The organism is Devosia sp., assembly GCF_024707125.1.
In the GTDB taxonomy this organism is placed as follows: domain Bacteria; phylum Pseudomonadota; class Alphaproteobacteria; order Rhizobiales; family Devosiaceae; genus Devosia.
Genome location: NZ_JANQAH010000011.1, coordinates 1 through 461,373, shown reverse-complemented (window position 1 = coordinate 461,373; position 461,373 = coordinate 1). Strand labels below are relative to the sequence as shown.

At 61.6% G+C, this 461,373-nt stretch carries 386 protein-coding genes, 1 tRNA gene, 17 pseudogenes and 1 riboswitch (1 of these 405 only partly in view); of the genes and pseudogenes, 217 read left to right on the top strand and 187 right to left on the bottom strand.

Features of this window, described 5'->3' with window-relative positions:
• The 6 genes from NVV77_RS17145 to NVV77_RS17120 form a co-directional block, all read left to right on the top strand.
• Positions 1–894: the 3' portion of an ABC transporter ATP-binding protein gene (locus NVV77_RS17145; protein ID WP_295415173.1), read on the top strand. 189 nt of this gene lie to the left of the window's left edge; only the last 894 of its 1,083 coding nucleotides appear in the window; the start codon falls outside the window, past its left edge; it ends in the stop codon at positions 892–894.
• Positions 895–986: 92 nt separating this feature from the next.
• Positions 987–2,261 carry an extracellular solute-binding protein gene (locus tag NVV77_RS17140; protein ID WP_295415172.1) on the top strand — a complete coding sequence of 425 codons (1,275 nt, stop codon included), beginning with the start codon at positions 987–989 and terminating at the stop codon, positions 2,259–2,261.
• Between the two features lie 98 nt (positions 2,262–2,359).
• Positions 2,360–3,241, top strand: coding sequence for a carbohydrate ABC transporter permease (locus NVV77_RS17135; protein ID WP_295415171.1), 882 nt, complete (start codon positions 2,360–2,362; stop codon positions 3,239–3,241).
• Positions 3,242–3,309: 68 nt separating this feature from the next.
• Positions 3,310–4,122: a carbohydrate ABC transporter permease gene (locus tag NVV77_RS17130; RefSeq protein ID WP_291409273.1), complete on the top strand. Its 813-nt coding sequence runs from the start codon at positions 3,310–3,312 to the stop codon at positions 4,120–4,122.
• Positions 4,119–5,126, top strand: a complete 1,008-nt coding sequence (locus tag NVV77_RS17125) for a hypothetical protein (RefSeq protein WP_295415170.1) — start codon at positions 4,119–4,121, stop codon at positions 5,124–5,126. The genes NVV77_RS17130 and NVV77_RS17125 overlap by 4 nt, the downstream gene beginning before the upstream one ends.
• Positions 5,127–5,261: 135 nt before the next feature.
• The gene (locus NVV77_RS17120) at positions 5,262–7,907 is read left to right on the top strand and encodes an autotransporter outer membrane beta-barrel domain-containing protein (protein WP_295415169.1); all 2,646 of its coding nucleotides are present in this window, start codon (positions 5,262–5,264) and stop codon (positions 7,905–7,907) included.
• Between the two features lie 126 nt (positions 7,908–8,033).
• On the opposite strand, the gene NVV77_RS17115 is transcribed toward NVV77_RS17120, so the two are convergent.
• Positions 8,034–10,826, bottom strand: coding sequence for a bifunctional aconitate hydratase 2/2-methylisocitrate dehydratase (locus tag NVV77_RS17115; RefSeq protein ID WP_295415168.1), 2,793 nt, complete (start codon positions 10,824–10,826; stop codon positions 8,034–8,036).
• Positions 10,827–11,147: 321 nt separating this feature from the next.
• Here NVV77_RS17115 and NVV77_RS17110 point away from each other — a divergent pair, with 321 nt between their 5' ends.
• Together NVV77_RS17110 and pbpC are read left to right on the top strand one after the other, a co-directional pair.
• Positions 11,148–16,631, top strand: coding sequence for an alpha-2-macroglobulin family protein (locus NVV77_RS17110; RefSeq protein WP_295415167.1), 5,484 nt, complete (start codon positions 11,148–11,150; stop codon positions 16,629–16,631).
• A complete protein-coding gene (gene pbpC, locus NVV77_RS17105; protein ID WP_295415166.1) occupies positions 16,628–18,757 on the top strand; it encodes a penicillin-binding protein 1C in 2,130 nt (709 codons plus the stop codon). The genes NVV77_RS17110 and pbpC overlap by 4 nt, the downstream gene beginning before the upstream one ends.
• On the opposite strand, the gene NVV77_RS17100 is transcribed toward pbpC, so the two are convergent.
• From NVV77_RS17100 to NVV77_RS17090, 3 genes are all read right to left on the bottom strand, one after another.
• On the bottom strand, positions 18,754–19,032 hold the full coding sequence (locus NVV77_RS17100) for a helix-turn-helix transcriptional regulator (protein ID WP_295415165.1): 279 nt from the start codon (positions 19,030–19,032) through the stop codon (positions 18,754–18,756). The genes pbpC and NVV77_RS17100 overlap by 4 nt on opposite strands.
• 54 nt (positions 19,033–19,086) lie before the next feature.
• Positions 19,087–19,344, bottom strand: coding sequence for a helix-turn-helix domain-containing protein (locus NVV77_RS17095; RefSeq protein WP_295415164.1), 258 nt, complete (start codon positions 19,342–19,344; stop codon positions 19,087–19,089).
• 83 nt (positions 19,345–19,427) lie between these two features.
• Positions 19,428–20,945 carry an ATP-binding protein gene (locus NVV77_RS17090; RefSeq protein ID WP_295415163.1) on the bottom strand — a complete coding sequence of 506 codons (1,518 nt, stop codon included), beginning with the start codon at positions 20,943–20,945 and terminating at the stop codon, positions 19,428–19,430.
• Positions 20,946–20,995: 50 nt separating this feature from the next.
• Between NVV77_RS17090 and NVV77_RS17085 the strand changes: the two genes are divergently transcribed.
• From NVV77_RS17085 to NVV77_RS17070, 4 genes are all read left to right on the top strand, one after another.
• Positions 20,996–21,589 carry a response regulator transcription factor gene (locus NVV77_RS17085; protein WP_295415162.1) on the top strand — a complete coding sequence of 198 codons (594 nt, stop codon included), beginning with the start codon at positions 20,996–20,998 and terminating at the stop codon, positions 21,587–21,589.
• 309 nt (positions 21,590–21,898) lie between these two features.
• Positions 21,899–23,947 carry a flagellin gene (locus NVV77_RS17080; protein ID WP_295415161.1) on the top strand — a complete coding sequence of 683 codons (2,049 nt, stop codon included), beginning with the start codon at positions 21,899–21,901 and terminating at the stop codon, positions 23,945–23,947.
• 56 nt (positions 23,948–24,003) lie between these two features.
• The gene (locus NVV77_RS17075; protein ID WP_295415160.1) at positions 24,004–24,405 is read left to right on the top strand and encodes a flagellar biosynthesis repressor FlbT; all 402 of its coding nucleotides are present in this window, start codon (positions 24,004–24,006) and stop codon (positions 24,403–24,405) included.
• Positions 24,406–24,410: 5 nt separating this feature from the next.
• A complete protein-coding gene (locus tag NVV77_RS17070) occupies positions 24,411–24,650 on the top strand; it encodes a helix-turn-helix transcriptional regulator (protein WP_295415159.1) in 240 nt (79 codons plus the stop codon).
• A gap of 122 nt (positions 24,651–24,772) precedes the next feature.
• Here NVV77_RS17070 and NVV77_RS17065 read toward each other — a convergent pair whose 3' ends face one another.
• Both NVV77_RS17065 and NVV77_RS17060 read right to left on the bottom strand, forming a co-directional pair.
• Positions 24,773–25,543, bottom strand: a complete 771-nt coding sequence (locus NVV77_RS17065) for an SDR family NAD(P)-dependent oxidoreductase (RefSeq protein WP_295415158.1) — start codon at positions 25,541–25,543, stop codon at positions 24,773–24,775.
• A gap of 17 nt (positions 25,544–25,560) precedes the next feature.
• Positions 25,561–26,247 (bottom strand): GntR family transcriptional regulator, encoded by a 687-nt coding sequence (locus NVV77_RS17060; protein WP_295415157.1) that lies wholly within the window; start codon positions 26,245–26,247, stop codon positions 25,561–25,563.
• 118 nt (positions 26,248–26,365) lie between these two features.
• Here NVV77_RS17060 and NVV77_RS17055 point away from each other — a divergent pair, with 118 nt between their 5' ends.
• From NVV77_RS17055 to NVV77_RS17040, 4 genes and pseudogenes are all read left to right on the top strand, one after another.
• Positions 26,366–27,907, top strand: coding sequence for an aldehyde dehydrogenase family protein (locus tag NVV77_RS17055; RefSeq protein WP_295415156.1), 1,542 nt, complete (start codon positions 26,366–26,368; stop codon positions 27,905–27,907).
• A 185-nt stretch (positions 27,908–28,092) separates the two neighbouring features.
• Positions 28,093–29,053, top strand: a pseudogene (locus NVV77_RS17050) (substrate-binding domain-containing protein).
• Between the two features lie 166 nt (positions 29,054–29,219).
• Complete coding sequence (locus NVV77_RS17045) at positions 29,220–30,230, top strand: ABC transporter permease (RefSeq protein ID WP_295416188.1); 1,011 nt, start codon at positions 29,220–29,222, stop codon at positions 30,228–30,230.
• Complete coding sequence (locus NVV77_RS17040) at positions 30,227–30,955, top strand: ATP-binding cassette domain-containing protein (protein ID WP_295415154.1); 729 nt, start codon at positions 30,227–30,229, stop codon at positions 30,953–30,955. Before NVV77_RS17045 ends, NVV77_RS17040 begins: the two co-directional genes overlap by 4 nt.
• Positions 30,956–30,958: 3 nt before the next feature.
• Here NVV77_RS17040 and NVV77_RS17035 read toward each other — a convergent pair whose 3' ends face one another.
• The gene (locus tag NVV77_RS17035) at positions 30,959–32,845 is read right to left on the bottom strand and encodes a sugar phosphate isomerase/epimerase and 4-hydroxyphenylpyruvate domain-containing protein (RefSeq protein WP_295415153.1); all 1,887 of its coding nucleotides are present in this window, start codon (positions 32,843–32,845) and stop codon (positions 30,959–30,961) included.
• Positions 32,846–33,578: 733 nt separating this feature from the next.
• Between NVV77_RS17035 and NVV77_RS17030 the strand changes: the two genes are divergently transcribed.
• The 4 genes from NVV77_RS17030 to NVV77_RS17015 are packed head-to-tail and all read left to right on the top strand — an operon-like array spanning position 33,579 to position 34,486.
• Complete coding sequence (locus tag NVV77_RS17030; protein WP_295415152.1) at positions 33,579–33,725, top strand: hypothetical protein; 147 nt, start codon at positions 33,579–33,581, stop codon at positions 33,723–33,725.
• Positions 33,726–33,734: 9 nt separating this feature from the next.
• On the top strand, positions 33,735–34,190 hold the full coding sequence (locus NVV77_RS17025) for a GNAT family N-acetyltransferase (protein WP_295415151.1): 456 nt from the start codon (positions 33,735–33,737) through the stop codon (positions 34,188–34,190).
• Positions 34,187–34,321: a hypothetical protein gene (locus tag NVV77_RS17020; protein ID WP_295415150.1), complete on the top strand. Its 135-nt coding sequence runs from the start codon at positions 34,187–34,189 to the stop codon at positions 34,319–34,321. Before NVV77_RS17025 ends, NVV77_RS17020 begins: the two co-directional genes overlap by 4 nt.
• On the top strand, positions 34,322–34,486 hold the full coding sequence (locus NVV77_RS17015; RefSeq protein WP_295415149.1) for a hypothetical protein: 165 nt from the start codon (positions 34,322–34,324) through the stop codon (positions 34,484–34,486).
• A gap of 14 nt (positions 34,487–34,500) precedes the next feature.
• On the opposite strand, the gene NVV77_RS17010 is transcribed toward NVV77_RS17015, so the two are convergent.
• Entirely contained in the window at positions 34,501–35,181 is a 681-nt protein-coding gene (locus NVV77_RS17010; protein ID WP_295415148.1) for a TetR/AcrR family transcriptional regulator, read from the bottom strand.
• 154 nt (positions 35,182–35,335) lie between these two features.
• On the opposite strand from NVV77_RS17010, the gene NVV77_RS22035 reads away from it, so the two are divergent.
• Positions 35,336–35,605: a hypothetical protein gene (locus NVV77_RS22035; RefSeq protein ID WP_367178645.1), complete on the top strand. Its 270-nt coding sequence runs from the start codon at positions 35,336–35,338 to the stop codon at positions 35,603–35,605.
• Complete coding sequence (locus NVV77_RS17005) at positions 35,602–36,255, top strand: shikimate dehydrogenase (protein ID WP_367178644.1); 654 nt, start codon at positions 35,602–35,604, stop codon at positions 36,253–36,255. Before NVV77_RS22035 ends, NVV77_RS17005 begins: the two co-directional genes overlap by 4 nt.
• Here NVV77_RS17005 and NVV77_RS17000 read toward each other — a convergent pair.
• Entirely contained in the window at positions 36,246–36,932 is a 687-nt protein-coding gene (locus NVV77_RS17000; protein ID WP_295415147.1) for a GntR family transcriptional regulator, read from the bottom strand. The two genes, NVV77_RS17005 and NVV77_RS17000, sit on opposite strands and share 10 nt — an antisense overlap.
• Before the next feature lie 130 nt (positions 36,933–37,062).
• Between NVV77_RS17000 and dctP the strand changes: the two genes are divergently transcribed.
• The 4 genes and pseudogenes from dctP (at position 37,063) to NVV77_RS16980 (ending at position 40,455) form a co-directional block, all read left to right on the top strand.
• On the top strand, positions 37,063–38,115 hold the full coding sequence (dctP, locus tag NVV77_RS16995) for a TRAP transporter substrate-binding protein DctP (RefSeq protein ID WP_367178643.1): 1,053 nt from the start codon (positions 37,063–37,065) through the stop codon (positions 38,113–38,115).
• A gap of 88 nt (positions 38,116–38,203) precedes the next feature.
• Positions 38,204–38,722: a TRAP transporter small permease gene (locus NVV77_RS16990; RefSeq protein WP_295415146.1), complete on the top strand. Its 519-nt coding sequence runs from the start codon at positions 38,204–38,206 to the stop codon at positions 38,720–38,722.
• A pseudogene (locus NVV77_RS16985) lies at positions 38,719–40,027 on the top strand (TRAP transporter large permease). The gene NVV77_RS16990 and the pseudogene NVV77_RS16985 overlap by 4 nt, the downstream one beginning before the upstream one ends.
• Positions 40,024–40,455, top strand: coding sequence for a type II 3-dehydroquinate dehydratase (locus NVV77_RS16980; protein ID WP_295415145.1), 432 nt, complete (start codon positions 40,024–40,026; stop codon positions 40,453–40,455). Before NVV77_RS16985 ends, NVV77_RS16980 begins: the two are co-directional and overlap by 4 nt.
• A 266-nt stretch (positions 40,456–40,721) precedes the next feature.
• On the opposite strand, the gene NVV77_RS16975 is transcribed toward NVV77_RS16980, so the two are convergent.
• From NVV77_RS16975 to NVV77_RS16960, 4 genes and pseudogenes are all read right to left on the bottom strand, one after another.
• Entirely contained in the window at positions 40,722–41,621 is a 900-nt protein-coding gene (locus NVV77_RS16975; protein WP_295415144.1) for a dihydrodipicolinate synthase family protein, read from the bottom strand.
• A gap of 15 nt (positions 41,622–41,636) precedes the next feature.
• Positions 41,637–43,367 carry an L-arabinonate dehydratase gene (gene araD / locus NVV77_RS16970; RefSeq protein ID WP_295415143.1) on the bottom strand — a complete coding sequence of 577 codons (1,731 nt, stop codon included), beginning with the start codon at positions 43,365–43,367 and terminating at the stop codon, positions 41,637–41,639.
• Between the two features lie 100 nt (positions 43,368–43,467).
• On the bottom strand, positions 43,468–44,748 hold the full coding sequence (locus tag NVV77_RS16965; protein ID WP_295415142.1) for a Gfo/Idh/MocA family oxidoreductase: 1,281 nt from the start codon (positions 44,746–44,748) through the stop codon (positions 43,468–43,470).
• 174 nt (positions 44,749–44,922) lie between these two features.
• Positions 44,923–46,250: pseudogene (locus NVV77_RS16960) on the bottom strand (MFS transporter).
• Between the two features lie 202 nt (positions 46,251–46,452).
• Between NVV77_RS16960 and cyoA the strand changes: the two are divergent.
• The 5 genes from cyoA to NVV77_RS16935 are packed head-to-tail and all read left to right on the top strand — an operon-like array spanning position 46,453 to position 51,399.
• Positions 46,453–47,643, top strand: coding sequence for a ubiquinol oxidase subunit II (gene cyoA, locus NVV77_RS16955; protein ID WP_295415141.1), 1,191 nt, complete (start codon positions 46,453–46,455; stop codon positions 47,641–47,643).
• Positions 47,640–49,637 carry a cytochrome o ubiquinol oxidase subunit I gene (gene cyoB, locus NVV77_RS16950; RefSeq protein ID WP_295415140.1) on the top strand — a complete coding sequence of 666 codons (1,998 nt, stop codon included), beginning with the start codon at positions 47,640–47,642 and terminating at the stop codon, positions 49,635–49,637. The genes cyoA and cyoB overlap by 4 nt, the downstream gene beginning before the upstream one ends.
• A gap of 1 nt (position 49,638) precedes the next feature.
• Positions 49,639–50,268 (top strand): cytochrome o ubiquinol oxidase subunit III, encoded by a 630-nt coding sequence (gene cyoC, locus NVV77_RS16945; RefSeq protein ID WP_295415139.1) that lies wholly within the window; start codon positions 49,639–49,641, stop codon positions 50,266–50,268.
• A gap of 23 nt (positions 50,269–50,291) precedes the next feature.
• The gene (gene cyoD / locus NVV77_RS16940; protein ID WP_295416185.1) at positions 50,292–50,675 is read left to right on the top strand and encodes a cytochrome o ubiquinol oxidase subunit IV; all 384 of its coding nucleotides are present in this window, start codon (positions 50,292–50,294) and stop codon (positions 50,673–50,675) included.
• Between the two features lie 4 nt (positions 50,676–50,679).
• The gene (locus NVV77_RS16935; protein WP_295415138.1) at positions 50,680–51,399 is read left to right on the top strand and encodes an SURF1 family protein; all 720 of its coding nucleotides are present in this window, start codon (positions 50,680–50,682) and stop codon (positions 51,397–51,399) included.
• On the opposite strand, the gene NVV77_RS16930 is transcribed toward NVV77_RS16935, so the two are convergent.
• Both NVV77_RS16930 and NVV77_RS16925 read right to left on the bottom strand, forming a co-directional pair.
• The gene (locus NVV77_RS16930) at positions 51,396–52,742 is read right to left on the bottom strand and encodes a HAMP domain-containing sensor histidine kinase (RefSeq protein WP_295415137.1); all 1,347 of its coding nucleotides are present in this window, start codon (positions 52,740–52,742) and stop codon (positions 51,396–51,398) included. The two genes, NVV77_RS16935 and NVV77_RS16930, sit on opposite strands and share 4 nt — an antisense overlap.
• On the bottom strand, positions 52,739–53,407 hold the full coding sequence (locus NVV77_RS16925) for a response regulator transcription factor (protein WP_056312329.1): 669 nt from the start codon (positions 53,405–53,407) through the stop codon (positions 52,739–52,741). The genes NVV77_RS16930 and NVV77_RS16925 overlap by 4 nt, the downstream gene beginning before the upstream one ends.
• 311 nt (positions 53,408–53,718) lie before the next feature.
• Between NVV77_RS16925 and NVV77_RS16920 the strand changes: the two genes are divergently transcribed.
• Positions 53,719–54,915, top strand: coding sequence for an efflux RND transporter periplasmic adaptor subunit (locus NVV77_RS16920; RefSeq protein WP_295415136.1), 1,197 nt, complete (start codon positions 53,719–53,721; stop codon positions 54,913–54,915).
• 3 nt (positions 54,916–54,918) lie between these two features.
• The gene (locus tag NVV77_RS16915) at positions 54,919–58,071 is read left to right on the top strand and encodes an efflux RND transporter permease subunit (protein WP_295415135.1); all 3,153 of its coding nucleotides are present in this window, start codon (positions 54,919–54,921) and stop codon (positions 58,069–58,071) included.
• A 40-nt stretch (positions 58,072–58,111) separates the two neighbouring features.
• On the opposite strand, the gene NVV77_RS16910 is transcribed toward NVV77_RS16915, so the two are convergent.
• The gene (locus NVV77_RS16910) at positions 58,112–59,236 is read right to left on the bottom strand and encodes a 5-methyltetrahydropteroyltriglutamate--homocysteine S-methyltransferase (RefSeq protein ID WP_295415134.1); all 1,125 of its coding nucleotides are present in this window, start codon (positions 59,234–59,236) and stop codon (positions 58,112–58,114) included.
• 119 nt (positions 59,237–59,355) lie between these two features.
• On the opposite strand from NVV77_RS16910, the gene NVV77_RS16905 reads away from it, so the two are divergent.
• The 5 genes from NVV77_RS16905 to NVV77_RS16885 are packed head-to-tail and all read left to right on the top strand — an operon-like array spanning position 59,356 to position 64,424.
• Positions 59,356–61,221: a feruloyl-CoA synthase gene (locus NVV77_RS16905; RefSeq protein ID WP_295415133.1), complete on the top strand. Its 1,866-nt coding sequence runs from the start codon at positions 59,356–59,358 to the stop codon at positions 61,219–61,221.
• Positions 61,218–62,459, top strand: coding sequence for a thiolase family protein (locus tag NVV77_RS16900; protein WP_295415132.1), 1,242 nt, complete (start codon positions 61,218–61,220; stop codon positions 62,457–62,459). Before NVV77_RS16905 ends, NVV77_RS16900 begins: the two co-directional genes overlap by 4 nt.
• The gene (locus NVV77_RS16895; RefSeq protein WP_295416182.1) at positions 62,459–63,220 is read left to right on the top strand and encodes an SDR family NAD(P)-dependent oxidoreductase; all 762 of its coding nucleotides are present in this window, start codon (positions 62,459–62,461) and stop codon (positions 63,218–63,220) included. Before NVV77_RS16900 ends, NVV77_RS16895 begins: the two co-directional genes overlap by 1 nt.
• Before the next feature lie 8 nt (positions 63,221–63,228).
• Positions 63,229–63,639 (top strand): thioesterase family protein, encoded by a 411-nt coding sequence (locus tag NVV77_RS16890; protein WP_295415131.1) that lies wholly within the window; start codon positions 63,229–63,231, stop codon positions 63,637–63,639.
• Positions 63,640–63,653: 14 nt separating this feature from the next.
• Positions 63,654–64,424, top strand: coding sequence for a crotonase/enoyl-CoA hydratase family protein (locus tag NVV77_RS16885; RefSeq protein WP_367178642.1), 771 nt, complete (start codon positions 63,654–63,656; stop codon positions 64,422–64,424).
• A gap of 2 nt (positions 64,425–64,426) precedes the next feature.
• Here the strand turns inward: NVV77_RS16885 and NVV77_RS16880 are convergent, their stop codons facing one another.
• On the bottom strand, positions 64,427–64,903 hold the full coding sequence (locus NVV77_RS16880) for a MarR family winged helix-turn-helix transcriptional regulator (RefSeq protein WP_295415129.1): 477 nt from the start codon (positions 64,901–64,903) through the stop codon (positions 64,427–64,429).
• Positions 64,904–65,253: 350 nt separating this feature from the next.
• On the opposite strand from NVV77_RS16880, the gene NVV77_RS16875 reads away from it, so the two are divergent.
• The 3 genes from NVV77_RS16875 (at position 65,254) to NVV77_RS16865 (ending at position 68,217) form a co-directional block, all read left to right on the top strand.
• Positions 65,254–65,787 carry a TRAP transporter small permease gene (locus NVV77_RS16875; RefSeq protein ID WP_295415128.1) on the top strand — a complete coding sequence of 178 codons (534 nt, stop codon included), beginning with the start codon at positions 65,254–65,256 and terminating at the stop codon, positions 65,785–65,787.
• The gene (locus NVV77_RS16870; protein ID WP_295415127.1) at positions 65,788–67,113 is read left to right on the top strand and encodes a TRAP transporter large permease; all 1,326 of its coding nucleotides are present in this window, start codon (positions 65,788–65,790) and stop codon (positions 67,111–67,113) included.
• A 69-nt stretch (positions 67,114–67,182) separates the two neighbouring features.
• Complete coding sequence (locus NVV77_RS16865) at positions 67,183–68,217, top strand: TRAP transporter substrate-binding protein (protein ID WP_295415126.1); 1,035 nt, start codon at positions 67,183–67,185, stop codon at positions 68,215–68,217.
• Positions 68,218–68,259: 42 nt separating this feature from the next.
• Here the strand turns inward: NVV77_RS16865 and NVV77_RS16860 are convergent, their stop codons facing one another.
• On the bottom strand, positions 68,260–68,865 hold the full coding sequence (locus NVV77_RS16860) for a DNA-3-methyladenine glycosylase I (RefSeq protein ID WP_295415125.1): 606 nt from the start codon (positions 68,863–68,865) through the stop codon (positions 68,260–68,262).
• Positions 68,866–69,015: 150 nt separating this feature from the next.
• On the opposite strand from NVV77_RS16860, the gene NVV77_RS16855 reads away from it, so the two are divergent.
• Positions 69,016–69,092, top strand: a tRNA-Arg gene (locus NVV77_RS16855).
• A gap of 424 nt (positions 69,093–69,516) precedes the next feature.
• A complete protein-coding gene (locus NVV77_RS16850) occupies positions 69,517–71,856 on the top strand; it encodes a hypothetical protein (RefSeq protein ID WP_295415124.1) in 2,340 nt (779 codons plus the stop codon).
• 361 nt (positions 71,857–72,217) lie between these two features.
• Here NVV77_RS16850 and NVV77_RS16845 read toward each other — a convergent pair whose 3' ends face one another.
• The 9 genes from NVV77_RS16845 to NVV77_RS16805 form a co-directional block, all read right to left on the bottom strand.
• Positions 72,218–72,769: a gamma carbonic anhydrase family protein gene (locus tag NVV77_RS16845; RefSeq protein ID WP_295415123.1), complete on the bottom strand. Its 552-nt coding sequence runs from the start codon at positions 72,767–72,769 to the stop codon at positions 72,218–72,220.
• Positions 72,766–74,568, bottom strand: coding sequence for a D-lactate dehydrogenase (gene dld, locus NVV77_RS16840; RefSeq protein ID WP_295415122.1), 1,803 nt, complete (start codon positions 74,566–74,568; stop codon positions 72,766–72,768). The genes NVV77_RS16845 and dld overlap by 4 nt, the downstream gene beginning before the upstream one ends.
• A gap of 148 nt (positions 74,569–74,716) precedes the next feature.
• On the bottom strand, positions 74,717–75,613 hold the full coding sequence (locus NVV77_RS16835) for an NAD(P)-dependent oxidoreductase (RefSeq protein WP_295415121.1): 897 nt from the start codon (positions 75,611–75,613) through the stop codon (positions 74,717–74,719).
• Positions 75,610–76,512: an amidohydrolase gene (locus NVV77_RS16830; protein ID WP_295415120.1), complete on the bottom strand. Its 903-nt coding sequence runs from the start codon at positions 76,510–76,512 to the stop codon at positions 75,610–75,612. Before NVV77_RS16830 ends, NVV77_RS16835 begins: the two co-directional genes overlap by 4 nt.
• A 6-nt stretch (positions 76,513–76,518) precedes the next feature.
• Positions 76,519–77,451, bottom strand: coding sequence for a carbohydrate ABC transporter permease (locus NVV77_RS16825; RefSeq protein WP_295415119.1), 933 nt, complete (start codon positions 77,449–77,451; stop codon positions 76,519–76,521).
• 9 nt (positions 77,452–77,460) lie between these two features.
• On the bottom strand, positions 77,461–78,336 hold the full coding sequence (locus tag NVV77_RS16820; RefSeq protein ID WP_295415118.1) for a carbohydrate ABC transporter permease: 876 nt from the start codon (positions 78,334–78,336) through the stop codon (positions 77,461–77,463).
• A gap of 95 nt (positions 78,337–78,431) precedes the next feature.
• The gene (locus tag NVV77_RS16815) at positions 78,432–79,679 is read right to left on the bottom strand and encodes a sugar ABC transporter substrate-binding protein (RefSeq protein WP_295415117.1); all 1,248 of its coding nucleotides are present in this window, start codon (positions 79,677–79,679) and stop codon (positions 78,432–78,434) included.
• A gap of 87 nt (positions 79,680–79,766) precedes the next feature.
• Positions 79,767–80,543, bottom strand: coding sequence for an RraA family protein (locus NVV77_RS16810; protein ID WP_295415116.1), 777 nt, complete (start codon positions 80,541–80,543; stop codon positions 79,767–79,769).
• A gap of 190 nt (positions 80,544–80,733) precedes the next feature.
• Positions 80,734–81,441 (bottom strand): GntR family transcriptional regulator, encoded by a 708-nt coding sequence (locus NVV77_RS16805; protein WP_295415115.1) that lies wholly within the window; start codon positions 81,439–81,441, stop codon positions 80,734–80,736.
• Between the two features lie 205 nt (positions 81,442–81,646).
• On the opposite strand from NVV77_RS16805, the gene NVV77_RS16800 reads away from it, so the two are divergent.
• The 5 genes from NVV77_RS16800 (at position 81,647) to NVV77_RS16780 (ending at position 86,280) form a co-directional block, all read left to right on the top strand.
• Positions 81,647–82,843, top strand: a complete 1,197-nt coding sequence (locus NVV77_RS16800) for a CoA transferase (protein ID WP_295415114.1) — start codon at positions 81,647–81,649, stop codon at positions 82,841–82,843.
• Positions 82,840–83,619, top strand: coding sequence for an enoyl-CoA hydratase/isomerase family protein (locus tag NVV77_RS16795; RefSeq protein ID WP_295415113.1), 780 nt, complete (start codon positions 82,840–82,842; stop codon positions 83,617–83,619). The genes NVV77_RS16800 and NVV77_RS16795 overlap by 4 nt, the downstream gene beginning before the upstream one ends.
• Positions 83,620–83,658: 39 nt before the next feature.
• Positions 83,659–84,750, top strand: a complete 1,092-nt coding sequence (locus NVV77_RS16790) for an ABC transporter ATP-binding protein (RefSeq protein ID WP_295415112.1) — start codon at positions 83,659–83,661, stop codon at positions 84,748–84,750.
• A 70-nt stretch (positions 84,751–84,820) separates the two neighbouring features.
• Positions 84,821–85,981 (top strand): fumarylacetoacetate hydrolase family protein, encoded by a 1,161-nt coding sequence (locus tag NVV77_RS16785; RefSeq protein WP_295415111.1) that lies wholly within the window; start codon positions 84,821–84,823, stop codon positions 85,979–85,981.
• A complete protein-coding gene (locus NVV77_RS16780) occupies positions 85,981–86,280 on the top strand; it encodes a YciI family protein (RefSeq protein WP_295415110.1) in 300 nt (99 codons plus the stop codon). The genes NVV77_RS16785 and NVV77_RS16780 overlap by 1 nt, the downstream gene beginning before the upstream one ends.
• Positions 86,281–86,778: 498 nt before the next feature.
• On the opposite strand, the gene NVV77_RS16775 is transcribed toward NVV77_RS16780, so the two are convergent.
• The 3 genes from NVV77_RS16775 to NVV77_RS16765 form a co-directional block, all read right to left on the bottom strand.
• Entirely contained in the window at positions 86,779–87,768 is a 990-nt protein-coding gene (locus NVV77_RS16775) for a LacI family DNA-binding transcriptional regulator (RefSeq protein WP_295416179.1), read from the bottom strand.
• A 61-nt stretch (positions 87,769–87,829) separates the two neighbouring features.
• Positions 87,830–88,270, bottom strand: a complete 441-nt coding sequence (locus NVV77_RS16770; RefSeq protein WP_295415109.1) for a VOC family protein — start codon at positions 88,268–88,270, stop codon at positions 87,830–87,832.
• A gap of 112 nt (positions 88,271–88,382) precedes the next feature.
• Positions 88,383–89,195 carry an aldo/keto reductase gene (locus tag NVV77_RS16765; protein WP_295415108.1) on the bottom strand — a complete coding sequence of 271 codons (813 nt, stop codon included), beginning with the start codon at positions 89,193–89,195 and terminating at the stop codon, positions 88,383–88,385.
• Positions 89,196–89,364: 169 nt separating this feature from the next.
• Between NVV77_RS16765 and NVV77_RS16760 the strand changes: the two genes are divergently transcribed.
• From NVV77_RS16760 to NVV77_RS16715, 10 genes are all read left to right on the top strand, one after another.
• On the top strand, positions 89,365–90,246 hold the full coding sequence (locus NVV77_RS16760; protein WP_295415107.1) for a carbohydrate ABC transporter permease: 882 nt from the start codon (positions 89,365–89,367) through the stop codon (positions 90,244–90,246).
• Entirely contained in the window at positions 90,246–91,181 is a 936-nt protein-coding gene (locus tag NVV77_RS16755; protein ID WP_295415106.1) for a carbohydrate ABC transporter permease, read from the top strand. Before NVV77_RS16760 ends, NVV77_RS16755 begins: the two co-directional genes overlap by 1 nt.
• Before the next feature lie 5 nt (positions 91,182–91,186).
• The gene (locus NVV77_RS16750; RefSeq protein WP_295415105.1) at positions 91,187–92,284 is read left to right on the top strand and encodes an ABC transporter ATP-binding protein; all 1,098 of its coding nucleotides are present in this window, start codon (positions 91,187–91,189) and stop codon (positions 92,282–92,284) included.
• A 26-nt stretch (positions 92,285–92,310) separates the two neighbouring features.
• Positions 92,311–93,549 (top strand): ABC transporter substrate-binding protein, encoded by a 1,239-nt coding sequence (locus NVV77_RS16745; protein ID WP_295415104.1) that lies wholly within the window; start codon positions 92,311–92,313, stop codon positions 93,547–93,549.
• A gap of 89 nt (positions 93,550–93,638) precedes the next feature.
• The gene (locus NVV77_RS16740; RefSeq protein WP_295415103.1) at positions 93,639–94,118 is read left to right on the top strand and encodes a VOC family protein; all 480 of its coding nucleotides are present in this window, start codon (positions 93,639–93,641) and stop codon (positions 94,116–94,118) included.
• 51 nt (positions 94,119–94,169) lie between these two features.
• Entirely contained in the window at positions 94,170–94,928 is a 759-nt protein-coding gene (locus NVV77_RS16735; protein WP_295415102.1) for a sugar phosphate isomerase/epimerase, read from the top strand.
• A 1-nt stretch (position 94,929) separates the two neighbouring features.
• On the top strand, positions 94,930–95,385 hold the full coding sequence (locus NVV77_RS16730) for a heme-degrading domain-containing protein (RefSeq protein WP_295415101.1): 456 nt from the start codon (positions 94,930–94,932) through the stop codon (positions 95,383–95,385).
• 17 nt (positions 95,386–95,402) lie between these two features.
• The gene (locus NVV77_RS16725; protein ID WP_295415100.1) at positions 95,403–95,963 is read left to right on the top strand and encodes a cupin domain-containing protein; all 561 of its coding nucleotides are present in this window, start codon (positions 95,403–95,405) and stop codon (positions 95,961–95,963) included.
• A 28-nt stretch (positions 95,964–95,991) separates the two neighbouring features.
• A complete protein-coding gene (gene hisD, locus NVV77_RS16720) occupies positions 95,992–97,317 on the top strand; it encodes a histidinol dehydrogenase (protein ID WP_295415099.1) in 1,326 nt (441 codons plus the stop codon).
• A 9-nt stretch (positions 97,318–97,326) separates the two neighbouring features.
• On the top strand, positions 97,327–98,250 hold the full coding sequence (locus NVV77_RS16715; RefSeq protein ID WP_295415098.1) for a biopolymer transporter Tol: 924 nt from the start codon (positions 97,327–97,329) through the stop codon (positions 98,248–98,250).
• Positions 98,251–98,596: 346 nt separating this feature from the next.
• Here the strand turns inward: NVV77_RS16715 and NVV77_RS16710 are convergent, their stop codons facing one another.
• Both NVV77_RS16710 and NVV77_RS16705 read right to left on the bottom strand, forming a co-directional pair.
• Positions 98,597–99,154: a TetR/AcrR family transcriptional regulator gene (locus NVV77_RS16710; RefSeq protein WP_295415097.1), complete on the bottom strand. Its 558-nt coding sequence runs from the start codon at positions 99,152–99,154 to the stop codon at positions 98,597–98,599.
• A 2-nt stretch (positions 99,155–99,156) separates the two neighbouring features.
• On the bottom strand, positions 99,157–99,621 hold the full coding sequence (locus NVV77_RS16705) for a DUF1348 family protein (RefSeq protein ID WP_295415096.1): 465 nt from the start codon (positions 99,619–99,621) through the stop codon (positions 99,157–99,159).
• Between the two features lie 489 nt (positions 99,622–100,110).
• Between NVV77_RS16705 and NVV77_RS16700 the strand changes: the two genes are divergently transcribed.
• Positions 100,111–102,258 carry an autotransporter domain-containing protein gene (locus NVV77_RS16700; RefSeq protein WP_295415095.1) on the top strand — a complete coding sequence of 716 codons (2,148 nt, stop codon included), beginning with the start codon at positions 100,111–100,113 and terminating at the stop codon, positions 102,256–102,258.
• Between the two features lie 569 nt (positions 102,259–102,827).
• Here NVV77_RS16700 and NVV77_RS16695 read toward each other — a convergent pair.
• Positions 102,828–105,698, bottom strand: coding sequence for a putative Ig domain-containing protein (locus NVV77_RS16695; protein ID WP_295415094.1), 2,871 nt, complete (start codon positions 105,696–105,698; stop codon positions 102,828–102,830).
• Positions 105,699–106,100: 402 nt separating this feature from the next.
• Here NVV77_RS16695 and NVV77_RS16690 point away from each other — a divergent pair, with 402 nt between their 5' ends.
• The 10 genes from NVV77_RS16690 to NVV77_RS16645 all read left to right on the top strand — a co-directional run bounded on the left by NVV77_RS16690 (position 106,101) and on the right by NVV77_RS16645 (position 116,168).
• Entirely contained in the window at positions 106,101–106,838 is a 738-nt protein-coding gene (locus tag NVV77_RS16690; RefSeq protein ID WP_295415093.1) for a hypothetical protein, read from the top strand.
• A 223-nt stretch (positions 106,839–107,061) separates the two neighbouring features.
• A complete protein-coding gene (locus NVV77_RS16685; protein WP_295415092.1) occupies positions 107,062–108,063 on the top strand; it encodes a LacI family DNA-binding transcriptional regulator in 1,002 nt (333 codons plus the stop codon).
• A gap of 86 nt (positions 108,064–108,149) precedes the next feature.
• On the top strand, positions 108,150–109,898 hold the full coding sequence (locus NVV77_RS16680) for an ABC transporter substrate-binding protein (protein WP_295415091.1): 1,749 nt from the start codon (positions 108,150–108,152) through the stop codon (positions 109,896–109,898).
• A 66-nt stretch (positions 109,899–109,964) separates the two neighbouring features.
• Positions 109,965–110,957, top strand: coding sequence for an ABC transporter permease (locus tag NVV77_RS16675; protein ID WP_295415090.1), 993 nt, complete (start codon positions 109,965–109,967; stop codon positions 110,955–110,957).
• Positions 110,958–110,959: 2 nt separating this feature from the next.
• Positions 110,960–111,826, top strand: coding sequence for an ABC transporter permease (locus tag NVV77_RS16670; RefSeq protein WP_295415089.1), 867 nt, complete (start codon positions 110,960–110,962; stop codon positions 111,824–111,826).
• A complete protein-coding gene (locus tag NVV77_RS16665; protein WP_295415088.1) occupies positions 111,823–112,050 on the top strand; it encodes an ATP-binding cassette domain-containing protein in 228 nt (75 codons plus the stop codon). Before NVV77_RS16670 ends, NVV77_RS16665 begins: the two co-directional genes overlap by 4 nt.
• The gene (locus NVV77_RS16660; protein ID WP_367178665.1) at positions 112,026–112,652 is read left to right on the top strand and encodes an ATP-binding cassette domain-containing protein; all 627 of its coding nucleotides are present in this window, start codon (positions 112,026–112,028) and stop codon (positions 112,650–112,652) included. The genes NVV77_RS16665 and NVV77_RS16660 overlap by 25 nt, the downstream gene beginning before the upstream one ends.
• Positions 112,649–113,632: an ABC transporter ATP-binding protein gene (locus tag NVV77_RS16655; RefSeq protein WP_295415087.1), complete on the top strand. Its 984-nt coding sequence runs from the start codon at positions 112,649–112,651 to the stop codon at positions 113,630–113,632. The genes NVV77_RS16660 and NVV77_RS16655 overlap by 4 nt, the downstream gene beginning before the upstream one ends.
• 25 nt (positions 113,633–113,657) lie before the next feature.
• Positions 113,658–114,746 carry a glycoside hydrolase family 172 protein gene (locus tag NVV77_RS16650; RefSeq protein WP_295415086.1) on the top strand — a complete coding sequence of 363 codons (1,089 nt, stop codon included), beginning with the start codon at positions 113,658–113,660 and terminating at the stop codon, positions 114,744–114,746.
• A 114-nt stretch (positions 114,747–114,860) separates the two neighbouring features.
• Entirely contained in the window at positions 114,861–116,168 is a 1,308-nt protein-coding gene (locus NVV77_RS16645) for a glycoside hydrolase family 32 protein (RefSeq protein WP_295415085.1), read from the top strand.
• Between the two features lie 127 nt (positions 116,169–116,295).
• On the opposite strand, the gene NVV77_RS16640 is transcribed toward NVV77_RS16645, so the two are convergent.
• The 3 genes from NVV77_RS16640 to NVV77_RS16630 form a co-directional block, all read right to left on the bottom strand.
• Complete coding sequence (locus NVV77_RS16640) at positions 116,296–117,648, bottom strand: tyrosine-type recombinase/integrase (RefSeq protein WP_146291719.1); 1,353 nt, start codon at positions 117,646–117,648, stop codon at positions 116,296–116,298.
• Between the two features lie 460 nt (positions 117,649–118,108).
• Entirely contained in the window at positions 118,109–119,053 is a 945-nt protein-coding gene (locus tag NVV77_RS16635) for a hypothetical protein (RefSeq protein WP_295415084.1), read from the bottom strand.
• A 43-nt stretch (positions 119,054–119,096) separates the two neighbouring features.
• On the bottom strand, positions 119,097–120,491 hold the full coding sequence (locus tag NVV77_RS16630) for an MBOAT family O-acyltransferase (protein WP_295415083.1): 1,395 nt from the start codon (positions 120,489–120,491) through the stop codon (positions 119,097–119,099).
• A 247-nt stretch (positions 120,492–120,738) separates the two neighbouring features.
• Between NVV77_RS16630 and NVV77_RS16625 the strand changes: the two genes are divergently transcribed.
• Positions 120,739–121,095 carry a hypothetical protein gene (locus NVV77_RS16625; protein WP_295415082.1) on the top strand — a complete coding sequence of 119 codons (357 nt, stop codon included), beginning with the start codon at positions 120,739–120,741 and terminating at the stop codon, positions 121,093–121,095.
• Here the strand turns inward: NVV77_RS16625 and NVV77_RS16620 are convergent.
• The 6 genes from NVV77_RS16620 to NVV77_RS16595 form a co-directional block, all read right to left on the bottom strand.
• Positions 121,087–122,724 (bottom strand): hypothetical protein, encoded by a 1,638-nt coding sequence (locus tag NVV77_RS16620; RefSeq protein ID WP_295415081.1) that lies wholly within the window; start codon positions 122,722–122,724, stop codon positions 121,087–121,089. The two genes, NVV77_RS16625 and NVV77_RS16620, sit on opposite strands and share 9 nt — an antisense overlap.
• A gap of 296 nt (positions 122,725–123,020) precedes the next feature.
• Positions 123,021–123,707, bottom strand: coding sequence for an acetyltransferase (locus NVV77_RS16615; protein ID WP_295415080.1), 687 nt, complete (start codon positions 123,705–123,707; stop codon positions 123,021–123,023).
• Positions 123,697–125,193, bottom strand: a complete 1,497-nt coding sequence (gene wzy / locus NVV77_RS16610; RefSeq protein ID WP_295415079.1) for an O-antigen polysaccharide polymerase Wzy — start codon at positions 125,191–125,193, stop codon at positions 123,697–123,699. The genes NVV77_RS16615 and wzy overlap by 11 nt, the downstream gene beginning before the upstream one ends.
• Positions 125,193–125,318, bottom strand: coding sequence for a hypothetical protein (locus NVV77_RS16605; protein ID WP_295415078.1), 126 nt, complete (start codon positions 125,316–125,318; stop codon positions 125,193–125,195). The genes wzy and NVV77_RS16605 overlap by 1 nt, the downstream gene beginning before the upstream one ends.
• Positions 125,318–125,851 (bottom strand): O-antigen ligase, encoded by a 534-nt coding sequence (locus NVV77_RS16600; protein ID WP_295415077.1) that lies wholly within the window; start codon positions 125,849–125,851, stop codon positions 125,318–125,320. The genes NVV77_RS16605 and NVV77_RS16600 overlap by 1 nt, the downstream gene beginning before the upstream one ends.
• Positions 125,827–126,624, bottom strand: coding sequence for a hypothetical protein (locus tag NVV77_RS16595; protein ID WP_295415076.1), 798 nt, complete (start codon positions 126,622–126,624; stop codon positions 125,827–125,829). The genes NVV77_RS16600 and NVV77_RS16595 overlap by 25 nt, the downstream gene beginning before the upstream one ends.
• A gap of 961 nt (positions 126,625–127,585) precedes the next feature.
• Here NVV77_RS16595 and NVV77_RS16590 point away from each other — a divergent pair.
• Complete coding sequence (locus NVV77_RS16590) at positions 127,586–129,451, top strand: nucleoside-diphosphate sugar epimerase/dehydratase (protein WP_295415075.1); 1,866 nt, start codon at positions 127,586–127,588, stop codon at positions 129,449–129,451.
• A 15-nt stretch (positions 129,452–129,466) separates the two neighbouring features.
• Here NVV77_RS16590 and NVV77_RS16585 read toward each other — a convergent pair whose 3' ends face one another.
• Positions 129,467–129,982: a class I SAM-dependent methyltransferase gene (locus NVV77_RS16585; RefSeq protein WP_295415074.1), complete on the bottom strand. Its 516-nt coding sequence runs from the start codon at positions 129,980–129,982 to the stop codon at positions 129,467–129,469.
• Between the two features lie 171 nt (positions 129,983–130,153).
• On the bottom strand, positions 130,154–131,149 hold the full coding sequence (locus tag NVV77_RS16580; protein WP_295415073.1) for a glycosyltransferase family 2 protein: 996 nt from the start codon (positions 131,147–131,149) through the stop codon (positions 130,154–130,156).
• 593 nt (positions 131,150–131,742) lie between these two features.
• Here NVV77_RS16580 and NVV77_RS22030 point away from each other — a divergent pair.
• The 5 genes and pseudogenes from NVV77_RS22030 to NVV77_RS16565 all read left to right on the top strand — a co-directional run bounded on the left by NVV77_RS22030 (position 131,743) and on the right by NVV77_RS16565 (position 135,469).
• The gene (locus tag NVV77_RS22030) at positions 131,743–132,432 is read left to right on the top strand and encodes an asparagine synthetase B (RefSeq protein WP_367178664.1); all 690 of its coding nucleotides are present in this window, start codon (positions 131,743–131,745) and stop codon (positions 132,430–132,432) included.
• Positions 132,363–133,346, top strand: coding sequence for an asparagine synthase-related protein (locus NVV77_RS16575; RefSeq protein WP_367178663.1), 984 nt, complete (start codon positions 132,363–132,365; stop codon positions 133,344–133,346). Before NVV77_RS22030 ends, NVV77_RS16575 begins: the two co-directional genes overlap by 70 nt.
• Positions 133,306–133,551 carry an asparagine synthase-related protein gene (locus tag NVV77_RS22025; protein ID WP_367178641.1) on the top strand — a complete coding sequence of 82 codons (246 nt, stop codon included), beginning with the start codon at positions 133,306–133,308 and terminating at the stop codon, positions 133,549–133,551. Before NVV77_RS16575 ends, NVV77_RS22025 begins: the two co-directional genes overlap by 41 nt.
• A 39-nt stretch (positions 133,552–133,590) precedes the next feature.
• Positions 133,591–134,178: a sugar transferase gene (locus tag NVV77_RS16570; RefSeq protein ID WP_295415072.1), complete on the top strand. Its 588-nt coding sequence runs from the start codon at positions 133,591–133,593 to the stop codon at positions 134,176–134,178.
• 114 nt (positions 134,179–134,292) lie between these two features.
• Positions 134,293–135,469: pseudogene (locus NVV77_RS16565) on the top strand (DegT/DnrJ/EryC1/StrS family aminotransferase).
• Positions 135,470–135,474: 5 nt separating this feature from the next.
• Here the strand turns inward: NVV77_RS16565 and NVV77_RS22020 are convergent.
• From NVV77_RS22020 to NVV77_RS16545, 5 genes are all read right to left on the bottom strand, one after another.
• Complete coding sequence (locus NVV77_RS22020; protein WP_367178662.1) at positions 135,475–135,786, bottom strand: EamA family transporter; 312 nt, start codon at positions 135,784–135,786, stop codon at positions 135,475–135,477.
• A gap of 78 nt (positions 135,787–135,864) precedes the next feature.
• A complete protein-coding gene (locus NVV77_RS16560) occupies positions 135,865–136,965 on the bottom strand; it encodes a hypothetical protein (RefSeq protein ID WP_295415071.1) in 1,101 nt (366 codons plus the stop codon).
• Between the two features lie 325 nt (positions 136,966–137,290).
• A complete protein-coding gene (asnB, locus tag NVV77_RS16555) occupies positions 137,291–139,249 on the bottom strand; it encodes an asparagine synthase (glutamine-hydrolyzing) (protein WP_295415070.1) in 1,959 nt (652 codons plus the stop codon).
• A 45-nt stretch (positions 139,250–139,294) separates the two neighbouring features.
• A complete protein-coding gene (locus tag NVV77_RS16550; RefSeq protein ID WP_295415069.1) occupies positions 139,295–140,416 on the bottom strand; it encodes a glycosyltransferase family 4 protein in 1,122 nt (373 codons plus the stop codon).
• Positions 140,416–141,441, bottom strand: coding sequence for an SDR family NAD(P)-dependent oxidoreductase (locus NVV77_RS16545; protein ID WP_295415068.1), 1,026 nt, complete (start codon positions 141,439–141,441; stop codon positions 140,416–140,418). The genes NVV77_RS16550 and NVV77_RS16545 overlap by 1 nt, the downstream gene beginning before the upstream one ends.
• 205 nt (positions 141,442–141,646) lie before the next feature.
• Here NVV77_RS16545 and NVV77_RS16540 point away from each other — a divergent pair, with 205 nt between their 5' ends.
• Together NVV77_RS16540 and NVV77_RS16535 are read left to right on the top strand one after the other, a co-directional pair.
• Complete coding sequence (locus NVV77_RS16540) at positions 141,647–142,930, top strand: nucleotide sugar dehydrogenase (protein WP_295416169.1); 1,284 nt, start codon at positions 141,647–141,649, stop codon at positions 142,928–142,930.
• 619 nt (positions 142,931–143,549) lie between these two features.
• Positions 143,550–144,428, top strand: a complete 879-nt coding sequence (locus tag NVV77_RS16535; RefSeq protein WP_295415067.1) for an O-antigen ligase — start codon at positions 143,550–143,552, stop codon at positions 144,426–144,428.
• On the opposite strand, the gene NVV77_RS16530 is transcribed toward NVV77_RS16535, so the two are convergent.
• From NVV77_RS16530 to NVV77_RS16515, 4 genes are all read right to left on the bottom strand, one after another.
• Positions 144,425–144,796 carry a hypothetical protein gene (locus NVV77_RS16530; RefSeq protein ID WP_295415066.1) on the bottom strand — a complete coding sequence of 124 codons (372 nt, stop codon included), beginning with the start codon at positions 144,794–144,796 and terminating at the stop codon, positions 144,425–144,427. The genes NVV77_RS16535 and NVV77_RS16530 overlap by 4 nt on opposite strands.
• Complete coding sequence (locus NVV77_RS16525; RefSeq protein WP_295415065.1) at positions 144,793–145,224, bottom strand: bifunctional 2-polyprenyl-6-hydroxyphenol methylase/3-demethylubiquinol 3-O-methyltransferase UbiG; 432 nt, start codon at positions 145,222–145,224, stop codon at positions 144,793–144,795. The genes NVV77_RS16530 and NVV77_RS16525 overlap by 4 nt, the downstream gene beginning before the upstream one ends.
• A gap of 848 nt (positions 145,225–146,072) precedes the next feature.
• Positions 146,073–147,128, bottom strand: a complete 1,056-nt coding sequence (locus NVV77_RS16520; RefSeq protein ID WP_295415064.1) for a helix-turn-helix domain-containing protein — start codon at positions 147,126–147,128, stop codon at positions 146,073–146,075.
• Between the two features lie 255 nt (positions 147,129–147,383).
• Positions 147,384–148,361, bottom strand: a complete 978-nt coding sequence (locus tag NVV77_RS16515) for a helix-turn-helix domain-containing protein (RefSeq protein ID WP_295415063.1) — start codon at positions 148,359–148,361, stop codon at positions 147,384–147,386.
• Between the two features lie 446 nt (positions 148,362–148,807).
• Between NVV77_RS16515 and NVV77_RS16510 the strand changes: the two are divergent.
• Positions 148,808–150,067: pseudogene (locus NVV77_RS16510) on the top strand (amidohydrolase family protein); the annotation flags it as partial.
• A gap of 273 nt (positions 150,068–150,340) precedes the next feature.
• Here the strand turns inward: NVV77_RS16510 and NVV77_RS22015 are convergent.
• A complete protein-coding gene (locus NVV77_RS22015) occupies positions 150,341–150,517 on the bottom strand; it encodes a helix-turn-helix domain-containing protein (RefSeq protein ID WP_367178640.1) in 177 nt (58 codons plus the stop codon).
• A gap of 1,029 nt (positions 150,518–151,546) precedes the next feature.
• Between NVV77_RS22015 and NVV77_RS16500 the strand changes: the two genes are divergently transcribed.
• Complete coding sequence (locus NVV77_RS16500) at positions 151,547–154,306, top strand: autotransporter domain-containing protein (RefSeq protein WP_295415061.1); 2,760 nt, start codon at positions 151,547–151,549, stop codon at positions 154,304–154,306.
• A 148-nt stretch (positions 154,307–154,454) separates the two neighbouring features.
• Here the strand turns inward: NVV77_RS16500 and NVV77_RS16495 are convergent, their stop codons facing one another.
• The 8 genes from NVV77_RS16495 to gabT form a co-directional block, all read right to left on the bottom strand.
• Positions 154,455–155,882 (bottom strand): gamma-aminobutyraldehyde dehydrogenase, encoded by a 1,428-nt coding sequence (locus NVV77_RS16495; RefSeq protein ID WP_295415060.1) that lies wholly within the window; start codon positions 155,880–155,882, stop codon positions 154,455–154,457.
• Between the two features lie 19 nt (positions 155,883–155,901).
• The gene (locus NVV77_RS16490) at positions 155,902–156,714 is read right to left on the bottom strand and encodes an ABC transporter permease (protein ID WP_295415059.1); all 813 of its coding nucleotides are present in this window, start codon (positions 156,712–156,714) and stop codon (positions 155,902–155,904) included.
• Positions 156,704–157,654: an ABC transporter permease gene (locus NVV77_RS16485; RefSeq protein ID WP_295415058.1), complete on the bottom strand. Its 951-nt coding sequence runs from the start codon at positions 157,652–157,654 to the stop codon at positions 156,704–156,706. Before NVV77_RS16485 ends, NVV77_RS16490 begins: the two co-directional genes overlap by 11 nt.
• Positions 157,651–158,646, bottom strand: coding sequence for an ABC transporter ATP-binding protein (locus NVV77_RS16480; protein WP_295415057.1), 996 nt, complete (start codon positions 158,644–158,646; stop codon positions 157,651–157,653). Before NVV77_RS16480 ends, NVV77_RS16485 begins: the two co-directional genes overlap by 4 nt.
• Positions 158,647–158,777: 131 nt before the next feature.
• Positions 158,778–159,929: an ABC transporter substrate-binding protein gene (locus tag NVV77_RS16475; protein WP_295415056.1), complete on the bottom strand. Its 1,152-nt coding sequence runs from the start codon at positions 159,927–159,929 to the stop codon at positions 158,778–158,780.
• A gap of 114 nt (positions 159,930–160,043) precedes the next feature.
• Entirely contained in the window at positions 160,044–160,952 is a 909-nt protein-coding gene (locus tag NVV77_RS16470; protein WP_295415055.1) for a LysR family transcriptional regulator, read from the bottom strand.
• Between the two features lie 51 nt (positions 160,953–161,003).
• Positions 161,004–162,461, bottom strand: coding sequence for an NAD-dependent succinate-semialdehyde dehydrogenase (locus tag NVV77_RS16465; RefSeq protein ID WP_295415054.1), 1,458 nt, complete (start codon positions 162,459–162,461; stop codon positions 161,004–161,006).
• 4 nt (positions 162,462–162,465) lie between these two features.
• A complete protein-coding gene (gene gabT / locus NVV77_RS16460; protein WP_295415053.1) occupies positions 162,466–163,749 on the bottom strand; it encodes a 4-aminobutyrate--2-oxoglutarate transaminase in 1,284 nt (427 codons plus the stop codon).
• Between the two features lie 102 nt (positions 163,750–163,851).
• On the opposite strand from gabT, the gene NVV77_RS16455 reads away from it, so the two are divergent.
• The gene (locus NVV77_RS16455) at positions 163,852–164,766 is read left to right on the top strand and encodes a LysR substrate-binding domain-containing protein (protein WP_295415052.1); all 915 of its coding nucleotides are present in this window, start codon (positions 163,852–163,854) and stop codon (positions 164,764–164,766) included.
• A gap of 6 nt (positions 164,767–164,772) precedes the next feature.
• Here NVV77_RS16455 and NVV77_RS16450 read toward each other — a convergent pair whose 3' ends face one another.
• The 5 genes from NVV77_RS16450 to NVV77_RS16430 all read right to left on the bottom strand — a co-directional run bounded on the left by NVV77_RS16450 (position 164,773) and on the right by NVV77_RS16430 (position 168,501).
• Entirely contained in the window at positions 164,773–165,561 is a 789-nt protein-coding gene (locus NVV77_RS16450) for a metallophosphoesterase (RefSeq protein ID WP_295415051.1), read from the bottom strand.
• Positions 165,562–165,597: 36 nt separating this feature from the next.
• Complete coding sequence (locus tag NVV77_RS16445) at positions 165,598–166,329, bottom strand: MOSC domain-containing protein (protein ID WP_295415050.1); 732 nt, start codon at positions 166,327–166,329, stop codon at positions 165,598–165,600.
• Positions 166,326–167,030: a glutamine amidotransferase gene (locus tag NVV77_RS16440; protein ID WP_295415049.1), complete on the bottom strand. Its 705-nt coding sequence runs from the start codon at positions 167,028–167,030 to the stop codon at positions 166,326–166,328. The genes NVV77_RS16445 and NVV77_RS16440 overlap by 4 nt, the downstream gene beginning before the upstream one ends.
• A 154-nt stretch (positions 167,031–167,184) precedes the next feature.
• Complete coding sequence (locus NVV77_RS16435) at positions 167,185–167,886, bottom strand: hypothetical protein (protein WP_295415048.1); 702 nt, start codon at positions 167,884–167,886, stop codon at positions 167,185–167,187.
• A 15-nt stretch (positions 167,887–167,901) separates the two neighbouring features.
• On the bottom strand, positions 167,902–168,501 hold the full coding sequence (locus tag NVV77_RS16430; protein ID WP_295415047.1) for a MarR family winged helix-turn-helix transcriptional regulator: 600 nt from the start codon (positions 168,499–168,501) through the stop codon (positions 167,902–167,904).
• Positions 168,502–168,714: 213 nt separating this feature from the next.
• On the opposite strand from NVV77_RS16430, the gene NVV77_RS16425 reads away from it, so the two are divergent.
• Both NVV77_RS16425 and NVV77_RS16420 read left to right on the top strand, forming a co-directional pair.
• Entirely contained in the window at positions 168,715–169,206 is a 492-nt protein-coding gene (locus tag NVV77_RS16425; RefSeq protein ID WP_295415046.1) for a GNAT family N-acetyltransferase, read from the top strand.
• 89 nt (positions 169,207–169,295) lie between these two features.
• Positions 169,296–170,033: a phosphotransferase gene (locus NVV77_RS16420; protein WP_295415045.1), complete on the top strand. Its 738-nt coding sequence runs from the start codon at positions 169,296–169,298 to the stop codon at positions 170,031–170,033.
• Here the strand turns inward: NVV77_RS16420 and NVV77_RS16415 are convergent.
• From NVV77_RS16415 to NVV77_RS16390, 6 genes are all read right to left on the bottom strand, one after another.
• Positions 170,028–171,041, bottom strand: a complete 1,014-nt coding sequence (locus NVV77_RS16415) for an ABC transporter ATP-binding protein (protein WP_295415044.1) — start codon at positions 171,039–171,041, stop codon at positions 170,028–170,030. The two genes, NVV77_RS16420 and NVV77_RS16415, sit on opposite strands and share 6 nt — an antisense overlap.
• Positions 171,034–172,380, bottom strand: coding sequence for a glycoside hydrolase family 32 protein (locus NVV77_RS16410; RefSeq protein ID WP_295415043.1), 1,347 nt, complete (start codon positions 172,378–172,380; stop codon positions 171,034–171,036). The genes NVV77_RS16415 and NVV77_RS16410 overlap by 8 nt, the downstream gene beginning before the upstream one ends.
• Positions 172,381–172,383: 3 nt before the next feature.
• Positions 172,384–173,226 carry a carbohydrate ABC transporter permease gene (locus tag NVV77_RS16405; protein ID WP_295415042.1) on the bottom strand — a complete coding sequence of 281 codons (843 nt, stop codon included), beginning with the start codon at positions 173,224–173,226 and terminating at the stop codon, positions 172,384–172,386.
• The gene (locus NVV77_RS16400) at positions 173,223–174,110 is read right to left on the bottom strand and encodes a carbohydrate ABC transporter permease (RefSeq protein WP_295415041.1); all 888 of its coding nucleotides are present in this window, start codon (positions 174,108–174,110) and stop codon (positions 173,223–173,225) included. Before NVV77_RS16400 ends, NVV77_RS16405 begins: the two co-directional genes overlap by 4 nt.
• Before the next feature lie 130 nt (positions 174,111–174,240).
• On the bottom strand, positions 174,241–175,518 hold the full coding sequence (locus NVV77_RS16395) for an extracellular solute-binding protein (RefSeq protein ID WP_295415040.1): 1,278 nt from the start codon (positions 175,516–175,518) through the stop codon (positions 174,241–174,243).
• Between the two features lie 109 nt (positions 175,519–175,627).
• Positions 175,628–176,617 (bottom strand): LacI family DNA-binding transcriptional regulator, encoded by a 990-nt coding sequence (locus NVV77_RS16390; RefSeq protein WP_295415039.1) that lies wholly within the window; start codon positions 176,615–176,617, stop codon positions 175,628–175,630.
• Between the two features lie 393 nt (positions 176,618–177,010).
• Between NVV77_RS16390 and NVV77_RS16385 the strand changes: the two genes are divergently transcribed.
• The 6 genes and pseudogenes from NVV77_RS16385 to metH form a co-directional block, all read left to right on the top strand.
• Positions 177,011–182,536, top strand: coding sequence for a cadherin domain-containing protein (locus NVV77_RS16385; protein ID WP_295415038.1), 5,526 nt, complete (start codon positions 177,011–177,013; stop codon positions 182,534–182,536).
• Positions 182,537–182,721: 185 nt separating this feature from the next.
• Positions 182,722–183,834, top strand: a complete 1,113-nt coding sequence (locus tag NVV77_RS16380) for an iron ABC transporter permease (protein ID WP_295415037.1) — start codon at positions 182,722–182,724, stop codon at positions 183,832–183,834.
• A complete protein-coding gene (locus NVV77_RS16375) occupies positions 183,831–184,859 on the top strand; it encodes an ABC transporter ATP-binding protein (protein ID WP_295415036.1) in 1,029 nt (342 codons plus the stop codon). Before NVV77_RS16380 ends, NVV77_RS16375 begins: the two co-directional genes overlap by 4 nt.
• Positions 184,856–186,040, top strand: a complete 1,185-nt coding sequence (locus NVV77_RS16370; RefSeq protein WP_295415035.1) for an ABC transporter substrate-binding protein — start codon at positions 184,856–184,858, stop codon at positions 186,038–186,040. Before NVV77_RS16375 ends, NVV77_RS16370 begins: the two co-directional genes overlap by 4 nt.
• Positions 186,041–186,116: 76 nt before the next feature.
• Positions 186,117–186,310, top strand: a riboswitch (cobalamin riboswitch).
• Between the two features lie 200 nt (positions 186,311–186,510).
• Entirely contained in the window at positions 186,511–188,382 is a 1,872-nt protein-coding gene (locus NVV77_RS16365; RefSeq protein ID WP_295415034.1) for a TonB-dependent siderophore receptor, read from the top strand.
• 205 nt (positions 188,383–188,587) lie between these two features.
• A pseudogene (gene metH, locus NVV77_RS16360) lies at positions 188,588–192,285 on the top strand (methionine synthase); the annotation flags it as partial.
• A 7-nt stretch (positions 192,286–192,292) separates the two neighbouring features.
• Here the strand turns inward: metH and NVV77_RS16355 are convergent.
• The 5 genes from NVV77_RS16355 to NVV77_RS16335 all read right to left on the bottom strand — a co-directional run bounded on the left by NVV77_RS16355 (position 192,293) and on the right by NVV77_RS16335 (position 196,747).
• Complete coding sequence (locus NVV77_RS16355) at positions 192,293–192,829, bottom strand: cob(I)yrinic acid a,c-diamide adenosyltransferase (protein WP_295415033.1); 537 nt, start codon at positions 192,827–192,829, stop codon at positions 192,293–192,295.
• A 108-nt stretch (positions 192,830–192,937) separates the two neighbouring features.
• Entirely contained in the window at positions 192,938–193,309 is a 372-nt protein-coding gene (locus tag NVV77_RS16350) for a DUF1127 domain-containing protein (protein ID WP_295415032.1), read from the bottom strand.
• 198 nt (positions 193,310–193,507) lie between these two features.
• Complete coding sequence (locus NVV77_RS16345; RefSeq protein ID WP_295415031.1) at positions 193,508–194,626, bottom strand: helix-turn-helix transcriptional regulator; 1,119 nt, start codon at positions 194,624–194,626, stop codon at positions 193,508–193,510.
• Positions 194,627–194,858: 232 nt separating this feature from the next.
• On the bottom strand, positions 194,859–195,776 hold the full coding sequence (locus tag NVV77_RS16340) for an ABC transporter substrate-binding protein (RefSeq protein WP_295415030.1): 918 nt from the start codon (positions 195,774–195,776) through the stop codon (positions 194,859–194,861).
• Between the two features lie 77 nt (positions 195,777–195,853).
• Positions 195,854–196,747 (bottom strand): LysR family transcriptional regulator, encoded by an 894-nt coding sequence (locus NVV77_RS16335; RefSeq protein WP_295415029.1) that lies wholly within the window; start codon positions 196,745–196,747, stop codon positions 195,854–195,856.
• Between the two features lie 110 nt (positions 196,748–196,857).
• On the opposite strand from NVV77_RS16335, the gene NVV77_RS16330 reads away from it, so the two are divergent.
• Positions 196,858–197,874: a zinc-dependent alcohol dehydrogenase family protein gene (locus NVV77_RS16330; RefSeq protein ID WP_295415028.1), complete on the top strand. Its 1,017-nt coding sequence runs from the start codon at positions 196,858–196,860 to the stop codon at positions 197,872–197,874.
• Positions 197,875–198,011: 137 nt separating this feature from the next.
• Here NVV77_RS16330 and NVV77_RS16325 read toward each other — a convergent pair whose 3' ends face one another.
• Both NVV77_RS16325 and NVV77_RS16320 read right to left on the bottom strand, forming a co-directional pair.
• Positions 198,012–198,869: an SMP-30/gluconolactonase/LRE family protein gene (locus NVV77_RS16325; RefSeq protein ID WP_295415027.1), complete on the bottom strand. Its 858-nt coding sequence runs from the start codon at positions 198,867–198,869 to the stop codon at positions 198,012–198,014.
• A 7-nt stretch (positions 198,870–198,876) separates the two neighbouring features.
• On the bottom strand, positions 198,877–199,599 hold the full coding sequence (locus NVV77_RS16320) for a FadR/GntR family transcriptional regulator (protein WP_295415026.1): 723 nt from the start codon (positions 199,597–199,599) through the stop codon (positions 198,877–198,879).
• 222 nt (positions 199,600–199,821) lie between these two features.
• Between NVV77_RS16320 and NVV77_RS16315 the strand changes: the two genes are divergently transcribed.
• Positions 199,822–200,829, top strand: coding sequence for a mannonate dehydratase (locus tag NVV77_RS16315; protein ID WP_295415025.1), 1,008 nt, complete (start codon positions 199,822–199,824; stop codon positions 200,827–200,829).
• 179 nt (positions 200,830–201,008) lie between these two features.
• On the opposite strand, the gene kdgD is transcribed toward NVV77_RS16315, so the two are convergent.
• Positions 201,009–201,917, bottom strand: coding sequence for a 5-dehydro-4-deoxyglucarate dehydratase (kdgD, locus tag NVV77_RS16310; protein ID WP_295415024.1), 909 nt, complete (start codon positions 201,915–201,917; stop codon positions 201,009–201,011).
• A gap of 206 nt (positions 201,918–202,123) precedes the next feature.
• Between kdgD and NVV77_RS16305 the strand changes: the two genes are divergently transcribed.
• From NVV77_RS16305 to NVV77_RS16285, 5 genes and pseudogenes are all read left to right on the top strand, one after another.
• Positions 202,124–204,025: an ABC transporter substrate-binding protein gene (locus NVV77_RS16305; RefSeq protein ID WP_295415023.1), complete on the top strand. Its 1,902-nt coding sequence runs from the start codon at positions 202,124–202,126 to the stop codon at positions 204,023–204,025.
• Between the two features lie 59 nt (positions 204,026–204,084).
• Positions 204,085–205,067, top strand: a pseudogene (locus tag NVV77_RS16300) (ABC transporter permease).
• The gene (locus tag NVV77_RS16295; protein ID WP_295415022.1) at positions 205,064–206,215 is read left to right on the top strand and encodes an ABC transporter permease; all 1,152 of its coding nucleotides are present in this window, start codon (positions 205,064–205,066) and stop codon (positions 206,213–206,215) included. Before NVV77_RS16300 ends, NVV77_RS16295 begins: the two are co-directional and overlap by 4 nt.
• Before the next feature lie 7 nt (positions 206,216–206,222).
• Complete coding sequence (locus NVV77_RS16290) at positions 206,223–207,896, top strand: ABC transporter ATP-binding protein (protein WP_295415021.1); 1,674 nt, start codon at positions 206,223–206,225, stop codon at positions 207,894–207,896.
• Positions 207,897–207,906: 10 nt separating this feature from the next.
• Positions 207,907–208,704, top strand: coding sequence for an NAD(P)-dependent oxidoreductase (locus NVV77_RS16285; RefSeq protein WP_295415020.1), 798 nt, complete (start codon positions 207,907–207,909; stop codon positions 208,702–208,704).
• Here the strand turns inward: NVV77_RS16285 and NVV77_RS16280 are convergent.
• From NVV77_RS16280 to ugpB, 17 genes and pseudogenes are all read right to left on the bottom strand, one after another.
• Positions 208,701–210,125: an MFS transporter gene (locus NVV77_RS16280; RefSeq protein ID WP_295415019.1), complete on the bottom strand. Its 1,425-nt coding sequence runs from the start codon at positions 210,123–210,125 to the stop codon at positions 208,701–208,703. The two genes, NVV77_RS16285 and NVV77_RS16280, sit on opposite strands and share 4 nt — an antisense overlap.
• Positions 210,126–210,253: 128 nt before the next feature.
• Positions 210,254–210,736, bottom strand: a complete 483-nt coding sequence (locus NVV77_RS16275) for a heme-binding protein (protein ID WP_295415018.1) — start codon at positions 210,734–210,736, stop codon at positions 210,254–210,256.
• 89 nt (positions 210,737–210,825) lie between these two features.
• Positions 210,826–211,434 (bottom strand): response regulator, encoded by a 609-nt coding sequence (locus tag NVV77_RS16270; RefSeq protein WP_295415017.1) that lies wholly within the window; start codon positions 211,432–211,434, stop codon positions 210,826–210,828.
• Positions 211,431–212,924, bottom strand: a complete 1,494-nt coding sequence (locus NVV77_RS16265) for an ATP-binding protein (RefSeq protein ID WP_295415016.1) — start codon at positions 212,922–212,924, stop codon at positions 211,431–211,433. The genes NVV77_RS16270 and NVV77_RS16265 overlap by 4 nt, the downstream gene beginning before the upstream one ends.
• A 79-nt stretch (positions 212,925–213,003) precedes the next feature.
• A complete protein-coding gene (gene cysG / locus NVV77_RS16260; protein WP_295415015.1) occupies positions 213,004–214,431 on the bottom strand; it encodes a siroheme synthase CysG in 1,428 nt (475 codons plus the stop codon).
• Between the two features lie 21 nt (positions 214,432–214,452).
• Entirely contained in the window at positions 214,453–215,316 is an 864-nt protein-coding gene (locus NVV77_RS16255; RefSeq protein WP_295415014.1) for a formate/nitrite transporter family protein, read from the bottom strand.
• Between the two features lie 17 nt (positions 215,317–215,333).
• On the bottom strand, positions 215,334–215,669 hold the full coding sequence (gene nirD, locus NVV77_RS16250) for a nitrite reductase small subunit NirD (RefSeq protein WP_295415013.1): 336 nt from the start codon (positions 215,667–215,669) through the stop codon (positions 215,334–215,336).
• 5 nt (positions 215,670–215,674) lie between these two features.
• Positions 215,675–218,122: a nitrite reductase large subunit NirB gene (gene nirB, locus NVV77_RS16245; protein WP_295415012.1), complete on the bottom strand. Its 2,448-nt coding sequence runs from the start codon at positions 218,120–218,122 to the stop codon at positions 215,675–215,677.
• 314 nt (positions 218,123–218,436) lie between these two features.
• The gene (locus tag NVV77_RS16240; protein WP_295415011.1) at positions 218,437–219,657 is read right to left on the bottom strand and encodes a CmpA/NrtA family ABC transporter substrate-binding protein; all 1,221 of its coding nucleotides are present in this window, start codon (positions 219,655–219,657) and stop codon (positions 218,437–218,439) included.
• A 16-nt stretch (positions 219,658–219,673) separates the two neighbouring features.
• Positions 219,674–220,261 (bottom strand): ANTAR domain-containing response regulator, encoded by a 588-nt coding sequence (locus NVV77_RS16235; protein WP_295415010.1) that lies wholly within the window; start codon positions 220,259–220,261, stop codon positions 219,674–219,676.
• Positions 220,262–220,342: 81 nt separating this feature from the next.
• The gene (locus NVV77_RS16230; protein ID WP_295415009.1) at positions 220,343–221,134 is read right to left on the bottom strand and encodes a hydrolase; all 792 of its coding nucleotides are present in this window, start codon (positions 221,132–221,134) and stop codon (positions 220,343–220,345) included.
• Positions 221,131–221,904 (bottom strand): DeoR/GlpR family DNA-binding transcription regulator, encoded by a 774-nt coding sequence (locus NVV77_RS16225; protein WP_295415008.1) that lies wholly within the window; start codon positions 221,902–221,904, stop codon positions 221,131–221,133. The genes NVV77_RS16230 and NVV77_RS16225 overlap by 4 nt, the downstream gene beginning before the upstream one ends.
• Before the next feature lie 19 nt (positions 221,905–221,923).
• On the bottom strand, positions 221,924–222,670 hold the full coding sequence (locus tag NVV77_RS16220; protein WP_295415007.1) for a glycerophosphodiester phosphodiesterase family protein: 747 nt from the start codon (positions 222,668–222,670) through the stop codon (positions 221,924–221,926).
• A gap of 44 nt (positions 222,671–222,714) precedes the next feature.
• Positions 222,715–223,779, bottom strand: a complete 1,065-nt coding sequence (locus NVV77_RS16215; protein ID WP_295415006.1) for a sn-glycerol-3-phosphate import ATP-binding protein UgpC — start codon at positions 223,777–223,779, stop codon at positions 222,715–222,717.
• A gap of 3 nt (positions 223,780–223,782) precedes the next feature.
• Positions 223,783–224,631: a sn-glycerol-3-phosphate ABC transporter permease UgpE gene (gene ugpE / locus NVV77_RS16210; protein ID WP_295415005.1), complete on the bottom strand. Its 849-nt coding sequence runs from the start codon at positions 224,629–224,631 to the stop codon at positions 223,783–223,785.
• Between the two features lie 11 nt (positions 224,632–224,642).
• Entirely contained in the window at positions 224,643–225,527 is an 885-nt protein-coding gene (ugpA, locus tag NVV77_RS16205; RefSeq protein ID WP_295415004.1) for a sn-glycerol-3-phosphate ABC transporter permease UgpA, read from the bottom strand.
• A 104-nt stretch (positions 225,528–225,631) separates the two neighbouring features.
• A pseudogene (ugpB, locus tag NVV77_RS16200) lies at positions 225,632–226,958 on the bottom strand (sn-glycerol-3-phosphate ABC transporter substrate-binding protein UgpB).
• A gap of 284 nt (positions 226,959–227,242) precedes the next feature.
• Here ugpB and NVV77_RS16195 point away from each other — a divergent pair.
• Entirely contained in the window at positions 227,243–228,907 is a 1,665-nt protein-coding gene (locus NVV77_RS16195) for a Na/Pi cotransporter family protein (RefSeq protein WP_295415003.1), read from the top strand.
• A 33-nt stretch (positions 228,908–228,940) separates the two neighbouring features.
• Here the strand turns inward: NVV77_RS16195 and NVV77_RS16190 are convergent, their stop codons facing one another.
• Positions 228,941–229,495 carry a diguanylate cyclase gene (locus NVV77_RS16190; RefSeq protein ID WP_295415002.1) on the bottom strand — a complete coding sequence of 185 codons (555 nt, stop codon included), beginning with the start codon at positions 229,493–229,495 and terminating at the stop codon, positions 228,941–228,943.
• A gap of 223 nt (positions 229,496–229,718) precedes the next feature.
• Here NVV77_RS16190 and NVV77_RS16185 point away from each other — a divergent pair, with 223 nt between their 5' ends.
• Positions 229,719–230,543: a transglutaminase-like cysteine peptidase gene (locus NVV77_RS16185; RefSeq protein ID WP_295415001.1), complete on the top strand. Its 825-nt coding sequence runs from the start codon at positions 229,719–229,721 to the stop codon at positions 230,541–230,543.
• A 66-nt stretch (positions 230,544–230,609) separates the two neighbouring features.
• Here the strand turns inward: NVV77_RS16185 and NVV77_RS16180 are convergent, their stop codons facing one another.
• From NVV77_RS16180 to NVV77_RS16140, 9 genes and pseudogenes are all read right to left on the bottom strand, one after another.
• Positions 230,610–231,053 carry a type I secretion C-terminal target domain-containing protein gene (locus tag NVV77_RS16180; RefSeq protein WP_295415000.1) on the bottom strand — a complete coding sequence of 148 codons (444 nt, stop codon included), beginning with the start codon at positions 231,051–231,053 and terminating at the stop codon, positions 230,610–230,612.
• Positions 231,007–243,315: a DUF5801 repeats-in-toxin domain-containing protein gene (locus tag NVV77_RS16175; protein ID WP_295414999.1), complete on the bottom strand. Its 12,309-nt coding sequence runs from the start codon at positions 243,313–243,315 to the stop codon at positions 231,007–231,009. The genes NVV77_RS16180 and NVV77_RS16175 overlap by 47 nt, the downstream gene beginning before the upstream one ends.
• 174 nt (positions 243,316–243,489) lie before the next feature.
• Positions 243,490–244,113 (bottom strand): ribbon-helix-helix domain-containing protein, encoded by a 624-nt coding sequence (locus NVV77_RS16170; protein WP_295414998.1) that lies wholly within the window; start codon positions 244,111–244,113, stop codon positions 243,490–243,492.
• Positions 244,103–244,612: an HlyD family efflux transporter periplasmic adaptor subunit gene (locus tag NVV77_RS16165; RefSeq protein ID WP_295416166.1), complete on the bottom strand. Its 510-nt coding sequence runs from the start codon at positions 244,610–244,612 to the stop codon at positions 244,103–244,105. Before NVV77_RS16165 ends, NVV77_RS16170 begins: the two co-directional genes overlap by 11 nt.
• Positions 244,613–245,186: 574 nt before the next feature.
• Positions 245,187–245,432: pseudogene (locus tag NVV77_RS16160) on the bottom strand (hypothetical protein); the annotation flags it as partial.
• Entirely contained in the window at positions 245,429–247,573 is a 2,145-nt protein-coding gene (locus NVV77_RS16155; protein WP_295414997.1) for a type I secretion system permease/ATPase, read from the bottom strand. The pseudogene NVV77_RS16160 and the gene NVV77_RS16155, both read right to left, overlap by 4 nt.
• A 108-nt stretch (positions 247,574–247,681) precedes the next feature.
• Positions 247,682–249,085, bottom strand: coding sequence for a TolC family protein (locus NVV77_RS16150; protein ID WP_295414996.1), 1,404 nt, complete (start codon positions 249,083–249,085; stop codon positions 247,682–247,684).
• A gap of 28 nt (positions 249,086–249,113) precedes the next feature.
• On the bottom strand, positions 249,114–249,476 hold the full coding sequence (locus NVV77_RS16145; protein ID WP_295414995.1) for a hypothetical protein: 363 nt from the start codon (positions 249,474–249,476) through the stop codon (positions 249,114–249,116).
• A gap of 364 nt (positions 249,477–249,840) precedes the next feature.
• On the bottom strand, positions 249,841–250,323 hold the full coding sequence (locus tag NVV77_RS16140; protein WP_295414994.1) for an NUDIX hydrolase: 483 nt from the start codon (positions 250,321–250,323) through the stop codon (positions 249,841–249,843).
• Positions 250,324–250,585: 262 nt separating this feature from the next.
• Here NVV77_RS16140 and NVV77_RS16135 point away from each other — a divergent pair, with 262 nt between their 5' ends.
• The 7 genes and pseudogenes from NVV77_RS16135 to NVV77_RS16105 all read left to right on the top strand — a co-directional run bounded on the left by NVV77_RS16135 (position 250,586) and on the right by NVV77_RS16105 (position 259,331).
• Positions 250,586–251,539 (top strand): sugar-binding transcriptional regulator, encoded by a 954-nt coding sequence (locus tag NVV77_RS16135; protein WP_295414993.1) that lies wholly within the window; start codon positions 250,586–250,588, stop codon positions 251,537–251,539.
• Positions 251,540–251,730: 191 nt separating this feature from the next.
• A pseudogene (locus NVV77_RS16130) lies at positions 251,731–253,040 on the top strand (sugar ABC transporter substrate-binding protein).
• Between the two features lie 196 nt (positions 253,041–253,236).
• On the top strand, positions 253,237–254,109 hold the full coding sequence (locus tag NVV77_RS16125) for a carbohydrate ABC transporter permease (protein ID WP_295414992.1): 873 nt from the start codon (positions 253,237–253,239) through the stop codon (positions 254,107–254,109).
• 10 nt (positions 254,110–254,119) lie between these two features.
• Entirely contained in the window at positions 254,120–254,950 is an 831-nt protein-coding gene (locus tag NVV77_RS16120) for a carbohydrate ABC transporter permease (protein ID WP_295414991.1), read from the top strand.
• A 225-nt stretch (positions 254,951–255,175) separates the two neighbouring features.
• Positions 255,176–256,174, top strand: a complete 999-nt coding sequence (locus NVV77_RS16115; RefSeq protein WP_295414990.1) for an ABC transporter ATP-binding protein — start codon at positions 255,176–255,178, stop codon at positions 256,172–256,174.
• Between the two features lie 14 nt (positions 256,175–256,188).
• Complete coding sequence (locus tag NVV77_RS16110; protein ID WP_295414989.1) at positions 256,189–257,664, top strand: mannitol dehydrogenase family protein; 1,476 nt, start codon at positions 256,189–256,191, stop codon at positions 257,662–257,664.
• An 80-nt stretch (positions 257,665–257,744) separates the two neighbouring features.
• Positions 257,745–259,331: an FGGY-family carbohydrate kinase gene (locus NVV77_RS16105; protein ID WP_295414988.1), complete on the top strand. Its 1,587-nt coding sequence runs from the start codon at positions 257,745–257,747 to the stop codon at positions 259,329–259,331.
• On the opposite strand, the gene NVV77_RS16100 is transcribed toward NVV77_RS16105, so the two are convergent.
• A complete protein-coding gene (locus NVV77_RS16100; RefSeq protein ID WP_295414987.1) occupies positions 259,328–260,335 on the bottom strand; it encodes a LacI family DNA-binding transcriptional regulator in 1,008 nt (335 codons plus the stop codon). The genes NVV77_RS16105 and NVV77_RS16100 overlap by 4 nt on opposite strands.
• A 210-nt stretch (positions 260,336–260,545) precedes the next feature.
• Here NVV77_RS16100 and NVV77_RS16095 point away from each other — a divergent pair, with 210 nt between their 5' ends.
• From NVV77_RS16095 to NVV77_RS16060, 8 genes are all read left to right on the top strand, one after another.
• On the top strand, positions 260,546–261,868 hold the full coding sequence (locus tag NVV77_RS16095) for an alpha-L-fucosidase (protein WP_295414986.1): 1,323 nt from the start codon (positions 260,546–260,548) through the stop codon (positions 261,866–261,868).
• A gap of 32 nt (positions 261,869–261,900) precedes the next feature.
• On the top strand, positions 261,901–262,686 hold the full coding sequence (locus NVV77_RS16090) for a DUF4037 domain-containing protein (protein ID WP_295414985.1): 786 nt from the start codon (positions 261,901–261,903) through the stop codon (positions 262,684–262,686).
• An 85-nt stretch (positions 262,687–262,771) separates the two neighbouring features.
• On the top strand, positions 262,772–263,986 hold the full coding sequence (locus tag NVV77_RS16085; protein WP_295414984.1) for a sugar ABC transporter substrate-binding protein: 1,215 nt from the start codon (positions 262,772–262,774) through the stop codon (positions 263,984–263,986).
• A gap of 66 nt (positions 263,987–264,052) precedes the next feature.
• Positions 264,053–264,991, top strand: a complete 939-nt coding sequence (locus NVV77_RS16080; RefSeq protein WP_295414983.1) for a carbohydrate ABC transporter permease — start codon at positions 264,053–264,055, stop codon at positions 264,989–264,991.
• Positions 264,981–265,829: a carbohydrate ABC transporter permease gene (locus NVV77_RS16075; protein ID WP_295414982.1), complete on the top strand. Its 849-nt coding sequence runs from the start codon at positions 264,981–264,983 to the stop codon at positions 265,827–265,829. Before NVV77_RS16080 ends, NVV77_RS16075 begins: the two co-directional genes overlap by 11 nt.
• A gap of 12 nt (positions 265,830–265,841) precedes the next feature.
• The gene (locus NVV77_RS16070) at positions 265,842–266,909 is read left to right on the top strand and encodes an ABC transporter ATP-binding protein (protein ID WP_295414981.1); all 1,068 of its coding nucleotides are present in this window, start codon (positions 265,842–265,844) and stop codon (positions 266,907–266,909) included.
• A 157-nt stretch (positions 266,910–267,066) separates the two neighbouring features.
• Positions 267,067–267,516: a 3-hydroxyacyl-ACP dehydratase FabZ gene (fabZ, locus tag NVV77_RS16065; RefSeq protein WP_295414980.1), complete on the top strand. Its 450-nt coding sequence runs from the start codon at positions 267,067–267,069 to the stop codon at positions 267,514–267,516.
• Between the two features lie 170 nt (positions 267,517–267,686).
• Positions 267,687–268,244: a flavin reductase family protein gene (locus NVV77_RS16060; RefSeq protein ID WP_295414979.1), complete on the top strand. Its 558-nt coding sequence runs from the start codon at positions 267,687–267,689 to the stop codon at positions 268,242–268,244.
• Positions 268,245–268,521: 277 nt separating this feature from the next.
• On the opposite strand, the pseudogene NVV77_RS16055 reads toward NVV77_RS16060, so the two are convergent.
• The 8 genes and pseudogenes from NVV77_RS16055 to NVV77_RS16020 form a co-directional block, all read right to left on the bottom strand.
• A pseudogene (locus NVV77_RS16055) lies at positions 268,522–269,438 on the bottom strand (ABC transporter substrate-binding protein).
• 70 nt (positions 269,439–269,508) lie between these two features.
• Positions 269,509–270,552, bottom strand: a complete 1,044-nt coding sequence (locus tag NVV77_RS16050; RefSeq protein ID WP_295414978.1) for an LLM class flavin-dependent oxidoreductase — start codon at positions 270,550–270,552, stop codon at positions 269,509–269,511.
• A gap of 102 nt (positions 270,553–270,654) precedes the next feature.
• On the bottom strand, positions 270,655–271,596 hold the full coding sequence (locus NVV77_RS16045) for an ABC transporter substrate-binding protein (RefSeq protein ID WP_295414977.1): 942 nt from the start codon (positions 271,594–271,596) through the stop codon (positions 270,655–270,657).
• A gap of 83 nt (positions 271,597–271,679) precedes the next feature.
• Positions 271,680–273,455: an amino acid ABC transporter permease/ATP-binding protein gene (locus NVV77_RS16040; protein ID WP_295414976.1), complete on the bottom strand. Its 1,776-nt coding sequence runs from the start codon at positions 273,453–273,455 to the stop codon at positions 271,680–271,682.
• A gap of 94 nt (positions 273,456–273,549) precedes the next feature.
• Entirely contained in the window at positions 273,550–274,095 is a 546-nt protein-coding gene (locus NVV77_RS16035) for a GNAT family N-acetyltransferase (protein WP_295414975.1), read from the bottom strand.
• Positions 274,092–275,276 carry a M20 aminoacylase family protein gene (locus NVV77_RS16030; protein WP_295414974.1) on the bottom strand — a complete coding sequence of 395 codons (1,185 nt, stop codon included), beginning with the start codon at positions 275,274–275,276 and terminating at the stop codon, positions 274,092–274,094. The genes NVV77_RS16035 and NVV77_RS16030 overlap by 4 nt, the downstream gene beginning before the upstream one ends.
• The gene (locus tag NVV77_RS16025) at positions 275,276–276,610 is read right to left on the bottom strand and encodes an LLM class flavin-dependent oxidoreductase (RefSeq protein WP_295414973.1); all 1,335 of its coding nucleotides are present in this window, start codon (positions 276,608–276,610) and stop codon (positions 275,276–275,278) included. Before NVV77_RS16025 ends, NVV77_RS16030 begins: the two co-directional genes overlap by 1 nt.
• 15 nt (positions 276,611–276,625) lie before the next feature.
• A complete protein-coding gene (locus NVV77_RS16020) occupies positions 276,626–277,666 on the bottom strand; it encodes an MsnO8 family LLM class oxidoreductase (protein WP_295414972.1) in 1,041 nt (346 codons plus the stop codon).
• Between the two features lie 242 nt (positions 277,667–277,908).
• On the opposite strand from NVV77_RS16020, the gene NVV77_RS16015 reads away from it, so the two are divergent.
• The 3 genes from NVV77_RS16015 to phnN all read left to right on the top strand — a co-directional run bounded on the left by NVV77_RS16015 (position 277,909) and on the right by phnN (position 280,793).
• Positions 277,909–279,015, top strand: coding sequence for an FAD-binding oxidoreductase (locus tag NVV77_RS16015; protein ID WP_295414971.1), 1,107 nt, complete (start codon positions 277,909–277,911; stop codon positions 279,013–279,015).
• A gap of 81 nt (positions 279,016–279,096) precedes the next feature.
• Complete coding sequence (locus tag NVV77_RS16010) at positions 279,097–280,239, top strand: alpha-D-ribose 1-methylphosphonate 5-triphosphate diphosphatase (protein ID WP_295414970.1); 1,143 nt, start codon at positions 279,097–279,099, stop codon at positions 280,237–280,239.
• Complete coding sequence (gene phnN, locus NVV77_RS16005) at positions 280,236–280,793, top strand: phosphonate metabolism protein/1,5-bisphosphokinase (PRPP-forming) PhnN (protein WP_295414969.1); 558 nt, start codon at positions 280,236–280,238, stop codon at positions 280,791–280,793. Before NVV77_RS16010 ends, phnN begins: the two co-directional genes overlap by 4 nt.
• On the opposite strand, the gene phnF is transcribed toward phnN, so the two are convergent.
• Positions 280,790–281,515: a phosphonate metabolism transcriptional regulator PhnF gene (phnF, locus tag NVV77_RS16000; RefSeq protein WP_295414968.1), complete on the bottom strand. Its 726-nt coding sequence runs from the start codon at positions 281,513–281,515 to the stop codon at positions 280,790–280,792. The two genes, phnN and phnF, sit on opposite strands and share 4 nt — an antisense overlap.
• 76 nt (positions 281,516–281,591) lie before the next feature.
• Between phnF and phnG the strand changes: the two genes are divergently transcribed.
• The 11 genes from phnG (at position 281,592) to phnE (NVV77_RS15945) (ending at position 291,148) form a co-directional block, all read left to right on the top strand.
• Positions 281,592–282,047: a phosphonate C-P lyase system protein PhnG gene (gene phnG, locus NVV77_RS15995; protein ID WP_295414967.1), complete on the top strand. Its 456-nt coding sequence runs from the start codon at positions 281,592–281,594 to the stop codon at positions 282,045–282,047.
• Positions 282,047–282,643, top strand: a complete 597-nt coding sequence (phnH, locus tag NVV77_RS15990) for a phosphonate C-P lyase system protein PhnH (RefSeq protein ID WP_295414966.1) — start codon at positions 282,047–282,049, stop codon at positions 282,641–282,643. Before phnG ends, phnH begins: the two co-directional genes overlap by 1 nt.
• A 1-nt stretch (position 282,644) precedes the next feature.
• Complete coding sequence (locus NVV77_RS15985; protein ID WP_295414965.1) at positions 282,645–283,736, top strand: carbon-phosphorus lyase complex subunit PhnI; 1,092 nt, start codon at positions 282,645–282,647, stop codon at positions 283,734–283,736.
• On the top strand, positions 283,733–284,608 hold the full coding sequence (locus tag NVV77_RS15980; protein ID WP_295414964.1) for an alpha-D-ribose 1-methylphosphonate 5-phosphate C-P-lyase PhnJ: 876 nt from the start codon (positions 283,733–283,735) through the stop codon (positions 284,606–284,608). Before NVV77_RS15985 ends, NVV77_RS15980 begins: the two co-directional genes overlap by 4 nt.
• On the top strand, positions 284,605–285,381 hold the full coding sequence (gene phnK, locus NVV77_RS15975; RefSeq protein ID WP_295414963.1) for a phosphonate C-P lyase system protein PhnK: 777 nt from the start codon (positions 284,605–284,607) through the stop codon (positions 285,379–285,381). The genes NVV77_RS15980 and phnK overlap by 4 nt, the downstream gene beginning before the upstream one ends.
• A complete protein-coding gene (gene phnL / locus NVV77_RS15970) occupies positions 285,381–286,085 on the top strand; it encodes a phosphonate C-P lyase system protein PhnL (protein ID WP_295414962.1) in 705 nt (234 codons plus the stop codon). The genes phnK and phnL overlap by 1 nt, the downstream gene beginning before the upstream one ends.
• Positions 286,082–286,693 carry a DapH/DapD/GlmU-related protein gene (locus tag NVV77_RS15965; RefSeq protein ID WP_295414961.1) on the top strand — a complete coding sequence of 204 codons (612 nt, stop codon included), beginning with the start codon at positions 286,082–286,084 and terminating at the stop codon, positions 286,691–286,693. Before phnL ends, NVV77_RS15965 begins: the two co-directional genes overlap by 4 nt.
• Before the next feature lie 207 nt (positions 286,694–286,900).
• Positions 286,901–287,728 (top strand): phosphonate ABC transporter ATP-binding protein, encoded by an 828-nt coding sequence (gene phnC, locus NVV77_RS15960; RefSeq protein WP_295414959.1) that lies wholly within the window; start codon positions 286,901–286,903, stop codon positions 287,726–287,728.
• Positions 287,729–287,783: 55 nt separating this feature from the next.
• Positions 287,784–288,692: a phosphonate ABC transporter substrate-binding protein gene (gene phnD / locus NVV77_RS15955; protein ID WP_295414957.1), complete on the top strand. Its 909-nt coding sequence runs from the start codon at positions 287,784–287,786 to the stop codon at positions 288,690–288,692.
• Positions 288,693–288,828: 136 nt separating this feature from the next.
• Positions 288,829–289,803 carry a phosphonate ABC transporter, permease protein PhnE gene (gene phnE / locus NVV77_RS15950; RefSeq protein WP_295414955.1) on the top strand — a complete coding sequence of 325 codons (975 nt, stop codon included), beginning with the start codon at positions 288,829–288,831 and terminating at the stop codon, positions 289,801–289,803.
• A gap of 1 nt (position 289,804) precedes the next feature.
• Positions 289,805–291,148: a phosphonate ABC transporter, permease protein PhnE gene (gene phnE / locus NVV77_RS15945; RefSeq protein ID WP_295414953.1), complete on the top strand. Its 1,344-nt coding sequence runs from the start codon at positions 289,805–289,807 to the stop codon at positions 291,146–291,148.
• 144 nt (positions 291,149–291,292) lie between these two features.
• Here phnE (NVV77_RS15945) and NVV77_RS15940 read toward each other — a convergent pair whose 3' ends face one another.
• Positions 291,293–292,078: a TetR/AcrR family transcriptional regulator gene (locus NVV77_RS15940; protein ID WP_295414951.1), complete on the bottom strand. Its 786-nt coding sequence runs from the start codon at positions 292,076–292,078 to the stop codon at positions 291,293–291,295.
• A 166-nt stretch (positions 292,079–292,244) separates the two neighbouring features.
• Here NVV77_RS15940 and NVV77_RS15935 point away from each other — a divergent pair, with 166 nt between their 5' ends.
• The 7 genes from NVV77_RS15935 to NVV77_RS15905 all read left to right on the top strand — a co-directional run bounded on the left by NVV77_RS15935 (position 292,245) and on the right by NVV77_RS15905 (position 301,730).
• On the top strand, positions 292,245–293,204 hold the full coding sequence (locus tag NVV77_RS15935) for an ATP-binding cassette domain-containing protein (RefSeq protein ID WP_295414949.1): 960 nt from the start codon (positions 292,245–292,247) through the stop codon (positions 293,202–293,204).
• Between the two features lie 13 nt (positions 293,205–293,217).
• A complete protein-coding gene (locus tag NVV77_RS15930) occupies positions 293,218–293,973 on the top strand; it encodes an ABC transporter permease (protein ID WP_295414947.1) in 756 nt (251 codons plus the stop codon).
• Positions 293,974–293,982: 9 nt separating this feature from the next.
• Positions 293,983–296,241 carry an excinuclease ABC subunit UvrA gene (locus NVV77_RS15925; RefSeq protein ID WP_295414945.1) on the top strand — a complete coding sequence of 753 codons (2,259 nt, stop codon included), beginning with the start codon at positions 293,983–293,985 and terminating at the stop codon, positions 296,239–296,241.
• Between the two features lie 178 nt (positions 296,242–296,419).
• Positions 296,420–297,577 (top strand): glycosyl transferase family 1, encoded by a 1,158-nt coding sequence (locus NVV77_RS15920; RefSeq protein ID WP_295414943.1) that lies wholly within the window; start codon positions 296,420–296,422, stop codon positions 297,575–297,577.
• The gene (locus tag NVV77_RS15915) at positions 297,574–298,569 is read left to right on the top strand and encodes a glycosyltransferase family 2 protein (RefSeq protein WP_295414941.1); all 996 of its coding nucleotides are present in this window, start codon (positions 297,574–297,576) and stop codon (positions 298,567–298,569) included. The genes NVV77_RS15920 and NVV77_RS15915 overlap by 4 nt, the downstream gene beginning before the upstream one ends.
• A 6-nt stretch (positions 298,570–298,575) precedes the next feature.
• Complete coding sequence (locus NVV77_RS15910) at positions 298,576–299,466, top strand: glycosyltransferase family 2 protein (protein ID WP_295414939.1); 891 nt, start codon at positions 298,576–298,578, stop codon at positions 299,464–299,466.
• A 23-nt stretch (positions 299,467–299,489) separates the two neighbouring features.
• Positions 299,490–301,730 (top strand): Wzz/FepE/Etk N-terminal domain-containing protein, encoded by a 2,241-nt coding sequence (locus NVV77_RS15905; protein ID WP_295414938.1) that lies wholly within the window; start codon positions 299,490–299,492, stop codon positions 301,728–301,730.
• 308 nt (positions 301,731–302,038) lie between these two features.
• Here the strand turns inward: NVV77_RS15905 and galU are convergent, their stop codons facing one another.
• On the bottom strand, positions 302,039–302,950 hold the full coding sequence (galU, locus tag NVV77_RS15900) for a UTP--glucose-1-phosphate uridylyltransferase GalU (RefSeq protein ID WP_295414936.1): 912 nt from the start codon (positions 302,948–302,950) through the stop codon (positions 302,039–302,041).
• A 424-nt stretch (positions 302,951–303,374) separates the two neighbouring features.
• Between galU and NVV77_RS15895 the strand changes: the two genes are divergently transcribed.
• The 7 genes from NVV77_RS15895 to NVV77_RS15865 all read left to right on the top strand — a co-directional run bounded on the left by NVV77_RS15895 (position 303,375) and on the right by NVV77_RS15865 (position 309,938).
• The gene (locus NVV77_RS15895) at positions 303,375–303,557 is read left to right on the top strand and encodes a hypothetical protein (RefSeq protein WP_295414934.1); all 183 of its coding nucleotides are present in this window, start codon (positions 303,375–303,377) and stop codon (positions 303,555–303,557) included.
• Positions 303,558–303,983: 426 nt separating this feature from the next.
• Entirely contained in the window at positions 303,984–304,655 is a 672-nt protein-coding gene (locus NVV77_RS15890) for a sugar transferase (protein ID WP_295414932.1), read from the top strand.
• Between the two features lie 9 nt (positions 304,656–304,664).
• The gene (locus tag NVV77_RS15885) at positions 304,665–305,045 is read left to right on the top strand and encodes a hypothetical protein (protein ID WP_295414930.1); all 381 of its coding nucleotides are present in this window, start codon (positions 304,665–304,667) and stop codon (positions 305,043–305,045) included.
• Positions 305,029–306,228, top strand: a complete 1,200-nt coding sequence (locus tag NVV77_RS15880; protein WP_295414928.1) for a glycosyltransferase — start codon at positions 305,029–305,031, stop codon at positions 306,226–306,228. Before NVV77_RS15885 ends, NVV77_RS15880 begins: the two co-directional genes overlap by 17 nt.
• Positions 306,228–307,514: an O-antigen ligase gene (locus tag NVV77_RS15875; RefSeq protein WP_295414927.1), complete on the top strand. Its 1,287-nt coding sequence runs from the start codon at positions 306,228–306,230 to the stop codon at positions 307,512–307,514. Before NVV77_RS15880 ends, NVV77_RS15875 begins: the two co-directional genes overlap by 1 nt.
• Complete coding sequence (locus NVV77_RS15870) at positions 307,465–308,463, top strand: glycosyltransferase (protein ID WP_295414925.1); 999 nt, start codon at positions 307,465–307,467, stop codon at positions 308,461–308,463. The genes NVV77_RS15875 and NVV77_RS15870 overlap by 50 nt, the downstream gene beginning before the upstream one ends.
• A complete protein-coding gene (locus NVV77_RS15865) occupies positions 308,460–309,938 on the top strand; it encodes a lipopolysaccharide biosynthesis protein (RefSeq protein ID WP_295414923.1) in 1,479 nt (492 codons plus the stop codon). Before NVV77_RS15870 ends, NVV77_RS15865 begins: the two co-directional genes overlap by 4 nt.
• Before the next feature lie 116 nt (positions 309,939–310,054).
• On the opposite strand, the gene NVV77_RS15860 is transcribed toward NVV77_RS15865, so the two are convergent.
• The 4 genes from NVV77_RS15860 to NVV77_RS15845 all read right to left on the bottom strand — a co-directional run bounded on the left by NVV77_RS15860 (position 310,055) and on the right by NVV77_RS15845 (position 313,787).
• Complete coding sequence (locus tag NVV77_RS15860; RefSeq protein WP_295414922.1) at positions 310,055–310,948, bottom strand: polysaccharide pyruvyl transferase family protein; 894 nt, start codon at positions 310,946–310,948, stop codon at positions 310,055–310,057.
• A 13-nt stretch (positions 310,949–310,961) separates the two neighbouring features.
• Positions 310,962–311,732, bottom strand: a complete 771-nt coding sequence (locus NVV77_RS15855) for a family 16 glycosylhydrolase (protein ID WP_295414921.1) — start codon at positions 311,730–311,732, stop codon at positions 310,962–310,964.
• A 10-nt stretch (positions 311,733–311,742) separates the two neighbouring features.
• Entirely contained in the window at positions 311,743–312,972 is a 1,230-nt protein-coding gene (locus NVV77_RS15850; protein ID WP_295414920.1) for a polysaccharide biosynthesis/export family protein, read from the bottom strand.
• Between the two features lie 107 nt (positions 312,973–313,079).
• A complete protein-coding gene (locus tag NVV77_RS15845; RefSeq protein ID WP_295414918.1) occupies positions 313,080–313,787 on the bottom strand; it encodes a hypothetical protein in 708 nt (235 codons plus the stop codon).
• Positions 313,788–314,129: 342 nt separating this feature from the next.
• Between NVV77_RS15845 and NVV77_RS15840 the strand changes: the two genes are divergently transcribed.
• Positions 314,130–317,132, top strand: coding sequence for a hypothetical protein (locus tag NVV77_RS15840; RefSeq protein WP_295414917.1), 3,003 nt, complete (start codon positions 314,130–314,132; stop codon positions 317,130–317,132).
• A 5-nt stretch (positions 317,133–317,137) separates the two neighbouring features.
• Here the strand turns inward: NVV77_RS15840 and NVV77_RS15835 are convergent, their stop codons facing one another.
• The 5 genes and pseudogenes from NVV77_RS15835 to NVV77_RS22005 form a co-directional block, all read right to left on the bottom strand.
• A complete protein-coding gene (locus NVV77_RS15835) occupies positions 317,138–318,826 on the bottom strand; it encodes a methyl-accepting chemotaxis protein (protein WP_295414916.1) in 1,689 nt (562 codons plus the stop codon).
• On the bottom strand, positions 318,823–319,131 hold the full coding sequence (locus NVV77_RS15830; RefSeq protein ID WP_295414914.1) for a hypothetical protein: 309 nt from the start codon (positions 319,129–319,131) through the stop codon (positions 318,823–318,825). The genes NVV77_RS15835 and NVV77_RS15830 overlap by 4 nt, the downstream gene beginning before the upstream one ends.
• A 107-nt stretch (positions 319,132–319,238) precedes the next feature.
• Positions 319,239–320,198, bottom strand: a complete 960-nt coding sequence (locus NVV77_RS15825; RefSeq protein WP_295414913.1) for an alpha/beta fold hydrolase — start codon at positions 320,196–320,198, stop codon at positions 319,239–319,241.
• Positions 320,199–320,715: 517 nt separating this feature from the next.
• The gene (locus NVV77_RS22010; protein WP_367178661.1) at positions 320,716–320,955 is read right to left on the bottom strand and encodes an alpha/beta-hydrolase family protein; all 240 of its coding nucleotides are present in this window, start codon (positions 320,953–320,955) and stop codon (positions 320,716–320,718) included.
• Between the two features lie 58 nt (positions 320,956–321,013).
• Positions 321,014–322,372, bottom strand: a pseudogene (locus NVV77_RS22005) (alpha/beta hydrolase); the annotation flags it as partial.
• A 174-nt stretch (positions 322,373–322,546) separates the two neighbouring features.
• Between NVV77_RS22005 and NVV77_RS15815 the strand changes: the two are divergent.
• Together NVV77_RS15815 and NVV77_RS15810 are read left to right on the top strand one after the other, a co-directional pair.
• Positions 322,547–324,010 (top strand): alpha/beta fold hydrolase, encoded by a 1,464-nt coding sequence (locus tag NVV77_RS15815; RefSeq protein WP_295414911.1) that lies wholly within the window; start codon positions 322,547–322,549, stop codon positions 324,008–324,010.
• 88 nt (positions 324,011–324,098) lie between these two features.
• Positions 324,099–326,372, top strand: a complete 2,274-nt coding sequence (locus NVV77_RS15810; protein WP_295414909.1) for an NADP-dependent malic enzyme — start codon at positions 324,099–324,101, stop codon at positions 326,370–326,372.
• On the opposite strand, the gene NVV77_RS15805 is transcribed toward NVV77_RS15810, so the two are convergent.
• Positions 326,369–327,088 carry an LrgB family protein gene (locus tag NVV77_RS15805; protein WP_295414907.1) on the bottom strand — a complete coding sequence of 240 codons (720 nt, stop codon included), beginning with the start codon at positions 327,086–327,088 and terminating at the stop codon, positions 326,369–326,371. The two genes, NVV77_RS15810 and NVV77_RS15805, sit on opposite strands and share 4 nt — an antisense overlap.
• The gene (locus NVV77_RS15800; RefSeq protein WP_295414905.1) at positions 327,085–327,507 is read right to left on the bottom strand and encodes a CidA/LrgA family protein; all 423 of its coding nucleotides are present in this window, start codon (positions 327,505–327,507) and stop codon (positions 327,085–327,087) included. The genes NVV77_RS15805 and NVV77_RS15800 overlap by 4 nt, the downstream gene beginning before the upstream one ends.
• Positions 327,508–327,906: 399 nt before the next feature.
• Here NVV77_RS15800 and NVV77_RS15795 point away from each other — a divergent pair, with 399 nt between their 5' ends.
• The 13 genes and pseudogenes from NVV77_RS15795 to NVV77_RS15735 all read left to right on the top strand — a co-directional run bounded on the left by NVV77_RS15795 (position 327,907) and on the right by NVV77_RS15735 (position 339,807).
• A complete protein-coding gene (locus NVV77_RS15795; RefSeq protein WP_295414903.1) occupies positions 327,907–328,602 on the top strand; it encodes a DedA family protein in 696 nt (231 codons plus the stop codon).
• A 48-nt stretch (positions 328,603–328,650) separates the two neighbouring features.
• A complete protein-coding gene (locus NVV77_RS15790) occupies positions 328,651–329,835 on the top strand; it encodes an O-antigen ligase (RefSeq protein WP_295414901.1) in 1,185 nt (394 codons plus the stop codon).
• A 281-nt stretch (positions 329,836–330,116) separates the two neighbouring features.
• Positions 330,117–331,104, top strand: a pseudogene (locus NVV77_RS15785) (sulfate ABC transporter substrate-binding protein).
• A 95-nt stretch (positions 331,105–331,199) separates the two neighbouring features.
• On the top strand, positions 331,200–331,421 hold the full coding sequence (locus NVV77_RS15780) for a hypothetical protein (RefSeq protein ID WP_295414899.1): 222 nt from the start codon (positions 331,200–331,202) through the stop codon (positions 331,419–331,421).
• On the top strand, positions 331,418–332,017 hold the full coding sequence (locus NVV77_RS15775; protein WP_295414898.1) for an alpha/beta hydrolase: 600 nt from the start codon (positions 331,418–331,420) through the stop codon (positions 332,015–332,017). The genes NVV77_RS15780 and NVV77_RS15775 overlap by 4 nt, the downstream gene beginning before the upstream one ends.
• Before the next feature lie 86 nt (positions 332,018–332,103).
• Positions 332,104–333,456 (top strand): FAD/NAD(P)-binding protein, encoded by a 1,353-nt coding sequence (locus tag NVV77_RS15770; protein ID WP_295414897.1) that lies wholly within the window; start codon positions 332,104–332,106, stop codon positions 333,454–333,456.
• Between the two features lie 207 nt (positions 333,457–333,663).
• Positions 333,664–334,509: a sulfate ABC transporter permease subunit CysT gene (gene cysT, locus NVV77_RS15765; protein WP_295414896.1), complete on the top strand. Its 846-nt coding sequence runs from the start codon at positions 333,664–333,666 to the stop codon at positions 334,507–334,509.
• Positions 334,499–335,368, top strand: a complete 870-nt coding sequence (cysW, locus tag NVV77_RS15760) for a sulfate ABC transporter permease subunit CysW (RefSeq protein ID WP_295414894.1) — start codon at positions 334,499–334,501, stop codon at positions 335,366–335,368. Before cysT ends, cysW begins: the two co-directional genes overlap by 11 nt.
• Before the next feature lie 11 nt (positions 335,369–335,379).
• Positions 335,380–336,414 carry a sulfate/molybdate ABC transporter ATP-binding protein gene (locus NVV77_RS15755; protein WP_295414892.1) on the top strand — a complete coding sequence of 345 codons (1,035 nt, stop codon included), beginning with the start codon at positions 335,380–335,382 and terminating at the stop codon, positions 336,412–336,414.
• A gap of 18 nt (positions 336,415–336,432) precedes the next feature.
• A complete protein-coding gene (locus NVV77_RS15750; protein WP_295414890.1) occupies positions 336,433–336,861 on the top strand; it encodes an Rrf2 family transcriptional regulator in 429 nt (142 codons plus the stop codon).
• A gap of 195 nt (positions 336,862–337,056) precedes the next feature.
• Positions 337,057–338,103, top strand: coding sequence for a tonB-system energizer ExbB (exbB, locus tag NVV77_RS15745; protein ID WP_295414889.1), 1,047 nt, complete (start codon positions 337,057–337,059; stop codon positions 338,101–338,103).
• 4 nt (positions 338,104–338,107) lie between these two features.
• Positions 338,108–338,572: a TonB system transport protein ExbD gene (gene exbD, locus NVV77_RS15740; RefSeq protein WP_295414888.1), complete on the top strand. Its 465-nt coding sequence runs from the start codon at positions 338,108–338,110 to the stop codon at positions 338,570–338,572.
• The gene (locus NVV77_RS15735; RefSeq protein ID WP_295414886.1) at positions 338,569–339,807 is read left to right on the top strand and encodes an energy transducer TonB; all 1,239 of its coding nucleotides are present in this window, start codon (positions 338,569–338,571) and stop codon (positions 339,805–339,807) included. Before exbD ends, NVV77_RS15735 begins: the two co-directional genes overlap by 4 nt.
• Here NVV77_RS15735 and NVV77_RS15730 read toward each other — a convergent pair.
• The 12 genes from NVV77_RS15730 to NVV77_RS15675 form a co-directional block, all read right to left on the bottom strand.
• Positions 339,804–340,520 carry an ABC transporter ATP-binding protein gene (locus NVV77_RS15730; RefSeq protein ID WP_295414884.1) on the bottom strand — a complete coding sequence of 239 codons (717 nt, stop codon included), beginning with the start codon at positions 340,518–340,520 and terminating at the stop codon, positions 339,804–339,806. The two genes, NVV77_RS15735 and NVV77_RS15730, sit on opposite strands and share 4 nt — an antisense overlap.
• Positions 340,499–341,296 (bottom strand): ABC transporter permease, encoded by a 798-nt coding sequence (locus NVV77_RS15725; RefSeq protein ID WP_295414882.1) that lies wholly within the window; start codon positions 341,294–341,296, stop codon positions 340,499–340,501. Before NVV77_RS15725 ends, NVV77_RS15730 begins: the two co-directional genes overlap by 22 nt.
• Positions 341,275–342,255 (bottom strand): ABC transporter substrate-binding protein, encoded by a 981-nt coding sequence (locus NVV77_RS15720; protein ID WP_295414880.1) that lies wholly within the window; start codon positions 342,253–342,255, stop codon positions 341,275–341,277. The genes NVV77_RS15725 and NVV77_RS15720 overlap by 22 nt, the downstream gene beginning before the upstream one ends.
• Before the next feature lie 14 nt (positions 342,256–342,269).
• On the bottom strand, positions 342,270–343,565 hold the full coding sequence (locus NVV77_RS15715; protein ID WP_295414878.1) for a sorbosone dehydrogenase family protein: 1,296 nt from the start codon (positions 343,563–343,565) through the stop codon (positions 342,270–342,272).
• A gap of 144 nt (positions 343,566–343,709) precedes the next feature.
• On the bottom strand, positions 343,710–344,669 hold the full coding sequence (locus NVV77_RS15710) for an ABC transporter substrate-binding protein (RefSeq protein ID WP_295414876.1): 960 nt from the start codon (positions 344,667–344,669) through the stop codon (positions 343,710–343,712).
• Positions 344,670–344,693: 24 nt separating this feature from the next.
• Positions 344,694–345,665 carry an ABC transporter substrate-binding protein gene (locus NVV77_RS15705; protein WP_295414875.1) on the bottom strand — a complete coding sequence of 324 codons (972 nt, stop codon included), beginning with the start codon at positions 345,663–345,665 and terminating at the stop codon, positions 344,694–344,696.
• A gap of 46 nt (positions 345,666–345,711) precedes the next feature.
• The gene (locus tag NVV77_RS15700; RefSeq protein ID WP_295414873.1) at positions 345,712–346,629 is read right to left on the bottom strand and encodes a sucrase ferredoxin; all 918 of its coding nucleotides are present in this window, start codon (positions 346,627–346,629) and stop codon (positions 345,712–345,714) included.
• On the bottom strand, positions 346,629–347,606 hold the full coding sequence (locus NVV77_RS15695) for an ABC transporter substrate-binding protein (protein WP_295414871.1): 978 nt from the start codon (positions 347,604–347,606) through the stop codon (positions 346,629–346,631). The genes NVV77_RS15700 and NVV77_RS15695 overlap by 1 nt, the downstream gene beginning before the upstream one ends.
• Before the next feature lie 31 nt (positions 347,607–347,637).
• On the bottom strand, positions 347,638–348,606 hold the full coding sequence (locus tag NVV77_RS15690) for an ABC transporter substrate-binding protein (protein ID WP_295414869.1): 969 nt from the start codon (positions 348,604–348,606) through the stop codon (positions 347,638–347,640).
• Between the two features lie 14 nt (positions 348,607–348,620).
• The gene (locus NVV77_RS15685) at positions 348,621–349,682 is read right to left on the bottom strand and encodes an iron ABC transporter permease (RefSeq protein ID WP_295414867.1); all 1,062 of its coding nucleotides are present in this window, start codon (positions 349,680–349,682) and stop codon (positions 348,621–348,623) included.
• A complete protein-coding gene (locus NVV77_RS15680) occupies positions 349,682–350,704 on the bottom strand; it encodes an iron ABC transporter permease (RefSeq protein WP_295414866.1) in 1,023 nt (340 codons plus the stop codon). Before NVV77_RS15680 ends, NVV77_RS15685 begins: the two co-directional genes overlap by 1 nt.
• Positions 350,701–351,540: an ABC transporter ATP-binding protein gene (locus NVV77_RS15675; RefSeq protein ID WP_367178636.1), complete on the bottom strand. Its 840-nt coding sequence runs from the start codon at positions 351,538–351,540 to the stop codon at positions 350,701–350,703. The genes NVV77_RS15680 and NVV77_RS15675 overlap by 4 nt, the downstream gene beginning before the upstream one ends.
• 168 nt (positions 351,541–351,708) lie before the next feature.
• On the opposite strand from NVV77_RS15675, the gene NVV77_RS15670 reads away from it, so the two are divergent.
• A complete protein-coding gene (locus tag NVV77_RS15670) occupies positions 351,709–352,029 on the top strand; it encodes a hypothetical protein (protein WP_295414865.1) in 321 nt (106 codons plus the stop codon).
• 78 nt (positions 352,030–352,107) lie between these two features.
• Positions 352,108–352,359 (top strand): GlsB/YeaQ/YmgE family stress response membrane protein, encoded by a 252-nt coding sequence (locus NVV77_RS15665; RefSeq protein WP_295414863.1) that lies wholly within the window; start codon positions 352,108–352,110, stop codon positions 352,357–352,359.
• A 69-nt stretch (positions 352,360–352,428) separates the two neighbouring features.
• On the opposite strand, the gene NVV77_RS15660 is transcribed toward NVV77_RS15665, so the two are convergent.
• The 6 genes from NVV77_RS15660 to NVV77_RS15635 form a co-directional block, all read right to left on the bottom strand.
• Complete coding sequence (locus NVV77_RS15660; RefSeq protein WP_295414861.1) at positions 352,429–353,214, bottom strand: DUF1684 domain-containing protein; 786 nt, start codon at positions 353,212–353,214, stop codon at positions 352,429–352,431.
• Positions 353,211–353,972 carry an ABC transporter ATP-binding protein gene (locus NVV77_RS15655; RefSeq protein ID WP_295414859.1) on the bottom strand — a complete coding sequence of 254 codons (762 nt, stop codon included), beginning with the start codon at positions 353,970–353,972 and terminating at the stop codon, positions 353,211–353,213. Before NVV77_RS15655 ends, NVV77_RS15660 begins: the two co-directional genes overlap by 4 nt.
• Positions 353,969–354,778, bottom strand: a complete 810-nt coding sequence (locus NVV77_RS15650) for an ABC transporter ATP-binding protein (RefSeq protein WP_295414857.1) — start codon at positions 354,776–354,778, stop codon at positions 353,969–353,971. Before NVV77_RS15650 ends, NVV77_RS15655 begins: the two co-directional genes overlap by 4 nt.
• Positions 354,775–355,608, bottom strand: a complete 834-nt coding sequence (locus NVV77_RS15645; protein ID WP_295416161.1) for an ABC transporter permease — start codon at positions 355,606–355,608, stop codon at positions 354,775–354,777. The genes NVV77_RS15650 and NVV77_RS15645 overlap by 4 nt, the downstream gene beginning before the upstream one ends.
• Before the next feature lie 11 nt (positions 355,609–355,619).
• Positions 355,620–356,567, bottom strand: coding sequence for an ABC transporter permease (locus NVV77_RS15640; RefSeq protein ID WP_295416159.1), 948 nt, complete (start codon positions 356,565–356,567; stop codon positions 355,620–355,622).
• A 211-nt stretch (positions 356,568–356,778) separates the two neighbouring features.
• Positions 356,779–358,263, bottom strand: a complete 1,485-nt coding sequence (locus NVV77_RS15635; RefSeq protein ID WP_295414855.1) for an ABC transporter substrate-binding protein — start codon at positions 358,261–358,263, stop codon at positions 356,779–356,781.
• Positions 358,264–358,543: 280 nt separating this feature from the next.
• Between NVV77_RS15635 and NVV77_RS15630 the strand changes: the two genes are divergently transcribed.
• The 12 genes from NVV77_RS15630 to NVV77_RS15575 all read left to right on the top strand — a co-directional run bounded on the left by NVV77_RS15630 (position 358,544) and on the right by NVV77_RS15575 (position 373,359).
• Positions 358,544–358,996, top strand: a complete 453-nt coding sequence (locus NVV77_RS15630; protein WP_295414853.1) for a hypothetical protein — start codon at positions 358,544–358,546, stop codon at positions 358,994–358,996.
• 101 nt (positions 358,997–359,097) lie between these two features.
• Positions 359,098–360,072 (top strand): acetylxylan esterase, encoded by a 975-nt coding sequence (locus NVV77_RS15625; protein ID WP_295414851.1) that lies wholly within the window; start codon positions 359,098–359,100, stop codon positions 360,070–360,072.
• Between the two features lie 67 nt (positions 360,073–360,139).
• Positions 360,140–361,144: a LacI family DNA-binding transcriptional regulator gene (locus NVV77_RS15620; protein ID WP_295414849.1), complete on the top strand. Its 1,005-nt coding sequence runs from the start codon at positions 360,140–360,142 to the stop codon at positions 361,142–361,144.
• A gap of 719 nt (positions 361,145–361,863) precedes the next feature.
• Positions 361,864–363,771 carry an ABC transporter substrate-binding protein gene (locus NVV77_RS15615; RefSeq protein ID WP_295414848.1) on the top strand — a complete coding sequence of 636 codons (1,908 nt, stop codon included), beginning with the start codon at positions 361,864–361,866 and terminating at the stop codon, positions 363,769–363,771.
• Positions 363,772–363,995: 224 nt separating this feature from the next.
• Complete coding sequence (locus NVV77_RS15610) at positions 363,996–364,988, top strand: ABC transporter permease (protein WP_295414846.1); 993 nt, start codon at positions 363,996–363,998, stop codon at positions 364,986–364,988.
• Position 364,989: 1 nt separating this feature from the next.
• Positions 364,990–366,126: an ABC transporter permease gene (locus tag NVV77_RS15605; RefSeq protein ID WP_295414845.1), complete on the top strand. Its 1,137-nt coding sequence runs from the start codon at positions 364,990–364,992 to the stop codon at positions 366,124–366,126.
• A 24-nt stretch (positions 366,127–366,150) separates the two neighbouring features.
• On the top strand, positions 366,151–367,167 hold the full coding sequence (locus tag NVV77_RS15600) for an ABC transporter ATP-binding protein (protein ID WP_295414843.1): 1,017 nt from the start codon (positions 366,151–366,153) through the stop codon (positions 367,165–367,167).
• The gene (locus NVV77_RS15595; RefSeq protein ID WP_295414841.1) at positions 367,164–368,198 is read left to right on the top strand and encodes an ABC transporter ATP-binding protein; all 1,035 of its coding nucleotides are present in this window, start codon (positions 367,164–367,166) and stop codon (positions 368,196–368,198) included. Before NVV77_RS15600 ends, NVV77_RS15595 begins: the two co-directional genes overlap by 4 nt.
• A 1-nt stretch (position 368,199) precedes the next feature.
• Entirely contained in the window at positions 368,200–370,071 is a 1,872-nt protein-coding gene (locus NVV77_RS15590) for a DUF2264 domain-containing protein (protein ID WP_295414840.1), read from the top strand.
• Positions 370,068–371,078: a hydroxyacid dehydrogenase gene (locus NVV77_RS15585; protein WP_295416156.1), complete on the top strand. Its 1,011-nt coding sequence runs from the start codon at positions 370,068–370,070 to the stop codon at positions 371,076–371,078. The genes NVV77_RS15590 and NVV77_RS15585 overlap by 4 nt, the downstream gene beginning before the upstream one ends.
• On the top strand, positions 371,078–372,718 hold the full coding sequence (locus tag NVV77_RS15580; protein ID WP_295414838.1) for a DapH/DapD/GlmU-related protein: 1,641 nt from the start codon (positions 371,078–371,080) through the stop codon (positions 372,716–372,718). Before NVV77_RS15585 ends, NVV77_RS15580 begins: the two co-directional genes overlap by 1 nt.
• Positions 372,715–373,359: a ThuA domain-containing protein gene (locus NVV77_RS15575; RefSeq protein ID WP_295414836.1), complete on the top strand. Its 645-nt coding sequence runs from the start codon at positions 372,715–372,717 to the stop codon at positions 373,357–373,359. Before NVV77_RS15580 ends, NVV77_RS15575 begins: the two co-directional genes overlap by 4 nt.
• A gap of 117 nt (positions 373,360–373,476) precedes the next feature.
• Here NVV77_RS15575 and NVV77_RS15570 read toward each other — a convergent pair whose 3' ends face one another.
• Complete coding sequence (locus tag NVV77_RS15570) at positions 373,477–374,184, bottom strand: class I SAM-dependent methyltransferase (RefSeq protein WP_295414834.1); 708 nt, start codon at positions 374,182–374,184, stop codon at positions 373,477–373,479.
• A 201-nt stretch (positions 374,185–374,385) separates the two neighbouring features.
• Here NVV77_RS15570 and NVV77_RS15565 point away from each other — a divergent pair, with 201 nt between their 5' ends.
• Together NVV77_RS15565 and NVV77_RS15560 are read left to right on the top strand one after the other, a co-directional pair.
• Positions 374,386–374,874 carry a ferritin-like domain-containing protein gene (locus NVV77_RS15565; protein WP_295414832.1) on the top strand — a complete coding sequence of 163 codons (489 nt, stop codon included), beginning with the start codon at positions 374,386–374,388 and terminating at the stop codon, positions 374,872–374,874.
• Between the two features lie 52 nt (positions 374,875–374,926).
• Positions 374,927–375,148 (top strand): DUF2934 domain-containing protein, encoded by a 222-nt coding sequence (locus tag NVV77_RS15560; protein WP_295414831.1) that lies wholly within the window; start codon positions 374,927–374,929, stop codon positions 375,146–375,148.
• Positions 375,149–375,195: 47 nt separating this feature from the next.
• Here the strand turns inward: NVV77_RS15560 and efp are convergent, their stop codons facing one another.
• Entirely contained in the window at positions 375,196–375,765 is a 570-nt protein-coding gene (gene efp, locus NVV77_RS15555) for an elongation factor P (protein WP_291416202.1), read from the bottom strand.
• 126 nt (positions 375,766–375,891) lie between these two features.
• Between efp and epmA the strand changes: the two genes are divergently transcribed.
• Positions 375,892–376,950 carry an EF-P lysine aminoacylase EpmA gene (epmA, locus tag NVV77_RS15550; RefSeq protein ID WP_295414829.1) on the top strand — a complete coding sequence of 353 codons (1,059 nt, stop codon included), beginning with the start codon at positions 375,892–375,894 and terminating at the stop codon, positions 376,948–376,950.
• A gap of 20 nt (positions 376,951–376,970) precedes the next feature.
• Positions 376,971–378,014, top strand: coding sequence for a lysine-2,3-aminomutase-like protein (locus tag NVV77_RS15545; protein WP_295416154.1), 1,044 nt, complete (start codon positions 376,971–376,973; stop codon positions 378,012–378,014).
• Positions 378,015–378,234: 220 nt separating this feature from the next.
• On the opposite strand, the gene fabV is transcribed toward NVV77_RS15545, so the two are convergent.
• On the bottom strand, positions 378,235–379,404 hold the full coding sequence (gene fabV / locus NVV77_RS15540; protein ID WP_295414827.1) for an enoyl-ACP reductase FabV: 1,170 nt from the start codon (positions 379,402–379,404) through the stop codon (positions 378,235–378,237).
• Positions 379,405–379,632: 228 nt separating this feature from the next.
• On the opposite strand from fabV, the gene NVV77_RS15535 reads away from it, so the two are divergent.
• The gene (locus NVV77_RS15535; protein ID WP_295414825.1) at positions 379,633–380,760 is read left to right on the top strand and encodes a hypothetical protein; all 1,128 of its coding nucleotides are present in this window, start codon (positions 379,633–379,635) and stop codon (positions 380,758–380,760) included.
• Between the two features lie 27 nt (positions 380,761–380,787).
• On the opposite strand, the gene NVV77_RS15530 is transcribed toward NVV77_RS15535, so the two are convergent.
• The 3 genes from NVV77_RS15530 to NVV77_RS15520 are packed head-to-tail and all read right to left on the bottom strand — an operon-like array spanning position 380,788 to position 384,210.
• Positions 380,788–381,432, bottom strand: coding sequence for a glutathione S-transferase family protein (locus tag NVV77_RS15530; protein ID WP_295414824.1), 645 nt, complete (start codon positions 381,430–381,432; stop codon positions 380,788–380,790).
• A gap of 2 nt (positions 381,433–381,434) precedes the next feature.
• A complete protein-coding gene (locus NVV77_RS15525; protein ID WP_295414822.1) occupies positions 381,435–383,144 on the bottom strand; it encodes a Rieske 2Fe-2S domain-containing protein in 1,710 nt (569 codons plus the stop codon).
• A gap of 49 nt (positions 383,145–383,193) precedes the next feature.
• A complete protein-coding gene (locus NVV77_RS15520; protein WP_295414820.1) occupies positions 383,194–384,210 on the bottom strand; it encodes an aromatic ring-hydroxylating dioxygenase subunit alpha in 1,017 nt (338 codons plus the stop codon).
• Positions 384,211–384,478: 268 nt separating this feature from the next.
• Between NVV77_RS15520 and NVV77_RS15515 the strand changes: the two genes are divergently transcribed.
• Positions 384,479–385,516: an Ldh family oxidoreductase gene (locus tag NVV77_RS15515; RefSeq protein ID WP_295414819.1), complete on the top strand. Its 1,038-nt coding sequence runs from the start codon at positions 384,479–384,481 to the stop codon at positions 385,514–385,516.
• Between the two features lie 107 nt (positions 385,517–385,623).
• On the opposite strand, the gene NVV77_RS15510 is transcribed toward NVV77_RS15515, so the two are convergent.
• Together NVV77_RS15510 and NVV77_RS15505 are read right to left on the bottom strand one after the other, a co-directional pair.
• The gene (locus NVV77_RS15510) at positions 385,624–386,292 is read right to left on the bottom strand and encodes a hypothetical protein (protein ID WP_295414817.1); all 669 of its coding nucleotides are present in this window, start codon (positions 386,290–386,292) and stop codon (positions 385,624–385,626) included.
• A 47-nt stretch (positions 386,293–386,339) separates the two neighbouring features.
• On the bottom strand, positions 386,340–387,116 hold the full coding sequence (locus NVV77_RS15505) for an SDR family NAD(P)-dependent oxidoreductase (RefSeq protein ID WP_295414815.1): 777 nt from the start codon (positions 387,114–387,116) through the stop codon (positions 386,340–386,342).
• A 175-nt stretch (positions 387,117–387,291) separates the two neighbouring features.
• On the opposite strand from NVV77_RS15505, the gene NVV77_RS15500 reads away from it, so the two are divergent.
• The 5 genes and pseudogenes from NVV77_RS15500 (at position 387,292) to NVV77_RS15480 (ending at position 397,664) form a co-directional block, all read left to right on the top strand.
• The gene (locus tag NVV77_RS15500) at positions 387,292–388,497 is read left to right on the top strand and encodes an efflux RND transporter periplasmic adaptor subunit (RefSeq protein ID WP_295414814.1); all 1,206 of its coding nucleotides are present in this window, start codon (positions 387,292–387,294) and stop codon (positions 388,495–388,497) included.
• A 152-nt stretch (positions 388,498–388,649) separates the two neighbouring features.
• Positions 388,650–390,609, top strand: a pseudogene (locus tag NVV77_RS15495) (MacB family efflux pump subunit).
• Between the two features lie 364 nt (positions 390,610–390,973).
• Positions 390,974–392,842: an autotransporter assembly complex family protein gene (locus NVV77_RS15490; RefSeq protein ID WP_295414813.1), complete on the top strand. Its 1,869-nt coding sequence runs from the start codon at positions 390,974–390,976 to the stop codon at positions 392,840–392,842.
• Entirely contained in the window at positions 392,842–397,170 is a 4,329-nt protein-coding gene (locus NVV77_RS15485) for a translocation/assembly module TamB domain-containing protein (RefSeq protein WP_295414811.1), read from the top strand. Before NVV77_RS15490 ends, NVV77_RS15485 begins: the two co-directional genes overlap by 1 nt.
• Entirely contained in the window at positions 397,170–397,664 is a 495-nt protein-coding gene (locus NVV77_RS15480; protein WP_295414810.1) for a cyclopropane-fatty-acyl-phospholipid synthase family protein, read from the top strand. Before NVV77_RS15485 ends, NVV77_RS15480 begins: the two co-directional genes overlap by 1 nt.
• Positions 397,665–397,922: 258 nt before the next feature.
• On the opposite strand, the gene NVV77_RS15475 is transcribed toward NVV77_RS15480, so the two are convergent.
• The 5 genes and pseudogenes from NVV77_RS15475 to NVV77_RS15455 form a co-directional block, all read right to left on the bottom strand.
• Complete coding sequence (locus NVV77_RS15475; protein WP_295414807.1) at positions 397,923–399,281, bottom strand: metallophosphoesterase; 1,359 nt, start codon at positions 399,279–399,281, stop codon at positions 397,923–397,925.
• A gap of 78 nt (positions 399,282–399,359) precedes the next feature.
• Positions 399,360–401,213 (bottom strand): extracellular solute-binding protein, encoded by a 1,854-nt coding sequence (locus NVV77_RS15470; protein WP_295414805.1) that lies wholly within the window; start codon positions 401,211–401,213, stop codon positions 399,360–399,362.
• Positions 401,214–401,244: 31 nt separating this feature from the next.
• Positions 401,245–402,868: pseudogene (locus NVV77_RS15465) on the bottom strand (ABC transporter ATP-binding protein).
• Positions 402,865–403,959: an ABC transporter permease gene (locus NVV77_RS15460; protein ID WP_295414803.1), complete on the bottom strand. Its 1,095-nt coding sequence runs from the start codon at positions 403,957–403,959 to the stop codon at positions 402,865–402,867. The pseudogene NVV77_RS15465 and the gene NVV77_RS15460 overlap by 4 nt, the downstream one beginning before the upstream one ends.
• A complete protein-coding gene (locus NVV77_RS15455) occupies positions 403,956–405,056 on the bottom strand; it encodes a microcin C ABC transporter permease YejB (protein ID WP_295414801.1) in 1,101 nt (366 codons plus the stop codon). The genes NVV77_RS15460 and NVV77_RS15455 overlap by 4 nt, the downstream gene beginning before the upstream one ends.
• 189 nt (positions 405,057–405,245) lie before the next feature.
• On the opposite strand from NVV77_RS15455, the gene NVV77_RS15450 reads away from it, so the two are divergent.
• The 3 genes from NVV77_RS15450 to zapE all read left to right on the top strand — a co-directional run bounded on the left by NVV77_RS15450 (position 405,246) and on the right by zapE (position 407,503).
• The gene (locus NVV77_RS15450) at positions 405,246–405,479 is read left to right on the top strand and encodes a hypothetical protein (RefSeq protein WP_295414800.1); all 234 of its coding nucleotides are present in this window, start codon (positions 405,246–405,248) and stop codon (positions 405,477–405,479) included.
• A gap of 120 nt (positions 405,480–405,599) precedes the next feature.
• The gene (locus NVV77_RS15445) at positions 405,600–406,202 is read left to right on the top strand and encodes an AprI/Inh family metalloprotease inhibitor (RefSeq protein ID WP_291416245.1); all 603 of its coding nucleotides are present in this window, start codon (positions 405,600–405,602) and stop codon (positions 406,200–406,202) included.
• Positions 406,203–406,369: 167 nt separating this feature from the next.
• Entirely contained in the window at positions 406,370–407,503 is a 1,134-nt protein-coding gene (zapE, locus tag NVV77_RS15440) for a cell division protein ZapE (RefSeq protein ID WP_295414797.1), read from the top strand.
• On the opposite strand, the gene NVV77_RS15435 is transcribed toward zapE, so the two are convergent.
• The gene (locus tag NVV77_RS15435; RefSeq protein ID WP_295414795.1) at positions 407,500–407,715 is read right to left on the bottom strand and encodes a hypothetical protein; all 216 of its coding nucleotides are present in this window, start codon (positions 407,713–407,715) and stop codon (positions 407,500–407,502) included. The genes zapE and NVV77_RS15435 overlap by 4 nt on opposite strands.
• A gap of 176 nt (positions 407,716–407,891) precedes the next feature.
• Between NVV77_RS15435 and mdh the strand changes: the two genes are divergently transcribed.
• From mdh to NVV77_RS15350, 17 genes are all read left to right on the top strand, one after another.
• On the top strand, positions 407,892–408,854 hold the full coding sequence (mdh, locus tag NVV77_RS15430; protein ID WP_295414793.1) for a malate dehydrogenase: 963 nt from the start codon (positions 407,892–407,894) through the stop codon (positions 408,852–408,854).
• A gap of 93 nt (positions 408,855–408,947) precedes the next feature.
• Positions 408,948–410,147, top strand: coding sequence for an ADP-forming succinate--CoA ligase subunit beta (gene sucC / locus NVV77_RS15425; RefSeq protein ID WP_295414791.1), 1,200 nt, complete (start codon positions 408,948–408,950; stop codon positions 410,145–410,147).
• A 24-nt stretch (positions 410,148–410,171) separates the two neighbouring features.
• Positions 410,172–411,080, top strand: coding sequence for a succinate--CoA ligase subunit alpha (gene sucD, locus NVV77_RS15420; RefSeq protein WP_295414789.1), 909 nt, complete (start codon positions 410,172–410,174; stop codon positions 411,078–411,080).
• 460 nt (positions 411,081–411,540) lie between these two features.
• Positions 411,541–414,546 carry a 2-oxoglutarate dehydrogenase E1 component gene (locus NVV77_RS15415; RefSeq protein WP_295414787.1) on the top strand — a complete coding sequence of 1,002 codons (3,006 nt, stop codon included), beginning with the start codon at positions 411,541–411,543 and terminating at the stop codon, positions 414,544–414,546.
• Between the two features lie 23 nt (positions 414,547–414,569).
• A complete protein-coding gene (gene odhB, locus NVV77_RS15410; RefSeq protein WP_295414785.1) occupies positions 414,570–415,829 on the top strand; it encodes a 2-oxoglutarate dehydrogenase complex dihydrolipoyllysine-residue succinyltransferase in 1,260 nt (419 codons plus the stop codon).
• 169 nt (positions 415,830–415,998) lie between these two features.
• Positions 415,999–416,451: a hypothetical protein gene (locus NVV77_RS15405; RefSeq protein WP_295414783.1), complete on the top strand. Its 453-nt coding sequence runs from the start codon at positions 415,999–416,001 to the stop codon at positions 416,449–416,451.
• Positions 416,452–416,509: 58 nt separating this feature from the next.
• Positions 416,510–416,992: a hypothetical protein gene (locus NVV77_RS15400; protein WP_295414782.1), complete on the top strand. Its 483-nt coding sequence runs from the start codon at positions 416,510–416,512 to the stop codon at positions 416,990–416,992.
• 52 nt (positions 416,993–417,044) lie between these two features.
• Positions 417,045–417,434: an MAPEG family protein gene (locus NVV77_RS15395; protein ID WP_295414780.1), complete on the top strand. Its 390-nt coding sequence runs from the start codon at positions 417,045–417,047 to the stop codon at positions 417,432–417,434.
• Between the two features lie 112 nt (positions 417,435–417,546).
• Positions 417,547–418,179: a LysE family transporter gene (locus NVV77_RS15390; RefSeq protein ID WP_295414778.1), complete on the top strand. Its 633-nt coding sequence runs from the start codon at positions 417,547–417,549 to the stop codon at positions 418,177–418,179.
• Positions 418,180–418,202: 23 nt separating this feature from the next.
• Positions 418,203–419,612, top strand: a complete 1,410-nt coding sequence (gene lpdA / locus NVV77_RS15385; RefSeq protein WP_295414776.1) for a dihydrolipoyl dehydrogenase — start codon at positions 418,203–418,205, stop codon at positions 419,610–419,612.
• 320 nt (positions 419,613–419,932) lie between these two features.
• Positions 419,933–420,913, top strand: a complete 981-nt coding sequence (locus NVV77_RS15380; protein WP_295414774.1) for a TRAP transporter substrate-binding protein — start codon at positions 419,933–419,935, stop codon at positions 420,911–420,913.
• 53 nt (positions 420,914–420,966) lie between these two features.
• Positions 420,967–421,494 (top strand): TRAP transporter small permease, encoded by a 528-nt coding sequence (locus NVV77_RS15375; protein ID WP_295414772.1) that lies wholly within the window; start codon positions 420,967–420,969, stop codon positions 421,492–421,494.
• Between the two features lie 7 nt (positions 421,495–421,501).
• A complete protein-coding gene (locus tag NVV77_RS15370; protein WP_295414770.1) occupies positions 421,502–422,782 on the top strand; it encodes a TRAP transporter large permease in 1,281 nt (426 codons plus the stop codon).
• A gap of 6 nt (positions 422,783–422,788) precedes the next feature.
• Complete coding sequence (locus NVV77_RS15365) at positions 422,789–423,529, top strand: FadR/GntR family transcriptional regulator (protein ID WP_295414768.1); 741 nt, start codon at positions 422,789–422,791, stop codon at positions 423,527–423,529.
• Positions 423,530–423,559: 30 nt separating this feature from the next.
• Positions 423,560–424,384, top strand: a complete 825-nt coding sequence (gene kduI / locus NVV77_RS15360; RefSeq protein ID WP_295414766.1) for a 5-dehydro-4-deoxy-D-glucuronate isomerase — start codon at positions 423,560–423,562, stop codon at positions 424,382–424,384.
• The gene (kduD, locus tag NVV77_RS15355) at positions 424,381–425,145 is read left to right on the top strand and encodes a 2-dehydro-3-deoxy-D-gluconate 5-dehydrogenase KduD (RefSeq protein ID WP_295416151.1); all 765 of its coding nucleotides are present in this window, start codon (positions 424,381–424,383) and stop codon (positions 425,143–425,145) included. The genes kduI and kduD overlap by 4 nt, the downstream gene beginning before the upstream one ends.
• A gap of 4 nt (positions 425,146–425,149) precedes the next feature.
• A complete protein-coding gene (locus tag NVV77_RS15350) occupies positions 425,150–425,485 on the top strand; it encodes a cupin domain-containing protein (RefSeq protein ID WP_295414765.1) in 336 nt (111 codons plus the stop codon).
• Here the strand turns inward: NVV77_RS15350 and NVV77_RS15345 are convergent.
• Entirely contained in the window at positions 425,482–426,102 is a 621-nt protein-coding gene (locus tag NVV77_RS15345) for a hypothetical protein (protein ID WP_295414763.1), read from the bottom strand. The genes NVV77_RS15350 and NVV77_RS15345 overlap by 4 nt on opposite strands.
• A gap of 90 nt (positions 426,103–426,192) precedes the next feature.
• Between NVV77_RS15345 and NVV77_RS15340 the strand changes: the two genes are divergently transcribed.
• From NVV77_RS15340 to NVV77_RS15325, 4 genes and pseudogenes are all read left to right on the top strand, one after another.
• A complete protein-coding gene (locus NVV77_RS15340) occupies positions 426,193–426,810 on the top strand; it encodes a trimeric intracellular cation channel family protein (protein ID WP_295414761.1) in 618 nt (205 codons plus the stop codon).
• The gene (locus tag NVV77_RS15335) at positions 426,807–427,154 is read left to right on the top strand and encodes a DUF4326 domain-containing protein (RefSeq protein WP_295414759.1); all 348 of its coding nucleotides are present in this window, start codon (positions 426,807–426,809) and stop codon (positions 427,152–427,154) included. The genes NVV77_RS15340 and NVV77_RS15335 overlap by 4 nt, the downstream gene beginning before the upstream one ends.
• Before the next feature lie 58 nt (positions 427,155–427,212).
• A pseudogene (gene uxuA, locus NVV77_RS15330) lies at positions 427,213–428,425 on the top strand (mannonate dehydratase).
• A 161-nt stretch (positions 428,426–428,586) separates the two neighbouring features.
• The gene (locus NVV77_RS15325; protein WP_295414757.1) at positions 428,587–428,934 is read left to right on the top strand and encodes a response regulator; all 348 of its coding nucleotides are present in this window, start codon (positions 428,587–428,589) and stop codon (positions 428,932–428,934) included.
• A gap of 2 nt (positions 428,935–428,936) precedes the next feature.
• Here NVV77_RS15325 and NVV77_RS15320 read toward each other — a convergent pair whose 3' ends face one another.
• The 6 genes from NVV77_RS15320 to NVV77_RS15295 all read right to left on the bottom strand — a co-directional run bounded on the left by NVV77_RS15320 (position 428,937) and on the right by NVV77_RS15295 (position 433,610).
• Positions 428,937–430,079: a succinylglutamate desuccinylase/aspartoacylase family protein gene (locus NVV77_RS15320; protein WP_295414755.1), complete on the bottom strand. Its 1,143-nt coding sequence runs from the start codon at positions 430,077–430,079 to the stop codon at positions 428,937–428,939.
• Positions 430,080–430,090: 11 nt separating this feature from the next.
• Entirely contained in the window at positions 430,091–430,354 is a 264-nt protein-coding gene (locus NVV77_RS15315) for an MTH1187 family thiamine-binding protein (protein ID WP_295416148.1), read from the bottom strand.
• A gap of 37 nt (positions 430,355–430,391) precedes the next feature.
• On the bottom strand, positions 430,392–431,126 hold the full coding sequence (locus tag NVV77_RS15310) for an ABC transporter permease (protein ID WP_295414753.1): 735 nt from the start codon (positions 431,124–431,126) through the stop codon (positions 430,392–430,394).
• Positions 431,126–431,938, bottom strand: a complete 813-nt coding sequence (locus tag NVV77_RS15305; RefSeq protein ID WP_295414751.1) for an ABC transporter permease subunit — start codon at positions 431,936–431,938, stop codon at positions 431,126–431,128. The genes NVV77_RS15310 and NVV77_RS15305 overlap by 1 nt, the downstream gene beginning before the upstream one ends.
• Positions 431,939–431,999: 61 nt before the next feature.
• The gene (locus tag NVV77_RS15300) at positions 432,000–432,752 is read right to left on the bottom strand and encodes a transporter substrate-binding domain-containing protein (RefSeq protein ID WP_295414749.1); all 753 of its coding nucleotides are present in this window, start codon (positions 432,750–432,752) and stop codon (positions 432,000–432,002) included.
• A 60-nt stretch (positions 432,753–432,812) separates the two neighbouring features.
• Positions 432,813–433,610: an amino acid ABC transporter ATP-binding protein gene (locus NVV77_RS15295; RefSeq protein ID WP_295416145.1), complete on the bottom strand. Its 798-nt coding sequence runs from the start codon at positions 433,608–433,610 to the stop codon at positions 432,813–432,815.
• Between the two features lie 193 nt (positions 433,611–433,803).
• Here NVV77_RS15295 and NVV77_RS15290 point away from each other — a divergent pair, with 193 nt between their 5' ends.
• Positions 433,804–434,598 carry a YdcF family protein gene (locus NVV77_RS15290; protein ID WP_295414748.1) on the top strand — a complete coding sequence of 265 codons (795 nt, stop codon included), beginning with the start codon at positions 433,804–433,806 and terminating at the stop codon, positions 434,596–434,598.
• 47 nt (positions 434,599–434,645) lie between these two features.
• Here the strand turns inward: NVV77_RS15290 and NVV77_RS15285 are convergent, their stop codons facing one another.
• On the bottom strand, positions 434,646–434,810 hold the full coding sequence (locus tag NVV77_RS15285; protein ID WP_295414746.1) for a DUF1328 domain-containing protein: 165 nt from the start codon (positions 434,808–434,810) through the stop codon (positions 434,646–434,648).
• 113 nt (positions 434,811–434,923) lie between these two features.
• Positions 434,924–435,718: a response regulator gene (locus tag NVV77_RS15280; RefSeq protein ID WP_295414744.1), complete on the bottom strand. Its 795-nt coding sequence runs from the start codon at positions 435,716–435,718 to the stop codon at positions 434,924–434,926.
• Between the two features lie 149 nt (positions 435,719–435,867).
• On the opposite strand from NVV77_RS15280, the gene NVV77_RS15275 reads away from it, so the two are divergent.
• Positions 435,868–436,077: a NepR family anti-sigma factor gene (locus NVV77_RS15275; RefSeq protein WP_295414742.1), complete on the top strand. Its 210-nt coding sequence runs from the start codon at positions 435,868–435,870 to the stop codon at positions 436,075–436,077.
• 4 nt (positions 436,078–436,081) lie between these two features.
• Positions 436,082–436,636, top strand: a complete 555-nt coding sequence (locus tag NVV77_RS15270; RefSeq protein ID WP_295414741.1) for an RNA polymerase sigma factor — start codon at positions 436,082–436,084, stop codon at positions 436,634–436,636.
• On the opposite strand, the gene NVV77_RS15265 is transcribed toward NVV77_RS15270, so the two are convergent.
• Positions 436,624–436,995, bottom strand: a complete 372-nt coding sequence (locus NVV77_RS15265; RefSeq protein ID WP_295414739.1) for a hypothetical protein — start codon at positions 436,993–436,995, stop codon at positions 436,624–436,626. The two genes, NVV77_RS15270 and NVV77_RS15265, sit on opposite strands and share 13 nt — an antisense overlap.
• Before the next feature lie 140 nt (positions 436,996–437,135).
• Here NVV77_RS15265 and NVV77_RS15260 point away from each other — a divergent pair, with 140 nt between their 5' ends.
• The 3 genes from NVV77_RS15260 to NVV77_RS15250 all read left to right on the top strand — a co-directional run bounded on the left by NVV77_RS15260 (position 437,136) and on the right by NVV77_RS15250 (position 440,322).
• Positions 437,136–437,891, top strand: coding sequence for a Crp/Fnr family transcriptional regulator (locus NVV77_RS15260; protein ID WP_295414737.1), 756 nt, complete (start codon positions 437,136–437,138; stop codon positions 437,889–437,891).
• 179 nt (positions 437,892–438,070) lie between these two features.
• On the top strand, positions 438,071–439,411 hold the full coding sequence (locus NVV77_RS15255; RefSeq protein WP_295414735.1) for a CHASE3 domain-containing protein: 1,341 nt from the start codon (positions 438,071–438,073) through the stop codon (positions 439,409–439,411).
• A 5-nt stretch (positions 439,412–439,416) separates the two neighbouring features.
• A complete protein-coding gene (locus NVV77_RS15250; RefSeq protein WP_295414733.1) occupies positions 439,417–440,322 on the top strand; it encodes a diacylglycerol kinase family protein in 906 nt (301 codons plus the stop codon).
• Between the two features lie 21 nt (positions 440,323–440,343).
• Here the strand turns inward: NVV77_RS15250 and NVV77_RS15245 are convergent, their stop codons facing one another.
• The 8 genes from NVV77_RS15245 to NVV77_RS15210 all read right to left on the bottom strand — a co-directional run bounded on the left by NVV77_RS15245 (position 440,344) and on the right by NVV77_RS15210 (position 449,361).
• Positions 440,344–440,766: a hypothetical protein gene (locus tag NVV77_RS15245; RefSeq protein WP_295414731.1), complete on the bottom strand. Its 423-nt coding sequence runs from the start codon at positions 440,764–440,766 to the stop codon at positions 440,344–440,346.
• A 14-nt stretch (positions 440,767–440,780) separates the two neighbouring features.
• On the bottom strand, positions 440,781–441,146 hold the full coding sequence (locus NVV77_RS15240) for a DNA gyrase subunit B (RefSeq protein ID WP_295414730.1): 366 nt from the start codon (positions 441,144–441,146) through the stop codon (positions 440,781–440,783).
• 185 nt (positions 441,147–441,331) lie between these two features.
• Entirely contained in the window at positions 441,332–441,490 is a 159-nt protein-coding gene (locus NVV77_RS15235; RefSeq protein ID WP_084587687.1) for a DUF3309 family protein, read from the bottom strand.
• 101 nt (positions 441,491–441,591) lie between these two features.
• Positions 441,592–441,759 (bottom strand): hypothetical protein, encoded by a 168-nt coding sequence (locus NVV77_RS15230; RefSeq protein WP_295414728.1) that lies wholly within the window; start codon positions 441,757–441,759, stop codon positions 441,592–441,594.
• Positions 441,760–441,873: 114 nt separating this feature from the next.
• On the bottom strand, positions 441,874–442,752 hold the full coding sequence (locus tag NVV77_RS15225; protein WP_295414726.1) for a transglutaminase family protein: 879 nt from the start codon (positions 442,750–442,752) through the stop codon (positions 441,874–441,876).
• A gap of 2 nt (positions 442,753–442,754) precedes the next feature.
• Positions 442,755–445,166 (bottom strand): circularly permuted type 2 ATP-grasp protein, encoded by a 2,412-nt coding sequence (locus tag NVV77_RS15220; protein ID WP_295414724.1) that lies wholly within the window; start codon positions 445,164–445,166, stop codon positions 442,755–442,757.
• A gap of 5 nt (positions 445,167–445,171) precedes the next feature.
• The gene (locus tag NVV77_RS15215) at positions 445,172–448,507 is read right to left on the bottom strand and encodes a DUF2126 domain-containing protein (protein ID WP_295414722.1); all 3,336 of its coding nucleotides are present in this window, start codon (positions 448,505–448,507) and stop codon (positions 445,172–445,174) included.
• Between the two features lie 104 nt (positions 448,508–448,611).
• Positions 448,612–449,361: a FadR/GntR family transcriptional regulator gene (locus tag NVV77_RS15210; protein ID WP_295414720.1), complete on the bottom strand. Its 750-nt coding sequence runs from the start codon at positions 449,359–449,361 to the stop codon at positions 448,612–448,614.
• A gap of 519 nt (positions 449,362–449,880) precedes the next feature.
• Between NVV77_RS15210 and chvE the strand changes: the two genes are divergently transcribed.
• The 3 genes from chvE (at position 449,881) to mmsB (ending at position 453,969) form a co-directional block, all read left to right on the top strand.
• A complete protein-coding gene (gene chvE, locus NVV77_RS15205) occupies positions 449,881–450,909 on the top strand; it encodes a multiple monosaccharide ABC transporter substrate-binding protein (protein ID WP_367178660.1) in 1,029 nt (342 codons plus the stop codon).
• 253 nt (positions 450,910–451,162) lie between these two features.
• Positions 451,163–452,695, top strand: a complete 1,533-nt coding sequence (gene mmsA, locus NVV77_RS15200; RefSeq protein WP_295414717.1) for a multiple monosaccharide ABC transporter ATP-binding protein — start codon at positions 451,163–451,165, stop codon at positions 452,693–452,695.
• Positions 452,696–452,778: 83 nt separating this feature from the next.
• Positions 452,779–453,969 (top strand): multiple monosaccharide ABC transporter permease, encoded by a 1,191-nt coding sequence (mmsB, locus tag NVV77_RS15195; protein WP_295416143.1) that lies wholly within the window; start codon positions 452,779–452,781, stop codon positions 453,967–453,969.
• A 58-nt stretch (positions 453,970–454,027) separates the two neighbouring features.
• Here mmsB and NVV77_RS15190 read toward each other — a convergent pair whose 3' ends face one another.
• Together NVV77_RS15190 and NVV77_RS15185 are read right to left on the bottom strand one after the other, a co-directional pair.
• Positions 454,028–454,432 carry a VOC family protein gene (locus NVV77_RS15190; protein WP_295414715.1) on the bottom strand — a complete coding sequence of 135 codons (405 nt, stop codon included), beginning with the start codon at positions 454,430–454,432 and terminating at the stop codon, positions 454,028–454,030.
• A 55-nt stretch (positions 454,433–454,487) separates the two neighbouring features.
• Positions 454,488–454,913, bottom strand: coding sequence for a VOC family protein (locus NVV77_RS15185; RefSeq protein WP_295414713.1), 426 nt, complete (start codon positions 454,911–454,913; stop codon positions 454,488–454,490).
• Positions 454,914–454,985: 72 nt separating this feature from the next.
• Between NVV77_RS15185 and NVV77_RS15180 the strand changes: the two genes are divergently transcribed.
• On the top strand, positions 454,986–455,690 hold the full coding sequence (locus NVV77_RS15180; protein ID WP_295414712.1) for a YafY family protein: 705 nt from the start codon (positions 454,986–454,988) through the stop codon (positions 455,688–455,690).
• Between the two features lie 36 nt (positions 455,691–455,726).
• Here the strand turns inward: NVV77_RS15180 and NVV77_RS15175 are convergent, their stop codons facing one another.
• The 4 genes and pseudogenes from NVV77_RS15175 to NVV77_RS15160 form a co-directional block, all read right to left on the bottom strand.
• Positions 455,727–456,104, bottom strand: a complete 378-nt coding sequence (locus tag NVV77_RS15175; RefSeq protein WP_295416140.1) for a hypothetical protein — start codon at positions 456,102–456,104, stop codon at positions 455,727–455,729.
• A gap of 324 nt (positions 456,105–456,428) precedes the next feature.
• A pseudogene (locus NVV77_RS15170) lies at positions 456,429–456,775 on the bottom strand (LD-carboxypeptidase); the annotation flags it as partial.
• A 6-nt stretch (positions 456,776–456,781) separates the two neighbouring features.
• Complete coding sequence (locus NVV77_RS15165) at positions 456,782–459,895, bottom strand: efflux RND transporter permease subunit (protein ID WP_295414711.1); 3,114 nt, start codon at positions 459,893–459,895, stop codon at positions 456,782–456,784.
• Between the two features lie 11 nt (positions 459,896–459,906).
• A complete protein-coding gene (locus tag NVV77_RS15160; protein ID WP_295414710.1) occupies positions 459,907–460,881 on the bottom strand; it encodes an efflux RND transporter periplasmic adaptor subunit in 975 nt (324 codons plus the stop codon).
• A gap of 125 nt (positions 460,882–461,006) precedes the next feature.
• On the opposite strand from NVV77_RS15160, the gene NVV77_RS15155 reads away from it, so the two are divergent.
• Positions 461,007–461,183: a hypothetical protein gene (locus NVV77_RS15155; RefSeq protein ID WP_295414709.1), complete on the top strand. Its 177-nt coding sequence runs from the start codon at positions 461,007–461,009 to the stop codon at positions 461,181–461,183.
• Positions 461,184–461,373: the final 190 nt, after the last annotated feature.

Genomic DNA, 461,373 nt, shown 5'->3' with positions numbered 1-461,373 from the left:
GAGCGCCGGGTGGATCAGTTGCCGCCCAATCAGCGCGGCGTCGCCATGGTGTTCCAGAATTATGCGCTCTATCCGCATATGACGGTGCGCCAGAACATGAGCTTTGGGCTCGAAAACATCGGCACCGACAAGGGCGAGATCAACCGGCGCGTCGATGAAGCGGCGCGCATGCTGGAAATCGGGCAATTGCTGGAGCGCCGGCCGGCGCAGCTTTCGGGCGGGCAGCGGCAGCGTGTTGCCATTGGCCGGGCCATTGTGCGCGAGCCCGATGCGTTTTTGCTCGACGAACCGCTGAGCAATCTCGATGCGGGGCTGCGGGTGCGGACTCGCGTGGAGCTGGCGCAACTGCACCAGCGCATCGGCACGACGATGATTTTCGTGACCCACGACCAGACCGAGGCCATGACGCTGGCGAGCCGGATCGTGGTCATGAACAACCGCAAGGTGGAGCAGATCGGCACGCCGATGGAGGTCTACTCCAAGCCAGCGAGCCGGTTCGTGGCGGCCTTTGTCGGTTCGCCCTCGATGAACTTTTTGCCGGTGACGGCGCTGGCCGATGTGGGCGGGCGGGTCGTGGTGACGGCGGGTGGTTCGACCATTCCGACGACGATTGCGACCTCTGTCGCTCCGGCGCAGGGGCAGGGGCTGACCTTCGGGGTGCGGCCGGAATCGCTGCGTGTTGCGCCGGATGGTGAAATCTCCGGGACCATTGCGCTCGTCGAGCGGCTGGGGGACCGGACGCTGATCCATACGCGGCTCAGCGACGGCACCGTCATTGTTGGCGACGATATCGGCAAGTCGACGCTCGAAGCGGGCGCGCCGGTGCGGCTCAAGGTCGATGGCTCGACGGTGCATCTCTTTGATGCCGAGGGCGTCGCTTATCACGCGGAATAGACCGCAGGAATTTCTGCTGGGCGGAAGACGATAACTGCACCGCCTCAGCCGGATGAACACATGCATTGGGCATGTTTTGGGAGGAAGATGTTATGAGACTGTCTTTGAAGCGATTGGCTCTGGTGTCGACGGCGCTGATGGCGCTGACGAGTGCCGCTGCAGCGCAGCAGACCGTGGTCTGGTGGGATTTTCTGGCAGGCGGCGACGGCGTGCGCATGAAGGCGCTGATCGACGGTTTTAATGCCGAACACCAGGGCGAGATCGAAATCCAGGGCACGACGCTGGAATGGGGCACGCCTTTCTACACCAAGCTGCAGACCTCCTCGGCCATTGGCGAAGGTCCCGATATCGCCACCTATCACCTGAGCCGCATTCCGCTGGCCGTCGATAGCGGCACCCTTTCCGAGATCACCGACGAGGATATGTCGGGCGCTGGCATTTCCGACGCCGATTTCACCCAGGCTGCGTCTGACGCTGGCAAGGTCGATGGGACGCGCTATGCCGTGCCGTTCGATCAACATGGCCTCATTCTCTACTACAACAAGGACATGCTCGCCGAAGCTGGCCTGATCGGCGACGATGGCCTGCCGAAGGGCCTCGATGGCCTCGACAATTTCAACAAGATCCTCGCTGATTTCACCAAGGACGGAAAGTACGGCATCTCGACCCCGACGGGCGATCGCTACCGCACTATCTACAGCCTCTTTGGCCAGCAGGGCGGTACCATGTTCGACGAAGCCGCTGGCGGCTTCTTCCCGACCGATGAAGATCTCGCCAAGCTGACCAGCTCGATCGAGGTGGTGAAGGGCTGGGTCGATAGCGGTTATACGCCGGTGCAGGTCGAAAGTCCGGCCGCGCTCGCGCTCTTCACTTCGGGACAGTCGCCGTTCTTCATCATGGGCAACTGGGAAATCCCGACCTTTGTCGATCTCCATGCCAAGGGTGAACTGTTCGAATGGGGTGCGGTGGAACTGCCGACGCTGTTCGAGAACAAGGCCGCCTGGTCTGACTCGCATGCCTTCGTGGTTCCCGCCAATTCGGGCAAGGAAGCCGATGCCGACAAGCGCGCTGCGGTGATGAAAGTCATCGCCTGGATGGACCAGCACTCGCTCGATTGGGCCGGCGCGGGCCATATCCCGGCCTTCAATGCCGTGCGTGAAAGCGCTGAATTCCAGGCGCTGAAGCCGCAGTCTGACTATGCAGGATTTGCTGATACGGCCGTGTTCGATCCGCGCACTATCCTTGCTGGTCCCGCTGCGCCGCTTGGCGATGCATGGAGCAACTTCATCAACCCCGCCACGACCGGCGAAATCGAGCCGGCTGATGCCGCCGCGCAGATGCGCGACGATCTCAACGGCCAGCTCTGATTGAGCTTGGGGGTGGCTCCGGTCACCCCTCCCGGCCTCCCCCATCAAGGGGGAGGTGCAGGGTTCGGTGATTGTCGCAGGCGGGGAGGCCCAAAAAGATGCTCAGGGACAAAAGGCAGGAATATCTCGTGGCGCTGCTGCTGGTGGGCCCGTTCGTGCTCATCTATGGCGCGCTTTTTGTCTGGCCGACGATCCAGATGGCTATGCTCAGCTTCACCAAGGCGCCGCTGATCGGGACGGGCGACTGGGTGGGGTGGGACAATTATGTAAAAATCCTCAGCCACAAGCTGTTCCACCAGGCGTTTTGGAACACTGCCTATTTCGTTCTGCTGACGGTTATTCCCAATACGCTGATTTCGCTGGTCATTGCCCTCGCGGTGAACCGGTTGAAGGGGCCGGTGCAGGGCTTTGTGCTCGCCTGCTTCTTTCTGCCCTATATCCTGCCGGTCTCGGTGGTTTTCCTCACCTGGAACTGGATCATCGACGTGCAATATGGGCTCGTGCAGGGCTTTGTGGCGCTGTTCAATGGCGGCCAGCCGATCTCGCTGACTCGCACCATTCCGCTCTTCATGCCCACGGTCGCCTTCGTCACCATCTGGTGGACCATGGGTTTTAATATCCTGCTGTTCATCGCTGGGCTGCGGAACATTTCGCCCGAGATCTATGAGGCGGCTTCGCTTGATAGCGCCGGGCGCTGGCGGCAGTTCCAGCGAATTACCTGGCCGCTGATCTGGCCGGTGACGGCGCTGGTGCTAACCATCCAGCTCATCGCGCAGCTGAAAATTTTCGACCAGGTGTACCTGTTCTCAATCGGCGGGCGGCAGGACGCGACGATCACGCTGGTTCAATATGTCTACAAGCTGGCTTTCCAGCAGAACAAGGGCGGCGAGGCCGCGACGGCAGCCATGCTGCTTTTCCTGATGATCATCATCCTGTCGGTGCTGCAATACCAGCTCCTGCGTGCACGAGGTGAGAAATGAGCGCCGAAGCCCTTCCCAACCGCGAAGCCATTGCAGCTGCGCGCAGCCGGGGCGATGGCCCTATCGACATGATCGGGCTGGTGCTCACCGTCATCACCATCCTCGTGGCGCTCGGCTCGTTCTTCCCGATCTATTGGGCCGTCATTACGTCGATCAAACCCGACGGAGAGGTGATCTCGGGCAGTAATTCCCTGATCCCCAATCGCGTCGTCTTCGACAGCTATATCCACATCTGGAACAACACCAATATCGGCATCTGGTACATCAACTCGATGGTGACCTCGCTGATCATTACTGCCTTGGTGATCGTCTCCTCGGCCGGCTGCGCCTATGCGCTGAGCCAGCTCGATTTCCCCGGCCGGCGCGTGATCTACGTGCTGATCCTTGCCTGTTTCATGGTGCCGATGCAGGCGCTGATCGTGAACCACTTTGTGCTCATGGCGCAGTTCAAGCTGCTCAACACCTGGGCCGGCATCATCCTGCCGCAGTTGATCGTTCCGGTCGTCATCATCGTCTACAAGCAGTTCTTCGACTCGGTGCCAAAGGAGTTTCGCGAGGCGGCGCAGATGGATTCTGCGGGGCATCTCAAAATCCTGTTCCGCATCTATCTGCCGATGAACTGGGGCGTGACGGCTTCGCTTGCCATCATCACCTTCATTGGCGCCTGGAATTCCTTCCTCTGGCCGTTCCTTGCGGCGACTGGTGAGGCGACGATGACGGTGCCGGTGGGCATTACCCAGGTGAAGGACGCCTATGGCATCGTCTATGGCAAGCTGATGGCCTCGGCCGTGGTGGCGGGCCTGCCGGTGGCGGTGGTCTATCTGATCTTCCAGCGCCGGGTGACGCAGGCGATCATGCTTTCGGCCGGCGTAAAGGGTTGAAGCGTTCCGCTGATCTCGATCTCTTCAAGACCATGCTCGTTGTGGGCATGGTTGCCATCCATGTCTTTCAGCTCCTCGGGCGGTCCATGCCGGTCTGGGTGGATCGGGTGGCCGAGGGGATCAATCTCATCACCTTTTCCGGCTTTCTCCTCGCCATGGGCATTGGCGTGGGGATGGGGAGCGAGCGGGAGCGGGGGTTTTGGGAACGGATGCGGCCGGTAATGCTGCTGCTCGTTGCTGCGTGGATTTCGGCCTTTGCCTTTGCGCTCTTGGTCGATCGGACCCCGCTCACGTGGATGCTGGCGCTGGATGTTCTGAGTTTCCGCCGGCTCTTCGGCTGGAGCGAGTTTCTCGCCAGCTTCTTCATGCTCTATCTGCTGCTGGCTCTGCTCCGGCCGCTGATCCTGCGCATGGCGCTGGACCCGCTCTCCTTTGGCCTCTCCGTGGCCCTCTCCTTTGCTTCGACATGGATCGTGGTCGACCTATGGCTGCCGGCATCGGCAACTCTCCTGGGCACAACGCTCTTCGCGAGCTTTCCGCTACTGCCCTATCTGCCGTGGTTTCTCGTCGGCATCCGGCTGGGGCGGAGCGGCGGGAAACTGGGCTGGGCGCATTGGTCAGTGGCGGCTTTGTGCTCGGGGCTTCTAGCCTTTCAGGTGCAGCAGACGGGGGCCTTGCCGGGACGCTTCCCGCCGACCGTGCTCTGGGTGATCGGGCCGGCCCTGGTGTTGGCGCTCTATTGGGTTTTGGCGCGCTTGCTCGCCGCCCGCGTGCCAAACGTGCTGCTGCTGCCGGGGCGGCATGCGCTGAGCTATCTGCTGGTGTCCAACCTGCTCATCTTTTCGGCGCGGCGGATCTGGGGAAGGCCAATCACGGAGGTGGAGACCTGGCTGGGGAGCACGCTGGGCGTGCTGGTGGTGATTGGGGTGGGCTGGTGGATCGTGGAGAGGTCGCGGGGCCCTGCACGCAAGTCCTTGTGGGGAGCCAATTTATCAAACAATTAAGCATAGTCCGCAATATTTGCGGCTATGCTCAAGATGCTTTCCATTTCAACGCAAGCGCGAAATCGTCTTTGCTCTGCAATCGCCAGTTGGCGATATCGAGGCCTGCTTCTGTCCTCGACTTGGATGGGAGCGGCCATGGTGGCCCTGTCCCCGGCATCTGCCCAGCAGGTCATTCTCACCGGCACCAATAACCCTGGCGATCCTGCGACCATCGATAGCAGCACCGTTCTCTGGATCGGCCTCTACGGGGATGGGGAACTCAACATCCAGAACGGTGGCGTGCTGAACGATCTGAGTGCCTATATCGGCGGCTCCGCGGGCGATGAAGGCATCGCGACTGTGACGGGACTGGGATCGGAGTGGCACAATGGAAACAACCTGGACATTGGCTTTCACGGCGTCGGCACGTTGAATATTGCCGCTGGGGGCGTTGTATCGGCTAGGAACAGCGATGTCGGCTATACGGACGAAGGCCATGTGCTGGTCAGCGGAACGGGTTCACGCTGGTCCAATAGCGGACGGATCAATATCGGCAACAGCGGAACGGGCAATATTGTCATTGAAGATGGTGCGACCGTCTCGAGCAATGCAGCGACCATAGGCGTAGCAGCGACCGGTCGTGGCGAGGTTCTGCTGACGTCCGGGGGCTCGTGGACCCTGGGAGGTCTGTTCACTGTCGGCGGGGCTGGCCACGGTGTCTTGGAGATCGAGGATGGCGCGGTTGTTTCGGCTGGCGGCGTTGACCTGGGCACGGCGGGTGCGTCGGCGAACGGAACGCTGGTTCTGCGCGGCACGCTGGGGGCTCGCGGCGTTCTGGAAACCAACCGCATTCGTGGTGGCCTTGGAACCGCTGATCTCACCATAGATGGTGGTGTATTGCGCGCGACGGACGACGCCGCGCAGTTCTTCCAGAATTATGGAAGTCAGACAGTGTCGCTTGGCGCCGCGGGCGGGACGATTGACACCAATGGCTACGATATTGGCATCTCGCCGGAACTGACTGGGGCAGGCGGCCTGACAAAGCAGGGCGCGGGTACTTTGACCCTGACCGGCGCCAACAGTTTTGTAGGCGGCACGACAATCGACGCGGGTACCCTGCAGTTGGGCGGCGGCGGCACGAGCGGCAGCATTCTCGGCAATGTCACCAATAGTGGTGTGCTGGCGTTCAACCGCTCAGACCAGGTGACTTTCGGTGGCACGATCACCGGCACCGGCGGCGTTCAGCAGCTTGGCGCGGGACGGACCACACTCACCGCCGACAATTCGGGCCTTTTGGGCGTGTCTGCGGTTCATGACGGCATCCTGTCGATCAATGGCATTCTTGGAGGCACCCTCGAAGTCGTGGGAGGGCGCCTGCAAGGCAATGGCCAGGTCGGCAGTACTACGAATTTTTCCGGCGGTACGATCGCGCCCGGCAATTCGATCGGCACGCTGACCATCAACGGCAATTATGTCGGCAATGGCGGCACGCTCGAGATCGAGACGGTGCTGGGAGACGACAGTTCCGCAACTGACCTGCTGATCGTGACTGGCGATACGTCTGGCAACACCAATGTTCGCGTCATCAATGTCGGTGGTGTTGGTGCGCAAACCATCGAAGGCATCAAGATTGTCGAAGTCGGAGGGGCCTCCAACGGGTCATTCGCACTGCTCGGCGACTATTTGCTGGACGGGGAGCAGACCGTTGTCGCAGGTGCCTATGGATACAGGCTCTATCAGAACGGGGTGTCAACGCCCGCTGACGGAAACTGGTATTTGCGCTCGACCGCCGTCAGTCCAGGGGCGTCGGCTGGCCTGCTCTATCAGGCAGGCGCGCCAGTGTACGAAGCCTATGCAGCCGTGCTGCAGGATTTTGAGGGCCTCGATACACTGCAACAACGTCTCGGCGATCGCGTCTGGAATGGTGGAGAGACCAACACCGAAGCTTCGCCCACTGGCACCAGACGCGGCCTTTGGAGCCGGGTGGCCGGCAGCCATACGCGTGTTGTTCCCTCTCAATCCACAACTGGGGCCGACTATAGCGTCGACACCTGGCAGCTGCAGATCGGAGCAGACCGGCAGCTCTACACCGGTAGTGCGGGTGACGTGATCGGCAGTCTTGCCCTGCGTTATGGAACGATCTCGAGCGACGTTGCTTCGGTCCACGGGCACGGCTCGATCGGTAGCGTTGGCCAGGGGCTGGATGGCTCTCTGACCTGGTATGGCACCGAGGGATTCTATCTCGATGCCGCCGCGAGAATGACCTGGTATGACAGCACTCTGTCCTCATCGACCGCTCAAACGAGGCTCGTTTCTGGCAACAACGGCTTTGGCTATGCAATGGGACTTGAGGCGGGCCGGCAGATCGTTCTGGACCAAAACTGGTCAGCCACACCACAGGCTCAGCTGACCTATTCCGGCGTCTCTTTTGATCGCTTCTCCGATGTCTATGGCGCGAAGGTCGCACTCGCCGATGGTCAGGACCTGAAGCTCCGTCTCGGGCTCTCGGCCGACTACAGGGACAACTGGATCGATGCGGGCGGCGAGCGCAGCCACCTCCACGTGTACGGCATTGCCAACCTTTACATTGATGCACTGCCGCAATCCCAGGTGCTGATTGAGAATGTGCGTCTTTCAAGTGCCCGGGAAAGCCTGTGGGGAGGGCTCGGTCTCGGTGGCACTTACAGCTGGGGCGACGGCAAGTACGCGATCTATGGGCAGGCCGGGATCAATACCGGCCTTGTATATTTTGGTCGCAGCTACAGCATCGCCGGCACGACGGGTCTCGCGGTCAAGTTCTAGTTGCTTGCGGGAGCACGTGTCGGAAAACGACGGGTGCTTAACCAATGCCGGCACTCGATCAACGCAAAAGGCCCCGCATTTCGGCGGGGCCTTTCATGTGATGTCACCCGACTAGGGTTCGCGCCCTTAGAAGTGCACCGACTTGGAGTCCATCGGGTTGGACGAGGTCGGCGGAGCGAATTTGGTCAGGTCGATGCCTACCACGGCGGCCTTGTATTCGTCGGCGCTGGGGGTGCGGCCGAGGATGGCGGAGAGGACAACCACAGGCGTCGAGGCGAGGAGGGATTCGCCCTTCTTTTCGGCGGTGTCTTCAACGACGCGGCCCTGGAAGAGGCGGGTCGAGGTCGCAAGGACCGTGTCGCCCTTTTCGGCCTTTTCCTGGTTGCCCATGCAGAGGTTACAGCCCGGACGTTCGAGATAGAGGATATTCTCGTATTCCGTGCGGTTGGCGGTCTTGGGGTGAATATCGTCGAACTCGAAGCCGGAATAGCGCTGGAGGATTTCCCAGTCGCCTTCTTCCTTGAGCTCATCGATGATGTTGTAGGTCGGCGCGGCGACGACGAGCGGCGCCTTGAATTCGACCTTGCCGGTTTCCTTCTCGAGGTTCTTCAGCATCTGGGCGACGATCTTCATGTCGCCCTTGTGCACCATGCACGAGCCGACAAAGCCCAGGTCCACCTTCTTGGTGCCGCCATAGTAGGAAACGGGGCGGATGGTGTCGTGGGTGTAGCGACGCGAGACGTCGGAATTGTTGACGTCGGGGTCGGCGATCATCGGCTCGTCGATCAGGTCGAGATCGACGACGACTTCAGCAAAGTACTTTGCATTGGCGTCGGGCGAGAGGGCCGGCTTTTCGCCCGAGCGGATTTCGGCGATGCGGCGATCGGCCTTGGCGATCAGGCCCTTGATGGTCTGCGCGGCATTGTCCATGCCCTTGTCGATCATGATCTGCATGCGCGACTTGGCGATTTCGAGGGACTCGATCAGCGTCTCGTCTTCCGAGATACAGATCGACGCCTTGGCCTTCATTTCGGCCGTCCAGTCGGTGAAGGTGAAGGCCTGGTCGGCGAGCAGGGTGCCGATATGGACTTCGATGATGCGGCCCTGGAAGACGTTGTCGCCATGCTGTTGCAGCATCTGCGCCTGGGTGGCGTGGACGACGTCGCGGAAGTCCATATGGGGCTGCATCTTGCCCTTGAAGGTGACCTTGACCGACTGCGGGATCGGCATGGTGGCCTCGCCGGTGGCAAGGGCGAGCGCCACGGTGCCGGAGTCTGCGCCGAAGGCCACGCCCTTGGACATACGGGTGTGTGAGTCACCACCGATGATGATGTCCCAATCGTCCACGGTGATGTCGTTCAGCACCTTGTGGATCACGTCGGTCATCGAGTGATACTTGTTGAGCGGGTCGCGGGCCGTGATCACGCCAAAGTTGTTCATGAAGGCCATGAGCTTTGGAATGTTGGCCTGGGCCTTCTTGTCCCAGACCGATGCGGTGTGACAGCCGGACTGATAGGCGCCATCGACCAGCGGCGAGATGACCGTGGCGGCCATGGCCTCGAGTTCCTGGGCGGTCATCAGGCCCGTCGTATCCTGCGAACCAACGATGTTCACCGTGACGCGCACGTCCGAACCGGCGTGCAGGATCTTGCCGGGCGTGACGCCGACGGCGTTGCGGTTGAAGATCTTTTCGACCGCGGTCAGGCCCTGGCCTTCGACGGTGATTTCCTTGTTCGGGGCAAAAACCTGCGGGGCAGTAACGCCGAGGGTCTGGGCGGCAAAGGTCTGCAGCTTCTTGCCGAAGACGATGGCATAGGACGAGCCGGCCTTCATGAATTCGGTCTTCTGCGGGGTGAAGGCAGAGGCGATGTCGACCAGCTCATTGCCGGCTTCGTCGCGCAGCTTCTTGGTCTTGGCATCGATGGTGAGGACCGTGCCGGTTTCGACCGAGTATTTCTGCTCGAGGATCGGGTTGCCCTCGTTGTTGAGGATCGGCTTGCCGTCCTCGCCTGTTTTCTTGACCCAGTTCTTGAGGTTGAGGCCGATGCCGCCGGTCACGTCGACCGTGGTGGCGAAGATCGGGGAAATGCCATTGGTGCCGGCAACGATGGGGGCATAATTGACGAAGGGCACATAGGGGCTGGCCGGCTTGCCGGTCCACAGGGCGACGTTGTTGACGCCGGACATGCGCGAGGAGCCGACGCCCATCGTGCCCTTTTCGGCGATCATCATGACGTGCTTGTCGGGGTGCTGCTTCTGCAGGGCGACGATTTCCGCCTGGGCGGCGGGGGTGATCATGCACTGGCCGTGGAGTTCACGGTCGGCGCGCGAGTGGGCCTGGTTGCCGGGGGAGAGAAGATCGGTCGAGATATCGCCTTCGGCGGCGATGAAGGTGACGACCTTGATCTCGTCGGCGACGTCGGGAAGCTTGGTGAAGAATTCGGCCTTGGAGTAGCTCTCGAGCACGTCCTTGGCGACAGCATTGCCGGCCTTGTAGGCATCGCGCAGGCGGAACATGTCGGCGTCGTAGAGGAAGACCTGGGTTTTCAAGACATCGCCGGCTGCCTTGGCGATGGTGGCGTCATTGCCGAGGGCCACGTCGAGCAGCACTTCGACCGAGGGGCCGCCCTTCATGTGCGACAGGAGTTCAAGGGCGAAGAGTGGAGTGATTTCGGGGACAAGCACTTCGCCGAGGATGATTTCCTTGAGGAAGGCGGCCTTGACGGTGGCGGCGCTCGTCGTGCCGGGCAGGGTATTGTAGATGAAGAATTTGAGGGCGTCGGCGCGCTGCGGATTGGCGGCATCGCGGATGATTGCGATGATCTCGCCGGTAAGCCCGCCGGCATCGATCGGCTTGGGCGCAAGACCCTGCTCTTTTCTGCTATCGATTTCGGCCAGGTAATCGGAGTAGAGGGTCATCGCAATCTCAACATCATGATGTGTGGGGCGCCAAACGCGGCGCCACCAGGGGGTGTCGGCGGTCAGCCTAGTGCCATTGGGTTCGCATTGCGTAAACCGAGGCCTGCCGACTTGCTAGCGCATTTAGCGCAATGAGCGGTACTTTTGAATCAGCAAGGGCAGGTTCAAAAAAAGCAATGCTCCGGCTGGTGAGATTGGCGCTCAAGAAACGGGCTATTCCTCGCGTGCCGCCCGAAAAACCTGCGCTGTCATAATTTCTGCACGACTTGCATTCTCATTAGGCTTGGCATCCTTATGCGGAGCCGTATCTGGGAGGGCAGAATGCTGGGTGGACGCCGTGCAATTCGTTCCGTCTTTGGCGCTTTGGTTTTGGCTTTGGCCGGGCTTATGCCGGTTGCGGCCGAGACGAAGATAACGCTCTTCGAAAACACGGACCTGCCCGGGTTCGACTATTCCATCATTAAAGATACCGACCTCGATAGCTGCCAGGCGGCTTGTAGCGAGGACAATATTTGTCGCGCCTTCACCTATAATTCGCGCAGCGAATGGTGCTTCCTCAAGGGAGACGTTGGTGATCGCGCCGAGTTTTCGGGTGCGACCTCTGGACGGATCAGCCGTTCGCCCACCCCGGCGGTGACTGAGGCGGTGCGGCAGGCGGAACTGCCGTTCCCGGCGCAATCGCTGGTGGACTCGGCCAAGGGTTTTGCGCGGGACCTGCCGCAGACCGACGCGCCGGCGCCGAAATCGACCTATGCTGATCTTGTGGCTTCTGGCGGCGAAGAGGTGGCGAACGAAAACTATCAGGCTGCCATGGTGGCCTATCGGCAGGCGCTGGCGATCAATGCCAATGATCGGGCCGTGTGGCAGGCGCTGGCCGAGGCCGCCTTGCGGCGGGCCGATGCGGTGGCTGGGCAGAGCGAGGGGGACAATAGCTATGATCTCTCCTATGTCGGCTCCAATGCGGCGATGAATGCCTTTTTGCGCTCGACAAGCGAAGACGAGCGGGCAACGAGCCTGCGTGCGCTGGCCAATGCCATGGAATATCGCGAGATGTGGCGCGAGGTGATTGCGACCTATCGTGCGGCCTTGGCGCTGGTGCCGGATGCCGATGTGGAAGCGCATCTCGATAGCGTGGTGGCGCAGCACGGGTTCCGCGTGACCGACCATGTGGTCGATGCGGAAGCGGCGGCGCCGCGCATCTGCGTGGTGTTCTCCGAACCGCTCGGGAGCACCGACCTTTCGGCCTATGTGTCGGTGGCCAATGCGCCGCAGGTTTCGGTCGAGACCGAGAGCGAGCAGATTTGCGTCGAGGGCGTGCAGCATGGCAATCGCTATACGATCAAGCTCCGCGCGGGCCTGGCTTCGGCCAATGGCGAAGAGCTGAGCAAGGACGTTGATCTCAGCGTCTATGTGCCGGATCGCGCGCCCTTCGTGGGCTTTGCCAATAATGCTTATGTGATGCCGGCCGGGCTCGGCGGCGGGCTGCCGATTACTTCGGTCAATGCCGAGACCGCGGAGGTGATGATCTATCGGATCGGCGATCGCGGGATTGCGACGGCGGTGCGCGATGGCGTGTTCCAGGGAAGCCTCAGCCAATACAATGCCGAGGACATTGCCGATCGCGTGGGCGAACAGGTGTGGACCGGCGAGGTTGATCTCGCGCAGGGCGACAATAATGCGCTGACGACGACGGCAATTCCCGTGGCCGAGGCGCTGGGGACGCTGGAGGCTGGGGCCTATGTGATCACGGCGCGGATCAAGGGCGAGCCGGATGACGATTATTGGTCGGATCTCGCGACGCAGTGGTTCATTGTCACCGACCTTGGCGTGACGACGATTGCCGGCGACGATGGCGTGCATGCCTTTGTGCGCAGCCTTGCGACGGCGCAGCCGGTGGCTGGGGCCGATGTGCGGCTCGTGGCGGTCAACAATGAAATCCTGGGCGAAGCGACGACCGATGCCGATGGTCGCGCGGTGTTTGCGCCGGGTCTAGCACGCGGCACCGGCGGTAGGGCGCCGCAATTGCTGGTGGCCGAGACTGAGGAGGATTATGCGTTCCTCGATCTTTCGAAGCCCGCCTTTGACCTGACCGACCGTGGCGTGGAAGGGCGTCCATCGCCGGGGCCGCTTGATCTGTTCATGACCACAGAGCGCGGCGTCTATCGGCCGGGTGAGGTGGTGCATTTGACCGCCCTCTTGCGCGATGCAAAAGCCGAGGCGGTGGAGAACCTGCCTTTGACGCTTGAAGTCGAGCGCCCGGATGGCGTCGTGGCATCGAGCCAGGTGATGGATGACGAGGGCGCCGGCGGCTACTACGCGGCGCTGCCAATGGCGAGCGAAGCCATGCGCGGCTCGTGGACGCTGCGGCTCTATTCCGATCCCAATGCCGATGCGCTCTCTAGCACGACCTTCCTTGTGGAAGATTTCGAGCCGGAGCGTCTGGCCTTTGAAATCAAACCACAGGGCGAGGGTGCTTTCTCGGCCCATGACGCCAACCTGATCGATATCGCGGCAAAGTATCTCTATGGCGCGACGGCGCCGGGGCTGGTGATCGAGGCCGATGCGATCGTGCGGCCGCGCACGACGCTGCCGGAGTTCCCTGGTTTCACCTTTGGTCGTCTCGACGACACCATCGAAACCACGCGCGAGCCGCTGGGCACGGTCGGGGTGACCGATGACGACGGCAATGCGGTGGCCGAGGTGACCTTGCCCGAGGGGCAGGCGACGACGCGACCACTTGAGGCGCAGGTGCTGTTGCGGCTGGTCGATACCAGTGGGCGCACGGTCGAGCGCAGCATTACGCGGCCGGTGCTGGCCGATGGCGATCGGATCGGCATCAAACCGGTATTTGCCGATGCGACGGGGCTCGAAGAGGGCAGCGAAGCGCAATTCGAACTGATCGTCGCGTCGCCCGAGGGCGCGAAGGTCGCGGCGACGGGGCTTGTCTGGACGCTGTCGCGGGTCGAGACCAATTATCAATGGTACCGCAATGGCAGCACCTGGCAGTGGGAGGGGATCACCACCACGCGCGAGATTGCCAATGGCGAGGCTGATACGCCGGATGGCGGTTCGGTGACCGTGGGCGCTAATGTGAATTGGGGGCTCTATCGTCTCGAAGTCGAGGGGCAGGGCACCTCGTCGAGCTATGAATTCTATGCCGGCTACTATTATGCCGATGCGGGCTCGGACACGCCGGACACACTGCAGGTGGCGCTCGACAAGCCGGCCTATAAGGTTGGCGAGACGGCCAATCTGAAGCTCGATCCGCAATTTGCCGGTACGGCACTGGTCATGGTGATCGACAATCGCGTCATCGCAATGGAAGCGGTGGAAGTGCCCGAAGGTGGCACGACTGTGCCGCTTGAGGTGACCGAGGAATGGGGGCCGGGCGCCTACGTGACGGCGGTGCTCTATCGCCCGTCCGATACGGCGGAAAAGCGCATGCCTTCGCGTGCGCTGGGTCTGGCTTTTGCCGATGTGGAGCCGGGCGATCGCAAGCTTGATGTGAAGCTTGGCGCACCGGACGTAACGCTGCCGCGGCAGAGCTTTGAGGTGGGTGTTGAGCTAGCCAATGTGGCCGCGGGAGAGAAGGCCTATGTGGCCGTGGCTGCGGTCGATCTCGGCATTCTCAATGTCACCAATTTCAAGGTGCCGGCGCCGGATGACTATTACTTTGGCCAGCGCCAGCTCGGCATGGAGATCCGCGATCTCTATGGTTCGCTGATCGATCCGACGCAGGGTCTGCCGGGTGCGATGCGCTCGGGTGGCGATGGTGGCGGCTCGCGTCTGGGTACACCGCCGCCGATTTCGGTGCTGGTGGCGCTGCATACGGGCATTGTGGAAGTCGATGCGGACGGGAAGGCTACCGTCACGTTCGACATGCCTGACTTCACCGGCACCGTGCGCGTCATGGCCATGGCCTGGACCGCTTCGGCGGTCGGGCACGCTTCGGCCGATGTGATTGTGCGCGATCCGGTGGTTGTTACGCTGAGCCCGCCGCGCTTCCTGCGTGTCGGCGACGAAGCGCGACTGCTGGTCGAGGTCAACAATGTCGGCGGGGCCGCGGGCTCCTATGAGGTGGCGCTGTCCACCGGCGAAGGGATTTCGACCTCGGCCGAGACGACCGATGTGGAACTGGGAGAGGGCGAGCGAACTGCGCTCGACCTGAAGCTCAACGGAATGCAGATCGGCGATTGGCCGGTGCAACTGACCGTCACGGGGCCGGATGGAACGACGCAGACCAAGGAACTGCTGCTTGGTGTGCGGCCGACCAGTGCGCCGGTGACGACAAGCCGGTTGGTTGCGATCAAGGCAGATGGCAGCGTTTCTATCGACGCGAGCTATTTCGATGGGCTCTTGGCCGATACCGGGTCGATGACCCTCGCGATCGGGCCGATTGCGCGGCTCGATGTGCCGGGACTGTTGCTGTCGCTCGACCGCTATCCCTATGGCTGTGCCGAACAGACCTCCAGCCGCGCCCTGCCGCTGCTCTACCTCAATGAGGTGGCGCAGATGATCGGGGTGGCTGGGGATGACAAGCTCAACCAGACTGTCATCGACGCTATTGCCAGCATTCTGGCAAAGCAGACGTCTTCTGGCGGCTTTGGGCTCTGGGGACCGTTCGATGGCGGGGATTTCTGGCTTGATGGGTTTGTGACCGACTTCCTGCTGCGCGCCAAGGCGGCCGGCTATGCCGTGCCCGAACAGGCGCTAAGCATGGCGCTCGATAACCTGTCCAACCAGCTCTCCTATGCCAGCGACTTCGAGAATGGCGGCGAAGACATTGCCTATGCGCTTTACGACCTGGCGCGTGCCGGTCGGGTGGCGATGGGCGATCTCCGCTACTATTTCGAGGCCCGTCTTGATGCCTTCGGTTCGCCGCTGGCACAGGCGCAGCTCGGTGCGGCCCTGGCGCTTTATGGCGATACGACGCGCGCCAATGAGGCGTTTGAGGCCGCAGTCGAGAGCGTGGGCAAGGCGCGGGACGGCAATCGCTATCGCAGCGATTATGGTAGCCGCTTGCGGGATATGGCCGGGGTGCTGGCACTGGCGGCGGAGTTCAAGCCGGCGGGGGTCGACCTGACCTCGCTTGCCAATCAGTTGGCGAAGCTGCGCGATCGGACCCGCTATACTTCGACGCAGGAGGACACCTGGACGCTGCTGGCTGCCTCGGCTCTCGGGGCGAGCAGCACGGATGGGTCTATCACCATCAATGGCGAGGCGCTGACGGGGCAGGTTTATCGCCGCGTCGAGCAGGCGGGCTTTGAGACGGTCGAGATTGCCAATGGCGGTTCCGCTGATACTGAGGCCAAGGTGACGGTGACGGGCTATCCGGCGGTGCCGCCGGATGCTTCGGATGATGGCTTTGCCATTTCGCGGGCCTATTACCTGCCTGATGGCACGGAGGTCGACCCGACCGACGGCACGCTGGCCCAGAACGACCGGTTGATCGTGGTGCTGCGCGTGCGGCCGCATGATCTGGGCTCCGGGCAGTATATCGTCGCCGATCCGCTGCCCGCGGGCTTTGAAATCGAAAACCCGAACCTGTCGGATGGCGAGGGCGTGTCGGATTTCAACTGGCTGTCCCTCAACATCCCGGCGCATGTGGAGTCGCGGACCGACCAATATGTCGCCGCCTTCCGCTATGGTTCTGACCCCGGCACGTTCACCACGGCCTATATGGTTCGCGCAGTGACACCGGGCACGTTCGTGCTGCCGGGCGCGACGGTGGAAGACATGTATCGTCCTGAATTCCGCGGCAATACGGCGGCGAGCTCGATCGAGATCACCGCCCAGGGCCAATGACGGAAGAGGGTGCAGATACGAAGGACAAGCAGCCGCGCCCTTGGGTGGCGCGGCTGACGCTTTTTGGTTTTTCGGTTTTTGTGATTGTGCTGGCTGGGGTGATCCAGCTGGTGTCGTGGACGACGACGATTTCGGCGTCGCTGCCGGCAGTGCCTGATCTCGAGACCCTGCCTGTTTCGGCGGAGGTGACCGACCGGGATGGGCTGCTGCTGCGGCCGTTCACGACGGCGGGTGGGCATTGGCGCCTGCCGGTGACGCGGGCGGGCGTCGACAAGCGCTTCATCGACATGCTGATTGCCTATGAGGACCGGGGCTTTGCGAGCCACGAGGGCATTGCCTGGAATTCCATGCTGCGCGCGGCGGGGCAGTTTGTGCTGGCCGGGGGCAGGGTGGTTTCGGGCGGCTCGACGCTGACCATGCAGGTGGCGCGGCTGATCGAGGGGCAACCGACGCGCAATGCCTTCGGCAAGCTCAGGCAGATGATCCATGCGCAGCAGTTGGAAGCTAATCTGAGCAAGGATGAAATCCTCGATCTCTACCTGACGCTGGCGCCATATGGCGGGAACATCGAGGGCATTCGCGCCGCAACGCTGGCTTATTTCGGCAAGGAACCGACGCGGCTGACGACGGCGGAGGCGGCGCTGCTCGTGGCGCTGCCGCAATCGCCGGAGGCGCGGCGGCCGGATCGGGATCAGGCGGCGGCTTTGGCGAGCCGGAACATGGTGCTCGATCGGCTGGTGTCGATTGGGACCATTGCCGAGGAAGAGGCGCGGGCGGCAAAGCTTGAGCCGATCCCGACTGCGCGAAAGCCCTTCCCCATGCTGGCGGCGCATATGGCGCAACAGGCGGTGAAGGCGCAGCCCTTGGCGCGGACGGTGGAGCTGACGCTCGATAAGAGATTGCAGGATGCGCTGGAGCGGTTGGCGGCGGCGCGGGCGCGGTTGATCGATCCGCGCGTGTCGGTGGCGATCCTCGCGGCAGATATCGATACGGGCGAAATTCTGGCCTCGGTGGGGTCGGCGGGGCTGTTGGCGACCGAGAGCGCTGGCTTTGTCGACATGACCAAGGCCGTGCGCTCGCCGGGTTCGACGCTGAAGCCGCTGATTTATGGGCTCGCGTTCGAGCTGGGGCTGGCGCATCCGCAGAGTCTCATCGAGGATCGGCCGACGGCTTTTGGCGGCTATGTGCCGGTCAATTTCGATGGGTTCAATCGCGGTACCGTCACCATCCATGATGCGCTGACGGAGTCGCTGAATATTCCGGCGGTGGTGGTGCTCGATGCGGTGGGGCCGGCGCGGCTCGTGTCGCGGCTGAAGCGGGCGCATGCCAATCCGCTGTTGCCGGTGGATACGGCGCCGAGTCTGGCCGTGGGGCTGGGTGGTGTGGGGATTACCCTGCGCGATCTCGTCTCCGTCTATGCGGCGCTGGGGCATGGGGGCAGGCCGGTCTCGCTCTATGACGGGCTGGGGGAGCGGCCGGTGCCGCAGGTTTCGGCTCCGGTGCTCGATCCGGTTTCGGCCTGGTATGTGGCCGATATTCTGGCCGATGTGCCGCCGCCGCTGAATGGGTCACCGGGGCGCGTCGCCTACAAGACCGGTACGTCCTACGGGTATCGCGATGCCTGGGCCATCGGGTTCGATGGCAAGACGGTGGTGGGTGTTTGGGTGGGGCGACCCGATGGGGCGCCAGTGCCGGGCCTGTCCGGGATTACCGGGGCGGCGCCGATCCTTTTTGAGGCGTTTGATCGGTTGGGGAGCCGCAAGGCGGCTTTGCCCAAGGCGCCGCCGGGGGTGCTGTTTGCGTCCAATACGGAGCTACCCACACCGTTGCGGCGGTTCAGGCATCCCAATGAAGACCTTGTCGCGCGGATCTCTGCACCCGAAATCGCCTTTCCCGGCGATGGCGTCGATGTCGACCTAGGGCTGCGCAGCGGGTCGCTGTCGCCACTGGTGGTGAAGGTGCGAAATGGCGTGCCGCCATTCACGTTCTTTGCCAATGGGGCGCCGTTCGGGCGATCGCAGTTTGCTCGGCAGGATAGCTGGACGCCGGATGGGCCGGGCTATGTGACGCTGTCGGTAGTCGACGCCGAGGGGCGGGGCGATACGGTGACGGTGTTTTTGGACTAGCTGGCGTCAGATGGGGTCGACGGGCGTCGTCCGGCCTTGAGAGGTTTCGGACGTGCCTCATCTTGGGCCGGGGGCACGAAGAGTTCGGCGATGGAGACGGAGAGGGCCGTGGCGACCTTGTCCAGAATGCCGATGGATGGATTTTCCATCATGCGCTCAAGCCGGCTGACATAGGTGCGATCCACCGCTGCAAGCTCGGCGAGTTTTTCCTGGGACAGTTTTCGTTCGACGCGTAGGCGTCGCATGTTCCAGGCTACCAGTTCCCGACTATCCATAAAAGCTTCGGCGCCCCCAAAGGGAACGCTACACAAAGCATGGCGGCGGTGCAATCAGCCGTAGCGCAGTTCCTGCGCCTGATTTTCGGCTGCGACGGCGTCATCGAAAAGGCTTTGGGGGGTGACGGCGAGTGCTGCGCAGAGCTCGTCGAGCTGGTCGAGGGTCAGATCGAGCGATCCGGCCTTGAGGTCGGCAAGAATTTTTTCGGACCAGTCGAGGCGTTCGGCAAGCGCATCGAGGCTCGTGCCCTGCATTTTGCAGAGCCGCCGGACGTTTTGTCCGAGGAGAGTGGCGGCCGGCAGGCGGGTCATGGGCATTCCGAATCGTGTGCTTGAACTCATTGACTCTTAGCGGCGATGGCGCAGGCGCTTCGCGGGTATTAAGGAAGGATTAACTACCTCTTTGGAGGTAGGGTTATGCCTTTGCGGTTTTGCTCGTCCACCATCGCGGCTCCGAGAAGACTGGCGGCCTGCGAAATGATGCGCAGGCCGAGGCCACCCCGGCTGGACTGGTGCGGCGACGAGGGTTCGAAGCCGTCGATCACGAGAATGCTGATGCCCTCCGCCTGAGCCTCGACCCGCACTTCAACGGTGCCGCCCTCGGGGGTGAGGCGAATGGCATTGTCGAGATGATTGGACAGGATCTGGAACAGCAGGTCGCGGTCTGAAACCACGGTGAGGTCGGTATCGGGCCAGACGAGGCGCTGGGAGCGGCGCTGGGCCTGGGGGATATAGGTTGCGCGCAAGCGGTCCATCAGCTGCGCCAGCGGCAAGGGCGCGAGTTCGGCGCTGACGTCGCCCGTGTCGAGCCGGGCATAGGCGAGAATGCGGGTGAGCAGTTCGGAGGTCACGGTGCCGAGCTGGCGGACACGGGTCAGGGCCGTGTTTCGAACTTGCATATCGCTGCGGTCGTCGATGGCGGCGACCGTCAGGTTGATGGCTTCCACCGGCTGGCGCAGGTCGTGGCCGAGCGAGCGCACGAGATGGCGCTGCAGTTCATAGGCCTTTTCCAGTTCCTCGGTGCGTTGGGCGACGAGCTCTTCGAGCCGGTCGGCGGCTTGCTGGCGCTCGGTAGTCGCGGCGCCGACGAGAAGGGCGGCGATGGCGGTAGTCAGGAGCAGTGCCGGGAGGCCGGCAACCTCAACGGCACCGGTGAAGATCAGCGCAATAGTGGGGGTGGCGACGCAGGTGAGCAATGCTGCCGCCGCTGCGTGCTCGAAGCCGCCACGCAAGGCGAAGACGAGCACCGATGGAAGAACCAGGTACCACAGGTTGACGCCGAACGACGGGCCCAAGGCGCCGATCAATGAGGCGAGCGACAGGATGAGGGCCTGAATGGCGAAGGCGCGCAGGCTGGGCCAGCGCCAAGCGCCAAGCGGGCGGCCCAACGCCACCATGATGGCCGGTATCAGCATGGGCGGGACCATGATGGCCCCGAGTGCATCGCCGAGGAACCATGGCTCGGCCAGGGGCAGGGCGCCTGAGGGATCGAGTTCGCCGAGCAGCACGCTTTGTCCGATGCCGGCGGCCGAAGCCACGGATGCAGCGCCAATGGCGGCGCCGATGAACCACTGTACCTCGCCCCAGGTGCGGAAGGGCAGGGTGATCCGCATCACTCGTGTGAGGAAGAGGCCGGTGCCGCCATAGATCAGATAGATTCTGATGCTGTGGATAAGCACGTCGAGATTGCTCGCGACCTCGACATCGAAAACCTGTCGCACGGGCGGCAGCGTCAGCGAGAGATGTGCCAGGAGCGGCACCAGTCTTAGCCAGCCGGGGGCCGCCATGACCACGGCCATGGTGACGCCGGAGGGCAGGAACCACACACTTGAATAAGTTTTGAAAACCGTAAATAGATCGGCGATGCTGAACGATACGAGCCAAATCGCGGCAAGAAGAATCGCCGTGACCATGGTTCGTAAAATTCGCATAAAGTCTCTCAAACTTCTGATTTGGTTATAATTTGTCTAGAAAGCTGCTGATTGTTGATGATCATCTGCTTTTCGCCGATGCCGTTAAATTCTTGATCGAATCTAGCGGCGCCGACATTGAGGCGCAGGTTTTCTCGTCGCTCGCAAGCGTCCTGGACTTCTTGTCCACCGATGCACCGGTAGACCTGTTGCTGCTGGACTATTCCATGCCGGGCACCAGCGGCATTGAAGCGGTGGAAATGGCGGCAACAAGGCGGCCGGGTCTGCGCATTGCCTTTCTTTCCGGGCTGGATGATCCGCAGGTGGCCGGAGAGGCGCTGCAACGTGGCGTTGTCGGGTGGCTGCCCAAGTCCATGCCCGGAGAAGCCCTGATCAATGCCCTCAACCTGGTGCTGGCGGGCGAGCGATTCGTGCCCGCCGACCTCATGCTGCGCCAGCAGGCCAGTCCGCTGACGCCGCGGGAGCAGGATGTGGCGACGCATCTGGCGCGCGGCCTTTCCGACAAGGAAATCGCCGAACAGTTGTCGCTGCAGGTTGGCACCGTCAAGGTGCATGTCAAAAGCCTCCTGCGCAAATTCGACGCTGCCAACCGTACGCAATTCGCCCTGCGCTATCGCGGCGCCTGAGTTTTCCCGTGCCCTCGGGCGCCCTCGTGCGCCTTGCAGTTGCCGCCGAAGCGCGTCGCGATCGTCGGTCTCTCTGTGCGCTTTAGCGTCTTGTTTCCACGCATGTCTTTGTTCCGAAGCAAGTCCCCCATTTTCGGGGGTCCTGGTTTGGCAGCGCGTGGCCGTGTCGGTTTACGAGTACAAAATTTGCTTGATTAATTGTAGGTCTATCCGCATCATTAACGCGCTTTTAATGTGATGCGTACAATCCTCTGATTTGTAAAAGGGCTGCATGAAGCGGCTCATGTTTCCAGAAGGAAAGCACCACACATGGGTTCCGATATCTCTCTCTCGAAGGCCGTTCGCTCGAACCTTCTGAGCCTGCAGAACACCGCCGAAATGATGAACAAGACGCAGAACCGTCTTGCCACCGGCAACAAGGTGAACTCTGCTCTGGACAACCCGTCCAACTTCTTCACCGCTTCGGCTCTCAACAGCCGCGCCGCCGATATGAGCAACCTGCTCGACTCGATGGCGTCGGGCATCAAGGTCATCGAGGCTGCCGACAAGGGCATCACCGCGATCACCAAGAATATCGAGTCCATGCAGTCGACCCTGCGCCAGGCTCGCCAGGACAAGTCGTTCCAGACCGACAACTATGAAGTGACGGCCGACAGCACGCTGAAGCTCGCAGGCGGCCAGTTCGAAGAAGGTTTTGAAGTGAAGCTCCAGGCTGCTTCGGGCGGTCAGGCAGCTGGCGTCACGACCGCAGCCGTCTGGGCGGATCCTGCCGGCGTTGCCGGTCAGACGCCGGGCCCGCAGGTTCTGGTCAAGTTCGACGCATCGCTGAATGGCACCGCTATCAAGGTTGACGGTCTCACCGTTACCTCGACCACGGCTGCTGGTGCGACCCAGGCCGCCTTCATGACGGACCTGCAGACCCAGCTCAACACCGCGACCGGCACCGCCGGTGTGACCAGCAAGTATATCGTTGCTGCCGACACCGTCGACGCCACCAAGGTCTCGATCCAGCTGCGTGACCCGCAGGGCGCTTCGCCGAAGGTCGAGTTCGCCGGTTCGGTTGCCAAGGCGACCCACGGCGTTACCGAGATCGACTTTGCTGCCGTCACCTCCATGGGCGGCGTGACCGCCGGTGGCCAGGCGGTCGATGTTGGCGTCACCTTCGCCGACCTCGTCAAGGGTCTGCAGGACAAGGCCACGACCGGCAACTACACGGTCGAAGCCGACGCCGCTACTCAGAAGATCAAGCTGGTCAGCACCGCCTATAGCGGCGCAGGCCCGGTCGTTGCTGGTATCACCGGTGGCACCACCAGCACTGCTGGCTCCACCGGCGTCTACACGCAGGACGTGGCAGCTCGTTCCTACAAGATCGACCTGACCTATGGCGACAAGACCGCCAAGCTCGACATCGTGAGCCGCGACGCTTCGCCCTACGCCAAGGAAAACCAGCTCAAGGACATCAACGATCAGCTCAAGGCTGCCGGCATCAACGATGTCACCGCCTCGCTCGATAGCTCCGACAAGCTCGTTTTCACCTCGACCAGCGCAGAAGCCAAGACCCTGGCTATCTCCGGTGCCGACGCCAACGCTCTGTTCGGCGGCGCCACGGTCTCGACCGGTACCCCGGCCGTTTCCGCCTACAAGTCGGCCAACACGGTCGATCAGTTTGTGGAAGAGATCAACCGCAATGCTGGTACCGCCGGCAAGGTTCGTGCTTCGAACGACAACGGCAAGCTGCGTATCGAGAATCTCTCGACCCAGCAGCTCGACGTCGAGTTCGACAAGGACGGCGCAGGCGTTGGTGCACCGACCCAGCACAAGATCGCTGGCAACGTCATCCGTGACAACCTGGCCAAGCAGTTCAACGACCTGCGTGACCAGCTCGACAAGTTTGCCGATGACTCTTCGTTCAACGGCATCAACCTGCTCCGCGGCGACAAGCTGACGATCACCTTCAATGAATCCGGTTCGTCCTCGATCCAGATCCAGGCCAAGGACAAGAACGGCAACGAGCGCCCGATCACTGCGGCTAACCTGAACCTGGAAAGCCTCGTCGGCCAGGACCTCGATAACGATACCGATATCGACGCCCTGCTCGGCAAGCTCTCGACGGCTCTGTCGGAACTCCGCTCGCAGGCTTCGACCTTCGGTTCGAACCTGTCGTCGGTCGAAAACCGCCAGACCTTCACCAAGAACATGATCAACACGCTAGAAACCGGCGCTGCGAACCTGACCTTGGCTGACACCAACGAAGAAGCCGCGAACCTTCTGGCTCTCCAGACGCGCCAGCAGCTCTCCTCGTCGGCTCTGTCCATGGCCTCGCAGCAGGACCAGGCTGTTCTGCAGCTCCTGCGTTAATCGACACATTCCGGGGGCGGCGTCGTCGCCCCCGGTTCTACCCAGAAGGAAAGACGATGGCTCTGAAGCTCACTGTAAAACCCGGCGAAAGTTTTTTCGTCGGCACCGCGGAGATCACCGTTCAGTGCGACAGCATCGTCAATGTTCTGGTGGGGGGTAAGGCCCCCGTTTTGCGTTCCGAGGACTATGTTTCGGACGCGGACCTCACTTCACCCGCCCATCGTCTGCGCCATGCCGTGCAGCAGATGTATCTGACCGGCGATGTTTCGGGTCACCACGTCGCCTATTTCGAGGCTGTGCAGGCGCTGCTGGTGCAGTCGCCCGAGCATTCGGGGCTCGTGGCCGAGGTCAATGGCATGCTGATGAACGGCGCCACCTACAAGGCCATCAAGCTGCTGAAATGCCTCTCCAATCCCGAGCTGACCGAGACCCGGGCCAAGCTCAAGCTGGTGGGTTGATCGCTATGGCTGCTACCGCTTTCGCCCCTGCTCCTGAAATGACCGGTGCCATGCTGATTGCCGGCAATGTCATCCGCCTGCGCCGCATCCGCAATCTGAGCCTTGAGACATTTGCAACGCGTCTCGGCTGGAGCGTTGCCGAAGTGCGCGCGCTCGAAACCTCTGACAGGTTCAACCTGGCGCTCGATGACATCGACAATCTTGCGCAGGCGCTGGATGTCGAGCCGGCGGCGTTGTTCGTCTAGGTTTCTTGCGCCCTATCCGTTGTCGTCATTGCCGGGCTTGTCCCGGCAATCCAGTTCTTGGAGGGCATGGACCACCGGGACAGGCCCGGTGGTGACGATGGGGTGGGGTGTAAAGCCTAGCCTCAGCCGTTTGCCCAGCCGCCATCGACGATAAATTGCTGGGCCGAAATCATGGCGCTGTCGTCGGCGGCGAGGAAGAGGGCCATGCGGGCGATGTCGTCGGGCTGGACCCGACCGGCAAGGGCCTGCTGGGCGTCGATCTGGGCTTCGGCCGACGCGTCGACCCAATGGGTCAGCTGCCGTTCGGTCATGACCCAGCCGGGGACGAGCGTGTTGACGCGGATGCCGGATTTGCCGAGTTCGCGGGCCATGCCGCGAGTGAGGCCATGGGTTGCCGCCTTGGCCGTTTCATAGACCGGGATTTTGGGGGACATGATCATCCAGCTGATCGAGCCGGTATTGATGATCGAACCGCGGCCGGCCTTCACCATGCCGGGGGCGACGGCCTGGATGGCGAAGAAGGAGTGCTTCAGGTTGACCGCCATGCGGTCGTCCCAATAGGCCGAGGTGACCTCTTCCCATTCGTGGCGCTGGTCGTGGGCGGCGTTGTTGACGAGGGCGAGCGCGTCGCCATGGGCGGCGGCGAAGCCGGCAATGGCGGCCTGGTAGGCGTCGGTATTCGTGATGTCGCAGTGGGTGAAACGCACGGTCTGGCCGGCGGCGGTCAGCTCAGCGGCGAGGGCGGAACCGCGCTCTTCCTGGATGTCTACAAAGCCGACCTTGGCGCCCTGGGCGGCAAAGTTGCGGACGAGGGATTCGCCGATGCCGGAGGCGCCGCCTGAGATGACCACTGGCATGCCGGCAAGGCTCGGATAGCGGGCGGTTTGCGTCATGAAAATCTCCGAGCGGTCTAGATAAAAAGATTGGCGTGACGGGTTTCTAGCTCGGGAAGATCGTCGAGAATACTGCCCAAATGCGTCGCCATGGCCGCTTTTGCCGCTTCCACATCGTGGGCGTCGATGGCGTCCATGATGGCGGTGTGCTCGCGCACGCGGCGGGCCATATCGGCCTCGCTCTGCAGCGTCATGTTGCAGACCCGATCCATGTGCGTCTTCATGTCGGCAATGGCGATCCAGGCGATGCCAACACCGGCGCCGGTGGCGATGGCGATGTGAAAAGCCTCGTCGTGCTCGCGGAAGCCGGCATGGTCGAGTTTTTCGGCTGCCTCCGCCTGCTTGGCGAGGAGACTGGCGATGCGCTTTCGCTGCCAGGCGTCAAAATTCTGCGCCGCCTTTGCGACGACGGCGATCTCCACGGACTGACGCACGAAGAGCGCTTCCATCATTTCCCTTGCGGAAATGCGGGCCACAACCGTGCCGCGATGGGGCCGGATTTCGATCAGGCGCGAATTGGCGAGGCGGATCAGCGCCTCGCGCACCGGCTGCCGGGAAACGCCGAGTTTGGTTGCGATATCCTGCTCGGAGAGCCGTGTGCCGGGCAGGAGTTCGAGCTCGATGATCGAGCGGCGCAGGTCCTTCTCGATGGTCGCTGCCGCGCTTTCCCCGCTCTCCGTCGAAGTCTGCATTTCCAAGGTCATATTACATCTCGCCCATGCCATTGACAGCTTGGGTCAATGCGCCATACGGTACCATACAATTCCATACAGGACGCGTTTGCACGGGTCCAGCATCTTCGGGGAGGTGGGTCAGTCCGCCATGGCCATAACAAGTCAATCCAGCTTTCAGGACAATTTTGCCGTTCCGAATCTTAGTGATCCGCGCCTTGCGAGTAAACGCGCCTATCGCATGGTTATCGACGGCAAATCCGTAGAGTCGGTGTCCGGAAAGGTGGTGGAGCGCGAGAGCCCCGGGCATCGGGGCAAGGTCATCGGCGTATGGCCGGCTGGGACGACGGAAGATGCTTCGCGGGCGATTGGTGCTGCGCGTGTCGCTTTCGACAATGGCCCCTGGGGGCGGATGAGCGGGGCCGAGCGCTCCACCATCCTCCATGCGATCGTGCAGGGGATATTGAAGCATCAGGATGAGCTGGCGCTGATTGAATGCCTGGAGACGGGCAAGCCGATCAACCAGGCGCGCGGCGAGATCGGCTATTGCGCTGATTTGTGGACCTATGCCGCTGGCCAGTGTCGCGGGCTCGAAGGCGATACGCATAATGCCATCGGCACCAATCGGCTTGGTCTCGTGCTGCGCGAGCCGGCTGGGGTGGTGGGCATCATCACCCCGTGGAATTTCCCCTTCATCATCGTGTCCGAGCGGGTTCCGTGGGCGCTGGGGGCGGGCTGCACGGTTGTCGTGAAGCCGAGCGAATTCACTTCGGGTACGACGATCCGCCTTGCCGAGATCGCGCTTGAGGCGGGGCTGCCGGCCGGCGTTTTCAACGTCATCACCGGCTATGGGCCGGAGGTGGGGCAGATCCTGGCTGAAGATCCGCGCGTCGACATGGTCGCCTTTACTGGCTCGGTGCGAGTGGGTACGCAGTTGGCCGGCATTGCGGCTGCCAATGTGAAGCGCGTCGGGCTCGAACTTGGTGGCAAGGGGCCGCAGATCGTTTTTGCTGATGCCGATCTTGAGGCTGCGGCCGATGGCATTGCCTATGGCGTTTTTCACAATGCTGGTCAGTGCTGCATTTCGGGCAGCCGGCTGATTGTCGAAAATTCCATCCGTCCGGCCTTGCTCGAGCGGCTGCTCGATCTCTCGCGTCGCCTGCCGTTCGGCGACCCGCTGGCCGCCACGACCCGCTATGGCGCAATGGTGTCCGTGCCGCATCTCCACAAGGTTGCGGGCTACGTGGCGGCTGGTCTGGAAGATGGCGCCGAGCTGCTGCTGGGTGGGGAAAAGATCGACGAAGGTTCGGGAAATTTCTTTGCCCCGACGGTTTTCGACAAAGTGCGCCCCGACATGCGGATCGCGCAGGAGGAAATTTTTGGGCCGGTGCTCGCCACCATTGGTTTCGACACGCCGGAGGAGGCTGTCGCTCTTGCCAATGGCACGCCGTTTGGCCTTTCGGCTGGCGTGTGGTCGCGCGATCTCGAGACGGCGATCCAGACGACGCGAAAACTGCGGGCGGGGCGGTGCTGGATCAATTCGGTGATCGATGGAACGCCGGAAATGCCTATCGGTGGCTACAAGATGAGCGGCGTCGGTCGCGAACTCGGCCGCTATGGCTTTGATGAATATTCGCAGTTCAAGGGTCTGCACATGACCCTTGGGCGCGGTGAACCCTGGTTCGAGCACTAGGAGGAATACGCCCACGGCGTCATTCCCGCGAAAGCGGGAATCTCACCTGAGGAGGGAGATCTCCGCTTTCGCGGAGATGACGTGGTGGGAATGCCAGAATCTGGCGGCGCAATCTTTGGTCGGAGCACGCCGCCCGAAGCGGGACCTGAGGAGGGCCCGCCACAATCCAAAGGGAGGATTAAGCGATGAAGTTGACCAAGTCAAAAGCCGCTCTGCTGGCCGGTTGCGCCCTGTTCGCAACCGTCGGCGGCGCGCTGGCGCAGGATCAGGAACCCGTCAAGGCGACCATGATCATCTATCTCGATCCCAGCGTGCAGTTCTTCAACCCGGTGGTGAAGGGCGCTCAAGACGCCGCCGCCGCCTTCAACGTCGATCTCGACGTGCAATATGCCAATAACGATCCGGTGCGCCAGAACGACCTGATCGATACCGCTGTGGCAACGCGCGTTGATGGTATCGCGGTTGCCATTTCGTCGTCCGACGCCTTTGACGACAGCATCTGCGCGGCTGTCGAAGCCGGCGTCGTGGTTATCGGCTTCAACAATGACGACCTCGAAGGCGCAGCCGGCAATTGCCGCCAGGCCTATGTCGGTATGAACGAGTTCGATAGCGGCTATGAACTCGGCATCCGCATGATCGAGGCTTTTGGGCTCAAGGAAGGCGACACGGTCTTCAATCCGCGCGAAATTCCGGAGGCAAGCTTTGCCGTTGCGCGTGGCGGCGGCATCGAAAAGGCGATGGGTGAACATGGCATCAAGGTTGAGACGGTGCGTGCCGGTCTTGATCCCGCCGAAGCGCAGAACATCATGGCGCAGGCGCTGATCGCCAATCCGGATATCAAGGCCGTGTTCGGCACCGGTTCGGTGACCTCTACGGTTGGCGCTGGCGCCATCAAGGATGCGGGCGTGGAAGTGCCGTTTGGTGGCTTCGACCTTGCTGTTGAGATCGCCGACGCAGTCGAGGTCTGGCGCGATGTTCGCGACCATGGACCAGCAGCCTTACCTGCAGGGCTACTATCCGATCGCCCAAATCGCCATGGCTGCGCGCTATGGCCTGACGCCGACCGATGTCGACACCGGTCAGGGTGCGTTCCTCGACCAGGGCCGCATCGGCACCGTCAAGCCGCTCATCGGCTCCTATCGCTGATCGTCCGGGTGGGGCTTTGGCCCCACCCATTTTCCACGGCGTCATTCCCGCGAAAGCGGGAATCCCTGCCGCTGCATCCCGAGATTCCCGCTTTCGCGGGAATGACGCGGTGAAGGAAGGGCATGGGCGCTGAGTGCTTAAACAACTGGATAAAAACGTGACCGATATGACCCATGACCGGGCCGTCGCGCCCCGGCGCTCGGCAGGAGAGTGGCTCCATAGCCTTCTCAGCATGCCGGCGGGCGCCATTCTGCTGGTTTTCCTCGTCGTGCAGCTTGGCTGCATCGTCGCCGGGCTCTTGTTCCCCGACGACTTCCGTTATCTCTCATCGGCCAATATGGGCATCATGATGCGCTCGGTGCCGGTGCTCGGCTGCCTCGCGCTCGGGGCTGGCGTCCTGATGATCGCCGGGGAGTTCGATCTCTCCATCGGCTCGGTTTACACGCTGACCGCCGTTATCATGGCTATGCTGGTGGGCGCGGGCGTCGACGCGTTTCTCGCCGCGCCTGTTGGGCTGCTGGTCGGTGCAGTCATCGGACTTGGCAACGGGTTTCTTACCCTTAGATTTCATCTGCCAAGCTTTATCGTCACGCTAGGCGGTCTGCTGTTCTGGCGCGGGGCCGTCTTGCTGATCAATGGCGCGGTGCAGGTGCGGTTCGATCCGAACCCGGTGTTCAATGCGCTGTTCTCCGGCACCATCTTCGGCATCAACGCCGCTTTCATCTGGTTCATCGGGCTGTGCCTGGTTTTCTGGGCGCTGCTGCATCGGCATCGGCTGGGCAACCACATCTTTGCAACGGGCGGCAATAGGGCTGCGGCTACCGCCATCGGCGTCAATACCGGGCGGATCAAGATGATCGCCTTTGCCATTGCCGGGTTCATGGCGGCCTTTGCTGGCATCCTGGCGACGACGCGCGTCGGCTCGGTGCAGCCGGGGCAGGGGGCGGGGCTGGAGCTTCAGGCCATCGCGGCCTGCGTCATCGGTGGGCTTTCTCTCCGTGGCGGACGCGGCTCGATCCTCGGCGTGTTCCTCGGGGTGATGCTGATCTTCACCATTACCGACGTGCTGCTGCTGATGCGCGCGCCGGGTTTTTATCTCGACATGTTCATCGCCACGCTGATCGTTGCTGCCTCGATCTTCAATCACGGTCTTGATCGCCGGGGAGCCGAGTCATGAGCTTGCTGGAACTGCACAACATCAACAAGACTTTTGGGCCACTGAAGGCACTGAACGACCTGTCGTTTCAGGTTGGGCATAGCGAGGTCGTTGGGCTCCTCGGCGACAACGGCGCCGGGAAGTCGACGACGGTCAACATGATCTCGGGCATTCATCAGCCGAGCTCGGGCTATATCTCGGTGGATGGACAGCGACAAACCTTTGCCAATCGTCGCGATAGCGCCGAGGCGGGGATCGAGACGATCTACCAGAACACGGCGCTGGTCGATTGCCTCTCGATCTCGCGAAACATCTTCCTTGGGCGCGAGCTGACGGATCGCTTCGGGTTCCTGAACCTTAAGAAGATGCGCGAGATCGCCATGCAGGTGCTGGAAAGCGCCGTGCATATTTCGGGTATCGATAGTCCGGACAAGCTCGTGGGCGATCTTTCGGGCGGGCAGAAACAGGCCGTGGCGATTGCGCGGGCTGTGTTCTTCAAGCGGCGCGTATTGCTGCTCGATGAGCCAACCTCGGCTCTATCGGTGCGCGAGACGGAGGCGCTGCTTAATCAGGTGCTGAAGTTGAAAGCCGAGGGCGTTTCGAGCGTGCTGGTGACGCATAATCTCTACCACGCCTATCAGGTCTGCGATCGCTTCGTGATCATGAGCCATGGCACGAAGGTCTTCGATGTCGCGAAGGCCGATACGACGATCGAGGAACTGACGCAGCACGTGGTGCTGACTTAGCGTCTAGACCCGCGGCATCTCCGCTGGCCGGATTGCCCGCTTTTGCGCGGCAATCCGGAATGGCGCGTTGACGGCGCCGTAGCCGGCATAGTTGCCGCGGCGCTCGACGATTTCGAAGAAGAAGCCTTCGCCAAAACTCTGGGCGTAGATTTGGAAATATTCGCCACCCGCGTCGCGATCATAGAGCAGGTTGTTGGCGGCGAGGCGGGCGATCATGTCCTCGTCGAGCCCGAGCCGGGCTTCGAGATCGGAATAGTAGTTCTTTGAAATCTCGAGAACTGGCAGGCCGCTCGCCTTGAGCGCAGCGGCGGTGGCAAAGATATCGCTCGAGGCAAAGGCGATGTGCTGGACGCTGGAGCCAAATGTTTCGGCGATGAAATGGCCAGCAAGGGTCCGGTGGCTTTCAGCGCCGTTGAGGGTTAGGCGTAGTTCGCCGCCGGGGCTCTCGATCACTTGGCTGCGGACGAGGCCGGAGGGATCGACGACGTCGACCATGGGGCCTTTGTCGACCACGAAGATGGACCGGTAGAAGAGAATCCAGGTCAGCATTTCTTCGTAGTTCATCGTCTGGGCGATGTGGTCGAAATGGGTGAGGCTGGCGTTCGCAGCTCTGGTGGGCTCGGGTTCGAACTCGACGTCCCAGACCTTTGCGAGGTCGGACTGGTCATCGAGGAAGTAGAGCAGGCCGCCGCCAATGCCACGGATGGCAGGGATGGTCAGTTCGCCGGGATTGACGCGCTGGGCGAAAGGTTGGGCATCGAGTGCCTTGGCGCGGGCGAGTGTGGCGTTGGCGTCTTCCACCTTGAGGCCCATGGCATAGGCCGAGGTGCCATGAGTGAGATAGGCGGCGTGGGCCATGCCTTCGCGCTCGGTGTTGACGACGATGTTGATATCGCCCTGGCTGAAGCGCTCGACGCTCTTGCTGCGGTGTTTGCCGGTGCGGGCAAAGCCCAATTGGCCGAGCATGGTGCGCAGCGTTTCGGCTTCGGTTTCGTCGGCGGTGAACTCGACGAAACTGACGCCTTTCACCGCGACGCGTGGGGGCAGAGCGTCGGCGGCGGGCACGACTTCGGGTTCGGCCTCGCGCACCTGATCCATGAGGAAGACCAGCGAGCGATGGCCATCGAGCGCGATGGTGCGCGGGGAGCCAGAGCGGAACTGGTCGTTGAAAATTTCGAGGGAGAGCGGGCCATTGTAGCCGGTCGCGGCGACGGCGCCGGCAAAGTCGACGACGGGCAGGTCGCCTTCGCCGGGCATATTGCGGAAGTGGCGGCTCCAATAGAGGAGGTCCATGTCGAGCGCGGGGGCATCGGCGAGCTGGACGATAAAAATCTTGTCGCCGGGAATGGAGCGGATCGTGTCGGGATCGATCTTTCGCGACAGGGAGTGAAAGCTGTCGAGGATGAGGCCGACATTGGGATGATCGGCGCGGCGAACGATCTCCCAGGCGTCGCGATGGTCGTTGACGTGGCGGCCCCAGGCAAGGGCCTCGTAGCCGACCTTCAGGCCGCGCTTTGCCGCGCGCTCGCCCAGTTCGCGGAAGTCGGCGGCGGCGCGGTCGATGCCGCCGAGGGCTGCGGGGGCGATGCTGGAGCAGACGAGCATCAGGGGCGCGCCGAGCTCTTCCATCAGGTCGAACTTGCGTTCGGCTCGCTCAAAGGCCTGTCGGCGTTGGGGTTCGGGCAGGCCTTCGAAGTCTCGGAAGGGCTGGAAGAGGGTGATGTCGAGGCCGAGGTCGGCAACCATTCTGCGCACGTCGGCGGGACTGCGGTCATAGGCGAGAAAGTCGTTCTCGAAAATCTCGACGCCGTCGAAGCCGGCCGCTGCAATGGCTTCGAGTTTTTCTCTGAGATCGCCGCTGATCGAGACAGTCGCAATCGAGGTCTTCATTGCAAAATTCCTGAACGAACTAGTTCGTACAAAATATGGGCGCGAGGGGCATCGGTCAATTGGGGATTGGGGATTGGGATCGGGGAAGGAGGAGAATGGGGAATGGGGGAGAGGGGAGAGGGGAGAGGGAAGTGGGAAGTGGGAAGGGGGAAGGGGAGAGCAGGAGCCTGGGAGGGAAGAGTTGACAGTGAGTGGAGGCAACGGTGGGAACGCGCTGTGAACACGAGCAGCTTGAACGGTGGTCGCGGTGGAAGAAGGTGGAAGGCTTGGGGAGGCGGTGGTTGTCACGCTGTGGGGAAGCCATTCTTCCACGGTGTCATTCCCGCGGAAGCGGGAATCCCTGTTCGACGACGGAGATCCCCGCTTTCGCGGAGATGACACGGGAAAACTGAGACGTCGGCGTTCGTTCGGGGGCTCGAAGCCCCCGCCCTCGTTCCCTCCCCACAAGGGGGAGGGAGGCGCTTGGCTCGCGCTCACAGTTCCTTCGTCTTCCCCTTGTGAGGAGGGATTAAAGGGCGGGGGCCTTATCCTAGGTTGTCACCCTCGGGCTTGACCCGAGGGCTCTGAACTCGCGACGCCGTGGGTAAGTGAAATGTCCTCGGGTCGGGCCCTAGGATGACGGTCGGTGGGGCCAAACCTTATGCGGGCTTTATCTCGCCGCCTGCATCTCGAATGGAAATTTTACGCGCACCGGACCTAGGTTCCCCTTGCAACCAATATGGAGTGCAAGCCCATGCGTCCGCCGTACTACCTCTTCTACTATCGCGACCATGAAACTGTCGGCCGTCCCTATGAAGCCGCGGGGGGCAAGTTTGTTCTGATCACCTGTTCGATTGTGCTGGCGGGCCTCGTCGCCGTCGCTTTCTTCAGCGGTTTGTGAGGTCGCGCCATGTCCCTCGCTCTTTCCATGACACACCTCGAAACCTTTGCGCGCCTGCATGACGGGCGGCCTGGCGATGTGCATACGCTCTGGGCATTGTCGGAGCGGCTGCCCGGTGGCCTGGGTGGCGAGCATCCGATCTGGCAGACCCTGCTACAGGCAGAAGATGCCCATGTGCTGGTCGCGACCGAATGCCAGCTTCTGGTGGGTGCCATTGTGACCTGGCATCATAAGGGGGCCGATGTTGCGCGGCTTGCCTGGCTCGGTGTCGAAGCTTCGGCGCGGCATCGCGGCATCGGCCGGCTGCTGCTCGAAACCAGCATTGCCCGTGCCGAAATCGCCGGCGCCAGCGCTGTCGTCGCCCATGTTCCCGCCGGGGCCACCGATTTGCAGGCCCTGCTTGGAAAGAGTGGCTTTGTCGCCGTGAAAGGTGGCGAGTTGCGCCTGCAGCTGGGTGCATCATGAGCCCCCAGCATCTTGAGCCGCTTGCCGACAGGCATGCGCGCGATACGGACAAGGGGGCGGGATTGATCGTCCTCTTCATCTGCGTGCCCTTCTGCGTTCTTGCCGGGCTGGTTGTCTGGGTGGCGGGATAAATGCGCTACTGGAGACATTGGCAGAGCCGCGGCAGACGCAACCGTTGGCTGGATAGCGATCTGGAGCGTGGCGTACTCGCCGTGCTTATCCTGATGGCACTGGTGCTCTTCGCCATTGGCATCGGCACCATGGTGGAAATGATCGACGCAGGAAGCCTGCCCTGAGGGGCAGGCTTTTGTCATTTCACCGCTTCGGGTTTCGCGACGAAGCGCAGGACCATTTCCACGGTGTTCGCCTTCAGTCGCTGCTGAGACTCTTCCGCGCCGAAATCGCGGCCGAACAATTGCGAAAAGGTCGCGCGGTTGGAGACGTTGAAGAAGCAGAGCGCCGAAATCTGCCAGTGGATTTCGAGGGGATCGAGACCTTCTCGGAATTTTCCGTCCCTAAGGCCACGCTCGTAGAGGTCGCGGATATGGGCGATGGCGGTGACGTTGAGGTCGCGCACGAGGTTGGAGCGGGCCAAAAATTCGCCGTGGTGGATGTTTTCGATCATCACCATGCGGATGAAGTCTTCGTGCTGGTGGTGGTGCTCGAAAGTGAACTCCACGAGGCGCTTGAGGCCTTCGATGGGGGAGAGACCGGCGATGTCGAGCTTGGCTTCGCCTTCGCGCACTTCGGCATAGGCGTTTTCGAGGGCGGAGAGGTAGAGCCCCTCCTTGTCGCCAAAATAGTAGTAGATCATGCGCTTGCTCGAGCGCGTCTTGGCGGCGATTTCGTCGATGCGGGCGCCGGAGAGGCCATTGAGCGCGAATTCCTGGCTCGCCACTTCGATGATGTTCTGGCGCGTCCCTTCCGGGTCCTGCTGGCGCGTTGGCACCTTGCGACCCGCCTTGGTCAGCGGGGCCTCGGAATCCGACATGGCAATAAGCCTTTCTCCTCGAACCCCAGAATTGACTAAACTAACCAGTTCGTACATTGTGGGGCAAATCGCCTGAGATCGTTTGTAGCGGCGAGGCGAGCACGAAAACAAGAGCGGAAGGGTGTTGAGGCCCCCGCTTGAGGGAGCAGGACCTTTGCCCAGTCACATTGATCGCGTGCGCGAAGCCCTGGCGTATGTCGAGGGCGAGCGCGCCACTACGGTTGCTCCCGGGCCGGGCGTGCATATCGGGCTGCTCGGGCGTGGCATCGGGGCGTCGCTGACCCCGATCATGCATGAGGCCGAGGGTCGGCGACTGGGGCTTGGCTATCGCTACGACCTCATTGATTTCGACCGATTGGGGCTCGAAGACGCCGATCTCGGCAGTGTTCTCGATGCCGTTCAGCAACTTGGCTTTGGGGGGTGAATGTCACCTATCCGTTCAAGCAGGCGATCATTCCGCTGCTCGATGAACTCTCCGGCGGAGCCTCGGCCATCGGCGCGGTCAATACAGTGGTGTTCAACGCTTTTGGGGCGACGGGGCACAATACCGATTGCTACGGTTTTGCCCAAAGCCTGCGCCAGGGGCTCGGCGTTGTGCCGGTCAATCACGTGGTTCAGGTGGGCGCCGGTGGGGCTGGAGCGGCTGTCGCGCAGGCCCTCGCCGAACTCGGCGCTATGCAGATCGATATCATCGATGTGGATCTGGAACGGGCCGAGGCTCTCGCCGGCCAGGTGGCGTGCGCCAATGGCACCCTGACGCGGGCGCTCGCGCCGGACCGGTTCGCCGAAGTCGTGGGGTCTGCAGCGGGGATCGTCAATGCAACACCAGTGGGCATGGAGAAGCTGCCGGGCGTGCCCTTTGATCCGGCCCTGCTCAAGCCACATCAATGGGTGGCCGACATCATCTATTTTCCGCGCGAGACCGAGTTGATCAAAGCGGCACGGGCACTTGGCTGTCGCGTCCTGCCGGGTGGCGGCATGGCCGTCTATCAGGCCGTGCGCGCCTTCCGCCTGTTTTCTGGCACGGAGCCGGATGCCGGGGAAATGGCCAAAACCTTTGCTGCCTATGCCTGAGTGCTGAGGCGGCCGGTTCCCAACACATGTTCGACGCCCCGATTGACGTGGCTTGCCAGCATGGCCAGCGCGCCATCTATGTTGCGCGCCAGCGCCAGTTCGAACATGGCCTTGTGGTCATCCACCACGCCGACACCGCGAAAACTGACGGCCAGCATGTGGTAGCGGAGGAACCGGTCGAAGATCGCCGCATGGAGATCGAGCAGGGCTTTTGAGCCGCAGGCCGAGATCAACGCATTGTGGAAGGCAAAATCGTAGCGCACCCAATCGCTGGTCTGCTTGGCCTCGCCGGCCAGCAACTGCTTTTCGATGGTGGCGAGCTTGTAGTGGGCGGCCACGACGCGCCCCTCCCATTCGAGATCGCCCCGGCGGAACGAGAGTTGCAAGGCGTGGCTTTCGAGTAGCAGGCGGAGGTCGGCGATTTCGCGCAGGTCAGCAGCCGTCGCCGGGGCGACGAAGAATCCCTTTTGTCCCTCGGCGACCACCAGGTCTTCGCTCGCCAGCCGATTGAGGATTTCGCGCAGCGTGCTGACGCCGACGCCGTAAGTTTCGCGCAGGGGTTCGAGCTTGAGTTTCTGCCCCGGTGCCAGTCGGCAGGCGATGATGTCGGCGCGCAGGCGCAGATAGGTCGCTTCGCCGATTGTCTGCTCGTTTTCCGCCTCAGGTCCGGTCATCATCATTCATCTGGTAAAATCGGGAATATCTGATATATACGAAAACCAATGGTGAAATGAAAGAGACCTGAACAAAGAGTCTCAGCCATGGTTGACATGAACGTACTAGTTCGTACAAAGTGACGCCAAGCCGATGGAGAGGACCATTGGCCGTCCCGGACAATCCGGAACGGGGGTATTCCCCCAAGGGAGGAATAGATATGAACCTTTTGCTTTCGCGCCGCGCCCTTATGGTCGGCGGGCTTCTGCTGGCGGCCGCTTTTCCGGCCATGGCGCAGGACAAGCCTGTGCTGCGCTTCTCCGCCGTCTTCTCCGAGCAGGATATTCGCGCCGAGATGACCCAGCTCCTGGGCTCGCAGATTGCGTTGCCGATATCGCCACGCTCGAACCCTACTATGGCGGCAATCTCTTCAAGCAGGGCACTGAGCTTGTCGCGCTGCAGCGCGGCAATCTCGAAATGGGCAATATCGCCCCGCAGGATATTTCCAACCAGATCCCGGCCTGGTCGGTTCTTACCTCGGCCTATCTCTTCCGCGATGCGGACCACCTGCGCACCTTCTTTGACAGCGATGTCGGCGCCGAATTCAAGAAGATGGCCGAAGAACAGCTTGGCATCCACATTCTCGGGCCGACCTATTTCGGTGCCCGTCAGGTGGGGCTGCGCGGCGACAAGGAAATCAAGACGCCAGCCGATATGGCCGGCATCAAGCTGCGCATGCCCGGCGGCGATGCCTGGCAGTTCCTCGGGACTTCGCTCGGCGCCAATCCGACGCCCATGGCCTATGCCGAAGTCTATACCGGCCTCCAGACTGGCGCTATCGACGGCCAGGACAATCCGCTCCCGAACGTTGAAAACATGAAGTTCTACGAAGTGATGGACCAGATCGTCCTCACCTCGCATCTCGTCGGTTTTGACCTTCTGGTGATTTCCAAGAGTGCCTGGGACGCGATGACGCCGGAACAGCAGGCTGAGTTCACGACTGCCGCAACCGCCGCCATCGACTTCAGCCAGAAGGCGCATCTTGAACGCGAGGCGGCGCTGGTGGAACAGTTCAAGGGCGCTGGCCTTGCCATCAACACGCCCGATGTCGACGCGTTCCGCGCCCATGCGCAAAAGGTCTATCTCGATAGCGATCTGGCCAAGGACTGGCCGGAAGGCGTCGTCGACAAGATCAACGCGCTCTAAAACTCTCCTCCGCCAGGGGCGGCGCCGCCAGCCGGTGCCGCCCCACTTGAAATGTACCGGTCGGCGAGACCGGTAGCGGGAGCCCACCATGCCCACCTCTTTCCATTCAATCGGCCGATGGCTTTATGCCCGCGCCGAAAACTTGCTTGCGGCCATGCTGGCGACCATGTTCGTGGTCTTCATCATCCAGATCGTCTTCCGCTATCTGCTGAACCTGCCGATCGGTTGGACGCATGAGATCAGCGTCATGATGTGGCTCTGGATGGTGCTGTTCGGCACCGCCTTTGTCGTGCGCGACAGCGAGGAAATCCGCTTCGATATTCTCTACAGCGCCGCAGGACCGCGCACGCGCCGGGTCATGGTGCTCGTCAGTAGCCTGTCGCTGGTCGTGCTGTTCTCGATCTCGCTGCCCGCGGTCATCGACTACATTGCTTTCATGAAAGTCGAGAAGACGGCGTATCTGAAAATCCGCTTCGACTACCTCTATTCCATCTACGGCATCTTCGCGGTCGCCATGATCGTGCGCCAGCTTTACCTCGCCTATCAGGCGGTATGGGGCAGCAAGGCGAACGAGTTCGACCCCACCAAGGCGAGTTCCGGCGTATGACGATTTCTCTGGCCTTCGGCCTCTCTCTTGGCCTTCTCACGGTCCTGGCCTTTCTCGGCCTGCCCATGGGTCTCGCCATGATCTGCGGGTCTGTCCTCTATCTCTTCATGCGCGGACAGGACCCCGGCATTGTCGCCGAGCAGTTCCTCAATGGCATGTATTCCAACTACATCATGCTGGCCGTGCCGCTGTTCATTCTCGCGGCCGAGATCATGAATTCGGGCACGCTGTCCGATCGCCTGCTGAAGTGGTGTGACGCGCTGGTCGGCCGCTTCCGCGGCGGTCTCGCGCAGGTCAATGTGCTGCAGTCGATCGTCTTTGCCGGCATGTCGGGCTCGGCCGTGGCCGATGCCGCTGGCTCGGGCAAGATGATGCAGCACATGATGACCAAGGACGGGAAATATACCCCCCTATGCTGCTGCGCTGACCGCTGTCACGGCGGTGATTGGGCCGATCATTCCGCCCTCCATTCCCATGGTGCTCTATGCGCTCGTGGCCGATACGTCCATCGGCTACCTGTTCCTGGGCGGCGTGGTGCCGGGCCTGCTCATGGCTGGCGTCATGATGGTGCAGATCGCCATTACGGCGCGGATCAAGAACTTTCCGGTTGAAGAGCCCGTGCCGCTGCGCAAGTTGCCCAAGATGACCTGGGAAGCGCTGCCGGTGCTCTTCATGCCCGTGGTGCTGATGTATGGCATCTATGGCGGTATCACCACGCCGACCGAAGCTGCCGCTGTGGCTGCCGCCTATGCGCTGCTGGTTTCGGCCTTCATCTATCGCGCAGTGAAAGCGCCGGAGCTCTATCAATCGGTGCTCACCAGCGCCAAGACCACGGCCTCCATCGGCATGCTGATCGCCGGGGCGCTGGTGTTCAACTATGTGGTGACGGTGGAAAACATTCCGCGCACCATCAGCGCCATCCTGCTTTCGTGGGATCTCAACCCCGTCACCTTCCTGATCATCGTCAATATCATCCTCTTGGTGCTCGGCTGTGTGCTGGAGGGGACGACGATCCTGCTGGTCATCGTGCCGGTGCTGATCCCGACCGCACAAGCGCTGGGTATCGACATGGTGCATTTCGGTGTCGTGGCGGTGGTCAACATCATGCTGGGGCTGATCACGCCGCCCTATGGGTTGTTGCTCTTCATCATGACGCGCATATCGGGCTCGCCCATGCGGGCGATCATCGGCGATGTCATGCCCTTCCTGTGGTCGCTGATTGGGGCGCTGATCGTCTTCACCTTCGTGCCGGAAACGGTGCTCTGGCTGCCGCGCATGTTCGGCTATGCGGGTGTCACGCCATGAAGCCGGTCTATGTGCTGAATGGGCCCAATCTCAATCGTCTGGGCAAGCGTGAGCCGCATATCTATGGCACGACGACGCTCGCCGAGATCGAGGAGAATTGCCGAAAGGTGATTGGTGATCGGCCGATCATCTTCCGGCAGACGAATAGCGAAGAGACGCTGATCGGGCTGGTGCATGAGGCGATCGATGAGGGGGCAGGGATTGTCATCAATCCCGCCGCCTTCACCTTCACCTCACTGGCGCTGCTCGATGCCCTGAAAATGTTCGAGGGGCCGGTGATCGAGCTGCATATTTCCAATATCCACAAGCGCGAGCAGATCTACCATAAGTCTTATGTGTCGATGCGGGCGGACGCGGTGATCGCGGGGCTTGGGGCTTATGGGTATGAGGCGGCGCTGGTGGCGTTGTTGCGGCTGGTGAGGGACTGATTTGGCCGGCCTGATACTCTCAACCATCGTCACCACCGGGCTTGTCCCGGTGGTCCATGCGGAGGCGAGATGGATTGCCGGGACAAGCCCGGCAATGACGATGGAGGGGGAGCGTGCACCTGAACTGCCGCCATGCACAGATCGTTACCCTCGGGCTTGACCTGCTCTGCACTTGCTGCGCCGTCTTAAGTGAAGTGTCCTCGGGTCGAGCCCGAGGATGACGTGCGGTGGCGGTGGTGATGGCGGTGATTGGGAGCGGGCTGCTGCTAGTGCAGCCCATTCTCCGCGATGAATGCTTCGAGCTTGTCCTGCTGCGCCTTGGTCAGGGGCCAGGCGGAGGGTGGGCGGGTTGGACCGCAATCTCGGCCGAGGGCTTGCAGCGCGGCCTTTACGCCGGTGACATTGGTGCCGTTCATTTCTTCGGCGCGGATATCCTCAAAGGCCTTCATGCCGGCGATGAGCTTGTTGGCGCTGACATAGTCGCCGGCATCGAGCGCGGCGTGGATGGCCAGGGACCGTTCGGGCCAGACGTTGATGAGGCCAGAGGTGAAGCCGCGGGCGCCGACGGCGTAGAGGGCAGGGGCCCAGACTTCGGCGAGGCCGCCGACCCAGACGATGTCGGGATCGCAGGCCGCCTTGGCTTCGGCGAGTTTCAGCGGATTGGGCGTTGCCCATTTGACGCCCTTCACGCCCGGCACGGCGCAGAGGTCGGCAATGGCCTTTGTGCCGATGGCGTCGTTGCGGAGATAGAGCATCATCGGCAGGCCGCCGGAGGCGTCGGCGATGGCTTTCAGGTAGTCGACGATACCGCGGGGGGCGACGAAGGGATCGGGCGGCTGGTGCACCATGAGGGCGGTGGCGCCAGCATTGGCGGAGGTTTTGGCCAGGGCCTGAGCGTCGCGGATGCCGCGGCCGACACCGGCGAGGACCGGGGCGCGGCCGGCGACGAGGGCGACGACTTCGCGCACCATGGTGGAAGCTTCGTCGGTCGTCAGCGCGTAGAATTCGCCGGTATTGCCATTGACCACCGGCATATGGAGACCGGCGCCGAGGGCGCGGTCGAGGATCGGCACCAGCTTTTGCGGGGCGATGTCGCCGTTCCCGTCATAGGGCGTGACGAGAATGCCGGAGATGCCGGTGAGGGCCTGGTCGAGCGTGCGTCGCATGTCGCGCCTTTCGGTTCAGTAGATGTCGGGTTCACCCGCGGCCGCGCCAAAGCCGCGTTCGAGGAAGTCGAAGTCGCAGCCCTTGTCGGCCTGGGTGACGTGTTTGGAATACATCCAGCCCCAACCGCGTTCGAAGCGCGGAGCAGGCGGGGTCCAGGCGGCGCGGCGGCGTTCCAATTCGTCCTCGGCGACCAGCATGTCGAGCCGGCGATTGTCGAGATCGAGGCGGACGATGTCGCCGGTGCGGAGGAGAGCCAGCGGGCCGCCGACATAGGATTCCGGCGCGACGTGGAGGACGCAGGCGCCATAGGAGGTGCCGGACATGCGGGCGTCGGAGATGCGCAGCATGTCGCGGTGGCCTTGCTTGATCAGCGCCTTGGGAATGGGGAGCATGCCCCATTCGGGCATGCCGGGGCCGCCGAGGGGGCCGGCATTACGCAGGACCAGCACGTGGTCGGGCGTGACGTCGAGGTTTTCGTCGTCGATGGTGGCCTTCATCTCGGCGTAGGAATCATAGACCAGCGCCGGGCCCTGGTGGCGGTAATATTTCGGGTCGCAGGCGGCGGGCTTTATGACGGCGCCATCTGGGCAGAGATTGCCGCGCAGAACGGCGAGTGAGCCCTCGTGATAGACGGGGTTCGAGAGGGGACGGATGACGTCGTCATTATAGACAACGGCGCCTTCGAGGTTTTCGCCGAGGGTCTTGCCGTTGACGGTGATGGCGCCCAGATGCAGCCGATCGACGATCTGCGTCATCAGTGCGCGGAGGCCGCCGGCGAAGTAAAAGTCCTCCATCAGGTAGCCCTGGCCGTTGGGCCGGACATTGGCGAGGAGGGGGGTCGTGCGGCCGAGGGCGTCGAGATCGTCGAGCGAGAGATCGACGCCGGCGCGGCGGGCCATGGCGATCAGGTGCACCACGGCATTGGTCGAGCAGCCGGTGGCCATGGCGACGATGGCGCCATTGCGCACCGAGGCCTCGGTGACGATATGGGCGGGAGTCAGGTCATCCCAGGCCATGTCGACGATGCGGCGGCCGCAATCGGCGGCCATGCGCTGGTGCGCGGAATCGACGGCGGGAATCGAGGAGGTGCCGGGCAGGGTCAGGCCCATGGCGTCGACGATGGCGGTCATGGTCGAGGCCGTGCCCATGGTCATACAGACGCCGGCAGAGCGGGCGATGCCGCCTTGCAGGCCCTGCCATTGCTCATCGGTGACATTGCCGGCGCGGCGTTCGTCCCAATATTTCCAGGCGTCGGAGCCGGAGCCCAGCGGCTTGCCGGCATAGTTGCCGCGCAGCATGGGGCCGGCGGGCAGGTAGATCATCGGCACGTTGGCGGTGATGCCGCCCATGACGAGGCCGGGCGTGGTCTTGTCGCAGCCACCCATCAGGACAACGCCATCGAGCGGGTGCGAGCGGATGTTTTCCTCGGCCTCCATGGCGAGGAGGTTGCGATAGAGCATGGAGGTGGGTTTTGTAAAACTCTCGTCGACCGAGAGCGTCGGCAGTTCGACCGGGAAGCCGCCCGCTGCCAGGACGCCGCGCTTCACCGCTTCAACGCGTTCCGGAAAGTGGCTGTGGCAGGCGTTGAGTTCGGACCAGGTGTTGAGGATGCCGATCACAGGCTTGCCCATGAAATCGGCTTCCGAATAGCCGAGCTGCATCAGCCGCGAGCGGTGTCCGAAACTCCTGAGATCGTCCGGCGCGAACCAGCGCGCCGAACGCAATTGGTCGGCTGACTTCCGCATGGCCTTCTCCTCCTCGGGCCCTGACCGCAGCATCGCCGCCCATTCTCCCAAAGGGCATTGGCGATGCTGCAGGGGCGCTAACGAAAGCGTCCCTTTAAGGTCAGAGTTTGACCAGCGTCCTGACGTCGACCGGCAGGCCGGATGCAAAGGACTGGTTGGCGGCGATGCCGGTCAGGATCGAGAGGGCACCATCGCGATGGTTTGCGCCATAGCCCGGACGCGGCGTGGCATTGCCGAAGATTTCTTCGAGCATGATCTTGTCGCCGCCGCCGTGGCCGCCTTCGGCATGCTTGATCGGGACGACGCGCGGCTCGCCATGGAGCGGGAAGTGATAGAGCTTCACACCCTTGGCGGAGCCTTCGGTTTCCGAGCCAGCGCCGGCATTGATGTAGGAATTCTCGTGCACGGTCAGCTCGAGACGCCCGCCGGTGCCGTTGATGGCGACGTTGAAACCTTCCCAGGGGGCATAAGCGTAGAGCGAATAGGTCATCACCGCCTTGTTGCGGTAGCGGACCATGACGTTCATCGTGTCTTCGATGGAAATGCCGTCGCCAAAAACGTTCTGGTCTCGCTGGTAGCCGTCTTCCTTCTCGGCGTCCCAGTAGAGCGACTTCTGGACCGGGGTCGAGGTCAGGTCGATGGCGAAGGGGTCGTTCTTGGCCGCTTCAACGCCGGTGGTGCGGGTATAGGGCGTGAAGACGCCGCGGGATTCGGCATTGGCACGGCCGTAGAATTTCAGGTCGCCCATGGCAAAGACCGTGTCGGGCTGGCTGCCGAGCCAGAAATTGACGAGGTCGAAGTGGTGGGTCGACTTGTGGACCATGAGGCCACCGGAATTGCGCTTGTCGCGGTGCCAGCGACGGAAATAGTCGGCGCCGTGGCGGGTATCGAGCAGCCATTCGAAGTGGATCGAGGTCGGGGTGCCGATGGCGCCTTCGGCGATCAGCTCGCGCAGGGCCGAATTGTGCGGGGCATAGCGGTAGTTGAAGGTCACGCGGACATTGCGGCCGGTGCGCTCGACGGCGTCGAGGATTTCCTGGCACTTTTCCTTGTCGACGGTCATCGGCTTTTCGGTGATGACGTCGCAGCCAAGTTCCATGGCGCGGATGATGTAGGTGTGGTGGGTACGGTCGACTGAGGTGACGATGACGAAATCGGGCTTCTCGGCGGCGATCATCTTGTCGAAATCGCCGGCCTTGTAGGTCGGGACTGCCTTGCCGCCGAGTTCTTCGGTAAAGACGCGGTTGGTGTAGTCCATGCGGGTCTGGTTGGTGTCGCAGAGGGCGACGATGCGGGAATTGTCCTTGTGAGGTCCGAGGATGGCCTCGTAGAACATCCTGGCCCGTCCGCCCGTGCCCACGATTGCATAAGTCTTGGCCATTTCCGCTCCTCGCATGCCATCAAAACCACGGCGAGATGACTCATCTTTTCGCCGCGCGGTTACATGTACCATACAAGATTGGCGGCGTGCACTTGTTCTTTTGGCGGAACGCAAAAAAGACGAAACGCGCGACCACGGGAGTGATCGCGCGCCTTAATATGTTTGTAGAAACAGTTAGTTAGTGCGGGCGAGGTGCCGGTTGAGATAGAGCGCGATCAGGGTGCAGACGGCGCCGGAGAGCAGGTAGGCACCCGAGGAGATGAGGCCGAAATTGCTCGACAGCAGCAGAGCGACCAGCGGCGCGAAGCCGGCGCCGAAGAGCCAGGCGAGGTCCGAAGTCAGCGCCGAACCGGTATAGCGATAGAGCCGCGTAAAGTTGGCGGCGACGACGCCTGAGGACTGACCGAAGGAGAGGCCCAACAGGGCGAAACCAATGATCATGTAGATGGTTTCGCCGGTCTGGCCAGCACCGAGCAGCAGCGGGGCGAAGATGCTGAAGACGCCGATGGCGGCAGCCGAATAGCCCAAGAGCTGGCGGCGGCCGATGCTGTCGGCGAGATAGCCCGAGAGGACGACGGCGACGAGACCGACGCAGGCGGCGGCAATTTCGATGACAAGGAAATTGGCCGGCACTTCCTGGGTGTAGAGGAACACATAGGAGAGCGGGAACACGGTCACCATGTGGAAGAGGGCGAAGCTTGCCAGCGGGGCGAAGGCGCCGATGACGATATTGCGCCAGTCATTGGTGATGGTCTCGCGCAGCGTCGAAGGCTCGAGTTCGCCACTCTCGAAGAGGTGGGTGTATTCGGGCGTGACCACGATGCGCAGGCGCGCAAAGAGCGCCACGATATTGATGGCGAAGGCCACGAAGAATGGATAGCGCCAGCCCCAGCCGAGAAAGTCCTCAGCCGAAAGGGCCCAGGACAGATAGGCAAAAAGAGCGCTGGCAACGATGAGGCCGATGGGGGCGCCGAGCTGAGGCACCATGGCGAACCAGCCGCGCTTTTCCTGGGGGCGTTGAGCGCCAGGAGCGAGGCGAGGCCATCCCAGGTGCCGGCGAGGGCGAGGCCCTGGCCGATGCGGAAGATGACGAGAATGGCGACGGCGAGCCAGCCGACCTGATCGTAGCCGGGCAGGAAAGCGACGGCCACGGTCGAGACGCCGAGCAGCATCAGGGCGATGGTGAGCTTGACGCCGCGGCCATAGCGGCGGTCGACGGCGAGGAAGATCGCCGTGCCGATCGGGCGGGCGACGAAGGCCAGGGCGAAGACGGCGAAGGAAAGGAGCGTGCCTGTCAACGGGTCGGCAAAGGAGAAGATCAGCGTCGGGAACACCAGCACCGAGGCGATGGCATAGACGAAGAAGTCGAAGAACTCGGAGGTGCGACCAATAATCACACCGATGGCGATCTCGCCGGCATCGACGGGTCTGTGAGTGTCGTGAAGTTGGCGTGCGTCGTGTTCGGCTGAAGTCTCAGGGACCTGGGGAGTGGAGGCTGCCATGTCGCTAAGCTCCTGGTTTTATTGAATTTCCGATCCGCTCTCCGGGAGGAGGAAGAAAGCGGTCAGTCATTCGCTACGGACTGGTTTGAACTTGTCTTGCATCAAAGACAGGGCGCTTGCGAGTGGACAAAATGTCCGATGGCGCAGAGGGTGCCATGAGAGTAGTCCGCAAACCAGCGCAGTCTTCCTCCCAAGGGCCGCAATGTCTCGTTTTGCCAAACTTCTTCTCGTGCCCCTGGTGGCACCACTTCTCGCCGGCTGTAATGCCGTGGTGATGGCGCCTGCAGGCGATGTCGCCGTGCAGCAGCGCGATCTCATCATCATCGCAACAGTGCTCATGCTGCTCATCATCATTCCGGTGATGGTGCTGGTCGTGCTGTTCGCGCGCAAATACCGGCAGGGCAATAATGCCAAGTACGAACCGAACTGGGATCACTCGACCCAGCTCGAGCTGGTGATCTGGTCGGCTCCGCTCGCCATCATCATCTGTCTTGGCGCGGTGACCTGGGTGTCGACCCATCTGCTCGATCCCTACCGCGAGCTTGGCCGGCTCGGTCCGGACCGGCCGATCGTCGCAGAAATCGAGCCCCTCGAAGTGGGGGTCGTGGCGCTCGACTGGAAGTGGATGTTCATCTACCCGCAATACGACATTGCCACGGTCAACGAGTTCGTGACGCCGGTCGATCGGCCGATCAGCTTCAAGCTGACCGCTTCGACCGTGATGAACTCTTTCTACATTCCCGCCATGGCTGGTCAGATCTATGCCATGCCGGGCATGCAGACCCGGTTGCATGGCGTGATCAATGAGCCTGGTACCTATAAGGGCATTGCTGCCCACTATAGTGGCCATGGCTTCTCGGGCATGCACTTTGAGACCAAGGGCGTGAGCGATAGTGAATTCGAGGCCTGGGTGGCCGAGGTTCGCAATTCGCCGGATATGCTCAGTCGCCAGCGCTATCTCGAAGTCGAAAAGCCGAGCGAACATGTGCCGGTGATGCATTTTGCCGGTGTCGAAAGCGGGCTCTATACCGCCATCGTCAACATGTGCGTCGAGCGCGACAAGATGTGTGTGAGCGAGATGATGTCGATCGACGAGCAGGGCGGACTTGGCCATGCCGGCATCGATAACCTGGCGCCGGAACTCTATGGCGGCGGCGAAAAGAACCGCTCGCCCTTCGGCCCGCAGAAGACCTATGTCGCCGCGATCTGTTCGACCGACGAAGCCATTGCCATGACGGCGAAGCTGCCGGCGCTCAAGGCTCCGAACGCTACGCCACTGGTCGGCAAGGGTCTGACCCGTCCCGAAATGGTCGCGCAGAGCAATGCGCCCGCGCTTGACTGGCTCGCCGGCAAGCTCGCCTTCAACCAAAACACCTCGGCTGACGCGCTATGACAAACGAATTCTGGTCCTTCATTTTCGGGCGTCTCACCTGGGACGTCCTGCCGCTGCATGAACCAATCGTGGTCATCACCTTCATCGTCGTGGCCATTGGTGGTCTCGCCGTGCTGGGTGCGCTGACCTATTTCAAGCTCTGGGGCTATCTCTGGAAAGAGTGGTTCACCAGCGTCGACCACAAGAAGATCGGCATCATGTATATGGTGCTCGGTCTCGTCATGCTGCTGCGCGGCTTTGCTGACGCCCTGATGATGCGCCTGCAACAGGCCATCGCCTTCAATGGCTATGAGGGTTACCTCAACGCTCACCACTATGATCAGCTGTTCTCCGTGCATGGCGTGATCATGATCTTCTTCGTGGCCATGCCGCTGATCACGGGCTTCATGAACTATGTCGTGCCGCTGCAGATCGGTGCGCGCGACGTCAGCTTCCCGTTCCTCAACAATTTCTCGTTCTGGATGACGGCCGGCGGCGCCGTACTCGTGATGATGAGCCTCTTTGTCGGCGAATTCGCGCAGACCGGTTGGTTGGCCTTCCCGCCGCTATCGGGGATCGAGCATTCACCAGCCTCAGGCGTCGACTATTATATATGGTCGCTGCAGGTGGCGGGCGTGGGGACGACCCTGTCAGGCGTCAACCTGATCGCGACCATCATCAAGATGCGCGCACCGGGCATGACGATGATGAAGATGCCGGTCTTTACCTGGACCTCGCTCTGCACCAACGTTCTGATCGTTGCGTCCTTCCCGATCCTGACCGCGGTTTTGACCCTTCTGGCGCTCGACCGCTATGTCGGCACCAACTTCTTCACCGCCGACTTCGGCGGCAGCCCGATGATGTACATCAACCTCATCTGGATCTGGGGTCACCCGGAGGTCTACATCCTCATCCTGCCGTGCTTCGGCATCTTCTCGGAAGTCGCCTCGACATTCTCGGGCAAGCGCCTCTTTGGCTACACGTCCATGGTCTATGCGACCGTCGTGATCACGGTGCTGTCCTACCTCGTCTGGCTGCACCACTTCTTCACCATGGGCTCGGGGGCGAGCGTCAACTCGTTCTTCGGCATCACCACGATGATCATCTCGATCCCGACAGGTGCCAAAATCTTCAACTGGCTCTTTACGATGTACAAGGGCCGCATCCGCTTCGAACTGCCGATGATGTGGCTCATCGCCTTCATGCTCACCTTTACCATTGGTGGCATGACCGGCGTGCTGCTCGCCGTGCCGCCCGCCGACTTCGTGCTGCACAATTCGCTGTTCCTCGTGGCGCACTTCCACAATGTGATCATCGGCGGCGTGCTGTTCGGCATCTTTGCCGGCATCAACTACTGGTGGCCCAAGGCGTTCGGCTACAAGCTCAACGAATTCTGGGGCAAGGTGTCGTTCTGGCTCTGGAATGTCGGCTTCTGGCTGGCTTTCGGTCCACTCTATGTGCTGGGCCTGATGGGCATCACGCGGCGCCTGCGCACGTTCGATGACCCGTCGTTGCAGATCTGGTTCATCATCGCCGGCATCGGCGCGCTGGTGATCGCGGGTGGCATCGGTGCCATGCTGATCCAGTTCGGTGTGTCGATCCTTGGCAAGAACAAGGAGTGGGATACGACGGGCGATCCATGGAACGGCCGCACGCTCGAATGGGCGACATCCTCGCCGCCGCCGCAGTACAACTTCGCCTTTACGCCGGTCATTCACGACAATGACGCCTGGGCCGACATGAAGGCGCGGAATGCGCAGCGTCCGACGAAGGACTTCATGGAGATCCACATGCCGCGCAATACCGGTACGGGCGTGGTCCTCGCCGGTCTTAGCGTCGTGCTTGGCTTTGCCTTGATCTGGTACATGTGGTGGCTCGCCATCCTGAGCTTCGTGGCGCTCATCGGCGCCGCCATCATCCACACATTCAACTACGACCGCGACTACTACATCCCGGTCGAGGCCGTTGCTGACGTCGAGAACGAACGCACGCGCCTGCTGAGCGGAGCCCGCTAAGATGAGTTCACACGCAACGACAGCCGAGGGCGAAGCCCCGCAGTTCTACGAACTGGTGCCGCATCACCATGCTCCGCATGGCTCGACCCAGATCGGGTTCTGGATCTACCTGATGAGCGACTGTCTCATCTTCGCGTCGCTCTTTGCCATCTATGGCGTGCTCGGCGGCAATTTCGCCGCCGGCCCGTCGCCGGAACACCTGTTCAACCTGCAACTTGTGGCAGTGAGCACGGGCGCGCTGCTCCTCAGCTCCATCACCTATGGCTTTGCCATGCTCGACATGGACGAGGGCAAGAAGACCGGCACGCTGGTCTGGCTGGTGATCACCGGCATTCTGGGCGCTGTGTTCCTGGGGCTGACGCTCTATGAATTCTACCACATGATCCATGAAGGCGCGGTGCCGCAGCGTTCGGCCTTCCTTTCCGCCTTCTTCGTGCTGGTGGGTACGCATGCTCTGCACGTGACCTTCGGTATTCTCTGGCTCGTGACGCTGCTGGTGCAGATCGGGGCCAAGGGGCTGATCCCGGCCAACAAGATCCGCGTGCAGTGCCTGTCGATGTTCTGGCACTTCCTCGACGTCATTTGGATCGGCGTCTTTACGGTTGTCTATCTCATGGGGATGCTGCGATGAGCGCTCACACCTCCACCGATACGCTGGCTTCGGGCACGCATGCACATCCCAATCCGGATGCGCATGGCGACGGGCACGATCACGGCACGCGCCGGACTTATCTCATCGGGTTTGCGCTTTCGGTCATCCTCACCGCCATTCCGTTCTGGCTGGTGATGGGAGACGTGATCGCCGACACCACGATTGCCACGCTGGTGATCATGGGCTTTGGCGTGGTGCAGATCTTTGTGCACATGGTCTATTTCCTGCACATGAACACCAAGTCCGAGGGCGGCTGGACGATGATGGCGGCGATCTTCACGATCATCATCATCGTCATTGCTCTCTCGGGTTCGCTCTGGGTGATGTTCCATCTCAACACCAACATGATGCCGGGCCATATCATGAACCCGGCGGACTTGATCTGACGCCATGACGGAGCGGGAAGGGCAGGGGGCGCGAAAACTCTCCTTCGGCCTAATTGCCTTTGCCGCTTTCGCCGCCGTTTGCGCCGTGGGCTTTGCGAGCCTGGGCGTGTGGCAGGTCGAGCGGCTGGCCTGGAAGAACAGCCTCGTAGCGGCGGTGGAAGAGCGTAGCAACGCCGCGCCGCTTGATCTCAATCAGGCGGATTGGGGCGGGATCGACACCGGGACCAGCGAATATCAGCGCGTGTCGGTCAGCGGGCGGTTTGAAGGCAGCGACACGCTGAGCCAGGCTGTTACCGTTTATGGAGGCGGCTTCTGGGTCATGACGCCGCTGCTGCTCGACGATGGTCGGGCGGTTCTGGTCAATCGTGGTTTTGTGACGGCCGACCAGCGTGACGCCGGCGTTGAGCGGCCGGTGGGTGCCGTCACCATCACCGGGCTATTGCGGGCCAGCGAGCCCGACGGCGGATTTTTGCGGAGCAATGATCCCAATGCCGGACGCTGGTATTCGCGCGACGTGGCGGAGATCGGGGCGGCCGGTGGCGTTGAGAATTTGGCGCCGTTTTTCATCGATGCTGATGCGAGTGGGGAGGGCTATCCCGTTGGGGGGCTGACCGTCCTCACCTTCTCGAACAATCACCTGCTTTATGCGCTGACCTGGTTCGGCCTGACGCTGCTTTCGCTGTTCGCGCTCTACTGGTTGCTCAGGGATCGGTTCCGGCGCTAGGCCTTGATCACCGGCAGGCTGATCTCGAAGAGGGCGCCGCCTTGCGGGGCCGAGGCGACGCTCACCTTGCCGCCGTGGCGCTTGATGATGTCGTAGACCAGACTCAGGCCCAGGCCGGCGCCGTTGGGCGATTGCGACAGGCGGTGGAAGGGCCAGAAGATCTCTTCGCGGTGCTCGGGGTCGACGCCCGGGCCATTGTCGGACACGCAGACGCGACCGTCGGTGTTGACCTCGACGCGGATGCTTACCTCCGGGCCGCCATGCGACATGGCATTGAGGACGAGGTTGGCAATGGCGCGGGAGAGGGCGGAGGCATCACCCTTCACGCTCACGGGCTTTTCCGGGCCGTCAAATTCGATATCGCAGCCGGCATCGATGGCGAGCGGGGCGAGATCTGCGGTGACCTGAGCGGCGATGTCGACGAGATCGACGGTTTCAAAGCTGTCGGGTGACAGCGCCAGGCGATGGAGGTCGAGCAATTCGTTGGCCATGCCGCCGAGCCGGGCGGAATCCCGCTGCAGCTGGCGCTTGTCTGGACCGTCGGGCAGGGATTCCAGACGCGTCTGCAGGATGGCGATGGGCGTGCGCAATTCGTGCGCTGCGTCGGCGAGGAAGCGCCGTTGCCGCGCAATGCCGCTGTCGAGGCGGTCGAGCGCCTCGTTGAAGGCGCGGACCAGGGGCACGAGTTCGACCGGCACATTCTTGTAGGAGAGGCGCACGTCGCTCTGGCCGATATCGATCTGCTCGGCATCGCGCGCCACCTGCTCGACGCCGAGGAGAGACCGGCGAATGAGCGGCGGAATGGTCAGCACCGTCGCGGCCGAGAGCAGGATGATGAGGCCCACGAACATGGGGTTGCCGAACGCCTTGGCGACGACGCTGAAGCGCACGGGAGGGCCGCCGCCGGTCATCACCCAGAGGCGCCCCATGCTCGAATTGCGGGTCCGGACGATGGCATAGGGGTGTTTGGAATCCCCGAAATCGGTGAAGTTCGCCGATGAGACGTGGACCAGGTTCTGCGGGAAGAGGTTCACCGGGGCAGGCACATTGCCGCGCCGCACGATGTTGCCTTCGACATCGACCATGATGAACCAGAAGTCGGGATAGGTATCGACGACCTCCTGCAGGTCGGAATTGGGCTCCAGGGAAAAACTGCCATCTTCGACGCGCTGGACGGAGCGGACGATGTCGTCCACGACGCCTTCATCGAGCCCCTGCTGGGCGCTGACGGCGATGAGGAAAGGCACCGCGGCGACCAGCGTGAAGCCCACCAGCACGACAATCTGGATGGCGATGAGGCCACGCGAGAGGACGAGGCGCAGCGAGAGTGGCCGATGCTTCATGAGGTGGCCCGGAGCAGGTAGCCGATGCCCCTGATGCTGTGGATCTCGACATTGGCGGGCGCGAGCTTGCGCCGCAGGCGGGAAATATGGGCGTCGAGCGTGTTGGAGGCGATTTCGTCGTCAAAGCCGTAAACGGCTTCCTCGAGCGCGGAGCGGGCAACGGTGCGGCCGGCGCGGCGCACGAGCACTTCTAGGGCCAGCACTTCCCGGCGGGTCAGCGTCATCGGTTCGCCGGCGGCAGTGGCCGTGCCATCGCCGAGGTTGAAGGTGAGTTTGCCCACGGTAATGCCCATGTCGGCAATCATGGCGGGGCGGCGCATCAGGGCGCGGATGCGGGCGACCAGCTCGTCGACGACGAAGGGTTTTGCCAGATAATCGTCGGCGCCGGTTTCGAGGCCTTCGATGCGGTGCTCGGGGGAGCCAAGGGCGGAGAGCACGATGATGGGAAGGCCGGCTTGCGCCCGGCGCAATTGCGGAATGATCGTCAGGCTGTCGCCGTCGGGCAGTTTGCGATCGAGGACCGCGATCGAATGGACGGCGTTTTCGACCGCTTCGAGGGCCATTTCCAGGGTCGAAACGTGATCTACCAGAATGTCGTGGCGTTCGAGGGCACTGATCAATGCTCGTGCCAGATCGAGCTCGTCCTCCACCAAAAGTATACGCATGGCTACCTCATCATGGATGGGGTTATGTCTGACAATGATTGCCATTGCATTGCGTGGACTTTGCAGTTTCGCAATGTTGCGGCAATATGGACCACGGAAAAGGAGCCGAATGCGAGCACTTTAACATGCGCGTCGGCCGGCTCTCCGGACTTTGCGCCAATCCTGGATAGAAACAGCCTTGGCCCAACGTTTGAGACAACTGCGCAGGACGCCGTCGCCCTCGCTCTTCCAACGCCCGTTAATCCTCCGATAGGCCAGTGCCCACAGGCCGATAGACTATCAATCGACCCCATTTCATCAGGACACTCTCCATGACCACAGCCCATGAAAAGCCCGAATGGGCACAAAGCAAGCGGGAAAAAGAAAATGCCCGCCGGGTCGCTGAGGGCCTCAAGCCCAAGCGCCGGATCGGGCCATGGATCGTGCTCGGACTGATCGTGGTGGGCGGTGTCGTCTACTTCGCCACGCGACCATCTGCGCCGGCCACGGTGGAAGAGGCCGAGGCCGCGCCGGTCGTAAGGCAATTGCTGTCCTCGGAAATCACCGAGATTGCGCCGCAGGTTTTGCGGCAAACGGTCAGGGTCACCGGAACGCTGGTGCCTTCCAAGCAGGCGGTCGTTGCGGCGCAGGCCGCGGGGCGCGTGCTGAGCGTTGCCGTGCGTCCCGGCAATGCTGTCAAGGAGGGGCAGGTGCTGGTTGAGATCGATCAGGCCAATCTCGCCCTGCAACTGGCGCAGCAGCGCGCCACGGCCGACGCGACGCGCGCGCAGCTTTTCTCCTCGCAACAGCAGCTCGAACGTACCGAGGAACTGGCGCGGCAGGGGCTGACCAGCCCTTCGGCGCTGGAACAGGCGCGTTCGGCGACCGCAGCACTAGAGGCCAATATGACGGCACTTGAAAGCGCGGTGTCGGTGGCCGAGCTGGCGCTCAGCAATGCAACGGTGCGTGCGCCCATTGATGGCGTCATTTCCGAGCGCTCGGTTGAGGCCGGCCAGACCATCGGTACGGGCACGGCGCTCTTTACCGTCGTCAATCTCGATGAAATGGAGTTTCAGGCCTCCGGCTCGGTCACGTCGAGTGCACTCGTGTCGCCCGGCCAGGCGGTGGAAGTGACGGCGGCGGGCCTTGCGAACGAAACCTTCGAAGGCGAGGTGACGCGCGTCAATCCTGTAGCGGCGAGCGGGACGCGGACCATTCCAATCTATGTCCTGATCGATAATGAACCCGGTCGCCTCCGCGGCGGCATGTTCGCCACGGGGCAGATAACGGTTGCCGAGAAAGCGGATGCCATTGCGGTTCCGGCATCGGCACTGCGCGAGGACGCCGAGGGCGAATTCGTGCTCAAGCTCGATAACGGCACATTGGTGCGGCAGGCGGTGGAGCCGGGCGACGCCTGGCATCGCGGTGGCGTGGTGGAAGTCAGCGGGCTGACCGCGGGCGATGTCATCGTCTCAGCGCCGCTTGCCGAGCTCACGGCCGGCTCCGCCTACGAAACCGTAGAGGACTGACGCATGTTCCTCACGCGCATCAGCGTCAACCATCCCGTCTTTGCCACCATGATCATGGTGGCGATCATGGTCTTTGGTATCTATTCGTACCAACGCCTGCCCATCGAGCAGATGCCCGATATCGACTTCCCGGTCGTGGCGGTCGTCGTCAGCTATCCCGGCGCCTCTCCCGAGGCCGTGGAAGCGGACATCGTCAAACCCATCGAAGACGCGGTGAATACGCTCGCCGGTCTCGACACCATCCAGTCCACGGCGCAATCGGGCCAGGCCATGGTGCTCATGATCTTCGATCTTGAGCAGAACTCCCAGCAGATGGCCCAGGAGGTTCGCGACAAGATCGATCCGATCAAGGCGGACCTGCCTGACAATGCCGGCGATCCGCGCGTACTGCGCTTTGACCCTTCGGCACTGCCTGTGCTTTCGCTCGCCGTCAGCTCCGATACGCTGTCGGACCGTGATCTCACCTCGCTCACCGAAGACATCATCGTCACCCGCCTCTCCAATATTTCGGGTGTCGGCAGTGCATCGGTTGTCGGCGGGGTGCCGCGCCAGCTCAATATCCAGATCGATCCCGATCGCCTGACTGCGTACAATATTGCACCCAATGCCGTGATCTCGGCGCTGCAGGCTTCGAACCGCGACCTCTCGGCCGGTTCGATCACCGAAGGCAGCATCGTGCAATCGATCCAGGTGCTCGGACGTCTCGAGAACCAGGAGGATTTCTACGACATCATCGTGGGGAACCAGGGTGGCCAGCCGGTCACCCTGCGCGATGTGGCCACGATCGAAGACGGGACCGGGGAGGCGTCGAGCCTTGCCATTCTCAACGGCGAACGGGCGCTGGCGATCGATATCCTCAAGACTCAGGGCGCTAACACGGTTGGCGTTGCGGAGGACATCCGTCACACGATCGACAATCTGCTCGCCAACGAACTGTCCAGTGCCGGCATCAATATCGAAGTCGTGGTGGATAATGCCAAGCCCGTGGAAGACTCGTTCCATGCGGTCCAGAACATGCTCATCGAAGGCGCCATCCTTGCCGTCGTGATCGTGTTCCTCTTCCTCAATTCCTGGCGCTCGACTGTCATCACCGGCCTTACCCTGCCGATCTCGATCATCGGTACCATGGTGGCGCTCAACTTCCTGGGCTTCACACTCAATATGATGACGCTGCTGGCCCTGTCGCTGGCGGTGGGCATCCTCATCGACGACGCCATTGTGGTGCGTGAAAACATCACGCGCCACCTGCATATGGGCAAGAGCCACCGTCAGGCGGCTTTTGACGGTACCAATGAAATTGGGTTGGCGGTTCTCGCCACGACCCTCTCCATCGTTGCCGTGTTCCTCCCGGTTGCCTTCATGGACGGCATCATGGGGCGGTTCTTCCTGCAGTTCGGCGTCACCGTTTCGGTTGCCGTGCTGATCTCGCTCTTCGTTGCCTTCACCCTCGACCCGATGATGTCGAGCGTCTGGTACGATCCTGCGTCCAATCCCAATGCCAAGCGCGGCCCGATCGGCCGTGCCATCCAGCAGTTCGACCGCTTTTTCGAATGGGTCACCGAGGGCTATCGCCACCTCATCCGCTGGGGCCTCAAATATCGCAAGACGGTGCTGATGATCGCCGTGCTGTCGCTAGTCGGGGCGCTCGCTCTCTTCCCGCGGGTCGGGGTTGAATTCGTGCCTGCTACGGATACCGGTATCTTCACGGTCACGGCCGAGACACCGGCCGGGTCGACGAAGGAACACACGGCGCAAAAGCTGCGGCAGGCTGAATCTGTCCTGCGCCAGATCCCGGAAGTCGAGCGGACCTATTCGACCATTGCCGGCGGCCTTGCGGCCAGTGGCGCGAATTCTGGCACGCTGACCGTGACCCTTGTTTCCAGCGACCAGAGGACCCGCTCGCCGCAGGACCTCATGCCAGAGGCGCGACGCCTGCTTGAAGCGGTACCTGGTGCCAAGTTCCAGGTGTCGGCGGCTTCTGGCCTTGGTCAGTCGACGGCGCCGGTCTCGATCACGCTCTATGGCGACAGCTTCGTCGAACTGGGCCGGCTTGCCGACCAGTTGATGGCGAAGATGGAGGAGATCGACGGGCTCATCGACATCACCTCGAGCCTCGACGACGCCCAGGCGATCGTCGGCATCACTGTCGACCGCGAACTCGCCAACAATCTCGGCGTGTCCATGGCGCAGGTGGCTGCGACCATGGGGCCGCTGATCAGCGGCGAGGAAGTCGTCGACTGGACCGCGCCCAACGGGGAGGTTTCCTCGCTGGTCGTCCGGCTGCCGGAAAGCCTGCGCAGTGATTTCGACGCCATCAGCAACCTGCCGATCGCCCAGTCCGGCGCGACGGGTTCGAACGGCATGATCACGCTCGGCCAGGTGGCGGAAGTCGTCGCCAGCACTGGGCCGGCGACAATCAATCGCCAGGATCTTCAGCGTGGGGTGACTGTCGAGGCTTATTTGTCTGGCGTCGAACTGGGCACGGTGACGCCGCAGCTCCAGGCGGCTGTGGGCAGCCTCGAATTCCCGACGGGCTATCGCAGCAGCTTTGGCGGCGAAGTCGAGCAGATTGCCGATACGATGGGCGCCATCGGTTCGGCGCTGTTGCTGGCGGTGATCTTCATCTACCTCGTGCTCGCCAGCCAGTTCGGCAGCTTCCTGCAGCCGATCGCCATCATGGGCTCGCTGCCCCTGGCACTGATCGGTGTCATGGTGGGCCTGCTCATTGGTGGTTCGACGCTCAACATGTTCTCGGCCATTGGCTTCATCATGCTGATGGGTCTGGTGGTGAAGAACGCCATTCTGCTCGTCGACAATGCCAACCAGCATGTGAAGGCCGGCGCGAACCTCTATGAGGCGCTGGTCGAAGCCGGGGTGACTCGCTTCCGTCCGATCATCATGACGACGCTCGCCATGATCTTCGGCATGTTGCCGCTGGCCTTGAGCCTGCATGAGGGCTCGGGGCAGAACGCGCCGATGGCCCATGCCGTGATCGGGGGTCTCGTCAGTTCGACGGCGCTGACGCTGCTCGTCGTGCCGGTGCTGCTGACCTATATCGACAGCTTCAGCGCCTTCACCCGCCGCTTCATGCCCAAGGCGCCGGACGATCACGAGCACGAACCGGCCGAGACTGTTCCAGCCAAGCCCGCGGAATAAACAAACCGCGCCATCCCCAGGGGGTGGCGCGGTTTTGCTTTCAGACGCGGCCCCAGATGGCCTCGGCGGTTTCGACCACGAGGTCGAGCTTGCGGCGCTGGTCGTCGAAGGTAAGGGCATTGCCCTCTTCGGTCGAGGCGAAGCCGCATTGCGGGGCGATGCCGAGCTGGCCGATATCGGCATATTTGCTGGCCGCATCGAACTTGCGCTTGAGATCGTCGAGATCTTCGAGCTCAGCCGTCTTGGTGGTGATGAAGCCGGGCAGGACGCGCTTCTTGCCCTTGGGCAGGAGGCGTAGCGGTTCGAGCCCGCCGGAGCGCTCGTCGTCATATTCCATGAAGTAAATATCGACGTCCGTCTGGTTGAAGACGGCATCGGCGGCTGGATCGTAGGCGCCATCGGCGACCCAGGTCGATTTGAAATTGCCGCGGCACATATGCATGCCGATCAGCATGTCAGCCGGGCGGTCGGCGATGGCGTCGTGCATCATCTGTGCGTAGCGGCCGATCAGCCAATCGGGGTCTTCGCCGCGGGCCTTGCGATCGGCGCGGATCTTTGGGTCGCAGAGATAGGCGAAGAAGATGTCGTCCATCTGCAGGTAGCGGCAGCCCGCGGCGTAGAAGGCTTTTACCGCATCCTTGTAGGTGGCCGTGATGGCATCGAAATAGGCATCGGCATCGTGCTTGTATTCGGCGACCGAGATATCGTCGTCGGCAATTCGGAAGTGGATGGCGCTGGGGCCGGGGATGGAAATTTTTGGCGTCACCTTGGTCTTGGCGGCGACGAATTTGTAGTGCTCCAGCATGGGGTGGTCGGCGGGGAAGCTGAGTTTTCCCGAAATCACGGGCACGTCGGCCTTGGTGGCGACGCCGTGGAACTGGATGCCGCCGCCTTCGCGCTGGATAATGTCGAGCCCGTTGAGCATGCCCATGAAGTCGAAATGCCACCAGGCGCGGCGGAATTCGCCATCGGTCACGGCTTTCAAACCGGCGTCTTCCTGCATCTTGATGACGTCGGCGATGGCCTGATCTTCGACGGCATGCAGCTCTTCGGCCGAGAGGGTCTTGTCCTCGAAATGCGCCTTGCGCGCTGCCTTTACGGCATCCGGCCGCAGGAAACTGCCGACGATATCGGCATGGTAGGGTGGCTTGACTGGATCGGTCATCTTTCCTCCGAGATGCGTGTTCCGCCTTGGCCGGCGCTTGCCCCTCCTTACCACGGAGCAAGGCCCGTTGCACATGATTTAGATATACAGCATAACTATATTCCGTGAGGGAGGAACTCATGGACGTAAAGGCGACCCCTATCCGTCCCGTGCGGCTGGGCAATATGGCGGCCGAGGCGGAACACCGCCCGGACGGCAGCACGATCGTGCGGTCCATCGAGACGCTGGGCGCCTATCCGCGGTCGATCGTCGATGCGCTTGAGGCCTGGGCGGAGAAGACGCCGGACACGGTTCTCATTGCTGATCGGGAGGGGGATGGCTGGCGCCGGCTCAGCTTTGCCGAGGTGCTGGCGTGCATGAAGCCGCTAGGCCAGGCACTGCTCGATGCCGGTCTCTCGGGCGAACGGCCGCTGATGATTATTTCGGGCAATGAGATCGAGCATTTTCTATTGGGGCTCGCCGCGATCTGGGTGGGCGTTCCCTATGCCCCTGTCTCGCCGGCCTATTCGCTGCTCTCGAGCGATTTCGGCAAGCTTAGGCATATTGCAGGGCTTGTGACCCCCGGAATGGTTTATGCCAGCGATGGCGAAAAATTCGGACCGGCGATTGCAGCGACCTTTGCGCCGGACATACCGCTCATCGTTCGTACCAATCTGCCGGCGGGCCAACCGGCACGGCTCTTCGACGATCTCCTGACGACGCCTGTGACGTCGGCGATGGCCGCGGCGCATGATGCGATCACGCCGGATACGGTGGCCAAGGTGCTGTTCACCTCCGGTTCGACAGGATTGCCCAAGGGCGTGATCACCACCAATCGGATGATGGCCTGCAATCAGGAAATGATCCGTACGGCACTTGCCTTTCTGAGGGACGAGCCGCCGGTGCTGCTCGACTGGATGCCGTGGAACCACGTGGCGGGCGGCAGCCACAATACCGGCATTGCCATCTACAATGGTGGCAGCTTTTACATTGACGACGGCCAGCCAACGCCGGCCCGGTTTGGCGCGACGTTGCGCAATCTCGAAGACGTGCAGCCGACCTTTTTCACCAATGTGCCCAAGGCCTATGAATGCCTTGTCGCCGCGCTCGACAATCATCCCAAGGCACGGCGCAATCTTTTTGCGCGGCTAAAGCTGTTGCAATATGCGGGGGCGGGGCTCTCGCAGCACGTGTTCGATGGGCTCGATCGGGCGGCGCGGGCCGAGACGGGTGAGCGGGTCATGATCATCACCGGCTATGGCTCGACCGAGACGGCGCCCTTTGCCTTCACCACCACCTGGCCGGTGGAACAGGCCGGTCATATCGGCCTGCCGGCCGCGGGCATGACCATCAAGCTCGTGCCCAATGGCGACAAGACCGAACTGCGGCTGAAGGGCCCCAATGTGACGCCGGGCTATTGGCGCGATCCGGACAAGACTGCTGAGGCTTTTGACGAAGAAGGGTTTTATCGGATCGGCGATGCGGTGCGCTATGCGGACCCCGACGATCTCGGCAGGGGCTTTGTCTTCGATGGCCGGGTGGCGGAGGATTTCAAGCTTTCGACAGGCACCTGGGTGAATTTTGCGGCGGTGCGGTCTGCGGTGATCGGGGCTTGCGCGCCGCTGATCCGCGATTGCGTTCTTACCGGGCTCGATCTCAATTTTGTCGGGGCCATGATTTTTCCCGATCTTGAAGCGTGCAAACGCCAGGCGGGACTGGCCGCGGACGCCGAGCCCGAAGCGGTCATCGCTCATCCACTTGTGCGGGCGAAATTTGCCATGGCGCTGGCCGAACTGGCCGAGCGGTCCACCGGCAGCTCCAACCATGTGGCGCGGGCGCTGCTGCTTGCTGGTCTGCCCGATATCGACCGAGGCGAAATTACCGACAAGGGTTCGATCAACCAGCGTGCGGTGCGCGCGCATAGGGCCGAGCTCGTTGCCGCACTGCATGCCGATGCGCCGGGGCCATCCATTCTCGTGCTTGACCGAAAGGGTTTTCACCAATGAGCAAGGGGCTTCGCCTGACCTTTGACGATGCCTGGCTGCTCGGCGGGGCGCGGACGCCGTTTGTCGATTATCGCGGGGCACTCAGCGAGATTTCGCCCATCGATCTCGGAATCAAGGCGGCGCGGGCGGCTATCGAGCGGACTGGCGTCAAGGCGGCGGACATCGGCCATACCATTGCCGGCTCCATGGCACAGGCCTCGTTCGACGCCTATGTCACGCCGCGCCATATCGGGCTTTATGCCGGTGCGCCGCTCGAAGCGCCGGCGCATCTGGTGCAGCGCATTTGCGGCACGGGGATCGAGGTGATCTCGCAGGCGGCGGATAGCGTGTCACTGGGGCGTGTTGATCTGGCGCTGGCGGCTGGCTGCGAGTCGATGAGCCGCAATCCGATTGCCGCCTATACCCATCGCAATGGCTTTGCCATGGGCAAGGTGGAGTTCAAGGATTTCCTCTGGGAGGCGCTCTACGATCCGGCCGGTTGCGTCAACATGGGCGACACGGCGGAGAACCTGGCGAAGAAATACGGCATTTCCCGCGAACGTGTGGATCGCTTCGCTGAGCGGAGTTTTGCGCGGGCCATCGCGGCGCGTGATGCCGGCATTCTGGGCGAGGAGATTGTGCCGGTTGTCAGCGAGACATTTGAAATCGACGGCCTCGACAAGCGCGGCATCAAATTGCCCCGCAGCGTCGAGAGCGTCGATGTCGACACACACATCCGGCCGTCGCCCTATGACGTCCTGGCGAAGCTGAAGCCCGCGTTCGGCGGTGTGCAAACGGGTGGAAATTCCTCAGCCATCGTCGATGGGGCAGGGGCGGTGCTGGTCGCCTCTTCCGCCTTTGCCCGGGCCAACGGGCACAAGCCGGTGGCGCGCATTCTTGCCAGTGCCGCTGTCGGCGTGCCGCCGCAGATCATGGGCATCGGTCCAGCGCCGGCTATTCGAGCGGTGCTTGAGGTTGCCGGTATGAGGCTCGATCAGATCGGGCGGGTGGAGATCAACGAGGCTTTTGGCGCACAGATCCTCGCCTGCGTGGACGAGTTGGGGCTGGATGAGAGTATTCTCAACGTCAATGGCGGGGCCATTGCGATCGGCCATCCCTTGGGGGTGACGGGCATCAGGCTGGGTCTGACGCTGGCTAACGAGCTTCGCCGGTCCGGCGTCCGCTATGGCGTGGCCTCGGCCTGTATCGGCGGTGGGCAGGGCATTGCGCTGCTGCTCGAAAACCCCGAGGCAGCGTGATGGAGATCTCCGGCAAGACTGCCTTTGTTACCGGCGGAGCCTCTGGTCTCGGTGCTGCAACCGTGCGGGCGCTGCATGCGGCGGGTGCGACGGTCGGCATTTTCGATCGGGATGCGGGGAAGGGGCAGGCGATAGCCGACGAACTCGGCGGCCGGTTCTTTGCGCTCGATGTGGCCGATGCGGCCGAGGCCGAGGCGGCGGTCAATGCGGCCGTGGCGGCCTTGGGCGTGCCGTCGGTGCTGGTCAATTGCGCAGGTATCGGCACCGCGGCGCGGATCGTTGGGCGCGATGGGCCGATGCCGCTCGATGCCTTCGAGAGGATCGTTCGCGTCAATCTCGTGGGCAGTTTCAATATGATGCGGCTTTGCGCCCATGCCATGTCGCTGGGTGAGCCGGATGCCAATGGGCAACGCGGCGTCATCATCTCCACTGCTTCGGTCGCCGCCTTCGAGGGGCAGATCGGGCAGGCGGCCTATGCGGCGTCCAAGGGGGGCATAGTCTCGCTTACCTTGCCGGCAGCGCGGGAATTTGCGCGCTTCGGCATCAGGGTGTTGGCGATTGCGCCGGGTCTTTTCCTCACGCCCCTGCTCGAAGGATTGCCGCAGGAGACCAAGGACGGGCTCGCAGCCGCCATCCCGAATCCGGCGCGTCTCGGTCGGCCGGAGGAATTCGCTGCGCTGGTCCGCGCCATGGTCGAAAACGACTATCTCAACGGCGAAGTCGTGCGCCTCGATGGCGCCCTGCGCATGCAGGCGAAATAGGAGGAACCATGTTCTCCCATCATATGAAGCTCACCATCCAGTTCGGCGACTGCGACCCGGCAGGCATTGTCTACTATCCCAACTATTTCCGCTTCTTCGACAACGCGACGGCGGCCATGCTGACCTCCGCCTTTGGGCGGAACAAGCGCAATTGGCTGGCGCATTACGGCATTGCCGGCATCCCCATGGTCGATACGGGCGCGCGGTTTCTCAAGCCGAGCACGTTTGGCGACAGTGTGGATATCCAGTCGGAAATCACCGAGTTGGGCCGTTCCAGCTTTTCGGTGCAGCACAGGCTCCTCAAGGGTGGCGACCTGGCGATAGAAGCGCATGAAAAGCGCGTCTGGGTGGTTCGCGACGGCGAGACGATCCGGTCGGCGCCGCTGCCCGATGATGTGCGGCAGCTGCTGAGCGCGTGAGGAAGGAAATCATGATGGCCGCAGGCGATGTATTGTTGGTGGAGACCAGGGGCGCCATTGCGCATCTGACGCTCAATCGGCCCGAAAAGCGCAATGCGCTCAGCGACGATCTCGTCTCTGCGCTCGACGCCTATTTTTCTGCGGTGCCGGACACGGTCAGGGCCATCGTCGTATCAGGGGCGGGCGGGCACTTCTCATCGGGTCTCGACCTGTCGCAGCATGTGTCGCGCCAGCCGTTGGAGGTGATGGCGCATTCGCGCAACTGGCATCGGGTCATGGCGCAGATCGCCCATTCGCCGGTTCCGGTCGTTACCGCCATGAGTGGGGCGGTGATGGGGGGTGGGCTCGAATTCGGTGCCGCCTGCCATGTGCGCGTCGCCGAAGAAAGCGTGCGGTTTCAGATGCCCGAGGGGTTGCGGGGCATTTTCGTCGGTGGCGGTGGCTCCGTGCGGATTTCCCGGTTGATCGGGCCGGACCGGTTGACCGAAATGATGCTCACCGGGCGAACCTATTCCGGGGCCGAAGGCGAACGCCTGGGGCTAGCGCATCACGTCGTGCCCGAGGGGCAGGCGCTGGAAAAGGCTTTTGAGCTGGCCGAGCGCATTGCCAGGAATTCCCCGACCGTCAATGCCTTCATCATCCAGGCCATTGCCCAGATCGGCAGCATGCCACCCGAGGCGGGACTCTATGCCGAAAGCCTGACGGCGGCGCTGAGCCAGACCGGACCGGATGCGGAGGAGGGCCTGCGTGCCTTTCTCGAAAAGCGCCCGCCGGTCTTTCGGTGAGATCAGGTCAGGCGATCGAGCAAGGCCAGCAATTGCGCGCGTTCGCCCTCGCCGCCGAGCCGGTCGATCAGCTCCTGTTCCATGGCTTCATGCACCTGGCGCGCATGGGCGAGAAAGGTTTCGCCCTCTTCTGTGAGATGCAGGGCGTTGGCGCGCTTGTCTGCAGAAGAGGGAATGCGTTCGACCAGGCCCCGCTCTTCGAGCCCGTGCACGAGCGTGACGAAATTGGCGCGCTTGATATCAAGCACTTCGGCGATTTCCGTCTGCTTGCGTCCGGGATTGTCGGCGATCAGCACGAGCACCGAATAGTCTGCCGGACGCAGCTTGAGACCGTCGAAGATCGACAGGAATTTCTGGAAGACGCTGAGCTGCGCGCGCCGCAGGCGGTAGCCGATTATGCCAGTCGTGCCGCCGGTCTGCAGTGCATCGCCGGGCTCATGGGCAGAAGAGGGGGCACCTGTGGCACTGTCTTGGGTCATCGACACTCTCTGGCTCGTGGCGGCAAGCTCGCTTGCTGCTGGGTATTTAGTTATATAGGATAACATTGCCATTGGAGGAATGGCTTTGGGGACTGGCACTGACGCGACGGACCGCGGCGGCCGCCTTTCTATATTTTCTAAGTTATGAAACGACGCCTTTTCCGAGGTTTTTGGCCGATGGGATAATCGCCAGATTATCGAACGGCGCGAACATCTCATTTTACAACAGTCGGAGGCAGTCGTTTACTTGGTTCGGCGCAGGGCAGGAGGAGCCATGCAAAGCCACTCGAATAGGGGTTGTCCTGCGGGGCGCTCGGTAGCGTTCGCGCGTCTCTTGCAGGGAGCGCGTCATGGATAATACGCCTCTTGGGCGTGCCGTTTTCGGCCTTGCGACGGGCGTCGCCATTGCCGGCGGCGTAGCGCTTGTCGTTGTTACCATCGTCACGCTGATCAGCGTTATCGGGCGGGCGCTGATCCCCTTTGGTCTCAGACCGATCCTGGGGGACACGGAGATCGTGCAGTTCGGCGTGCTCTTTGCCATTTTCTGCTCTTTGCCACTGACGCAGTATCTGCGCGGCCATGCCGATGTGTCGCTCATCACCGACTATTTTTCGCCGCGCGTCGCGGCCGTCATTGAGGTGGTCATGGATCTCGTGATGCTCGCCGCCACCGGCTTCATCGTCTGGCGTTTCGGCGTCGGCATGATGGACAAGGTGGGCAATCGCGAGATGAGCATCATCCTGCATATCCCCATCTGGATGGCCTATGCGGCGGCCATGCTTGGCGCCGTCAGCATGCTCTTGGTGAGCCTTTATTGCGTGGTCCGATCCACGGCAAACGCTCTTTCGCGAACGCCCCACAAGCCCGAACCGGGAATCTTCTGAATGAGCAATATCGAACTGGGCCTCTGGTCGTTCCCGGTGCTCTTGCTGCTGATCTTCCTGCGCATGCCGATCGGGCTTGCCATGCTGGTGGTTGGCGTTGTGGGCAATTATCTCATTACCAAAAGCTGGAACCCGAGTTTTGCGCTCTTCAAGTCGCTGACCTATTCCACCTTTTCGAGCTATTCCTTTGCCGTCGTGCCGCTTTTCCTGCTCATGGGGCAGTTTGCGGCCATGAGTGGGGTGTCGCGCTCGCTGTTTGACGCCGCCACAGCTTGGCTCGGCCATCGCAAGGGCGGGGTGGCCATGGCTTCTATCGGTGCCTGCACGGCCTTCGGTTCGATCTGCGGCTCGTCGCTGGCGACCGCTGCCACCATGGGGCAGATCGCCCTGCCTGAATTGAAGCGGCATGGCTATTCCGGAGCGCTGGCGACCGGCACGCTGGCGGCTGGCGGCACGATCGGCATTCTGGTGCCGCCGTCCTGGATTCTCGTGATCTATGCCATCCTGACCGAGCAGAATATCGCCAAGCTGTTCCTGGCGGCCATCGTGCCGGGGCTGCTCGCCGCCATCGGCTATTGCGTCACTATCGCCATCGTGGCGCGGCTGAAGCCGGAAAGCGCCGGTACGCCCTATCCGCGCATGCCCTATGCCGACCGCTTCCGGCAACTGGGCCGCATCTGGCCGGCCCCGCTCATCTTTATCCTCGTCATCGGCGGCATCTATACCGGCATTTTTACCCCCACCGAGGCGGCGGCCGTTGGTGCGGTGGGTACGGGCCTCATCGCCATTTTCAACCGGACGCTCACCTGGCCGGCCTTCCGCACCGCCATGGTGCAGATGGCGACCGGCACGGGCATGATCTTCATGATCATTCTCGGCGCTGCGGCGCTCAACAATTTCCTGGCGCTGAGCCAGCTGCCGCAGGCCGCCGCCGCCTTCGTCACCGAACAGGGATTCAATCCCTGGCTGGTGCTGACGCTGATCCTGATCATGTACCTGATCCTCGGCGGCCCGATGGATTCCCTGTCCATGATCCTGCTCACCATTCCGATCGTCTATCCGGTGACCCTGGCGCTCGATTTCGGCCTCAGCCACGAAGAGTTTTCCATCTGGTTCGGCATTCTCACGCTTGTCGTGGTGGAGGTGGGGCTCATCAGTCCGCCGGTAGGGATGAATCTCTTCGTCATCAACTCGATGAGCAAAGGCACGTCCATTGGCCAGACTTTCCTTGGCGTTACGCCATTTCTGGTCTCGGACCTCGTGCGCACCGTGATCCTGGTGGCGTTCCCCACCATTTCGCTCTTCCTCGTGCGATGGCTCTATTGACCATGCCGGGGCAGTAAATCCGGGCCGCTCGGCCCGGAACAGAACACCGATCCATAGGAGGGAGGAACTATGAAGAGACGTGAATTTCTGATCGGGGCGGCAGCGGGAACTGCTGTTCTTGCCTCGCCCGCCATCGTGCGGGCCCAAGACGTGACCACGCTGCGCGTGCACCAGATGCTGCCCGCGCAGGCAACGATCCCCGCCAAGGCCATCGAGCCCTGGGTCAAACGCGTCGAGGAGGCTTCAGGTGGGCGGCTCAAGTTCGAGCTTTATCCCGCCATGCAACTCGGCGGCGCGCCTGGCGATCTCTTTGACCAGGCCAAGGATGGCGTGGTCGATCTGATCTGGACCGTGCTCGGCTATACGCCCGGACGCTTCCCCAAGTCCGAAGTCTTCGAACTGCCCTTCATGGTAACCAAGGCCGAACCGACCTCGGTCGCCTTCCAGAACTATGTGGAAGCCAACGCTCTCAACGAGTTCGACGGCGTCAAGCTGATCTGCGTCCACGGCCATGGCCCGGGTCTTTTCCACACCAAGGACCCTGTCACAAAACTGGAAGATCTCAAGGGCATGAAGATCCGCGGTGGCTCGCGCATCATCAGCGACATGCTGGCCCGTCTCGGGGCCGAGCCCATCGGCATGCCGGTGCCGCAGGTGCCGGAGGCGCTCTCGACCGGCGTGATCAATGGCACGACCATTCCCTGGGAAGTAACGCCATCGCTCAAGGTCGCGGAGCTGGTCAAGAACCATACCGGATTCTCGGGTAGTCATGGGCTCTATACCCAGACCTTCGCCTTCACCATGAATCTCGACCGCTACAACGGGCTGCCGGACGATCTCAAGGCGCTTATCGATGCCAATTCCGGCATCGAGACGGCTCGTGAGTTCGGCCGCGTGATGGACGAGGGTGATGCCGTTGGCCTCAAGATCGCGACCGATGCGGGCAATAACATCATCCAGCTCGATGAAGCGGAAACGGCCCGTTGGAAAGAGGCCGCTCAGCCCACCATCGACCAGTGGTTTGCCGACATGCAGGCCGCTGGCACAGACGGCAAGGCGCTCTACGACGCCGCGAAAGCGGCCATCGAAGCCGAAGGCGTCTAGCTGCAACTGGCCCTGTCGCCTCGCGACAGGGCCTTTCCGCCTTTATCGACCAGGAACGATGAAGAGCTTTCGGTCGGCTGCTGCCTTTTCACGGCTGATACAGCCGATGGCGTGGTCATTGACGAGGCCCATGGCCTGCATGAAGGCAAAGACTGTTGTCGGTCCGACGAATTTCCAGCCCCGTTTCTTGAGGTCCTTCGAAAGGGCGATGGCGGCGGGGTTGGTGGTCATGCTCTGTGGCGGCGTTTCGTCCGCGGGCGCCTCATAGCGCCAGACATAAGCGGCAAGCGAGCCGGCCTCCTTGATCAGTTCCTGGGCGCGCCGGGCATTGTTGATAGCGGCTTCGATCTTGCCGCGATGGCGCACGATGCCCTTGTCGGCAAGAAGGCGATCGATATCGATCTCGGTGAAGGCTGCGACCTTGTCGATATCGAAGCCTGCAAACCCGGCCCGGAACGCTTCGCGCTTGTTGAGGATGGTCCGCCAGCTCAGACCCGACTGAAAGCCTTCGAGGCAGAGCTTTTCAAAAAGGCGCGTGTCGTCACTGACAGGAAAACCCCATTCGCGATCGTGATAGGGCAGGAATTCCGGCGCGCCGGAACACCAGCGGCAACGGGGCAATCCATCGGGACCGGGAACAGTGGTCATCGGCAATCCTCCAAGGCGAAATCCTGCTCTCCCACAGCCTGATGCCAGTTCCTGTCAGGACTTATCAAGCTCCTGGATTTCCCCCGTTGCACGGAAGGCAAGCTTCGACTAGTTTGCGCCCACTCCCCGGGCCCTGCCCGAATCCGGCATGCACCCGTAGCTCAGCTGGATAGAGCGCTGCCCTCCGAAGGCAGAGGTCGTGAGTTCGAATCTCGCCGGGTGCGCCAAAAGTTTCGATATTTCAGTTACTTAGAGGCCATGGTGGCGAGCGGTGCGTTCGTGGCAAGCTCCGCGTAAGCGCCAGGCGTCGGTACTTTGCCAAAATCGAGGCACTGATCCTGATGGAAAAAGTCGCCACCCCCTGATTCCGCTCGCAAACCATGCGCCCGCAAAGATCGTAGATGCGTGACCGCTGCCCACGAGGGCAGTGCTCCACGACTGGCAGTTTTGGGGCCGTGAGCAGTCTGTCCGCTACTGGTGGGTCGCATGGCGGAAAGCCGCCATTAGGCCTGCAGGCACGCCGATGGCTCGTTTGGGGCCGGTAGCGGACCGTCAGCTTTTGGCGACCAATTCATGAATTGCTGCCAACGCTCTGGAAAATCACTTACGGCATCCCAACCAACATTGCATCGCCGCGCAGAGCACAGGATTATGACGCCGCTGCCGGTGCAGATGGGGGATGGTATGGTGAAAGCGTTTTTTGCATACGCTGCAAGCGAGCGGGACGCAGTGCAGGCCGTGCATAACGCCCAAGTTTTGCTTGCGAAATCGCGCCAAGAACTTGAGCTGAAACTCTGGGAAGAGAACGACATATCAGGTCGGCCGTTGACTGACCCAATCTTCGAAAACATCGCCGCCGCCGACATGCTGTTTGCCGACATCACGGTGATGAATTTCAACGTCACTTTTGAAATCGGCTTTGCCGTCGGGCTAGGCAAGCGCGTCCACCTAGTTCGCGACCGCAACATCATGCGGGAGTCGGGGCTCATAACCCGCATCGGTATTTTCGACACACTGGGGTTCGAGTCTTATTCTGAGGGGGCAAGCCTAGCCGAACTCCTCAAGGGTAAGTCACCGGAAAAGCCGCTCCCGCTGCGCCAGACCATCAACACCAAAGCGCCGGTGTACATTCTCAACACGCCCACCTCCAACGCCGCAATGCTCGCGATTGCCGGACGCGTCAAGAAGGCACGCCTCGGCTTTAAGAGCTTTATTCCACAAGAAGAATCTCGGCTCTCCGCCATCAATGCAGTGGACGACCTTTCTGCATGCCTAGGGGCAATTGTGCCTCTCGTTCCGAGCCATTTTGCCGATGCGGATGTTCATAATATCCGCGCGGCTTTTGTCGCCGGCATGGCCTTCGGACTTGGTAAAATCACCCTCATTCTTCAGCCGCCGGACGGGCCGGCGCCTCTCGATGTCCGAGATATGGTGAAGACCTTTTCCCAGCCGGATGACATTGCCGATCTTATCGCCGACTTTGCCCTCGATGTCACAGAGCGCCTCCAAGCCGACGACCCTCTTCCTTTGGAGAGGGGTAACTTCCTGGCAGAGCTCTCCATCGGAGACGCGATTGCCGAGAACGAGTTTCAAACCCTCGGCGAGTATTACCTCCGAACGGACCAGTACGGCCGAGCGTCTCGTGGCGAAGTTAATCTTGTAGTGGGCCGAAAAGGCGCCGGGAAGACCGCTTTATTCTCTCAGTTGCGGAATGAGAAGCGCTCGAATGTGCGCAATATCGTCGTGGATTTGAAGCCCGAGGGTTACCAGCTCATCCGCCTCAAGGAAGACGTGCTCGACTATCTAGCCGAAGGTGCACGTACCCATTTGATTACAGCCTTGTTCGAGTACGTGCTGTATCTCGAAATTTGTTACAAGCTGCTGGAAAAAGACAAAAGCAAGTACATGCGCGATAACCGCCTGTACGACCCCTATTTACGCCTTCAGGAGGTCTATCAGTCGGGAGATGCGGGAGAGGGCGATTTCTCCGAACGCTTGCTCAGTATCTCCCGCTCGCTGGTCGATGCCTTCAAGACGCGTTTCGGTAATGCCAAAGAGCAGAGACTCACTTCCGCGCAGGTCACAGAACTCGTCCACAAGCACAATATCCGCGAAGTTCGGGAGGCGCTTTCCCACTACCTTGAATTCAAGGACAGCGTTTGGGTGCTCTTTGACAATCTTGACAAAGGCTGGTCCGCACATGGCCTGAGTGACGAAGACGTCACCATCTTGCGCTGCCTGATTGATGCCGCCCGCAAGGTTCAGCGGCAGATGCAGGCAGATGACCATGATTTTCATTGCGTCGTTTTCGTGCGCAACGATGTGTACCAACTATTGGTCGAAGCTTCGGCTGACTATGGCAAGGAAAGTCGGGCAGTCCTCGACTGGCAGGACCCCGACCTCTTGCGCGAGATGCTCAGGCGACGGCTAGTGCACGGGGTCCTGCCACCTGCCACCGCCTTTGAAAAGGTCTGGGGCAGCATTTGCATCAGCCACTACAAGGGCGAAGAAACGTCAACCTACCTGATCGAGCGGTCACTCATGCGTCCGCGTAATCTCATCAAGCTTGTCGCGCACTGTCGGGGCTTTGCCGTGGGGCCGGAGCACGAGAAAATCGACGAGGACGATCTGCGCAAGGGATTGCGCAGCTATTCACTCGACCTCATTACCGAAGCTGACCAGGAGCTGACGGACATCTTGGGCGAAGACACCAATCTCCTGTACCATTTCATCGGGGAAGGCGAGGTTTTCACGAAAGCGAAACTAGAGGAGCTGTGTAGCGGCGCAGGTGTCGAACCGGACCAGCTTGAGAGCGTGATTGAATTTCTTCTCTACTATGGCTTCATGGGTGTCCAAGCCGCGAACGAAAGCGCCAAATTCATTTTTGACGTAAATTACGACATGAAGCTCCTAAAGGTCCTCGCTGCCAAGGCGAAGGGCAATCTGAGCTACGTATTGAGCCCAGCGTTTCACGCAGGCTTGAATCTCTAGTTCAGGCCCACCGCGGCGTGGCGACCTAACCAAGTGGCGGGTGCCGACCCCATTGCAGCCTTTACGAGACGGTTTTTAAGGTTTCCGAAAGCTGCCAATCGCCGTCCCGCCAACGCCGCTGTAACTCGCCCCATTACGGACGTTCAATTGTAAGCGGCAACACCACAAGAGCGGAAATTGATCGCCTCCTTTGGCTGACTGAGCCGTTCTTTGGTTACGGACTTCAGGTACGATAATTGGGGGGCCTTGTTTGCTCAACTACACCGGCAACAGCGTGATACATGCTCCCGGTTGTGTCGATGATGACGATGGCGCTCAGAAGTGGCGCAGCGACACCAGCTTCACACGTGCTTAGATGATCTCATGTCGGATCAAACTTGCCGCTAGCGGGCGACGCGGAAAATCCTGCAGCGAAGCGGCGTGCGTTGAGGACATAACCTTCAGCTGATCTTTGCAAGCCTTTGATCGCTTCGGCATCGAGCATGCGCACGACCTTGCCCGGCGCGCCTACGACAAGCGAGCCGGCGGAAATTTCCTTATTCTCGGTGATCAAGGCGCCAGCTCCAATAAGGCAATTTTCGCCAATGCGGGCGCCGTTCAGAACGGTCGCGCCCATGCCGATCAAAGTGTTGTTTCCGATGGTGCAGCCATGGAGCAAGGCGCGGTGGCCGATGGTGCATCCGGTCCCGATGGTGAGGGGATAGCCCATGTCGGTGTGCAGGACTGAGTTTTCCTGCACGTTGCTGCGCGCGCCGATGGTGATCGGCTCATTGTCGCCGCGCGCTACCACGCCGAACCAAACGCTGGCATCTGCATGAATGATGATCCGGCCCACAAGGACAGCGGTCGGGGCGATCCAGGCGGCATCTGGGTCGATCAGGGGTGCTACGCCGTCGAGGGAGAAACTGTTCATCTGTTGTCCCGAGGTTTCTGAAAGCGAAGGGCGACGCCTTTGTTGGCTGTTGAGAGGCGTGGACCGGCCGTGCCGTACGCGTCGATCTGGGCGGGAGAGCGGCTGGTTTCTATGTCACGCCGCCCAGTGTTTCTTGCGGGGGTTTTGCCAATGCCGGGATTGAAACTATTGGTTGGATCAAGCTGGCGATAATGGTCCCGTAGCGCGGGCTTGGCATCGTATAGATGACCGACATTGTGCTCGGCCGGATATTCGGCGCCGCGGGCATCGAGGAGCTTGAGCATCGCCGCCTCGATGGCGTGGAGATCGCCGCCGCGCCGCACCAGATATTCCTGATGCAGGACATGGCAGAAGAAATGTCCGCAATACATCTTACGGACGAAATGCTGCTCGAGTTCGGCGGGAAGGGTTTCGAACCAGTCGACGGTATTGCGCGGCAGGGCGATATCGAGGGCGACGATATCCTCCACTTCGTCGGGATGAACGTCGCGGAAGCGGACCACCGAGCCGCCGATGGCGAAGCGGTTGAGATAGGCACACTTGCCTTCCTCTTCCGTGCATTCAAAGTAGGCGCCGGCCTGTGTCGGGAAATGTCGGGCGAGGTAAGCGCGGGCTTCGGCGATGCCTTCGCCGCCCATGCGCAGCATCAGGTGGTGCTCGTAGCGGTCGCGATAATCGTTGAGGCGGGCCGGCAAGTGTTCAGGCAGGACGCCGACCACGGCCTGCAGCAGGCGGTCGGTGACGTGGCCGCCCATGCCGAGCTTTTCGGTCAGACCATCGAACCAGCTTTTGACCGCATAGGCCTTGGGCACATTATCGGTGCCCAGGTGTTTGACGAACAGGAACAGGTCCTTACCGTAGCGCTGTGACAGGTCATAGGCGCCGCGGTGCATGTATTCGCCCGCGATGGGCATATTGGTGAAGCCCGAAAGGATATCGCGACGCACCATGGCCAGATCGGATGGATCGTTGCTGCCTATATAGAACACGGCGATATCCAGATCGGCCTCGAAGGTATCGAGGCGCAGGGCAAAGACGGCCACTTTGCCGGCGGAGCCAGAGGCTTCGTAATGTCGGCGCGGATCGGCGTTGAAGCGCGCGGGCGTCGGCGCATCGACTTCGCGGACATGGTCATGGTAGCCGCGATCGGAGGCCCACTGGTTGCCCTCCTCGCGCACATCGGCGGCCGTGTAGTCTCCCTTGTCCAGGCGGGCGAGGATGGTTTCCGGAACGGCGCCCAGCTCGACGCCGAGGTGGTTGACGAGATGCAAAATGCCCTGAGCATCGACCTGCGCGAAGAGGGCAAGCTGGGTATAGGCGGGGCCGCGACGGATCAGCGAACCGCCCGAATTGTTGCAGACGCCGCCGATAACGGAAGCGCCGATGCAGGAGGACCCGATGACCGAATGGGGTTCACGGCCGAGCGGGCGCAGGCGCTTTTCCAGTTTGTCGAGGGTTGCGCCGGGCAAGCACAGCACTTGACGGCCCTCGCTGAGCAGGTCGATGCGATCAAGGCGCAGCGTATTGATGATCACGATGGGCCGATCATAGTCATTGCCATCGGGCGTCGAGCCTCCAGTCAGACCGGTGTTGGCTGCCTGGCAGATGACAATAACGTCAGCTTCGACGCAGGCCTGCAGCACCCGCCATTGCTCGAGCAAAGTGCCGGGTCGAACCACGGCGAGCACTTTCCCGTCGCCGAAGCGATAACCCTTGCGGAAGCGACGTGTTTGCCGGTCACCGACCAGGACATGCCGATGTCCGACGAATTGCTGGAATTTGGAAAGGAGCGGCTGCATGATCCTCGGCCTGTGCCGGCAGGCGCCGTTGGGCACCTTCCGAAGTACGATTAAACTCGGCTTGCGACTTCCATAAGCGCACAATCAGGTGCAGGCAAATTGCGGCATGTTAACACTGCGCCGCGCGCATCGCCGCCAAATGAGCGCGTTATTTCCCGGTCATTCGCGCCTGATAAAAGCGGCTGATGAAGGCGCTGTCTTTCATGCCATTGCCCTCGTCGACAAACTGGGCGTAGCGTTCGACAGCGGCGCGCAGCAAGGGCAGATCGAGATCGAGTGCTTCTGCAAACTCTCTGACATTGCGCAGGTCCTTATCGAGTTGTCGCGCATAGGCATTGGGCTTGTCAAAATCTGCATGGTGCATCTGAAGGAAAATCGACTGCAGGCTGCGTGAGTCGGATGCGCCTCCGGCGAAGGCACCGGGCAGTAAGGCTGGGTCGATCCCGGCCTTTTCAGCCATCACCAAGGTTTCGGCCATCAGCACATAGTTCACCCCGACAATGGTCTGATTGATGATCTTTGCCGTTTGACCTGCTCCCAGGGCGCCAAAGTGCGTCAGATTGGCGGACAGGTCTTCCAGAACCGGCCGAGCCTGGTCCACCTTTGCTTTGTCGCCGCCCGCCAGGATGATAAGCTTGCCGTCCCGAGCCAGCTTGGGTCCGCCCGAAATCGGGGCGTCGACCCATGCCATGCCGGCTTCGGCTTGAAGCCTAGCGGCAAAATCCTGGGTTTCGTCGGGATTGATGGTCGAGCAATCGATCAGCAGCGACGCACCACCCAGCGCTCGCGCCATTCCGTTTTCGCCGAAGCAGACCGAGGAAACGGCTTTGCCATCCAGAATGCAAAGGATGACGATGTCGGAGGCTTCGCGGACCCGGTGCGGGCCATCAAGCCACTTGGCGCCGGCCGGCACCACTTCGGACGACTTTTCCGGCTCCTTGTTCCAGCAGAAAACCTCATATCCCTGGTCCAGCAGGCGCAGAACCATGGGCGCGCCCATGATGCCAAGGCCGATAAAACCAAGACGCGGTTTTGGCGCGGTCAAACCGTTTTCCCCTCAAGGCGATAGATGCGACGAGCATTTTCGCGGAAAAGCAGAGCGCGGTCGGCATCGGCGAACTGGGCCGTGATCTGGGCAAAACCATCGAAAATGGTTTCAAAACTTGCAACAAGGCCATCCACCGGAAAGTTGCTCGCAAACATCGCCCTGTCGGTACCGAAGATTTCGATGGCGTCGAGCACGATGGGCTGATTGTCCGCTACCGTCCAGGGCCGGCCGACAAGGCCGATGCCTGAGATTTTGATAGCAACATTGGGTGCGCCTGCCAGAAGCTTGAGCGCCTTGCGCCACCCTGCCAGGCCGGAGGCGCTGCGATCGGATGGCAGGCCGGTGTGGTTGACGATGATCTGGGTATCGCCAAAGGCATCGGCGAGTGCCCGAGCTTCCTCGAAATGCCACCAAGGTGTCTGCAGATCGAACGATAACCCGTTGGGCTTGAGCAGCGCAAAGCCCTTGCGGAACGCGGAGTCACCCATGGAGCCGGGCAAATCCGGCTCTACGAGATCGGGGCTCCTGGCGGCACGCGGCTTATGGCGAATACCGCGCACGAACGGGGTCTGCCCATGGGCGTGCAGGACAGCCTCTGCATCGTCGCGATCAAGCCAGGCTTGCGCCACCATGACGCTGGGCAGGCCCTGTGGCCGGATTTCTTTCACCCATCTTGTTTCTCCCACCGGATCGGCGGGATCCCATTCGGTTTCGATATAGACCGAGCCGATCACATCGAAGCGCCCTGCATCCCGTCGGTAATCCTCGATCAGGTAGTTTCGCTTGAGAGAGGAATAGTCACCGTAACGGAACGGGATCGGCGGTTCGTCGCGCAGCCATGGAAGATAGTTCTGTTCGATATTCCAGAAATGGTGATGGGCGTCGATGATCTGCATTGGGGCCTACTTGCCGACGCCGAAGTTGACGCCGGTCACGATGAAACGCTGAAGGAGAACAAAGAGAGCGATAAGGGGCAAAGTGGAAAGCACCGCGCCGGTGAGCAGCATGGACCAGTCGGTTCCATCCGTCGTTGCCATCAAGCCCAAGCCGAGCTGAATGGTGCGTGTGCCGGGCGAGCCGGAGATGATCAGGGGCCAGGTAAAGTCCGACCAGGCGGCCTGAAAGGAAAAGATGCCGAGCGCAATCAGGGCTGGCGTGCACATGGGCAATGCCACGCGCCAGAAGATTCCGAGTTCGGAACAGCCATCGATGCGTGCGGCTTCCTCCAGTTCCTTGGGCAGCGTCAGGAAAAACTGACGAAGGAAAAAGATCGAATAGCCGCTGATGACGCCGGGAAGAATGAGACCATAGAAGGTATCGAGCCACCCTGTGCCGCCAGCGCCGAACAGATCGTTGCCACCCGCCAGGGGGACGGACTTCACCATGAGGAAGAGCGGCACCATCATCACTTCGTCCGGGATCATCACGGTCGCGAGGACCAGATAGAAGACGAGGTTGCGGCCCGGAAAGTGAAACCGCGCCAGGATAAAGGCAGCCATGGCCGAGAATATCAGCTGCAAGAAGGTGCGCACGGTAGCGTAGATCAGAGTGTTCCAGGTCTGGAGACCCATCTGCATGCGCGGGTCATTCCAAATGTCGACGTAGTTCTCCCAGCGCGGCGGCCACACGACAATGGCCGGGGGATAGGTGAAAATCTGCGAATTGGTGCGCAGCGAAACCGAGACCATCCAGAACAGGGGAAACAGCATCAGGACGGCGATGATGGTGGCCGGCAGATAAAAGGTGAGGACTGCCCGCAAAAGCTTGCGGCGGCTGCGCCCGGCGGCGGGCTTGGCGGCAGCAACGGCGGGAAGGGGAAGGGACTCGATGGCCATTGCGCTCTCCTATTCGTAAAGGTTGCCGCGGCTGACGAGGCGCAGATTGATGAAGGACGCGATGACCAAGATGATGAACAGGACCATGGCCATGGCGGACGCATAACCGAAATCAAGGTTCTGAAAGGCGGTGCGGTAAATGAGGTGCACGAGGGTGACCGTTGAGTTGTTCGGCCCCCCTTCGGTCATGACATAGACCTGCGAGAACACCTGGAACGAACCGATAAGGGTGGTGATCAGGACATAGGTCATGGCGGGGCGCAGCAGGGGCAGCGTGATGGCGAAGAACTGCCTGACGCGACCGGCGCCATCGAGGGAAGCGGCCTCGTTGAGCTCCTTGGGAATGGCCTGCAGTGCGGCCAGAATAATCACCATGTTGAAGCCGAGGCTTTTCCAGACGCTCATGATGATGATCGCCGGCATCGCGGTCGTGGTGCTGTTGAGCCAGGGCTGGGCAGACAGGCCGACCGAGTTGAGCAGATAATTGAAGAGCCCACTCGAGACCTCGTAAAACAGCACCCATACCAGCGCGGTGGCAATCAGCGGGGACACGACCGGAAGATAATAGATGGTGCGGAAAAGCCAGGCGCCCGGGAGGCGCGTATTTACCAGCAAAGCCAGCAGCATCGAGAGGCTGATGCCAAGCGGCATGGCAAACGCCGTGAAGTAAAGCGTGTTGCCGAAGGCGCGCCAGTAAAGGTTGTCGTGCCAGAGGTCTTCATAGTTCCAAAAGCCCACCCATTCGGGAGGCGACAGGATATTGAAGCTTGTGAAGCTGAGGTAAAGCACCACAAAGATCGGGGCGATGACCCAGACCAAGAGCCACAAAAGTGGGATGCCCAAAAAGAAGAGGCCGAGCAGAAGCTGCTGCTGTTTGATGGTCATGGACCTGCTCCTTGGCAATGACGGCAATCCCGTAGGTCTTGGCTTGCGGCAATCTGCAAGCCCGCCCCAGATAAACTGAGGCGGGCCGGGAGGGATCAACCGCGACGGAGGGTGCGGTTGACCTGATTGGCGGCGTTATCCAACGCCGTTTGTGGCTCTTCACCCGAGATGATGGCTTCCACCGCAGGAATGATGGCCTGGAACACACTGGGCCAGTTCTTGTGCCGCGGGAAGATGCGCGATTCCTCAAGCAGTTCCTGGGCAGTGCGAAGGCCCGGGTTTTCCTCGAAGGTGGCAATGGCTTCGGGTGCTTCGAAGACGCCCGGCGAAACGCCCGGCTTGAGCATGGCGACGCGATATTGCTGCGCCTCAGCCGAAGCCAGGAACTTCACGAATTCTGCTGCCGCTTCCTTGTTGTCGCTTTGCTCATAGACGACGTAGGCGCCAACGCTGCCGAAATTGAGCGGAACATCGTCGGCATTGGGCATCGGCACGCGCGAAATGGAGATCGGCTGCGATTCAGGGTCGTTGCTGGCATCGTAGAACACCCAAGGACCGTCATAAATCATTGCCACGCGGCCCTGTAGGACGTTCTGGCGCAGACCTTCGCCGGCATTAAGCGCGGCACCGGGCAGTTCGGCAAGACGTGAGATGATTTCGCCCGCAGCGACGCCTGCCTCATTATTGAAGACGACTTCGGTGCCGTCCTCGTTAAAGACCTGACCGCCCTCGGCGTAGAGCAGGTTGATGAAGAAGTAGGCCAGCGAGTCAGCGCCACCAAGGCCAAAACCATAGCGCTCGATATTGCCTGGCGTGCCGACGGTGAGCTGCTCGATTTGAGTGATCAGTTCGTCGAAGGTCTTGGGAGGCTCGGTAATGCCCGCATCGGCAAACGCCTGGTCGTTCATCACGAGGAAACGAGGATCGTAGGCATAGGGCAGGCCATAAACACCATCGTTCCAGAGCACGTATTCGAAGGCGCCCGGATAAATGTCGGTTTCTTCAGCGGAAACGCCATATTGAGTGAGATCGGCAAGCTGGCCCTGTTCGGCAAACTGGGTCAGAAAGCCACTCCAGATCGGGCTGACGTCGGGCGCGGAATTCGATGCGACGGCGGTGGTGATCCGCTCGAAATTGGTGCCGAAGCTGGTCTTGATGCGCTCAACCTTGATGTTGGGGTGCGACGCTTCGAAGGCTTCGATCATCCTGATGGTGGCTTGTTCCTCCTGAACAGAGTGTCCCTCCCAAAACTGGATGGTGACAACGTCCTCCTGAGCAAAAGCGGGCACGGCGAGCATGCTGGTCGAAGCCAGCAACGCCAGTAGTCGGCGTGACTTGGTCATGATTTCCCTCATTTGTTGCGATGGCTACGGCCGATAATGTCGGCTCTTTTTCGAGCGCCCGCGGATCGCGAGCGCTCCTGTTTGAAATCAGCGCGAGGCTTCGAGCTCGGCGTAATACTTCTCGATGCCTTCGACATCGACCGAGGCGTCGTGCGTCATGCCCAGGGCGTCGTACTTTTCGCGGCGCTTGCGCATATCGGCCAGGAGCACGTGGTAAGCATGCAGGGCCACTTCGCGGGCAATTTCGACCGGCACCACGATGATACCGTCATCGTCGAGGCCAACGATGTCGCCTGGCCGCACCTGAGCGCCGCCAATGCCGATCGTGGTCTGCGTTTCCACGGCTTCGATGCGGCCGGGGATAATCGTGCGGGCGCGCGTCTTGGAAGCGAGCGGGGTCTTTTGGACGATGATCTCGCCCGAGTCGCGGCAGGCACCATTGGTGATGATGCCGACGCCGCCGGCCTGAACCACGCCGAGGCTGTTTTCAGAACCCCAGAAGCCGACATCGTCGGCACTGCCAGCGTCCATGACGACAACATGGCCCGGCTTGATTTCGCGGCCCATGTGAGAGGCCGCATTGCCCATCTTATTGAACCAAACGCCATGGGCGTTGACGATGTCTTCGGTTGTATCGAGCTTCCACATCGGCTTGTTGGCCGGCACGGCGCGCACCGTATAGGCAACGCCCCAGAACTTCATGCCAACCCAGATCGGGCGGATGTCCTGGCTGACAAGCCCGACATTGAAATAGCCGATACCGTCCATGCCGTCGGCAACGTCGGCAACGCGCAGGTGCTCGAAGTATTTGCGGATTTCGAACGGATCGATGGTGTTGCCGGCTTCAGCCGCTGTTGCGGACATTAGACTTCCTCCTTGCAAACGGCCCAGATAGCCGCCTCTCATGTCCCGATCTTGTATGCAAGAATGTTTGGTGTCAACGGTGGTGTGAAACGGAATCTCGGAAATATTCCACTTTAGGCCAATCCGTACCGTTCGGCTGAGGCCATTCAGCGCCTCAGATGTTCGCCTTTTGATACATTCCCAAGCGCAATCAAGTGCCCTGCCCTGACCCGGACTCCTGGGGGATATGACGGAGGCCATTCATGAAATGCTCGCGCGTCAGCTGCGACAGAAGACCGCCATCCCGCGACACCAGCGCCGAAAGCATGCGGGAGTGCTCATAAACGGCAGCGACCCAACGATCGGGATTGAGATTGGCAATAGCACGCGCTCTTTCGACGCGCGGGATGAGGGTCTGCCATGTGCTGATGAGAACCGGATTGGCTGAAATCTCGACGATACGGCGGTGGATCCTGTGGTTGAGATCGAGATAGGCGGCTCGCTCCCGCTTCTCATAGGACTCCAGCATTTTGTTATGCAGACCAGCGATTTCGCCGATTTGCTCGGAGGTTACGAGCTTCACGGCCAGCTCGCCAGCCAGTGCCTCAAGCGCGCCCACGACCTCGAAAAGATGACCGATATCGGGCGAGCGCAGCCGAGCAACGATAACGCTTCGATTGGGCAGAAGATCGATCATTCCTTCGGCAGCGAGCGTGCGGAAAGCCTCACGTACGGGGGTGCGCGACACGCCAAGCTGCTGGCAAAGCTGAACTTCTCGCAGTCGAGTGCCGGGCGGGAGCTCGCCGGACAGAATCATCGTACGCAGCTGCTGGGCCGCCTGTGTATGCAGCCTCCCCCTCCTGGGGATGTTTTCCACAGCGCCAGGCGCGGCGTCCACCATGACTTCTTCGTCGTCCATTCAGCAACTTCCTTTCCACCCCTGTATGCAATAGGTACCTGATCGTACATCTTCACATAACATTGTGCGAGGGGATTGACGTTGAAGCATTCTTGCATACAAGATTGGGCATCAGGCACCCTTTGCCGTTGATGCAGATCCATCTCAAACGAGTCAAAGAGGTGCAACTTTGCCAAGTGCCAATGACCAACCCGGTTCTGACCCGTTGTCGGCAGTACAGCCGTTATCGCACCTCCGTGTCCTCGATCTGAGCCAGGTCATGGCCGGCCCCTTCTGCTGCATGCTCCTCGGCGACATGGGTGCCGACGTCATCAAGGTCGAACCGCCCAATGGCGGAGACCAGACGCGAAAGTCGATGGGCTTTCGCATGAAGGGCGCGGACAGCCCCGGCTTTCTGGCGCTCAACCGCAACAAGCGCTCCATCGCTCTCAATCTGAAAAGCGAAGCGGGCCGCGAGGTGTTTTATCGCCTCGTGGATACCGCCGACATCGTGGTCGAGAACGGCCGCCCCGGCGTCGCCAAAAAACTAGGCATCGACTACCCAACGCTTAGCGCTCGCAATCCACGACTGATCTATGCGTCCATTTCCGGGTTTGGGCAGACTGGTCCGTGGTCGGGACGTCCGGGCTTTGACCTTATCGCCCAGGCTATGTCGGGCATCATCAGTGCCATGGGCATTCCCGGCGCCGAGCCGGTGAAATCCGGCATTTCTGTGGGCGATCTCGGCGCGGGTCTTTTTTCGCTTTATGGCATTCTGAGCGCCGTGATCGGTCGGGAGAAGACCGGCCAGGGTCAATATGTTGACGCGTCCCTGTTCGAGGCGGCACTGGCGTTGGGCATATGGGAAACCACCGAATACTGGGCCACCGGCAAGTCACCAGAACCGCTGGGCACAGCCAATCGAATGAGCGCGCCCTACCAGGCGTTCAAAGCTGCCGATGGACACTTCGTTGTCGGCGCAGCCAATCAAAAGCTCTGGACTGCCTTTGTACACGTCGTGGGGCTTCCGCAGCTTCTGAATGACCCTCGCTTTATCGAGAACAAGGAGCGGCTGCAAAATCGGGTGGCGCTCGCCGAACTGCTGGAAACAGAATTCGCTAAGCAATCTGTCGACCATTGGGTGGAGGCCTTCCTCGGCGCAGGCGTCCCCGCTGGTCCCATTTATGATTATGGGCAGGTGCTGGCGAGCGAGCATACCCATGCCCGCGAAATGGTAATGGATGTCGAGCACCCGATAGAGGGCGTGATCAAGTCACTCGGCTTCCCGGTCAAATTGTCCGGCACACCGCAAAGTGTGCGGCGGTCGGCGCCTTTGCTGGCGCAACACACGGCCGAAATCCTTTCAGAGCTTGGCTTCGACGATGGTGACGAAAGCCTTGTGGCGCGTGGAGCCTTTGCATGATGAACCAGGGACAGGTCGTCTTCACCAAACAGGATCGGGTCGGCTACATAACTTTCAATCGGCCCGATGCACGCAACGCCATGACCTGGCAAATGTACGAGGAGTTCGGGGAAATCTGCAGGACGGTCGCTGCCGACGGCGATATGCGAGCGGTTGTCCTGAAGGGCGCTGGCGGACAGGCTTTCATTGCTGGCTCAGATATCAGCCAGTTCGCCCAATTCAGCGATGGGAGCGACGGGATCGCTTATGAGCGCAAGATGGAGCATTATCTCTCCTTGCTGCTCGACATTCCAGTGCCAACGATTGCGGTGATCGAAGGCTTTGCGGTGGGCGGCGGCCTCAACATTGCGGCCTGTTGCGATATCCGGATCGCTGAGAAGGGCGCGCGCCTGGGTGTGCCAATCGCGCGGACCATCGGCAACACCTTATCGATCCATAATTATGCCCGGCTTGTTGCCGCGTTCGGCGAAGGCCGCGCACGGCGCATGCTCATGTTGGGCGAGTTGCTTGATGGCGAAGAGGCCCTGTCATGCGGCTTTCTCTCGCGGCTGGTCGAACCGCAGGATCTTAACGAGGCAACCGCAAAGCTTATTGCGCGGCTCCTCGAAAACGCACCATTGACCTTGAAGGCAAGCAAGAAAGCCATCCGACGTGTGCTTGATGCCGATCTCGACGAGGCCGAGGATCTGGTCGCACTTTGCTATGGCAGCCAGGACTTCCAGTTGGGCGTTGCCGCATTTACCGCCAAGCAGAAACCGGCCTGGACCGGTCGCTGAATATCATCATGACCGCTCAGCGCGGCAGGGAGGGCTCAAATGGCTCCACTTTCTATTCGCGACACCACAAAATCATACGGCGCAGTCCAGGTTATCAAGGGCGTGTCGGTGGAAATCGAGGACGGTCAGTTCGTCGTGCTTGTCGGCCCTTCGGGCTGCGGCAAGTCGACATTGCTGCGCATGATCGCCGGGCTCGAGGAGATCAGCGGCGGCGACATCGTGCTGGGGGACAAGGTGATCAACGAGCTTCACCCCAAGGACCGCGATATCGCCATGGTCTTCCAGAACTATGCGCTCTATCCCCATATGAGCGTCGAAGAGAATATGGGCTTTTCGCTCAAGCTCTCCGGTGTGGATAAGGCCACGCGCCGTGCCAAGATCGATAATGCCGCTCGCATACTCAATCTGAGCGCCTATCTTGATCGCTTTCCGCGCCAGCTTTCAGGTGGGCAGCGCCAACGCGTTGCCATGGGCCGCGCCATCGTTCGCGACCCCAGCGTTTTTCTGTTCGACGAACCGCTGTCCAACCTTGATGCCAAGCTGCGCGTGCAGATGCGCGCCGAGATCAAGAGCCTGCATCAAAGGCTCAAGACAACGACGGTTTATGTGACGCACGACCAGATCGAAGCCATGACCATGGCCGACAAGATCGTGGTCATGCACGACGGGATTGTCGAGCAGGTGGGACGGCCCCTCGAGCTTTACGACTATCCTGCCAATATGTTCGTGGCCGGATTTATCGGCTCGCCGTCAATGAATTTCTTGCGCGGTGTGACGCGACCACAGGGCAAAAACACTTTCCAGCTCGAGGATGGCACGGAGTTGCCCCTCCCCCCAGCCGCTGATGTCGCGTCTGACACCCCGGCCGTCTATGGCATTCGTCCCGAACACCTCATCTATGAACCGAGTTCGCCTGTTGCGATTACCGCACAGGTCGTCGAGCCAACAGGTTCTGAGGCCCATGTAATCGGCACACTTGGCGACCAGCAGATTGTTGGTCTCTTCCGGGAGCGTATCGAGGCGATGCCGGGCGATCCGATCGGCTTCCGGCCGATCGCCGAAAAGGCCCATCTGTTCGATTCAAAGAGCGGCAAACGTCTCGGTGGTAACCCGTCTCCTCTCAGGTCGTGATGCAGCATCGCCAAGGCAAGGTCGCCATTGCGACCTCCCTTCGCCGTTTCGTAAACCACTAGAGGATCTTATGCCGGCACCCATCCTTGACGCATCTGCAATGGCAGGAACCCTGGTCGGTCGGGTGTGGCGCAATGACAAGCATGGCCCGGCCGTCGTCACTCTGCGTGACGGCATGCTTTCCGACATCACCAGCGTGGCGGCTCCTACGGTTTCGGCGTTGCTGCAGCGCCCCGATGCGCTCGACTATGTCAAAACCTTTACGGGAGAAGCCATCAGCAAGTTGGAGGCTGTTGCGGCAGCGAGCGATGGCCGTGCCGACGCCGACACGACGCATTTTCTGGCTCCGTGCGACCTTCAGGCGATAAAGGCATGCGGGGTGACGTTCGCGCAATCGATGGTCGAGCGTGTCATCGAGGAGAAGGCCGCCGGCAATGCTGATCGCGCCGCGGCCATTCGCCAGCGTATCGGAAGCCTGATCGGAGACAGTCTCGCCAATCTGAAAGCCGGATCTGAAGAAGCGGCGCGGGTCAAACAGGCTCTGATCGCAGAAGGGGTCTGGTCGCAATATCTGGAGGTTGGCATTGGCCCCGATGCTGAAGTGTTTACCAAGTCACCGGTGCTTTCGGCAGTGGGATGGGGTGCCGAGATCGGCATTCATTCAAGCTCGAGCTGGAACAATCCCGAGCCCGAGATTGTCTTGGCGGTCAACAGCCAGGGGCAAGTGAAGGGCGCCAGCTTGGGTAATGACGTCAATCTGCGCGACATCGAAGGCCGCTCGGCTCTTCTACTCGGCAAGGCCAAAGACAACAACGCATCCTGTGCGATCGGGCCGTTTATCCGGCTATTCGACCAAAGCTGGGGTCTCGAGGATGTCCGCCAGGCCCAGCTGCAGCTCACCGTCAAAGGCGAAGACGGATTCGTGCTCGATGGGCACAGCGCCATGAACAAGATCAGTCGCGACCCGCTGGATCTGGTGGCGCAAACCTGCGGGCAGCACCATCAATATCCCGATGGCTTTATGCTGTTTTTGGGAACGCTGTTTGCACCGACCAAAGACCGCGAAGCACCGGGTCAGGGCTTTACGCACAAACTGGGCGACGAAGTGACGATCTGTGCAACCGGGCTCGGCGCGCTGCGCAATGTCGTTCGCCATTCGCACCACTGCGCACCATGGACCTTCGGGGTTAGTGCCCTCATGAAAAACCTTGCGGCACGAGGATTGCTCTGATGCTTTTTGTCGTCACAGGACTGGACAAACCTGACTTTCTTGCGCAACGCCTGAAATTTCGAGCCCAGCACCGCGCCCATTATGAGGGGTTGGGAGCCGACCTAATTCTGTCCGGCCCGTTTCTCGACCCGAAGGGTGAGCCTATCGGCAGCATGATCGTCATGCGCCGCAGTAACCAAGCCGACGCAGAAGACTTCGGCCGTCGCGACCCCTATGTCACCGAAGGGGTATTTTCCGAATGTACCGTCCGCCGCTGGTCTTGGTTTATGAACCGGCCCAGTGGTGCGTTTGAGGATTAGGTGCCAATCACAAATAGTACCGGGTATCTTTGTAAGATAGAGCGTGGCTCGTTCAGCTTTCCGTGGTGTTGACAGGTTTATATCTGACGGCGCTGGTTAGCAGTGTCTCAGCTGTCACCTGCACTGGCTGTCGTGCCCCTGGATCTAAAATTCGGCTTTTAATATTCGGAACAGAGACCATGGAACGAACAGGTCCAGCGGCTTTACTGCGTACCTCTTTCGCCGCCAGTCAGCCGCCGCCGGCCTCAAGTTCGCCGACCGGCTCTGTCTACTTTCCCAACAGCCGATCCCGAAGCAGCCTGTCTGCTTGCCACCCCGTTGGAGACGCTAGTCGCTGCAAAGCCAACAGGCGGTTCGGGACTTCGCTAAGGCTTGCTGAATGTCTGAAATGGGGCGCTTGGCTGACGAAAGGAGCCAATCATAGTCCTGCGCGTCGTGAGACAGAGGCTGCTGTTAAGGGGCATAGTCGTTTGCGCAGAGCAGCTGCTGGCACATTGCCTACGGTCGCCGATGTGTGCTTTCGCGAACAATAAGTTCCGGATCGATGAGGGTCACACTCGGATCAGGGAGCGTGCCTTGCGTCCCGATCAGTTCGATCAGGCGCGCAACCGCCAAGTCGGTGACCAGCTTGATTTCATAATTGACGCTGGTGAGGGGCGTGGCGGCATGTTCGGCAAATTCAATATTGTCGAAGCCAACGATCGCCACATCTTCGGGGACTCTTAGATCGTTCTTCTGGGTCCAGCGCAACGCTCCGATGGCCAGGGAATCATTGGCTGTGAAGACTGCCGACGGGCGATTGGCAAGGCGCATCAACTTATCCATGGCCCAGTACCCCCGGATGACGGAGTGACCCTGCGGGTCGGCCGACATGGTTCCATCCGGTTCGATGCCTGCTTCGGTGAGCGCCAGGACATAACCATCGCGCTTTTCATGATTTCCCATGGGATTGGAACTATCAATGATGCCGATGCGGCTATGCCCCATGTCTATCAGGTGCTTTACCGCCCTATACGCGCCGCGCCGCTCGTCCACTGAAACGGCGTCCACGCCGGCATCGGGATCGGCCACCAGCAGAACAACCGGATAATTGGCGCGGCGCAATTGTCGAATATGGGCGAGATCGCGGTGACTGCGCGGATAGATGAGCATGCCGTCGACCTGCCGCGACTGGAACATCGCAATGACGCGTTTTTCCTCTTCGAGGTCATTGTTTGAGGTCGCAAACAGGGTCGAATATCCGCGCTCGGCCAAAGCCAGTTCGATCGATTGGGCGGCCTGCGTCAGGGCAGGGTTGGTGATGTCGGTCAACACCAGCCCGATAGTCTTGGTTTCGCGGCTGACCAGGGACTTGGCCACCTGGTTGGGCATGTAGTTGAGGTCGCGCGCCGCATCGCGGATGCGTATGGCCGTGTCTTCGGGAATGCGGGGGCTACCGCGCAGAGCAAGGCTGACCGTGTTCACGGAGAAACCGGTCCTATCCGCCACGTCCTTTAATCGAACAATCGGTCTGCCCAATCCGTTCGCCTCCGTTTCCCGACTGAATGGCTTATGCGCGCTCGGCACGCAAGCGACGAATGGCCTGTAATTGCAGGCAGTCCTCGGCCATTTCCATGAGTTCAATGCGATTGCCATCGGGATCTTCGATCCAGGCCTGCCGATTGCCATCCAACCCCGGCTTGATTTCCGAGGTGAGGGCGATGCCTGCAGCCTTTATGCGCTCGCAGGTGCCGTCCAGGTCCTCGATAGTAAAGCAGGTGTGGTTGACGCCATTGGCATTCCAGCCGGGCGCACGATCATTCTCTGCGCCTGGGAAGATTTCCAGATACTGATCGTCGGTGATACGCAGATAGACCAGCCAAGTTTCGCCGTTGTCGTGCTTGAGACGCAACATTTCGGGGAAGCCCAGACGGTCGCGATAGAAGTCCAATGACCGGTCCAGGTCTGTGACCTTGATCGCCACATGTCCAATACCGACAACACCAAGCATAAAATCCTCCTGACCCTTTGGGTCGTTGTAACAAGGTCAGCCACACTGACGTTGTATGAGCGTTAATACAGCGCCTCATTGCAGTTTGGCCATGAGGTGTCAATGTGTGACCTCAGTCCCAGTCCGGGCCCCAATCGGGGGCGATCGCGCGCAGATTGCGGTCCCTGGTTTCGATGAGCGCAATGTCTTCCGGCGCGAGAATCAGCTGCTGCGCGGCAAAATTGGAACGGATGCGCTCCACCTTTCCAGAGGTCGGAATGGCGGCGTAGCCCTTAGCCAATTCGAAGGCGAGGGCCAGTTGCTCCGGGCTTACAGAATAGCGTTTGGCCATCTCGACGAGCACCGCGTCCTCGCCCAGGTGCCCATGGGCGATGGGCTGGTAACAGGTGACCAGGATGTCGTGCTCCACGCAGTATTGCGCCAATTTCTTGTTCTGTATAAATGGGTTGAGCTCAATCTGATTGTTGGAGATGCGGCCTTCCCCGGCAATCGAGCGCGCCTCTTCGAGCAGCGCGATGGTAAAGTTGGAGACACCGATAAACCGGGTCAGACCGCGGTCCTGTGCCTCGAGGAGTGGCTCGAGATATTCGCCGAGCGGTTGGGCACCGTTGGGGGATGGCCAGTGCAATAAGGTCAAATCCACCTGCTCCACATCCAGTTTCCCGAGACTGGTTTCAAGCGACGGGATCAGCTTTCCCGCGCCGTAATTCTCAGTGGAAATCTTGGTGGTCAGAAACACGTCACTGCGCGCCAGACCTGAGCGCTGCAAGGCAGTTCCGACCTGGCTTTCCGTATCATAGGTCTGGGCAGTATCGAGATGGCGATAGCCAATCTCAAGGGCCGCCAGAATGGCTTCAACACCTTCCTCGTTCCAACGACCATAGGTGCCAAACCCAAGGAGCGGCATAACGTCATGTAATTTCAAGTCTTTTTCCTCCAATTGACGCCCTGGTCCGGCATGGCACAGCGTAGTGTCACTACATTTTTGCTGCTGGGCAGTTGACGCGCCATCAAGTATGCCCCTAGATTAACGCTAATACAACTCTGGAAGAGAACCCGATCACAGGGTTAGCCGGGTCAAAGGGAGGATCCTTATGCGCTGGAGTCGCATTGCGCCCCAACTCGCCCTGACGCCGGCCTTGGCGGTCACCGCCGTGGCCTTTGTCGGGTCCATTGGCTGGACCGCCTATCTCTCGCTCACGCGCAGCCGCCGTCTGCCCGAATATGAAATCGACTGGTCCGAATGGGGTCGTCAATACGACCGCCTGTTCCGCGATGCCGGTTGGGAAATTTCGCTCCGCAACCTGGTCGTGCTCGGTTTGGGCAGTGCTCTGGCCATTGTCTTTGGCTTTGTTCTGGCGGCGCTGATCGACAAGGAGAAGCGCGGCGAAAGTCTTTTCCGCACCGTTTTTCTCTATCCGCTCGCCGTCTCACTGATCGTGACGGGTGCTGCCTGGCGCTGGATCCTCAATCCGGGGCTGGGGGCCCAGAGTTTCCTGCGCGGGCTGGGCTGGGATGTGGATTTCAATTGGCTGGCCCAGGGCGACACGGCCATGTACGCCATCATTCTTGCCTCGGTCTGGCAAAGTGCCGGCTTCTATATGGCGCTGATGCTGGCAGGCCTCAAAGGGATCAACTCGGAAATCTGGAGCGCCGCCAAGCTCGATGGCGTACCGATGTGGCGGGTCTATCTCGAAATCATCATTCCAATGATGAAGTTCACCTTCATCACCTGCGCCATCCTGCTCTCACTCGGTGTCATCAAGGCCTATGACGTAGTGGTCGCGATGACCAATGGTGGGCCCGGCCAGAGCACCTGGGTGCCGGCCTATTTCACCATCAACGCGCTCTCGGCCAAATCCAATCTCGGATACGCCTCAGCCGCTGCGGTCATGATGCTCGCCATCACCTTCGTGATCTTCATTCCGCTGGTGGCGCTCACTGCCTGGCAACAGCGCAAGCGGGAGACCGTATAATGAGCCAGTTTTCCGTCTCCGAACGGGCCGCCGCTTCCGGCGTCATGTCCCAGACCCGCGCCCCTTACTTTGTGCGCAAGAAGAAGGGCATTACGCCGCGCACCATCGCCATTCTGGTGTTTCTCTCCATCTGTGCGCTGTTCTTCTGCGTGCCGCTCTATGTGGTCGTGGTGACCTCGTTCAAGACCATGGACCAGATCCGGGAAGGTGCCATTTTCAGCCTGCCCACGATCTGGACCTTGGAGGCCTGGGACCACGCCTGGAATCACGCCTGTTCCGGCATCAAGTGCGATGGTCTCAAGGTCGGGTTCTGGAATTCGATATTCATCCTGTTTCCGTCGCTGATCCTGTCGATTTCGCTGGCCATGGTGACGGGCTTTGCACTGGCCCTGTGGAATGTGCGCTGGGCGGGGGCCTTCCTGTTCCTGCTGTTCATCTGCGCCTTCGTGCCGTTCCAGATCATCATGTATCCGCTGATCGTGATGACGACGACGACCAAGATCTACGGCACGCTCTGGGCTGTTGCGGTGATCCATGCAGTGCTCGCCATGCCGGTGCTGACGCTGATCTTCCGCAATTACTACAAGGATATCCCCACCGAGATCATGTCGGCCGCGATGATGGACTCGGGCTCCTTCTGGCGCATCTTCTTCGAGATCATCGTGCCCATGAGCGGTAATATCTTGATCGTCGTGCTGATTCTGCAGATCACCTCGATCTGGAATGACTACCTGATCGGCGTGACCTTCGGCGGCCTCACCGGCCAGCCCATGACGGTCAACCTCGCCAATCTGATCACTATCTCCACGGGCACGACCAACTATGCTCACAACATGGCTGCGGCTCTGCTCACGGCCATCCCACCCCTCGTCGTCTATTTCCTCGTCGGCAAGCTCTTCGTCCAGGGCGTGACCGCCGGCGCCATCAAGGGTTAGTGCCAATGCCTGCCGTTAGTTTCGAACATATCGTCAAGCGTTATGGCGCGGTTACCGTGCTGGACGATCTGAACCTTGCCATCGAGGACGGAGACTTCCTGGTACTGCTCGGCCCCTCCGGTTGCGGCAAGACCACGCTGCTCAATCTCCTGGCAGGTCTGCTCGAGGTCAGCGATGGCCGCATCATGATCGGCGAGCGTGATGTGACCGAACTCGATCCCAAGGATCGCGGGCTGGCCATGGTGTTCCAGTCCTATGCGCTCTACCCAACCAAAACGGTGCGCGGGAACCTCAAATTCGGGCTGGCGGCCAGCAAACTGCCCAGTGAGGAAATCGAGCGCCGCATCGCCTGGGTGGCCAGGATGTTGCAGATCGAGCCGCTGCTCGACCGCAAGCCGGCCCAGCTTTCGGGCGGCCAGCGCCAGCGGGTCGCCATCGGCCGGGCCATCATCAAGAAGGTCGATGTTTTCCTGTTCGACGAACCGTTGAGCAACCTCGATGCCAAGCTGCGCACCGAAATGCGGCTGGAGATCAAGAAGCTGCATGACGAGTTGAAGTCGACGGTCGTCTATGTGACCCACGACCAGATCGAGGCCATGACCATGGCCACCAAGATCGCGGTAATGGATGGCGGCGTCATCCAGCAATTCGGTACGCCCGACGAGGTCTACGAACATCCGGCAAACCTATTCGTCGCCGGGTTTATCGGCGCCCCGGCCATGAACATGCGCAATGCCACGCTCTCTGTCGAGAACGGCAAGGTCGAAGCGCTATTCAAGTCCGGCGCCCGCCTGGACGTTGCCGACTATCCGTTCAAGTCGCCGCCCAAGAATGGCGCTAATGTCGTGGTGGGGATGCGTCCAGAGCATTTCAGCATCGATGACTCAGCCGCTGCCGGCCAGGGCCGGTTCAGCCTGCCCGTGCAATCGGCCGAGCGCACTGGCTCCGACGCGACCCTCTATCTGACCTTTGAAGGCGAAATGTTGGCGCTGCGCGTAGCGCCTGATCTTGCGGCGGGTCTCAAGGTCGGCAGCACCGTGCCGGTGCAGTTCCAGACCGACAAGGTCAACCTTTTCGATGCCCAATCCGGGCAGCGGATTTAATCGACATCACAAGGGAGGAAACCAAGATGTTGAAGTCGATCCTAGGCGGGGTTACCGCCGCCCTCATGCTCAGCTCTGCGGCCAGCGCCACGGACCTGATCATCTATCACAACTGGTCTTCCGGGCCGGAAGTGGCCGCGCTCAACGTCCTCAAAGATGGTCTCGAAGCCAAGGGCCACACCTGGACCGATATCGCCATTCCGCATGACACAGGCTCCAACGTCAATCTGATGAACCTGGTTACCGGTGGCACTCCGCCCAATGTGTTCCTGGAATCTAGCCCCGGCGTCTATCGCGACCTGGCTGGACTAGGCCTGGGCCGTCCGCTCACCGAATTCTTCACCGAGCAGGGCATTCTTGAGCACTATCCGACGTCGGTAGTCAGCTCCATCACTGTCGACGGCGAGATCATGAAGATCCCGACTGCCATCCATATCGACGGCATGGCCTACTACAATATGGAGGTCGCCAAGGCTGCCGGTGTTGATCCTGCATCGTGGGATTCCATTGATGCCATGTTTGCCGATTTCCAGAAGATCCGGGAGGCCGGCTATATCCCGATCGCCATCGGCGGCCAGCAGTGGCAGGTTGGCTACCTGACCCATGCCTTGGCGGCAGCCACCGGCGGCCCAGCCTTCTACAATGCACTTTACGGCGCCGAGCCCGATCCTGCCGTCATCGACAGCGCGGAAATGCGGACCTTGCTCGAAACCCTCCGTCGCTTCCAGCAGGAAGCTGATGAGGGTTCGGTCAATCGCGAGTGGAACGTGACCACCAATATGGTGATCACCGGCAAGGCCCTGATGCAGATCCATGGCGACTGGATGAAGGGTGAATGGACCGCTGCCGGCAAGGTGGCGGGCACCGATTTCGGTTGCGTGCAGATCCCTGGCGCCAAGGCTGTTCCGGTGACCGTGGACAGCTGGGGCATTTTGGGCGGCCAGCCCGCTGATGTCGATGCTGCCGAGCTCGACTTCGCCGCCGTAGTGGCCGATCCAGAGATTCAGGCTGCCTTTGCCAGCGCCAAGGGCTCGACCCCGACCCGTCTCGACGCACCGGCCGAGGTCCTCGATGCCTGTTCGGTTGAAGTGCTCCACATCCTCGAAAATGCCGACCATCAGGTCCCCAATCCTCACTCCACTGTGGACGCGGACTGGCAGAATTCGATCTGGGATGTGGTGTTCAACTTCTGGAGCGACCCGTCCATGACCGTGGACGATGCCATCGCCCAGATCCAGGAAAACTACGACATCATCCTGGGCTAACCTCTCCCAACTCCTCCCAGCGACGCCTGGCGACCCGGGGCCTTCTGGCTCCGGGCCGCCCGGCACACGCCAACCCCATGGACAAAACAATGGACAAGCGCCTGCTTGATGAAGACGAAGTGATGCAGATCTGCTTCGTCACCCACGATGTGGTCAAATCGGCCCAGTGGTTCTCCGACCTCACCGGCAAACCCATGCCAAAAGAGGGCAAGGCCGCCGACCCCGACGAGGCCAAGGCCATCTACAATGGCAAGCCCGCCGATGTCGGTTGCCGGATCATGATGTTCAAGTTCGGCAATATCGACGTCGAATTTCTTCAACCCGGACCCGAAAAGAGCGCCTGGCGCGACCTGCTCGAAGAAAAAGGCCCCGGTTGCCACCATATCGCCTTCCGCACCCGGAACCTCACCAAACGCGATGCCTATCTGGAATCCAAGGGGCACAAGCTCTTGCAGCGCGGCGAATTCGACGGCAGCCATGGGCGCTACGCCTACTATGACACCGTCAAGGACCTGGGTGTCATGATCGAACTGCTTGAGTTCGACAAAGACAAAGAAGCGCAGCCCTGAATACTCCCGGCGCCGCGGCTAGCGGCGCCCCCCGATCCGGATGTGATGACGATGACCTACCGCAAGGCCTACCAGCTTTATTCCTCGCGCAACTTCCCGCCGCTGGCAGACCAGCTGCCCGTCCTGAAGGCCATGGGCTATGACGCCATCGAGCCCTGGCTGCCCGTCTATGAAGCCGACCCGGCGCTGTTCCGGCGCCAGCTCGATGATGCGGGCCTGGCCTGTTATGGATTTCACATGCCGCTGGCCGGCCTCGTCACGGAGCCGCAACGCTTCATCGAGATTGCACAGACATTGGGGGCCACCTATCTCATCCCGCCCTATGTCACCCCTGAGGAACGCGAGCCGACCGTCGCCTATTGGCGGGGTCTTGGCGAGAAACTGGCGCGCGGCGCCGCGGCCGCTGGAAAGCATGGTCTGCAGGTGGCCTGGCACAATCATGATTTCGAGTTTTTGCCGCTTGCCGACGGCACCCGACCCATCGACCACATCTTCGATGCGGGCGGGGATGGCGTAAAGTTTGAGATTGACTGTGGCTGGATCGTCCGCGCTGGCGCCGATCCGGCGGCCGAACTCAAGCGGTTTGCCGACCGGATCGTGGTGATCCAGACCAAGGACACCGCGCCCATTGGCACCAAGCAGGATGACGGCTGGACGGCCACCGGCGATGGCATCATCGATTGGGCAAGCCTTGTGCCGCTGTTCAGGCAGACCAAGGCCGATCACATCGTCACCGAACACGACAATCCCAGCAACTGGCAGGCTTTTGCGCGGCGCTCGATCGAATATCTCAATTCACTGGGCCTCTGACATGACACCGAGCCTGGAGGCGCTGGCGGCAGAGCTGGAGCAGGTGCAACTACCCTCGTTCAACTATGCGATCGCCTGGCAGATCGGCGCCTTTATTCGCGGTGAGGCCGCCGCACGCGATATGCCGATCGCGATTGAGGTCGCCCATGGCGATGCGCCCGTCTTCCTGGCGGTCATGCCGGGCGCCACCCCGGACAATGCCGATTGGACCCGTCGCAAACGAGCCGTGGCCCTGCGCTTCCATCGCAGTTCGCTGGCCATGCGGCTCGAGTGTGAGAACTATGGCTGGGACTTTTCCAAACGCTTTCGTTTGCCGGAGGCCGACTACGCGGCCAGTGGCGGCGGCGTTCCCATCATTGTGCGCGGTGCCGGTGTGGTCGGAACCGTGGCCGTCAGTGGCCTGCCAGATGTCGACGACCACAAGCTGGCTGTCGCCGCCGTTAGAAGCCTAATGTGAAAAACCCGGAGGAGAGAATGGCTAACGCCCCTGAACTGCATTGGAGCAAGCCCAACGGCATGCTGCCCAATAGCCGATTTCCGTTGTTGGTCTATCGCAATGGCGTGGACGGCGGCGGAGAAGACGCTGTCCGAGAGCGCTTCCGCGCCAATGGCTGGCTCAACAATTGGCGCTATCCCGGCATCTACGACTATCCGCATTTTCACTCGACCACGCATGAATGTCTGGGCGTAGCGAGCGGCTGGATGGTGCTTGATCTGTTTGGGAAAGATGGACAGCGGCTGAAATTTTCTGCGGGCGACGTGGTCCTGATGCCCGCCGGCGTCTCGCACGCCATGGTCGAGCACTCGGACGATGTCATGGTGGTGGGTGGCTATCCCGATGGTCGCGACTGGGACAATATCCAGGAAAATCGCATCACCGAAGAGACCCGTCGCGCGGCAGCTAAGCGGATCATGATGCTGCCCATTCCCGTGAAAGATCCCGTCTTCGGCAAAGCATTGCAGGAATGGATCGATGCGCCCTCGTCGGTCGACGCCGAGCTCAATGCGTTCCGGGACGGACTTGATCCGGTTTGATGACACTGCAGTCTAAAGGTACAAGTGAATGCCAACCTGGCTGAAGCGCGGTAAGGATGTCGAAGAGCGAGCAGAGGCGGATCGTCAGGTCCGGTCGACTGTCGAAGCAATCCTTGCTGATATAGAGAAGCGTGGCGACGATGCGGTCCGCGAGCTGTCGATCAAGTTCGACAAGTGGGACCGCAAGGAGTTTCGCCTTAGCCAGGCCGAGATCGATGCCTGCAAGGCACAACTGACCGATCAGGACCACGCCGACATCGAGTTTGCCCAAAAGCAGGTGCGCAATTTTGCGCAGAAGCAAAAGGACACCATGCTCGACCTTGAAGTGGAGACGCTGCCGGACGTGACACTGGGACACAAGCATGTCCCGATCAATGCGGTGGGCTGTTATGTCCCGGGCGGCAAGTACCCGCTTCTGGCCTCGGCCCACATGTCTGTCTTGACCGCGAAGGTTGCGGGTTGCCCGCGCGTCATCACCTGTGCGCCGCCATTCAATGGCCAGCCGGCTCCGGCCATCGTGGCAGCGCAGGCCATGGCCGGTGCGGATGAGATTTACGTGCTCGGCGGTATCCAGGCGATCGGCGCCATGGCGATCGGGACCGAGAGCATCGATCCGGTCGACATGCTTGTCGGCCCGGGCAATGCCTTCGTCGCCGAAGCCAAGCGCCAGCTCTATGGCCGCGTCGGCATCGACCTGTTTGCCGGTCCGACCGAAACCCTGGTCATTGCCGACAAGACGGTGGACGGCGAATTGTGTGCCACTGACCTTCTGGGCCAGGCCGAGCATGGGCCCACCAGCCCCGCCATCCTGCTCACCAATTCGGAAAAGCTGGCGCACGACACCATGGCGGAGATCGAGCGCATTCTCGAAATCCTGCCCACCGCTGAAATGGCCCGAAGGTCCTGGGCGGACTATGGCGAAGTGATCGTTTGCGACAGCTACGAGGAAATGCTGGCCGAAGCCGATCGCATTGCCTCCGAGCATGTACAGGTGATGACGGACCGGGACATGTGGTTCCGGGACAATATGACCAATTACGGCGCCCTGTTCCTCGGGCCGCGCACCAATGTGGCCTATGGCGACAAGGTGATCGGCACCAATCACACGCTGCCCACCATGAAGGCGGCCCGCTATACGGGTGGCCTGTGGGTCGGCAAATTCATGAAAACCTGTACCTGGCAGACGGTCACCGCCGATGCTGCCTCGGCCATGATCGGCGAATACGGGTCGCGCCTGTCCATGCTGGAGGGCTTTGTCGGCCATGCCGAGCAGGCCAATATTCGTGTGCGCCGCTATGGTGGTCGCAATGTGCCCTATGGTACCGCTGCCGCCCCGGTGCAGAGCTCAGACTAACGGTCGAAATTGACGGCTCTTTCTCAAACAGGATCCAGCATGCACTTCAAATTTTCCCGCCGCGGTCGCAGCCTCGGTCAAGGCCAGACGGCAGAGCTGACCATCATCGACCTAGAGGGCAATCAGCAGGTGATCTTCACCGCCGATGAGGTGATCGAAGCCCCCAATTGGACGCCGGACGGGCAGTGGCTGGTGTTCAATGCTGGCGGCAGGCTGTTCCGTATTCCGGTCAGTGGCGGTGAGCCGGAGATGATCGACACCGGCGACCTGGCCGATCTCAACAATGACCATGTCCTCTCGCCGGATGGATCCACTGCCTATGTCAGTTCGGATAATGGCCACCTTTATGCGGTGTCATTGCAAGGCGGAGCGCCCCGCCGGATCTCGAACCAACACGCCACCCCGCATCACTACTATCTGCATGGTATTTCGCCCGATGGCCTGACCTTGTCCTATGTCGCTGTAGAAAGCCCCGCCGGTGAGCGAATGATCAATGTCTTCACCATTCCGGCGACGGGCGGCGCCGACAAGCGTCTCACCCATGTAAAGGTGCCCAATGACGGGCCCGAATATTCCCCTGATGGGGTTTGGCTCTATTTCAATTCCGAGCTGGCGGCCTCCACGCCCGGGCATGCGCAGATTTTCCGAATGAAGGCTGTGGATGGCAGCGGGATTGAACAATTGACATTCGATGAGCGCGTCAACTGGTTCCCGCATTTGTCTCCAGACGGGCAAAGTCTGGTCTATCTGAGCTATCCCGAAGGAACGATCGGTCATCCGCCGGACAAGGATGTCGAATTGCGTCTGATGGCGCCCGCTGGTGGTGATTACCGTGTGCTGGCCCGCTTCTCTGGCGGACAGGGCACCATTAACGTCAATTCCTGGTCTCCGGACAGTCGAAGAATTGCCTTTGTCGCTTATCCTCGAGGCTGATTGTGGCCTTGGCCTGAGATTCAGTCGTGGCCGAGTAAATTCGGTGGATGCTTCACAAGGCCGACAGAAAGAAATCGCCAAACAGCGGTGGCCGGGGTATCGAAGAGACCGGCAGCTTTTGGGCATTGGCGAGAATAACCCCAATGACCGAAATGGGGCGCGTTGCTGCCCGACAGTTCACGACTACGGCCACCCCGAGGGTTCTACGCTGTTCTTCAAAGCAGACGCCGCAGAGCCTCGGACCAGTGGGTCAGTAGTTCCGCTCCCATCTCGTAAAAGCCGGCATGCCTGGCAACCAGTTAGACGTGCTGAGCGCGGCAATGGCCTGCTTGTCGAACGCCATCCCCTAAGCCGCCAAGTTGCTTCGAAGCTGGTCAATCGCGCGCTGGAACATATTGGGATCGTCCATCGCCCGAGACAGTACAATCGCGCCTTGTATCGAGAGTACCGCGTTTTCGGAGAGACTATGCGCAAGCGCCGGATCTCTACCTTGTCGAACAAGCGCTGCTTTCAAAGCCTCTATCCAATTGACAAAATACCCCCGAATAGCTTCGGAGAAGCGGTCCCGCGTATTGCCGACTGCCAAGGAGCCGACGAGGCAAACGCGCCGACCTGATTTGAAATAGGCTAGGGTCTCTTCGAGCATCAAATTAATGGCTTCATCAGCATCGTCCCCGTCTCGCAGGGGCGAATAGATAGAGTTTTCGAACCATTGGTGGATATCGGCGAGGACGGCCTGCACCATCTCTTCCTTCCCGTTGGGAAAAAAGTGGTACAGGCTGCCCTTTCCAAGACCCGTAGCCTTGCTGATCAACGCCAGACTGGCGCCCTCATAGCCATACTCGCGGAAAACTTCGGCAAGGGGCGCTATAGCGTCGGATCTTTCGGCGACCAGTCGAGCCATATTCAGAGACCCAGATCAGTGAGGCCGGGGTGGTCATCGGGCCGGCGACCCAACGGCCAGCGGAACAGACGCTCGCTTTCCGATATTGGCATTTCATTGATGCTCGCGTGCCGGTTTGCCATCAGGCCGTCCTCTACAAATTCCCAGTTCTCGTTGCCGTAAGCGCGATACCAGCGCCCGCTGTCGTCACGATATTCATAGGCATAGCGGACCGCGATCCGGTTTTCAGTAAAGGCCCACAATTCTTTGATGAGGCGGTATTCGTGCTCCTTGTTCCATTTGCGGGTCAAAAAGGCCTGTGCCTCTTCGCGGGTGGTGCAAAACTCGGCGCGGTTACGCCAATGCGTGTCCGGCGTGTAGGCCAGAGCCACTTTTGCGGCATCGCGCGTGTTCCAGCCATCTTCGGCCAAACGAACCTTTTCGATGGCTGTTTCTCGGGTGAATGGGGGTAGAGGGGGGCGTGACATAGTGAGTTCCTGTACTGATTGGTATTGAATGTACCTATCGGTACAATGCTCTGGGCAGAGCGACCTGTCAATCGCAATGTTAACCGAGCCTAGGTGCACAAAGTTGTCAGCTGTTTAGCCACAGGAGACTAATAGTCGACAGTCAGCTTCCTTCCCCGAAAGGGCTGCCTGAGACCGACCGATTGCGGTCAAAGCAACTACTTTGGCCGTTTGCTAAAAACGGACGTGGCCATGCAGGAATGTCCGGAACGGTGCGGATTAACCCGGCGCATTTTCAACAAGCGCGCACGCTTTTGCCCTGATCGGGAATTGCCGAGTTTAAGAAAAGTGTTTATTCACAGTGCTTAACTGCTTCAGACCTGATCTGTGCTGACCTGAGTACTACACGCGCAAGAGAGGGTGTTACGGACGTAAGTCAAAAAGATGCAATCACTCACCTGCTTTAGGAGAGTGTTGGGGAAGTGAACGATGAAGCATGGAAAAGCCAGCATGTCGCAGACTTCTGTAGCTAAAGCACTGCTGACGGCCGGCTTTTCCATAGCGGCAGTGGCGGCACTGGCCAATGAAGTCATTGACGGCGGCGGGGTCCGAAACGTGACTTCAGGCGTGCAATTCGATGCTGCGGGATATCTCATCGTTGGCGGGAACGGGAACGGTGAACTCAATATTTCCGCCGGGGGCGAAGCGACCAATACTGATGCCTATATCGGCTTCAATGCCCTCGGCCACGGCGAGGTCTTCGTCACCGGCGCAGGTGCGACGTGGACGACCAATGGCTTCCTCACCATCGGCTTCGGTGGGCAGGCCTTCGTCATGGTGGACGACGGAGCGAGCATAATCGTTCGCGATGGAACTGACCTTGCAGGGAGCATCAGTAGCTTCGCCCAGTTGACACTTAGCGGTGCCGGCAGTGGTCGTGGGCTGTTTTCGACGCCCTATCTTATGAAGGGCGCTGGCACAGGGTTGCTTCAGTGGGATGGCGGCATCCTGCAGGCTCGGAGCAATGAGTTCGAGTTCTTTCCCAATTTCAGTTTTGGGGACATTGATATCCAAGCGAATGGGGCCTTCTTCGATACCAACGGCTACAACGTCGGTATGCAGACTCCCGGCATCCTCATTGGCACCGGTGGTCTGACCAAACTGGGAGCAGGCACGCTCACCATCGCTGGCAACAACTCCTGGAGTGGCGACACTTCGGTAATCGCGGGTACGCTGGCAGTGGACAGCTACACCCAGAGCGGCAGCCAGGTCCTTGCCCTTGGCGTCGCCGGCAGCGCGAACTATGGTAAGCTCAGCGTTAGCGGTACGGCCACCTTCAACAATAGCAATCTTGTAGTAGATGTCATTGGCAGTCCGACACTGGCCAATGGTGCCTCCCTGACGGGAGTCATCACTGCTGGCACGCTGAATGCGACCAATTTTATCGTCACCGATAACTCTGCGCTGTTTGATTTCACCGCCTATATCAATAGCAATAGCGTCGATCTTGGCGTCAGTACCAGTAGCGTCGGCACCACCGTCTACAGCTCGGTTCTGAATAATCAACTGTATCCAGCCCTAGGCGCGGCCGGCGTCCTTGATACCCAGATCCAGGGGATGCCGACCGGCGATATGGCCAACGTCATCACAGCATTCGGCCTTCTGTCGGACGAGCGCAGCGTCGCCCGGGCAGCCGCACAGACGTTGCCGCTCAATGCCAGCGCCAACGTTACGCTGGGCGTACTAGACAGTTTCAACTCGATCTTTGCTGGGCGCATCGCCCCTGCGCAGGTCGGTATATCCACCGATGGCACGGCGACAAGCCGGCACGTCTGGATCACCCCCATGGGTTCCAGAGCCGTGCAGAACGACACCACTGGAAACGCCTCGGGTTACGGCGCGAATACCTGGGGACTGGCGGCTGGTGTCGAAGGTGACTTCGGAGGCACCCAAGTCGGCCTTGCCTACGCTCTTGCCAACACCCAGCTCGACGGCAATAGTCACCTGAGTGGCGCGGGAACCAGCGCGGGGATCAACAGCAATGTCCTTGCCGCCTATGGCAGCCATGAGCTCGATGATTTCACGCTCGGTTTCCAGGTCGACGCCGGCTGGATCAAGACCGACAGTGAGCGCGGCCTCAGCTTTGGAGGGCTCAATAGAACCGCCAGGGGCAGTTTCGATAGTTTGAGCCTGCATGTAGGCGGCAGCTTGTCCAAAGCTATCGTTCTGGATGAGGCCAGTGTTTTTATTCCAACAATTCGGACAGACTACACTCGGCTCGGAAGTCAGGGCTATATCGAGCGCGATGCCGGAGCTTTGAGCCTTGCTGTGGAAGCCAACACCGTCGAGGCCCTGAGCCTTGGTGTGGATGGCCGCTTCGTCCATGACCTCACTTCCAATGTGCAGCTCGATGCAGTTCTTGGCGTCTCCTATGAGGTCATCAACGATAATGGTGCACTGACTGCATCATATGTCGGCGCACCCGGACAGAGCTTCGTTGCCGCCGGGATTGAGCACAGTCCATGGCTCGCCAAGTCTGGTCTGGGCCTCACCTATAGCCTCAACGGCGGGGCAGATGCCTCGATCCGCTATGATGTCAGCGGTCGAAATGATTACCTCAGCCAATCGGTTTCGTTAAAGGCTGTTGGAAAATTTTGAAGGGGCCTTGGCGGCTGCCTGAGGCAGAGCTGGCACGCCTGTCCACCCCTGACTGGCTTGTGCCCTGCATGCTGGTCGAGGCGTTGGCCCTCCTGCTTCAGCCTTTCGCAGACCAGCCCAACAGAGCAATGCGGGAGTGAGTGAAAGGCCGGCGCGCGCCTTTTTGGTGCCTTTACGGAAGGCGCCAGTGGCACGATGTGGAGTGGAGCGGCCGATGCCTCAGCGCTGAAGATGCGCTTGCCGATGCAAAACGGATCCTAAACCGGTTCCGTGATGTCAGCTCTATCCTAAACTTTTATTGATAGCTGACGTTCTGCTCTCCACCCCAATCTGGTCGCTGAACTGCACGACTGACTGTGTCCGCTTTTGGGATCGTGCGAGGGCTCACTAACGGACCGGAATGAGGGCGCGAGGCAGAACGCCAGGGAGACGAGCACTTTGATCGGACTTCCACGTGCATAAGTCTGCATTATGACAGCCCATTGTACAGCCCAGCGGCACACATACGCGCCTATTTCCCGCGACCTTCTGCAGTTCGATTGAAGTTAGGTTTCGTCGTCCGTCTGAGCTTACTTCATGGGGACTGCAAGGCGACCAGAGACGCTCAGGACAGTTCCGTCGGCGATCCCATTAAGACCGATGGCAAGGCCGATGTTAGCGCCGCTCGGCGCCATGGCATCAATGCTGGCCTTGAGGCGAGCCTGACCATTTTCGAACCGGAGATTTGGGCCGAAATCGGCTGCCCCTTCCAGCCCTAGCCCCAGGTCGATGGCGATGTCGCCTGCTGTAAGTCGATATGAGACGGAAGGTCCGATCGCGATTTGACCGACCCCCGTGGCGATGGAAGGTATCGCGATACCCAGCGCGTCAAGATAGGCATCGCTGGTCTCCGTGAAATAGCCAAGGCTGGCGCGCGGGGAGATGGTCCAGGGGCCGGCCGTCCATTGTCCCTGGAGAGCGGCACTGAGGATCCAGCGCGTTGCTCCGAACCTGTCTTCATACGATCCGAAGGGATTGATGCTGTTGCTGGAGCGGCCGAAGCCCGCCAGCAGGTCCAGATAAAGATGCTCGTGTAGCCGCATGGTGGCATAGGGAGCCGCCATCCAGCCAGTGCCCGAAGCAAATCCGGGCAATCCTGCCTGGCCTTGAATGGCGTGATCGAGTTGCACAAACCCGCCGACGAGCAGGTCGGGCGTGACGAGATAGTCAGCTCCAACGCTGCCCAGCACGAGCTGGCCGTCGCGGGCGGCATCAATGCGCATGAACGTCCCTTCCATCCAGATGTCTAGCGGGTTGGGATTTTCGTGGCCAATCGCACCCTCGATGGCACTGAGGCTGATGGACGACTGCAGTGCGCTTCCACGGGCAAGTGCCGGCAGGTAGGTCATGAGTGCCGAGCCGATATCGCCCCGTGGCGCAATGCCATTCAGACGGTCGATGCGACGCTCTGAGCGCGGCTGATTTGCGAGGATCAGCGAAGCCCGCGTTTCGAGGAAGTCTTCGATGAGCCCCGTAGTCTCTTCCCGGGAATTTAGGAACGTGAAGGTGCAGGTCAGGCTTTCGCTGGCATCAAGCACAATGTTTGCGGAGCGGGTGGTGATGTCTCCGCTGCTGTCATTGTCGTTGCACTTGATGGCTGTCAGCGCCGTGCCGGCCCCGCTCAGGTCGGCGGCGGCTATCCGGAAGGAGCCGGCGGGCAGGTCGATCGCGCCACTCTGACCGATGCCGCCTGTCGTTCCGACGGTGAGCGCGTTCAGCGAAGGCTCGGGTGAGCTAAAGCCGAAAGTGCCATCGACATTGGACCGCACGGCGACGACGAGCCGTCCGGTGGCGCCAACGCTCAGGCTATGGGTCTGCGTTGCGGAAAAGGGGCCGACACCGACCGACCCATCCGTAGCCGTGATGGAAAAATTGAAGACTCCGGAGGCCGTCGGCATCCCGGACAGGGTTCCGGAGGGGGAAAGGGTCAATCCGGGCGGAAGGCTGCCCGCGGAGAGCGCGAAAGTATAGGGCGCCGCTCCGCCACTCGCCGTCAGGATCTGTGAATAGAAGGATCCTGAATTGGCCGCTGGCAGGGTCGTGGGGCCCATTGCTATGGTGGGGGCGGCAACAATCAGCGGATAGTATTTTGCCACGCCAAAGGGGGAGCCCGAGCCGGTCGTTGAATCCCTGGCAATGATGGTCACGAAGAACGAGCCGATCGCCGTGGGTGTGCCCGAAATGGTGCCGCCGGAGAAGGTCAGGCCGGCCGGCAGAGCGCCTGCATATATGGAATAGGTATAGGGCTCGGTGCCGCCGCCGGCGACCACCGGCTGCGAATAGGGCTGGCCCGCCGTGGCCACAGCCAGGTCGTCGGGAAGCAAGGTGAAGTTCGGCAAGTAGGTGGCGATATTGTAGGTCTGCGTGCCTGAATGGGGGCCTGTTCCGCCGCTGGAATCCGTGGCCATGACGGTGAAGGAATAGAGGTTGCTCCCGGTTGGCGTACCCGACAGGAGGCCGGAGGAGGACAACGTGACGCCTGGGGGGAGCGTGCCCGTGATGGTGTAGGTGTAAGGTGCCGTTCCCCCGCTTGCGGCAATGGCTGCAGAATAAGGGGCACCAGCCCGCCCGTCCGGCAGGCTTGCGGGAGAAAGCGTAATGGTGGGAGGCGCGACGTCGAGGCTATAGGCCTGGGAGCCGGTGATGGGGGTGCCAGAGGTCGAATCCCGGGCCGAGACAGTGAAGCTGAACGTGCCATCTTCCTCTGCCGTCCCCGAAATCGATCCATCGGGCCCAAGCAGGAGCCCGGCGGGAAGTGCGCCGGAATCGAGGCTGAAGGTGTAGGGCGCCAGGCCGCCGGACGCTGAAATCATCTGCGAATAGGGCTGGCCTACGGTTGCATCGGGCAATGTTGGCGACAGACTCACACTGGGCGGCGCGATGACCAATGTCCGGGAAATCGACGCCGTATGCGGGCCGTTTCCCGTGGTAGAATCCGTGACGATGACGGAAAATGTGTAGGATCCTGCGGCAAGCGGGGTGCCCGATAGCAGTCCGGTCGGCGTCAGGGTGATGCCGGAGGGCAAGACGCCAGACAAAGAGAAAGTATAGGGTGCGGTGCCACCGAACGCCAAAAGGCTCTGCGAATATGCTGTTCCGACGGCGCCTGCGGGCAGGCCGCCAGGTGACAGGGAGATCGTGGGTGCTCCGACAGTCAGGGTATAGCTGTTCGAATCCGATGCACCAACGAAGTCGGAAGCAAACACGCTGAAGGTGAATGTGCCGCTTTCGGAGGGCGTCCCTGACAGCGCTGAGCCGGAAAATGTGATCCCGGCGGGCAACGGGCCGGCAAGCCAGACAGTGTAGGGCGGAGTTCCACCGAGGGCATTGAACAACTGATAATAGGGAGCGCCGACCGTAGGATTGGGAAGGCTTCCCGGCACCAGGCTAACCTGGGCCAAGGACGGCGCGACTAGGAGAAAAGAAGCGAAAAGCAGGGCAAGCAGACGGACGAAAACAGCTCCGCCTATGCCCATCACCTTCGCCCGGCATAGCAGCGTGTGAGGACGCCAAGGGGCCGTGGAATATCCTGAAGCCGCTTCGACCCTCCCCAATCGTGCGATCATGAAAACACTCTACCAGCTTCGTTGGAAGGTACGCCTTGCGCCAAGGTTGATAGTTCTGGCCGGCCAGCTAAAGTGCTGCCACCCCAAACTTTGCCTATGATTTCGATGAAGAGAAGGCTTCCACCTGACACAGCGAACGTCATGGGGCCGTCGGCACTCAGGGCCGATGCTCGCTTTCGCCAAAGCGTGGCACAATATTGCGAGAAGATGGTCGAGCCCGCACCCGCAGGGTGGCCCGTGCGCAAGCTGCTTAATCAACTTGAGCGCTACTACTCGGCCTATATGCTGATAGGGCAGTATTACGGCTGGTCTAACCACGGCGCCGCCGTGCCCAACCTCTCACGGTTGCAGGCCGTATCGGGGCAAAGCCCGCGGCAGACCGCTACGTTCTGCGCGATGCTGCAAGCGCGCAACCTCATCAGCATCGAAACACTCCCGGGCGACAGACGGCAGAAAATCCTGCGGCCCGCCGAGAGCCTGATCCGTGAAGTGGGCCGGTCGTGCGCCGCGTTCGTTCAGGCCTACGACCTCATCGCGGGAAGCGCTCTCGCGCTGCCGTTCGAACAGGATGCCGGCGTCCTGGGCGAGATGATCTTTCTTTCGGCAGCCCGAGTGCAGGGGACCGGCAGCGTGATTTCCGAGTTCCCAGCGGTGCTGCAACTGGCCGGTTACGACAGCGGTTATCCACTGCTGGTGGCCCTGGTCCTCAGCCGCTATCGACGTGCGGCGGGCGAGGAGGGGATTTCTCTGACCCACGGTGCCCTTGCCGAGCGTTTCCAGGTTTCGGAATCGCATGTGGGTAACGTGCTTGGTCATATGCGGCAGGCCCGAGCCTTGCTGGCCTGCGGCCCTCAGGAACTCGGCGTGACTGAAGAGCTTGTTGACGAATTCGAGGATTGGTGCGCCGCCGAGATGGCTCACTATGCCGATCTAGCTCAAAGGGCCATGGCTTATCCCGAATCCTGTCATCCGTAAGCTTAGTGTACCCCATGGCGACGCTCTGCGTCGCAACCGCAAAGCCAGGATCGGTCCGACTATGCAACCGTGCGCGTCGGTGTCCGCTTTTAGGATATGGATGGTGTGGCTTTACCGACCGGAATGGGGCGCATGACCGTCTAAGGTGCAATTGTGGACATTAGCTCGCAAAACGTTTTGCGAAAGGCTTTGCAAAACGTTTTGCAGATGCTATGGCTTGCCTATGGTCAAAATACAAGAAGTCGCGAAACTTGCAGGCGTGTCCCTTACCACGGTGTCGCACGTCATCAATCATCGCGACAGGGTCTCGCCGGCGCTTCGTGCCAAGGTCGAGGAAGCGATAGACAAACTCGGCTATGTGCCCAATCGCCAGGCGCAGTCGCTGCGTACTGGACGCACCAACGTCATTGCCATCATGATCCCAGATATCTGCGCGCCCTACTATACCGAAATGGTTCGCGCGATGCAGACAGCGCTTGTCGACGACGGGGTCGACACGCTGATCTATAATACCGATGTGCCCGGCGGACATTCCGAGGATCACGGACACACCTATCTCAAGCAGATCAAGACCAAGGGCGTCGACGGCCTGATTGTCGCGGATGCAGCGCTGCATCGCATCCAGCATGAGTTGGCCGAGGTCAAGATACCCACTGTCTTCGTCGGCAACCTGCCGAGCCGAGCAGTGGACAGTATCGAGCAGGACGGCTTCGCCAGCGCCTATCGTATGGGCGAGTACCTCGTCTCCAAGGGCCACAAGCGCATCGCCCATGTCACCGGGCCATCCTTCTTCAACATGTCCATGCTGCGCCAGGCCGGTTTCGAGCGGGCGCTCAAGGATGCCGGCGTCGAAATCACAGATGACCTGCGCTACGAGGGGTCCTTCCTCCCGCCGTCCGGCTACGAAGCAGTCAACTGGCTGATCGAGCGGCACGGCAGAGATCTGCCCAGCGCCATCTTCTTTGCCAGTTCACGCATGGCCCGCGCTGCGCTGGCAGGGTTTGCAGACCGCGGCATCTCGATCCCTAGCGACATCGCGGTCGCATCCTACGACATATACGAAGAATTGGCCGACCTGCGTCCCCGCCTCACCACGATCGGGGTAAGCCCCAGCGATTTGGGTAGCGGAGCGATCGAGCTACTCAACGAACGCATTGCCGGTTTCGACGGTCCACCCAGACAGGTCGTGCTCCCGGCTACGCTGGAAATTCACGAAACAGCCTGAGGCAACTGCACGGAGGAGGACGGACACCAACAAAAGACACCTGAAGAACCAATAAAACGTCGGCACACATTTGGGAGGAGAGACCCATGCGGTCTATAACCCGGCGCTACGGCGCTCTGGGCGTGCTGCTTGTCGCTGCCACGACAAGCACCGCTTCTACGACTCTCGCGCAACAGGTTGCGCGTGAAGATCAGCTGATCTTCGAAAACATTTCGGAACGCGTCACCACGCCCGAAAACTACAATCCATTCCTGCCCAGCACGTTGCAGCATGCTGGACTTCAACAGGTCGGCTTCGAGTCACTCTTCTACTATAACTACGAGACCGGGGAAATGGTCCCGTGGTTGGCAAGCGGCTACCAGTTCAACGATAGCTTCGACGAAGTCACCATTAGCCTCCAGCCCGAGGCCAAGTGGAGCGACGGCACGCCGTTCACCGCAGATGACGTCGTCTACACCATGAACATGCTCAAGGACAATGCTCCGGCACTGGGCAACTACTCGGTGAACGCCAAGACCTGGGTGAAGGATATCGCGGCGGTCGATGCACACACCGTCAAGATTACCCTCACCTCGGCCAATCCTCGCTACATGCTCGACGCCTTCGGCGTCCGTATCTACGGCACCACCATGATCCTGCCCAAGCATATCTGGGAAAACGAGGATCCGCAGACCTTCACCAACTACGACACCAGCAAGGGTTGGCCGGTCTCGACCTCGCCCTACCAGCTCATCTCGTCGACCAGCACGGAAACCGTGTGGCAGCGCCGCGATGACTGGTGGGGTGCCGCCAGCGGCTTCCATGACCTTCCCGAACCGCTGCAGGTGATTTTCAAGACGGCCGGCAGCGAGGAGCGCCGCGCCGCCATGGCCGGCAACAACGAGCTGGATTCGGTCTGGGTGCTGGGCCGCGATAACTTCGAGCAGGTCGTCGCCAACAACAACGACGTCTTCTCGTGGTTCCCCGAGGCGCCATACGCCTATCTCGACCCGTGCCCGCGCTACATGGCGTTCAACACCACCCAGGCGCCATTCGACGACCCGCAACTGCGCTGGGCGATCTCGGAGGCGCTTAACCGCGATGCCATCGTAGACATCGCCTGGGAAAACCTGACGGTGCCGGCCAAGTGGATGACGCCGGACTATCCGCCCTTCGCCTCCTACATGGACAACGCTGCCGACCTCTTCAGCGAGTACGACACGCTGGCCTATGACGTCGACAAATCAGCGGCCACGATGGAAGCGGCGGGCTACACAAAGAATGGCGACTTCTGGCAGGACAAGGAGGGCAACCCGATCACCATCGATCTGGTGATCCGCCAGGGCGAAGCCGACCAGACCCGCATGGCTCCGGTGGTGACCCAGCTGCTGCAGCGTGCCGGCTTTGACGCCAACTTCGTGCTGTCCGATATCGCTGCCTTCTCCGATGCCCTCAATTCGGGTCGCGCTGACGCCTGGCTCGACGTTTCCTGCGGCGGCATCTCCGACCCCTATGGTACACTGGAGCTCTACCACAGCCGCCACGCCGCCCCCATGGGCGAGGTAGCGACCGGTGCCCGCACGCGCTGGTCCAACCCGGACTTCGACGCCATCGTCGACGAGATGGCCGTCACCGCTTCGGACGATCCGCGCATGCAGGAGCTGTTCCACGAGGCCCTGGCGATCTGGCTGCCTGAAATGCCGGCCATTCCGCTGGTCCAGGCCGCGCTGCTCACCAGCTTCAACGGGCACTACTGGGACAACTTCCCAACCTCGGAGAACAACTATGTCCACCCCGGTTTCTGGTGGGCGACCGATCTGCTGATCGTGGCGGAAGTCACCAAGAAGCAGCCGTAACACCCGAAATCGTCGCCGGCGGCGCGTCCGCCGGCGACTTCCAACCAAACCACTTGGAGTTGGGCTATGACCTGGGGCTACGTGTTCCGGCGGCTGGCAATGTTCTTTGCCGTCGTCCTTGCGGCGACGACCGTCAATTTTATCGTTCCCCGCCTGGCGCCGGGCGACCCCACCGCAGCCGTACTCGAACAGCTGATGTCGCGCGGGCAGCAGGTGCAGGGTGCCCAGGACATCGTCACGGTCTATCGCGAGCGCTTCGGTCTCGACGATCCGATGATCGTGCAATACGGGCGCTATCTGTTCAATTCGCTCCGACTCGACCTGGGCAGCTCGATCTCCTACTTCCCGCAAAGCGTCACCAGCGCCATTCTTGGTGCGCTGCCCTGGACTATCGCGCTCCTGTCGGTATCGACCGTCATCGCCTTTGGCCTTGGCAGCCTGATTGGGGCGCTGCTGGCCTGGCCCGGCTCGCCGCGCGCCGTGCATCGGCTGGCGCCTTTCCTGATGGTCCTGTCGGCCATCCCCTATTATCTGCTGGCACTGATCGTGCTTTATCTGCTGGCCATATGGACAGGCTGGTTTCCGCTGGGTGGCGCCTATTCGGTCTTCCCCAATGGCTTTTCATTCCCTGTCCTGTGGGACCTTGCCTACCACGCCTTCCTGCCGGCTCTGTCGATCGTCCTTGCCGGCCTGGGTTTCTGGGCGCTCGGCATGCGCGGCGCCATGATCAACGTGCTGGGCGAGGACTATCTGGCGCTGGCCGAGGCCAAGGGCCTCAAGAAGGGGCGGATATTCTTCAAGTACGCGATGCGCAACGCTATGCTGCCGCAGGTGACGGCGCTGGCCATCGCCCTGGGCACGGCCGCATCGGGCTCCGTTCTGGTCGAGGTGGCCTTCAACTATCCAGGCATCGGCTACCTGCTCTATAATGCCCTGCGCAGCTCGGATTATTTCCTCATCCAGGGCGTCGCCTTCTTCCTCGTTATTACGGTCGCTTTCGCGGTGCTGGTCCTCGACCTGCTCTATCCGCTCCTCGACCCGCGCATCCAGAGGCTCTGACCATGTATTCCCTCCTGCGCAACACGCGGGCCGCGCTGCTCTATCTGGGCGCCAGCCCGAAGATGATCGCCGGCCTTGTCATCCTGGCGCTGCTCCTGCTCATCGGCCTTGTCGGTCCGCTGTTCATCGACGTGCGCTTGGCCGAACCCATTTCGGTCCGGACCAACCAGCCACCCTCTGCCGATCACTGGCTGGGTACCGACAGCGGCGGCCGGGAACTGCTCGCCGTCATTATCGCCGGCACCCCGCAGACTCTTCGCATGGGTGTGCTCGCGGGCGTGATCGGCACGACGATCGGGGTCATGTTGGGCCTGTTCTCCGGCTATTTCGGCGGCTGGTGGGACCGGATTATCAGCGGCGTCACCGACACGATGCTGACCATTCCGCCGCTCGCCATCCTGCTGGTCGTCGCGGCATCGGTGCGGGCGGTCAATGTGGAGATGATGGCGCTGATCATTGCCTCGCTCTCGTGGATGCATGCCACGCGCGTCATCCGCGCCCAGGTCCTCACCCTGCGCGAGCTCGGCTACGTGCAGATGGCGCGGCTTTCGGGGCTGGGGAATTTCTCCATCATCTTCCGCGAGATTTTCCCCAACGTCATCCCCATCGCCTTCGCCTCCCTGGTCGGGGCGACCTCCGGCGCCATCCTGTCCGGCATGGGTCTCGAAGTGCTCGGCCTGGGCCCACAGAACACGCCGACCCTGGGCATGACCATCTACTGGGCCTTGCTTTACGCCGCCTTCAGCCGCGGCATGTGGTGGTGGTGGTGTCCACCCATCATCATCCTTGCGCTGCTTTTTATAGCCCTGTTCCTGATCGCCAGCGCGCTCGACGACTTCGCCAATCCGCGCCTGAGGAGCCAGTCATGAGTGACACGGTGCTCAAGGTCTCCGATCTGACCGTCCAATATCCCACGGCGCGTGGCTCGTTCTTCGCCACCCGTAATGTCAACTTCTCGCTGCAGCGCGGGGAACGCTTCGGCCTGGTCGGGGAGTCCGGCTCGGGCAAGTCGACCACTATCCTGGCGCTGATGCGCATGCTCAAGGGGGCCTCGTCAGCAGCGGCCGCCTGGAGCTCAACGGCCGCGAACTGACGACGCTGGATGACGAGGCCTACCGGCAACTGCGCTTCGCCGATATGTCGCTCGTGCCACAGGGCGCGATGAATTCGCTCAACCCAGTCATGCGCGTGGGGGCGCAGATCGCCGACATCTACGACGATCACGGCGTGCATCACGGCCGGTCCGAACGTGACCGCATCATCGGTGAATTGCTCTCGCGCGTCGGGCTTCCGCCGGAGGTGCAGTGGCGCTATCCGCACGAATTGTCCGGCGGCATGAAGCAGCGCGTCTGCATCGCCATGTCCATTGCCCTCAAGCCGAGCCTGATCCTGGCTGACGAGCCGACCAGCGCCCTCGACGTGATGGTCCAGAAGCAGGTGCTGAGCACGCTGGGGCGCGTGCAGCGCGATATCGGCGCGGCCATCATCCTGATCGGCCACGACATGGCGTTGATGGCTCATTTCGTGACCACTCTGGGCGTCATGTATCGGGGCGAGCTCATCGAGGTCGGCCCGGTCCACGAGATCTTCGCCAATCCCCGACACGACTATACCCGCATGCTGATCCACTCGCTCCCGTCCTTCGATAGACAGGCGCGATTTCTGCGGACCGGGACACAGGAGGCTGCCAATTGAGCAAGCTTCTCGAAGTCTCCGGCGCCGACGTCGTCTTCCAGCTCGGCCTCAACAAGACCAAGACGGCACTGCAGAATGTCGCGCTTGCTGTTGGCGGCCAACAGCCGTCCATCACTGCGGTGGTGGGCGAGAGCGGCAGTGGCAAATCAACCCTGATCAGGCTGCTGCTGGGCCTGCAGCCGCCATCGCGCGGCAGTGTGCGCTACGACGGTGCCGAGGTCAGTCGCTTGAGCGGCGCCAGCCAGCGGACCTTCCGCCGCGAGGTGCAGGCGATTTTCCAGGATCCCTTCGCGGTCTACAACCCTTTCTACCGCGTCGACCATGCCCTGATGACACCCATGCGGGCCTTTGGCCTCGTGAGGTCACGCGACGAAGGCTATGCGCGCATCGAAACGACGCTGCAGCGGGTGGGCCTGCGGCCCGAGGAGACGCTGGGCAAATATCCGCACCAGCTCTCGGGCGGCCAGCGCCAGCGCGTGATGATCGCGCGCGCCCTGCTGCTCGATCCGCAGATCATCCTGGCGGACGAACCGGTATCGATGGTCGATGCGTCGCTGCGCTCGACCATCCTCGAAATCCTGTTCGGCCTCAACCGTGACCTCGGAATCTCGCTGATCTATGTCACGCACGACCTGGCAACGGCCTACCAGGTGGCCGATACCATCGTCGTCCTGCATGGCGGCCACATCCTCGAAGTCGGCGATGCCGATGCCGTCATTCATCGCCCGCAGCATCCCTATACGCGCGCCTTGCTCGAGGCGGTGCCGTCGCCCGATCCAGATCGGGACTGGAACCTCGACGCCGAGCCGCCTGCGCCATCGGCCTTCCTGCCGACCGGGCCCATCGGCCTCTATCACACCGAGCCCCTGCGCGCCGTCGCCATGCCCCTGCGGCCCGATGAGGCTCCCACTACGGCGGCAGCGGTGCAGCAGGCGGTCAACGCCACACGCTCCCACCATCACGTTCAAGCAAAACCATAAGCGCCCAAGCGCAGTGAGGAATATTATGACTGGTTTCAACGGCCTCGGCATGCATCTGGGCAATCTGTCACGCTTGTCCAATGCCAGGACCCGATCCATCTGCGCCGAGAACTTTACCGGCGAAAAGGGCGCGGCCTGCATGGCCACCGAAGGCACCGGTGCCCAAGCCGCGCGCGACCTTGGCAAGGGCTGGAAAATATCCCCGTCCATCCGCATCGAGCCGGGCGAGACCCGTGTCATCGCCGATATCGAGGGGCCTGGCGCCATCCAGCACATTTGGATGACGCCTACGGGCAACTGGCGCTTCACCATTCTGCGCATCTACTGGGACGATAGCGATGTCCCGTCGGTCGAGTGCCCGGTGGGTGACTTCTTTGGCTCAGGCTGGGGTGAATTCGCCCAGATGTCGGCCCTGCCGATCTGCGTCAATCCGGGCAGCGCCTTCAATTCCTACTGGGAAATGCCGTTCCGCAAGCGGGCGCGCATCACCATGACTAACATCGCCGAAGAGCAGATGACGCTCTACTACCAGATCAACTATACCCTGACCGAAGTGCCGGACGACTGCGCCTATTTCCACGCGCATTTCCGCCGGACCAATCCCATTCCCTACAAGACCGACTATACCGTGATCGACGGCATCACAGGCAAGGGCCAGTTCGTGGGTATGTATCTGGCCTGGGGCCAGAACAACAATGGCTGGTGGGGCGAAGGCGAGGTCAAGTTCTTCATGGACGGGGACAGCGAGTACCCCACCATCGCCTCGACCGGGCTCGAGGACTATTTCTGCGGATCGTACAATTTCGATCCGACCCCCAAACACGACAAGGAATATGTCACCTACACCACGCCCTATGCGGGTTTCCACCAAGTGGTCCGACCGACATCGGACTATCGCACGCAGTTCCGCATGGGCATGTATCGCTTCCACGTCATGGACCCGATCCGCTTCGACAGCGATCTCAAGGTCACGGTGCAGGCCCTGGGCTGGGGTTATAACGGCCGCTGGCTACCCATGCAGGACGACGTAGCGTCGGTGGCCTACTGGTACCAGACGCTGCCTGCGCCGGTACTTCAGCCCCTCCCAGACCGTGAGTTCCTGCTCATCGTCTGATCGGCGCGTGCCGCAACGTTGGCACATCAGCGCTCCAGGGTGGACCTCCCGCCGACCCTGCCTCCGAGCCGCCATACAGGCGGCTCTTTTCTTGACCTTCGGAAGGAGAATGCCGTGTCAGAAGAATTTCGACCAAGACTGCATTTTTCGCCTGCGCAGGGCTGGATGAACGATCCGAACGGCTTGATCAAGGTCGATGGCGTCTACCACCTGTTCTTCCAGCACGATCCCGGCAGCATCAATCATGGTCCGATGCATTGGGGGCACGCCTGCAGTACCGATCTCGTCACCTGGCGAGAATTGCCCGTCGCACTCTACCCAAACGAGCTGGGCACCTGTTTTTCCGGGACGGCCGTCGAGGGTGCGGACGGCGAGATCAAACTATTCTATACCGCGCACCGGCGCATCGATGACCAGGACTATCAGGTTCAGTGCCTGGTTCACGCCGACCAATCTCTGACGACATTTCGGTTCGACGCCGCCAATCCAGTGCTCGATAACCCCGGCCTGGTCTGTTTCCGCGATCCCAAGGTGCTCTGGCACGAAGCCAGCAAGCGCTGGGTCATGGCGGTGACCCACGGACAGTCGATCGGATTCTACTCGTCGCAGGACCAGATCGACTGGCACTTCGAAAGTAGCTTCGGCGAGGGTCATGGACGTCACAGCGACGGCCCCTGGGAATGCCCCGACTTGTTTCCCATCATGGACAGCCGCGGAGCGGAGCACTGGATCTTGATCGTCGGCATCGGCTCGGGTGCCTATGCCGCGGGGTCGGGGACGCAGTATTTCGTCGGCCAGTTCGATGGCAGCGCGTTCGTCAACGACAATCGGCCGGGCACTACCCTCTGGCTGGACTATGGCAGGGACTTCTACGCTGCCCAGACCTTCTTCGATCGGCAGGGCGCTGCTCCAATAGTTCTCGGCTGGGCCAGCAATTGGCAATATGCCAGAATCACCCCGACAGAAAACTTCCGCGGCGTCATGTCGTTGCCGCGAACCCTGTCGCTGACCGAGACGCGCCAGGGTCTCCGGCTCGCTCAGTCGCTCCCGCCGTCGGTTGCGGCTGCGTTCGACGCATCGGCTGATCCCGGTGTTTACCGGCGCGAAGTGGAACTGCCCCTCACCGTCGGCCAGTCTATGAATATAGCGCTTTTCGGGGAGCATCAGCCGCAGTTCAGGGTCACTCGCACCGCCGCTGACGAAGCCACTATCCTCGTGATCCGGAGCCAGACGCCGGCGATCCCGGCCTTTGGCCACAGCTACAGCGTCGTAGCCCCGTTTCCCAAGGCCGGGCCGCTGCGGTTGGACATCCATGTCGACCGCGGCGTCGTGGAACTGGCCACAGCTGATGGGCTGATCTGGATCACGCAGCTGTTTTATCCCCCACCGGCCGGAGAACATAAACTAGTAGGGTTGAGGTAGACCATATAAAGCCATCTGGAATTTCTGGATCGGTTTAGTCTGCAGCAGGCCTATTTGCGATGTCCGCTTTTGGCAATCAGATCAACTACGTCAAACGGCCAGATTGGGGCGCGAAGCGGACGTTTGATTAAGCTGCAGATCGCTCAGCACTCCTTCCTTTTGGTTTCGGCTTTCCAAGGAAGTGAGCAAGCGCCGATTTCCTTGAAGCCCGATCAAGCGCATAGGCGGTGTGGGGGAACGCGACGCCGTCCAACAGGCCCTGGATGTAGCCGGCGATACTGTCGGCCGCCATAACAAGTGCGGTATCCACGGTGTGGATGTAGCGGCCGGTTATCGTCCCTCGAGAATGGCCAACCAGGGCAGCGATGGTTGCCTCGGTGAAACCGAGGTCATTCCCGATACTCGCGAAGCTGTGCCGCAAAACATGGGGCGTGATGTTGGCCAGATCGGTATCTTTGAACAGCTTGGTCCATTGTCTAGGGAAGGCACCGAATGGCGTGTCATCCTCCCAGCCGGGAAAGACATAGTCCTCGGCATCTTGCTCTTCGTGGCGGCGGCTCTCGAGATACTCCAGCACAGGCAGACCGATTGGACGCACCGAGGCGCCCTCCTTGCTGTCGGTCAGGCGCAGGCAACTGCCTTCTGTATCGACTTCACCACACTGCAGACCAATGACCTCGCTGCGCCGGCACCCGGTTAACGCGATCACCCGGATGATCTCTGCAGTGGTTTCGTATTGCCGATCCACAATGGCCTTCCGCAGGATATCGCCGAGCGTGCGATACTCCTGCTCGCTAAGACGGCGAGCGTTAACCTGGTCCTTCGGCTTGCGGACGCCGTGCACGGGATTCTGATCGATGATGCCGAGTTCGACCGCGTAGGTAAGAATGCCGCCGAAGAGGCCGATCGTCCGGGCCGCAGTGCCGGGGCCGCCACGAACGATGGCGCGCCCGCGCAGCTTGTCGGTCTTGACGTTCGCGCGTGTCTTTCCCGCCATGATGTCCTTCATGGCTTGGGTGATGTCGGACTTGGCCAAATCCCGCACCCGTCGATTGCCGAGCAGGGGAACGATGTGCCGCTCTATGCGGCCCACATCGGTGGAGATTGTCGTTTGCTTCTTCGGCCGCCCTCGCTTCCCGAACACAAGACCATTCCTGAGGTCTTCAAGGTATCGGTTGCAGAGTTCCTTGACGGTGATGGCCTCGCGATCGAGCTTGCGCTCCTCGGCCGGGTTGCCTCCTCGTGCGACCTGGCCGAGCAGGACTTTGGCTTCGCGCCTCGCCTCTTCAGGAGTCCAAACTCCGTGCAGGCCGATCGTGAAGCGACGCGAGCGACCGGCAGTGCGATACTGCACCACATAGCTTCGCTTTCCCGATTTGAAGACGCGCAGTCCAAACCCTGGAAGGTCATCGTCCCATAGGACATAGTCCGAGGACTTGATTTCGGTAGCATCGACGGTTCGTTTGGTCAGCTTTGTCATTCGGGGACCTTTCCTTGACAGAATCCCCGCGTAAGCAATGCGTAAGCAATGCGTAAGCACCAGGGGAGGGGTATGAGCCGCTCCGTCGTACCGTTGGCGCTGATCCAATTCAAATTTGTTTTGTGATTTCAGTGGCATAGCGCGCAATCGGATAGAAACGGATAGGTTCGGCGAAAGCCACTATCCATTCTCCGAAGGCAGAGGTCGTGAGTTCGAATCTCGCCGGGTGCGCCATTAGTTACCCTGTTCTTACAGGGGCTTAGACGTGCAAGACGTCAGCGTTTAATACGCTTTTCGTAAGCCGGTCATAGACTGGTCACATCGAAAGGCTTTGCCACATGGCATCCTTACGCAAACGAAACGACAACGGGCAGGCGCAGGTTCGCCGCACTGGTCACAGCCCTCGCGCAAAAGCTTCCATAATCGTGCTGACGCACAGATGGCTAGGGAGTGACGAGCGTCACTCCCTAGCCAAAACCCGCAAGAGTTCTGCACCAATCATACGCGTAAATTCCGCTTTCCCCTCGGGCCCCAAATGGGTTTCTGTGGCAAACAAGCCACTAGCCATGACGGCGGGAGAAGTCAGAATCTGTCCAGGAGCGAGCCCAAGTCGAGATGCCAAAACCATGGCGGATTTGTCTCTTTCGTCGACAAGGTCGGTGGTCAGTGGGTCAGGGACTGGAGAAATTACGAGATATACTTTGCTAGAGCCAAAACCGTCCAAGGCGTCGCGAAGTCTATCAAGCGAATTTAGATATTCAGCATTCATTACAAAGCTGGAGGCGGTGTCTGTACCCCGTCCCGTCAGATTTGGATCGACAGCGGATCCCGCGTTCTGATCAATAGTTTCTCTGAACTTGGTGGCTGAACCATAGTAACGACCATAGGCACCGGGCAACGGCGAAAAGATAAGCCTGTTGAGCCCTTCCACGCGAAGAAATTCCAGGCCCGAAAATGGAAATACGTGAGTTGGCGCATGTGGCGTCGTCGGCGGGGTCACGTAGCTATCCCAGTCGCTCCAGCTGGGTTCTGGACGAAATTGGACCGGGTTGAAAACCAACACCAACGTTTCAGGTTCTGTCCTGACGTCCAGCATTTGCTCGAGCATCAGGGCGTACCCTGTCGGGCCAACGTAGGCCAGCGTACAAAATGACTCTATGCTTCCCAGCTTGTTGGGCATGTCCTTTGGGGATAGCCCCATGAGACAAGAGCTGTCGCCAAGTAGGGCGATGTCCGATTTGACCCGCGTCGACCTCTCGACTTGCTCTCTGACGATGAAGTGGTCGACACTCATCCCCCCCGCGCTGTCAGTCCCAGCCGCATTTGGCAAATACAAAACATGGAGGACGGCAAGGATTGCTCCAATCCAGATGAAGAGCGGCCAAACGAATTTTACGACCAGCATTATGGATCGACGCATGTGTCGGAATACCGCTCTTCAAAATCGACTAGAACTCGAAATAGATGAAACTCGGTTGGTTTCCGCCAAGCAGGCTGACCGTGACAACTACCATTGCCGACATCACCGGATATAGGAGTATTTTCCGGCCTTCTATCAGGAAAAAATCCCCCTTCCTGATAAGGAAATATTCCAAGAGCGCTAACGCTGCAACTATCGTAGCGAGCGTCCGAACTAGCTCCGTGTGAACGTCCAACCAACGCCAGGTGACCAGTGCCCGAACCATACTGGTTAGTGTGGACCAGTCGGAGGCACGAAAGAGAAACCATCCGACAAATACCACCAACATCGTCACTGCCCATCCTGTCGCCTTCCCAACTAGCGAAGTAGGAGAGGCAGGGAAACGGAAGAGGCGCCAGGCTGCTTGGGTGAAGCCGTGTAGGAGCCCCCACAACACGAAATTCCATGAGGCACCGTGCCACAAGCCTCCTAGCGCCATGGTAATGATCATGTTGCGGCCCGCGGTGATGTGGCCGTCTCTGCTGCCCCCCAGCGGAATGTAAATGTAGTCCCTCAACCAAGACGATAGTCCAATATGCCAACGTCTCCAGAAGTCAGACAAGGAGACTGACCAGTACGGGAAGCGAAAGTTCCAGATTAGGTCAAAGCCAAAGAGAAGCGCGACGCCCTTGGCAATGAGACTGTAGCCGCAAAAATCCGCGTAAATCTGAATGCCGAAGGCGATCGATCCCCAAATGACGCTCCATCCGTACTGTTGGTCTGGCTGAAAGAGCGAATCGACGATCGGGGCTAAGCTGTCCGCGAAAATTACCTTTAGTGCGTAGCCGTAGACCATGAGCCACACCGCCCGCGCAACTTTCTCGCTGGTAAGCGTTCTGGGAGCTTTGAACTGCTCCAGCAGGTGCCCTGCGCGCTCGATTGGTCCCGCCACCAGTTGGGGGAAGAAGGTCTTGTAAGCCAGCACACGGACTGGGTCTCGGTCAGCTAGGCAATCACCGCGGTAGACATCAATGACGTACGCCATTGCCTGAAATGTCATGAAGGAGATTCCGAGCGGAAGGATGATCTCCAAAGATCCGGAGTTGGTACTCAGACCTACTGAGGCTGCGAGAGTAGCCGCAGATGAAACGAAAAAATTGAAGTATTTGAAAAACCCAAGAACGATGAGCACTAAGCAGAGAAAGGCGACAAGCCAAGCGCGCCTAGATGATTGCGTCTTCGTAGTTTCTACGCAGATCGCCGCGCCATAGGTAGCGGCGGTGAGGCCGACTACCAACAGAACAAATCGCCAGTCCCACGCCGCATAGAAAACAAGGCTGGTGACGACTATGAGCAGGTTCTGCGTCGCCACATGCGAGAACAGATAGTAGGCGCAGAAAGTGATAGTGAGTAGCGCGAAGAACTCGATCGATACGAAAGACAAGGCTTTTCGTCCTCAAGGGGCAAGGAGGGTTTGGGCCGATCGTTTCGTGGCCGATGGCTTTTCAGCTTGCGGCGGAGCCCGAGTTCTCAAGCGAGGCATAACGCCTGCTGGCCCGTGTGGAGCGGACGATAACGCGCGGTGCTGTCTTTCAGTTTCCGTGGTGGCTTCGGAGCAAACAAATGGCTACTAACGGGGTTAGCGCCAGTCCTAATATTGCCAAGCCAATGTTCTTCATCGCGGGCTCCCAGTGAATATTCTGATCATTATCGCCGGCCTTGCAGTAGCGCTTCTTATGGCAGGAGGTCAGCTTGCGCTCAAGGGCGTTGCCAACCTGCGACTAGACGGGGCGCCCATCTTTCGATTGATCGTCTCCTGGCAGTTCATCCTGGCGATCCTCGCATATGGAAGTAATGTAGTGCTTTGGCTATGGGTGCTGACCCAGTTGCCTCTTAGCACGGCATATCCGTTTGCGCTCTTTGGATCAGCGATGGTGCCACTCGGCGCCGCAGTCTTCCTCAAGGAAAGACTGTCACCCAAATTTGCATTTGGGTTCACGCTAATAATGGTGGGAATGGTGCTCGCCATCAGTGGGGGCTCAGTTTAAGTCAATGAGTTTCCATTTGCCGAACTGTTGCACATTGCCGTCTAGTGACTGAGTTGCGGCTTTCGCATACACCGACGCACTTTCATGGACTAGGACATAGTCTGTGTTCGTTGCGAGAATGACCCCTTTCAAGGCGTCTTCAGATGCTGTCCCGTCATCTATGGATTGCAGCGCCTGCATTGTGGTGTGCCAGGGCACAATTTCGTCGCTGCCGGAATAGGAAAGGAAATTCATATCCTTGTACAGGAACGATGTCGGCTGAAGCGCTTCGTATCGTATGGCCAAAGCCAACATGCTCACTTCCTCAGAATTGGCCACATAGGGTAGCGGAAGTATGCGGCTCCCCACCGGTAGTGCCGCTAGGTAAGAGAGTAAGCGCCGGTCTTCTTCTACCACGGTGGGCCTTGAAAGCGCCGTTTGCCCGACGATGGGGTTGGGGTAGTGCCCCCACCAAGCCGCAATCAGGATTGTACCAAGAGCAGGACTAAGCCATCGTCGGGCGGTTCGCTGTTCCGTGATTTTGGCGAGCATCCAAACCAGCAGGATAAGCATCACCGGGACGAAGAACCGCAGGTTGCGGATGAGGTCGATCTGCAGAGGGTGGCTGCCACGAAGAACTGCAATGGTCTGGTCAAGCAGGGAGATAGCTACGGTGCCCACCGCCAGACCAAATACCAGTGCCAGTATAGTGAGCACCCTGTGTTCCCTGATGTGAACTAGGAGCACAAAAGGCGCCACTATCGCCGCGATCCAGATAACCAGAATCCAAAGAGGGGCAGACAAAAACACGGTGGCAATAAACTGCGACACTGCAACAGCCACGCTATAATACTGATCGCCCACATTTGTCCTGAGGGTTTCAGCCAGAACGCGCGCAATTTCCTCGGTCTCGGAGCTAGCAAATGTCCTTACAAAGCCCATGCCAAAGGGTACGGCGCTGACGAGAAAGAGCAGCCCGCCCCCGATCGCCCATACAAAGTGCCGGGGCCAGCTTTGGTCTAGCGGCTTCGTAAAGAGCATCATCGTCAGAACGCCTAGGGCAACCGACGGAGCGCTCACAGGGTGTAGATAAATGCTTGCCCCACAAAGCAGCATAACAGGCAGAATTTGCCAAGATTGCCGCATGCTGAGCCCCGCGAGAATCAAGAATGGGAAAACCGCCGCGAATGTGGCTCGTGTCAAAGGGGAGGCGAGCATGCCCCATAGCTCTCCCGCAAAGATGTAGACTGGCGGTACAGACATAACTGCGAGGACAAATGGCCAGATGCGACCGCCGAATAAATTCCGGCCGAGAAGAAAAAATCCCACCATTTGCAGGAGGACGAGGGGTGGACCCATCCACATATACGCGGTGCCAATGTCTCCCGTTGGTCGTGCTACGACCTCAACTGCTTGGATTATCAGAGTTTGATAGAACTGATAGTTCGACGGATTGGAGAAAACGGGATCAGTCGTGAACCGATCAGGGTAGAGATGCGCTGCTACGATTGAGGCAACGTTTCCGCCATCCGCAGAGGGGATGATTTGAGGGGCCCCGGATATAGTAGTGGCCGCCCACATGGCGGCAATGGCAACAGAAGCCGCGTAGGGGGCGATCGGAAGTAACACGCGCTCAATAAAGTTCTTCATCAATGGCCCAATCTATTTGATGAAGGGCCATAACAAATGTGAGGCTTGAACGGAAGGCGGCCTTGGCCTCCGCAGCTAATGCGTCCATTCAGGTGGTCCATCGGTCCTCTGACGTGCTCTCCGACTTTGGATCATCCGGCTGAGAATTTCCCGGGGTGGCACTCACGACGGAGCGGATTCATCGGAGGCATTCATGGGCGATATCGAAGGTTTGTTGCCTGTAGCGCTGTTGGGGTGAGGCGGTGCGAGGCCATCCGCATGTATCTGCAGCTCATCGGTTTCTGGGTTATGCAGGGTTACAAATAGCGGTCACCGTGCACTCGTGGCCGGATTGTGCGGGCAGGGGTGCCGTAAGCAATAACCCCGTCACCTATGTCGGCCAGCACCGTTGAGTTCGCTCCGACGACAGTATCCTGCCCCACACGGACGCTGTGTTTTACGACGGCTCCAATTGAGATCGCGGAATATCGGCCGATCCTGACATTCCCCCCAGTTGTTGCCATCGGCGCCATGCTTGCGAAGTCCGCTAGCTCGCTGTCGTGATCGAGCGAAGCGTTAGTATTGACGATGCAGTGGTGTCCGACCGTTGATCCAGCCCCTATTACAGCCCCGGCCATCACAACTGTGCCATCGAGCACCTTCGCGCTTCTGGCAACGCTTGCAGACGGGTGAATCGCCGTCGTGAACTTTGCCGTCGGCCACGCTTTTAGGATGGCCTCGGCAACCTTCGCACGGGTCGCATTGTCGCCGATTCCCACAACTATTCTGTCAATGCGGACACGACCAGAGACTTCTCGAATGTCTTCAATTCGGCCGAGAACTAAGTGTTCGCCGATTTGATCGCCAACAGAGCGCCCATCGTCGAAGTACCCAACCATGGTGTCGAAGCTGCTCATCTCTAAGATATCGGCAACAACACGGCCGTGACCGGACGCTCCGACAACGGCCACTCGATGGCCGTAAGAACGATCATTAAAGTCCACTAGAACGCCCTCCAAAAATCCTAACCGCGGCTTTTCGACGGTCCTGCCGTTTTGCAAGAGCCAGCCTTACAATCTGCATAAAGACCCACCAACCAGCTGCAATTACCAAGAACGCTAGCAGATAGGGAAAGATCGAATACAGCCCCGCTCGCGGCAGTAGCACTAGCTTGGGCATAATCACGACCAATGCACCGAACCACAACGCGCTCCTCGCAGCTGCGCTGACAAGGGCCGCGAAAGCAAAGCCAGCGACGGAACCAAAAAGCACCAGGGCTAGGTGGTTCTTGTTTGAAAACACCGCCAGGTCAGAGACGATAGACCACCCAAACCCTTCCCCCAACGCATAGCGGTCCGGCATCCATTCTTTCGCCATGTGCTGGCCAAAATAGAGATCGGATAGGGCGAAGGCGGTTCCTGAAATACTAGCTGCTGCGCCGAAGCCGGGCACGAACGTTTGGACATAGGCGGGCCAAGGATAGCTGTCGACGGTGCCGGCAGCGTGGATCGAAATAATCGATGTGCCTTGAGAGTGGGCGAACGTCAGAAGCTTTGTTGGGACCAGGCTGTGGGTGAAGTAGTCCAACCGGGTAGCCATGCTGCCAGCGACTTCCTCAGTGGCCATCATGGACGTTCTGCAGCTAAACGCCGCGGCCCCTTGTGCCAGAACAAGCGCGAGAGCCGGGACAATGAAAATCGTGAGGACGTTCAACCGCCGAACGCGTTTATGCGTCATCCAGGTTGCGAGAAGGATGAAGGCCAAAAATCCCGATCGAATTCCCAGGCCAAAAGTGGCCAAAGATATGGCCGCAAATACTGAGATGGCTACGATCTCTAGCCACTTCCGTCGACTGGCAAAAGCCAGGCCGGTCGCGAGCAATATGCCGTATTGTCCCAGTGTTCCAAAGCGCGTGGCAAACTCGGTGCCCTGTGCATAGATCGATAGATAGTCGCCGGTGAAGCATGCCTGGTACTGATCGATTATCCCGTGGAATGCTAATGGCGCCGAAACCACCAGGAGGACGGTTGCCGGCCAAGCCAGCGATCGCTGAAACTGAGACGATTCTGGCGCCATCTTATCGATGGGGTCTCGATCGCAGCGCAAGCCCCAGAAAAGCATATAGCCCGCATGGATCGCCAAGAAACTTGGCGTAACAATGGACATTAGCGCGAGCGCCTCTGTAGCGCTCAGATCGACGATCTTGAATGCCTCGTCGTAGAAGACTGGAGCTTCTGACCCGAGGAGGCGCGCAACAAAACGACCGCCCAGGAACAACGACGCCGTGAGAGCGAAGAAGATGTATGGGTGCACCGTCGTCCTGTGAAGGATAGCGACGGTCAGCACGATGAAGGTCATCGCTCCAACAAACTGTGCAGTCGCCAGTGTTTCCGCAGTGCCGATGTCCAGTTGGAGTGCCGTTTGAAACGAAAGAGCGAGCGCTGTCAGCAACGCAAGCGCAGCGACGGCAAAGCGGGTAGGAACCGCCATTACAGGCCGACCGGAAGCATGTCTATCTCAGTCAGCGGAAGGTGGATGCCAACCATCAACATGAACCACAATATGGCGATCACCACAGCCACAAAGGTGCCGGCTTCCCAGATGCTCTCTTCCATTATTGCGGCCTCCTCAAAAGCGGCTGGCTAGACAAAATCAAAACTATCGCGGCGAAGAAGATCCATGTGAGCGGCTGCCGCCCTATGTAGTGCACCATCGCAAAAACGGCGATCGGGGCGATGGCAATGGCCGCCTCGGGAAGGCGGTTCGCCTGAGCGGACTTTACGACGACAATGCCGACAGGAACCAGAGCAGCAGCAAGGCCGATCGAGCCGGCCACGAGCAGAATGTCGAGAATAGTGTTGTGTGCCTCGTTGTAGCTAATCTCGCCGCTGAGCGGGTGCGGCCATGGAACATGGGTTCCTGGCCCCAGTCCGAACAATGGCGAACTGGCGAAGCGCTCTAGTGCTGTCGACCACATCTCCAATCGTATTGATCCTTCGCCACCATCTGCTTCGAGCAAGGTGGACAGCTGGTTGCCATCGTTATGGGCTGGCGTAGACACAGTTGGCGAAGGTGGCGGCGCCGTAGGCGACGGACTTTCAGGGCGGACGAAGACTATCGCGCCTATCGAAAGCACCAACGGGACCACAAACAGCCAGGGAATTTTCGCTTCTTCCCGTGTGTAAGCATCGAAAAAAACGACCAGATCACGGCGGTGAAGAGGGCGGCAGACAAACCCAGTGCGAAGGCGGAGCTGCCAGAGAAGGCGCCGGCCGCACCCATTGCGATAGATAGGGCCAGCGTCCGCTTAGCATGGTGATGGCCGTCGTCTAGTAGGTAGAGCAGCGAAAGGCCCACCAAAGCGAGAAAAGCAATCTGGTTCGGGTTGTTGGATAGGCCTTGGAACTTGCCGTTCACAGGATAGGAAACGATGTCGTTCAAGGGCGCTGGGAGAACCCACCATAGGGCCGCGAGACCGAGGTAGACCCCGATGGTAACTGCCGTCGCTTGCGCAACTAGCCGCCAGCTAGTCCTTGCCAGGTGAATGAAGCTCACGAAAATCACGTAGCAAAAAGCGTAGGCCGCCACTTCGCGAATGCTCAACCGCGCCGGCTCGACGACGTATGCAATGATGGAGGAGATCGCAACACAAGTCGCCATGATCGTGGCTATCAAGATCGGAATGCTCTTCCATGAGTGACCGGCCGCAACCGCAGCCACCAGAATGAAGATGCACACGCCGGTTGTGAATATCTCTATCGGCCCGGCAGAGCCAACGAAATGCAGCTGCTTGAAGGTCAGGCCCACCAGACAGAACGCAAATGCGCATGCAGTTAGTCGCGACTGCAGGAATGATTCTGCGATGGCATGGAGGGCGATAGGATTCTGCCCCCGTGCAGAGGTGTCTTGGCCAAAGCTCATCCCGATCCTCCATTACTCGTTTCCCGATGTCACAGACCGACGTCGAAATCAAATGAATGCGTTCTAGGAAGACTGATATGCCGACAGCGCTCGTCTCGCACCACACGCACCTCTTCAACTGGGAAATGGGCAAGTAAGCTTCAGTCGGAGCCTTCCCTGCCGATAGCGTGCGGAGCCCGCTGACTACGGCATGGGACGACCCCGAGCGCGTTCCATCAACGAAGTGACCGGTGGCAGGTCCAGTAACTTTTGGCCAACGCATGAAAAGCCGCCCATCGTTCCTCTAGATACGCGGCGACTTTGGTTGTGCACGCAGTGTCTCGGCGAGGCCCTCGGAAAAATATCGAACAGCGCGAGCTTGCCGAAGGCCATTTGAATTAAGTTATGCGGCTATAGCTGGCGAAGTCAGCGTGGCGTAGTAATTTGCCTCAGCTTCGGTCGGCGGGATGTCGAACAGGCCTGGAACAAGTCGGGGGTGGCGAACTCCACCACTTCATAGCTGTGCTAGGGGCCGTGCCGATGACATTCCAACTCCATGCAACAGGGCCGCCGATTGGTCTGAGCGGCAAGGGGGTGAATTTGAGAACTAGCTACCGACTATGGTCGCGAACATCCCCTCGATTGCCGCTGCGATCCCACTAATTGTGCACTATCCGCGCAAACCAGCAGGATCGAGACAATGCGGGGATACGGCGTACTGAGCTTTGCGTTCCTTCTGGGGGCAGGCGGGAAGGGCACTGGCCAACCGGCGATTCGATACTGGCAAACCTGAGGAGCCGACGAGCAATTGTCGATCCGCAGAGATCGGCTAGCGGCGAATCCGAGCTTCCCGAGAATGTTTCGCTCGGGGAAGATGCGCCAATTTTTGTAGACGGGTCATCAGAGGCTTTATCCCGCCGTCCAGTGTCGCTATTGCTACGTCGCCTTAGGGCACCCCTTAATTGCCGAAAGCTTCCACTGAATGCAAAAAGCGCTGAGCTCAACCTTGGCTAACCTCCCTGGTTCCTGGAAGCGAGTCATTTTGATCGCGTTCGATGTGGTCGCGCTATTCATTGCTCTGTGGGGGAGCTATGCATTGCGATACGGCGTCGTCTATCACCCGACGGGCCTAAACCAAGTTCTTGTTATCGTTAGCGCGCCTCTTATCGCGATTCCGATTTTTGTCCGTTTGGGGTTGTATCGGTCTGTCATCCGATATCTGCCAGAGCGAGCGATCTGGACGATACTGCAAGCGATGACAATTGCGACCTTGTGTTGGGTCGTCCTTGCATTCTTGTCGGAGATGACGGGGCAGGGGATGGTCCCCAGGTCAGTGCCGGTCCTTTATTGGGCTTTGGGCAGCATTCTTGTCGGGGGGAGCCGCTTCGCCGCGAAACGACTTCTTCTTCCAAAGTCAGGAAAACGTCTGACGGCGGGTGCGGTGGCAATATATGGCGCGGGTGCGGCTGGCGCGCAACTCGCCGTCGCACTGCGCAATCAGCGAAATACGTTCATCGCAGGATTTGTTGACGACAATCCGGCTCTCCGCGGGCGTGAGGTTGCAGGCGTGAAGGTATTTTCGCCTCAGGACCTGAGGTACCTTGTGACGGAGTATGGTGTGAAGGAGATCATTCTCTCAATCCCCTCCGCCGGCGCGGCCCGGCAAAAGGAAATTATTGCTCGGATAAGTGGCCAAGGGATAAAGATACGGACCCTGCCGCCTTTGGGCGACCTGGTATCCGGAAAGTTCCTAGTAAACCAGATTCGTGAGATCGATATCGACGAGCTTTTGGGCCGCTCGTCCGTACCTCCCGATGTCGACCTGGTGCGTGCAATGATAGCGGGCAAAACCATAATGGTGACCGGTGCAGGAGGGTCTATAGGCTCTGAACTGTGCCGACTGATCGTCAAATGGTCGCCACAACGTCTTATTTTGTTCGAGGCGAACGAATTTGCACTGTATCAGATTGATCGCGAACTTTCCGGCTCGAGCGATCAAGCGGTGGTCCCAGTACTCGGATCAATAGTTGACCGTGCTCGGGTCGAGCATGCAATTAAGCAGTTTGGCGTTCAGGTTGTCTTTCACGCCGCGGCCCACAAACATGTGCCGCTTGTAGAGGCCAACGCTCTCGAGGGCATCTATAACAACGTTATCGGCTCCCTCAATGTTGCGAGCGCTGCGTTTGAATTTGGTGTTGATAGCTTTGTCCTGATCTCGTCGGACAAGGCTGTCCATCCTACCAACGTAATGGGGGCTACAAAGCGATGGGCGGAGCTGATCGTGGCCCAAATGTCGCGCCGCGCACTAGAGAAGAAGACCGGACAGAGGTTTTGCTCGGTAAGGTTTGGCAACGTTCTAGGGTCCAATGGCTCGGTCGTTCCTCTGTTTAAGGAGCAGATCGCAAAGGGTGGCCCTTTGACACTGACCGACCCGACAATGACTCGATACTTCATGTCAATTCACGAAGCTGCCGAGCTCATTGTTCAAGCTGGCGCGCTTTCCGAAGGCGGCGACGTGTTCGTGCTCGAGATGGGAGAGCCCATCCTTATTCGTGATCTTGCCGAAAATATGATTCGTCTGGCGGGGTTTAGTGTGCGGGATGAGGAGCATCCAGATGGTGACATCGACATTCTTACAGTCGGAAAACGACCGGGCGAGAAGATGTACGAGGAGCTTTTCTACGATGACACCAACGTGACGAAGACGCGCCACACCAAAATTCTCCGGGCAGCTAATAGCGATACCACCAAGGACGCGATCGACAATGCGCTGCTTGAGTTGACATCGGCTCTGAAATCCCAGGATGAACCCGAGGCGCGCCGCGTTCTGTTTGAGGCCATTCAGTAGGAGCAGGCACCTTGGTTAGAGAGGGCGCCGTGCGATCCACATCCTATTAAGGCCGTAAACGAAACCGGTCTCGACGCAGTCGGTAAATCCCGACTGGGCGATCAGTCTTTCGATCTCGTCAGCGTCCATGCCCATGACCTCGCCTTCAGCAATGTCGCGATGCTTATCTTCGCTGTACCACCAGATTGCGTGGCCGATCTTTCCTATCAACGAGCCGATCATCGTGATTATTACTTGTCCACCAGGCCTTAGCACGCGAAGGGCCTCCGCAAGAGCGGCCTCCCGCTCAGGAATGTGATTGATACAAGCGACGAACGTAACTGTGTCAAACGAGGCGGATCTGAACGGGAGGGAGCGGCAGTTGGGCAGGATCACGCAATCGGAGCCCCAGTCAACGACGTCCACGCCGACACTTGCCACCGCGCCGTCGAAGCTGTCCGCTTGGCGGGATCGCTCTCGGTAGAGCTTAAGCAACATATTGTCGCCTGCCCCAATATCCAGGCACCTACCCCGCAATGCGTCCAAGACCATTCCTAAGCGCTCAGCGCGCAGGGAAGTCAGATGCCACCGCTCGCTAACGTGGTCTGGAAGAAGCACCATGCGCAGCGGCGCCCCGACAAAGTCGTATATGGTCTGAATGTAGGACTTGTTCCTGGATAGCGCCCACGCGGGAGGAGCACCCTCAAACATCTTAAGGGGGGGTCATTCCGCATCTGCGTTCCCTTGCTGCAACGCTGTCTCGATATGTGGGATGCGCTTGGCCATTTGCATCTGAGGCAATTGAGACAATCGCAATTGACTTATTTGGTCCGCGATCAGACCCAAAATGATGAGCATCATACCCAATACGACCAAGAGGAGGCCGCCGGCGGGAATGCCTCTGCCCACCCAAGCGGCGACAATCGCGCTATAGAGTGCTCCGATCCCAATTAATGCCGTGCCGATGGGAAGGAAAACACGCATAGGGGCAAACAAGAGTACCGACCGTAGAAGCAAGAACAAGGCTTCGAAACCATCCCTTAGTCGGACCGTCGAATGCCCTATGCGCTCGTTGACGGAGATCGGCTCAAACAGAATCGGATATCGCCGTTCGATCATCGTCAGCGTAGTGACAAGGCTTGCGCTGAAGCGGTCCGGAATGAGCGGCAGATATCGAAGGATGACCTCGCGCCGAAACACTCGTAAACCGCAGTTTAGGTCGGCGCCCGCATTGATTTTCAGACCCTTGCCGACAAGCCTGATAAGCCATTTCCCTGCGCCGCGGAGAAATGATGCCGACCCGCCTCTTTGCCCGATTACAGCGACAAGGTCATTGGAACGCATCAGGTCCGTCATGCGCTTCAAGTCTTCTGCTCTGTGCTCATTGTCTGCATCGAACCAGGCTACATATTCTCGGTTTGCGTGCAGCATACCGGTCTTGAGAGCGGCGCCTTGCCCCTGGTTAAAAGTATGACGCACGACTATGATACCGCGCTCAAGCGCGACTTGGGAGGTGCCATCTGTGGAGCAATCGTCGACAAGAATAACCTCTGCTCCTGGAAGCTCGGATAACAGGCTGTCAAGCGTTACGCCCAGGCCGGATTGCTCATTGAACGCCGGTACGACAACGCTGAGGTTGGCCCATCGCCCGTCTTGTTGCATCGATCGCATTTTTTCTTTTTGTTCTACCCCATGCATGTGTCGGCAAGACGTCTGCATATGCGTCTTAGCGCCACTTGGAGCGATTGCAAAACCGATTTGTCATTATGGCTCACCTGATCAACAGCTCCGCGTTTGGTCTGGGTTTCACTTGCTAGTGCTAACTCCGAGTTGGTCGTTAATCCGATAGTTGCCCTTCGGTACGCGCCAATTTTTTGCACGCTGGTCCTGCTGCTGTCATCCTCGGGATCTTGGCGGTAAGTGGATATATTGCCTCACCGACCGAATTCCGAGCATATCCGTGGTTCGCGCTTAGGTGAGGAGCTCTGAGTCTCCGCCTGTTTTATCCAAGGAATTGAATTTCATAGCGTGTTCCGGTAGTGCCAGAGTTATGGCACTGGGTCGAAGTCACTATGCACCTTCACGATGCTGAAACTGATCGAAAAGCCGCTTCAGATAGAGATTTCGTTGGGCGCTGTGGTTGAACTAACACGTTCTAAACTGCGTGAGAGAGTGGTGGCAGCCCGTTAGCTGCGCAGGAAGCCAGTCCATTCGGGCGCTGGACGTTATTCCTGTCACAGGAGAGTGCCGTGTGTGGAATTAGTGGTTTGGTCGTCTGGGCGGGAGGAGCCGAAGCGGCCACGGTCCAGGCGATGACCGATGTGCTGGCGCATCGGGGCCCCGATGGCGCTGGTATTCACGCGCTTGGCCCCGCCATGTTTGGGCACCGACGGCTTGCTATCCGCGATCTCACCGAGTCGGGTCGGCAGCCTATGCTGGATCCCGACGGGGATATCATGGTTACGTTCAACGGCGAGATATATAATGACGCCGCCCTTCGCAGGGAAATTGAAGCGCAATCGGACTACCGCTTTCGAACACGGTGCGACACGGAGATTCTTCCTATAGGATGGAAGCTCTGGGGCGCTGGGCTGTTCGAGCGCTTGCAGGGGATGTTCGCAATTGCGATATGGGACCGAACGCGGAACCAACTCGTATTGGCGCGCGATCCTGTGGGAATCAAGCCGCTCTACTACGCCCAACAGGCGGACGCGGTTTTATTCAGCAGCGAGCTCAAGGGCATCCTTGCTTCGGGGCGAGTGCGAAGCACAATTGATCCCAGAGCCTTTCACGCCTATCTCGCTGCGGGCTATTGTAACGTCGGTGATAGTCTTGTGGCAGGTGTTAGTCAGATCCCCCCGGGACCTACAGCATCTTTTTTGAGCATGAGGTTGAGACTAGATCATACTGGCGCCCAACTCGTAGCGGTACGATTTCGAGCGCCTCGGTCGCTCGGGACAAGGTTCACGAAGTTCTGGCAGCGACGTGCAGGAAGTTACTAGTTTCAGACGTCCCTGTGGGCTTGATGCTGAGCAGTGGTATCGACAGTGGCATCCTCTCTGCGCTGGTACCTGGCGACAACGTACCTGCCTTCACTGCACGGTTCGAGTCCTCGACCTTTGATGAGGGCAAAGGAGCGGAACATCTCGCTCGCTTTGGCGGCCATCAATGGCATTCACTGTTTGTAGATCGGCAGTCCGACATAGTCGAGGACTTCAGGTCGGTCGCCTTGGCAGTCGACGGCGAGTTGGCGGACTCAAGCGCACTGGCTCATTTCATGATCTGCCGTGCAATACGTCAACACGTCACGGTGGCTATTTCTGGCGACGGAGCAGATGAGTTCTTCGGCGGATATGACACTTATCTGGCGACCACACTTGCTGAGCGTCTGGGTTGGGGCGTTGTGCGTGGCCCGGCCGGACTGGCGAGCGCGTTGGCAACTAGAGTTTCCGCTGGCCACGAGGGGCGGACTGGCCCGCTTCAGTTCCTGGCTCGTTTCGGCGCCGGCATTGCCGCGCCAGAAGGAGCGTATCATGCCGAATGGCGAAGAATAACACCGCGTTCCTTGGTAAAAGATCTCTACGGACCTGCTCTCGTTCCTGTTCTCGGAGCTGATCCACTTGCTGCGTACCGGCACGCATACAATGCTGCGAATGGTGAGGTATTGGATAGGGCTCTGCTCGCCGACCAGACGCACTATCTTCCTGCAGATATGCTCACGAAGGTAGATCGGATGAGCATGGCGCATGGCCTTGAGGTTCGAGTGCCTTTCCTGGAGCGACCGGTAATGGAGCTGGCCGGCGACTTGGCGAGCGGCTTGTTGATCGCACGCGAAAAAGAAGGCGGTGTTGCGCGACTTGGCGCGCTCCCTGGGTATGGCTCCTCACCTGGCGAGGCAAAAGAAGCTCGGATTTAATGTGCCGGTAGCTAGGATGCTCCGAACCAATCTTTTGCGGCTCTCTAAGACCTTCTTTGAGGCCAATCCTGACATATTTTATCCGCTTCTGCGTCCCGATGCGGTCAGAGATTTGTGGCGAATGCACGAGGCAAAAAAGGCAGATCATGGTTACTTGCTGTGGGCCCTACTCGTTCACGGCGTCTGGCGTGAAGCTACCTCGTGATGCCTTGACATTCACGCCAGCAACGCGCGATGGACGAGCATGATCAAGCGCGCACTCGACATTATTTTGGCCAGTAGCGCCGTGGTGGTGCTTTCCCCAGTAATGCTAATCACAGCAGTTCTGGTGGGGACACGCCTGGGGCGCCCCGTGTTGTTTAGGCAGACGCGACCAGGGTTGCACGGCAAACCGTTCACAATGCTGAAGTTCCGCTCTATGACCGACCAGCGTGACGAGCATGGTGAATTGGCACATGATTCCTTACGTCTAACCAAATTTGGCAAGCTTATGCGCTCAACTAGCTTGGACGAATTGCCAGGGCTTTGGAATGTTATTCTTGGGCATATGAGCCTTGTTGGCCCGCGACCACTGCTTATGGAGTACCTGCCCCTGTATTCGCCGGAGCAGGCGCGAAGGCACGAAGTTCGTCCGGGGCTGACGGGATGGGCCCAAGTCAAGGGGCGCAATGCACTATCATGGGACGAGAAGTTTGCTCTCGACGTATGGTATGTCGATAACCGTTCGTTCTGGCTTGATTGTAAAATCATCGCGATGACTGTCGTTAAGGTTCTACGACGCGACGGGATTACGATGGAAGGGTCAGCGACAGCTGAAAAATTCAAGGGCTAGTGATTGGGCCGTTTGTTCTTAGTCGTTGGACGGCGCCAGTGCCGATAGTTTCGTTTCCTCCCTTTACTGTCGCAAAGACCGCGATCGCAGCGGATCTGCAGATTAGAGGCAATAATGCTGAATACTCCTTTCGCGCCGTGGCCATCGTATGATGCCGAGGAGATCGCCGCCGTGGGTGCCGTACTGGCGTCCAATAAGGTCAACTACTGGACCGGCGACGTCTGCCGGCAGTTTGAGGCCAAGTTTGCCGAGTGGGCCGGGAGTGGTTTTGCGGTATCGTTGATGAACGGAACCGTCGCTCTCGATATCGCGCTCATCGCCCTTGGCATTGGCAAAGGGGATGAGGTTGTCGTAGCTCCTCGGACCTTCCTCGCGTCTGCATCCACAGTAGTCAATCAAGGCGCAGTGCCGGTGTTTGCCGATGTTGACCGCGACAGCCAGAACATATCTGCTGAAACTATCGCCAGAGTCCTGACATCGAAAACGAAGGCAATAATCTGTGTCCATCTCGCAGGGATGCCCTGCGACATGGATCCGATCATGGCACTCGCGCGCGCGCACGGCGTGAAGGTCATCGAAGACTGCGCGCAAGCACACGGCGCGCTCTACAAGGGCAAGAGCGTTGGTTCGATTGGCGACATTGGCGCATGGTCCTTCTGCCAAGACAAGATCATGACCACCGGCGGTGAGGGTGGGATGGTAACGACCAACGACCGTGACTTGTGGTCGGCTATGTGGTCGTACAAAGACCACGGAAAAAGTTGGGGAGGCGGTCTACGAACGTTCTCATCCACCTGGATATCGTTGGCTGCATGACACATTTGGCACCAACTGGCGCATGCTCGAAATGCAGGCAGCAATTGGTCTGCTGCAGCTACAGAAAATGCCAATGTGGAGTGAGGCGAGAATGCGCAATTCTCTCATGTTGGCAACGACCTGCCGCCGGTTTCCGGCACTACGGGTTCCGCAGGTGTCGGCCGAGTTTCGGCACGCTAACTACCGCTTCTATGCCTTTGTTGAGCCAAGCCGTCTCGCTGAGGGGTGGACACGGGATCGAATCGTTGCCGAGATTTCGGCTAAGGGCGTTCCTTGTTTCCAAGGGTCTGCCTCCGAAGTCTATCTTGAGAAGGCTTTCGACAATACTGGATGGCGGCCAGCAGAGCGACTGCCGGTGGCTCGTGAATTGGGTGAGACAAGTCTTGCATTTCTCGTGCATCCGACGTTGACCGGCGAGGAAATAGCCAGAACTTCATCGGCAATAGAGCAGGTGATGACACTAGCTTCAGTTTGAGTCGTTCAGGGCATTTGCACGAACACTAGACCAGCCAAGACCAGCGCTATTCCAATCAGGAATGTGGGAGGCAGGGTTTCCCCGAATATGTAGTGCGCGAGCACTGGGACTAGCGCCGCGCCCAACATAGAGAAGGGATACGCCCGGCTTAGAGGGACTTTCGTAAGTATCCAGATCCATAGTCCAGCTGTCACCAAATAGAGAAACAGTGCGGCCAGGAGCCAAGGCGAGAGGAGCGCAGCCCACAATGATCTCTTGATCTGTACTTGGACATCGGCAGAGGCAAACTTAAACATGATCTGACCGCCTGCGAGCATTGCGGCAAACGCGCAGCACATGGCGATGTGAACAATTCGCATATTGCCGATCCATTTTTGCTATGGCTGTCCGCGCAGCTAACTTGGTTGACGCGCAGGGTCGCCTTCCCGGATGAGCTTAAAGAGGCGCACAAAGAGTATTATGCCGGTGAGGGCAGAGGCCAATGCCAGCAGGATGCCGAGCCATACGAGGGCGTCGGCCGTCAGTATGTTCCCTGCGATGCTCATACTGGAAAAGCCGACCCCCATTACCGCGATGTCTCGGATTGCGGCAGGAATATCTCCTGTTGACATAGAGAGGACAAGCCTCAGCAGCACCGCGAGCACCAATTGACCTAAAAGCCAGCCAATCCCTATGACTTGTTTATCGGGCATACCCGGAACAAGCCAGAAGAACGCGGCGACAAGTGCAGCGCTTACGGTGACGCAGATAAGTGCCGCTCGGCCTTTGCCTAATGCTTGTACCGCTTCGATCTGAAACCGGCTGTAGCCGAGGAGGCTAACGGCGGCCGTCAACCCAAAGGCAAACGGCATCTGTGTCGAAAATAGATCGAGTTCAAAGCGGGTCATCGCAGAGAGCAGAGTGGACACCGCGAGATAGTAGGTTAGATGGAACACCAATAAGGCATCGCTCAGCGGCGCTATCCGATGGCGGGTGGCCGAGGGGTCAGAGATGCCATATTTAGGCAGAAGGTACGAAAACAGAACCGTCGGATATATGGTTGCAACGAACCATATGGCCGCGGTGAGGTCGTAGAGGTAGCGGTAGCTGCCGAGCACCTCGCGGCTGAAAGTGCGGGCGATAAAGATAGAGGGAATTTCTTGGATAGCCAGTAGTGCAAAGGCGGTCGACGTGAATGCGGCGAACGTAGTGAAGGCAGTCCAAGGGAGACGCTTGCCCTTGCTCTCTGTCCGAGAGAAATCGCGATAAAGCCAAAAGAGAGATAGGGCACCGAACACAAGCCCCCTTAGCACAATTGCCGAGATCGCCATTTCTATTGATCCGGTCAATAGCAAGGCAATCCAGGCGAAGCCATGGCGCAGGAAAGTGCCAAACAGGCGCAGACCATAGACGGCATTGAAGCGGCCGCTGCGTGCTAGGTAAAAACTCAGCCTGTTTGCAGGATAGGATAGTAGGTGCTCCGCGACCACGATCAGAGCAATCTGTGAGCCGCCCATCTTGATGACTGCGTCGGGGGGAAGATTAGGTCGCCTGCTGCGACTAGGCCAAGAGAGCCGACTAGTATTGGAATAAGAACAAATCTGAGAAAGCGGCTCGCCGTAGCGCGCGCGTCTGTCTCGTCAAGATCTCGCCGGCCTCGTTCTGCCACGGCAAGGCTTGTCTTCAGTAAGGACATTTCTACGATGAGAAATACCGACATGAAGGCGACATAGATGCCGTATGTGCCATACCCAGCGGGTCCAGCGAGCGCGGAATAGATGAGGATGGCACCAACATTGGTTAAAAACGAAACCGCATTGATGCCGTAAAGGCCTACAAATCTTAGCATTTCCCGGGAGCGGACGCGTTCCTATATCGCGCCTGCCAGGCCTGAAGCATCAAAACATTCCACAAAAAGTGATGGAGATGTCCCTCTCCAGAATAAAACTTATCACGTGCGGCCTGGACGATCCCAGAATATTTGGGATTGGCGTCTTGGAACAACGATAGGTTTGCCTCGGCCCAGTCCCGCAATTCACCACGCAGCCAACTTTCGATCGGAACGCCAAAGCCGGCCTTTGGTCGTTCAAACATTTCGACGGGCACATGCTTCGACAAAATATCGCGTAGAATGGCCTTGGTGCGGTTTCCTTTGATCTTGTCGGTTATGGGAAGGCTCCACGCCAAAGCAAACAACTGATGGTCTAGGTAGGGCACGCGAGTCTCAAGCGCGACTGCCATCGCAGCACGATCCACTTTCGCCAAAATGTCGCCGGGCAGATACGTCAGGGTATCCATGATCATCATGGTATCCGGAAGGCCATCTACGCTGCCTTGGATGCCTTCAATTTCCTGAAGAAAATGGCTGCGCAGTGCCTCAGAGGCAACCAGCCCCTCATCGCGGCGTACCAGCCCAAGATACAAATCCAAGTCGCTATCGCTGAGAAGGGCCGAGCCAATTTTGTTCAGCTTTTCGCTTGCCAGCTTCACGCCCTTCGCCCCGACGATATTGCCAAGCTTGGTGAGCAGTCCAGCGAAGCGCGGCTGAGCGGCTGCCCTTAGAACATGGGCCGTCGGCCTACGAAGGGGGGTAGGAATCATGGCACGCGCACGGCTGTACTGCGTGGCCATGAAGTGTCGGTTATAGCCGGCAAAGACTTCGTCGCCGCCATCCCCAGACAAGCACACCGTAACCGAGCGACGGGCAATTGCTGACACTAAGTGGGTTGGCAGTTGCGAAGAGTCAGCAAACGGCTCGTCGTAGATTTCGGGCAACCGTTCTACGAGCGTCAGCGCTTCAGCCCAATCAAGTATGACTTCAGTGTGGTCGGTTCCGAGGTGTTGGGCTATGGCTCGCGCGTAAGGAGCCTCGTCATAGGCTTCGTCCTTGAAGCCGATAGTGAAGGTCTTGATGGCCTTTGACGACTGTGCCTGCATCAGCGCTACGACTAGCGAAGAGTCGATGCCTCCCGACAGGAAGGCTCCCAATGGAACGTCGGCAACCATTTGATTGCCGATGACATCAGACAGCCGTTTCTCGATCTGCTGGACAATGTCTGCCGTGCTAAGGGCTTGGTCGACGACATTTTGACGGGCCTGCGAAGCTGCTTCGCCGGCATCCCAATACGCAACGGGTTCGACCTTTCTCTGGCCAGGGGATAGGCGAGCGTAGGTCCCCGGTGGCAACTTCCAGACGTTTTGGAAAGGCGTGCGAGGTTCGGGAATATAACTGAGGGCGAGAAACATTTCGATAGCGTCTTCGTCCTCGCGTCCGGAGAACCCCGGATAGGCAAGAATCGCACTCAACTGCGAAGCGAACACGATGCCTTCTTTGGTCTCTCCCACATAGAGAGGCTTTTCGCCAAACCGGTCGCGGGCGAGCGTGAGCGTGCGTTCTTGGCGGTCCCAAAGCCCCAGCGCAAACATGCCTTCAGCCCGGCTCAGTGCGGCTTCAACCCCCCAGTTTTCGAAGGCCGCAAGGAGAACCTCTGTGTCGGACGATCCACGCCATGCCGCCACGCCCTCGCTATCAAGTTTGCTGCGCAGTTCGCGATAGTTGTAAATCTCGCCATTCATTACGATAACGTAGCGACCGGAATGGGACAGCATCGGTTGGGCACCGCTGGGGGTCAAATCTACAATGGCGAGGCGCGTATGACCGAATTGAAGAGGTGCATCCACTTCGCGGTGCAGCCCGCTGGCGTCGGGGCCACGGTGCCGAATGCGGCCGGTAATAGCCTCAAGTGCGTCCTGAGGGGCTTGCACGTCCGAGCCTGTTAGAATGCCAGCGATACCACACATGGAACGTTCTTTCGGTAGAGCTTAAGGTGCCCGCTTACCGCGCGCTTAGTTTAGATTGCACGCCGCGATGATTGAATTTGCGACGTCTTGCGCGCGATACTTCGATACCGCAATGGCACGACTGGCCTTCCCCATCGTTTCGCGCAAAGAGGCATCGCTAGCAAACTTGCCCATTGCGTCTGCTAACGCTCGCGCATTTTTGACCGGCACTAGAACGCCGTTGATGCCAGGCTCAACAGTTTCTCTGCAGCCAGGAGCATCTGTAGTGATGATCGGACGTGCCATTGCCATAGCTTCTAGGACAGAACGAGGTGTGCCTTCGCGATAAGACGGCAGCACGTACGCACTGCATTCCGCAATTGCAGGTCGGACGTCGGAAAGTTCTCCATGGTAGTTTAGAACGCCCTCGCCGATGGCTGACTCAATCAGATTCCAATCGAGCACGGCTGGGTTGGGGTCCCGTGGGCCCACTAGGTGACAGGTCGCATTCGGATGCGTCTGCCGTAGCAGTCTGGCAGCAGCGACATACTCGGCCACTCCTTTGTCGGCTACAAGACGCGCAATCATCAGAAATCGAGCCGCATTTGGTAAAGGGACAGGCGAAAAGTATTCCGTGTCCACCCCAGACCCATTGACGATGGCTGTGGGGGATTTGACGCTGAGGATGCCGTTTTGATGAAAGGCCAGAAGATCGTCAGGGTTTTGAAACAGTGTGATTTCAACCTGTCTAAGAGCTACTCGGTAGAGGTTGGCCGCAACCAGGTTTACCAAGCGACGTTTTATCGACGTCTCGCCCTGGGTGAACGCATAGCCGAGACCCGTAATCATTGCGAACCGCCGCTTAACACCAACTAGCTTGGCCGCCAGCGTGCCATAGATTACCGGCTTTATGGTGTACGCGATGACGGCGTCAGGCTTCGATTTGGCGAGCGCTGACCGGATCTGCGCGAAAGTGCGTAGGTCCTGCAACGGGGACAGCGATGAGCGGGCCAAGTCCACAGAAATGAACGCTATGTTGCGTTCAAATAGCCAAGCACTGGTAGCATCGTCGGCCGGCGGCGCAATGGCTATCACCTCATGCCCCAGAGCCAACAAAGCATCAATTAATGGCGCACGAAAATTGACCAGCGAACTGGCCAACCCTGCTACAATAGCTATTCGTGCCACTACGGTGCCTTGTGGTATTCCAAGTACCACTTCACGAAGGCTTTCACGCCGGTTTCGACTGAGGTTGCCGGCCGATAACCCGTTAGGGCCTCGAGTAGGTTGGCCCTGGCGTATGTTTCTCGAACATCGCCAGGCTGCATCGGCATAATATTCTTGATTGCCGCTATTCCGAGTTCGGCTTCAATCGTTGAAATGAAGTCGAGCAATCCAACTGGATGGCCGCCGCCAATATTCACTACGCGGTGGGGCGCCGCAGGCGAGAGAGAGTCTTGCGTCGAGGTCACCGGTTGGCCGGTGACAGGAGGGACTTCTATCAGGCGGACGATGCCTTCGACCAGATCGTCGATGTAGGTGAAGTCGCGACGCATGTCGCCCTCGCCATAAACATCGATTGCCTCGCCGGCCAGCATTGCGCGGACAAACTTAAACAGCGCCATGTCGGGACGGCCCCATGGGCCATAGACGGTGAAGAATCGAAACGCTGTTGTCGGTAGCGCCCAGAGATGAGCATAGGAATGGGCCATGCTCTCGGTGGCCTTTTTTGTCGCGGCATAGAGCGTGATGGGATGGTCGGTTCTGTCAACCTCCCCGAAGGGCATATCTACGTTTGCGCCATAAACTGAGCTGGTAGATGCAAGCAGAAAGTGCGCCGGCCGATGTTCGCGGACGCACTCCATGACATTAAAGGTGCCGATCAAATTGGCGTCGATGTAGGCCCTTGGATTCTCCAAACTATAGCGAACCCCGGCTTGTGCCGCCAAGTGGACGACGATATCTGGCGCGGCGTCGGCAAACGCAACTGCCAGAGCGTCATAATCCTCCAGCATGATCTCATGTGCTTTGAAAGAATTGGACTGACCGAGCATGTCATGGCGACGCCGCTTCAGGGCTGGGTCATAGTAGCTCGTCATCCCATCGACGCTGGTAACGCGCCAGCCGTCCGCGAGCATCCGCTTAGCTAGGTTATATCCAATAAAACCAGCGCCACCGGTAATGAGTACAGAGCGCTTTTGCACATCCGGCATGAGACGTGTTCCTTTCACCGCAGAGTGCTCGTGTAGCCGAACTCCACGCCACCGGCAATCACATGGTCACGCATGCGGAATGTCGAGTATACCGAGCCAATGGCTTGATGCGGGGCGATCTCGGTTGCGCATAAATGACTAATCTTCTAATAGCGTCGCCGATCGGGGCCATTGCCAGAGGTGAAAAATGACGACAGATATTAGCATACTGTCTCAGAGGAAGTTGGCGGTAGTTGGCCTGGGTTATGTCGGGTTGCCTGTAGCCGTAGCGTTTGGCTTACGGGGGGCGGATGTTCTGGGTTTCGACATAGATGCTGAACGAGTGTCTTCGCTACGCCAAGGGCATGACTGGACCAGGGAGATCGAGCCCGGCGACCTCGTCGCGGCCAATATCAAGATTTCGAATGACGCCGCTGACTTGAGCGATGCCGACTTCTTTATTGTGACAGTGCCTACCCCAATCGATGGCGCGCGGCGCCCCGATCTGACCGCTCTGCTCAGCGCCTCAAAGACGGTGGGAGCCGCGCTCTCAAAGGGCAATATCGTTGTGTACGAATCGACGGTGTATCCCGGCGCGACGGAAGAAGACTGCATCCCGGTGCTCGAAAAGCATTCAGGATTGAAGGCGGGAGTCGACTTCTTCGTTGGGTATTCACCTGAGCGAATTAATCCCGGGGACAAACAACATCGGTTTGAAACGATCTGCAAAGTGGTGTCGGGCCAAGACGCAGCGACCGCTCAAATCGTCGCCGCCGTATACGGGGCTGTCGTGAAGGCCGGAATTCACATCGCGCCATCGATTAAGGTGGCGGAGGCCGCAAAAGTCATCGAGAACGCTCAGCGGGACATCAACATCGCGTTCATGAACGAGCTGTCGGAGATTTTCCACCTGCTCGGAGTGGACACTGCGTCGGTATTGAAGGCTGCCGCGACCAAATGGAATTTTCTTGGATTTTCGCCCGGCCTGGTGGGAGGGCATTGCATAGGGGTTGACCCGTACTATCTTACCTACCGTGCAGAGAGAGAGGGTTATCACCCTCAAGTGATCCTTGCTGGCCGTCGGGTCAACGATTCAACCGGCGTTCGAGTGGCGCAGGAGTGCATAAAGCTCTCGATGGCCGCGGGGCGGGTCGTTAAGCGCGTGACCGTTTTGGGGGTGACCTTCAAGGAAAACGTCCCCGACATTCGCAACACGCGTGTGGTCGATATTGTCCGTGAGCTCGAGAAGTTTGGCATAGCAGTCCAGATCAGCGATCCACTTGCGCGCTCCAGTGACTTGCGGCACGAGTACGGCTACGAACTAACGCCGATTGACGATTTAGCCCCTGCGGACGCAGTAATCCTTGCAGTGCCGCATAATGAGTATGTTGAAGGCGGATGGGGATTGATCACCACGAGCCTTGCTGACAAATCGGGCCTAGTCCTCGACATAAAGAGCAAGCTCGATCCTAGCGGGAAGCCCGAAGGTGTTGAGCTCTGGCGTCTATGACGATCGGCGATCTCCTTTGCGCCCGGTCATAGATCAAATGTGCGACACCCTAGTCCGGGAATTGCGTTGAGGGTCTCGGAGATCGCTTATCTGTCGTGATTCACTCCAAGTTGATGAGGGGTATTGAGATGCCGTCAGACGCGCTCCAACGGGTGGCGCCATACGCCGCTAGACTGCTTTCATCATCATTTGCGCCTTATCTATTTTCTGTGGCTATCGTTGGGTTGGCTTTCAAGCAGCTTCAACAAGGTTCCTCGGTGGGGCCGGCGGAGGTTTTTGCGGCGCTCATATGCGTTGTTCTAGCTGGGGCGGCGGTGCTCTCCGGAAAAAGCCACCCCTTCGACCACTAATTATCGCGACCTGTTTTCTGCTGCTTGTTGGGGCCGCGGCTGCGTTCGTGTTTTTTACAGATCCTCAGAGATTAAGTGTCCGGGATAGTATTGCTTACGGTTTCACCTTCTTTATTTCCTGTGCATTCATTTTGATGAGCAATCGCAGGGAGGTAAACTACCTTCAGTCTATTGCTTTGGCTGTCTCTCTGGCATTGCTTCTTTTTGTGCTTATCGCGATCGTTCCTAGCCCAATTCAACGCCTGATGTACTATTAGGGGACTAGTAAGTTGCAGGGACTTTCGAACAATCCCAATCAAATAGCATTTCTTGCCGTCGTGGGGCTTGCGTTCCTTGCAGTGCTTGATCTGCTTAGGACGCTTCCAGCGCCTGTGCTGTCGCTAGCGTCTGGCGCGTGTGGTCTCGCCGGCGCAATGTCGGGAAGCTCTGCCTTCACGCCTGCCGTCGCTACCGCACTGGTGCTCATTTCGGTGGTCGCATGTACAAACTATCTGCGCGGCAAGCGAGTGCGCATCCGGCTTGTTCTCGTTCTGCCTGCCTCGTTTTTGCTTCTCGCCCATGTGCCACTCCCCATAAACGTGGATTTTCCAATACCAGTAGGTGCAAGCAGTTCTGGTGATTTTTTGGACATGGAGGCCGATAACGGTCAGGGATCCGTCAGGTTTCTCTTGTGGAGCAATGCCATCTCTGCGGTAACAGAATCACCCTTGGTGGGGCTAGGACCCGGTGCGCATGTGCCGCTGGTCAATCCCGCTACGGGTAGTGTTACTTTAAATGAAGCCCACAACACCGCTATAGACCTACTTGTTGTAACTGGGGTTTTGGGGCTTGTTGCTTTCCTGGTTTTGGCTGGTTTCGTCATTTGGAATGCCCACAAGGAAGGAGTTTTAGTATACTTACTTGTGTGCTTGATGCCCGTGGCGTCTTACGCGCTGTTCCATTATTTGGGGCGGCAGCCGCTATTCTGGATCGCTATGTATCTTTCGGCTGGAAGCATTCCTCTACTTCTGCGTCACAGTGGTCTTGTCTCCGGTGCGCCTAAGCCTTCAACGCAACTTGTGCAGAACGTCGCGCCTGGGGGGCTTGATAGTGTGCAGACGACGTGCTTACTCCTGCCTGTCTGTGATTTGATCTGGTGCTGTGCTTAAGCTTCGCCCATGACGGTCCAGCTGTAGCCGTGGCGGCAATGGGCTTTGACGTTGGAGAAGCCATTCGCCTCAAGGAGTGATATTGCCTCGTCCTTCGTGTAGTATTTGGCGTGGGTGGGATTGAGCTGGTCGTATATGACTAGGCGCCGCTTATCTGCAGGCAGCCTGGCATAGATTTCAAGAATGTAGGCTCGCAACGGTAGGCGACCGAATTTGCATAACTGCGCGTAGATCATGACCAGCAGATCAGCGGCGTAGCAACTTGCCGCCAATAACCAGTGTGGTAGGCGTGTGGTAATCCACCGAATTGGCTCAATTATCGCGAGGTAGGCTTCGTTGCCTTCTCTGCCGTACAACCAGGCAATCATTTTCCCCCCGGCCTAAGCGCTGCATGTGCAGCTCTTACTGTCGGGCCAGGATCTTCTATGTGATGGAGCACTCCTAGCGAGACCACGGCGTCAAGCGGGTGTTCCACCTTGAGTTGATCTCCGGGGGCGTGGATTAATGTGACCTTTGATGCGACGTCCGACGTGTTGGACGCAAGCACGTGGAATGCATCCGAGGGTTCGACAGCAACAACGTGTTCGGCACCGGCCTGCAGCAGCATTGCGACGATACGTCCTGATCCAGAGCCGATATCCGCTACGCGCAGGCCATTTACCTCTTCGATCGGGAAAAGCGGCTCCAGGTAGTCCGCCAAAAGACCCACTGACCCGTAAAAGCCAGAATTGTCCTGGTACCGCGTCCATTGTTCACCAAAGTCCGCGATTGTTTTTTTGTCTTTTGGGGTTTTCACAGTAGCTTCCCTATGGTGCGCGTCGCCGCGCAGTTCATCGTCTTTGGAGAACTAGGCCAAATGCAGGCTCCAAGGAAGATGCTGTTGGGGCGTTCCAGAGGTGTTCTGCTACAAACCGAGGAGGAGTCCAAAGCCTTTTGCCGTTCAATGGCGCCCGTAGCGCGAGGCTGTATCATGAAGTACGCAGGACTCCCGAGGGGAAGGGAGCGATGGAGTTCAACGGATCGCCCAGCGGTTGGCTGAGTTCGTTCGCATCGAGGGCTCCTTCTGTATCTGCTTTAAAATAATCAGCGTTTGATGCAAGATTTGCCAAAAATGCTACAAATAACGCTCGGTTCGTAAAAGTATTAACGCTCCATGCCTAATCGATCGCCAATACTATTGATGGTTTATTCAACATTTTTTATGAATTGTGAAGGTCTGTTGATCAATTCTTCGGAGCATGGCGCCTAATAATCTCGAACATATATACAATATTTATTTTGATTTCATTTCAATTTCCTGGTAGTCGTGGGCAAAATCGGAAATGTCAAATTCTTCGAATACGGCCGTTGGAAATAGTCTTTTCAATGACCGCGAGTTTTGACCGCTGCCGCAGGCAATGTCAGCGATGCGCAGTCCTGAGAGCTCGCTGTCTCAGTCAACGGACACGACTGGAATGAAAGTTTTCAGTTCCCTGGGCACTCGTAATCCTGACGGCGAGGAGTTGGTGACCTGCGCAAGGTTCGTGCGCGCAGTCGTGGACAGCGCAGCCGGGGGCGGTGGGGTAGGGCAGCTTCGTGCGGAACGCCGTGAAGGCGTCAGCATTTGATGAACTGGCGCGGGTTTGGCTTTGCAAAGGTCCGACCTCATCTACTTTGACGACGAATGGGTGAGAAGTAGTTGCTGAATAGCAGATCTCGCAGGGTCGCTGCGTCGTTTGATCGTTCCGACACAACACTGCGCGTGCCATGCGCGCGTGCGTCGCTAGGGGAAACGCCGAACTCCTTTTTGAACATCCGGCTATATGCGGAGGGGTCCCAAAACCCCCATTGTCCGGCAATGATGAAGATCGGTCGGTTGTCGGAGCCGTTCTCCAGCGCATCGCGCGTTTTTCGTAAACGCTCACGACGGATGTATGCCGAAACGCCCCCGACTGGTTCAAAAATTCGGTACAGTCGCGAGCGGGAAACGCCAATCTCGCGGCAGATCAAGCTTGGTGTCAAAGCCGGATTTGCGAGGTGCTCCTCAATGATTCGACAAGCGCGACTCATGATTGTGATCTCGACATGCCTCTGCGCTTCCACGGCATGATCCGGCGAAGGCACCAGGCATGCGGCCAGTAGATTGGTGGTCGCAACGTCGATTTGCGTTACGTCCGTACTTCTGAGGCTGGGAAGCGAACGAAACAGCAGAAGCATGTAGTCCGTCAGGAACTGCTTTGCTTCCTCTCGAAGTGCAATTCGAGATGGTTGAACACTTCGCAAGTTGCGGGGCATGCACAGGGCCAGGTGATCGCATTTTTCCGAGAATCCCCAAAACTGGTCGGCGAGAGAGAACAGGCTCAGTTTGCCCACCGTCTTGCTGCCCCGCTGCGGACTGCGCGGCAGCGCCAGGTGCAAACACCAGCTGTCCATTGTCGGGTTTTTCAGGCTCCGCCATGCAAACGAGACTTCGGGTGCGCTCAGATAGGTTAAGGTCAGTCGGCCAAAACTCCACGCCATTTGTCGCGCGGAAAATGACGGCAGCACGTTCGGGGATGGGCTTATTTCGGCCAGACCGGCATACCAGCTGCGGAAGAAGTCAAACTGTTCGGCAGGGGGCGCGGAAGAGGTGTTCAACTCGATGGAGCACTGTAGCCGCTCGCCCTCATGAGATCTGTCAGCTGGAGGCGGTGCAGCGGGTGGAGCGAGATCGAACAACAAGAAGGCTGTCCTCTGTTGGCAGGCCCAGCGATGCGCCATCGTGTGCGGGTGATCGCATGCCGCTCGTCGCGAATCTCGCGGACGCACGCCTGGTAGCGAGCGGCGGCAACGAGGTTGCGTCAGCAGAATCCTTCACTCACCCGGAAATCTCTATCCACTTTCCGACATGAGTAGTGACTAGCGGGCGCCTCGACGAAGGCTCGTGCCGGGCCAACGACGCGGGCCGTCTGCCATGTCGGCTCGCGTCAAGGTCGATCAGTCCAGCGATACTGTTACCCAGATGCGCCGTCGCGTTTCACTGGGCGAACACCCGAAGAGTGCCGTATAGGCGCCGGCAAAACGGCCAAGGTGCCAGAAGCCGAAGCTCATGGCGATTTCGGTGATCGAGAGACGATCACCGTCGGTAAGGATGAGGCCATGGGCCGCTCGCAGCCGCCTTTGCCTCTCGTAGGAACGAGGGCTGAGCCCCAGGCGCTCCTGAAACGCGCGTTCGAGCATGCGCTCGCCAACGCCCAGCACTTCGCACACAGCGCTGATCGACACCGGAACCTGGGGTCTCGACTCGAATATGGCGAGGGTCGCGTCAACGATGTCGCGTCGTTCGCCCGAACTGAGGACACGAATTGACGGGTCTTCGGCGTTGGAGAGCAAGAGAGCGAGTGCGGCGCCGGCCTCGCTCGCCGCGACCGCCAGGCCGGCACTGAGGTCATAGCCGCGCCGGGCCGCAACTTCGGCATACCCGGCCGTTCGCAACAGCTTCTGCTGCAGTTCCAGTTCAGCGATTGGAACGAAGGGCCGTGCATGCACGCCAGGCGTGAGCCAGTATCGATCATGCTGCTCGGACCGACCGGTGCGCAGGGCCTCGAGCATCTGGCCTCGCAGGCCGATCCGCATGAGCCGATAACTTCCGGGCATTTCAAGCTTGAATTCGGTTCCCGGGCCGAGAATCCGCAATTGGGGAATGGGGCTTTGCTGCCCATTGAAGGTGGTGCCTTCGCCCCAGAGGAATACCGCCGTCAGCGCATCGTCGTTGATTGCGCCTGACATTGCGATGCCGCCCTTGTCCCGCAGGTCCAGGACAAATGCATCACCATGGGCAACGGTTGCCAGGCGCGATGCGTGAGTTTGCTTGCCGATCTGCCGGATATGGAACTCGGCATCGGGGTCGGTTTCGCGGGAGCGCGCCGCGATGGAGTTGTACTTGCGCGCGTACCAGTTCGGCGCCTCCCGCATTCATGGCCCTCCCCAGTTGACGCCGTGTTGGAAGAAACTGGACAGGTCGGCCCCCGCGCAGGCTGCATCGTCGGTATGCGAGCTTACCCCAAATATCGCGCCCCGCAACTTGAGTGAGCGATGCGTGTCGGCGTCGGTGAAGGGGCGGCTGATCGGGGCTCGCACTTGCCGTTGACGGCCTGCGTGGAACGCGGATCGGCCGCAAGGCCATATCGGCAAGAAAGAGACCACACGACCAGAGATGGGACGTGAAGCACAGGGCGCCTCGGCCAAGCACTGGCATAGTTCGGTGCCGTGCTTGCACTTCTAGCGTTTGGAGGCTCTCGAAAATGTCCTTTAGTTCCCATCATCCATTCGCCGGAGCTGTTCATCGTACCGCCTCGCCGCTTCATTTCGTCGGGTGTTTGCTGCTGACGTTTGCTTGCTCCGCGACCACGTTGCCGGCCATGGCACAGGACGAAGGGCTCGTGCTTTACGAGAACGTCCGCATATTCGACGGCCTCGGCGATGCGCTCTCGCTAGCCAGCAATGTTCTGGTGCGCGGCAATGTCATCGACACGATCTCGATCGACCCTATCGAGGCCGATGGCGCGGAAATCATCGATGGCGCCGGCCGCACGCTGATGCCGGGGCTCATCGATGCCCATTGGCACACGACGATGGTCGGCATTACGCCCGAAGAGGGCCTTGCCAACGATTTGGGCTATAGCACCATTATCGCCGTCAAAGAGGCCGAAGCGGCGCTGATGCGCGGCTTCACCACCGTGCGCGATATGGGTGGCGCGGCCTTCTCGCTGAAGCGCGCAATCGATGAGGGCCTGGTCGTTGGCCCGCGTATCTATCCCTCAGGCGCCATTATTACGGTCACCAGCGGGCACGGCGACTTCCGCGCATTGCACGAATTGCCGCGCGCGGTCGGTGATCTGACCCGTGTGGAAGAGCTGGGCATGGCAATGGTTGCCGATAGTCCCGACGAGGTGCGCATGCGGGCGCGCGAGCAGCTGATGCTTGGCGCCGTGCACATCAAGCTTACCGCAGGCGGTGGCGTTGCCTCGCCGCATAGCCCGCTCGATGTGTCTACCTTCACTTCTGAAGAACTGCGCGCTGCCGTCGAAGCCGCCGAGAACTGGGGGACCTATGTCGCCGTTCACGCCTATACGACTGAGGCGATGCAGCGCGCCATGGAGGCGGGGGTGAAAGTCATCGAACACGGTCACCTCATCGATGACGAGACAGCGAAGATGATGGCCGATAAAGGCGTCTGGCTCAGCACGCAGCCCTTCGATGAGAGCTTCGAGCAGGCCATCTCGCTGCCCGAGGCCAATATGCAGCGGCTGCGCGAGGTCATTACCGGCACGGACAGGCTGTATGGCTTCACCAAGCAATACGGCATCAAGACCGCCTTCGGCACCGACATCCTGTTCTCGTCGCAGATGGCGCAGACCCAGGGGCACATGCTGACGCTGTTGCAGCGCTGGTTCAGCCCGGCGGAAATTCTGAAGATGGCGACGGCCACCAATGGTGAGCTCCTCCAGCTTACAGGGCCCCGCAATCCCTATCCGGGCACTATCGGCGTTATCGAGAAAGGCGCCTTCGCTGACCTGTTGCTTGTCGATGGCAATCCGCTTGAAGACATCAACCTCGTCGCCAATCCAGACAACTTCGTCGTCATCATGAAGGACGGTAACATCCACAAGAACACGCTCGCCGCCTCCGGTGCATCGATCGGCGTGGGCAATCCCTATCCGGTCAGCAAGTACATCTGCGAGGATGGCACCCGCTTGGCGGTGCGTTTGATGGGCGAGAGCGCCTCTGTTTCCGTCAACGACGCGGCCGAGGTCATTCTGCCTTCCATGGGGCCGGACGGAACCACGTTTTCCAATGGCCCGCTGACGCTGACCATCGTCCAGGGGCGGCTTTCGTGGGGTGTTGGCCGGGCTGTACCGTCCGCTTGCTCCGATGCCTGACCATCCAGCGCCTCAAGGGCGCCAGCGTAGCTCGCTGGGCTTGGCGCCGTAGTGCTGCCGAAAGGCACGGTTCATGGCGGAGGCTTCGGCAAAGCCGCATTCGAGGGCGATTGAAAGTATCGAACGCCCGGCATTGTGCGGATTTTCCAGCATGGCGCGCGCTCTATCCAGACGGGCGCGCCGCAGCACGCTGGAAAAGGATTGACCTTCGCGGGCGAATAGCCGCTGCAGGTAGCGGGGGAAACCTTCTGCCGGGCGGCGACCGCTTCGAGGCTAAGATTGGCGTCGTCCAGATGGGCCTCTATGTCGGCGCGAGCAATCTTGAGGCGCGCTGCGGCGAGCGTGCCACTCGCATTGGCATCCATCAGCTCGGGCGTGCCGCCGACCAGCAGGGCGACCATCTCCTGGAGTTGCCGGCCGGCCATGAGCTGCGCATTCTCGCCGGCCAAGGGTTCTGGCGCCAAGAGGCGCGTATAGTTCCACAGCAGCGACAGTAAGGGTGTTTGCCTGGGCAGGTTCATCACCGGCGCAGAGGAAAGGCGGGGCACCATTTGCGATACGCCGCGGCGCGAGACGCGCAGGCAGTAGGCATAGCCCGTGCCCTGGAAGGCCATGAGGATTTCGCGGCCTTGCGAGGACAATACCGTATCGCCCGGTGGCACGACAAATTCGGGCCCGGTTCTGGGCTGCACCGTGATGGGCATTTGCGCGGTAATGAGCATCAGGTCATCCTGGCCATCACTGAGCAAGGTGGTCGAACGCCGGGTTGTGCCGGCCGACGTATATGCTTCGCCCCAGGCGGCCCCGGGCACCACGCGCAGGTTGGCGCTGTAGTGGATGAATGCATCGGTCACGAGCGGGGCGACTTCGACCCGCATCATTTCTTCAAGATAATCGCGGATCGCGTATTTCCGCGACGATGGCGCCAGGTCTGTGGTCGAAATCTTGAAAAGCGGGGCTGCTTGGGTCATTCGGTCCACGACCATTCAGGTTCGCAATGGGCGGCGGTGCTAGTGCCAGGTTGCCGCCTCGTCAAGTATTTTCAAAGATAATTTGTGCGCCTGTCGCGACAATTCTGCAACGTTGCGGTGTGGCAGGCAATTCTGGCCGTGTAGCGCCAATTCAGTGGCCATCCAGCGTCAAGACGTCTCGGTAAAGGCATGATGATTTCGGCCCATCATTTGCCAGGGGAGTCCCTGCGTATTTGGAGGGTCCCTTATGAATGACGAAAATGCCGGCGCGATCGCGGCTGCTGGCTTGCGGGTGGTGCGCAAAAAGCGCACGGCCCGAACCTTGCTGGCTACCTGTTCGCTGCTGGCTCTGACATCGGCCGTGCAGGCGCAGAATTTCTGGGTCGGCACTCAAAGCCAGGACTGGTTCGATCCGCTCAACTGGACGCTGGGCGTTCCCGACGTCAATGCGCCCGGCCTCGATGACAATATCAACATCCTCACCGACGCGCCCAATAGCGTCGTGCTTAGCGGCGGGGTGGCGTCATCGAACATCCTGTCATTGGGAGGTGCTCCGGGAACCGGCATTCTCGAAATCAATGGCGGGGGAGTTCTCACCAGTTTCGATGGCATCCTCGGCCGCGATCCCGGATATCGGGGCGTCGTGCGTGTCGATGGCGCCGCCTCGCGATGGCATCTGGCCAACGAGGCCATTGTCGGTTTTTCGGGTGACGGCTGGCTCGATATCGCCAGCGGCGCAACAGTGACGGCGGATGAACTTATCGCGGGCTTTCATTCCGCCTCGGACGGCAGCATCACCATTGGTGGCTCGGGCGCACGTCTGACCGTAACCAATGGGCTGACCGTCGGCATGGATGGTGGTGGCCGCCTCGAGATCCGCGCCAATGGCGTCGTGAACAGTCTGGCGGGCTCGCTCGGAGGAAATGCCACATCCACCGCCTTCGCCCACATTTCCGGCCTGGGCGCACAGTGGAACAATACAGCCGACCTTCGTGTGGGCATTCGCGGCAATGGCGAAATGACCATTCTCGGCGGCGGCAGCGTGAGCAGTTCGGATGGCGCGATCGGGTACGATGCCGGTGCCGGCATTGTCGAGGTCGCCAATAGCGGACGCTGGACCAATACCGGCGCCTTGCTGGTCGGCGCCGCCGGCACAGGTACGTTGACCGTCGCCAGCGATGGCGTGGTTGCGGCCAACACCGTCACCATCGCACAACAGCCTGGCAGCGCCGGCACGATCAACATCGGCTCCAAACTTGGCGACCCTGCGGCCTGGGCCGGCATGCTCGACACGCCGGCACTGGTCTTCGGGGCTGGCACGGCCACTCTTAACTTCAACCATATCGATACCGCGCTCGATTTTGATACGGTCATGTCGGGCGCCGGCGCAATCAACCACGTCGCGGGCACCACGATTTTCTCTGAAAATTCTTCGGCCTTTACCGGCACGACTGCGGTCAGTGGCGGCACTCTTGCCGTTGGCAACGCCCTGGGCGGGGTGGTGAATGTGTTTTCCGCCGGGACGCTCGCCGGATCCGGCACGCTGGGCACCCTGAATGCCGGCGCGGGCGGCACCGTCGCGCCCGGCAATTCGATCGGCACGCTGTCCGCCACCAATGTCAGCTTTGGGGCTGGCTCTTTCTACGATGTGGAAGTGAACGCCGCCGGCGCCAGCGACCGCATTCTCGCCACCGGGACAGCCACTCTGAGCGGTGGCACCGTGCGGGTATCGGCCAGCCCGGACTATGCGTCAAACACCAGATACACGATCCTGACGGCCGCCGGCGGTGTCAGCGGCGCTTTTGGCGGCGCGTCGACCAATCTGGCCTTTCTCACGCCGCTACTGAGCTACGATGCCACCAATGCCTTCATGACCCTGGTGCAGGGCGCCAACTTCGCGAGCGCCGCCCGGACCCCGAACCAGTTGGCGGTCGCCGGGGCAACCGACGCATTGGGAGCGGGCAATGCCCTCTACAACGCCCTGCTTCCATTGACGCCCGACGAGGCGCGACGGGCGATGGATGATCTCTCCGGCGAAGGTCATGCGTCACTGTCGAGCATGTTCATCGAGGATGCCGCTATGCTCCGGCAAACGGCGCTCGACCATGCGCGTCACGATCCCGATCAGGCCATTGGGAGCATGGCCCTTGGCTATGCGAGCACTCCAGTCCTCGCGGATACGCCCGAGACGTTTGCAGTCTGGGCGCAGGCAGCCGGCAGCCAATCAAGACTTGCGGCCGATGGCAATGCAGCCCAGGCCGACGGGGCGAGCGGCGGGTTGGCATTCGGAGCGGATGGCGTCGCCGGTGATTGGCGCGTTGGCATGATGCTTCATGCCGGCGCGACCGGCCTCTCGATAGCGGATCGGTCGATGACGGCCAATAGTACCAATTATGGGCTGGGCGCCTATGCCGGAACGGCCTGGGGCGATACGAACCTCTCGCTTGGCCTAGGCTATACGCGGCACCAGGTGCGCAGCTCCAGATCCGTTGCCTTTGGCGGCCTCGCCAACACTCTGAGTGCTGACTACGGGGCCAGCACAGCGCAGGTATTTGGCGAACTCTCCCATCATCTTGATCTGGGCGCCTTTGAGCTCACGCCCTATGGCGAGGTGGCGTACGTGATCAATTCCACGGATGGATTTGCCGAAGCCGGTGGGCCTGCCGCTTTGAACGTGGCGTCGGCCGTGCAACAGGGTGCGTTTACAACCATTGGCGCGCGTGCCGGCACAACCGTGCCTGTCGGGGACGGCGGGCAGATCGCGCTGGAAGCGGGACTGGGTTGGCGCCACGCATTTGTCGACCAGTCCGGCCTGTCCAACACCTTTGGCGTTGGCCCAGCATTTGCGATCGCTGGGGCACCGGTACAGCGAGATGCGCTGGTGCTCGAAGCCGCCGGTTCGATCGACCTGTCCGCAAATGCCGCGCTCGGCTTGTCCTATGACGGCCAGATCGGTACCGCCGGCCAGACGCATATGCTCAAAGCGACACTGGGGGGATCGTTCTAGCAGGGTTCGAGTAAGCACGGGCGCGGCAAATATCGAGGGGTCGATTGGTGCCAACCGAATGGCCCGCGTCCTACGGACCTTGATCCACCACGGACAAAAGCAACCCGGCCACAGCCAATGGCTGCGACCGGGTTGCGTCGGTGATGGGTCAGCCGTGTTTGAGCATCACGTGGCGGACGCTGGTGTAGTCTTCGAGCGAGTAGCTCGACAGGTCCTTGCCATAGCCCGATTGCTTGATGCCGCCATGCGGCATTTCGTTGACCAGCATGAAGTGGGTGTTGATCCAGGTGCAGCCATAGCGCAGCCGTGCCGCGGCGCCCATGGCCTTGGAAATGTCCTTGGTCCAAACCGAGGAGGCCAGGCCATAGTCGCTGTCATTGGCCCAATCCACGGCCTGTTCGGGTTCGTCGAACCGGGTGATCGACACCACCGGACCGAACACTTCGCGGCGTACGATCTCGTCGCTCTGGAGGGCGCCGGCCACCACCGTGGGCTCGAAATAGAAGCCCTGATCGCCCGATTTCTTGCCGCCGGTCGTCACCTCGATGTGGGACATTTCCTGGGCGCGTTCGACAAAGCTCGCGACCCGGTCGCGCTGTCGCATGGAAATCAACGGGCCCATTTCGTTGACGCTGTCGTCGGCCTGGTTGAACTGGATGGTGGAGACGGCGCTGGAAAGGTCAGCCACCAGTCGGTCGTAAATCTTGGAGCCGGCATAGATGCGGCAGGCGGCGGTGCAGTCCTGACCAGCATTGTAGTAGCCAAAGGCGCGAAGGCCGTCCACGACGGCGCCGAGATCGGCGTCGTCATAGACGATGACCGGGGCCTTGCCGCCGAGTTCAAGATGAGTGCGCTTGACCGATTTGGCGGCGGCCTGCAGCACTTTCTTGCCGGTGGCGATGTCACCGGTGATCGAGATCATGTCCACCTTTGGGTGGTTGATCAGGGCGTTGCCGACGCTTTCGCCGCGCCCGAGCACGATATTGACCACGCCCTCGGGCAGGATTTCGGCGAGGGTCCGCGCGAGCTTGAGCGCGCTCAGCGGGGTCTGTTCGGAAGGCTTGAAGACCACGGTATTGCCCCCGGCAATGGCCGGGGCCAGTTTCCAGGCCATCATCATCAGAGGGTAGTTCCAGGGCGCGATGGAGCCGACGACGCCGATCGGGTCGCGCCGCACCATGGAGGTATGGCCCTCAAGATACTCGCCCGCAACCACGCCCGACATGTTGCGTACGGCGCCCGCGAAGAAGCGGTAGCAATCCACCACGGCGGGGATTTCGTCGTTGCGCACGGCATTGATCGGCTTGCCGCAATTGAGCGCTTCGAGCGCGGCGAACGCGTCGGCGTCGGCCTCGATGGCGTCGGCAATGCGCAGGAGATAGGCTGAGCGCTGTGCCGGGGTGGTGCGCGACCAGTGCACGAAGGCCTTGCTGGCTGCGGTGACCGCTCGGTCCACCTGCGCGAGGGAGGCTTCGGGGACGGCCTTGATCAGGCCGCCCGTCCGCGGGTTGAGCACCTGTTCTTCCGCGTCCGCGCCGCTTTCGAACTGCGCGCCGATCAGCATGTTGGTGTCCATCATAATCTCCTCAGCATTGTTATTTGCCGCTACCGGCGATCTGGTCGCCGTCGCGGGTCAGATAGAAGGCAGCCAGGATCGGGATGGTGGTCACCAGAACCACGATCATGGCCACGACATTGGTTACCGGGCGCTGGCGCGGCCGGATCAATTCCTCCAGCATCCAGAGCGGCAGGGTCTGCTGCTGCCCGGCGGTGAAGGTGGTGACGATCACCTCGTCAAAGGACAGCGCGAAGGCCAGCATGCCGCCAGCGAGCAGTGCCGTGCCGATATTGGGCAGGATGACATAGCGGAAGGTCTGGAAGCCGTCGGCGCCGAGATCCATCGAGGCTTCGATGAGCGATTTTGAGGTGCGGCGGAAGCGGGCCACTGCATTGTTGTAGACGACCACAACGCAGAAGGTGGCGTGCCCCAGCACGATGGTCCAGAAGCTGAACGGGATTTCGGCGATGCTGAAGGCCGAGCGCAGCGCAATGCCGGTGATGATGCCGGGCAGGGCGATGGGCAGGATGACCAGCAGCGAGATCGTCTCCCGTCCGAAGAAGTCGGACTGGCTCACTGCAGCCGCGCAGAGCGTTCCGAGCACCAGGGCGATGGCGGTCGAGATCGCGGCGACCTGGAGCGACAGGGTCAGCGCCTGCCAGACGTCGGGCCGGTTCAAGGTGACTTCGAACCATTTCAGCGTCAGTCCCGGAGGCGGCCACTGATAGCTCTTTTCCTCAGTGGTAAAGGCATAGACGAAGATCAGCAGCAGTGGCGCGATCATGAAGATCAGCCCAGCAGCGGCGGAAATTTTGAGGCCAAGCGAGGCCTTGGGACCATCAGAGCGCATCGAAAGCCCCCTGTCGTTTGGCCATCCAGAGATAGAGGCCCATGATGACGATCGGCACCACGGTGAAAGCGGCAGCCAGCGGGATATTGCCGGCCGTGCCCTGCTGGGCATAAACGGCCTGACCGATGAAGAGGCGTGACGATCCGATGATCTGGGGAATGATGTAATCGCCCAGCGTCAGCGAGAAGGTGAAGATCGAGCCGGCGATGATGCCGGGCAGGGCGAGGGGAAAGATCACTTTCCTGAACGTCTGCTGTGGCGTGGCGCCCAGATCGGAGGAGGCGTCGATCAGATTGACAGGCACGCGCTCCAGCGAGGCCTGGATCGGCAGGATCATGAACGGCATCCAGACATAGACGAAGACCAGGAAAGTGCCGATATAGCTCACCGACAGCGAATTGCCGCCGATGACCGGGATGGCGAGTATCCCGTCAAGCACGAAGCCGATATGGAGGCTCTCGAACACCCAGGTGAGGATGCCTTCCTTGGCGAGGATCAGCTTCCAGGCGTAGATTTTGACCAGATAACTCGACCACAGCGGCAGCATGATGCCGAGGTAGAAGAGGGCCTTCCATTTCCCGCGCACATAGCGCGCCGCCATATAGGCGATGGGGAAGGCGATGACGGCCGAGGCCAGCGTGACGAGGGCCGACATGACCACCGTGCGCACAATGATGTCGAGATTGGCGGGACGCAGCAGCTCGGCATAGCTCTTGAGCGTTAGCGTCGAATAGTCGACGATGCCGGAAAACTCATCGATGGCGAAAAAGCTCTGGAACAGCAGGGCAAGCAGCGAACCAATATAGACGATGCCCAACCACAAAAGCGGTGGCGTCAACAGGAGCAGCACGAACATTCCGGGGTGGCGCCAGAACTGGTCTGAAAGCCAGCCGAGAAGACCGGGGCGCCGCTCGGTGATGGCGAGAGCGGTTGTGGTCATTGCTCTGTTTCCATCAGATGGAGGGCGCTGCGCTCGAAGGCGACGCCGGTGCGCGCGCCGATATCAGGCAGTTCCTGCCCCGAGGGCACCAGCGCATGGATGCTGCCGCCGCCGATATCGATGCCCAGTCGCGTCGTCGCGCCGAGGTAGTTCTTCGTCGTCACGGTTCCGGCCAGCGCGCTGCCGGCCTCGGGGGCCAGCCTGACGGCTTCGGAGCGGAGGCTGCCCCAACGCCGCTCGCCGGTCAGGGTCGAAACCTGGTCAGGATTGAGGATGTTGGAGGAGCCCACGAAATCGGCAACGAAACGACTATTGGGCTTGGAGTAGATTTCCTCTGGGGTGCCGACCTGCATGACGCGGCCGCCGGAGAAGACGGCGACGCGGTCGGCCATCGAAAGGGCTTCGCCCTGGTCATGGGTGACGAAAATGAAAGTAATGCCCAGCGCCTTTTGCAGGGATTTGAGCTCCTCCTGCATGCTTTCGCGCAGTTTCAGGTCGAGTGCGCCGAGCGGTTCGTCGAGCAGCAGCACTTTCGGCCGATTGACCAGTGCGCGCGCGAGGGCCACGCGCTGGCGCTGACCACCGGACAGTTCGGAGGGGCGACGCGTGCCGTAACCGGCGAGCTTGACCATGTCGAGCGCCGCCTCAGCCGCCTTGTGGCGTTCGGCCCGCGGCGCCTTCTTGAGCATCAGCGAATAGGCGACATTGTCGAGGACGTTCAAATGCGGGAACAGCGCATAGTCCTGGAAGACCGTGTTGACGTTGCGCCGATAGGGCGGCACGCCGGTGGCGTTCTCGCCGAAGATTTCGATATGGCCGTGCGTGGGCTGTTCGAAGCCGGCAATGACCCGGAGGCATGTGGTCTTGCCTGACCCCGAGGGGCCCAGCATGGCGAAGAACTCGCCGCTGGCGATCTCGAGGTTGACCTCATCCATGGCCTTGATGATGCCGAAGTGGCGCGAAACGCCTTGAAGGGACACAGCAGCGGTCATTTTATGCAGCTCCGTTTCTGGCGGCGGACGCAATGCCGCACCGCACGGCCAAACCGGCCGGCCAGACAGACTAGTCGAAATTCAGGTTGGTTGGGTGGTGGGGAGGCGCATGGCCTCCCCACTTGGGCAGATCAGCGTCCGCCGATGACCCCGATATAGTCCGAGACCCAGCGATAGTAGGGCACGCATTCGCCCTGTTCGCACTGGGTGGTCGGGGTCCGCCAGAAGCGGATCTTGTCGAAGTTCTCGTAGCCGTTATTGGCGCAGCCTTCGTCGGTAAGAAGCTCATTGCCCTTGCAGGCGGCGGGCACGGACGGGACGGTACCGAACCAGGCCGAGACGTCGCCCTGCACCTTGGGCGAGAGCGAATGCTCCATCCACATATAGGCGCAGTTCGGGTTCTTGCTGTCGGCATGGAGCATGGTGGTATCGGCCCAACCGGTCACGCCTTCTTCCGGGAAGACCGAAGCAACCGGGCTGTCGGCAGCGAGGAGATTGACCTGGAACGGCCAGGAACCGGATGCGGCCACGCCTTCGTTCTTGAAGTCGTCGATCTGGATGAAGGCATCGTGCCAGTAGCGGCCGACCAGGGTGCGCTGCGTGCGCAGCAGGTCGAGAGCGGCGGCATATTGGTCTTCATTGAGGGCGTAGGGATCGGTGATGCCAAGCTCGGGCTTGTGGCTCATCAGGTAGAGCGCGGCGTCGGCAATGTAGATCGGGCCGTCATAGGCCTGAACGCGACCGGCATTGGGCTGGCCATCGGGGAAATCCATCGGCTCGAACACGACGTTCCAGCTGGTCGGGGCTTCCTTGAAGACTTCGGTATTGTACATCAGCACGTTCGGGCCCCAGACATAGGGGGTGCCGTAGTGGACGCCGTCCACGGTGTGCCAGGCGGCGTTCTGCAGGCGCTCGTCAATGGTCGACCAGGACGGGATCAGCGCGGTATTGATCGGCTGGACGCGGTTGCCGGCCACGAGGCGCAGCGAGGCGTCGCCGGAGGCGGTGACGAGATCGAACCCGCCTTCGTTCATCAGCGCCACCATTTCGTCGGAGGTGGCGGCGGTCTTTACCGAGACCTTGCAACCGGTGGCTTCTTCAAATCCCGTGACCCAGTCAAAGGCCGTGTCGGTCTCGCCGCGCTCGATATAGCCGGCCCAGGCCACGATGCTTAGCTGCCCCTCGCCGGCACCCAGCGTCTGCAGAGCCTCGGCGGCCATGGTCTGGCCCGAAAACACGGTTGCCATCGCGATGGCGGTACAAGTGCGTAAAACAGGCTTCATGACGTTCTCCCTTCAATCGCCGGTCCCCACCAGCTTAGGAAAGACTACGCCGCGCATTAACTTTCGCAATTTCATTCGACAGATAGAAGATATCGGAATTGCCGATGCCACATTCTAGAACTTGCGCTGGTTCTGCTGCGCCTGCACCAAGCCTATGAAATCACGAGCAGATTGCGGCAGGCCCGAACCGCGCCGCCACACCATGCCGACCTGCACAACCGGCAGATTGCCCGAGATAATTCGGTTTTCGATGCGGTCACCTTCAAGCGACCACGGGCGATAGACGAGGTCGGGCAGCACGGCGACACCCGCGCCCGTGGCCACAAGGCTGCGCACGGCTTCGACCGAACGGGTGCGAAAGGCTACGCGCGGCTTGGTGCCAAGGGCGGAAAGCAACTTGCCGGTATTCTCCTCGATTTCGTCCACCGTCAGCATGATCAGCGGCTCGGTGACGATATCCTCGATCTGGATGACATCGGCAGAAGCGAGTCGATGACCTAGGGGCAACCAAAGCCGATAGGAGGAGGTCTCGAAGATTTCGGCCTGCAGCGCGTGGCGATCCTGCAGGTCGGAAATGACCATGACGGCCACATCGAGCTCGCCGCCGATGAGGAGATGCTCAAGATAGTCGCGATTGTCCTCGATGGCCGTGACCTGCACCGCAGGGTAGGCGCGACGATAGCGCGCCAGAAGTTCAGACAGCACATAGCCGGCGACCATGGAGGTCACGCCGAGGGCCAAGGGGCTTGGCGGGGCCGAGGCGGTCTCGACAAAGCTGCGCCGCGCATCCTGCACACCGGACAGGATGCGGGCGGCGTGGCGGTGGAACTGGTGGCCCTGATGGGTGATGTTGAGCCCACGCCGATGACGCTCGAAGAGCGCGACGCCGAGGTCGAGTTCGAGGTCGCGGATAGCCTCGGTGACGGCCGATTGCGAGATCGACAGGTTTTGGGCGGCGCCGGAAATGGTTCCGTGCTCGGCGACGGCGATAAAGTACTGTAGCTGGCGCAGGGTGAAGGACATGGCCTTCACCCTAACGCGCTCATTGTGCTCACGAAAGTGGGCGCGGTGCGATCAGGCCGACAGACCACCGATGCAGGCATATTTGAGTTCGGTGAACTCCAGAATGCCATGCTGCGAGCCCTCGCGGGAATTGCCGCTTTCCTTGACGCCGCCAAAGGGCGCCAGTTCGGTCGAAATCAGCCCGGTATTGATGCCGACCATGCCGTATTCCAGCCCTTCCATCACACGGAAGATGCGGCCGACGTCGCGGGCGTAGAAATAGGCGGCAAGGCCGGTCTCGGTGTCATTGGCGGCGGCGACGACTTCGGCCTCGGTATCGAAGCGGAACACGGCGGCCAAGGGGCCAAACGTCTCTTCTTTCGCTAACTGCATATCGGCGCGCGCGCCCGTAACAACCGTGGGCTCGAAGAAGGTGTGACCGAGGCTATGGCGGTGCCCGCCCAGCCGGACATTTGCCCCCTTGGCCTTGGCGTCGGCGATATGCGCTTCAACCTTCAGCACGGCCTCTTCGGTGATCAGCGGACCCTGGGCGACGCCGTCCGAAAAACCGTCGCCGACTTTTAGGGCCGCGACCTTTGCCACGAACTTTTCGACAAAGGCATCATGAACGCTGGACTGCACATAGAAGCGATTGGTGCAGACGCAGGTCTGGCCCATGTTCCTATACTTTGAGACCAGCGCGCCTTCCACAGCCGCATCGATATCGGCATCGTCGAAGACAATGAAGGGCGCATTGCCGCCCAGCTCCAGCGCCACTTTCTTCACTGTGGTCGACGCCTGAGCCATCAGGACCTTGCCGACTTCGGTCGAGCCGGTAAAGCCGACCAGTCGCACCTTGGGGTGGCTGGTGAGCACGCCGCCAATGGCGCGTGCGTCGCCGGTAAGAACGTTGATCGTGCCGGCTGGGAAGCCAGCGCGCTGCGCGAGTTCGGCCAGCGCCAGCGCGGTCAGCGGCGTTTCAGGCGCGGGTTTCACCACCACGGTACAGCCTGCCGCCAGCGCCGGGGCGATCTTGCGGGTGATCATCGCCGCCGGAAAATTCCAGGGCGTGATCGCCGCCACCACGCCGATCGGCTGGCGCAGCACCATCAGCCGTGCATCGGCCCGATGGCTGGGCAGCATTTCGCCGGCAATGCGCTTGGCCTCTTCGGCGTAGAACTCAATGTAGGACGCGGCATAGTCGATTTCGCCCAGCGCCTCGGCAAAGGGCTTTCCCTGCTCGCTGGTGAGGATGGTCGCCAGGTCCTGCCGATTGGCGATGACGAGATTGAACCAGTTGCGCAGCACCGCGCTGCGCTCCTTGGCCGTGCGGGCGCCCCAGCCGGGCAGGGCGGCAGCCGCCGCGTCGACAGCCTCGGTTGCTTCGGTAGCACCGAACGAGGGCACATGGCCGACGATTTCACCAGTGGCCGGGTTGGTGACTGCCGTGCCGGCAGTGCCGACAAAGCGGCCGTTCAGAAGGGCCTGGCTCTTATGCAGGCTGCTATCGGCGAGGGGACGCATGGTCATGGTCTCAGTTTCCACCGGCCACGAGGGCGCGTTCGAGCTTTTCGAGCCCTTCGTCCAGCAAGGCATCGGAAATGGTCAGCGGGTTAAGGAGGCGAATGGTATTGCCGTGGATGCCGCAGGAGAGAAGGATCAGGCCATCGGCGACTGCTGCCTGGATCACTTTCCTTGTAGTCGCCGCATCGGGGCCACCATCGGTGCGCGAGACGATATCGAAGGCGACCATCGAGCCGGGGCCGCGGACATAGGCGATCGGCGCAATGTCGTTGCGGAGAGATGCCTTTTCCAACGCGGCCTTGATCTTGCCGCCGATGGCATTGGCGCGATCGACGAGCTTTTCCTCGGCGATCACATCGAGCACAGCCAGCGCCGCGGCGCAGGCCACAGGGCTGCCGGCATAAGTACCGCCGAGGCCACCCGTTTCGGGCGCATCCATGATTTCGGCGCGACCGATAACGCCCGAAAGCGGGAAACCACCGGCAAGCGCCTTGGCGATGGTCACGAGATCGGGCTCGACGCCGGAATGCTCGATGCCGAACATTTTTCCCGTGCGCGCAAAGCCGGTCTGGATTTCGTCGGCGATGAGCACGATGCCGTGCTTGTCCGCAATTTCGCGCAGGGCCACGAGCAGTTCGGTCGGCGCCGGCAGGAAGCCGCCTTCGCCCTGCACCGGCTCGATGATGATGGCGGCGACATCAGTGGGATCAATATCGGCGCGGAACAGTGTTTCAAGCGCACGCAGGCTTTCGGCGACGGTGACGCCATGGGATTCCGCCGGGAACGGCACGTGGAACACGCCCGGAGGGGCAATGCCGAACTTCTTCTTGTAGGGCGCGACCTTGCCGGTCAGGGCCATTGTGAACGTCGTGCGGCCATGGAAGGCGCCGCTGAAGGCGACGACGCCCGGCCGGCCCGTATGGGCGCGAGCGATCTTAATGGCGTTTTCGACCGCCTCAGCGCCGGTCGAAAAGAGGATCGACTTTGCTGGACCGGAAAAGGGCGCCAGCGCATTGAGCCGTTCGCAGACCGCCACATAGGGCTCGTATGGCACGATCTGGAAGGCGGTATGGGTAAAGCCATCGAGCTGTGCCCGTACCGCTTCCATCACCTTGGGGTGCCGATGACCGGTATTGAGCACGGCAATACCAGCGGCAAAGTCGATATAGCGATTGCCCTCGACATCCCACAATTCGCTGCCTTCGGCACGCTGGGCGAAAATGGGAAAAGCGGTGCCGATGCCGCGTGGCAATGCGGTCTGGCGGCGGCTCTGCAGGGTAGCGTTGTCGGTCATGGCAAGACTCCTTTGCCGCAAGTCTAGGGCGTTGCGAGGCTGGGGCGGTATGTGATTATGTTGGGTGGTGTGGTGCATTGAAGTCACCACAGGGAGTTCTCTATGCCCCCGAGGGACGACACCGCGCCGCGCCTGCCGCCGCTTCTCATGCTGCGCGCCTTCGAGGCCACCGGCCGCACCGGCTCGATGCGCAAGGCGGCCGACGATCTCGGCGTCAGCCACACGGTGGTCAGCCGTCACGTGCGCAATCTCGAGGGCTGGATGGGCCGTAAGCTGATGACCGCGGGACCGCGCGGCATCATCCTCACCGACGAGGGCCAAATCCTGCTCGCCTCGGTGACCAAGGCGTTTCGGCAAATCGCCAATACGGTGAGCGAATTGCGGCCCGCCCGCGCCGGAGCCATGCTGCGCATCTGGTGCATTCCCGGCCTCGCAACCCGCTGGCTGACACCGCGCCTCGCCGCCATCGAGGACATTTTGCGGGGCACCGATGTGGTACTGCGCGCCACGCACGCCTTGCCCGATTTCGCCGCTGACGAGGCCGATTTCGCCATCGGCTTCGGCGACTTCGATGCGCTGGCGGGCACGGCGCAACCGCTGCTGCGCCCCCGCATGTTTCCGATGGCCAGTCCGCAATGGCTCGCCACCCATGGCACGATCACGTCATTGGCCGACCTGCCGAATTGGCCGCTCATCCACGAGGAAAGCCATCGCCAATGGGCCGACTGGTTCGAGGCGGCCGGGGTGGGGACCGGGCACCGCCTCAATGGCCCGCGCCTGTGGGACGCGAGCCTTGGCCTTGACGCGGCGCGCGCCGGCCAGGGTATTGCCCTCGGCAGCCGGATTCTCGCGGCCGACGACCTGGCGAGCGGACGGCTGGTCGAGCTGTTCGACACCAATGTCCGCCTCGGCGGCTACTACGCCATCACCTCGCCCCAGCAGCGCGGCTCTGCTGCAATTGAGCGGTTGATCGCCTGGCTCGGCGCCGAACTGGAGCTGGCCGAAGGCGGCAAATGACCGCCCTCAGTCTTCGAGGAAAATCTCGGTATTGCCGTCGATATAGTCGTCGAAAAGCACCGTGGTGCTCTCCTCGGTGCCGATGACGAAGGCCATTTGCCCCGGACCGGTCAGGCGGCGCATGGGAACGTGGGGCTGGTCAACCGTGCACTGATAGTGGCCGCCCGAGAGTGTGGTGAAGGCAATGCCACGCCACATGGCGGTGGACGTCAGGTGGACGTGGCCAGCAATGACCTGGCGGATATCCGGATGGGTTCTGAGCGCATCGATAAAGGCATCGGGTTCGAGGATGCGGATGTCGTCGGACTCGATGTGCAGTGCATTGGCGTTATGGTGCAGAATGACGATGACAGGGCGGTCCAGCGCCTCGGCGAGACGGGCATGCAGCCAGCTGATCTGCGATGCAGTGAGCACGCCATCGACGCGGCCCGGCTCGGAAGAGTCGAGCAGGATGATGCGGTAGCCCTTGATATCAAAGGCTTGGTCGACCTTGCCCGTCTCGGCGACATGGCTGGCGCCGAAGACCGAGACGAAGCTGTCGCGGTCGTCGTGATTCCCGAGCGTGATGTGAACCGGGATAGAAATCCGGGCCACGATGGACTTCAGACGTTCGTAAGCGGCCGGCTGGCCAAGGTCGGCGAGGTCACCGGCAAGAACGCAGAAATCGGCATTGCCATAGCGCGCTTCGATGGCTTCCACGGCCTGTTCGAAGCGGGTGCCGGTATCGAGCGTCACCGACAATTCGCCCTCGGGCATGACATGCAGGTCGCTCAGCACCACGAATTTCAACGTCACGGCGAATCTCTCCGGAATGGATGTCAGGCCGATGTTTTAGCCGGGTTCATGTGACACCTTGCCATCTGCCGCTCGATTTTTTTCAGAGGCCCCGTCGAGCCGTCTGGTCCAGTCCTCTACGGATTGCGTCTCCAGTCGTCGCTCTGCATGGCGCCGCCATCCTTCGGCGAGTTTTGGTAATCGCGCCAGTGCCTCCAGTTCGATGGGGTTCAGTCGGTCGACATAGAAGCAATGCCAGATGCGGCGCAGGGTCCATGCGGGGTCGGCGCGGCCAATGCGTTCGAGCCGGTCGGTGGGCCCGATAGCGCCGGGCTGCAGCACGCGATAGTACCAGCCGGTCCGGCCGCTGGTCTGGACCCGGCGGGCCATGTCGGGAATGTCGAACCGCTCGTTGAGTTTCCAGCACGGCTGCCTGCCCTGGCTGACTTCCAGAACGGCACCGCCGAGGGAGAAGACGTCTCCGATGGCGACGACGTCCTCGGTGAGGCCAAGCGTCGAGAGGTTTTCGCCGAAGGCGCCGGGTTCAGCGAGCCGGGCATGGGGGCCGATCTCGGCGGTCCATGTTGCGTAGTGGTCGAAGGGATAGTGGTGCACCGCCTTTTCGGGGCCGCCATGATGCTTGGTGTCGCCCTGCGCGTCGCCTTCGAATCCCGTGGGTCCAAGCATGATGGGACCGGCAACCGGCGACTTGGCAATACCGCTTGGCGCGCCGCGGCGGCCGAGCGCGTTCACCTGCCCGGTGAGCAGGGCGCAAAGCGGATAGATCATGGGCTCTCCAATGCGGCCAGCCACTCGCGGAAGAGCCGCGTCGACGCCTCAACCAGCGCTCCTCCGTGGCGCTCCGCGTCGCGGCGCAGAGCGGGGATGTCGATGCCGACGGAGGCGAGTTCATGCGCGTGGCCGACGAGCCAGCGCTCAAAGCCGCTGCGGGCATCGACTTCGGCATGAAATTGCAGGCCCAGTATGGTCTTTCCCAGGGCAAACGCCTGCTGCTGGACGAGGGCCGATGACGCAAGATGCTCCGCGCCGGCGGGCAGGTCATAGGTGTCGCCATGCCAATGCAGCACGGATACGCCGTCCAGATGGCGCAATGGACCGGCCAGGCCGGCGGTGGTCAGGGATAGCGGCGCAAAGCCGATTTCCTTCACGCCCGATGTGAAGACCTGAGCTCCCGAGGCCGCAGCGATGAGCTGGGCGCCGAGGCAAATGCCGAGGGTCGGTTTGTTGCCCGCCAGGCGCTTGGCAATCAGCGCCTTTTCGGGTCCGAGGAAGGGATAGACCTCCTCCTCATAAACCCCGATGGGACCGCCGAGAACGACAAGCAGATCGAGCGCCAGTGGATCGAAGGACAGGAAATCGTCGTCTCCGATATTGCGATAGGTCACGGTATAGCCAGCGCCTTCGAGCACCGATTGCAGGCTGCCCAGATCCTCGAACTGCACATGGCGGAGAACGGTGGCGGTCTTCATGTGGAACTCCTTGGAAGCGGGATCAGGCGGGGCGTGTTGCCTTGGCGGGGGCGAAGAGGGTACTTCTGCTCACGTTTCTTCTCTTCAATGCCTGGAGGGTGGGAACTGCCGGTCCGTCGATGGCAGTCGACGGGCCGGCTTTATTTTGGGCCGACTACTCTGCCGGGGCCACCTTGCCGGGCAGGCTGAGATCGCCCGATGCCACCTTGAAGACATTGTCGACGCAGAGCAGCGGGGCGTGCAGGTTGGCATTGACCTTGAGGCCTGCCGTCACACCGTCGAAGGAGGCATCGGCGATGGCGCCGATGAATTCAAGCGGAATGGAGACGGCCACTTCGTCCCCGGTAAAACTCGTCGGATAGTCGGGGCTGTCGATCAGCAGCGGCACATTGGGCCAGGTCGGTGGCACCTTGGGCGTCGTGCCCTCGGGAATGTCATGGACCTTTAGGCCGGCAGGACAGGCGGGGTCTTCGCCCAGCACGACCCAGTGCGGATGCCAGACGTGGCGGTTGGTGCCACCATAGGCCGCGTCGTCGAAGTCGGGGTGGAAGGTGACGGCGAGCGCCACGATGCCCTGGCCGGAATCGAAGCCGATATCGCCGCTGTCGAGGCTGGTCGGCCAGACATAGGCGAAGACGCTGGAGCCTTCGAACTTGCCGGTGGCGTCGGGCTTGTCCTTGCCGGCTTCACCGCGGACGCGGGTGGAGAAGATGGCATTCTCGCCCTTGGTGACGATGCTGGTCTCGATGATGTCAAAGGACGCGGTGATGGCCTCGTCCGGCGTCGCGGTTACGGAATGGGCGAGGGCAGGGGCCGCCGCGAGCAGGCTCGCAGCGACAAGCAGTGTCCGGATCATGGAAAGTTTCCTTCTTCATTGGCCTGGAGGGTGGGAGTGATCCTTCGAAAAAGCGCTCCAGGTGGCAGCCCGGAGGGAAGGATCGGCGGTTTCGTGCTCGCGGCAATCGATGCGGAGATCCTTCTGGACGAAGGCTGCGTCCACGAAATTGCAATGATGCGGATTGGCCGCATCGGCATGGGCGAAGGGGCTGAAATAGCGGCAGCTGACGCACATGCGCTGGATGGGAATGTCGCCGTTTTCCTGCAATTGCCGGATCATGGCGATAAGCGCGAGCAGCATCTGCTCCTGCATGTCCGGTTCAAGGGCGTCAGCGGCGCGTTCGGCGGTGCCGGGCCTGCCCCGTTCGACCTGCACCAGGTCGAGACCGGCGGGGGTGCAGAGGATGCGCAGGGCGCGCAGATCAGCGGGATCGGGGCGCTTCTCGACAAGCCCCTTGCGCTCAAGCGCTGCAATGGAATCTGTCGCCGAGGGTTGTGACACCAGCACGCCGGCGGCGATCTCCTTGACGCCCATCCCTTCAGGGCAGCCTTCGAGCAGGGCGAGTATGGCGAACTGGGCTGGATTTACTCCTGCCGCGCGCGAACTCTGCCAATCGTCGGAACGCATCGCCATGGCGATGCGCTCGAGGCCTTCATGGATGCGAAATGCGGTGGGTCTGGATGATTGGGGCGTTGCCATATCGCCAATATATAGGAGTCCTATTTATGTGCAAGTGGCGCATTCGTTCGTGCTTGATGCAGGTCAAGGTCGTGTCCGGCGTCGTGTCGTAGGTTCGGGCCAGAAAAATCGCAGAAAGGCATGAAAATGGACAACCGGAGTGCTCGATTGGTCACGCATAGCGGGCTGGTTCTCCACGTTCGCCCGGCTCGGGTGGAAGACGAGGCCGCGCTCGCAAGGTTCTTTGAAGAGGTGACGAATGAAGACCGGCGCTTTCGCTTCCTCAGCAGCGTCCGTGTGGGCCATGAGCAACTGGCGTCCATGACGGCAGTCGACCACCACCAGACCGAAAGCTTCGTTGCCCTGGGCGAGGATAGAGCCACGATATTGGGCACTGCCATGCTGGCTTGCGACCCAAGCCTTGAAGTGGGTGAGGTCGCCATATCCGTCAGCGGCAACCACAAGAACCGCGGGATTGGCTGGGAATTGCTGCGCCACGTTGAGCGCTTTGCCACGACCAAGGGCGTCAAGCGCTTGATGAGTCTCGAAAACCGCGCCAACAAGTCCGCGATCCAGATCGAACAGGAGCTTGGTTTTGATGCCCAGTCCTATGACGGGGACATGACCTTGGTGCTTCTGCAAAAGAGCCTGGCGGCCTGACCAAATGTCCGCGCCGGCCGCGCTACGGCATTGTTGGCCTCTTCCGGCTTGGCTAGGCTGGGCGAGTCTATGTCGGCTGAGGACGCAAAATGGCTTGGGACGATCTTGCGCAATGGGGCAAGGATGCGCGGCGCATTGAGCCGCTCACGGGCGGCAGTTCCAACGATATCTGGAGCGTAGAGGTTGGTGGGCGACGTGCGGTTGCCCGCCTCGGCCGGAGGAGCGATGCCGACCTCGCCTGGGAAGCCGAACTGCTTCAATATCTCGACCGCAACGGTCTGACCGTACCAGTGCCGATCCCAACGGAGGATGGCCGGCTCTTCGTCGATGGGCTGGTGGTGATGGAATATATGGAGGGTGGGCCGCCACAGACGGAGGCCGATTGGCGGCGCGTGGCCGACGTGCTCCGCCGTCTGCATGAGCTGACGCAAGGCTGGCCGCAGCGCCCGGGGTGGCGATCATCCGCCGATCTGCTTCAGGTCGAGACGGGAACGCGGATCGACCTTGCCGCCATGCCGTCCGAAGCGGTTGCGCGCTGCCGAGCGGCTTGGCAGCGGCTCAGCGGGCGGCAGACCGCTGTCGTGCATGGCAATCCTACCAATCCGGGCAATATCCGCGTGACCGCCGATCGGATTGCGCTGATCGATTGGGACGAGGCACATGTCGACGTTCCCGATCTCGACCTGGTTCTGCCCTTCAATGCGGCTGCGCTCGAAGGCGTCGCCCATGACATGGCCGCGCAAGCATCGGCCGCCTGGGAGGCCGCCGTTTGCTGGAAAGACGACTATGCCGTCAGCCGGCTCGCGGAAGTTCGCGCGGTCCTATGAGGCGGCGCTTTCATCCTGCAGCCGGTGGCCGTTGGCGAAGCGGTGCAGGTCTGATGGGTCAAAGCCGATCCTTATCGTGCTGCCGCCGGCCAGGGGGATCTCACCTTCCGCCTTGATGGTGATGGGGCCGATCGCATGGGCTTCGGCATAGATTAGCGTTTCCGCCCCGAGATGCTCGACATGGCGAATGGTAGCGGTCCAGGGGCCGGTATCACTGAGGCGCAGGTGCTCGGGCCGGATGCCGACGAGATCGCCGCCCAGCCTGGCAGCCTCTTCGCCGGTAACGAAATTCATCTTCGGCGAGCCGATGAAGCCGGCAACAAAGGGTGTCGCGGGCCGGCGGTAAAGCTCCATGGGGGCGCCGGCCTGTTCGATGCGGCCGCCATTGAGCACCACGATACGGTCGGCCATGGTCATGGCTTCAACCTGATCGTGGGTGACATAGACCATGGTGGCGCCGATGCGGCTATGGAGCTCGGCGAGTTCCACGCGCATTTGCGCACGGAGGGCCGCGTCGAGATTGGAGAGCGGCTCGTCGAAGAGAAAGACTTTTGGCTTGCGCACGATGGCGCGGCCAATGGCGACGCGCTGGCGCTGGCCGCCGGACAATTGCTTGGGTTTACGATCGAGCAGATGCGTCAGCTGCAGCGTTTCGGCGGCATCGGACACCCGTGCGGCGATTTCGGCCTTGGGCATGCCGGAGAGTTTGAGGCCGAAACCGATATTGTCGGCGACGCTCATATGCGGATAGAGCGCATAGGACTGGAACACCATGGCAATGCCCCGCTGGGAGGGATCGCGCGTGGTGACATCGTCGCCACCGATATGGATCGAGCCTTCGGAGACTTCCTCGAGCCCGGCGATCATCCGCAACAGGGTGGACTTGCCGCAGCCCGAGGGGCCGACGAGCACGGTGAAGGAGCCGTCGGGAATGGTCAGATCGAGGCCGGGAATGATCTCCACGGCGCCATAGCGCTTGTGGACGGCGGTGAAAACGACATCAGCCATTGAGAAGCTCCTCGAACTGATCTGCGCTGCGGGTGGTGACGGAGACGGGGGAGTCGGGACTAGCGGGATAGAAAAGGTTGGTGATCCACGCGAGGCCCTGGGCGGCGCTGAGTTCGACAAGGCCGCGATCGATAAAGAGCGTCAGGTCGAGCACGTCATTGGCAGGCCAGGGCAGGTCGACGGTATAGTCGTGTCCGAATTGATCCATCCCGGCGATGGGCTGCCTGATGGTGCGGATCGAGCCGCGCTCCTTGCTGCTGCGCCCGACGATGAAATGCGGCTGATCCTCGCCGAAGAGGACAATTGCCATCTCTTCGCCCACGGCCAGATCGGCCATGAGGTCCGTGCGGCTGGTGCCGGGCAGGGCAGCATTCGCAAATCCGGCTTCTGCCGAAATGGGAACCTGTGCTGCGAGGCGCAGGCCATCGGCAGTGTCTTGGAGGCGCAGTTCGCGCGGCAGCGACATTACGCCCCGGAAGGCGGCAGTCTGTGTCTGCTTGGCATAGAGCCAGTTGCTGGCCCAGGCGATGGCAACGGGCGTTGCCGTGCCGCCGCGTTCGAAGAAGGTCTGGGCGGCATAGTAGTCGCGGCCATAGTCGAGCCAGAGTTCGGTTTCCGGTGAATTGGCGTTGGTGAAGGTCGTGCCATCGAACTGGCCGACAAAATACTGCGTGCCCGAACCCGGTGCGTAGCCGCCGGGATTGAGGCCGACGACCAGCACCCAGACCGCTTCGCCATTGGGCGCGGTGAGGGGGACCATATCCGGGCATTCCCATGGACCGGGGCTGTGCCGGCCATGGGTTTCGCCGAAGCTCGAAAGATGGGTCCAGCGCTCAAGATCGTCCGAGCCGTAAAAACCAATGGATTGGCCTTCGGTCACCAGCATGATCCATTTGCCGCTCGCTTCGTGCCAGATGACCTTGGGGTCGCGAAAAGCCGTCAGATCCGGGTTGGGCACGACCGGATTGGCCGCATGGTTTTCGTACTTGCTGAGGCCGCGGTCGGCATGGACGAGGCACTGCACCTGGTAGTCCTCGCCGGTCGAGGTGCGGCTGTGAGCGGTATAAAAGAGTTTTACTGCACCTTCTCCGGTCTCGATGGCGCTGCCGGAAAAGCAGGTGCCGAGATCGTTCGGGTAAAGCGCTATCGGTTGCTCCTCCCAGTGGACGAGGTCTGTGCTGGCTGCGTGGCCCCAGTGCATCGGGCCGTGCACGGTGCTGTCGGGGTCGTGCTGGAAGAACAGGTGCCAGACGCCGTCAACACGGATCATGCCATTGGGATCGTTCATCCAGCCGGCGCGCGGCGAGAAATGCAGATTGGGACGAAACTTTTCAGTCATGGTCTAGCCCTTGACGCCCGAGGACATCACCGAGGCGATGAACTGGCGCTGGAGAATGAGGAAGAAGAGGATGACGGGCACGGCCATGGAGACGGCGAAGGCCATGATATTGCCCCAGGCGGCCTGGTTGGTGCCGAAATAGGCCGACATGGCGACCGAGAGCGGCCGATATTCGGGGCCACGGGTGACCATGACCGGCCAGAGATAGGCATTCCAGATTTCGAGGAATTGCAGCACGGCAATGGCCGAGATGACGGGTTTTGAGAGCGGCATGGCGACATGCCGGTAGATCTGGAAGAAGGAAAAGCCGTCGATGCGCGCCGCCTCGATCAGTTCCTTCGGTAGGCGCGAGAAGAACTGGAAAAAGAGGAAGATCGACATGGCATTGGCAACGCCCGGCACGATCTGCACCTGATAGCTGTCCACCTGGCCGAGCCAGCCTGCCATCATCAATTGCGGCAGGACGAGGCTTTCGCCCGGCACGGCAAGCGTGGCGAGGATCAGGATCATCACGGGCTTGCGGATCGGCAATGTGCCTTGCGCGAGCACGAAGGCGGCCATCGAGTTAAACAGAATGGACAGGGTCAGGGTCGAGAAGGTGATCAGCGCTGTATTGGCGAGATAGCGCGGGAAGGGATGCACCGGATCGGTCCAGACCTCGATATAGTTCTCGAAGGAAAAGACCTGAGGAATGAACGAGCGGATCGACCCCATGGACACCATGATGTCCTGCTCATTGGGGTTGAGGCTGATCGTCACCATCATCAGGAGCGGCAGCAGCACGCCGAGCGCAAGCACGAGGGCGAAGAGAGAGGGCAGGGCGGCATCGCGGGTGAAGCGCATCATGCTTCTCCCTCATTCTTGAGGAACCGGCGCTGCAAGAGCGCAATGGCGGTGACGGCAAGGAAGAAGAACACGGCGACGGCCGAGGCATAGCCGACCTTCTGGGTCGCGTAGCCCTGCTTGAACAGATAGTGGATGATGGTTGTCGTCGCCCCGTTCGGCCCGCCCTTGGTCAGGATATCGACCTGGGTAAAGAGTTTCAGCGCCCCGACCGTGGTGATGATCAGCAGGAAAATGTTGACGTTCCTCAGCCCCGGCCAGGTGATGTAGCGGAAGCGCTGCCAAGGTTTGGCGCCATCGAGTTTGGCGGCCTCATAGAGGTCCTGCGGAATATCCTGCAGGCCCGCGAGATAGATCAGCATCTGATAGGGAAAGGTCGCCCAGGCCGAGAGCGCCACGACGGAGAGCATGGCTGTCGAGGGATTGCCGAGGAAATCGACATAGTTCCCTTGGCCGGCGAACCATTGATAGACGGCATTGAACGGTCCGGATGGGATGCGGAATAGCACGGCCCAGATCGACACGATCACCGTCATCGGCAGGAGCAGCGGCAGAATGGCCACCGAACGGAAGAAGCTGCGGAAGGGAATGGCCGAATTCAGGATCAGCGCCGCGCCTAGCGACATGCCGAGCTGAACCGGCGTCACGATCAGCGCGAAGAGCACCGTGTTCCAGATCGCCTGCCAGAACAGGGGATCGACGAACATGCGCTCGTAATTGGTCGCCCCGATGAATTTCGTTGGAATGGGCCGCGGCACCAGGCGCTGGTCGGTGAAGGAAAACCAGACCGAGAGCAGGAAGGGCACGACGATAAGGGCGGTGATGAAGACCAGCGCGGGCAGCAGCATGGCCAGTTCCTGGCCTTGCCCTTTGGTTTTGATACGCATCTATGGGATGCCTCCTGCTAACCCGACCGCGTCGGAGATATCTGAGCCGCTCCCGCTCAGAGGGGATCGAAGCGGGAGCGGTTTGGGGGCTTGCGGGCCCCTTCCCTGGAGGGACGAAATGCGGCCGGTCTTACTGGCCGAAGGGCGGGTAGCCGTCGTTGTCGGCAATATCCTGATCGATCGTCTGGGCGGCGCGATCGAGCTCGGCTTTCACGTCGACATCGCCCGAGAGCACGTTGACGACGGCCGTGGCCCAGGCATTGGTGATCACCGGATAGGCCGGATGGACCGGACGCACCACAGCGCAGCAGGTGGCGAGCTTGGCAAAGATCTCGCCGGCCCCGCCTTCGCCATAGGTTTCCGAGAGCGGAATGGCCGAGGCGCGCGACGGCACATAGCCGGTCGTGTCGGCATAGGCGGCGACCTGTTCGCTCGACATGGCGTAGTTGAGGAACACCTTGACGTCTTCGAGATTGGTCGAGCTTGAGGGCACGGCCCAGCCCCAGCCGCCATTGGCCGAAATCGGTCCGGCTTCGCCAAAGGCGGGCGGTGGAATGAGGACGAGATCGTCACCAAGCCCTTCGCGGTGTGCAGGCCACATCCAATTGCCGACCCAAGAGAGAGCCGCGGTCTTTTCGCCATAGAACTTGTTGTCGCCGGCGCTGGCCGGAACGATGTAGCCAGCCTTGTTCCAGTTCTGGAGCGTTGTCAGCGTGTCGATATTGGCTGCCGAATTGATCGTGCCTTCGGCGGTCCAGGTCTCACGATCCATGATGTCGCCGCCATTGGACTGGGCGAAGGGCGAGAAGCCATAGGTCATCCATTCGCCGGCGCCGTAGTTCATCTTGACGTCGAGCGGCCATTCGACTTCCGGCAGGGCGGCGAGCTTTTCGAGTGCCTCGAACATTTCCTCGCGTGTCCAGGCGTCTTCCACCGAAGTGGGGATGCGCACGCCGGCCTTTTCCAGCAGCGCCTTGTTACCCCACAGGATAGTGCCGGAATCATAGGGGCTGACGAAGTAGAACTGCTCTTCGGGGCCGTAGGTACCCTGCGCCTTGATGGCTGGCAGCAGGTCTTCGAGGATGGCAGGATCAATGAGATCGCCGATGGGCTGGATAGTGCCGGCCCAGGCGACCGAGGCCATGTTCGGGCCGTCGAGCATGATCACATCGGGCAGGCCGCCAGAAAGCGTCGCAGCCTGGATGGCTTCATTGTAGCTCGGGATTGGCACGACATCGAGCGTGATGCCTTCGACGCCGTACTTGGCGTTAAAGGTCTCTTCGAGCTGAGTGAAATAGGGCTTTTCACTGTCGCCATCTATGACCCAGGCGGTGAGCTGCCCGGCCAGGGCGTGCGAAGACATCATGCAGGCGGTCAGAGCCACCCCGGAATACAGGACACGGTTCACAAAAATCTCCTCCAACGGCGCGTCATTCGCTTATGACAACGTGAGACATTTGATAGTGAAAATTGTCTCACGTTGTCAATAGTGCATGGCTGCCCTGCAAAAATGGAGGCTAGAGCGACTGGCGCTCGATGAATTTGCCTTTCAGGCGAAGCACTTGGCTTTCGTCTGCGCCATCAATGGCGAGGTTCATGGCGGCGCGGCCCATGTCATAATAGGGCAATTCCATGGTCGAAAGCCCGGGCTGCAGGAGAGTCGCAATGGGGTCGAGATTGTCGAAACTGGCCACGGCAATGTCTCGACCGACCTTCAGGCCCAGTTCGCCCAGTTCGAAATAGACATTCATCGCCATGATGTCCTGACCGCAAAGGATCAGGTCGGGCTTTTCGCCGGCGCTCATGATCTCGGCCAAGATCCGTCGCGTCGCAAACTCGGTCGGCGCGCCGGCGGGCGAGACGACAGCTGTATGCATCTGCCCGGCGGCCTCGTGCCCCGCCGTGCGGGCGGCATCGACAAAGCCCTTGCCGCGCAACTGGCTCGCCACGATATCGGTGCCGAGGTTGAGGAAGGCCGGTCTGCGATATCCCCGCTCATAGATGATGCGGGTGAGGTCAAAGGCGAGCTGGTAGTCGTCCGGCACCACGGCCGCGTGGCGCCCGCGCCGGTCGAAACAGTTGAGCAATACGTGCGGCACGCCCGTGGGGGCGATATCCACCTCCTGATGGAAGATGGCGGCATAGATGATTGCCTCGGCGCGAAAGGCGGCGAGCTGGCTATCGGCCATGTCAGCGCTTTGTGTGCCCCGCTCGATATTGAACAGCATCATCTGCTTGCCGCGTTCCCAGGCCACGTCCTGCGCGCCGCGGACGAGATCGATGGACGAGGTGGTTGTCGCCACACCATCGGCCAGGAAGCCTATGACATTGCTGCGCTGGGATCGCATCATGCGCGCTGCCTGCGACGGCTCATAGCCGATCTCGGCAATAATCGCCTCGATCCGCGCCCGCGTCTCGGCATTGACGAGCGGGTCCCGGTTGATCACGCGGGACACGGTCTTGAGCGAGGTTTTCGCCCGCCGGGCAATTTCGCGCTGGTTGGTCAAGGCAATGGCTTTCGTTGGACAATTTTCGATAGGTGCCACAGCGGCAAGGCCGAGATCAACAGCGAAGGGGCGACATCCCGATGTCAGCTTGAAGGGGCCGGGGCAGAACCAAAGCACAGATAGTCCATCAGACCTTCGTCCATTGTGATGCGTCAGAGGGTCATGTCTATTCATGCCTTTGAATGGCCTGCACGCCAGCGACGGCGACTGCAACGCCTGTTCCGTCGAGCCGGGATGACGAGCGTTCTCCTGTTGCTGGCCTCGACAGCATCGCTTTGGTCGGCAGGCCAGCACCGGGCCCTGTGGGCCGCAGTTTCTGATTTTGAGCGTGTGTGAACCCGAGTTCCATCGGCCGGTCGAGGCCATGCTGCTAAAAATGTGGAGGACGGCCGGATGTCTGTTCAACGTGTCGGAAACGAGACTGCGGTTGATGTGGCGGCGCCGTTGCCTCTCGCGCAGGTCCCCAACATAACCAAACTCTCCGATGGCAGGTTCGTCGTCTGGTGGGCCTCAACGGTTGCCGTCGAGGGCTCTGCCGATCAGTACGACTTGCGAGCTCGGATTTATGGAACAGACGGGCTCCCGCAGGGGGCTGATTTCCAAATCAATGCCGATCTTGGGGCCTTCCCCGATGCGCGCATTGCCGCGTTGTCCAGCGGTGGGTTCGTTGCCAGTTGGGGCTCATACGAGGACTCGGTTCTCGTTACCAACGCTCAGGTGTTTGGCGCTGACGGTACGCCGCAGGGCCCCGATTTCACCGCCGTTCCCTATGACAGCAGCGCGCTGTTCGTAACTGGGCTGGGTGACGGAGGGTTTGTGCTGACTTGGCTGACCTACGTACCCGGCAGCGGATATGAGGCGCGCGGCAATGTCCGCGCATCGGACGGAACGGCGATCGGGCCCGCGTTTTCGCTGAGTGCTGTTCCTGGGGGGAACCAGTCCGGTTCTCGGGCGGTCGTATTGTCCGATGGGCGTTTCATCGTTTCATGGGATCAAAGCGTGGATGGTGCTGCGCCCTTGAGCGAGGCCGCAATGCGAGTCTTCGCCGCCGACGGAACCCCATTGGGGCCAGACATCCTGGTGGGTAGCCTGGCAGATCATTTCAGCTATAGCACCAGGATTGCCGAACTGCCCAATGGCAACCTCGCGGTCGCATGGTATCACGCTGATCCCAATGGTGTTTTTGGAGTTTTTGTCAGGCTCTACGATGCGACGGGAGCGGAGCTGACGGCGCCAATTCCGGTCCATGCCACACCTGCGGAGTATTTCGACCCAACAATACTCGCTTTGTCGAATGGCCAGTTCGTCGTTGCCTGGTCTTCGTTGGTGGAGGGAGCGGCAGATATTCGAGCGCGGGTCTTTTCGGCAAGCGGCGAAGCGGTGACGTCCGAAATTTTGGTCAGTACTCTGGCTGGGGACCACTATGTCCCGCAGTTGATTGAGCTCTCCAGCGGCGGTTTCCTGGTATCATGGGAAGGCCCTGTGAGTGAGACCGACTACGACTCATATGCCCGAGCCTTCGCGTCCGATGGCTCACCTCTCGGCTCCGACTTCCGACTGAACATAGCGGCTCCGGGCCAACAGATCGCCCCGCGGGTTACGGCCTTGGACGGTGGGCAATTCGCGGCCGTCTGGTGGGACCTTGACGAAGCCGCCGCATCTGACGTGCGCCTGCAGATCTTCGATGCGGCGGCGCAGAATCTTGCTCCGGTTATCGGTTCCGGTGGCGGAGGCAACGCCGCAGCCTACTCCGTGATCGAGAACTCCACCGACGTGGCGGTCATCGCAGCCACCGACATCGATCTCAACCAGCGTCCCACCTTTTCCATCGCAGGTGGAGCCGATGCATCCCGTTTCGATATCAATGCTGAAACCGGTGCTCTGCGCTTCATCGCCGGCCCCGACTTCGAGGGGCCGAACGATATCGGTGGCGACAATGTCTACGAGGTGACGGTTCAGGCCTCCGACGGCGAGGGCGGCGTCGACACGCAGGATATCGCGGTGACGGTGGAGAATATTGTTCCTGGGCCAGACACAAGGGTGAACACGACGACGGTTGGTACGCAGTACCTGTCTTCCGTCGCGGCACTCGCGGATGGTGGCTTTGTCATCACCTGGACCACCCAGAATGTGCCCCGTGATGTGTTTGCCCAACGCTTTGATGCGACGGGCGAGGCGCGCGGCGGCGAGGTTCTTTTTGCCGCTGCCACTGGTGCCAATGTCGTGGGACTGTCTGGCGGCGGCTATGTTGTGGTGCTGATGGGCCTGCCTGGAGGCCTGCGGGGAGAGCTTTTCGATGCCAATGGCGTGCTTGCTGGTACCATACCCATCTCGCCGACGACCGGAACAGCGTGGCCGTCTCTAGCCGCACTCGACGATGGCGGCTTCATAGTCACATGGCGATCCTCAGGCCTTGAAGGCAGCGGACAGGATGGTAGCGGGCAGGGCGTGTTCGCTCGCCGCTTCGACGCCCAAGGAACCGCAATCGAGGATGAATTTCAGGTCAATACATTTACCGAAGGGCCGCAGCAGGATGCCGCGGTTGCCGTGTTTCCCGATGGCGGCTTCGTCATCACCTGGACCTCTCTAGATCAGGATGGCTCCGGGAGAGGTATCTATGGCCAACGCTACGACTCGTCTGCCGCGCCGATTGGCCCCGAGTTCATTATCAACACGCAGACCGAGAACAACCAACAGCAACCTTCTGTGGCGGTGCTTAGCGATGGCGGCTTCGTCGTGACATGGACAAATGCCAGCACAGAAATCCTCGACGAGAGTGTTCACGGACAACGCTTTGACGCTGCCGGGTTGATGCTGGGCGCAGAGTTCCAGGTTCAGCCCGCGCCATCCCCCAGCTTCCAGCGCTATTCAACCGTTGTGGCGACGCCGGACGGCGGATTCGTCGTGAGTTGGACGAGCCGCGATGACGACCAGTCCGCCTATGCCTATTACGGACGACGCTTCGATGCGAACGGCGTAGCGCAGGGCGAACAGTTTTCTCTCAGCGCGACAACGCTTGGTGACCAGCGCCACGAGGCGGACAGATCCGGTCACGGGATTGCGGTTCTGGCCTCGGGCGATCTCGTCGCAACCTGGCATGGCGATCCGGTAGTGCCCGATCCTGACGGTCCCGGGCAGGACGAAATCTTCATGCGGATCATCAGTCTGGGCGATCCGCCGAACGGGGCGCCCACGCTTCCGCCGGACAATACCGTCGCGCTCGACGAGGACGAGGCCTCTGCCTCGACGGCAATAGGCGCCAGCGATCCCGATGGGGACGCACTGACCTACACCCTCAAGTCGGGCTACGGGCCAAGCAAGGGGGCCGTGCAGATCAGTGGCGATGCCTTCGTCTATGCGCCCATGGCCAATGCCAATGGCGCCGACAGCTTCACCATCGTGGTCGGGGATGGCAATGGCGGCCTGGCCGAGCAGGTGGTCGCGGTTTCGATCGTGCCAGTCAACGATGCGCCGACCGATCTCGCGATTTCCGCGACCTCCATTGCCGAAAATGCCGCTGCCGGAACCGTCATCGGCCTTCTGTCAGTGGTGGATGTGGATGCCGGCGACAGCCACGTCTTCTCGCTGTCCGATGATGCCGGTGGGCGGTTTGTCATCGTCAACAACGAGCTTGTGCTCGCCGCCGGCGCCGGTCTCGATTTCGAGACGGCGCCCAGCCACGAGATCACGATCGAGGTGACCGATAGCGGTGGGCTAACGCATTCCGAGGTTGTCACCATTGACGTGGTCAATGCCACCGAGGCGCCAACCGACATCCTGGTAGCCGGTGGAACAGTGGTCGAGAATGCGGCGGCCGGCACGTTAGTGGCCACGCTGAGCGCGGTGGACGCGGACCTCGGCGATACATTCACCTATGCCATTATTGCCGGCGGGGCGGGTCTCTTCGAGATTGTCGGCGACCAGATACGAGTGGCGGCCGGGGCTCAGGTGGATTTCGAGACGGCGACGAGCCACGACTTGACCTTGCGCGTCACCGATGGTGCCGGTGCCTTCTATGAGGAGGTCGTCACCATAGGGGTGAGCAATGTTGCGCCCGTCATTATCGGTACCAACGCCGCCAACACGCTGAACGGCACCTCCGAGGAAGACGAGATTTTCGGTCGGAACGGCAATGACACCCTGTCTGGCCTTGCCGGCGCCGACAAACTGTTCGGGGAGGCGGGCAACGATCGGCTGCTTGGAGGCGCTGGCGCCGATGTTCTGGATGGCGGGGTGGGCAATGACACCTATCTGCTTGCCGATGCAGGCGATGTCTCGCTCGACACAGTCGTCGAACTTGCCGGTGGTGGCGTCGACACAGTCGAGGCGGGTGCCGACTATATGCTCGCGGCCAATGTCGAGAACCTGATCCTGATCGGAACCGGCAATCTTTCGGGTACCGGCAATGATGCCGACAATTCCATCGTCGGAACGATCGGCAACAATGTGATCGATGGCGGGCTTGGCAACGACACCATGACCGGCGGGCAGGGCGACGATACCTATTACGTCGATTCCAGTGCCGATCGGGTCGTGGAGTCTGCGGGGGCGGGCAATGACGAGATCCGCTCCAAACTCAATGTCTTTGGCCTCGCCGGCCTGGGCAATGTGGAGCGCCTGAGCTTTGTCGGGACCGGAAACTTTACCGGCACCGGCAATGGCCTCGCCAATGTGATCACCGGAGGCGATGGCGCCGACACGCTGGATGGTGCCGGTGGCGCCGACACCATGGCCGGGGCCGCGAATGACGACACCTATATCGTCAACAATGCCGGCGATCTGGTGGTGGAGGGCGATGGCGAGGGTATCGACACCGTGCGTAGTTCCGTCGCCTATTCCCTCGGCGACTTTGTCGAGAACCTGGTTTTGACGGCCGGCGGCAGCCTGAACGCGACCGGCAACGGCCTCGATAACGCACTGACGGGCGGCGCGGGCAATAACCAGCTCGATGGCGGCCTCGGTGCCGACACCATGGCGGGCCTTGCCGGCAACGATAGCTATGTCGTTGATAGCCTTGATGACGTGGTCGTCGAGGCTGCGGGACAGGGTACTGATACCGTGCTGACAGCGCTGGCCGAGTTTGGGATCGGGGCCTTCGACAATGTCGAGAACCTGACATTCACCGGAACGGGCAATTTCACCGGGCAGGGCAATGGCCTCGACAATGTCCTGACGGGCGCGGCGGGGAATGATGCTCTGGCGGGTGGCGATGGCGCCGACACGCTGGTGGGCAATGGTGGCGCTGATACGCTCGATGGTGGACTGGGCAGTGATACCCTGCGCGGCGGCGACGGCAACGACACCTACCATGTCGACGCGGCAGGCGACCGGGCCATAGAGACCAGCAATCAGGGCATCGATACCGTTCTGGCGGCGGTCAATCACACCCTCGGGTCCAATGTCGAAAACCTGACGCTGGTTGGCACGGCGACGACGGGCAATGGCAATGGGCTGGCCAATACGATCACCGGCAATGACCTGAACAATACGCTTGGGGGCGCTGCCGGCAACGATGCCCTCCATGGCGGCGATGGCAATGACACTCTGACGGGTGGTTCGGGAGACGACATTCTGGTCGGCGGCGCGGGAACAGACACGATGACGGGAGGGACCAATGCCGATCGCTTCGTGTTCCTGTCCCCCGGCGACTCGCCGAGCGGCGCGGGTATGGACATCATCACCGATTTTCAGGATTCGGGGGCCGACACCATTGATCTGGCAGCGATTTTCGATGGCACCCTGAGCTATCGGCATGCGCTTGCCTTTGACGGGATCGGTCAGGTGAGGATCAACGATATCCTGGGGCCCAATGTCCTGGTGCAGGTCAATCTGGATGCGGATATCAGCACCAGCGAATTGGACATCCAACTCACCGGAACCACACTCGCAGCAATGGGAGCTGGCGACTTCATCCTCTAAGGGGTGGACCAAAGGGGTGGCCGACGCCGGCCGCCTCCTAACGATCGCCGCTTCTGACCTCTCGCGCTTCTCACAGAAATTCGCGATAATCTGCTTTCGCGGATCGTAAGAATGCGTTTTTGGCCTTACCAACAGGGGATCATGTTGGTCCGCACTGATGTCGCGTGCGGTTGGGCGGTTTTCTGATGACACTCAATCACCAAGAGCAGGACCGCGAGGACCACTACGATGTGGTCATCCCCGCCTTGGCGTCGTCCATGCGGGCCCGCCATGTTCTGGTTCTTGGCCTTGTGGCGATCCTGCTGGTGGTCGTTTTCGTCGCTGCGATCTGTTATGGGTCGACGTCGATACCGCTGCAGTCCGTGCTCGGCGCTCTGACCGGTCAGCCCGCCAATGGCAATCCCGATTTTGACATCGTGCTGTCCATCCGCCTGCCGCGGGCCATCACCGCGTGTCTCGCCGGAGCGGCGCTTGCTGTTGCTGGTTTGCAGATGCAGACCCTGATGCGCAATCCGCTGGCTGATCCATTCGTGCTCGGCATCACCTCCGGCGCGAGCCTTGGCGTGGCGCTGGTTGTCCTCGCCTCGGGCACGGCCATCGGGGCGTTTCTGTCTAGCGGCATGGGCCTCGGTGGCGGCTTTGCCATTGTCGGGGCGGCAACGTTGGGTGGCTTGCTGGTGCTGGCGCCGGTGCTGGCAATTTCCTCGCGGCTGCAAAACCCATCCACCGTGCTGATCTTCGGCCTGATGACCGGTCATGCGGTTTCCGCCTTCGTCACCCTGCTGGTGGCCGGCGCGCGGCCGGACCAGCTCGAGCGTTGGATCGCCTGGGGTTTCGGGTCGTTCAGCGCGGTGACCTGGACCGAGCTGCAGGTCCTGGCCCCCGTGGCCGCACTAGGCCTCGTCGTGGCCTGTTTCAGCATCAAGCAGCTCAATGCCCTGCTTCTGGGCGAGAATTATGCCCGTTCCATGGGCCTCAACACGCGGGCCATGCGGCTTCTCACCATGGCGGTGGCGTCCATGCTCGCGGGCGTCGTTACGGCCTTTTGCGGGCCTATCGGTTTTCTCGGTGTTGCGGTGCCGCATATGGCCCGCGCCATGCTGAAAGCATCGGACCATCGCGTGCTCGTGCCGGCAACGATCCTGCTGGGGGCGCTGACGGCGCTTTTGGCGCAGCTCGTCTCGCTCCTGCCCAGCCAGTTCGGCGTCTTGCCGCTCAATGCGGTGACGGCGCTTATTGGGGCGCCGGTCGTGGTCTTCGTCATCCTGCGTTCGCGCAGCGGAGTGTTTACGGGATGACGCAAATTCTCGAAGCGCGTGACCTCGTTGTTGGCTATCGCAGCCATGGCAGGACGCGGACCGTTCTCAGCCATATCAATGTGGCAGTCGCCCCCGGCGAGCTGGTGTGCCTGCTCGGCGTCAACGGCATCGGCAAGTCCACGCTGATGCGCACCTTGGCGCGCATGGAGCCGCCCCTTGCCGGGTCTGTCGAGATCAACGGCACCGACATCACCCGCATGTCGCAATACGACCTCGCCCGCAATATTGCCATCGTGCTCACCGAGCGCGTCGCGGTTGGTGCCATGCCAGCCTTCAGGCTGGTCGAACTGGGTCGCTATCCGCATGTCGGCTGGTCGGGCCTCCTGTCGGACTTCGACCGCGACATCGTCCGCAACGCGATCATCGCTGTCGGCGCAGAACATCTGGCGCATCGCGAAATCAACGAACTTTCGGATGGCGAGCGTCAGCGCATCATGATCGCCCGGGCACTGGCGCAACGACCCGCCGTGTTGCTGCTCGATGAGCCCGCCGCCTTCCTCGATGTGTCGGCGCGCGTCGAAATGATCGCCACGCTGCGCCAGCTCGCGCGGGAGCAGAATGTGGCGGTGATCCTATCGAGCCATGATCTCGAACTGTCGCTGCGCATGGCCGACACGATCTGGCTGATCGACGGGGCAGGGCGCATGCATATCGGCGCGCCCGAGGACCTGCTTGCTGATGGCAGCGTCGCTGCCGCGTTTTCGGGCCCGAACATTGCCTTCTCCGCTGGCGACCGCACGTTCAAGATCCGCAACCATCCGCATGGCAAGGCTTTCGTTGATGGTTCGAAAGAACGTGTGGGCATGGCTCGGACAGTGCTGGAGCGTGAAGGCTTTGAGATAACTCATTCGCCTGAAGCCGCTCTCGTGGTGGTCACCATGACCGCATCCGGCTGGGACGCCCTCGGCGGGAACGGGCATTATCAAGGCACAACCTTCGCCGATCTTGCGCGCTTCGTTCGCCAGCAGGCCAAAGCTACATTCCAGACGGAACCTCTATCGTGACCAGTCGTCGTCCTGTCCTAGCCGCCATTGCCCTTCTGGCACTGACCCTGCCGGCCTCGGCAGCATTCGACGCTGAGGGCTGCGTCACTGCATTCGAGCCTGGTACCGACTATTTTGACGCCAAGTCCAGCGTGGACTATGCCGACAATTTTTCGGTCGCCTATTTCGACCACTACAAGGTGGTGACGGTCGAGCGGCCTTCTCCCGGTGGGCAGAGCGAATCCTATGTGCTGGTGCAGTGCGGAACGCCAGAGCCGGAATTGGCCCCCGAGCTTGCCGATGCGCCGCGTATCACCGTCCCCATCCAATCGCTGCTTTCCGGCAGCACATCACAAAGCCCCGCCCTCGTGGCCGTTGGCGGAGTGGGTGCCGTCACCGGCGTGGCGCGCCGGAATTTCATCGCTACACCCGAGCTGATCGAACACATCCGGCAGACCGGGGTCATCGAGTACGAAACTTCTGGCGTGGTCAATGTCGAGGCCGTCGTCGCCGCTGCGCCCGACGTGTTCATGGCCGGTGGTGGTGGCGAGCCGGAAGTGCAGCGTCTTGCGGTGGCGGGCGTGCCGGTCGTCAATTTTGCCGAATGGCAGGAGACCTCGCCTTTGGGCCGGGCCGAGTGGGTCAAGTTCATGGGTCTGTTCTTCAACGCTGAGGACAAGGCCAACGCGGCCTTTGCGGACGTGGTCGAACACTACGATGCCGCCTTGGCACTGGTTGCCGATGTGCCAGAGGATCAGCGCCCGCTGGTTCTGAGCGGGCAGGCCTTCAACGGTATCTTCTTTGCCGCGGGCGGACAGTCCTTCATGGCGCGGCTCATCCGCGATGCGGGCGGCCGCTACGTCTTCGAAGACGATACCAGCACCGGCAGCTTTCAGATTCGCGATCTCGAACGGCTGATCGTGGCGGCGCGCGACGCAAAAGTCTGGATTCAGGCCTCGATCCACTATCACACGCTTGCCGACATCGCGGCGGAAGACCCGCGACTAGCCGCGCTTCCCGCGGCAGAGGCCGGCCAGGTCTGGATTCCGGATGCCCTGAAAGGCCCCAATGGCGGCGTGCAGTTCTATGAACTGGGAAGCATGCGCCCAGACATGGTGCTGATGGACCTCATATCCATCCTGCATCCGGACAAGATGCCGGGCTATGAGCGCATCTTCAACCGCTCGATTGCGCTGAACTGACGCCCCGGCGCAAAGCTGTTGTTGAAAGAGACATAAGGAAATCCTTATGTCGTTGACTCTTAATGGTGTCTTCACCATTCTCGGTCTCGTCCATGGTCCCCGCGAGGGGATAATAGGGAAGCCGGTGGGGGAGTGATCCCCAGTCCGACGCTGCCCCCGCAACTGTAAGCGGAGACGAAGTTTCTTGGTCCACTGGCCTATCCGGCTGGGAAGGCGAGACTTCGGCCTGATCCGCGAGCCAGGAGACCTGCCATGGAAACGGAATCCATATCAGGCTGATCGGGCGGATCGGCGAGAGGACCAGATCGATGACGACATATCGCATCCGCTTTCTTTCGGGCCGCTAGCCGCGGCGCCTACGACCTACAGTTTCTTGTTTTTTGCTCAGCCCGCGTGTCCCGCCAGCCGCCAGTGCAGCATTGCACTTGCTGGAGCCCGCTGAGCGGCTCTGCCGAAGAAAGCCTCTATCCATGCGCTTCAAGCCCCACGTTTCGTCCCTCGCCCTCCTCACCGCCATGCTCGCCACGGCCCTGCCGGCCGCCGCGCAGCAAACCACGCTGGATGTCCTCCGCATTACAGCTGCTGGCCTGACGCCGTTTGAGGAGAAGGAAATTGGTCGGTCGTTTACGGTGATCGATGGCGACCAGATCCAGCTGTCGGGCACGCCCTATGTGGCTGACGTCTTGCGTCAGGTGCCGGGCTTTGCGGTGTCGCGCACGGGCTCGCCCGGCGGCCTAACCCAGGTCCGCGTCCGCGGCGCGGAAGGCAATCACGTCCTTGTCCTGATCGATGGTGTCCCCGCTGGCGATACATCGAATGGCGAGTTTGACTTCGCGCGACTGCAAGTCGCAAACATCGAGAGAATAGAAATCCTGCGCGGGCCACAGAGCGCGTTCTGGGGCTCGAACGCTTCAGGCGGCGTCGTCAATATCGTTACCAAGTCAGCAGACGAGCCGGGACTGCACGGCAGCCTTGCTGGTGAGCTCGGCACTGACGGGACAAAAATGACCAGCGGTTCTCTGGCTTATGATCAGGATAATTTCGCGGCGTCGGGTTCGCTCACTCTTCGTCACACGGACGGGTTCAATGAGGCGCTTGCGGGTAATGAACTGGATGGCGCCAGCCATATCGACGCAAATGCCAGGTTCAAGGCCGAATTGACGCCAAGCCTGACGTTGGATGGAACAATCCGATATGCCAAGCTCGACGGAAAAACCGACAGTCAGACCTGGCCTTCTGGTGTCGTTCTCGATTCAGACGATAAGACAACGTTCGATGAACTGTTTGGATCGCTTGGCCTTGGGTGGGTTAGCGAGGACGGCATCTGGTTCCAAAATGCTCGCGTCAGCGCGGGAACGGTAGAGCGCCAGTTCATCAGCCCGGGTTCAGTCTTTGCCAACACTGGAGATCGGCAGAAAGTGAGCTATCAAGTGGGCCGGCACTTTGCCACACCGGGCTTCCTTGATAGCACCCATACGCTCACCCTGGGATATGACCTAGTGCGCGAAACATTTCAGCAACTCGGTTCACCGACAATTCAAGAGCGCACGGCAAACTCTTTCATTGGCGAATACCGAGGCACATATCTTGATCAGGTTTACCTGACTGCTGCCTTGCGCCACGATTTCAACGACCGCTTTGCCGACCACACCACTTACAGCGTAAGCGGCGCTTGGCAGATTCCCGATACGGGCACCCGCATCCACGCATCGGCGGGCACCGGCTCGACCAATCCGACTTTCTTCGAACTTTACGGGTTCAGCCCAACTTTCGTACCGAACCCCAACCTGCAGCCGGAAACTGGCTTTGGCTGGGACATAGGCGTGGAGCAGAGCGTCCTGGACGGCCTCGTTGTTCTAGATGCGACCTACTTCAACCAGACGCGTGAAAACCTGATCGCAACCGCCGGCAGCTCGGTGGTCAACGTTGCCGGAACCAGCACTCGTCAGGGCGTGGAACTGAGTGCAAAGGCAAATTTCTTCAATGGCTTCACGGCCGGGGTGACCTATACCTATCTCGACGCCTTCAAGGCTGATGGCACGCGGGAAATCCGTCGCCCCCAGCATTCCGGCGCCATCAACCTCGCCTACAAGCTCGAAGAAATCCCGCTCACCCTCCATGCTGACGTGGTTCTGACCGGTGAGAACCTCGACGCCTACGCGGGCACCAAGCACACCCTCCCGGCCTACGCCGTCGTCAATGGCGGCCTGAACTACCAGGTCAGCGAGCAGGTGGAGGTCTATGGCCGCGTCCACAACCTCTTCGATACCAAGTACCAGGAAGTCTACGGCTACAACACGCAGGGCCGCACCTTCTACGCCGGCGCCCGCGCCAAGTTCTGACGTAGGGGCGGGGCCCTCGCCTCCATTGCCTTCCCACCCTCGATTGTCACCCCGGCCCAACGCCGGGATGACAGTCGGTGATGGCAAGGCGCACCTTGCCGCACCATATCTCGCTCGGCTTTCTTTTCGGGACAGCACTCGATAAAAGGCCCTCAACACTTGCGAGGTAGTCATGTCGGCAGTTGCTTCCCCCAGCCGCAAAACCCTGGAGCGCCTGGCGCGCGAGCGCATCCTTATTCTGGATGGCGCCATGGGTACGCAGATTCAGGGACTTGGCCTGTCGGAAGATGACTTCATCGGCCATGGCTCCGGCCACGCCTGCCGGCACCATTCCCACCATCCGCAGAAGGGCAATAACGACCTTCTGATTCTGACCCAGCCCGAGGCGATTGAAGAGATTCACTTCAAATACGCCATGGCCGGCGCCGATATCGTCGAGACCAATACCTTTTCGGCCACGACCATCGCCCAGGCCGATTACGGCATGGAATCGGCCGTGCACGACCTCAATGTCGAAGGCGCGCGCGTCGTGCGCCGGGCGCTCGATCGCGCCACGGCCATCGATGGCAAGCCGCGCTTCGTCGCCGGTGCCGTCGGTCCGACCAACCGCACGGCCTCGATCAGTCCCGATGTGAACAATCCGGGCTTTCGCGCCGTCAGCTTCGAAGACCTCAGGAAAGCCTATTCGCAGCAGGTGAATGGCCTGATCGAAGGCGGCGCCGATGTGATCCTCATCGAAACCATTTTCGATACGCTCAATGCCAAGGCGGCGATCTTTGCCTGCATGGAAGCCTTTGAGGCGACGGGCGTTGCCCTGCCGATGATGATTTCGGGCACGATCACCGACGCGTCCGGCCGCACCCTGACAGGTCAAACCCCGACCGCCTTCTGGCATTCGGTGCGCCATTCGCGGCCCTTCACCATCGGTCTCAACTGCGCGCTCGGCGCGGAAGCCATGCGTCCGCATATGGCCGAAATCTCGGCTGTGGCCGATACGTTCACCTGCGCCTATCCCAATGCGGGCCTGCCCAATGCCTTTGGTGGCTATGACGAAGGTCCGGAAGACACCGCTCGCCAGGTCGGCGAATTCGCGCGCGAGGGGATCGTCAATGTGGTCGGCGGCTGCTGCGGCACGACGCCCGATCATATCCGCGCTATTGCCGATGCCGTGGCCGGCGTCGCTCCGAGGGAAGTGAATTGAACCGTTATCTGCGTCTTTCCGGTCTCGAGCCCTTCGTTCTCACGCCCGATATCGTCTTCGTCAATATCGGCGAACGCACCAATGTCACCGGCAGCGCCCGCTTCCGCAAACTGATCACGGCGCGCGACTATACCGCCGCGCTCGCAGTGGCGCGCGATCAGGTGGAGAATGGCGCGCAGGTCATCGACATCAACATGGACGAGGGCCTGATCGACTCCAAGGCGGCAATGGTCGAGTTCCTCAACCTCATCGCCTCCGAGCCCGAAATCGCTCGCGTGCCGGTGATGATCGACTCTTCCAAGTGGGAAGTGATCGAAGCCGGCCTGAAATGCGTCCAGGGCAAGCCGATCGTCAATTCGATCAGCCTCAAGGAAGGCGAAGAGCAGTTCCGCCACTATGCAGGGCTCTGCATGGCCTATGGCGCTGCCGTCGTCGTCATGGCTTTTGACGAACAAGGCCAGGCCGACACCTATAAGCGCAAGACCGAGATCTGCGCCCGCGCCTACAAGATCCTCGTCGATGAAATGGGTTTTCCGCCCGAAGACATCATCTTCGATCCCAACGTCTTCGCTGTCGCAACCGGCATCGAAGAACACGACAACTACGGCGTCGATTTCATCGAGGCGACGGCCTGGATCTGCCAGAACCTGCCCTATGCCCATATCTCGGGTGGCGTTTCCAACCTCTCCTTCAGCTTCCGCGGCAATGAGCCGGTGCGCGAAGCCATGCATGCCGTTTTCCTCTATCACGCCATCAAGGCGGGTATGGACATGGGCATCGTCAATGCCGGGCAGCTGGCCGTCTATGATCAGATCGATCCCGAACTGCGCGAGGCCTGCGAGGACGTGGTCCTCAACCGCAAGCCCAAGGCCGGCGGCACCGCCACCGAGCGCATGCTGGAGATTGCCGAACGCTTCAAGGGCGGCCCGCGCGAAGAAAAGGTCCGCGACCTCGCCTGGCGCGAATGGACCGTCGAAAAGCGCATCGAGCACGCGCTGGTCAACGGCATCACCGAATTCATCGAGGCCGACACCGAAGAGGCGCGCCTCTCCGCCGAGCGGCCGCTGCACGTGATCGAAGGCCCGTTGATGGCCGGCATGAATGTCGTCGGCGACCTCTTTGGCGCTGGCAAGATGTTCCTGCCGCAGGTGGTGAAATCGGCCCGCGTGATGAAGCAGGCCGTGGCGGTTCTCCTCCCCTATATGGAAGCAGAAAAGGCCGCGGGCGGCGATACCAGCCGCCAGTCGGCTGGCAAAGTCCTGATGGCGACCGTCAAGGGCGACGTCCACGACATCGGCAAGAACATTGTTGGCGTCGTCCTCGCCTGCAACAACTACGAGATCGTCGATCTCGGCGTCATGGTGCCGCCGCAGAAGATTCTGGAAGTGGCGCGCGCCGAGAATGTTGACGTCATCGGCCTCTCCGGCCTGATCACACCTTCCCTCGACGAAATGGTGCATCTTGCCGCCGAAATGGAGCGCGAGGGCTTTGACCTGCCGCTGCTCATCGGCGGGGCAACCACCTCGCGCGTGCATACTGCGGTGAAAATCGCGCCGCGCTACACCAAGGGGCAGGCGATCTATGTCACCGACGCCAGCCGTGCCGTCGGCGTCGTCGGCCAGCTGCTGTCGCCGGAAATGAAGCCCGACTATGTCGCCGGCATCCGCGCCGAATATGTCGAGGTTGCCGAAAAACACGAGCGCGCCGAACTCGCCAAGCAGCGCCTGCCGCTGGCTGCGGCGCGCGAAAATGCCTTCAAGGTCGATTGGTCCGACTACAAGGTGAACGCCCCGCAATTCCTCGGCACGCGCGTGATCGAGGATTGGGATCTTACGGAAATCGCGCGCTATATCGACTGGACGCCGTTCTTCCAGACCTGGGAATTGAAGGGCGTTTATCCGCGCATTCTTGAGGATGAAAAGCAGGGCGAAGTCGCCCGCCAGCTTTTTGCCGATGCTCAGGACATGCTCAGAAAGGTCATCGCCGAAAAGTGGTTCAAGCCGCGTGCCGTCGTTGGCTTCTGGCCTGCCAATGCGGTGGGCGACGACATCAAGCTTTTCACTGCCGAAGACCGTCGGGACGAGTTGGCGACGCTCTATACGCTGCGTCAGCAGACCTCCAAGCGCGAGAACCGGCCCAATGTCGCTCTGGCCGATTTCGTTGCCCCGGCCGGCACGCCTGACTATGTCGGCGGCTTTGTCGTCACGGCTGGTCCGGAAGAAAACGAGATCGCCGAACGCTTCAAGCGCGCCAATGACGACTTTGGGTCGATCATGGTCAAGGCGCTGGCCGATCGCTATGCCGAAGCCATGGCCGAAATGCTGCACCAGCGGGTGCGCAAGGACCTCTGGGGCTACGCGGCCGATGAGACGTTTGCGCCCAACGAACTGATCGGCGAACCCTATCGCGGTATCCGCCCGGCGCCGGGCTACCCCGCCCAGCCCGACCATACCGAGAAGATTACCCTGTTCCGTCTTCTCGATGCAGAAGCTGCGGCCGGCGTACAATTGACCGAAAGCATGGCCATGTGGCCGGGTTCATCGGTCTCCGGTATCTATATCGGCCATCCCGACGCCTATTATTTCGGCGTCGCCAAGGTCGAGCGCGATCAGGCGATCGACTATGCCCAGCGCAAGGGCATGGATCTGACCGAGGTCGAACGCTGGCTCGCCCCGATCCTCAACTATACGCCCGCCGGCTAAAGCGTTTTCAAGAAAATCGCCGGGGTCTCCACGAGCGCTCTTGGCCTTCGGCCGCGAGCCGCGCGCCGACAAACAACAGGTCCGACAGGCGGTTCAGATAGACCCGCCCGTTGGCCGTGCGTTCGTCATCGAGCGAGAGCAGGCGGCGCTCGGCGCGGCGGCAAACCGTGCGGGCCATGTGCATCGCCGCGACAGCCGGTGAACCGCCGGGCAGGATAAATTCCTTGAGCGGCGGCAGGTTGGCGTTCCACGCGGTGACCGTCTGCTCCAGCGCTTCGATATGCACCTCAGTTAGAAGGGCATGGCCGGGCAGGGAGAGGGCGCCGCCGAGATCGAACAGATCGTGCTGGATCAGCACAAGGGCCTCGCGCAGATGCGGCAGGACCTGCTGGCTTTCGGCAAAGCCGATGACGCTATTGAGCTCATCCACCGTGCCGATGGCTTCAATGAGCGCATCGTCTTTCCGCAGCCGGGATCCGTCCGAAAGTCCGGTCGTGCCATCATCGCCGGTGCGGGTAACGATCTTCGAAAGCCGGTGTCCCATTGAGTTCCCCGTGTGGCGATCCTGTTCGCCACTGGTCGTGGCCTTCCGGGGCAAAAGTGTCAATCGGCCGCGTCCGTCATTGTGCCGGGCGCGGCCATCTCGAACGCCTCATTGGGGATGCGGGCCGGCCAAGTCTTCGCCTATGCTGAACCTGCGGCTGGCCAGCGCCGCGGACACGCCTTTGGCTATATTTGGCTGATAGCGCGGGGGCGTCTTTCTTGCGGCGACGGGGCGTGGCTCGACCGCCGGCGGCGCCGGATCCTCGTGGAAGTCCGGGGCGCCCAGATCCATCGGACGCGTGATCACGTCGCCTGATTCAGGAACAATGCGAACCAGCGGTTCAAGGCCCGCGAGCAGCAATGGGCGGCGCCGGTTCAGGCCGATGTCAGCCAGGATGCGGTCGTCGAGATCGCGGAGGGCGGATTCCGTCTCAATGCGTCTCGCCCAATCAGTCAGCAGCGTGATGAGTCGTTTGAACATCTCTGTCTCCTGTCCAATGTTTGCGCGGACGACAGCAGACGCCGCCTCATCGAGATGAGGTGCGAGGTCCTGCCTTTGGGTTGGCGAAGTGTCTGCACGAAGTTCGGGCCGTTGGCGGGCCGATTTCGCGGTCGTCCGTGACGGCGTGGAAGCTATCCCGGTCGGCGATGCCATTGCTTCCACCGTTTGGTGGAGCCGCTACGCGATCGGCAACGAGAAGGAGGCGATGAGGCCGACAAGGTCGGCCTGGCGATGCGTCCTTGTCTTTTCGAACACCCGCAGCAGATGCGTGCGCACCGTCGAAACCGCAACATTGAGCGTGGTAGCGATCTCGGCATTGGTTCGTCCGGAGCCGACAAGCTCGAGCACGCGCGCTTCGGTCGGGGTGAGATCAAAGAGCGAGGCGATGGCGGCAAGCGGGGCAGGGGGCGGGGACGTGGAGGGCGCCACGAAGATGGCCGCTGCGGCGCCCTGCAGCGGATTGGCCGCGGCGAGCGGCAGCACATGGAGCACCAGTTCCTCGCCGCCATTGCCATAGGCCGGAATGCCCAACCCCCGTCGGCCGAGATCATCGAGCGAGGAGGCGAGCGCAACCAAGAGGGCAGCGTCGAGATTGGGCGGTCCAGAAATCCGTCCCGCGCGCAGGCCAAAGGGCCTTGCCGCGCGCAGCATCGCCTCGCCCGCCTGATTGGCGTGGATGAGCCGGAGATCGGACGCCACCAGCAGCACTGCGACGCTGAGACGATCGAGCACTGCCACATAGGTGGCGCTTTCGACCGCGCGCGCTTCCAGCAATCGGCTGATGGTCACCGCGCGCTTGAGATGCGGGATGAAGAGATTGGCCAGTTCCATTTCGGTCTGGCCGACAAGTCCCGCCGATTCATGGCGGGTGAACGTGATCGCGCCAAAGGCCGTCTGGTCGCGCAGCAGGCCAACCGAGAGCGAGTCGACCACGCCGCGTGGCAAGCCGACTTCGCGATGATAGCGATTGGCCGGCGTCAGGGCTTCGGGGTTCACCTCGGAGAGCACCATCGGCACGTCCAGGGGATAGTTGCGCACCCGGTCGGCACCGCCCCATTGGTCCATGATCTCGCGGCCATAGTCGCGCATGGCGATGAGCCAGATGTCGTCCACGCCACTGGCTGCATTGATCAGCGTATTGCCATTGGGCATTTCGACAACGGCCAGTGTGGCGCTGAGAAAGGCCATGCGCCCGCGCAGGGCGTCCAGCGTTGCAGGCCAGAGAGAGGGCGTTAGGGCGCAGTCATAGATCGATCCGATGAGATCGGACAGTTCCCCAGCAGGAATGGGCCTCATCACGGCACCCAATGAAAATTGCGCTGACTAAGGTAGGCAGGAATTTTTATAGAATGATGGTGGTTCGGTTGGCAGATGGCTGCGCTGAACGGCGGCAACACGCCCGGACTAACTATTCACGCTGTCCTGATCTTGTGCGGGCGGAGCAAACCAAGCATTCCCGCCTTTTCTGAGGCGATAATCCAACAAAAAGGCCGGCACATTGCTGCGCCGGCCGCATTTTTCGTCTGCCCTATCGGGTCGAGGGGATCTCGTAGATCTTCTCGATGTCGTCGAGTGCGAGGTGTGCCGCCATCACGCCGCCGGCGGTAGCCCAGACGGTGTCCGACACAGCATAGACATGCCCGGCCTTGACCGCGTCGAGGTTCTGCCAGAGCGGGGAGGCCATCCAGGCTTCGGCTTCCTTGGTCGCGCCGCCATCGCCGGTTTCGTAGCTGAAGTGCAGCAGGCGGTCGCCGTCGAGATCAGGAATTCGTTCGAGGGTGATCGGCTCGGCAAGGCCTGCCTTGTCCTGTGCTGCGGGGCGGCCGAAGCCGATATCGCGCAGGATGGAGCCCGAAAAGCTGTCATTGTTGTAGGCGTAGTTCTGGCCGGAAATGAAGCGCACGAGCCCGACCTTTTCGGCCGCACGATCGCCCAGCGCCGCCTTGATCGCCGCCACGCGGTCCTCATAGCCTTCGAGAACAGCTTCGCCCTCGGCCACCTTGCCCACGGCCTCGGCATAAAAGGCGAGATTGTTGCGCCATTGGCCGGTGATGTTCTCGACAAAAACCGTCGGTGCGATGGCCGAGAGCTGCTCATAAATCTGCTCGTGGCGCTTCTTGTTGCCCAGGATCAGGTCGGGCTCGAGCGAAAGAATGACTTCCAGATTGGGCGCCAGTTCCTCGCCCACGAGGGTCGTATCCTTGAGCGCGTCGGCGACGTGGTCGAACCAGGGATCGGCATTGGCCGAGCGGACCGCGCCAACCGGCACGAGGCCCAGCGCGAGGAGATCCTCGGTCGCCTCATTGGTCAGGGCAACGATGCGCAGCGGCTGATCCGGCACCGCAGTGACGCCCATGATGTGGGTGATGTCGCGGGCAAAACCGGGTGTCGCAAGGGCAAGCAGAAGTGGCACGCCAAGGAGCGTGATAAGGCGGCGAGAAATCATGACCGATCCATTTGATGACCAAAATAGTCATATTTCATCAATCGCAGTCGCCGGGCGGAGTCAAGCCGTCGCTTTGGCTAGACGCGATATCGCAGCGCCTCGACAAAGGCCGTAAAGGCCGGGGAGGGCTGGCGGCGATTGGGATAGTAGAGATGAAACCCCTGCCAGGTGGGCGACCAGTCGGCCAGCACCTCGACCAGTTCGCCGCGCTCGATATAGGGCCTGCTCATGAATTCGGGCACATTGGCAAGGCCATGTCCATCGAGCGCCGCATCGAGCACCGGCAGGATGCTGTTGAAGATCAACTGCCCTTCGACCCGCACATTGAGCTCGCGCCCATCCTTCTTGAATTCCCAGGCATAAAGCGCGCCGGCCGTGCTCAGCCGCAGGTTGACGCATTGGTGGTTGGTCAGGTCCTGCGGGCTTTGCGGCGGCGGCCTCCGGGCAAAATAGTCCGGCGTTGCCACCACCGAAAAGCGCCAGTCCGGCCCGATCCGCACCGCGATCATGTCGCGCGAAAGCGCCTCGCCCAGACGTACCCCGGCATCCATCCGCTGTTCGACGATGTCGACAAAGCCATTATTGATCGCCAGTTCGACGGTGATGTCGGGATATTGCGCGAGGAAGCCGCGCAGCATCGGCCGAAAGATCGAAGCGACGACAGAATCGCCGCAGGAAACGCGAATCGTGCCCGCGGGGCGATCGCGAAAGTCGCTCAGCGCCGCGATCTCGGCCTCGATCTCGTCGAAATGCGGCGCGACGGCGCGAAGCAGCCGCTCCCCGGCTTCGGTCGGCGAAACGCTACGTGTCGTGCGCGACAGGAGGCGCACGCCCAGCCGCGCTTCGAGCCCCTTCATCGTGTGACTGAGTGCCGAGGGTGTTACGCCGAGTTTCGCTGCGGCGCGGGTAAAGCTGCGCTCGCGAGCCACGGCCAGAAAGGCCTGGAGATCGTCGATCGGGCTACGCGCCATTCCTGAATCACGCTCAACACTGCATCAAGATTACTCAAGATAATCCGATGATCCCGGCTTGGCTACACTGGGGTCGAACCACTGGCGATCCCTCGCCAAGGAGACCCTTCTTGCTTGCCACCATGCTCTACGCCCCCGGCGATGTGCGCGTCGAAGAACGCGACGAACCGGTGATCCAAAAGCCGACCGATGCCATCATTCGTCTGACTGCCACCTGCATTTGCGGGTCCGACCTCTGGCCGTTCCGTGGCCTCAACGATGTCTCGAGCCCCATGGCCATGGGCCACGAATATTGCGGCGTCGTCGTTGCCGTCGGCAGCGACGTCAAGACGGTGAAGCCAGGCCAGTTCGTCGTTGGGTCGTTCGTTCTCTCCGACAATACCTGCCCCCATTGCCGCCACGGCTTTCAGTCCTCCTGCGAGCAGCGCGAATTCATGACCGGCGGGCAGGCGGAATATGCGCGCGTGCCGCTCGCCGATGGCACGCTGATCGCCACCGACACCATGCCCGATGACGACCTGATCCCGAGCCTCCTCGCTGCCTCCGACGTGCTCGGCACCGGCTGGTATGCCGCCGACGCCGCCCGCGTACAGTCGGGGTCGACCGTGGTGGTCGTCGGCGATGGCGCAGTGGGGTTGATGGGCGTCCTTGCCGCCAAGCAGTTGGGCGCCCACCGGATCATCGCCATGAGCCGCCACAAGAGCCGGCAGGATCTGGCGCTCGACTATGGCGCCACCGACATCATTGCCGAGCGTGGCGATGCGGGCGTGGCACGGGTCAAGGAGTTGACCCAGCGCATCGGCGCCGATGCCGTGCTCGAATGCGTCGGCACGCAGGAGTCCATGCAGACGGCGATCAATTGCGCCCGGCCCGGCTCAATGATCGGCTATGTCGGCGTGCCGCATGGCGTGCAGTTCGATGGCCAATCACTGTTCTTCTCGCAGACCGGGATGATGGGCGGCCCCGCGCCGGTGCGCCGCTTCCTGCCGTATCTGCTGGATCTGATCCTCACGCGCCAGATCAATCCGGGCAGGGTGTTCGATTTGGAGCTGCCGCTGGCCGACGCCGCTGAAGGCTATCGCGCCATGGACGAGCGCCGCGCCATCAAGACACTCCTGCGGCCGTAAGTCCTCTCCAGGCTCGGGCAACCACCAATCGTCACCCTCGGGCTTGACCCGAGGGTGTCATCCCAAAGTGAAGTGTCCTCGGGTCAAGCCCGAGGATGACGGGCGGCGGAAGGGTAGCGCCGGCGAGTCGTGCTCGGTTACCCAAACGTTCCAACGGGCACCCCCGCTACATCCGCCCGGAACTGCACAATCCCATCGCGCCGGTCTTCGCCCGAACCAAGGCTGGTGACAAACACGGTCTTCATATCCGCCCCGCCAAAGCAAGGCATGGTCGGCAGCTTCAGCGGCACATCCACCCAGCCTAGTAATTCTCCCGTTGTCGAGAACCGATTGATCCGGCTCGCCGAAGGCCCAGCCGACCAATAGGTCCCCGCTAGATCGCAGGCGCCGCCATCCGGTCTGCCATTGGCCTCGTCATTGTCCCGCAGGCGACGGCGATTGCTGACCGCCCCTGTCGCGCGATCAAAATCCCAGCAGTCGAGCCACATGCTGCCGCGCGAGTCCGAATGGTAGAGCAGGGTAGCGTCGGCATTCCAGGCGAGGCCGTTGGAAATGGCAATCCCATCGGCAATCACCCGCACGTCGCCATCCGGCGCGACGCGATAGAGTTTTGCCGAAGGTGCATCGCCGGGTGCAGCATCCATGCTGCCGACCCAGAAGGCGCCATCCGGCCCCACCTTGCCGTCGTTGAGCCGCATATCGGGCTTGGCATGCTCTATGCGCGCCACGGTTTCCCGCGTTCCGTTGCTCGGGTCGAACAGGATGACATCGTTGCGCAGGGCCACGACCAGCTTGCCGTTCTTGGCCAGCCCCAGGCTTGGCACCGGCTCGCCGAACTCCCAAAAGTCCCGCTCTCCGGTGGCAATATCGAGCGCATGGATCGCACCGGCCGGAATATCGCACCACAGCAGGCGCCTGTTCACGCCGTCCCACACAGGGCTCTCGCCCACGCCAAAACGCTCGCGGATCACCCAGTTCACGTCAGGTTGCATCATCGTGGGCTCACTGGCCCAGATCGTGGGCCAGGCTCCATTCGCGATAGCGACGGCGGCCGCCTTCGAGATGCTGGCGCATGGCAAGACGCGCCGCGTCAGGCTGGCGATTGGTAATAGCGTCAAAAATGCGCCGATGCTCGGTCTGGATATTTTCCAGAAACTCCGCCTTGTCCTTCTCGTCGCTGAAACTTGCCCCCAGCGCCCGGCGCGGGATCAGGCGTTCGCCCATTTCATCGACGAAGAGGCGGAAGCGCGAATTGTTGGTGGCATCGGCGATGGCGCGGTGAAAAGCGCGGTCGGCGTCGGTCGCCAGCGAATTGTCGGCCAGGTGCCGGGCAAACTGGGTCAGCGCCTGTTCCATGCGCAGGAGGTTGGTCTCCGTCCGGCGCTCTGCCGCGAGCCCTGCGGCCTCGATCTCGACGCTGATGCGAAATTCGATGAAGTCCAGCACTTCGGCAATGTCCTGCGGCGCTTCCATGAACATGGAGCCGCCGACAACCTTGGGCGGTTCGCTGACATAGACGCCGCTGCCGCGCAACGAGCGCAGCCGGCCCTCGGCCTTGAGGCTGGCAATGGCCTCGCGCACCACGGTGCGACTCACATCGAAGGTTTCGCAGAGCCTATCGGCGGGCGGCAGCTTGTCGCCCGGCTTGAGGCCGCTATCGGCGATCAGCCGGACCAGCCCGTCTTTCACGCGGTCGGTCAGTCGCAGCGCTTCGATTTCAGCCATTTTCCGGTTTTCGCATTCTCGATGGTAACAGTCTGCTAACGCATTGCAGCAGAGTGGGGACGCTTATCGCATGCCATGCGGCGCCGGATTTGTCATCCTTCTCGTGCCGTGAACGTGTGGCGGACGACGAAATCTGTCCCCCGAGGCTCATGTTCAGCTTGTAGCATGTGCAGATATTTCATACAACTTTGTAGAAGTCATAACACTTGAGGGATTTTTTGCATGTATGTGGGCACCCAGCTGAGCGGGGAGAAGTTCAACGAGGTGGGGGATGCCCACTTGCGCCAGCTGGCACAGCTTGGCCTGCGCCATGTCTGCGTCGATCCGGTCGGCAATCCGCATGATTGGACGCGCGACGTGCTGGAGCGCCATATCGAACGCATCGAAGCGGCGGGCCTGGTGCTCGACATGGTGCAATTGCCCATGTCTTCGGCTGGTGTCGATAAGGTGAAATCGCCTTCCATCGTTCTTGGTCAGGATCCGGAAAGGGAGCGGGAGGTCGACAGCATTTGCCGGTTGATCGAGACGCTGGGTGCGCTTGGCATCAAGGCGGCAAAGTACAATTTCAACATTCTCGGCATTCCGCGCACCCCGTCAGAGCGCGGCCGCGGCGGTGCTATCATGTCGACCTTCCGGCACGATCAGACGACGGATGACACCGTCCCAAGCCGCGCCGGCAATGTCAGCGCCGACGAGATGTGGGAGCGCATTACCTGGTTCCTCGAGCGCGTCGTGCCGGTGGCTGAAGCGAGCAAGGTGCGCCTTGCCTGCCACCCGCACGATCCGCTGACACGACCGGGCTATCGCGGCATGGAAGAGCGTGTGCTGGGCTCCGCAGAAGGGCTCAAGAAGTTCGTCTCCATTGCCGAAAGCCCCTATCATGGGCTCAATTTCTGCCAGGGCACGGTGGCTGAAAGCCTCGAAAATCCGCGCGAGGAGATCGGCGACATCATCCGCTGGTTCGGTGAGCGGAAGAAGATTTTCAACGTCCATTTCCGCAACATCAAGGGTGGTCGCTACTCCTTCACCGAGGAGTTTCCTGATGCCGGCGACATGGACATGGCGGCGAGCCTCAAGATCTACAAGGAAGTCGGCGTTGACTGCATGATCATGCCCGACCATGTGCCGCATATCGATGGCGAAGCGCCCTTCGAGACCGCCTTTGCCTTCTGCTACGGCTACATCATTGGCGTTTTCCAGGCCAATGGCTGGGATCCGTACGGAGCCTGACACCTCAGCTCCGATATCCCCGTACCCACCGTGTCATTCCCGCGAAAGCGGGAATCTCTGTTTCCGATCAATGAGATTCCCGCTTTCGCGGGAATGACCCGGTGGGTGGGTGAGTGCAAAAAGAAAAGGCCCGGATCTTGCGATCCGGGCCTTTGTGCGCAGGGAGGGCGCTCGGGAAATCAGCGGTTGGCGGCAATGAGTTGCGAAAGCTCCTCACGCTCTTCGCCCGTCAGTTCTGTCAGTGGGCTGCGCACCTTGCCGGCCCCGCGGCCAACCAGATCCGCGCCGGCCTTGACCATGGAAACGGCATAGCCGCGCTTGCGGTCGCGCAGTTCGATCAGGGGCAGGTAGAAGTTCTTGAGCAGGGTTTCGATCGTTGCTGCATCACGGGCGCGCACAGCTTTGTAGAAGCGCAGCGCCAGTTCCGGCACGAAGTTGAACACGGCCGAGGAATATGTGGTGACGCCCATTTCGAGATAGGGCTGGGCAAAGACTTCGGCGGTTGGCAGGCCGCCGATATGCACCATGCGGTCGCCGATCAGGGTCGAGATTTTCACCATCAGCTGCAGGTCGCCAATGCCGTCCTTGTAGCCGATCAGGTTCGGGCACATCTCGGCCAGTTTTGCGAGGGATTGCGGCGTCAGGCGAGTGTTGTCGCGGGCGTAGTAGATGACGCCGATACTAACCGCGTCGCAGATGGCCTTCATGTGGGCGATGATGCCTTCCTGTTCGGTAAACATCAGATAGTGCGGCAGGACCAGGATGCCGGCGGCGCCAGCCTTTTCAGCGCGCTTTGCCAGCTCGACCGCCATGCGCGTGCCATAGCCGACGCCGGCCAGCACGGGCACGCCGGGCGCGGCATTGTTCACTGCCGTGCTGATGATGTCGTCATATTCCCCATCATAACCGATCGAGAAGAACTCCCCCGTACCGCCCGCTGCGAAGAGTCCCGCCGAGTCGTAGGAGGACAGCCATTGCAGTCGCTTGGCGTAGGATTTGCGATCGAACTCGCCTGCGGCATCGAAGTCGGTCACCGGAAATGACAAGAGGCCCGAGCCGATCTTGGTCTTGAGTTCGTCGAAGTTCACGTCCGGTCTCCTGCGGCGACGATTAGTAATACTTCTTTCTGTATGCATGGCCTGAATGGGCCTGTCAACGGCATGTGAAACGCCGTCTATCAAAAGAAGTATGATTGCATGTTGACATTGCAATTGCAGTCATACAAGAGTGCGGACCTCAGCAATCGCCTGGAACGGCACATCCGCCGGCGAAATCAGTCTGATGGGAGGGAAAATTGAAACATTTGAGGGTAGCCGCCCTGGCGGGAATCTCGCTTGTGACGCTGGGGAGCGTCGCGGCATTTGCGCAGCAATATCAACAGTCTCCGGCACTCGAAGGGCTGGATCTGCCACCCGTGGCCGAGCGCGTCGGCAGCAATCCGCGCGTTGTCACGCCCGTCAGTGAAGTCGGCAAATATGGCGGCACGTTCCGCGGCGGCATGGTGGGCGGCAATGACCGCAACATGCTCTTCACCTATTTCGGCTACGAGCCGCTGCTCACCTGGGATGCAGACTGGTCCGGCGACGTTTACCCAAATATTGCAAGCGCTTACACGGCGAGCGAAGACAGCAAGTCGTTCACCTTTACCCTCCGCGAGGGGATGAAATGGTCCGATGGCAGCGCTTTTACGGCCGATGACATCGCCTTCTTCATCGAAGACGTTCTACCCGACGAAAAGCTCTTCCCGACCAAGCCGGGTTGGCTGACGGTCGAAGGCGAATTGCCAACGATCTCGGTGACTTCGCCGACCGAATTCACCATTTCCTGGACCAAGCCAAACGGGCTTTTCATCATCAACGCCGCCAGCGTCTATGGCGTGCAGTTGGCTCTGCTGAACAAGGCCTATTGCAGCCAGTTCATGCCCAAATACAACCCGGACGCGGACGCCAATGCCAAGGCAGCCGGCGTTGCCGACTGGGCCGAGCACATGACCAATATGTGCGGCGTCGGGATCGAGAATATCCAGCGCTGGCGCAATCCCGAGCGCCCGACGCTCGAGGCCTGGCATATCACCGAGCCCTATGTGGCTGGCGCGACGCGCGTCTCGTTCGAGCGCAATCCCTATTACTGGAAGGTCGACACGGCCGGAAACCAGCTGCCCTATATCGATGGGCTCAGCGTTTCGGTGAATGCCGAAGCGCAAACGCTGCTGCTCAGCGTTCTGGCCGGCGAAATCGACTATGAAGTGCGCCACACGGCCAATGCTTCGAACCTGCCGGTGCTGGTCGAAGGTGCGGAAGCGGGCAATTTCAATATTTCACCGCGTGAATCTCGGGTCGGCAATTCGCTGGCCATCTCGGTCAATCTGAACTCGCATGACCCGGTAAAGGCCGAAGTTTTCGATAACAAGGACTTCCGTATTGCCCTGTCGCATGCGCTAGACCGCGTTGCGATCATCGATACGCTCTACTTGGGCCAGGGGACCCCGCAGCAGGTTACACCGCGCGAGGGCACGCCTTTCTACAATGAGCGGCTCGCCACGCAATATCTCGAATACAATGTCGATGAGGCCAATCGCCTGCTCGACTCCATCGGTCTCGACAAACGCGGCGGCAATGGCTTCCGTTTGGCGCCCGATGGCAGTCCGCTGGTGGTCAATGTTGCGGCTGTGACAGCGCTGGGCGCCCATGCCGATGCCGCCGAACTTCTTACTCAATATTGGCAGGCCGTGGGTATCGATGCGCGCTTCTCGGCGCAGGATCGTACTCGCTTCTATGAGGAAAAGACTGCGAGCCAGCACGACATCGTTGTCTGGGGCGCTACGTCGGGCGGCATCGACGTCTTCATCGATCCGCGCGACTATTTTCCGTTCTCGACCGAGTCCAATTTCGCCGTCGATTGGGCAAAGTACTATATCGGCGATGGTGGCACCGAGCCGCCCGAATACGTCAAGGAGCAGTGGGCGCTCTACGACCAGATCAAGGGCACGTCGAACGCTGAGGAACAGGCTGCGCTCTTCCAGCAATTGCTCGAAATCACCGCCGACCAGTTCTACCAGATCGGTGTCAGCACGGCCATTCCGGGGCTGGCGGTGGTCTCCAACAATCTCGGCAATGTGCCGGCGGATACGCCGACGGGTTGGATCCACCCCGATCCGGGCACGCTCAATACCGAGCAGTTCTACTTCAAGAACTAACCCTGTCCTTCACCCGGCCGGTTTGCCGGCCGGGTTCCTCGACCAAGGGATCGCTGTCCATGCTGATCTTCATTCTCAAACGGATAGCCGGAATGATCCCGGCCATGTTTGCGATCTCGCTACTCGCCTTTACCGTCATCCAATTGCCGCCCGGCGACTATGTCTCGACCTATGCGGCCCAGATCGCGCAGACCGGCGAAGCCGTCGATAGCGCCGTGCTGGCCAATCTGCGCGAGCGTTATGGCCTGGGCGAAAACATCGCCGTGCAATACTTCAAATGGATCGGCGGTATCGTCCGCGGCGATTTCGGCCAGAGCTTTGAGTGGAACCAGCCGGTGACCGAGCTGGTCTGGGGTCGCATGGGCATGACGGCGCTGATCTCGTTCCTGACGCTGATCACCATGTGGGCGGTATCCCTGCCCATCGGCATCATCTCGGCGGTGCGGCAATATTCGGTCATTGATTATCTGACGACGACTTTTGCCTTTCTCGCTACAGCTGTGCCGGAATTCTTAGTCGCCATCGTGCTGCTCTACATATCGACCATGTGGTTCGGGGTGTCGGTCGGCGGGCTCTTCTCGCCGGCCTTCGAGAATGCGCCATTCTCGCTCGCGAAAGTCTGGGACTTTTTCCAGCACGCCTGGATACCGATCCTGGTCATCGGTCTTGGCAGCACAGCGGCGCTGACCCGCATCATGCGTGCCAATCTCCTTGATGAACTGCACAAGCCCTATGTCGAGGCCGCCCGCGCCAAGGGCCTGCCCGAAGGCCGGCTCATTCTGACCTATCCGGTGCGCGTGGCGCTCAATCCCTTCATCTCCACCATTGGTTGGGTGCTTCCCGCCCTCATTTCCGGCGAACTCATCGTGTCCACCGTTCTCAACCTGCCCACGGCCGGGCCCTGCTGCTGCAGGCGCTCAAGAGCCAGGACATGTATCTGGCCGGCGCCTTCATCCTGCTTACCGGCGGGCTGGTGCTCATCGGCACACTGATCTCCGACATCCTCCTCGCCATTTCCGACCCGCGGATCCGTCTCTCATGAGCGCGCCCTTCGATACCGCCAAGGATGCCGACCTGCTCGACCAACAGGTGCATGCCGGCAGCCTCGTTGCCGCCAGCCAGTGGACGTTGATCTGGCACAAGTTCAGCCGGCATCGCCTCGCCATGGTTGCACTCGTCGTCGTGGTGCTGATCTATCTCGTGGCCGCCTTTGCCGAGTTTCTGGCGCCGTACGATCCCGGCAAATTCGATCCGCGCCATACTTTTGCGCCGCCACAGCAGATCCATCTCTTCCTCACCGACGAAGAGGGGACGCGCTTTGCCCCGCATGTGCTGGGGTTCAAGAGCCAGGTTGATCCGAAGAGCTTTCGCCGACTGTTCCAGCCCGATCCGGAAAAGGTCATTCCAATCGGCTTTTTCGTCGAGGGACAGCCTTACAAGTTCTGGGGCATCTGGGACGCCAATCGGCACTTCCTCGGGCCCATGGATAAGGCTGATCCCTTCTTCCTGATCGGTGGCGATCGGCTTGGACGCGATCTCCTCAGCCGCACCATTCACGGCACGCGTATTTCCATGTCGATCGGTCTCGTCGGCGTGACGCTGTCGCTCATCATCGGCTTGATCCTGGGCGGTATTTCCGGCTATCGCGGGGGGCTGATCGACCGGGTCATCCAGCGCGTCATCGAATTCATCCGTTCGGTGCCCACCATTCCGCTCTGGCTCGGCCTTGCCGCCGCCATGCCCAAGGATTGGCCGCCGCTGCAAATCTACTTTGCTATCCTGATCATCCTCTCGCTGATCGGCTGGACCGAGATTGCCCGCGTGGTGCGCGGTCGCTTCCTCAGTCTTCGCCGCGAGGATTTTGTCATCGCTGCGCGGCTCGATGGAGTCAGCGAATTCCGCCTTATCATGCGCCACATGATGCCCTCGCTCTATTCGCACATCATCGCCGCCATCACGCTGGCCATTCCCAATATGATCCTCGCGGAAACGGCGCTGAGCTTCCTCGGCCTTGGCCTGCAACCGCCGATCGTCAGTTGGGGCGTGCTGTTGCAGGACGCGCAGAACCTGCGCGCCATTACGCAGGCACCCTGGCTCTTCGTGCCCGGCATCTGCGTCGTCGTGGCGGTGCTGGCCCTTAATTTCCTCGGCGATGGCGTCCGCGACGCTGCCGACCCCTATGCCAAGTGACCCGGTCATGTCAGACGAAACCATTCTGAAAGTCCGCAATCTCTCGGTGGATTTCCCGATCCAGAAATCCGTGGTCCACGCGGTCAAGAATGTCTCTTTCGACCTCAAGCGCGGCGAGACGCTGTGTGTTGTGGGCGAAAGCGGTTCGGGCAAGTCGGTCACCGCCCGCGCCATCTTGCAGCTCGTCGCCAAGCCGGGCGCCATCAACGGCGGTCAAATCCTGCTCGATACCGGGTCGGGCGAAGTTGATATCGTCAAGCTGGGCAGCCGTGGCCTCGCCATTCGCGAGGTGCGCGGCCGGCGCATTGCCATGATCTTTCAGGAGCCGATGACCAGCCTGTCGCCGGTCCATACGATCGGCCACCAGATCATCGAAACGATCCTGCTGCACGAAAAGGTCAGCAAGGAGGAGGCGCGGAAACGCGCGGCAGCGCTCCTCGGCAGAGTGCGGATTCCTGAGCCGGAAAAGGCGCTCGATCGCTATTCCTTCGAGTTTTCAGGCGGTATGCGGCAGCGGGCGATGATCGCCATGGCGCTGTCGTGCAATCCGGAAATTCTGATTGCCGACGAGCCGACCACGGCTCTCGATGTCACCACCCAGGCCGAAATCCTGTCGCTGATCCGCGAACTGCAGAGAGATCGCGGTATGGCGGTGCTGTTCATCACCCACGATATGGGCGTCGTCGCCCAGATCGCCGACCGCGTCATGGTCATGTTCCGGGGCGAAAAGGTGGAGGAGGCCGGTGTTTTCGATCTCTTCGAACGGCCGCAGCAGGCCTATACGCGGGCGCTGCTTGGCTCGGTGCTAAAGCTCGAAACGCCGGCGCCGCGTCCGCCGCGTCCGACGGCGGAGAAGCCTATCGCGAAAATCGAAAATCTTGAGCTGCACTTTCCGCTCAATGCCGGCTTCATGGGCCGGCCGACCAATTATCTGAAAGCCATTGATGGGGTGAGCCTGACCATCAATCAGGGCGAGACCGTCGGTGTGGTGGGAGAATCCGGTTCCGGCAAGACGACGCTGGGGCGCACGCTGCTGCGGGTTTATGATCCGACCGGCGGGCAGGTGATGTATTGGCCGAGCAATGGCGAGCCGGTGGATATCGCGACGCTCAACAAGGCCGGTATGAAGTCGCTCTATGGCGAAGTGCGCATGGTGTTTCAGGATCCGCATTCCTCGCTCAATCCGCGCATGACCATCTACCAGACCATTTCGGAGCCGCTGCGGACCAATACCGACATGACCGAGCGGCAAATGATGGATCGGGTGTCCGAACTGCTGTCGCGCGTTGGCCTGCCGCCCGATATCGGCGATCGCTATCCGCATGCCTTTTCGGGCGGGCAGCGGCAGCGCATTTCCATCGCCCGCGCGGTGGCGGTGCGGCCCCGCCTCATCATTGCCGATGAGCCGACTTCGGCGCTCGACGTGTCGCTGCGTCATCAGGTGCTCGACCTGATGCGCGACCTGCAAAACGAATATGGCCTATCTTACCTGTTCATTTCGCACGATATTTCGGTCATCCGCTATTTCTGCGATCGGGTGGCGGTGATGAAAAATGGCAAAATTGTCGAGGTTGGCGACGTGGTGCAGATTTGCGAGCAGCCGCAGCACGAATATACGCAGAGCCTGATCGGCGCCGTGCCGCGCCCCGATCCGCGTCTGCGCGCCGACGCACCGCAATAAGGAAGCTTCCATGTCCACCATACTGCTGACCGGCGCTTCCGGAAGGCTGGGCACCCATATGCGCCGCTGGTTTGCCCAAAAGGGGAGGGCGGTGCTCGCGACCGATATCAGGCCGGCCGAGGACGGCGGGGCAGTCGAGATCGCCGATCTCTCGGACCGCGAGGCAGTGGATCGGCTGATGGCGCGCGATATTTACAGCGTCGTGCATCTGGGCGGTATGGCCAAGGAGGCCGGGTGGCAGACCGTGCTCGATGCCAATATCATCGGCAGCTACAATATCTTTGAATCGGCCCGTAAAGCCGGGGTGAAGCGCGTTGTCTATGCTTCGACCTACCATGTCGTCGGCATGCATCCGACGCCGACGGATGCTCCAATCGACCTCGACGCCGCTTATCGTCCGGACTCGCTCTATGCGGTTTCAAAAGCCTTCGGCGAGATGCTTGGCCGGCTCTACTTCGACAAGTTCGGCATTGAATGCCTCGCCATTCGCATTTGCACCGCGGGCGACCCGGGCACGCCGCGAGAGGCGCGACTTTGGCTCAATCGCGATGACCTGGCGACGCTGATAGAAACCGGGCTCGATCAGCCCGATCTCGGCCATCGGATCGTCTATGGCATTTCAAATAATCCGCGGAAGATGATGGTCAACGAGCCCGATCCGGGGCTCGATTGGGCGCCGGCCCATGGTTCAGCGGAACTCGGAAAACCCGATCCACTGGCGCCGCTTGATGAGACCGATCCGCGCAATCGTCTTCTGGGCGGGGCCTTTTCCACTTGGGGCCATCAGGACGACAAGTCGGACCTTTAGTGGGCGGCGAAGCTTGAATTGGCATCCTGCGGCCGAACCATGCTGACCATGTGCCATGCGGCAACGAGCGCCAGCACCGCCGTGGCGACGCCCAGCAGGTAGACCGGGACGATGGCAAGCTTGACTGCGCCTGCCGACGCTGCCGCTGCCATGCCACCCGAATTGGCTGCAACGCCGGCCAGTGCGGCGCCGATGGCGTTGCCAGCCGATTGCGTCGTCGGGATCAGGCCGGACGCCCGGTCGCGCTCGGCATCGCTCGCGGCTTCCATCACCGTGAGGTTGAGATAGCCATTGTGGAGGCCAAAGCCGGAGCCGATGACCAATTGGCCGATGACCACCACCACGACCTGATCGATCTGCAGACCCGCTAGAACGAGCACCAGACCCAGGCCGATCATGCCGGGCCCGAGCCGGATCAGCGTCTTGCGGGTTTCCTTGCTGCGCACATTGGCCACAGTGATGGCCGAAGCACTCCAGGCGACAGCGAGCACGGCGGCGAGGGCTCCGGCCGAGGCGGGCTTGTAACCCCAGATTTCCTGCACCACGAGCACGAGATAGACCGCTGAGCCAGCGCCCGCGACGTTGATTAGCAACACGACCCACAACCCTGTGCCGACCACCGAAATGGGGCGGAAGGCGTCGCGGGGCATCAGGCGTTCTTCGGCCCGACCATCCATCCAAACTGTTGCCACCAACAGCACCGCCGCAACGACAAGCAGGGCGGCGGCCGGCAATGGCGCCGCGAGAGCTGCCAAGGCGATCAGCATGATCGCCGCGCCTATGGCGAACAGCCGCAAGCCGGGGAAGCGGGCGATGACCCGGTCCTCGGCCGAATGAGCCGGCACCTTGATGACGACCATGGAGGCGAAGAGCAGCACCAGCGGCACATTGACGAGGAAGGCGGCGCGCCACGAGACCATTTCTGTGAGGATGCCGGCAGCGGCAGGACCACCAAAAGCCGCGATGGCCCAGATCATCGCCTGCAGGCCGAAGACCTTTGGCACGAGGCGCGACGGGAAGAGTTCGGGGATGAGCGCGAAGCAGATGGCCGAAACCACGCCCTCGCCTAGCCCCTGAAGCGCGCGGCCGACCAGGACTTGCGGCATGGACGTTGCGCTGGCAGCGATCACGGTGCCGAGTAGGAAGACGCCGGCCGAGACCAGCAAAGCGGTGCGCGCGCCAAGGCGCTGCTTGAGAAGCGCGGCGCCCGAGCCGCCGACAATGGCGAAGACGAGGAACAGAGTGAGCGCCCAGGAAATCAGCGCGACGCCGCCCAGTTCCTGCACGGCCGTTGGCAGGGAAATGGAGGCGAGGAAAGCGTTGAAGGCGAGGAGCGCCACGCCGAGGCACAGGATCAGCGTCACGGTCGCGTAGCGCGGCGTGAAGATTTCAGCCCAGCGACCTTCGACCGAATCCGACATGTTGCCTCCTATTTTCCAAGCGGTTACTTGTTTAATTCAAGTCGCGGAAGAAGGCAATCAATTGTGCATGGCGCCTGAAAATTGTGCAGGGATAAGCGAGGGCGAGCCGTAGCTCGCCCTTTTTGCGTTTATTCCGCGCCGATGGCGGTGAGGCCAGCGCGGGCGCAATCGGCGTCAAGACCGCCATTGGGAGCGCCGCCGACACCGATGCCGCCGACGAGGGCTTCGCCGATGCGGATCGGCAGGCCGCCGGCCTGGATGACGAAGCGGGTGTCCATATCGCGGAGGCCATCGTTCTGCGGGTTGGCGGCGATGAAGTCAGCGAGTTCGCCGGCATCGCGGCCGAGGGCGGCGGCAGTAAAAGCCTTGCCTTCGGCGCTGCTGCCGGTGTGCGGGCCGGACATGTCGGCCTTGAGGAGAACCTTGGTCGCGCCATCGCGCGCCACCACGGCGACCGAGACATTGTGGCCACCAGCGGCGCAGGCTTCGAGCGCGGCCTGCGCAGCGGTCGTCGCAAGGTCGAGCGGCAGGTACGGCGCGGTCGGCAAGTCCTGCGCGAAAGTGGCGGTGGGGGCCAGCAGCATGGCGGTCAGAGCGAGGGTGCGAAGCATGGTGATTTCCTCTGCGTTGGTGATGAGGAAATCCTAGCCGGCGGGAGGGCTTGGATGAATCGGTAGGGCTGGCGCTGGTCTCGGTAGAACTACCGAGTGTCCTGCACTTCGAGCCAAAGACGCGTCATCTCGGCCTGGGACGTGGTACCCAGTTTGAGCCCGATGGCGGCGCGGTGGCTGTCCACGGTGCGCGGGGAAAGGCCGAGCCCTTCGGCGATCTCGCGCGTCGAAAACCCCTGCGCAATGCGCTCAAGCACCTCCGTTTCGCGTGGGGTCAGTGCCGAGAGAAGCGCCAGTGTTTCGGCCCGCAGCGCCTTGGCGCCGAGGTTGCGATCGAGCACCTGCTGGGCGCGCTGGATGGCGTCGATCAGATCCTGCTCGTCGACGGGCTTTGAGAGAAAGTCGACGGCGCCATTGCGGAAGGCGCGGCGGCAGGCCTCGATATCGCCGTGGCCGGAGATGACGATGGTGGGCCAGTCGACACCCTGCGCCAACAATTGCTCCTGCAGTTTCAGACCACTGATGGCGGGCATGCGGATATCGAGGATCAGGCAACCTGGTTCGAGCCGCGGCAAATGACCCAGAAAGGCGGTGGGGTCGCCGAAGCCTTTTACACTGAGGCCGATGGTGGAGAGCAGCAGGCTCAGCGCATTGCGCACGGCCTCGTCGTCTTCGACGAGATAGACTGGCTGAGTCATGCTTTCGCACCTCCCTTTGCCAGAGGCAGCGTCACCCGGAAGAGTGCGCCCCGATCCTGCGGGACATAGGCAATCTCGCCGCCGGCCCGTTCGATGAGCCGCTGGCTGAGCGCCAGCCCAAGGCCGGTGCCTTCGGGTCGAGTGGTGGTAAAGGGTGTGAACAGTTTTGGCACGAGTTCGGACGGGACGCCGGGGCCGTTGTCGACAATATCGAGCCGGGCCAAGCCATCGGTTTCGGAAAGCACTATCCTGGCTTCGCCCGGCTTGGATTGGTCGGACACGGCCTCGAAGGCATTGCGGAGCAAGTTGAAAATCACCTGTTCCAGTTCGACTGGATCGGCGAGAACGCTGATCGGCTTGGCCGGCACGTGCGGCTGGACGATGACGGCGCGCTGGGCAGCTTCGCCCTCCAGCAGCGTGATGACCGAACGGACTGCGGCGCCGAGATCGACTGGCGTTGCGACCGGCCGTTGTGGGCGCGACCAATTGCGCAGTCGCTCGAGAATATCGGCGGCGCGGCGGGCTTGACCAACCGTGTCATCGAGCACTTTACCCAAGGCGGCATTATCCTGCCGGGCGAGGAGGTGCTTTCCCGCCTGAGCTTGCGCCAGAATGGCTGTCAGCGGCTGGGTGAGTTCGTGGGCCATGCCGCTCGCCATTTCCCCCATGGCATTGACGCGCGAGGCGTGGGCGAGGCGCGATTCCATGTCGCTGAGTTCGGCACGGCGCTCCGCAAGGCGCGTGCGAGTGCGCTGTTGAACGAGGGCCGAACCGATGGCAGCAAGGAGACCGGCGCCGAGGACGATGGCCGCCAGACGATCGAACGGTAGCAACTGACCGAGACTTACCGGCATGGATGCTTCGAGCAGCAGCGGCTGGGTCGCGCTGCCGAGGCGACGAGAAAATTGCGGTGCAGGCATTTCTGCGGGCCCATAGACCACATGCCCATCCGGCATGGTCAGCCGCAGCGTCGCATTGCCGTTGCTCCAGAAGGCGGCGTCGGACGCGAGCAATTGAGCGGCATCGACGGCCAGCATCAGGCCATCCCGCGCCGCGTCGCTGTTCGGGCTGCGCTTGACCATCAGGTAGTGGTCGGGTCGATCCGGGGTTGTCAGCAAGGCGGTTTGACCGGTTGAAGCCTTTGCCGCCGCTTTTGCCGCCTCGGCGAGGTTGGGCTCCAGCGGCCTCGTGCCGGCCACGGGCGCTGCGTCGTCGAGCGGCACAAGCTGGATTTCGTCGATGCGCGGATAAAAGCGCAGGATGGTGGTGGCGACCTCGAGAAAGGCGCTGCTGTCGGTCTTGTCGGCCTGGGCGATGGCGGAGAGCGCCGTCAGATGCGCGTCATGCTGGTCGGCGCGTTGCGCGGCTTCAGCGGCAAGGGTCGAGCCGGCCTGTTCCAGCTCGCCGAGAAGGCTGCCCTGGCGATAGAAGCCGAGGCCCGCCGTGCCGAGCAGTGCCAGTCCCAGCCACCAGATCCAAAACCACTTCATCTACACGGCATGCCAGCGTTCATCACGCCGCCATCAATGACCCAATCTGCCGTCTCGGGGCAAGGTCAATCACCTATGGTCAGGCGGTGGCCCGCAGTTGTGCTTCGGCGGGCAGGCGCAAGGCCGAACCGATGCCGAGGATGATCGGGCAGTCGAGATCGAGGTTTTTGGCCCTGTCTGCCGCGTCGCGCAGGCAGGTGTGGACGATGCTTTGCCCAGCGCGGCTGACATTGGAGGCAAAGACGACCGGCGTGTCGGGGGCGAGGCCGGCGTCGAGGAGGCGCGCGACCAGCTCGCCCGAAGTGCGCCCGGCCATATAGTAGAGGTGGGTCGTCGATTTATCGGCGAGGGCCGACCAATCGAGATTGGTGGGCAGCTTGCCATCGCGGCTATGGGCGGTGACGAAGCGGACGGACTGGGCGCAATCGCGGTGAGTCAGCGAGAGCTTTAGCTCCGAGGCGAGCGCCAGGGCGGTGGTGATGCCGGGGACGACGTCGACGGGGATACCAGCGCGATTGAGTTCGGCGATCTCTTCGCCGGCGCGGCCGAAGATCATCGGGTCGCCCGACTTGAGGCGCACCACCCGGCGACCGGCCTTGGCCAGTGTGATCATCGTGCGGTTGATGTCTTCCTGCTTGCAGCTATCGCGACCGCCGCGCTTTCCGACCAGAATGCGCTTCGCCTCGCGCCGCGCCAGTTCCAGCACTTCGTCGGAGACGAGATCGTCGAAGAGGATGACGTCGGCCGCCTGCAGGGCGCGCATGGCCTTGAGTGTGAGATATTCGGCATCGCCCGGGCCGGCGCCGACGAGAGTCACGCGGCCGCCTTCAGTGCCCTTGGCCTCATCGATCCAGCTTTCGAGTTCGGCTTCTTCAGCAGGAGTGTGGAATGCCCTGTCGGCGAGGCGCTGCCAGAACTGGCGGCGCTCGGGGCCGGGTTGGAGGAGGTTGGTCGCGCGTTCGCGGATGTGCCGGGCAAGCCCCGCCCAATCGGTTAGGCTTTTGGGCAGCATGGCCTCGATGCGTTGGCGCACCGCCTGGCCGAGAATGGGGGCGGCGCCGGTGGTCGAAATTCCCACCACCAGTGGCGAACGGTTGACGATGGAGCCGAACTGGAAATCGCAGAAGGCCGGCTTGTCGATGACGTTTACCGGCACGCCGAACCCGCGCGCGGCGGCGGCAAAGTGGGCGGCCTCCTCTTCGTCCTCGCAATCGCCGATCGCCATGGAGTAGCCATCCCAAGAGATGACCGTCCAATGGCAGCCAAGAAGCGTCACCTGACCGGAGGAAGCAAGGCCCTGCATTTCCTCGGAAAGCTCTGCCTCTGGCGCGGCGACTTCGACCTCGGCGCCGGTCGCGGCAAGCAGTTCGGCCTTCCATGCCGCTGCTTCCGAGCCACCGGCAAGCAAAGCACGCTTGCCGGTGAGAGTGTAGAAGACCGGAAGGGTCGAGAGGGCAGCAAGGCGTGGACGCTGTGCTTCACCCGGCTGGCGCGTGACGATGTGCATCTCCCGGTCTCCTTTTCGGTGTTACTCGGCCGCTACGGGGCTGGCCTTGACTTCACGAACGGCACCCACGGCCGATGGCTTCTGGCGCGAGGGGGCGGTGCGGCTGTGGGTGGCGTAGAGGGTGAGGCCGACAAAGGTCAGGCCGCCGACGAGATTGCCGATGACGGTGGGGATCTCGTTCCAGATCATGTAGTCCCAGAAGGAAAACTGACCGCCGAGCAGGATACCCGAGGGGAAGAGGAACATGTTCACGATGGAATGCTCAAAGCCCATGTAGAAGAACAGCATGATGGGCATCCACATGCCCAAGACCTTGCCGGTGACCGAGTTGGACATCATGGCCGCGACGACGCCGGTCGACACCATCCAGTTGCAGAGCACGCCGCGGATGAAGAGGGTCAGCATGCCGGCGGCGCCATGGGCGGCATAGCCAAGCGTGCGGCCTTCGCCGATATGGCCGATGCGTTCGCCCACGGCGTCGGGCGCCTGGGTGAAGCCGAAGGTGACGACAATCGCCATCATCAGTGCGACGGTGATGGCGCCGGCAAAGTTGCCAGCAAAGACCAGACCCCAATTGCGCAGCACGCCGCCAATGGTCACGCCGGGGCGCTTGTCGATCAGGGCCAGAGGCACAAGGGTGAATACGCCTGTCAGCAGGTCAAAACCCATGAGATAGAGGAGGCAAAAGCCGACGGGGAACAGGATCGCTCCGGCCAGCGGCTGGCCGGTCTGCACGCTGATGGTGATGGCGAAAGCGGCAGCGAGCGCCAGAATGGCGCCAGCCATGAAGGCGCGGATCAGCGTATCGCGGGTCGACATGAAGACCTTGGCCTCGCCAGCGTCGATCATCTTCTTGATGAAATCTGTTGGAGCAACGTAGTCCATTCTTGAAACTCCTGGGGTCAGGCGGCGGTGGCCGCTGCAAAGCTCTGGGCATCGATGAGGATGCGGTCCTGATGGAGGCGGAGCGGATAGGTCCGCACCGCGCCCTCGTCGGCGCCCTGGGCGACGCCCGTTTCGAGCGAGAAAACCCAGTTGTGGAGCGGGCAGGTGACCTGCGCGCCATGGACGATGCCCTGGCTTAAAGGCCCACCCTTGTGGGGGCACTGGTCATCGATCGCGAAAACCTTGTCGTCCGCGGTGCGGAAGACGGCGATCTTGCCCAAGGGTGTCTTGATGCAGCGGGCGCCGCGACGGGGAACGTCTTCGAGGCAGCCGATATCGACCCAATCGTTCATCGCAATCACTCCGCTGCCTGCAACATCTGGAAATCTGCCATGGCCGCGAATTCGTGGGCGTCGCGGCCATTGACGCGTTCTTCCCAGGGATCGACCTGGGCGAATTTCTGGGAGTAGACGAAGCGCTCGAAGAGCTGGCGGCGCTTGGCCAGATCTTCCACGACATTGGCCTTGATCGAGTCCGAGCCGACGCGCTTGGCCCATTTGTAGATGCGCTCGAGATAGCGGCCCTGCTCGCGATAGAGCTGGGTCAGCGCCGCGATGATCTCCATCGCCTCGTCCTCTGTCTTGGCATGGCACAGGACTTCCGTGCCCTTGATGTCGAGGCCGGCGGCGCCGCCGAAGTGGATTTCGTAGCCGGAGTCGATGCAGATCACGCCGATGTCCTTGCAGGTCGCTTCGGCACAATTGCGCGGGCAACCCGACACGGCCAGCTTGAGCTTTGCCGGGGTCCATGAGCCCCACATGAACTTTTCGATGCGAACGCCGAGCCCGGTCGAATCCTGCGTGCCGAAGCGGCACCAGTCCGAACCGACGCAGGTCTTCACGGTCCGCAGGCCCTTGGCGTAGGCCGCCCCCGACATCATGCCGGCCTTGTTGAGGTCGGCCCAGACGGCGGGCAGGTCTTCCTTCTTGATGCCCAAAAGATCGATGCGCTGGCCGCCCGTAACCTTGATGGTCGGCACTTCGAACTTGTCGGCGACATCGGCGATGGCGCGCAGCTCGTTAGCGGTGGTGAGGCCGCCGAACATGCGCGGCACGACCGAATAGGTGCCGTCTTTCTGGATATTGGCGTGGACGCGCTCGTTGATGAAGCGCGACTGGCCGTCGTCCTCATATTCGCCGGGCCAGTTGGCAACGAGATAGTAGTTGAGCGCCGGCCGGCACTTGGCGCAGCCGCAGGAAGTCTTCCAGCCCAGTTCCTGCATCACGGCGGGAATGGATTTCAGCTCCTGCGCCACGATCAGTCGGCGCACTTCGTCGTGGCCAAGCTCTGTGCAGGGGCACATAGGCTGGATGGCGGCCGGGTTATAGCTGTCGCCCAGCGTTGCCATCAGCAGCTTTTCGACGAGCCCGGTGCACGAGCCGCAGGAGGCCGAGGCCTTTGTGTGGGCGCGGACATCGTCGAGCGAGGTCAGGCCCTTGGACGTGATTGCATTGGCAATGGTGCCCTTGCAGACGCCATTGCAGCCGCAGATTTCGGCTTCGGCGGGCAGGGCGGCCACAGCCGCGAGCGGGTCGGCAGATGCGCCGCCGCCATAGCTTTGCCCGTAGATCAGCGTGTCGCGCATCGGCGCGATATCGGTGCTGCGCTTGAGGAGATCGAAGAACCACGAGCCGTCGGCCGTGTCACCGTAGAGCACGGCGCCGAGAATGCGATTGTCCTTGAGCACGACGCGCTTGTAGACGCCGGCGGTGGCGTCGCGCAGCACGATCTCTTCGCGGTCGTCGGCCTCGGCAAAGTCGCCGGCCGAATAGAGGCTGACGCCGGTCACCTTGAGCTGGGTCGCGGTCTGTACCGGCTTGAAGGCGGCTTCGGCGCCGGTCAGGGTTTTGGCCGCGACCTTTGCCATGTCGTAGAGCGGGGCGACGAGGCCATAGACAGCGCCTTTGTGCTCAACGCATTCGCCCAGCGCCAGGATATCGGGGTCCGACGTCACCATGGCGTCGCTGACGACGATGCCGCGATTGATCTCGATGCCGGCATCGGTGGCAAGCCGGGTTTCGGGGCGAATGCCGGCGGCCATGACCACGAGATCGGCGGGATAGATCGTGCCGTCATCAAGCGCTACCGCTTCGACGCGGTCGGTGCCGAGAATAGCCTTGGTCTGCGCCTTGCAGTGGACCTTGATGCCGCGGCCTTCGAGTTCGCGGCGCAGCAGATAGCCCGCCGCAGCGTCGAGCTGGCGTTCCATCAGGTGTCCGGCGAGGTGGAGAACCACCACTTCCATGCCGCGTCCACGCAGGGCAGCGGCTGCTTCAAGACCCAGAAGGCCACCGCCGATGACCACGGCCTTGGCGTCGGGCTTGCCGGCCACTGCCACCATGGCCTCGACGTCGTCGAGATCGCGGAAGGCGCGTACGCCGGGAAGGTCCTTGCCGGGAATGGGAAGAATGAAGGGCGCCGAACCCGTCGCGATCACCAGCCGGTCATAGGGCGTCTCGACACCGTCGGCGAAGACGGACTTTGCTTGCCGGTCGATCTTCGTGACCGTCTGGCCGAAGCGGCAGTGGACGTTATTGGCGGCGTACCAGTCGGCATCGTGGGTGACGATGTCTTCATAGCGCTTCTCGCCGGCCAGCACCGGGGAGAGCATGATGCGATTGTAATTGCCGCGCGGTTCGGCGCCGAAGAGGGTGACTTCGTAGCGACCGGGTTCGGCCTCGAAGAGATGTTCCAGCATGCGGCCCGAGGCCATGCCTGCACCGATGATGACGAGTTTTTCGGCCATGTTCTTCCCATCAAACCGGGGTCCAGCCGGACCCGAAGACCAAAACGAAAACGCCGCCAACCAGCAGGAACTCCGTCTGAGAGACGAAGAAACTGTGGTTGGCGGCGTTGCCAATATGTGGCGCCCATCGTTGGACGCCGGAATTCAGTGCGCCGAAGCGCTCGGGAACATCATTGCAGGAAGCGTGCCAAACTGAATTCCCTAGCCAAAGCCTATATTTTCCAGGCTGTTAGGTGGGGCAGCCTGAAAATCAGGCATCTGTGACAAGGTGATTATTTGCACGGCAGATCGGCAATCTGCTTATTTCGTGTTCATCACTTCGCTTGAGCGGCTATGTAGGCATCGAGCTTGTCGGGATCAAAATCCGTCCCGTCGAAGAAGCCATCCGGCCCCAGCGTCAATCGTCCGCCGAGGGCGCCGACCTGCGTTGGTTCAGTCAGCGCACCCTCGATCTTGCTGCTGGCGCCGGGCACGGGCATGCCCATGCCCGAAAGGGCGGCGCGATAGAGGTCGGGCCGATAGCTCGACGCGGCCTTTTGCGCATTCTCTTGCGTATGGGCCGCCTGACCCCAGCGCACCATCTGCGAGTAGAACCAGAGCGCGTGGCTCACCCAGGGGAAATTGGCCGCGCGAGAATAGGGCACGAAAAAGTCGGGCATGGACTTTTCGACGCCCGCCTCAAATTGCAGCCTGCCTGAGAGCGTGCGCAAAATCAGATCGGCATCTATGCCCAGCCGATCCTCGCGCGCCAGCATGGCTGACAGAGCCGCGTGATTGGCTGGGTCTTCACACCAGCGCGCGGCGCGGGTTGCGGCGCGCAGCAGGGCAGCCAGTTGCTCGGGAAAGCGCTCGGCCCATTGCAGCCGGGTGCCCAGCACCTTGTCAGGGCTCATCTGCCAGATCTGGCCTTTGGTCGTGACGATCCGGCCGATCCCGCGCGCCACGGCCACCGAGCCAAAAGGCTCGCCGACACAAAACCCATCGGTGCGCTTGGCAGCAAGTGCATCGGCCTGCAGCGGGGGCGGCACGATGACGATATCGACGTCTTGGTCCGGGTTGATCCCCGAGGCAGCCAGCCAGTAGCGCAGGGCATAGTTATGGGCGCTTTCGGGGTGGACCACAGCGAGACGCAGGCGCGGTTCGCCGGTTCGTACCCTGTCCTCGACCACCTTGCGCAGTGCGGCCCCGACCGGACCCGGTGCGCCATCCTCGGGTGCGCCGGCCTCGGCCATCTTGGCCCAGACGGCATTTGACATAGTCATGGCCGCGCCCCCGAGGCCCAGAGCCATCGGCGCGATCACCGCGGCATCAAGCGGGGTCAGGCCAAGATTGGCGCTGAGCGGCATGGGGCCCAGCATGTGGGCGACATCGAGGTGGCCGATGGCGACACGGTCGCGGATATTGGCCCAGGAGGTTTCGCGCACGAGATTGAGGTGCAGGCCTTCGCTTTCGGCAAAACCGAACTCTTCGGTGGCGAGCAGCACCGCGCTATCGAGCAGCGGCACGTATCCGGCTGATATCTGCGTCAGGCCCATGAGCAAAATTCCTTCTTCATGGTCCCAAAAGCTCCGCCGCCGTGACCACCGCCTGGGCGATCTCGACGATCTTGCGGTTCTGGTTCATGGCGGTCGTGCGTAGCAGCGTGTAGGCTGCGTCCTCGGACAGGCCGCGCGAGGACATAAGAATGCCCTTGGCTTTGTCGATCACCTTGCGGCCCTGCAGTTCTGATCGCGCGGCCTCGAGCTCCCCCTGCAGCCGCGAAAAAGCGCGAAACCGGACGATGGCCATGTCGAGGATCGGCTTGATGCGATCCTTGCGTAGCCCGTCCACCACATAGGCAGAAACGCCGGCATCGACCGCCGCTTCGATTTCTGCTGGGTCGGATTTGTCGACGAACATGGCGATGGGCCGTTTGATGGTGCGGCTCAGGGCGAAAAAATGTTCGAGCACATCACGATTGGGATTTTCCAGATCAATGATCACCACATCGGGTGCGATTTCGCCGATACGCCGCGCAACATCCTCGATATCGGTAATGACGCGCACAGAGGTATGGCCAGCCTCACGCAGTCCGGCCTCGATGATCGAAGCGCGGATCGCATTGTCGTCAATCACCAGAATCGAAAGCGACTCTGCCATGGTACTCAACTGCAAGGGCCTATGCGGCTCAGTCACTGCATGACTGGCGGACCGCTGTCTACTTCGTTTGCAGGATGGTAGCTATGCTGAAAAACGAGGCAAGCGTTTGGCGCTCAGCAATTGGTCCGCCAGCTCCACAAATCCCTTGCCCGCCACCTCGGCGGTGATCCAGCGCGGTTTGGTCGGCAGATCGTCGAGTACGGGCAGGATATTGGCGACCCCAAAAGTCTTGCTCAGGAAGGTGAACATCGGTGCGTCGTTGCGCGAGTCGCCGGCAAAACTGACCTGTTGAGCGAGTTCCATGTCGCCAAGACCCCAGCGGCGCAACAGGCGTTCGCTCATGGTGCGCTTGTTGTAGTCGCCGATCCAGGTGTTGATGTGCACCGAGCTGATCGCCACCGTGCCGCCAAGAGCGCGGATTTGTTCGGCCAGCGCGTCCACCTCCGGGCGCGGATAGCCGACAATGTCGATGGCGACGTCGGCGAGGCGATAGTGCTGGTCATGGGCGAGGCGAAAACGATCCCCGAGCAGTGGGACGATCGTCTCCAGGTGCTGCCTCTGCCGCTCAACCTGCACGGCCTCATTTTCCCAATATTCGACCGCGACCCGATTATGGTCGGCCGTCATCACGAAGGCGCCGCTCTCGCCGATGGCGGCGGCGACAGGCCAGGCGCGGACGATGTGCTCGCACCAGCCGGCCGAGCCACCGGTCACCGTGACGACACGGATTCCGGCCGCATCTAGGTCCCACAGGGCTTGATAGGTTTGCGGCAGCAGGCGGCCTTCGGTTGTCAGCGTGTCGTCGATGTCGGTGAGAAGATAACGCACATCGCGCAGGTCCTCGGGCCGGGGGGCGGGGCCGATAAAGCTCATTCGGCGTCTCCGCCGCAGATTTCGACCTCGATCCCAGCACTTTCGAAAGCCGCGGCGACCCGTTTGTCATTGGGCAGAGCGTCGGTGAAAAAGCTGGTAATGGCGGAGAAGGGGGCAACGCGCACCGAGGCGTCGCGCGACCACTTGCTCACATCGGCGGCAAGGAATTTGGTGCGCGCATTGTCGAGCAGTTTCATGGTGAGCTGGGCTTCACTATAGCTGAAATCGAGAATGCCCTTTTCCGGATCGAGCGCACCGGCGCCGACGACGGCATGGGAGGCATAGAACTTCTCGAAGAAATTGAGAGCGTCGGGGCCGACGACGTCGCGGTCATTGTGGCGCAGTAGACCACCGGTCATGTGCACCTCAACCTGAGGGGCTTCCGACAGGGTCAGGGCGACATCGATATTATTGGTCACGACGCGCAGGTCCTGATGATCGCGCAGCGCCTCGGCCACGAATTGCACGGTGCTGCCGATACCCATGAATACGGTTGAGCCGGAGGGGATCGCGGCGGCAATGCGCCGGGCGATCCGCTGCTTGGCCCCGCTATTGAGCGCGGCGCGGGCATTGACCGAGATATTGCGGGCGCCCACGGGCATGTCGACGCCGCCATGGAAGCGCCGCGCGTAACCAAGATCACAAAGCGCGTTGATATCGCGCCTTATGGTCTGGGTGGTCACGTCATAGCGGGCCGCCAGGGGCTCGATATATTGAGCGCCCTCGGACTCGATCAGGCTCAGGATTTCACGTTGCCGATGCGACAGCATTTTTGGCCGAAAGCCTCTGCTACCCCAGGAAGAGCTTGGGATTGTCGGTAATGACCCCGGTCAGGCCTGCGCCCCAGAAGGAGACAAGTTCGACGGGATTGTTGCAGGTCCAGGCACGTACCTTGATACCGTTTTTGCTGGTTTCTTCCAGCATTCCGATGCTCAGCGCCTTGTAATGCATGTGAATGGTCGTCGCCGGAATGGCCTTGAGCTTGTCAGCCCAGTCTTCGGGCGGGCGGCCCCAGAGCATGGCCATTTCGAGGTCCGGCTCCAGCGCATGCATCGCCTTGAGCGCTTCGGGATCGAAACTCGAGATCATGATCTCGGTTTTGGGGTCCCGCTTGTTGATGTCTGCCTGCACGGCGCGCACCAATTGGTCGAGCGACTTGTGATGCTTGTGCTGCTTGATTTCGACATTGGCGCTGAGCCCGAATTCACCCAGGGCCTTGATGACTTCGGCCAGGGTCGACAGGCGTTCGCCAGCATATTTGGCATCGAACCAGGCGCCGGCATCGAGCCTTGCGACGTCGGCATGGGTGAGGGCGCCGAGCGAGCCCTTGCCCGAGGTCGTGCGGTCAACGCTGTCGTCGTGGATAACGACCAGCGTGTCGTCAGCAAGCAGGGCCACGTCGAGTTCGACCCAGCGCGCCCCCTGTTCGGCCGCAGCCTTGAAGGCGGCAATGGTATTTTCGGGCGCCACGGCGGATGCACCGCGATGGGCCTGCACTTCGTCCCGAGTGGGACCGATATCGGAAGGAATGGTCATGACGCGTCTTTGTTCTTGGCCCGCAAGCCACTAAGTCGGTTCTGTTACGGATTTGCGACAGCAGTGTCGGTGCGACGGCCGCTTTCGCGATTGAATGGGTGCAGGTCAGCGGGTTTGACATGGATGGTGATGGTTGCACCTTCCTCAATCTCCGGCCGACCGGGAACGCTGAGAATGACGGCATGATCGCCGTTCTTGAGCCGCGCGTGGAGGTGGCTTTCCCCGCCGATCGGTTCGAGCAGTTCCACGGTCGCGGGCAGTGCCAGGCTCGGCTCGTCCGAGCTTTCAAGCGTGAGGTGGTCGGGGCGAATGCCCACCACATCGGTGCCGGGCGGCAGGCCGAGAATGTCAAAGCCCGAGGCTGCGTCGAGCGCGGAAACCGGCAGCAGGTTCATCGGCGGTGAGCCGATAAAGCCGGCAACGAACAGGGTTGCCGGCCGGTCATAGACCTCCGTCGGCGTCCCGAGTTGCTCCACCAGACCATTGTTCATAACCACTAGCCGGTCGGCCAGGGTCATGGCTTCGAGCTGATCGTGCGTCACATAAAGGCTTGTGGTTTTCAGCCGGCGCTGCAGCTTGCGGATTTCCACCCGCATCTGCACGCGCAGCTTGGCGTCGAGATTGGACAGCGGTTCGTCGAAGAGAAAGGCCGCCGGTTCACGCACGATGGCTCGGCCCATGGCGACGCGCTGGCGCTGACCGCCGGAAAGCTGGCGTGGCTTTCGGTCCAGCATGGGTCCGATTTCGAGAATATCGGCTGCTTCCTTGACGCGGCGGTCGATTTCCTCGCGCGGCGTACCACGGTTTTTGAGGCCATATTCGAGATTCCCGCGCACTGTCATATGTGGATAGAGCGCATAGTTCTGGAACACCATGGCGATGTCGCGCTCGGCCGGTTCGGCTTTCACCACGTCGCGACCGGCGATCTCGATGCGGCCGGAGGTGACGGATTCGAGGCCCGCCACCATGCGCAGCAGGGTCGATTTTCCGCAGCCCGAGGGCCCGACGAGAACGATGAGCTCGCCGTCCTTGACCGAGAGATTGATGCCTTTGACGGCGGGAACGGAGCCGTAGTTCTTCTTGAGGTCAACCAGGTTGATCGTGGCCATGGCTTATTTCTCCGTTTCCACGAGGCCTTTGATGAAAAGGCGCTGCATGAAGATGACGACAAGGACGGGGGGCAGCATGGCCAGCGTCACGGCGGCCATGACGAGGTGCCATCGGGGCTCGGCATCGGCCGTGGCGGCCAGGCGCTTGATGCCCATGACGACCGTGTAATAGCGGCTGTCGGTGGTGACGAGCATCGGCCAGAGATACTGCACCCATCCATAGATGAAGAGGATGACGAAGAGCGCGGCGATATTGGTGCGTGAGAGCGGCAGCAGTATATCGCGGAAGAACTTCATCGGCCCCGCGCCATCGACGCGGGCCGCTTCCATCAGTTCATCCGGAATGGTCAGGAAGAACTGGCGGAAGAGGAAAGTCGCTGTCGCCGAAGCGATCAACGGCAGGGTGAGGCCGACATAGGAATTGAGCAGCCCCAGGTCCGCCACGACCTTGAAAGTGGGAATGATGCGCACTTCCACCGGCAGCATCAGGGTGATGAAGATGATCCAGAAGGCGATCAGCCGGAACCGGAACTTGAAGAAGACGATCGCATAAGCCGAGAGCAGCGAAATGGCGATCTTGCCCACGGCGATGATGATGGCAATGATCAACGAATTGGACAGCATGATCCAGAGCGGCGGCGCGCCGGCCGTGGAAATGCCCTCGGTGAGCATGAGGCGATAGTTTTCGATCAGGTGCGGCCCGGGCCAGAGAGGCACGAGACCGCTCAGGAAGTCGCCTTCGCCATGGGTGGAGGCGACGAAGGCGAGATAGACCGGAAACGCCACGAGCACGACGCCGATGATCAGCACCAGGTGGGTCAGGAAGCTCAGAAAGGGGCGATTTTCTACCATTTTGCTCGCTCCTAGTACTGAACACGCCGCTCGACATAGCGGAACTGGATTGCGGTAAGGACGATGACGATCAGCATCAAGACGACCGACTGGGCGGCCGAAGAGCCGATGTTGAGCCCCAGGAACCCGTCGGCGTAAACCTTGTAGACGAGGATATTGGTCGCCTGCGCCGGGCCGCCGGCCGTGGTGGCGTCGATGATGCCAAACGTGTCGAACATGGCGTAGTTGATGTTGACGATGAGCAGGAAGAACGTCGTGGGCGAGAGCAGCGGGAAGACGATGGTCCAGAACCGCTTGAAGGGGCCTGCGCCATCAATGGCGGCCGCTTCGGTCAGGGATTGCGGCACCGATTGGAGGCCTGCGACGAAGAACAGGAAATTGTAGGAAATCTGCTTCCAGCTCGCCGCGATGATGACGAGCAACATGGCCTGGCTGCCATCGATCCGGTGGTTCCAGCTGACTCCCAGGCCGCGCAGCAGGTAGGGCGCGATGCCGATGGAGGGGTTGAACATGAACCACCACAGGATACCCACGACCACCGGGGCCACGGCATAGGGCCAGACCAGCAGCGTCGTATAGAGCCGGTTGGTGCGCAGCACGCGATTGACGGCCACTGCCAGCAGCAGCGACAGGCTCATCGAGAACACGGTCACCGATATGGCAAAGACAAAGGTGTTGCCCGCCGCGTTGATATAGCTGGGGTCGGCAAAGAGCCGCTTGTAATTGTCGAACCAGATGAACGTCGTCTTGAACCCGAACGGATCTTCGCGCTCGAACGACGATTTGACGGCCTGCATGGCGGGCCAGATGAAAAAGATCAGCGTCACGGCAAGCTGCGGGGCCAAGAGAATGTATGGCAGCAGCTTGTTTGGAAAAATGGTGCGCTTGGTTTGCATGGGCCGAACTCCCCCCAAGAGGCCGAATATTGTCGCGCCGGCAGCATTGAGGCGCCGCCGGTTGGATCGCCCCGGCCATTTTGGCCGGGACGATCCGGGGAGGATCAGCTATTGGCGGCTTCGAAGTCGCGCAGGATCACGTTGCCGCGTTCGACCGCTGCGTCGAGGGCTTCCTGCGGCGTCTTGGTGCCGGCAAGCATGGCTTCGAACTCTTCGTCGACCACGGTGCGGATCTGGGTCAGGTTGCCGAAGCGGACGCCCTTGGAATTGGGCGTCGGCGTGCCACGGGTAATCTGGTTGATGGCAATGTCCGAACCCGGATTGGCTTCGTAATAGCCCTGTTCCTTGCCCAGCTCGTAGGTGGCATTGGTGATCGGCAGGTAGCCGGTCGCCTGGTGCCAGCTGGACTGGATTTCAGGCCGGCTCAGATAGGTGAAGAACTGGGCGACGCCCTTGTAGACTTCCGGATCCTTGCCGTTGAGCGCCCAAAGCGTCGCGCCGCCGATGATCGAGTTCTTCGGATCGGTGGTCACGTCGTCATAATAGGGCAGGGGGGCGAAGCCGACTTCGAAGTCCTTGGCATTGTTGATGACGCCAGCGCGCCCGGCCGAGGAGTTCATGAAGATCGCGCATTCCTCGGGCGTAGAATTTGGGGGCCGCATCCGGACCGCCGACAGGGCCGCCATATTCGAACAGGCCTTCATCGGCCCATTTCTTCAGGTTGGCCCAGTGCTTGGCCTGCACTTCGCCGTTGAAGGTGAATTCGGTGCCGAGGCCACCAAAACCGTTTTCAAGCGTGCCGAAGGGCTGGTCGTGGATGGCCGACAGGTTTTCGGTCTGGATCCAGCTCACCCATGCAGTGGTGAAACCGCAGGGAGCAGCGCCCGACTCGACGATCTTCTTGGAGAAGTTCTCGATATCGGCCCAGGTCTTCGGCGCTGTATCGCGGTCAAGGCCGGCTTTTTCGAAGACGTCCTTGTTGTAGTACATGATGGGCGTCGAGGAATTGAACGGCATGGACAGGATGTTGCCGTCCGTGTCCGAATAATAGCCCGTCACCGGGGCGAGGAAGCTCGTGGGATCCCAGGCTTCGCCATTGTCGGCCATCAACTGATAGACTGGATAGACGGCGCCCTTGGCGGCCATCATGGTGCCGGTGCCCACTTCGAAGACCTGTACGATGGCCGGCTGCTCATTGGCGCGGAAGGCGGCAATGGCCGAAGTCAGCGTTTCGGCATAGCTGCCCTTATAGGTCGGAATGACCTTGAATTCGGTCTGGCTGGCATTGAAGTCGCTGGCGATCTGCTCGAGCTTCTTGCCGAGCTCGGCGTCCATGGCGTGCCACCAGGCAATTTCGGTCTGTGCCGCCACCGGTGCTGCCGACAGAACGACAGCCAGGCTCGCGGACAGGAACAAAACGTTCTTGAACATTCTCACTCCCTTTGTGTTTTGGCCGAGGCCTCCCCGCCCCGTGCTCCCTGAATTGGTAACAGCGGAATGCGCGTTTGCAACAGAAAAATGTTCAAATGAACATTTTGAATGGCGCGAATGATCAACATTGCACCGCAAACTGGCCGAAATTGCCCGATATCATTGGGTCTGGCTAATTTGCCAGACCGTCGTATTTTGCACCCGATTGCATCGAGCAGTTGCACCCTCTGTGTTCATGTGAACATGATGGCGACTCGAAACAGCGCACGGGCAGGGGAGGCCTGATGTACTTCATCATCGTCCATCTGGTGGCGGCCATCGTGCTCTTGCTCTGGGCCGTGCGCATGGTGCGAACGGCGGTGGAGCGGGCCTATTCCGCCCAACTCAAGCGCACGCTGGCCCGCGCCGAGCGCAATGCGTTCTCGGCCGCGATGGTCGGCACCGGCATGGCCGTGGCGCTGCAAAGCTCGACTGCGGTGGCGGCGCTCGCCTCCAGTTTTGCCTCCGGCGGTCTCCTCGCGGGCAGCACCGGCTTGGCCCTTATGCTCGGCGCTTATTTCGGCTCGGCGCTGGTTGCGAGTGTTCTGTCGTTCGACCTGACCCTCCTCACCGCGCCGCTGATCATTCTGGGCGGCACGCTGTTCCTGCGCGCCAATGACCGCCAGATGAAACAGCTCGGCCGCATGATACTCGGCGTCGCCTTCGTGCTGCTTTCACTTGAAATGGTGTCGGAAGCGACCGCGCCCTGGCGCGACAGCGAAGTGCTTGCCGTCGCCATCGACTATCTGCGCGGCGATCCCTGGACCGGTTTCCTCGTGGCAGCCATCATCACCTGGCTGTCCTATAGCTCGGTCGCCAGCGTCCTCGTCATCATCACGTTCGGCACTGCCGGGGTCATTCCCTTCGAAGTGGCCGCCGCTCTCGTGCTCGGCGCCAATCTCGGCGGCACCCTCATTGCCTTCGGCATGACCCGCGGTGCCGACGTTCGTGCTCGCCGCATTGCCCTCGGAGCCCTGCTGTTCCGTGGTGGCGCGGCGATTATCTGCCTCATCGTCATCGAAGTCCTGCAGGTCCATACGCTTGGCCTTCCCGGAAATGTCGGGCTGCAGGCCAGCCTTTTTCATTCGGCCTTCAACCTCGTGGTCATGATCCTGGGCCTCCCGCTCGTCGGCCCGGCCTCGCGCCTGCTCGATCGGGTGGTCAAGGAGAGCCCTGCCGACGAAACGGCCGATCTTGCGCGCCTCCGGCGTCCGGCCCTTGCCACGGGCGGCAATGGCAATGTCGACGCAGCCCTTGCCAGCGCCACGCGCGAACTCCTGCGCATGAGCGAAATGGTGGAGGTCATGCTGCAGCCGGCGATGGAAATCCTCAAAGGCGGCGACAAGACAGCCATCCGCCGGGTCAAGGCGCTGGAGCCCGAAGTCGACCGCGCCAATGCCTCGATCAAGCTTTTCCTGTCTCAACTCGATTGGGACAAGATGGACGAAGGCCAGGTCAGCCGCGCCTCCGACCTCAGCACCTTTGCCATCGGTCTCGAACAGGCCGGCGACATCATTGCCCGGCAATTGCTGCGGGTGGCCGACCAGCTCGCCGAGCGCCACCTGACCTTCTCGCCGCAGGGCTGGCAGGAATTGCTCGACCTACATGCAAGGGTGCTGGGCAATCTCCAGCTTGCGCTCAACGTCCTCGTTTCCGAAGACATCGAATCCGCGCGCCAGCTCGTCGCCGAAAAGGACGCGGTCGGCGTTCTGGAGCGCTCCAGCATGAACCAGCATTTTGCGCGCCTGCGCAAAGGCGATCCGAACAGTTTTGAGACCAGCGAACTGCATCTGCAGACCGTGCGTTCGCTGCGGCACATCAATTCGCTGCTGTGTGGGGTCGCCTATTCGATCCTGAGCGAGCAGGGCGAACTGCTCGGCTCCAAGCTGGCTAGAAGTCCGGGCCAGTAAAGCGCCCGGACGAGCCTAGCCTGGCTCACACGCCTACTGGACGAGTGCTGGCTGCTCGAGGCGCTTGGCGCGATCGAGATTGGCCGCGGCGGTGTCGAAGACGGCCTGTCCGTCGGCCACTTCAAACACCGTGCCACCGATGGTGATGTCGAGCTTGGAGATGCCGTCGGCTGTCATGAAGATGGTGTTGTCAACCAGATCCAGGATGCGGTCGCTGGTCATCTGGCCAACTGCTTGCGGGGCGCCGCGCAGCAGCACCGCAAAGCGGTAGCCGTCGACATGGGCGAGCAGGTCATCGGCGCGAATGGCCTGCCGGATGGCCTGAGCCAGCCAGGGCAGAATTTCCAGCGCCTTTTCCTCTTCGGTCGCGCCAACGCGGATCGAGCGCTCGCTGAGGTCGATCAGCAGCAGAACGCCAGGCTCCTGCGCCTGCTCTGCCTTCAGCATGACCTGGAACCGGTCCCAATAAAGTGCCCCGGTCAGAGGATCGATATCGTCTGGGCCAACAGCGATAGCCGCCCGCGGCCTTTCGGCCCGACGTTCTACCTCGGTCTTTCCACCAAACCAGCCGAACCAAGACTTCGCCATATGCGTGTGCCCCTGAGAATGACGGCTACTAGCAATAGTCCCGACTCCTCAATCCTCGTTGAGAGAAAAGGATGCAATTTTATCGATCAAGTCCAGACTTTTTTGCTGCTGCGCTTCGATCTATAAAATTTTAGCGAAATAGAATACTTCAAATATACTATGTCGGTTTGTACAATTTTATTTTGATCCTCGTAGCCTTCTGACAATCAATCAGGAGGCGAAATTGCTTCTGAACTTTGCATTTGCTGCTCTGCTCTCTGTAAGTGCCGCTGCTGCACCGACTGGCTCGCCAGTTACTGCGTCTATGCCGGTCTATAGTCAGTCGATGCAGGCCGACACACTTCTGGTGGCTGCCGTGCCGCCTCCAACAACACCATTGCCGGCGCTACCGAAAAGCACGCCCGCCAAGCTTGGCGTCTTCAGATCGGTCGCCATTTCCGCCGCGCGCCTCCCGGCGGCCGGCAAATGGCAGGCCGCGCGAAAGACCGATTATTCGCAGATGTTCGGCGCTGATTGTGTCCAGAGCGGCCTTGCCGGCTGCGACAGCCGCTTTGCCAACAAGATCCGCGGCATTGCCGATCAGGTTGCTGGTCTCTCCGACAGGGAAATGCTCAACCTCGTCAATCGCACCGTCAACGGCGCCATGACCTACAAGTCGGATGACGCAGTCTGGGGCACCAGCGACTATTGGGCAACGCCCGCCGAAATGGCCCGCAAGGGCGCCGGCGATTGCGAAGATTTCGCCATCGCCAAATACTGGGCCCTGCGCAATCTCGGCATGCCGGACGACAAGCTGCAGCTCGTCCTCCTGCAGGACACGCGCCGCCAACTCTTCCACGCGGTCTTGATCGCTCACACCGGCTCAGGCGCCTACGTGCTCGACAATGTCAGCAACCGCCTCCTGGTCGACACGGATATCGCTCAATACCAGCCGATCATGAGTTTTACGGGCGAACGCAGCTATATTCATGGCTTCGCGAGCAACAGCCGGGCAGTGGCCGATATGCCGACGGATCTGTCGTCCGTGGCGCCGGGCATCGGCCTCTAAGCGACACAGCGATCTCTGAAAAGAAAAAGGCGGCCCGGGGGCCGCCTTTCTGCATTTGCATGATGGTTAGATGATCTGGATCCGGTGCTCTTCGTTGTCGATCTTGATATCGATAACGGTGCCAGGTGTGCCATGTCCGGTAAGGGTTGCAACATCCACCCAATCCCCGTTTGCCTTGACTTGAAGAACGCCATTGTTGTCGACGTCCTGAACACGGACGAAGTTGTCAACATTGTTCTCGTTGATATTGCTCCCATTCAGCAGATCGCTGAGATCAATAACGTCTTCTCCGACCACAAAGTCGGTGATCGTGTCGCTGTTTAGGCTGCCGGTCTCGGCGAAACGGAAAGTGTCCGCTCCTGCATTGCCTGTCAGGTTGTCATTGCCGAGCCCGCCGAACAGGATGTCATCGCCATCGCCGCCGGTCAGAATGTCTCTGGCGCCGCTGCCGATCAGCACGTCGTCACCGCCAAGGCCCCGAAGCGTAAAACCGTCCGTGATGGCTGCCACCGTCGTAACGCCGGGCGCAGCGTGAGTGGTGGCCCCCCAGTGCTCGTAACGGTTCCGTTGGCGACATCACTATCCCAGTCTGAATCCTCTGTGGCAGTTGAGGTGGCAGAAATTGACAGGGGGAGTTCGATGTAAGTGTAAGTGTATTCGTGTCGGCATTGTACGACGGTGAGAACGGAAGGAAGCCTTCAAACGCCTTTGCAGTCAGGTCGAAGCCACGATAACTGTTGTTGTAACTCACATAGGTGTCGCTTCCGATCTTGATCGAAATATTGTCTGACGTGCTCCAGAAATTGTAGACTGAGTCATCAAAATCGATCTTATAGACCCAGGGGGCAGCGGGGGCATTCTGGATCGCCGTCTCAATCTCGAAAGAGACGCCCGGGGTGCCCGTCAAGGTAACGCTACCGCCGTCCAGGTGGTTCGCCCAGCTCACGCCCTGCGCGGTCAGGCTGGCATCCAACCTTACACCGCCAACGCTCACGGCCTTGAGCGCGTCATAGATAGCTTCGCGACCCGTTCCTCCCGTTACGACGGTATGGGTATAGGTTTTGCCGTTCACGGTGATCGAGATCTTGTCACCAACGTCGTAGGTTTCAGCAAACGCAATCGTCGTCGATTGAGCAGTCACCGAGGCGGCCCTGGCGATGATGATGTCGTCGCTGGCATCGCCATCAATGCTGCCTGTGCCGTCCTGGACCACGCTTACCGTGGCGCTGGACGAGCCACCCGAACTACTTTGCATCGTATAGGCGAAGGTATTGTTGCCGACGGCGTTGGTGTCCGTGACGCTGACGCTACCCGCGCTGAGGCCGACGGTAACGCCGCTACCATTGCCAACACTGGTGACGTCGAGCGTGCCATCGCCACTGTCATTGGCCAGCAGTGCCCATTCGGGGATGGCGATAGTCGTGGATCCCGCATTGGTCACGATGCGATTGGTGCTGGCGACCAGGGTCTCGTTGGCATTGGTCACCGTGACGGCAAGCGACTGGGTGTCTATCAGCGAGCCGTCGGAAACCTGTACGATGACGTTGTAGATATTGTTGCCGCCGGCGTCGGCCGGAGCCTCGAAGTTTGGCGCTGACTTGAAGGTCAGGACACCAGACGTCGCGTTGATCGTAAACTTGCTTGCGTCGATGCCACCCACAATCGAGTAAATCTTGGCATCACCCGCGTCCGGATCGGTGGAGGTAACCGTGGTTACCGCCAGGGTGTTTTCGGCGACGCTGATAGATGCGGAATTGCCACCACCATTCGAAGTAATGGCCGGCGCATCGTTCGCTGGCGTGATGTTGATGGTGACCGTATCGACGTCCTGTTCGTAGCTACTCGTGCCGGTCTGGCCCGGATCGGTGCCCGAATTGCCGTTGTCCCGGGTGGTCACCGTCAGGGTGACGCTGGCGGTAGAATTGCTGACCGGGGTGAAGGTTACACCCCGGCTTGCGTTCACGATGAAAGCGTTGATCTCAGCCGTCGTGCCGGTCAGCGTCAGGGTAGCCGTCCCCGAGCCGCCAACAGAGACACCACCAGCACCGCTGGCAGTAAGCAAACCGCTGCCGGCGGGGATGCCGAGCGTAACGGTTATGTCGCTGCCGCCTGAGTCGACGTCGGAGACCGAAATGCCGGTCAGCTTGGTCGCCGTGTCCTCTACCACTGTGAACGACGTCGGCAGGCTGTTGACCGGCGCGTCATTGACCGCGGACACGTTAATGGTCGCCGTTGCCGGAGATCCATCCTGCACGCCGCTATTGTCGATGGCGGCGTACTGGAAGCTCGCTGGGCCGTTGTAGTTGCTGTTGGGGCGGAAGTAGAGTGTCGGTCCCGAAACCGTGTTGCCAGAAAAGACCTGACTGTTCAGGCCGGCATCGGAGTATAGCGTGCCATTGGAAGGCAGGTTGATGATCTTGTAGCTGTTCACCGCGCCATCATCGCTGCCGGAGAGTGTGACAGCAATGGAGGTGGCGTCTTCGTTGCCGGATGCCGTGACGTTAGTGGTTTCCGGCGCATCGTTCACTGGCGTGATGTTGATGGTGACTGTATCGACGTCCTGTTCGTAGCTACTCGTGCCGGTCTGGCCCGGATCGGTGCCCGAATTGCCGTTGTCCCGGGTGGTCACCGTCAGGGTGACGCTGGCGGTAGAATTGCTGACCGGGGTGAAGGTTATACCCCGGCTCGCGTTCACGATGAAAGCGTTGATCTCAGCCGTCGTGCCGGTCAGCGTCAGGGTAGCCGTCCCCGAGCCGCTAACAGAGACACCACCAGCACCGCTGGCAGTAAGCGCACCGCTGCCGGCGGGGATGCCGAGCGTAACGGTTATGTCGCTGCCGCCTGAATCGACGTCGGAGACCGAAATGCCGGTCAGCTTGGTCGCCGTGTCCTCTTCCACTGTGAACGACGTCGGCAGGCTGTTGACCGGCGCGTCATTGACCGCAGACACGTTGAAGGTCAGCGTGTTGGCGGTTTGGTCGGTGTCGACGCCGGGCGAAGTACCGCCATTGTCCTGCACCTTAAAGGTGAAGTTCGCATAGTTCGCGCCGTTGGCATTGGTTGCCGGCGTGAATACTAGCAGGTTGTTCGTGATATCAGTGACTTGGACGACGGCACCTGCCGACAGGGGCACGCCATTCAGCTTCAGGCTTCCGGCAGACGGCAGAGACACGATAGTCACGGCCTTGAAGGTATCGCCATCACTGTCCGAGAAGCCGAAATCGGCAACCTTGAGCGCATAGCTCGAGTCTTCGTTGAGAACGATTGTGGAATTGGTGCCTGCGGGCGCCTGGTTGATGTTCTGAACCGTCACCGACACATTGGCGGCGGCGGTGGTATCGCCGTCATTGTCCCGCAGCACGTACGAGAACTGGTCCGTGATATTGGCCGAGATCGAATTCGGCGCGGTGTAGTCCCAATCCCCGGTTACAAAATTGATCGAGAACTTGCCGCCACTGGACGTAGGGATGTTGGTCAGGGCCGAACCGGTCAGGTCGTCGCCCGGGCCGGAAACCTCGATGGCACCAACGCCATCCCAGGTATAGGTCACGCCATTGATGGTGATCGACAGGATTCGACCGCCGTCGGCGCCGAAGGAGTCGGGGGTGCCGCTGTCCAGGATATTGCCCTGCGCCGAGGAGGCCACAGTGCCCTGCAGGTAGGTGCCGAGCGTGGTAACATCGCTGATCACCACCACACCTGTGTCGTCAGCCGCATCGTCGAGATCGTTCGGAGCTGGGCTGGTGTCGGCAGCATTGTAGAGCGAGGTCGTTTCGCCCGGCTTCCAGGCGATAGGCTCGAGATAGCCGACATCGCTGTTGTCGAGGCCGCCGAACCCGAAGGCATAGGAGCCGGCAATTCCTTTGTCTTCCAGGAATTCGATCCAGTCGCCTTCGTCGTCAGTCCCAATGCTGTTGCCGCTGGAAGGCTCGCCATCGGACATGAACATGACGACGGTCTTTCCGCCACCGGCCGGTGGGGTGGTGTAGTTGGTCATCACCGACGAGAGCGCTGCGTCATAGTTCGTGTTACCGTCGGGCTCGATATCGTTGACTGCCTGCATGGCGGAAGCCAGGTTGGTATACCAGCCGCCAACCGGGCCAGCATGGTGGGTAGCCGAGCTGGCGAAGGACACAATAAACACAGCGTTGACATTGCCACTCGCGAACAGGTTCGAGATGGCAGTCTTCATCAGGTCGATACGCTGCTGTTCGCCGGCTGCTGGCGAGCCGTCCTCATCCATGCTGCCGGAGCGATCAAGCACCAACACGACATTTGACTTGCTGTTCGTACCCTCGGCAATCGTCACTGATTGCGACGAGGCAATCGGGGTGTCGTCGTTGAAGGTGATCTGCAGGGTCCCGGTGTCGTCGACATCGCCATTGCTATCCGCGACCGTGTAGGTCAGATCAACGATGGCGTTGTTTTCATCGTCGCCCAGTTCATGCAGCACGGGCTTGTGTAGGGTTACGGTATAGTCGCCGGTTCCGTCGTCGGCACCGCCATCCACCTGGACCGTGAAAATCGGACCGCGAGCGGTCGAAGACGCCGTCAGCGTGTTGGTGCCGCTATCCCAGGTAAAGGTGACCGCTTCCGTACCAACCATGCCACCCTGATTGTGCATCGAGGCGAAGCTGATCGGATCGCTGCTGGCCGGGCCATCAGCGTTGAAGTCGTGCTCAAGCGTGCCGGTGGCAACCGTCTCCGTCGCGCCCGTCACGGCAATATCGTCCGTGCCGCTGGGGTTGCCGCCATTGAGGCCATCGTCATCGACGACGGCTGTGTTCGTTCCCGCGGTCGGAAGGCTATTGGCATTCAGGACCGCATAGTTCTGGGTCGCCGTCGACTTGTCGCCATCCGTATCGGTGATCTCGTAGGTAAAGGTCCCCGACAGATCGTTGGTCGTCGCATTATTGACCACGGGGGCAAGCGACCAATCACCGTTGGTATGGAACTTGAACGTGCCGACGCCTGCAACCGTGACCGTGGTCGGACTGCCCGACGTAACGGCATAGATGTTGCCATCGATGGTGACGCTTGTCACCGTAGCACCGTCCGCGCCCTTGACGTCGTTGGCGAGCAGATTGACGCCGCTTGTCTCCGGGCCGGTCTCGAGCACGCTGATCGCGGTGTCCGAGTTGGCCTGGGGAACATCATCAACAATATTGACGTTGATGACGCCGCTGGCCGGCGAGCCATTCCTGTCTACGGCGTCTACCGCGAAGGTTTCCTCGAGCAGGTTCTCGCCCTGTCCATTGGCATGCTGTTCGCGATCGTTAAGCGTGTAGCTATAGCTCACGACACCGGTCGAGGCGTTGTATCCTGTGACCGTAAACGTATTGCCCAGCGCGGTCTGGAAGGAGCCGCCCGTATAGACCCCACCCACGACAAAAACGTGAGTGCCGATAGTGAGGCCGGCCAGGCCATCAGGTGCGTTGACGGTGAAGCTGCCGTTAACGGTCAGAGCATCTTTGGGAGCCACATCGCTGCCAAGCGGTAGGTCGTTCTCATAGACCGTGAGTTCCCCGCCCTGGGCATCAAGCCCGCTCAGCGTCACGCCATCGTCGGCGCCTTCGATCTCGATCGTGAGCGTGGTGGTTGCGACGCCGTCGTCCCCGTCCCTCATGGTGTAGTGGAAGGTATCGGAGAGCTTACCGTTGGGAGTCAGCGCTTGGATCACGGCCTGGGTCGCCGCGTCGGTCTTGAGCGTATAGGTGTACTGGCCGTCGGGCCCGAGGACCAGGATACCATAGTTGCCGTTGAAGGTGCCGGTGGTCGTCACCATCTCGCCGCCATCGGCTCCGGCATCGTCATTGGTCAGCACATTGCCCGAAACGCTCGCAGCATCCTCGCTCACCGCGTTCGTGTCGGCCGTCGCTTTCGGATTATCATCGACAATCTCGATGGTGATGCTGGCGTTGGCGGATGCCTCCCCGTCGGTGACCGTGATCGAGAAAATGTCAGTTTCCTCGGCATTCGGATAGTCGGGTGTGGCCGACGTCAGGGTGTAGAGGTAGCTGATGACGCCATTGGTGACGCCGGTGATCTTCAGCGTGCCATGGTCCCCCTGAATGGTCGCGTTGACAAGGTTGGCAAGCGGCAGCGTCACGATGCCCGTGCCTCCGCCGTCGATGGTGACGCTGACGATGTCTGCGAGGCCATCGGCATCCGCAACGTTGATCGTTCCGGTCGCGGTTTTGGCGGTTTCGTTCGGATGGGTGCCCGTGGCCAGGGCCTCTTCCAGCACCTTGTCGTTCGCGTTCAGCAGTTCCCCGGTGGTCACCGTGACCGACGGTGCACTGTTGGTCTTTAGCGTGACGGTGAAGCTGTCCGATTGAGCGTCCTTATCGCCGTCCTTTGCGGTGACGGTGAACTCAAGGCTACCCACATTGCTGGTACCGGCCTTTTCGCCGCTCAGGCTAGAAATTCGCAGGCTTGGATGCGGCGAATAGTCGGAGTCGTCGTCCGCCGTGAGTACCAGTTTGTGGAAGCCCACTCCCGGATTGATCGTACGGAACGTATCTTTGTCAAAGTCAGATGTGCTTCCCGATGCGACCACATTGCCGCTCTGATCGTAAGCAACCCAGTCGATCTCCATCTCTTCGTCGTGGTAGCCGCCGGAGTGGTTGATGCCCAAGGTCACTGAGGTCATCTCCGAATCGAAGACAATCTCCAGTGATTCGCCATCGGTCATGCCGCTGCCATTGCCTACACCGATACCGCCGGCATCGTCGTTAGAGCCGTTAATATTGTTCCCGCCGAGACCCCTGACAATGAAATCGCCATAGTCCTTATAAGCGACAGCATTGAAGTCGGCATCGAAGCTGACGTGAGCCAGCGCGGAGCCTTCACCCGGAATATTGGCATGCTGGGTGAAGCTATAAGTTCCGTCGTCATTCAGCTTGAGCTCGTAGACCTTGGTGGTCCCCACATAGCCCGTCAGCGTGCGCCCATCATTGGTGAGCTTTTCGGTAACGCCGGGCAGGTCGTCATGGTCGGAGATCACGAGGCCCTTCTCGGCATACTGGCCGTCGGCGCCGAATTCGACGTTGAGAGCACGCGTTACTGCCTGTCCAAGATTCTGGACCGCCGCATCCTGGATGCCACCGACAAAGTCCGGCGTGTCGTCATCGACACTAACCTCTAGCGTGCCGTTGGCCGTGTCGCCGTCATTGTCGATGATCTTGTAGTCGAACGAGAGCGGCAGATTGTCTTCCCACTCGGTCTCGGTGCCGTTGTGCTTGTTGCCGTCATTTGTGGCTGGGTGGTCCAGCGGTGCCTTCATGGTCAGGGTAAAGGTGCCGTCGGCATTGACTGACAGTTCGAACACGTCACGGGTATGTCCGCCACGCGTCATCGTGCCGACAAGCCTGCCGCCCTGACCATCCTGAATCCAGTCCACGTCCACCTTGACGCTGTGTCCAACGCCTGTGTTGTCGTCGACCCAGATGGCTTTGACCTTGATGTCGTCGTCAAAGACGATAGCCCTCAGGTGGTCGGTGCCGGCGTCGAAATTGATCTTGCCCGCGAGAACGTTGCCGGACGGATCGTCGCCAGGCCCGCCCACAATGCCATTGTCCTGGCTCTCGTCGTCGAGGCCAAAGCTTTTGGCCTTCACGCTGACATTGTCGATCAAGGCGCCGTATTCGTCCGGGGTCCCCGTGCCCCGGAATTCAAGAACGGCATTGTTGTGCGGCGCCTGCACCGTAAGCGTAATCTTCGTCCACTGGTTGGCTGCATAGCTCTGGCCGACCGGCGGGAAGACTTTTTCGCCACCGAAATAGACCTCGAGGCTGGCCGTATCGACCGCGCCGCGCGGCGCGTAGTCAAAGGTTAGCTGGTACCACTGGCCCGCTTCCGTTCCGATGACCTCCTGCTTGATACTGGCATTGGTGCCGGCCGTCGGCATGACGCCATTGGCCGGCCCGTTTAGTTCCGTGTCGCCATCCAGCTCGACCACGGCGCCGTCAGTCGACGGCACACCGCCTGCGCCCCCCGTCTGAACTTCGAATGGCACCGCTGTGCCCTTGGTCCAGCCAGTGATGGCGTTGAAAAGGTTCCAGGTGCCGTTAGGCAGACCATGGCCGTCTTCGAAACCACCATTCTGGATCAGTTCTTGTCCGAGCGAGGCGAAGGTTACGCCAATAATCTTCGGACCATCGTCTTCGATCGTGATGATCGAGTCGCAGTCGTCAATGATCTTGACGGATGCCGAGGATTCGTCGGTATCGCCGTCCTTGTCGATAACCGTAGCGGTCAGCTTGATCGACAGGCTTGCTTTGTCATCCTTGAAATAGAGCGACCTGCCTTCATCGTGCGAAGTGCCGTCGGGATGGGCGATCGGCAGATACTGAGTAACGGTGAACTGCGGATTTTCCGCCGTACCGGTCAGTTCGATCTTGAGGGCGATGTATTCGTCACCGGTAGCGCTCGCGCCGCGGATTTTGCCAATAATGGTGTTTTCATCAATGCGGTAGAGGTAGATCGTGCGCTGGGCATCATTTAGGCCGCCAAGAGCAGCGATACCTTCAACGTCGGTAACCCTCAGCGTTGTCTCTACACCCTGGTCACTCGTCTTGACGATCTTGCCATCGGCATCCCGCAAATCGAAGCTGAACGCCTTTTCGACGCTGTCGATGCCGTCGGCGCCGCCGTCTGCATCAATATCGAAAAGCCCGGCGACCGAACCCTTGCCGGAGACGGCAGTAGAAGCCTCACCGATCGCAACTGCCAGAGCTGGACTGGTGGTCAGCGACCAGTCGGAATTACCCGTGTTATCGTCTGGAATGCCGTTCGGGGTCGTCTCATCGAGAAGGACTGGCTTGAGCTCCGCATGGCCCCAGCCGTCCTTGGCGCGCTCGACCTCAATACACGGGCCATCGTCCTGGAAGCGGATCGTCTCCGAGATGTCTACCGTCGTGCTGTCGGTATCGCCGTCGCCGTCCTTAACGGTCAGGCGCACTTCGATAGCATTGGTGCCGGCCAGATTGAGGCCAGTGGACTCGTCGTGGCTGTCGCCGCCGGTCGGATGCGTAATCGACAGATACTGGACCAGCGAAATGTCGCCGTTGCTGCCATCAATGGCGATGGCGAAGGCCGCTACACCATCCGCGCCGCCGATGCGGCCGACGATGATGCCACCCTGAAGATAGAGGAGGATGGCGGCACCTTCGGACGTGCTGAGGCCGGAATCCTGGCCGTCTCCGCCGGTGAGCACGAGCGAGAAGACGGTGTCATTCGACGTGGCCTTGCCGTCCGCGCCAAAATTGACGGTAGACGAAATCAAGTTGGTTTCCTTGGCAAAGCCAATGGCACCACTTTGAGTGACGTCGAGATCCACGCCCTTGTTGAGAACGGAATCAAAGATGGCAAGGGCCCCATGGATATCGTCGGAGTCCTCGCTGTTGACCCCCGGTGTCTCGTCATGGCTGACGCTACGTCCGGTGAGCGAGAGGCTGACAATCTTCGGACCGTCGTCTTCAAAGCCGATGACCTTGCCGATATCAATCGAGGCCGTGTCTTCGTCGCCGTCTTCGTCTGTGACGGTCTGGGTCAGATAGATCTTCTTCGCGTCCAGATATTCGGGCGAAGTGGATTCGTCATGGTGCGCCTGGGTCCCGCCATTATTGTCGTGCTCCACCGCGCGGAACTGGTAGACCGTCACTTCGCCGGTGGTGGCATCGGCGCGGATGACAAAGGCAACATCTCCACTCGAACCGCCCACGCGGCCGACAATGTCGTTGCCTTCCTTGAACAGGAGGATGTCGTTGTCCGTTGCGGAATCGCGGACGCCGGATGCATTATTGCCCTTGATTGACAGCGAATAAGCCGTGCTGCCGCTCTGATCGGCGCCAACGCTGGGGGCTGCGGTAAAGAGCGTGCCCGAGCCGCCCGCAGTATAGGCGATCAGATTGCCGTAGCTGGGGAAGGGGTTCTGGATATCCTTCTCGTCGTCGGCATTGCTGTCACCCGAGGTGTCCTGAGGCGAACCGGCCTTGGTTTCATCAAGGATTAGCTTCGCATTTGTGGGCTTCAGCGAAGCCTCGGGTGTGTCGTCGATGACGGTGATAAGGAAGCTGTCGCCAGCAAGAGCGACACTGTCGCCGTCGAAATCGGTGTATTTCAGGAACGCGGCAAGATCGAGCGCCAGAATGTCTTCTTTGTTATCGGCCTTGTGGTCGAGCTGATCCAGAAGCTGGAAGCGCCAGTCGCCATTCTCATAGACCTTGAGCGTGAAGACGGGCCTACCGTCGGCGGTCGCCGTCAGCAACGTAAATGCGCCACCTGCGTCGGTGTTCTTGGTGACGCTCGAAATAACAACTTCGACTTCATCCGATTTGACGATACTGCCATCGGCATCGCGAACAGCGGTACCTTCCACGCTCGGACGAGCCAAGAACTTGCCGTCACTGTCTGCGCCGCCAACGATCAGGTTCTTGAGTGACATTCCGTCATTGTCGGACGCGACTGTGCTGATGACGTTGTAGTTCTGACCGAGGAAAACGGAATCGTAGTCCAGGTCGAGGTCGAACAGGGTGCCGGTGTCTTCATTGCCACCCTCAAGCTGTTCTTCTTCGACGACGCCGAAGGCGAGGCCATGCTTGGCGAGTTCCGGAACGTCGTCGCGAACCTTGATCAGGAGTTGGTCAACGAGATCGACATAGTCACCGTCACCGTCATAGGCGCGAACGATCGCGCCAAAGTCCAGCGCGGATGCAGCTCCAGTCTGCAGGTCGAAGTTCGGATCGAAGCCGCCCTCCGGAAGGCCGTGGTCGAGCTGGTCGTAGAGGCGGAACTCATAGTCGCCCGTCGTCACGTTCACGCGGAATTCGAAGACAATGCGGTTGTCCTGGCCGGCAGTGGCCGTGAAAATTGTCCAGGTTGAGCCGGGCGTCACTGAATAGGACAGGGCGTCGCCGTGCGATTTCAGTCCATAGGCGGCAAAGGCTGCACGGGCACCATCGTGGATAGCATAACCGCCAGGGCCATCGGCACCGAAATCCACCAGGCCCTCGAGCTTGCCGAAGATGAAGGCGGGCCCAGGCTTGTTGCTCGCCGGGTCGCCGGTATAGGAGCCATCCTCTTCAGCGCCATCATTGGGGCTGGTTCCCCGCGAAAGCTCGGTCCGGATGTCGTCTTCATCGACAATGCGCTCGTTGTCGCGCTCGCGGTCGATCAGGACGGGCATGTCGTCATCGACGGTCACCGAGAAGCCGCCGCCGACGGTGTCGCCGTCCGCATCCTTGGCAGTGAACTGGAAATTCAGGACGATGTCGTCTTCAACGTTTTCGTGGCCCGTCTCGCCTTCGCCGCCGCTCTGCGGTAGGTCGTCGCTGGACCCTTCTTCGCTCTCGCCGCCGGTCGATTTATGGTCGAGTGGCCCCATAAGCTCAAATTCGTAGCGGCCTTCGTAAATGCCCACATCGTCGTCCGAGAGCGAAATCCGGAAGATCGGCTGCGACTCGCTTTCGCCGACCATGACGCTGGCCGTGATGGTGTTGCCGCTCCAGGTAAAGACCAACTTCTGGTTGCCAGACGTCAGGTGCTTGTAGGTCTCGACAAAGGCGTCGAAATCAGCCTGCGAAAAGTAGACGGAACGTCCGGTTCCATCCTGGGTAAAGCTTCCATTCTCGTTGGTCGTGTCGGCCTGATCACCGTTGTCGGCGCCCCACTTGATTCCGAGGGAACCCGTGACCCTCTTGGCGTTGCCGTCATTGTCGCCGTTGGATCGGGGGGTCTCGCCCACCCCATCATCGAGTCCGTCTTCGTCGACGCCTTTGGATTCCGGCTTGCCGATTTCCGGGCTATCATCCTCGATGCCGATGGAAATCGTGGCTGTCGCCGTGCCCCCGCGCCCATCATTAGCCGTGACGGTCAGGCCGAGATTGAGCACGTCCTCGACATTGTCCAGCGGATGGTCAAGGGGGTTCAGCAACTGCACGATCAGGATGCCGGTCTGGCCGCCGATGGTGATGTCGATAACAGTCGCGCCGCCGACCTTGCCGATCAGGTGGTTGGTATCGATACCCTGCCATTCAATGGGCTGACCATTCGACGTCAGGCCCGCGGTAGGGCTGCCGAGCGTGAAGGTGAGCGTGTCGCCGTCCGGGGCGTCGGTGACCTGGAGATCGATGAAATAGAACGTGTTGTTCGTCGTGTCCGCACCGCCGGCCGGCCCGCTATCCTTCAGGCCTGTGCCCAGGCCTTCTTCGGAAATGCGGAAGGCATAGTTGCTGAACGCAAAGCGCGGCGGGGTATTGTTGGGATAAAGCTCTTCCAGCGGATTGGCGCCAAAAGCCAGGGCCGTCGGATCAAGCAGATCACCAAGCGCGAACGCATCGCCGATGCCGCCGACCGGCACTTCGAAATTGCCGCCCGAACCACGCGCCCCTGCGCCTGCGCCGGCCGGGCCGGCTGCGGCTTCGATGCCGTTGGCTTCAAACAAGGCGGCCACGGTCAGCGGCGGGATTTCGGTGGCGCCGATGAAGATGGTCAGGCCCTGAATGGCGCCGTTGGGGACGACGATGACACTGCCGTCCGCCTGCACGAATTCGAGGTCCGCGCCGTTTGTGCGGGGCTGGTCGACGCTTGCCGTGGACGGCAGGCGGAGGATGACGTCGTCTTCGAGCTCGACCACGATGCGGGTTTCCGCGGTCGTGGGTGCCGGCTGTCCTGTTGTCCCGGTGTTCGCCTGGGCTACCAGAATGGGTTCGGCAGCCTCTCCGCGGGTGCCAAAATCAATGCCTTCTTCGTTCCCGATACGCTCGACCATAATACACCCTCGCGGCGAAATTGCTGCTATTTTGGGGCGACACTACAGCCTTGCTTTTTTGACCTCAATTGGTATCAATGGTCGAATACATATCCGGATATGCTAGAATACAAGTTATTTACTTAACCTTAACTTCACCAGCATACCGGGATATGTTGTTCGGCCTCAACAGCTTCAGTGGCTGATGAAACCCACCAGAATGGGGTGGGAAATGGTCGGCGGGATGACGATGCGGGCCTGGGTGCGGTGCTCGTGATTGTCGAGCCGGATCGAAATTCCGCATTCGACCGCCGTTCCCGGCGCGATCTCCGCAAAGAGGGTTTCAGCTGCCTGATCGAGCTTCAATTGCGCCTTTTCCACCGGTCCGGTCTTGGAGAGGGCGTTGCGCAGATAGCGCACAAATTCCTCGTTGACGCGCACCAGCGTTTTCGCCCGGTTGAGGGCGAAGGAGGGCAGGGGGGCCAATTGCATCAGCTTGACGAGCGCCAGGGGCGCGGTCAGCGGTGCGAGGGCCGCGTCGCGGTCGAGCAGGCGCTTGACCACGGCGCTGCGAATGGTGCTCGACAGGTTCGCGCCAATGCCCCGGTCCAAAACGACCAGATCGCGAACCAGGTCCGTGGTCTTGCGCCCTTCATGCTGGGCGAGACGGGCAAGGCCATCCCAGAACGCGGCTTCCAGCCTCAGCGCATGCCGGCCTGAAGGCGTGTTGATGGTGCGGAAAACAGGGATCGCCCAATCTGCTGCGCCTTCGGCGGTGGCTTCCGGTTCTCCATCGTGGTCGTCGACATTATCGTTCAATCAACGCCTCCTGCTGCACCTTGTTGATTGGCTTCAGCAAGTATTGGAGGATCGAGTGGCGGCCGGTGATAATATCGACCGTGCTCACCATGCCCGGCAGAATTTGAAGTTGCTGACCCCTGTAGTCGAGCGCGGTCTCTTCGGCGCGCACGGTGACGAGATAATAGGTTTCGCGCGTGTTCTGGTCGACAATACTGTCGGCGCCGACATTGTCGACCACGCCCTCAATGCCGCCATAGATTGAAAAGTCATAGGCGGAGAATTTTATGCGCGCCAATTGCCCCGGAATGACGAAGGCGACGTCGGCTGGCTTCAACCGTGCTTCCACGAGGAGAAAGTCGGATTTGGGCACGATATCGAGCAGCCTGGCGCCGGCCTGCACCACGGCGCCGATCGTGGTCACGTCGATGCTGTTGACGATGCCATCCACAGGCGAGCGGATTTCGGTGCGGCTCACCCGATCGGTGGCGCCGCGCAGCTGCTGTTCGGCGCTGGCCAGTTCGGCACGGCGTTGCGTCAGCTCGGACAGGGCCTCCTCGGCGGAACTGACGGTCGGCCTGCTCCACCTGCAATTGTGCCTCGCGCAGGGCTGCGTTCAGGCGTCCGGCGCTTTCCTCGGATGCTGCGATCTGGCCGGTGATGTCGGCAACTTCCGCTTGCAGCGTCAGGAGATCGGTCTGCGCTGCGAGCCCCCGTTCCGCCATCGGCGCGATCAGGTCGAGACGCTGCTGGGTGATGTCGAGGCTGTTCTGCAGCCGGGTCTTGTTGGCGGCGAGCTCATTGATCTCGCGCTGGCGCTGTTCGACGCGCTGCGCCAACACGTCCGTGGTGCTGGTCAGATTTTCGAGGCGCGACTTCAAAAGGGCAATTTCCGCGTCGCAGACGTCGGGCGCCTGCAAGGCCACAAGGTTCGGGCAGCGGTAGAGATCGATCGGCAGGCTTTCGCTTTCAACGCGTAGCCGTTCCGCCTGCGCCTGCAGCGCCAGCACCCGTGCCTCGACTTCGCCGGCGCTCGAAGCGGTCGTGGTGTCGTCCAGCCGGATCAGCAATTGTCCGGCCGATACCTGCTCGCCCGAGCGAACGAGAATGTCGCTGACGACACCCGGCTCGGCGCTTTGGATGATCTGGGTCTTGCCCGAGGGAATGACCTTGCCTTCTGCGCGGCTGATCTGGTCGACTTCCGCCCAATTGGCCCAGAGCAGGAAGGCAGAAAGCGTGGCGGCCACGATGACGATGACATAAGTCCAGGAGCGCGGCGGCTTTTCAACCGGCAGATAATAGTCCCGTGCCTTCTGGTTTCCTGGCCCAAGCGAGTTCATGCGCCTTCTCCCCGGCTGCGAAGCTGGGTGAGAACCTCGTCCTTGGGGCCGTCGGCGATCAGCCGGCCGTTGTCGATGACGAGCAGGCGCGACACGAGCGACAAGAGGCTATAGCGATGCGTGGCGATCAGCACCGTCTGGTCGGGCGTCATGCTGGTCTCGAGGTGCTTGATCAGCTGGCGCTCGGTGGCGAGGTCCATGGAGCTGGATGGTTCATCGAGGAAGAGGATTTTTGGCTCGACGAGCATGGCGCGCGCCAGGGCGATCGCCTGGCGTTGCCCGCCCGAGAGCAACATGCCGCGTTCGCCCACCGGCATGTCGTAGCCCTGCGGATGACGGGAGACGAAATCTTCGACCCCGGCACGCCTTGCGGCGGTGAGCAGCCGTTCCTCGGTGGCCCCCGGGTCGCTCATCAAGATGTTGTCGCGCACGCTGCCGTTGAAGAGTTCGGGGTCCTGGACCACGAAGCCCACGGCGCGGCGCAGATCGTCGGGGTGGTATTGGTCGATATCGATGCCATCGATCGACACCTCGCCTTCGCTGGCGCGGTGGAAATTGACCATCAGGCGGCCGATCGTGGTCTTGCCCGAGCCGATCCGGCCGATAATGCCGACCTTTTCGCCCGGCTTGACCGCGAAGGAGACGCCATCGAGCACCATGACCTTGCTGCCGGGATAGGCGAAGCGGATCTTGTTGAACGACATCCGCCCGGTCTGCACGACGCGCTGGGTCTGGTTCTGCCGGTTCGGCCGCTCGTCGGGCAGCTTCATGATGGAGTCGACGGTCTGGTAAGCCTCCATCGCCGTGCGGGCGCGCAGCAGCGTTGCTGCAATCAGCCCGATCGGGGCGATCAGCCGGTTCGACAGCATCATGGCGGCGATAATGGCGCCTGTCGTCACTTCCCCGGTCGTGAAGGCATAGGAGCCGCCCACGATGATGCCGACCAGCGAGAGCTGGGACAGCGCCGCGGTCGAATTGGTGGCGATCGATTGCAGCATGCGCAACTGATCCTGCGTGTGCGATGAGGCGAGCACGGCAGCCTCCCAGCGGCGCAGCAATTGCCCTTCGGCGCGAGAGGCTTTGACCGTCTGGGCGCTGGTCAGCGCTTCGACGAGAACCGCGTTACGCGCGGAAGACTCTGCCAGCGCCGACTTCACCGCCCGCCCCGAGAGGATGCCAACGACCAGCGTCATGACCAGGGCTATGACCCCGGCAATGAGCGGGAAAACTACCAGCCAGCCGACCAGAAGCGCGATGATATAGGCAAAAATGCCCAGGAACAGGGCGTCGACGAACATGACCAGTGTGCTGGCAGCGACGAACTCGCGCAGCACTTCATATTGTCCGATGCGGCTGACAAAGGCGCCAGTCGAAGCGGGACGGTTCGCCATGGGCGTGTTGAGCACCCGATCGAACAGGGCCGAGGACAGCCGGAAGTCGATGGAGCGCCCGACAAATTCGATCACGCCGGCCCGCGCCAGCTTCAGCAGCAGGTCGAATATGGACACCATCGCCACACCGATGGCCAACACCCACATTGTGGTCTGGGCCGAGTTCGGCAACACCCGGTCATAGACATTCATCGTGAAGAGCGGGAAGGCCAGCGCGAAAACGTTGATGAAGGCTGCGGCCAGCAGAACGTACCAGATGCTCAGCGTGTGCCCGCGCACCACCGACCAGAACCAGTGGCCGCTGCGCGCAAAGCGGTGGCCGGAATAGTCCTGCACATTCTCGAAATTGGGGAAGGGGCAGAGGAAACTGGCAACGCGCCGGGCGCCAAGCGTCCTTGCGTCGACATTCTGTTCGACGCCGACCAGGGGATCATAGACCCGATACATGCGCCAGCCGATCTTGCGCAGGATCACCAGCGGCGGACGATCACCCGGCAGCAGGATGGCGGGAAAATCATAGTCCTTGAAACGGGACAGGGCCTCGTTGACCGGGCGGACCGTCACACCAATGCGGGCAAAGGCCGCCTCGATTAGGCTGACATCCATCAGCCCGTCCTTGAGCGGCAGGCCCGCAGTCAATGTGGATGGCGAGTCGGCCTTGCGCCAGGCGCGGGCAAGAAAGCGAACGCAATCGAGAACGGGATCCTGGCTCCCATTCCCTGGCATATCGGCAGGGGTAACGGCGGACATGGCTATCCTGCCGCTCTGATATTAAGCATGGTGCACTTCCGGACAGGCCCACGACAGTCCAATACTAACGCATGGACTTGTCCAAAAGGCGCAAACATAGCGCCGAACTTAGTTTCCGAGTGTCGGAATGGTTAACGGAGACAGCGTGCGCGGCTCCGAATCTTCCCAGGATTTCGCATCGATCGCGGCGCGTGAATCGGCCACTGCGGTCTGGTGCGCCTGAACGCCCAGGAAACCCAGCAGGCTACCGCTTGCGGCCAGCACGCGATATTCCGCGAACATCACGCTGAAGCGCGCGGTTTCGCGCAGGATCTGCACATTGACGCGCGTATTCTGCGCATCGAGCACGTCGAGCAGCGAGCGTTCGCCGATCTTGAACTGATCGCGATAGGAGGTCACGAGTTCGGCCGAGGAATTGAGCTGTTGGTCATAGACCGAGGCCAGCTCGCCCTGGCTCTGCAGGCGCAGCCAGGATTCACGGATCGCCTGCTCGACTTCGCGGACCGTCTGGTCATAGACGAGCTTGGCTTCGCTTTCGCGGCGAATTTCTTCCTGGACGGCAGCGGCCTTGATGCCGCCGTCATAGATGTTCCAGCGCATCGACAGCTTTAGGCTTGCATCGCTGGTGAATTCGTCCGTACCGGAAATGTCGTAGCCGGTGCTGGCGCGGCCTTCGAGCAGCAGCTTGGGGCGCAGGCCGGCTTCAGCCTGGTCGACCAGCGCCGAGGCGGCGTCGATATCGGCAGCGGCCGTCATGGTCCGCGGATTGTTCAGGATACCCTTGGCGATCGCGATTTCGAGCGAGTTCGGAATGGAGCCCTTGGCGCGGGCAGGCGAGTTTACCGCGCCCGGCATCAGCCCGACAAAGGACTTGAATTCGATCTGGGCGGCCGCCAGCTCGACGCCGGCTTCGGTCAGGCGAGCGCGTGCAGCCGCGAGACGTTCGATCGACTGGAAGCGATCCGCCTCCGTCAACTGGCCGCTTTCAATGGCCGAGGCCACGTCGCCGACGATGCCTTCGTGGAAGGTCACGTTCTGGCGGCTGAGGTCGACGATCTGCTGCTGCAGGATGATCTGGTAGTAAACGCGGACGATCTGCAGCGCGACAAATTCGCTGCGCTCAAGAACGCGATAGGAAGCGCTGTCGACGCGCGCCGACTGGCGCAGCAGTTCGGCATCGCGGAAGCCGCCGTCATAAAGGTCGAACGAGGCAACGACGCCGACCTGCGAGGGGTAGAGAGCATCGTCATCGAGACCGGCAGCGCGGCGGGATGGCGAACTCAGCATCTGGATGCCGGTGGATGCTTCAAGGTCGATCCGCGGCGCATAAAGGCCCTGGGCCTGGCGCAGCTCGAAACCGGTCGCATCATGGTTCTGAATGGCCTGACCGATCTGCGGGTTGCTCTCAAGGGCAACCTGAACGGCATCGCGGAGGCTCATGGCGTTGGCGCTGATCGGCGCCAGGAGAGTTACGCCCGATAGTAGCAGCGCCTTAAGCAGAGAATTCTTCATCGAATGTTACTTTCTGCAAGCCGCGGATTTACTTGAGCGAAACAAAACGCTGATGGAAGCAGTCGCACTTGCCGACCGACTCCTCATCAATATTGCCGCCGTTGAGATAACCAATTGCCGCAGTGCACGCCCAGCGGGTTTCCATGGCCCAGGTGAAAGCCTGCCGTCCGGATGCCTGCACGCGCGGATCGTTCATGCCAGCCTCGGCATTCTGGAAGTTGTCCCAGAGCGTTTGCTTGATGACCTCGCGCGGCTGCGACGGCAGCGTCGACTGCGTGTAGCTGACGCAGCTGGCGCTGCGATAAATGTTCAAATCCGCGGCTCCGGCGCTCCCCGCCAGAACAAGACCGCCAGCAACCAACACGGGTCGCAGCAAAGACTTTACCGTCATGTTCGTTTTGTCCCCAAACTAAGCAACTTTTACTTGTGGGGGCGAACTTGCGCAAGTTCTCTCGGCCGGTTGCCACTTTTTTAACCAAGGCGCGATGCGCAATCGACACACTTGCAGAAACTGCGAATACCCTTGGGGGAGCGGAAAAAATCCGCAGGCGTTACCTATCTATCAGTAAATGCAGCAGGTTTTTCGGTCCGGGGCGAATACTTGGGCGAAATAGCATTGGGCTGGCCCGATCGCGGTTTTGCACGGAATGAGAAGTATTTGCGTGGGTTTTTGCGCCGAGCATTTCTCTGCCGCTCCCCTCATCAACAGAAATCTTATGCCCGGTGCTGCGCCGGGCGTATCGGAATCGCCGCCTCTAGAGCGCGATCGCCTGCGCCCGATGAGCTTCCGGCAGGATCACGCGGCCCGCTGCCAGATTGGCGAGAAAACGCGCCAGGTCAGGCTCATGGGCCGCCTCGGCGGCCTCGTGCGGCGACATCCAGCAGCGCTGGCGTTGACCCTTCTCCTTCCAGCCTTTTCGCTCGCGCGTGACGGCAAGGGGAAAGATCACGGCCTGGCCAGGCGTGCTGGTCCCATCGCTGAAAAGTTTCGAATAGCGGTACGAGCCGATTGCCTGCGCATCGACGACGCCCTCGACACCGGCCTCTTCGAGCGCCTCCTGGCGTGCCGATTCAGCTTCGCTCAGGCCCTTGATCGGCCAGCCCTTGGGCAGCATCCATTTTCCGTTGGTGCGCGAGGTGATGAGCAATACCGAAAGCGAGCCATCGGCTTCGCGTCGCCAGGGCAGGGCGGCGACCTGATGGCAAAGAGCGGAAATGGCGGGTGCGGTATTCGCCATGAAGGTTCCCGAAAGGCATCGACTCAACGCCCGAACAAGAGTGCGCCGCATTGCAGGGAAAGGCAATGCACACGCGTTCATTCGAACATTCACGTATGATCAGCGCCTTGCGGCAGAGCCTCGGCAAGCGGCCATGCGCCCGTGTCCATTGTGAGGTTGCAAGCCGCGAGATCGTCGTTCTGGCATTTCGCTTCCACACTCCGGCGCACTTGCCCTTTGCCGCCAATCGCGCTTAATCGCCCGACGGATAAGGTGACGACCAATGGCTGCGCGACAAGAGAACACTGCCACCCGGCTCGACGACGCCGCCCGCGCCGGCTGGCTCTATTATGTCGCCGGCAATACGCAGGAAGAGATCGCCGCCAAGATGGGCATTTCGCGCCAGTCGGCGCAGCGCCTCGTCTCGCTCTCGGTCAGCGAGGGCCTGATAAAGGTCCGCCTCGACCACCCCATCGGCCGCTGCATGGATTTTGGCGCGCGCCTCAAATCTCGCTTTGCGCTCGATCTCGTCGAAGTGGTGCCCTCGGACCCGGCGAGCGACTCCACCACCATTGGCGTCGCCGAAGCCGGTGCCGCCGAAATCGAACGCTGGCTGATGCGGCCCGAGTCGATCACCATGGCGATCGGTACAGGCCGTACGCTGAAAGCGGCCATCGAGCAGATCCAGCCCATGGAATGCCCGCAGCACAAGGTCGTGTCGCTCACCGGCAATATCGCGCCCGACGGCTCCGCCGCCTTCTACAACGTCATCTTCAACGTGGCCGACACCGTAAAAGCCCGCAGCTTTCCCATGCCCCTGCCGGTTATCGCCTCCTCGGCGGCCGAGCGCGAAATGCTGCATCGGCAACCAATGATCAAGGCGACCCTGGCCCTTGCCGCCGAAGCCAATGCCACCTTTGTCGGCATCGGCGACCTCGGCCCCAAGGCGCCGCTGCTGCTGGACAATTTTATCTCCGAAGTCGACCACAAGATGCTGCAGAAGGCCGGTGCGGTGGGCGAGATCTGCGGCTGGTGCTTTGATGCCGAAGGCCGGCTTATCGAGGGCCTGATCAACGATCGCGTTGCCTCGGCGCCCATTCCGCCGCGCGAATCAAGCCTCGTCGTCGGCCTCGCCATGGGTCGCCACAAGGCGCCCGCCATTCGTGCCGCGCTCAACCGGCGGCTGGTCAATGGTGTCATTACCGACGAGCGTACGGCCGAACTGCTGCTCGCATAGCGACTTGAGCAAGTGCTCGACTAAGTAGTCTTTTGCTTAATCTCTGTCGGCCCTGATTTTCCCTGGTTTCCTGTGATGTGAGGTACGTGCTGCATATTGCCAGCGCGCCACCCCTATTGACATATCTGCTCAGCAAGTGAACATTTGCTCACGACAGGAGCAAAAACTCGCTTCGTCTTGGGAGGACTTCAATGAAACTGACACCCCTTTTCGTGGGCGCGATGACGCTTGCCCTCGTCGGCTCGGCTTCGGCGCAGACGCTGACCATCGCCACCGTGAACAATGGCGACATGATCCGCATGCAGGGTCTATCGAGCGCCTTCACCGAAGAGACCGGCATCGAACTAAACTGGGTCGTGCTGGAAGAAAACACGCTGCGCCAGAACGTCACCACCGACATCGCCACCAATGGCGGCCAATACGACATCATGACCATCGGCACTTATGAAGCGCCGATCTGGGCCAAGCAGAACTGGCTAAAACCCCTCGACGCGCTCAGCGCCGATGCCGAATATGACGTCGACGATCTGCTGCCCGCCATCCGCGGCGGCCTCTCGGTCGATGGCAAGCTCTATGCCGCCCCGTTCTATGGCGAGAGCTCCTTCATCATGTATCGCACCGACCTGATGGAAAAGGCCGGCCTCACCATGCCGGAAGCCCCGACCTGGGAATTCATCGGCGAAGCCGCCCGCGCCATGACCGATCGCGCCAATGACATCAATGGCATCTGCCTGCGCGGCAAGGCCGGCTGGGGCGAAAACATGGCCTTCCTGACGGCCATGTCCAACTCCTTCGGCGCCCGATGGTTCGATGAAAACTGGCAGCCGCAGTTCGATAGCGAGCAGTGGAAGAATACGCTCGATACCTATCTCTCGCTCATGGCCGATGCCGGCCCGGCCGGTGCATCTTCGAATGGCTTCAATGAAAACCTGACCCTGTTCCAGCAGGGCAAGTGCGGCATGTGGATCGACGCCACCGTCGCCGCATCCTTCGTGACCAATCCCACCGACTCCACCGTTGCCGACAAGGTCGGTTTTGCCCAGGCGCCCGATACCGGCCTTGGCAAGCGTGGCAACTGGCTCTGGGCCTGGTCCTTGCCATCCCCGCTTCCTCGCAGAATGCCGAGGCGGCCGAACAGTTTATCAACTGGGCAACCAGCAAGGACTACCTCGCGCTCGTTGCCGAAAAGGAAGGCTGGGCCAACGTTCCCCCGGGCACCCGCACCTCGCTCTACGAAAACCCGGACTATCAGGCTGCCGCGCCTTTCGCCGCGATGACCCTGGCGTCGATCAACTCGGCTGATCCGAACAACCCGACGGTCGATCCCGTGCCCTATACCGGCGTGCAGTTCGTGGCCATTCCTGAGTTCGCCGGTATCGCGACCAATGTCGGCCAGCTCTTCTCGGCCGCGCTTGCCGGCCAGATGTCGGCTGCCGACGCCCTGACCCAGGCCCAGGACGCAACCCTGCGCGATATGACCCGCGCCGGATACATCAAGTAGACCTCCCCCGACGACTGCCGCCCGACCGATTGACCCCCTCTATCGGCCGGGCGTTTTTCTCTCCACCCACCGCGTCATTCCCGCGAAAGCGGGAATGTCCGGACCGGGCACTGCTTAAGAAGGGATTCCCGCCTCCGCGGGGATGACGCCGCGATACCGGCAAAAGCTGGGTCGCACCGGGAGGAAGTCACAAAGAATGGCCACCAAACAAACTCGCGCCTTGGCGCGCACCATGATGGCGCCTGCCGTCATCGTGCTCTTCATCTGGATGATCGTGCCGCTGGTCATGACCCTGTGGTTCTCGTTCCAGAACTACAGCCTGATCAATCCGATGATGACGGGCTTCGCCGGCTGGGCCAATTACGTCTATGTCATCGGCGATCCCAGTTTCACTCAGGCTCTCGTCAACACTCTGATCCTGGTGGGTGGCGTTCTCATCATCACCATCGTAGGCGGCACTTTCCTCGCACTCCTGCTCGATCAGCCGATCTGGGGGCAGGGGATATTGCGCATCCTCGTCATTTCGCCCTTCTTCGTCATGCCGCCCGTCGCGGCGCTGATCTGGAAAAACGGCTTCATGCATCCCGGCTACGGCATGCTCGGGCACCTGTGGAAATTCTTCGGCCTGCAGCCGGTCGACTGGTTCAACCAGTATCCGCTGTTTTCGGTCATCGTCATCGTCGCCTGGCAGTGGCTGCCGTTCGCGACACTGATCCTCCTCACCGCCTTGCAATCGCTCTCGGAAGAACAGCGCGAGGCCGCCGAAATGGATGGGGCCAATGCCGCCAACCGCTTCCGCTACATCATCCTGCCGCACATGGCGCGCGCGATCACCATCGTCGTGCTGATCCAGACGATCTTCCTCCTTGGCATCTTTGCCGAAATCCGCGTCACCACCGGCGGCGGCCCTGGCTATGCCTCCACCAATATCGCCTTCCTCGTCTTCCGCACCGGCATCCTGTCCAACGACATCGGCGCCGGGTCCGCGGGTGGCGTCGTGGCTGTCATCATCGCCAATATCGTCGCCATCTTCCTGATGCGCGCGGTAGGCAAGAACCTCGACGCGTAAGGAGAACACCATGGCCCGCCGCGTCTCCGTTCAAACCCGCATCGGCTTCACCGTCCTCGCCTGGGCGGTGGCCCTCCTGCTGTTCTCGCCGATCCTCTGGACCCTGCTCACTGCCTTCAAGACCGAGGCAGAGGCCATTGCCACGCCGCCTACCTTCTTCCCGCAGAACTTCACCCTCGAAAACTTCGAGGCTGTTCAGGATCGCTCCGACTATATCAAGCACGCCTGGAATTCGATCGTGGTCTCGGTCGGCTCAACCCTCCTGGGCCTGATCATCGCCATCCCCGCCGCCTGGTCCATGGCCTTTGCGCCATCGAAACGCACCAAGGACATCCTGATGTGGATGCTCTCCACCAAGATGATGCCGGCCGTCGGCGTGCTGATCCCAATCTACCTGATCTTCCGCGACCTCAGGCTGCTCGACACCGTGCATGGCCTGACCTTGATCATGACCCTGATCAACCTGCCGATCATCGTCTGGATGCTCTACACCTACTTCAAGGAAATCCCGGTCGATATCCTCGAAGCCGCCCGCATGGATGGCGCGGAACTCTGGAATGAGATCGTCCACGTCCTCGTGCCCATGGCCGTGCCCGGCATCGCCTCGACCCTGCTGCTCAATGTCATCCTCGCCTGGAACGAAGCTTTCTGGACGATCACGCTGACCTCGGGCCGCGCCGGCACGCTGACGGCATTCATCTCATCCTTCTCGTCGCCGCAGGGCCTTTTCCTCGCAAAACTCTCCGCCGCCTCGCTCCTTGCTATTGCCCCCATCCTGCTGCTCGGCTGGTTCAGCCAAAAGCAGCTGGTCCGCGGCCTGACCTTTGGTGCGGTGAAATGAGGGGGTCCTGCTTGTTCGCCTCTCCCCTTGGGGGTGCGGTCGGCGCGCAGCTTACCGAATTTGCATTTGCGAATTCGGTTGGGGTGAGGGGGCCTTCCCCGACCTCCGTCAGAGGGTCCCCGCACTCCGCCCTCTTCGCCGTAGGGAAAGGGAGCAAACGGCGATCTTGCCGCGTGCCACCCAAGCCTCTCATCTTTTGATTTCGCTCAGGTAAGGACCAAAAACATGGGTTCCATCACCCTCGAACACGTCAACAAGTCCTTCGGCGAAGTCCAGGTCATTCCGGACATCTCGCTCGACATCAAGGATGGCGAATTCGTCGTCTTCGTCGGCCCCTCGGGCTGCGGCAAGTCCACGCTGTTGCGCCTGATCGCGGGTCTCGAAGACACCACGTCGGGCATCATCAAACTCGACGGCCAGGACGTCACCGACGCGGCGCCCGCCAAGCGTGGCCTCGCCATGGTCTTTCAATCGTACGCGCTCTATCCGCACATGAGCGTCAGGGACAACATCGCCTTCCCGCTGAAGATGGCAAAGCTGCCGCCCGAGGTGATCGCGCAAAAGGTCGACTACGCGGCGCGCACGCTCAACCTTGCGTCCTATCTCGATCGTCGCCCGCGCGCGCTCTCCGGTGGTCAGCGCCAGCGCGTCGCCATCGGCCGCGCTATCGTGCGTGAGCCAAAGGCTTTCCTCTTCGATGAGCCCTTGTCCAACCTCGACGCGGCGCTGCGCGTCAACATGCGCCTCGAAATCACCGAACTGCACCAGCAGCTCAAGACCACGATGATCTACGTCACGCACGACCAGGTGGAAGCCATGACCATGGCCGACCGCATCGTGGTGCTCAATGCCGGCAATGTCGAACAGTTCGGCTCGCCGCTCGACCTCTACAAGAAGCCGGCCAATCGCTTCGTCGCCGGCTTTATCGGCTCGCCGAAGATGAACTTCGTCGATGGGCCCGAAGCCGCCAAGCACAATGCACATTCCATCGGCGTGCGTCCCGAGCACTTCAAGCTCTCGACCACCGAAGGCGCCTGGAAAGGCACCGTCGGAGTTGCCGAACAGCTCGGCTCCGACACTTTCCTCCACGTTCAGACCGACGGCCTCGGCCTCATGACCATCCGCACCGACGGCGACCAGACTTTTAAGCACGGCGACGTTGTCTACCTGACACCCGACGCGACCCGCATCTATAAGTTCGACGCCGCCGGAAAGGCGATCTGAAAGACATAAGTGCCATGACCACCAAGCTCTCCGCCGCCAATCTCGACGCCATCAAATCAGCCGCGGTTCCCCGCTACAGCCGCGCCGATCTCACTCCCGGCATCGTCCATTTCGGCGTGGGCAATTTTCATCGCGCCCATCAGGCCGTCTATCTCGACGCACTGTTCAACCTCGGCGAGGGCCACGACTGGGCCCTCATCGGCGCCGGCGTGCGCGAGACCGACGAGGCAATGCGCCAAAAACTCTCGGCGCAGGATTGGCTCACCACCGTCGTCGAACAGGAAGCCGACAGTAGCTCCGCCCACATCACCGGCGTGATGATCGACTACCTGAAGCCCGGCGACAGTGCCGCCGTCATCGCAAAACTCGCTGACCCAGCCATCCGTATCGTCTCGCTGACCATCACCGAGGGCGGCTACTACATCGACCCGGCGAGCCAGAAGTTCGACCCAAAACACCCCGACATCGCCTATGACGCCGCGCATTTCGACGCGCCGAAGACCGCCTTCGGCCTGATCCTCGCCGGTCTTGACAAACGCCGCGATGCCGGCCTGCAGCCCTTCACCGTGATGAGCTGCGACAATATCCCCGGCAATGGCCACGTCACCGAAAACGCTGTCGCCGGCCTTGCTGCCCTGATCGATCCCGCACTCGCCGCCTGGGTGAAGTCTGCAGTCGCCTTCCCCAATGGCATGGTCGACCGCATTACCCCGGCGACGTCGGACCGTGAGAAAAAGCTGCTCGCCGACAATTTTGGTATCGACGACGCCTGGCCGGTCTTCTGCGAAAACTTCAAGCAATGGGTGCTCGAAGATAATTTCCCTGCCGGCCGCCCGGCGCTCGAAAAGGTTGGGGTTCAGTTCGTCCCAGATGTCGCGCCGTATGAGCACATGAAGATCCGCATCCTCAATGGCGGCCACGCCACCATCGCCTATCCGGCCGGGCTCATGGATATCCATTTCGTCCATGAAGCCATGGAGAACCAACTGGTCGCTGCGTTCCTCAAGAAGGTCGAGACGGAAGAGATCATTCCCGTCGTGCCGCCAGTGCCCGATACCGACCTCAAGGACTATCTCGCGCTCTGCGAAAATCGCTTCGCCAATCCCAAGATTGGCGACACGATCCGGCGTCTCTGCCTCGATGGCTCCAATCGCCAGCCAAAGTTTGTCATTCCCTCGGCTTTGGACAGGGTCAACGCTAACAGTCTGCTAACCGGTCTGGCCCTCGTGAGTGCCCTATGGTGCCGCTATTGCTACGGCACGACGGACAGCGGCGCAGTGATCGAACCGAACGATCCGAACTGGGATCGCCTGACCACACAATCGAAGAAAGCCAAGGAAAATCCCGCCGCCTGGCTCGAAATGGCAGACATTTACGGCGACCTCGCCAAGGCCCCCAGTTTCATCGCCGCCTTCACTAAGTCATTGAATTCTCTGTGGACGCAGGGGACGAAGGCCACGCTCGAAGCGTATCTGGCTGATCGACTTTAGCCAGATGGTTCGGGCGTGGCCCCTAGCTCATCGTCACGCCTTCCGCTAAGGTCCCGCCGGGACCGAGAAGAGAGGGCGGCGTGTCGCAAAACCTCCTGGTGGGAGTGGACGTAGGAACCGGCAGCGCCCGGGCCGGCGTATTCACGCGTGACGGTAAACTATTGGGCCGCCACGAAAATCCGATCCTTATGCGGCGCGCCGACGCCAACTTTGCCGAGCATGACAGCGAAGACATCTGGTCCGCCGTCTGCCTCGCCGTCCGCACCGCCATGGCCGAAGCCAAGGCCGACCCGGCCGATGTCGTCGGCATAGGCTTTGATGCCACCTGTTCCCTCGTCGTCCGCGATGCGCTGGGCGCTCCGGTCACCGTCTCCAAAGACGGAGAAGATCGTTGGGACACAATAGTTTGGCTCGATCATCGCGCCCTTGAAGAAGCCGATGAATGCACCCGTACGGGCCATGAAGTGCTCCACTATGCCGGTGGCGTCATGTCGCCGGAAATGGAAGTGCCTAAGCTCATGTGGCTCAAGCGCAACCTGCCCAGGAGCTGGGCCCGCGCCGGCCAGATGTTTGATCTTGCTGACTTTTTATCCTGGAAGGCCACCGGTTCGCTGGCCCGTTCGCAATCGACCCTGACCTGCAAATGGACTTATCTTGGCCACCGCACCCCCGGCTGGCAGCAAGACTTTTTGCAACTCGTCGGTCTCGACGATCTCATTGAAAAGGCAGCACTTCCTGAGGTTGCAAGCCCCGTTGGCGATGACCTCGGCCCGCTGACCGAAGACGCTGCCAACCAGCTCGGCCTCACCACCCATTGCCATGTCGGCGCTGGCCTCATCGATGCCCATGCCGGCGCTCTCGGCGTCCTCGGCGCCTTCGCCCCCGACGTCGAAACCATCGATCGCCATCTGGCCCTCATCGCCGGAACATCGAGCTGTGTCATGGCTTTATCGGCCGAAGATCGCCCTACGACCGGCGTTTGGGGACCGTATTTCGGTGCCGTCCTGCCGGGCGTGTGGCTCAATGAAGGCGGGCAATCTGCCACCGGGGCGCTGCTCGATCATATCATCCGCTGGCATGGGGCAGGGGGTGAGCCGACGCGGGAGAAGCATCTGGCGATCTGTCGGCGTGTCGTGGAGTTGCGACAGGTCGAAGGCCCGGACCTGGCTAACCGCTTGCATGTGTTGCCAGATTTCCATGGCAACCGCTCGCCGCTGGGTGATCCCTTTGCGCTCGGCGTGATTTCGGGACTAACGCTCGACAGCGATTTTGACTCGCTGTGCCGTCTCTATTGGCGCACGTGCGTGTCGATTGCGCTCGGTGTCCGGCATATTCTGGAGACGCTGAACACGCGCGGCTATGCCATTGATACGCTCCACATTACTGGCGGGCACACGAAAAACCCTTTGCTGATGGAGCTTTACGCTGACGCCACCGGTTGCACGGTGGTGGAGCCTTCGACGCCGGATGCGACCCTCTTGGGGATGGCTATGGTGGCGGCGAATGCGGCGGGGATTTATTCGAGTTTGGATCAGGCCTGTCTAGCGATGCAGCAGGGTGGGACGTCGCGGGCGCCGAACGAGGCGGCGCGGGGGCAGTTTGATCGGGATTATCGGATTTTTCTGGAAATGCTGCGGCAGCGCCAGGCCATCGACGCGATGAACTAGATTCGGCGGCAGGAGTTTCCGGGGACGAATTTCGGAGCAAGAACAAAGTCTTGCGGGGGTTCGTTGTTGGCGTCTGGATCAGTAATGCGGTGTAGCAAGCGGCGGGCGATGATGTTGCCGAGCTGGAGCGTATCCTGCACCACCATGGTGATGCGCGGGGTGATGACGCTGCTCCATTGCACGTTGTCGATCATGGCCAATGAGATGTCATCTGGGCACGAAAAGCCTAGCTCTTGCATGGCTTGGAGTGCCGCTAATGCTACCGCATTGTTAGCACCGAGTATGGCAGTCGGCCGTTCTGGTTGAATGAGGAGGCGCATGGCGGCTTCATAGCCGGCCGAGCGGGTGAACTGGCCATCGACGACGTAGTTGGGGTTCACCTCCACCCCGGCACTGGCCATGGTTTCGACGAAGCCGCGATAGCGTTCGGACGCGGTGTGCATGTGCTGCGGGCCGGCGATGAAGGCGATGCGTCGGTGGCCAAGCTGCAGGAGGTGTTCGGTCAGCATGGCGCCGGCGAGGAAGTTGTCGGAGCCGACGAAGTCGCGCTCAATGCCGGCGACCTTCTGGTCGAAACAGACCATGGGCACTTTGATCGATTCCACGAACTTGACGTAGTCCGGGCCGAAGCTTGAGGGGGCGAGGGCGAGGCCGGCGATCTTGAGGCCGATCAGGTGCTCGATGAGGTCGCGCTCGCGATCGGTCTTGCCCGAGGAGTCGGTGATGAGGACGAAGTGCTCATGCTCGAGCGCGTAGTTTTCGAGCTCGCGGCGAATGTCGCCGAAGAAGGGGTTGCCGACATTGCCGACGACGAAGCCGATCATGCGGCTGCGGCCGCGGGCGAGGCTCTGGGCCAAGGGGTCCGCGACATAGCCGACCGCGGCGGCGGCGCTGCGGATTCTCTCAAGCGTGCGGGGGCTGACCCGTCCGGGGCTACTGAAGGCCAAAGAGACTGTCGAAACAGACACTTCGGCGATCTTGGCTACATCTCTGATCGTTGCCATCGGCTTCTTTTCGAACCGTTTCTATGCCTCGCACACAGAGCTGAGGCACGCTCCTCATTAACATTTCTCTCGCGATATCTAGCATTTGCTGCGTTTCACGCAACGAGATTATTACTTTTGCAGGGCGTTGCCGGCAGGGGTTGACATCAAGGCTGCATGATTCAAGGATGCTGATCGAACCGGTTCGATAAAATCGGTAAGGAGGATGAATTGGATAGCGCTCATACAATCAGCGGCAGTGCAGGCGTGGCGGACGGCAAGGCCTGGTTCCCCCAAGACCGGTTTGGCATGTTCATTCACTTCGGGCTCTATGCGCTCGCTGCTCGCCATGAATGGGTGCAGCACCGCGAAGAGATTTCGCCCGAGAACTATCGGAAATATTTCGAGAATTTCGATCCCGACCTCTACGATCCCAAGGAATGGGCGCGCCGGGCGCGCGAGGCGGGCATGAAGTATGTGGTGCTGACTGCAAAGCACCATGAGGGCTTCTGCCTTTGGGACAGCAAGTTCACCGACTACAAGGCGACCAATACGCCATATGGCAAGGACCTGTTGAAGGCCTATGTCGAAGCGTTCCGGTCTGAAGGGCTCAAGGTTGGCTTCTACTATTCGCTGATCGACTGGCATCATCCGCAGTTCCCGATCGATGGTATCCATCCGCTACGCAACCATGCTGATGCGCTGGAGATGAACAAGACACGCGATGTCCGGCACTATGCCGAATACATGCGCAACCAGGTGACGGAACTGCTCACCCAGTTCGGCGAAATCTCGGTGATCTGGTTCGACTTCTCCTACCCCAACCGCGAATATCGCGGCATGCCGGGCAAGGGGCGCAATGACTGGGAAAGCGAAGAGCTTATCGGCCTCGTACGCAAGCTGCAGCCCAACATCATTGTTGGCGACCGCCTGGACCTGCCGACCGATGGTAATTTCCCCAAGGACCTGGCGACGCCCGAGCAGTATACGCCGCGCGTGGCGCCGACCATCAACGGCCAGCCGGTGCGCTGGGAAGTCTGCCATACGCTGTCCGGCTCGTGGGGTTATCACCGCGACGAGGGTACGTGGAAGGATGAGGGTCAGCTCATCAATATCCTCGTCGATACCGTGGCGCTGGGTGGCAACCTCTTGATGAATGTCGGGCCGACGGCGCGCGGGACGTTCGACGCGCGTGCCAACAAGGCGCTCGCGGCCTATGGCGAATGGATGGACGTCAATTCCCGGTCGATCTATGGCGCTGGCGCCTCCGAGTTCAAGGCGCCGAATGGCACCAAGTTCACGCAGAAGGGCAATCGCCTCTATCTGCACCTGCAGAACTGGCCTTTCCGCCATGTCCATATCGAAGGGCTGGGGCGCAAGGTGAAGTATGCGCAGTTCCTGCATGACGCGAGCGAGATCCACTGGCTCGATCCCGATGCCGAAGTCGACTCCAATATCGGTGTGGCCGTTGGCGATGGCATCCTGACGCTGGAACTGCCGGTGCTAAAGCCTGACGTGGTTTCTCCTGTCGTCGAACTGTTCCTCAAGGATTGAGCGGGGTTCAGACCAGAAGACCGGTTAGTACCATGAACCAGGAAGCCGAGCTCATTGCAGCGATGGCGCCGCTCATTGCGGACCTGGCCGACAACGGCAGGGGCGCAGTCGCCCTTGCCGGATCGCGCGGCAAGGGTCGGGCAGATGCGCAGTCGGACTATGACTTCCGCGTCTATGCCGATGCCTATCGCGGGCCCGATATCGAAAGCACGCCGCAGTGGCGCCGGTTTGAAGAAACCATGCGCCACTGGGAGCAAAAGGGCTTTCGCATGGATGGGGTCTGGATGCGCTCCTATGCGGGGGTGCATCGCGATCTCGCCGCCTGGATCGATGGTGCGCCGGTCGACAAGAGCTTTGAGTGGACGATCTGGGGCTACCATCTGCCGACCGATCTTGCGAACCAGCAGATCGTTTCCGATCCCGACGGCGTACTGGCCGGCTGGAAGGCGCAACTGGTGTGCTACCCCGAGGCGCTGCGGGCGGCTGTGTTGCGCCAGTATCGCGAAATTCTCGCTTATTGGGCGCAGGACTATCACTACGAAAGCAAGGTGGAGCGGCGGGACCTGGTGTTTCTCGTCGGGCTCAGCGGGAAGCTCGCCAATGCGATCCTGCAGGTCGTTTTCGCCTTCAACCGCGTCTACTACCCCGGCGATGGCTGGAACCTGCCGATGGCGGCAGAGCTCAAGCACCTGCCGCCGGACTTCATCCCGCGCATGACACAGATGCTGGAGCTGGGCGGCGATGCCGATGCCTGGCGGCGGCAGCGCGCCGAATTCATCACCATGGTCCATGACCTGGAGGTGTTGCTTGCGGCCTGAAAGGGCTGCCCGACCAGCCGGAGCCCAAGAACTCCGGAACGACCGAATTTGCCGATCAACCTGTAGTTACTGAGGAGAGACTACCGTGAAATTGACCACCGTTCTGGCTGCTGCGTTTCTCGCAAGCAGTGCCTTCATCGCCACCGCGCAAGCCCAGGAGCAGGTGAACCTGACCTGGCAGATGTGGGGCGACGAAAAGGATGCCGCGCTCTGGAAGAGCCTGGCTGACCTCGTGACCGAAGAATATCCCAACATCACCGTGACGGCCCAGATTTCGGGCTGGACCGACTACTGGACCCGCCTGCCGGTGCTGGCTTCGTCCGGCCAGATCGGCGACCTCGTCGCCATGCAGTCCATGCGCATGCCGAGCTTCTATTCCATTCTCGAACCGCTCGATGCGCACTTCGAGAGCGACGGGTTCGACACCTCGGTGTTCGAAAGCTCGATCATTGCCGGCCTCGGCCATGACGGCACGCAATATGCGCTGCCCTATGACGTCGGCCCGTGGATGGTCTACTACAACCGCGACCGGTTTGCGGAAGCTGGCGTTGCCGAACCCGCGCTCGACTGGACCTTTGATGACTTCAAGGCTGCGGCCCAGAAGCTTACCGAAGGCGAGAACTATGGCTATGCCGTGCAGGCCTTTGACTTTGTCGCCGGCCCGGTCGCGCTTGGCGCTGAATATTTCAACGACAGCAACCAGTTTGACGTGACCAATGCCGGCTATGCCGCTGCGGTCGGCAAGTTCGTTGACCTCGTCGCCGTCGACAAGACCTCGCCGGTCTTTGCTTCGGGCGCCGGCTCCATCACCGGTAGTGGCCGTTTCGCAGCGGGTGGCGCGGCCATGTATATCGACGGGCCGTGGGTGCTGCAGCAGACCAAGGACAGCGTCGACTTCAATATCGGCGTGGCTCCGCTGCCGCGCGGGGAAGGTGAATCGCGCTTCATCACCGCCGGCTCGGGCTGGGGTATTTCGGCCACGAGCCAGCACAAGGAAGAGGCCTATAAGGCACTGCAGATCCTGACCGGCCCCAAGGCTGCGGAAATCCTGGCTTCGGCCGGCCGTGCCCTGCCGGGTCGTCTTGCCGAGCAGAAGTTCTGGTATGACGTTGCGGCCAAGGATGTGGCCGGCACTCATGAAGTGCTCGACTACATGTTTGCTCATTCGACCCCGTTCCGCCTCAACGAATACTGGAACGAGTTCGAAAACCTGATCACCCAGTACATGCCGCTCGCCCTCAACGGCGACTCGACGACGGACGCGGTGCTGGGCGACATCCAGAACCAGCTTCCCTTCTAAGCGCCCAAACCCGGCTGGTCGACGGGACCGGCCGGGTCCATTCTTACGCTGGATAGGGAGGAGCCCATGACGGCGATCAATGATGTGACCGAGGTAGCCGGTAGCCAGAAGCGTTCGCGCTGGGGCAGCCGGCTGGATCGGCGGGAAGGGCGGACCGCCTTCTTCTTCCTGCTGCCAGGCCTTATCGGCATGGTGCTGTTTCTGGTGGTGCCGATCATCGCCTCGGTGGTGCTGAGCTTTACCAACTGGAAGCTGCTCGGCACGCCGCAATTCGTGGGCATTTCCAACTATGTCCGACTTTTTACCGCCGACCCGCAATTCTGGCCGGTGCTTCGAAACACGCTGTTCTTCACCGCCGAATATCTGGTGCTGAACATCGTCATCTCATTGGGGCTGGCAGTTTGGATCTCCAGCCTCAAGATGGGACAGCGATGGTTCCGGGTGGTCTTTTTCCTCCCGACCTTCACCCCCGGCATCGCTGTCGCCATCGTCTGGATGCTGATCTTTGCGCCGGGCGGGTTCTTCGACTTCATCATGCGCTCGATCTCGGTTGAGATGCCGAGCATGCTGACCGACCAGACCCTGGCCATGCAGGCGATCATTATCGTCTCGCTCTGGGCGGGCGTGGGGTACAATACGGTGCTGTTCAATGCCGCGCTCGACATGGTGCCGCAGAGCTATCTCGAGGCGGCGCGGATCGATGGCGCCAATGCCTGGCAGCGGTTCTGGAAGATCAGGCTGCCGCTGATTTCGCCGACGCTGTTTTTCGGCACGGTGATGACGGCGATCACCTCGCTGCAGGTTTTCGACCAGATCTATGTGATGACGCGCGGCGGGCCGGGCAATGCCACGGCAACCCTGGGCTATGCGATCTATCAGCGTGGCTTCCAGAATTTCCAGATGGGTTATGCCTCGACCATCGCCTGGGTGATGTTTGCCATGATCATGGCCCTCACCGCCGTGCAGTTCTGGCTCCAGCGCAAGTGGGTGCACTATGACAACTAAGTCCCGTACGCGGCTTTCCCTGGCGCTCGACATTCTCAACCATGGCGGTCTGCTTATCGTCGCGCTGCTGTTTCTGTTCCCGTTCTTCTGGATGGTGACCAATGCGGTGCGCAGCAATGCCGAGGTCATGGCCTATCCGGTGCGCATCCTGCCGCATGTGTTCGAATGGGATAATTTCGCCAAGGCCTGGACGCAGCTGCCGTTCGGGCGGTTCTTCTTCAACAGCATGTTTGTCTCGGTGAGCGTGACCATCATCACCGTGATCGTGTCGTGCCTTTCGGGCTATGCCTTTGCACGGCTCAAATTTCCGGGGCGCGATGCGCTGTTGATGGCGTATCTGGGCACGCTCATGGTGCCGGCGATCATGCTGATCATTCCGCTGTTCCTGATCGTCAACAGCCTCGGGATGGTCAACACCTTCCAGGGTGTCATCCTGCCGGTCGCTTTCGGGACTTTTGGGGCCTTTCTGATGCGGCAGTTTTTCCTCTCCATTCCGATGGAACTGGAAGAGGCGGCGCGGATCGATGGGGCTTCGCGGCTGCGCATCCTCGTCAGCATTATCGTGCCGCTGTCCATGCCTGCCATCGGCCTGCTCTCGCTCTTCACCTTCATCGCGCAGTGGAACAATTTCCTCTGGCCGCTGATCGTGATGACCGGCACCGACAATGCGACGCTGCCGGTGGGTCTGACCTATTTCCAGACGCAACAGGGCACGCAGTGGAATTTCATCATGGCGGGCGCGGCGCTTTCCATGCTGCCGGGCGTGTTCCTCGCCATTCTGCTGCAAAAACTCATCTACAATTCCATCGCCCTCAATGCGGGCATGGGCGGCCGATAAAAGGAGGCCGAGATGGCCAGTGTTACCATTCGCAATGCGGTGAAAGCCTATGGTCCCATGCAGGTGTTGCACGGGGTTTCCGTGGCGGCGCGGGACGGGGAGTTCGTCGTGCTGGTCGGGCCCTCGGGTTGCGGCAAGTCTACGTTGCTGCGCATGATTGCGGGGCTCGAAAGCATCACTGATGGCGAGATCGATATCGGCGGTCGCGTGGTCAACGAGCTGGAGCCGAAGGAACGCGATATCGCCATGGTGTTCCAGAGCTACGCGCTCTATCCGCATATGACGGTGCGGGACAATATGGCGTTTTCGCTGAAGCTTTCTCGCAAGAGCAAGCCGGAGATCGAGAACGAAGTGCGACGCGCCGCGGAGATCCTGGCGCTGGAGCCGTTGCTCGATCGCTATCCGCGGCAGCTCTCGGGCGGCCAGCGGCAGCGCGTGGCTATGGGGCGTGCGATCGTGCGGCATCCGGCGGTGTTTTTGTTTGATGAGCCGCTGTCGAACCTCGATGCCAAGCTGCGTGTGCAGATGCGCGGGGAAATCAAGGCGCTGCATTCCCGGCTCAAGGCGACGATGATCTATGTGACCCATGATCAGATGGAGGCCATGACCATGGCCGACCGGATCGTGGTCATGCGGGCAGGGCGCATCGAGCAGATCGGCTCGCCGCTCGAGATCTATGACAATCCGGCCAATAGCTTTGTCGGCGGATTCATCGGCTCGCCGTCGATGAATTTTGTCGATGGGACAGTGGTCGAGGAGGGCGGGCGGCTCGTGCTGCGCGATGTGAGTGGCACGCTCTGGCCGCTGGGCGAGAAGGCGCGGGCCTATGTCGGGCGTGCGGTGCAGGTCGGGATCAGGCCGGAGCATATTCGCGTGGTCGAGGGCGGCATTGGCGCTTCGGTTCTGAATATCGAACCGACGGGGTCGGAGACGCATTTGCAGGTCGAGGTGAGCGGCCAGCCGATCGTGGTTGTGGTGCATGACCGGCTTGCTGCCGAGGTGGGCGCTTCCATCGGGATCGAAGCAGACCCCGATCGCGTCACGCTTTTCGACCAGCAGACGGGTACGCGCCTCGGCTGATCTGGGCGGAATGCTGTCTTGCTCCAGGACTTTGCTGCGGGACGTGCAAAGTCCGTTTTCTGCCTTGGCTCTGCCTCACAATGCTGCAAGCGGTATGCGACGCCTCCCGTATTGGTGGCCGTGATTCGAATGTGTTGGATTTGAGGAGCTTGTTGAGATGGTCGAGTTGAGCGCTATGGAAATCGGTGACCTGCTCAAAGTCATGCCACACCGCTTTCCCATGCTCATGCTGGACAAGATCGTTTCGATCGACGGCGACGACAGCGCGATCGGCGTCAAATGCGTTTCGATCAACGAGCCCTGGGCGCAGGGGCATTTTCCCGATCAGCCTATTTTCCCCGGTGTCCTTATCGTCGAGGCAATCGCCCAGGTGGCGGGCGCTATTGCCCTGCGCGGCCAGGCGGACGGCGAGCACGTAAATTCAATGCTTCTGCTTGGCGTCGATCAGGCCAGGTTCAGGAGCCCGGCGCATCCGGGCGACGTGCTGCATTTCCATTTGCAGAAGGAACAGAGGCGGCGGCAGATTGGCCGATATCGCGGGATCGCCAAGGTCGGCGACAGGGTCGTCGCGGAGGCGATCATCACGGCAATGTTCGTGGCCAACTAGCGTCTGCCACTGAAAATTATTAGTCTATAGAATTAGTGGATATAAATTCCTCTCGGGCTGCGTACGGCGGGAAACTGTGCTCCCTCGCGCCCTCCCGCGTTTCGGCGACCGGGGCTAGTCTTTCTCCAGGCTTTGCGTCCTTGCATTGGCGCGGGATAGGAGAACTGACGGTGTCGATTGTCGATTTTGCAACTTATGCGCCGGTTCGGCAGGCTGCGGATGCTGTCGATGCATCTGCCTTCAAGCAGGCTATGCGCAACCTTGCAGGTGCGGTGAGCGTGATCACCGTGGGTACGGGGGAAAATCGGACGGGCTTTACCGCCACGTCGGTGTCCTCGTTTTCGGCTGAGCCGCCGACCATTCTTGTGAGCCTTAACAAGTCCTCGTCGTCCTGGCAGGCGCTGCGTGATGCGGGGTCGTTTGCGGTGAATATTCTGACCGATGGGCAATCGGCGATTGCGGACCGGTTTGCTGGTCGTGGTGGGATCAGGGGTAATGATCGCTATGTGGGCTGGGAATGGAACCGGCTCGACAGTGGCAATCTCGGGCTCAAGAGTGCGGTGGCGGTGATCGATTGCGAGCTGGACGAGGCCATCGAGCGGCATTCGCACGCGATTGTCTTGGGACGAGTGCGCTCGGTTGAGCTGTCGACGGACCTGCAGCCGCTGCTTTATTGGCGGGGACAATACCAGCAGCTGTTGCCGACGCTGGATCCGTTCCAGAGCTGAGGTTTTTGGCCCTTTTGCATCGAAAGCCCCGGCGCTGATGGCGTCGGGGCTTTTTGTTGTTTTGAGCCCCCGTAGATCGGCCCGCCCCCGGTTTTCATCCCGGCGCAGGCTGGGACCCATCCTGAGATTTGGAGATGGGCCCGGGCCTGCGCCGGGGTGACAGCTGGTGGGTAGCCGCGTCGTGGAAATCCTCACCAGCTGCGCTGTGTCCCTCACAAAAAAAGACCGGCGCACATGTGTGAGCCGGCCCAGTGGGGAAGGTGGTTGTTGGAAGAAATCAGGTTTTGGGCAGGCCGGGCGGATTGGTCTGCGAGGTTTCGACGGCTTCGGCGGCGATGTTCCAGCGTTCGAGGCTCTGGGCGTAGAGACCGTTCTCGATGAGGCCGTTGATGGCGATGGTGATGGCGTCGGCAATGCCTGCGCCCTTGCGGGTGGTGGCGGCGATTTCGGCCTTCACCGGCCAGCCGCCGCTCTGCACGCCGACGAGGCGGGTGTCGCCCGTAACGGCGGAGGAATAGGAGAGGGTCGGGTTGGGGTTGAACTCGACGTCAGCGCGGCCGGACTGGATGGCGAGGGTGCTGGCGGCGGAGTCGTCGTAGTACTGGACTTCGATGGGGGCGAGTCCGGCTTCCTTGTTCAGGCGATCCCATTCGAGGATGATCTTTTCCTGATTGGTGCCGGCGCCGGTGATGACCTTCAGACCCGCAATGTCCTTGGGTTCGGTGATCGACTGGATGGGGCTGTCATTGCGGACATAGAAGCCCAGCACGTCCTGGCGGTAGCTCGAGAAATCGAACTTTTCCTTACGCTCTTCGGTGACGGTGACGTTGGAAAACACCGCATCAAACTTGCCCGAGCTGACGCCCAGCGGCCAATCGGCCCAGGCGGTGGCCACGAGATTGAGTTCGAGACCGAGCGAGTCGGCGACCAGCGAAGCAAGATCGGGGTCGAAGCCGACGAGGGCCTGATTATCGGTGGCGTAGGTGGCGATCGGCGGATCCCAGGGGAGACTGCGACGGTGAATTTTCCATCGGCGGCGAACTTGTAGTCAGCCGGGATGGCGGCGATGGCGGCCTCATTGCGTTCGGCCTTGAGGCGGCCGGGCTGTTCGGGGCTGAGGTCGAATTCGGCGGCGTGGCTGGCGGTAGCAAGCGCCAGAAGGGCAACGCCGGTGAGGAGGGATTTGAGTTTCATGTCGTCTTCCTTGTCCTGAGGGATGCGCTAGGGAGGTGTCTCCAGCGTCGCGCGGGCGCTGGAGCGAAGCTCATTCGGCAGCCAGAGGCGGCGCGGTCTTGGCCTGCCAGCCGAGAGCCGGGGCGATGCGGGTGATGGTGTCGGTGAGGATTTGTTCGTATTCCGCGCGTTTGAACTCGTAGGGAAGTTCAAGGCGCAGTTCGGAGACGAGGGGCAGCACTGGGTCATCGAGCAGCCATTCGACGATCTGTTCGGCGGGGCCGACGAGGTCGCGCGGGAAAAGGGTGCGGCGCTCGCCCTGTGGCTTAAAAGTGCGTTCGAGGCGCGAGGCGGCATAGGCCTCGTAGCGGGCGATGCGCGAAGGCGGCGCGGAGTCCGTGGGGACGATGACGCGGCCGAGGGCGACGCGGGCGGGGCGACCATTCAGGGCTTCGCGCCAAGTGTTGATCAGATTGGCCTGCGCGGTGTGGAAATCGTCGGTGCCTTCGCCTGAGATCACATTGCCCGTGAGGAGATTGAAGCCGTTTTCGCCGGCCCAGCGGGCGGAGCGCTGTGAGCCGCCGCCATACCAGAGGCGGTTGACCAGACCCTCGGCATGGGGCTGGAGTCGCGGGCGCTGCGGGCCGAAGGGCGTCTGGACGAAGGTTTCATCGTCGCCGAGATAGGCGCCGCTGAGATTGTCGCGAAACCGCTTGATGCGTTCGTGGCTGAGGTCGTGCTGCTTCCAGTCGCCGTCGTGGATCAGATGAGCGATGAGATGGCTATGGGGCGGGACGCCAGCGCTGAGGCCGACATTGAGGCGTCCGCGCGAGAGCACGTCGACCATGGAGAGGTCTTCGGCGAGGCGGAAGGGGCTTTCGTAGCCGATCTGGATGACGGCGGAGCCAAGCTGGATGCGACTTGTGCGCTGGCTGGCGGCAGCAAGAAAGACGGCGGCGGAACCGATGCCGGGTTCGAGATGGCGCTGGCGGACCCAGGCGCCGTCAAAGCCGAGCTTTTCGCCGAAGGCGATGAGGTCTAGCGTTTCGTCTATGCCGGCAAAGGGTGCCGCATTGTCGAAATTGCCGGGGGTGAGAAAGCCGATCTCTTTGATGTGCTGCGTCATGGTCGTCATTCCAGAAAAGAGTGGCGCGGGCGGGACAGGGGAGGAGGGAGAACACCGCCCGCGCTAGAGATCGTTCGTCGTTGGTCCGGACGATCTCTAAACTCGTGCCGATCAGGGCTTGGGCAGGCCGGGGGGATTGGTCTTGGCCACCTCGATGCCTTCGGCTCCAAGGTTCCATTGCTCCAAGAGCTGGGCATAGAGGCCAGTCTCGATCAGGTCGTTGATGGCGGCGGTGAAGGGTTCGGCGAGGCCGGAATCCTTGACGGTGGTGATCCCGACTTCGGCCGGGAGTGGCCAGCCGGAGCTCACGGTGCCGACGAGCTTGGTCTCGCCGGTCTGGGCAGCGTGATAGGCCTGGGTGGAATTGGGATTGAAATTGGTATCGGCGCGGCCCGAGGCGAGCGCGAGGCCCGCAGCGGCGTCATCGTCGTAGTACTGGACTTCGACGGGGGCGAGGCCAGCCTCTTTGTTGAGTTCGTCCCACTGCAGGATGATCTTTTCCTGGATGGTACCCGAGCCGGTGATGACCTTTAGGCCCGCAATGTCCTTGGGCTCGGTGATCGCGGTGATCGGGCTATCGGCTTTGACGTAGAAACCGTGGAGACCGAGGCGATAGGTCGAAAAATCGAACTTTTCCTTGCGCTCTTCGGTGACGCCGACATTGGAAATGACCGCGTCATATTTGCCGGAGGCGAGGCCCAGCGGCCAATCGGCCCAGGCGACGGGGATGATCTCGACCGGAACGCCCAGGACTTCGCCGACGAGGCGGGCGATATCGGGGTCGAAGCCGACGACCGTGGTGGCGTCAGTTGCATAGGTGGCGATGGGCGGGGCCCAGGGGGCAACCGCGATGCTGATGGTGCCGTTCTTGGCCCATTGGTGATCAGCCGGGAGGAGAGCGGCGGCAGCGTCGTTCTTTTCGGCGTGTAGGCGATCGGTCGGGTTGGGATCAAGGCTCAGGCTTGTCTGGGCGAAGGTCGCCGGGGCGAAAATAGCGCTGAGGAGGAGGGCAGTGCCGGCTTTAAGCAGGTTTTTGCGGGAGAGGGTGGTCATGTCTGATCCATTCGTTTGGACGTGCGCCATCCTGCCGCTGACCGGCATGGAAAGAGGGAGGAGGGCGCGAGGTTTGGTTAGGGCTAGAGGACCTTGGCGAGGAACTCTGCGGTTCGGGAATGCGACGGGGCGCTGAAGAGGCGCTCGGGCGGCGCGACTTCGAGGATTTTGCCGCTCTCCATGAAGACGATGCGGTCGGCCACTTCACGGGCAAAGCCGATTTCGTGGGTGACGATCACCAGCGTCGTGCCGGACTTGGCGAGTTCCTTGATCACGTCGAGCACTTCGCCGACGAGTTCGGGATCGAGGGCGGAGGTGGGTTCGTCAAAGAGCAGAACTTTGGGGCGAAGCGCGAGGGCGCGGGCGATGGCGACGCGCTGCTGCTGGCCGCCGGAGAGATGGCGCGGATAGGCGTCGGCCTTGTCGGCGAGACCGACGCGGGCAAGGAGGTCGCGGGCCTGCGCAATGGCTTCCTCGCGCGGCAGGCCGGCGACGGAAACGGGCGCTTCGATGACGTTTTCGAGCGCGGTCAGGTGGGGGAAGAGATTGAAATTCTGGAACACCATGCCGACGCCGGCGCGGCGGCGGCGAATGGCGGGTTCCTTCAGTTCGTGGAGGGCATCGCCGCGGCGCTCGTAGCCGATCAGCTCGCTGTCGATGGCGACGATGCCAGTGTCGACGCGTTCTAGGTGATTGATGGTGCGGAGGAGCGTCGACTTGCCGGCGCCGGAGGGGCCGATGATGGCGACCACTTCGCCTGATGCCACGGTCAGATTGACGCTGTCGAGAACCTTTAGGCTGCCGAAGGATTTGTTGACGCCGTGGATTTCGACTTCGCCGCCGATGCGACCGGTTTCGAAGCCGGCGATTGGCTTTCGGTCGGCGATGGTGGAGACGGGCGTGGTGGTCTGCGCCTGGGGCACGTTGCGGCTGATCAGGCGGAAGAGCTTGTCGACCAGCGGGGGCAGGGCTTCGCGACGGGCGCCGCGCGAATAGTACTGCTCGATGAAATATTGGACCGTCGAAAGGACGACCATGATGATGAGGTACCAGACGGTCGCCACCATCAGCAGCGGAATGACTTCCAGATTGCGGCGGTAGATCACCTGCACGGTGTAGAACAGCTCGGGGAGGGCGAGCACGTAGACGATGGAGGTCGCCTTGGCGAGGCCGATGATCTCGTTGAAACCCGATGGCAGAATGGCACGCATGGCTTGGGGCAGGACGATGTGGACGGCCTGGCGCCAGCGGCTGAGGCCAAGGGCTGCTGCGGCTTCGTGCTGGCCCTGATCGACCGACAGAATGCCGCCGCGGATGATCTCGGAGGAGAAGGCGGCCTGGTTGAGGCTGAGGCCGATAATGGCGACGGTGAAGGGGCTCAGCGTCTGGACGGTGTCGAACTGGGCCCAGAGAATGTCGGTGAACGGAACGCCGAGATTGATGCTGGCATAGAGGTAGCCGAGATTGTTAAGCACCAGCAGCAGCACGATCAGCGGAATGGAGCGCAGCAGCCAGATATAGCCCCAGGAGAGGCCGGAGAGCAGCGGCGACTTCGAGACCCGCGCGAAGGCGAGGAGGCCGCCGAGGAGGAAGCCAATGACGGCGGAAATGCCGGTCAGGAGCAGCGTGCGGCCAAGGCCGGCAAGGACGGGCTCGGAGAAGAAATATTCGGCGAAGACCGCCCAGCCCCAGCGCTCATTGGTGAGAATGGAATGGAGCGATATGGCGATGACAAAGGCGGCAAGGAGACTGCCGGCGATGCGCCAGGGGTGTTTTGCGGGAACGATGCGCAGCTGATGCAGATCGCGCGTGGCCGGGCGTGCTGGGGCTTCCGAGCCGATATCCGTTACCGATGCCATTCCATCACCTATTGTCTATCGATTTAGTGGATATTAGTTTGAGCCTGTTGCCTGAAGAAGTGTCAGGCATTCTCACTTTGGATGGGCGCAGGAACTATTTGCCCTGCGCCAGCGCCACTTGCGCATCGCTATTCCGGGCGGCGAAAACGCCGGCTGAAGCGGTCAGCGCCTTCTCGAAAGCGAGGATCTGGATGTCTTCGGGATTGGCTTCGAGATCGAAGAGCGCGGAATAGCCGGTGGTGAGATAGAGGCCGCGGGCTTCGGGCTGGCGGAAGCCGGTGGTGAGATAGACGCGCTCATAGCCTTGGCGGATGGCTTGTTCTTCAAGCTCCACCAGAACGCGCTTGGCGAGACCTTGGCGACGGAAATCCTTGTCGGTCCAGACGCGCTTGAACTCGGCGGTGGTCTCGTCATAGCGCATGAAGGCGCCGCCAGCGATGGGGCGGTCGTTGCGCAGCAGCAGGAAGAAGGCGCCATCGGGCGCAGCAAAACGCTCGGGGGGGTAGCGGTTCATTTCCTGAACGGCGCCGCCTTCCTCGAAATAGTTGCCATAGCGGGTCTGGTACTCGTCGGTGAGCTGTTCGACGAGCGGCAGGGCGACGGGATCGGTGGGGAGAGTGTAGAAGAAGCGGTCGGTCATGGCGTGGCCTCAGCAAAGGTGTTGCCGGAAAGAAAGTCCTCGACGAGGTGCACCCAATAGCGGGCCGCGTCGGGGATGATGGCGTCGTTGAAATCGTAGCGGGGGCTATGGAGGTCGGCGCTGTCGCCATTGCCGAGGAAGAGATAGCTGCCCGGACGCTTTTCGAGCATGAAGGCGAAATCTTCGCTGGCGGTGATGGGGCGCAGGCTTGGGTCTATGCGGTCAGCACCGAAGTGGCGTTTTGCGACATCGCGGGCGAAATCGGTGTGCGCCGCGTCGTTGACGAGGACGGGGTAGCCGGTGGGGTAGCGGAGGTCTGCGGTGGCGCCGTAGGAGGCGACGTGGGCGTGGACCAGGGTGGTGATGCGTTCGCGGATGGATTGGCGCACGGTTTCGTCGAAGGAGCGGACGGTCAGTTGCAGTTCGACGCTGTCAGGTATGACATTGGGAAGGCTCCCGCCATGGATGGAGCCGACGGTGACGACCGCGGCCTGCAGCGGATCTACGTTTCGTGAGACAACGGTTTGCAGGGCGAGAACGAGACTGGCCGCGATGACGACGGGGTCGATGGAGAGATGCGGCTTGGCACCATGGCCGCCTTTGCCCTGGATACGGATCACGGCCATGTCGACCGAGGCCATGGCGGGGCCTTCGAGGAAGGCGAACTGGCCGGCAGGAATGCCGGGCCAGTTGTGAAGGCCGAAGACGGTGTCCACGGGAAAGCGCTCGAAGAGGCCGTCATTGATCATTGTACGGGCGCCGCCGCCGATTTCTTCGGCGGGCTGGAAGATCAGGCGGACGGTGCCGGAGAAATTGCGAGTCGCTGCCAGCTTTTGTGCGGTGGCGAGGAGGATGGTGGTGTGACCATCGTGGCCGCAGGCGTGCATCTTGCCGGGGTTGAGGCTGGCATAGTCGAGGCCCGTGACTTCCTCGATGGGAAGGGCGTCCATATCGGCGCGGATGCCGATGGCTTTTTCGCCGGGGCCGACCGTCAGGGAGCCGACAACGCCGGTGCCGCCGATGCCGGTTTCGACCTCAAAACCCCAATCGCTGAGATAGGTGGCGACGAGGGCGCTGGTCTCGTGCTCGGCATAGGCGAGTTCAGGGCGCGTATGGAGGAAGCGGCGGAGGGCTTTGAAATCCTCCGCCGCTTCAGGTTTGATGGGTGCCGCAAAACCCATCAGCCGGCGGCCTTTTCTTGCGGCAGCGCATAGCGGCTTTCGCGGAAGGGCAGGCCGAGGTGATCGCGCAGCGTCGAGCCGATCTGCTCGCGGCTGTGGCGACCCCGCTTTTCGAGAATGGGCAGGACGTGCTCATCAAAGTCCTTCCAGCCCTGGGCGGAAACGGGGAAGCCGAGCACGAACCCATCGGCGGCGCCGGCATCGACCCATTCGATGATCTTGTCGGCGATCTGTTCGGGCGTGCCCTGGAAATCGCTGCGCGGCGTTGTCTGTTCCAGCGCGACTTCGCGCAGGGTCTGGCCGCGCTCCTTGGCGCGCGACTTGATACGGTCGGTGCCGGACTGGAAATTGTTGCGGCCGATATCGCCCAGTTCGGGGAAGGGCGCGTCGAGATCGTATTGGCTGAAATCGTGGTGATCGAAGAAGCGGCCGAGATAGTTCAGCGCTTCCTTGACGTTCACGAGGCCCGCGATCTCCTGGTATTTGCGCTCGACCTCTTCTTCGGTCGAGCCGACGATGACGCCGATGCCGGGCAGCACCTTGATTGCATCGGCGCCGCGGCCATGGGCGACGGCGCTTTGCTTGAGCTTTTGGGTGAGGGTGCGGTTTTCCTCGATATTGGTGGAATTGGCGAAGACCGCATCAGCGTGGCGGCCGGCGAGTTCGATGCCAGCCGGGGAGCCTCCGGCCTGGAACAGCACGGTCTGACCCTGGGGCGAGCGCTGGATATTGAGCGGGCCTTCGGTGGAGTGGAATTTGCCTTTGTAGTTGAGGCGATGCAGCTTTTCGAAATCGGCGAATTGGCCGGTGGCGCGGTCGCGGGTGAAGGCATCGTCGTCCCAGGAATCCCATAGGCCCTTGACGATATCGATGTGCTCGGCGGCAATTTCGTAGCGCAGGGCATGGTCGGGGTGCTGGGCGCGGCCGTAGTTGCGGGCGGAGCCTTCGAGCGGCGAGGTTACGGCATTCCAGCCGGCGCGGCCATTGCTCAGGAGATCAATGGAGCCGAACTGGCGGGCGACGGTGAAGGGGTCGCTGTATGACGTCGAGAGCGTGCCGACGAGGCCGATCTTGCTGGTGGTGGCGGCCAAGGCCGAAAGCAGGGCGATCGGTTCGAAGCGGTTGAGGAAATGCGGGATGGACTGCTCGTTGATGTAGAGGCCATCGGCGACGAAGGCGAAGGCAATGCCTGCGGCTTCGGCCTTGAGGGTCTGGTCGAGCAGGAACTGGAAATTGACCGATGCGTCGGCGGGGCCGCTGGGGTGCTTCCAGGCGTTCATGTGTCCGCCGGGGCCGTGCAGCATCAGGCCGAAGGGAATGCGGTTCTGAGTCATTTGGATCTCCAGGGATCAGGCGGAAAGGGCGGTGGGAGTGGTCTGGCGGGCCGTTGCGCGCGCTGACGCGACGGACTGCGTCCGCGCTGAGGCGATCAGTTCGATGGCGTCGAGGCGGCTGTCGCCGGGATTGGCGAGATCGAGGATGAATTCCTCGATACCGTATTGGCGGGCGAGGGCGTCGGTAGCGGCGATGATGTCGTGGCCGGTGCCGGCGAGGACATTGGCCTTGCGCTTTTCGACCGCGTAATCGGTGACGCCGGCTTGCCGGGCATATTCGGCGGCCTGTGCTTCGCTGCCCACGGTGACGCTCTGGCCGCCGGGAATGGTGACGCGGTAGGGCGTGAAGGCCTCGGCGGTTTCGCGGGCCTTGTCGCCATCGGCGGAAACGATTGCCGCCAGCGCAACGATGGGCGTGCGGTGGGCGAGATCGCGATAGGTGGAGATGGCCGAGGCGAGGGCGACGTCGTCGCCATTGAGGTGCCGGGCGAAGACGAAATGCCAGCCGAGTTCAGCGGCAAGGGTGGCGCTTTCGACCGATGCGCCGAGGAGGAATTTTTCGCTTTCCGCCGATGTGGCGGGTGTCGCCGCCAAGCCTTCGGTGCGGGTATCCCTGCCAACGCCGAGATAGGCGTCGAGTTCGCGAAGCTGCTCTGCGAAGTCGGGCCGGTTCTCTGTGCTGCGACCGGCTTGCAGGGCGCGGGTGGAGAGGGGGAGACCGCCGGGAGCCTTGCCGATACCGACATCGATGCGGCCCGGTGCAAGGTTTTCGAGGAGGTTGAAGTTTTCTGCGACCTTGTAGGGGCTGTAGTGCTGCAGCATGACGCCGCCGGAGCCGACGCGGATGGTTTTGGTGGCAGATGCCAGTGCGGCGATGAGAATTTCGGGGGAGGAACTGGCGAGGTCGGGGGTGTTGTGGTGTTCCGCCACCCAGAAGCGCTCGTAGCCAAGAGCCTCGGCGCGCTGCGCGAAAGCGATGGTGCGGCGCAGGGCGGCAGTGGCGGATTCGCCTTTTGCGATCGGGCTCTTGTCGAGCAGGCTGAGGCGATAGGACATGAATGGCTCCTCGCGGAAAACAGAGCCACATGTTAAGTCTACAAAATTGATAGATAAATGGCATGTTGGTCGATCAAGCCCATAATGGCAAGGCTTTTTCCCTCGGCAGAGGGGCGGCGCTGGCTGGATTCTGTTGCCGGGAGGCGGCGAGAAAGAATGTGCTTCTTTCGGCAAATGTGCGAGCAAATCGGCAGCGAGATGGCGCTGAGTCTCCAAAAGACCTGCGGCCAGAAGGAGATGGAATGAAAGTATCGATCGTGGGCGCCGGTATTGGTGGGCTTTCGCTGGCCTGGGCGCTGCGGCGGCGTGGTGTGGACGTGACGGTTTTCGATCAGGGGCCGATTCCCAACCCCGTCTCGTCCTCCTTCGATGAACATCGCATTACGCGGCACACCTATGCGGGGCTCGATGGCTATGGCGCGCTGATGGTGCCGACCTTTGCGCTTTACGAGCAGCTTTGGCGCGATCTGGGGCGCAGTCACTATCTGCCGACGGGCGCGGTCTATGTGTCGCGGACGGACGAGGACTATTACGGGCCGACGGCGCGGGAGTTAGACGGGCTGGGGATTGGTCATCGCTCGGTTTCCCTTGGCGAACTTGAGGCGCGGCTGCCTTTCGTCAATCTGGACGGCGTGCACTCTGCCTTTGAGGCGGAAGGGGCGGGGATGCTGTTTGCCCGGCGGATCGTCGAGGATCTGGCGCGATGGCTGGGTGAGAATGGTGCTGATCTGCGGCCCAACGGCCGGGTGACTTCGGTTGATGCCGAGGCGGGGACGGTCACGGTTGATGGACATGTGCATGGCGCTGATGTGATTGTCGTCGCGGCGGGGGCATGGATCGGTGATCTGTTGCCGGCCCATGCGCAGGTGGCGGTGCCGTCACGACAATTGGTGCTCTATCTTGAGCCGCCGGCCCAATACGCGGCCGCCTGGGCAGCATCTCCGGTGGTGGTCGATATGGCGGCGGATTATGGCGCTTACGTCTTGCCGCCGCGGGAGGGGACGCGGCTCAAGATTGGCGACCATGTGTTTACCCGGCGAGGGCATGGCAGCGATGATCGTATTGCCAGCGAGGCTGATGTGAAGTCGGTTCTGGCGGCGCTGAACCGGGCGTTTCGCGATGCGGCGGACTACAAAATTCTTGAGCGCAAGGTTTGCTACTACACGGTGACGGACGACGAGCGGTTTATCGTCGAGCTGATCGGGGGGGCTGGCTGGGTGGTCAGCGCCTGTTCGGGGCATGGGTTCAAGCTGGGCGTGCAGGTGGGCGATACGCTGGCGCGGGCGCTGGTGGGAGAAATCTCCGGTGTGGCAGCGACGCGCTATCTTGCGGGGCTTGGTTCGCTCTGAGACTGTGGCGGCGTGTCGTTGCCCTGTCACATTATGGGGCTATCGGACCGACCTTTCTCATTCGAACGTGCTGAAACGACCATGCAAGCCCTCGACTCGACCGTCCTGACCAATGCCCGCATCGTGCTGGCCGACCAAGTGCTTGAAGGCGCAGTGGAAATTTCCGGTGGTGTCATTACCGATATCGGTACGACTTCTAAGCGCGGCACGGATCTCAATGGCGACTACCTGATTCCGGGGCTGGTCGAGCTGCACACCGATCACCTGGAAACGCACTATGCGCCGCGGCCGAAGGTGCGGTGGCACCCTGTTGCCTCTGTGCAGGCGCATGATGCGCAGATTGCGGCTTCGGGGATTACCACCGTGTTCGACGCTATCCGCGTTGGCATCGACGAGCATGCCGATATGGGCATGGACGAGCTGCGGATTTTGGCCGACGCGATCACGGCTGGCGTCAATGCCGGGCGGCTGCGGGCCGACCATCTGATTCACCTGCGCTGCGAGGTTTCGGCGCCGGATTGTCTCGACAGCTTTGAGAAGATCATGGACCACCCGCTGGTGCGGTTGGCTTCGCTGATGGACCATGCGCCGGGGCAGCGGCAGTTTGCGAGCCCCGATGCCTATAAGGTCTATTATCAGGGCAAGCTCAAGATGAGCGATGCTGCGCTGGCCGAGTTCATCGCCAGAAGGTCTTTTGAATCAGATACTTATTCGGACAAACACCGCAAGGCGCTGGCTGCGTTGAGTGCCGAGCGCGGAATCGCGCTGGCGAGCCATGACGATGCGACTGCGGCGCATGTGGATGAAGCCGTCGAGCTTGGCATTCGCATTGCCGAATTCCCGACGACGCTGGAGGCAGCCAAGGCGTCGCGCGATGCGGGCATGGCGATCCTGATGGGCGGACCCAATGTGGTGCGCGGCGGGTCGCATTCGGGCAATGTTTCGGCGCGCGATCTGGCGGCGGCGGGGCTGCTCGATATTCTGTCGTCTGACTACATTCCTTTCTCGATGCTGCAATCGGCATTCTGCCTTGTCGACGAGGTGCCGGGGATAAGTTTGCCGGAGGCGATCAGCTTTGTGACGAAGCGCCCGGCCGAGGCGGCGTGCCTTGATGATCGCGGCGAGATCGCCGTGGGCAAGCGGGCTGACCTTGTGCACCTGCGGATCGAAGAGGGCATTCCGATCGTCCAGACCGTGTGGCGCGAGGGGCGGCGGGTGATATGACCGGCACTTTCGTCGCCGTGGTCGGCTCCAGCGGGGCCGGCAAGGACAGTGTCATGGCTTATGCGCGCGAGCGGTTGGCCGGCGATGTCGTCATCGTGCGGCGCGTGGTGACGCGGGATGCCGATGGCGGTAGCGAAGACCACGATACGATGACGCTGGACCAGTTTGTGGCGGCGGAGACGGAAGGGCGTTTTGCCCTGAGCTGGCCGGCGCATGGCCTGCGCTATGGGCTGCCGGTGGAACTGGAAGATGATCTGCAAGAGGGGCGGGTGGTGATTGCCAACCTGTCCCGTGCGGTCATTCCGCAGCTGGTGACGCGCTATCCGACGGCGGTGGTGGTCGAGGTGACGGCGGACCCACAGGTGATCGCGACGCGGTTGGCGGGGCGCGGCCGGGAAGATGCCGAGGAAATCCGGCGGCGGATGGATCGCAGCGTTGGCGTCAGGCTGCCGGCGAGCACGGTGCGGATTGATAATTCGGGTGCGCTCGATTTGGCGGGCGAGCAGTTTGTGTCGCTGCTGCGAGACCTTTTGCGTTTGCCGGCAAATATTTAAACCACGAGTTCCATGCGTTCGGCCGGGAAACGGGTGAGGGCGTAGGACAGCGCTTCGCCGTCGGGATCGACGTCGACTGCTTCCGAGACCAGCACGATTGCGCCGGGGGCGAGGCTTAAGGAGCGGATTTCTTCGACGTCGGCGTGGCGCGCGGAGATGCGGGTCGAGGCGCGGGAATAGTCTGCAATATCATAGCTTTGGAAGACCATTGTGGTCGACTGCATCTCCTTGATCCGCGCGGCGAAATCGGGGAAGCGGCGATAGGGTAGCCAGGTGGTGGAGCGCGAGATCGGCACGCCATCGGCGACCGACATGCTTTCGGTGCGAACGACCTTGGCGCCGGGTTTTAGGCCCAGAGCTTCCGCGACCCGAGCGGTGGCGTTTTCGATTTTGTCTGAGATGCTGACTGAGATCAGGGAGCCGGCCTGGCCCTTGAGACCTTCGCGGAAACGTGTGCGCTTGCCGATGGGGTAACTCAGGCGGCGGATGGAGCGCACGAAGGTGCCGCGGCCTTGTTCGGCGAGGACAACGCCTTCTTCGGCAAGGACCGCCAGGGCCCGACGCACCGTGTGACGATTGGCGGAAAAGCGTTCTGCCAGAAGGGCTTCCGTCGGTAGGCGATCGCCATTGGCGAGCTTGCCGCCGACGATGTCGAGGCGGATGGCGTCGGCGATCTGGCGCCAGAGCGCGACGCCACCTGCGGCTGAATGCGATTTTGTCATTGCACTTTCACACGGGAAGCGTAGAGCGGAACTAGTTGATTTAGTTGTCTAGTTTATTAGACAAATCGAGGCAAGCATGACGACAGAGATTTCTGCCGAGCAACGCGCGAGAAAGCGGGCGCTGGATGTTCTGGCATCGGCACCGTCCAAGGCGCTGGCCGAGCGCTGGGCCGTTTTTGGCGAACAACCAGCGCATCAGCGTATTCGCGGACCTGAGACCGGATTGGTCATGGTGCGCGGTCGGGCCGGTGGCGGCGGGGCGCCGTTCAATCTGGGCGAGGCGACGGTGAGCCGGGCCAGTGTGCGGATTGTAACCGGGGAAGTGGGACACGGGTATTGTTTGGGTCGTGACCTCGACAAGGCCGAGGCGATCGCCGTGATCGATGCGCTGCGCCAGCGTGAAGCCGGCCGGATCGATGCGGAAATTATTGCGCCGCTGGAAGCACTTGGCGCCGAGCGCGACGACGTGCGGGCCGAGGAAACGGCTGCGACGCGGGTCGATTTCTTCACCATGGTGAGAGGGGACAACTGATGCTTTCCCATGATTTTGGCGCTGGTTTTGCCGATCCGGTTGTCGATGCGCAGGCGGCTTTTCGGGCTGTTCTGGATGCGCTGGCGAACCCTGGAACACAGCAAAAGCTGGCTGGTTCGAGTGACGGTTCGGGTGCCCTTGGGCGTGAATTGGCTAGCACACTGCTAACGTTGAGCGACCACGACACGACGATCTGGTTGTCGCCGGCGCTCGATGTGGACGCGGTGAAGGGTTTTGTCGGTTTTCATACCGGCGCGACGATCGTCGATGATCCGGCCAAGGCGAATTTTGCGTTCGTGGCACTCGGCGATGCGATGCCGGAATTGGCGCGCTGCAATCTTGGAAGCCAAGAATATCCCGATCGCTCGACGACGATCATTGCGGAAGTGCCTGACCTGAGTGGCGGCGCAACGCTGGTGCTGCGTGGGCCTGGGATTCGCGAGACGCAGGAGATCAGTCCGGTGGGGTTGCCGGGGGATTTCGTCGCGCAGTGGAGCGACAACCGTCAGCTGTTTCCGCGGGGCGTCGACCTGCTGCTGGTGGCGGGGGGCCAGGTGATGGGTCTGCCGCGTTCGAGCCGGATTGTGGAGGCTTAGGATGTACGTAGCTGTAAAGGGCGGCGAGGCCGCCATTGCCAATGCGCATCGCTTGCTGGCGGATCGTCGCCGGGGTGACCGGTCGGTGCCGGCGCTGCGGTTGGACCAGATCGTTGAGCAGTTGGGTCTCGCGGTGGACCGCGCCATGGGCGAGGGTTCGCTTTATGACCGGGAGCTGGCGGCGCTGGCGATCTTGCAGGCACGCGGCGATCTGATCGAGGCGATTTTCCTCGTGCGTGCCTATCGCACGACGTTGCCGCGGTTTGGCTATTCGGAGCCGATCGATACCGGGGCGATGAAGATAGAGCGGCGTATTTCGGCGACGTTCAAGGACCTGCCGGGTGGGCAGATGCTCGGGCCGACCTTCGACTATACGCATCGTCTGCTGGACCCGAGCATTGTCGGCGAAGATGCCGAAGTGCCGGCGGTTCGTGAGGCCGAAGATGAGTTGGCGCCGCGGGTGACAGACCTGCTCGGGCGTCAGGGGCTGATCGAGCCGGATGGCGAATTGGCTGAGGGTCAAGAGGTCGGCGACCTCACACGCGAGCCGTTGGATTTTCCGCTCGATCGTGATCTGCGGCTGCAGGCACTGGCGCGGGGCGATGAGGGCTTTTTGCTGGCGCTCGGCTATTCGACGCAACGTGGTTATGGGCGGACGCATCCGTTTGTGGGTGAAATCCGCATTGGCGAGGTCGAGGTCGAGTTTGACATTCCCGAGCTTGGCTTTGCGGTGAGCCTGGGGCGCGTTCGGGTGACCGAATGCCAGATGGTCAACCAGTTCAAGGGTTCGGCAAGGATCCCGCCGCAGTTTACGCGGGGCTATGGGCTGGTTTTCGGGCAGGCGGAGCGCAAGGCCATGGCCATGTCGCTGGTGGACCGGGCGCTGCGGGCCAAGGAATTCGGCGAGGATGTCACCGCGCCGGCGCAGGACGAGGAATTCGTCATTTCCCACTCGGACAATGTGCAGGCGACCGGCTTCGTCGAGCATCTGAAGCTGCCCCACTACGTCGATTTCCAGGCGGAGCTGGACCTGATCCGGCGCATGCGGGCCGAACACGAGGTGAGCGCTGAACAGCAGGAGGCTGCGGAATGAACGCCGTCGCGAATTACAACTTTGCCTATCTCGATGAGCAGACCAAGCGGATGATCCGTCGGGCCATTCTGAAGGCTGTGGCGATCCCCGGCTATCAGGTGCCGTTCTCGTCGCGCGAAATGCCGATGCCCTATGGTTGGGGTACGGGCGGCGTACAGGTGACGGCGTCGATTATCGGGCCGGACGATGTGCTGAAGGTCATCGACCAGGGGGCGGATGATACGACCAACGCCGTGTCGATCCGGGCCTTCTTTGCCAAGGTGGCGCAGGTGCAAACCACGACGCATACGGCCGAGGCGAGCATCATCCAGACGCGGCACCGTATTCCCGAGCGCAAGCTTGAGGCGGGGCAGATCCTTGTCTATCAGGTGCCGATTCCGGAGCCGCTGCGCTTCCTCGAGCCGCGCGAGACCGAAACGCGGAAAATGCATGCGCTCGAAGAATACGGGCTGATGCATGTGAAGCTCTATGAGGACATTGCGCGGCATGGTCGCATTGCCACGACCTATGCCTATCCGGTGAAGGTCGAGGGTCGCTATGTGATGGACCCGAGCCCAACGCCAAAGTTCGACAATCCCAAGATGCATCGTTCGGAAGCGTTGCAACTGTTCGGGGCAGGGCGCGAACACCGGATTTATGCGGTGCCGCCGCATACCGACGTGGTGAGCCTCGACTTTGAAGATCACCCCTTCACCATCCAGCACTTTGAACAGCCGTGTGCGCTGTGCGGTGCTGAGCAGGTCTATCTCGATGAGGTCATTTTGGATGACCGGGGCGGCCATATGTATGTGTGCTCGGACACCGACCACTGCGAAGAGCGGCGGGAGGCGGGGCATGTCGGGGTTCTGGGCATGAAGGAGGCTGCGGAATGAGCGACGAACCGCTGCTGCGTGTAAGCAACCTGACCAAGTATTACGGCTCGCGGCTTGGCTGTGCCGATGTCAATTTCGAGCTTTATCCGGGCGAAGTGCTGGCGATTGTCGGCGAAAGCGGCTCGGGGAAGACGACGCTGCTCAATACGCTTTCGGCCAATCTCGAACCGACGTCTGGCGAGGCGCTCTATCGGATGCGGGATGAGAGCTGGCGCAATATCTATGAGCTGAGCGAGGCCGAGAGGCGCTTTCTGACGCGGACGGACTGGGGTTTTGTGCACCAGAACCCCGCCGATGGGCTGCGCATGACGGTTTCGGCGGGTGCCAATGTCGGCGAGCGGCTGATGGCCGTGGGCGATCGGCACTATGGCAAAATCCGCGATACGGCGCTCGATTGGCTCGGCCGTGTGGAAGTTGCGGCGGATCGTATCGATGATCAACCGCGCAGCTTTTCGGGCGGTATGCGGCAGCGCTTGCAGATTGCCCGCAATCTCGTGACGGGGCCGCGGCTGGTGTTCATGGATGAGCCGACTGGCGGGCTCGATGTGTCGGTGCAGGCGAGGTTGCTCGATCTGTTGCGGCAGTTGGTGGGGGAACTGGGGCTTTCGGCCATTGTGGTGACCCATGACCTAGCTGTCGCACGGCTGCTGTCGCACCGGATGATGGTGATGAAGGGTGGCCATGTGATCGAGGCGGGGCTGACCGACCGGGTGCTCGATGATCCGCGCGAGCCCTATACGCAGCTTCTCGTCAGCTCGATCCTGCAGGTGTGATGATGACCGCTCTATCCGTAAGAAATCTCGCCAAGACCTTTACCATGCACCTGCGTGGCGGGATCAGCCTGCCGGTGGTGGAGAATGTCACGTTCGACATCAATGCCGGCGAATGCGTCGTGCTGGGCGGGCCTTCGGGCGCCGGCAAGTCGTCCATTCTGAAAATGGTCTATGGGAACTATGGCGTCGATGGCGGCGAAGTTCTCATTGCTCATGATGGGCGACAAGTTGATCTCGCGAGTGCCGATCCGCGGACGGTGCTGACGCTGCGTCGCGATGCCATTGGTTATGTCAGCCAGTTTTTGCGCACGGTGCCGCGTGTGTCGGCGCTGGACGTGGTGGCTGAGCCGCTGGTGGTGCGTGGCACAGACAAGGAAGAAGCCCAGAGGCGCGCTGGCGAAATGTTGAGCCGGCTTAATCTGCCCGAAAGGCTGTGGAGCCTGCCACCGGCGACGTTTTCGGGTGGCGAGCAGCAGCGCGTGAATATTGCGCGTGGTTTCATCACGCATCATCCGGTGTTGCTGCTCGATGAACCGACGGCGTCGCTCGACGCGGCCAATAGGGCGGTGGTGGTGGGCATGATCGCGCAGAAGAAGCGCGAGGGTGTCGCCATGCTCGGGATTTTCCATGACGAAGACGTGCGGGCGGAAGTGGCCGACCGGATCGTCGATGTGACAGGCTTTGCGCCGAAGGTGGCAGCATGAAGAAGTTGAGTGAAACGCCGTCGGTGCATGAGACGGCGAAGGTGAACCAGTCGACGTTGGGGAAATACACCGAGGTCGGGGCGTTCTGCCATGTCGCCTATTCGACCATGGGCGACTATTCCTACTGTGTCAGTGGTACGCAGATCGCTTATTCGACGATTGGGAAGTTTTCCAATATCGCCGCCAATGTGCGCATTTATGCCAGCATGCATCCGATGGAGCGCGCTTCGCTCCATCACTTCACCTATCGCTCGGCGCAGTATTTTGAGGGCGAGGAGGATGATGCCTCGTTCTTTGAATGGCGCGAGAGTTCGCCGATCAGCATCGGGCACGACACCTGGATCGGGCATGGTGCGGTGATCATGCCGGGCGTGAAGATCGGCAATGGGGCGATCATCGGGTCCAATGCGGTGGTGACCAAGGATGTGGCGGATTTTGCCATTGCCGTGGGCGTGCCGGCCAAGACGATCAGGCAGCGGTTTTCCGATCCGATTGCCAGCCGGCTCGATGCGTTGAAGTGGTGGGGCTGGAGCCACGAGCAGTTGCATGTGGCGCTGCCGGATTTCCGGACGCTTGGCATCGAGGCTTTCCTCGAGAAATACGAGTGAACGTTGTCACGACACGATCCCCGCGTAAGCGGGGATTTTCGTTTGTGACGCTTCGTTAGGAGATTGCCGAAGGCGCGTCAGGGCCGGATTTGCTGACGCCGGCCTGTGACAGCCCCGGTGGATGGTCATGGAACCGTCATCCAACCGTTATGCTGACGTTATGCATGACCCTTAGGTGTCGCCCATCTCAAAGGCGGGGCGCCAAGCATGCTCAAGATTTCGCACGTTACACGACGCTTCGGTGACAAGGTCGCCGTCAATGATGTGACGCTCGAAATTCCGCAGGGCCAGATGGTCGGCATTATCGGCCGCTCCGGCGCCGGCAAGTCGACGCTGCTGCGCATGATCAACCGTCTTAATGACGTGTCTTCTGGCTATATCGAATATGACGGCGTGAAGACGTCGGAGCTGCGCGGCAAGGCGCTGCGTGCCTGGCAGCGCGATTGCGCCATGATCTTCCAGCAGTTCAACCTCGTGCCGCGCCTCGATGTGATCACCAATGTGATGCTCGGCCGGCTCAATGGCCGCAATCCTGTTCTTAATTTGCTTCAGGTGTTCACACCTGAAGAGCAATTCGAGGCGCTTAAGGCGCTGGAGCGGCTTGATATTGCGCAGACCGCGACGCAGTGGGCCCAGACGCTTTCGGGTGGCCAGCAGCAGCGCGTGGCGATTGCCCGCGCCCTGATGCAAAATCCAAAGATGATCCTGGCGGACGAACCGATCGCCAGCCTTGATCCGCGCAATGCGCAGATCGTCATGGACAGCCTCCGTGACATCAATGCCGAAGGCATCACCGTCATCACCAATCTCCACACGCTCGATACGGCGCGCGCTTACTGCGAGCGCATTGTCGGCATGGCGCAGGGGCAGGTGGTTTTTGACGGTACGCCCGACGAGCTGACTACGGACGTCGCTCGCACCATCTACGGCGCCGATGGTTTGAAGGAGGCTTTCTCGGAAGCCATGACCTCGACCTCGATCGCGCCCGTCCAATTCCTGCCGCGTACGCCGACCAACGCGCAGCAGGCTCCCTAAGTCATCGGCCCTTGGAGGCTGAAGACCTATCCCGCGTCACCAAAGGAGACTTCCCGTGTCCGCGATCCGTAAACTGCTCCTGGCCTCCGTGGCCCTCTCGATGTCTTCAGCTGCTTTCGCCCAGGATGTCACCGTCCTCCGTATCGGCCTCGATGGCGGCGAAAACGAAGCCGACCAGCTGCGTCGTTCGGAATGCGTCGCCGAGCCGCTGAAGGCTGCGACCGGCGTTTCGGAAGTCCAGTTCTTCCCGTCGCCCGACTATAACGGCATCATCCAGGGCCTGCTCGGTGGCACCATCGACATCGCCATCATGGGCGCTTCGTCCTATGCCGCCATCTACCTGCAGGATCCGGAAGCCGTTGACCCGGTGCTTACAACCCAGCAGGCTGACGGTTCGACTGGCTACCACACGATCATGGTTGCTCGCGCTGACTCGGGCATCACCGATCTGGCTTCGACCAAGGGCAAGAAGCTCGGCTTTGCTGACCCGGATTCGACCTCTGGTTACCTGATCCCGAACGTTTCGCTGCCGACCGATATCGGCGCGCCGATCGCTGAATTCTATGGCGAAACCGGCTTTGGCGGCGGCCATGAAAACCTCGTGCTCGGCGTTCTCGATGGCACCTGGGATGTCGGCACCACCTTCGGTTCGGGCCAGGGCGAATTCTCGGAAGGCTACACCTCCGGCAACCTGCGCATCATGGTCGACAAGGGTCTGCTCGACATGGACGACCTGGTCGAAGTCTGGCAGTCCCCGATCATCCCGAACGGCCCGCTGATGGTTTCCAACAAGCTCCCGGCTGAAACGAAGGCTCAGGTTACCGCCTTCTTCAAGGCCCTGCCGGAAACCGACTTCGAATGCTTCGACGCGTTCACCGCTGGTGGCTACACCAACTTCGTCGACGCCGGCCAGCCGCTCTACCAGACCATCATCGACGCTCGTAAGTCGGTGATCGGCGGTTAACTTCTTACTGGGAGAGGCAGGCCAGTCCTGCCTCTCTTCCTGTTTTTGGCACGACGTCACCCCCGCGAAAGCGGGGGTCTCTGCAAGAGAGATTCCCGCTTTCGCGGGAATGACGCGGTGGAATGGATGACTGCCCATGGCCGATACCACCCACAGTTCGACTGGACTTTCGCCGGCGGGCGCGACGCTGCTGGAGCATTATCGCAGCCAGGTGATGACGCGGCGGATCTATACGATCCTCGTCGTCGTGGGCGTTTTGGTCGCGCTGTTTGCGGCGATGTCCTATGCCAATTCGGCCAATTCGGGGAAGTTCTTCGAACGCCTCCCCTATATGTTCGACTTCATCAAGAATTTTATGCCGCGCGATCCCTTTGAGATCTTCCGCGCGATGTTCGGGATCGAGTCGCCCTATTTCGATGGCTCGGCGAAGTATGACTATACGTCGAGCAATATCTGGCTGACGGACACGATCTACATTCCGAATTTCATCTACCAGCTGATCGTGACGGTGAATATCGCCATTGTCTCGACCATCATTGGTGGCGCCTTTGCCTTCTGCCTGTGCTTTTTCGCAGCCACGAACCTCGTTGGCGCGGGGCCGGTGCGTTGGGTCGTTCGTCGCATCATGGAAGTGATGCGTGCTTTCCCGGAAATCGTTATCGCGGGCCTGCTGACGGCCGTGCTCTCCATCGGGCCGATTGCGGCTATCGCGGCGGTGTCGCTGCATACGGTGGGTGCGCTGGGGAAGCTGTTCTTCGAGGTTGTCGAAAATGCCGACATGAAGCCCGATGAGGGGCTGAAGTCGGTGGGCGCGAGCTGGCTGGAGCGCGTGCGCTTCGCCATCGTGCCGCAGGTGATGCCGAATTTCGTGTCCTATGGGCTGCTGCGCATGGAGATCAATGTGCGCGCCTCGACCATTATCGGTGCGGTGGGCGGCGGCGGTATCGGCGAGGTGTTCCGTCTCTCGATCGGGCGCGATTATGCGGCCCAGACCTATGCGATCATCATTCTCCTGCTCGTGACCATCATTGCCATCGACCAGCTTTCGGGCTGGCTGCGCCGGCGCCTGGTGGGCGATGCAAGCTTCAATTTCGGAAAGGCGAGCGTGTAATATGTCAGCGATCAGTGCTGCCGAGCGCGCTCGGCTCGAACAGAAGTTTCCCGAGGTGTTCAAGACCTCGTTCCTGAAGCGCCACGGCCTGATCGTCGGGCTTGGCGTGACGGTGCTCTACCTCGTTTTCTGCTGGTTCTTCTTCAATGTCGGGCCGGCATTGCAGAACGGCAAATGGGATCGCACCTCGATCTATGTGCAGGACTGGTATAGCTGGCGCGCCCAGCCGCGCCTGCGCTTTGGCGAGGATGGGACGATCACGCCGCAATGGTCGAGCCGCGGGCAGTATCCGGTGGGTGCCACGATTGACTGGCTGACGCCGCATGAAGATGGCAGCATGACCGTCACTTTTGGTAGCGACGCGGATCGGCTCGATATCACGACCACCGAGGTCAATGTCTTTGTCGGTGGCGAAGCCTGGCCGGTTGCCATTACCGAGGATGCGGCGATTGCGCCGGAAGGTGTGCCGGCTGCGATCCAGCAGGACGGCCAGAAGGTGATCGTCGATTTCGGCTTCGCCGGACAGGCTGAGATCCGCGACAATCAGGTCTATGTGCAGCGCCGGTTCTTTGGCTGGGCGAACTTCCTCTATGATCCCAAGTCGCCGCTCTGGGGGCACGATTTCTTCTCTTCGATCGGCCTGATGTTCTCGGGCGACCGGGTTAATCCCGAGATGTCGAATGCGCAGTTCGTCGTCAACCAGTGGCTCAACAACCAGGCCTGGCAGCATGCGGACATTCTCGTAAAGCTGTTCCAGACACTGGTGATGGCTTTTGTCGGTACGCTGCTGGCAACGCTGCTGGCCTTCCCGCTGGCCTTCCTTGCCGCCCGGACGATTACGCCGAACCGGACGACAAACTGGCTGATGAAGCGCTTCTTCGACTTCATCCGCTCGGTCGACATGCTGATCTGGGCGCTGTTCTTTACCCGTGGCTTTGGCCCCGGCCCGATCCCCGGCATTGCGGCGATCTTCTTCACCGATACGGGTGCGCTCGGGAAGGTCTATGCCGAGGCGCTGGAGAATGTGGACGACAAGCAGCGCGAGGGTATGAAGTCGGTGGGCGCGAGCCCGGCCTCGGTCAACCGCTATGGCGTGGTGCCGCAGGTGCTGCCGGTGTTCGTGTCGCAGTCGCTCTACTTTTGGGAGAGCAATACGCGCTCGGCGACGGTGATCGGTGCCGTGGGCGCGGGTGGTATTGGTTTGAAGCTGCTCGAATCCATGGGTACCAATTCGGACTGGGACAAGGTGGCCTATATGGTGCTGCTGATCCTGTTCGTGGTGTTCCTGTTCGACAATATGAGTACCGCGATCCGCCAGAGGCTGATCGGCGGAACGGGGCACTAGAAACTCGGGCCCTGGGAGACCTTATGGTGAGGTGCCCTCGGGCCTGACCCGAGGGCCTCAAACCACGAGGTCGGGTACGCTGAGGCCTGGTGCCACGCCCTCGTCCTTCGAGGCTCCGCTTCGCTACGCACCTCAGGATGAGGTCTACGGGGAAGACTGCTCGTTCTTGCTGGCAATCAGCACGCCCAGTCCGTCGAGCATGCGTTCCAGGCCGAAATCGAAGGCCATGTCGGGATTGCCGAGGCCATAGAGTTCGCCGACGACCGGGCCGACGCGGCTTGAGACCGGGTAGGGCGAGAAGTCGATCGTCTCGAGGAATGGGGCGATGGTGTACCACCACTCATCGTCGCTGAGGCCTGTCAGGGCCTTGACCTGGCTGGCGCGCAGGACGTCGCGCACGGCGCCGTGGACATAGTTGGCGACCATCGAGACCGAGAGGTCCATTTCGACTTCGCTCAGCCCCAGCCCGTCAAAGGTGCTGAGGAAATGTTCGTAGGCCTTGATCGTGTTGGGGCCTAGGACGGGCCTGTGGCTGCTCAACTGCAAAGTCCACGGATGGCGCAGGAAGAAGGCGCGGTATTCGCGGGCCACGAGGGCGACATTGTCACGCCACCGGGTCGGGTCGAAATTCATCGAGGCGGGGCTTTCGCCCTCGGCGGGTCCCGAGACGGCGTCGAGCATGAGGTCGAGCAGCACGGCCTTGTCGGGGATGTGGGTGTAAAAACTCATGGGCGAGATGCCCACGGCTTCGGCGACGCGGCGCGTCGAGACAGCCTCGATTCCCTCGGCATCGGCGATGGCTATGGCGGCATTGACGAGGTCGCGCAGGTCCACGCGGGATTTTGGGCCACGGCGCGGCGGTTCGGTGCGGCCCCACATGAGATGCAGGGTTTTCAGGGGGTCTCCGCGCCCGGCAATGTCGTCGGCCATCTAATCCTCAAATAACTATTTACACCGTACGGCGTTTTGATTAAACCCTGTGCGACGTACGAAGTTATAGGCCTTCGTGCGGAAATGTCGAGAACACTGTCGAAATGGAGCTTGCTGACACGTCATGTCAGCGAGGCCGGAGCAGTGTGTTCAAGCGGAGGGAAAAATGATCCATGCAAGGGACCTCGTCCGGACTTTCAAGAGCAAAGCCGGGCCGGTGGAAGCGGTGCGCGGGCTCAACCTCGATGTGGCCGAGGGAGAGCTGGTGGCTTTTCTCGGGCCCAATGGGGCGGGCAAATCGACATCGGTGCGCATGCTGACCACGCTGCTGCCGCCGACATCGGGCAGCGCCAATGTCGGCGGATTCGATGTGGTGAGCGAGCCGGCCGAGGTGCGGCGGCGCATTGGCTATGTGGGGCAGGGCACGGGCTCGGGGCCCTATCACCGGGTGCGCGACGAGCTGGTGACACAGGGCAAGGCGCAGCGGCTGGGGACAGCGGCGGCGAAGAAGCGCGCGGATGAATTGCTGGGCATGCTGGAGCTTGATGGCCTGGCGGATCGGGATTGTGCTTCGCTCTCGGGCGGGCAGAAGCGGCGGCTCGATGTGGCGCTGGGGTTGATGCATACCCCGCCTATCCTCTTTCTCGATGAACCCTCGACAGGGCTCGATCCGCATAGCCGGGCCAATCTCTGGGATCATATCCTCAAGCTCCGCCAGCAATCGGGCATGACGATTTTTCTGACCACGCATTATCTCGACGAGGCCGACACCATGGCTGAGCGGGTGATGGTGATGGACAATGGCGTGCTCATTGCCGACGACACGCCGGCGCGGCTCAAGGCGGACCTGGCGGGGGACGCCATTTATGTCAGCGTGCTCTGCGAGGATCAGGCGGCACTGGCGGGTGGGATTGCCCGGAACTTGCCAGGGGCGCGTGACGCCAAGGTGGAGGGGCGCAACCTGATCGTGGCGCTGCCGGATGGGGAGGCGTTACTGCCCGAATTCATTCGGCGACTGCACCAGGAAGGCATTGAAGCGATCAGCGCCCGGGTGGAGCGGCCGACGCTGGATGATGTGTTTTTGGGGCTGACGGGCCGTTCGCTGCGCGAAAGCGCGCCGGTCTGAGGAGGATCAGAAAATGGCTTTTCTTTCGGACACGACTATTTCCTTCCGGCGCGAAATCGGCCCGACGCTGCGGAGCTGGTACTACATCGTCTTCGGGCTCGTGCAGCCGCTGCTCTATCTGGCGCTGTTCGTGCCGCTGCTGGGCAGTGTTCCCGGGCCGGATGGGGCGAGCCCGTTGCAATGGTTCGTGCCGGGCATGGTGGTCATGCTGGTGCTGTTCACCACCGTTTCCTGCGGCTGGGCGCTGACCGAAGAGCTGATGAGCGGCAGTTTTGAGCGTTTTCTGGCGACGCCAATGAGCCGACCGGCCATTATGGTGGGGCGTGCGCTTAAGGAACTGATGCCGCTGCTGGTGCAGGCGCTGATCCTGATCGTGGTGGCGGTGCCGTTCGGCTTGGCTTTGCATCCGTTGCAGATGCTGTTGGGCCTGGGGCTGCTGATGCTCTTTGGCGTGGGGGTGGCCTCGCTTTCCTATGCACTGGCCATTGCCTCCAAGCATGATGGTTCGCTGTTCTATCTCGTCAGCCACTCCGTCTCTCTGCCGCTGATGCTGCTGGGCGGGGTGTTGCTGCCCATGACCAATGCGCCGGGCTGGCTCTATACGTTGAGCCGGTTCAATCCGCTGACCTATCTTGTCGAGGCGGAACGGGCGCTGTTTGCCGGCAATTTCGCCGATCTCTCAGTCTTGTACGGCGCGTTGGTTGCCGTCATCGTCGCCGCCGTCGGCCTGGCCGTCGGCGTCAGTCAAATTCGCAAAGCCTCGCTTTAGGGAGCAACAATGTCCGACACTACGCCTTACGGCTCGATCATCATTCGCGGGGCAAGGGAGAACAATCTCAGGGATGTGTCGCTCGATATTCCGAAGCGCAAGATCACGGTTTTTACCGGGGTTTCGGGGTCGGGAAAATCGTCGCTGGTGTTCGGGACCATTGCGGCCGAGAGCCAGCGGCTGATCAACGAGACTTATCCCGCTTTCGTGCAGCAATTCATGCCGCGCTATGGGCAGCCGGACGCCGATCAGCTGGAAAACATTTCGGCGGCGATCATTGTCGACCAGCAGCGGTTGGGCGGCAATTCGCGCTCGACGGTGGCGACGGTGACCGATGCGGCGCAGATGTTGCGGGTGCTGTTTTCGCGACTGGCAGAGCCGAAGCTGGGGGCGCCTTCGCTCTACTCTTACAACGATCCGCGCGGCATGTGCCCCGATTGCGAAGGGATCGGGCAGGTGGCCGCTATGGATATGTCGGCGGTGGTGGACGAGAGCAAATCGCTCAAGGAAGGTGCGCTGCTGCCCAAGGACTTTTCGGTCGACAGCTGGTGGTGGGAAATCTTCGCCAATTCGGGCCTGTTCGACATGGACAAGCCGATCAAGGACTATTCCGAGGAAGAACGCTTCAATCTCTTCCACCTCAATGATGGCCGCAAGATCAAAGTGGGCAAGATCGGGCTGACCTATGAGGGTGTGGTCTCGCGGCTCAAGACCGGGCTCGGATCGAAGGACCCGGAAAGCCTGCAGCCGCACGTGCTGCGCGAATATGAGAAGATTTTTACCCGCGCCGTCTGTCCGGCTTGTCACGGGACGCGGCTCAATCAGGCGGCGCTGACGTCCACGATCAAGGGCAAGTCGATTGCCGATCTCTCCGGCATGCAGGTGAGCGATCTGGCGCCGTTCATTCGGTCCATCAAGGCGCCGCAGGTGGGGCCGATGCTGGAGGCGCTGGCGTTGCGGCTCGAGAACCTGGTCACGATTGGGCTGGGTTATCTCAGCCTTGACCGCGAGAGTTCGACGCTGTCGGGCGGGGAGAGCCAGCGGGTGAAGATGGTGCGGCACCTGGGGTCGTCGCTGACCGATATCACCTATGTGTTCGACGAGCCTTCGGTGGGGCTGCATCCGCATGATGTGGGACGGCTGGCGGGGCTGATGACGCAGCTCCGGGACAAGGGCAATACGGTGCTCATTGTCGAGCACAAGCCGGACATGATCGCCATTGCTGACCATGTGGTCGACATGGGGCCGTTCGCCGGATCGAAGGGCGGTGAGGTGGTCTATCAGGGCGACTTCGATGGCTTGCTGGGTTCGGGGACGCTGACCGGCAATCACATGAAGAAGCATCAGCCGATCAAGGACAAGGTGCGGGCGGCCAAGGGTGAGGCGCTGAAGATCGAGAAGGCGGGGATCAATAATCTCAAGGATGTGTCGGTCGCTATTCCGCGCGGGGTTCTTACCGCGGTGACGGGTGTGGCCGGGTCGGGGAAATCGAGCCTGATCCAGGGGTGTCTGCCCACGGCTTATCCAGACACGATCATCATCGACCAGAACCTGGCGCGCGGGTCGCGCCGGAGCAATACGGCGACCTATACGGGTATTCTGGACAATGTGCGGAAGGCGTTTGCGAAGGCCAATGGGGTTGAGGCGTCGCTGTTTTCCGCCAATTCCAAGGGGGCATGTCCGGACTGCAATGGGCTCGGGGTGATCTATACCGATCTCGCGCATTTGGATCCGATGGTGACGACTTGCGAGACCTGCGAGGGGAAGCGGTTCCTTCCCGAAGTGCTGGCGCATGAGCTGCGCGGCAAGTCGATTGCCGATGTCTATGAGATGAGCATCGAGGACGCAGCGAAGTTTTTCACCGAGCCGGCGGTGGCGAAAATCCTGCAGGGGCTGGTGGATGTGGGGCTCGGCTATCTGACGCTGGGGCAGCCGCTTTCGACACTGTCGGGTGGGGAACGGCAGCGGCTGAAGCTCGCCGCGGAGCTGGGCAAGAAGGGCAATATCTATGTGCTCGACGAGCCGACGACGGGCCTGCACATGAACGACGTCGATACGCTGATCGGGCTGTTTGACCGGCTGGTGGAAGCGGGGTCTTCGGTGATCGTCATCGAGCACAATCTCGATGTGATTTCGCGCGCCGACTGGGTGATCGACCTGGGGCCGGGGGCGGGGAATGAAGGCGGGAATGTGCAGTTTGAGGGCGTTCCGGCTGATCTTGCCAAGGCAAAACACTCCTTGACCGGGCAGCATCTGGCAGCGCGCTAGGGATTCGACTTGTGGCATAGGCGGGGCGGCGTTGCGCAAAGCCCCGCCTTGCCGCGTTTCAATTGTGGCGGCTTTGGGGCATGCGCTGGGTGCAGCGCTTCGTCCCTCTGGGTCGCGTTGACCGCATGGCTTTCTCCTCGTCCATTTAGGCTCTTAGCTTTGGATGGGAGATGCGTTCTTGCCGAGAATTCTCTACCTGGTCCACAACCTCTCCGACCCCGCGGTAGCGCGGCGGTTGGCCATGCTGCGCCTCGGCGGAGCCGAGGTGGAGATAGCCGGGTTTCGCCGCGCCGATGCGCCAGTGGCGGATCTGCCGGCCAAAACTGTGGTCGAACTCGATATTACCCATGACGCGCGCATGCTGCAGCGGCTGCTGGCGACGCTGAAGGCGCGCTATGGCGCCAAGCGCTGGGCCAAGGCGCTGGTGCGGCCGGATGTGATCATTGCGCGCAATCTTGAAATGCTGGCGGTGGCCGAGGGGCTGCTGTCGCTTTGGGATGAGCCGCCGGCGCTGGTCTATGAATGCCTCGATATCCATCGGCTGATGCTGCGGCAGGACAGGCTGGGGCGCGGCATGCGGGCCGTGGAGCAGCGGCTGATGCGGCGGGCCAACCTGCTGATTACGAGTTCGCCGGCATTTCTCGAACGCTATTTTGACGAGCAGGGGGCGCCGCCGGCGGTGCTGATCGAGAACAAGGTTTTTGCGCCTGGGCATGATGCCGTCGGGCGCAATTCGGCGCTGGATGGCGTCGAGGGCCCGGTGCAGCTCGGCTGGTTTGGGGCGCTGCGGTGCAAAAAGTCGTTGGCGGCGCTGGATGGCGTTTCGCGGGCGCTGGGCGGCAAGCTGGAGGTGACCCTGCGCGGGCGCCCGGCGCTGACGGAGTTCGAGGATTTTCATGGGATTGTCGAGGCCGCGCCACATGTCGCGTTTGGCGGAGCGTATCGGTACCCCGATGACCTCGCCGCGATCTATTCGGGTGTGCATCTGGTCTGGGCCATCGACTTCTTCGAGGAGGGGCAGAACTCGGCCTGGCTGCTGCCCAACCGGATTTATGAGGGGTGCCTCAATGGGGCGATCCCGATCGCACTGGCCGGCACCGAGACGGCGGCTTTTGTCGAGCGGCATGGGATTGGTGTCGTCATTCCCGATATCGAGCAACAGACGCTGGTCGAGTTTTTTGGCGGGATGACGCCGGAGCGGCTGCGGGAGCTGGCGGGAGCTGTTGCTGCCGTTGGAAAGCGAGCGTTTCGCTGCGAGGCGGAGGAATGCGTGGCGCTGGTGTCGCGGCTGGCGGGTGTCGCCGGGATCAAACGAGAGACGGAGTTGGCGGCATGAGTGGCGTTCTCATCATCGTGCCGACGCTAAACGAGAGCCGGCATATCGGGCCGCTGCTCGATCTGTTGCTGGCCGAAGCGGAGGCACTGGATGCGCGTGTGGTCGTGGCCGATGGCGGCAGTACCGACGGGACGCGGGATATCGTGCTGGCACGGGCGGTCGAGGCGCCGCGCGTCACGCTGATGCACAATCCGCGGCGGATACAGTCGGCGGCGATCAATCTGGCTGTGGCGCAGTTTGGCGATTGGATGGACTATCTCATCCGCATCGATGCGCATGGGACCTATCCCGACGATTTCTGCCGCACGCTGGTCGCTGAGGCGGAGGAGCGCGGCGTGGCCAGTGTTGTCGTGCCGATGACGACCAAGGGCCATGCGGCCTTTCAGCAGGCGGTGGCGACGGCGCAGAATTCGCCGATCGGTACCGGTGGTTCGGCGCATCGCATGGGGCTCGGTAGCGGGCCGGTTGACCATGGGCATCATGCGCTGATGCGGGTCGATGCGTTTCGGCAGGTCGGTGGCTATGACGAGACGTTCCGCGCCAATGAGGACGCGGAGCTTGATGTCCGGCTGCGGGCGGTGGGGCACACGATCTGGCTCACTGACCGAACCGGCATGATCTACTATCCGCGTTCGACCATGGCGGGGCTGTTCCGACAGTATTTCGGCTATGGCGGGGGCAGGGCAGCTAATATCCTGAAGCACCGGATGCGACCGCGCTTGCGGCAGATGGCGCCGCTGGCGATCTTGCCGGTGGTGCTCCTGGCGGTGCTGTCGATCTGGCACTGGGCCTTTATCATTCCGCTGGCGCTGTGGGGCGTCGGGTGCATTGCGCTCGGCATGGCTGCGGCTCGCAAACACTATCCCGAATATGGCACGCCGATGGTGTTGTCTCCGCTCGTTGGCTGGGCCGCGATGATCATGCATTTCGCCTGGTCGTCGGGGTTTTGGCTGCATCTCGTTCAGCGCCCGTTCCGGCGCGAAACCGTGTGAGGCCGAATGGCACGGATCGATATCTGCATCTGCACTTTCAGGCGGCCGTTTCTGGTCGAAACGCTGCGCTCGGTGGCGCGGCTTGATCGCGGCGTGCATGAGCTGCGCGTGATCGTGGCTGACAATGACGAGGTGCCCTCGGCGCTGGAACGGGTCGAGGCGCTGCGGAAGAAAATGGGCATGCCGGTCACCTACGTGCATGCGCCGGCGGCCAATATTTGCGTCGCGCGCAATGCCTGTCTTGAAGCGGCGGATGGCGATTTCGTTGCCTTTGTCGATGACGACGAGGTGGTGAGCCAGGGCTGGCTGAAGGCTTTGCTCGAAAAGGCGCAAGCGAGTGGCGCGGCGGCGGTGCTTGGGCCGGTGCGGGCGATCTATGAGCCGGATGCACCGGAATGGATGGTCGAGGGGGATTTCCACTCGACGCTGCCGGTGTTTGTCGGCGGGGAAATTCGCACGGGCTATACCTGCAATGTGCTGATCCGCTGGGTGGCGCCGTTCCGGGCGCTGCGCTTCAATGTGGCGCTGGGCCGGTCGGGCGGGGAAGATACGGACTTTTTCTATCGGCTGACGGGGCTGGGCGGGAAGATTGACTATGCGCCGGAGGCCGTGGTCGAGGAGCCGGTGCCGGCGGCGCGGGCGAGCATGGATTGGCTGACCAAGCGCCGTCTGCGGTTTGGGCAGACGCATGGCATGCTGCTGGGCGGTGCGCGGCTCAAGAGCCTGCCGGTGGTGATGGCCAAGATTTCCTTTTGCTGTGTGATGGCCGGACTGACGGTGTTTTCGCCGGTATCGCGGCGCCGCAACTGGCTGCGCGCGGTGCTCCACATGGGCGTGGCGGGGGGCATTCTCGGCCTCGCGCAAGCTGAACATTACGGCCAGCCGGCCGCTTCCTGAGCTGAAACAGCCAAGGACACGATATGCTTGAAAAGAACATGTATCCCGAAGCGGTGGCGCCCCAGCCATCGGACCTGAAGACCATCGATCTCGATCGAATCTTTTCGCTGATCAGGCGGCAGGCGCTGGTGCTTGGGCTTTGCGTGGCAATGATGGTGCTGCTGGCCGGGTTTTATTTGGCCATGGCGCCAAGGAGCTATCTGTCGGCCGGACAAATCCTGATCGACAAGAAGCTTGAGCAGGTGACCAGCGGGGAGGCAGTGTCTACCAGCGCAACCGATCTTGAGGCGCAGGTGCTCAATCAGATCGAGGTTTTGCGCTCGAGCCGTGTGGCCAAGGCGGTGGCCGAGGCGGAAAACCTGATGACGGATCAGGAATTTCTCAATCCGCCGCCATCGTTCAGCCAGCGGGTTAAAAGCCTGATCGGGCTTGGGCCGCGGGCGCAGCCGGTGGCGCTGGAGGCGAGCCTTGATGAGGTGGTGGGTATGTTGCGCGCCAATGTGGTCGTTGACCGCATGGGACGAAGCTCGCTCATTCGTGTCGGTTATGAAGCGGCGACGCCGGAGCTGGCGCAGAGGATTGCGCGGGCCTATGGCGAGGCGCTGCTGCAGGATCAGCTTAACGCGGAACTTGAGGCGACGGGCGCGGCGGCGGACTGGCTGCAGCAGCGGTTGGCCGAGATTGGCGAGAGCCAGCGGCAGGCTATTCTGGCCATCGAACAATATCGGCAGGAAACGGGGCTGTCCGTGGGGCAGGATCGCGATCTGACGACCCAGCGGATTGAAAGCCTTTCTACCAAGTTGGCGGATGCGCAGGCGGAAACGGCGCGGCTGCGGGCGCTGTCGGCACAGGTTGGCGCCGTGGTGGCGGCAGGGCCGGAGATGGCCTCGAGCGCGGTGGCGCTGCTGAGTGGCGCCCAGACCGATCCTGCGGAGCTTTCCCTGCTGCGCAATCAGGTGGCGACGCTGACGAGCCGGATTGCCGAGGTGGAGGCCAGCTATGGCGCCGACCATCCGCAGCTCGCGGTGCTGAAGGCGGAGAAGGGCGCGCTGGATAGCCGGATTTTTGCGCTGCTGCAGAATCTTGATCAGCAATATCGCACGCAGTTGGCCATTGCGCAGGAGCAGGAAGCCGGGCTTCGGGGCGATATCAATGCTGAAGGGCAGAGTGCGGGTGCGATTGGGCAGGAGCAGGTGCGGCTTAATGAGTTGCAGCAGCGTTCCGATGCTTTGCGCACGCTCTATAACAGCTACCTTGCGCGCTACGAGGAGGCGGTGCAGCGGCAGAGTTTCCCTATTCCGTCGGTGCGTATCGTGACTGATGCGCTGTTGCCGGAGCAGCCGTCGAGCCCGAGGACCATGGTTATTCTGGCAGCGGCGGTGATTGCCGGGTGTTTCTTTGGTGCGGTGCTGGGTGTTCTCAACGAACTGCGCGAGAGTGGATTCCGGACTGGGGCGCAGGTGCGTCGCGAGCTTGGGATGCGGTTCCTGGGCTATATGCCGAAGCTGCAGATCGGGCGCGGCGATAGCGCAGAGGCGCGGCAGAGGAGCATTCGCGCGCTGGTGCGTGGAGCCTTGGGCACGCGGGTCGGGCGGCGATGGGGTGCGCCTTATGCCGAGGCGCTGAAATCGACGCGGCTGGTGTTGCAGCCGGTGTCCGATCGCGGTACCGCCGTGGTCGGTGTGCTGTCGGTTTTGCCCAATGAGGGGAAATCGACCTTTGCCTTGTCGTTTGCGGAAATGCTGACGGCGATGGGGTCGCGGGTGCTGCTGCTCGATGCTGATCTTGGTGCGGGGCGGAACGGCATTCCGACGCGGATCATGCCTTCGCAACAGGGTGATTGGCGCAATGCGGCGACGACGGATCTCGAAACTGGGCTCGTCATGCTCTCGGCCAGTGCGCCGGAGGCGGGCGGGGGCGATCTCTCAAGCATTGCCATGCAGAAGGTGCTGGCCGAGGCGCGCGGGCAGTTTGATTATGTTATCGTCGACCTGCCGGCGCTGGGGCCGGTGATCGATGCGCTCTCATTGCTGCCGCTGACCGATGCCAGTGTGCTGGTGACCGAATGGGGCAAGACCCCGCGGCGCCTGGTGCGCGGCGTGTTCGAGCGCGAGCCGGAATTGGCCGATCATGTCGTCGGCGTGGTGCTCAACAAGGTCGATCTTGGGACCTTGCCGAAGTTTACCGATATTGGCGGGCTGGAGCGGTTTGCGTATCGCGGTGAAGTGCGGGCGGCGAAAGAGACTGAGGCGGCGTCGAATTGATCTTCGGCAGCTGTAATTTACTTCAAGGCTTCCGGATCTGATCCGGGAGCCTTTCTATTTGGTGGTTGATCGGCACTTTGATTTCCGCCCACGATGTCATTCCCGCGAAAGCGGGAACCGCTGTTTGGAAACGGAGATCCCCGCTTTCGCGGGATGACACCGAGAGAACAACAAAGACAGCGCGCGTCTCAAGTGAGAGGTTTCGTCGTCGGGCGACATACTGAGGTTGAGCTGGCTTTTAGCGCTTCAAACGAATGGGCCGCCCGGATGATCCGGGCGGCCCATTCGTTTGGGAGGGCGTGGGAGCTTTATTCGGCAGCGATTTTCATGCCGTCGATGAGGGCGGTGTGGAGGCCGAGTTTGCCGAGGGAGGCGAGGAAGTCGTCGGCGATGTCGTCGCGGTCGAGGGCATAGGCGACGTTGGCGGTGAGGAAGCCCACCTTGGAGCCGCAATCGAAGGACTGGCCTTCATATTTGACGCCGGCGAAGGGCTGGGAGTGCATCAGGGTCTGCATGGCGTCGGTGAGCTGGATTTCTCCGCCCGCGCCGCGCGGCTGGTCGGCGAGGAGGTTGAAGATTTCGGGCTGCAGGATGTAGCGGCCGGAAATGATCAGGTTGGAGGGGGCATCCTGGGGTTTGGGCTTTTCGACCATGTCGGTGATGCGGAAGCCGGCATCGGTGCCTTCGCCACGGCCGACGACGCCGTAGGACGACACTTCCTGATGCGGCACTTCCTCGACGGCGATGATGTTGCCGCCGATTTCCTCATAGGCTTCGACCATCTGCTTGAGAACGCCGCGGCGGCTCTTGAACAGCATGTCGGGAAGGAGAAGGGCGAAGGGCTCGTCGCCGACGATATCCCTAGCGCACCAGACAGCGTGGCCGAGACCGAGCGGCTCCTGCTGGCGGGTGAAGCTGGTGCGGCCGGCTGAGGGCAGATCCCTTTGCAGGGCTTTGAGGGCGGCGGTCTTGCCGCGGGTTTCGAGCGTGGTCTCAAGCTCGAACTGGCGATCGAAATGATCTTCGATGACGCCCTTGTTGCGGCCGGTGACGAAAACGAAGTGGGTGATTCCCGCCTCGCGTGCCTCATCCACTGCATATTGAATGAGGGGACGATCGACGACCGTCAGCATCTCTTTCGGCATGGCCTTGGTGGCCGGCAGGAAGCGCGTTCCGAGGCCTGCGACCGGGAAAACGGCAGTTTTGACGCGTTTTACCATGGCTTTCTCCTGATTGAGGGTAACAACAGGTTGAATTGGAGCATGTAGACCAAAGTCGATCCAGCCAAATTGGGTTCCAGAACCGCATGGCTCGATTGCAGTTTTGCTCTCGATTCATTTTGCCTAGTTTCAAGGCAATTGGTCACATAGGCGCCATTTTATCGATTTGATGTCAGGTGCTGGTGATAAGTATTTTGATATAGTTGCAAGTCTTTTCTCGGTCGCGAGGTGGGGTTGCAAGTAAAGGCGAATGAGCGCGGCGAGCTGGAAAATCGCTGCCAAAAGCGCCGCGCTACGCAGTCGTGAAGGCCGGACGTATTTTAATCTGTCCGCGAGGGGTGTATTTACCGGGCACTGGTAGGAAAATGGCTGCGGCCCCAAATGGCGCCGCCTGACAAGAACGCCCGCCAGATGGAGGATGAACGTGGACGGTGACAGGCCCGAGGATGGCGCGGCCCGCAAGGTGCCCCTGGCAGCCCCCTCCGACACCGGCCAGCGTGCGCCTTTTCCCTGGCCCTGGGGGCTGGTTGCCATCGGCGTGATGGCTCTGGCCTGGGTCGGTATCTACCTTGTCTGGAACGGGGTGATGTTCCTGTTCAGCCTTTAAGGCAGAGCGGTAATACGGCCAATTCTACGCATGGTTACTTCCTTGCTGCGCTAAAAAGCGCAGCACTGCACCTTAGTACAGTATATCCCGTTCACCGATGATCCGCTCTTCTTAAGAGCTTGATTTGCCTCGCTTTGCCCGTCGTTTCTTGGGGCAATTTTGTGACCGCGCCCCTGCATGACAGCTATGCATGAGAGGCGTTGATACCCTTTTCCCATCATGTTTGGTTCACCATACGTCGCGGCAAGCCACATGCCGTCGACACCAAATGCGGCGTCTCCGGACTGATGTTCGGGGTCTATCAGAGATGAGTGAGAAATCCGGTTTCGACGGAGCGCACGGCGCTTCAGCGACCACTTCCGCACGATAGGAAAAGGCGGGCTCTGCTGCCTTTCTTCGCAAGTCCATTCTGCGAGAGAGAACATCATGTCGATCATCAATGCCGAAGTCGGCGAATCTACCTATCCGAGCAAAGCCGGCATGCCCCGAGGGGGCGTCGCTAAACGTGCCTTCGATGTGGTCGCGGCATCCACGATGCTGATCTTTGCGCTGCCGGCGATGTTCTTCATCGCCGTCATCATGTTTTCTACCGACCGCGGGCCGATCTTTTTCGGCCATGAGCGGCTCGGGCTCAACGGGCGCCGGTTCCGGTGCCTCAAATTCCGCTCCATGGTGGTCAATTCCCAGGAGGCGCTGCAGCGTCATCTTGAGCTTTTCCCGGCGGCGCGGGCCGAATGGGAGGAAACGCAGAAGCTGCGCAATGATCCGCGGATCACCAGGCTTGGCCGGTTCCTGCGTGTGACCAGCCTTGATGAGCTGCCGCAGCTGATCAACGTCATTCGCGGGGATATGAGCCTCGTGGGGCCGCGTCCGATCGTGCAGGACGAGGTCGTCCGCTATGCCGAGCGCATCGAGGATTATTCGGCCGTGCGGCCGGGTATTACCGGGCTCTGGCAGGTCAGCGGTCGCAGCGATGTCGGCTATGACCAGCGCGTGCAGCTCGACAGCATCTATGTGCGCGAATGGAGCTTTACTGGCGACATGGTCATTCTTCTCAAGACCGTAAGGGTTGTCGCCCTTCGAACCGGCAGCCGGTAGGAGAACCATATGGCTATTCTTTCGCTTCGACCGGGTGCGTTTCGCACCCGCAATCCAGGCCGGGACGCCGAGACCGACCAGGCCCGAATGGAAACCGTGCGCAATGCCATTCTCATGGCTCTCGCCGATGCCCGCCGCGAACGCGACGGGCTGAAGCAGCGCATGAGCATGTATTATGCCCAGGCCGCGACCATGCTCGATACGTCCGAAGAGTACGGAATGCGCGCTGCGGCCGACGAGGCGGTGATCCGCTCGGCCGAGCAGAGCGCCTCCAATGCGCGCAAGCGCGTGTCGCAGCTCGAGCTGCAGATGGAGAAGTTTTCCGCACTGATCGGGCAGCTCGATGGGGCGCCCGCTGAAACGGCTGCGGCCGATGTCGATATTGCCTGAAGCCCCAGCCGGGGCCGCGCCGCTGATCTCGGTGGTGATGGCCAATTTCGAGGCGGGCGAGAAGATTGTTCACGCCCTCCATTCGGTGCTGCGGCAGAGTGTGTCTGACCTCGAAGTCATCGTCAGCGACGATGGCTCGGGGGATGACAGCCTTGCCCATGTGCGGCGGCTGATGGAGGTCGATGGGCGGATCAGGCTCATCACCACCGATCAGAACGGCGGACCGGCGCGCTGCCGCAACAGGGCGCTTGATGTGGCGCGTGGACGCTGGATCGCGGTGGTCGATTCCGATGACATCATTCATCCGGAGCGCTTCGAGCGGCTGCTGGCGGCTGCGGCGGCGCATGACGCCGATATCGTGGCCGATGACCTCCTGCTGTTTTTCGAAGATGGCTCTGCGCCCCGCCTGATGCTGGGCGAGGGGGTAGAGCGGAGTTTTCTGGTTTCAACGGAACACTGGGTGCTGGCGGGGACCGATGGTTCGCCAGCGCTGGGCTATTTGAAGCCGCTAGTCTCGGCAGAGCGGCTGAAGGCGGTTCGCTATGACGAGGGGCTGCGGATCGGGGAGGATTTCGACCTGATCCTGCGGCTGCTGCTCGACGGCGCTAGCATGCTGATCGTGCCGGAGCCGTTTTATCTTTATCGCCGCCATTCGGGGTCGATTTCGCATCGGCTTTCGGTTGCGGACATGGAAGCCATGGTTGGGCGGCAGAAGGCACTGGTTGGTGCTTTTGGGCCGCTCGATGGGCGGATCGAAGCCGCCTTCCGGCAGCGGCTATCGGGATTGGAGCAGGGGCTCGCCTATGAGCGGCTGGTGGCGAGCGTGAAGGCTCGCCGGCTGGCTTCGGTGCTGGGGCTGGTTGCGAGAAATCCCGGACATGTGGCGCGGCTCTGGTCTTCGTTTGCGGAAGGCCGGCAGCGGCGTGCGGCGCCGGTACAGGCCGCGTTGCCTTCGCCAGTGCTCGTGCTTGGCGCGGGAGCCGGTGAGATGGTGCCGGCCTATGTGCCGGTGTCGCTGACGGATTGGTCGGCGCCTGCCAAGCGTGAAATCTGGCGCGGGCTGGCGGCTCGGCGTGGAACGGGGGCGGTGCGCTGCATTCCGCTTGATGCTGCCGGGCGCTATGCCGCCGGGTTCATTCCCGAGGTGGTGGTGGCGGCGCCGGAAATGGCGGAGGCGTCTTGATGCAGATGCCGGCGCGCCTGACCATCAACATGGCTACTCTACTGACATTCGGCGCTTTCGCGGCGCTGGTGCTCAATGCCATGCTCGGGTCGCTGGCGGCTCTGACCTTCATGGGGTGTGGGGCGCTGCTGATGGTCAGCAATCCGCACCAGACGATCGATAGCCTGAGGCGGTGGTGGCCGGTGTTGCTGTTGCCGGCCTATTGCATGCTGACCTCGCTGTGGTCGCTCTATCCTTCCAATTCGCTGCGCTATGGGCTGCAACTGGCGTTTACGCTGGCGGTGGCCATCGTGATCACCGGGCGGGTGTCCACGTCGACGCTTATGCGGCTGATGTTCATTGTTTACGGCATCGGCGTGGTGGCCAGTCTCGCCTTTGGCAAAACTGGGCTGGGCGGCGTTTGGGTCGGTGCGTTTGGCAGCAAGAATGCTGTGGCGGCGCATATCGCGGTTTTTGCGCTGATATCGGTGGCCGTTGCGGTGGATCGGAATTCGCATCCCGTCCTGCGGCTCTTGGGCGTGGGCGGTGCGATCCTCTCGGGGCCGCTGCTGGCGCTGGCCCAGTCGGCGGGTGCTATCCTCATGCTGGCGCCCTGTATGGCCATCATTTTGCTGACGCTGCTGATCGCGCGGCTGACGGGCATGCAGAAGGTCTTTGTGGTCGTGATGCTTGTCATCGTGGGGGCGGCGCTGGCACTGCTGATCATGGTGGCGGGCGATACGCTGCTGGCGGAAATACTCGAAGGCTCGGGCAAGGATGCGACCCTGACGGGGCGCACGGATCTCTGGGCGACGGGGCTTAGCTTTATTGCCGAGCGGCCTTTGCAGGGGCTGGGCTATCGCTCGTTCTGGGTGATCGGCTTTGCGCCGGCCGAAGAGCTTTGGTCGATGTTCGACGTGCCTTCGGGCGCGGGGTTCAATTTCCACAACACCTATATTTCCAATGCCGTCGAGATCGGGCTGATCGGGCTGACGCTGCAGATCATCATCATCTATGGCGGGGCCATTGCCATGGCCGCCTATACCTTTGCCCGGCCCAATGCGCCCAATGCGCTGCTCCTGGCGCTGCAGGCGCTGATGATCCTTCGAAGCTTCATCGAGGTGGAGGTGTTCTTCGAATTCTCCATCCGCTCGATCATGGGCATTGCCACTCTCATCTATGCCGCGCAGGGGCTGATTGCCCTGCGCGCCCAATCCGCTGCGCCCGCGAGGCGCCGTCCTGGAGGTCTTTTCAGCCATGTCCGAGTACCAGCCCGGCCTCGTCCACTTCCGCACGCCGACCTATAAGCGCCCCGAGGCGCTGCGCCGCGCGCTCTATTCGATGATCGACCAATCCTGGGAGCACTGGGTCTGCGACGTCTATGACGACGACCCGGACCAGGCGGCGCGGTCCGTCGTTGCGGCGATTGGAGACAAGCGCATTCGCTATACCGCGAACACGCCGCAGCTCTTTGCTTCGAAGAATATCGACCACTGCTTTTCGGCGGACAATCCGCATGGGGCGGAGTTCTTCTGCGTGGTGGAAGACGACAATTTTATCCTGCCCGACTTCTGCGCGGCGAATATCGCGCTGGTGCGGAGCCAGGGTGTCGAGATCGTGCTGCGCAATCAGTATTTTGAATATGCCAGTGGCACGGAGCGGGCTTATGTCGGCGATGTGGGTGTGCTCGACGAGCTCTTTACCGAGGGGCTGTATGAGGCGGCGGATTTTCGCATGGCGCTGCTCGCCGGGATTGGGGTTTCCAATGGTGGGCTCTTCTGGTCGCTGAGGGCGAAATCGCCGCTTGAAATTCAGTATGGATGCACGGCGACGTTGCAGGAATATCTGCGGACTTACTCGGTGGTGGAGCCGGTCTATGTGGCGATGGAGCCGCTGGCCGTGTGGGCCGAAAATGCCGAGCAGACGACGCGGAATGCGGAGTTGAATGCCGGTTATCTCAGGCGCGAGCTGGATCTGAAGCGGTCGGTGCAGGCCTTGCGGCAGCGGGTCTGGACCGAGGCGAGTGCGGAGCAGCGTCAGCGGTTTCTGACCGATCCACGGTTTGCGACGCCGATCGGCGTGCGCGCGATGAATGTGGGCAAGGCGCTGTTGGGGCTGGGCTTGTCGCCGCATGTGTCCCCGGTGGAGGCGGCAAAGCTCCGTTCGCGTGGGATGATGATCCGGTTGCTGGGGCGGGTGACGCCGGAGTTTGAACGGTTTGTCGCTTCGCGCAATGGGATGCGGCACAGCGCATGACGGTCACTACAGAAGTGGGAGGCAAGCGGCTCGATCATCTGAAATCGGGCCGGGCTTCGGCTGCGATCAAGGGCACGATGTGGTCGCTGGTCAGTAGCCTTGCTCCGGCCCTCCTCGGATTTTTGGTGTTTTTGGCGACCTCGCGGGTGCTTACCCCGGCCGAGTTCGGGATTGTCGCCTTTGCCGCGAGTATTGCGACGGTCGGGCTGGCGGTAGCGCCGGCGGGGTTTCGCGAGGCGCTGATCCAGCGGACGGACATTGAGCCGAAACATCTCGATACCGTGTTCTGGCTTTGTGTCGGGGCGGCGGTTCTGATTTTTGGTGCGCTCTGCGTGGCGGCGCCGTTTGTGGCTTCGTCTTCGGGGGATCCGCTGCTCACGGCGCTCGTGCCATTCATTTCGGCGCGGGTGATTTTCGATATGGCGGCGGCGGTGCCCAATGCGCTCTTGGTGCGGACCATGTCGTTCCGGATGCTGGCGCTGCGGACGACGGCGGCGTCGCTCGTTGCGGCGGTTGTTTGCCTCGGATTGCTGTGGGCCGGGTTTGGGCTTTGGGCGTTGGCGGCTTCGCAATTGGCGGGGTCGGTGACGACCTGTATCGGGGCGCTGATTGCCGCGCGGTGGCGGCCGGGGTTTCGGTTCGACCTCAAGGCGCTGGGCGATCTCAAGGCGTTCGGGCTGTTTTCGACGGGCAACCACTTCATTACGACGATCAGTCTCGACCAGCTTCTTATTGGGGCCCTGCTCGGGCCGGCTGGGCTGGGTATCTATGGATTTGCGCGGCGGATCTTTCAGATTCTCACCGACCTCCTGTCGGGGGCGCTGAACCTAGTTTCCTATTCGCTGCTGTCTTCGATGCAGGGGGAGAAGGCGAAGCTGCGTGAGGCTTATCTGCTCGGGACCTTTGCGTCGTCGGTGGTGGCATTTCCGGTTTTTGCCGGGCTGGCGCTGGTGGCGGGCGATCTCATCCCGCTCGCCTTTGGCGAGCACTGGATCGAGGCGGTGCCGGTGGTACAGGCGTTCTGTGCGCTTGGCGTTCTGACCGCGGTGGGGATTTTGCAGGCGTCGCTGATCCGCAGCCAGGGGCAGGCGGATCTGTGGTTCTACTATGTGCTCAGCAAGCAGGTGGTTACGGTGCTATACGTCTTCCTGTTTGCAGGCTGGGGCCTGTTGCCGCTGACGGTGTCGCTGGTGGTGCTCAATGCGCTGATGTGGATGCCCACGCTGCACATGGTGGTGCGGCTGCTGGGCATTTCGCTGCTGTCTTATCTGGGGTCGTTTGCACTGCCGGTGTTGGCCACTGCGGTGATGTGGGGTGCGGGGTGGCTCGTGCAGCGGGAGATGGGGGAGGCTGAGCCGGTGTTGCGGCTCGCTGCGACCGTTGGTGTTGCGGCGGCGAGCTATGGAGCCGTCATCGTGGTGCTGGGCCGCGAGCGGGTGCAGCGGATGGTGGGGTTCGTGCGAAAGAAGCGCTGAGCCCTGACGCTTCTCGACATAACAGAATGTCACCCCGGCGAAGGCCGGGGCCTATCCTGAGATCTCAAGATGGGCCCCGGCCTTCGCCGGGGTGACAATCGTGGTTGGTTGGAGCGTTAGCTCACCGCTACGCGGCTGCGGACGAAGTTGTCGACGGCAGCCTGGGCCTTTTCGGTGACTTCGACGATCTTTGCGTCGCTGCTGAGCTGGGGCTCGAGGCGGGCCATTTGCTGCAGGTGCTTGGCGGCGATGCTGGTGAAGATGCGGTTGGGGATGGCGGCGAGGGGGGAGGCGTTGAATTGGCCGACCTTGCCGAGGCGACCGCCGCGGCCGGTACGGCCGATGTAGTATTCAAGGACGCTGGTGGGTTTGAGTTCGTTGAGGCGGACGTCAAGGTTGAGGGCGCCGGCCCAGTCGAGCCATTTCTTGTGGTGGCCGCCATAGATGGGGCGGGCGCCGATCCAGGGGGTGCGCAGGGCATCGGCGACGATGGCGCCGTGCATGGCTTCGGTGATGAGGAGGCGGGCGCCGCGGATCTGGCTGAGGACGGTGTCTACTGGCGCGGTCGCGTCGATCAGCGTCATCCCGGCCATGCGGCAGGCTTCGGCCCAGTCGCCGCGTTCGAGGCTTTCATAATGGGGCATGAAGGCGATGTTGACGCTGTCGTCGGGGGGCGGCAGGTCCATGGCGCGGAGGAGGATGGCGCTGTCGCAGATCGAGAGTTTGGGGTCGATGCCGAGGGTTTTTGCGGTGTTGGGGCCGCGGACGAAGCGGATGTCCCAGGTGCCATCGTTGACATCGGGCAGCCCCATATAGCCGGCATAGCCGGAGCCCATGACGAACTTACGCGACTTTTCGGGGAGGTGATCGCCGATGATGGAGCCGATGCCGACAAAAAGCTCGCTTTCGTCTTCGTCGAGAAAGCCCTTGGGCAGGAGCGCGGGCCAGACGTGGAGGTTCAACTCATCGCCGAAATTGGGCACGTGGCCGCGGAAGAATACCAGCTTCATCGAGAAGTCCTTTTCAGTCCTGGCAGAGGATGGATTGTTCGAATGCGCACTCTTGGTCGAGCGGCGTGAAGGCGACCCAGTCGACCTCCATGGCGATGGGGGCGGTCACCGGGGTGAACTGGCCCATCCAGTCGGTCAGGGTGTCCGTGCCCCAGAGGCTGAAGAAGACACGCTGGGGATTGCTCGGGATGGTCTTGGGGTCGTCCATGGTGCGGACGAGCTGGCCATTGATGTAGTAGCGCAACTGGTCCGGCTCCCAGGTGAAGGCGAAGGTGACGAAGTCGCTGTCGGAGGGATACGGGAGGGCGTGGGACTGGCCGCTGCCGATTTCGCCATCGCCGCTCTTGCCGTTGACGAAAGTGGTCGTGTCGACGTGGCCGGTGTCGCGGGTGAGGATTTCGAAGTCGATCTCGTCGTGCGGCTTGCCCTGTTGCGGGCCGATATAGGTGAAGAAGGCGGCGTTGAGGCCTGAGCCGGACGGGGTTTTCAGGCGGGTTTCGTAGGTGCCGAAGCCGTATGCTTTGCGGGTTTGAAGTTCGCCGCAGCGATATTGGCGGTCGCCTTTGGGCTGGGGCGAGAAGCCGACGCGGAGCATGCCGCCTGAAGCGGTGACCTGATCGGTGGACCAGGTGCAGTTCTGGTGAGCGCCATTGGCCCAGCCATCGGCGACGTACCAGCGAGACTGGTCGAGCGTGTCGAAGCCATCGAAGAAGGCTTCCTGGGCAAGGGCCGGAGTGGCGAGGCCGGCTGCCAGAAGGGCGAGAAGTCCAAGCGTTTGCTTCATCTCAAAATCCTCACTGTGCGAAGGCCAGGCGGGCGATGACGACGTCGCCGGAGATGAGCGGGGTGCCGATCTCGGCGGGGATTTCGGCGCCGTCGCGGATGATGGCGTAGCTATAGGAGGGGGCGGTTTCGCTTGATGCGGAGACGCCGGTGTAGAGCACAGCCTCCTGGACGAGGCCCTTTTGCGTCGAGATTTTCAGGGCAAGAGCGCTGATCTGACCGTCGACGGTTTGGCGCTCGAGTGTGAGATCGGAAATGCGCTGATCGGTCAGGCGGGCCTGTTCGCGATTGGCCGTGGCGATGGCCTGCTGGGCCTGGAGGGTCGCGGTTTCGGTATCGAGCAAGCGGGATTCAAGATCGGCCACATTGGTCTGGAGCGAGGTCACACGCGAGGAGAGAGCGAGGCCATCGTCGGAAAGGGCGGTGATCTTTTCGAGCTGGTCGCGGGCGGTTTCGAGCTGGCTCTCGGCGCTGGTCTGCTTCTGGTTGAAGGCGGTGATCTGGGTCGTGAGGAGGCCGACTTCGTCGGTGAGGGAGGTCGACTGAGCTTCGGCCTGCCGCTTCTGGGCCTCAAGGATCGCGGTCTCGGCGGCAAGGAGCGATTGGAGATCGGGATGGCCTTCGAGCTCTGGAGGGACGGGGATCTGTTCCTGATTGGCCAGTTCCGCGTCTAGCCGGGCGCGGCGGATGAGGAGGCGGGCATATTCGTCTTCGAGAACGTCGAGCGCGCCGGATGTGCTGAGCATTTCCTTTTCGGGGCGGGCCACGGCTTCAGCGCTGCGGCGTTCGCCGCCGGCGAGGGCCAAGGCCTTCACTACAGTCAGGTTGGGGGCGAACGGGTATTCGCCGGGTGAGCCGACGTCGCCCGAGACGTAGATGGGGCCGTAAGTGGAGACCTCTACGGTGACTGAAGGTGCGGTTGGCAGGCCAAGGGACTGTTGCAGGGCGGTGCCGAGATTGGCGGCCAGCTCGGTGCTGGTCTTGCCGAGGCTCTCAGTTGGGCCGACCATGGGGAAATTCACATTGCCGTCGGCGCCGACGATGTAATCGCCGCCAAGCGCGGTCCATTCCTCGAAGGTGGAATCGGCGGCTTTCCATTGGACTACCTTGATGGCCAGCTTGTCCGAAATGCCCAGGATGTAGGGTTCGGCGGCCTGCGCCGCGCCTGACGCTGCGAGCGCCAGAAGGCATACGGAGACGCGGCGCGCGGCAGAGTAAGTCCAGTCGGGGGCGAAGATCATGTCCCCATCCTTGCTTCTATTCGTGGGATGAGGATCGTCGCGATTGATCATGCCCGCAATGGGGCAGGACTTCGGGACAATCGGGGCTCATGCGGCTGACGAGAGGGTCAAGCCGTTGATTTTTCTGATCGTTCCGGGCGGAGATCGAGTATTGCCGGCTCGCTCAAGGCAGGCATGCGGGGGGCGGGCAACTCGCGGCGATCGGTGGCGCGGGCGCGACGGGTTTTGATACCGCCGGGGGCGTAGCCGAGCGAGGCGAGCCTGCGCCTTTGCTGGGGCGTGAGGGCGGGCCAGATCACGGCGCGCTGACTTTCATCGAGGCTGCCGAACTCGTCCTGATGGGCGATACTGCGGGTCTGAACTTCGAAAATGCGCGGGTCGATGGGCTCGTCCAGCTGGGCCATGCCGGCGAAGAGAACGGCCGCCGGTTGTGGGGACAATTGCAGGTTGCGTTCGAAGTAGACGATGATTTCGCCCAGTTGCAGTTCGGGCAGGGCTGCTTGCACCTTGCGGATGGCTTCCTGGCAGGTGCGCTGTTTTTGGCGGGCGGTGAGGCCATGGATATAGGCCCGAACCGAGGGGATATCGAAACGATCTCCGTCGATGACGCCGCCCACCGGATAGCGGCCGACGCAGCGCTGACAGATCCAGAGTATGTCGTCGCCGCGGGCGACTTCGTAGGTGAGGCGCTGGTGCGTCTGACCACAAAAGCCGCAGATGCTGCTGAGGGTTACGTCATCCGTTATCGCCCAGGTGAAGGACCAGGCCTTGGGATCGCCCACGGCCTCGTTCAGCGTGTAGCGAAATCGGGACATCGGCATGCTTCAGCCTCTTAGTTCATTGCGCGAGCCCAATCACGGGCGCGTTACCAAGACACGAAAACCACGGCAACCTCTGGGCCACTGGGCAACGAGATATGTCAAAAGCTGGGAGATTTGGTGGCCGAATGGCCTTCCCCTATGCGCCATGCCCCGCCGCGGCCGCAAGAATGCCTGACGTGACAATAGCATGCGGCGTTTCTCGTTCCATGCCGGCGCAGCAAGAGGGGCATGCGCATAGTGGCAGCGTTTAATTTGTGATGAGCGGATTTTGACGCTCATCAATGCCAAAGGCACCGAGGCGGCGATCCTGCTGGTTTACTCTGCTCGGAGACCGCCATGCGCCACCTGCCCATTCTGTTCGCCTTGTGCGTGATCAACCCGGTCGTGGCGGTTGCGGGAGAGGAGGTCTGCGAGGTGACTCTTTCTGCGCCCAGTTGTGTTCTTGCTGCGCTCGAAACTGCATCGGCGCAGGGTGACCCGACGGCCAAGGTGGAACTGGCCCAGGCGCTGCTCAAGGCAGGAACGCCGGGCAGCGCGGAGCGGGCGGTGCGGTTGCTTTCTGGAGTGGCGGAGCGGGGGGATGCCTGGGCCGCTATCCTGCTCGCCAATCTCTATCGGCAGGGAGAGGTGGTGGAGCAGGATGGTACCAAGGTGGTGGCGTTGCTCGAGCCGCTGGCCGAGGCGGGCAATGCGGGCGCGCTGACGGGGCTGGGGGAGCTGTACCTCGCCGGTGCGAACAAGGCGCCGAGGGATGTGCCACTGGCGGCAGAGTATTTTGAACGGGCGGCGGCTACCGGCGATTCTTGGGGCAAGTTCCAGTTGGCCTCGCTGTTGATCGACGGAGAGGGTGTTGCACGCGATATCGGCCGGGCGGTTGGCCTTCTGGAGGAGGTTAGCAAGGGTGGCGATCCCTGGGTGCTCATCACGCTGGGCGATCTCTATGCCAAGGGCCTGGCCGAGCCGGCGGAAAAGGCCATAGCCTATTTTGAGGAAGCGGCGGCGAGTGGCAATGCGGCGGCGATGACCCGGCTGGCGCAGGCGTATGAGAGCGGGCTGGGAGCCGCGGCGGCGGATCGGGCGAAATCGCGGGGATTCTGGGAGGCAGCGGTGGCAAAGGGTGACAGCTTTGCCAACATCAATCTTGCACTGCTGCTGTTGGAGGACGGTAACGAGGCTTCGGTCGATCGGGCGGTGGGGCTGCTCGATGCTGGCGCGGCGCGGGGGGAGGCGTGGCCGGCGACGATCCTGGCGGACTTGCTGGTTCGCGGGGACAAGGTCCCTCAGGACGCTCGACGCGCGGTGGATTTGCTGACGCCGCTGGCTGAAGAGGGCAATCCGGCGGCGCGGGTTGCGTTGAGCGACATCTATCTCAAGGGGGCGGGGAGTGTCGCGGCGGACCCGGGCCGCGCTTTTGCGTTGGTTGAAGCGGCTTTTGAACAGGGCGAGGCGCAGGCGGTGAGCCGTCTCGGCTTCATGCTGGTGCGCGGGCAGGGCGCGAAACAGGATGTTTCGAAGGGGTTGGGGCTGCTGGACAAGGCGGTGTCGGCGTCGACTGATCCGTGGCTTGCGATCGATGTGGGTGCGATGTTGGCCAATGGCGATGTCGTTCTGGTGGATGGGGACAAGGCGATTGCCATGTTCAAGAAGGCGGCCGATCTCGGTAGTGCGGCGGGTCTCTTTCGACTGGGGATCAGCTACAGGGACGGGGTGGGCGCGGTTGAGCCGGACCCGGTTATGGCGCGGACCTATCTCGAGCAGGCGGCCGAAATGGGGGACAATGCTTCGCGCGTGACCCTGGCGCAGATGCTGCTCAAATCCGAGGTCAGGGCGGAGATTGATGAGGGTGTTCTGCTGCTTGGGGCGGCGGCCGGGGAACACGATGTCTGGGGCACGACCAGCCTTGCCGCGCTGCTGCTCGAAGGGCGGGTGCTGCCGAAGGATGGCGCGAGGGTTCGGACGCTGCTCGAACCGCTGGCGGAAGAGGAGAATCCGGCTGCGCTGGCGATGCTGGGCGATCTCTATGTGAAGGGGGCGGAGCCGGTTGAGCCAGATTCGGCGCTGGGGCGGGACTACTATGAGCGGGCCGCGGCGCTGGGGGAATTGGGGGCCAAGAACAAGCTGGGATTGATGTTGCTGGCCGGCGAGGTGGGACCGGCAGACCCTCAGCGCGGGCTCAAATTGCTGCGCGAAGTTGCCGAGGCGGGGGATGGCTGGGCGAAAATCCAGCTTGGGGATGCGCTGACGCAGGGCGGTGCTGTTGACGTCGATGCCATGGCGGCGAGGGACTACTATAAGAGCGCGCTCGACCAGGGCATTGGCGCAGGTGCGGTGAAACTGGGGCTGCTCTATCTCAATGGTGCGGGGGCGCTGCGGCCGGACCCGGCCAAGGCCGCGGCGTTCTTCGAAAAGGCGGTTGGCGACGGCGACGACCTTGCCAGAATTCAGCTGGCGCTGATGCATTTCGAGGGGCGGGGTGTTGCCAAGGATTTGGTGCGCTCATTGGCGCTGCTGGGTGATGCCGCGCAAGACAGTGCCTGGGCCAACGGCATCCTTGGCGGGTACTATGCCGATGGTCGCTATGGCCAACCGGACTATCAGAAGGCGCGGGATTACTTTGAGCGGGCTGTTCAACTTGGTGATGCCAGCGCCAGCTTCCGGTTTGGAGGGCTGCTCGCTTCGGGGCCGCTAGCCGCCAAGTATCAGGACGAAGGGCTGGCGCTGGTTCGCGGGGCGGTGGCGGAGGGTGTGCCTGGCGCGGCGGTTGAAATGGCGCGTTTGGAAATGATGGGATTGGCCGGGGCCGAGGGCGGCGAGGCGGCGGAAGAGCGGCTTCTGGCAGAGGTTCGGAGCGAAAATCCTGCGGCCTTGCGGCTTTTGCTGCAACTCTATCGGTCGGGCGGAGGGGGGCTATCTCCGTCCATTGCCAAGGCCAGGGCGTCGCTTGACCAATATGGCGATCTGCTACCGCCCGAGGCGGCGACCTTTGAAAGCATGGCTCTTTATGCCGCTGGGCCGCCGACGCCGGATGCGATGCAGCGGGTGGGAGAGAGCTTTGGCAAGCTCGGCGCGGGCGATGTTTCGCAGGCGGTGCAGATGCTCTTCTGGAGCAACAAGAATGCCTATGTCTATGTGCTGCAACAGCAATTGAAAAAGGTCGATCGCTATGGGGGAGCGCTCGATGGGCGCCTGACGCGCAGCACCATTGCTGCGTTCAACGCGGCGTGCCGGGAGAGCGGCACCGAAACGCAGGTTTGTTCGGCCGGGCCGCTGACCCCGGACTATGCCGTGTTGATGTCCAAGCAGATATCGAGTTTCGAGGTGGGGCCGATGTCTCCGTGACCTCGCTAGGCGGCGCGGGCGCGACGGATGTCGCCCGTGATCCTGAAGCCGGACACGGCTTTTTCGATGTCGCTAGCCTGCGCTTCAGTCTGCTCGATGGCGCGGTTGGTTTCTTCCACCAGGGTCGCGTTGCGCTGGGTCATTTCGTCGAGCTGGCGCACGGCGCTGGCGACGGCCTCAATCGCCGAGGCCTGGCTATCGCTGTCGCGGGCAATTTCCTCCATCAGGGCGGTATTGGCATCGACGGCCTGGACGATGGCGCCGAGCTTGCCTGCAGCTTCGTTGACGAGCTTGGCACCGACGCCGATTTCGCTGGATGACTGTTCGATCAGGGTCTTCACGTCGGCCGAGGCTTCTGCGGCCGACTGGGCGAGGCGCCGCACTTCCACGGCAACGACGGCAAAACCCTTGCCCGCTTCGCCGGCGCGCGCCGCTTCCACCGAAGCGTTCAGGGCGAGCAGATTGGTCTGGAAGGCGATGTCGTCGATGAGGCCGATGATGTTGGAAATCTTGGCGGAGGACTGGGTGATCCGCGTCATGGCGGCGGTCGCATCGGCCATGACCATGCCGCCATCGCGGGCGGTGCGGCTAACGCTGCGGGCATTGCTGTCGGCGTTGCGCGAGCGTTCGGCGTTTTCTGCAAGCGTGCCGGAGAATTGCTCCATGGCGGCGGAGGTTTCTTCAAGGGTTGCGGCCTGGCGGGTCGTGCGTTCGGAGAGGTCCTGTGCGCCCGACAGAATTTCGCCCGTGGCGCCGCGCAGGGCCATCAGGGCGTGGCGCAGGGCGCTCATTACCGTTTCGAGCTTTTCGGCCAGGGCGTTGGTGTCGCCCTGCAATTGGGCGAAGGCGCCGCGATAGGTGCCGGACAGGCGGATGGTCAGATCCGAGTGGGCGAGGCCGGAGAGGACGCGGCCGGTTTCCCCGATGCTGTGACCAACCGTATCGACGAGGCGATTGATTGAGGCGGCGAGATTGGCGAGGGCCGGATCGTCATAGCGCGTCGAAATGCGATCCGAGAAATTGCCATCGATGGCGGCATTGACCACGCGGTTGAAGTCCTTGGAGAGCTGCTCCATCGTCTGTGCGCGTTCGAAGCGATGCGCGGCGGTGGTGTCTTCGACCTCCTGGGCGAGGAGTTCGGCTTCGCGGGCACTGGTCTGGGCCTGCTCGGAGCGCTCTTCGGAGAGATGCAGCAGCTTGTGGGTGTTGAGCGTCATCCAGATCAGGCCCGCCGCTTCGACGATGAGGACGACGGCGTGGAGCAGAATGCGCCCGATGCCGGCGCCGCCATAGAAGACGAGCGTATCGAGCGTCATGCCCAGGCCCAGATGATGAACGGCGACGACCGCGGCGCCGAGGAGAATGGCGCGTGCATCGTGCAGCAGGGCGCAAACCGCCAGCGCGGCGAAGAACACCATGTGAAGATCGACCTGGTAGGTCGTGCCGCGCGCGGCGATCAGCAGGGCCATGACTTCGCCCATCATCACCGCCACCGCCATATACCGGAATGCGGCAGACTGACGGCTGATGAAATAGGTCGCGGCGAGAGCGACAATGCCGAAGCCCGCCAGGAGGGTCGCCGGGCCATCGCTACCCTGAACCAGCCATTCGGTGACCATCGTGGCGATGGTCAGCGCGAGGGCGAGGGCCGCGACCGCAATGGTGGCGCGCTGGCGAATGGTGTCGAGTGTCATAGAGAGGCCTCCGGCCTTTGGGGGGCACAAAGGCCCTCTGCCTTGACGAAGAAGAGGGCGCCCAAAACCCGGGCGCGTGTCTGGAAGTCGGTCTGGTCAGCATAGACGACCACGACATTGCCGATCCGCGTGGGGGCGACGACTTGCGCGCCAGCCGCACGAATGATGGCCCAGGCGTGCGTTTCCTCAGTGAATGGGGGGAAAACAACCGCCATTTCGCCGGTCTCAGGCGCGGCCATCGTCGTGGAGAATGCGGCTAGGGAGGCGAGAATGGAAAAGGCAATTGCCGGTAGAAAGTCACGCATAGACGCCTCAGCACACGCGCCATTGCGTGTAGCCCATCAGCGATTCACCTTAGGGGATCATGGTTAGAAACGCGTTAATTGGCCGGTATTGCCGGGTTCAACTCCGTCTAGGGTTGGGCAAGCAATTCCAGCAAGGCGGGGTAGACCAGCTCTACATTCGCGCCCCGTTCCCGCGTGTTGATCATATCGTGGGGGAGGCGGGCGCCGAAGGGCAGCGTGGTGATGGTCGGTTCGACGCCATGCTCTTTCCAATAGGCGGCGATCTCCAGGGTCTGGCGGTTGTTGACGGCGACGTCTGCGTCGTTGAGCAGGATCGAGATGTTGGACACGGCAGGCGGAGTGTTCTGGGCAGCTGCGTGGACCTGCCAGCCGACGAGCATGATCTCGGTCAAAGCGTGGGTGGTCGGCATGGCGTGGGCGATGGCGGCCTTCTCCGGTGTCGCGTTTTCGAGGGGATTCCACGAGAAGATGATGTTGGGGAGGGCGCGGGTGACGTTTGTGCCCGCCTGCATGGCCCAGGTCGGAACCACATAGGGCCCGAAGAAGGGCGAGATCAACACAACCTTATCCACGTCAGCCCGAAACTGGGCGGCAAAGGCGGACAATGTGCCGCCAGCTGAGAGGCCCATCACGGTAACGTCGTCGCCAAGACCCTGGGCCAGATCGAGCGCTGCATTGGTGTGATCGATGAGCCCTTCGGCAGTGAAATCGTCGAGATCGCTCGGGGTGGGGCTGACAAAGCCGTGGCCGTGCATGCGGGGCAGGTAGACGTTGTAGCCCATGGTGAACAATTGCTCGGCGAGGGCATCGGCCTGGGCGGGGCAACTGGTGAAGCCGTGAAAATAGACGATCGAGCGGGCGACCTTCTGGCCATGGGTCAAGAGGCGGGACCGGCAGAGCGGATCGAGGTCGAGGCTTGCTTCCTGTTCTTGGACGGCGGCAAAGGCGGCCGTCGCTTGCTCATAATTCATCGTGGTCTCGTCAACGGGCGTGGAAATAGGCGGGGCGTCGATTTCGGTGTTTCCGAACCAGAAGAAGGCTACGCCCAGACCGGCAACGGCGAGCATGGCCAGACCCAGAGCCACCGCGGGACCGCGGGGTGCTTGAGGAGGGGCGAGGTTTTGCCCGGGCGTTCTGCGAGGTTCGGATGCAGCCGCTTGAAGAGGAGCGCGATGAGCATGCCCGCAAGGGACATGAGCAGCACGCCCGGAAAGCCGGTGGTGATCAGGGTCAGCGTGGTGATGAGCTGGACCTGCTCCAGGCGCTCCGACAGGGGTGGCAGTAGGCCCCATTGCCGCTGCAGGAGTTCGGCGAAGGTGATGACGACGGGGTAGGACAGGAGGCCCGCCAGGATGCCGGCGATGCCGCCGCGCAGCAGGGTGACGGCGCGGGGGAGCCCGCAGAGCAGAAGCCACATGAGCGCGCCGCAGGCGCCGGCACCGACGAACAGGTTGAACCAGGTGACCTGTCCATCATCGTTGAGCAGGTCGCCGCTGATGGTGAGGCCGATGGCTGGCGCGATTGCCAGTGCGGCGAGGCCGAACAGCAGGCCCGCCATGAGCGATCGGGAGCCAATGCCTGCCATCAGGAACGCCCGGTATTGTTGAGCAATGCGGCCTTGAGCTCGGTCATCTTCTGGGCGTCCCAGCCTTCCGGCTCGACCAGCGCGTACCAGCTTTCGGCGTAGTCGGCGGGGGAATAGACGTGGCCGTAGCCGATGGGCGAGGTGTTGGAGAGCGCCATGTCCATCGCCAGCTGCAGGAAGGTGATGATCGGGTACCAGTGGAATTCGGGTGATACGCCTTCGCCCCGTTCGCCCTCCATCCAGTCCGGCGCACGGAAGATGGTGTCGTAGTCGAAAAAAGACGATGGGATCGCTGGGATATTGCAGGAAGGCGATCCGCATCGGCCCCCAGTTCTCGCCGGGTTCGGCAAATTCGGTGCCGCGATTGGCGAAGCGAACGCTGGAACTGTCGCCGAAGGCGGGCCGCCATTCCGGGGATTGGTCGGCACGGTTTGCCGTCGCCCAATGCCAGACCGTGCTGGTGAAGGGCGGGCCTACCCAAAGGGCGCCATCGAAGGGGGCGGCCAGGACATCGAGGAACATGGTCGATGCCTGGGAGCTGTTGGCCCCGAGGCTGAGGCCGTTGAGGAAGAGGCGCGGGCGCTGGTCGGCGGGGAGAGCACGCCAATAATTATAGACGATGTCGAAGAGGGCCTGCGCGGTCGATACGCCCTCGTCGGGCTCGACGAGAAGCGAGAGGGGGCTCGTGAGATATGAATATTGGATCGCGACGCTCGCGACATCGCCATCGAGAAGGTATTCCAGAGAATCGATGCTGGGCGGGTCGATCCAGCCGGTGCCGACCGGCATGATGATGACGAGCGTGGACCTATCGAAGGAGCCGACACGCAGCATTTCGGCCAAGGCCAGGTCAGCGCGTTGGGCGAGGGTTTCGGCTGAGCGCAGACCGACATAGGTGCGCAGCGGCGTGAGGGCGGGCCGCCCGGTAACGGCCTCGATATCAGCTTCGGTCGGTTGGGTTTCGATATAGACGCGGCCATCGCGGCCGATGGAGGTCCAGGGCACCAGCGAGGCCTCGCTGCCGGAGCGCAGTGGGTCGATTGGCGCCGGATTGCCGGTCAGGGCGACGACGGCGTCGATGCGCAGGAAGGTTTCGTCGGCAAAGTTGATCAGGCTACGCAACAGCACGCCGTTGACCAGCAGCCCCGTCACGATGCCGACGATGATGATGCCCGCGAGGGTGGCGGCGCGCGGCGGCAGGCGGGTGCGCAGGAGGGCGGCAACGCGCTGGGTTCCGCGCGTAATCAGGGTGCCAATGGTGACGAGGAGCAGCGCCGGAATGAGGGCCAGGACGATAACGACGAGGACGTGGCTATCGTCCATCGGCTCGAGCTGCATTTCGGCGCGGACGGTGTTTTGCCAGCCCGTGTAGCGATAAAGGCAGATCAGCGCGATCACGCCTGAAGCGGTGAGCAGCCCCCAGCGCAACCAGCGCCGGACCGTGAGATTGGCGGGATGAAGCTGCAGATAGGTCCAGAACCAGAAGAGGACTGCGCCCACCGCGTAGCCGACGGCGAAGACACAACCCGACAATAGGCCCTGGACAACGGCGGGGCGCGGGATCAGCGAGGGCGTGAGCGACAGCGCGAAAAACAGGATCCCGACAATCAGGCCCGCCGTGGATATGTAGGACCCTATTCGTTCGCTCAGGCGCATGGCCACGCTCACCAAACTACTGTTGCCAATTAGCTAATCCCAGAATGGGTGACGGGAAAAGGCGCGCCGGCCGTTTGTGCTCAAATAGGGACGGGCAGCAAAGGCGCGGGATTTTGCGCACATCGAGAATGCCCCATGCTTTCAGTAAGCTCGGGGCCTTGGAGTGGTGGCGGCATGATGTTTCGACCTGTTCTGGCAAATATTCTGGCGGGGATCATTTTCTCCCTCGGCGGCCTCCTCGCGACGTTCGTCGGCGGCTTGCCGGTCGCCGAGTTCTTCGGGAGCGAGGGAGGGCTGGACTGGGCCGATATTGCCATCGGCATTTTCGTGGTCGGCGCCCTGGGCTGGTGGGTCCTGGTGGGGCGCAGCGGGCGGCCCTCGCTGCTGCGGGGCGCAATCGCTGGGGCGTTGACGGGGATGTTGTCTTACCCCGTCGTGCTCGGGATCGCTGAACTGTTCAGGATTTCGCCTGAAATCGATGGAGCGATGGAGCAGGCAGCCGCAGTGAGCCGGCTCAGCGGCCTGGGCTTCCTGACGACAGGATTTGCCGCGGTTCCGACCATGGCCGTTGCCGGCGTGGTCGCCGCGCTGGTGTTGCGACCGCTCTATCCCGCGGCGAAGGGGAGCGATCCGGCCCTGAAAGTGCTGCGTGGAGCGGGGTTGGCATTGCTGGCATTGGCGGGCGCCTTGGTTGCCCTGTTCGTCTGGCTCACTGTGCTGCCGCTTGATCGAGGGCGCGTTTTGGGGGCGGGGGCCCTCGCGGTGGAGCCAAGCTACGAGCAGGCGATTGCCCTTTACGACGCGGCGCGCCAAAGCGAAGACCAGATACCGATCAATCCCAGATGCGCGTCAAAACTGCTTTTGCAGGAGAGCCGAGAGGCGCCGACCGTCATTTTTCTCCACGGACTTACCAATTGTCCCGCGCAGGCGGATGAGTTGGCGCCCAAGCTTTTCGAGCTGGGATACAATGTCTATGTGCCGCGCTTGCCGGGTCACGGCGAACTTGATCGCATGACCTCGGCATTGGCTGATGTGGGCGCAGAGGACTATGTGGCGGCGACCGAGGAGGCCATCGCGATCGCGCGTGGGGTTGGCGGAGAGGTTGTCGTCAGTGGTCTTTCGGCGGGCGGCGTGCTCTCGGCCTGGAGCGGCCAGCAGCGCGCCGATGTCGACCAGTCCTTGGCCATGGCTCCGTTTTTCGGGCCGCGGCAGGTCCCGACCTGGGCCAATCGGGCGGCCACCAATCTCCTGCTGCTGCTGCCCAATATGATGATCAGCTGGGACCCGCGAAACCCGGAAGGGTCGCCCGAGATGGACTATGCCTATCCGCGAGTGGCCACCAGGGCGTTCGCTCAGTTCATGTTCATTGGCGAAGTAACTTCCGGACTGGCGGACAAGGAGGCCCCGTTGGCTCAGAAGCTCTCGGTGATGGTCAACGAGGCCGACACCGAAGTGAATGACCGCCTCATCGAGCGCCTTGTTGCGGCGTGGCAGGGGCATGGCGCGCAGGTTGAGGTGAAGCTGGTGCCGCTCTCCCTTGGCCTGCCGCATGACCTCATCGATCCGCGTCAGGACCTTGCCAATACGGAAGTGGCCTATGGGCTGTTCGTGGAGATGCTCGGCGAGGCCGCGCCCTAGCGACCAAAGTCTATCTGGTCACGGGTGGCGCCGTCCTGATTGTGGGACGAGGCGCTGAATAGCCCACAGAAAATACCGGGGAGACAACATGGCCGATACCACTTCCAGCCTTCGCGATGCGGCGCTGCATTTTCATGAGTTTCCCAAGCCCGGCAAACTGGAAATCGTGGCGACCAAGCCGCTGGCCAATACACGCGATCTGTCACTGGCCTATTCGCCGGGCGTGGCTGTTCCCTGCGAGGAAATCGCGGCCGATCCGCAGGCGGCCTACAAGTATACATCCAAGGGCAATCTGGTCGCCGTCATATCCAATGGCACAGCCGTGCTGGGCCTGGGCAATATCGGGGCGCTGGCGTCCAAGCCGGTGATGGAAGGCAAGGCGGTGCTGTTCAAGAAGTTCGCAGGGATCGATTCCATCGATCTTGAGGTGAACGAGCAGGACCCCAAGCGCTTCATCGAGATCGTGGCGCCGCTGGAGCCGAGTTTTGGCGGTATCAACCTCGAAGATATCAAGGCGCCGGAATGTTTTGAGATCGAGGAAGCGCTGCGCGAGCGGATGAATATCCCGGTCTTTCATGATGACCAGCATGGCACGGCGATTATCGTCGCGGCGGCAGTGATCAATGCCATGCGGCTCGTGCGCAAGGATATTGGCAAGGTCAAGATCGTCACCTCGGGGGCAGGGGCGGCGGCCATTGCCTGCATGAATATGCTGATTGCGGTGGGTGCAAAGCGCGAGAATATCTGGATTGCTGACTCCAAGGGGCTGGTGACCAAGAAGCGCGACAACTCCGTTGATCGCTGGCGCGGTGCCTTTGCGCAGGACAGCGAGGCGACGGAACTGAGCGAGGTGATGGCCGGTGCCGATATTTATGTCGGGTTGTCCAAGGCCGGGGCGCTGAAGCCGGAAATGATGAAGGACATGGCGGAAAATCCGCTGATCCTTGCGCTGAGCAATCCAATCCCGGAAATCATGCCCGAACTCGCCAAGGAAACGCGGCCCGATGCGCTGGTCTGTACCGGCCGGTCGGACTATCCCAACCAGGTCAACAATGTCCTTTGTTTCCCGTTCCTCTTCCGCGGTGCGCTCGATTGCGGGGCGACCGTTATCAACGAGGAGATGAAGGCCGCCGCGGCGCATGCCATTGCGCAACTGGCGCATGAGCCGGGGCTCGAGGCGACGGCCCATGGTGTGCCGGCGATTTTCGGGGCGGACTATCTGATCCCCAATCCGTTCGACCAGCGGCTTATCCTGCGGATTGCGCCGGCGGTGGCCAAGGCGGCGATGGAGAGTGGGGTCGCGGCAAGACCGATCGCGGATTTCGATGCCTATCGTGACCAGTTGCGGCGCTTCGTTTTCCGCTCGGGCATGGTGATGAAGCCCATGATCGAGCAGGCGCAGAGCGGGGCCAAGCGCATCGCCTTTGCCGATGGCGAGGATGAGCGCGTGTTGCGGGCGGCGCAGGTGATCCTTGAGGATGGTATCGGCAAGCCGATCCTGATCGGGCGGCCTTCGGTGATTGAATCGCGGCTTGAGCGGTTTGGTCTGACGATCAGGCCGGGCAAGGATTTCGAGGTCATCAATCCCGAGGACGATCCGCGCTATCGCGACTATGTGGCGGAGTTTCACGCGCTGGTGGGGCGCAAGGGGGTGACGCCGGATACGGCGCGGACGATTCTGCGCACCAATAGTACGGTGATCGGTGCGCTGGGCGTGCGGCGCGGCGATGCGGATGCGCTGATCTGCGGGTTGCAAGGGCGCTACATCAAGCATGCGCGGGACATTCACTCGGTTATTGGGCTGGCGGATAATGCCAGCCAGCTTTCGGCGCTATCGATGCTGTTGCTCAATCGCGGCGTGTTCTTCCTGGCCGATACCTATGTGAACATCGATCCGAGCGTTGATGAACTGGTGTCGATCACCTTGCAGGCGCGCGACCACCTCAAGCGCTTCAATATCGAGGCCAAGGCGGCGCTGCTGAGCTATTCGAACTTTGGATCGCGCGAGGGCGAGACGGCCGGCAAGATGCGGGCCGTCTATGAAAGGCTCAAGGCGGTGGCGCCCGATCTTGTGGTCGAGGGGGAAATGCAGGGCGATCTGGCGGTCAATGCCGAATTGCGCGAGCGCTATATTCCGGACTCGGTGCTGAACGGGGAGGCGAACCTGCTGATCTTCCCCAACCTTGAGGCGGCCAACCTTTCGATGACGCTGCTCAAGGAGCTCAACAATGGGCTCCATATCGGGCCGATCCTGATGGGAACTCGGCAGCCGGCGCATATCGTGGCGCCGACCGTGACCAGCCGGGGGCTCGTCAATATGGCGGCTATTGCTGCCGCCGAGGTGGTGGGCAAAGGTGCCTAGGCCTGGGAGAGCAGGACCCAGACAAGGACGAGGATGCTGGTCAGGGCGCCGTTGAGCGCCATGGCTATGCCTGAAAAGGCACCCGCAACCTCGCTGACCTGGAAGGCCCGCGCCGTGCCGATGCCGTGGGATGCAACGCCCACGGCAAAGCCGCGCGCGGCGTAGTCCTTGATCTTGAGCGCATTCATCAGCGGCGTGACGATGACGGCGCCGAGGATGCCGGTGAGGATCACCAGCACGGCGGCGAGGGAGGGAATGCCGCCGAGATTGCGGGCGAGTTCCATGGCGATAGGAGCGCTGGTGGATTTCGGCGCGATGGAGGCGACGACGTCGGCGGGGGCGCCGAAGGCCATGGCGATGGCAACGGCGCTGCCCATGGCCGTGAGCGAGCCGGCGAGCAGCGCGCCGCCTATCGGCAAGAGCGAACGACGGACCTTTTCGAGGTTCTTGTAGAGCGGGATCGCGAGGGCAACCGTGGCCGGTCCGAGCAGGAAGTGCACGAACTGAGCGCCCTCGAAGTACTGGGCATACGAGGTTTGGGTCACCTGCAGCAGGGCGATGATCAGGAGACCGGCGATGAGCACGCTATTGGCGATGGGCGTGCCGCCGAGTTTTGCCGAAATGGCAAGGGCCAGTAGATAGGCGAGAATGGTCGCCGTAAGCCAGAGCAGGGGGCTGGCGCTGAGATAGACCCAGATTTCTGCGATGCCGCTCATGGCTCTTCCCCATTCGAGAGACGGGCGAGCGCGAGATAGGTGCCGACGGTGACCAAGAGGGTCAGCAGCGTCGAGATGACGAGCGCCAGCAGGAGGGGTGGACCCCATTCGAGGATCAGCCCGCCATATTGGACGATGCCGACGGCCGAGGGCACGAAGAGCAGCGACAGGATGCCGATGAGGCCGGTGGCCATGGCGTCTAGCCCGGCGGGCAGTCGGCGGCGCCAGCCGAGATAGGCGAGAAGCAGCAGCATGCCGGCAACGGGGCCGGGGAAAACGAAGGACGGCGCGAGGAGGCGCGCGACGCTGACCAGGGTCTCGCCCGCCAATTGGCAGGAAATCAGCACCGCAAAGCCGGCGAGCAAGGTGGCAGGGGTGATGCGTGGCTTGGCTTTGCCTTCATCCGATTTCGGGGTCATCGGAGTTCATCCTTGGCGTGTGTGGTCGGGGCAGCGGCTGGGGCGTGGAACGCGCTGCAAATCGATCGGCGCAGTTGGCGCCGCGGCGGGTCTCACATATGCGCGTGGAAAAATCCACAAAAGCGTGGCGGGCGCTCGCCTTTGGTGTGGGTTTTGCGCGACGCCCGCAGAGGCAGGTCCGGTGCCTTGGCTCATAAGCAAATCGTCGCGACGGGCAGGGAAGGTGGCTAGCTTTCCTTGTGGCCGCAGGAGTAGTCTGGCCCAAATTTCCGCGGCGATGTGCCTGCGGATAGCCGGTGATCGAGGGGCATTCGTGGACGAGATCGACGCAAACTGCCGGCGCTGTGCTGCCGCTACGCCATTCACGCCCATTTTCATTTCTCCTGGTTTTCAGCCCCTATGATCGAATTTCTTCATTCCGTGTCGGTGTGGCTTGAGACGCTGCTCAATGCCGTGTCGGACAATTTCTGGCTTTCGATTGGGTTCATCTTCCTCGTCGCCATCGGCGAAGCGGTGTTTATCCTGGGGCTATTCGTGCCCTCGACGCCGGTTCTGCTGCTCGTTGGCGGTATTATCGCCACGGGCAAGCTGCCGTTCTGGGAAATTTACCTCGCGGCCGTTGTGGGCGCGGTTATTGGGGACGCCATCTCATACACCGTGGGCTTTGCGCTCAAGGATCGCATCAAGACGATCTGGCCGTTCAGGAACTATCTTGAGCTCCTGAGTCGGGGCGAGGTGTTCTTTGCCAAGCATGGCGGCAAGTCGGTTTTCATCGGGCGATTTATTCCGGGAGTGAAAGCCGTGGTGCCCGGTATCGCCGGCATGATGGGCATGCCCTATCGCTGGTTCACCATCATCAACGTGTCTTCGGCCTTCGCCTGGGCGGCGGCTCATATCCTGCCTGGCATGCTGTTGACGGCATGGCTCAAATCCATTGGCCTGTCGCTGGAACTGGTGATCATTGTCGGCGCCGCGGTGCTGACTGTGCTGTTCCTGCTGATCCACTATTTCCGTTCGATCGTCCTCGTCTTTGCGCCCTTCATGGGTGGTTTTGGACGTTCGCTGCAGGCGCGCTGGGGACGGTCAAGCGTGTAAGACGCGGCCGAGCTTGTCTATGAGCACTTCGGGCTGTAGTTGAGCCATATGCTCTATTCAGTCCGCAGCTCCGTCGTTCTCCTTGCCCTCGTTGCCACACTTGCCATGTCGCCTGTGGCGCCCGAGGCGGGGAATGTCATCTTCCTGGCGCTGGGTGGCCTTTCCATCTCGCTGATGTTCCAGCGTGCAGGCGAGCAGCTTCGGCGCCCGATCGTCTGGATGCCGTTGCTGGGACTTGGGCTTATCGCGATTTCCTATGCTATCGGAGCGAAGTCCTTTGAGGGGCTGGTCGGGCTGGCGTTTTTCTCGCCGCTCTTTGCCATATGGCCACTGCTGACGGCAGCAGAGGACATGAAATCCGATGACAGCTCGGTTCTCATCGCAATTCTTGCTTTGGCCGGTGTCGCCGGGGCTGCGGTGGTTGCGGTAATGGAGGTCGTGGCAACGGGCACCGTCCGGGCCGGTGAGGGAGTGGCCAATCCGATCCATTTTGCCGATGTGGCGCTGCTCGTGGGGTTCCTTGCTTGCGCAGGCCTTGTCGGAAAAGTGACCCTGTGGCGGTTCCTTTTCTTGTTGGGACCCGTGCTGGCGATCGTCGCTGTCGTTTTGTCCGGCACTCGCGGTGCTGTTGTAGCCATTGCCGGGATGCTTGCCGTGGCGGCCATTGGGCTCGTTGTGCTGCGGCTGGTCTCGGTAAAACAAGCGCTTTTTGCGCTGGCGGCTCTGGTGGTCGGTGGAGCTGTCGCCCTGTTCTTAGGGGCAAGCCAGCTCTCCGGAATTCAGCGCGTCTTGATCGACATGGTGGACGTGTTCCAGCACGGCGTGCCGACGGACGAGTCGACCGCCATTCGCCTGCAGATGATTTCAGGCGGCATTAAAGCCTTCGTGCAGGCGCCGATTTTCGGCCATGGGCCGCTGGCCTTCGTCAATCTCGCCAACGAACTGTCCGAACTGCCGTTCGGAAACTGGCCGCATCTGCACAATGATCTGGCCGATTTTGCCGCCAGTGCCGGCATTCTCGGGCTTGTCGCCTATGCGTTCTTTCTACTCGCACCGATCGTTGAAGTCGTTCGCTCGGCCAAGACTGAAGCAAGGCCGCGTATTCTGGTGCTTGTGTCGACCCTGGTTGCCGGCTTTTTTATCATGGGCCTGACCAATGCCATGTTCGGCATCCTGACGGTTACCGTGTCTTATGCTGTCATTTGTGTCGTCACCGGCATTTTGGTGGCCTAGGCCAACCAAGCGCCCGGGACCTGAATCTGCTGCGCAATGGCGCGTTAAGGCCTCGTAAAGCTCCTCCGAAAAGCGCAACGAAACCTGGGAAAGAGGGGTCGTTTCAGAACCCAATTGCGACAAACTTGGCAGCGGCGCCCTGTTGGAGCATTATTTTCTCCTTCTGGGCTTCGGCTCGCAAGCTAGAACCTTTTCAATCACGACTGAGTTGATAGAGTTTATGTATTCGCTATCGGGAGGTTTCCTTGAAACGGACAGCCAAGATTTTCGCCTATGCCGCCCTGGCCGCATCGCTCGCGGTTGGTTTCTCCGTCACTGCCCATGCGCAGGACCGGACGCTCATCAACGTTTCCTATGACCCGACCCGTGAGCTCTATCGCGAGTTCAACGAGGCGTTCATCGCTCACTGGCAAGAGACCAAGAGTGAGACCGTGGCCGTGCAGGTCACCCATGGCGGTTCAGGTTCGCAGGCCCGTACCGTGATCGACGGGCTTGAAGCCGACGTCGTCACCCCTGGCGCTCGAAAGCGACATCAATGCCATTGCCGATGCCGGGCTCATCCCGGCCGATTGGCGTGGCACGCTCGAAAACAATAATGCGCCCTATACCTCAACCATCGTTTTCCTCGTGCGCAAGGGTAATCCCAAGGGCATCAAGGACTGGGGCGACCTGGTTGCCGACGGCGTCGAAGTGATCACGCCGAACCCGAAGACCTCGGGCGGCGCGCGCTGGAACTTCCTTGCTGCCTGGGCGTGGGCCCGCGAAGCCAATGGCGGCGATGACGCCAAGGCGCAGGAATTCGTGAGCCAGCTCTTCAAGCACGTTCCGGTGCTCGATACCGGCGCGCGTGGCTCCACCACCACCTTCGTGCAGCGCGGCATCGGCGACGTGCTGCTCGCCTGGGAAAACGAAGCCTATCTCGCCCTTGAAGAGCTTGGCCCCGATGCTTTCGATATCGTGACGCCGTCGCTCTCGATCCTTGCCGAACCGCCGGTGGCGCTGGTTCCGGGCAATGCCGAGAAGAAGGGTAACCTCGATCTCGCCGAAGGCTATCTCGACTATCTCTATTCCGATGCCGGCCAGGCGATTGCTGCCAAGCACTATTATCGTCCGTTCCGTCCGGATGCTGCCGCTCCGGAAGATATTGCCCGCTTTGGCGAACTGAACCTTGTGACCATCGAGGATTTCGGTGGCTGGCGTGAAGCGCAGCCGAAGTACTTTGGTGACGGCGGCGTGTTCGACCAGATCTACTCCGGTCCCGCTCAATAAACTGGTTGCGGCCGGTTGCTTATGGCGCCGGCCGCACCTTCTTCGCCGCGGGGCACGTCCCCTTCCTGAGTGACGTCTATACTTTGGAGGACAGAATGGTGCATTTCTTCGGTATTTTTAGCCCCGGCCCCATGGCCCGGAACAGTGCGGAAGAGGCGCCCGCCAAGGCGAATTTCTTTGGTGGCCTGCCCGCACGCACTGATGAGGCGGCGCTGAGCCCGCTCGAACAGGACGCGATCTACCTTGCCGGCAAGGCGCCGGAGCCCGAGCCGCGCAGTTTTTGGGACGCGCGGCATGAAGGGATACCGGAGCAATGACCCGGCCGGTCCTTGTCGTGCCTGGCCTCAATGGATCGGGCGACGGGCACTGGCAGCGTTTCTGGCTCGAAGACTTCGAAGAGGCGCAACTGGTCGAGCAGACCGACTGGGCCAATCCGGAGGCGGCGCGCTGGCAGCAGCGTCTCGAAGAGGCTGTTTTGGCCAATCCAGGCGCGATCATCGTCGCGCATAGCCTGGGGACCATGCTGGTGGCCCGGCTGGCCGGCAGTTCGGTGGGATCACTGGTTGGCGGTGCCCTGCTGGTCGCTCCAGCCGATATCGAGCGCACCTCGGCACTTCATGCGCGGACCTATGAATTCGGCCGCATTCCAACGGATCCGTTGCCCTTTCCGACTCAGGTCGTTGCCAGTCGCGACGATATCTACATGACCCTCGACAAGGCCGTTTCGCTTGCCAAAAACTGGCAGGCGCCGCTGGTCGACGCCGGCTATGTCGGCCACATCAATGTGGCGAGCGGCTTTGGGCGGTGGGTCGAGGGCTATGAATTGGCTCGGCAGGTTGCCGAGCGAGCGGATCGCTGGCAAGAGCGGTCACGGCGGGTGAATTCTGCCCAAGCGCAATTGCGCTCATTTTAGCACGCCCCGCGCGTTCCTGCGGGGCGCCGGGGTGTGTCCCGGCATCCAATATTGACGGCGCATTGCGCATAACCGGGAGGGTTGCGATGACCGCCACTGGCTCAACGGGCAAATCCATTGTCATCATCGGAGGCGGGGCGAGCGGCGTGCTGCTCGCGGCGCATCTGCTGCGCAGCTCCGATCCCGACCTGCGCGTTACCTTGCTCGAAAGGCAGGGACGCTTTGGTCAGGGGCTGGCCTATTCGGCGCTCGCCCGCAACCACCGGGTCAATGTGCCGGCGCGCGGCATGAGCGCCTTTGCCGATGATCCCGAGCATTTCTGGCGTTGGCTGCAACGGCGCGAACCCGGGAAGCACGGCTCGTCCTGGACCTTCGTGCCGCGTCGGCTCTATGGCGCCTATCTTGAAGATGTGTTGCGCGAGGCTGGCGAGCATATGCCGGGACGCCTGCTCGTGCGTTCCGAGGAAGCCGTGGCGTTGCACGAAACGCCCAATGGCATCGAGACGGTGCTGGCCAATGGAACGAGCATTGTCTCGCAATGGGCTGCTTTGGCGGTAGGCCACGAAACCCAGCCGGCGCGGGGCAGGGGTATTGCCGTTCGTGCGGGTTCGGAGCGGGATACGCCGCTCGACCCCGATGCGGCAGTGATGATCCTCGGCTCGGGCCTCAGCATGGTCGACGCCTGGGTGTCGCTGGCCGAGGCGAAGCATCGTGGGCCCATTACCGTGGTCTCGCGCAATGGCCTGCTTCCGAAAGCGCACAAGGATGTGGCGCCGATCGCGATCGATGCGGCCGACGTGCCGTTTGGGACCAGCCTCACTTATCTCGCGCGCTGGTTCCGCGACATCGTGCGCGACGTGGAAGCGAAGGGTGGCGACTGGCGCAGTGTTGTCGATGGGTTGCGGCCGTTCAATCAGCGGCTCTGGGGCAGTTGGCCGCTGCGAGAAAAGCGGCAGTTTCTGCGTCACGTGCGGCCATGGTGGAATATTCATCGCCATCGCCTGCCGCCTGATCTTTACGCGGGATTAGCGCGCGCCGTGGATAGCGGGCAGGTCAATCTGGTGGCGGGCGAATTCGTCGGCATCGAACGGGTGGGGGATGTGGTGCGAGCAACGGTCCGACCGCGTGGCTCCGAGCGGCGGGAGGTAATCGAAGTGGCGCGCGTTTATGATTGCGGGGGCGTATCGGTCGACGTTCGCGCCAGCGCCAATCCGCTGATCCGGCAATTGGTGCAATCGGGCGCGGCACGGCCGGACGAAATGCATATCGGTCTCGACGTCGATCCCAATTGCGCGGTGGTCGCCAGCGAGGGGCGCGTATCGCAGCGCGTACGCGTTGTCGGGCCGCTGACGAGGGGTCGATATTTCGAGATCGAGGCCGTCCCGGACATCCGTTTGCAGTGTGCCGCAATAGCGAACTCTTTGCTCGCCGCGCACTGACTTTGCGCCCAAACGCAATCGAGTTTGGCCTGGGGCGCGGCCCGTGGAATGAATTTCTATCATTTGATAGAATGTTGTCCGGGCCCCGCCTTGCGAAACCCTACTCCGTGGCTAGAGTTGGGCGGAAATTTCGGGCCCCCGCATGATCCGACCAAAACTGCACCAACCCGGATGCCTCGTGAGCGCATCCCTGCTGGAGAAAGCCGCATGAGCAGACTCGGCCGCTTTCGCCAACCCAGTGTCATCCCAGGCTTCGGCCTGACCCTCGGATTCACTCTTACCTACTTTTCGCTGATCATTCTCGTGCCGCTCGTCGCCCTGGTGCTGCGCTCGGCAGGGCTCGGCTGGAACGGGTTTTGGGCTGCGGCGCTCGATCCGCGCGTGCTAGCCTCGCTGCGCACCAGCTTTCTGACCGCGACTATTGCTGCTGGGATCAATGTTGTCTTCGGCACGCTGATCGCCTGGGTGCTGGTGCGCTATCGCTTTCCCGGCCGGCGTATTTTTGACGCCATGGTCGACCTGCCTTTCGCCCTGCCGACGGCTGTGGCCGGCATTGCCCTGACGGCGATCTATGCGCCCAACGGAATTGTGGGGCAGTTTGCGGCGCAATTGGGCTGGCGCATTGCCTACACGCCAATCGGCATCACCATTGCCATGATCTTCATCGGCCTGCCCTTTGTCGTCCGCACCATTCAGCCGATCCTCGAAGAGATCAGCAAGGAGGTCGAAGAGGCCTCGGCGACGCTTGGTGCCAACCGCTTCCAGACCATTACGCGCGTGCTGCTGCCCAGCCTGATGCCGGCCATCCTGACCGGCTTTGCGCTCGCCTTTGCCCGGGCGGTTGGGGAATACGGCTCGGTGATCTTCATTGCCGGCAATATCCCGTTCGTTTCGGAAATTGCGCCGCTGCTGATCGTCATTCGACTCGAGGAATTCAACTATGCCGGGGCGGCGGTGATCGCGACGGTGATGCTGGCGATTTCCTTCGTGATGCTCTTCATCATCAACCTCATTCAGGCCTGGAGCCGCCGGAGATATGGCTATGGCAGCTAGTACGCATGTCCGCCGCCTGGCCTCGCCGACCAATGAGCCGGTCTATGTCCGCTGGATCTTGATCCTTGTCGGCCTCTTGTTCATGGCCCTGTTCTTGGTTCTGCCGCTGGTCGCTGTGTTCTCTGAGGCGCTGCGCGAGGGTATCGGCGTCTTCGTCCAGTCGCTGCAGCAGCCAGACGCGCAATCGGCCATAAGACTGACGCTGCTCGTTGCAGCCATTGCCGTGCCGCTGAATGTCGTTTTCGGCCTTGCCGCCTCCTGGGCCATTGCCAAGTTCGAGTTCAAGGGCAAGGCCTTTCTTATTACCCTCATCGACCTGCCGTTTTCGGTGTCGCCGGTGATTTCGGGCCTCGTCTATGTGCTGCTGTTTGGCTCGGGCAGCGTGCTCGGGCCGTGGCTGCGGTCTTACAATATCGAAATCCTCTTTGCCGTGCCGGGCATCGTCCTCGCGACGATCTTCGTGACCTTCCCCTTCGTTGCCCGCGAACTCATTCCGCTGATGCAGGATCAGGGCTCGGGCGATGAAGAAGCCGCGCTGTCGCTCGGCGCTTCCGGCTGGCAGACGTTCTGGCGCGTGACCCTGCCCAATATCAAATGGGGCCTGCTCTATGGCGTGCTGCTCTGCAATGCGCGCGCCATGGGTGAATTCGGCGCCGTGGCCGTGGTCTCGGGGAAAATCCGCGGCCAGACGACGACCATGCCGCTGCAGGTCGAAATGTTCTACAATGAATACCAGAGCACGGCGGCCTTTGCGCTGGCCTCGCTCCTCGCCTTGCTGGCGCTCGTCACCCTGGTTCTCAAAACAGCGCTGGAATGGCGGTTCGGCGACGAACTCGCTGCCACCGGTCGCGGCCACTAACTGGAATAGAGATGGAAGTACGCGTTCAAAACGTCCGCAAGGAATTCGACCGGTTTCCGGCGCTCCACGATGTGTCGCTGGATATCAAATCGGGCGAGCTCATTGCGCTGCTTGGACCTTCGGGCTCGGGCAAGACCACCTTGCTGCGTCTTATTGCGGGCCTCGAACGGCCGACGGCGGGCAAGATTTTCTTCGGCGACGAGGACGCTTCGGAAAAAAGCGTGCAGGAGCGCAATATCGGCTTCGTGTTCCAGCACTATGCGCTGTTCCGACACATGACGATCCTTGAGAACGTTTCGTTCGGTCTCGAAGTGCGGCCGCGCGCGACGCGCCCGCCCAAGGCGGAAATCCGCCGCCGGGCGCGCGAACTGCTCGATCTGGTGCAGCTTTCGGGCCTTGAAAAGCGATATCCGAGCCAGCTTTCGGGTGGTCAGCGCCAGCGCGTGGCGCTGGCGCGCGCGCTTGCCATCGAGCCGGGCGTGCTGCTCCTTGACGAACCGTTTGGTGCGCTCGACGCACAGGTGCGCCGCGAGCTGCGCAAGTGGCTGCGCGAAATGCATGATCGCACCGGCCACACCACCGTGTTCGTGACGCACGACCAGGAAGAGGCGCTCGAACTCGCCGACCGGCTCTGCGTGATGAGCCAGGGCAAGATCGAGCAGGTGGGTACGCCGGACACGGTCTATGATCAGCCGCAATCGCCATTCGTCTTCGGGTTTATTGGCGAATCCAGCACCCTGCCGGTCAATATCGAGCGTGGGGACATCTGGCTGGGTGATCGGCCGATCGGCATTTCCTCGCCCGAGGCCGTGGGGCCAGCGCGGCTGTTCTTCCGTCCGCATGATATCGAGCTCGTGGATGGTGATGCGGCCCTGTCCGGCGTCGTCGCCAGCAGCCGCCGCGTCGGCGGTACCCGTCGCGTTGAGCTCGACATTGGTGGTGCAGGGCACCGGGTGGAGATCGATCTTCCCTTCGATCATCCGGCCGGCGAGCGGAGCCAGATCAGCTTCCGTCCGAAACGCTGGAAACTGTTTCCAGCCGAATAGGGTGGCGAGGAGCGCGCGGTGATTTCCCAGAAGGCCCGCTATGCGCTTCGTGCCCTGCTTGCGCTTGCGCGCGTAGGGCCCGGCAATACGCTGATGACCAGCGAGATTGCGGCCGAGCAGAAGATCCCGAAGAAGTTCCTGGAGCAGATCCTGCTCCAGCTCAAGGGCAATGGCATCGTGCGCAGCCATCGCGGGCGCACGGGCGGCTATGAGCTGATCCGGCCGGCCGAAGAGGTGATGTTCGGCGAGGTTTTGCGGCTCATCGACGGGCCGATTGCGCTTTTGCCCTGTCTCTCCATTGTCGCCTATCGGCGCTGCGAGGATTGCCGCTCGGAGGAAAGCTGCGAATTGCGGCATGTGTTTTCGCGCGTGGCGCTGGCCTCGCGCGATGTGCTCGACAAGACCAGTCTTGCTGCGGCCCTGGCGGCGCCTGAACTGCTCGCCTGACGGCAGGTTTTTCGCGCGGTGTAAAACGTTGCGCGGTCGGTTTAATCGTCCTGGCGTTTTCTTGACAATAAACGTCATCTTTAATAGGTGAGCGGCATTGAGCTTCTGCATACGCCGCGCCCTATGGGCGGTCGCTTGGATCAGTTGATCCGGCGCCCGGTTGACAGCAGGTGCTGTGTCAAGGGTAGTGTCCTCATGGCTGATCGTCTGCACCGCAACAGAAGCGCGCTTTACGCTGTCGCTGGTCTTCTCCTCATTTCCGGCCTCGCCCTTCCGGTCGCGGCCCAGGAGACTGCGCCCGTGCAGAATGCTGCTCCGGCTGTGACTGCGGCGGAGACGCCGACGGCTGTAGCGCCCGCCGCTCCGGCTCCGGCGGCCCCGGTTGTGACCCAGGAAGCCGCCCCGGTGCAGGATACGGCGGTGCCGTCGCCTGCAGATGCAAATCCGGCAATGTCTGCCCCTGCCACGGAAACGACGACGCCTGTGGCGCCTGCGGAGTCCGATCTCCCCATGGTGGAAACGGGCCTTGAAGGCCATGATCTTTCGCCCTGGGGCATGTTCATGGCGGCCGACTATGTCGTGAAGAGCGTCATGATCGGCCTGCTGAGCGCGTCCGTCGTCACGCTGATCATCTGGGTGGCCAAGAGCATGCAGCTTTCCGGTGCTCGCCGCCGCGCCTACAAGGCGCTGCGCGAGGTGTTGAAGGCCGACAGCCTCGAAAGCGTTGCCGCGGTGATGGCCGATCGCCGCGGGCTTGGCGCCATGCTGGTCAAGGCGGCGGCCGAAGAGGTTGAAATGTCGCGCGATCTCGTTGGCCGGGTCGATCCGGGTGGGATCAAGGAGCGCGTCTCCTCACGCTTGGGCCGCATCGAAGTGGCCGCGGGCCGCAAGATTTCGCAGAGCCTCGGCATTCTGGCTTCGGTGGGTTCGGTCGGGCCGTTTGTGGGGCTCTTTGGAACCGTCTGGGGCATCATGAATGCCTTTGTGGGCATCGCCGAAACGCAGACGACCAACCTTGCCGTGGTGGCGCCGGGCATTGCCGAGGCGCTGCTGGCGACGGCTTTTGGTCTCGTCGCGGCTATTCCGGCCGTCGTGATCTACAACGCCTTTGCCCGCTCGGTGACGGGCTATCGCCAGCTGTTGGCGGATGTTTCGGCTGGTATCGAGCGTCTTGTGAGTCGCGATCTTGATCGCGCAGCGCTCTCTATCGTGCGTGGCCCAACGGCCCTCGCGGCGGAGTAGGGGCATGGCCGGTCGGATCAAGGAAGGCGGCGGCGACGAACTCGATGTCAATCACGAGATCAACGTGACGCCGTTTATCGACGTCATGCTGGTGCTGCTGATCATCTTCATGGTGGCCGCGCCGTTGGCGACGGTTGATATCAATGTCGACCTGCCGGTTTCCAATGCAACGCCGGCACCGCGGCCCGAAGAGCCGCTTTTCGTTACGCTCAAGGACGATCTGAGCCTCGCCATCGGCAATGATCCGATGGCTCGCGAGACCATTGCCGCCTCGCTCGATCAGGTGACCGGCGGCGATCGGGAGACGCGGGTGTTCCTGCGCGCCGATGCGGCCGTGGCTTATGGGGACCTAATGGAAGTCATGAACCTGTTGCGCTCGTCCGGCTATGTGCGGATTGCGCTGGTGGGGCTGGAATCGGCCAATGCTGTGGCTGTGCCGAACGGCCAGGACGCCCAGGCAGCAGAATGACCAAGCAAGGCGACAGTTTTGTCGCGGAAGACTTTTTGCGCGCCAAGAAGGGCGACGTTTTCCTTTGGACGACGGCGAGCCTGCTGGTTATTGCCGGGCTGGTTGGCGGTTATTGGGCCTATCAGACCTTTGTGCCCGTAGAAGAAGCGGCCGGGCCGCCGGCCGGGGCGATGGTCGTCGAATTTGCCGAATTCGCCGTGTCGCCGGTGACCGAGGAACTCGACGTGCCCGAGGGCGAGCTTTCGGCTGCCTCGGAGGCGACGCCGCTGAGCGAAGCGGAGCCTGATCCCGAAGCCGAACCCATTGAGGAGCCGGAGCCGGTTGTGGAGCCGCCGCCGGAGGTTGAACCGGAAGAGGTTGCGGAGCCGGAGCAAGTCACCGAACCGGAAGAAGTGGCCGAGCCCAAGGAGGTCGTCGAGACCGCAGAGGCCGAGGTTGAGCCTCCGCCAGAGCCTGAACCCGCTGTAGAGCCGGAGCCGCCGGTTGAGCCCAAGTCGGTACCGCCGCCGGAACCCGAGCCTGTTCCTGAACCCGAGCCCGCGGTCGTGCCGGAACCGGTCGAGCCGATCATCGATGTGCCCGAAGTTGAGGTGCCGGAGCCTGCCGTGGTGATCCAGCGGCAGATGGCTACGGTCGAGCGGCCTGAGCCGGAACCTGTTGTCGAACCAGAAGAACTCGTCGAGCGGCCGGAACCAGAACCAGAACCGGTTCCAGAGCCGGAGCCGGTGGTTGAGCCAGTTGATCCGAACCTGCCGGTGCCGGTGACGATGTCGCCGCGCATTGCAGAGACGCGCGCCAATACGCCCGAAACCAAGTTTACGCCGCCGCCTCGCCGGACACCGCCGCCACAGCAGGCAGCTACGCAGGCCTCGGCGCCGAGGCCGCAGGAGCAGCAGGCGCAGCAGGCTGCGGCGCCGCAGCAGACTGCCAGCGCGGAGCCGAGCGCTTCGCAGGTCAATCGCTGGGAAACGAGCGTGCTGCGCCATATCGGCCAACGTCGCAAATATCCAGCCGATGCCCGGCAGCGCGGCGAAGAGGGGCGGGTGGTCGTGCAGTTCACGATCGACGCGGGGGGCAATGTGCAGTCGGTGAGCATCGCCGGCTCGAGCGGCTTTGCTGCGCTCGACCAGGCGGCGCGCGACCTCGTCTATGCCAGCTCGCCTGTGCCACGCCCGCCTGAGGGCTTGCCGCGCAGCCGGCTGACCATCGGTATGCCGATCGACTACGAGCGCTAATTCGCGCCTTCGATCAGCTGGCGATAAGTGTCCAGCGTGGCCCTGTCGCGTTGGTAGCGGGGTTTTGAGAGGGCAAGGTCGGCCGTTATGTGGGCGGGCGTTCCGGATAGGACCAGCACGCGGTCGGCGAGGCGGGCAGCATCTTCGGTCATATGGGTGACGAGGATCATCGTCGGCCCGTCCGCGGCGGCGACCGATGCGATCAGCTCGTACATTTCCTCGACGAGGCTGCGGTCGAGCGACACGAAGGGCTCATCGAGCAGAAGTAAGCCGGCATTGAGGGCCAGTGCGCGGGCAAGCGCGGCGCGGCGCTGCATGCCGCCCGAGAGCTGGTGCGGGTAGAGGTTTGCGTGGTCCGCGAGGCCTGTTCGGGCGAGGGCGGCCATGGCCTTTTCCGTGCTCACGCCCTTGCCGGCGGTTCGGACATTGTCTGATGTTGTCAGCCAGGGCAGCAGGCGCGGGTCCTGGAATAGAAAGCCGGGTGGGGCGGCTTCGGCGGCAGGTTGGCCGTCGATGGTCACGTGGCCGGAAAAATCGCGGTCTATGCCGGCGATGATGCGCAGGAGCGTTGACTTGCCGATGCCGGATGGACCGAGAATGGCCGTGACGCTGCCGGGCGCTATCTCGGCTTTGAAGCCAGAGAGCGTGGGGGCGACGCTGTCGGCGTAGCGCTTTTCCTCGATGGAGATGATCAGGCCTGGGCCGGTCGCCATTGCAGCACCCTCTTCTCGATGGGGCGCAGCACGCCGTATTCAATGGCAAGGACGACGAGGATGAAGGCCGAGGTGTAGGCGAGGATGCCGGTGATGTCGAAGAACTGGAAGAAGAGGCTGACGCGGTAGCCGACGCCGCCGTCGCTGCCCAAAACTTCGAAGACAAGGACGATCTTCCAGATCAGGGAGAGGCCGGTTCGCGCGGCGGCGAGGACGAAGGGCATGAGTTGGGGCAGGAAGATCAGGCGGAGACGTTTTGCTGGAGGCCAGCGCATGGCCAGGGCAAGCTCGTCGAATTCGGGGGCGAAGCTGCGTACGCCTTCGCGGATGGTCGTTGCAACCAGCGGCACCTTGTTGATGACGACGGCGAGGATCAGCGCAGTTTCGGTGAGACCGAGCCAGATATAGAGCGCGATGGCGACAACGATGGCGGGCAGGTTGAGGCCGACGAGGAGCCAACTGGAGAACAGGCGATCGAGCCAGGCCTTGCGGCCGAGCAGAATGCCGAGGGCGGTGCCGAGCAGCATGGCGAGAATGAAGGCGAGGCTGGCGCGCCAGAGCGTCTTGCTTAGATCGGTGAGAAGTTTTCCTTCCGTCGCGAGGCGCAGCATTTCCTGGCCCACTGCGATAGGCGAGGGAAAAAGCCGATGCGCCAGCACCATGGCGAGGACTTGCCAGACCAGCAGCAGGATCGGGAAGGACAGAAGCTCGAGCAGCGGCAGGGCGCGTTTACGCCCTGCGCGTGGCGGTTCGCCTATTTGCGGTAGCCCGGCCAAAATGTCCCCGGCAACAGTTCTTGGCCTTCGCCCACAACTTCGCTGCCGCCGAAGCGGGCGAGGAGGGCAAAGGTCTGTTCGGCGGCGCTCGTGTCCTCAGGATTGTAGGAGGAGACGATGCCGGCACGATAGTCGTCGCGAAGCTGCTCGAAGAGCGCGGCGTCGTCCTCAGCGCCCATCAGCACCTTGAGGTTTTCCCAGGCTGCGTCGTCGGTGATCAGCACCTCTTTTGCCGCGAAGGAGGTGTCGAGGAACTTCACGATCGCGTCGTGCTTGGCCTCGGCGGTTGCCTCAGTAAAGGTCCAGCCGAGCAGCGGCGGTTGTTCAGGGACGCCGAGTTCGGCAAGCATGGCTTTTACCGAGAGCAGTTCGTGCATGCCGGCGGCCTTGGCGCGGGCATTCCACTGCCAGAAGTTGAGGCCAGCATCGACGCCGCCATTGCCCAGCAACTCATTGACGAGCGGCGGAGCGCCGAAGCGGGCTTCTGCGATTTCCGGCAAAGTCTTGCCGGTCTTGCTGGCGAAATAGGCCTGAAGGATGACCCAGCTCTTGTCGGCTGGGCCGCCGGCGACGCCGATGGTCTTGCCTTCGAGGCCGGTTGCGTCGGTGATTTCGCTATCGGCCGGGACCATAAGGCCGCCGACTGTCAGCGAATGTGGAACCATGGTGACAAGGTTGCCGTCGTTGCGCTGGGCGGCGACCCAGACGAAGTCGGAAAGAATGACGTCGACGGCACCAGCCTGCAGAGCGATCTGCCCGGCGCGGCTATCGGCAAGGGGACGGACCTCAAGGTTGAGGCCATGGGCGGTGTCGAGGCCGAGCGATTTGATGGTCTCGATTTCCCACTGCACAGTGCCGCTTTCCTGCACGCCGATGGTCAGCGTGAGGGGCTCTTGGGCAAAGGCGGCGGACGAAGCGGCGAGGGCAAGGAGCCCTGCGCCGATGGTTTTTGCCAGCATGGTCAAGTCCGGTCTCAGGCGCCCGTAACGCGCCAGATCACGTCGCCGACGTCGTCGGCCATGAGCAGGGCCTTGTCGGCGGCGACGGCGACGCCGACCGGACGACCGAAGGAGTACTTTTCATCGGCCGAGAGGAAGTCGGTGAGGATGTCGCGCGGCAGGCCCACCGGCTTGCCGTTTTCGAAGGCGACGAAGGTGAGCTTGTAGCCGCTCAACTTGCTGCGGTTCCAGGAGCCGTGTTGGCCGATGGCCATGCCGGCGGGGAAGCCGGGCAGTGTGCCTTCGGGAACCCACGAAAGACCGAGCGAGGCCGTGTGGCCGCCGAGGGCGAAATCCGGGTGGTCCTGCTTGGAGGCGGGGTGAGCGGTGCTCTGCGGCACGCGATCGTCGACAACGCCCCAATAGGAATAGGGCCAGCCATAGAAGCCGCCATCGCGGACCGAGGTCAGGTAATCGGGCGGGGTTTCGTCGCCGAGACCATCGCGCTCGTTGACGACGGTCCAGAGCACGTCGGTGGTTGGCTCCCAGGCCATGCCCACGGCATTGCGGAGGCCGGCGCCATAGATGCGCGACTTGCCGGAGGCGATGTCATATTCGTGGATGCAGGCGCGGTTTTCTTCGGCGGCCATGCCGGCATCGCCGATATTGGTCAGCGAACCGACGGCGACATAGATCTTGGTGCCGTCCTTGCTGGCGATGAGATTGCGCGTCCAGTGGCCACCGGGGACGAGGTCCATCAGCTTCTTGCCGGGCGAGGTGATCTTGGTCGCCGAGGGATCATAGGGATAAGCAAGGAGCGCATCGCTGGCGCCGACATAGAGCGTTGAGCCGATCAGCACCATGCCATAGGGCTGGCGGACGTTCTCGATATAGGCGTGGCGAATTTCAGCGACGCCATCACCATCGGCATCGCGCAGCAGGGTCACGCGATTGGGGCTCGTGCCCGAGGCGCGGGCGCGCTGCATGGTGGCCGACATGGCGTGGTCGAAGAGCGAGCTGGGCTTGCCCGATTCACCCATGGATTCGGCAATCAGCACGTCGCCATTGGGGAGGACATAGACCTGGCGCGGGTGGTCGAGGCCAGCGGCAAAGGCATTGACCTTGAGGCCTGCGGCGGCGGTGGGCTTGTGATTGCCTTCCCAGCCCTTGGCAGTCGGCATTTTCAGCGTCGGGATGCTGCCCTGCGCCTTGGGCGCGGGAATATCGGGCTTGGAGCCATAAACCGGGGACTTGTTTTCGCCGCCATGGCGGATCGCCACGGCCACTGCGCCGATGGCGGCAACGATCTGGGCGAAAATGGAATTGCTCATCGCGGCATCTCGAATGACATGTATGGAACGGAAGCGGGCCATCTTCTTATCACGCTGTCAGTTCTGCGAAAGCCGGAATCCCTGACATAAAACGATCATCCCCGCTTTCGCGGGGATGAGGTGTTTGGAGACTTTGGTCGCGGCTTAGCGCGGCATGGGCACGAAGTCGCGGCCCGAGATATTCGAGATCAGCATATAGCTGATGGCGCCCAGTGCGTAATAGGACGCGGCCGAGGCTTCCTCGCGCGGGATGACGATGAACTGGTTCTCGCGGCAGGCGTGGAGGAATTCGCAGAAGTTCGGCATGGCCGTTTCGAGCGCGCCAATGGCATCGGCCGGGGTCTGCAGTGTGTCGGTGCGGTAGGTCGCAAAGACGAAATCGGCGTCGAATTCGGGCAGGGTCTCGGCGCTGAATTCGGCGCTTTCGCCGGCCGGGATTTCTTCGATCTTGGCCGGGAAGGTGAAGCCGGCATCGCGGAGGACCTTACCCAGCGTGCCATACGTGTGCTCGATATAGAGTTTCCCGTCATTGGCTTGGATCACGCTGGCGCTGATGGAGCCGGTATCGATCAGGCGCTTGATCTGGGCGACCTGGCCTTCGTAGCGGGTCTTCAAAACGGCGAGGCGGTCTTCGGTGCCGGTCAGTTCGGCGAGGACATCGAAGATCTCGAAGGCCGGGCGCACGTTGTCGTCGAGAACGACGGTCGGAGCGATGGCCTGGAGCTGTTCGACGTCGGCGGTCTGCCAGGCGGTCGTCAGGATCAGGTCGGGCTCAAGGGCGGCGACGGCTTCGACGTCAGCGGGGAGGTTGCCGACGAACTTGATGTCCGAATTGTCGAAATCGACGCCGGTGAGCACTTTGCTGGAGCGGATGAAGGGCGTGCCTTCCGGCGTGGTGCGGCCGTGGCTGCCGAGTGGGAAGACGCCCAGCTCGATCAGCGGGACGGTCAGCGAGAGATCGTGCAGCGAGACGATGCGTAGCGGCTTGGTGGGGATTTCCACCGTACGGCCGGTGTCGTCGGTAAAACTGCGGGTTTCCTGGGCGGAGACGGCGGTGAGCCCGGCAAGGGCCAGGATGCCGGCGGCAATCAGCTGTTTGAACATGGGAGGTTCCCTGCGGTTGAAGCGTTATTCGGCCAGCGCGTCGAGATCGCGGCCGGAAATGGCGGCGAGGACGGCGGAGGCCATCATGCCGGCGGCGGTGTAGGAGCGGGCGACAGCGTCTTCGCGCGGCACCAGCACGAAGCGTTCGCCGGTGCACGCGGTCAGGAACTGGCAGAAGCTGGGCGTGACCGTTTCGATATCGGCGATGGCATCCTGCGGGCTCTGGCCGCGCGAGGGGTCATAGGTGAGGAACATGAAGTCGGCATCGAAGGCTGGGAGTTCTTCGCCCGAGAAGAAGGTGCGCTCGGTGCCTTCGAGACCGTCGATCACGGCGGGGAAGGTGAAGCCGGCATCGCGCAGAACCTTGCCGATGACGCCGTAGGTGTGCCAGGCGGCGATCTGGCCTTCCTGGGTCAGGATGATCGAGGCGGAGATGTTTCGGTCGCCGATAACGGCTTTCACCTGGTTGACCTGCGCCTGGTAGCGCGACTTGAGGATGGCGAGCTTGTCCTGGGTATTGGTCAGCTCGGCAATGTCATCGAAGGTAGCGAGTTCGCCGCGCACATTGTCTTCGACGAAGACAGTCGGGGCGATGACTTCGAGCTGCTCGGCCGTCGCTTCCTGGAAGCTTGAGGTGATGATCAGGTCGGGCTCGAGCGCTGCGATGGCTTCGAGATCGGCGGGTGAGCCGCCAACATTGACGATGTCGGAGTTTTCAAAGGTGACGCCGGTCAGCGTCGCGGCGCCGCGCATGAAGGGGCCGGCCTCGCCATTACGACCGAAGGCGCCGACCGGGATGATGCCGAGTTCGACGAGCGGCACGGTGAGCGAGCTGTCATGCAGGGTGACGATGCGCTTGGGGGCAACGGGAACTTCGACGGTGCGACCGGCATCGTCGGTATAGGAGCGGGTTTCCTGGGCAAAGGTCGGCGCAGCCAGCAGCAGGGCGAGGCCCGCCGTGGCGATCAGGGCGGCGTGGCGGGGTAGGATCGTCATTGGTAGTCTCCAGAGTCGCTTCGGGTGGGGCCCGTATTTGACGTGGTTAGTGTGCTGCTGCCTTTAGCTGGGCGATGACCTCGTCCACGCACCAGCGCAGGGTCATCTCGCCGCCGCCTTCGGCGACGACGCCGCAATTGCCCTGGACCATGAAATCCTGGGCATGCATGCGAATGGAAAGGCGGGCCCCGGCAAGCTCGGCTTCGAGGGTAAGAAGGTCGCCTTCGTGGGCGTCTTCGGGGATATCGCCGCCGAGGGAAACGGCTGAGGTGCCGAAGCCATTTTCGGAGGCCCATTTGAGGGCGGCGAGTTCGGCCACCTGGGCCGGTTCGGGCTCGTCGGAACGCCCCTTGTAGGTCGGGAGATAGACTTCGTTGCGGCCGATGGCGTCGAGAAAACCTTCGGCGTGCTCGGCGGTCATGCGGCCATAGCGCTGGCGCTGGGGCATGACGACGAGTGAGGCGGCGAAGCGGCAGCCGCCGATATGGGTGGCCTGGACGATGTTGAACTCTGCCGGGTCGGCGATCTTGACCAGGGCCTTGTAGGTGGAAAAACCGTGGCGGGCGCAACAAGCGTCGCGCCGGCTATCGGTGCAGCAGATGATGGTGGGGCGTGTGTCGGGGGCGCCAGCAAACACCTTGCCGCCGATATAATCGCGGATGGCGGCGATCAGTTCGGCCTCGTCGGAAAAGTCGGCATAGACGTTCTCCGGCAGGGCGTGGAGCGTCGGCAGATTGCCTTCTGCCTCGACCTTGTCGACCAGCGCCACGTGCAGCTTGGCATGAGCCGCTTCGTGCAGAGCTTCAGAGAGTTCGGGCGACATATCGACCGACTCCCAGCGCGGCACCCGCCATTTGCCGCGGGGCCAGGCGAGCATGAGGACGCGCTTGGGCGCGTCACCGGTGCCGGCCAGGGGCTCGCCGCGTTCGTGGCAGAGATCGGTGCAGAAGACGTGCTTGCCCATTACTTGGCTTCTTCAAACGGAACGAAGGAACGGCCGGCGACATGCGTTTCGACGAGATCGAGCGCGAGATCGAGGCCGGCCATGGTGCTGCCGAAAGTGGGGCCAGGCAGCAGGACCATCTGGCCCTTCTGGCAGGCGGTGAGGGCCTGGCACCAGCCGGGCGCGAACTTTTCATAAGCAGCGCGGACGGCGTCGGGCGTGGCGTCGGGCTGCTGGCGATAGAAGCCGAAGATGAAATCGGCATCGAGTTCCTGGATCAGCTCGGCACTCCACGAAGCCTGGGTGGCTTCGAGCGCGGACACGGCGGCGGGCTGGGCGAAGCCGAGGTCGGAGAGGACCTGGGCAATGGCACCGAGATTGGCGCGATAGACCCAGAGTTCTTCGCCGGCCGGGAACATAAAGGTCATGGTCGCGGAGACGGCGGACGTGTCGCCGATATAGGATTTGGTGCGTTCGACATTGTCGAGATAGCGCTGGTAGCGGGCTTCGAAATTGCCGGCCTGGCCGCTGACATCGGCGAGAGTGCGGAGGGTTTCGACGAGGCCAAGGGCGCCGTTGTCGATCACCAGGGTCGGCGCGATGGCCTGAAGCTGTTCCACAACGGCCGGGTCGGTATAGGTGCCGCCGATGATGAGATCGGGCTGCAGGGCGGCGATGGCCTCTAGGTCGAGGGCATTGAACTGGCCGACATATTTGATGTCGGTGTTCGAATAGTCGATGCCGAGGGTATCCATGCCGCCGCGGAGGAAGGTCTTGCCTTCGGCATCCACTCGACCGGCGCTGCCGACGAGGGCTGCGCCCAACTCATAGAGCGGAAGGGCGACGATCTGGTCGTTGAGCGCGACGATGCGCTGCGGGGCGACGGGAATGTCGAACGTGCCGTTGGCGGCGGTGACGGAGCGGGTCTCCTGCGCCAGAGCCGGGAGGGCGAGGCCCAGTGCCAAGGTGAGAGCGGCGAGAGCAGTGCGGAAGATCATCGGATAGTCTCCACGAGAGGTCAGAGCGGAATTACTGGAGGGCGCCTTCGACCGGCGTTGCCGGATCGCCATCGGCGGCGGCTTCGAGCAGCGGCACGAGGAAGTCGACGGCGACCGGAATGGATAGAAGCTCCTGGCGGGCGATGGCCGCGAGGTGCTCATCGGTGAGGAAGATTTCGCCGCCATTGGCGCTGGCCTTGAGGAAGGGGCGGGCCGGGTAATCGAGCGACTCCTGCAGGGCGGCCGAGCCGCCATACCAGACGAGGACGTCGGCATTGATGGGCTCGATGAGTTCGGGCGAGACGAGGTTGAAGAAGGCGGTTTCTGTGATGTCGTCGAGCGCGGTTGGCGTCACGAAGCCGAATTCGTTGAGGAATTTGGCGCGGATATCGAGCTTGTTGAAGGCGCTGAATTCGCCCTCGACGATGCGGCCGACCACGGCGGTCTTGCCGGCCCATTCGGGGTGGCTTTCGCGCACTTCGGCGAAGCGGGCATGGATGGCGTCGATCTGGCGCTGGGCTTCGGCCTCGGCGCCGATGGCGCGGGCGGCGATCAGAGCGCGCTGGTCCCAGGGCAGTTCATAGTCGCCGAGGCCGCTGGGAATGGCGACGACAGGGGCAATGAGGCTGAGCTTGGCATAGAGGTCTTCATCGATGCCGGAGGCCAGGGCGATGATGACGTCGGGATTGGTCGAGGCGACCAGTTCCGGATCGATGTCGCCGGCAAAGACCACGGGTTCGCCGGTCAGCAGCGACTGGCCCCAGGGAGGCGTGGTGGAGGGGAACTTGTCGCGCCATTCGCGTACGATGACGGGGGTGACCCCGAGCTTGAGCAGGTTGCCGATGCCACCGTAGTCGAGGCTGGCGACGCGCTCGGGTTTGGTCTCGATGACTGTCGTGCCGAACTTGTGCTCGATGGTGACCGGGAATTCCTGGGCGAGGGCCGGCGTGGCAAGGGCGAATGCCAGGATGGCGGTGAGCAGGCTTGAACGAAACGACATGAAATCCTCCAAGATCAATGCGATGCGGTGGAACGGCTGCGCACCATCAACACGATGAAGAGCGGCACGCCGATAAGGGCGGTGAGCAGGCCGGCGGGAATTTGAATGGGTGCAAAGGCGGCGCGGCCGACGAGATCGGCCAGCGAGACGAGTACAGCGCCAACCATGGCGGTGATCAGCAGGTTGAGGCCGATACCGGCTGGCGCGATGCGGCGCGCAGCGTGCGGTGCGATGAGGCCGACAAAGCCGAGTGGGCCGACAACCGAGGTGGCGATGGCGGCGAGGGCCACGGCGATGCCAAGCTGTAGATTGCGGATCAGGCGGGTGCGGACGCCGAGACTGACGGCCGTCGCCTCGCCCATGCGGGTGGCCGAGGAGCTGCGGCTGATGGCGAGGAGGGCGGGAAGCAGCACGGCGCACCAGAGGCCCAGCGTCCAGACATCGCTCCAGCTTGCGGCATTGATCGAGCCGGCGAGCCAGGAGAGAGCCGCCATGGCGCGGTCGATGTCGCCATAGGTCATGAGGGCCGAGGTGATCGACGAGATGAAGGTCGAAAGCCCGATGCCCATGAGGATGAAGCGAATGGCGCTGCCGCCCTGGCGGGTATGCGACAGGCCCTGAATGGCGAGGGCAACGAGAATGGCGCCAGCAAAGGCGGCCCAGGGACGCAGGGCGCCGGAGACGTCGGGGAAGACGACGGTCAGGGTAACGACCGCCAGGGCCGCGCCCTGGCTGACACCGACGAGGGAGGGATCGGCGAGGCCGTTGCGGGTGGTGTTTTGCAATGCGGCGCCTGAAAGGGCCATCATGGCGCCGACAAGGGCGGCCGCGAGAGTGCGCGGGAAGCGGAATTCCCAGACGACATTGTCGATGGCGCGGCTGATGCTCAGGCCGCGCAAGGTGTCGATCACCTCGTTGAGCGCGACGCCATAGGTGCCGGTGGCAAGGCTTACGCAGCACGTGAGGAGCAGGACCAGCGTAAGGAGGGCCAGTGCGACGAGGGCACGGACCGGAAGGCGGAGGGCGATTCCCTCGGACTTGCTGCGGAAAACCCAGTGGTGGGCGGGAGCGGACATCAGCGGGTCCTCCGGCGGACGAGCTGGATGAAGAGCGGCGCGCCGATCATGGCGGTGATGATGCCGGTGGAGATTTCGCGCGGCGGGATGGCGATGCGCGCGATGGTATCGACGCCGAGGAGATAGACGGCGCCCGCCAATGCCGCATAGGGCACGATCCAGCGATAGTCGGAGCCGACATAGAGGCGGACGACATGGGGGATGACGAGGCCGATGAAGCCAAGCGGGCCGGCAAGGGCGACGGAGCAGGCGGTCAGCACGACGACAACGGCCAGCAGTTGAACCTTTAGCGCGCCCGTCTTTACCCCCAGCCCCTGGGCTACTTCGTCGCCCATGGCGAGGACGGTGACGCGGGGAGCGAGCAGCACGCCGCCGATAAGCGCCAGCGCGATTGGCGGGCCGACATAGAGCAGCAGCGTGATGTCGCGACCTGCGAGGCCGCCGGTCAGCCACACGCGCAGGTTCTCAAAAGTGTCCTGATCGAGCAGGTGGACCACGGAGATGACGGCGCTGAGGAAGGCGCTGATGGCCGCGCCGGAGAGGGTCAGGCTGAGCGGGGTGGCGCCGCCGGGCACGAGGCGGGCGATGATGTAGACGACGAGCGCAGCCCCAAGCGCGCCGAGCATGGCGATCCAGGGGATAAAGATCATGCTGGTAAGGCCGAGCACGCTGGTGGCGATGACCACAGCAAAGGCTGCGCCTGAGGTGAGGCCGAGGAGGGCTGGATCGGCCAGCGGATTCCGCGTCACGCCCTGCATCAGGGCGCCAGCGAGGGAGAGGCTGGCACCGACAATGACCGCCAGCACGGCGCGGGGCAGGCGGAGATTGCGCACAATAACGTGGTCGAAAACGGTCTGGTCGAAGTTGAAAAGAGCCTCGATGACGGTGCCGAGCGAGAGCTGCTTGGCGCCGACGGCGATGTGTAGCAGGAAGGCGAGGACCAGAACGCCGAGAAGCACCGGAACGCCGCTCCAGGCCCGGACGGGATGCGTGCCGGCATTGGGGGCGGCGATGGTGCTCATCGTGCGGTCACGGGTGTTGCACTGCGCATGCGCGTGCCGGAGGGGACGCAGACCATGCGGCCGCTATCGGGGTCGCGCAGCACCTTGGCGTCGAGGCCGAAGACCTGCTTCAACCGCTCGGCGGTGAAGATGTCGTCCGGCGTGCCGGAGGCGACGATGTGGCCATCTTTCATCATCACCAGATAGTCAGCATAGGCGGCGGCGAGGCTGAGTTCGTGGAGGACGATGACCAGGGTGCGGCCGCGCTGGTGGGCGAGGCCAGCCAGCAGGTCCATGAGGTCTACCTGCACCTTGAGGTCGAGGAACGTCGTGGGTTCATCGAGAAGGATGAGGTCGGTTTCCTGGGCCAGCACCATGGCGACCCAGCAACGCTGGCGCTGGCCGCCCGAGAGCGTATCGACGCTGCGATCGGCAAAATCGGTGATGCCGGCAATGTCCATGGCGCCATTGACGGCGTCTTCGTCGGCGCGGGTCCATTGGCGCAAGAGGGTCTGGTGCGGGAAGCGCCCCTGGGCGACGAGTTCGCGCACGGTCAGTCCTTCAGGAGCAATCGGGCCCTGCGGCAGGAGACCGAGCTTGGCGGCGACGCTCTTGGTATCGAGGCGGTGGATATCTTTGCCATCAAGCAGCACGCTGCCGTTGGATGGGGTCAGGATGCGCGCCATGGTCTTGAGCAGCGTGGATTTTCCGCAGCCATTGGGGCCGATCAGAATGGTGATCTCGCCGGTGGGAATCGCGAGGTCGACATTGTCGAGCACATTGGTGCCGCCATAGCCGACGCTCAGCCCGATGCCTTCCAATCGCAGCATCCGCTGCGTCGTTGCACTGCCTGACACGGGCTTTCCTTATATGACTAGGATTGTCTTGTTTTGCCTGTAGCAAAGCTCGGACAGGCATTCAAGCCGCAGCAGTACGAGTTGGTACGGATGCATTCGATGTGACTGCTACACGTCGGGTTTACCTCTATTTGTTAGGGTCTTCGCTTATGGGGCGAGGAGGGTTCCATGATGCAGCCACTTGGTATGCTGGCTATTGTTGGATTGATGGTGCTCGCAGGATGCAGTTCCGGAGAGGCGCCGTTGGTCGCTGGGGGGCCGACACCGACGCAGGCGATCGATGCCATGCTCAGCAATGCTCGTATTCTCGAACGCCAGCGGGTCGCGATTGTCGAAGATCGGGTGAAGCTTGAAGCCACCGATTGCGCCAAGCACCCCAATGGCGTTGTTACTTGCCGGGTGCGGCTCTATTCGATCGGGAGAGGCTGGTCGGCGCCGAGCATGGGGCGGTTTACGGAAACGGATGGGCGCTGGGCCTTCGATTTCTAAGGTCACGCAACCGTTTGGTCCCTGCGGCGTTGATTGAAGCGGCTCGGGTCGAGCCGTCTTCTCAATTGTGGGGTTCACATGGGCGACGCAGGTATCGGCTGGATTGCAGCGATCATTATCGGGGGTCTGGCGGGCTGGATTGCATCCAGCATCATGAAGACCAATACCGGGATTTTTCTCAACATCGTGCTCGGCATCGTCGGTGCGCTGATTGCCAGCTTCCTCTTTGGCATCATCGGCATCTCGTTCGGCGGCTGGCTCGGCTATCTGGTCGCGGGCCTCCTGGGCGCCTGCATCCTCATTGCCCTGGTCCGCGCTGTCAGGCGCTAGAGCCAAAAGTTCAAAACAAAAGGCCCGGCAGCGGTGACGCTGCCGGGCCTTTTGCTGTCTGGATTCAGATCAATCGTGGAGGCGCTTTTCGCCGGCTTCGATGCGGATCGGCAGCACGTTTTCGGCCGGCGGCAGCGGGCAGATGGCGTGTTCGGTGAAGGCGCAGGGCGGGTTAACCGCCTTGTTGAAGTCGAGCACGATGGTTTTGTCGGTAACATCTTCGCCGAAGACGAAGCGGCAGGCGGCATAGGTGGAGTCACGCGAGGTCTGGTCGCGGATCACGAACTGCGGGGATTCCGCCGTGCCATGGGTGGCGAGCAGTTCATAGGTGACGCCATCGCGGGTGAAGACGGCCTTGTGGGTTGCTTCGACCTCGGTCTGGATCGCCTTGGATGTGCTGATGGTCAGGCCCTTGGGTGCCTCGAAGGCAACCCAGTCGGCCGTGATGCGCCAGGTGGGGTCGAGCGGGAAATATTCGAGCGGCTGCAACTGGTTGGGCGCGTCCGATGTCGTGTCGCGTACGCGCAGGGCATTCTCGCCATTGAGCGAGGTGACTTCCAGCAGCAGATTGCCGGCGGTGAAGCGCGGCGGGCTGTATTTTGAGAGTTTCAGCACCTGGGCGGCGCTGCCATCGGCGGGGGTGTAGGTGACGGTGCCTTCGGTATCCTGGGTCAGGCTGCCGACATAGGACGGGCCGGAGGAAAGGATGATGTCATTGTCCGCGGCAGCGCCGACGGTGACGGTGCCTTCGGCCAGCCAGACGCGGGCGATGATGTTGAGCCAGCCATTGGGCGCCTTGAGCGCGGCGAGGCGTTTTTGCTGCCAGTCGGCATATTGGGTTGCATAGTCGGTCATGAAGACACCTCGTGGAGGGTAAGGCGCGGCACGCTGGCAAGCAGGCGCTGCGTATAGGGATGTTTGGGATTGGCGAGAACGTCGGCCGTTCCGCCGGCTTCGACGATGCGGCCTTTTTCGAGAATGACGATGCGTCGGCAGAGCGCGGCGACGACGCCGATATCGTGCGAGACGAAGAGCAAGCTCATGGTTTTGCTGAGGCCGGCAAGGAGGTCGACGATGCGAATGCGGGTCGTCAGATCGAGGGCGCTGACCGCTTCGTCGGCAAGCAGCAGGCGTGGGCCGGGCACGATGGCGCGGGCAATGGCGATGCGCTGGCGCTGGCCGCCGGAGAACTGATGGGGGAAGCGTGTTCCGACATCGCGGTCGAGGCCGACGGCTTCGAGGGCGTCGCCTACCATCTTGTTGTGATCGCCGGGGATTTTTAGCGAGCGCAGGGGTTCGGCGATGATGGATTGGATCGTCTGGCGCGGATCGAGCGAGGAATAGGGGTCCTGGAAGACCACCTGAGCTTGGCGGCGGAAATCGCGCATGAAGGTGCCGTTGCCGGGATCGAGCGGTTTTCCGTCGAAGGTGATGCTGCCGCTGTCAGGCCGGGCGAGGCCGAGGAGGAGGCGCAGTAGGGTGGTCTTGCCCGAGCCGCTTTCGCCGACAAGGCCGATGGTGTCGCCGGGGGCGATCTCGAGCGAGACGTCATCGAGAATGCGGCGGTTGGCGGTGTAGCCAAAGCTGACGTGGTCGGCGCGGACGAGGCTCATACGCGGCCCTCCATGGCGTCGTCGAGGCGACGGGCGGCGGCGAGGAGGCTCTTGGTGTAGTCGTGGCGCGGATTGCCGAAGACTTCAGCGACATTGCCGGCCTCGACGGTTTCGCCTTGTCGCAACACGACGACGCGCTCAACCGTGTTGGCGACAACGGGCAGGTCGTGGCTGATGAAGAGGAGAGCCATATTGCGCTCGCGAACCAAGCGGTCGAGGAGGCCGAGGATTTCGGCCTGGGTGGTGACGTCGAGGGCGGTGGTGGGCTCGTCGGCGATGAGCAGGTCGGGCTTGCAGGCGAGGGCCATGGCGATGGCGATGCGCTGGCGCTGGCCGCCAGAAAGCTCGTGCGGATAGGATTTGGCGATGCGCTGCGGTTCGGGCAGGGCGACCTCGTCGAAGAGAGCCAGAACAGCCTGATCGAGGGCTGTACCGGAGAGCGGCGTGCCATCGCGCTTGGCGCGGCGGGCGAGGGGTTCTGCTACCTGCTTGCCGACGCGCATCAGCGGATCGAGGGCTGTAAGGGGCTCCTGGAAGACGATGGCGACGGCAGTGCCGCGCAACTGGTTCAGCTCGCGGTCAGGCGCGCCAATGACTTGCTTGCCCGCGAGAATGGCGGAGCCGGAGGCCGAGAGGCCGGCTGGCAGGAGGCCCGTGGCGGCGAGTGAGGTGAGCGATTTTCCGGAGCCGGATTCGCCGATCAGGCCAAGCCGTTCCCCGCGGTTGAGCGAAAAGGAAAGGTTCGACACCAGCGCCTTGCTGCCCGCATGGACGGACAGATTTTCGAGGGAGAGAAGAGCGGTCATCGTGCGCGCCTCGTCGGGTCGATGGTGTCGCGCAGGCCGTCGGCCAAGAGGTTGACGCCGATGGCGAGGGAGACCAGCGCAATGCCGGGGGCGATGGCGCCGAGAGGGGCAGTGTACACCGTGCCCTGGGCTTCCTGGAGAATGCGGCCCCATGAGGCGTTTGGCGGCGGGGCGCCGAGGCCGAGATAGGAGAGCGAGGCTTCGGCGATGACGGCGAGGCCGAATTGCAGGGCGAAATTGACCGACAGGGTGGGCCAGATATTGGGCAGGATATGGATGGCGACGATTTTGGGCCACCCACTGCCGGAGGTGCGGGCTGCCGTGATGTAGTCCATCACCAGCACGCGCTTGGCGAGAATGCGGGTGAGGCGCGCGACGATGGCCGAGAGGGCGATGCCGAGGGCAAAAATAGCCGACCAGAGATTGGCCGTATCGCTGGCTGCAACCACCAGCATGGCGATCAGCAGAGTGGGGAAGGCGATGAGAATGTCGAGCGTCGCCGCCAGTGCGTCGTCGAGCCACTTGCTGGCGAATGCGGCGAGAAGGCCGAGGGTGACGCCGATGACAGCGCCGATAGTGACGGCGCCGACGCCGACGATGAGGGCGATGCGGCTGCCGATCATCATCTGGGTGAAGAGATCGCGGCCGAGGCGGTCGGTGCCGAGCCAGTGGAGGAGGCTTGGCCCCTCGAGGCGACCGCCGGCCATGGCGGTGGGGTCGTAGGGCAGCCAGACGAGGGTAAGGAGGCCAATGGCGATGTGGACGCCGACCAGCACCACTCCGGCCTTGAGGGCCAGGGAGTGGGATTTTTTGTCGGCGGGAGCGGTCATGGTGGTGGTGCTCATGCCAGCGCCCTCCCGCGACCGCGGAGGCGCGGATCGATGAGGCGCTGGATGATATCGGCGGCAAAGCCGATCAGCAGAACGAGAAGGGTCGAGATGAAGAGAACGCCCTGCACATTGGGATAGTCGCGCTGCTGGATGGCGAGGAGCAGCATGGAGCCGAGGCCGGGCAGCGAAAAGACGCGCTCGATGACCACGGCGCCGAGGAAGGTGCTGGCGAGTTCGATGCCGAGAATGGAAATGACCGGCACGGCACCGTTGCGGACGCCATGGCGGATGAGGGCTTCGGGGAAACTGGCGCCGAGGGCGCGGGCGGTGCGGAGAAAGTCGCTGCCGAGAACGTCGAGCGTGGCGGCGCGGACATAGCGCAAGAGGGAGGCGCCCATGACGAGGCCGATGGTGAGCGAAGGCAGGATCATGCCGGTGATGGCTTCGCCGAAGTTGGCCCAGCCTTTCAACGGGAAGCCGCCGGAGGGAAGCCAGCGTAGATTGATGGAAAAGAGCGTCACGAGCAGGATGCCGAGCCAGAAGACCGGGATGGCGATGCCGAGTTGGGAGACGACGGAGATGGCGGCGCCATACCATTTGTCGGAGCGGACTGCGGCGATGATGCCGAGCGGGATGGCGAGGGCAAGGGCGACGAGGAAGCCGAAGAAGGTGAGCGGCAGGGTGACGACCATGCGGTTGCCGATCTCGCCCAGCACCGAGGCGCGGCTGACGAAGGAGGTGCCGAGGTCGAGCCGGGCAAGATTGCCGATGAAGCCGACGAACTGGACGTAAAGCGGTTGATCCGAGCCGACCTGCGCGCGGGCGGCGGCGATCTGTTGCTCGGTGGCACCGACGCCGAGGAGAGCATTGGCCGGATCGCCGGGGAGGAGGCGCAGCAGCACGAACAGCACAACCGCTGCGATAAACAGCGAGGCGATCAGGATCAGCGTGCGGCGGATGGTGTAGGCGAGAATGGTTTTAGTCCTTGCGCGATATCAGACGCGACAATAGCGGGGCCGTAAGGGCAAAGCCACCGGCCGAGGGGCCGGTGGACAGAGTGTTCAACGATATTCCCTTGGCCACTGCGTCATTCCCGCGAAAGCGGGAATCTCTGCTTTGGCGGTGCGAGATTCCCGCTTTCGCGGGAATGACGCAGTGGGATTGGAAGCGTTACTCGCTCTTCTGGATGTCGTAGGCGAAGAACTGGGAGTTCAGGCCGTTGATCGGGTAGCCGGTGACGTTGGCGGCCGAAACGACGATCTGCGGGTAGAGGTAGAGCCAGTTGCCGGCTGCGTCTTCCGCGATGATCTTGTTGGCTTCGGTCAGCTTTTCGACCTGTTCGGCTTCCGAGCCGGCCGATTCAGCATCAGCCACGAGCTTGACGACGTCGGGGTTGTTGTAGCCCCAGTAGAAGTCCGGGTTGCCGTAGAAGACGATGTCGCGGTGGTTGACGTGCTCCTGCAGCGTCGCCTCGAAATTCTTCTCCTGGTAGATCTTGGTGTACCACTCGTTGGCGGTGATGATGTTGATGTTCACCTTCACGCCGATCTTGGCATATTCGGACTGCAGGAACTGCGCCACGATCGGATGCGGATCGTAGTCGGGCGTGTCGAGGGTGAATTCAAAACCATCGGGATAGCCGGCTTCGGCGAGGAGCGCCTTGGCGCTTTCGACGTCATAGGCATCGACGCCCGTGAGGTCGACATACCACGGGTCGGTCGGCGGTACGAAGGAGCCGATCAGCGTGCCATAGTCACCCCAGATGGAGTTGAGGAGGCGTGCCTTGTCGGTGGCGCGGGCCAGAGCCTTGCGGACCTTGACGTTGTCGAAGGGAGCGACGCGGTCGTTATAGGCCAGCAGTTCCTTGGTGGTGGAAGCGCCTTCGGTGACGGTGAAGGCCGGGTTGCCGGCAAACTGGGCCAGGGAATCCGGGCTCTGCACCGAGGTGATCACGTCGACGGCGTTCGTCAGCAGCGCGTTGTTGAGCGCGGTGGCGTCGGTGAAATAGGTGTAGACGACTTCGGCATTGGTCGGGGCTTCGCCCCAATAGCTGTCGTTGCGCTCGAGAGCCAGGGCCGAACCGCGGCGCCATTCGCTGAGCGAATAGGGGCCGGTGCCGTCTTCGGTGGCCGTGATGTCGGTCGCGGCGTCGTTGACGATCCAGACATAGGAGAGGTTGTAGGGCAGCGAGATCGAGCGAGCCGAGAGGGTGATCACGACCGTCTTGTCATCGGGGGTTTCGATGCCGGTGATGGTGGAGAGGCTGCGCTTGCGCGAGCTCTTCGAGGCTTCGGAGGTGACGCGCTCGATCGAGTACTTTACGTCGGCTGCGGTCAGCGGGTCGCCGGAGTGGAAGGTGACGCCGTCCTTGAGGGTGAAGGTATAGGTCAGGCCGTCTTCGCTGGCTTCATAGCTTTCGACGAGCTTGGGTTCGACCGAACCGGCATCGGTCAACTGGAACAGGGCTTCATAAACGTTGCCGTTGAAGGCTTCGTTGATGCCCTGGCCTGCGCCGGCGGTGTTGTCGAGGTTCTGCGGCTCGTAGAGCGAGCCGATGCGGATGGAGGCGTCCGGATTGAAGTCCTGCGCGAGGACGGAGGCGGGCAGGGCAACGCCGGCCAGGAGGGCGGCGAGAAGGAGGGTTTTCGTGGTCATGAGACGCTCCAGTTATTGGTTGGCTTCAATCTAGTTCTGGCCGGGATAAATCTCTACCGTCTTGATAGACAATCTTGTGCCGCGCTTGGGCGCATTCAGGCATTTCGTTTTCTTTGAGATCAAGGAAATAGAAATGCGTTCCGGCAGCCTACGCCAGGGGCCGGAGTTTTGAAATGTCATTTCGGCGGCATGTGGCCCGTTGCACGCTGTCGTGTCCGGCACTCTTAGTGGTTTTCACTAACGTAAAATCTCCGTAAGATTATCACGGAGACGGGCTGACATGATCGACGAAAACGATCCGGATGGGTTTGGCGAACGGCCTTTGGCCGGGTTCACCCATTCGATCGATAGTCACCTCGCCTTCTATCGTTTCGCACTGACCGCCTATAATTATCGCTGTGCCATCAGTGGTTTGCGATTTCCTCCTGATGCTCAGATTCTGCATGAGCAGCTTTCGGTGGTGCCAATCCATCCGCGTGAACTCGGCGGTTCGCTTGAGATCGGCAATGCACTGGTGCTGGAAGCCAGCATGGCCGACGCTTTTGCGCGCGGACTGATTGCGGCCACCGACGACTGGCAGGTGATCGTGCCGCGGCCGGAAGCGCTGGCCGAGGAGCAAAGGCGACACGTGGTGGCAGGGCGGGTGCTGTTCGTTCCGGCCGAGCCCATGTTCCGGCCTGTGGCAAAAAACCTGCAATTTCATCGGCTTACGATCGCCAGATATCACCGATAGGCTCACCGGTCGCGATTGTTGTGGCAAAGCTCGCCTGTGGCTGGAAATTTTTGCACGGCGAGAGCAGGCTGGGGTAGTTTCTTCCATACTAGGATCGTTCCGTGCCATTCCCCGATCTCGTCCACCCCGCGCTTGGTGCCTATCGCAGCGCGGTAGAAATTCCCGCTGATTTTTCAACATTCTGGGCCGAGACGCTGGCCGAAGCGCGCGGCATTGGCGGGGCGGTTGTCATCGAGCCGGTGGAAACGTCGCTGAAACTCGTTGAAGCCTTCGATGTGACCTTTCCCGGCTTCGGCGGGCATCCCGTAAAAGGCTGGCTGGTGCTGCCGAAGAACAGGGAAGGAAAGCTGCCGCTGGTGGTACAGTTCATCGGCTATGGCGGCGGTCGCAGCTTTCCGCATGAACTGCTGCATTGGGCGGCCTCGGGCTATGCCTATTTCCGCATGGATACGCGCGGGCAGGGCAGCAGCTGGAGCATGGGCGCGACGCCCGATCCGATCGGCTCCACCTCGTCCATTCCGGGCGTGATGACCAAGGGCATTCTGGACAAGAACGACTACTACTATCGCCGCCTCTTTACCGATGGCGTCCGGGCCGTGGACATGCTCTTGGCTCAGGATTTTGCTGATCCTGAGCGCGTGGCCGTTTGCGGCGGCAGCCAGGGTGGCGGCATTGCGCTGGCGGTGGCGGGGATTGATAGCCGGGTGAAGGCGGTGATGCCGGATGTTCCGTTCCTCTGCGATTTTCCGCGTGCCGTGCGTTCTGCCGGGCGCGATCCCTATCTCGAGATTGTACGCTACCTTGCCCAGCACAGGGATAAGTCGGCCAAGGTCTTCGAGACGTTGCGCTATTTCGATGGCGTCAATTTTGCGCGGCAGAGCAAGGCGGCGGCTTTGTTCTCGGTGGCGCTGATGGACGACATCTGCCCGCCTTCGACGGTCTACGGCGCCTACCAAGCCTTCGCCGGCGCGGACAAAACCATTGTGGAATATGAATTTAACAACCACGAAGGCGGTGGGCCGTTCCAGGATCGCGAGCAGATGAAATGGCTCGGAAAGCGGTTTGGAATGGCCTGAATCGGAGAAATCTTGCTTTATTCAAAAAACGCAAATATTGCGTAGTGGGGTAAGCAGGATTTTTGAGATGCCAAGCAAGCGCGCCAGTCAAGCCGATATCGCCGAAAAGCTCGGGGTGTCCGTGTCGACTGTGTCGCGCGCGCTGGCCAATGAAATCGGCATCAGCGACGCGGTGCGACGCGACGTACAGCGCGTTGCCCGCATGCTCGGCTACAAGAGCAAGCATGTGCCGGCGGCGGGCAATCTCGACAAGCGCGCCGTCGCCATGGTGCCGCTCAATGGCGCCATTGGCAGCCTTGCGAGTTTTTACCACGGCATCGTGGAGGGTATGCGCAGCCAGGCGGCGGAGTCGGGCATCGTGCTCGATGTGCGGCTGGTCAATGAGGACCTGGTGACGCTCGACTTTGTGCAGCGGCACATGGCGAAATCGGGTGCGGGCGGGCTGGTCCTTGCCGGTATCGACCCCGTCGAACCGCTGGTGGAATGGGCGCTCGATGCCGATGTCAGCCTGGTTCTCGCCAATGGCGTTGACCCCAAGATGCGGCTGAGCTCGGTGGCGCCGGCCAATTTTTACGGCGCCTATATGGCGACGCAGCACCTGATCGATGCCGGGCATCGCAAGCTCCTGCATTACACCTATCGGCACCGGCATACGATCCTGCAGCGCCGACGCGGCTTCGAGGCGGCCATAGCGGCAACGCCCGATGCCGTGGGCACTATCGTCACGGCCAACGAGAATTCAGGCAAGGAACTGCTGGCTGGCCTATTGAGCGGCAAGTATGACGCGACGGCTGTGTTCTGCTGGAATGACAGTGTTGCCGTGTCCATGGTCGATGCTCTCCTGGGGCAGGATTCCCCGATGCCGAAGAACTTTTCGCTGATGGGATTTGACGACCTTCCCATCGCCGGCATGGCGAGCCCTCGGCTCAGCACGGTGCGGGTGGATCGCGAGGCGATCGGTCGCGGCGTGGTGCGGCTGCTTTCCCAGCAAATGGATGGTGAGCGGGCGGTGCAGCACCTGGAGATCGGGCTGACGCTGGTTGAGGGCGAGACGGTTCATCCGTTTGAGTGACGGCTGCTCCAGCCTGTTGAGCTGAACTAAACATGTCGTCATTGCCGGCTTGTCCCGGCAATCCATCTCGCCGCCGCATGGACCACCGGGACAAGCCCGGTGGTGACGATGGGCGTGTGGTTCAGGTCTTTCCTGGCATCGGTAGATCCTGCCAGTGGCCAGCATCTTGGGCTCGATTTTTGGCCTGGTTGTGAGCATCCCAACGCAAACTTTTTTGCCCTCCATGTTGAAAAACACTCGGTTTAGCGCGGTTCTTCGTTCGCTATCCGTCTCGTTCTGCAATGCAATTCTCGCAATATTGCGTAAATTGCGTGAAATGCGCAAATTGCTTGAATTTGCGCAAGATTGTGCATAGCGTTGCACTCGTTCGGTGACGAATAAGGCAGCTGCCGGTTAGCAGACTGTTGGCATCGAACGTAACCTGGGAGGGGAATTGGTGACTCTTCGGCAGTGGCATGCGGAACCGGCGCAGGAGGTGCTCAAGGCAGCATCCGAAGGCCGGCCGTTCACTGCCTGGTCGCATCCCAGAAGTCGAGAACTAGGCAAGGCATTGCTCTCCGGCATCGCTGTCGGAGCGTTGAGCCCTGCTGTCGTCATCTTGCCGCTCGTCTGAGCGGTGGGCCGTCCTAGAGGCGGGGTCAATCGATGGCGAGCTGCGGAGGAAGCGGCTCTGCCGAATGTGATTGCCGGGGCAGAACCCGGAATTGGGAGGACTATGTATGGGAAAGAATTTTGCTCTTGGTTTGACCGGAGCCGTGGCCATTGCGGCCATGATGGCCGCGGTTGGACCGGCATGGGCGCAGCAGCAGTCGCCGGTGCTGGATGCGGCTGTCGCCAGCGGTGAACTGCCGCCGGTTGCCGAGCGTCTGCCGGCCAATCCGCTGGTGATCACGCCGGTCGAAAGCGTTGGCACCTATGGCGGCACCTGGCACAGCGCCCTGCGCGGCGGCCTCGACAATGCCTGGATCGGCCGCACCGTCGCCTATGACGGGCTCGTTCGCTATGACCGCGAATGGAAAGAGATCATTCCGAACCTGGCCGAAAGCTGGGAAGTCAGCGAGGACGCGCGCACCTATACCTTCAAGCTGCGCGAAGGCCTCAAGTGGAACAATGGCAAGCCATTTACCAGCGCCGACATCGCCTTTGCGGCCGAGCTCTTCAGCGAGCCGACCTATGGCGCCGGCACTTTCATGAAAAACCCGAACAATCCGGTAAAGGTCGAAGTCGTCGACGAGACGACGTTCAGCCTCGTCTTTGAAAAGCCAAATGGCGTGATCATGGACGACCTGGCCAGCATCAACGGCCTCACGCTGGTTTCGCTCAACAAGGAATATTGCAGCCAGTTCTACCCCAAGTACAATCCGAACGCGGCGGCGGAAGCCAAGGCGGCGGGCTTTGAGACCTGGGAACTCTGGATGACCGACCGCTGCTCGTGGGCGACGGAAACCATCCGCTGGGCCAATCCCGAACTGCCGATGATGAATGCCTGGATGATCGAGGAGCCGCTCAAGGGTGACTCGACCCGGACCACCTTCGTGCGCAACCCGTACTACTGGAAGGTCGACACCGAAGGGAACCAGCTGCCCTATATCGACCGGCTCGAAATGCGCGTTTCGGACTCGCTCGAAGAAATCACCCTGATGGCGCTCAATGGCGAGATCGACTACCAGGATCGCCATATCGCAACCGTTGCCAACCAGCCGATCTTCTTCGACGGCCAGGAAGCCGGCGACTATCGCCTGGGCGAAAACATCCCGTCCAACATGAATACCCTCATGTTGCAGTTCAACATGAACCATGTGGACGAGAAGCGTCGCGAACTGTTCCAGAGCAAGGACTTCCGCGTCGGCATCAGCCATCTGATCGACCGGCAGGAAATCATCGACGTGATCTTTACCGGCCAGGGCGAACCCTACCAGGCCGCGCCGCGTCCGGAATCCCCGTTCTATGACGAGGAAATGGCCAAGCAATATACCGAGTTCGACCCCGATGCGGCTGCTGCCGCGTTCGAGGCCGCGGGCCTCATCAAGAGCGGCGAATTCTACACCTTTGCCGATGGCACTCCGCTCAAGATCACCATCGACATGATCTCCTCGTTCCGTTCGGAATGGGTCGACATGATGGAACTGCTGCAGCTGCAGCTCGAGGCCGGTGGCGTTGATATCGAACTCAACAATATCGACCGCACGCTCTACTACGAAAAGCGCCCGACTGGCGACTATGACGCGCAGATCTGGCAGGGCGATGGTGGCCTCGATGTGATCCAGGAGCCGCGCTACTACCTGCCGGCCAACGATGAATCCGTCTGGGCCTATCGCTGGGCACAGTGGTTCCAGGGCTCGCGTCCGGAAATCGCCGAAGAGCCGGCTGACTGGGCCAAGGAACAGATGGACCTGCTCAACAAGCTGCGCAGCGAAGGCAATCCGGAAGTGCGCAACGACCTGATGAAGCAGATCCTTGCCATCTCCAAGGAGAACTTCCCGGTGATCGGCGTGAGCCTGCCTGGCAATGGCTACTACATTGCCAAGAACAATATGCGGAACATCGCCGAACCGATGCTGCACGCATACCTGTTCCCGACCCCGGCACCCTATGACCCGTTCCAGTGGTATTTCGCCCAGGAATAGGGTCCCTCCCGGCCCCTCGCGACCCCTCCCCAGGGCCGCGAGGGGACTAAAAAGTGGGAGAGCTGTTCACTTGGCTCACCCCCACCCTTGATCCCTCCCCACAAGGGGGAGGGAGACGATAGAACCGAGACATTTCAGCCTGCGCCTCCCTCCCCCTTGTGGGGAGGGAATGAGGGTGGGGGTGCCTCCAAGGCACCGAGTTCGTAATACCAAGGAGACGCCCCATGATGCGTTTCGTTTTCCGGCGTCTCATCGCCATGGTTCTTACGCTCTGGGCCGTCAGCTTCGTGGCTTTTGCCATTATCCAGCTGCCGCCGGGCGACTATCTCACCACTTATCTCGCGACCCTCAGCGCCAATGGCGATCGGGTGGATCCGGCGACCATCGAGGCGCTGCGCGTGCAATATGGTTTTGGCGAGCCCTATATCGTCCAATACTGGAAATGGTTCTCGGGCATCCTGTTCCGTGGCGATTTCGGGCAAAGCTTTGAGTGGAAGGCGCCGGTGACGACCCTGATCTGGGGGCGCCTCGGCAATTCCATCCTCGTCGAAGGCCTCGCTGTCCTCGTCATGTGGTTCATCGCCCTGCCCATCGGCATCTATGTGGCGGTGAAGAAGTATTCGCTGGGTGATTATCTGGCGACCATTGCCGGCTTCATCGGCCTTGCGATCCCGAATTTCCTCCTGGCGCTGCTGCTGATGTATCTCAGCTTCGTCTGGTTCGGTACGACCATCGGCGGGCTGTTCTCGTCCGAATTCGAGAATGCGCGCTGGAGCCTGCCGCGGCTGTGGGACTTCTTCTCCCATGCCTGGGCGCCGATCCTGGTGCTGGCGACGGCGGGTACGGCGGAGCTGATCCGCATCCTGCGCGCCAATCTGCTCGATGAACTGAAGAAGCCCTATGTGACGACGGCCCGCGCCAAGGGCCTGTCGGAATGGAAGGTCATTCTCAAATATCCCGTGCGTGTGGCGCTCAATCCGCTGGTGTCGACCATCGGCTGGCTGTTGCCGGCGCTGGTGTCGAGTTCGGTGATCGTGTCGGTGGTGCTCAACCTGCCGACGGCCGGACCGCTGCTGCTGCGATCCTTGACAAGCCAGGACATGTATCTCGCAGGGGCGATCATCATGCTTCTCGGTGTGCTCACCGTCATCGGCACCCTGATCTCGGACCTGCTTCTGGCCTGGATCGACCCCCGAATTCGCTATGGGAGTAAGTGATATGGCCGTTGATACGATTGCCCCGGCCGAACACGTTGCGCCGAAAAGGCTCAAGCGCGAATCCCAGCTGGCCCTGATGTGGCGGCGCTTCAAGCGCCACCAGCTCGCCGTGGTCAGCCTCTGGATCGTGGTGTTTTTCTACCTCGTCGCGGCCTTTGCCGAGTTTTTAGCGCCGACCGATCCTGCCGCCTATAGCGCGCGCTACACCTATGCGCCGCCGCAGGGATTGCAGTTCATCGTCGCCACAGAAGATGGCGGTTGGGCGTTCCAGCCGCATGTGAATGGCTACAAGACCGAGGTCGATCCCAAGGCCATGCGCCGCAGTTTCGTGATCGATCCGGAAGTGATCATTCCGGTGCAGTTCTTCGCACCCTCAAAGCCCTATTACCTGGCCGGGTTCATCCCCATGTCGGTGAAATTCATGGGCGTCGAGAACCCGCGCGATCCCTTCTATGTGCTGGGGGCCGACCGGTTGGGTCGCGACATGCTGAGCCGTCTTATTCACGGCACGCGCATTTCGCTTTCCATTGGTCTTGCCGGTGTGACGCTGAGCCTCTTCTTCGGCATCGTGATCGGTGGGTTCGCGGGTTACTACGGCGGCTGGTTCGACAGCACTGTGATGCGTGTGGTCGAGTTCATTCGCTCCATGCCGACCATTCCGCTCTGGCTCGGGCTTGCCGCGGCACTGCCCAAGGATTGGTCTGCGCTACAAACCTACTTTGCCATCACGATTATCTTGTCCCTTATCGGCTGGACCGAACTGGCGCGTGTGGTGCGCGGGCGTTTCCTGTCGCTCAGGACGGAAGATTTCGTGACTGCGGCGCAGCTCGATGGGGCCAGCGACTGGCGGATCGTGACGCGGCATATGGTGCCGAGCTTTACCAGCCACATCATTGCGGCAGCGACACTCGCCATTCCCGGTATGATCCTGGCGGAGACGGCGTTGTCGTTCCTCGGGCTCGGGTTGCAGCCGCCGATCGTCAGCTGGGGCACGCTGCTGCAGGAAGCGCAGAATATCCGCACGCTGGCGACGGCGCCGTGGCTGCTGGCTCCGGGCTTATGCGTGGTGATTGTAATCCTTTCGCTCAACTTCTTCGGGGACGGCCTTCGCGACGCCGCTGATCCTCATGGCCGGTAATTTTCAACTTCGGGAGTGCCTGGCATGACCAAGCCCCTCCTTTCCATCAATGACATGTCGATCGTCTTCACCTCGCCCGATGAGCCCGATATCGAGGCGGTGCGGCAGGTGGACCTGACGCTGACGCCTGGCAAGACGCTGGCTCTGGTGGGCGAAAGTGGCTGCGGGAAGTCGGTGACGGCCCGGGCCGTGCTGCGACTGCTCGACAAGAATGCCGATATTCGCACCGGCGAGATCGTCTATGACGGGCGCGACGGGCAGGTCGATATTGCCCGGCTCAAGCCCGACAGCACCGCCATGCGCTCCATTCGCGGTGCGCAGATTTCGATGATCTTTCAGGAGCCGATGAGCTCGCTGTCGCCGGTCCATACGATCGGCAACCAGATCGACGAGATCATCGTGCTGCATGAAGGACTAAAGCCCAAGCAGGCGCGGGAGCGCACGATTGCGCTACTCGACCAGGTGGGCGTGCCCGGCGCGCGGGATCGGGCCAATGCCTATCCGTTCGAGCTTTCGGGCGGCCTCAGGCAGCGCGCGATGATCGCCATGGCGCTGGCCTGTACGCCCAAATTGCTGATTGCCGACGAGCCGACCACGGCGCTCGACGTGACGACGCAGGCGCAGATTCTGGACCTGCTGCGGCAGCTTCAGGACGATTTCGGCATGGCCATGCTGTTCATCACCCATGACCTCGGGGTCGTCGCTGAAATCGCCGACGATATTGCGGTGATGTATCTCGGCGATGTGGTGGAGCAGGGGGATGTCTTTGAAGTCTTCAAGGCGCCGAAACATCCTTACACGCAGGCGCTGATGAACTCGGTGCCGCAATTGCAGCGGAAGGCCGATCGTGTGCGGCTTCAGCCGATCAAGGGCACGGTGCCGTCGCCCAAGGATCGTCCGGTCGGGTGCTCTTTCACCAGCCGTTGCCCGCATGCCTTTGGGCCATGCGCCGGCACGCGGCCGGAGCGCACGCAGGTCACAGAGGGCCATATGGCGCGCTGCCATCTCCTCACTCAGGTCAAAGAGGAGGCGCTCGCATGACGACGCTGCTTTCCGTCGAACATCTCTCGAAGGTCTATACGCTTGGCGGCGGGCTCTTCAAACAGAGCCGGGAGCTGGTCGCGCTCAACGACATCAACCTGACGGTGGAGGCGGGGGAGACCCTGGCCATTGTTGGCGAAAGCGGCTGCGGCAAGACCACGCTCGGGCGCTGCATCATCAAGGCGCAGCCTGTGACTGAGGGTAAGGTGTTTTACCATCAGGAAGGCGGGCAGAAGGTTGAGCTGACGTCGCTCGACAAGAAGGCCATCAAGCCGTGGCGGCGCGACATCCGGATGATCTTCCAGGACCCGATGAGCTCGCTGAACCCCAATATGCGGGTGTTCGACATCGTCGCCGAGCCGCTGCGGGTGCACAAGATCTGCAAGGGGCGGGAGCTGGAGGAGCGGGTGGTTTCCACCCTCGCCAAGGTGGGCATCCCCGCCGACGCCATCGGGCGCTATCCGCACGCCTTTTCGGGCGGGCAGCGGCAGCGCATCGGTATTGCCCGGGCACTGGTGCTCGATCCGAAACTGGTGATTGCGGACGAGGCGGTGTCCGCGCTCGACGTGTCGATCCAGGCGCAGGTGCTGAACCTGCTCGACGATCTCAAGGAAGAGTTTGGGCTGACCTATATCTTCATCAGCCATGATCTTGGCGTGGTGAACTACATCGCCGACCGGGTGGTGGTGATGTATCTCGGCCATGTGGTCGAGACCTCGCCGACCGAGCTGCTGTTTGAGCGGCCACGGCATCCCTATACGGAAATGCTGCTCGAAGCGCTGCCCATTGCCGATCCCAGCCGGCGCAAGGGGCGGAACAAGGAACTGAAGGGCGAAATCCCTTACCTGGGCAACCGGCCCAAGGGCTGCCCGTTCCACACGCGCTGCAAGTATGCCGAGGACAAGTGCCGGGCCGAAAAGCCGGTGCTGCGCCCCATCAATGGCACGGCCCAGATGGCCGCTTGCCACTTTGCCGAAACACTCGATCTCAAGGGCGCTTACGACGCTGCGCCGCAAAAGGCTTTTGCTTGAAATGACTTATGATCCGGCCACGGCCAATCCACTTTTTGGAAACCCCCTCAAGTCGCGAGATGATGTCGAAAAGGGGCTTCGCGACCTGTTCCAGCCGCTGCTGCCCTATTTCTCCGAAGGGTCGGCCCGCGTGCGGCTCGATGGGGCTGGGGCGCATTTCGATCGCGCCGCAGCTGATCTCGAAGGTTTTGCGCGCCCGCTCTGGGGCCTGACGCCGCTGGCGGCGGGCGGTGGGGAGTTCGACCACTGGGAGCTTTACCGGCAGGGCCTCGCCAATGGCACTGATCCCGAGCATCCGGAATATTGGGGCACGGTGAACGGCACTGACCAGCGTCAGGTGGAACTTGCGGCCATCGGCTTTACCATGAAGATGCTGCCGCATCTGGTGTGGGATCCGCTGCCGCAGAAGGCCAAGGACAATCTGGCGGCCTATTTGAAGCATGCGCGCAAGTTCGACTATGCGGACAATAACTGGAAGTTCTTCCGCATTCTGGTCGATCTTGGGCTTGAACAGTGTGGGGTCGATTTCGATCGGTCGCTGACCGACAAGTACCTCGAAGAGCTGGAGGGTTTCTATCTCGGGGGTGGCTGGTATCGCGACGGCAATGTGCGGCGGGTCGACCATTACATTCCCTTCGCCATGCACTTTTATGGGCTGATCTATTCCAAACTCGCCAATGGCGATGAGAAGCGCGTGGCCGACTACAAGGAGCGGGCGCGGCTCTTTGCCAAAGACATCCAGCACTGGTTCGATGAGGATGGCGGCACGCTGGCCTTCGGGCGGAGCCTCACCTATCGCTTTGCCTGCGGTGGTTTCTGGGGCGCTCTGGCCTTTGCCGATGTCGAGGCGCTGCCCTGGGGTGTCATCAAGGGGCACTTCCTGCGGCATCTGCGCTGGTGGAGCAAGCTGCCGATTGCGCATGCCAACGGCGTGCTGTCGATCGGCTACGGCTATCCCAACCTCTTCATGTCCGAGAGCTACAATTCGGCGGGTTCGCCCTATTGGGCGCTGAAAGCCTTCCTGCCGCTGGCGCTGCCGGCTGACCATCCGTTCTGGACGGCGGAGGAAGTCGAGGCCGATTTCCATGCGAAGCCCGTGCCCCTAAAGCATCCGGGCATGGTGATGCAGCACACCAAGGGCAATGTGGTAGCCCTCTCGAGCGGTCAGCAGGTGCGGTTCGGTCGCAAGACCTGGCACATGCGCCAGGGCGCGGAGAAGTATAGCAAGTTCGTCTATTCGTCGCGCTACGGCTTCTCGGTGGAGTCGGACGACCGCGACTACGATAGCGGCGCGTTTGACGGCATGCTGGCCTTTACCGATGACGGGCTGCATTACCGGGTGCGCGAAGGCAACGAGGTCGCCCAGATCGCCGAAAATGTGCTGTTTGCGCGCTGGAAGCCGTGGGCTGACGTAACGGTCGAGACCTGGCTTGTTCCGGCCCATCACTGGCATGTGCGCGTCCATCGCATTACCACGCCGCGACCCCTGCAGGCGACCGAAGGCGGTTTCGCCATCGGCCGGGCTGACTTCAATGCCGACACCTATGTGGATGAGCCAGGACGCGGGGTGGCCAAGAGCAAGACCGATGTCAGTGCCATTCTCGATCTTGGTGGAAAGCGCCAGGGGCGGGCGTTCCGGGCGCTGCCCAATACGAACCTGGTCGTCTCGAAATCGATCGTGCCGCAATTGCTCGGCGATATTCCGGTGGGAACGACCGTCTTGATGACGGCGGCCATGGCCCTGCCGGCGGGCGCGGAGGCCGAGGCTGCGCTCGTGGCACCGCCGCATGCGCCTGACCTTGCCGCGCTTGAGGCGCTCTTCGCCCGTGAGGGTGTTGATGTCAGTGCCATATTGGTGCCGGAGCGGAACTGATGCGTCCAAAACTTCTCTTTGCCATGGCGGCAGACAAGACGCGGCATGTCTTCGACGACGCTCTTCGCGACCGCCTCGAACAGACCTGCCAGCTCCTGCAGCGCGAGCCGATCGAGAATTTCTCCGACCCCGAGGCAAGGCGGCTTCTGGGCGAGGCAGAAATCCTCGTCTCCGGCTGGGGCTGTCCGATGATCGGGCCGGAGCTTTTGCGGGCGGCGCCGAACCTGAAGCTGATTGCCCATGCGGCAGGGACGGTGAAATTCACCGTCGACCCGGCGGCCTATGTGGCCGGGATCAGGGTGACGCATTCGGCCGAGGCCAATGCGGTGCCGGTGTCGGAATTCACGCTGGCTTCCATTCTGTTTTCGGCCAAGCACATCTTTACCCTGCGCGATCTCTACCGGCAGGAGCCGAACCGCCGCTCCAGCTACGCGCTGGGCGATACGGAAATCGGCAATTTCCGCAGGACCGTGGGCATTGTCGGGGCATCGCGCATCGGGCGGCGGGTGATCGAACTGCTGCGCAATTTCGATTTTTCCGTGCTGCTCTATGATCCCTTCGTGCAGGCGGGTGATCCTGATCTCGAAGGGGTGGAGCTGGTGGAACTCGACGCGCTTATGGCGCGGTCGGATGTTGTTTCCATCCATGCCCCGCTCCTGCCTTCGACGCGGGGCATGATTGGGGCGCGGCAGTTGAAACTGATGAAGGACGGAGCGACCTTCATCAATACCGCACGCGGCGGGCTGATCGACGAGGCGGCTTTGGTGGCCGAGTTGCAGACAGGGCGGATCTTTGGTGTCATCGATGTGACCGATCCGGAAATTCCGCATGATGACTCGCCGCTCTTTACACTGCCCAATGTTTTCCTGACGCCGCATGTGGCGGGGGCCATTGGCACCGAGCGGCTGCGGCTGGGGTTGATGGCGGTGGAAGAGATCGAACGTTTTATCGAGGGCAAGCCCATGCTCTATGAAGTGCAGCCGGAATTGCTGGAAAGGCTGGCGTGATGAACAGCATTGGTCCCTTGCCGGGTGAGGACGCAGACTGGTGGAATGCCCGCCTGCAATTCCTGACCTGGGATCGGAAGCCTGAAGACGTCGATAGCGAGGAGCATCGGGCGCGGCAAGCGGAGCTGGCGCTGCGGGCGGGCGCGAGCTTTGCGCCGAGTGCTTATGTGGCGGCGGATGCGGCGATCTTTACGACGCATCTGGTTTTGGGCGAGCAGAGCTGGATTGGCGGGCACGCGCTGGTGCGTGGCGATGTCGAGTTCGGCACGCATTGCACGGTCAATCCCTATGCGATGATTTCGGGGAAAGTGCGCTGCGGCGATGGTGTGCGGATCGCGAGCCATGCCTCGCTCGTCGGGTTCAACCACGGCTATGACGATCCCGATATGCCGATTTATCTGCAGAAGCACGAGAGCCTCGGCATCACCATCGAGGACGATGTTTGGGTCGGGGCCAATGCGGTTATCGTCGATGGCGTCACCATTGGGCGCGGGGCGGTGATCGCTGCCGGAGCGGTGGTCAGCAAGGATGTGCCAGCGATGGCCATCGTTGGTGGCGTGCCGGCCAAGGTGCTGCGTTTTCGCGGGCGGGGCCGCAAGGACGACACGCGAAAGCAGCTTGAGGCGCTGGGGGATCGGGCGGGAAAACAGTGGCGCGACGTGCTGGCCGAGAATTTCGATGGCGAAGCCTATGTGTCGCGCGAGCATGACGGCGAGGCTCGGCGGAGCAATCGGCATCTTTGCGATGCTATCGAGATCGCGGCTTCGTTCGATCAATTGCCGCCGGGGCTCGATGTGCCGGGGACGCTGGCGCGCTTGCAGGCGGTGCAGGACGCGGTAACCGGGCTGTTCCCCGATCCGTTCCAAGCGCCCAAGCCGGGCACGGCGCAGCGCGACGATGGGCTGGCGCTCTATAATGTGCTCTCGACGGGTTACGCGATCGAGGTGCTGGGCGGGCAGCCGCTGCATCGGGTCGAGGCGGTGGAGATACCGGCGACAGAGCTGCGGCTTTGGCTTGAAAGCCTGCCCTGGCGCGAGCGGGCCTGGGGCGCAGGGGCGGCGGTCGATGCGATCGGCACGGCGCTCTATTTCAATGCGCGGTATTTTACGACCGGCACCTCGCGCGAAACGCTGTTTGGCTGGCTGGCGATGCGGCAGGATCGCGGCGCGGGGCTTTGGGGCTCACAGACGGCGGCAGAGGGCTTGCTGCAACCGGTCAATGGGTTTTATCGGCTGACCCGCGGCACCTATGCCCAGTTCGGCATTGCTGTCCCGCGGCCGGAAGCGGCGATCGACTCAGTGCTGCTCAACCATCGGAATTACGGTGGTTTCTCGGGGCGAACTTACACGGCCTGTAACCTGCTCGACACCATTCATCCGCTGCTGTTGTGCCTTCAGCAGACCGATCATCGGCGCGCGGAAGCTGAGCAGATTGCGCGCTCGGTCATCGCGCGGGCGGGCGAGCGCTGGATCGACGGGAAGGGCTTTGCCTTTGCCGATGGGCAGACGCCGGGGCTGCAGGGCACGGAAATGTGGCTGTCGGTGGTGCATCTTTCTGCGAAGCTTTTGGGCATTGAAGATGCCTTTGCCTTCGTGCCCAAGGGCGTGCATCGGACTGAGGCGGTGGGATTGGGGCTATGACCAAAAAAGCACTCGTCGTCTGGGGCGGCATGGAGCTGCATACGCCGGAACGCGGCGCCAATGTCGTCAGGCAATTGCTTGAGGAAGAGGGTTTTGCCGTCACCGTGACGCCGGATTATGAGGCGCTGGGTGCCGAGGATGTCGGCAGCAATGACCTCGTTGTGCCTGTCATTACCGACGGTACGCTGGCGCCCGAGAAGATGAACAATCTCGTCGCCGCCATTCGGGCGGGGACGGGGCTGGCGGGCTATCACATGGGGCTGGCGACGACGTTTCGCGCCAGCGTGCCGTTCCGTTATGCCGCCAGCGTTTATTGGGTGCAGCATCCGGGCAATATCATCACCTACAAGGTCGATGTGACGCGCTCGGATCATCCGATCATGGCGGGGATCGAAAGCTTTGAGCATACCTCGGAGCAGTATTATCTGAACTATGATCCGGCGGTTGAGGTATTGGCCACGACCAGGTTCTCGGGGGAGTTTCATCCCTGGCGCAAGGATGTTGTGATGCCGGTGGTATTTACGACCACGCATGATCAGGGGCGGGTGTTTTATTCCTCGCTCGGGCACACTGCGGATGAGCTGGAAATTCCGCAGGTGAGGACGATCTTGAAGCGCGGGTTATTGTGGGCGGCCAGGTAGGCGCTCTTCGTTCCAAAGAAAAACGGTGTCATCCCCGCGAAAGCGGGGATCTCTGTTTCAGGCGCTCGAACAGGGATTCCCGCTTTCGCGGGAATGACGCCGTGGGGTGGGGATATCCTACTGCTGTTGCTGCGCCTGTTGCCGCAGCACTTCTGACTCTGGCAGGGCGTTCGCGTATTTGAGTTCGCGATTGGCTCTGGCCCAGAAGGCTGGGTGGACGCGGTCGAGCAGGGCCGGGTCGCTGGCGCTGAGAGCCAGAGCGGCGGCTGTCTCGTCATCAAGGAACAAAATAGCGTTTTGGCGGTACCAGGCGGGGACGGCTTCGTCGGTCCAGATCTTGTCGCGCAGCACGTCATAGGGTTTTCGGCCATGGGCGGCGAAGTGCGTGGCCCAATAGCTTGGCCATTGCTCGTTGAGATGGCCGACACCGCCCTGGCCGGGGATGGCGGCGGAGAAGAGCACTGCGGGAGCCATGGCGACGAGGTCGGCGACGAAACTTTCGGCGCGCTCGGGGGACAGGTGCTCGGCGACTTCGAGCGAGAGCACGAGGTCGACCCGGGGGCCAGCAAAACGCTGTTCGAGATCACGGCTTTCGAAGACGATGTCGGGGGCGTCGAGCATGTCGGGCTTTACCCAATCGCCCTCGATGCCGAACTGATAGCTGGCGCCGGAGGCGACGAGGAAGGTGCCGGTGCCGCAGCCGATATCGGCGACGCGATTGCGCGGGAGCTTTTCGGGCAGGGCGGCAAAGATGCGGCTGGCGGCATGCGCCGTGTGGGCCCGGCGATTGGCGTAGAAATCGGCCGGATAGAGCGAAGTCGGCATGGGGCAGATTCTCCTCGGCGCAACTCTATGCGAGGTGGAGCAGCTGAGCCAGATGGTGATCGGCCGGGGCCAGATGGTAATCGGCCGGGCCAGATGGTGATCGGCCGGGTCTAGATCGTGATCGCCTGGGGCCGGAACTTTGGTCGGCACGACCCGTTGCAGGTGCAGCGTCGCCTCAAGCGAAAACCCGGAGACCGACAAATGGCTGAAAAGCAACTGGATGATCTGTTCCTCGAAACCCTCAAGGACATCTACTATGCCGAGCGGCAAATCCTGAAGGCGCTGCCCAAGATGGCCAAGGCTGCGACCTCGCCCGAACTCCGGGCCGGCTTCGAGCAGCACCACACGGAAACCGAAGGCCATGTGGAGCGGCTGGAGCGGGTGTTCGAACTGCTCGGCAAGACGCCGCGCGGCAAAACCTGCGACGCGATCCTCGGGATTCTGGACGAGGGCAAATCGATCATGGATGAGTTCAAGGGCACCCAGGCGCTTGATGCCGGGCTCACCGCTGCGGCGCAGGCGGTGGAGCACTATGAGATTGCCCGCTATGGCACGCTGCGGTCCTGGGCCAAGCAGCTTGGCCATACCGAAGCGGCCGATCTCTTTGGCCAGACGCTGGCCGAGGAAGAAGCGACGGACAAGAAGCTGACGCAATTGGCGACCAGCGTCGTCAACAAGAAGGCGGCCTGAAGCTCGACGGGGTGAGCGGGCAAGCGTTCACCCCCATTCTGCGGCAAGAGCAATGCACAAGAATTCGGCGCTGGCGGAGCGCGTGAGGGACACGGCTTATTTTCTCTGGGAACAGGATGGACGGCCGGAGGGCAGAGCGATGGAATATTGGCTCCGGGCCAAGCACATGCACCAAAGGCAGCTAGCCTATGATCGGTGGCTGGAAGACGGCACGCCACCGGATCGCTCGGACCTCTACTGGCACGAGGCCGAACGGCAGATCGAGGAGAAATGAAAACGGGCCCAGATGGGCCCGTTTTTTGTTCTCAGGAGAGCTGCGGCTCAGTCCTTTGCACGTTCCACGTAGGAATTGTCTTCCGTGAGGATGACGATGCGGGTGCCGGCATCGATGTGCGGGGGGACCATGACGCGGAGGCCATTGTTGAGGACGGCGGGCTTGTAGGAGGAAGAGGCGGTCTGACCCTTCACGACCGGCTCGGTCTCGACGATCTCGAAGGTCATGCGCTGCGGCAGTTCCATCGAGAGGGCGATGCCTTCGTGGGTCATGAGGTGAACCTTCATGCCGTCCGAGAGGTAGGCCTTCTGGTCGCCGATGACGTCGTCGGAAACGACGAGCTGCTCGTAGGTTTCCGGCTCCATGAAGTGGTTACCTTCACCGTCCGAATAGAGGTAGTCGTAGACGCGGTCATCGACGTCGGCCTTTTCGACCATTTCAACGGTGCGCCAGCGGCCGAGCACCTTCACGCCATCGGAAATGCGACGCATGGTGACGTTGGTCACCGAGTTGCCCTTGCCGGGGTGAACGTTTTCGGCCGTGAGGACGACGTGCAGGTTGCCGTCCTGCTCGACCACATGGCCTTTGCGCAGGGACGAGGCGATGACCTTGACCATTTTTCTTCCTTGTTCGATCGTTTGGCGCGTAATAGAGGCAGGGCCGTCCCGCGCCGATAAGCTATTGTCGAGCGCCCGATACCCTATTCCGCGCCATTTCGCCAGTCCGCACGGCAAGAAACCCGCATGACTTCGTTCGACATTGCCGATCCCTCGCCCTGGTGGGCGCCTGAACGCCATGCCGACCGGCGGCCAATCCTGCTTGCGCGTAGCCGGTTCGATGCGATGGTGCGGCTGTGGCTGGCGGAGCGCGATTTTCTCTTGGTCGATCCGCCGGGGCTGCAGCGCTCGCCGGGGAACGAGACGCATCTGCATGCCTTTGGCACGACGATGATCGGGAACGATGGGGAGGGGCAGGCGATGTATCTGCACACTTCGCCCGAATTCACCATGAAGAAGCTGCTGGCAGCGGGCGAGAAGCGGATCGCGAGCCTCCAGCATGTATGGCGCAATCGCGAGCGCTCGGCGCTGCACCATCCGGAATTCACCATGCTCGAATGGTATCGGGTGGGTGAGGCTTATGACGCCATCATTGCCGATACGCTGGCGATTATTGAGTTGGCCGCCGAGGTGACGAGGATTTCGCAGTTCGAGTTTCGCGGGCGGATTTGTGATCCGCGCGCTGGGGCAGAGCGGGTGAGCGTTGTCGATGCGTTTCTTGCGCATGCGGGTATCGACCTCTTCGCGACCATGGACGATGACGGCGTGCCTGATGGCGATGCGCTGGCGGCGCAGATGATCGCTGTTGGCCTCGACGTGCCGGAGGATCGGAGCTGGGGCTATCTCTTCAGTCGGGTCCTGGTCGAGAAGGTCGAGCCGCAATTGGGCAATGGGCGGGTTACGGTTCTTGATCGATACCCGGCCTGCGAGGCGGCTTTGGCGCGGCGCGTGCCGGGGGATCGGCGCGTGTCCGAACGGTTCGAGGTTTATGCCTGTGGGGTTGAGCTCGCCAATGGGTTCGGCGAGCTGACGGACGCGGCGGAGCAGCGGGTGCGGTTTCAGGCGGAGATGGCAGAGAAGCAGCGCATCTATGGCGAGCGCTATCCAATCGACGAGGATTTCCTGAAGGCGCTGGACTTGATGCCGGAGGCGAGCGGGGTGGCGCTGGGGTTTGACCGGCTGCTGATGCTGGCGACAGGTGCGCCACGGATCGAGGCGGTGCTTTGGGCGCCGGTGGCCGAATGAGCGCGATTGCCAAAATGCCGATGAAGGCGCGGGCGGCCTCGCTGAAGACCGTGGCCGATCTGGAAGCTGCAAGGCTCGTACCGGCCAACTCTGGCCTCGAGGCGGTGGCGGAGAAGTATGCCATCGGCATTACGCCGGCCGTGCTCGAGCTGATCGATCGCAATGATCCCGCTGATCCGATGGCCTTGCAGTTCGTCCCGTCTGCGGCGGAGCTGCTGACGACGCCGGAAGAGCGCGAGGACCCGATTGGCGATCTCTCGCACTCGCCGGTTGAGGGCATTGTCCATCGCTATCCGGATCGCGTGCTGCTGAAGGCCGTGCATGTGTGTCCGGTCTATTGTCGCTTCTGTTTCCGCCGCGAAATGGTGGGGCCGCAGGGATTGGGGACGCTGACTTCGGCGGAGCTCGATGCGGCGATGGACTATATCGCCAGCCACACGGAAATCTGGGAAGTGATCCTGACCGGCGGCGATCCGCTGGTGCTGTCGCCACGGCGGTTGGCCGGGTTGATGGAGCGGCTACGCGAGATCGAGCACGTCAAGATTGTGCGCTTTCATACCCGCGTGCCGGTGGTCGAGCCTGAGCGGATCGATGCGGAAATGGTCGCGGCTCTGACGTCGAGCGGCAAGACGACGTATCTCGCGGTACATGCCAATCATCCGCGCGAGTTTTCGCCTGCGGCCAAGGCGGCGTTCAAGGCGCTGGTCGATGGCGGAGTGGTTCTCGTCAGCCAGTCCGTGCTGCTGCGCGGCATCAATGACGATGTCGAAACGCTGGCGGCGCTGATGCGCGGGTTCGTCGAGAACCGCGTAAAGCCTTATTACCTGCACCACCCCGATCTGGCGCCGGGTACCAGCCATTTTCGTATGAGTATTGAAGAGGGCCAGAAGCTGGTCGCGGCGCTGCGCGGGCGGATTTCGGGGCTCTGCCAGCCGACCTATGTGCTCGATATTCCCGGCGGTTACGGCAAGGCCGATATCGGGGCGGCGACGGTGTCAGCCGGCGACGGTTGTTTCAGGGTGCGCGACTGGCAGGGCGAAGAGCACGCCTATCCGCCGGCCTGATCGCTTCACGTTTTGGCTGAAGTAACAGTAGCCCTCATGGTGAGGTGCGAAGCGCAGCGTAGCCTCGAACCACGAGGGCGTGCCTCTTAGCGCCACGCCCTCGTGGTTCGAGGCTTTGCTCTGCAAAGCACCTCACCATGAGGGCTACTGGAGCAGACAGCTTCAACCAATTAGTGAAACGCATAAACGAAAAGGGGCGCCAGCGGCGCCCCCAAAAACCTTATTCGACCACGCGGGGATCGACGTCCTTGCTGTAATCGACGCCGCCGACGGCGAAGCCGAAGAGGCGCATGAATTCTTCGCGGTATTTTGGCAGGTCGGCCAGCGCGGGCAGCGTCTCGGTGGTCAACTGTGCCCAGCGCTTTTCGAGTTCCTTCTGCATCGGGGCCGAAAGTTCCCAATCGTCGACGCGGATGCGGCTTTCGTCGTCTAGGGCCACTTCGCCCTGCAGCTTTTCGCGGAAGAGGCGGTCGATCTGGTGGATCGGGCCTTCGCCAAGGCCCATTTCGTCCTCGACCTTGATCAGCAGCGTGCCATAGAGCGGCACGACGGGGATAGCCGAGCTTGCCTGGGTGACGACGGCCTTGAGCGCCACGACATTGGCGGACTTCTCGCCGTGGGTCGCGCGGATTGCCTTGGCGGCGCGGTCGAGGTCGCCCTTGGCCTTGCCCAAAGTGCCCTTGTGGTAGATCGGCCAGGTCAGTTCGGAACCGAGATAGGTGTAGTTGAGGCTGAGGAAGCCATCAGCCAGAACGCCGGCATCCGACAGGGCCTTGATCCAGAGTTCCCAATCTTCGCCGCCCATGACCTTGATGGTCGCCTGGGCTTCTTCCTCAGTCGCCGGTTCGACGGTGATTTCTGAAACTTCGCCGGTGGCGGGGTTGAGCGTCTTGGAGGTCACCTGCTGGCCGTAGGGCTTGATGGCCGAGCGATAGGTGACGCCGTCCTTGGGGTCGGTGCGGACCGGGGAGGCGAGGGAATAGACGATGAGATCGACCTGGCCGAGATTGGCCTTGATCGCCTCGATGGTCTCGGCCTTGATCGCGTCGGAGAAGGCGTCGCCTTCGATGGTGACGGCCTTGCGGCCGGCGGCGCGGGCGCGGTTTTCGAAGGCGCGGTTATTATACCAGCCGGCGGAGGCGGGGCGGTTTTCGGCCGGCTCGCGCTCGAAGGATACGCCAACGGTATCGGCATCGCTGCCAAAGGTGGTGACGATGCGCGAGGCGAGGCCATAGCCCGTCGAGCAGCCGAGCACGAGCACGCGCTTGCGATCCGAAGGAATGGCACCCTTGATGACGACATGGTCGATCTGGTGCTGCACATTGGCGGCGCAGCCCGTGGGGTGGGCGGTGACGCAGATGAAGCCGCGGATTTTGGGCTCGATAATCATGGGATTTTCTCCTCGATCTTAAGAAGCCAATAGCGGGATTGGCGGCCGAGTTCCAGTGAGTGCGTCAGGTTTTGCCCGTTCGACAGGGAGATACCTGCAACTGTGCTGGTGCTTGAGCAGCAAGCTTTTCCACAATTGCGGTGTGTTCAAGGCTGGTTCGTGACTGGCCTCTGCTGTCCTATTCGAGCCGAGTCGGGCCCCAAAGCTGACAACTCGAAGAGGCACTTCATGTCCCAGGTCACCCTTCCGCTACCCAATCGATCCCTGACCATTGCTCCAAAGCCGTTTTCGATGCCGGCGGGCTTCCTGTTTACAGTCGTCGTGCTTTCGGCGTTGGCAGTGGGTCTTGTCTGGTGGCAGGGGCCGGGCCTGTGGCGCGACTGGCAGATTAACCAGGATCCACGCACGGTGGAGGATTGGGACCTGCGCGATGGCGAGTGCAGCTCGCGCCGCGGCCTTACCGATTGCGAGGCTGATATTACCTATCGCGTCGACGGGCAGAGCTACGAGAAACATATCTCGCTGGCCTTTCTCGATTTTTCGAGCAGCGACTACATGGTCGACGTGGTGATTGCGCGGGACGACCCGGAGCTGGCGACGCTGAGCCTCGGGCTCGACATGCTGTGGAACCGGTTGGCGGTGTTTGCCGTGTTCATGCTGCTGTTCGCTGGTGGCGCGATCGCGACGATCATTACGGCTTTGAAGGCAGCAGGAGCCAATCGTGCAGCGGCGACGCCGGGGCGGTTGACGCCGGTGCCGGTCGAGATCGCGGAGTTGAAGAAGGTCACGGGCGGCATGGCCGTGTCCTATATCGACCATCTCAAGGGGCGTTCGAAGCGTACGACGCGCACGCATTTCGCCAAGGGGCAGGAGCCGCTGATCGGGCTCGATGAGACCGGCAAGCAGGTGGGTGTGGCGGTCAAGCTCGAGCATGTGGCCATTCCGGTGCTGCTCGATCGCAATCTCGAACGGGTAGAACTGACTGATATCGAGCGCGAGCAGGCACTGGCGGCTTTCGGTGCCGAGCAGGAGCAGCGTGGCGCAAGGCTCGCGGCCAATCCGCCGCCGAAGGCGAAGCGCGGGCCCAATATCGTGCGGGGGCTGCTGGCTGGTGGCGCTGTGCTGGTGCTGGCCGTCGTCGCGTTCTTCGGCTTCTGGCTCTATTACGTCACCGTGGCGCCGGATGCCTTCGATGCGGTTGGCATCGAGATCAACAATATCATGCCCGAGCCGCTCAACACCTGGGGCTGCGAGCAGCTTTATGCGCGCTTCGGCGACGGCAATGCGCCCTATGGTTGCACGGCCGATGACTATGTGAGCTGGAAGGTCGCCAAGAGCGCGAGCAAGGTGAAATGAAAAAGGGCGCCGAGAGGCGCCCTTAGCTTATTCCTTCGCCCGGCCGGCCGGGAAAATGCCGGACATGACCGTAAAACCCGGTACGCGGCGCACGCGGTCGGTCCAGCGGCGGAGGGCGGGATAATCCTGGCGGGATATGCCGCCTTCTTCGCTCAGCATCACATAGGGGAAGCAGGCGATATCGGCGGTGGTCGGATGGGCCGGAGAGCAGAGCCAGTCGCGGCCGGACTTTTCGCCGAACCAGAGGTGTTCGTCCATCAGCCGGAAAATGCGATGGGCACCCTTTTGCGATTTCTCGATATCGAAGGCGTAGCCATAGCCGAGTGCGAGGCGGGCGGCAGAGGAGGTCGAGGTGATGTCGTCGGCGACGGAGTGCCAGCGCAGCACTTCGGCGGTGACGGCCGGGTCATCGGGGAACCAGTTTCCGGAGGTGTCGTACTTCTTGGCCAGATAGGCGAGGATGGCGCCGGAATCCGAGAGGGTCAGATCATCGTCCTTCAGCACCGGCAATTGGCCGAAGGGGTTCATGCGCAGGAACCAGTCGGCCTTGTGCTGACGGCCAGGGAAGAAATCCACCGGCACGATTTCGAAGGGCAGGTTGAGGATATTCATGAGCAGGCGCAGCTTGTAGCAGTTGCCCGAGAGCTCGAAGTCGTAAAGCGTTATGGTCATTACTAAATATCCAGCACGAGGCGGCCAGATTTGGCGCGGCTGACACAGGTCATCATGCAGGTATTGGAGGCCTTCTCGGTCTTGTTGAGATAGACGTCCTGATGGTCGACCTCGCCCTCCATCACGGTGGTGAGACAGGTGCCGCAGGCGCCTTGCTCGCAGGAGGAGGGGACAGTGAGGCCGGCTTCACGCATGGTTTCGAGGATAGTCTTGCCGGCCGGGACATGGAGCGTCATGGCCGAGCGGGCGAGTTCCACGTCGAAGGCGGACGAGGAATCGATGACCTTGTCGTTCTGGAAATATTCGAAGTGGATCGCATCGTCGGGCCAGCCGAGCGAGGCCGCGGTTTCCTGCACCATTTCGAGCATGGCGCCGGGGCCGCAGATATAGACGTGGTTGGCGAATTGGTACTGGCCAAGCACTTCGGCGATCTTGGCCTTGATGGCGTCGCGGGCGAGGCCGACATGGCGGTCGATTTTGCCGTGAAGCGCAGCGAGTTCGCTCTGGAAGGCGAGGCCGTCGCCAGTGCGGGCAAAGTAATGCAGCTCGTAGGGCAGGCTCGACTTGTCGAGGAAGCGGGCCATTGACAGCAGCGGCGTAATGCCAATGCCGCCGGCGATGAGCACGGTGCGGGTGGCGTCGCGGCGCAGCGGGAAATTGTTGCGCGGCTCGGAGATGGCGAGGACGTCACCTTCGCGGACCGTTTCGACGAGCACCTTCGAGCCGCCCTTGCTGGCGCTCTCCTGCTTGACGCCAATGACATAGGACGAAAGATCGCCGGGGCCGTTGGTGATCGAGTATTGGCGGATCAGGCCATTGGGCAGGTGCACGTCGATATGGGCGCCGGGCTGGAAGGTCGGCAGGTGCTTGCCGTCGCGGTCAGCCAGCTCAAAGCCGATGACGCCATCGGCTGATTTCCACTTGCGCTTGACCACGACCGGCATGGTGTTGCCGCGCGGAATGGCGATGTCGGGCATGGAGGCGAGGTCGGCCGAGACCTTTTCGAAAACTGGCTGCAGCGGCTCGGGCGTTGGCTTCCTGGCCGCGGCGCGTTCTAGGCGATCGCGCAGCTTGGTCAGCGTCTCGTTGTAGTGGCGGAGGGTTGCCACTTCGTCTTCCGGCTTGCCGGCAATGAGGCCACGAATGACGGCGCGGCCGGCATCGACGGGCTGGACGAAGTAGATTGTTGTGCCGAGGCGCAGGGCCATGCCGGGGAGGAGGTCGGCCGGCTGGTCATCGGGGGCGAGGCCGGCAAGTCCTGCGAGCACGTCTTCTGGCGTGGCATTGATCGGCATCGGGCGCAGCGGGAACCAGTCGGTACCTTCGGCGCCGGCGAAGGGCGCGAATTTCTGGTCGTCATTGGCGGCGGACCAGATGAGGCCGAAGGCTTCCTTGACCGGATATTTGCGGTTTTCGATGCGGCGGGCCGGGGCGTCGGCGGGGTGGGCCGGGATATAGGTGCAGCCGGCCGATTGGTTGGCATAGCGCCAGCCATGGTACTGGCATTTCAGTTCCTGGCCTTCATTGATGCCAATGGAAAGGCGCACGCCGCGGTGAAGGCACCGGTTTTCCCAGACGTTTACATTGCCATCATCGGCGCGCCAGACGGCGAGTTCACGGCCGAGCAACTGGCCCTGATAGACGTGGCGGAACGGCAAGTCCTCGCTTGAGGCGATGGGGTACCAGGCGGGGTCTGAGAGGGACAGGGGCATGTCGATCAGATCCAAAAGTTTGAGGATCGCGCCACGATCGAATTTTTAGTCACAAACCGCCCTGGCGTACGGGGCGGGTTGGTTTATCTCGATGCCATCCCCGCGAAAGCGGGGACCCCTGTTTTGTAACGGAGGTTCCCGCTTTCGCGGGAATGACACCGTGGAATACTAGGAGGCCTGCGGGATCACACCGTAGGTAATCCCCTTTCTGGCTCAACCATCTCCGATAGGCGATGGCTGATTTGTCGGCGCGGATCGGGGTTTCCGAGCGCGGATCGAGCGGCAGTTTCTTGGGGTACTGGTTTTCGAGGATCGGCTTGTCCTGGCCGAAAATGGTCTGCTGGAAGCGGCGCAGATCGGTCACGGTCGAATAGGAGTCGATCATCGACTGCAGCAGGTGTGCGCGGCAGGTTTCTTCGGTCATGGGCTGGAGGAAGATGCCGATGACGTCGCGACGGTTTTCGTCCTCGGGGCAGGATTTATAGAGCACCGAACAGAAGGGGTGCGGCACGCGATAGACATATTCGACTTCCATCGCGCCGGTTGCCGATTTGGCGGCCATGGGCTGGATGAACTTGCACTTGGTGGCCAGCACTTCGTCGCGTTCTTCGGAAACCTCGACGTCGTACTCCTTGACCTCGGTATGGGGTTCGGAACCCAGGATGTCGGTGTGGACATAGGGGAAGTGACCCATGTCGAGGAAGTTTTCGACGGCGCGCGGGGCGGAGACGTGGATGCCGATGGAGCCGCAGCTCATATTGGTGCGGTCGGGCTCGGCATATTCGGGGATCGGGAAGAGTTCGGCCGAAGGGGTGCCGAGGCAGGTCCAGGTGTAGCCATAGGCGGTGCGAACCGGGAGGCGGTCGAACACGGTTTCGGCGTCGATTTCGTCGCCGTTTTCCTCGTCCGTTGCGAGCCACACGACCGGTTCGCCATCGAGGCCGCGCGTCAGGGCGATGCGGCGATCAAGCAGCAGCGTCGTTTCGACGAGACCGATGGCGAGTTCATCGGTTGCGGCGACGACGTGCCAAAGGTCTTTGGTAGTCTGATCGGGGGCTTTGGGCATGGGGCTGGTCTCAACTTTGGCTCAAGAATAGCGGCACGGGATGCGAGTGCCAACAAAAAGTGCGTGAGGGTGGTGTGCGGCTAAAGCATGGGCAGTGCATATCCCTCTCTCCGTCGTCCTCATCGCCGGGCTTGTCCCGGTGATCCATGGGATAGGGCGGTGCGCGCGGAGAGGTGGATTGCCCGAACAAGTCGGGCAATGACGACGGGGGAGGTTTCGGCTTTCGTCTCGTTGATGCGGTGGGTAGAACGGGGTGAGGGAGATACCAATGAGTGATGATATTTCGCCGCGTTTTGACGAAGCCCTTGTGCGGGAGCGTGTTGAGACGCGACTAGCCGAGGCTGGGGCGAGCGCGGCTTCGCGGGCGGCGGCGATCAGGGCGATGATCCATGCGTCGCTGGTGGGTGTGGACAGCCATGGCGTGCGGCTGACCGGTCACTATTGCAGAATGCTCGGCGGCGGGCGGCTCAACAAGAACCCGCAATTGAAGGTGGAAAGCCGGGGCGCGGGTAGCGCCATGGTCCATGGCGATGATGGGCTCGGGCACTATGCGGCCTACAAGGCAGTCGAGGTTGGCATTGAGCTGGCGCGGCAGGCCGGGGTTGGCGCTGTGGGCACAAAGCACTCGTCGCATCTGGGCGCGACGGGCGCTTATGCGCTGGCGGGGGCGGAGCAGGGGTTTGTCACCTTTGCGACCACCAATACCGACTCCATGGTGGCGCTCTATGATGGGGCGCAGAAATTCCACGGCACCAACCCGCTGGCCTTTGCCGCGCCCGTGCCGAATGCGCGGCCGTGGCTCCTGGACATGGCGACCTCGTCCATTCCGCTCAATCGCGTGCTGCTGCACCGCTCGCTCGACAAGGAATTGCCCGAGGGTGTTGCGGCAACTGCCGATGGTGAGCCGACGACCGATCCGCATGCGGCGGACATGCTGCTGCCGCTCGGCGGTTTGGATTATGGCTACAAGGGAGCTGCGCTGGCGGGGGTGGCGACGCTGTTTTCGGCGCTGCTGACGGGGACAACGCTCGATCCCGATTTCATCCCCATGTATGGCGGCGACGATATTTCGACGCCTCGGAACATGGGACATTTCGTGCTGGTGATCGATCCAGACAAATTTGCCGGGCGCGCGGTCTTTGCGGCGGCGATCGGGAGCTATCTCGAGAGCCTGCGTGGGTCGCGGGTGCGCGAGGGCGGGCGGGTGATGGCGCCGGGGGATCGTGAGTGGGAAGAGATGGATCGGCGGAGGGCCGAGGGGATACCGGTTGATCCGGATACGGTGAGGTTTTTGGGCTTGGCCTGAAGCCTCCCCAAACTCAGCGTCATCCCCGCGAAAGCGGGGATCTCCGTTGTGAAACAGGGATTCCCGCTTACGCGGGAATGACGCCGTGGCCGGACGGGGGGAGGGACCTATTCCGCCTCTTCCTTCGGCTCCTCGTAGTCCACATCCCCAGCCTTCAGCGCTCCATCTTCCACCGTAAAGTGGATGACCGCCGAGCCACCCGTTGGGCAGCAATTGGCGTCGGTTTCTTGCCACAAGCTGGTGCGGGCGACGTATTCGCCCCAATAGTCTTCGCCGAAATCGTAGGTGACGCCCTTCCAGATTTCGAGGCCTTTTGGCAGCTTTGCCTCGACGCCTTCCCACCAGCTATCCATGTCCACCCGGCGCCATTCCTTGTCGTCGGCGGAAAATTCGAACAGGACGTCGGCATTGAACGAGCCGGTGCCGGCAGTCACGCCGGGCAGGTGGAAGAGGATGGGTTCGGCTTCGGAGAGGCGGGGCAGCTGATACCAGACGCCGTTGAAGTCGCTGGCGAGCAGTTCCCGGGCGCCATCGGTTTCGGCAAAGACCACCACGCCGCCGGCCATGCCCTCATATTCGTCGACGCCGGACTGGATCTGGTAGGCGAGCCGGTTCGTGTCGCGCGGGGCGACATAGCCCGCTGCGGCCACGGTGCAGTTCTTGAGGGTGGTTTCGAGGCAGGTGTCGCCGAGCGATTTCAGCGAGACGGGCGCGGCAAGGGCGGTGCCGGGCAGGAGAGCGGCAACGAGGGCGGGGAGAAGCAGACGGGGCAGCATGAGGACCTCCACAACTGGCCCCATACTGCCCGTTTCATAAGAGGCTGTCAGCCTTCGCGGAATATGTCGAAGGGACCGATTGCCTGCGTGGTGGCCATCAGTTCGATCTTGTTGATGTTGACGTGGGCCGGCAGCGTCGTGGACCAGAAAATGCTCTCGGCAATGTCTTCGGCGTTCATCGCCTTGGTCTTGGAATAGGGCGCGGATGCCTTGCCCTCGTCGCCCTTGAAGCGGACCAGCGAGAATTCGGTTTCCGTCAGGCCGGGTTCGATATTGGTGACGCGGACATTCTTGCCCTGCAGGTCCGAGCGCAGATTGAGCGCGAACTGCTTCACGAAGGCCTTGGTGGCGCCATAGACCGAGCCGCCGGGATAGGCATATTCGCCGGCCACGGAGCCAAGGGTCACCACATGGCCGCCGCCGCGGGCAATGAGACCGGGCAGCAGCAGGCGCACGGTGTAGACCAGACCCGAAATATTGGTTGAGATCATTGTCTCCCAATCGTCGAGCACGGCTTCGGCAGCCGGCTGGAGGCCGAGGGCAAGGCCGGCATTGGCGAGGACGATGTTGATGGCGTTGAAGGGCGCGGGGATTTCGGCAATGGCCTTTTCCATCGCGGCGCGGTCCTGCACGTCGAGCTCGATGATGTAGCAGTTGTCGGCGCCGAGTTCGGCCTGCAGCTTTTCCAAGCGGTCCTTGCGGCGGCCGGTCGCGATCACCTTGCCGCCGGCGGCGACATAGCGGCGGGCGGCCGCTTCGCCAAAGCCCGAGGTGGCGCCGGTGATGAAGACGACAAAGCGGCTGGGGTCGAGCAGCTGGTACATTTCAGGTCCTGAAGGAAGGTCAGAAAGGGAGGCTGGCAAGGTGGACCGGCAGACTGGCTGCGTCAACCTTTCCAAAGTTTAAGGCTGCATTGCCAAAGCCTAACGTGAAGTTCGACCCCGAATTCCTTATTTTGAGCATGAGATTCATGTTTGGGGTTTTAAGATATTGAAACGCTTGGCCAAATTACTTGCGGTGGTGCTGGTGCTCGCGGGCAGCGGTGGGGCGGCCTGGTGGTATTTCCTCGGCCAGCCGGAAGCGAAAACAGTTCCGGAAACGACTGCCGTCACCAAGGCCGATATCGAGACGACGGTGCTGGCGACGGGCGTGCTGGAAGCCAGTTCGCTGGTCAGCGTTGGTGCTGAAGTATCGGGCCGCATCGAGGCCATTCATGTCACCCTCGGGCAGAACGTGAAGAAGGGCGACCTTATCGCCGAGATCGACAGTCTCGATCAGGAAAACGCGGTGAAGTCGGCGCAGGCAGCGTTGGCGGGCATCGAGGCGCAGAAGCGCAATCAGGAAGCGGTACTGGTCAAGGCCGAGGCGGCTTTGGCGCGCAATACGCAATTGAGCGCCGGTAGCCTTGTGTCGCAGACCGACCTTGAGACGGCGCAGGCGGCGGTGGAACAGTCCAAGGCGCAGATCGACCAGCTGAGCGCACAGATCGATCAGGCCAATCTCACGGTGGAATCGGCCCAGCTCAATCTCGCCCGCACGCAGATCGTGGCCCCCAGCGACGGCACGATCGTGGCGCTGGTGGTGGAGGAAGGGCAGACGCTCAATGCCAATTCTTCCACGCCGACCATCGCCAAGATCGCCAATCTCGACACCATGGTGATCAAGGCCGAAATTTCCGAGGCCGATGTGGTCAAGGTCGTGCCGGGCCAAAAGGTCTATTTCACCATCCTGGGCGAACCCGACAATCGCATCGAGGCGACGCTGCGCGAGGTTGAGCCGGCGCCGACCTCGATAAGCAGCGACACGACTTCGGATAGTTCGAGCAGCGCCATCTACTACAATGGCCTTTTCGATGTGCCCAATGCCGACCATCGCCTGCGCATTTCGATGACGGCCGAGGTGACCATCGTGCTCGACGAGGCCAAGGGCGCGCTGACGCTGCCTTCGAGTCTTGTGACGCGCAAGGGGCCGGATGGGGCCGTGATGGTCATGGTCTATGATCCCAAGACCGAGGAAACGCGGCCGCGCCGCATCGAGGTCGGGCTCAACAACAATATCACGGCGCAGATCGTCTCCGGCCTCGAAGAGGGCGAGCAGGTCGTCAGCGGCGGTCTGGTTACGGTGTCGCGGCCGGCGGGCGGGCAGGGGGCAGGCCGCATGGGTGGTCCCGGCGGTGCCGGTGGCCCCATGATCATGATGCGGTGAGGTGTTCCATGCACTCGACACTGAAAAGCCGCGCCGATACCCCCCTCCCGACCTCCCCCACAAGGGGGAGGTGCCGCATCCGGTTGGGGGCAAAAAAGCTGCCAAGCACACAGACCTGCACCTCCCCCTAGATGGGGGGAGGCCGGGAGGGGGTGTCGGCAAGCTCGAAACCCATCATCTCCATCAAGAACCTCGTCCGCCGCTTCGCTGCGGGCGGCGAGAGCGTGGCCGTATTGAAGGGTGTCGATCTCGATATCCATCGCGGCGAGATGGTGGCCATTATCGGCCAGTCCGGCTCGGGCAAGTCTACGCTGATGAATATTTTGGGCTGTCTCGATCGGGCCAGCGAAGGGACCTATCTCTTCGATGGTCGCGACGTCAGCAGGTTCGATGCGGACGAACTGGCCGCGCTGCGGCGCGAGCATTTTGGCTTCATCTTCCAGCGCTATCAGCTGCTGCCCGATCTCAACGCCGTAGAAAATGTCGAAGTGCCGGCCGTTTATGCGAGCGCTGATGCGACGGCGCGGCGCAAGCGTTCGGTGGAGCTTCTCACCCGGCTTGGTCTCGGCGAACGGTTGCATCATCGACCCAATGCGCTTTCGGGCGGCCAGCAACAGCGCGTCAGCGTGGCTCGGGCGCTGATGAATGGTGGCGAGGTGATCCTCGCCGACGAGCCGACCGGCGCGCTCGACTCGCATTCAGGCAAGGAATTGATGGCGCTGCTCAAGGAGCTGCATGCAGACGGGCATACGATCATCATCGTCACCCACGACGCCAAGATCGCCGATCAGTGCCAGCGGGTGATCGAGATTGCCGATGGGTCGATCATCGATGATCGCTATATCGGCGAACGCGATACGGCTGCCAATCGGGGCGAAAAAGGTGCGGCGCAAGCCAGGCTGGCGCCTGGGGCTCGACAGTTTTGGCGAGGCACTCGCCATGGCGCTGCAGGCCATGGGGGCGCACAAGCTGCGCACCTTCCTGACCATGCTCGGCATTATCATCGGCATTGCCTCGGTGGTGGCCGTGGTGGCCCTGGGGCAGGGTAGCCAGCAGAGCGTGCTCGAAAACATTTCGTCGATCGGCACCAATACGATCAACGTCTATCCCGGCTCAGGCTTTGGCGACATGCGCTCGGGCAGGGTGCGGACGCTCAAACCCACGGATGCCGATGCGCTGGCGGGCCAGCCTTACGCGGATAGTGTTTCGCCGCAGGTATCGAGCCAGGCGACGGTGCGCTATCGCAATACGGCGTCGAGCGCGTCGATCACCGGCGTGGGCGAGGACTATTTCCAGGTCAATGGCCGCAGCTTTTCGTCGGGCTCGGGTTTTACCGAGACCAGCGTGACGACGCGGGCGCAGGAGGCGGTGCTTGATCAGAATGCTGTCGATGCCATTTTTACCAATGGCGAAGACCCGATCGGGCAGGTGATCATGCTGGGCAAGGTGCCGGTGCGGGTCATCGGAGTCGTCGCCAATCAATCCGGCTTCGGGCCGGGTGGCAATTCGGCCAATGTCTACATGCCCTATACCGCGGTGATGGATCGAATTCTGGGGCAGTCCTACCTGAGTTCGGTCGCGGTGCGCATTTCCGACGACTACGACATGGCTACGGCCGAAGCCGAGATCACCGAGCTGCTGACGCGGCTCCATGGCGGGACGCAGGACTTTTTCCTGCAAAATACCGACACGATCCGCACGACCATCCAGTCGACTTCGCAGACCATGACGCTGCTCATCTCGACCATTGCGGTGATCTCGCTGGTGGTGGGCGGCATTGGGGTGATGAACATCATGCTTGTCTCGGTCAGCGAGCGGACCAAGGAGATTGGTATTCGCATGGCGGTCGGTGCGCGGCGGGGCGATATCTTGCGCCAGTTCCTCATCGAGGCGGTGCTGGTCTGCTTTGTCGGCGGGGCGGCCGGTGTGGGCTTGAGCTTCGCGCTGGGGCAGGGATTGTCGGTGCTCGTGTCGGGGGCAAGGCTGGTCTATTCGACGGAATCGATCGTGCTGGCGATTGTCTCGGCGAGTCTGATCGGGATTGTGTTTGGCTTTATGCCGGCGCGATCGGCGTCACGGCTTGATCCGGTGGAGGCGCTGGCGCGGGAGTAGGTTACCTTCCTCCTCCACGGCGTCATTCCCGCGAAAGCGGGAATCCCTGCTTGTGCGCAAAACAGAGATCCCCGCTTTCGCGGGGATGACGCCGAGTTTGTGGTGGGACACCAGCCTCCAAAAACCGTTGCCTATCGGCCACGTATTCTTTTTCAAAACCATCACGTTCCGGCCTCTAGCTTGCCCTTTGCGGCAGGCTGGCCCTAAACTCGCCATGAAGAGGACGCCCTTTGGGCAGGCGGGGGAGGGTTAACCCAATCTTTCCGTGCGCCAAGCTATTCTCAGCTTTGACCTATTGGTTGAAGCGTAACGGTCGGGAACTGGTTCACTGCAAAGCGCGCGTTGGGTATCGAGTATTGGCGCCTTGTGTATCGCCGCGGCCTCTCTGGCTGTGGCGGCCCCTGCGCATGGTTTTGAACTGTTCGGCTTCAAGTTTTTCGAGGACGAGACTCAGGAAGCGGTGATCATTGATCCGCAGAACTATGTCGTCACGTTTTCCTCGACTCAGACCGGCGCCGTCGAAAATGCGGCGCGCAATGCTTCCTCGCTCGTGGCTGATCAGGGTGAGCCGGCTTCCGGCGTTGCTGGGCTCCTTGCCAAGGCACGCGGCGACTACAGGCGCATCATCGCTGCTCTCTACAATGAAGGCCATTACGGCGCCGCCATCAGCATCCTCATCGGCGGCGTAGAAGCCTCCAAGCTGGCGCCCGATGCGCGGCTGCCAAATCCGGTCGATGTAACCGTCTCGGTCGATCCCGGCCCGCTCTTTACCTTCAATAGCGTCAACATCGCCAACCAGGCGCCCGCAACCAGCGATCCCGATGATCAGGTTGACCTGCCGGTGCTGCGCGGCTTTGGTGCCGGGCAGGTGGCGCGCTCTTCGGTGATCCTCGCAGCGGAGCAGCTTGCGGTGCAGGCCTGGCAGCAGCAGGGCTATGCCAAGGCTGAGATCACCGGCCGCGATGTCGTCGCCAATCATGCCAACAACACCGTCGATGTGACCATCACGGTCAATCCGGGCCGCCTTGCCGCCTTTGGCGATATCACCGTGACCGGCACCCAGAACATGAACCCGGAATTCGTGCGCCAGCAGACCGGGCTTGCGGTGGGTCAGGAATATGACCCCGACGACCTGACACGCGCACAAAAGCGTCTGGACCGTCTCGAAGTGTTCCGGGCGGCGCGTTTCCAGGCGGCGCAGGATATTTCGCCCGATGGCCTGCTGCCCTACGAGCTGCTGGTCGAAGAATTGCCGGGCCGTCGCTTTGGCGCGGGCGCGACCTATTCCACCGTCGATGGTCTGGGCGTCGAAGGCTTCCATCTCTGGCGCAATCTCTTCGGCCAGGCCGAAAGGCTGCGGCTCGATGCGCGCGTTGCCAGCATTGCTTGGCCCATCGATACCGCCCAGTTCGACTACATGTTTGGCGGCACCTTCACCAAGCCGGGTTTTCTTACCCCCGATACGGATCTTGTCGCCGCCATCGCGGCCGAGCGCACGATCTATCCGACCTATACGGAAACCTCGGCACAGGCCCGTCTGGGCCTGACGCACTATTTCTCCGACGAACTGACGGCCGAAGGCGGCGTGGTCTATGAACGCGCGCGCTTCGACGACGTGTTCGGTACCCGCGACTTCTCGACCCTCGGCGTCTATGCCGGCGCGACCTTCGACGGACGCGACAGCACGGTCGATCCAACCGAGGGTTGGTATCTCTCGGGCAATGCCGAGCCTTATTACGACTTTTCGTTCGACAAGATGGGCCTGCGGCTCACCGCCGAAGCCCGCACCTATTTCGGCTTCTCCGAGGATGACCAGTTCGTGCTGGCCGGCCGCGTCAAGGCTGGCGCGCTGCTGGGCCCAGCACTCAATGAAATCGCGCCGGACAAGCTGTTCTTTGCTGGTGGCGGCGGCTCGGTGCGCGGCTATGCGGTCAAATCCATCGGCGTCGACGATGGCAAGGGCGGCGTGACCGGCGGGCGATATCTGCTCGAAGCCTCGCTCGAAGCGCGGGCCAAGGTGACCCAGGATATCGGCGTCGTCGGCTTCGTCGATGGCGGCTATGTCGCGGCGGACACCTTCCCGAGCCTTGATGAACTCCGTCTCGGGGTTGGCGCTGGCGTGCGCTATTACACCGGTCTTGGCCCGCTGCGGCTCGATGTGGCCATTCCGCTCAACAAGCGGGCTGGCGATCCAGACTATGCAATCTATGTCGGCATCGGGCAGGCTTTCTGATGATGCCGATTGTGAAAAAATACCGCCGCGTTGCCCTGGCTTCGCTCGTCCTCGTGCCGCTGATCGGCGTGCCCGTGGCGCTGTTTGCGCAGGACAATTCCGATGACGCGCAGAAGGATTGGTTGACCGGCTTCGTCGAAGGGCAGCTTTCGACGCCCGAGCGCCAGATTCGTCTCTCCAATATCGATGGCGCACTTGGCTCGGATGTGTCGATCCGCGAGATCACCATTGCCGACCAGCAAGGCGTGTGGCTGCGTGTCAATAATGCGAGCCTCAACTGGAGCCAGGCTGCGCTCTTTACCGGCCGGTTGCAGGTCAATTCGCTCAAGGCCGAGTCGATCGACTATATCCGCAACGCGGTTCCGGCCGAGAGCGTCGACCTGCCGCCGCCGGAAGCGGGCAGCTTTTCGGTGCCGGAATTCCCGGTGGCCATCAATATCGGCGAACTGTCGGTGCCGCGCGTCACTTTCGGGGACGGCGTGTTCGGCCTTGGCTCGGAAATTTCGCTCGCCGGCAATCTGGCGCTCGAAGGAGGCAATCTGAACACGGCGCTCGATATCGTGCGCCTCGATGGGCCGGGCGGGACGCTCAATCTCGATCTGTCCTATGTGCGCGACACCAACGAGATCGATCTGAAACTCGATCTCAACGAGCCGGAAAATGGCGTGCTGGCCAATCTCCTCAATATCGAGGGGCGGCCGGCCATGCAGTTGACGCTGGCGGGGCAGGGGCCGGTCGCGGACCTTCGCGCCGACCTGACGCTGCTCGCCAATGGCCAGACGGCGCTTGCCGGCGTTTCGACCATCAATCAGACGGCCGAAGGCTTTGCCGTGGATGCCGATCTCGGCGGTCCGCTTTCCATGCTCATGGCCGAGCAATATCGCCCCTTCTTCGGTGACGACACGCGGCTCTCGCTCAATGCACTGGTGCGCAGCGCCGGCGGTATCGACATCAACGATCTGTCGCTGACTGGCGGCCAGCTTGCGCTGCAGGCCAATGCCAGCACCACGGTCGACAATTTCCTCTCGCGCCTCGACCTCAAGGCTTCCATCGCCGATCCGGCCGGTGGCCTTGTCCTCCTGCCCGCATCGGGCGCACCGCAGGTGCAGGCGGCGCAGCTCACGATCGATTTCGGACGCGATGGTTCGGACGATTGGAGCGCCGATCTCGGCATCGACAAGCTGATCACTGGCGATTTCTCGGCCGATCGTGTTGGCCTCGCCATCAATGGCGTTGCCAGCAATCTCTCTGATCCTGCCACACGCATGATCACCTTCAATGGTGATGGTACTCTCTCGGGCATTGCCGGCGACGAGGCGGTGGAGGCCGCGCTTGGCGATAGCGTCGGTCTCGGCATTGCCGGGCTCTGGAACGCCGGCCAGCCGATCGAACTGGCACAGTTGCGCGTTGTCGGCGAAGCGCTGACTGCGGGTCTGTCGGGTGTCATCGATGGTGGTGCTTTCCGCGGGCGCATTGGCGTCCAGACTGACAGCATTGCGCCGTTCTCCGGTCTTGCCGGCCGCGAGCTTACAGGCGGCCTATCGCTCGATGCCGAAGGCTCGGTTGCCTTTGTCGGCGGCGGGTTCGACCTGACCTTTGAAGGCTCGGGCAATAACCTGACCATCGACGATGAAACCGCCGACAAGCTGCTGGCCGGCAATGTGGCCCTGTCCGGGCGTCTTGCTCGCACCGAAGCCGGTATCGTCGCGGATGATTTCTCGGTCACCAATCCGCAGGTGCAGTTCACCGCCGATGGCGTCTATGGCACCAGCGAAGCCAATTTCGCCATTGGGCTCGATCTCTCCGATCTGGGCCTCCTCACCGACCAGGCCTCCGGCGCCCTTGTCGTGCGCGGCACGGCAAAATCGGCATCGGCCGAAGCGCCGGTCGCTCTCCTGCTCGATGCAACCGTTGCCAATGGCAATCTCGTCGGCCGCAACCTGCGCGATGCGAAGGTCGGCCTCGATCTCTCGCTGCTCCAAGGCAATCTGACCGGCCGCATCAGCGGCGAAGCCATGCTCGATGGTCATCGGGCGACGCTCGCTTCGCAAGTCGTCTCCGACACGGCGCAGCAGGCGCTCAATAATCTCGATTTCGAAATCGCTGGCACGCGCGTTTTCGGTTCGGTGAGCCGCGCGGTCGATACGCAATTGCTGAATGGCCGCCTCGATGTCACCGCGTCCGATGTGTCGCTGGCAGCAGCCCTGCTCCTCACCGAAGCCTCGGGCAGCATCAACGCCGCGCTGGCCCTGTCGCCGGTCGATGGCGTGCAGCAGGCGGGGCTGACCGCAAACGCGACGAACCTGAAGGTCAACGACATTGCAGTTGGCCGCGCCGAAATCAGCGCCACGGCTGTCGATCTCTTCGGCGTTCCCGCGCTCAACGGCACGGTCACGGCCAGCAACGTCGTTGCCGCCGGCACTACGGTGAATACGCTCAATGCACGCGCCAGCCAGAGCGGCGATACGACGAGCTTTGATGCCCAGGCGGCCCTCGCCACTGGCACCAATGTCGATGTCGCCGGTGGCCTTGCGCCGGTCGAGGGCGGCTATCGCGTATCGCTCGATCGGGCCAATCTCGCCCAGGGCAGCATTGCCGCTCGTCTTGCCAATCCCACCACCTTGCTGGTGCAGGGTAATAGTGTGGCGCTCGACGCCCTGCGTTTCGATGTCGGCTCGGGCAGCATCACGGCTTCGGGCACGGCCGGCGAGACGCTGGCGCTCAACGTCAATATCGCCTCCCTGCCTTTGTCTATCGCCAATACCATTGTGCCCAGCCTCGGGCTTGCCGGTACGCTCGACGGCACGGCGGTCGTGTCAGGTTCCGCCTCCAATCCACAGGTGCGGTTCGATGCGCGCGGCAGCGGCATCAATGCCGCAGCGATCCAGTCCTTCGGCATTGCCCCGATCAGCGCCACTGTCGCCGGTAGCTATGCCGGCAATAGTGTCGCCATCGAGCGCCTCGCCGCCAATGGCGCGGGTGGCCTCAATGTCACCGGCTCCGGCCGCGTGCCGCTGTTGGGTGGCGGGCTTGCCGTCACGCTGACGGGCTCGGCGCCGCTGGCCCTAGCCAATCGCTTCCTCATCGATCGTGGCGGCCAGCTTTCCGGCACGGCCAATTTCAATGCCGATGTTTCGGGCAGCATCGCTGCGCCGCAATTCGGTGGTTCGGTGTCGGTCAATGGTGCCGGCTATGTCGATCCTGAACTTAATCTGCGCCTCACCGACATTGCCGGCCGGGCGACGCTCGCCGGCACCTCGGCGCGCATCGAAAGCCTCACGGCTAATCTTGCGACCGGCGGCAGCGTTTCCGCCTCGGGCACGGTTGGCCTCTCCGGCCAATTCCCGGCGGACCTGAGCGTCGCGCTCAATTCGGCCCGCTATTCGGATGGCGAAATCTTCCTCGCCACGGTTTCGGGTGGCCTGACGCTGACCGGCAATATTACCGGCACGCCGCTGCTTGCCGGCACGCTCAATATCGAGAACGCCAATATCACCGTGCCGGAAGGCTTTGGTGGCGGTACGCCGCTCATCGATGTCACCCATGTGGCAACACCACCCGCGGTGAAGCAGACGCTGCAGCGTGCGCGCATCGATGCCGCTGGCGCTCCTGTGCCGCAGACCCGCTCGTCGGGCCTCCTGCTCGACGTCACCGTCAATGCGCCCAACCAGATTTTTATTCGCGGCCGAGGCCTCGATGCCGAAGTCGGTGGCTCGGTGCGCCTTGCCGGGCCGCTCAACAATATCCAGCCTGTCGGCGCCTTCTCGCTCAATCGCGGTCGCCTGTCGGTGCTCGGCCAACGTCTCGATTTCGAGACAGGCACTGTCACCATGCTCGGTGATCTCGATCCGCAGCTCTATTTCGTGGCACGGACCGAGGGCGACGGGATCACGGTGTTCGTCACCATTTCCGGCCGTGCTTCGGCGCCCGAAGTGACGTTTACCTCCAACCCGACCCTGCCACAGGACGAAGTGTTGAGCCGCCTGATCTTCAAGCGCTCCATGGGCGAATTGACGCCGCTGCAATTGGCGCAGCTTGCTGGCGCAGCCGCCGAACTTGTCGGCGGCGGTGGTGGCGGTCTCGTCGATGGCCTGCGTGGGGCGGCTGGTCTTGCCGATCTCGATGTCGTTACCGACTCCGAGGGCAATGTGGGCGTGCAGGCCGGCACTTACCTGCAAGACAATATCTATCTTGGGGTCACTGCCGGCGCGAACGGCCAGTCCAAGGTGACGATCAACCTCGATGTTACCAATGACCTTGTGGTGCGCGGCACTGCCGGGCAGAATGGTGACTCAAGCGTGGGCGTGTTCTTCGAACAGGACTACTGATGAGCTTCTGGGACGATCGCTATAGCCGTGACGAATATGTTTTCGGCGAAGCGCCCAACGCTTTTCTCGCCGCACAGAGTCATCTGCTGCCCCCGTCCGGCAAGGCCCTGGCGATTGCCGATGGCGAGGGTCGTAATGGCGTCTGGCTCGCGGAACAGGGCCTCGACGTTGTCTCGATGGATGCCTCGCCGGTCGGACTCGATAAGGCAAAAAAGCTCGCTGCGAAGCGCGGCGTGCCGCTCAAGACGCAATTGCTCGACATTTCCGACTATGACTGGCCGAAGGACCGCTTCGATGTCGTGGCGGGGATTTTCTTCCAGTTTGCCGGGCCCGAGCTGCGCGACGAAATTTTCGCCGGCATGATCGAGACGCTGAAGCCCGGTGGGCTGCTGATCTTGCAGGGCTACGGTCCGCGGCAGCTTGAGTACAAGACCGGTGGGCCTGGATTTTGGAGAACCTCTATACCGAGGCGCTGCTGGCCGAGAAGTTTTTGACGCTCGAGATTTTGCACCTTAGCGACGAGGACAGGGAATTGGCCGAGGGGCTGACCCATGTCGGCAGGTCGCATGTGGTGGATTTGGTGGGGCGGAAGGCGACCTAGTCGCTGGTGGCTCCCGTCACCCCCTCCCATCCTCCCCCATCAAGGGGGAGGTGTCGCATCGAGTGTTTGGCACCATCGAGTCAAAATCGCTGTCCCTGCAACTCCCCCTTGATGGGGGAGGCCGGGAGGGGGTGTTGGCGGGCACAAGACCTTACTTCAGCGCTGCGACAACCAGCGCCTTCAGGCCCACGTCCGGACCCGGCGTGAAAACCAGATCTTCCCGCCCAAAGTACGATTTCTGGTTGGTCGCCGACCAGTCATTGGTCACGAGACGGTAGACGTCCTTGGTGGGGAGGCCCGTCGGGGCGGCGTAGAGGAAGTCGCCGGTGCGCTGTTCCAGCGTCTGGGCTTCGTCCTGATTCACCACGGCGAGGATTTCAGCGAGCGTCTTGGCATCGACTTCGGCAACCATCAGCTTGCCATCGAAGCGCACGACGGAGTCAAAGGCATATTTGCTGACGTCGCCCTGCGGCAGACCATTGCCCAGCGTCGTGTGGCCAATGAAGCCGATATCGCCTTCGCCGGCTGCAGCCATGCTTGCAGCAACGAAGCGGCCGGTCTGGGCCAGCGTCATCGCCGCGGGGCTGGTGCCGATGGCGGCAAGTTCTTCTTCGGTGAGGTGCTCGGCGAGGGTCTCAGCGATCAGCGCAGCAAGAGCTTCATTGGGCGTGACGTCGTCGCGCACACGGGACTGCTCGACCGACATCGACTTGTCGGCAGCAACCGACACCACCGTATAGGTGCTGCTCCACGAGCCGGTATGGACGTAGCGGGTCTTGCCTTCGTCATGGGTGAAGGTCAGGTGATCGTGGCCGCCGACGATCAGCGTGCCATCGGCGAGGAGCGGCAGTATGGCGCGGTCGGCGACAACGCCGGCATGGCTGAGAACGATGGGCAGGACATCACCGTCGAGGAGACCGGCGAGGTTTTCCGTGGCCCAGGCGGCGGGCTCGGGAATGGTGAGGGCCTCGCGGCTATCCTTGGGATAGGTGTTGAGCTTGTCGGTGGCGATGCCGACGACGCGGACCGGCAGGTCGCCCAGCGTCAGGTCGGTGGTCGCACTGGCATAGAGCTCGCCCGTGCGCGTGTCGGTGATGTTGCTGACGACGGTAATGCCGATTTCCTCGGCCTGCGCGATGACATTGGCGAGGTCGGGATCAAGATCGGGTTCGTGATTGCCGATATTGAGGACAGTCGGGGCGAGGGCAGCGACGGCTTCGAGGAAGGCCCAGTCGATGATGCCGGCCGAACGCACGGCAACCACATTGCCCAGCTCGAACACGTCGCCGTTGATCAGGACGATATGGGGGACCGGGTTGCTGGCGACTTCGCTTTCGAGAGTTGCCAGCAGTTCCGCCGTGCGCTCATAAGCCGAGTGCAGGTCGGACAGGACGATGATGCGGCCGGCAGCCTCCTGCGCCACGGCCGGAAGGGCCGAGGCGATAAAGGGCAGGGCTGCGGCGGAGCCGAGGAGTTGCAAAGCCAAGCGGCGGGTGATGGTGTTCGTCATGCCCAAAGTCCTTGTAGAAATATCGCCCATATGGCGGGCGGATAACTGCACAGGGCCGACGACACTGTCGTGACAGGATTACTGGCCCGCGCCTCCGGTCTTTGCCGCCTTTTCAGCATCCCACCACCAGATGGTGGGGAAACCATTGGCAAATTCGGGCAGCGTTTCGGGGCGGCTAAAACGGTCCCAGCGAGCGGTGCGCGAATAGCGCAGGGAATAGCCCGGCACGACGAAATCGTGGGCGAGGAGCACGCGGTCGAGCGCCTCGGTGACGGCCAGCTGGGTGTCGCGATCTTCCGCCGCGACGAGCTTGTCGATCAGTGCGTCGATGCCGGGATCGGCGATGCCGGCATAATTGCGCGAGCCCTCTTCGTTGGCGCTCGATGAGCCGAAGAAATAGCGCTGCTCATTGCCCGGCGAATAGGACTGGGCCCAGCTGGCGTAGATCATGTCATAATCGAAGCTGCGCAACCGGTTGATATATTGCGGCGTGTCGACCATGCGCACGCTGACGGCAATGCCGATCTGGCCGAGATTGCGCTGCAGATTGGCGGCAATGGCCTCCAGCGTCGGCTGATGCATCAGGATTTCAAAGCTCAGCTGTTGGCCATTGGCGTCGACAAGCTGGGTGCCGTTGAGCGTATAGCCGGCTTCGGTGAGAAGCCCGAGCGCCTTGCGCAGGTTTTCCCGCAGCTTGGTCGGGTCGCCATTTATCGGGTTGACAAATTCCTCAGTGAAAACCGTCGCCGGAATCTGGTCCTTTACGCCTTCGAGGATTTCCAGCACCTCGCCCTGCGGCAGGCCCTTGGCAGCGAAAGGCAGGCCGAAGAAGTAGGAATTCACCCGCGCATACTGGTTGTAGAAGATGGTGTTGTTCAGCTCTTCGAAATCGAAGGCATGGTTCAGCGCTTCGCGGACGCGCTGGTCCTGGAATTTTTCGCGGCGCAGATTGGGGATGAAGCCCACCATTTCTCCGCGGCCATTATAGTCCTGCGGGAATTCTTCCTTGATCACACGGCCATCGGCGACGGCGGGGAAATCAAAGCCCGTGGCCCAGCGGCGGGCGGTGTACTCACTCCAGAAATCGAACTGGTCGCCCTTAAAAGCTTCGAACCAGACGGATTCATCGAGGAAATATTCGTAGCGGATCTCATCAAAATTGTTCGAGCCGATCTGGGTCGGGTGGTCCTTGGCCCAATAGTCGTCGACGCGCTCATAGGTCACCGAACGTCCGGCCTCGAAGCTGGCGAGCTTGTAGGGGCCGGAGCCCAGCGGCGGTTCGAGGGTGGATTCGCCGAGATTACGCGGCTTGCCACTGGCATCAGTGCCCTCCCACCAGTGCTGCGGCATGACGAGGAGCTGACCCAGGATATGGGGCAGCTCGCGGTTACCGGTCATGTCGAAGGTGAAGGTCACTTCGCCCGGCGCCGTCACTTCGGCGCTCACGATGTTGGCGTAGTATTGAGTATAGACCGGGCTCAGTTCCTTGGATTTTTCGAAGGACCAGACGACGTCCTCGGCGGTGACCGGCTCGCCATCGTGCCAGCGCGCCTTGGGGTCCATGCGGAAGATCACCGAACCATAGTCGTCGGCCACTTTCATCGCCTCGGCCAGCATGCCGTAGGAGGTGTTTACCTCATCGAGCGAGGCGGTAAGAAGGGTTTCGTAGATCAGACCGATACCGCTCGCGACTTCGCCCTTGGGCAGGATGGGATTGAAGGTGTCAAAGCCGCCGCGGTCGCCGAGCCGCACCGTGCCGCCCTGGGGCGCATCGGGATTGACGTAGTCGAAATGGGCAAAGCCTTCGGGATATTTCGGGGCCTCGGTGAGACTATCGGCATGCACCCACACGCCGGTCGGGGTCTGGGCTACCGTCGGCGCGGCGAGGCCAAGCGCGAGGAGGCCGGAGGCGAGGAGGGTCGAGAGCTTCATTGGCTGGCTCCGCTTTTGTGTGGCACTGAGGTTAGTCGCTTTTTTCCGCCGGGAACAAGCCGTCGGTTGCGGTTTCGATATCGAAAGCGGCCGCCATCAATTGGCGCGTATAGGGGTCGCGGGGCCGGGCGAAAATGCCGGCGGCAGGCCCCGATCTCGACGATCTTGCCATTGCGCATGACGACCACCGAATGGGCGAGGGCTTTTACGACGCGCAGGTCGTGGCTGATGAAGAGATAGGTCAGGTCGCGACGGCGCTGCACATCGCGCAGGAGGTCGATGACCTGCGCCTGGATGGAGATGTCGAGCGCCGAGGTCGGCTCGTCGAGCACAAGGAAATCGGGCTCCAGCACGAGGGCGCGGGCGATGGCGATACGCTGACGCTGGCCGCCGGAAAACTCGTGCGGGTAGCGGTTGGTTGATTTGGGATCGAGGCCGACTTCGTTGAGCACTGCGACCACCTTGGCTTCGCGCTCGGCCGTCGTCAGCCGCGGCATGTGGACCTTGAGGCCCTCTTCGACGATCTCGCCTACCGACATGCGCGGGCTCAAGGAGCCGAACGGGTCCTGGAAGACGATCTGCATATGCTTGCGCATCGGCCGCATGGCCCGGCCGGAGCGCCCGGCGATCTCCTGACCCAGAACGACAATCCTGCCGTCCGAGGGAATGAGGCGCAGCAGTGCGTAGCCGAGCGAGGATTTTCCGGAACCGCTTTCGCCGACTACCCCCAGCGTCTCGCCCTTGTGGATGGCGATGTCGACGCCGTCGACGGCCCTGACATGCCCGACGGTGCGGCGCAGGAGGCCGCGCTTGATCGGGAACCAGACTTTCAGGTCCTTGGTCTCGACCAGAATGGGCGAGGCGGATTTGGGCAGCACCGGAGCGCCACGCGGCGCGGCAGCCAGCAGTTTTTGCGTATAGGCATGCTTGGGATTGGCGAAGATTTCGGCGGTCGACCCGCTCTCGACGATCTCGCCTTGGGTCATGACGGAGACGCGATCAGCGATCTTGCGCACGATGGTCAGGTCATGGGTGATGAACAGCATGGCCATGCCGTGCTGGCGCTGCAGCTTCTTCAGCAGTGCGAGGATCTGCGCCTGCACGGTCACATCGAGCGCCGTGGTTGGCTCGTCTGCAATCAGCAGCTTTGGATTGTTCGCCAGCGCCATGGCGATCATGACGCGCTGGCGCTGGCCGCCCGAAAGCTGGTGCGGATAGTCGTCGATGCGGCTTGCCGGATCAGGAATGCCGACTTCCGCCAGCAGTTCAAGCGTACGCTTGCGTGCCGCCGTCTGGCGCAGGCCCTGATGCGTCGCGAGGATTTCGCCGACCTGTTTGCCCACGGTGTGCACCGGGTTCAACGAACTCATCGGCTCCTGAAAGATCATGCCGACATCATTGCCACGCACGGCGCGCAACTGATCGACGGAGGCCGCAGCAAGGTTCTGCGCCCCGAGCATCACTGTGCCTTCGAGCGTGGCCGAGGGCGGCAGGAGTTTCAGGATCGACAAAGCCGTCACCGACTTGCCCGAGCCACTTTCGCCCACCAGCGCCAGCGTTTCGCCGGGCGCGATATCGAAGCTGACCTTCTTGGCCGCCTCGAAGGCGCCGAAGCGGATGGTCAGGTCGCGGACGGAGAGGAGAGGGCTGGTCATGAGAACGTCTTCCGCGGATCGAAGGCGTCGCGGACGGCTTCGCCGATGAAGACCAGCAGTGTCATCATGATGGCGATGGTGAAGAAGCCAGTCAGCCCCAGCCAGGGCGCCTGCAGGTTGCGCTTGCCCTGTGCCAGCAGTTCGCCCAGCGAGGGTGAACCAAGCGGCAGGCCGAAACCGAGGAAATCGAGCGAGGTGAGGGTCGTCACCGAGCCCGAGAGAATGAAGGGCATGAAGGTCAGCGTCGCCACCATGGCATTGGGCAGGAGGTGTCGCCACATGATCACGCCATTGGAGACGCCGAGCGCTCGGGCGGCGTTCACATATTCAAAGTTGCGGGCGCGCAGGAATTCGGCGCGGACGATGCCCACGAGCGAGACCCAGGAGAAGAGCAGCAATATGCCGAGGAGAACCCAGAAGCTTGGGGCGATGACGCTTGAAATGATCAGTAGCAGATAGAGCGCGGGCACAGAGGTCCAGATTTCGATCAGGCGCTGGGCGATGAGGTCGATCCAACCGCCGAAGTAACCCTGCACGGCCCCGGCGAAGACGCCGATGATCGACGAGAAGATTGTCAGGATCAGGCCGAAAAGAATTGAGATGCGGAAGCCGTAGACGAGGCGGGCCAGCACGTCGCGGCCGCGGTCGTCGGTGCCGAGCCAGTGATAATTACCGAGATTGCAATTGGGATCGGCCGTGCCCAGCGGATAGCGCGAACAGAACTGGTCCCAGCTCTGCATCCAGCTTGGAGGATTGGTGCCGGAGGAGGGGAGGTAACCATCCACCGTATCATGGCTGAAGCGCACCGGCGGCCAGATGGCCCAGCCATTGGCCGCAATCTCGTCGGCGATGAAGGGCTGGCGGTAGTCGGTCGTCGCAAGGAAGCCGCCGAATTTGGCTTCGGGATAGGTGACGACCGAGGGGACCAGCAGTTCGCCCTTGTAGGAGACGATGATGGGCCGGTCATTGGTGATGAATTCGGCGCCCAGCGTCAGCACGAAGAGCACGAGGAAAATCCAGAGCGACCACCAGCCGCGCTTGTTGGCGCGGAAATTGGCCCAGCGGCGCTGGTTGAGCGGTGACATGCTCATGTGTCGCGGCTTTCGAAATCGAGCCGCGGGTCGACCCACATATAGGCGAGATCGGAAATCAGCCCGATGACGAGGCCGAGCAGCGAGAAGATGTAGAGCGTGGCAAACACCACGGGATAGTCCCGCGTGGCGATGGCTTCGAAGCCAAGGAGGCCGAGCCCGTCGAGCGAGAAGATGGTCTCGATCAGCAGGGAGCCGCCGAAGAACGCACCGATAAAGGCGCCGGGAAAGCTGGCGATGATCAGCATCATGGCATTGCGGAAGACGTGGCCATAAAGCACGCGGTTTTCCGTCAGCCCTTTGGCGCGGGCCGTCACCACATATTGCTTGGAGATTTCATCGAGGAAGGAATTCTTGGTGAGCAGCGTCGCCGTGGCGAAGGCGCCGAGACCCATGGCGGTGATCGGCAGGACAAGGTGCCAGAAATAGTCGAGCACCTGCCGCCAGAGCGGGAAATTGGCAAAGCCGGGGGAGGTGAGCCCCCTTAGCGGAAAGATGGACCAGAAACTGCCACCGGAAAAGAGCACGACAAGCGCAATGGCGACCAGAAAGCCGGGCACGGCATAGCCGATGATGACCACGGTGGAAGTCCAGACGTCGAAGCGCGAGCCATCGCGGCGGGCCTTGGCGATCCCCAGCGGAATCGAAACGCCATAGGCGATCAGCGTCATCCAAAGCCCGAGCGAGATCGAGACCGGCATTTTCTCGACGACGAGGTCGATCACCGAAATGTCGCGATAATAGCTCTCGCCGAAATCGAAGCGCAGATAGTTCCAGAGCATGTTGCCAAAGCGCTCGAGCGGCGGCTTGTCGAAACCGAACTGCTTTTCGATGCGCGCGACCAGCTCCGGTGGCAGGCCCTGCCGGCCACGATATTCGCCGCCCTGCTGGTGTCCACCCTGCGGCGGCTGGGACAGGGTCTCGTCGCCGCCACCGGTCACGCGTTCGCTCAGGTCAACATTCTGGCCCGACATATTGGCCAGCGCCTGCTCTACAGGGCCGCCGGGGGCAAACTGGGTGATGAGAAAGGAAACAGCCATGATGCCGAAGATCGTCGGAATCATCAGCAATAGACGGCGGATGATATAGGCGCCCATCTCGTTTCCTGTTGGCGCCCTCTCTGGCTACAAGCAAATCACCTTGCACCTGCGGGGCTTTAGCCGCACTGCATCACTTGCACACCGTTTTGGCAATGTCACAAGCGCGTTGAGTCGTTCGGTTGAACGTGGATTGGCATTGCCGCCGGGCGGTCGGGCGGTCACAATTGAGCGAGAAGAGGAGCCGATATGGACTTTATCACCATTGGCCAGGTGCGCGACGAAGGCGTGGCGCGGATCATTCTCGTGGCCCTGCGCGCCCATGGCTTTCATCCGCTCGAGCCGCGCGATGGCGGTCTGCCGGGCGTGCCGAACCTGTTTGGCCGCGAGGGTGTGGGCATTGAGGTGCCGGAAGATGAGGCCGCCGATGCAACGCTTCTGCTTGGTGAGCTGTTGAAAGATATGACACAGCCCGACTCCTAAATCGGCCATAAAGGAATGAGAGATTTTCTGTGCGGGTCGGGCGTTGAACCCTGAGGCAGCTTCGGTTAATAAGCCGCCTAATGAGTTAATTTCCTTTAAGCCTTCGGGCAGGAGTGACCAATGAAGGTTTGGATGCGCGGAGCCGGCTCCGTGATTGGATTGGGCCTCGTCGCGCTGGCGCTGGCCGGTTGTTCGTCGACCGCTCGGTCCAATACGGCCGATCTCAACGTCGTGCGCGCACCGCAGCAGTTGCAGCCGGTGCAGTCGTCTTCAGTGCAGCAGGGTACGCTGCCGGCAATCGGTGCAACCGGTACGCCGGCACCGGGTCTGTCCGGCACGCCGGTTCTCGGCGGCGCCCCGGCCATGACCACGGCCACTGCCACCACCCCCGGCCAGCTCGGCACCAATAGCTCGATCGTCAATGTCGGCGCTCCGGCGACCGGCTTCTCGACGGGTCCGGAAGGTGTCTGGACGGTTTCGGCCGGCACGGGCACCTGCCAGCTCAACCTGCCGATGACCGCAAAGACCGGCACGAACTACTACCGCGCCTCGTCCCCGGGTTGCGCAGTGCCGCAGATCGCTTCGGTCACCGGTTGGCAGCAAGTCGGCAGCCAGCTGCAGCTCTATGATGATAACGGCAATATCGCTGCCTTCCTCGCTCCCTCGGGTGGCCGCTATATCGGCACCGTGAGCGGCGGCCAGGCGATCTCGATGTCGCGCTAAGCGCTCCAAAGCCGGTCGATAGACCGGCTTTTTCTATTCCCCAATCTCAGCGTCATTCCCGCGGAAGCGGGAATCCCTCTCACCTTGTTTGAGATCCCCGCTTTCGCGGGGATGACGCCGTGGATGCTGGCAGGTGTCATCCTGCCGAACGACACTTCGGCCAAGATATGACCTCCTCCTCTTCTGCCCCCGTTAGCAAAGCCTATCTAGACCTTGTCGCGCGTGGTGCGCTGACGAGCGATCCGGCGCAGCTGGAGGCCACGGCGCATTTCGATCGCGTGCTGCACGACATCGTCGTCGCCAAGCCCAAGAGTTTCCTGGGTCTCCGGGCCAAGCCCAAAGCCGTGCGTGGGCTCTATCTGGTGGGCGAGGTGGGGCGTGGCAAAACCATGCTCATGGACCTGTTCTTCGCCGCCCTGCCGACGCGCCATAAGCGCCGTGTGCATTTCCACGAATTCATGGACGAAGTGCATGCCGGCATTTCCGCCTTCCGCAAGGCGGCGCGCGGCAAGAACGAGGATGCCGATCCGGTGGAGGCGGTCACCAAGCCCATCCTGAAGTCCGGCCTGCGCGTCCTTTGTCTGGATGAGTTTCACGTTCACGACATCACCAATGCCATGCTGCTCGACCGGTTGTTCGAAAAGCTCTTTGCCGGCGGCGTCACGCTGATCGCCACTTCGAATGTCGTGCCCGATCAGCTCTACAAGGACGGCCTCAACCGCCAGCTCTTCCTGCCGTTCATCGCGCGGCTCAAGGAAGAGACCGAGGTCGTCGAACTGCTCTCAGAGCAGGACTATCGCCGGCTGAAATTCGCAGGCCAACAGGTCTACGCCTTCGGCAGCGACACGCGCGCGACGATGGACAGGCTCTGGCTGCGCATCACCGGCGGTGAACCCGGCCATCCCGGAACTATTGAGAGCATCGGCCGACAGATTCCGGTGCCGCTGCAGTCCATGGGTGCGGCGCGTTTCAACTTCTCCGACCTCTGCGAAAAGCCGCTCGGCACGCGCGACTTCGTCCGCATCGCGCACCATTTCGATTCGCTCGTCATCGACGGCATTCCGCAGATGGACCGCACCAAGTCCGACGCCGCCAAGCGCTTCATCCTTCTCATCGACAGCCTCTATGACCGCGGCGTAAAACTCGCCGCCAGTTTCGAAGTCCCCCTCGAACAGCTCGGCCGGGACGACAAGACCGCCTTCGAATTCCAGCGCACCATTTCGCGCCTCAACGAGATGCAGTCCGAAGAATACCTCGCAAAGGGGCTGCGCGATGCCGCGCCGGCGGAGGAGGGGGCTTAGTACCAGATCGATATGCCCACCGTGAGGCCGGCTGCTCCGCCGAGCAGGGCTCCGACGAGGGCGCCTGCCGGATTGCAATTGCTGCCCAATACGCCGCCGACGAGGCTGCCGAGCACGAGACCCATCAGCATGGTGATCGCCTTGGGCATCGTGAATTCATCGCGCGCCGACTTGAACTGTTTCATCACGGGCTCGGGCTTTTCCTTGGGCAAAGCGTCCTCCTGGACGTGGCTATCGCTCCCCTAGATGGGTGTTGTTGCCCATTTGGCATACCCCCATCGCCCATCGGCAAGGCGATTTGCGCCATTACGACGAAGGGTTCACTTGCCCCCCTTGCCCGGTAGGGTTAAGACGTGCGCCAAATCAACGCAGTCCGGGATGAAGACTTATGGCGCGTAAGAAGATCGCACTCATTGGCTCGGGTCAGATTGGCGGTACTCTCGCCCTTCTCGCAGCCCAGAAGGAGCTTGGCGACGTCGTTTTGTTCGACGTGGTTGACGGTGTTCCGCAGGGCAAGGCCCTCGACATCTCCCAGTCCGCTCCCAGCCAGGGTTTTGACGCGGTCATCAAGGGCACGTCCGAATACAAGGACATCGAAGGCGCTGACGTCGTGATCGTCACCGCCGGCGTGCCGCGCAAGCCCGGCATGAGCCGCGATGACCTCCTCGAAATCAACCTCAAGGTGATGGAACAGGTCGGCGCCGGCATTGCCAAGTACGCTCCGAACGCCTTCGTCATCTGCATCACCAACCCGCTCGACGCGATGGTCTGGGCCCTGCAGAAGTTCTCGGGCCTGCCGACCAACAAGGTCATCGGCATGGCTGGCGTTCTCGATAGCTCGCGCTTCGTGCACTTCATCGCCGACGAACTCGGCGTGTCGGTCGAAGACATCAATGCCTTCGTGCTTGGTGGCCACGGCGACACCATGGTGCCGCTCGCTCGCTACTCGACCGTTGCCGGCATTCCGCTGACCGACATCGTCAAGATGGGCTGGATCACCAAGGAACGTCTCGACGAAATCATCCAGCGCACCCGTGATGGCGGCGCCGAGATCGTTTCGCTCCTCAAGACCGGTTCGGCCTTCTACGCTCCGGCCGCTTCCGCCATTGCCATGGCCGAAAGCTACCTCAAGGACAAGAAGCGCATCCTGCCGTCCGCTGCGTTCCTTTCCGGCCAATATGGCGTCAAGGACACCTATGTCGGCGTTCCCGTGCTGATCGGCGCCGGTGGCGCGGAAAAGGTCATCGAGATCTCGCTCAACTCGGCCGAGCAAAAGGCCTTCGACAAGTCCGTGGAGGCCGTTGAGGGCCTGATCGCGGCGTGTAAGAAAATCGCGCCAAAGCTGGCGTAAGACCAAGAAAAGCCGCTGGCAACCCCAGCGGCTTCTCCCTTTTCCGGTCTCTGGAATTGGCCGGATCATCTCTGCCCACCCAAGGGGAATTCAATGAACATCCATGAACATCAGGCCAAGGCGCTGCTGAAGGAATATGGCGCGCCCGTTGCTGCCGGCGTCGCCATTTTCTCGGCTGACGAGGCTGAAGCTGCAGCCAAGTCGCTGCCCGGCCCGCTCTATGTGGTCAAGAGCCAGATCCATGCCGGCGGTCGCGGCAAGGGCAAGTTCAAGGAACTCGGTCCCGATGCCAAGGGCGGCGTGCGTCTCGCCAAGTCCGTCGAGGACGTGGTCAAGAACGCCAAGGAAATGTTGGGCAACACGCTCGTGACCAAGCAGACCGGCGATGCCGGCAAGCAGGTCAACCGCCTCTATATCGAAGACGGCGCCGACATCGCCCGCGAACTCTACTGCTCGCTGCTGGTCGATCGCGCGACGTCCAAAGTGTCCTTCGTCGTTTCGACCGAAGGCGGCATGGACATCGAGGCTGTTGCTCACGACACGCCTGAAAAGATCATCACCGTCGGCATCGACCCGGTCGCCGGCGTCACCGCTGCCGACATCGCCAAGATCAACGGCGCGCTGAAGCTCGACGGCACGGCCGCCGTGGATGGCGAACACCTGTTCCCGATCCTCTACAAGGCCTTCACCGAGAAGGACATGAGCCTCCTCGAAGTGAACCCGCTGATCGTCATGGAAAACGGTCGTCTGCGCGTTCTCGATGCCAAGGTCTCGTTCGACAACAACGCCTCCTTCCGTCACGAAGAGCTCAAGCCCCTTCGCGATCTCTCGGAAGAAGACGCCAAGGAAATCGAAGCCTCCAAGTATGACCTCGCCTACGTTGCCCTCGACGGCAATATCGGCTGCATGGTCAATGGTGCGGGCCTTGCCATGTCCACCATGGACATCATCAAGCTCTACGGCGCCGAGCCGGCAAACTTCCTCGACGTTGGTGGCGGTGCCTCCAAGGAGAAGGTGACCGCGGCCTTCAAGATCATCACTGCCGATCCGGCCGTGAAGGGCATCCTGGTCAACATCTTCGGCGGCATCATGCGCTGCGACGTCATCGCCGAAGGCGTGATCGCTGCGGTCAAGGAAGTCGGTCTGAAGGTTCCGCTGGTGGTTCGCCTCGAAGGCACCAACGTCAAGGAAGGCAAAGCCATCCTCGACAATTCGGGCCTCGACGTGATTTCCGCCGATGACCTGGACGATGCTGCGCAGAAGATCGTCGCCGCCGTCGCCAAAGCCGCCTAAGCGCACTGCAGAAGAGAAAAACCAATGTCTATTCTCGTCAACAAAGACACCAAGGTTCTCGTGCAGGGCCTTACCGGCAAGACCGGTACCTTCCACACCGAACAGGCTCTGAATTACTACGGCACCAAGATGGTTGGTGGCGTGAACCCCAAGAAGGCCGGTGAAACCTGGACTTCCGGTCTCGATGGCTCGGCCTCGCTGCCGGTGTTCGCTTCGGTTGCCGAAGGCCGCGAAAAGACCGGCGCCAATGCCTCGGTCATCTATGTTCCGCCTCCGGGTGCCGCTGCCGCCATCGAAGAAGCGATCGACGCTGAGATTCCGCTCATCGTCTGCATCACCGAAGGCGTGCCGGTCATGGACATGGTCCGCGTCAAGGCAAAGCTCGAAAAGAGCAAGTCGCGCCTCATCGGGCCGAACTGCCCCGGCGTCCTGACCCCGGAAGAATGCAAGATCGGCATCATGCCGGGCTCGATCTTCTCCAAGGGTTCGGTGGGTATTGTTTCGCGTTCGGGCACGCTTACTTATGAAGCAGTGTTCCAGACCACCAATGAAGGCCTCGGCCAGACCACGGCTGTCGGCATCGGCGGCGACCCGGTCAAGGGCACCGAATTCATTGATATGCTCGAAATGTTCCTCGCTGACGAAGCCACCAAGTCGATCATCATGATCGGCGAAATCGGCGGCTCGGCTGAAGAAGAAGCCGCGCAGTTCCTGATCGACGAAGCCAAGCGCGGCCGCAAGAAGCCGATGGCTGGTTTCATCGCCGGCCGTACTGCTCCCGCTGGCCGCACCATGGGCCATGCTGGCGCCGTAATTTCGGGCGGTAAGGGTGGCGCGGAAGAAAAGATCGCGGCCATGGAAGCTGCCGGGATTCGCGTCTCGTCGTCGCCGGCCCGTATCGGCAAGACGCTGGCGGAAGTGCTGAAAGGCTGAGAGCCGGCCGAAGGCAAAATCGCTCCGGTGGAGCGATTTTAGGCGAGCAGGCCATGAGAGCTACGCTCGAATGGCGGGCCTGGACCTGAGGCATCCCGTGTCGGCGTTTCCGGCACGGGGTTCGAGCAAAGAAGGGTGGGGAAATCCTCGCCTTTCATCGGCCAGGCCAATGGCGGCCTGGGGTGAGGCCTCCGAGAAATCGGGGCCTTTGCCGTAGGGGTCACGCGGTGCATGCGACCAATGTCGGTCGCGCTTCAGTCACGGTTCGGTGTTAAGCCTGCCGGTGGACGAGAAAAATTGTAGTGTGAGCCGCGGCGCCTCCCACGGGCGCCGCAAGTCTTAACAAGATACAAAGGAAAAGCGGTCAATATTCCCCCACTTTGGGCGGCCGCATTTAGAGCCGGCTCTCCGCCGGTTTGTTGAGAAGGATGGCAGGACGCAAGGTCCTGCACAAAAAGCGATGACACGACAGGAAAAGAACGACACGTTCTTGCTGACCTCGTTCCTCTACGGGGGGAACGCCGACTACATCGAACAACTCTATTCCCGCTATAAGACGGACCCTGCAAGCGTCGATGCGACGTGGTCCAGCTTCTTCTCCCGGCTTGATGACAGCGATGGCATCGCCGAGAAGAACGCTGCTGGTCCAAGCTGGGGCCGCAAGGACTGGCCACAGTCCGCGAGCGGCGATCTGGTTTCCGCGCTGGACGGAAACTGGGGCGAGGTGGCGATCAAGGCGGAAAAGGCTACCGCCAAGAAGGCTGCTGCCGAAGGCAAGCCCGCTCCGACCGCCGGCGATGTGTTGCAGGCAACGCGCGACTCGATCCGCGCCATCATGATGATCCGCGCCTATCGCATGCGCGGGCATCTGCATGCCGATCTCGACCCGCTCAAGCTCAAGGCCGATGAGCCGGCGCCGGAACTCGATCCGCGCAGCTACGGCTTCACCGATGCCGACAACAGCCGCAAGATTTTCATCGATAACTATCTCGGGCTCGAATACGCCACCATTCCCGAGATGCTGGCGATCCTGCAGCGCACCTATTGCGGTACGCTCGGCATCGAATTCATGCACATCTCCGATCCTGACGCCAAGCAGTGGATTCAGGAACGCATCGAAGGTCCGGACAAGGAAATCACCTTCTCGCCCGAGGGCAAGAAGGCGATCCTCAACAAGCTGATCGAGGCCGAAGGCTTCGAGAAGTTCCTGGACGTCAAGTATACCGGCACCAAGCGCTTCGGCCTTGATGGCAGCGAGGCCGCCATTCCGGCGCTCGAACAGATCATCAAGCGCGGCGGGGCTCTGGGCATCAAGGACATCGTCCTCGGCATGGCCCACCGTGGCCGCCTCAACGTCCTGACCCAGGTGCTGCAGAAGCCGCACCGTGCCCTCTTCCACGAATTCAAGGGCGGCGCTTTCTACCCCGACGACGTCGAGGGTTCGGGCGACGTGAAGTACCACCTTGGTGCGTCTTCCGACCGCGTGTTCGATGGCAACAATGTCCACCTGTCGCTGACCGCCAACCCCTCGCACCTCGAGATCGTCGATCCCGTCGTGCTCGGCAAGTCGCGCGCCAAGCAGGACCAGCACATCTCCCCCGATGGCAAGCTCGTCAACATCGCCACCGATGGCAAGCCGGACCGCTCCATGGTTCTGCCGCTGCTGATCCATGGCGATGCGGCCTTTGCCGGCCAGGGCGTCATTGCCGAATGTCTGGGTCTGTCGGGCCTCAAGGGCCATCGCACCGGCGGTTCGATCCATCTGGTCATCAACAACCAGATCGGCTTCACCACCTCGCCGATGTATTCGCGCTCTTCGCCCTATCCGACCGATGTGGCCAAGATGATCGAAGCCCCGGTTCTGCACGTCAACGGTGACGACCCGGAAGCCGTGGTCTTTGCCGCCAAGGTCGCGGTCGAATATCGCCAGAAGTTCGGCAAGCCTGTCGTCATCGACATGTTCTGCTACCGCCGCTTCGGCCACAACGAAGGCGACGAACCGAGCTTCACCCAGCCGCTCATGTACTCCAAGATCCGGAGCCACAAGACGACGCTGGAGCTCTATTCGGACAAGCTGGTTGCCGAAGGCGTGCTCTCGGCCGACGACGTCGAAAAGCTCAAGGCCGCATGGCGCGCCAAGCTCGAGACCGAATTTGAAGCCGGCCAGGACTACCGCCCGAACAAGGCCGACTGGCTCGATGGCGCCTGGAAGAATTTCAAGCCTGCCCAGGACGACGGCGCTCGCCGCGGTGAAACCGGTGTCGACCTCGACAAGCTGATCCAGATCGGTACCAACCTCACCAAGGTGCCGGCCGACCTCAACGTGCACCGCACGGTCAAGCGCTTCCTCGACAATCGCCTCGGCGCGATCGAGTCGGGCGAAGGCATCGACTGGGCGACCGCCGAAGCCCTCGCCTTTGGTACGCTCGTAACCGAAGGCCACCCGGTGCGTCTCTCCGGTCAGGATTGCGAACGCGGCACGTTCAGCCAGCGCCACTCGGTGCTGAATGATCAGCAGGTCGACAACAAGAGCTATACCCCGCTCAACAATCTCGACCCGGAAAACCAGGCTCGCTACGAAGTCATCAACTCGATGCTTTCGGAAGAAGCGGTGCTCGGCTTCGAATATGGCTACTCGCTCTCCGAGCCGCGCGCGCTGACCCTGTGGGAAGCCCAGTTCGGCGACTTCGTGAACGGTGCGCAGGTCGTCATCGACCAGTTCATCTCCTCGGGCGAACGCAAGTGGTTCCGCATGTCGGGCCTCGTGATGCTTCTGCCGCATGGCTATGAAGGGCAGGGCCCGGAGCACTCCTCCGCACGCCCCGAGCGTTTCCTGCAGCTTTGCGCCGAAGACAATATGCAGGTTGCCAACTGCACGACCCCGGCCAACTACTTCCACATCCTGCGTCGCCAGCTGAAGCGTGACTTCCGCAAGCCGCTGATCCTGATGACCCCCAAGAGCCTGTTGCGCCACAAGCGCGCCGTCTCGGGTCTCGTGGAACTGGGTCCGGATAGCGTCTTCCACCGTCTCCTCTGGGACGATGCCGAGGCTCCTGGCCTCCCGAAGACTACGATCAAGCTCGCTTCGGACGACAAGATCCGTCGCGTCGTGCTCTGCACCGGCAAGGTCTATTACGATCTGCTCGAAGATCGCGAGAAGAAGGGCATCGACGATGTCTATCTGCTCCGCGTCGAACAGCTCTATCCGTTCCCGGCCAAGGCGCTTCTCGACGAACTCAGCCGCTTCCCGAATGCGGAAGTGGTCTGGTGCCAGGAAGAGCCGAAGAACATGGGTGCATGGGCCTTCATCCAGCCCTATGTTGAATGGGTTTTTGACCAGATGGGCCGCGAATATCAGCGCGTCCGTTATGTCGGCCGTCCGGCCGCTGCCTCGCCGGCGACTGGCCTGATGCGTACGCATCTGGCTCAGCTCCAGGCATTCCTCGACGAAGCCTTCGCCAAGTAAGCGCAAGATAAAAGGATCAAACAATGTCGACAGAAATCCGTGTGCCGACGCTGGGCGAAAGCGTTACCGAAGCAACCATCGGCCAGTGGTTCAAGAAGGTTGGCGATACCGTCAACGCCGATGAACCCCTGGTTGAGCTTGAAACCGACAAGGTGACCATCGAAGTGCCGGCCCCGGCCTCCGGTGTGCTCGAAGCCATCGCTGCCAATCCCGGTGACACCGTGGACGTGGGCGCGCTGCTCGGTGCCATCGCCGCCGGCGCTGGTGCCGCTGCCTCGGCTCCCGCTGCTGCGCCGACTCCCGCCAAGGCCGAAGTGCCCGCCGCCAACGCTGCCGGCCCCGAGCCGATCCAGGCGACCGACCGCGCTCCGGCCCCATCGGCCCAGAAGCTGATCGCTGAAAAGGGTCTTGAAGCCGGTGGTATCGCTGGTTCCGGCAAGTCCGGCCAGGTGCTCAAGGAAGACGTGCTGGCGGCTCTCGCTCGTCCGGCCGCTCCGGCTCCCGCCGCTGCCCCGGCACCGGTTGCCGCCGCTCCCGCTGCCAAGCCGGCCGCTCCGCGTGCCCCGACCGCTGCAGGCGATGCCGAGCGCGAAGAACGCGTCAAGATGACCCGTCTGCGCCAGACCATCGCTCGCCGCCTCAAGGACGCGCAGAACACCGCTGCCATGCTCACCACTTTCAACGAAGTGGACATGAAGCCGGTCATGGACCTGCGCAATTCCTACAAGGACCTGTTCGAGAAGAAGCACGGCGTGAAGCTGGGCTTCATGGGCTTCTTCACCAAGGCCGTCGTTCACGCCCTCAAGGAAATCCCGGCCGTCAACGCCGAGATCGATGGCGATGACCTGATCTACAAGCAGTACGCTCACATTGGCGTCGCCGTTGGTACCGACAAGGGCCTCGTGGTCCCGGTCGTGCGCAATGCCGACCAGATGAGCATTGCCGAGATCGAAAAGGAAATCGGCAACCTCGGCAAGAAGGCCCGCGACGGTCAGCTGTCGATGGCCGACATGCAGGGCGGCACCTTCACCATCTCGAATGGTGGTGTCTATGGTTCGCTGATGTCGACCCCGATCCTCAACGCACCGCAGTCGGGCATCCTCGGCATGCACAAGATCCAGGAGCGTCCGGTCGTCGTCGGCGGCCAGATCGTCATCCGCCCGATGATGTATCTCGCGCTCTCCTACGATCACCGCATCGTCGACGGCAAGGAAGCCGTCACCTTCCTCGTCCGCGTCAAGGAAAGCCTCGAGGCGCCCGAGCGTCTGGTCCTCGATCTCTAAGACCTCTGTCTTCGACAAAATTCATGAAAAGGCCCGCTTCGGCGGGCCTTTTTACATGAGCTAACCAAAGCGTGTTGTGGGTCATGCTCGACGTTAACAGTCTGTTAGCGCATACACCCCCTAAGCATAGCGCTGTCGTATCATTGTCATACCCACCGGAGATGTGGTTTTGCGTTCCTGTTTGGCCCTGGTCGTTTCCCTCTTGAGCCTGGTTATCCCCGCTCACGCCCAGGACGACTCCGCCGCCAATAGCCAGCTCATCGGCGAACTCATGGCCTTCCACGGCTCGCAGGCCATTGTCGATGTGATGACCACGCATTGCTACGAAACCACAGGCCTCGACGGGGCTTACAAGACGGCCGCAGAGAACTGGTATCTCCGCAATATCGGCTTTCTCGATCTCGCCGACCGCGTGATCATTAGCCTCGGCGGCGCTGCCGAGGGCCAGCAGCAGGCGGCTGAAACCTATGGCGGCTCGCAGATCATGACCGCCTATAACCAGGCCGGCGACAAGAACAGCTTTTGCCGGGCATTCTTGGAACAGGTCGATTCCGGCGCGCTCGACATCGACCAGCAATTGCCTGCGCCGCTGAAGCGCGCCCAGGAAATCGCCTCGTCCTAATCCATCTTGCTTTGGCCAATGGCTTCCCTAAACTCTTCTGAGAGCGGGGAGATTGGGCATGCGCTGGCTAGCGGTTTTCGCGACTTTGTTGGGTTCGTCTGCAGTAATGGCAGCCCCCGATTGTCCTTTCGAACAGGCATCCTATTCGCAGGAAGATGGCTGGACGTTGCAGTTCCAGCCAGTGCCGCGCGATGCGCCGGCCAACCAGACGGCGTCATTTATCCTCGGTCTCAAATCGGGTGATACACTCACCGGCGCGATCATGTGGCCCAATGGCTATTCGACCCCGCTCTGGAGCGTCGAGGGGCCGTGTGAGCCGGGCGGCAGCAAGATGTGCCGGTTCACCGAGGAGGAGAACAATACGGCCTATGTGCTGACCGACAGCGGCATAGAGATGATGCCGCAGGAGATGGATGGAGCGCCGCCTCGGCAGGTGCTTTTGCCGCGGCTCGCATCATCGCTCTGGTACTCATTCTACCGCGAAAGCGAGTTCGACGGCGAACCGGGTGATATCTTCAGCTTTTCTGGCTGTGCAACCTGATCCGGAAGTCGGGGATTGCCGTAGCAGACTGTAGGTCATCAGGAAATTTTGCATGAGTATCGAACTTACCCTGCTTATCTGGAGTGCTGTGCTCGCGGGTGCCTATCTCTTTGTTCAATCAACGATTTATCGGCTCGACTATGGCGTCGTTCACGCCGGGACGCCGCGTGACGACGAGCGCGAGCCCAATAAATGGACCAGTCGCGGCAATCGCGCCCTGCGCAATTTCCTAGAGACCTATGCCGTCTTCATCGCCCTCGCGGTGGCGACGGAACTCTCGGGCCGTTCCGATGCGCTGACCCAATGGGGCGCGCAGATCTGGTTCTGGGCGCGCTGGGCCTATCTGCCGGCCTACTTCATCGACGTGACCTTTCTGCGCTCCAGCATCTGGTTCGTCTCGGCCATTGGTCTCTTCCTGCTCTTTGTCGGCGTCGCCTTCTAGGCGGACCGGACCTGCGGTGTGCCCGCCGGGGCAGGGGGCCTTGCCGGGCGCCGCATTGCCGCCCGGCAGCCAGTGGTGTAACGCTTGCCGCGCTTAACCTCGCGGTGCGATCATGGATTTCCCCTGGCTCGAATTTGCAGGCCTCATGCTGGCCTTCGGCATCAATGCGGTCATTCCCGGCGCCGATTTCGCCATGGTGCTGCGCCAATCGGTGGTGCACAACCGCCGCGCTGCGCTCTTCACTTCCGCGGGGATCGCGACCTCGATCCTCGTCCACGGCACTTACACGCTGCTCGGTGTCGGCGTGATCGTTGGGCAGTCGCTGCTTTTGTTCAATATTTTGAAGTGGTTGGGTGCTGCCTATCTCGTCTGGCTGGCCATCGCCGCCCTGCGCAGTCCGCCGCCGCAGTCGCCGACCGAGATGGACGCCGCTGGCGCGCGCCGTGGTGACATGGCCGCCTTCGCGCTGGGCTTCCTGACCAATCTTCTCAATCCAAAGGCCGTGCTCTTCTTCCTCGCGCTCTTTACCTCGCTCGTCTCCATTCACACACCGGGCGAAATAAAAGTTATCTACGTGGGCAGCATGAGCCTTATGCTTTTTGCCTGGTTCGCATTGGTGTCGGTTTTCTTTACGACCCCTTCGGTGAGACAGGGCTTTTTCCGAGTCGGCCGGTGGTTTAATCGGGTGACCGGCATTACATTCCTGGCGTTGGCCGTTCGCGTCGCGCTGGCACAGCAGCGCTAAACTTTTCTGAGGCTTTGAAGATCATGGCAGACCAATTCGACCTAGTAGTTATCGGCTCCGGCCCCGGCGGCTATGTGGGCGCCATCCGCGCCGCGCAGCTCGGGCTCAAGGTTGCCGTGGTCGAGAAGTGGCCGACCCTGGGCGGCACCTGCCTCAATATCGGCTGCATCCCCTCCAAGGCGCTGTTGCATGCGTCCGAGCTGTTCGAAGAAGCCGGTCACACCTTCAAGACGCTCGGCATCGACATTCCGGCACCGGTTCTGAACCTGCCGCAGATGATGAACCACAAGGCTGACGTGGTCGCTTCCAACGTCGGCGGCGTCGATTACCTGTTCAAGAAGAACAAGATCACCGTCTTCCGCGGCATCGGTTCCATCCCGGCCGCCGGCAAGGTGCTGGTGACGCCGCAGTCTGGTCCGCAGACTGAAATCCTGACCAAGAACATCGTCATCGCCACCGGTTCGGTTTCGACCAACCTGCCGGGCATCGAGATCGACGAGAAGACCGTTGTCACGTCGACGGGCGCGCTGACGCTCGACAAGGTGCCGGCTCGCCTGCTGGTTATCGGCGCCGGCGTGATCGGGCTTGAGCTTGGTTCGGTCTGGGCGCGCCTTGGTGCACAGGTCACCGTCGTCGAATATCTCGACCGTATCCTGCCGGGCATGGACAGCGAAGTGGCCCGCCAGTTCCAGCGCATGCTGCAGAAGCAGGGCATGGAGTTCAAGCTGTCGAGCAAGGTCGCCGGCATCGACAAGCAGGAAGATGGCTCGCTCAAGGTGCGTGTCGAACCTGCCAAGGGTGGCGAAGTCGAGCTGCTCGACGCCGATGTGGCGCTGGTCGCCATCGGCCGCAAGCCGTTCACAGAAGGCCTGGGTCTTGAACTGGCCGGTGTGGCGCTCGACGAGCGCGGCCGCGTGCATGTCGACGGCCACTACAAGACCTCGGTCGACGGCATCTATGCCATCGGCGACGTGATCGCCGGCCCAATGTTGGCGCACAAGGCTGAGGACGAAGGCATTGCGGTTGCTGAGATCCTGGCTGGCCAGGCTGGCCATGTGAACTACGCCGCCATTCCGTCGGTCGTTTACACCAATCCGGAAGTCGCGACGGTCGGCAAGACCGAGGACGAACTGAAGGCTGCCGGCGTCAACTACAAGATCGGCAAGTTCCCCTTCACCGCCAATGGCCGCGCCAAGGCAATGCTGGCCACCCAGGGTTTTGTGAAGATCCTCGCAGACGTGGAAACCGACCGCGTGCTCGGCGCGCACATCGTGGGCAAGAATGCCGGCGAGATGATCCACGAGTTGGTGACGCTGATGGAATTCTCCGGCGCTGCCGAAGATCTGGCACGCACCACCCATGCCCACCCGACGCTGTCGGAAGCCGTGCGCGAAGCCGCGCTCGCGCTGGGTGATGGTGCGATCCACATCTAACTGCGCCACTCACGCACCCACTGCGTCATTCCCGCGAAAGCGGGAATCTCTGGTTGGGGAGGGAGATTCCCGCTTTCGCGGGAATGACGCAGTGCCAGTTGAACCGAAGAAGGCGCCGCCAACCGCGGCGCCTTCTTCGTCTCGCAAGATTCATCATACAACATACAACGAATTGTATGTTGACTTGTTACTTGTACTTCCATACCAGTTTTAGCCATGGCGCTGGCTCATGCAAGAGGTGGCGTCCAGTGGTCGGCTAAGCTGGCCAAGCATGCGCGGTTCGTGGAGGAGCCGCCATGTTGGATTTTGGGAGGACACCAATGTTTCATCTGCCAAAGATGGCGGCTGTGGCCGTCATCGCGACTTCGCTTATGGTTTCGGCTGCCAGCGCCCAGACGGTGCTGCGCTCTTCCGACACGCACCCCGATGGCTATCCGACCGTCGAAGCGGTCAAGAAGTTCGGCGAACTGCTGAGCGCGAAGACCGACGGCCGCTATTCGGTGGAAGTGTTCCATTCGGCCCAGCTCGGCCAGGAAGCCGACACTATCGAACAGACCCAGTTCGGCGTGATCGACCTCAACCGCATATCGATCGGCGCATTCGGCACGCAGGTGCCGCAGGCGACTGTTACCCAGCTGCCCTACATCTTCCGCTCGGCTGACCACTTCCACAATGTGCTCGATGGCCCGATCGGCGAAGAAATCCTCGCTGCCTTCGACGCCGTGGATGTCGTCGCTCTCGCCTTCTACGATGGCGGTGCCCGCTCGTTCTACAACAGCGAAAAGCCGATCACGTCGCCGGCTGACATGGCGGGCCTGAAATTCCGCGTCATGCAGTCGGACATTTTTGTCGACATGGTGGGTGCCCTCGGCGCCAATGCCACGCCCATGCCCTACGGCGAAGTCTATTCGGCCATTCAGACCGGCGTTATCGAAGGCGCTGAAAACAACTATCCGAGCTATGACACGGCCGGTCATGCTGAGGTCGCCAAGTTCTACTCGCTCGACGAGCACCTGATGGTGCCGGAAGTCCTGGTGATCTCGAAGATCGTCTGGGACGGTCTGACACCTGAAGATCAGGCTCTCTTCCGCGAAGCCGCCAAGGAATCCGTTGCCGCTCAGCGCGAACTCTGGGTCGCGAAGGAAGTGGAATCCAAGGCCAAGGTGGAAGCGCTCGGCGCCACGATTAACGAAGTCGACAAGGCGCCGTTCATCGAGGCCATGAAGCCGGTCTACGAAAAGTATGTCACCGATCCCGCCCTGCAGGATCTCGTGGCCCGCATCCAGGCCACTGAAGGCTGATTTGAGCCGGGCCGGTCTTCGGACCGGCCCGCGCCGCTTGGGAGTTCATGCTCATGAAAGATCGGCTTTTGAAGATCAGCACCGCCTTGCGGGCGCTGTCCAATGGCTCGCTCTGGATCGCCGGTATCGGCCTTGTCGCCATGACGGTGATCGTCGCCTATCAGGTCTATATGCGCTTCATCGTCAATGCGTCGCCGCCCTGGACCGAAGCCTCGTCGATCATGATCATGAGCTGGTTCATTTTCCTCGGCGCCGCCGTCGGCGTGCGGGAAAATTTCCACATGGGCTTTGACGTGCTGCTCTATTTCCTGCCGTCCGCGGCCAAGCCGTGGCTTCGCGCCGTCACCGACATTGCCATCTTCGCCTTTGCCGCCGGCATGGTGTTTTACGGCGGCGAACTGGCCCTGCGCGGCTGGAGTGTGCGCATCCCGGTTCTCGGCCTGCCGCAGACCTTCACCTATCTTCCGATCGTTATTTCGGGCGTCCTCATGTGCCTGTTCTCGCTCGAGCGCCTCCTGTTGCGCGCGGCTGGCGAGAATGTGGACGACGTCGAAGCCGATGCCACGATGACGGCGGACTGAGGACAACATGGAATACTGGATTCTTTTCGGCGTCTTCACGGCGCTCATGCTGGTGGGTACCCCCATCGCCTTCTGCCTCGGCATTGCGAGCTTCGCGACCGTCGTCTATCTCGGACGCCCGGCCATCGTGGTGTTCCAGCAGCTCAATTCCGGCGTCGCGGCCTTCACGCTGATGGCCATTCCCTTCTTCATCTTTGCCGGTGACCTGATGATGCGCGGGGGGATTGCCGCCCGCATCATTCAGTTTGCCGGCTCGATCATCGGCCATGTGCGTGGCGGGCTCGGGCAGGTCAACGTGGCCGCTTCGACGCTGTTTGGCGGCATTTCCGGCTCGGCCGTGGCCGAGGCTGCGGCTGTCGGCGGCATCATGATCCCGCAGATGAAGGCGCGTGGCTATGGCGCTGACTATGCCGTCAATGTGACCTCGATGGCGGCGCTGATCGCGCTGCTGCTGCCGCCCAGCCACAACATGATCATCTATTCGCTCTCGGGCGGCGGGCGCATTTCCATCGCCGATCTTTTTACCGCCGGCATCATTCCGGGCCTGCTGCTGGCCCTGGTGTTGATGATCACCGCCTATATCGTGGCGGTGAAGCGCGGCTACCCCACCGAGCCCTTCCCCGGCTTTGCCAAGGCATTCCAGTATTTCCTGATTTCCATTCCCGGCCTGATGCTGATCGTCATCATCTTTGGCGGCGTGCGCTCGGGGATTTTTACGGCAACGGAAAGCTCCTGTATCGCTGTGCTCTATGCCTTGTTGGTGACACTGCTTGTCTACCGGTCCATGGGCTGGCGCGAGTTCGTGCACTGCGTGACCGGTGCCGTGCGCACCACGGCCATGGTGCTTTTCATCATCGGCGCGGCCGCCTCGTTTGGTTGGCTCATGGCCTATATGAAGGTTGCGCCGATCCTGACCGAGGCGATTTCGCAGCTGACGAGCGACCCACTGATGGTGTTGTTGCTGATCAATGTGCTGCTGCTATTGCTCGGTACCTTCATGGACATGGGGCCGCTAATCGTCATCACCACGCCCATCTTCTTGCCCATGGTCACGGCCTTCGGCGTCGACCCAGTGCATTTTGGGGTGATCATGATCCTCAATCTCGGCATTGGTCTCAACACGCCGCCTTTAGGGCCCGTGCAGTTCGTCGCCGCTGCGGTGGGCAAGATCACGGTGTGGGAAGCCATGAAGAGCATCTGGCCCTTCTATCTGGCGGGTCTCATCGTGCTCGGCCTTGTCACCTACATTCCGGCGCTTTCGCTCTGGTTGCCGAGCCTCTTCCGGTAGAACACCATGTCTCTGATCGAAATCTCCCCGCCGCCCAGAAAACCCAAACTCGCCGAAATGGTCGTCGATGCGCTGCGCAAGCGCATCGGGGCCGGCGAGTTCGGGCCGGGCGAGAAACTGCCGACGGAAAGCCAGCTGACCGTGCATTTCGGCGTCAGCCGGACGGTGGTGCGCGAGGCGATTGCGGCCCTTGCCGCTGACGGCACCGTGCAGCCGCGGCAGGGTGCAGGGGTGTTCGTGATGGCCAATGCGGCCAGCGCCTTCACCTCCATCGGGGGAGAGACATCCAACAAGATTTCCGTGGCGCTCAATGTGCTCGAAGTGCGCATGGGGATCGAGATCGAGTCTGCGGGTCTCGCGGCGCTGCGGCGCAGCGCCAGCCAGGATGCGGCCATTCATGAAGCCTGGAATGAATTCGGGCGTTTGCTGAAGCAGGGCAATCCCACGGGCAAGACGGACTTCGCCTTCCATCGCGCCGTCGCTGCGGCGACCAACAATCCGTTCTACATCGAAGTGCTGGATGCGCTGGGGAGCCGGACCATTCCCTGCGACGTGGCCTCGCCCTGGGGCACGGAAAGCGTGCTCACCTACGATTATCAGGCGGGCCTGCACGAGGAGCACAAGCGGATCATGCTCGCCATCTCGGCGCAGAACGCCGATGGCGCGCGCGAGGCCATGCGCGAGCACCTGTCGCGCAGCCAGGATCGCTATCGTGCCCGTCTCGCCGAGCAGAGCGACGAACACTGAATACCAACTCCTATATTTGCCGGAGAAACCATGAGCACCGAATTCGATATCCGTTTTGCCATTGATCCTGCTGGGGCTGCCGGCATGGGCACGGCGGAGCTGCGCGAGAATTTTCTGATCGACGATCTCTTTGCCGATGGCGCGGTGCGCTGGACTTACACCCATTATGACCGCATGGCGGTTGGCGGCGCGGTGCCGACTTCGGGCGAGCTGGCGCTTGAGACGATCAAGCCGACGGGCACGGCGAATTTCCTTGATCGTCGCGAACTGATCGCGGTCAATATCGGCGAGGCGGGTACCATCACCATTGATGGGACCCCCCACGCGGTCGGTCCTCGCGACATGCTTTATGTCGGTATGGGGTCGAAGGATGTGCGCTTTGGCGGCGCCGGCGCAAAGTACTATCTCCTCAGTGCTCCAGCCCATGCCTCACATCCGACGACGCTTCTGCAGCAATCTGGTGCAAAGCGGCTCGATATGGGCAGTGCCGAAACAGCGAACGAACGCTCGATCTTTCAGTACACGAACAGCCTCAAGAGCTGTCAGCTGGTGGTTGGCCTGACCCAGTTTGCGCCAGGTTCGGTCTGGAACACCATGCCCGCCCACGTTCATGACCGACGCATGGAGGCCTACCTCTATTTCGACCTCAAGCCCGACGCTTTTGTCGTGCACTTGATGGGTGAACCGGACGAAACGCGGCACATGATCGTGCGCAACGAGCAGGCAATTCTGTCGCCGCCGTGGTCGATTCATTGTGGTGCAGGGACTGGCGCCTATACCTTCATCTGGGCAATGGCCGGGGACAACATCGACTATACGGACGCCGAAAAAGTGCCGATGGAAGAGTTGCGCTGATGAATCCCAGCGCATTCAGCCTTTCGGGCAAGACCGTCATGGTCACCGGCGCCAATACCGGCATCGGGCAGGGCATTGCCCTGTCCGTTGGCCGGGCAGGCGGGCGGGTGATCGGGGTCGGTCGCTCGTCCATGGAAGAAACGGCTTCGCTGATGGCGGGGCAGGGCGCGGACTTTGCCGAGGTGCGGGCCGATCTTGGCTCGACCAAGGAAGCGCAGGCCATGTTCGATGGGGCGTGGGACCAGCATGGTCCGATCGATGGTCTCGTCAACAATGCCGGGATCATCAAGCGGGTTGATGCAGTCGATTTCACCGAGGCCGATTGGGACCAGGTGATGGACATCAATCTCAAGACGATGTTCTTCCTCGCCCAGTCGCTGGGCCGCAGGGCCATTGGGGCTAATCGGCCGGCGCGGATCGTCAACATTGCCTCGATGCTGAGCTTTCAAGGCGGCATTCGCGTCGCGAGCTATACGGCGTCCAAGAGCGGTGTGCTCGGCATTACGCGGCTCCTGGCCAATGAATGGGCGGCCAAGGGTATCAATGTGAATGCCGTGGCGCCGGGCTATATCGAAACCAACAATACCGAGGCGCTGCGCAACGATCCTGATCGTTCGGCTTCCATTCTCGGGCGCATTCCGGCGGGACGCTGGGGCGTGCCGTCTGACATTGGCGATGCGGCGGTGTTCCTGCTGGCGCCTGCTTCCAACTACATGCACGGCGCCGTTATCCCCGTTGATGGCGGCTGGCTCGCAAGGTGATTTCATGACTGAACAGAAGTTTTTCGCCCAACCCAACGAAACCGAATGGACGGAGCTGGCGCCGGGCAATACGCGCCGGGTGCTGATCTACACGCCAGAGGTGATGCAGGTCGAGTTCGGCTTCGACAAGGGCGCTGTCGGAGCGCTCCATAGCCATCCGCACATCCAGGTGAGCTATGTCGCCGAGGGCAGTTTTGAGGTGACCATTGACGGCAAGACGCAGGTCGTGGGGCAGGGCGGTAGCTTTATCGTGCCATCGGGTCTCGTCCATGGCGTCGTGGCGCTGGAGAAGGGCCGTTTGGTCGACGTGTTCACGCCGCACCGGGCGGATTTCCTCTAGCCCAACTCCTCCAGCATCGCCGCATAGGCTTCATCGTGCCGGCCGGCCCAGTTGGGTTTGCCGGGTTCGGTGAGACGGCCGCGCCGGGGCGGGATGAAGCTGTAGATGCCGCGGATGGGTTCTTCGCGCCATTGCAGATTGAAGGCAGCAAACTTGGGGAAGAATTCCATATCGGAATAGGGCAAGTGATCGTGTACCCACCAGGCTATGGCTTCCCAGTCGCCGGTTCGCTCATAGTAGGGGATGAAGCGGTTGACGATCACGCAGGCGGTGGCGCCCATTCGACCCTTGGCGTCGTGGCGGTCCCAGATGTGGCCGGCGAAGTTGCTGTCATTGCTGCCGCAATTGAGCTTGTTGATATTGCCGAAGCGGTTGACCTCGGGCGAGCGATAGGACGAGCGGACCGAGAGGCGGCCGAACTTTTCCTGCAGCGGTTCGAGCAGTTCTTCGCAGAGGCGCTTGCCGGCGGCGATGGCGAGATCGGGGTCATCGGGCAGGTTTTGGAAGCCGTTGATGACCGCGATTTCCGAATACAAAAAGTCGCGCATGAAGAAGTTTTCGGAGAGGCGGACGCGGCCGAAGGCTTCGAGGGCGCGGACGGTTTTCGGCTGGCGCATGGGACAAATCCTTCTCAGGTCTGGACGGCCAGTGGTGCTTCTGTAACGTGGCGGCGACAACCCGGTTTCGACCAGCCGCCAGGATTCTGCATGCTCACCATGATGTTCTATGTCGCGATCACAGCCGACGCGATGTCGGCGGCCCTCGCCGCGGGGCGACGCAACATGGACTGGTTCGGCGTCTGCCTCATCGCCTGCATTACGGCGCTGGGCGGAGGCACGGCGCGCGATCTGTTTCTGGACCACTACCCGCTTTATTGGGTGCAAAATCCATACATTCTGGTGCTGTGCTGCGGTGCGGCTCTTCTCACTATCGCCATTGCGCCATTGGTGCACCGGCTGCGCTGGCCCTTCCTGCTGCTCGACGCGCTGGGTCTGGTGGTCTTCACCATCATCGGCTGCAATATCGCCATGGAGACGCAGGCGCATCCGATTATCGTCATCGTAGCCGGCATGGTGACGGGGATCGTGGGCGGTATCATGCGTGACGTCTTGTGCCAGGACGTACCGCTCGTCTTTCATGGCGAACTCTATGCGACCGTCTCGATCGTGACGGGCATTGTCTACTATCTCGGCATCACCGCCGGGCTGCATCCGGATCTGGTCTTGCTCGTGGCGCTGGGCGTCGGCCTGCCGCTGCGCGTGCTGTCCATCATGTTCAAATGGGAAATGCCGAAATTCGTCTTCGATCGGGAGATGCGGAAATGAGGCCGGTACGGATCGTGTTGTCGCGTCGGGCAGGTTTCGACCTGCAGGCTATTTCAAAGGCGATCAATGGATTGCCGGCGCATTCTGTTGCGCGGCCTGGGCCTTGGGGCAATCCCTTCAGCATCGATGCTGTGGCCGAGGAAACCGGACTCGACCGAGTGGCCGCGCAGGTCGAGGCGGTCGCGCGGCACGGCCGGTGGATGCGGGGCGAGATCGAGGCCGATCGGCCGCGACCGTCGCTTGAAAAGATACGCGCCGAACTTGCGGGCAAGAACCTTGCCTGCTGGTGTCGCGAGGGAACGCCTTGCCATGTGGAAACCCTCATAAAGCTGGCGAACGACTAGGGTTCTCCTGCACAAAATGTGCTAGTACCGATCTACCATACAAGAATGGAGTTTCGACTTGCGACAGACCTGGCGGTGGTTCGGCCCCAAGGACCTTTGCAGCATCGATGATATTACGCAGGTCGGTGCCGTCGGCGTCGTGAGTGCGCTGCATCATGTGCCCAATGGCGTCGTCTGGACGCCGGAGGAGATCGCCAAGCGCTACAAGGAAATCGCCACACGCAAGGACGGCACGCCGTCGGGCTTGACCTGGGATGTGGTGGAGAGCCTGCCGGTCAGCGAGGACATCAAGAAGCAGAAGGGCAATTGGCGCGAGCACATTGCCAATTACAAGATTTCCATGCGCAACCTCGCCGAGAGCGGCATGGAAGTGATCTGCTACAATTTCATGCCGGTGCTGGACTGGACGCGCACCGATCTGCGCTGGACCGTGCCCAATGGCGGTTCGTGCATGCGCTTCGATGTCAATGATTTCGCGGCTTTCGATATCTATATCCTAAAACGTCCGGGCGCGGCTGCGGACTACACCAATGCCATTGCCGATGAAGCTGGGCGTCGTGTCGCCGCGATGAGCGAGGACGAGAAGAAGACGCTCGGCCGCAATGTGACCATGGGCCTGCCCGGCTCGACGGAGTCCATGTCGCTAGAGGATGTCCAGGCGCATCTCGACGAATATGGCGCTATCAGCCGCGACCAATTGCAGAAGCACTTTGTGCAGTTCCTCGAGGAGGTGGTGCCGGAAGCGGAAAAGCTGGGCCTGCGCCTCTGCTGCCACCCGGATGACCCGCCGTTTGCACTGCTTGGTCTACCGCGCGTCATGTCGACCGAGGCGGACTACAAGTTCATCCTCGATGCCGTGGATAGCCCCAGCAACGGCATGACGCTGTGCTCGGGTTCGTTGGGTGCGCGGCCGGACAATGATCTGCCGGGCATGATGGAACGCTTTCGGGCCAAAGGTGCACTTCTTGCACCTGCGCAATGTGAAGCGCGACAATGACGACATTGTCGGCTCGTTCTACGAGGCCGAACATCTGGCGGGGGATACCGACATGGTGGCATTGATCGCTGCCATCATCCGCGAGGAGCGCCGCCGCAAGGCGGAGGGCCGCAAGGATTGGGTCATTCCCATGCGTCCCGACCATGGCCAGGACATTCTCGACGATCTAGGGCGCCGGGCGCAACCGGGTTACCCCACGATTGGTCGCATGAAGGGGCTGGCCGAACTGCGCGGTGTAATGACGGCGCTGGAGCATGGAAAGGTCGGATTGTAACGATCTGGTTCACGGCTCGTGAACAGGCCACCGCCCACACTCCCGGGACGATTCGGGGAAGGGCGTGTGGGATGGGTGTTCGTGCAGCGATGCAGCGGGCAGTGGCCTCGTTGAGGTCAGTGGAAGCCAGCAAGGTCGGGCCAGTCGCAAGGATCGATCCCATGCGTGTTCTGGTCGTCAATGACGACCAGAATGTCCTTGATGTGGCGGAACGCTTGTTGATTGGGGATGGCTACGTGCCGATCCTGACAGGCACGCCCCAGTCGGCCCTGCAGATCGCCCGGTCGATGCGGCCGGGCGCCATTTTCCTCGATGTGCTGATGCCGGGTTTTGATGGCTGGGACCTGCTCGCAGCGCTGAAGTCTGATCCCGAGACCAGCGGCATTCCCGTGTTGATGATCTGCATGCTGGGCGAGCGCCGCAAGGCGCTCGACGCCGGGGCGGAAGGCGTGATCGCCAAGCCGCTCGATGCTCAAAGGGTGCGGGCCGCAATGGCCCGCATTGGCTGATATCAGTCTTCGAGCAGGTAGCCGCCGGCCCTGCTGGGCAGGATGTCCTTGCCCACGATTTTGGCAACGGCTGAACCGGCAACGGCGAATTTTGCAGAAGCGCGGGAGAGGATGAAGCCGCTGGTGCCGGCGCGAATGGGCGTGCGGGCGACGAAGGCTTCGGGGCCGTCCATGGCGATGAGGTCGGCAACAACATCGCCGGCCTGCACTTCCTGACCCAGTTCGACGCGATAGGCGAGGAGGCCGGGTTTTGAAGTGCGTAGCACTTCGGTGGCCTCGAACGGGGTGGGGCCGGGGACCGGCGTGACGGGCTTCGAGGCCGGCAGGTCGATCAGGCCGCGACCAGCGAAGAAATCGAAGAGACCTTGGGCATCGAGTTTGCCGAAGGCGTCATGGGTGTCGGCTTGGCCGCGATATTCGAGCGTGGCGGCTTCGCAGGCCATGGGAATGGCGGCACCGGGATTGGCGCGCTGCGCCTTGCGGAAAAGGTTGGGCAGGACTTCGTCGAAGGAGCCGCCGCCGCTGTCTTCGGCGGTCAGCGTTGCTGCGACGCCCATGCGATCCGCCAGATCCTGCAGGCCCGGCATCAGGTCGGGCGAGGTGAAGATGTGCATCAGGCTCTCGTCGTCGCAATGGAGGTCGAGGACGATGTCGGCGTCATGCGCGGACTTCAGGATGTGAAGGCGCAGCTTCTGTCCGGAGGTGACCGGGCTTTGCGCGTCGATCCAGGCGCCGACGGCGGCGCGGATCGTGGCGACGTTGGCCTTGGGGTCGGTGCCGAGCTTGCCGCCGACGCTTTCGGCGATGATGGGGTAGAGGTCGGGCCAGCGGCGGTTGAAGTTGACGCCGGTTTCGAGGTCGTAGCGGCCGATATGGCGGCGCAGCACGCGGGTGGCGAGACCCAGCGGATTGACCGAGGGGAAGAGCACGAAGCGGGCGCGCAGTTTCCCGGCGGCATCGGCATCGCGCAGCATGGGCAACAGATGATGGATGGCCATGGTGCCTGGCTGCTCGTCGGCGTGGAGCGCGGCCTGCAGGTGCACCTTGGTTTCGGCGGCTTCCGGGCCGATCGTGTACCAATAGACGCGCGTTGTGTGGCCGGGGGCGTCGCCGGGGAGGTCGAGGTGGTGCTGGGTAAAGGTCATTGGCTGCTACTTCAGGCGAGACGGGCGAGCTTGTCGGCCATGGTCTGCGGTTTGTCGGTGCGGGTCGAGAAATGCATAGTGCAGAAAATGCGCTCGACGCCAAGTTCGTGGAGGCGCTGGCAGCAGGCTTCGACGGCAGAGCTCACGTCGCTCATTTCACCTTCGATATTGGTGCCATTGGCGTGCATTTCATGGCTTAGACCGGTGCCTGCGAGGATGTCGCGGACTTCCCTGATATAGGCGGAGACCGATGGCCCCACGCCCATGGGGACGATGCAGAGGTCGGGCGATGATCTTCATGGTCGCTCCTTGTCAGCGCATCCATTTGGGCCGGAAGCGCATGCGCGGCGGCGCCGGCATGTGGCGCATCAGGCGCTGGTAGACGAGGCCGAAGAGGAAGAAAACCACCAGCGACACTGCGAGGAAATAGAGCGCAGCCACCGAGAAGTGGAGGAAGGCGTTGTAGTCGCGTTCGAAGAGGGTTTTTGCCGTGATCATCAGGTCGGCTTGGGCGCCGACAACGGGCAGGGCGAAATAGACGATGGCGGTGGCGTGGAAGAGGAACACCACTTCGTTGGTATAGGCTGGCCAGGCGAGGCGGATGAGATTGGGCCAGGTAACGCGGCGGAATTGCTGGCTGCGGGACATGCCATAGGCGCGGGCGGCCTCGACTTCGCCGCGCGGCACAGCGCGCAGGGCGCCATAGAAGATTTCGCCGGTATAGGCGGCAGTATTCAGCACCAGTACCAGCGGACCGATGAAGAGTGGGTGGAGCACGAAGCCGGATATTCCCAGAGGCTTCCAGACCGCCAGATTGAGCGACAGGGCCAGGGAATAGAACATGAAGAACTGGATGAAGAGCGGCGAGCCGCGGAAGGCGTAGATATAGCCGCGCGAGAGGCGGTTGATGATCAGGTTGGGCGAGGCCTTGCCGAGGGCCAGAAAGACCGCGAGCACGAAGCCGATCGGGATAGAGGCCGCCGCAAAGTAGATGTTGAACAGGACTGCCTGCGACATCAGGGCGAGATCGTTGAGGAACGGCTGCATCAGACGCGCGCCTCGCTCAGAATGCCCTTGCCGGCCCGGCGCATGATCGCCTCGAAGGCGCGTTCGGAGAGCCAGGTGACGAGGATGTAGAACACGAAGAGCACGAGATAGTAGCGCCAGCGCCAGTCCTCGTGCACGAGGCCCACGGCGGGCAGGAAGTTCGGTGCGCCAAGGCGATCGGCCCAGAGCACGATGTCGGCGATTTGCAGCAGCGAGAGCAGCGAGGTCGCCTTGACGATCAACATCCAGACATTGGAGAGGCCGGGCAGGGCATAGACCCACATCTGGCGGATATGGATGCGCCAGAGCACCTGGCCGGGCGACATGCCAAAGGCGCGGGCGGCTTCAAGCTGGCCGGCGGGTACGGAGCGCAGGGCGCCGTGAATGACGTTGGTGGCAAAGGCGCCGTAGACGAGGCCCAGCGAGACGCTGGCAAGGATCAGATATTCTGTGGTGCCGAGGAACCAGTTGGCCTCCTTGCAGGGCGGCCAGGCGGCGGTCTGCGCGGCGATGGCTTCGGGGGTACAGATCTGGCTCGCGACCAGCCATTCGACGCCTTGCTCGAAGGCCAGCGGGAAGAAGAGGAAGAACAGGACGTCCGGCACGCCGCGGACAATGGACGAATAGATCGTGCCGATGAGGCGCAGAGGCAGGAAGCGGGAATTCTTCAGGGTCGCGCCGAGGAGGCCGAAGAAGACGGCCAGCGCACCACCCATGAGGGCGGCGAGAACCGTGAACTGGAAGCTGGCATACCAGGTCAAATGCTTGCCGTTGGTCAGATAGCTGAACCAATAGGCGATGTCGTCGGTCATGTGGCTGGCACCAGTTCCGTAGGTAGGCGAAGGGCTTTGGGCCCTTCGCCGAGATCAAGCCTTATTCGGCGAAGTAGGGGCCGCGGCCTTCGAACCACTTGGCGATCAGCTCGTCGACAGTGCCGTCTGCCTTGAGGGCGGTCAGGGTTTCGTCGAGCTTGGCCTTGAGTTCGGTATCTTCCTTGCGCAGACCACCGCCGACGCCGTTGCCGATCAGCACGTCTTCGCCGATGAAGGCGATACCGCCACCCGAGGCAGCAACGACGGGCTCGAGATAGGCGCCATCGGCGAGGATGGTGTCGAGATTGCCGGCGGCGAGGTCAGCCATGGCCTGGTCGGCAGTGGCGAAGGTCACGACGGTGTTGCCGGCGGCAAAGTTTTCTTCGGCATAGGCAGCCTGGATGGTGCCGCCCTGCACGCCGACGCGCTTGCCGGAGAGAGCGGCAAAGTCGATCTCGGTGCCAGCCATGGCCACGAACTTGGACGGATCGGGCGGGAAGTAGTTCTGGGTGAAATCGATGGTTTCGAGGCGTTCGTCGGTGATCGACATGCCGGCCATGATCAGGTCGTAGTTGCCGGCGAGCAGGTTCGGGATGATGGAATCCCAGTCATTGATCAGCCATTCGCAGGTGAGGCCGGCCTTCTCGCAGATGGCATTGCCCAGATCGATCTCGAAGCCGGCAGGCTTGCCGCTGTCATCGAGGAAGTTCCACGGCGCATAGGCGCCTTCAGTAGCGATGCGGATAGATTCCTGCGCCATGGCCGAACCGCCGAGGGCGAGAGCGGCAAGAGCTGCCAGCATAATCTTCTTCATGTTGTCTCCGTTGCGTTTGACGTCGCATGTCTGCCCGGTTGTCCGGGTCTGGTGGGGCCGCTAGCTGTGGCTGGCGGCGTTTAGGAATTGTTTGAGGCGGGCCGATTTGGTGGCGCCGAACACTTCATCCGGGGTGCCCTCCTCCTCGATCTGGCCTTGGTGGAGGAAAATGATCTTGTCCGAAACCGAGCGGGCGAACTCCATGTCGTGGGTGACCAACACCATGGAGCGGCCCTCGTCGGCGAGAACCTTGATGACGCGCAAAACTTCAACTTCAAGCTCGGGATCGAGCGCCGAGGTTGGCTCATCGAAGAGCATGACGCGCGGATTGATGCAGAGGGCGCGGGCGATGGCGGCGCGCTGCTGCTGGCCGCCGGACAGTTGGGACGGGTAGGCGTCGGTCTTGCTGCCAATGCCGACCTTGTCGAGCATGGCACGGGCGGCGGCTTCCACCTCGGAGCGTTGGCGGCCCTGCACGACGAGGGGCGCCTCCATGACGTTTTCGAGGATCGTCATATGTGCCCAGAGATTGAACGACTGGAACACCATGCCGAGTTCGGAGCGGATGCGGCGGATCTGGGCTTCGTCGGCGATGTGCCGGTTTTGGCCGGTGCCGCGCAGCTTGATGGGTTCGCCATCGATCAGCACGCCGCCGTCGTCAGGCACTTCGAGCATGTTGATGCAGCGCAGAAGCGTCGATTTACCGGAGCCCGAAGAGCCGATCAGCGAAATGACCTCGCCTTCGCGGGCCGAAAAGGAAATGCCTCTGAGGACCTCCAACGCGCCGAAGGACTTGTGCAAGTCCCGTAACTCAACAACCGGCGATGTCCCCGCCCGTATGGGCCTAGCTTCCTGCATGCTCACCATGTCACCCGCTTCTCGGGTGTTCCTGAACGGCAATTGCCTTTTTTTGAGGCTGGCAATTTTGACCGCCTTCAACAAAAGCAAATGCCGGGCAGATGGCAAGGGGAAAAAGCGATAGTGCCCAGCGCACTTGGCCTTGCGAGCGAATGCAGGCACAAACGGACGCGGAAGCTAACGGGAAACGTGCATGTTCTTTCTGGCGTCAAAGATCTTCTGGTTGCTCGCTCAGCCCCTCAGCGTGGTCTTTTTGCTGATGCTGGGTGCCGTGGTGGCGCTGTTTTGGGGCAAGAAGCGGCTGGCGGCGACGGCACTTGTGCTTGGCGTGTTGATCCACGGAACGGTGAGCTTCACCAATCTGGGATATCTGATCATGCAGCCATTGGAGGACCGTTTCGCGGTCCCTGCGCCCCCGCCGCCGGTGGTCGACGCCATCATCATGCTGGGTGGTGCGACGCTGGAACGGCCCAGCTCGGCCAGGCAGATTGCGGAACTTAACGATGCCGGCGACCGGCTGACGACCACGCTCTGGCTGGCCCAAACCTATCCATCCGCAAAGATATTTATCAGTGGTGGCAGCGGGGCCCTGACGGACGAAGGAGAGACGGAGGCGACTACCGCCGAGCGCTTCTTCCTCGCCTTCGGCATTGCGCGGGATCGATTGGTGCTCGAGGGGGAGTCGCGCAATACCGACGAGAATGTCGCCAATACCAAGGATCTACTGGGCGAGAGTGGTAACGGAACCATCGTTCTCGTCACATCGGCATTTCATATGCCGCGATCCGTGGGGATTTTCGAGAAAGCGGGACTTTCGGTCATTCCATGGCCGACTGACTATCGCACGCCGGGGCCGCAGGGCTTCGGCTTCGACATCGCCAACCTGGTACAAAACGTCAATGTGAGCACGGCCGGGATCAAGGAGTGGGTTGGGCTCTTGATCTACTACTGGACGGGCAAGACGAGCGAACTCTTCCCCGGACCATAAAAAAGGCGGCCGATGGGCCGCCTTTTTTTGTTTGAGCTTCCTGATTTCTAGGTCCGGCGGAAGAGGCCGATGAGCAGCGAAACCACGAGGAACGCGAGGAACAGGAAGAACAGAATCTGCGCGATGCCGGCAGAGGCGCCAGCAATACCACCGAAACCGAGGACGCCAGCGATCAGGGCGATAACGAGAAAGACGAGGGCATAATAGAGCATGGGTGCCTCCATGGCGTTGTCTTGCCAAGTAAACGTTGGGGGACTTGGCAAGTTCCTGAGGCCAACAAAAAAGCCGGCATAGCCGGCTTTTGAGTTTTGCATGGGAGGAGGACTTACGCCGCGGCGCGAGATCCATCTTCGAAGAACAGCGCCTGGCTGATCAGCGCCTTGACCATATCGGGATTGAACGGCTTCGTCACGAGGAAGGTGGGCTCGGGACGTTCGCCTGTCAGGAGGCGCTCGGGGAAGGCCGTGATGAAGATCACCGGCACCGAATGGGTGTTGAGGATGTCGTTGACGGCATCGATACCCGAGCTGCCATCGGCCAGCTGGATATCGGCCAGGATCATGCGTGGCTTGGTCTGGTTGAACAGCTTGATCGCTTCGGCATGGGTGCGGGCGATGCTCACCACCTTGTGGCCGAGGCTCTCCACCATCTGCTCGATGTCCATCGCAATCAGCGGCTCGTCCTCGATGATCATGATCTCGGTGGCTACCTGTCGCGAGATTTCGTGCGAGGCTTCATCGAGGAACCTGGCGAACTCTTCATCGCTGACGTCGAGCACTTCGGCTGCCTGGCTATGCGTAAAACCTTCGACTGCAACGAGCAGGAAGGACTGGCGCGGGCGGGGCGATAGGTTGGCGAGGTTCCTCGCGGCGCGCTGCTCCCAGGCAAAGCTGGAAGTGGGCGCGGGAATATCGACGGAAGACGACGTGAACAGCGCGGAAAACAGCTTGTACAGCGCAATCCGATCGCTCGATGCCTCCGGGAAGAGGGAAATGTCTGAGATCAGTGCTTCCAGCGTGGCTGCGACATAGGCGTCGCCAGACGTCTGCGACCCTGTAACCGCCCGGGAAAAACGCCGGAGGTAAGGCAGGTGCGGCGCGATCCGCGTGGACAATGACATGTAGGAAACTCCAGTGACGCTTGAGACCGTGACTTCACGAGATGACTAAATCGCGGGGAGAAAGAAAAGTTCCGATGCCTTTGGAACTATTTTTAGCGAACGGACTTTCTCATCGGTAGCGGCAAGCCCCGGGAAGCCAGAGTTAGGGTATGACGAAGGATAACATTGTGAACCAACAACGCGTGCGGCTTCAGCCGGATGACGGACTGGGGCCAACATCGGATATTGGTTCGCGGTTGCGGGCCCTTTACGGGGCCGTGCAGGAGGAGGGGGTTCCAGACCAGCTCCTCGATCTACTGGAAAAGCTCGACAATGCAGAGCGGACCCAGACCAAGCAGTCATCGCAGGGTGGAGAGTGAGTGCATGGCGACCGAAACCCCGTCGTTCAAGCGCGAAATGCTGTCCACACTTCCGAGCCTGCGTGCTTTCGCCGTCTCGCTGACAGGCAAGCACGACAAGGCAGATGACCTTGTGCAGGACACCGTCATGAAAGCCTGGGCGAAGCAATCGAGCTTCGAAATGGGCACCAATATCAAGGCGTGGCTCTTCACCATTCTGCGCAATGAGTTCTACAGCCAGATGCGCAAGCGTGGCCGCGAAGTGCAGGATAGCGACGGTGCTTTCACCGAACGCCTTTCCGTGCACCCCTCACAATATGGCGCGATGGATCTTGAGGACTTCAAGAAGGCTCTGGCGGAACTGCCGGATGATCAACGCGAAGCCATCATTCTTATCGGCGCTTCGGGCTTCTCCTACGAAGAAGCGGCCGAGATTTGCGATTGCGCTGTCGGGACGATGAAGAGCCGCGTCAGCCGCGCGCGTTCACGCCTTCAGGAAATGCTCAAGGTCAGCGGCGAGTCCGACTATGGTCCGGATGCCCTGTCGACGCAGGTGACGACGACCAATCACTCCTTCTGAGGACCAAGAAGGTCCGAGATCAGGGCGAGCATGCGCTCGGACGGAGCAGGCTTGAGCAGGATCGGGGTGCCGGAAAGCCAGTTCAAGTGCTTCTCAAGCTCGGAATCGGCGGTCAGCCCGATGACCGGAACACCTTCGCGCAGCAGCTCGCCGATGAGCGCGATGTGCTCGGGCAGCTCCCGTTCGACCTCGACTATTGCGAGGCCACAATCGCTCCAGTCCGGGGCGAGTTCTCGGGCATGAACGGGATCCTGGGCGATAATGACTTTGCCGGCGGCAAGGTCGTCCAGGGTATTTTGCAGGTCCATAGCGATGAGGTATTGAGCCTCGACGATCAGAACCGTTCGGCCAGAAAGCATGTCGGCTGTCCATCGTAAGGTACGGGCGCTTTTGAGCTTTCATGGGGCAGGGTGTCATTTAAAAAAGACATGTGGTGGAACGGGTTTGGCGGTTGCACGTTAAGTTGCCAACCCGCCCATGAACCTCCCGGTACCTCCCATTGAGCCTCGTTCTTCCCAGCACTGGCCGTCGTGTGCCGTGCGAGCAATGTCCGCTGCGAGGCCTTTCCGGTTTTCGTGATTTCACCGACCCGGAATTGCGCTTCGTTTCATCCTTCAAGCGGGGTGAGCTCGTAGCGGAAGCGGGCTCCACCATTCTGTCCGAAGGCACCCACAGCCCCCACCTCTACACGGTGCTGTCGGGCTGGGCCTTTCGCTTCAAAACCCTGCCGGATGGTCGACGGCAGATTCTGAACTATCTGCTGCCGGGCGATCTGCTGGGGTTGCAGGGGTCGATCATGGGTGAGATGGAGCATTCGGTGGAAGCGCTCACCACAATGGTTCTCTGCGTCTTCCAGCGCGACAAGCTCGACAGCCTATTCGAGGGACATCCAGGGCTCGGCTTTGATGTGACCTGGATCGCGGCTCAGGAGGAGCGGATGCTGGACGAACACCTCTTGAGCCTTGGACGGCGAACGGCGCTGGAGCGGGCAGCCTATCTCCTCGCCTTTCTTCATAGCCGGGCCGAGGGGCTGGGGAAGATCTCCGACAAGCTCCTGCACATTCCGGTCACGCAGCAGCACGTGGCGGATACGTTGGGCTTGTCGATCGTGCATACCAACAAGACGCTTCGCAAGCTGGCGGAAAAGGGCCTCATTCAATGGCTCGACCGCAGCTGCGAGATCGTCGATGCCGAAGGGCTGCGTGAGCTTGCGGACTGGGAGAAACCTAGGGAGCGGAAGCGCCCGCTGATATAGGCCGCAGGCCTCATTGCTGCCATTGCAGCATGGCAAGCGGAAGACATACCATAAGGGGCCGTCGGGCTTTTGGCAGGGGTCGGAAAGAGACGGTGTGGATGAGTGTGGTGGCACAGCGAGTGGCGGGCGTACAGACGCCAGTTTTAGGTCGGCGAACGGCAAGACGCATCGCCATATGGGTGTCGCTTGTTCTTGTTTGCCTCGCAGCAGTGGTGTCGCTGCTGCTCATGCAGGGCATGGATCGGCAGCTTCGCGATATCACCGATACCTATGCGGTGCGCGATACCGCAAGGGAACTCGTCAATGTCATGAGCCAGGCCGAGGCCAGCCAGCGCGGCTACATGCTGACGCGCGATGCGCAACTGCTTGAGCCCTATCATGCCGCCGCGGCGCACGTGGATGCTTATGTGAAGGCGCTGCTGGAAATGACGGCCGATGATGCGGCCCAGGCAGAACGTGTGCGTTCGATTACCGGGGACATTGCCGGCAAGATGGCCGAAATGGCGCGCACTGTGGAACTGGTCGCCACGGCGCGGCAGGAAGAAGCGCAAAGCCTGATCGAGACAGGCATGGGCGTTCGCCTGATGAGCGAAGTTCGCGATACGCTCGAAGCCTTTATCGCCGAAGAAAACCAGAAGCTCGCGCTGCGCAACGAGGGGATTGATCGCTCCCGCATCTGGCTCGTGGGGACGATTATCGCGGCGCTCGCAGCGGCCGTTTGTCTTGCCTATGCCCTGATGGCCCGCACGCAAAAGCAGGTTAGCGCCATGGCCCAGCGTCATCGTGGCCTCATCAACCAGAATGAAGCGCTGGAAGCCGAGATTGTCGAGCGTACACGCGCTATCGAAGAGGCGCGGGCCCATGCCGAGCGCGAACGGCAGCGCGTCGAGGCGCTCTTGCAGGACACCAGCCACCGGATCGGCAATTCCCTGGCGACGGTTTCGTCGCTCCTGGCGCTGCAGCTCATGCGCACCCGATCGGCGGAGGTGCGTACGGCCCTGGAAGCGGCGCGGCTCCGTGTGCATGCCATTGCTTCGGCGCATCGTCGCCTGCGTCTTGGCGATGATATGGAATCGGCCAGCGCCGAGGAGTTTCTGAGCGCGGTCCTTGAAGACATTGCGATGACCCAGACCGATTCAGGGCGCATTGCCATCGAGGGCAAGATCGAGAGTATCGAAGTCAGCGCGCGGGATGCGACGACGCTCGGCATTCTGGTTGGCGAGTTCGTGACCAATGCGCTGAAACATGGTTTTCCCGATGGTCGCCATGGCCGTGTCGAAGTGGCGCTGTTCCGCGATGAAGCGGGGGTGCCAACGCTCAAAGTCTCGGACAATGGCGTGGGTCTGCCGGAAGGGCAGGAGGAGGGCGGGCTTGGTTCCGTCATCATCCGGCAGCTCTCGGGCCAATTTGGCGGCGAACCCGTCTATGTGAGTGTTCCGGGTGAAGGCGTCACCATTTCTGTCTCCCTGCCGGCGCTCGATAGAACGCCGGCTCCACCCAGCCAGTCGGCCATGGAGTGATCCACATGCGCGTTGCCGCGATCTTCAATAGCGATAGCGGCACCTTGCGAACCATGGATCTCGATGCATTCTGTGCTGAAGCCGTGGCCGTCTTCGCCGAAGCCGGGCATGAGTTGCAGTGTCACGTTGTGAGCGGAAGCGAAGTCCTTGCAACAATCGAGAAATTTTCCGTCGACCCCGATATTGAGGCCATGATTGCCGCCGGCGGCGATGGCACCATTTCCTCGGCGGCCGCGATCGCGCATCGCACCGGCAAGGTGCTCGGCATATTGCCCGCCGGTACGATGAACCTCTTTGCCCGCGCCCTCGGCGTTCCGTCCGATATTCGCAAGGCGCTTCACGCGGTGGCAAAGGGAACTGTGGGCCAGGTTGACCTGGCGACGGCCAACAACCAGCCCTTCGTGCACCAGTTCGGTGTGGGTATTCACGCGCGCCTGGTGCGGATCCGTAACGGAATGGCCTATAGCAGCCGGGTGGGCAAAATGCTGGCCAGCCTGCGCGCCATTGCGGCGGCGGCGCTCAACCCGCCTCGCTTCGAAGTTGAATTTGAAGATGATTCAGGCCGTCAGAAGCGGATTGTGTCCGGGATTGCGGTCTCCAACAATCCGCTCGACGATGGACCGGTGCCGGTGGCGCAACGCCTCGATACCGGTCGGCTGGGCATCTATTTCGCCGGTACGGTGACGACGGGTGAACTCATCAGCCTCGTCATCGACGTGCTGGTTGGTCGCTGGCGCGCCAATCCGCAGGTGACGGAACTCGAAAGCGAGAACCTGATCCTCCACTTCCCCAAGCGGAAGCGGGAGGTTCATGCCGTGATCGACGGGGAATTGATCGAGCTCGAACGCGATGTCGAGCTCACCATCCTGCCGCAGGCGCTGTCAGTCATCTTTCCAGCGAAAGACGTGTAAAAGACTCGTGGCGGCGAACCGTCACGAGTCAGGGGTATCCTTGTCCCGGAGCAGAACCAGAGCCGCCAGGGCAGCCGCCGGAATGCCCAGCTTCACGAGCATGGGCGAACGCGTAAGCAGCGGCAGGGCGGTCAAGGCCGCTGTCGTGAGGAAAGCCCCGGCGTCACTGGAACGCCTGCGCTCGGCCAGACGCTTGCGGCGATTGCTCTCGCTGATGGCAAGCCCGATGTAAACGAGCAGCGCAACGGCGAGGAAGCTGCCAGCGAGGATCAGCGTGGCCGTCAACGGGCCTACGAGGTCGCTGAGCGCGATGTAGCCCGCGGCGATGAGGAAGCCGAGGCCGATCACCACGCAGACGAGGATCAGCGCATAGACGATCGCCAGACCCTTTACGCGTTGGCTGAGCCCCTCGACCTCAAGGCCGAGGAGTCCTGCAAGAGGCATCAACAGGCCAAGCATCAGCGCGTCAGCAGGGCCAGCACAAAACCGATCCCGAGAGCGGTGGCGACCGCCGTCAGAGGTTTTTCCCGGATCGTGTCCTTGAGCTGCTGTTCGTATTCGCCAGCCTGATCCTGCGCTTCTTCCACCATGTGCTGGCCGCGCTTCTTGAGGTGGCGAAGCTCGGCCTCGGCGATATCGCGGACCTCGCCGGCTTTCTCGCCCGTCAGTTTGCGAAGGGTCTCGGTGATGGACTTGAGATCGGACTGGAGCTGGGCGACCTGGGCCTCAAGCTCCTGCTCGCGCGTCTTGGCCGCCGGCCTGCGGGAACCTGCATTGCTGCTCTTGCGGGTTGTGGTGGGCGCCATATCAGTCGTCGAAGCCATGGGTACACTCCTGTTTGGTGAACGGAAAACGCCTGACGCGGCAGCCGGTTCCGCCGCAATCGCCGATGAAAAAGAAAGCCCCGACGCACGAGGTGCATCGGGGCGAGGGGCGAACCGAAAGGGGGGCGTCTGCCGGTTCGCGAGGGCACGGAACGCCTGGAGCGCGTGCCTTTATTGCGGTGATGCTAGACCCGTCCCATGAGGACCAGGATCAGCACCACGATGAGTACAACGCCCAGAATGCCAGACGGGAAATAGCCGAAGCCGCGGGAGTAACCCCAGCTCGGCAAGGCACCGATCAGCAGCAGGATGAGGATGATGATGAGAATTGTACCGAGCGTCATGGAGCTACCTCGACTTCTGTATCCCGGCCCTGATGCCTCGGTCTTCCGAGGTGAGCCGATTGTTGTTGTCTTTTGCGGTCAGTCGGCGCGAGAGAAAGCGACTAGAGCAGGGCAACAAGCAGCGCGGTGGCCGTCGCCAGGATCAGCGCTGCTGGCAGCAGTGCGCGAACGACTTCGCCGAAATGCGGGGAACTGTCGTAGACTTCGTTCGACCACACAGCGGTAGAGCGGCTTGCATGCTCGAGGGCCCTGATTTCAGCCTGGGTCATCTGTGCCTCCAACACTCCGCAAGTGGCGGAGTTCTCAGTCAAATTGCCCGTCGCGGGCGGCATGACAGACAAACGGCGAGGTGCAGATTTGGTTCCAGCGGCGCGAGCGAGCCGCTATTCGACCTTGATGACGTCTACGGACTGGCGTGTTTCGTGCGAGCCGTGCGTGCGCAGCACGCCGACGATCGGCGAGATATCGGCATAGTCGCGACCGTGGCCGATGGAGATATGGTCGCCGCCGGCAATCATGGCATTGGTGGGGTCGAATTCGATCCAGCCGGTGTGGGCGCCACACCAGACGCGCACCCAGGCGTGCATGGCGTCGGCCCCTTCGAGCCGCGCCTGACCAGCGGGCGGGATGGTGCGGAGAAAGCCGGAGACATAGCCAGCCGGAATGCCCATGCCGCGCAGGCCGGCGATCATGACGTGGGCAAAGTCCTGGCAGACGCCCTTCTTCAGCGAGAAGGCCTCGGCGGGCTTGGTTTCGACGTCTGTGGCCTTGGGGTCGTATTCAAAATCCTTGTGGATGGCGAGGCAGAGCGCCATCGCCTTGGCGAGGACGGTTTCGGCCTCCGCAGTCTCGCTCTCGGCATATTCGGTGATCGCGGGCACGATCTGCACGCGCGGCGAGGCGGCGAGGAAATGCTGCGGACTATCGGCTTCAACCGACCAATAGCGCGCGACTTCAAGGCCAAGCTGGTCAAGCGAGGCGGAGAGGTCCGCAGGATGGGCAAGGTCGTCCACCTGCACCCGTGCGGTCAACCGCACTTCGAGCTTTTCGTGTGGCTCGACGAAAGTGACGTCGCTGACCGTATTGCCGAAGAAGTCGACGAAACTGGTCAGACGATGCGGCTTCGGCGAGAACGAAAGGGACGAGGCAATGACCCTCTGAACATTCGGCACTGTCGTTGGGGCGACGCGAATATGGTGGCGCCCGCCGTGAACGGGCGCGTCATAGTCGTAGGTCAGGGTCAGGCGAACATCGTAGAGCATGGTCAGGTAAAATAGTGCGCAGCGATGAGACTGGCGAGGAGGCCGATCTCTCGGGAGATTTCGTCGAGCTTGTCCGGCGTCATGGATTCCGGCTCGGCGGTGATGAGGCGCGTTTGCAATTTCAGGGCGGCTTTGGCGACGCTGGAGAGTTGGCCATCGCGGATGCCACCCGGCAAGGTTTCGAGCTGGGCGCGCAGTTCAGTAAGCTGGAAGAGGACCGAGCGCGGGTTGAGCGGGTCGAGGACCAGCAGATCGATGGCGCTCTGCGTTCCCGCCGTCACCGAATAGCGGCGGCGGTGCGACATGACGCTGTCGCCGATTTCAAGCAGCATTTCGAGCGAACCGTCGGGAGCATCGTCGCCGGTCAACCAGCCGGTGATGCGGGCGATCTGGATGGCGCGTTCAAGGCGGCGGCCGATTTCGAGGAAGCGCCAGCCGGCAAAGCGGTACATGTTTTCGTGCACGAGGCCGGAGAAACCGGCGAGCTTGCGCAGCAGCACGGTCATGGCGCGAGTGGCGTCGTCGCCGGTGCCGATACGCGTCGCAAAGCGCTGTGCGGTCTTTTGCAGGTCGTTGAGCGCCAGCCAACCGTCGGGCGAGAAGCGATCGCGGATCTGGCCAGCGCTATGAACGGCGCTGTCGATCGACATCAACAGGCCCTGCGGCATGGCCTCGGTTACATCGACATCGATGCTTTCGAGGAATTCTGCGCAATGGGTGAGGATTGGCAGATCAGGCTTTGATAGTTCGGCGAGGCGCGCGTTATAGGCGCGCAGGATGCGGACCGTCGCTTCGCAGCGCTCGGCATAGCGACCGAGCCAGATGAGATTGTCGGCGGCGCGGCTCGGCAGGCTGCCGGGCGAATTGCGAACAAGGCGGTCGCCTTCCTGCGGCAGCAGCGAAACCTGTTCGACCGGGGTGGACGACACCACCCAGACGTCGGCTGCCTGGCCGCCGCGCTGCATGGCGAGGGCGGTGGTATCAGGCGTCGAGCCGACGCGGGCGAAACCGCCGGGCATGATGCTCCAGCCGCTCTCGGTGCGTGCCGCAAAGACGCGCAGGGTGATTGGCCGCGGTTCGAGTTTGCCTTCGTAATAGACCGGGGCGGTCGAGAGGCGCACGGGCTCCTGGCCGACATAGTCGCGGCCGTGGGTGGCGATGCGATCCCTAAGCTGGGACTTTTGGGCTGGGGTCATGCTGGCGCCAAGTGCGGTGCCGCGCAGATCGTCGAAGGGCAGGGTGGTAGCGAAAGCCGGCCCGATCATCAGGTCGTCGAAATTGTCGAGAACATATTCGCGTTCGGCGGCCTGGCCGCACCACCAGGTGGCGATCTCGGGCAGTTCGAGGCCGGTGCCGAGCAAGTGCTTGCAGAGCCGCGGCATGAAGGCGGCAAGGGCGCGGGTTTCGAGAATGCCGGTGCCAAGGGCATTGATCATGGAGATGGAACCAGAACGGACGGCCTCGACCATGCCGGGGGTGCCGATGCGGCTGTCGTAGCGCAGTTCGAGCGGGTCGACAAAGCTGGCGTCCATGCGGCGCCAGAGGACGCTGACGGGTTTTAGCCCCGCCACGGTGCGCACCATGACCTGACCGTCCTCTACGACAAGGTCCTCGCCTTCGAGCAGCATGAGGCCGAGATAGCGGGCGATATACGCGTGTTCGAAGTAGGTTTCGTTGAGCTGGCCGGGTGTGAGGATGCCGACACGACCACCGTCGCGCTTGGCCTGGACGAAGAGGTGATCGCGGAAATCCCGGAAAAAGCCGGCTAGGCGATGGATATTCATCTCGCCATAGACATCGGAAAGCGCGCGCGTGGTGGCGACGCGGTTTTCGAGCGCGAAGCCGGCGCCGGAGGGCGCCTGCATGCGATCGCCCAGCACCCACCAGGCGCCATCGGGGCCGCGGCCGAGCTCGAAGGCGCAGAAATGCAGGAAGTGGCCGCTGGCGGGTTTGACGCCGACGAGGGGGCGCAGGAATTCGTTGTTTTGCGCGACCAGTTCGGGCGGCAGGAGGCCTTCCTGGACTAGGCGGTTGTCGCCGTAAATGTCGCCGACGATGTTTTCCAGCAGTTCGGCGCGCTGCACGAGCCCCTTGGAAATGGTCAGCCATTCGGCTTCGTCGATCAGCAGCGGGATATGGGCGAGCGGCCAGGCGCGCTCCTTGCCCTCGGCGCCGTCATACTTGCGATAGAAGACGCCGGCATCGCGCAGATATTGATCGGCGCGCTCGAAGCGGGCGGCGAGTTCGGTCGAGCCCAGCGCATCGAAAGCAGACATGAGGCGATCCCAGCCTGGGCGCAGGGCGCCGTTGGGGTCGATCATCTCGTCGGGGACGCCCGGCAGCAGGTGATAGTCCGAGATGATGCTCGGACCTTCTGGAGGGGCGCTGCGGGATTCGGAGTTCCGCTTGATCATGGTGTTCAGGTGAACCGGGGCGGTCGCCGGAGGTCAAGCGTCAGCGGAAATTCGTCCGCTGGCCGCTCCGGGCGGTAAGGATAGGTGCCGGGCGTATAGTTGTGCGGCACGAAACGCGCAAGGCGCCGTGCCTCTGCCTCGTTGCCGTTGACGGGGAAAGTCTCGTAGTTGCGGCCGCCCGGATGGGCGACGTGATAGGTGCAGCCGCCGATCGGGCGGCCGGTCCATTTGTCGTAGATATCGAAGACCAGCGGGGCGTGCACGGGCATGACCGGGTGCATGCCAGAGGCCGGCTGCCAGGCCTTGAAGCGCACGCCGGCGATGGACGTGCCGGCTGTGCCCGTGGCGGCGAGCGGGGCGGGACGCTGGTTGCAGGTGACCGTGTAGCGGTCCGGATTTGGCGCGGTCAGCTTGACCTGCAGACGTTCGACGGAGCTGTCGACAAAGCGCACGGTTCCGCCGATGGCGCCTTCCTCACCCATGACGTGCCAGGGTTCAAGCGCTTGGCGCAGTTCGAGTTTGACGCCTTCCACCTCGACTTCGCCGCAGAAGGGGAAGCGGAATTCGAGTTGGGCTGCGAACCAGGCGGGGTCGAAGGAAAAGCCGGCGCGGTCGAGATCGGCGAGCACACCCAAGAAGTCCTGCCAGACGAAGTGGGGCAGCATGAAGCGATCATGGAGCGTCGTGCCCCAGCGGACGAGGTCGCCTTGTGCCGGCCCGCGCCAATACCGGGCGATGAGTGCGCGGACGAGCAATTGCTGGGCGAGGCTCATGTGGGCGTTGGGCGGCATTTCGAAGCCGCGGAATTCGACAAGGCCGAGCCGGCCAGTAGGGCCGTCGGGCGAGTAGAGCTTGTCGATGCAGATTTCCGAGCGGTGGGTGTTGCCGGTGACGTCGGTGAGAAGATTGCGGAAGAGGCGGTCGACGAGCCAGGGCAAAGGCGGCGCGCCTTGGCCGGGCGCATAGACCTGTGCCATGGCGATTTCGAGTTCGTAGAGGCTGTCGTGACGGGCCTCGTCGAAGCGCGGGGCCTGGCTCGTGGGGCCTATGAAGAGGCCGGAGAACAGGTAGCTCATCGATGGATGGCGCTGCCAGTGAAGGATCAGCGACTTCAGCAGGTCCGGGCGGCGCAGGAAGGGGCTGTCGTTCGGCGTGGCGCCACCGACGACGACGTGGTTGCCGCCGCCAGTGCCGGTGTGCTTGCCGTCGAGCATGAACTTGTCGGCGCCGAGCCGGCTTTGGCGGGCTTCTTCGTAGATGGCCGCGGTGGTCGTGACGCAGTCGTCCCAGTTGGAAGCCGGGTGAATATTGACCTCAATGACACCCGGATCGGGGGCAACGCGGATGACGTTCAGGCGGGAATCGTGCGGTGGGCCGTAACCTTCGAGGTGGACGGGCTGGCCGATTTCCTTCGCCGCCGCCTCGGTAGCCGCCACGAGTTCGAGATAGTCTTCGAGGCGCTCGACAGGGGGCAGGAAGATGCAGAGGCGGTGATCGCGAATCTCGGCGGTGACGGCAGTGCGCACTTCCCCTTCGATCTCGCTGATGACCTGTTCGGTGCGATCCTGCTGTTCGCTCGACGCCGTGAAAGAGGAGGCTGCCTGTTGGCGTGCGTCTGCCTTCTCGCGGAAAAGCAGCTCTTCCGGATCAGGCAGCGCGGCGCGAGGCGCTCCGGGATCGAGGGGCACCACATGGGGATAGGCTGTCGGCTTGAGGTGCTTTAGCGATGCCAGCGGAAGGCGGTAGCCGGCTGGGCTGTCGCCGGGGGCGAGGAAGAGTTTGCCGCGCCGTGTCTTCCATTTTTCGGTCAGCCAGGGGCTTGAAGCCGCAGCGTTCCAGCGCTGAACCGGGAGGACATAGCCGGTGGGGCTCGTCAGGCCGCGTTCGAAGACGCGGGCGATGCGCGAGCGGGCTTCGGGGTCGGCGAGTTCGGAATTGGCGGGGTCGACATTGGCTGGGAGCCTGGCTTCCTTGAGGAGCCACTCGCCAGGGTCTTCATAGGCTTCGTCGATGGTTTCGCCGGTCAGGCCGAGATTGCGAGCGAAGGACTCGAGGAATTTGCGGGCGTCTTCGTGGGTGGCGGTGGTCTTAACCCCTTCGCGGGCAATGAGTTTTTCGTCTTTCCAGACTGGCTTGCCGTCGAGGCGCCAGTAGAGGGAGAAAGTCCAGCGGGGCAGGGTTTCGCCGGGATACCACTTGCCCTGGCCGTAGTGGAGCATGCCTTGGGGGGCGAAGCGGGAGCGGAGGCGGCGGATGAGGTCGTCGGCGAGGCGGCGCTTGGTGGGGCCGACGGCACCGGCGTTCCATTCGTCGGCTTCGAAGTCGTCGACGGAGACGAAAGTGGGTTCGCCACCCATGGTCAGGCGGACGTCTTCAGCCTTCAGAATAGAATCCACTTCGTGGCCTAAGTTGTTGAGGCGGTTCCAGCTTTCGTCCGAGAAGGGTTTGGTGATGCGCGGATGTTCGGCGACTCGTGTGACCTTCATGTCGAAGTTGAAATCGACTTCGGCATAGGAGGCGAGGCCGGAAATCGGGGCGGCGTTGCGGTAATGCGGGGTGGCGGCGAGGGGGACGTGGCTTTCGCCGGTGAGGAGGCCGGAGGTGGGGTCGAGGCCGACCCAGCCGGCGCCGGGGAGGTAGACTTCGCACCAGGCGTGGAGGTCGGTGAAATCGTGGTCGGTGCCCGCGGGACCGTCGAGTGAGACGAGGTCTGGCTTGAGCTGGATCAGGTAGCCGGAAACGAAACGCGCCGCAAAGCCTAGGTTTCTCAATATGTTAACGAGAAGCCAGCTCGAGTCGCGGCACGAACCTTGACCATTGGTCAAGGTTTCCTCGGGCGCCCAGACGCCGGGCTCCATGCGGACGATGTAGTTGATCTTCTGCTGAAGGGTCGCGTTGAGCTCGGTGACGAAGGTCACGGTGTTGCGCGGGCGCCGGTCGATAGTATCGAGGAAGGTTTGCAGGGCGGGAGTAAGTTTTTCCGGGACGCGGTAAATCGAGAGGTCGGCGCGGATATCTTCGGGATATTCGAAGGGCCAGGTCTCGGCCGATTCCTCGACGAAAAAGTCGAAGGGGTTGTAGACCGTCATGTCGGCGATGAGGTCGACTTCGATCTTCAGCTCGGTAACCGGCTCCGGAAAGACGAAGCGAGTCAGGAAGTTACCGTATGGGTCCTGCTGGGTGTTGACGAAGTGCAGATCCGGCGCGACACGCAAGGAATGGCTCAAAACCTTGGTCTTGGAATGGGGCGCCGGCTGCAATCGGATGATCTGCGGACCGAGGACAACGGGGCGATCGTACTTGTAATGGGTCCGGTGATAGATTGCGGCTTTGATCGACATTCGAACGCGTCGCTCGCTCCATGGCCACAGATATTCAGCTTCCCGAGAAGGAGCTTAGCGGTGATTCAGGGGCTTGGATAGGCGGTGAGTTCGCTAGCAGACTGTTAGCTTCGAACGGGTGATTGGGCCATCTTGGTTACAGCCATGCGGATGTCGCGCTCGGTATCGCGCAGATGCATGCGCATAGCCTCGGCGGCGGCCCGGCCATTGCCTTCCCGGATACAGTCAAGAATGCGCTGATGGGCGGCGATGGTGTCCTGTGGCGTGTGCCCGCGATCGGCATGGCCGCGCTGGCTGATGAAGAAGCCTTCGCGCAGCGGCACGGCCATGGCTTCGAAGAGATATCCGAGAACACGGTTACCGCTGGCGAGGGCGACGGCTTCGTGAAAGCCGAAGTCGTAGGAATGGAAGTTGGCTTCGGCCGCCTCGTCTGCGAAGTCGGGAGAATCACCAACGGAGTCGCGCATGCCCTGGAGGGCGTTTTCGATGGCGACGATGCCGGCTCGGTTCGCTCTTTTGGCTGCAAGTGTCGCCGATTGAACTTCCAATGACAAACGTACCTCAACGAGGTCGAAGAGGCCCTTTGGATCGGTCCTTACGATGGATGTCAGGAAGTCGGTGAAGGCGGAGCCGTCGGGCTCGCGCACCATGGCGCGGCGGCCTCTTGCAAGCTCCAAAAGTCCCCGGCCGGCAAGGAGTTTTACCGCTTCGCGAATGGTCAGGCGACTGACCGAATAGCGCTCCGCAAGCTCGGCCTCGCTGGGTAGGCTCTGGCCCGGTGCCAGCTCTCCCAGGATCAGTTGCGCCAGATCATCGGCAACAGCGCTTGCAGCACTGCCGTGATCGGAGCGCATGTCTCCACTCAAACTCACCACAACTCCTCCCGAGGTATCTGATACCTTTGACTCTCGCTGACCGTTTGCCGGTTCATAATGGCGAGAGGGTGTCCTCGATTTTTCTAAGGTTAGCGACTGAAACGAAAGTCAGCAACCGCCTGAAAGCGGGCGTTCTACGCTCAAGTTTATATCTTCGACAATCGAAAAAATAACCTTTCACCGCTTTGCCCTGCTTTACACGCATATCTGATTATCCTAGTTTGCGGGCCGTGGTTCCCGGGAGGGCCAAGGCGGCATCAAGCCGTCGAGCAGGAGGACATCATGCAGTTCCATTCAAAGCTGCCGGCGCCAGGCCGGCGGGCAGAGTAGAGCGTCGTTTTCCGGGTGAGCAGGATTTGCTCGGAAGGGGATGCAGGAACCAATTGGCCTGATCGGCAGAAACCACGACGAACACATCAATCACCTCGAAAAATCTAAGGGAGTCGAGACGTGAAGGTTCTGAAATCAATTGCGACGCTGCTTGCTGCCGGTGCCCTGATGGCCACCGCCGCAACCGTTGCCTACGCCCAGGACAAGGGCGCTATCGGCATTGCCATGCCGACCCAGTCGTCGCTCCGCTGGATTTCCGACGGTAACGAGCTGAAGACCGCGCTCGAAGGCAAGGGCTACACCGTCGACCTGCAGTATGCAGAAGACGATATCCCGAACCAGCTCGCCCAGATCGAAAACATGGTCACCAAGGGCGTGAAGGCTCTCGTGGTCGCCTCGATCGACGGCACCACGCTGTCGGCGGTGCTGCAGCAGGCTGCCGATGCCGGCATCAAGGTTGTCGCCTATGACCGCCTGATCCGTGAATCGGGCAATGTCGACTACTACACCACCTTCGACAACTTCCAGGTGGGCGTGCTCCAGGCAAACTCGCTGGTTGCCGGTCTCAAGGAACGCTTCCCCGACACCAAGCCGTGGAACGTTGAACTCTTCGGCGGTTCGCCGGACGACAACAACGCGTTCTTCTTCTATGACGGCGCCATGAGCGTCCTTCAGCCGCTGATCGACGCTGGCGACATCGTCGTCAAGTCCGGCCAGCAGGGCATGGAAACCGTCGGTACCCTCCGTTGGGACGGTGCTGTCGCTCAGGCTCGCATGGACAACATCCTGTCGGCCAACTACTCGGACGGCTCGCGCGTCGACGGCGTGCTGGCTCCCTATGACGGCCTGTCGCGCGGCATCATCTCGTCGCTCCGCGGCGTTGGCTACGGCTCGGCTGACCTTGCATGGCCCGTTGTCACCGGTCAGGACGCTGAAGCTCCGTCGGTGAAGGCGATCATCGCCGGCGAACAGTACTCGACCGTCTACAAGGACACCCGTGAACTGGCCAAGGTCACTGCTGACCTCGTCGACACCGTTGTTTCTGGCGGTACGCCGGAAGGCCTCGACACCACCACCTATGACAATGGTGTCAAGGTTGTGCCGTCGGTCCTCCTGACCCCGTACTCGGTTGACCTGACCAACTACCAGGCTCTGGTCGTTGACTCGGGCTACATCAAGCCGGAAGAACTGCAGTAAGCCCTTGTGGCAAAACAAATTTGGGGCTCCGCGGCAACGCGGGGCCCCTTCGAGATTTTAGAGCTCGGGTTTGAGGCGCGTCTGGCAACGGACAGCCACAACCACCGGATGTCACCCCAGCCCACGGACCAGGTCCGCGGGTAAACTGCGGGGGCCCATCCCGAGATCTCAAGATGGGCCCCGGCCGGTGCCGGGGTGACAATCGAGGGTGAGTGACGTCAGTGTCACACGCTCAGGAAGAACAGGGCCCAGTATGTCCAAGACTATTCTTGAGATGCGCAACATCACCAAGACGTTCCCCGGCGTTAAGGCGCTGTCGGACGTCAATCTCGACGTGCAGGAAGGCGAAATCCACGCCATCTGCGGCGAGAACGGGGCGGGTAAATCCACCCTGATGAAGGTGCTGAGCGGCGTCTATCCCCACGGCTCCTATGAGGGGCATATCGTCTACAAGGGCGAAGAGCAGAACTTTCGCTCCATTCGCGACAGCGAACACAAGGGCATCGTGATCATCCACCAGGAACTCGCCCTGGTGCCGCTGCTCTCGATCGCCGAAAACATTTTCCTCGGAAACGAGCAGGCCAAGAACGGCGTGATCGACTGGGACGAGACGCGCGATGGCGCGCGCAAGCTCCTGGCGATGGTTGGCCTCAGCGAAGATCCCGATACGCTGGTGACCAATATCGGCCTTGGCAAGCAGCAGCTTGTCGAGATCGCCAAGGCGCTCTCCAAGCAGGTGCAGCTGCTCATTCTGGACGAGCCGACCGCGTCGCTCTCGGAAAAGGACAGCCAGGCGCTCCTCGACCTGCTGCTCGAATTCAAGAAGCAGGGCATTACCTCGATCATCATCAGCCACAAGCTGAATGAAATTTCGCGCGTTGCCGACCGCGTGACCGTGATCCGCGACGGCCGCACCATCGAGACGATGGATACCAATGACATTACCGAAGACCGCATCATCACCTCGATGGTGGGCCGGTCGCTGGAAGACCGGTATCCGAGCCGCGAGCCGAAGATCGGCGACGTGGTCCTCGAGGTGAAGAACTGGTCGGTCTACCACCCGCAGCACCGCGAGCGGCAGGTGATCAAGAATATCGACATCAACCTGCGCAAGGGCGAAGTCGTCGGTATTGCCGGGCTGATGGGCTCGGGCCGCACCGAATTCGCCATGAGCCTCTTCGGCAAGTCCTATGGCCAGAAGATTTCAGGCGAAGTGTTCAAGAACGGCCGCAAGATCGATGTGGCCAATGTGGGCAAGGCCATCGCCAATGGCATTGCCTATGCCACGGAAGACCGCAAGAACTACGGTCTCAACCTGATCGACCACATCAAGCACAATACCACGATTGCCAACCTAGCCGGCATTTCGCGCTGGGGCGTGATCGACGATCTGGCCGAACTCGATGTGGCCAACGACTACCGCAAGAAGACCAATATCCGGTCTTCGAGCGTCTATCAGGTGACGGGCAACCTTTCTGGGGGCAACCAGCAGAAGGTCGTTCTCTCCAAGTGGCTCTATGCCAACCCCGAAGTGCTTATTCTCGACGAGCCGACCCGCGGCATCGACGTGGGCGCCAAGTATGAAATCTACACGATCATCAACCAGCTCGCCGCCCAGGGTAAGGCGATCCTGGTGATCTCTTCGGAAATGCCCGAACTGCTCGGCATTACCGACCGTCTCTACGTAATGAACGAAGGCCGCATCGTGGGCGAAATGCCCACCAGCGAGGCGAGCCAGGAAAAGATCATGCGCTCCATCGTGCGCGCTGAAGGAAAAGCATCATGACCGTTCACACTGCACCGACCGGCACCCCGGCCGATCAGGCCAAATCCAGCGAGCTCAGCTTTATCGGGGCCCTGCGCGCCAATATGCGCGACTATGGCCTCTTGCTGGCGCTTATCCTCATCATGCTGTTTTTCCAGTATTTCACCGCTGGCGTGCTGTTCAAGCCGGTGAACCTGACCAACATCATCCTGCAGAACAGCTACATCATCGTGATGGCGCTGGGGATGCTGCTGGTGATCGTGGCCGGCCATATCGACCTTTCGGTTGGCTCGGTCTCGGGCTTTGTCGGCGCGCTTGCCGCCATGCTGATGGTGGGCTGGAAGTTCCCGCCCGAACTGGCTTTCCTTGCTCATCCGATCGTGGCCGGTGCCATCTGTCTGCTGGCAGGCGCGGCTATCGGCGCGGCGCAGGGCTATCTCATCGCCTATCACAAGATCCCCAGCTTCATCGTGACGCTGGCCGGCATGTTGATCTTCAAGGGTCTGTCGCTGGCCATTCTCGCCGGCAAGTCGGTGGGCCCGTTCCCGACCGAGTTCCAGCTGCTGTCCGCCGGCTTCATCCCCGACCTGATCGGGCCGACGACGCTCCCCTGGCTCGCCGAAAACGGCCAAAACGTCGTGCTGCACACCACCACCATGGTCATTGCCATTCTGGCGGTTGTCGGCTCGGTGTTCTTCTCGATCCGCACCCGTGCCCGTCGTCGCGCTCGCGGCTATGACGTCGAGCCGTTTAGCCTGTTCGTCGTCAAGAACCTCGTCATCGCGGCGCTGGTGCTGTTCTTTGCCTATATGCTCGCTTCCTATCGCGGCCTGCCGAACGTGCTGGTGGTGATGGGTGTGCTGATTGCCTTCTTCGTGTTCCTCACCAAGCGCCTGACCTTTGGCCGTCGCATCTATGCGCTGGGTGGCAACCTCAAGGCAGCAGCGCTTTCGGGCGTGAAGACCGAACGCACGACCTTCTACATCTTCGCCATCATGGGTGCGCTCGCGGCCCTTGCCGGCATGATCTATGCCGCTCGCCTCAATTCGGCAACACCGAAGGCCGGCCAGGGTCTCGAGCTCGACGTGATCGCGGCCGTGTTCATCGGCGGCGCTTCGGCGCTGGGCGGTGTCGGCCAGGTGGCGGGTGCCGTGATCGGTGCGTTCATCATGGGCGTGATGAACAACGGTATGTCGATCATGGGCGTCAACATCGATTGGCAGCAGATGATCAAGGGCGTCGTGCTGCTCGCAGCCGTGTTCTTCGACCTCTACAACAAGAACCGTTCGGCGTAAGTTTTCGCGCTGAAAAGATTGGGGCCGCCGGAGAGATCCGGCGGCCCTTTTTTGTTTTCTAGTTCGCCGCCTCGCCGCGGGCGCAGGCCTCGATGTTGTTGCCATCGGGATCGAGGACGAAGGCACCGTAATAGTCGGGGACGCCATCGCGGGGGCCGGGGCCGCCGTTGTCGGAGCCGCCGTTTTCGAGGGCGGCCTTGTAGAAAGCGTCGACCATGGCTTTGCTCTCGGCACGGAAGGCGACGTGCATCTGGTTGATGCCGGCGCGTGAACCTTCGATCCAGTAGGAGGGGCGGGTGGTGCCGATCCAGAGATAGGGGATCGGCTCCTCCTTGCTCTTGCCGAACAGAAAGCTCTCTTCGCTATTGCTGATCGTCTGGAGACCGAGCGCGGCGGCTATGGCGTCGTAAAAACGCCGGGCCTTGGCGAGGTCGGTGACGATGATGCCCGTGTGGTCGAACATGGTTCAGCTCCCGGTTGGTTTGAGGCCGAACGCTGCGGGCTCGTCGCCGTTCCGATCACGCTTGGGTGTATTCGACAGCGAGGTCAACCACGAAGGTGACGCCGAAGCGATCGCGGACCATGCCGTAAAGCGGGGACCAGGCGGATTTGGCGAGGGGGACGATGACCGTGGAGCCTTCGATCAGCTTGGTCCAATAGGCGGACAGGTCGTCGGCCGATTTTCCGCGCACCGAGACGAAGACGGGGTTTGTGCCAGCATCGTAGGGTTGGCTCGAGGGCACGTCATAGGCCATGACGCGAAAGCCTTCAGGGGAAGCGACCTGGCCCCAGAGGATCTGGTCGGCCTCGGCGGGGTTCTCTGCGGCGTGGGCATCCTGATAGGTGACGGCGGTGAGCGTGCCTCCGAAAACGGATTGGTAGAAGGCGAGGGCGGCGCGGGCCTGGCCGCGGAAGTTGAGATGGGTGGTGGTTTCGATGCTCATTTGAGGCTCCTGCTTGCCGGTTGGCAGGGACTGGTATAGCGAGGGGCAACTGCCAGTTTTCGACAGTTGGAAATGGCCCGATCCGACCGACTTTTGCGCCTGTTGCAGGCCATGCGGGTTTTGCCCGCGCCGCTTACTGCCAAGCGGCTGGCGGAGGAGACGGGCGTGTCGCTGCGCTCGCTCTATCGCGATATCGACAGCCTGCGCGCGGCACGGGCGCGGATCGAGGGCGAGCGGGGCTATGGCTATCGGCTGGTGGAGGATTTTGCCCTGCCGCCGCAGACGCTGACGCGTTCGGAAATCGAGGCGCTGGTGCTGGGGCTGGCGGAGGTTCGCGGCATGGGCGATCCGGCGCTGGCAGGGGCGGCGGTTTCGGCGCTGGCCAAGATCGCGGCGACCTTGCCCGATGAGGCGGAGCAACAGGCGATGCATGCCGTGTCGCATGTATTTCGACCGCAGGCGCGGGCGCCGCTGGCGATCGATCTCGAAAAGCTGCGCGAGGCGGCGTGGCGGGAGCGGGCGGTGGCGGTTCGCTACACCGACCAGAACGGGGCGGAGACCGAGCGGGTCATCTGGCCACTGGCGATCGTCTATACCGAGCGGACGCTATCGGTGTTGGCGTGGTGCTGCCTGCGGCAGGATTTTCGGATTTTTCGCGGGGATCGGATTGCGAAGGCTGAGGTGACAGCCGAGAGTTTTCGGCCGCGGCGGGTGGCCTTGCTGCGGGACTATCTCGCGCAGCTGCAGGGACGCGGGGCATCGGAGGATGGGGGATAGAGAACGGAGGCGAGGATGGAAGGGGACGCCGCAGGGTCAGGCGACGCCGGCGGTGACGATAGTGAGGCTGGCCGTGGCGCAGTCGATCTCCGCCGTCGCGCCATAGGGGAGGGTCAGCATGGGCTGGGTGTGCCCGAAATCGAGGCCGGAAAGGACAGGCAACTGGGTCAGGCCTGCTTCGGCGAGGCAGTCGGTGACGGCGGCTTCCAGGCGGGCCCGATAAGTCGCGTCTCCGCAGGAGGCGGGGCGGGCGAGGAGGATGCCGCCCAAGCTTTGCAGGATGCCCTGGGCGGCATAGTTGCGCAGCCAGTAACGGATGAAGGTGGGCGAGGGGGCGTCCTCGGAGGTTTCGTAAAAGAGAATAGCGCCCTGCCACTGGCTGATGCTGGGCCACCAAGCGGTGCCCTTGGTCATTTCGAGCACTTCGGCGCAACCGCCGATCAGTGGGCCACGGACGCTGCCGGCGCCCTGCAGCATGGCCGGCGGCGTTGCGGGGCTGAGGCGGCGCTTTTGTGTCTGTAAGGCTGCATTGCTCCAGTCGAGGCGTTCCTCGGTCCAGCCCAGGGTGTTAGGTGGCACGAGGCCGGGCGGTCGGGCATCGAACAGGGTGCGCTTTAGACTTTCAATCGTATAGGCGTGCATGCCGCCATTTTCGGCGAAGCCGGCCATGACGCTGGGACCGTAGAAGGTCGAAAGCCCGGCGGCCAAGCAGGCGAGGTGGATTGCCGTCGTGTCTGAGAAGCCAAGGAATACCTTGGGATTTCGGCGGATCACGTCGAGGTCGAGATGGGGCAGGAGGCGAATGGCATCGTCCCCACCGATACTGGCGAAGATACCGGCGATAGTGGGGTCGGCGAAGGCCGGTGGAGATCCTCAGCGCGCCATTCTGGATGGGCGGCCAGGTCCTCTGCCGGCGCCAGCGCATGGGGCATTTCAACGACTTTGAGGCCGAAGGTGTCTTCGAGCTGGCGTTTCCCTGCTTCATAGCGTTTGGGAAAGTCGCCCGGACCGCCCCAGGAGGGCGAGACGATGGCAATTCGGTCGCCGGGATTGAGGCGGCGGGGCTTTTGAAGAACGAGCGACATAAGTTTCTATTCCGCCGGTTCGGGCCTTGTTTCCATGTTGTCCAGTTCGCGTTCCAGCTTGGCTTCTTCTTCGGCCTTGGGGGTCGAGAAGCGGGCGAGGAGGAGGTAGGCGACGGGGGTCAGGTAGAGCGTGGCGATCGCGGCGAAGCCGAGGCCGCCGACCATGACCCAGCCAAGGGCGGCGCGGGCTTCGGCGCCGGCGCCGGACGCGAGGACCAGGGGGACGCCGCCAAGGATTGTGGCGATCATGGTCATCACCACCGGGCGCAGGCGGATGTTGGAGGCCTGTTCTATGGCTTCGGCGACGGAGAGGCCTCGGTCGCGGAGCTGATTGGCGAATTCGACGATGAGAATACCGTTCTTGGCCATGATGCCGACGACGAGGACGAGGCCGATCTGGGAAAAGATGTTGAGGCTGCCGGCGGTGAGGAGGATGGCCCAGAGACCGGCCGCTACCCCGAACGGGACGGTGGCCATGACGATGATGGCGCTCCAGAAACTTTCAAACTGGGCGGCGAGGACGAGGAGAATGATGACCAGTGCGAAGCCGAAGGTGAGGAAGAGGGCGTTGTTGGCCTCGCCGATGGTCTTGGCTTCGGCGAGCGGCAGGATGGATGTGCCCTGGGGGAGGAGCGGGGCGGCGATCTTTTGGAGTTCATTGAAGGCATCGCCGAGGGCGAGGCCGTCTTCAAGGCTGGCGGTGACCGTGACGGCGCGGCGTTGCTGCTCGCGGCGGAGCGAGGGGGGAACCGGGGCTTCCTCGATGGTGGCGATGGTCGACATGGGGACGTAGCGTCCGTCGCCGGTGCGGACGAAGAGTGTTTCGAGGTCGCGCGGGTCGTTGACCGGATTGGAAGTCGAGAGCATGCGGATGGAATAGCTCTCGTCGTTGATGAAGATGGTGCCCACGTCTGAGCCGTCGATCATGGCCTGCATGGTGGGGGCGAGGCCGTTGATGTCGATGCCAAGGGAGGCGGCTCGGGCGCGGTCGACGGTGAGGGTGAGCTGGGGCTGGCTGGTGTCGAAGTTTACGGAGACACGGCCGAAACGGCCATCGGCTTCGAGGGCCTTGGCGATGGTGTCGGCGGTGGCCGCGAGGACGGTATAGTCGGAACCGGCGACGGCGAATTGCAGGCCGGAGCCACCGCCGCGAATGCCGAGGCTATTGCCCTGGCTGACCGAGGCTCGGACGCCGGGAACCTGGGCCATCAGGCCGTTGATCTCGGAGGCGATCTGCTGCTGGCTGCGCTCGCGCTCGCCCCAGGGGGCGAGGGTGAGGGTGATGGAGCCGCCATTGCCCCAGCCGGAGAGCACGAAGACCGAGCGTACTTCGCCTGATTCCACATAGGGCTGCAGCATGGATTCGATCTGGCCGAGACGGGTGCGGACAAAATCGAGGCTGGCCGTATTGGGGGCACTGATGCGCAGGTTGATGGCCGAGCGATCTTCGGAGGGGGTGATCTCCTGACGGAGGCCGCCATAGACGTAATAGGCCGAGCCGGCGAAGAGCAGGGCGAGAAGGATGACCACCACGGGATTGCGCAGGGCCACGCGCAGCGTCACGCGATAGAGGCCGGCGAAGAACCGGCCGATGACGCCGAAGGGGCCGCCGGTATGTTCCTTGTGATCGTTTTTCAGCAGGCGCGAGGCGACCATGGGGCCCATGGAGAGCGCGACGACGGCCGAGAGCAGAACGGCAATGGCGAGAGTGAAGCCGAATTCGCGGAAGAGGCGGCCGGTCTGGCCTTCGAGGAAGCTCAAGGGGACGAAGACGGCGACGAGGGTCAGCGTGGTCGCGATGACGGCGAAGAAGACTTCCTGGGTGCCGAGCACGGCAGCGGCACGGGGGCCGGCGCCCATGTGTTTGCGGCGCATGATGTTTTCGAGGACGACGATGGCGTCGTCGACGACGAGGCCGGTGGCAAGGACCAGCGCGAGAAGGGTGATGATATTGAGCGAGAAGCCGGCCAGATACATGCCGGCGACGGCGCCGAGCAGGGCGATGGGCATGGAAATGGCGGGCACGATGATGGCGCGCCAATCGAGCAGGAACAGGTAGATGATGCCGATGACGACGACGAGGGCGACGATCAGCGCGATTTCGACTTCGTGCAGGGCGCCCTCGATGAAGACGGCTTCGTCGCTGGAGATCTTCACCGTCACGCCTTCGGGAAGGGTGTCGTTGAGGCTGTCTACGGCGGCGTGGACGGCGTGGGAGATCGAGACGGAATTGGACTGGGCCTGACGGACGATGCCGAGGCCGATCGCGGGGCGGCCATCGGCACGGATGGAGGAGGTGCTGGCGGCGGCGTCGAAGACGACGCTGGCGACATCGCCGAGGCGTGTGCGGCCATTGATGATGATCTCTTCGAAATCGCTGGGCTCGGTAATTTCGGAAATGGCGCGGACAGAGATGTTCTGGTTGGGGCCGTTGATGGAGCCGGCGGGGGAGTCGAAGGCGATGGTGGAGAGGGCGTTGCGGATATCGGCGACGGTGAGGCCGTGGCTGGCGAGTTTTACCGGATCGATGTCGACTTCGAAGGACGAGGTGCGGGTGCCGTAGACCTGCACTTCGGCGACGCCTTCGACGGCAGCGAGGCGCTCGGTGACGATGCCGTCGACCAGCTCGCTGAGGTCGGCAATGCTGAGACTATCCGCGGTGACGGCGAGCTGCATGATCGGCTGGGCGTCGCTATCGGCCTTGAAGATGGTGGGGGCTTCGACGCTGTCGGGCAGTTGGCGGGTGACGCGGCTGAGGGCATCGCGCACGTCGGAGGTGGCGATATCGAGATTGGTGCTTTCGGAGAATTCCAGCGTGACGCGGCTTTGGCCGACCGAGGAGCTGGAGGAAATGGCGGTGACGCCCTGCACGCGGGCGACAGCGCCTTCGACAATGGCGGTCACCTCGCGGTCGACGGTTTCCGCGGCGGCGCCGGTAAAAGTGGTGGAGACGGAGAGGACCGGGCTTTCGACGCGGGGGAGTTCGCGCACTTCGATGCCGAGGAGGGCGGCGAGGCCGGCCACCATGATGAGCGCATTGATGACCACGGCCATGACGGGGCGGCGGACGAAGAGCGTTGCCAGTGCGCCGCCCCGTTCATTCTTGCTGGCAATGGACATGGCGGCGCCCCCTAGTTTGTCGCGACTGACGGTTGCGGTGGCGTGGTGCCGGTGCCGTCGGGGCCTTCGAGCAGGTTGACGGTGGCGCCTTCGCTGAGCTGCAAGATGCCTTCGGTGATGATGGCATCGCCCGGCTTCAGATCGCCGCGGACGAGGACGCCGTCGCTATTGCGCTGGATGATCTCGGCCATGACGCGGGTGGCCTTGCCGTCGAGGTATTTCCAGACATAGGAGCCCTGGGCCGACCAGAGGATGGCGAGCGGATTGACCGCCGGATATTCCTCGCCGGGGAAGGCGAGGGAGACGGTGAAACTCATGCCGGCGCGGAGGACGCTTTCGGGATTGGGAATTTCGGCCTGGACCTGCAGGGTGCGGCTGGCCGGATCGATGCGGGTATCGATGGCGGAAATGTCGCCGCCAAAGGTCTGGCCGGGGAGAGCGACGGCGTTGACGGATACCGCCATGCCGGGCTCGATCTGGGCGGCGTAGCGTTCGGGCACCCAGAAATCGATGAGGATGGAGGAGGTGTCGTCGATGGAGGTGACGGTGGTCTGGGCTGGCACGTAATTGCCAGGGGTGACGCGGATGAGGCCAACACGTCCGCCGATTGGGCTTTCGATGGTGCGACGGGTCAGGGCCATTTCGGCGTTGCGCATGGCCAGTTCGGCATTGGCGGCGCTGAGCTGGGCGGCCGTGAGGGCGGTGCCGGCGACGACGTTGTTGCTGGCGAGGCCTTCGGTACGGGTCAGGGTGGCGCGGGCGTCTTCCAGGGCGAGCTGGGCGCGGTCGAATTCGATCTGCTCGGCGGCGGCGTCGAAGCGCGCGATGACGGTGCCGGCTTCGACGGTCTGGCCGGGGCGCACCAGCACTTCGGTCAACTCGCCGCCCGAGGTGGCGGCAACGGTAACGGAACGGACGGGGGTGCCTTCGCCGATAGCGGCGAGGGTGTCGTTGATACGGACGAGGGAGACGCCAGTGGTGATCACATTGGTGGCGCGGGCGCCGGGCCGACCGCCGGGACCACCCGGTCCGCCACTACCGCCGGGTCCGCCGGAGGCCTGTGGGCCGCCGGGGCGCTGGCCGGCTCCGCCGGCCTGGGGGCGGGAGCGGCTTGCGCCTGCGGGCCGAAGGGCAGGACGATGCCGGCATTGGTCAAAACCTGGGGCGCGCCGGGCGCAAAATAGAGCCAGGCAAAGGCGGCCGCGGCGAGAACCGCGAAGGAGGCAAGAAGCTGCCGGATCAAAAGAAAACCTCAAATGCGGGGCGCGCAAAATCGAAGGCAGCGTAACAGCTTGCGCGGTTTGGCTACATTAAAATCCGGTAAGATTTCGGGAAAGTGAGGGGGCAGTTATGCCCGGCATGGAAACGAAGATTCCCGCTTTCGCGGGAATGACGTGGTGCGATTGGAAAGGCCGGCAAACGTTGCGCTGAAGCGGCGCTTTTAGCTCTCGACTTCCGCGTCCGGCCTTGCGCCCCAT

What these genes read in the sequence shown, in the direction of transcription:
- NVV77_RS17140 (WP_295415172.1), top strand. Translation starts at nt 987, where the DNA reads ATGAGACTGTCTTTGAAGCGATTGGCTCTGGTGTCGACGGCGCTGATG.
- NVV77_RS17135 (WP_295415171.1), top strand. Translation starts at nt 2,360, where the DNA reads ATGCTCAGGGACAAAAGGCAGGAATATCTCGTGGCGCTGCTGCTGGTG.
- NVV77_RS17130 (WP_291409273.1), top strand. Translation starts at nt 3,310, where the DNA reads ATGATCGGGCTGGTGCTCACCGTCATCACCATCCTCGTGGCGCTCGGC.
- NVV77_RS17120 (WP_295415169.1), top strand. Translation starts at nt 5,262, where the DNA reads ATGGTGGCCCTGTCCCCGGCATCTGCCCAGCAGGTCATTCTCACCGGC.
- NVV77_RS17115 (WP_295415168.1), bottom strand. Translation starts at nt 10,826, where the DNA reads ATGACCCTCTACTCCGATTACCTGGCCGAAATCGATAGCAGAAAAGAG.
- NVV77_RS17110 (WP_295415167.1), top strand. Translation starts at nt 11,148, where the DNA reads ATGCTGGGTGGACGCCGTGCAATTCGTTCCGTCTTTGGCGCTTTGGTT.
- pbpC (WP_295415166.1), top strand. Translation starts at nt 16,628, where the DNA reads ATGACGGAAGAGGGTGCAGATACGAAGGACAAGCAGCCGCGCCCTTGG.
- NVV77_RS17100 (WP_295415165.1), bottom strand. Translation starts at nt 19,032, where the DNA reads ATGGATAGTCGGGAACTGGTAGCCTGGAACATGCGACGCCTACGCGTC.
- NVV77_RS17095 (WP_295415164.1), bottom strand. Translation starts at nt 19,344, where the DNA reads ATGACCCGCCTGCCGGCCGCCACTCTCCTCGGACAAAACGTCCGGCGG.
- NVV77_RS17090 (WP_295415163.1), bottom strand. Translation starts at nt 20,945, where the DNA reads ATGGTCACGGCGATTCTTCTTGCCGCGATTTGGCTCGTATCGTTCAGC.
- NVV77_RS17080 (WP_295415161.1), top strand. Translation starts at nt 21,899, where the DNA reads ATGGGTTCCGATATCTCTCTCTCGAAGGCCGTTCGCTCGAACCTTCTG.
- NVV77_RS17075 (WP_295415160.1), top strand. Translation starts at nt 24,004, where the DNA reads ATGGCTCTGAAGCTCACTGTAAAACCCGGCGAAAGTTTTTTCGTCGGC.
- NVV77_RS17070 (WP_295415159.1), top strand. Translation starts at nt 24,411, where the DNA reads ATGGCTGCTACCGCTTTCGCCCCTGCTCCTGAAATGACCGGTGCCATG.
- NVV77_RS17065 (WP_295415158.1), bottom strand. Translation starts at nt 25,543, where the DNA reads ATGACGCAAACCGCCCGCTATCCGAGCCTTGCCGGCATGCCAGTGGTC.
- NVV77_RS17060 (WP_295415157.1), bottom strand. Translation starts at nt 26,247, where the DNA reads ATGACCTTGGAAATGCAGACTTCGACGGAGAGCGGGGAAAGCGCGGCA.
- NVV77_RS17055 (WP_295415156.1), top strand. Translation starts at nt 26,366, where the DNA reads ATGGCCATAACAAGTCAATCCAGCTTTCAGGACAATTTTGCCGTTCCG.
- NVV77_RS17045 (WP_295416188.1), top strand. Translation starts at nt 29,220, where the DNA reads ATGACCCATGACCGGGCCGTCGCGCCCCGGCGCTCGGCAGGAGAGTGG.
- NVV77_RS17040 (WP_295415154.1), top strand. Translation starts at nt 30,227, where the DNA reads ATGAGCTTGCTGGAACTGCACAACATCAACAAGACTTTTGGGCCACTG.
- NVV77_RS17035 (WP_295415153.1), bottom strand. Translation starts at nt 32,845, where the DNA reads ATGAAGACCTCGATTGCGACTGTCTCGATCAGCGGCGATCTCAGAGAA.
- NVV77_RS17030 (WP_295415152.1), top strand. Translation starts at nt 33,579, where the DNA reads ATGCGTCCGCCGTACTACCTCTTCTACTATCGCGACCATGAAACTGTC.
- NVV77_RS17025 (WP_295415151.1), top strand. Translation starts at nt 33,735, where the DNA reads ATGTCCCTCGCTCTTTCCATGACACACCTCGAAACCTTTGCGCGCCTG.
- NVV77_RS17020 (WP_295415150.1), top strand. Translation starts at nt 34,187, where the DNA reads ATGAGCCCCCAGCATCTTGAGCCGCTTGCCGACAGGCATGCGCGCGAT.
- NVV77_RS17015 (WP_295415149.1), top strand. Translation starts at nt 34,322, where the DNA reads ATGCGCTACTGGAGACATTGGCAGAGCCGCGGCAGACGCAACCGTTGG.
- NVV77_RS17010 (WP_295415148.1), bottom strand. Translation starts at nt 35,181, where the DNA reads ATGTCGGATTCCGAGGCCCCGCTGACCAAGGCGGGTCGCAAGGTGCCA.
- NVV77_RS17000 (WP_295415147.1), bottom strand. Translation starts at nt 36,932, where the DNA reads ATGATGACCGGACCTGAGGCGGAAAACGAGCAGACAATCGGCGAAGCG.
- dctP (WP_367178643.1), top strand. Translation starts at nt 37,063, where the DNA reads ATGGAGAGGACCATTGGCCGTCCCGGACAATCCGGAACGGGGGTATTC.
- NVV77_RS16990 (WP_295415146.1), top strand. Translation starts at nt 38,204, where the DNA reads ATGCCCACCTCTTTCCATTCAATCGGCCGATGGCTTTATGCCCGCGCC.
- NVV77_RS16980 (WP_295415145.1), top strand. Translation starts at nt 40,024, where the DNA reads ATGAAGCCGGTCTATGTGCTGAATGGGCCCAATCTCAATCGTCTGGGC.
- NVV77_RS16975 (WP_295415144.1), bottom strand. Translation starts at nt 41,621, where the DNA reads ATGCGACGCACGCTCGACCAGGCCCTCACCGGCATCTCCGGCATTCTC.
- araD (WP_295415143.1), bottom strand. Translation starts at nt 43,367, where the DNA reads ATGCGGAAGTCAGCCGACCAATTGCGTTCGGCGCGCTGGTTCGCGCCG.
- NVV77_RS16965 (WP_295415142.1), bottom strand. Translation starts at nt 44,748, where the DNA reads ATGGCCAAGACTTATGCAATCGTGGGCACGGGCGGACGGGCCAGGATG.
- cyoA (WP_295415141.1), top strand. Translation starts at nt 46,453, where the DNA reads ATGTCTCGTTTTGCCAAACTTCTTCTCGTGCCCCTGGTGGCACCACTT.
- cyoB (WP_295415140.1), top strand. Translation starts at nt 47,640, where the DNA reads ATGACAAACGAATTCTGGTCCTTCATTTTCGGGCGTCTCACCTGGGAC.
- cyoC (WP_295415139.1), top strand. Translation starts at nt 49,639, where the DNA reads ATGAGTTCACACGCAACGACAGCCGAGGGCGAAGCCCCGCAGTTCTAC.
- NVV77_RS16935 (WP_295415138.1), top strand. Translation starts at nt 50,680, where the DNA reads ATGACGGAGCGGGAAGGGCAGGGGGCGCGAAAACTCTCCTTCGGCCTA.
- NVV77_RS16930 (WP_295415137.1), bottom strand. Translation starts at nt 52,742, where the DNA reads ATGAAGCATCGGCCACTCTCGCTGCGCCTCGTCCTCTCGCGTGGCCTC.
- NVV77_RS16925 (WP_056312329.1), bottom strand. Translation starts at nt 53,407, where the DNA reads ATGCGTATACTTTTGGTGGAGGACGAGCTCGATCTGGCACGAGCATTG.
- NVV77_RS16920 (WP_295415136.1), top strand. Translation starts at nt 53,719, where the DNA reads ATGACCACAGCCCATGAAAAGCCCGAATGGGCACAAAGCAAGCGGGAA.
- NVV77_RS16915 (WP_295415135.1), top strand. Translation starts at nt 54,919, where the DNA reads ATGTTCCTCACGCGCATCAGCGTCAACCATCCCGTCTTTGCCACCATG.
- NVV77_RS16910 (WP_295415134.1), bottom strand. Translation starts at nt 59,236, where the DNA reads ATGACCGATCCAGTCAAGCCACCCTACCATGCCGATATCGTCGGCAGT.
- NVV77_RS16905 (WP_295415133.1), top strand. Translation starts at nt 59,356, where the DNA reads ATGGACGTAAAGGCGACCCCTATCCGTCCCGTGCGGCTGGGCAATATG.
- NVV77_RS16900 (WP_295415132.1), top strand. Translation starts at nt 61,218, where the DNA reads ATGAGCAAGGGGCTTCGCCTGACCTTTGACGATGCCTGGCTGCTCGGC.
- NVV77_RS16895 (WP_295416182.1), top strand. Translation starts at nt 62,459, where the DNA reads ATGGAGATCTCCGGCAAGACTGCCTTTGTTACCGGCGGAGCCTCTGGT.
- NVV77_RS16890 (WP_295415131.1), top strand. Translation starts at nt 63,229, where the DNA reads ATGTTCTCCCATCATATGAAGCTCACCATCCAGTTCGGCGACTGCGAC.
- NVV77_RS16885 (WP_367178642.1), top strand. Translation starts at nt 63,654, where the DNA reads ATGGCCGCAGGCGATGTATTGTTGGTGGAGACCAGGGGCGCCATTGCG.
- NVV77_RS16880 (WP_295415129.1), bottom strand. Translation starts at nt 64,903, where the DNA reads ATGACCCAAGACAGTGCCACAGGTGCCCCCTCTTCTGCCCATGAGCCC.
- NVV77_RS16875 (WP_295415128.1), top strand. Translation starts at nt 65,254, where the DNA reads ATGGATAATACGCCTCTTGGGCGTGCCGTTTTCGGCCTTGCGACGGGC.
- NVV77_RS16870 (WP_295415127.1), top strand. Translation starts at nt 65,788, where the DNA reads ATGAGCAATATCGAACTGGGCCTCTGGTCGTTCCCGGTGCTCTTGCTG.
- NVV77_RS16865 (WP_295415126.1), top strand. Translation starts at nt 67,183, where the DNA reads ATGAAGAGACGTGAATTTCTGATCGGGGCGGCAGCGGGAACTGCTGTT.
- NVV77_RS16860 (WP_295415125.1), bottom strand. Translation starts at nt 68,865, where the DNA reads ATGACCACTGTTCCCGGTCCCGATGGATTGCCCCGTTGCCGCTGGTGT.
- NVV77_RS16850 (WP_295415124.1), top strand. Translation starts at nt 69,517, where the DNA reads ATGACGCCGCTGCCGGTGCAGATGGGGGATGGTATGGTGAAAGCGTTT.
- NVV77_RS16845 (WP_295415123.1), bottom strand. Translation starts at nt 72,769, where the DNA reads ATGAACAGTTTCTCCCTCGACGGCGTAGCACCCCTGATCGACCCAGAT.
- dld (WP_295415122.1), bottom strand. Translation starts at nt 74,568, where the DNA reads ATGCAGCCGCTCCTTTCCAAATTCCAGCAATTCGTCGGACATCGGCAT.
- NVV77_RS16830 (WP_295415120.1), bottom strand. Translation starts at nt 76,512, where the DNA reads ATGCAGATCATCGACGCCCATCACCATTTCTGGAATATCGAACAGAAC.
- NVV77_RS16825 (WP_295415119.1), bottom strand. Translation starts at nt 77,451, where the DNA reads ATGGCCATCGAGTCCCTTCCCCTTCCCGCCGTTGCTGCCGCCAAGCCC.
- NVV77_RS16820 (WP_295415118.1), bottom strand. Translation starts at nt 78,336, where the DNA reads ATGACCATCAAACAGCAGCAGCTTCTGCTCGGCCTCTTCTTTTTGGGC.
- NVV77_RS16815 (WP_295415117.1), bottom strand. Translation starts at nt 79,679, where the DNA reads ATGACCAAGTCACGCCGACTACTGGCGTTGCTGGCTTCGACCAGCATG.
- NVV77_RS16810 (WP_295415116.1), bottom strand. Translation starts at nt 80,543, where the DNA reads ATGTCCGCAACAGCGGCTGAAGCCGGCAACACCATCGATCCGTTCGAA.
- NVV77_RS16805 (WP_295415115.1), bottom strand. Translation starts at nt 81,441, where the DNA reads ATGGACGACGAAGAAGTCATGGTGGACGCCGCGCCTGGCGCTGTGGAA.
- NVV77_RS16795 (WP_295415113.1), top strand. Translation starts at nt 82,840, where the DNA reads ATGATGAACCAGGGACAGGTCGTCTTCACCAAACAGGATCGGGTCGGC.
- NVV77_RS16790 (WP_295415112.1), top strand. Translation starts at nt 83,659, where the DNA reads ATGGCTCCACTTTCTATTCGCGACACCACAAAATCATACGGCGCAGTC.
- NVV77_RS16785 (WP_295415111.1), top strand. Translation starts at nt 84,821, where the DNA reads ATGCCGGCACCCATCCTTGACGCATCTGCAATGGCAGGAACCCTGGTC.
- NVV77_RS16780 (WP_295415110.1), top strand. Translation starts at nt 85,981, where the DNA reads ATGCTTTTTGTCGTCACAGGACTGGACAAACCTGACTTTCTTGCGCAA.
- NVV77_RS16770 (WP_295415109.1), bottom strand. Translation starts at nt 88,270, where the DNA reads ATGCTTGGTGTTGTCGGTATTGGACATGTGGCGATCAAGGTCACAGAC.
- NVV77_RS16760 (WP_295415107.1), top strand. Translation starts at nt 89,365, where the DNA reads ATGCGCTGGAGTCGCATTGCGCCCCAACTCGCCCTGACGCCGGCCTTG.
- NVV77_RS16755 (WP_295415106.1), top strand. Translation starts at nt 90,246, where the DNA reads ATGAGCCAGTTTTCCGTCTCCGAACGGGCCGCCGCTTCCGGCGTCATG.
- NVV77_RS16750 (WP_295415105.1), top strand. Translation starts at nt 91,187, where the DNA reads ATGCCTGCCGTTAGTTTCGAACATATCGTCAAGCGTTATGGCGCGGTT.
- NVV77_RS16745 (WP_295415104.1), top strand. Translation starts at nt 92,311, where the DNA reads ATGTTGAAGTCGATCCTAGGCGGGGTTACCGCCGCCCTCATGCTCAGC.
- NVV77_RS16740 (WP_295415103.1), top strand. Translation starts at nt 93,639, where the DNA reads ATGGACAAGCGCCTGCTTGATGAAGACGAAGTGATGCAGATCTGCTTC.
- NVV77_RS16735 (WP_295415102.1), top strand. Translation starts at nt 94,170, where the DNA reads ATGACCTACCGCAAGGCCTACCAGCTTTATTCCTCGCGCAACTTCCCG.
- NVV77_RS16730 (WP_295415101.1), top strand. Translation starts at nt 94,930, where the DNA reads ATGACACCGAGCCTGGAGGCGCTGGCGGCAGAGCTGGAGCAGGTGCAA.
- NVV77_RS16725 (WP_295415100.1), top strand. Translation starts at nt 95,403, where the DNA reads ATGGCTAACGCCCCTGAACTGCATTGGAGCAAGCCCAACGGCATGCTG.
- hisD (WP_295415099.1), top strand. Translation starts at nt 95,992, where the DNA reads ATGCCAACCTGGCTGAAGCGCGGTAAGGATGTCGAAGAGCGAGCAGAG.
- NVV77_RS16710 (WP_295415097.1), bottom strand. Translation starts at nt 99,154, where the DNA reads ATGGCTCGACTGGTCGCCGAAAGATCCGACGCTATAGCGCCCCTTGCC.
- NVV77_RS16705 (WP_295415096.1), bottom strand. Translation starts at nt 99,621, where the DNA reads ATGTCACGCCCCCCTCTACCCCCATTCACCCGAGAAACAGCCATCGAA.
- NVV77_RS16700 (WP_295415095.1), top strand. Translation starts at nt 100,111, where the DNA reads ATGTCGCAGACTTCTGTAGCTAAAGCACTGCTGACGGCCGGCTTTTCC.
- NVV77_RS16685 (WP_295415092.1), top strand. Translation starts at nt 107,062, where the DNA reads ATGGTCAAAATACAAGAAGTCGCGAAACTTGCAGGCGTGTCCCTTACC.
- NVV77_RS16680 (WP_295415091.1), top strand. Translation starts at nt 108,150, where the DNA reads ATGCGGTCTATAACCCGGCGCTACGGCGCTCTGGGCGTGCTGCTTGTC.
- NVV77_RS16675 (WP_295415090.1), top strand. Translation starts at nt 109,965, where the DNA reads ATGACCTGGGGCTACGTGTTCCGGCGGCTGGCAATGTTCTTTGCCGTC.
- NVV77_RS16670 (WP_295415089.1), top strand. Translation starts at nt 110,960, where the DNA reads ATGTATTCCCTCCTGCGCAACACGCGGGCCGCGCTGCTCTATCTGGGC.
- NVV77_RS16665 (WP_295415088.1), top strand. Translation starts at nt 111,823, where the DNA reads ATGAGTGACACGGTGCTCAAGGTCTCCGATCTGACCGTCCAATATCCC.
- NVV77_RS16650 (WP_295415086.1), top strand. Translation starts at nt 113,658, where the DNA reads ATGACTGGTTTCAACGGCCTCGGCATGCATCTGGGCAATCTGTCACGC.
- NVV77_RS16640 (WP_146291719.1), bottom strand. Translation starts at nt 117,648, where the DNA reads ATGACAAAGCTGACCAAACGAACCGTCGATGCTACCGAAATCAAGTCC.
- NVV77_RS16635 (WP_295415084.1), bottom strand. Translation starts at nt 119,053, where the DNA reads ATGCTGGTCGTAAAATTCGTTTGGCCGCTCTTCATCTGGATTGGAGCA.
- NVV77_RS16620 (WP_295415081.1), bottom strand. Translation starts at nt 122,724, where the DNA reads ATGAAGAACTTTATTGAGCGCGTGTTACTTCCGATCGCCCCCTACGCG.
- wzy (WP_295415079.1), bottom strand. Translation starts at nt 125,193, where the DNA reads ATGGCGGTTCCTACCCGCTTTGCCGTCGCTGCGCTTGCGTTGCTGACA.
- NVV77_RS16605 (WP_295415078.1), bottom strand. Translation starts at nt 125,318, where the DNA reads ATGGAAGAGAGCATCTGGGAAGCCGGCACCTTTGTGGCTGTGGTGATC.
- NVV77_RS16595 (WP_295415076.1), bottom strand. Translation starts at nt 126,624, where the DNA reads ATGAGCTTTGGCCAAGACACCTCTGCACGGGGGCAGAATCCTATCGCC.
- NVV77_RS16590 (WP_295415075.1), top strand. Translation starts at nt 127,586, where the DNA reads ATGCAAAAAGCGCTGAGCTCAACCTTGGCTAACCTCCCTGGTTCCTGG.
- NVV77_RS16585 (WP_295415074.1), bottom strand. Translation starts at nt 129,982, where the DNA reads ATGGTCTTGGACGCATTGCGGGGTAGGTGCCTGGATATTGGGGCAGGC.
- NVV77_RS16580 (WP_295415073.1), bottom strand. Translation starts at nt 131,149, where the DNA reads ATGCAGACGTCTTGCCGACACATGCATGGGGTAGAACAAAAAGAAAAA.
- NVV77_RS22030 (WP_367178664.1), top strand. Translation starts at nt 131,743, where the DNA reads ATGACCGATGTGCTGGCGCATCGGGGCCCCGATGGCGCTGGTATTCAC.
- NVV77_RS22025 (WP_367178641.1), top strand. Translation starts at nt 133,306, where the DNA reads ATGGCTCCTCACCTGGCGAGGCAAAAGAAGCTCGGATTTAATGTGCCG.
- NVV77_RS16570 (WP_295415072.1), top strand. Translation starts at nt 133,591, where the DNA reads ATGATCAAGCGCGCACTCGACATTATTTTGGCCAGTAGCGCCGTGGTG.
- NVV77_RS22020 (WP_367178662.1), bottom strand. Translation starts at nt 135,786, where the DNA reads ATGCTCGCAGGCGGTCAGATCATGTTTAAGTTTGCCTCTGCCGATGTC.
- NVV77_RS16560 (WP_295415071.1), bottom strand. Translation starts at nt 136,965, where the DNA reads ATGGGCGGCTCACAGATTGCTCTGATCGTGGTCGCGGAGCACCTACTA.
- asnB (WP_295415070.1), bottom strand. Translation starts at nt 139,249, where the DNA reads ATGTGTGGTATCGCTGGCATTCTAACAGGCTCGGACGTGCAAGCCCCT.
- NVV77_RS16545 (WP_295415068.1), bottom strand. Translation starts at nt 141,441, where the DNA reads ATGCCGGATGTGCAAAAGCGCTCTGTACTCATTACCGGTGGCGCTGGT.
- NVV77_RS16530 (WP_295415066.1), bottom strand. Translation starts at nt 144,796, where the DNA reads ATGATTGCCTGGTTGTACGGCAGAGAAGGCAACGAAGCCTACCTCGCG.
- NVV77_RS16515 (WP_295415063.1), bottom strand. Translation starts at nt 148,361, where the DNA reads ATGCGGGAGGCGCCGAACTGGTACGCGCGCAAGTACAACTCCATCGCG.
- NVV77_RS16500 (WP_295415061.1), top strand. Translation starts at nt 151,547, where the DNA reads ATGAATGACGAAAATGCCGGCGCGATCGCGGCTGCTGGCTTGCGGGTG.
- NVV77_RS16495 (WP_295415060.1), bottom strand. Translation starts at nt 155,882, where the DNA reads ATGGACACCAACATGCTGATCGGCGCGCAGTTCGAAAGCGGCGCGGAC.
- NVV77_RS16490 (WP_295415059.1), bottom strand. Translation starts at nt 156,714, where the DNA reads ATGCGCTCTGATGGTCCCAAGGCCTCGCTTGGCCTCAAAATTTCCGCC.
- NVV77_RS16485 (WP_295415058.1), bottom strand. Translation starts at nt 157,654, where the DNA reads ATGACCACAACCGCTCTCGCCATCACCGAGCGGCGCCCCGGTCTTCTC.
- NVV77_RS16480 (WP_295415057.1), bottom strand. Translation starts at nt 158,646, where the DNA reads ATGACCGCTGCTGTGTCCCTTCAAGGCGTTTCGCGCCACTTCGGCATC.
- NVV77_RS16475 (WP_295415056.1), bottom strand. Translation starts at nt 159,929, where the DNA reads ATGAAGCCTGTTTTACGCACTTGTACCGCCATCGCGATGGCAACCGTG.
- NVV77_RS16470 (WP_295415055.1), bottom strand. Translation starts at nt 160,952, where the DNA reads ATGTCCTTCACCCTGCGCCAGCTACAGTACTTTATCGCCGTCGCCGAG.
- NVV77_RS16465 (WP_295415054.1), bottom strand. Translation starts at nt 162,461, where the DNA reads ATGACCATGCGTCCCCTCGCCGATAGCAGCCTGCATAAGAGCCAGGCC.
- gabT (WP_295415053.1), bottom strand. Translation starts at nt 163,749, where the DNA reads ATGACCGACAACGCTACCCTGCAGAGCCGCCGCCAGACCGCATTGCCA.
- NVV77_RS16455 (WP_295415052.1), top strand. Translation starts at nt 163,852, where the DNA reads ATGCCCCCGAGGGACGACACCGCGCCGCGCCTGCCGCCGCTTCTCATG.
- NVV77_RS16445 (WP_295415050.1), bottom strand. Translation starts at nt 166,329, where the DNA reads ATGATCTATCCGCTTTGCGCCCTGCTCACCGGGCAGGTGAACGCGCTC.
- NVV77_RS16440 (WP_295415049.1), bottom strand. Translation starts at nt 167,030, where the DNA reads ATGAAGACCGCCACCGTTCTCCGCCATGTGCAGTTCGAGGATCTGGGC.
- NVV77_RS16435 (WP_295415048.1), bottom strand. Translation starts at nt 167,886, where the DNA reads ATGATCCGGACACTGCTTGTCGCTGCGAGCCTGCTCGCGGCGGCCCCT.
- NVV77_RS16430 (WP_295415047.1), bottom strand. Translation starts at nt 168,501, where the DNA reads ATGGCGATGCGTTCCGACGATTGGCAGAGTTCGCGCGCGGCAGGAGTA.
- NVV77_RS16420 (WP_295415045.1), top strand. Translation starts at nt 169,296, where the DNA reads ATGGCTTGGGACGATCTTGCGCAATGGGGCAAGGATGCGCGGCGCATT.
- NVV77_RS16415 (WP_295415044.1), bottom strand. Translation starts at nt 171,041, where the DNA reads ATGGCTGATGTCGTTTTCACCGCCGTCCACAAGCGCTATGGCGCCGTG.
- NVV77_RS16410 (WP_295415043.1), bottom strand. Translation starts at nt 172,380, where the DNA reads ATGACTGAAAAGTTTCGTCCCAATCTGCATTTCTCGCCGCGCGCCGGC.
- NVV77_RS16405 (WP_295415042.1), bottom strand. Translation starts at nt 173,226, where the DNA reads ATGATGCGCTTCACCCGCGATGCCGCCCTGCCCTCTCTCTTCGCCCTC.
- NVV77_RS16400 (WP_295415041.1), bottom strand. Translation starts at nt 174,110, where the DNA reads ATGCGTATCAAAACCAAAGGGCAAGGCCAGGAACTGGCCATGCTGCTG.
- NVV77_RS16385 (WP_295415038.1), top strand. Translation starts at nt 177,011, where the DNA reads ATGTCTGTTCAACGTGTCGGAAACGAGACTGCGGTTGATGTGGCGGCG.
- NVV77_RS16380 (WP_295415037.1), top strand. Translation starts at nt 182,722, where the DNA reads ATGACACTCAATCACCAAGAGCAGGACCGCGAGGACCACTACGATGTG.
- NVV77_RS16375 (WP_295415036.1), top strand. Translation starts at nt 183,831, where the DNA reads ATGACGCAAATTCTCGAAGCGCGTGACCTCGTTGTTGGCTATCGCAGC.
- NVV77_RS16365 (WP_295415034.1), top strand. Translation starts at nt 186,511, where the DNA reads ATGCGCTTCAAGCCCCACGTTTCGTCCCTCGCCCTCCTCACCGCCATG.
- NVV77_RS16355 (WP_295415033.1), bottom strand. Translation starts at nt 192,829, where the DNA reads ATGGGACACCGGCTTTCGAAGATCGTTACCCGCACCGGCGATGATGGC.
- NVV77_RS16350 (WP_295415032.1), bottom strand. Translation starts at nt 193,309, where the DNA reads ATGTTCAAACGACTCATCACGCTGCTGACTGATTGGGCGAGACGCATT.
- NVV77_RS16345 (WP_295415031.1), bottom strand. Translation starts at nt 194,626, where the DNA reads ATGAGGCCCATTCCTGCTGGGGAACTGTCCGATCTCATCGGATCGATC.
- NVV77_RS16340 (WP_295415030.1), bottom strand. Translation starts at nt 195,776, where the DNA reads ATGATTTCTCGCCGCCTTATCACGCTCCTTGGCGTGCCACTTCTGCTT.
- NVV77_RS16335 (WP_295415029.1), bottom strand. Translation starts at nt 196,747, where the DNA reads ATGGCGCGTAGCCCGATCGACGATCTCCAGGCCTTTCTGGCCGTGGCT.
- NVV77_RS16325 (WP_295415027.1), bottom strand. Translation starts at nt 198,869, where the DNA reads ATGATGCAACCTGACGTGAACTGGGTGATCCGCGAGCGTTTTGGCGTG.
- NVV77_RS16320 (WP_295415026.1), bottom strand. Translation starts at nt 199,599, where the DNA reads ATGGCTGAAATCGAAGCGCTGCGACTGACCGACCGCGTGAAAGACGGG.
- NVV77_RS16315 (WP_295415025.1), top strand. Translation starts at nt 199,822, where the DNA reads ATGTATGTGGGCACCCAGCTGAGCGGGGAGAAGTTCAACGAGGTGGGG.
- NVV77_RS16295 (WP_295415022.1), top strand. Translation starts at nt 205,064, where the DNA reads ATGAGCGCGCCCTTCGATACCGCCAAGGATGCCGACCTGCTCGACCAA.
- NVV77_RS16290 (WP_295415021.1), top strand. Translation starts at nt 206,223, where the DNA reads ATGTCAGACGAAACCATTCTGAAAGTCCGCAATCTCTCGGTGGATTTC.
- NVV77_RS16285 (WP_295415020.1), top strand. Translation starts at nt 207,907, where the DNA reads ATGTCCACCATACTGCTGACCGGCGCTTCCGGAAGGCTGGGCACCCAT.
- NVV77_RS16280 (WP_295415019.1), bottom strand. Translation starts at nt 210,125, where the DNA reads ATGTCGGATTCGGTCGAAGGTCGCTGGGCTGAAATCTTCACGCCGCGC.
- NVV77_RS16275 (WP_295415018.1), bottom strand. Translation starts at nt 210,736, where the DNA reads ATGCTTCGCACCCTCGCTCTGACCGCCATGCTGCTGGCCCCCACCGCC.
- NVV77_RS16270 (WP_295415017.1), bottom strand. Translation starts at nt 211,434, where the DNA reads ATGACTCAGCCAGTCTATCTCGTCGAAGACGACGAGGCCGTGCGCAAT.
- NVV77_RS16265 (WP_295415016.1), bottom strand. Translation starts at nt 212,924, where the DNA reads ATGAAGTGGTTTTGGATCTGGTGGCTGGGACTGGCACTGCTCGGCACG.
- cysG (WP_295415015.1), bottom strand. Translation starts at nt 214,431, where the DNA reads ATGCACATCGTCACGCGCCAGCCGGGTGAAGCACAGCGTCCACGCCTT.
- NVV77_RS16255 (WP_295415014.1), bottom strand. Translation starts at nt 215,316, where the DNA reads ATGGACTACGTTGCTCCAACAGATTTCATCAAGAAGATGATCGACGCT.
- nirD (WP_295415013.1), bottom strand. Translation starts at nt 215,669, where the DNA reads ATGAACGATTGGGTCGATATCGGCTGCCTCGAAGACGTTCCCCGTCGC.
- nirB (WP_295415012.1), bottom strand. Translation starts at nt 218,122, where the DNA reads ATGGCCGAAAAACTCGTCATCATCGGTGCAGGCATGGCCTCGGGCCGC.
- NVV77_RS16240 (WP_295415011.1), bottom strand. Translation starts at nt 219,657, where the DNA reads ATGGGCCTGACGCAGATATCAGCCGGATACGTGCCGCTGCTCGATAGC.
- NVV77_RS16235 (WP_295415010.1), bottom strand. Translation starts at nt 220,261, where the DNA reads ATGGCAGAGTCGCTTTCGATTCTGGTGATTGACGACAATGCGATCCGC.
- NVV77_RS16230 (WP_295415009.1), bottom strand. Translation starts at nt 221,134, where the DNA reads ATGAGCTTTATCGGCCCCGCCCCCCGGCCCGAGGACCTGCGCGATGTG.
- NVV77_RS16225 (WP_295415008.1), bottom strand. Translation starts at nt 221,904, where the DNA reads ATGCTGTCGCATCGGCAACGTGAAATCCTGAGCCTGATCGAGTCCGAG.
- NVV77_RS16220 (WP_295415007.1), bottom strand. Translation starts at nt 222,670, where the DNA reads ATGACCATTCCTTCCGATATCGGTCCCACTCGGGACGAAGTGCAGGCC.
- NVV77_RS16215 (WP_295415006.1), bottom strand. Translation starts at nt 223,779, where the DNA reads ATGGCCACGATCAACCTGGTTGACCTCAAGAAGAACTACGGCTCCGTT.
- ugpE (WP_295415005.1), bottom strand. Translation starts at nt 224,631, where the DNA reads ATGGTAGAAAATCGCCCCTTTCTGAGCTTCCTGACCCACCTGGTGCTG.
- ugpA (WP_295415004.1), bottom strand. Translation starts at nt 225,527, where the DNA reads ATGCAAACCAAGCGCACCATTTTTCCAAACAAGCTGCTGCCATACATT.
- NVV77_RS16195 (WP_295415003.1), top strand. Translation starts at nt 227,243, where the DNA reads ATGTACTTCATCATCGTCCATCTGGTGGCGGCCATCGTGCTCTTGCTC.
- NVV77_RS16190 (WP_295415002.1), bottom strand. Translation starts at nt 229,495, where the DNA reads ATGGCGAAGTCTTGGTTCGGCTGGTTTGGTGGAAAGACCGAGGTAGAA.
- NVV77_RS16175 (WP_295414999.1), bottom strand. Translation starts at nt 243,315, where the DNA reads ATGGTCGAGCGTATCGGGAACGAAGAAGGCATTGATTTTGGCACCCGC.
- NVV77_RS16155 (WP_295414997.1), bottom strand. Translation starts at nt 247,573, where the DNA reads ATGTCCGCCGTTACCCCTGCCGATATGCCAGGGAATGGGAGCCAGGAT.
- NVV77_RS16150 (WP_295414996.1), bottom strand. Translation starts at nt 249,085, where the DNA reads ATGAAGAATTCTCTGCTTAAGGCGCTGCTACTATCGGGCGTAACTCTC.
- NVV77_RS16145 (WP_295414995.1), bottom strand. Translation starts at nt 249,476, where the DNA reads ATGACGGTAAAGTCTTTGCTGCGACCCGTGTTGGTTGCTGGCGGTCTT.
- NVV77_RS16140 (WP_295414994.1), bottom strand. Translation starts at nt 250,323, where the DNA reads ATGGCGAATACCGCACCCGCCATTTCCGCTCTTTGCCATCAGGTCGCC.
- NVV77_RS16135 (WP_295414993.1), top strand. Translation starts at nt 250,586, where the DNA reads ATGGCTGCGCGACAAGAGAACACTGCCACCCGGCTCGACGACGCCGCC.
- NVV77_RS16125 (WP_295414992.1), top strand. Translation starts at nt 253,237, where the DNA reads ATGGCCACCAAACAAACTCGCGCCTTGGCGCGCACCATGATGGCGCCT.
- NVV77_RS16120 (WP_295414991.1), top strand. Translation starts at nt 254,120, where the DNA reads ATGGCCCGCCGCGTCTCCGTTCAAACCCGCATCGGCTTCACCGTCCTC.
- NVV77_RS16115 (WP_295414990.1), top strand. Translation starts at nt 255,176, where the DNA reads ATGGGTTCCATCACCCTCGAACACGTCAACAAGTCCTTCGGCGAAGTC.
- NVV77_RS16110 (WP_295414989.1), top strand. Translation starts at nt 256,189, where the DNA reads ATGACCACCAAGCTCTCCGCCGCCAATCTCGACGCCATCAAATCAGCC.
- NVV77_RS16100 (WP_295414987.1), bottom strand. Translation starts at nt 260,335, where the DNA reads ATGGCAACGATCAGAGATGTAGCCAAGATCGCCGAAGTGTCTGTTTCG.
- NVV77_RS16090 (WP_295414985.1), top strand. Translation starts at nt 261,901, where the DNA reads ATGAACCAGGAAGCCGAGCTCATTGCAGCGATGGCGCCGCTCATTGCG.
- NVV77_RS16080 (WP_295414983.1), top strand. Translation starts at nt 264,053, where the DNA reads ATGACGGCGATCAATGATGTGACCGAGGTAGCCGGTAGCCAGAAGCGT.
- NVV77_RS16075 (WP_295414982.1), top strand. Translation starts at nt 264,981, where the DNA reads ATGACAACTAAGTCCCGTACGCGGCTTTCCCTGGCGCTCGACATTCTC.
- NVV77_RS16070 (WP_295414981.1), top strand. Translation starts at nt 265,842, where the DNA reads ATGGCCAGTGTTACCATTCGCAATGCGGTGAAAGCCTATGGTCCCATG.
- fabZ (WP_295414980.1), top strand. Translation starts at nt 267,067, where the DNA reads ATGGTCGAGTTGAGCGCTATGGAAATCGGTGACCTGCTCAAAGTCATG.
- NVV77_RS16050 (WP_295414978.1), bottom strand. Translation starts at nt 270,552, where the DNA reads ATGACGACCATGACGCAGCACATCAAAGAGATCGGCTTTCTCACCCCC.
- NVV77_RS16045 (WP_295414977.1), bottom strand. Translation starts at nt 271,596, where the DNA reads ATGACCACCCTCTCCCGCAAAAACCTGCTTAAAGCCGGCACTGCCCTC.
- NVV77_RS16040 (WP_295414976.1), bottom strand. Translation starts at nt 273,455, where the DNA reads ATGGCATCGGTAACGGATATCGGCTCGGAAGCCCCAGCACGCCCGGCC.
- NVV77_RS16035 (WP_295414975.1), bottom strand. Translation starts at nt 274,095, where the DNA reads ATGACCGACCGCTTCTTCTACACTCTCCCCACCGATCCCGTCGCCCTG.
- NVV77_RS16030 (WP_295414974.1), bottom strand. Translation starts at nt 275,276, where the DNA reads ATGGGTTTTGCGGCACCCATCAAACCTGAAGCGGCGGAGGATTTCAAA.
- NVV77_RS16025 (WP_295414973.1), bottom strand. Translation starts at nt 276,610, where the DNA reads ATGACTCAGAACCGCATTCCCTTCGGCCTGATGCTGCACGGCCCCGGC.
- NVV77_RS16020 (WP_295414972.1), bottom strand. Translation starts at nt 277,666, where the DNA reads ATGTCCTATCGCCTCAGCCTGCTCGACAAGAGCCCGATCGCAAAAGGC.
- NVV77_RS16015 (WP_295414971.1), top strand. Translation starts at nt 277,909, where the DNA reads ATGAAAGTATCGATCGTGGGCGCCGGTATTGGTGGGCTTTCGCTGGCC.
- NVV77_RS16010 (WP_295414970.1), top strand. Translation starts at nt 279,097, where the DNA reads ATGCAAGCCCTCGACTCGACCGTCCTGACCAATGCCCGCATCGTGCTG.
- phnN (WP_295414969.1), top strand. Translation starts at nt 280,236, where the DNA reads ATGACCGGCACTTTCGTCGCCGTGGTCGGCTCCAGCGGGGCCGGCAAG.
- phnF (WP_295414968.1), bottom strand. Translation starts at nt 281,515, where the DNA reads ATGACAAAATCGCATTCAGCCGCAGGTGGCGTCGCGCTCTGGCGCCAG.
- phnG (WP_295414967.1), top strand. Translation starts at nt 281,592, where the DNA reads ATGACGACAGAGATTTCTGCCGAGCAACGCGCGAGAAAGCGGGCGCTG.
- phnH (WP_295414966.1), top strand. Translation starts at nt 282,047, where the DNA reads ATGCTTTCCCATGATTTTGGCGCTGGTTTTGCCGATCCGGTTGTCGAT.
- NVV77_RS15985 (WP_295414965.1), top strand. Translation starts at nt 282,645, where the DNA reads ATGTACGTAGCTGTAAAGGGCGGCGAGGCCGCCATTGCCAATGCGCAT.
- NVV77_RS15980 (WP_295414964.1), top strand. Translation starts at nt 283,733, where the DNA reads ATGAACGCCGTCGCGAATTACAACTTTGCCTATCTCGATGAGCAGACC.
- phnK (WP_295414963.1), top strand. Translation starts at nt 284,605, where the DNA reads ATGAGCGACGAACCGCTGCTGCGTGTAAGCAACCTGACCAAGTATTAC.
- phnL (WP_295414962.1), top strand. Translation starts at nt 285,381, where the DNA reads ATGATGACCGCTCTATCCGTAAGAAATCTCGCCAAGACCTTTACCATG.
- NVV77_RS15965 (WP_295414961.1), top strand. Translation starts at nt 286,082, where the DNA reads ATGAAGAAGTTGAGTGAAACGCCGTCGGTGCATGAGACGGCGAAGGTG.
- phnC (WP_295414959.1), top strand. Translation starts at nt 286,901, where the DNA reads ATGCTCAAGATTTCGCACGTTACACGACGCTTCGGTGACAAGGTCGCC.
- phnE (WP_295414955.1), top strand. Translation starts at nt 288,829, where the DNA reads ATGGCCGATACCACCCACAGTTCGACTGGACTTTCGCCGGCGGGCGCG.
- phnE (WP_295414953.1), top strand. Translation starts at nt 289,805, where the DNA reads ATGTCAGCGATCAGTGCTGCCGAGCGCGCTCGGCTCGAACAGAAGTTT.
- NVV77_RS15940 (WP_295414951.1), bottom strand. Translation starts at nt 292,078, where the DNA reads ATGGCCGACGACATTGCCGGGCGCGGAGACCCCCTGAAAACCCTGCAT.
- NVV77_RS15935 (WP_295414949.1), top strand. Translation starts at nt 292,245, where the DNA reads ATGATCCATGCAAGGGACCTCGTCCGGACTTTCAAGAGCAAAGCCGGG.
- NVV77_RS15930 (WP_295414947.1), top strand. Translation starts at nt 293,218, where the DNA reads ATGGCTTTTCTTTCGGACACGACTATTTCCTTCCGGCGCGAAATCGGC.
- NVV77_RS15925 (WP_295414945.1), top strand. Translation starts at nt 293,983, where the DNA reads ATGTCCGACACTACGCCTTACGGCTCGATCATCATTCGCGGGGCAAGG.
- NVV77_RS15915 (WP_295414941.1), top strand. Translation starts at nt 297,574, where the DNA reads ATGAGTGGCGTTCTCATCATCGTGCCGACGCTAAACGAGAGCCGGCAT.
- NVV77_RS15910 (WP_295414939.1), top strand. Translation starts at nt 298,576, where the DNA reads ATGGCACGGATCGATATCTGCATCTGCACTTTCAGGCGGCCGTTTCTG.
- NVV77_RS15905 (WP_295414938.1), top strand. Translation starts at nt 299,490, where the DNA reads ATGCTTGAAAAGAACATGTATCCCGAAGCGGTGGCGCCCCAGCCATCG.
- galU (WP_295414936.1), bottom strand. Translation starts at nt 302,950, where the DNA reads ATGGTAAAACGCGTCAAAACTGCCGTTTTCCCGGTCGCAGGCCTCGGA.
- NVV77_RS15890 (WP_295414932.1), top strand. Translation starts at nt 303,984, where the DNA reads ATGTCGATCATCAATGCCGAAGTCGGCGAATCTACCTATCCGAGCAAA.
- NVV77_RS15885 (WP_295414930.1), top strand. Translation starts at nt 304,665, where the DNA reads ATGGCTATTCTTTCGCTTCGACCGGGTGCGTTTCGCACCCGCAATCCA.
- NVV77_RS15880 (WP_295414928.1), top strand. Translation starts at nt 305,029, where the DNA reads ATGTCGATATTGCCTGAAGCCCCAGCCGGGGCCGCGCCGCTGATCTCG.
- NVV77_RS15875 (WP_295414927.1), top strand. Translation starts at nt 306,228, where the DNA reads ATGCAGATGCCGGCGCGCCTGACCATCAACATGGCTACTCTACTGACA.
- NVV77_RS15870 (WP_295414925.1), top strand. Translation starts at nt 307,465, where the DNA reads ATGTCCGAGTACCAGCCCGGCCTCGTCCACTTCCGCACGCCGACCTAT.
- NVV77_RS15865 (WP_295414923.1), top strand. Translation starts at nt 308,460, where the DNA reads ATGACGGTCACTACAGAAGTGGGAGGCAAGCGGCTCGATCATCTGAAA.
- NVV77_RS15860 (WP_295414922.1), bottom strand. Translation starts at nt 310,948, where the DNA reads ATGAAGCTGGTATTCTTCCGCGGCCACGTGCCCAATTTCGGCGATGAG.
- NVV77_RS15855 (WP_295414921.1), bottom strand. Translation starts at nt 311,732, where the DNA reads ATGAAGCAAACGCTTGGACTTCTCGCCCTTCTGGCAGCCGGCCTCGCC.
- NVV77_RS15850 (WP_295414920.1), bottom strand. Translation starts at nt 312,972, where the DNA reads ATGATCTTCGCCCCCGACTGGACTTACTCTGCCGCGCGCCGCGTCTCC.
- NVV77_RS15845 (WP_295414918.1), bottom strand. Translation starts at nt 313,787, where the DNA reads ATGTCCCGATTTCGCTACACGCTGAACGAGGCCGTGGGCGATCCCAAG.
- NVV77_RS15840 (WP_295414917.1), top strand. Translation starts at nt 314,130, where the DNA reads ATGCGCCACCTGCCCATTCTGTTCGCCTTGTGCGTGATCAACCCGGTC.
- NVV77_RS15835 (WP_295414916.1), bottom strand. Translation starts at nt 318,826, where the DNA reads ATGACACTCGACACCATTCGCCAGCGCGCCACCATTGCGGTCGCGGCC.
- NVV77_RS15830 (WP_295414914.1), bottom strand. Translation starts at nt 319,131, where the DNA reads ATGCGTGACTTTCTACCGGCAATTGCCTTTTCCATTCTCGCCTCCCTA.
- NVV77_RS15825 (WP_295414913.1), bottom strand. Translation starts at nt 320,198, where the DNA reads ATGCTCGCCGTTGCCGGTCTGGGCGTAGCCTTCTTCTGGTTCGGAAAC.
- NVV77_RS22010 (WP_367178661.1), bottom strand. Translation starts at nt 320,955, where the DNA reads ATGGAGGGCGAACGGGGCGAAGGCGTATCACCCGAATTCCACTGGTAC.
- NVV77_RS15815 (WP_295414911.1), top strand. Translation starts at nt 322,547, where the DNA reads ATGATGTTTCGACCTGTTCTGGCAAATATTCTGGCGGGGATCATTTTC.
- NVV77_RS15810 (WP_295414909.1), top strand. Translation starts at nt 324,099, where the DNA reads ATGGCCGATACCACTTCCAGCCTTCGCGATGCGGCGCTGCATTTTCAT.
- NVV77_RS15805 (WP_295414907.1), bottom strand. Translation starts at nt 327,088, where the DNA reads ATGAGCGGCATCGCAGAAATCTGGGTCTATCTCAGCGCCAGCCCCCTG.
- NVV77_RS15800 (WP_295414905.1), bottom strand. Translation starts at nt 327,507, where the DNA reads ATGACCCCGAAATCGGATGAAGGCAAAGCCAAGCCACGCATCACCCCT.
- NVV77_RS15795 (WP_295414903.1), top strand. Translation starts at nt 327,907, where the DNA reads ATGATCGAATTTCTTCATTCCGTGTCGGTGTGGCTTGAGACGCTGCTC.
- NVV77_RS15790 (WP_295414901.1), top strand. Translation starts at nt 328,651, where the DNA reads ATGCTCTATTCAGTCCGCAGCTCCGTCGTTCTCCTTGCCCTCGTTGCC.
- NVV77_RS15780 (WP_295414899.1), top strand. Translation starts at nt 331,200, where the DNA reads ATGGTGCATTTCTTCGGTATTTTTAGCCCCGGCCCCATGGCCCGGAAC.
- NVV77_RS15775 (WP_295414898.1), top strand. Translation starts at nt 331,418, where the DNA reads ATGACCCGGCCGGTCCTTGTCGTGCCTGGCCTCAATGGATCGGGCGAC.
- NVV77_RS15770 (WP_295414897.1), top strand. Translation starts at nt 332,104, where the DNA reads ATGACCGCCACTGGCTCAACGGGCAAATCCATTGTCATCATCGGAGGC.
- cysT (WP_295414896.1), top strand. Translation starts at nt 333,664, where the DNA reads ATGAGCAGACTCGGCCGCTTTCGCCAACCCAGTGTCATCCCAGGCTTC.
- cysW (WP_295414894.1), top strand. Translation starts at nt 334,499, where the DNA reads ATGGCAGCTAGTACGCATGTCCGCCGCCTGGCCTCGCCGACCAATGAG.
- NVV77_RS15755 (WP_295414892.1), top strand. Translation starts at nt 335,380, where the DNA reads ATGGAAGTACGCGTTCAAAACGTCCGCAAGGAATTCGACCGGTTTCCG.
- exbB (WP_295414889.1), top strand. Translation starts at nt 337,057, where the DNA reads ATGGCTGATCGTCTGCACCGCAACAGAAGCGCGCTTTACGCTGTCGCT.
- exbD (WP_295414888.1), top strand. Translation starts at nt 338,108, where the DNA reads ATGGCCGGTCGGATCAAGGAAGGCGGCGGCGACGAACTCGATGTCAAT.
- NVV77_RS15735 (WP_295414886.1), top strand. Translation starts at nt 338,569, where the DNA reads ATGACCAAGCAAGGCGACAGTTTTGTCGCGGAAGACTTTTTGCGCGCC.
- NVV77_RS15730 (WP_295414884.1), bottom strand. Translation starts at nt 340,520, where the DNA reads ATGGCGACCGGCCCAGGCCTGATCATCTCCATCGAGGAAAAGCGCTAC.
- NVV77_RS15720 (WP_295414880.1), bottom strand. Translation starts at nt 342,255, where the DNA reads ATGCTGGCAAAAACCATCGGCGCAGGGCTCCTTGCCCTCGCCGCTTCG.
- NVV77_RS15715 (WP_295414878.1), bottom strand. Translation starts at nt 343,565, where the DNA reads ATGAGCAATTCCATTTTCGCCCAGATCGTTGCCGCCATCGGCGCAGTG.
- NVV77_RS15710 (WP_295414876.1), bottom strand. Translation starts at nt 344,669, where the DNA reads ATGTTCAAACAGCTGATTGCCGCCGGCATCCTGGCCCTTGCCGGGCTC.
- NVV77_RS15705 (WP_295414875.1), bottom strand. Translation starts at nt 345,665, where the DNA reads ATGACGATCCTACCCCGCCACGCCGCCCTGATCGCCACGGCGGGCCTC.
- NVV77_RS15700 (WP_295414873.1), bottom strand. Translation starts at nt 346,629, where the DNA reads ATGGGCAAGCACGTCTTCTGCACCGATCTCTGCCACGAACGCGGCGAG.
- NVV77_RS15695 (WP_295414871.1), bottom strand. Translation starts at nt 347,606, where the DNA reads ATGATCTTCCGCACTGCTCTCGCCGCTCTCACCTTGGCACTGGGCCTC.
- NVV77_RS15690 (WP_295414869.1), bottom strand. Translation starts at nt 348,606, where the DNA reads ATGTCGTTTCGTTCAAGCCTGCTCACCGCCATCCTGGCATTCGCCCTT.
- NVV77_RS15685 (WP_295414867.1), bottom strand. Translation starts at nt 349,682, where the DNA reads ATGTCCGCTCCCGCCCACCACTGGGTTTTCCGCAGCAAGTCCGAGGGA.
- NVV77_RS15680 (WP_295414866.1), bottom strand. Translation starts at nt 350,704, where the DNA reads ATGAGCACCATCGCCGCCCCCAATGCCGGCACGCATCCCGTCCGGGCC.
- NVV77_RS15670 (WP_295414865.1), top strand. Translation starts at nt 351,709, where the DNA reads ATGATGCAGCCACTTGGTATGCTGGCTATTGTTGGATTGATGGTGCTC.
- NVV77_RS15665 (WP_295414863.1), top strand. Translation starts at nt 352,108, where the DNA reads ATGGGCGACGCAGGTATCGGCTGGATTGCAGCGATCATTATCGGGGGT.
- NVV77_RS15660 (WP_295414861.1), bottom strand. Translation starts at nt 353,214, where the DNA reads ATGACCGACTATGCAACCCAATATGCCGACTGGCAGCAAAAACGCCTC.
- NVV77_RS15655 (WP_295414859.1), bottom strand. Translation starts at nt 353,972, where the DNA reads ATGAGCCTCGTCCGCGCCGACCACGTCAGCTTTGGCTACACCGCCAAC.
- NVV77_RS15650 (WP_295414857.1), bottom strand. Translation starts at nt 354,778, where the DNA reads ATGACCGCTCTTCTCTCCCTCGAAAATCTGTCCGTCCATGCGGGCAGC.
- NVV77_RS15645 (WP_295416161.1), bottom strand. Translation starts at nt 355,608, where the DNA reads ATGACCGCTCCCGCCGACAAAAAATCCCACTCCCTGGCCCTCAAGGCC.
- NVV77_RS15635 (WP_295414855.1), bottom strand. Translation starts at nt 358,263, where the DNA reads ATGACCACGAAAACCCTCCTTCTCGCCGCCCTCCTGGCCGGCGTTGCC.
- NVV77_RS15630 (WP_295414853.1), top strand. Translation starts at nt 358,544, where the DNA reads ATGATCGACGAAAACGATCCGGATGGGTTTGGCGAACGGCCTTTGGCC.
- NVV77_RS15620 (WP_295414849.1), top strand. Translation starts at nt 360,140, where the DNA reads ATGCCAAGCAAGCGCGCCAGTCAAGCCGATATCGCCGAAAAGCTCGGG.
- NVV77_RS15615 (WP_295414848.1), top strand. Translation starts at nt 361,864, where the DNA reads ATGGGAAAGAATTTTGCTCTTGGTTTGACCGGAGCCGTGGCCATTGCG.
- NVV77_RS15610 (WP_295414846.1), top strand. Translation starts at nt 363,996, where the DNA reads ATGATGCGTTTCGTTTTCCGGCGTCTCATCGCCATGGTTCTTACGCTC.
- NVV77_RS15605 (WP_295414845.1), top strand. Translation starts at nt 364,990, where the DNA reads ATGGCCGTTGATACGATTGCCCCGGCCGAACACGTTGCGCCGAAAAGG.
- NVV77_RS15600 (WP_295414843.1), top strand. Translation starts at nt 366,151, where the DNA reads ATGACCAAGCCCCTCCTTTCCATCAATGACATGTCGATCGTCTTCACC.
- NVV77_RS15595 (WP_295414841.1), top strand. Translation starts at nt 367,164, where the DNA reads ATGACGACGCTGCTTTCCGTCGAACATCTCTCGAAGGTCTATACGCTT.
- NVV77_RS15590 (WP_295414840.1), top strand. Translation starts at nt 368,200, where the DNA reads ATGACTTATGATCCGGCCACGGCCAATCCACTTTTTGGAAACCCCCTC.
- NVV77_RS15580 (WP_295414838.1), top strand. Translation starts at nt 371,078, where the DNA reads ATGAACAGCATTGGTCCCTTGCCGGGTGAGGACGCAGACTGGTGGAAT.
- NVV77_RS15575 (WP_295414836.1), top strand. Translation starts at nt 372,715, where the DNA reads ATGACCAAAAAAGCACTCGTCGTCTGGGGCGGCATGGAGCTGCATACG.
- NVV77_RS15570 (WP_295414834.1), bottom strand. Translation starts at nt 374,184, where the DNA reads ATGCCGACTTCGCTCTATCCGGCCGATTTCTACGCCAATCGCCGGGCC.
- NVV77_RS15565 (WP_295414832.1), top strand. Translation starts at nt 374,386, where the DNA reads ATGGCTGAAAAGCAACTGGATGATCTGTTCCTCGAAACCCTCAAGGAC.
- NVV77_RS15560 (WP_295414831.1), top strand. Translation starts at nt 374,927, where the DNA reads ATGCACAAGAATTCGGCGCTGGCGGAGCGCGTGAGGGACACGGCTTAT.
- efp (WP_291416202.1), bottom strand. Translation starts at nt 375,765, where the DNA reads ATGGTCAAGGTCATCGCCTCGTCCCTGCGCAAAGGCCATGTGGTCGAG.
- epmA (WP_295414829.1), top strand. Translation starts at nt 375,892, where the DNA reads ATGACTTCGTTCGACATTGCCGATCCCTCGCCCTGGTGGGCGCCTGAA.
- NVV77_RS15545 (WP_295416154.1), top strand. Translation starts at nt 376,971, where the DNA reads ATGAAGGCGCGGGCGGCCTCGCTGAAGACCGTGGCCGATCTGGAAGCT.
- fabV (WP_295414827.1), bottom strand. Translation starts at nt 379,404, where the DNA reads ATGATTATCGAGCCCAAAATCCGCGGCTTCATCTGCGTCACCGCCCAC.
- NVV77_RS15535 (WP_295414825.1), top strand. Translation starts at nt 379,633, where the DNA reads ATGTCCCAGGTCACCCTTCCGCTACCCAATCGATCCCTGACCATTGCT.
- NVV77_RS15530 (WP_295414824.1), bottom strand. Translation starts at nt 381,432, where the DNA reads ATGACCATAACGCTTTACGACTTCGAGCTCTCGGGCAACTGCTACAAG.
- NVV77_RS15525 (WP_295414822.1), bottom strand. Translation starts at nt 383,144, where the DNA reads ATGCCCCTGTCCCTCTCAGACCCCGCCTGGTACCCCATCGCCTCAAGC.
- NVV77_RS15520 (WP_295414820.1), bottom strand. Translation starts at nt 384,210, where the DNA reads ATGCCCAAAGCCCCCGATCAGACTACCAAAGACCTTTGGCACGTCGTC.
- NVV77_RS15515 (WP_295414819.1), top strand. Translation starts at nt 384,479, where the DNA reads ATGAGTGATGATATTTCGCCGCGTTTTGACGAAGCCCTTGTGCGGGAG.
- NVV77_RS15510 (WP_295414817.1), bottom strand. Translation starts at nt 386,292, where the DNA reads ATGCTGCCCCGTCTGCTTCTCCCCGCCCTCGTTGCCGCTCTCCTGCCC.
- NVV77_RS15505 (WP_295414815.1), bottom strand. Translation starts at nt 387,116, where the DNA reads ATGTACCAGCTGCTCGACCCCAGCCGCTTTGTCGTCTTCATCACCGGC.
- NVV77_RS15485 (WP_295414811.1), top strand. Translation starts at nt 392,842, where the DNA reads ATGATGCCGATTGTGAAAAAATACCGCCGCGTTGCCCTGGCTTCGCTC.
- NVV77_RS15480 (WP_295414810.1), top strand. Translation starts at nt 397,170, where the DNA reads ATGAGCTTCTGGGACGATCGCTATAGCCGTGACGAATATGTTTTCGGC.
- NVV77_RS15475 (WP_295414807.1), bottom strand. Translation starts at nt 399,281, where the DNA reads ATGACGAACACCATCACCCGCCGCTTGGCTTTGCAACTCCTCGGCTCC.
- NVV77_RS15470 (WP_295414805.1), bottom strand. Translation starts at nt 401,213, where the DNA reads ATGAAGCTCTCGACCCTCCTCGCCTCCGGCCTCCTCGCGCTTGGCCTC.
- NVV77_RS15460 (WP_295414803.1), bottom strand. Translation starts at nt 403,959, where the DNA reads ATGAGCATGTCACCGCTCAACCAGCGCCGCTGGGCCAATTTCCGCGCC.
- NVV77_RS15455 (WP_295414801.1), bottom strand. Translation starts at nt 405,056, where the DNA reads ATGGGCGCCTATATCATCCGCCGTCTATTGCTGATGATTCCGACGATC.
- NVV77_RS15450 (WP_295414800.1), top strand. Translation starts at nt 405,246, where the DNA reads ATGGACTTTATCACCATTGGCCAGGTGCGCGACGAAGGCGTGGCGCGG.
- NVV77_RS15445 (WP_291416245.1), top strand. Translation starts at nt 405,600, where the DNA reads ATGAAGGTTTGGATGCGCGGAGCCGGCTCCGTGATTGGATTGGGCCTC.
- zapE (WP_295414797.1), top strand. Translation starts at nt 406,370, where the DNA reads ATGACCTCCTCCTCTTCTGCCCCCGTTAGCAAAGCCTATCTAGACCTT.
- mdh (WP_295414793.1), top strand. Translation starts at nt 407,892, where the DNA reads ATGGCGCGTAAGAAGATCGCACTCATTGGCTCGGGTCAGATTGGCGGT.
- sucC (WP_295414791.1), top strand. Translation starts at nt 408,948, where the DNA reads ATGAACATCCATGAACATCAGGCCAAGGCGCTGCTGAAGGAATATGGC.
- sucD (WP_295414789.1), top strand. Translation starts at nt 410,172, where the DNA reads ATGTCTATTCTCGTCAACAAAGACACCAAGGTTCTCGTGCAGGGCCTT.
- NVV77_RS15415 (WP_295414787.1), top strand. Translation starts at nt 411,541, where the DNA reads ATGACACGACAGGAAAAGAACGACACGTTCTTGCTGACCTCGTTCCTC.
- odhB (WP_295414785.1), top strand. Translation starts at nt 414,570, where the DNA reads ATGTCGACAGAAATCCGTGTGCCGACGCTGGGCGAAAGCGTTACCGAA.
- NVV77_RS15400 (WP_295414782.1), top strand. Translation starts at nt 416,510, where the DNA reads ATGCGCTGGCTAGCGGTTTTCGCGACTTTGTTGGGTTCGTCTGCAGTA.
- NVV77_RS15395 (WP_295414780.1), top strand. Translation starts at nt 417,045, where the DNA reads ATGAGTATCGAACTTACCCTGCTTATCTGGAGTGCTGTGCTCGCGGGT.
- NVV77_RS15390 (WP_295414778.1), top strand. Translation starts at nt 417,547, where the DNA reads ATGGATTTCCCCTGGCTCGAATTTGCAGGCCTCATGCTGGCCTTCGGC.
- lpdA (WP_295414776.1), top strand. Translation starts at nt 418,203, where the DNA reads ATGGCAGACCAATTCGACCTAGTAGTTATCGGCTCCGGCCCCGGCGGC.
- NVV77_RS15380 (WP_295414774.1), top strand. Translation starts at nt 419,933, where the DNA reads ATGTTTCATCTGCCAAAGATGGCGGCTGTGGCCGTCATCGCGACTTCG.
- NVV77_RS15375 (WP_295414772.1), top strand. Translation starts at nt 420,967, where the DNA reads ATGAAAGATCGGCTTTTGAAGATCAGCACCGCCTTGCGGGCGCTGTCC.
- NVV77_RS15370 (WP_295414770.1), top strand. Translation starts at nt 421,502, where the DNA reads ATGGAATACTGGATTCTTTTCGGCGTCTTCACGGCGCTCATGCTGGTG.
- NVV77_RS15365 (WP_295414768.1), top strand. Translation starts at nt 422,789, where the DNA reads ATGTCTCTGATCGAAATCTCCCCGCCGCCCAGAAAACCCAAACTCGCC.
- kduI (WP_295414766.1), top strand. Translation starts at nt 423,560, where the DNA reads ATGAGCACCGAATTCGATATCCGTTTTGCCATTGATCCTGCTGGGGCT.
- NVV77_RS15350 (WP_295414765.1), top strand. Translation starts at nt 425,150, where the DNA reads ATGACTGAACAGAAGTTTTTCGCCCAACCCAACGAAACCGAATGGACG.
- NVV77_RS15345 (WP_295414763.1), bottom strand. Translation starts at nt 426,102, where the DNA reads ATGCGCCAGCCGAAAACCGTCCGCGCCCTCGAAGCCTTCGGCCGCGTC.
- NVV77_RS15340 (WP_295414761.1), top strand. Translation starts at nt 426,193, where the DNA reads ATGCTCACCATGATGTTCTATGTCGCGATCACAGCCGACGCGATGTCG.
- NVV77_RS15335 (WP_295414759.1), top strand. Translation starts at nt 426,807, where the DNA reads ATGAGGCCGGTACGGATCGTGTTGTCGCGTCGGGCAGGTTTCGACCTG.
- NVV77_RS15325 (WP_295414757.1), top strand. Translation starts at nt 428,587, where the DNA reads ATGCGTGTTCTGGTCGTCAATGACGACCAGAATGTCCTTGATGTGGCG.
- NVV77_RS15320 (WP_295414755.1), bottom strand. Translation starts at nt 430,079, where the DNA reads ATGACCTTTACCCAGCACCACCTCGACCTCCCCGGCGACGCCCCCGGC.
- NVV77_RS15310 (WP_295414753.1), bottom strand. Translation starts at nt 431,126, where the DNA reads ATGCAGCCGTTCCTCAACGATCTCGCCCTGATGTCGCAGGCAGTCCTG.
- NVV77_RS15305 (WP_295414751.1), bottom strand. Translation starts at nt 431,938, where the DNA reads ATGACCGACGACATCGCCTATTGGTTCAGCTATCTGACCAACGGCAAG.
- NVV77_RS15300 (WP_295414749.1), bottom strand. Translation starts at nt 432,752, where the DNA reads ATGAAGAAGATTATGCTGGCAGCTCTTGCCGCTCTCGCCCTCGGCGGT.
- NVV77_RS15295 (WP_295416145.1), bottom strand. Translation starts at nt 433,610, where the DNA reads ATGCAGGAAGCTAGGCCCATACGGGCGGGGACATCGCCGGTTGTTGAG.
- NVV77_RS15290 (WP_295414748.1), top strand. Translation starts at nt 433,804, where the DNA reads ATGTTCTTTCTGGCGTCAAAGATCTTCTGGTTGCTCGCTCAGCCCCTC.
- NVV77_RS15285 (WP_295414746.1), bottom strand. Translation starts at nt 434,810, where the DNA reads ATGCTCTATTATGCCCTCGTCTTTCTCGTTATCGCCCTGATCGCTGGC.
- NVV77_RS15280 (WP_295414744.1), bottom strand. Translation starts at nt 435,718, where the DNA reads ATGTCATTGTCCACGCGGATCGCGCCGCACCTGCCTTACCTCCGGCGT.
- NVV77_RS15275 (WP_295414742.1), top strand. Translation starts at nt 435,868, where the DNA reads ATGACGAAGGATAACATTGTGAACCAACAACGCGTGCGGCTTCAGCCG.
- NVV77_RS15270 (WP_295414741.1), top strand. Translation starts at nt 436,082, where the DNA reads ATGGCGACCGAAACCCCGTCGTTCAAGCGCGAAATGCTGTCCACACTT.
- NVV77_RS15265 (WP_295414739.1), bottom strand. Translation starts at nt 436,995, where the DNA reads ATGCTTTCTGGCCGAACGGTTCTGATCGTCGAGGCTCAATACCTCATC.
- NVV77_RS15250 (WP_295414733.1), top strand. Translation starts at nt 439,417, where the DNA reads ATGCGCGTTGCCGCGATCTTCAATAGCGATAGCGGCACCTTGCGAACC.
- NVV77_RS15245 (WP_295414731.1), bottom strand. Translation starts at nt 440,766, where the DNA reads ATGCCTCTTGCAGGACTCCTCGGCCTTGAGGTCGAGGGGCTCAGCCAA.
- NVV77_RS15240 (WP_295414730.1), bottom strand. Translation starts at nt 441,146, where the DNA reads ATGGCTTCGACGACTGATATGGCGCCCACCACAACCCGCAAGAGCAGC.
- NVV77_RS15235 (WP_084587687.1), bottom strand. Translation starts at nt 441,490, where the DNA reads ATGACGCTCGGTACAATTCTCATCATCATCCTCATCCTGCTGCTGATC.
- NVV77_RS15230 (WP_295414728.1), bottom strand. Translation starts at nt 441,759, where the DNA reads ATGACCCAGGCTGAAATCAGGGCCCTCGAGCATGCAAGCCGCTCTACC.
- NVV77_RS15225 (WP_295414726.1), bottom strand. Translation starts at nt 442,752, where the DNA reads ATGCTCTACGATGTTCGCCTGACCCTGACCTACGACTATGACGCGCCC.
- NVV77_RS15220 (WP_295414724.1), bottom strand. Translation starts at nt 445,166, where the DNA reads ATGATCAAGCGGAACTCCGAATCCCGCAGCGCCCCTCCAGAAGGTCCG.
- NVV77_RS15215 (WP_295414722.1), bottom strand. Translation starts at nt 448,507, where the DNA reads ATGTCGATCAAAGCCGCAATCTATCACCGGACCCATTACAAGTACGAT.
- NVV77_RS15210 (WP_295414720.1), bottom strand. Translation starts at nt 449,361, where the DNA reads ATGCGCTCCGATCACGGCAGTGCTGCAAGCGCTGTTGCCGATGATCTG.
- chvE (WP_367178660.1), top strand. Translation starts at nt 449,881, where the DNA reads ATGGCCACCGCCGCAACCGTTGCCTACGCCCAGGACAAGGGCGCTATC.
- mmsA (WP_295414717.1), top strand. Translation starts at nt 451,163, where the DNA reads ATGTCCAAGACTATTCTTGAGATGCGCAACATCACCAAGACGTTCCCC.
- mmsB (WP_295416143.1), top strand. Translation starts at nt 452,779, where the DNA reads ATGCGCGACTATGGCCTCTTGCTGGCGCTTATCCTCATCATGCTGTTT.
- NVV77_RS15190 (WP_295414715.1), bottom strand. Translation starts at nt 454,432, where the DNA reads ATGTTCGACCACACGGGCATCATCGTCACCGACCTCGCCAAGGCCCGG.
- NVV77_RS15185 (WP_295414713.1), bottom strand. Translation starts at nt 454,913, where the DNA reads ATGAGCATCGAAACCACCACCCATCTCAACTTCCGCGGCCAGGCCCGC.
- NVV77_RS15180 (WP_295414712.1), top strand. Translation starts at nt 454,986, where the DNA reads ATGGCCCGATCCGACCGACTTTTGCGCCTGTTGCAGGCCATGCGGGTT.
- NVV77_RS15175 (WP_295416140.1), bottom strand. Translation starts at nt 456,104, where the DNA reads ATGACCAAGGGCACCGCTTGGTGGCCCAGCATCAGCCAGTGGCAGGGC.
- NVV77_RS15165 (WP_295414711.1), bottom strand. Translation starts at nt 459,895, where the DNA reads ATGTCCATTGCCAGCAAGAATGAACGGGGCGGCGCACTGGCAACGCTC.